408 protein-coding genes, 9 pseudogenes and 1 riboswitch (1 of these 418 running past the window's edge) are annotated in these 459,937 nt (G+C 54.6%); of the genes and pseudogenes, 208 read left to right on the top strand and 209 right to left on the bottom strand.

What is annotated here, in order from left to right; all coding sequences use genetic code 11:
* Positions 1-3: 3 nt before the first annotated feature.
* Positions 4-216, bottom strand: a complete 213-nt coding sequence (locus KVT28_RS10480; protein WP_217548238.1) for a hypothetical protein — start codon at positions 214-216, stop codon at positions 4-6.
* 362 nt (positions 217-578) lie between these two features.
* Between KVT28_RS10480 and KVT28_RS10475 the strand changes: the two genes are divergently transcribed.
* Positions 579-851 (top strand): hypothetical protein, encoded by a 273-nt coding sequence (locus KVT28_RS10475; RefSeq protein ID WP_110866893.1) that lies wholly within the window; start codon positions 579-581, stop codon positions 849-851.
* On the opposite strand, the gene KVT28_RS10470 is transcribed toward KVT28_RS10475, so the two are convergent.
* Positions 852-1,058, bottom strand: coding sequence for a hypothetical protein (locus tag KVT28_RS10470; protein ID WP_192234868.1), 207 nt, complete (start codon positions 1,056-1,058; stop codon positions 852-854).
* Between the two features lie 81 nt (positions 1,059-1,139).
* A complete protein-coding gene (locus KVT28_RS10465; protein ID WP_217548235.1) occupies positions 1,140-1,622 on the bottom strand; it encodes a MarR family winged helix-turn-helix transcriptional regulator in 483 nt (160 codons plus the stop codon).
* Positions 1,623-1,805: 183 nt separating this feature from the next.
* Here KVT28_RS10465 and KVT28_RS10460 point away from each other — a divergent pair, with 183 nt between their 5' ends.
* Positions 1,806-2,381 carry an NTP transferase domain-containing protein gene (locus tag KVT28_RS10460; protein ID WP_217548233.1) on the top strand — a complete coding sequence of 192 codons (576 nt, stop codon included), beginning with the start codon at positions 1,806-1,808 and terminating at the stop codon, positions 2,379-2,381.
* On the opposite strand, the gene KVT28_RS10455 is transcribed toward KVT28_RS10460, so the two are convergent.
* The 5 genes from KVT28_RS10455 to KVT28_RS10435 all read right to left on the bottom strand — a co-directional run bounded on the left by KVT28_RS10455 (position 2,368) and on the right by KVT28_RS10435 (position 7,424).
* The gene (locus tag KVT28_RS10455) at positions 2,368-3,291 is read right to left on the bottom strand and encodes an XdhC family protein (RefSeq protein ID WP_217548231.1); all 924 of its coding nucleotides are present in this window, start codon (positions 3,289-3,291) and stop codon (positions 2,368-2,370) included. The genes KVT28_RS10460 and KVT28_RS10455 overlap by 14 nt on opposite strands.
* Before the next feature lie 17 nt (positions 3,292-3,308).
* Positions 3,309-5,507, bottom strand: coding sequence for an aldehyde oxidoreductase molybdenum-binding subunit PaoC (paoC, locus tag KVT28_RS10450; protein WP_217548228.1), 2,199 nt, complete (start codon positions 5,505-5,507; stop codon positions 3,309-3,311).
* Between the two features lie 3 nt (positions 5,508-5,510).
* On the bottom strand, positions 5,511-6,461 hold the full coding sequence (locus KVT28_RS10445; RefSeq protein ID WP_217548226.1) for a xanthine dehydrogenase family protein subunit M: 951 nt from the start codon (positions 6,459-6,461) through the stop codon (positions 5,511-5,513).
* Positions 6,458-7,006, bottom strand: coding sequence for an aldehyde dehydrogenase iron-sulfur subunit PaoA (paoA, locus tag KVT28_RS10440; protein ID WP_217548224.1), 549 nt, complete (start codon positions 7,004-7,006; stop codon positions 6,458-6,460). The genes KVT28_RS10445 and paoA overlap by 4 nt, the downstream gene beginning before the upstream one ends.
* Before the next feature lie 196 nt (positions 7,007-7,202).
* Positions 7,203-7,424, bottom strand: coding sequence for a hypothetical protein (locus KVT28_RS10435; RefSeq protein WP_217548222.1), 222 nt, complete (start codon positions 7,422-7,424; stop codon positions 7,203-7,205).
* Between the two features lie 391 nt (positions 7,425-7,815).
* Here KVT28_RS10435 and KVT28_RS10430 point away from each other — a divergent pair, with 391 nt between their 5' ends.
* Positions 7,816-8,265, top strand: coding sequence for an NUDIX hydrolase (locus tag KVT28_RS10430; RefSeq protein ID WP_192234879.1), 450 nt, complete (start codon positions 7,816-7,818; stop codon positions 8,263-8,265).
* A gap of 101 nt (positions 8,266-8,366) precedes the next feature.
* Here the strand turns inward: KVT28_RS10430 and KVT28_RS10425 are convergent, their stop codons facing one another.
* Positions 8,367-8,810 carry a VOC family protein gene (locus KVT28_RS10425; protein WP_217548220.1) on the bottom strand — a complete coding sequence of 148 codons (444 nt, stop codon included), beginning with the start codon at positions 8,808-8,810 and terminating at the stop codon, positions 8,367-8,369.
* Positions 8,811-8,880: 70 nt separating this feature from the next.
* A complete protein-coding gene (locus KVT28_RS10420) occupies positions 8,881-9,387 on the bottom strand; it encodes a GNAT family N-acetyltransferase (protein WP_254633498.1) in 507 nt (168 codons plus the stop codon).
* Between the two features lie 393 nt (positions 9,388-9,780).
* On the opposite strand from KVT28_RS10420, the gene KVT28_RS10415 reads away from it, so the two are divergent.
* Together KVT28_RS10415 and KVT28_RS10410 are read left to right on the top strand one after the other, a co-directional pair.
* Positions 9,781-10,386: a response regulator transcription factor gene (locus tag KVT28_RS10415; RefSeq protein ID WP_217548218.1), complete on the top strand. Its 606-nt coding sequence runs from the start codon at positions 9,781-9,783 to the stop codon at positions 10,384-10,386.
* Between the two features lie 150 nt (positions 10,387-10,536).
* Complete coding sequence (locus KVT28_RS10410) at positions 10,537-11,529, top strand: sugar phosphate isomerase/epimerase (protein ID WP_217548215.1); 993 nt, start codon at positions 10,537-10,539, stop codon at positions 11,527-11,529.
* Positions 11,530-11,550: 21 nt separating this feature from the next.
* Here the strand turns inward: KVT28_RS10410 and KVT28_RS10405 are convergent, their stop codons facing one another.
* Complete coding sequence (locus KVT28_RS10405; protein WP_110866908.1) at positions 11,551-12,555, bottom strand: LacI family DNA-binding transcriptional regulator; 1,005 nt, start codon at positions 12,553-12,555, stop codon at positions 11,551-11,553.
* A gap of 310 nt (positions 12,556-12,865) precedes the next feature.
* On the opposite strand from KVT28_RS10405, the gene KVT28_RS10400 reads away from it, so the two are divergent.
* Both KVT28_RS10400 and KVT28_RS10395 read left to right on the top strand, forming a co-directional pair.
* A complete protein-coding gene (locus tag KVT28_RS10400; RefSeq protein ID WP_101761487.1) occupies positions 12,866-13,789 on the top strand; it encodes a substrate-binding domain-containing protein in 924 nt (307 codons plus the stop codon).
* Positions 13,790-13,926: 137 nt separating this feature from the next.
* Positions 13,927-14,742 (top strand): creatininase family protein, encoded by an 816-nt coding sequence (locus KVT28_RS10395; protein WP_217548213.1) that lies wholly within the window; start codon positions 13,927-13,929, stop codon positions 14,740-14,742.
* Positions 14,743-14,789: 47 nt separating this feature from the next.
* Here KVT28_RS10395 and KVT28_RS10390 read toward each other — a convergent pair whose 3' ends face one another.
* The gene (locus KVT28_RS10390) at positions 14,790-15,689 is read right to left on the bottom strand and encodes a LysR family transcriptional regulator (RefSeq protein WP_101761485.1); all 900 of its coding nucleotides are present in this window, start codon (positions 15,687-15,689) and stop codon (positions 14,790-14,792) included.
* Positions 15,690-15,794: 105 nt separating this feature from the next.
* Between KVT28_RS10390 and KVT28_RS10385 the strand changes: the two genes are divergently transcribed.
* From KVT28_RS10385 to KVT28_RS10340, 10 genes are all read left to right on the top strand, one after another.
* Positions 15,795-16,805 (top strand): BMP family protein, encoded by a 1,011-nt coding sequence (locus tag KVT28_RS10385; protein ID WP_217548211.1) that lies wholly within the window; start codon positions 15,795-15,797, stop codon positions 16,803-16,805.
* Positions 16,806-16,810: 5 nt separating this feature from the next.
* Complete coding sequence (locus tag KVT28_RS10380) at positions 16,811-18,364, top strand: ABC transporter ATP-binding protein (RefSeq protein ID WP_217548209.1); 1,554 nt, start codon at positions 16,811-16,813, stop codon at positions 18,362-18,364.
* Positions 18,348-19,463: an ABC transporter permease gene (locus KVT28_RS10375; RefSeq protein ID WP_217548207.1), complete on the top strand. Its 1,116-nt coding sequence runs from the start codon at positions 18,348-18,350 to the stop codon at positions 19,461-19,463. The genes KVT28_RS10380 and KVT28_RS10375 overlap by 17 nt, the downstream gene beginning before the upstream one ends.
* On the top strand, positions 19,460-20,398 hold the full coding sequence (locus tag KVT28_RS10370) for an ABC transporter permease (protein WP_210080321.1): 939 nt from the start codon (positions 19,460-19,462) through the stop codon (positions 20,396-20,398). The genes KVT28_RS10375 and KVT28_RS10370 overlap by 4 nt, the downstream gene beginning before the upstream one ends.
* Before the next feature lie 3 nt (positions 20,399-20,401).
* Positions 20,402-20,824, top strand: coding sequence for a cupin domain-containing protein (locus KVT28_RS10365; RefSeq protein ID WP_217548205.1), 423 nt, complete (start codon positions 20,402-20,404; stop codon positions 20,822-20,824).
* Between the two features lies 1 nt (position 20,825).
* Entirely contained in the window at positions 20,826-21,599 is a 774-nt protein-coding gene (locus KVT28_RS10360; protein ID WP_110866915.1) for a cysteine hydrolase family protein, read from the top strand.
* A complete protein-coding gene (locus KVT28_RS10355) occupies positions 21,596-22,981 on the top strand; it encodes an amidohydrolase family protein (RefSeq protein ID WP_217548203.1) in 1,386 nt (461 codons plus the stop codon). The genes KVT28_RS10360 and KVT28_RS10355 overlap by 4 nt, the downstream gene beginning before the upstream one ends.
* A 153-nt stretch (positions 22,982-23,134) precedes the next feature.
* Positions 23,135-23,584 (top strand): helix-turn-helix domain-containing protein, encoded by a 450-nt coding sequence (locus tag KVT28_RS10350; protein ID WP_217548200.1) that lies wholly within the window; start codon positions 23,135-23,137, stop codon positions 23,582-23,584.
* 9 nt (positions 23,585-23,593) lie between these two features.
* On the top strand, positions 23,594-24,874 hold the full coding sequence (locus KVT28_RS10345) for a type II toxin-antitoxin system HipA family toxin (RefSeq protein ID WP_217548198.1): 1,281 nt from the start codon (positions 23,594-23,596) through the stop codon (positions 24,872-24,874).
* Between the two features lie 97 nt (positions 24,875-24,971).
* A complete protein-coding gene (locus KVT28_RS10340) occupies positions 24,972-26,075 on the top strand; it encodes an NADH:flavin oxidoreductase/NADH oxidase (RefSeq protein WP_217548196.1) in 1,104 nt (367 codons plus the stop codon).
* A 72-nt stretch (positions 26,076-26,147) separates the two neighbouring features.
* Here KVT28_RS10340 and KVT28_RS10335 read toward each other — a convergent pair whose 3' ends face one another.
* The 7 genes from KVT28_RS10335 to KVT28_RS10305 all read right to left on the bottom strand — a co-directional run bounded on the left by KVT28_RS10335 (position 26,148) and on the right by KVT28_RS10305 (position 33,724).
* Positions 26,148-27,800 (bottom strand): GMC family oxidoreductase, encoded by a 1,653-nt coding sequence (locus KVT28_RS10335; RefSeq protein WP_101761474.1) that lies wholly within the window; start codon positions 27,798-27,800, stop codon positions 26,148-26,150.
* A complete protein-coding gene (locus KVT28_RS10330) occupies positions 27,797-28,315 on the bottom strand; it encodes a sorbitol dehydrogenase family protein (protein ID WP_217548193.1) in 519 nt (172 codons plus the stop codon). The genes KVT28_RS10335 and KVT28_RS10330 overlap by 4 nt, the downstream gene beginning before the upstream one ends.
* Positions 28,305-29,714: a cytochrome c gene (locus KVT28_RS10325; protein WP_217548191.1), complete on the bottom strand. Its 1,410-nt coding sequence runs from the start codon at positions 29,712-29,714 to the stop codon at positions 28,305-28,307. The genes KVT28_RS10330 and KVT28_RS10325 overlap by 11 nt, the downstream gene beginning before the upstream one ends.
* A 115-nt stretch (positions 29,715-29,829) precedes the next feature.
* Positions 29,830-30,537, bottom strand: a complete 708-nt coding sequence (locus tag KVT28_RS10320; RefSeq protein ID WP_217548188.1) for a hypothetical protein — start codon at positions 30,535-30,537, stop codon at positions 29,830-29,832.
* Positions 30,538-30,579: 42 nt separating this feature from the next.
* On the bottom strand, positions 30,580-31,728 hold the full coding sequence (locus tag KVT28_RS10315) for a beta-propeller fold lactonase family protein (protein ID WP_217548186.1): 1,149 nt from the start codon (positions 31,726-31,728) through the stop codon (positions 30,580-30,582).
* A 36-nt stretch (positions 31,729-31,764) separates the two neighbouring features.
* Positions 31,765-32,403: an aldolase gene (locus tag KVT28_RS10310; protein ID WP_061719469.1), complete on the bottom strand. Its 639-nt coding sequence runs from the start codon at positions 32,401-32,403 to the stop codon at positions 31,765-31,767.
* Between the two features lie 13 nt (positions 32,404-32,416).
* Positions 32,417-33,724, bottom strand: coding sequence for an MFS transporter (locus KVT28_RS10305; protein WP_110866923.1), 1,308 nt, complete (start codon positions 33,722-33,724; stop codon positions 32,417-32,419).
* Positions 33,725-33,987: 263 nt separating this feature from the next.
* Between KVT28_RS10305 and KVT28_RS10300 the strand changes: the two genes are divergently transcribed.
* The gene (locus KVT28_RS10300; RefSeq protein ID WP_101761468.1) at positions 33,988-35,022 is read left to right on the top strand and encodes a LacI family DNA-binding transcriptional regulator; all 1,035 of its coding nucleotides are present in this window, start codon (positions 33,988-33,990) and stop codon (positions 35,020-35,022) included.
* On the opposite strand, the gene KVT28_RS10295 is transcribed toward KVT28_RS10300, so the two are convergent.
* Together KVT28_RS10295 and KVT28_RS10290 are read right to left on the bottom strand one after the other, a co-directional pair.
* A complete protein-coding gene (locus KVT28_RS10295) occupies positions 35,019-35,708 on the bottom strand; it encodes a substrate-binding domain-containing protein (protein WP_217548183.1) in 690 nt (229 codons plus the stop codon). The two genes, KVT28_RS10300 and KVT28_RS10295, sit on opposite strands and share 4 nt — an antisense overlap.
* A gap of 2 nt (positions 35,709-35,710) precedes the next feature.
* Positions 35,711-36,958: an alpha-hydroxy acid oxidase gene (locus tag KVT28_RS10290; RefSeq protein ID WP_217548181.1), complete on the bottom strand. Its 1,248-nt coding sequence runs from the start codon at positions 36,956-36,958 to the stop codon at positions 35,711-35,713.
* A gap of 205 nt (positions 36,959-37,163) precedes the next feature.
* Here KVT28_RS10290 and KVT28_RS10285 point away from each other — a divergent pair, with 205 nt between their 5' ends.
* Positions 37,164-37,829 (top strand): aspartate/glutamate racemase family protein, encoded by a 666-nt coding sequence (locus KVT28_RS10285; protein WP_217548544.1) that lies wholly within the window; start codon positions 37,164-37,166, stop codon positions 37,827-37,829.
* On the top strand, positions 37,823-39,103 hold the full coding sequence (otnK, locus tag KVT28_RS10280) for a 3-oxo-tetronate kinase (protein ID WP_217548179.1): 1,281 nt from the start codon (positions 37,823-37,825) through the stop codon (positions 39,101-39,103). Before KVT28_RS10285 ends, otnK begins: the two co-directional genes overlap by 7 nt.
* Positions 39,104-39,143: 40 nt before the next feature.
* Here the strand turns inward: otnK and KVT28_RS10275 are convergent, their stop codons facing one another.
* From KVT28_RS10275 to arnB, 11 genes are all read right to left on the bottom strand, one after another.
* On the bottom strand, positions 39,144-40,364 hold the full coding sequence (locus KVT28_RS10275; protein WP_217548177.1) for an aromatic amino acid transporter: 1,221 nt from the start codon (positions 40,362-40,364) through the stop codon (positions 39,144-39,146).
* A 127-nt stretch (positions 40,365-40,491) separates the two neighbouring features.
* Positions 40,492-41,502, bottom strand: a complete 1,011-nt coding sequence (locus KVT28_RS10270; RefSeq protein WP_217548174.1) for a Gfo/Idh/MocA family protein — start codon at positions 41,500-41,502, stop codon at positions 40,492-40,494.
* Between the two features lie 11 nt (positions 41,503-41,513).
* Positions 41,514-42,335, bottom strand: coding sequence for a TIM barrel protein (locus KVT28_RS10265; RefSeq protein WP_217548172.1), 822 nt, complete (start codon positions 42,333-42,335; stop codon positions 41,514-41,516).
* A 131-nt stretch (positions 42,336-42,466) separates the two neighbouring features.
* The gene (locus tag KVT28_RS10260) at positions 42,467-43,903 is read right to left on the bottom strand and encodes a sugar porter family MFS transporter (protein WP_217548169.1); all 1,437 of its coding nucleotides are present in this window, start codon (positions 43,901-43,903) and stop codon (positions 42,467-42,469) included.
* Between the two features lie 329 nt (positions 43,904-44,232).
* Positions 44,233-44,598 carry a 4-amino-4-deoxy-L-arabinose-phosphoundecaprenol flippase subunit ArnF gene (gene arnF, locus KVT28_RS10255; RefSeq protein WP_217548167.1) on the bottom strand — a complete coding sequence of 122 codons (366 nt, stop codon included), beginning with the start codon at positions 44,596-44,598 and terminating at the stop codon, positions 44,233-44,235.
* Positions 44,595-44,915, bottom strand: a complete 321-nt coding sequence (gene arnE, locus KVT28_RS10250; RefSeq protein WP_217548165.1) for a 4-amino-4-deoxy-L-arabinose-phosphoundecaprenol flippase subunit ArnE — start codon at positions 44,913-44,915, stop codon at positions 44,595-44,597. The genes arnF and arnE overlap by 4 nt, the downstream gene beginning before the upstream one ends.
* The gene (gene arnT, locus KVT28_RS10245; protein ID WP_217548162.1) at positions 44,912-46,573 is read right to left on the bottom strand and encodes a lipid IV(A) 4-amino-4-deoxy-L-arabinosyltransferase; all 1,662 of its coding nucleotides are present in this window, start codon (positions 46,571-46,573) and stop codon (positions 44,912-44,914) included. The genes arnE and arnT overlap by 4 nt, the downstream gene beginning before the upstream one ends.
* A gap of 18 nt (positions 46,574-46,591) precedes the next feature.
* Entirely contained in the window at positions 46,592-47,476 is an 885-nt protein-coding gene (gene arnD, locus KVT28_RS10240; RefSeq protein WP_217548160.1) for a 4-deoxy-4-formamido-L-arabinose-phosphoundecaprenol deformylase, read from the bottom strand.
* Entirely contained in the window at positions 47,473-49,452 is a 1,980-nt protein-coding gene (gene arnA / locus KVT28_RS10235; RefSeq protein WP_217548158.1) for a bifunctional UDP-4-amino-4-deoxy-L-arabinose formyltransferase/UDP-glucuronic acid oxidase ArnA, read from the bottom strand. The genes arnD and arnA overlap by 4 nt, the downstream gene beginning before the upstream one ends.
* Positions 49,449-50,435, bottom strand: coding sequence for an undecaprenyl-phosphate 4-deoxy-4-formamido-L-arabinose transferase (gene arnC / locus KVT28_RS10230; RefSeq protein WP_217548156.1), 987 nt, complete (start codon positions 50,433-50,435; stop codon positions 49,449-49,451). The genes arnA and arnC overlap by 4 nt, the downstream gene beginning before the upstream one ends.
* Before the next feature lies 1 nt (position 50,436).
* On the bottom strand, positions 50,437-51,561 hold the full coding sequence (arnB, locus tag KVT28_RS10225) for a UDP-4-amino-4-deoxy-L-arabinose aminotransferase (protein WP_217548153.1): 1,125 nt from the start codon (positions 51,559-51,561) through the stop codon (positions 50,437-50,439).
* 243 nt (positions 51,562-51,804) lie between these two features.
* Here arnB and KVT28_RS10220 point away from each other — a divergent pair, with 243 nt between their 5' ends.
* From KVT28_RS10220 to KVT28_RS10205, 4 genes are all read left to right on the top strand, one after another.
* Entirely contained in the window at positions 51,805-52,014 is a 210-nt protein-coding gene (locus tag KVT28_RS10220) for a hypothetical protein (RefSeq protein ID WP_101761453.1), read from the top strand.
* 138 nt (positions 52,015-52,152) lie between these two features.
* Positions 52,153-52,920, top strand: coding sequence for an A24 family peptidase (locus KVT28_RS10215; RefSeq protein WP_217548151.1), 768 nt, complete (start codon positions 52,153-52,155; stop codon positions 52,918-52,920).
* Positions 52,921-53,126: 206 nt separating this feature from the next.
* A complete protein-coding gene (locus KVT28_RS10210; protein ID WP_110866938.1) occupies positions 53,127-54,512 on the top strand; it encodes a diaminobutyrate--2-oxoglutarate transaminase in 1,386 nt (461 codons plus the stop codon).
* 12 nt (positions 54,513-54,524) lie between these two features.
* Positions 54,525-55,991 (top strand): aspartate aminotransferase family protein, encoded by a 1,467-nt coding sequence (locus tag KVT28_RS10205; protein ID WP_217548149.1) that lies wholly within the window; start codon positions 54,525-54,527, stop codon positions 55,989-55,991.
* A gap of 37 nt (positions 55,992-56,028) precedes the next feature.
* On the opposite strand, the gene KVT28_RS10200 is transcribed toward KVT28_RS10205, so the two are convergent.
* Positions 56,029-56,955: a LysR family transcriptional regulator gene (locus tag KVT28_RS10200; protein WP_217548146.1), complete on the bottom strand. Its 927-nt coding sequence runs from the start codon at positions 56,953-56,955 to the stop codon at positions 56,029-56,031.
* A gap of 97 nt (positions 56,956-57,052) precedes the next feature.
* On the opposite strand from KVT28_RS10200, the gene KVT28_RS10195 reads away from it, so the two are divergent.
* Complete coding sequence (locus KVT28_RS10195; protein ID WP_192412930.1) at positions 57,053-57,916, top strand: aldo/keto reductase family oxidoreductase; 864 nt, start codon at positions 57,053-57,055, stop codon at positions 57,914-57,916.
* Between the two features lie 87 nt (positions 57,917-58,003).
* On the opposite strand, the gene KVT28_RS10190 is transcribed toward KVT28_RS10195, so the two are convergent.
* Positions 58,004-59,488: a PLP-dependent aminotransferase family protein gene (locus tag KVT28_RS10190; protein ID WP_217548144.1), complete on the bottom strand. Its 1,485-nt coding sequence runs from the start codon at positions 59,486-59,488 to the stop codon at positions 58,004-58,006.
* A 109-nt stretch (positions 59,489-59,597) separates the two neighbouring features.
* On the opposite strand from KVT28_RS10190, the gene gabT reads away from it, so the two are divergent.
* Together gabT and gabP are read left to right on the top strand one after the other, a co-directional pair.
* A complete protein-coding gene (gene gabT / locus KVT28_RS10185; RefSeq protein WP_217548142.1) occupies positions 59,598-60,860 on the top strand; it encodes a 4-aminobutyrate--2-oxoglutarate transaminase in 1,263 nt (420 codons plus the stop codon).
* Positions 60,861-60,954: 94 nt separating this feature from the next.
* Positions 60,955-62,349, top strand: coding sequence for a GABA permease (gene gabP / locus KVT28_RS10180; protein WP_217548139.1), 1,395 nt, complete (start codon positions 60,955-60,957; stop codon positions 62,347-62,349).
* 32 nt (positions 62,350-62,381) lie between these two features.
* Here the strand turns inward: gabP and KVT28_RS10175 are convergent, their stop codons facing one another.
* Positions 62,382-62,708, bottom strand: coding sequence for a hypothetical protein (locus tag KVT28_RS10175; protein WP_101761446.1), 327 nt, complete (start codon positions 62,706-62,708; stop codon positions 62,382-62,384).
* A gap of 233 nt (positions 62,709-62,941) precedes the next feature.
* Between KVT28_RS10175 and KVT28_RS10170 the strand changes: the two genes are divergently transcribed.
* Entirely contained in the window at positions 62,942-64,222 is a 1,281-nt protein-coding gene (locus KVT28_RS10170) for a glycoside hydrolase family 10 protein (protein WP_254633519.1), read from the top strand.
* A 33-nt stretch (positions 64,223-64,255) separates the two neighbouring features.
* Here KVT28_RS10170 and KVT28_RS10165 read toward each other — a convergent pair whose 3' ends face one another.
* A complete protein-coding gene (locus tag KVT28_RS10165) occupies positions 64,256-65,176 on the bottom strand; it encodes a LysR family transcriptional regulator (protein ID WP_217548137.1) in 921 nt (306 codons plus the stop codon).
* 146 nt (positions 65,177-65,322) lie between these two features.
* Here KVT28_RS10165 and KVT28_RS10160 point away from each other — a divergent pair, with 146 nt between their 5' ends.
* The 8 genes from KVT28_RS10160 to KVT28_RS10125 are packed head-to-tail and all read left to right on the top strand — an operon-like array spanning position 65,323 to position 72,852.
* Entirely contained in the window at positions 65,323-66,267 is a 945-nt protein-coding gene (locus KVT28_RS10160; protein ID WP_254633518.1) for a PDR/VanB family oxidoreductase, read from the top strand.
* Entirely contained in the window at positions 66,264-67,463 is a 1,200-nt protein-coding gene (locus tag KVT28_RS10155) for an amidohydrolase family protein (RefSeq protein WP_217548132.1), read from the top strand. The genes KVT28_RS10160 and KVT28_RS10155 overlap by 4 nt, the downstream gene beginning before the upstream one ends.
* Positions 67,453-67,908, top strand: a complete 456-nt coding sequence (locus tag KVT28_RS10150) for a RidA family protein (RefSeq protein ID WP_101761775.1) — start codon at positions 67,453-67,455, stop codon at positions 67,906-67,908. Before KVT28_RS10155 ends, KVT28_RS10150 begins: the two co-directional genes overlap by 11 nt.
* 14 nt (positions 67,909-67,922) lie before the next feature.
* Entirely contained in the window at positions 67,923-68,801 is an 879-nt protein-coding gene (locus tag KVT28_RS10145; protein ID WP_217548130.1) for a creatininase family protein, read from the top strand.
* Between the two features lie 9 nt (positions 68,802-68,810).
* Entirely contained in the window at positions 68,811-69,782 is a 972-nt protein-coding gene (locus KVT28_RS10140) for an ABC transporter substrate-binding protein (RefSeq protein ID WP_217548128.1), read from the top strand.
* A complete protein-coding gene (locus KVT28_RS10135) occupies positions 69,779-70,612 on the top strand; it encodes an ABC transporter ATP-binding protein (protein ID WP_217548126.1) in 834 nt (277 codons plus the stop codon). Before KVT28_RS10140 ends, KVT28_RS10135 begins: the two co-directional genes overlap by 4 nt.
* On the top strand, positions 70,609-71,409 hold the full coding sequence (locus tag KVT28_RS10130) for an ABC transporter permease (RefSeq protein ID WP_217548123.1): 801 nt from the start codon (positions 70,609-70,611) through the stop codon (positions 71,407-71,409). Before KVT28_RS10135 ends, KVT28_RS10130 begins: the two co-directional genes overlap by 4 nt.
* Before the next feature lie 54 nt (positions 71,410-71,463).
* Positions 71,464-72,852, top strand: a complete 1,389-nt coding sequence (locus KVT28_RS10125) for an FAD-binding oxidoreductase (RefSeq protein WP_217548121.1) — start codon at positions 71,464-71,466, stop codon at positions 72,850-72,852.
* Between the two features lie 55 nt (positions 72,853-72,907).
* Here KVT28_RS10125 and KVT28_RS10120 read toward each other — a convergent pair whose 3' ends face one another.
* Together KVT28_RS10120 and KVT28_RS10115 are read right to left on the bottom strand one after the other, a co-directional pair.
* Positions 72,908-74,764 carry a hypothetical protein gene (locus KVT28_RS10120; RefSeq protein WP_217548119.1) on the bottom strand — a complete coding sequence of 619 codons (1,857 nt, stop codon included), beginning with the start codon at positions 74,762-74,764 and terminating at the stop codon, positions 72,908-72,910.
* A gap of 320 nt (positions 74,765-75,084) precedes the next feature.
* Positions 75,085-77,064 carry an autotransporter outer membrane beta-barrel domain-containing protein gene (locus tag KVT28_RS10115; protein ID WP_217548540.1) on the bottom strand — a complete coding sequence of 660 codons (1,980 nt, stop codon included), beginning with the start codon at positions 77,062-77,064 and terminating at the stop codon, positions 75,085-75,087.
* A gap of 449 nt (positions 77,065-77,513) precedes the next feature.
* On the opposite strand from KVT28_RS10115, the gene KVT28_RS10110 reads away from it, so the two are divergent.
* Complete coding sequence (locus KVT28_RS10110) at positions 77,514-78,800, top strand: PAS domain-containing methyl-accepting chemotaxis protein (RefSeq protein ID WP_101761435.1); 1,287 nt, start codon at positions 77,514-77,516, stop codon at positions 78,798-78,800.
* Positions 78,801-78,838: 38 nt separating this feature from the next.
* Here KVT28_RS10110 and KVT28_RS10105 read toward each other — a convergent pair whose 3' ends face one another.
* Positions 78,839-80,167, bottom strand: coding sequence for an FAD-binding oxidoreductase (locus tag KVT28_RS10105; RefSeq protein ID WP_110866955.1), 1,329 nt, complete (start codon positions 80,165-80,167; stop codon positions 78,839-78,841).
* 197 nt (positions 80,168-80,364) lie between these two features.
* Between KVT28_RS10105 and KVT28_RS10100 the strand changes: the two genes are divergently transcribed.
* Genes KVT28_RS10100 through KVT28_RS10085 form a run of 4 tightly spaced genes read left to right on the top strand, consistent with a single transcriptional unit; the run spans position 80,365 to position 83,746 of the window.
* A complete protein-coding gene (locus KVT28_RS10100) occupies positions 80,365-81,267 on the top strand; it encodes a metal ABC transporter substrate-binding protein (protein ID WP_217548116.1) in 903 nt (300 codons plus the stop codon).
* Entirely contained in the window at positions 81,264-82,070 is an 807-nt protein-coding gene (locus KVT28_RS10095) for a manganese/iron ABC transporter ATP-binding protein (RefSeq protein WP_192234966.1), read from the top strand. Before KVT28_RS10100 ends, KVT28_RS10095 begins: the two co-directional genes overlap by 4 nt.
* The gene (sitC, locus tag KVT28_RS10090; protein WP_101761431.1) at positions 82,054-82,917 is read left to right on the top strand and encodes an iron/manganese ABC transporter permease subunit SitC; all 864 of its coding nucleotides are present in this window, start codon (positions 82,054-82,056) and stop codon (positions 82,915-82,917) included. The genes KVT28_RS10095 and sitC overlap by 17 nt, the downstream gene beginning before the upstream one ends.
* Positions 82,910-83,746 (top strand): metal ABC transporter permease, encoded by an 837-nt coding sequence (locus KVT28_RS10085; RefSeq protein ID WP_110866958.1) that lies wholly within the window; start codon positions 82,910-82,912, stop codon positions 83,744-83,746. The genes sitC and KVT28_RS10085 overlap by 8 nt, the downstream gene beginning before the upstream one ends.
* A gap of 105 nt (positions 83,747-83,851) precedes the next feature.
* On the opposite strand, the gene KVT28_RS10080 is transcribed toward KVT28_RS10085, so the two are convergent.
* Positions 83,852-89,827 carry an autotransporter outer membrane beta-barrel domain-containing protein gene (locus KVT28_RS10080; RefSeq protein ID WP_217548114.1) on the bottom strand — a complete coding sequence of 1,992 codons (5,976 nt, stop codon included), beginning with the start codon at positions 89,825-89,827 and terminating at the stop codon, positions 83,852-83,854.
* 484 nt (positions 89,828-90,311) lie between these two features.
* On the opposite strand from KVT28_RS10080, the gene KVT28_RS10075 reads away from it, so the two are divergent.
* Entirely contained in the window at positions 90,312-90,641 is a 330-nt protein-coding gene (locus tag KVT28_RS10075) for a DUF2000 domain-containing protein (protein WP_217548112.1), read from the top strand.
* On the opposite strand, the gene KVT28_RS27790 is transcribed toward KVT28_RS10075, so the two are convergent.
* Both KVT28_RS27790 and KVT28_RS27785 read right to left on the bottom strand, forming a co-directional pair.
* On the bottom strand, positions 90,638-90,985 hold the full coding sequence (locus KVT28_RS27790) for a helix-turn-helix domain-containing protein (protein ID WP_368734924.1): 348 nt from the start codon (positions 90,983-90,985) through the stop codon (positions 90,638-90,640). The two genes, KVT28_RS10075 and KVT28_RS27790, sit on opposite strands and share 4 nt — an antisense overlap.
* A complete protein-coding gene (locus KVT28_RS27785; protein ID WP_254633497.1) occupies positions 90,961-91,131 on the bottom strand; it encodes a cupin domain-containing protein in 171 nt (56 codons plus the stop codon). Before KVT28_RS27785 ends, KVT28_RS27790 begins: the two co-directional genes overlap by 25 nt.
* A gap of 74 nt (positions 91,132-91,205) precedes the next feature.
* Here KVT28_RS27785 and KVT28_RS27780 point away from each other — a divergent pair.
* Positions 91,206-91,319 (top strand): annotated as a pseudogene (locus tag KVT28_RS27780) (short-chain dehydrogenase/reductase); the annotation flags it as partial.
* On the opposite strand, the gene KVT28_RS10060 reads toward KVT28_RS27780, so the two are convergent.
* Positions 91,316-91,918, bottom strand: a complete 603-nt coding sequence (locus KVT28_RS10060; protein WP_217548110.1) for a helix-turn-helix domain-containing protein — start codon at positions 91,916-91,918, stop codon at positions 91,316-91,318. The pseudogene KVT28_RS27780 and the gene KVT28_RS10060 sit on opposite strands and share 4 nt — an antisense overlap.
* Positions 91,919-91,961: 43 nt before the next feature.
* Here KVT28_RS10060 and KVT28_RS10055 point away from each other — a divergent pair, with 43 nt between their 5' ends.
* Genes KVT28_RS10055 through KVT28_RS10045 form a run of 3 tightly spaced genes read left to right on the top strand, consistent with a single transcriptional unit; the run spans position 91,962 to position 93,547 of the window.
* Positions 91,962-92,657, top strand: coding sequence for a B3/4 domain-containing protein (locus tag KVT28_RS10055; RefSeq protein ID WP_217548108.1), 696 nt, complete (start codon positions 91,962-91,964; stop codon positions 92,655-92,657).
* 43 nt (positions 92,658-92,700) lie between these two features.
* Positions 92,701-93,165 (top strand): GNAT family N-acetyltransferase, encoded by a 465-nt coding sequence (locus KVT28_RS10050; protein ID WP_217548105.1) that lies wholly within the window; start codon positions 92,701-92,703, stop codon positions 93,163-93,165.
* Positions 93,166-93,175: 10 nt separating this feature from the next.
* Positions 93,176-93,547: a RidA family protein gene (locus KVT28_RS10045; RefSeq protein WP_110866963.1), complete on the top strand. Its 372-nt coding sequence runs from the start codon at positions 93,176-93,178 to the stop codon at positions 93,545-93,547.
* Here the strand turns inward: KVT28_RS10045 and KVT28_RS10040 are convergent.
* Entirely contained in the window at positions 93,534-93,956 is a 423-nt protein-coding gene (locus tag KVT28_RS10040; RefSeq protein WP_217548103.1) for an NUDIX hydrolase, read from the bottom strand. The genes KVT28_RS10045 and KVT28_RS10040 overlap by 14 nt on opposite strands.
* An 87-nt stretch (positions 93,957-94,043) precedes the next feature.
* Complete coding sequence (locus KVT28_RS10035; RefSeq protein ID WP_368734923.1) at positions 94,044-95,192, bottom strand: MFS transporter; 1,149 nt, start codon at positions 95,190-95,192, stop codon at positions 94,044-94,046.
* Between the two features lie 204 nt (positions 95,193-95,396).
* On the opposite strand from KVT28_RS10035, the gene KVT28_RS10030 reads away from it, so the two are divergent.
* Both KVT28_RS10030 and cybB read left to right on the top strand, forming a co-directional pair.
* The gene (locus tag KVT28_RS10030) at positions 95,397-95,891 is read left to right on the top strand and encodes a MarR family winged helix-turn-helix transcriptional regulator (protein ID WP_217548100.1); all 495 of its coding nucleotides are present in this window, start codon (positions 95,397-95,399) and stop codon (positions 95,889-95,891) included.
* Positions 95,892-95,982: 91 nt separating this feature from the next.
* Positions 95,983-96,537, top strand: a complete 555-nt coding sequence (gene cybB / locus KVT28_RS10025; protein ID WP_101761420.1) for a cytochrome b561 — start codon at positions 95,983-95,985, stop codon at positions 96,535-96,537.
* Here the strand turns inward: cybB and KVT28_RS10020 are convergent.
* On the bottom strand, positions 96,521-96,874 hold the full coding sequence (locus KVT28_RS10020) for an MmcQ/YjbR family DNA-binding protein (RefSeq protein WP_101761419.1): 354 nt from the start codon (positions 96,872-96,874) through the stop codon (positions 96,521-96,523). The genes cybB and KVT28_RS10020 overlap by 17 nt on opposite strands.
* Before the next feature lie 124 nt (positions 96,875-96,998).
* Between KVT28_RS10020 and KVT28_RS10015 the strand changes: the two genes are divergently transcribed.
* Positions 96,999-98,114, top strand: coding sequence for a metallophosphoesterase (locus KVT28_RS10015; RefSeq protein ID WP_101761418.1), 1,116 nt, complete (start codon positions 96,999-97,001; stop codon positions 98,112-98,114).
* Between the two features lie 5 nt (positions 98,115-98,119).
* Here the strand turns inward: KVT28_RS10015 and KVT28_RS10010 are convergent, their stop codons facing one another.
* Entirely contained in the window at positions 98,120-98,743 is a 624-nt protein-coding gene (locus KVT28_RS10010; RefSeq protein ID WP_217548536.1) for a TetR/AcrR family transcriptional regulator, read from the bottom strand.
* A 137-nt stretch (positions 98,744-98,880) separates the two neighbouring features.
* On the opposite strand from KVT28_RS10010, the gene KVT28_RS10005 reads away from it, so the two are divergent.
* Positions 98,881-100,089 (top strand): MFS transporter, encoded by a 1,209-nt coding sequence (locus KVT28_RS10005; RefSeq protein ID WP_217548097.1) that lies wholly within the window; start codon positions 98,881-98,883, stop codon positions 100,087-100,089.
* Positions 100,090-100,171: 82 nt separating this feature from the next.
* Here KVT28_RS10005 and KVT28_RS10000 read toward each other — a convergent pair whose 3' ends face one another.
* Entirely contained in the window at positions 100,172-101,008 is an 837-nt protein-coding gene (locus KVT28_RS10000; protein WP_217548095.1) for an alpha/beta fold hydrolase, read from the bottom strand.
* Positions 101,009-101,116: 108 nt separating this feature from the next.
* On the opposite strand from KVT28_RS10000, the gene KVT28_RS09995 reads away from it, so the two are divergent.
* Together KVT28_RS09995 and KVT28_RS09990 are read left to right on the top strand one after the other, a co-directional pair.
* Complete coding sequence (locus tag KVT28_RS09995; protein ID WP_254633496.1) at positions 101,117-102,115, top strand: GlxA family transcriptional regulator; 999 nt, start codon at positions 101,117-101,119, stop codon at positions 102,113-102,115.
* Positions 102,116-102,194: 79 nt separating this feature from the next.
* Positions 102,195-103,412 (top strand): MFS transporter, encoded by a 1,218-nt coding sequence (locus KVT28_RS09990; RefSeq protein ID WP_101761412.1) that lies wholly within the window; start codon positions 102,195-102,197, stop codon positions 103,410-103,412.
* An 11-nt stretch (positions 103,413-103,423) separates the two neighbouring features.
* On the opposite strand, the gene KVT28_RS09985 is transcribed toward KVT28_RS09990, so the two are convergent.
* Positions 103,424-105,364, bottom strand: coding sequence for a methyl-accepting chemotaxis protein (locus KVT28_RS09985; RefSeq protein WP_217548093.1), 1,941 nt, complete (start codon positions 105,362-105,364; stop codon positions 103,424-103,426).
* 270 nt (positions 105,365-105,634) lie between these two features.
* Between KVT28_RS09985 and KVT28_RS09980 the strand changes: the two genes are divergently transcribed.
* Complete coding sequence (locus tag KVT28_RS09980; RefSeq protein ID WP_217548090.1) at positions 105,635-106,744, top strand: Fic family protein; 1,110 nt, start codon at positions 105,635-105,637, stop codon at positions 106,742-106,744.
* 42 nt (positions 106,745-106,786) lie between these two features.
* Here the strand turns inward: KVT28_RS09980 and KVT28_RS09975 are convergent, their stop codons facing one another.
* The 3 genes from KVT28_RS09975 to KVT28_RS09965 all read right to left on the bottom strand — a co-directional run bounded on the left by KVT28_RS09975 (position 106,787) and on the right by KVT28_RS09965 (position 108,559).
* Positions 106,787-107,134 carry a YebG family protein gene (locus tag KVT28_RS09975; RefSeq protein ID WP_217548088.1) on the bottom strand — a complete coding sequence of 116 codons (348 nt, stop codon included), beginning with the start codon at positions 107,132-107,134 and terminating at the stop codon, positions 106,787-106,789.
* Positions 107,135-107,207: 73 nt separating this feature from the next.
* Complete coding sequence (locus KVT28_RS09970; RefSeq protein ID WP_008108794.1) at positions 107,208-108,002, bottom strand: SIR2 family protein; 795 nt, start codon at positions 108,000-108,002, stop codon at positions 107,208-107,210.
* The gene (locus KVT28_RS09965) at positions 107,999-108,559 is read right to left on the bottom strand and encodes a non-canonical purine NTP pyrophosphatase (RefSeq protein ID WP_101761408.1); all 561 of its coding nucleotides are present in this window, start codon (positions 108,557-108,559) and stop codon (positions 107,999-108,001) included. Before KVT28_RS09965 ends, KVT28_RS09970 begins: the two co-directional genes overlap by 4 nt.
* Positions 108,560-108,958: 399 nt before the next feature.
* Here KVT28_RS09965 and KVT28_RS09960 point away from each other — a divergent pair, with 399 nt between their 5' ends.
* On the top strand, positions 108,959-110,119 hold the full coding sequence (locus KVT28_RS09960) for a bifunctional diguanylate cyclase/phosphodiesterase (protein WP_254633495.1): 1,161 nt from the start codon (positions 108,959-108,961) through the stop codon (positions 110,117-110,119).
* Positions 110,120-110,171: 52 nt separating this feature from the next.
* Here the strand turns inward: KVT28_RS09960 and KVT28_RS09955 are convergent, their stop codons facing one another.
* The 9 genes from KVT28_RS09955 to KVT28_RS09915 form a co-directional block, all read right to left on the bottom strand.
* Positions 110,172-110,597, bottom strand: coding sequence for a hypothetical protein (locus tag KVT28_RS09955; protein ID WP_254633494.1), 426 nt, complete (start codon positions 110,595-110,597; stop codon positions 110,172-110,174).
* A gap of 329 nt (positions 110,598-110,926) precedes the next feature.
* On the bottom strand, positions 110,927-111,832 hold the full coding sequence (locus tag KVT28_RS09950) for an ABC transporter substrate-binding protein (protein ID WP_217548085.1): 906 nt from the start codon (positions 111,830-111,832) through the stop codon (positions 110,927-110,929).
* Positions 111,832-112,626, bottom strand: a complete 795-nt coding sequence (locus tag KVT28_RS09945) for an amino acid ABC transporter ATP-binding protein (RefSeq protein WP_217548082.1) — start codon at positions 112,624-112,626, stop codon at positions 111,832-111,834. Before KVT28_RS09945 ends, KVT28_RS09950 begins: the two co-directional genes overlap by 1 nt.
* The gene (locus KVT28_RS09940) at positions 112,610-113,536 is read right to left on the bottom strand and encodes an amino acid ABC transporter permease (protein ID WP_110868467.1); all 927 of its coding nucleotides are present in this window, start codon (positions 113,534-113,536) and stop codon (positions 112,610-112,612) included. Before KVT28_RS09940 ends, KVT28_RS09945 begins: the two co-directional genes overlap by 17 nt.
* Positions 113,537-113,545: 9 nt before the next feature.
* A complete protein-coding gene (locus KVT28_RS09935) occupies positions 113,546-114,058 on the bottom strand; it encodes a GNAT family N-acetyltransferase (RefSeq protein ID WP_101761402.1) in 513 nt (170 codons plus the stop codon).
* A 9-nt stretch (positions 114,059-114,067) separates the two neighbouring features.
* Complete coding sequence (locus tag KVT28_RS09930) at positions 114,068-115,000, bottom strand: ABC transporter substrate-binding protein (RefSeq protein WP_192235005.1); 933 nt, start codon at positions 114,998-115,000, stop codon at positions 114,068-114,070.
* 18 nt (positions 115,001-115,018) lie between these two features.
* On the bottom strand, positions 115,019-116,332 hold the full coding sequence (locus KVT28_RS09925; RefSeq protein WP_217548080.1) for an LLM class flavin-dependent oxidoreductase: 1,314 nt from the start codon (positions 116,330-116,332) through the stop codon (positions 115,019-115,021).
* 82 nt (positions 116,333-116,414) lie between these two features.
* Positions 116,415-117,572 carry an amidohydrolase gene (locus KVT28_RS09920; protein WP_217548078.1) on the bottom strand — a complete coding sequence of 386 codons (1,158 nt, stop codon included), beginning with the start codon at positions 117,570-117,572 and terminating at the stop codon, positions 116,415-116,417.
* A 22-nt stretch (positions 117,573-117,594) separates the two neighbouring features.
* Positions 117,595-118,590 carry an MsnO8 family LLM class oxidoreductase gene (locus KVT28_RS09915; RefSeq protein WP_217548075.1) on the bottom strand — a complete coding sequence of 332 codons (996 nt, stop codon included), beginning with the start codon at positions 118,588-118,590 and terminating at the stop codon, positions 117,595-117,597.
* 368 nt (positions 118,591-118,958) lie between these two features.
* Here KVT28_RS09915 and KVT28_RS09910 point away from each other — a divergent pair, with 368 nt between their 5' ends.
* The 13 genes from KVT28_RS09910 (at position 118,959) to KVT28_RS09850 (ending at position 132,413) form a co-directional block, all read left to right on the top strand.
* Entirely contained in the window at positions 118,959-119,936 is a 978-nt protein-coding gene (locus KVT28_RS09910; RefSeq protein ID WP_217548073.1) for a TRAP transporter substrate-binding protein, read from the top strand.
* A gap of 48 nt (positions 119,937-119,984) precedes the next feature.
* Positions 119,985-120,491 carry a TRAP transporter small permease gene (locus KVT28_RS09905; protein WP_110868462.1) on the top strand — a complete coding sequence of 169 codons (507 nt, stop codon included), beginning with the start codon at positions 119,985-119,987 and terminating at the stop codon, positions 120,489-120,491.
* 12 nt (positions 120,492-120,503) lie between these two features.
* Complete coding sequence (locus KVT28_RS09900) at positions 120,504-121,790, top strand: TRAP transporter large permease (protein ID WP_101761395.1); 1,287 nt, start codon at positions 120,504-120,506, stop codon at positions 121,788-121,790.
* A gap of 474 nt (positions 121,791-122,264) precedes the next feature.
* Positions 122,265-122,444 carry a hypothetical protein gene (locus KVT28_RS09895; RefSeq protein WP_210080278.1) on the top strand — a complete coding sequence of 60 codons (180 nt, stop codon included), beginning with the start codon at positions 122,265-122,267 and terminating at the stop codon, positions 122,442-122,444.
* Positions 122,445-122,457: 13 nt separating this feature from the next.
* On the top strand, positions 122,458-124,080 hold the full coding sequence (locus tag KVT28_RS09890) for a TIGR04028 family ABC transporter substrate-binding protein (RefSeq protein ID WP_217548071.1): 1,623 nt from the start codon (positions 122,458-122,460) through the stop codon (positions 124,078-124,080).
* A gap of 12 nt (positions 124,081-124,092) precedes the next feature.
* Positions 124,093-125,037, top strand: a complete 945-nt coding sequence (locus KVT28_RS09885; RefSeq protein ID WP_217548529.1) for an ABC transporter permease — start codon at positions 124,093-124,095, stop codon at positions 125,035-125,037.
* Complete coding sequence (locus KVT28_RS09880; protein WP_217548069.1) at positions 125,034-125,891, top strand: ABC transporter permease; 858 nt, start codon at positions 125,034-125,036, stop codon at positions 125,889-125,891. Before KVT28_RS09885 ends, KVT28_RS09880 begins: the two co-directional genes overlap by 4 nt.
* A complete protein-coding gene (locus KVT28_RS09875) occupies positions 125,888-127,498 on the top strand; it encodes an ABC transporter ATP-binding protein (RefSeq protein WP_217548066.1) in 1,611 nt (536 codons plus the stop codon). The genes KVT28_RS09880 and KVT28_RS09875 overlap by 4 nt, the downstream gene beginning before the upstream one ends.
* Positions 127,495-128,484: a putative FMN-dependent luciferase-like monooxygenase gene (locus KVT28_RS09870; protein WP_217548064.1), complete on the top strand. Its 990-nt coding sequence runs from the start codon at positions 127,495-127,497 to the stop codon at positions 128,482-128,484. The genes KVT28_RS09875 and KVT28_RS09870 overlap by 4 nt, the downstream gene beginning before the upstream one ends.
* Before the next feature lie 182 nt (positions 128,485-128,666).
* Positions 128,667-129,764 carry an alkylhydroperoxidase domain protein gene (locus tag KVT28_RS09865; RefSeq protein WP_217548061.1) on the top strand — a complete coding sequence of 366 codons (1,098 nt, stop codon included), beginning with the start codon at positions 128,667-128,669 and terminating at the stop codon, positions 129,762-129,764.
* 2 nt (positions 129,765-129,766) lie between these two features.
* Entirely contained in the window at positions 129,767-130,918 is a 1,152-nt protein-coding gene (locus tag KVT28_RS09860) for an amidohydrolase (protein ID WP_217548059.1), read from the top strand.
* A gap of 23 nt (positions 130,919-130,941) precedes the next feature.
* The gene (locus KVT28_RS09855) at positions 130,942-131,790 is read left to right on the top strand and encodes a VOC family protein (RefSeq protein WP_217548056.1); all 849 of its coding nucleotides are present in this window, start codon (positions 130,942-130,944) and stop codon (positions 131,788-131,790) included.
* Positions 131,791-131,873: 83 nt separating this feature from the next.
* Entirely contained in the window at positions 131,874-132,413 is a 540-nt protein-coding gene (locus tag KVT28_RS09850) for a GNAT family N-acetyltransferase (protein ID WP_101761386.1), read from the top strand.
* Between the two features lie 296 nt (positions 132,414-132,709).
* On the opposite strand, the gene KVT28_RS09845 is transcribed toward KVT28_RS09850, so the two are convergent.
* The 6 genes and pseudogenes from KVT28_RS09845 to KVT28_RS27775 form a co-directional block, all read right to left on the bottom strand.
* A complete protein-coding gene (locus KVT28_RS09845) occupies positions 132,710-133,372 on the bottom strand; it encodes a RelA/SpoT domain-containing protein (protein ID WP_101761385.1) in 663 nt (220 codons plus the stop codon).
* Complete coding sequence (locus KVT28_RS09840) at positions 133,369-134,478, bottom strand: ParA family protein (protein ID WP_217548054.1); 1,110 nt, start codon at positions 134,476-134,478, stop codon at positions 133,369-133,371. The genes KVT28_RS09845 and KVT28_RS09840 overlap by 4 nt, the downstream gene beginning before the upstream one ends.
* A 787-nt stretch (positions 134,479-135,265) precedes the next feature.
* Positions 135,266-136,102 (bottom strand): hypothetical protein, encoded by an 837-nt coding sequence (locus KVT28_RS09835; protein ID WP_217548053.1) that lies wholly within the window; start codon positions 136,100-136,102, stop codon positions 135,266-135,268.
* Between the two features lie 4 nt (positions 136,103-136,106).
* Positions 136,107-137,681: a hypothetical protein gene (locus KVT28_RS09830; protein ID WP_217548050.1), complete on the bottom strand. Its 1,575-nt coding sequence runs from the start codon at positions 137,679-137,681 to the stop codon at positions 136,107-136,109.
* A gap of 15 nt (positions 137,682-137,696) precedes the next feature.
* The gene (locus KVT28_RS09825) at positions 137,697-139,169 is read right to left on the bottom strand and encodes an OmpA family protein (protein WP_217548048.1); all 1,473 of its coding nucleotides are present in this window, start codon (positions 139,167-139,169) and stop codon (positions 137,697-137,699) included.
* A gap of 225 nt (positions 139,170-139,394) precedes the next feature.
* Positions 139,395-139,598 (bottom strand): annotated as a pseudogene (locus KVT28_RS27775) (hypothetical protein); the annotation flags it as partial.
* 345 nt (positions 139,599-139,943) lie between these two features.
* Between KVT28_RS27775 and eptA the strand changes: the two are divergent.
* Positions 139,944-141,587 (top strand): phosphoethanolamine transferase EptA, encoded by a 1,644-nt coding sequence (gene eptA, locus KVT28_RS09815; protein ID WP_217548043.1) that lies wholly within the window; start codon positions 139,944-139,946, stop codon positions 141,585-141,587.
* 33 nt (positions 141,588-141,620) lie between these two features.
* On the opposite strand, the gene KVT28_RS09810 is transcribed toward eptA, so the two are convergent.
* Positions 141,621-142,397: an ABC transporter ATP-binding protein gene (locus KVT28_RS09810; RefSeq protein ID WP_217548041.1), complete on the bottom strand. Its 777-nt coding sequence runs from the start codon at positions 142,395-142,397 to the stop codon at positions 141,621-141,623.
* A gap of 194 nt (positions 142,398-142,591) precedes the next feature.
* On the opposite strand from KVT28_RS09810, the gene KVT28_RS09805 reads away from it, so the two are divergent.
* From KVT28_RS09805 to KVT28_RS09795, 3 genes are all read left to right on the top strand, one after another.
* On the top strand, positions 142,592-143,665 hold the full coding sequence (locus tag KVT28_RS09805) for an ABC transporter substrate-binding protein (protein WP_217548039.1): 1,074 nt from the start codon (positions 142,592-142,594) through the stop codon (positions 143,663-143,665).
* Positions 143,666-143,675: 10 nt separating this feature from the next.
* Positions 143,676-144,683, top strand: coding sequence for an ABC transporter permease (locus tag KVT28_RS09800; RefSeq protein WP_217548037.1), 1,008 nt, complete (start codon positions 143,676-143,678; stop codon positions 144,681-144,683).
* A gap of 111 nt (positions 144,684-144,794) precedes the next feature.
* Complete coding sequence (locus KVT28_RS09795) at positions 144,795-145,844, top strand: PLP-dependent cysteine synthase family protein (protein WP_176972093.1); 1,050 nt, start codon at positions 144,795-144,797, stop codon at positions 145,842-145,844.
* A 66-nt stretch (positions 145,845-145,910) separates the two neighbouring features.
* On the opposite strand, the gene KVT28_RS09790 is transcribed toward KVT28_RS09795, so the two are convergent.
* On the bottom strand, positions 145,911-146,969 hold the full coding sequence (locus KVT28_RS09790) for an ABC transporter substrate-binding protein (RefSeq protein ID WP_210080245.1): 1,059 nt from the start codon (positions 146,967-146,969) through the stop codon (positions 145,911-145,913).
* 200 nt (positions 146,970-147,169) lie between these two features.
* Here KVT28_RS09790 and KVT28_RS09785 point away from each other — a divergent pair, with 200 nt between their 5' ends.
* On the top strand, positions 147,170-148,318 hold the full coding sequence (locus tag KVT28_RS09785; protein WP_217548035.1) for an acyl-CoA dehydrogenase family protein: 1,149 nt from the start codon (positions 147,170-147,172) through the stop codon (positions 148,316-148,318).
* Entirely contained in the window at positions 148,315-149,391 is a 1,077-nt protein-coding gene (locus KVT28_RS09780) for an LLM class flavin-dependent oxidoreductase (protein ID WP_101761372.1), read from the top strand. The genes KVT28_RS09785 and KVT28_RS09780 overlap by 4 nt, the downstream gene beginning before the upstream one ends.
* Before the next feature lie 83 nt (positions 149,392-149,474).
* On the opposite strand, the gene KVT28_RS09775 is transcribed toward KVT28_RS09780, so the two are convergent.
* The 7 genes from KVT28_RS09775 to KVT28_RS09745 are packed head-to-tail and all read right to left on the bottom strand — an operon-like array spanning position 149,475 to position 155,966.
* Entirely contained in the window at positions 149,475-150,797 is a 1,323-nt protein-coding gene (locus KVT28_RS09775) for a M20 family metallopeptidase (RefSeq protein ID WP_101761371.1), read from the bottom strand.
* A 3-nt stretch (positions 150,798-150,800) separates the two neighbouring features.
* Positions 150,801-151,745: an ABC transporter permease gene (locus KVT28_RS09770; protein ID WP_101761370.1), complete on the bottom strand. Its 945-nt coding sequence runs from the start codon at positions 151,743-151,745 to the stop codon at positions 150,801-150,803.
* Positions 151,742-152,683 (bottom strand): ABC transporter permease, encoded by a 942-nt coding sequence (locus KVT28_RS09765; RefSeq protein WP_101761369.1) that lies wholly within the window; start codon positions 152,681-152,683, stop codon positions 151,742-151,744. Before KVT28_RS09765 ends, KVT28_RS09770 begins: the two co-directional genes overlap by 4 nt.
* An 11-nt stretch (positions 152,684-152,694) precedes the next feature.
* Positions 152,695-153,666: an autoinducer 2 ABC transporter substrate-binding protein gene (locus tag KVT28_RS09760; RefSeq protein WP_101761368.1), complete on the bottom strand. Its 972-nt coding sequence runs from the start codon at positions 153,664-153,666 to the stop codon at positions 152,695-152,697.
* 31 nt (positions 153,667-153,697) lie between these two features.
* Entirely contained in the window at positions 153,698-154,465 is a 768-nt protein-coding gene (locus KVT28_RS09755; RefSeq protein WP_101761367.1) for an ATP-binding cassette domain-containing protein, read from the bottom strand.
* Positions 154,462-155,121 carry a TenA family protein gene (locus KVT28_RS09750; RefSeq protein WP_101761366.1) on the bottom strand — a complete coding sequence of 220 codons (660 nt, stop codon included), beginning with the start codon at positions 155,119-155,121 and terminating at the stop codon, positions 154,462-154,464. The genes KVT28_RS09755 and KVT28_RS09750 overlap by 4 nt, the downstream gene beginning before the upstream one ends.
* On the bottom strand, positions 155,121-155,966 hold the full coding sequence (locus KVT28_RS09745; RefSeq protein WP_101761365.1) for a BtpA/SgcQ family protein: 846 nt from the start codon (positions 155,964-155,966) through the stop codon (positions 155,121-155,123). Before KVT28_RS09745 ends, KVT28_RS09750 begins: the two co-directional genes overlap by 1 nt.
* A gap of 28 nt (positions 155,967-155,994) precedes the next feature.
* Here KVT28_RS09745 and KVT28_RS09740 point away from each other — a divergent pair, with 28 nt between their 5' ends.
* Positions 155,995-156,864, top strand: a complete 870-nt coding sequence (locus KVT28_RS09740) for a PfkB family carbohydrate kinase (RefSeq protein ID WP_101761364.1) — start codon at positions 155,995-155,997, stop codon at positions 156,862-156,864.
* Between the two features lie 4 nt (positions 156,865-156,868).
* Here the strand turns inward: KVT28_RS09740 and KVT28_RS09735 are convergent, their stop codons facing one another.
* Positions 156,869-157,819, bottom strand: coding sequence for a substrate-binding domain-containing protein (locus KVT28_RS09735; RefSeq protein WP_110867210.1), 951 nt, complete (start codon positions 157,817-157,819; stop codon positions 156,869-156,871).
* A 349-nt stretch (positions 157,820-158,168) separates the two neighbouring features.
* Here KVT28_RS09735 and KVT28_RS09730 point away from each other — a divergent pair, with 349 nt between their 5' ends.
* The 6 genes from KVT28_RS09730 to KVT28_RS09705 all read left to right on the top strand — a co-directional run bounded on the left by KVT28_RS09730 (position 158,169) and on the right by KVT28_RS09705 (position 164,304).
* On the top strand, positions 158,169-159,197 hold the full coding sequence (locus KVT28_RS09730; protein WP_101761362.1) for a LacI family DNA-binding transcriptional regulator: 1,029 nt from the start codon (positions 158,169-158,171) through the stop codon (positions 159,195-159,197).
* 370 nt (positions 159,198-159,567) lie between these two features.
* Positions 159,568-160,314: an ATP-binding cassette domain-containing protein gene (locus KVT28_RS09725; RefSeq protein ID WP_167391178.1), complete on the top strand. Its 747-nt coding sequence runs from the start codon at positions 159,568-159,570 to the stop codon at positions 160,312-160,314.
* A gap of 18 nt (positions 160,315-160,332) precedes the next feature.
* Positions 160,333-161,334 (top strand): ABC transporter permease, encoded by a 1,002-nt coding sequence (locus KVT28_RS09720; RefSeq protein WP_167391174.1) that lies wholly within the window; start codon positions 160,333-160,335, stop codon positions 161,332-161,334.
* 3 nt (positions 161,335-161,337) lie between these two features.
* Positions 161,338-162,417 (top strand): phosphotriesterase, encoded by a 1,080-nt coding sequence (locus KVT28_RS09715; protein ID WP_101761359.1) that lies wholly within the window; start codon positions 161,338-161,340, stop codon positions 162,415-162,417.
* A gap of 13 nt (positions 162,418-162,430) precedes the next feature.
* Complete coding sequence (locus tag KVT28_RS09710; protein ID WP_101761358.1) at positions 162,431-163,186, top strand: glutamine amidotransferase; 756 nt, start codon at positions 162,431-162,433, stop codon at positions 163,184-163,186.
* Positions 163,186-164,304: a M20 family metallopeptidase gene (locus KVT28_RS09705; RefSeq protein ID WP_217548032.1), complete on the top strand. Its 1,119-nt coding sequence runs from the start codon at positions 163,186-163,188 to the stop codon at positions 164,302-164,304. The genes KVT28_RS09710 and KVT28_RS09705 overlap by 1 nt, the downstream gene beginning before the upstream one ends.
* Before the next feature lie 69 nt (positions 164,305-164,373).
* Here KVT28_RS09705 and fhuE read toward each other — a convergent pair whose 3' ends face one another.
* On the bottom strand, positions 164,374-166,569 hold the full coding sequence (gene fhuE / locus KVT28_RS09700) for a ferric-rhodotorulic acid/ferric-coprogen receptor FhuE (protein WP_217548030.1): 2,196 nt from the start codon (positions 166,567-166,569) through the stop codon (positions 164,374-164,376).
* Between the two features lie 529 nt (positions 166,570-167,098).
* Here fhuE and KVT28_RS09695 point away from each other — a divergent pair.
* On the top strand, positions 167,099-167,500 hold the full coding sequence (locus tag KVT28_RS09695) for an H-NS family nucleoid-associated regulatory protein (RefSeq protein WP_101761355.1): 402 nt from the start codon (positions 167,099-167,101) through the stop codon (positions 167,498-167,500).
* 208 nt (positions 167,501-167,708) lie between these two features.
* On the opposite strand, the gene KVT28_RS09690 is transcribed toward KVT28_RS09695, so the two are convergent.
* Genes KVT28_RS09690 through KVT28_RS09680 form a run of 3 tightly spaced genes read right to left on the bottom strand, consistent with a single transcriptional unit; the run spans position 167,709 to position 171,332 of the window.
* Positions 167,709-168,908 carry an aminotransferase class I/II-fold pyridoxal phosphate-dependent enzyme gene (locus KVT28_RS09690; protein WP_217548028.1) on the bottom strand — a complete coding sequence of 400 codons (1,200 nt, stop codon included), beginning with the start codon at positions 168,906-168,908 and terminating at the stop codon, positions 167,709-167,711.
* Between the two features lie 18 nt (positions 168,909-168,926).
* Positions 168,927-170,228 carry an LLM class flavin-dependent oxidoreductase gene (locus tag KVT28_RS09685; RefSeq protein ID WP_101761353.1) on the bottom strand — a complete coding sequence of 434 codons (1,302 nt, stop codon included), beginning with the start codon at positions 170,226-170,228 and terminating at the stop codon, positions 168,927-168,929.
* A gap of 33 nt (positions 170,229-170,261) precedes the next feature.
* A complete protein-coding gene (locus KVT28_RS09680; protein ID WP_217548025.1) occupies positions 170,262-171,332 on the bottom strand; it encodes an iron-containing alcohol dehydrogenase family protein in 1,071 nt (356 codons plus the stop codon).
* Positions 171,333-171,666: 334 nt separating this feature from the next.
* Here KVT28_RS09680 and KVT28_RS09675 point away from each other — a divergent pair, with 334 nt between their 5' ends.
* Genes KVT28_RS09675 through KVT28_RS09665 form a run of 3 tightly spaced genes read left to right on the top strand, consistent with a single transcriptional unit; the run spans position 171,667 to position 174,664 of the window.
* Positions 171,667-172,212, top strand: a complete 546-nt coding sequence (locus KVT28_RS09675) for a GNAT family N-acetyltransferase (RefSeq protein ID WP_192235087.1) — start codon at positions 171,667-171,669, stop codon at positions 172,210-172,212.
* A complete protein-coding gene (locus tag KVT28_RS09670; protein WP_217548023.1) occupies positions 172,209-173,351 on the top strand; it encodes an amidohydrolase in 1,143 nt (380 codons plus the stop codon). Before KVT28_RS09675 ends, KVT28_RS09670 begins: the two co-directional genes overlap by 4 nt.
* Positions 173,351-174,664, top strand: coding sequence for an MmgE/PrpD family protein (locus tag KVT28_RS09665; protein ID WP_217548021.1), 1,314 nt, complete (start codon positions 173,351-173,353; stop codon positions 174,662-174,664). Before KVT28_RS09670 ends, KVT28_RS09665 begins: the two co-directional genes overlap by 1 nt.
* On the opposite strand, the gene KVT28_RS09660 is transcribed toward KVT28_RS09665, so the two are convergent.
* Positions 174,661-174,885, bottom strand: a complete 225-nt coding sequence (locus KVT28_RS09660; RefSeq protein WP_007890034.1) for a hypothetical protein — start codon at positions 174,883-174,885, stop codon at positions 174,661-174,663. The two genes, KVT28_RS09665 and KVT28_RS09660, sit on opposite strands and share 4 nt — an antisense overlap.
* Before the next feature lie 114 nt (positions 174,886-174,999).
* Complete coding sequence (locus tag KVT28_RS28140) at positions 175,000-175,122, bottom strand: hypothetical protein (protein WP_255421536.1); 123 nt, start codon at positions 175,120-175,122, stop codon at positions 175,000-175,002.
* A 329-nt stretch (positions 175,123-175,451) separates the two neighbouring features.
* Between KVT28_RS28140 and KVT28_RS09655 the strand changes: the two genes are divergently transcribed.
* The gene (locus tag KVT28_RS09655; RefSeq protein ID WP_217548018.1) at positions 175,452-179,162 is read left to right on the top strand and encodes an FAD-dependent oxidoreductase; all 3,711 of its coding nucleotides are present in this window, start codon (positions 175,452-175,454) and stop codon (positions 179,160-179,162) included.
* Positions 179,163-179,260: 98 nt separating this feature from the next.
* Here KVT28_RS09655 and KVT28_RS09650 read toward each other — a convergent pair whose 3' ends face one another.
* The 6 genes from KVT28_RS09650 to KVT28_RS09625 form a co-directional block, all read right to left on the bottom strand.
* Positions 179,261-179,626: a type II toxin-antitoxin system PemK/MazF family toxin gene (locus KVT28_RS09650; protein ID WP_217548016.1), complete on the bottom strand. Its 366-nt coding sequence runs from the start codon at positions 179,624-179,626 to the stop codon at positions 179,261-179,263.
* Positions 179,626-179,898 carry an antitoxin gene (locus KVT28_RS09645; RefSeq protein ID WP_110867195.1) on the bottom strand — a complete coding sequence of 91 codons (273 nt, stop codon included), beginning with the start codon at positions 179,896-179,898 and terminating at the stop codon, positions 179,626-179,628. The genes KVT28_RS09650 and KVT28_RS09645 overlap by 1 nt, the downstream gene beginning before the upstream one ends.
* Positions 179,899-179,985: 87 nt before the next feature.
* Positions 179,986-182,271 (bottom strand): molybdopterin-dependent oxidoreductase, encoded by a 2,286-nt coding sequence (locus tag KVT28_RS09640; protein WP_217548014.1) that lies wholly within the window; start codon positions 182,269-182,271, stop codon positions 179,986-179,988.
* A gap of 34 nt (positions 182,272-182,305) precedes the next feature.
* Positions 182,306-183,067, bottom strand: coding sequence for an amino acid ABC transporter ATP-binding protein (locus KVT28_RS09635; protein WP_137387006.1), 762 nt, complete (start codon positions 183,065-183,067; stop codon positions 182,306-182,308).
* Complete coding sequence (locus tag KVT28_RS09630; RefSeq protein ID WP_110867192.1) at positions 183,060-183,983, bottom strand: amino acid ABC transporter permease; 924 nt, start codon at positions 183,981-183,983, stop codon at positions 183,060-183,062. The genes KVT28_RS09635 and KVT28_RS09630 overlap by 8 nt, the downstream gene beginning before the upstream one ends.
* On the bottom strand, positions 183,980-184,876 hold the full coding sequence (locus tag KVT28_RS09625) for an ABC transporter substrate-binding protein (RefSeq protein ID WP_110867191.1): 897 nt from the start codon (positions 184,874-184,876) through the stop codon (positions 183,980-183,982). Before KVT28_RS09625 ends, KVT28_RS09630 begins: the two co-directional genes overlap by 4 nt.
* A gap of 659 nt (positions 184,877-185,535) precedes the next feature.
* Here KVT28_RS09625 and KVT28_RS09620 point away from each other — a divergent pair.
* Positions 185,536-187,707: a TonB-dependent siderophore receptor gene (locus KVT28_RS09620; protein WP_217548527.1), complete on the top strand. Its 2,172-nt coding sequence runs from the start codon at positions 185,536-185,538 to the stop codon at positions 187,705-187,707.
* Between the two features lie 39 nt (positions 187,708-187,746).
* Here KVT28_RS09620 and KVT28_RS09615 read toward each other — a convergent pair whose 3' ends face one another.
* On the bottom strand, positions 187,747-188,661 hold the full coding sequence (locus KVT28_RS09615; RefSeq protein ID WP_217548012.1) for an alpha/beta fold hydrolase: 915 nt from the start codon (positions 188,659-188,661) through the stop codon (positions 187,747-187,749).
* Between the two features lie 169 nt (positions 188,662-188,830).
* Between KVT28_RS09615 and KVT28_RS09610 the strand changes: the two genes are divergently transcribed.
* Positions 188,831-189,748, top strand: a complete 918-nt coding sequence (locus tag KVT28_RS09610; protein ID WP_217548009.1) for a DMT family transporter — start codon at positions 188,831-188,833, stop codon at positions 189,746-189,748.
* Positions 189,749-189,750: 2 nt separating this feature from the next.
* Here the strand turns inward: KVT28_RS09610 and KVT28_RS09605 are convergent, their stop codons facing one another.
* The gene (locus tag KVT28_RS09605) at positions 189,751-190,638 is read right to left on the bottom strand and encodes a MurR/RpiR family transcriptional regulator (RefSeq protein ID WP_217548007.1); all 888 of its coding nucleotides are present in this window, start codon (positions 190,636-190,638) and stop codon (positions 189,751-189,753) included.
* A gap of 196 nt (positions 190,639-190,834) precedes the next feature.
* Between KVT28_RS09605 and KVT28_RS09600 the strand changes: the two genes are divergently transcribed.
* The 4 genes from KVT28_RS09600 (at position 190,835) to KVT28_RS09585 (ending at position 195,528) form a co-directional block, all read left to right on the top strand.
* A complete protein-coding gene (locus KVT28_RS09600) occupies positions 190,835-192,964 on the top strand; it encodes a TonB-dependent siderophore receptor (protein ID WP_217548004.1) in 2,130 nt (709 codons plus the stop codon).
* Positions 192,965-193,004: 40 nt separating this feature from the next.
* Positions 193,005-194,114 (top strand): ABC transporter substrate-binding protein, encoded by a 1,110-nt coding sequence (locus KVT28_RS09595; protein WP_192235609.1) that lies wholly within the window; start codon positions 193,005-193,007, stop codon positions 194,112-194,114.
* 116 nt (positions 194,115-194,230) lie between these two features.
* Complete coding sequence (locus tag KVT28_RS09590; RefSeq protein WP_101761338.1) at positions 194,231-194,383, top strand: general stress protein; 153 nt, start codon at positions 194,231-194,233, stop codon at positions 194,381-194,383.
* 248 nt (positions 194,384-194,631) lie between these two features.
* Complete coding sequence (locus KVT28_RS09585; protein WP_210080219.1) at positions 194,632-195,528, top strand: SDR family oxidoreductase; 897 nt, start codon at positions 194,632-194,634, stop codon at positions 195,526-195,528.
* Between the two features lie 35 nt (positions 195,529-195,563).
* On the opposite strand, the gene KVT28_RS09580 is transcribed toward KVT28_RS09585, so the two are convergent.
* Positions 195,564-196,469, bottom strand: a complete 906-nt coding sequence (locus tag KVT28_RS09580; RefSeq protein ID WP_217548002.1) for a LysR family transcriptional regulator — start codon at positions 196,467-196,469, stop codon at positions 195,564-195,566.
* A gap of 147 nt (positions 196,470-196,616) precedes the next feature.
* Here KVT28_RS09580 and KVT28_RS09575 point away from each other — a divergent pair, with 147 nt between their 5' ends.
* Positions 196,617-197,363 (top strand): SDR family NAD(P)-dependent oxidoreductase, encoded by a 747-nt coding sequence (locus KVT28_RS09575; protein WP_217548000.1) that lies wholly within the window; start codon positions 196,617-196,619, stop codon positions 197,361-197,363.
* Positions 197,364-197,402: 39 nt separating this feature from the next.
* Here the strand turns inward: KVT28_RS09575 and KVT28_RS09570 are convergent, their stop codons facing one another.
* Entirely contained in the window at positions 197,403-198,575 is a 1,173-nt protein-coding gene (locus KVT28_RS09570; protein ID WP_101761334.1) for an ROK family protein, read from the bottom strand.
* Positions 198,576-198,727: 152 nt separating this feature from the next.
* Here KVT28_RS09570 and KVT28_RS09565 point away from each other — a divergent pair, with 152 nt between their 5' ends.
* The 4 genes from KVT28_RS09565 to KVT28_RS09550 are packed head-to-tail and all read left to right on the top strand — an operon-like array spanning position 198,728 to position 203,563.
* Complete coding sequence (locus tag KVT28_RS09565) at positions 198,728-200,047, top strand: MFS transporter (RefSeq protein ID WP_217547998.1); 1,320 nt, start codon at positions 198,728-198,730, stop codon at positions 200,045-200,047.
* Positions 200,048-200,057: 10 nt separating this feature from the next.
* Positions 200,058-201,701 carry a GMC family oxidoreductase gene (locus tag KVT28_RS09560; protein ID WP_217547995.1) on the top strand — a complete coding sequence of 548 codons (1,644 nt, stop codon included), beginning with the start codon at positions 200,058-200,060 and terminating at the stop codon, positions 201,699-201,701.
* Entirely contained in the window at positions 201,694-202,773 is a 1,080-nt protein-coding gene (locus KVT28_RS09555) for a Xaa-Pro peptidase family protein (RefSeq protein ID WP_217547992.1), read from the top strand. The genes KVT28_RS09560 and KVT28_RS09555 overlap by 8 nt, the downstream gene beginning before the upstream one ends.
* Positions 202,774-202,783: 10 nt before the next feature.
* Positions 202,784-203,563: an SDR family oxidoreductase gene (locus tag KVT28_RS09550; RefSeq protein ID WP_217547990.1), complete on the top strand. Its 780-nt coding sequence runs from the start codon at positions 202,784-202,786 to the stop codon at positions 203,561-203,563.
* Positions 203,564-203,610: 47 nt separating this feature from the next.
* On the opposite strand, the gene KVT28_RS09545 is transcribed toward KVT28_RS09550, so the two are convergent.
* A complete protein-coding gene (locus KVT28_RS09545) occupies positions 203,611-203,970 on the bottom strand; it encodes an NUDIX hydrolase (RefSeq protein WP_192235122.1) in 360 nt (119 codons plus the stop codon).
* A 129-nt stretch (positions 203,971-204,099) separates the two neighbouring features.
* Here KVT28_RS09545 and KVT28_RS09540 point away from each other — a divergent pair, with 129 nt between their 5' ends.
* The 6 genes from KVT28_RS09540 to glgX all read left to right on the top strand — a co-directional run bounded on the left by KVT28_RS09540 (position 204,100) and on the right by glgX (position 214,492).
* On the top strand, positions 204,100-204,849 hold the full coding sequence (locus tag KVT28_RS09540) for a DeoR/GlpR family DNA-binding transcription regulator (RefSeq protein ID WP_217548525.1): 750 nt from the start codon (positions 204,100-204,102) through the stop codon (positions 204,847-204,849).
* A 142-nt stretch (positions 204,850-204,991) separates the two neighbouring features.
* The gene (locus KVT28_RS09535) at positions 204,992-205,882 is read left to right on the top strand and encodes an oxidoreductase (protein ID WP_217547988.1); all 891 of its coding nucleotides are present in this window, start codon (positions 204,992-204,994) and stop codon (positions 205,880-205,882) included.
* 200 nt (positions 205,883-206,082) lie between these two features.
* A complete protein-coding gene (proP, locus tag KVT28_RS09530) occupies positions 206,083-207,522 on the top strand; it encodes a glycine betaine/L-proline transporter ProP (protein ID WP_217547986.1) in 1,440 nt (479 codons plus the stop codon).
* A 594-nt stretch (positions 207,523-208,116) separates the two neighbouring features.
* On the top strand, positions 208,117-209,901 hold the full coding sequence (gene treZ / locus KVT28_RS09525) for a malto-oligosyltrehalose trehalohydrolase (protein WP_217547983.1): 1,785 nt from the start codon (positions 208,117-208,119) through the stop codon (positions 209,899-209,901).
* Positions 209,898-212,384 carry a malto-oligosyltrehalose synthase gene (gene treY, locus KVT28_RS09520; protein WP_217547980.1) on the top strand — a complete coding sequence of 829 codons (2,487 nt, stop codon included), beginning with the start codon at positions 209,898-209,900 and terminating at the stop codon, positions 212,382-212,384. The genes treZ and treY overlap by 4 nt, the downstream gene beginning before the upstream one ends.
* Positions 212,385-212,419: 35 nt before the next feature.
* Positions 212,420-214,492: a glycogen debranching protein GlgX gene (gene glgX, locus KVT28_RS09515; RefSeq protein ID WP_192412792.1), complete on the top strand. Its 2,073-nt coding sequence runs from the start codon at positions 212,420-212,422 to the stop codon at positions 214,490-214,492.
* Positions 214,493-214,577: 85 nt separating this feature from the next.
* Here the strand turns inward: glgX and KVT28_RS09510 are convergent, their stop codons facing one another.
* Positions 214,578-217,844 carry an autotransporter outer membrane beta-barrel domain-containing protein gene (locus KVT28_RS09510; protein ID WP_217547978.1) on the bottom strand — a complete coding sequence of 1,089 codons (3,267 nt, stop codon included), beginning with the start codon at positions 217,842-217,844 and terminating at the stop codon, positions 214,578-214,580.
* Between the two features lie 289 nt (positions 217,845-218,133).
* Between KVT28_RS09510 and KVT28_RS09505 the strand changes: the two genes are divergently transcribed.
* The 4 genes from KVT28_RS09505 (at position 218,134) to KVT28_RS09490 (ending at position 221,282) form a co-directional block, all read left to right on the top strand.
* Positions 218,134-219,777, top strand: coding sequence for a methyl-accepting chemotaxis protein (locus KVT28_RS09505; protein WP_217547976.1), 1,644 nt, complete (start codon positions 218,134-218,136; stop codon positions 219,775-219,777).
* Positions 219,778-219,992: 215 nt separating this feature from the next.
* Positions 219,993-220,460, top strand: a complete 468-nt coding sequence (locus KVT28_RS09500; protein ID WP_217547973.1) for an STM2901 family protein — start codon at positions 219,993-219,995, stop codon at positions 220,458-220,460.
* Positions 220,454-220,780: a DUF1493 family protein gene (locus KVT28_RS09495; protein ID WP_192235129.1), complete on the top strand. Its 327-nt coding sequence runs from the start codon at positions 220,454-220,456 to the stop codon at positions 220,778-220,780. The genes KVT28_RS09500 and KVT28_RS09495 overlap by 7 nt, the downstream gene beginning before the upstream one ends.
* Positions 220,781-220,796: 16 nt before the next feature.
* Complete coding sequence (locus KVT28_RS09490; RefSeq protein WP_192235130.1) at positions 220,797-221,282, top strand: type VI secretion system tube protein TssD; 486 nt, start codon at positions 220,797-220,799, stop codon at positions 221,280-221,282.
* Positions 221,283-221,335: 53 nt separating this feature from the next.
* Here the strand turns inward: KVT28_RS09490 and KVT28_RS09485 are convergent, their stop codons facing one another.
* Positions 221,336-221,818, bottom strand: a complete 483-nt coding sequence (locus KVT28_RS09485) for a cold-shock protein (RefSeq protein WP_101761317.1) — start codon at positions 221,816-221,818, stop codon at positions 221,336-221,338.
* A gap of 190 nt (positions 221,819-222,008) precedes the next feature.
* Between KVT28_RS09485 and KVT28_RS09480 the strand changes: the two genes are divergently transcribed.
* Positions 222,009-222,707, top strand: coding sequence for an RluA family pseudouridine synthase (locus KVT28_RS09480; RefSeq protein ID WP_192412782.1), 699 nt, complete (start codon positions 222,009-222,011; stop codon positions 222,705-222,707).
* Positions 222,708-222,727: 20 nt separating this feature from the next.
* Here the strand turns inward: KVT28_RS09480 and KVT28_RS09475 are convergent, their stop codons facing one another.
* Complete coding sequence (locus KVT28_RS09475) at positions 222,728-223,267, bottom strand: DUF2058 domain-containing protein (RefSeq protein WP_217547971.1); 540 nt, start codon at positions 223,265-223,267, stop codon at positions 222,728-222,730.
* A gap of 306 nt (positions 223,268-223,573) precedes the next feature.
* Between KVT28_RS09475 and KVT28_RS09470 the strand changes: the two genes are divergently transcribed.
* Positions 223,574-224,554, top strand: coding sequence for a DUF1852 domain-containing protein (locus KVT28_RS09470; RefSeq protein WP_110867169.1), 981 nt, complete (start codon positions 223,574-223,576; stop codon positions 224,552-224,554).
* Positions 224,555-224,583: 29 nt separating this feature from the next.
* Complete coding sequence (locus KVT28_RS09465; protein WP_101761313.1) at positions 224,584-225,615, top strand: methionine synthase; 1,032 nt, start codon at positions 224,584-224,586, stop codon at positions 225,613-225,615.
* A gap of 60 nt (positions 225,616-225,675) precedes the next feature.
* Here KVT28_RS09465 and KVT28_RS09460 read toward each other — a convergent pair whose 3' ends face one another.
* On the bottom strand, positions 225,676-227,145 hold the full coding sequence (locus KVT28_RS09460; protein ID WP_217547968.1) for a glucosyltransferase domain-containing protein: 1,470 nt from the start codon (positions 227,143-227,145) through the stop codon (positions 225,676-225,678).
* Positions 227,146-227,355: 210 nt separating this feature from the next.
* Between KVT28_RS09460 and yajD the strand changes: the two genes are divergently transcribed.
* Positions 227,356-227,703, top strand: a complete 348-nt coding sequence (gene yajD, locus KVT28_RS09455) for an HNH nuclease YajD (RefSeq protein WP_101761311.1) — start codon at positions 227,356-227,358, stop codon at positions 227,701-227,703.
* A 48-nt stretch (positions 227,704-227,751) separates the two neighbouring features.
* On the opposite strand, the pseudogene fliD reads toward yajD, so the two are convergent.
* Positions 227,752-229,163: pseudogene (gene fliD, locus KVT28_RS09450) on the bottom strand (flagellar filament capping protein FliD).
* A gap of 293 nt (positions 229,164-229,456) precedes the next feature.
* Here fliD and licT point away from each other — a divergent pair.
* Positions 229,457-230,320, top strand: coding sequence for a BglG family transcription antiterminator LicT (gene licT, locus KVT28_RS09445; RefSeq protein WP_137387031.1), 864 nt, complete (start codon positions 229,457-229,459; stop codon positions 230,318-230,320).
* 131 nt (positions 230,321-230,451) lie between these two features.
* Here the strand turns inward: licT and KVT28_RS09440 are convergent, their stop codons facing one another.
* The 4 genes from KVT28_RS09440 to KVT28_RS09425 form a co-directional block, all read right to left on the bottom strand.
* Positions 230,452-231,846 (bottom strand): glycoside hydrolase family 1 protein, encoded by a 1,395-nt coding sequence (locus KVT28_RS09440; protein WP_192235139.1) that lies wholly within the window; start codon positions 231,844-231,846, stop codon positions 230,452-230,454.
* 15 nt (positions 231,847-231,861) lie between these two features.
* Positions 231,862-233,730: a PTS beta-glucoside transporter subunit IIABC gene (bglF, locus tag KVT28_RS09435; protein WP_217547966.1), complete on the bottom strand. Its 1,869-nt coding sequence runs from the start codon at positions 233,728-233,730 to the stop codon at positions 231,862-231,864.
* Positions 233,731-233,944: 214 nt separating this feature from the next.
* Positions 233,945-234,649: a YoaK family protein gene (locus KVT28_RS09430; RefSeq protein ID WP_217547963.1), complete on the bottom strand. Its 705-nt coding sequence runs from the start codon at positions 234,647-234,649 to the stop codon at positions 233,945-233,947.
* Between the two features lie 64 nt (positions 234,650-234,713).
* Positions 234,714-236,162 (bottom strand): sugar porter family MFS transporter, encoded by a 1,449-nt coding sequence (locus KVT28_RS09425; RefSeq protein WP_217547960.1) that lies wholly within the window; start codon positions 236,160-236,162, stop codon positions 234,714-234,716.
* Positions 236,163-236,404: 242 nt separating this feature from the next.
* Here KVT28_RS09425 and KVT28_RS09420 point away from each other — a divergent pair, with 242 nt between their 5' ends.
* The 3 genes from KVT28_RS09420 (at position 236,405) to map (ending at position 237,727) form a co-directional block, all read left to right on the top strand.
* Complete coding sequence (locus tag KVT28_RS09420; RefSeq protein WP_101761305.1) at positions 236,405-236,590, top strand: general stress protein; 186 nt, start codon at positions 236,405-236,407, stop codon at positions 236,588-236,590.
* A gap of 112 nt (positions 236,591-236,702) precedes the next feature.
* Positions 236,703-236,945, top strand: a complete 243-nt coding sequence (locus tag KVT28_RS09415; protein WP_008106304.1) for a ParD-like family protein — start codon at positions 236,703-236,705, stop codon at positions 236,943-236,945.
* Positions 236,945-237,727: a type I methionyl aminopeptidase gene (gene map / locus KVT28_RS09410; RefSeq protein ID WP_101761304.1), complete on the top strand. Its 783-nt coding sequence runs from the start codon at positions 236,945-236,947 to the stop codon at positions 237,725-237,727. The genes KVT28_RS09415 and map overlap by 1 nt, the downstream gene beginning before the upstream one ends.
* Positions 237,728-237,770: 43 nt before the next feature.
* On the opposite strand, the gene KVT28_RS09405 is transcribed toward map, so the two are convergent.
* Together KVT28_RS09405 and KVT28_RS09400 are read right to left on the bottom strand one after the other, a co-directional pair.
* Positions 237,771-239,336, bottom strand: coding sequence for a methyl-accepting chemotaxis protein (locus KVT28_RS09405; protein ID WP_101761303.1), 1,566 nt, complete (start codon positions 239,334-239,336; stop codon positions 237,771-237,773).
* Positions 239,337-239,767: 431 nt separating this feature from the next.
* On the bottom strand, positions 239,768-240,262 hold the full coding sequence (locus tag KVT28_RS09400) for a DUF892 family protein (RefSeq protein WP_101761302.1): 495 nt from the start codon (positions 240,260-240,262) through the stop codon (positions 239,768-239,770).
* Between the two features lie 425 nt (positions 240,263-240,687).
* Between KVT28_RS09400 and KVT28_RS09395 the strand changes: the two genes are divergently transcribed.
* Together KVT28_RS09395 and uraH are read left to right on the top strand one after the other, a co-directional pair.
* On the top strand, positions 240,688-240,891 hold the full coding sequence (locus KVT28_RS09395; RefSeq protein WP_064740224.1) for a general stress protein: 204 nt from the start codon (positions 240,688-240,690) through the stop codon (positions 240,889-240,891).
* A 587-nt stretch (positions 240,892-241,478) separates the two neighbouring features.
* Positions 241,479-241,901, top strand: a complete 423-nt coding sequence (gene uraH, locus KVT28_RS09390; RefSeq protein WP_110867159.1) for a hydroxyisourate hydrolase — start codon at positions 241,479-241,481, stop codon at positions 241,899-241,901.
* Between the two features lie 37 nt (positions 241,902-241,938).
* Here uraH and ftrA read toward each other — a convergent pair whose 3' ends face one another.
* Positions 241,939-242,943: a transcriptional regulator FtrA gene (ftrA, locus tag KVT28_RS09385; protein WP_217547957.1), complete on the bottom strand. Its 1,005-nt coding sequence runs from the start codon at positions 242,941-242,943 to the stop codon at positions 241,939-241,941.
* A 116-nt stretch (positions 242,944-243,059) separates the two neighbouring features.
* Here ftrA and KVT28_RS09380 point away from each other — a divergent pair, with 116 nt between their 5' ends.
* A complete protein-coding gene (locus KVT28_RS09380; RefSeq protein ID WP_217547954.1) occupies positions 243,060-244,526 on the top strand; it encodes an MFS transporter in 1,467 nt (488 codons plus the stop codon).
* Here KVT28_RS09380 and KVT28_RS09375 read toward each other — a convergent pair whose 3' ends face one another.
* From KVT28_RS09375 to KVT28_RS09360, 4 genes are all read right to left on the bottom strand, one after another.
* Positions 244,527-245,075 (bottom strand): pyridoxamine 5'-phosphate oxidase family protein, encoded by a 549-nt coding sequence (locus KVT28_RS09375; protein WP_217547951.1) that lies wholly within the window; start codon positions 245,073-245,075, stop codon positions 244,527-244,529.
* Between the two features lie 28 nt (positions 245,076-245,103).
* Entirely contained in the window at positions 245,104-245,679 is a 576-nt protein-coding gene (locus tag KVT28_RS09370) for a TetR/AcrR family transcriptional regulator (protein WP_137387043.1), read from the bottom strand.
* Positions 245,676-246,269 (bottom strand): NAD(P)H-dependent oxidoreductase, encoded by a 594-nt coding sequence (locus KVT28_RS09365; protein ID WP_217547949.1) that lies wholly within the window; start codon positions 246,267-246,269, stop codon positions 245,676-245,678. Before KVT28_RS09365 ends, KVT28_RS09370 begins: the two co-directional genes overlap by 4 nt.
* Positions 246,270-246,331: 62 nt before the next feature.
* Entirely contained in the window at positions 246,332-246,784 is a 453-nt protein-coding gene (locus KVT28_RS09360) for a GNAT family N-acetyltransferase (protein WP_217547947.1), read from the bottom strand.
* A gap of 146 nt (positions 246,785-246,930) precedes the next feature.
* On the opposite strand from KVT28_RS09360, the gene eptB reads away from it, so the two are divergent.
* Both eptB and KVT28_RS09350 read left to right on the top strand, forming a co-directional pair.
* A complete protein-coding gene (gene eptB / locus KVT28_RS09355; RefSeq protein ID WP_217547945.1) occupies positions 246,931-248,598 on the top strand; it encodes a kdo(2)-lipid A phosphoethanolamine 7''-transferase in 1,668 nt (555 codons plus the stop codon).
* A gap of 24 nt (positions 248,599-248,622) precedes the next feature.
* Complete coding sequence (locus tag KVT28_RS09350; RefSeq protein WP_217547943.1) at positions 248,623-249,159, top strand: GNAT family N-acetyltransferase; 537 nt, start codon at positions 248,623-248,625, stop codon at positions 249,157-249,159.
* 2 nt (positions 249,160-249,161) lie between these two features.
* Here the strand turns inward: KVT28_RS09350 and KVT28_RS09345 are convergent, their stop codons facing one another.
* Positions 249,162-250,040 (bottom strand): LysR family transcriptional regulator, encoded by an 879-nt coding sequence (locus tag KVT28_RS09345; protein ID WP_217547940.1) that lies wholly within the window; start codon positions 250,038-250,040, stop codon positions 249,162-249,164.
* A gap of 136 nt (positions 250,041-250,176) precedes the next feature.
* On the opposite strand from KVT28_RS09345, the gene KVT28_RS09340 reads away from it, so the two are divergent.
* The gene (locus KVT28_RS09340; protein ID WP_368734926.1) at positions 250,177-251,013 is read left to right on the top strand and encodes an MBL fold metallo-hydrolase; all 837 of its coding nucleotides are present in this window, start codon (positions 250,177-250,179) and stop codon (positions 251,011-251,013) included.
* 20 nt (positions 251,014-251,033) lie between these two features.
* Here KVT28_RS09340 and malT read toward each other — a convergent pair whose 3' ends face one another.
* Positions 251,034-253,736 (bottom strand): HTH-type transcriptional regulator MalT, encoded by a 2,703-nt coding sequence (malT, locus tag KVT28_RS09335; RefSeq protein ID WP_101761292.1) that lies wholly within the window; start codon positions 253,734-253,736, stop codon positions 251,034-251,036.
* A 274-nt stretch (positions 253,737-254,010) separates the two neighbouring features.
* Here malT and malP point away from each other — a divergent pair, with 274 nt between their 5' ends.
* Both malP and malQ read left to right on the top strand, forming a co-directional pair.
* The gene (gene malP, locus KVT28_RS09330; RefSeq protein WP_217547937.1) at positions 254,011-256,404 is read left to right on the top strand and encodes a maltodextrin phosphorylase; all 2,394 of its coding nucleotides are present in this window, start codon (positions 254,011-254,013) and stop codon (positions 256,402-256,404) included.
* Complete coding sequence (gene malQ, locus KVT28_RS09325) at positions 256,401-258,446, top strand: 4-alpha-glucanotransferase (protein ID WP_217547935.1); 2,046 nt, start codon at positions 256,401-256,403, stop codon at positions 258,444-258,446. Before malP ends, malQ begins: the two co-directional genes overlap by 4 nt.
* Positions 258,447-258,640: 194 nt before the next feature.
* Here malQ and malM read toward each other — a convergent pair whose 3' ends face one another.
* The 3 genes from malM to malK form a co-directional block, all read right to left on the bottom strand.
* Positions 258,641-259,564 carry a maltose operon protein MalM gene (gene malM / locus KVT28_RS09320; RefSeq protein ID WP_217547933.1) on the bottom strand — a complete coding sequence of 308 codons (924 nt, stop codon included), beginning with the start codon at positions 259,562-259,564 and terminating at the stop codon, positions 258,641-258,643.
* Positions 259,565-259,661: 97 nt separating this feature from the next.
* Positions 259,662-260,963, bottom strand: a complete 1,302-nt coding sequence (locus KVT28_RS09315) for a maltoporin (protein WP_137387053.1) — start codon at positions 260,961-260,963, stop codon at positions 259,662-259,664.
* Between the two features lie 41 nt (positions 260,964-261,004).
* Positions 261,005-262,114: a maltose/maltodextrin ABC transporter ATP-binding protein MalK gene (malK, locus tag KVT28_RS09310; RefSeq protein WP_101761287.1), complete on the bottom strand. Its 1,110-nt coding sequence runs from the start codon at positions 262,112-262,114 to the stop codon at positions 261,005-261,007.
* Positions 262,115-262,477: 363 nt separating this feature from the next.
* On the opposite strand from malK, the gene malE reads away from it, so the two are divergent.
* Genes malE through malG form a run of 3 tightly spaced genes read left to right on the top strand, consistent with a single transcriptional unit; the run spans position 262,478 to position 266,149 of the window.
* Entirely contained in the window at positions 262,478-263,668 is a 1,191-nt protein-coding gene (gene malE, locus KVT28_RS09305; RefSeq protein ID WP_192235192.1) for a maltose/maltodextrin ABC transporter substrate-binding protein MalE, read from the top strand.
* Positions 263,669-263,728: 60 nt separating this feature from the next.
* Positions 263,729-265,249 carry a maltose ABC transporter permease MalF gene (malF, locus tag KVT28_RS09300; RefSeq protein WP_217547930.1) on the top strand — a complete coding sequence of 507 codons (1,521 nt, stop codon included), beginning with the start codon at positions 263,729-263,731 and terminating at the stop codon, positions 265,247-265,249.
* 9 nt (positions 265,250-265,258) lie between these two features.
* Entirely contained in the window at positions 265,259-266,149 is an 891-nt protein-coding gene (malG, locus tag KVT28_RS09295) for a maltose ABC transporter permease MalG (RefSeq protein ID WP_008110659.1), read from the top strand.
* 182 nt (positions 266,150-266,331) lie between these two features.
* On the opposite strand, the gene KVT28_RS09290 is transcribed toward malG, so the two are convergent.
* From KVT28_RS09290 to KVT28_RS09245, 10 genes and pseudogenes are all read right to left on the bottom strand, one after another.
* Positions 266,332-267,543 carry a DUF4236 domain-containing protein gene (locus tag KVT28_RS09290; RefSeq protein WP_217547927.1) on the bottom strand — a complete coding sequence of 404 codons (1,212 nt, stop codon included), beginning with the start codon at positions 267,541-267,543 and terminating at the stop codon, positions 266,332-266,334.
* A gap of 150 nt (positions 267,544-267,693) precedes the next feature.
* Positions 267,694-268,212, bottom strand: a complete 519-nt coding sequence (locus tag KVT28_RS09285) for an O-acetyl-ADP-ribose deacetylase (protein ID WP_217547925.1) — start codon at positions 268,210-268,212, stop codon at positions 267,694-267,696.
* Between the two features lie 39 nt (positions 268,213-268,251).
* Positions 268,252-268,730: pseudogene (locus KVT28_RS09280) on the bottom strand (Hcp family type VI secretion system effector).
* Positions 268,731-269,485: 755 nt separating this feature from the next.
* Positions 269,486-269,971 (bottom strand): hypothetical protein, encoded by a 486-nt coding sequence (locus KVT28_RS09275; protein WP_254633491.1) that lies wholly within the window; start codon positions 269,969-269,971, stop codon positions 269,486-269,488.
* A 235-nt stretch (positions 269,972-270,206) separates the two neighbouring features.
* Positions 270,207-271,013, bottom strand: coding sequence for an ABC transporter permease (locus KVT28_RS09270; RefSeq protein ID WP_217547923.1), 807 nt, complete (start codon positions 271,011-271,013; stop codon positions 270,207-270,209).
* The gene (locus KVT28_RS09265) at positions 271,006-271,872 is read right to left on the bottom strand and encodes an ABC transporter permease (protein ID WP_101761280.1); all 867 of its coding nucleotides are present in this window, start codon (positions 271,870-271,872) and stop codon (positions 271,006-271,008) included. The genes KVT28_RS09270 and KVT28_RS09265 overlap by 8 nt, the downstream gene beginning before the upstream one ends.
* Positions 271,872-272,954 (bottom strand): ABC transporter ATP-binding protein, encoded by a 1,083-nt coding sequence (locus KVT28_RS09260; protein ID WP_217547920.1) that lies wholly within the window; start codon positions 272,952-272,954, stop codon positions 271,872-271,874. Before KVT28_RS09260 ends, KVT28_RS09265 begins: the two co-directional genes overlap by 1 nt.
* Positions 272,951-274,027 carry a PotD/PotF family extracellular solute-binding protein gene (locus tag KVT28_RS09255; RefSeq protein ID WP_217547917.1) on the bottom strand — a complete coding sequence of 359 codons (1,077 nt, stop codon included), beginning with the start codon at positions 274,025-274,027 and terminating at the stop codon, positions 272,951-272,953. The genes KVT28_RS09260 and KVT28_RS09255 overlap by 4 nt, the downstream gene beginning before the upstream one ends.
* Positions 274,011-276,041, bottom strand: a complete 2,031-nt coding sequence (locus KVT28_RS09250) for a hydantoinase B/oxoprolinase family protein (RefSeq protein WP_217547914.1) — start codon at positions 276,039-276,041, stop codon at positions 274,011-274,013. The genes KVT28_RS09255 and KVT28_RS09250 overlap by 17 nt, the downstream gene beginning before the upstream one ends.
* Positions 276,038-278,095, bottom strand: coding sequence for a hydantoinase/oxoprolinase family protein (locus tag KVT28_RS09245; RefSeq protein ID WP_217547911.1), 2,058 nt, complete (start codon positions 278,093-278,095; stop codon positions 276,038-276,040). The genes KVT28_RS09250 and KVT28_RS09245 overlap by 4 nt, the downstream gene beginning before the upstream one ends.
* 210 nt (positions 278,096-278,305) lie before the next feature.
* Here KVT28_RS09245 and KVT28_RS09240 point away from each other — a divergent pair, with 210 nt between their 5' ends.
* Entirely contained in the window at positions 278,306-279,781 is a 1,476-nt protein-coding gene (locus KVT28_RS09240; protein ID WP_217547908.1) for a Sapep family Mn(2+)-dependent dipeptidase, read from the top strand.
* A 30-nt stretch (positions 279,782-279,811) separates the two neighbouring features.
* On the opposite strand, the gene KVT28_RS09235 is transcribed toward KVT28_RS09240, so the two are convergent.
* The 3 genes from KVT28_RS09235 to KVT28_RS09225 all read right to left on the bottom strand — a co-directional run bounded on the left by KVT28_RS09235 (position 279,812) and on the right by KVT28_RS09225 (position 283,220).
* Entirely contained in the window at positions 279,812-280,579 is a 768-nt protein-coding gene (locus tag KVT28_RS09235) for a 3-oxoacyl-ACP reductase (protein ID WP_217547905.1), read from the bottom strand.
* 113 nt (positions 280,580-280,692) lie between these two features.
* The gene (locus KVT28_RS09230) at positions 280,693-282,141 is read right to left on the bottom strand and encodes an acyl-CoA reductase (protein ID WP_217547903.1); all 1,449 of its coding nucleotides are present in this window, start codon (positions 282,139-282,141) and stop codon (positions 280,693-280,695) included.
* A complete protein-coding gene (locus tag KVT28_RS09225) occupies positions 282,138-283,220 on the bottom strand; it encodes a long-chain fatty acid--CoA ligase (RefSeq protein ID WP_217547901.1) in 1,083 nt (360 codons plus the stop codon). Before KVT28_RS09225 ends, KVT28_RS09230 begins: the two co-directional genes overlap by 4 nt.
* 101 nt (positions 283,221-283,321) lie before the next feature.
* Positions 283,322-283,449, bottom strand: a riboswitch (TPP riboswitch).
* Positions 283,450-283,572: 123 nt separating this feature from the next.
* Here KVT28_RS09225 and KVT28_RS09220 point away from each other — a divergent pair.
* Positions 283,573-283,839, top strand: coding sequence for a DksA/TraR family C4-type zinc finger protein (locus KVT28_RS09220; protein WP_008110643.1), 267 nt, complete (start codon positions 283,573-283,575; stop codon positions 283,837-283,839).
* 577 nt (positions 283,840-284,416) lie between these two features.
* Here KVT28_RS09220 and KVT28_RS09215 read toward each other — a convergent pair.
* The 6 genes from KVT28_RS09215 to KVT28_RS09190 are packed head-to-tail and all read right to left on the bottom strand — an operon-like array spanning position 284,417 to position 291,967.
* Positions 284,417-285,643, bottom strand: coding sequence for a M20 family metallopeptidase (locus tag KVT28_RS09215; protein ID WP_217547898.1), 1,227 nt, complete (start codon positions 285,641-285,643; stop codon positions 284,417-284,419).
* 10 nt (positions 285,644-285,653) lie between these two features.
* Positions 285,654-287,291 carry an ABC transporter ATP-binding protein gene (locus tag KVT28_RS09210; protein WP_217547896.1) on the bottom strand — a complete coding sequence of 546 codons (1,638 nt, stop codon included), beginning with the start codon at positions 287,289-287,291 and terminating at the stop codon, positions 285,654-285,656.
* Positions 287,291-288,118, bottom strand: a complete 828-nt coding sequence (locus KVT28_RS09205; protein ID WP_137387073.1) for an ABC transporter permease — start codon at positions 288,116-288,118, stop codon at positions 287,291-287,293. Before KVT28_RS09205 ends, KVT28_RS09210 begins: the two co-directional genes overlap by 1 nt.
* Positions 288,111-289,058, bottom strand: a complete 948-nt coding sequence (locus KVT28_RS09200; protein ID WP_007885920.1) for an ABC transporter permease — start codon at positions 289,056-289,058, stop codon at positions 288,111-288,113. Before KVT28_RS09200 ends, KVT28_RS09205 begins: the two co-directional genes overlap by 8 nt.
* Positions 289,059-289,067: 9 nt before the next feature.
* Positions 289,068-290,666, bottom strand: coding sequence for an ABC transporter substrate-binding protein (locus tag KVT28_RS09195; RefSeq protein ID WP_217547893.1), 1,599 nt, complete (start codon positions 290,664-290,666; stop codon positions 289,068-289,070).
* Positions 290,667-290,686: 20 nt separating this feature from the next.
* Positions 290,687-291,967: a M20 family metallopeptidase gene (locus tag KVT28_RS09190; RefSeq protein ID WP_217547891.1), complete on the bottom strand. Its 1,281-nt coding sequence runs from the start codon at positions 291,965-291,967 to the stop codon at positions 290,687-290,689.
* A gap of 79 nt (positions 291,968-292,046) precedes the next feature.
* On the opposite strand from KVT28_RS09190, the gene KVT28_RS09185 reads away from it, so the two are divergent.
* From KVT28_RS09185 to KVT28_RS09175, 3 genes are all read left to right on the top strand, one after another.
* Positions 292,047-292,817 (top strand): GntR family transcriptional regulator, encoded by a 771-nt coding sequence (locus KVT28_RS09185; RefSeq protein WP_110867130.1) that lies wholly within the window; start codon positions 292,047-292,049, stop codon positions 292,815-292,817.
* Positions 292,818-292,947: 130 nt separating this feature from the next.
* The gene (locus tag KVT28_RS09180) at positions 292,948-293,181 is read left to right on the top strand and encodes a YgdI/YgdR family lipoprotein (RefSeq protein WP_007885913.1); all 234 of its coding nucleotides are present in this window, start codon (positions 292,948-292,950) and stop codon (positions 293,179-293,181) included.
* A 27-nt stretch (positions 293,182-293,208) separates the two neighbouring features.
* Positions 293,209-293,436: a YgdI/YgdR family lipoprotein gene (locus KVT28_RS09175; protein ID WP_101761264.1), complete on the top strand. Its 228-nt coding sequence runs from the start codon at positions 293,209-293,211 to the stop codon at positions 293,434-293,436.
* 74 nt (positions 293,437-293,510) lie between these two features.
* Here KVT28_RS09175 and KVT28_RS09170 read toward each other — a convergent pair whose 3' ends face one another.
* Positions 293,511-294,296 (bottom strand): MipA/OmpV family protein, encoded by a 786-nt coding sequence (locus KVT28_RS09170; RefSeq protein WP_217547889.1) that lies wholly within the window; start codon positions 294,294-294,296, stop codon positions 293,511-293,513.
* A 124-nt stretch (positions 294,297-294,420) separates the two neighbouring features.
* On the opposite strand from KVT28_RS09170, the gene KVT28_RS09165 reads away from it, so the two are divergent.
* From KVT28_RS09165 to KVT28_RS09150, 4 genes are all read left to right on the top strand, one after another.
* Entirely contained in the window at positions 294,421-295,116 is a 696-nt protein-coding gene (locus KVT28_RS09165; RefSeq protein ID WP_101761262.1) for a response regulator transcription factor, read from the top strand.
* A complete protein-coding gene (locus KVT28_RS09160) occupies positions 295,113-296,297 on the top strand; it encodes a cell wall metabolism sensor histidine kinase WalK (RefSeq protein ID WP_217547886.1) in 1,185 nt (394 codons plus the stop codon). The genes KVT28_RS09165 and KVT28_RS09160 overlap by 4 nt, the downstream gene beginning before the upstream one ends.
* Positions 296,298-296,386: 89 nt before the next feature.
* Positions 296,387-297,532 carry an efflux RND transporter periplasmic adaptor subunit gene (locus KVT28_RS09155; protein WP_217547884.1) on the top strand — a complete coding sequence of 382 codons (1,146 nt, stop codon included), beginning with the start codon at positions 296,387-296,389 and terminating at the stop codon, positions 297,530-297,532.
* Complete coding sequence (locus KVT28_RS09150; protein WP_217547881.1) at positions 297,529-300,594, top strand: efflux RND transporter permease subunit; 3,066 nt, start codon at positions 297,529-297,531, stop codon at positions 300,592-300,594. The genes KVT28_RS09155 and KVT28_RS09150 overlap by 4 nt, the downstream gene beginning before the upstream one ends.
* Positions 300,595-300,630: 36 nt before the next feature.
* Here the strand turns inward: KVT28_RS09150 and KVT28_RS09145 are convergent, their stop codons facing one another.
* Entirely contained in the window at positions 300,631-303,330 is a 2,700-nt protein-coding gene (locus tag KVT28_RS09145; protein ID WP_217547878.1) for a cation-transporting P-type ATPase, read from the bottom strand.
* A 505-nt stretch (positions 303,331-303,835) separates the two neighbouring features.
* On the opposite strand from KVT28_RS09145, the pseudogene KVT28_RS09140 reads away from it, so the two are divergent.
* A pseudogene (locus KVT28_RS09140) lies at positions 303,836-304,943 on the top strand (efflux RND transporter periplasmic adaptor subunit).
* The gene (locus KVT28_RS09135; RefSeq protein WP_217547876.1) at positions 304,943-307,987 is read left to right on the top strand and encodes an efflux RND transporter permease subunit; all 3,045 of its coding nucleotides are present in this window, start codon (positions 304,943-304,945) and stop codon (positions 307,985-307,987) included. The pseudogene KVT28_RS09140 and the gene KVT28_RS09135 overlap by 1 nt, the downstream one beginning before the upstream one ends.
* Before the next feature lie 95 nt (positions 307,988-308,082).
* Here KVT28_RS09135 and KVT28_RS09130 read toward each other — a convergent pair whose 3' ends face one another.
* Both KVT28_RS09130 and KVT28_RS09125 read right to left on the bottom strand, forming a co-directional pair.
* Positions 308,083-309,105, bottom strand: a complete 1,023-nt coding sequence (locus KVT28_RS09130; RefSeq protein WP_217547874.1) for an AI-2E family transporter — start codon at positions 309,103-309,105, stop codon at positions 308,083-308,085.
* Between the two features lie 125 nt (positions 309,106-309,230).
* Entirely contained in the window at positions 309,231-311,918 is a 2,688-nt protein-coding gene (locus tag KVT28_RS09125) for a cation-transporting P-type ATPase (protein WP_217547871.1), read from the bottom strand.
* A 761-nt stretch (positions 311,919-312,679) separates the two neighbouring features.
* On the opposite strand from KVT28_RS09125, the gene KVT28_RS09120 reads away from it, so the two are divergent.
* From KVT28_RS09120 to KVT28_RS09110, 3 genes are read left to right on the top strand one after another with little or no spacing between them, the layout of a single operon-like run.
* Positions 312,680-313,765 (top strand): efflux RND transporter periplasmic adaptor subunit, encoded by a 1,086-nt coding sequence (locus tag KVT28_RS09120; RefSeq protein WP_217547869.1) that lies wholly within the window; start codon positions 312,680-312,682, stop codon positions 313,763-313,765.
* Positions 313,765-316,827: an efflux RND transporter permease subunit gene (locus KVT28_RS09115; protein WP_217547867.1), complete on the top strand. Its 3,063-nt coding sequence runs from the start codon at positions 313,765-313,767 to the stop codon at positions 316,825-316,827. Before KVT28_RS09120 ends, KVT28_RS09115 begins: the two co-directional genes overlap by 1 nt.
* A complete protein-coding gene (locus KVT28_RS09110; RefSeq protein WP_110867118.1) occupies positions 316,824-317,789 on the top strand; it encodes an acyltransferase in 966 nt (321 codons plus the stop codon). Before KVT28_RS09115 ends, KVT28_RS09110 begins: the two co-directional genes overlap by 4 nt.
* Here KVT28_RS09110 and KVT28_RS09105 read toward each other — a convergent pair.
* Together KVT28_RS09105 and pagP are read right to left on the bottom strand one after the other, a co-directional pair.
* Entirely contained in the window at positions 317,776-319,293 is a 1,518-nt protein-coding gene (locus tag KVT28_RS09105; RefSeq protein ID WP_217547864.1) for a carboxylesterase, read from the bottom strand. The genes KVT28_RS09110 and KVT28_RS09105 overlap by 14 nt on opposite strands.
* On the bottom strand, positions 319,283-319,843 hold the full coding sequence (pagP, locus tag KVT28_RS09100; protein WP_217547861.1) for a lipid IV(A) palmitoyltransferase PagP: 561 nt from the start codon (positions 319,841-319,843) through the stop codon (positions 319,283-319,285). Before pagP ends, KVT28_RS09105 begins: the two co-directional genes overlap by 11 nt.
* Before the next feature lie 447 nt (positions 319,844-320,290).
* Here pagP and cspA point away from each other — a divergent pair, with 447 nt between their 5' ends.
* Positions 320,291-320,503 (top strand): RNA chaperone/antiterminator CspA, encoded by a 213-nt coding sequence (cspA, locus tag KVT28_RS09095; RefSeq protein WP_007885867.1) that lies wholly within the window; start codon positions 320,291-320,293, stop codon positions 320,501-320,503.
* Between the two features lie 512 nt (positions 320,504-321,015).
* Positions 321,016-321,345 (top strand): NIPSNAP family protein, encoded by a 330-nt coding sequence (locus tag KVT28_RS09090; protein ID WP_101761246.1) that lies wholly within the window; start codon positions 321,016-321,018, stop codon positions 321,343-321,345.
* Positions 321,346-321,602: 257 nt separating this feature from the next.
* Here KVT28_RS09090 and KVT28_RS09085 read toward each other — a convergent pair whose 3' ends face one another.
* A complete protein-coding gene (locus KVT28_RS09085; RefSeq protein WP_217547859.1) occupies positions 321,603-322,109 on the bottom strand; it encodes an ATP-binding protein in 507 nt (168 codons plus the stop codon).
* A gap of 538 nt (positions 322,110-322,647) precedes the next feature.
* On the opposite strand from KVT28_RS09085, the gene KVT28_RS09080 reads away from it, so the two are divergent.
* The 5 genes from KVT28_RS09080 to KVT28_RS09060 all read left to right on the top strand — a co-directional run bounded on the left by KVT28_RS09080 (position 322,648) and on the right by KVT28_RS09060 (position 325,976).
* The gene (locus tag KVT28_RS09080; RefSeq protein WP_217547857.1) at positions 322,648-323,265 is read left to right on the top strand and encodes a dTMP kinase; all 618 of its coding nucleotides are present in this window, start codon (positions 322,648-322,650) and stop codon (positions 323,263-323,265) included.
* 637 nt (positions 323,266-323,902) lie between these two features.
* A complete protein-coding gene (locus KVT28_RS09075; RefSeq protein WP_217547854.1) occupies positions 323,903-324,163 on the top strand; it encodes a hypothetical protein in 261 nt (86 codons plus the stop codon).
* 426 nt (positions 324,164-324,589) lie between these two features.
* Positions 324,590-324,859 carry a hypothetical protein gene (locus KVT28_RS09070; protein ID WP_101761242.1) on the top strand — a complete coding sequence of 90 codons (270 nt, stop codon included), beginning with the start codon at positions 324,590-324,592 and terminating at the stop codon, positions 324,857-324,859.
* A 340-nt stretch (positions 324,860-325,199) separates the two neighbouring features.
* Positions 325,200-325,442, top strand: a complete 243-nt coding sequence (gene ycgZ / locus KVT28_RS09065) for a regulatory protein YcgZ (RefSeq protein WP_101761241.1) — start codon at positions 325,200-325,202, stop codon at positions 325,440-325,442.
* Between the two features lie 249 nt (positions 325,443-325,691).
* The gene (locus KVT28_RS09060) at positions 325,692-325,976 is read left to right on the top strand and encodes a biofilm development regulator YmgB/AriR family protein (protein WP_101761240.1); all 285 of its coding nucleotides are present in this window, start codon (positions 325,692-325,694) and stop codon (positions 325,974-325,976) included.
* Positions 325,977-326,090: 114 nt separating this feature from the next.
* On the opposite strand, the gene KVT28_RS09055 is transcribed toward KVT28_RS09060, so the two are convergent.
* The 5 genes from KVT28_RS09055 to KVT28_RS09035 all read right to left on the bottom strand — a co-directional run bounded on the left by KVT28_RS09055 (position 326,091) and on the right by KVT28_RS09035 (position 332,360).
* The gene (locus KVT28_RS09055) at positions 326,091-326,342 is read right to left on the bottom strand and encodes a biofilm development regulator YmgB/AriR family protein (RefSeq protein ID WP_217547852.1); all 252 of its coding nucleotides are present in this window, start codon (positions 326,340-326,342) and stop codon (positions 326,091-326,093) included.
* A gap of 64 nt (positions 326,343-326,406) precedes the next feature.
* Positions 326,407-326,691, bottom strand: a complete 285-nt coding sequence (locus tag KVT28_RS09050) for a hypothetical protein (protein ID WP_217547849.1) — start codon at positions 326,689-326,691, stop codon at positions 326,407-326,409.
* A gap of 833 nt (positions 326,692-327,524) precedes the next feature.
* Positions 327,525-330,575: an efflux RND transporter permease subunit gene (locus KVT28_RS09045; RefSeq protein WP_217547847.1), complete on the bottom strand. Its 3,051-nt coding sequence runs from the start codon at positions 330,573-330,575 to the stop codon at positions 327,525-327,527.
* Complete coding sequence (locus KVT28_RS09040) at positions 330,572-331,672, bottom strand: efflux RND transporter periplasmic adaptor subunit (RefSeq protein WP_217547845.1); 1,101 nt, start codon at positions 331,670-331,672, stop codon at positions 330,572-330,574. The genes KVT28_RS09045 and KVT28_RS09040 overlap by 4 nt, the downstream gene beginning before the upstream one ends.
* Positions 331,673-331,745: 73 nt before the next feature.
* A complete protein-coding gene (locus KVT28_RS09035; protein WP_192235282.1) occupies positions 331,746-332,360 on the bottom strand; it encodes a TetR/AcrR family transcriptional regulator in 615 nt (204 codons plus the stop codon).
* A gap of 240 nt (positions 332,361-332,600) precedes the next feature.
* On the opposite strand from KVT28_RS09035, the gene KVT28_RS09030 reads away from it, so the two are divergent.
* Both KVT28_RS09030 and KVT28_RS09025 read left to right on the top strand, forming a co-directional pair.
* Positions 332,601-333,077, top strand: coding sequence for a DUF2243 domain-containing protein (locus tag KVT28_RS09030; RefSeq protein WP_217547842.1), 477 nt, complete (start codon positions 332,601-332,603; stop codon positions 333,075-333,077).
* A gap of 12 nt (positions 333,078-333,089) precedes the next feature.
* Complete coding sequence (locus KVT28_RS09025; protein WP_254633508.1) at positions 333,090-333,707, top strand: cytochrome c oxidase assembly protein; 618 nt, start codon at positions 333,090-333,092, stop codon at positions 333,705-333,707.
* Between the two features lie 29 nt (positions 333,708-333,736).
* Here the strand turns inward: KVT28_RS09025 and KVT28_RS27765 are convergent, their stop codons facing one another.
* A complete protein-coding gene (locus KVT28_RS27765) occupies positions 333,737-333,973 on the bottom strand; it encodes a hypothetical protein (RefSeq protein ID WP_254633489.1) in 237 nt (78 codons plus the stop codon).
* A gap of 43 nt (positions 333,974-334,016) precedes the next feature.
* Between KVT28_RS27765 and KVT28_RS09020 the strand changes: the two genes are divergently transcribed.
* Positions 334,017-334,916, top strand: a complete 900-nt coding sequence (locus tag KVT28_RS09020) for a LysR family transcriptional regulator (RefSeq protein ID WP_110867105.1) — start codon at positions 334,017-334,019, stop codon at positions 334,914-334,916.
* Here the strand turns inward: KVT28_RS09020 and KVT28_RS09015 are convergent.
* Both KVT28_RS09015 and KVT28_RS09010 read right to left on the bottom strand, forming a co-directional pair.
* Positions 334,891-335,697, bottom strand: coding sequence for a substrate-binding domain-containing protein (locus KVT28_RS09015; RefSeq protein ID WP_217547839.1), 807 nt, complete (start codon positions 335,695-335,697; stop codon positions 334,891-334,893). The two genes, KVT28_RS09020 and KVT28_RS09015, sit on opposite strands and share 26 nt — an antisense overlap.
* A gap of 15 nt (positions 335,698-335,712) precedes the next feature.
* Complete coding sequence (locus tag KVT28_RS09010) at positions 335,713-337,008, bottom strand: MFS transporter (protein ID WP_110867103.1); 1,296 nt, start codon at positions 337,006-337,008, stop codon at positions 335,713-335,715.
* A gap of 639 nt (positions 337,009-337,647) precedes the next feature.
* Between KVT28_RS09010 and KVT28_RS09005 the strand changes: the two genes are divergently transcribed.
* The 6 genes from KVT28_RS09005 (at position 337,648) to KVT28_RS08980 (ending at position 344,611) form a co-directional block, all read left to right on the top strand.
* Positions 337,648-338,634, top strand: coding sequence for an autoinducer 2 ABC transporter substrate-binding protein (locus KVT28_RS09005; RefSeq protein ID WP_192235288.1), 987 nt, complete (start codon positions 337,648-337,650; stop codon positions 338,632-338,634).
* A 245-nt stretch (positions 338,635-338,879) separates the two neighbouring features.
* Positions 338,880-340,400 carry a sugar ABC transporter ATP-binding protein gene (locus KVT28_RS09000; RefSeq protein WP_217547836.1) on the top strand — a complete coding sequence of 507 codons (1,521 nt, stop codon included), beginning with the start codon at positions 338,880-338,882 and terminating at the stop codon, positions 340,398-340,400.
* On the top strand, positions 340,393-341,382 hold the full coding sequence (locus tag KVT28_RS08995) for an ABC transporter permease (RefSeq protein WP_217547834.1): 990 nt from the start codon (positions 340,393-340,395) through the stop codon (positions 341,380-341,382). The genes KVT28_RS09000 and KVT28_RS08995 overlap by 8 nt, the downstream gene beginning before the upstream one ends.
* A 1-nt stretch (position 341,383) precedes the next feature.
* On the top strand, positions 341,384-342,337 hold the full coding sequence (locus KVT28_RS08990) for an ABC transporter permease (protein WP_110867099.1): 954 nt from the start codon (positions 341,384-341,386) through the stop codon (positions 342,335-342,337).
* Positions 342,338-342,365: 28 nt separating this feature from the next.
* Entirely contained in the window at positions 342,366-344,006 is a 1,641-nt protein-coding gene (locus KVT28_RS08985; protein WP_192414593.1) for an FGGY-family carbohydrate kinase, read from the top strand.
* Positions 344,003-344,611, top strand: coding sequence for an SIS domain-containing protein (locus KVT28_RS08980; protein WP_110867098.1), 609 nt, complete (start codon positions 344,003-344,005; stop codon positions 344,609-344,611). The genes KVT28_RS08985 and KVT28_RS08980 overlap by 4 nt, the downstream gene beginning before the upstream one ends.
* A 110-nt stretch (positions 344,612-344,721) precedes the next feature.
* On the opposite strand, the gene KVT28_RS08975 is transcribed toward KVT28_RS08980, so the two are convergent.
* The gene (locus KVT28_RS08975) at positions 344,722-344,910 is read right to left on the bottom strand and encodes a YjfB family protein (protein ID WP_217548520.1); all 189 of its coding nucleotides are present in this window, start codon (positions 344,908-344,910) and stop codon (positions 344,722-344,724) included.
* A 141-nt stretch (positions 344,911-345,051) separates the two neighbouring features.
* Positions 345,052-345,177, bottom strand: a pseudogene (locus tag KVT28_RS27760) (glucose/galactose MFS transporter); the annotation flags it as partial.
* Between the two features lie 357 nt (positions 345,178-345,534).
* On the opposite strand from KVT28_RS27760, the gene KVT28_RS08970 reads away from it, so the two are divergent.
* The 3 genes from KVT28_RS08970 to KVT28_RS08960 all read left to right on the top strand — a co-directional run bounded on the left by KVT28_RS08970 (position 345,535) and on the right by KVT28_RS08960 (position 348,976).
* Complete coding sequence (locus tag KVT28_RS08970; RefSeq protein WP_217547831.1) at positions 345,535-346,770, top strand: oligosaccharide flippase family protein; 1,236 nt, start codon at positions 345,535-345,537, stop codon at positions 346,768-346,770.
* Between the two features lie 5 nt (positions 346,771-346,775).
* Entirely contained in the window at positions 346,776-347,645 is an 870-nt protein-coding gene (locus tag KVT28_RS08965) for an ATP-grasp fold amidoligase family protein (RefSeq protein WP_217547829.1), read from the top strand.
* A gap of 251 nt (positions 347,646-347,896) precedes the next feature.
* Positions 347,897-348,976: a mechanosensitive ion channel family protein gene (locus tag KVT28_RS08960; RefSeq protein ID WP_217547826.1), complete on the top strand. Its 1,080-nt coding sequence runs from the start codon at positions 347,897-347,899 to the stop codon at positions 348,974-348,976.
* Here KVT28_RS08960 and KVT28_RS08955 read toward each other — a convergent pair.
* Positions 348,957-349,529: a GNAT family N-acetyltransferase gene (locus KVT28_RS08955; protein ID WP_217548518.1), complete on the bottom strand. Its 573-nt coding sequence runs from the start codon at positions 349,527-349,529 to the stop codon at positions 348,957-348,959. The two genes, KVT28_RS08960 and KVT28_RS08955, sit on opposite strands and share 20 nt — an antisense overlap.
* 153 nt (positions 349,530-349,682) lie before the next feature.
* On the opposite strand from KVT28_RS08955, the gene KVT28_RS08950 reads away from it, so the two are divergent.
* Entirely contained in the window at positions 349,683-350,144 is a 462-nt protein-coding gene (locus tag KVT28_RS08950; RefSeq protein WP_192235299.1) for an OsmC family protein, read from the top strand.
* A 1-nt stretch (position 350,145) separates the two neighbouring features.
* Here KVT28_RS08950 and KVT28_RS08945 read toward each other — a convergent pair whose 3' ends face one another.
* The 3 genes from KVT28_RS08945 to KVT28_RS08935 all read right to left on the bottom strand — a co-directional run bounded on the left by KVT28_RS08945 (position 350,146) and on the right by KVT28_RS08935 (position 354,710).
* Complete coding sequence (locus KVT28_RS08945; RefSeq protein ID WP_217547824.1) at positions 350,146-351,222, bottom strand: diguanylate cyclase; 1,077 nt, start codon at positions 351,220-351,222, stop codon at positions 350,146-350,148.
* A 172-nt stretch (positions 351,223-351,394) separates the two neighbouring features.
* Complete coding sequence (locus KVT28_RS08940) at positions 351,395-353,230, bottom strand: methyl-accepting chemotaxis protein (RefSeq protein WP_217547822.1); 1,836 nt, start codon at positions 353,228-353,230, stop codon at positions 351,395-351,397.
* A gap of 430 nt (positions 353,231-353,660) precedes the next feature.
* The gene (locus KVT28_RS08935; protein ID WP_217547820.1) at positions 353,661-354,710 is read right to left on the bottom strand and encodes an NAD(P)-dependent alcohol dehydrogenase; all 1,050 of its coding nucleotides are present in this window, start codon (positions 354,708-354,710) and stop codon (positions 353,661-353,663) included.
* A 111-nt stretch (positions 354,711-354,821) separates the two neighbouring features.
* Between KVT28_RS08935 and KVT28_RS08930 the strand changes: the two genes are divergently transcribed.
* Positions 354,822-355,253, top strand: a complete 432-nt coding sequence (locus KVT28_RS08930) for a helix-turn-helix domain-containing protein (RefSeq protein WP_101761216.1) — start codon at positions 354,822-354,824, stop codon at positions 355,251-355,253.
* Here the strand turns inward: KVT28_RS08930 and KVT28_RS08925 are convergent.
* Positions 355,195-356,019 (bottom strand): annotated as a pseudogene (locus tag KVT28_RS08925) (helix-turn-helix transcriptional regulator). The gene KVT28_RS08930 and the pseudogene KVT28_RS08925 overlap by 59 nt on opposite strands.
* A gap of 103 nt (positions 356,020-356,122) precedes the next feature.
* On the opposite strand from KVT28_RS08925, the gene KVT28_RS08920 reads away from it, so the two are divergent.
* On the top strand, positions 356,123-357,010 hold the full coding sequence (locus KVT28_RS08920) for an SDR family oxidoreductase (RefSeq protein WP_217547818.1): 888 nt from the start codon (positions 356,123-356,125) through the stop codon (positions 357,008-357,010).
* A gap of 82 nt (positions 357,011-357,092) precedes the next feature.
* On the opposite strand, the gene KVT28_RS08915 is transcribed toward KVT28_RS08920, so the two are convergent.
* From KVT28_RS08915 to KVT28_RS08885, 7 genes are all read right to left on the bottom strand, one after another.
* Complete coding sequence (locus KVT28_RS08915) at positions 357,093-357,761, bottom strand: DUF6421 family protein (RefSeq protein WP_146001282.1); 669 nt, start codon at positions 357,759-357,761, stop codon at positions 357,093-357,095.
* A gap of 22 nt (positions 357,762-357,783) precedes the next feature.
* Entirely contained in the window at positions 357,784-358,299 is a 516-nt protein-coding gene (locus tag KVT28_RS08910) for a hypothetical protein (RefSeq protein WP_101761212.1), read from the bottom strand.
* Positions 358,300-358,310: 11 nt separating this feature from the next.
* Positions 358,311-358,838: a hypothetical protein gene (locus tag KVT28_RS08905; RefSeq protein ID WP_101761211.1), complete on the bottom strand. Its 528-nt coding sequence runs from the start codon at positions 358,836-358,838 to the stop codon at positions 358,311-358,313.
* 23 nt (positions 358,839-358,861) lie between these two features.
* Positions 358,862-360,112, bottom strand: a complete 1,251-nt coding sequence (locus tag KVT28_RS08900) for an ATP-grasp domain-containing protein (RefSeq protein WP_101761210.1) — start codon at positions 360,110-360,112, stop codon at positions 358,862-358,864.
* Positions 360,069-361,016, bottom strand: coding sequence for a DMT family transporter (locus KVT28_RS08895; RefSeq protein ID WP_101761209.1), 948 nt, complete (start codon positions 361,014-361,016; stop codon positions 360,069-360,071). The genes KVT28_RS08900 and KVT28_RS08895 overlap by 44 nt, the downstream gene beginning before the upstream one ends.
* Positions 361,017-361,606: 590 nt before the next feature.
* On the bottom strand, positions 361,607-362,428 hold the full coding sequence (locus tag KVT28_RS08890; protein WP_217547815.1) for a Cof-type HAD-IIB family hydrolase: 822 nt from the start codon (positions 362,426-362,428) through the stop codon (positions 361,607-361,609).
* A 121-nt stretch (positions 362,429-362,549) separates the two neighbouring features.
* Entirely contained in the window at positions 362,550-363,188 is a 639-nt protein-coding gene (locus KVT28_RS08885; protein WP_217547813.1) for a TetR family transcriptional regulator, read from the bottom strand.
* 90 nt (positions 363,189-363,278) lie between these two features.
* Between KVT28_RS08885 and KVT28_RS08880 the strand changes: the two genes are divergently transcribed.
* A complete protein-coding gene (locus tag KVT28_RS08880) occupies positions 363,279-363,947 on the top strand; it encodes an O-methyltransferase (RefSeq protein WP_217547810.1) in 669 nt (222 codons plus the stop codon).
* A 34-nt stretch (positions 363,948-363,981) separates the two neighbouring features.
* On the opposite strand, the gene zigA is transcribed toward KVT28_RS08880, so the two are convergent.
* The 3 genes from zigA to KVT28_RS08865 form a co-directional block, all read right to left on the bottom strand.
* The gene (gene zigA / locus KVT28_RS08875; RefSeq protein WP_217547808.1) at positions 363,982-365,202 is read right to left on the bottom strand and encodes a zinc metallochaperone GTPase ZigA; all 1,221 of its coding nucleotides are present in this window, start codon (positions 365,200-365,202) and stop codon (positions 363,982-363,984) included.
* Between the two features lie 165 nt (positions 365,203-365,367).
* Entirely contained in the window at positions 365,368-366,474 is a 1,107-nt protein-coding gene (locus KVT28_RS08870; RefSeq protein WP_137387118.1) for an ABC transporter substrate-binding protein, read from the bottom strand.
* 116 nt (positions 366,475-366,590) lie between these two features.
* Positions 366,591-367,343 (bottom strand): IclR family transcriptional regulator, encoded by a 753-nt coding sequence (locus tag KVT28_RS08865; RefSeq protein WP_217547806.1) that lies wholly within the window; start codon positions 367,341-367,343, stop codon positions 366,591-366,593.
* A gap of 390 nt (positions 367,344-367,733) precedes the next feature.
* Here KVT28_RS08865 and KVT28_RS08860 point away from each other — a divergent pair, with 390 nt between their 5' ends.
* The 6 genes from KVT28_RS08860 (at position 367,734) to KVT28_RS08835 (ending at position 372,550) form a co-directional block, all read left to right on the top strand.
* A complete protein-coding gene (locus KVT28_RS08860) occupies positions 367,734-368,126 on the top strand; it encodes a RidA family protein (RefSeq protein ID WP_217547803.1) in 393 nt (130 codons plus the stop codon).
* A gap of 142 nt (positions 368,127-368,268) precedes the next feature.
* Positions 368,269-369,105 carry a transporter substrate-binding domain-containing protein gene (locus KVT28_RS08855; RefSeq protein ID WP_137387120.1) on the top strand — a complete coding sequence of 279 codons (837 nt, stop codon included), beginning with the start codon at positions 368,269-368,271 and terminating at the stop codon, positions 369,103-369,105.
* Between the two features lie 49 nt (positions 369,106-369,154).
* Positions 369,155-369,892 (top strand): amino acid ABC transporter permease, encoded by a 738-nt coding sequence (locus KVT28_RS08850; RefSeq protein WP_217547802.1) that lies wholly within the window; start codon positions 369,155-369,157, stop codon positions 369,890-369,892.
* Positions 369,889-370,533, top strand: coding sequence for an amino acid ABC transporter permease (locus KVT28_RS08845; RefSeq protein WP_154156654.1), 645 nt, complete (start codon positions 369,889-369,891; stop codon positions 370,531-370,533). Before KVT28_RS08850 ends, KVT28_RS08845 begins: the two co-directional genes overlap by 4 nt.
* Positions 370,530-371,267: an amino acid ABC transporter ATP-binding protein gene (locus KVT28_RS08840; protein ID WP_217547800.1), complete on the top strand. Its 738-nt coding sequence runs from the start codon at positions 370,530-370,532 to the stop codon at positions 371,265-371,267. Before KVT28_RS08845 ends, KVT28_RS08840 begins: the two co-directional genes overlap by 4 nt.
* An 11-nt stretch (positions 371,268-371,278) precedes the next feature.
* Positions 371,279-372,550, top strand: a complete 1,272-nt coding sequence (locus KVT28_RS08835; RefSeq protein ID WP_217547798.1) for an alanine racemase — start codon at positions 371,279-371,281, stop codon at positions 372,548-372,550.
* 98 nt (positions 372,551-372,648) lie between these two features.
* Here KVT28_RS08835 and KVT28_RS08830 read toward each other — a convergent pair whose 3' ends face one another.
* Positions 372,649-373,671 carry an LLM class flavin-dependent oxidoreductase gene (locus tag KVT28_RS08830; protein WP_137387124.1) on the bottom strand — a complete coding sequence of 341 codons (1,023 nt, stop codon included), beginning with the start codon at positions 373,669-373,671 and terminating at the stop codon, positions 372,649-372,651.
* 204 nt (positions 373,672-373,875) lie between these two features.
* Between KVT28_RS08830 and KVT28_RS08825 the strand changes: the two genes are divergently transcribed.
* Positions 373,876-374,943, top strand: coding sequence for a fatty acid desaturase (locus KVT28_RS08825; RefSeq protein ID WP_217547796.1), 1,068 nt, complete (start codon positions 373,876-373,878; stop codon positions 374,941-374,943).
* Positions 374,831-375,625, top strand: a complete 795-nt coding sequence (locus KVT28_RS08820) for a phosphate/phosphite/phosphonate ABC transporter substrate-binding protein (protein ID WP_110867077.1) — start codon at positions 374,831-374,833, stop codon at positions 375,623-375,625. The genes KVT28_RS08825 and KVT28_RS08820 overlap by 113 nt, the downstream gene beginning before the upstream one ends.
* A gap of 112 nt (positions 375,626-375,737) precedes the next feature.
* Here KVT28_RS08820 and KVT28_RS08815 read toward each other — a convergent pair whose 3' ends face one another.
* The 8 genes from KVT28_RS08815 to KVT28_RS08780 all read right to left on the bottom strand — a co-directional run bounded on the left by KVT28_RS08815 (position 375,738) and on the right by KVT28_RS08780 (position 385,579).
* Positions 375,738-377,078: an LLM class flavin-dependent oxidoreductase gene (locus tag KVT28_RS08815; RefSeq protein WP_217547794.1), complete on the bottom strand. Its 1,341-nt coding sequence runs from the start codon at positions 377,076-377,078 to the stop codon at positions 375,738-375,740.
* Positions 377,079-377,088: 10 nt separating this feature from the next.
* A complete protein-coding gene (locus tag KVT28_RS08810) occupies positions 377,089-378,696 on the bottom strand; it encodes an ABC transporter ATP-binding protein (RefSeq protein ID WP_192414647.1) in 1,608 nt (535 codons plus the stop codon).
* The gene (locus KVT28_RS08805; protein WP_154157335.1) at positions 378,693-379,526 is read right to left on the bottom strand and encodes an ABC transporter permease; all 834 of its coding nucleotides are present in this window, start codon (positions 379,524-379,526) and stop codon (positions 378,693-378,695) included. The genes KVT28_RS08810 and KVT28_RS08805 overlap by 4 nt, the downstream gene beginning before the upstream one ends.
* Complete coding sequence (locus tag KVT28_RS08800) at positions 379,523-380,515, bottom strand: ABC transporter permease (RefSeq protein WP_217547791.1); 993 nt, start codon at positions 380,513-380,515, stop codon at positions 379,523-379,525. The genes KVT28_RS08805 and KVT28_RS08800 overlap by 4 nt, the downstream gene beginning before the upstream one ends.
* Before the next feature lie 12 nt (positions 380,516-380,527).
* A complete protein-coding gene (locus KVT28_RS08795; RefSeq protein WP_217547789.1) occupies positions 380,528-382,141 on the bottom strand; it encodes an ABC transporter substrate-binding protein in 1,614 nt (537 codons plus the stop codon).
* A gap of 36 nt (positions 382,142-382,177) precedes the next feature.
* On the bottom strand, positions 382,178-382,702 hold the full coding sequence (locus tag KVT28_RS08790) for a GNAT family N-acetyltransferase (RefSeq protein ID WP_101761768.1): 525 nt from the start codon (positions 382,700-382,702) through the stop codon (positions 382,178-382,180).
* A gap of 231 nt (positions 382,703-382,933) precedes the next feature.
* Positions 382,934-384,547 carry an ABC transporter substrate-binding protein gene (locus tag KVT28_RS08785; protein WP_217547786.1) on the bottom strand — a complete coding sequence of 538 codons (1,614 nt, stop codon included), beginning with the start codon at positions 384,545-384,547 and terminating at the stop codon, positions 382,934-382,936.
* A 159-nt stretch (positions 384,548-384,706) separates the two neighbouring features.
* Positions 384,707-385,579, bottom strand: a complete 873-nt coding sequence (locus KVT28_RS08780; protein WP_192414654.1) for a hypothetical protein — start codon at positions 385,577-385,579, stop codon at positions 384,707-384,709.
* Between the two features lie 490 nt (positions 385,580-386,069).
* Here KVT28_RS08780 and KVT28_RS08775 point away from each other — a divergent pair, with 490 nt between their 5' ends.
* The 4 genes from KVT28_RS08775 (at position 386,070) to KVT28_RS08760 (ending at position 391,463) form a co-directional block, all read left to right on the top strand.
* Positions 386,070-386,867 (top strand): fimbrial protein, encoded by a 798-nt coding sequence (locus KVT28_RS08775; protein ID WP_217547784.1) that lies wholly within the window; start codon positions 386,070-386,072, stop codon positions 386,865-386,867.
* Positions 386,868-386,967: 100 nt separating this feature from the next.
* Positions 386,968-387,471: a CS1 type fimbrial major subunit gene (locus tag KVT28_RS08770; protein WP_192235365.1), complete on the top strand. Its 504-nt coding sequence runs from the start codon at positions 386,968-386,970 to the stop codon at positions 387,469-387,471.
* 77 nt (positions 387,472-387,548) lie between these two features.
* On the top strand, positions 387,549-390,287 hold the full coding sequence (locus KVT28_RS08765; protein ID WP_217547782.1) for a TcfC E-set like domain-containing protein: 2,739 nt from the start codon (positions 387,549-387,551) through the stop codon (positions 390,285-390,287).
* A gap of 9 nt (positions 390,288-390,296) precedes the next feature.
* Complete coding sequence (locus KVT28_RS08760) at positions 390,297-391,463, top strand: CfaE/CblD family pilus tip adhesin (RefSeq protein WP_217547779.1); 1,167 nt, start codon at positions 390,297-390,299, stop codon at positions 391,461-391,463.
* Between the two features lie 151 nt (positions 391,464-391,614).
* Here KVT28_RS08760 and KVT28_RS08755 read toward each other — a convergent pair whose 3' ends face one another.
* Together KVT28_RS08755 and fusA are read right to left on the bottom strand one after the other, a co-directional pair.
* On the bottom strand, positions 391,615-392,208 hold the full coding sequence (locus KVT28_RS08755; RefSeq protein ID WP_101761186.1) for a LuxR C-terminal-related transcriptional regulator: 594 nt from the start codon (positions 392,206-392,208) through the stop codon (positions 391,615-391,617).
* Positions 392,209-392,376: 168 nt separating this feature from the next.
* Positions 392,377-394,473 carry an elongation factor G gene (gene fusA / locus KVT28_RS08750; protein ID WP_217547776.1) on the bottom strand — a complete coding sequence of 699 codons (2,097 nt, stop codon included), beginning with the start codon at positions 394,471-394,473 and terminating at the stop codon, positions 392,377-392,379.
* 211 nt (positions 394,474-394,684) lie between these two features.
* Between fusA and KVT28_RS08745 the strand changes: the two genes are divergently transcribed.
* Positions 394,685-395,596 carry a ketopantoate reductase family protein gene (locus tag KVT28_RS08745; protein ID WP_217547773.1) on the top strand — a complete coding sequence of 304 codons (912 nt, stop codon included), beginning with the start codon at positions 394,685-394,687 and terminating at the stop codon, positions 395,594-395,596.
* 30 nt (positions 395,597-395,626) lie between these two features.
* Here KVT28_RS08745 and KVT28_RS08740 read toward each other — a convergent pair whose 3' ends face one another.
* Positions 395,627-396,394: a YdcF family protein gene (locus tag KVT28_RS08740; RefSeq protein ID WP_217547770.1), complete on the bottom strand. Its 768-nt coding sequence runs from the start codon at positions 396,392-396,394 to the stop codon at positions 395,627-395,629.
* Positions 396,395-396,493: 99 nt separating this feature from the next.
* On the opposite strand from KVT28_RS08740, the gene KVT28_RS08735 reads away from it, so the two are divergent.
* Complete coding sequence (locus KVT28_RS08735) at positions 396,494-397,561, top strand: LacI family DNA-binding transcriptional regulator (protein ID WP_217547768.1); 1,068 nt, start codon at positions 396,494-396,496, stop codon at positions 397,559-397,561.
* 37 nt (positions 397,562-397,598) lie between these two features.
* Here the strand turns inward: KVT28_RS08735 and KVT28_RS08730 are convergent, their stop codons facing one another.
* Both KVT28_RS08730 and KVT28_RS08725 read right to left on the bottom strand, forming a co-directional pair.
* Positions 397,599-398,288, bottom strand: a complete 690-nt coding sequence (locus KVT28_RS08730) for an aspartate/glutamate racemase family protein (RefSeq protein WP_217547766.1) — start codon at positions 398,286-398,288, stop codon at positions 397,599-397,601.
* Between the two features lie 15 nt (positions 398,289-398,303).
* The gene (locus KVT28_RS08725) at positions 398,304-400,361 is read right to left on the bottom strand and encodes an FUSC family protein (RefSeq protein WP_217547764.1); all 2,058 of its coding nucleotides are present in this window, start codon (positions 400,359-400,361) and stop codon (positions 398,304-398,306) included.
* 254 nt (positions 400,362-400,615) lie between these two features.
* Here KVT28_RS08725 and KVT28_RS08720 point away from each other — a divergent pair, with 254 nt between their 5' ends.
* A complete protein-coding gene (locus KVT28_RS08720; protein WP_192414676.1) occupies positions 400,616-401,563 on the top strand; it encodes a sulfonate ABC transporter substrate-binding protein in 948 nt (315 codons plus the stop codon).
* Positions 401,564-401,638: 75 nt separating this feature from the next.
* On the opposite strand, the gene KVT28_RS08715 is transcribed toward KVT28_RS08720, so the two are convergent.
* The 8 genes from KVT28_RS08715 to ssuD form a co-directional block, all read right to left on the bottom strand.
* Entirely contained in the window at positions 401,639-402,853 is a 1,215-nt protein-coding gene (locus tag KVT28_RS08715) for an acyl-CoA dehydrogenase family protein (RefSeq protein WP_217547761.1), read from the bottom strand.
* Positions 402,850-404,289 carry an MFS transporter gene (locus KVT28_RS08710; protein ID WP_110867055.1) on the bottom strand — a complete coding sequence of 480 codons (1,440 nt, stop codon included), beginning with the start codon at positions 404,287-404,289 and terminating at the stop codon, positions 402,850-402,852. The genes KVT28_RS08715 and KVT28_RS08710 overlap by 4 nt, the downstream gene beginning before the upstream one ends.
* 177 nt (positions 404,290-404,466) lie before the next feature.
* Complete coding sequence (locus tag KVT28_RS08705) at positions 404,467-405,342, bottom strand: MetQ/NlpA family ABC transporter substrate-binding protein (protein WP_192414680.1); 876 nt, start codon at positions 405,340-405,342, stop codon at positions 404,467-404,469.
* Positions 405,339-406,037: a methionine ABC transporter permease gene (locus tag KVT28_RS08700; protein ID WP_110867052.1), complete on the bottom strand. Its 699-nt coding sequence runs from the start codon at positions 406,035-406,037 to the stop codon at positions 405,339-405,341. The genes KVT28_RS08705 and KVT28_RS08700 overlap by 4 nt, the downstream gene beginning before the upstream one ends.
* A complete protein-coding gene (locus tag KVT28_RS08695; protein ID WP_217547758.1) occupies positions 406,034-407,053 on the bottom strand; it encodes a methionine ABC transporter ATP-binding protein in 1,020 nt (339 codons plus the stop codon). Before KVT28_RS08695 ends, KVT28_RS08700 begins: the two co-directional genes overlap by 4 nt.
* On the bottom strand, positions 407,050-408,444 hold the full coding sequence (locus KVT28_RS08690; protein WP_217547756.1) for an LLM class flavin-dependent oxidoreductase: 1,395 nt from the start codon (positions 408,442-408,444) through the stop codon (positions 407,050-407,052). Before KVT28_RS08690 ends, KVT28_RS08695 begins: the two co-directional genes overlap by 4 nt.
* 74 nt (positions 408,445-408,518) lie before the next feature.
* Positions 408,519-409,934, bottom strand: a complete 1,416-nt coding sequence (locus KVT28_RS08685) for an FAD/NAD(P)-binding protein (RefSeq protein WP_217547754.1) — start codon at positions 409,932-409,934, stop codon at positions 408,519-408,521.
* Positions 409,934-411,106: an FMNH2-dependent alkanesulfonate monooxygenase gene (ssuD, locus tag KVT28_RS08680; protein WP_101761167.1), complete on the bottom strand. Its 1,173-nt coding sequence runs from the start codon at positions 411,104-411,106 to the stop codon at positions 409,934-409,936. The genes KVT28_RS08685 and ssuD overlap by 1 nt, the downstream gene beginning before the upstream one ends.
* Positions 411,107-411,379: 273 nt before the next feature.
* Between ssuD and KVT28_RS08675 the strand changes: the two genes are divergently transcribed.
* Complete coding sequence (locus tag KVT28_RS08675) at positions 411,380-413,308, top strand: sigma-54-dependent Fis family transcriptional regulator (RefSeq protein ID WP_217547752.1); 1,929 nt, start codon at positions 411,380-411,382, stop codon at positions 413,306-413,308.
* Between the two features lie 100 nt (positions 413,309-413,408).
* Here KVT28_RS08675 and KVT28_RS08670 read toward each other — a convergent pair whose 3' ends face one another.
* From KVT28_RS08670 to KVT28_RS08655, 4 genes are all read right to left on the bottom strand, one after another.
* A complete protein-coding gene (locus KVT28_RS08670) occupies positions 413,409-413,750 on the bottom strand; it encodes a hypothetical protein (protein WP_217547749.1) in 342 nt (113 codons plus the stop codon).
* 5 nt (positions 413,751-413,755) lie between these two features.
* On the bottom strand, positions 413,756-414,727 hold the full coding sequence (locus tag KVT28_RS08665; RefSeq protein ID WP_217547747.1) for a ParB family protein: 972 nt from the start codon (positions 414,725-414,727) through the stop codon (positions 413,756-413,758).
* 7 nt (positions 414,728-414,734) lie between these two features.
* Positions 414,735-415,934, bottom strand: coding sequence for an AAA family ATPase (locus KVT28_RS08660; protein ID WP_101761164.1), 1,200 nt, complete (start codon positions 415,932-415,934; stop codon positions 414,735-414,737).
* A 1,466-nt stretch (positions 415,935-417,400) separates the two neighbouring features.
* Positions 417,401-418,330, bottom strand: a complete 930-nt coding sequence (locus KVT28_RS08655) for a RepB family plasmid replication initiator protein (RefSeq protein ID WP_007886110.1) — start codon at positions 418,328-418,330, stop codon at positions 417,401-417,403.
* Between the two features lie 481 nt (positions 418,331-418,811).
* Between KVT28_RS08655 and KVT28_RS08650 the strand changes: the two genes are divergently transcribed.
* The 4 genes and pseudogenes from KVT28_RS08650 to KVT28_RS08635 all read left to right on the top strand — a co-directional run bounded on the left by KVT28_RS08650 (position 418,812) and on the right by KVT28_RS08635 (position 423,653).
* Complete coding sequence (locus KVT28_RS08650) at positions 418,812-420,188, top strand: aldehyde dehydrogenase family protein (RefSeq protein ID WP_217547744.1); 1,377 nt, start codon at positions 418,812-418,814, stop codon at positions 420,186-420,188.
* A 183-nt stretch (positions 420,189-420,371) separates the two neighbouring features.
* Positions 420,372-421,646: pseudogene (locus KVT28_RS08645) on the top strand (nucleoside permease).
* Between the two features lie 11 nt (positions 421,647-421,657).
* A complete protein-coding gene (locus tag KVT28_RS08640; RefSeq protein ID WP_217547742.1) occupies positions 421,658-422,686 on the top strand; it encodes an ADP-ribosylglycohydrolase family protein in 1,029 nt (342 codons plus the stop codon).
* Positions 422,673-423,653 (top strand): PfkB family carbohydrate kinase, encoded by a 981-nt coding sequence (locus KVT28_RS08635; RefSeq protein WP_217547740.1) that lies wholly within the window; start codon positions 422,673-422,675, stop codon positions 423,651-423,653. The genes KVT28_RS08640 and KVT28_RS08635 overlap by 14 nt, the downstream gene beginning before the upstream one ends.
* Here the strand turns inward: KVT28_RS08635 and KVT28_RS08630 are convergent.
* On the bottom strand, positions 423,640-424,380 hold the full coding sequence (locus KVT28_RS08630) for a GntR family transcriptional regulator (RefSeq protein WP_217547735.1): 741 nt from the start codon (positions 424,378-424,380) through the stop codon (positions 423,640-423,642). The genes KVT28_RS08635 and KVT28_RS08630 overlap by 14 nt on opposite strands.
* Before the next feature lie 42 nt (positions 424,381-424,422).
* On the opposite strand from KVT28_RS08630, the gene KVT28_RS08625 reads away from it, so the two are divergent.
* The gene (locus KVT28_RS08625) at positions 424,423-425,628 is read left to right on the top strand and encodes a glycosyltransferase family 9 protein (protein ID WP_217547732.1); all 1,206 of its coding nucleotides are present in this window, start codon (positions 424,423-424,425) and stop codon (positions 425,626-425,628) included.
* A 108-nt stretch (positions 425,629-425,736) separates the two neighbouring features.
* On the opposite strand, the gene KVT28_RS08620 is transcribed toward KVT28_RS08625, so the two are convergent.
* On the bottom strand, positions 425,737-425,991 hold the full coding sequence (locus tag KVT28_RS08620) for a tautomerase family protein (RefSeq protein ID WP_225608259.1): 255 nt from the start codon (positions 425,989-425,991) through the stop codon (positions 425,737-425,739).
* A gap of 107 nt (positions 425,992-426,098) precedes the next feature.
* Here KVT28_RS08620 and KVT28_RS08615 point away from each other — a divergent pair, with 107 nt between their 5' ends.
* From KVT28_RS08615 to KVT28_RS08600, 4 genes are read left to right on the top strand one after another with little or no spacing between them, the layout of a single operon-like run.
* Entirely contained in the window at positions 426,099-427,616 is a 1,518-nt protein-coding gene (locus KVT28_RS08615) for an ABC transporter substrate-binding protein (RefSeq protein ID WP_254633488.1), read from the top strand.
* Positions 427,616-428,551 carry an ABC transporter permease gene (locus KVT28_RS08610; protein WP_217548516.1) on the top strand — a complete coding sequence of 312 codons (936 nt, stop codon included), beginning with the start codon at positions 427,616-427,618 and terminating at the stop codon, positions 428,549-428,551. The genes KVT28_RS08615 and KVT28_RS08610 overlap by 1 nt, the downstream gene beginning before the upstream one ends.
* Positions 428,548-429,333, top strand: a complete 786-nt coding sequence (locus tag KVT28_RS08605) for an ABC transporter permease (RefSeq protein WP_101761154.1) — start codon at positions 428,548-428,550, stop codon at positions 429,331-429,333. Before KVT28_RS08610 ends, KVT28_RS08605 begins: the two co-directional genes overlap by 4 nt.
* Positions 429,330-430,733, top strand: coding sequence for an ABC transporter ATP-binding protein (locus tag KVT28_RS08600; protein WP_217547728.1), 1,404 nt, complete (start codon positions 429,330-429,332; stop codon positions 430,731-430,733). The genes KVT28_RS08605 and KVT28_RS08600 overlap by 4 nt, the downstream gene beginning before the upstream one ends.
* Here KVT28_RS08600 and KVT28_RS08595 read toward each other — a convergent pair.
* Both KVT28_RS08595 and KVT28_RS08590 read right to left on the bottom strand, forming a co-directional pair.
* Entirely contained in the window at positions 430,730-431,251 is a 522-nt protein-coding gene (locus KVT28_RS08595) for a GNAT family N-acetyltransferase (protein ID WP_101761152.1), read from the bottom strand. The two genes, KVT28_RS08600 and KVT28_RS08595, sit on opposite strands and share 4 nt — an antisense overlap.
* A gap of 140 nt (positions 431,252-431,391) precedes the next feature.
* On the bottom strand, positions 431,392-431,940 hold the full coding sequence (locus KVT28_RS08590; RefSeq protein ID WP_061719009.1) for a helix-turn-helix domain-containing protein: 549 nt from the start codon (positions 431,938-431,940) through the stop codon (positions 431,392-431,394).
* A gap of 102 nt (positions 431,941-432,042) precedes the next feature.
* Between KVT28_RS08590 and KVT28_RS08585 the strand changes: the two genes are divergently transcribed.
* Complete coding sequence (locus tag KVT28_RS08585; RefSeq protein ID WP_217548513.1) at positions 432,043-432,717, top strand: AzlC family ABC transporter permease; 675 nt, start codon at positions 432,043-432,045, stop codon at positions 432,715-432,717.
* The gene (locus KVT28_RS08580) at positions 432,707-433,027 is read left to right on the top strand and encodes an AzlD domain-containing protein (protein ID WP_217547726.1); all 321 of its coding nucleotides are present in this window, start codon (positions 432,707-432,709) and stop codon (positions 433,025-433,027) included. The genes KVT28_RS08585 and KVT28_RS08580 overlap by 11 nt, the downstream gene beginning before the upstream one ends.
* Here the strand turns inward: KVT28_RS08580 and KVT28_RS08575 are convergent.
* Positions 433,009-433,551, bottom strand: a complete 543-nt coding sequence (locus KVT28_RS08575; RefSeq protein ID WP_217547723.1) for a GNAT family N-acetyltransferase — start codon at positions 433,549-433,551, stop codon at positions 433,009-433,011. The genes KVT28_RS08580 and KVT28_RS08575 overlap by 19 nt on opposite strands.
* Before the next feature lie 93 nt (positions 433,552-433,644).
* Between KVT28_RS08575 and KVT28_RS08570 the strand changes: the two genes are divergently transcribed.
* Genes KVT28_RS08570 through KVT28_RS08560 form a run of 3 tightly spaced genes read left to right on the top strand, consistent with a single transcriptional unit; the run spans position 433,645 to position 435,866 of the window.
* The gene (locus tag KVT28_RS08570; RefSeq protein ID WP_101761149.1) at positions 433,645-434,115 is read left to right on the top strand and encodes a GNAT family N-acetyltransferase; all 471 of its coding nucleotides are present in this window, start codon (positions 433,645-433,647) and stop codon (positions 434,113-434,115) included.
* A 43-nt stretch (positions 434,116-434,158) separates the two neighbouring features.
* Positions 434,159-435,127, top strand: a complete 969-nt coding sequence (gene corA / locus KVT28_RS08565; RefSeq protein ID WP_217548511.1) for a magnesium/cobalt transporter CorA — start codon at positions 434,159-434,161, stop codon at positions 435,125-435,127.
* 49 nt (positions 435,128-435,176) lie between these two features.
* On the top strand, positions 435,177-435,866 hold the full coding sequence (locus KVT28_RS08560) for a DJ-1/PfpI family protein (protein WP_217547720.1): 690 nt from the start codon (positions 435,177-435,179) through the stop codon (positions 435,864-435,866).
* A gap of 42 nt (positions 435,867-435,908) precedes the next feature.
* Here the strand turns inward: KVT28_RS08560 and KVT28_RS08555 are convergent, their stop codons facing one another.
* Positions 435,909-436,640 carry an SDR family oxidoreductase gene (locus KVT28_RS08555; RefSeq protein ID WP_217547718.1) on the bottom strand — a complete coding sequence of 244 codons (732 nt, stop codon included), beginning with the start codon at positions 436,638-436,640 and terminating at the stop codon, positions 435,909-435,911.
* Between the two features lie 159 nt (positions 436,641-436,799).
* On the opposite strand from KVT28_RS08555, the gene KVT28_RS08550 reads away from it, so the two are divergent.
* Positions 436,800-437,732 carry an AraC family transcriptional regulator gene (locus tag KVT28_RS08550; RefSeq protein WP_217547716.1) on the top strand — a complete coding sequence of 311 codons (933 nt, stop codon included), beginning with the start codon at positions 436,800-436,802 and terminating at the stop codon, positions 437,730-437,732.
* A 1-nt stretch (position 437,733) separates the two neighbouring features.
* On the opposite strand, the gene KVT28_RS28135 is transcribed toward KVT28_RS08550, so the two are convergent.
* Both KVT28_RS28135 and KVT28_RS08545 read right to left on the bottom strand, forming a co-directional pair.
* Positions 437,734-437,865: a hypothetical protein gene (locus KVT28_RS28135; RefSeq protein ID WP_255421535.1), complete on the bottom strand. Its 132-nt coding sequence runs from the start codon at positions 437,863-437,865 to the stop codon at positions 437,734-437,736.
* A 204-nt stretch (positions 437,866-438,069) separates the two neighbouring features.
* Positions 438,070-438,774 carry an SDR family oxidoreductase gene (locus KVT28_RS08545; protein WP_110867237.1) on the bottom strand — a complete coding sequence of 235 codons (705 nt, stop codon included), beginning with the start codon at positions 438,772-438,774 and terminating at the stop codon, positions 438,070-438,072.
* A 105-nt stretch (positions 438,775-438,879) separates the two neighbouring features.
* Between KVT28_RS08545 and KVT28_RS08540 the strand changes: the two genes are divergently transcribed.
* The 9 genes from KVT28_RS08540 to KVT28_RS08500 all read left to right on the top strand — a co-directional run bounded on the left by KVT28_RS08540 (position 438,880) and on the right by KVT28_RS08500 (position 447,055).
* Positions 438,880-439,770 (top strand): LysR substrate-binding domain-containing protein, encoded by an 891-nt coding sequence (locus KVT28_RS08540; protein ID WP_217547714.1) that lies wholly within the window; start codon positions 438,880-438,882, stop codon positions 439,768-439,770.
* Positions 439,771-440,019: 249 nt separating this feature from the next.
* A complete protein-coding gene (locus tag KVT28_RS08535; protein WP_217547711.1) occupies positions 440,020-441,210 on the top strand; it encodes a M20 family metallopeptidase in 1,191 nt (396 codons plus the stop codon).
* Between the two features lie 16 nt (positions 441,211-441,226).
* On the top strand, positions 441,227-442,075 hold the full coding sequence (locus KVT28_RS08530; RefSeq protein WP_217547709.1) for a transporter substrate-binding domain-containing protein: 849 nt from the start codon (positions 441,227-441,229) through the stop codon (positions 442,073-442,075).
* A gap of 12 nt (positions 442,076-442,087) precedes the next feature.
* Positions 442,088-442,807 carry an ABC transporter permease gene (locus tag KVT28_RS08525; RefSeq protein WP_217547707.1) on the top strand — a complete coding sequence of 240 codons (720 nt, stop codon included), beginning with the start codon at positions 442,088-442,090 and terminating at the stop codon, positions 442,805-442,807.
* Between the two features lie 9 nt (positions 442,808-442,816).
* Positions 442,817-443,503, top strand: a complete 687-nt coding sequence (locus tag KVT28_RS08520) for an ABC transporter permease (RefSeq protein ID WP_061719022.1) — start codon at positions 442,817-442,819, stop codon at positions 443,501-443,503.
* Positions 443,500-444,276: an ABC transporter ATP-binding protein gene (locus tag KVT28_RS08515; RefSeq protein ID WP_217547704.1), complete on the top strand. Its 777-nt coding sequence runs from the start codon at positions 443,500-443,502 to the stop codon at positions 444,274-444,276. Before KVT28_RS08520 ends, KVT28_RS08515 begins: the two co-directional genes overlap by 4 nt.
* A gap of 295 nt (positions 444,277-444,571) precedes the next feature.
* Positions 444,572-445,879: a sensor histidine kinase gene (locus KVT28_RS08510; protein WP_254633487.1), complete on the top strand. Its 1,308-nt coding sequence runs from the start codon at positions 444,572-444,574 to the stop codon at positions 445,877-445,879.
* Between the two features lie 4 nt (positions 445,880-445,883).
* Entirely contained in the window at positions 445,884-446,495 is a 612-nt protein-coding gene (locus KVT28_RS08505; RefSeq protein WP_217547699.1) for a response regulator transcription factor, read from the top strand.
* An 86-nt stretch (positions 446,496-446,581) separates the two neighbouring features.
* Positions 446,582-447,055: a heme-binding protein gene (locus KVT28_RS08500; protein WP_217547697.1), complete on the top strand. Its 474-nt coding sequence runs from the start codon at positions 446,582-446,584 to the stop codon at positions 447,053-447,055.
* Between the two features lie 231 nt (positions 447,056-447,286).
* On the opposite strand, the gene KVT28_RS08495 is transcribed toward KVT28_RS08500, so the two are convergent.
* A complete protein-coding gene (locus KVT28_RS08495; RefSeq protein WP_217547695.1) occupies positions 447,287-447,847 on the bottom strand; it encodes a thioredoxin in 561 nt (186 codons plus the stop codon).
* 280 nt (positions 447,848-448,127) lie between these two features.
* Here KVT28_RS08495 and KVT28_RS08490 point away from each other — a divergent pair, with 280 nt between their 5' ends.
* Together KVT28_RS08490 and KVT28_RS08485 are read left to right on the top strand one after the other, a co-directional pair.
* A complete protein-coding gene (locus KVT28_RS08490) occupies positions 448,128-448,397 on the top strand; it encodes a hypothetical protein (protein WP_217547692.1) in 270 nt (89 codons plus the stop codon).
* Positions 448,398-448,519: 122 nt separating this feature from the next.
* Positions 448,520-449,536, top strand: a complete 1,017-nt coding sequence (locus KVT28_RS08485) for an NAD(P)-dependent alcohol dehydrogenase (RefSeq protein WP_217547690.1) — start codon at positions 448,520-448,522, stop codon at positions 449,534-449,536.
* Positions 449,537-449,615: 79 nt separating this feature from the next.
* Here KVT28_RS08485 and KVT28_RS08480 read toward each other — a convergent pair whose 3' ends face one another.
* Together KVT28_RS08480 and KVT28_RS08475 are read right to left on the bottom strand one after the other, a co-directional pair.
* Positions 449,616-451,352 carry a DUF2534 family protein gene (locus tag KVT28_RS08480; RefSeq protein WP_217547688.1) on the bottom strand — a complete coding sequence of 579 codons (1,737 nt, stop codon included), beginning with the start codon at positions 451,350-451,352 and terminating at the stop codon, positions 449,616-449,618.
* Between the two features lie 72 nt (positions 451,353-451,424).
* The gene (locus KVT28_RS08475; RefSeq protein WP_137387179.1) at positions 451,425-451,841 is read right to left on the bottom strand and encodes a DUF2946 domain-containing protein; all 417 of its coding nucleotides are present in this window, start codon (positions 451,839-451,841) and stop codon (positions 451,425-451,427) included.
* A 247-nt stretch (positions 451,842-452,088) separates the two neighbouring features.
* On the opposite strand from KVT28_RS08475, the gene KVT28_RS08470 reads away from it, so the two are divergent.
* Positions 452,089-452,310, top strand: coding sequence for a type II toxin-antitoxin system Phd/YefM family antitoxin (locus KVT28_RS08470; protein ID WP_110867236.1), 222 nt, complete (start codon positions 452,089-452,091; stop codon positions 452,308-452,310).
* Positions 452,307-452,683 (top strand): annotated as a pseudogene (locus tag KVT28_RS08465) (type II toxin-antitoxin system death-on-curing family toxin). Before KVT28_RS08470 ends, KVT28_RS08465 begins: the two are co-directional and overlap by 4 nt.
* Before the next feature lie 9 nt (positions 452,684-452,692).
* On the opposite strand, the gene glsB reads toward KVT28_RS08465, so the two are convergent.
* Complete coding sequence (gene glsB, locus KVT28_RS08460) at positions 452,693-453,616, bottom strand: glutaminase B (protein WP_217547686.1); 924 nt, start codon at positions 453,614-453,616, stop codon at positions 452,693-452,695.
* A 145-nt stretch (positions 453,617-453,761) separates the two neighbouring features.
* Here glsB and KVT28_RS08455 point away from each other — a divergent pair, with 145 nt between their 5' ends.
* Positions 453,762-454,112 (top strand): cupin domain-containing protein, encoded by a 351-nt coding sequence (locus KVT28_RS08455; protein WP_217547684.1) that lies wholly within the window; start codon positions 453,762-453,764, stop codon positions 454,110-454,112.
* An 82-nt stretch (positions 454,113-454,194) separates the two neighbouring features.
* Positions 454,195-454,659 carry a heme-degrading domain-containing protein gene (locus tag KVT28_RS08450; protein ID WP_217547681.1) on the top strand — a complete coding sequence of 155 codons (465 nt, stop codon included), beginning with the start codon at positions 454,195-454,197 and terminating at the stop codon, positions 454,657-454,659.
* 110 nt (positions 454,660-454,769) lie between these two features.
* On the opposite strand, the gene KVT28_RS08445 is transcribed toward KVT28_RS08450, so the two are convergent.
* The 5 genes from KVT28_RS08445 to KVT28_RS08425 all read right to left on the bottom strand — a co-directional run.
* Complete coding sequence (locus tag KVT28_RS08445) at positions 454,770-456,083, bottom strand: cytochrome c (RefSeq protein WP_217547679.1); 1,314 nt, start codon at positions 456,081-456,083, stop codon at positions 454,770-454,772.
* 2 nt (positions 456,084-456,085) lie between these two features.
* Positions 456,086-457,855 (bottom strand): GMC family oxidoreductase, encoded by a 1,770-nt coding sequence (locus tag KVT28_RS08440; protein WP_217547676.1) that lies wholly within the window; start codon positions 457,853-457,855, stop codon positions 456,086-456,088.
* 18 nt (positions 457,856-457,873) lie between these two features.
* On the bottom strand, positions 457,874-458,602 hold the full coding sequence (locus KVT28_RS08435; RefSeq protein WP_137387185.1) for a gluconate 2-dehydrogenase subunit 3 family protein: 729 nt from the start codon (positions 458,600-458,602) through the stop codon (positions 457,874-457,876).
* 208 nt (positions 458,603-458,810) lie between these two features.
* Positions 458,811-459,635, bottom strand: coding sequence for a sugar phosphate isomerase/epimerase (locus KVT28_RS08430; RefSeq protein WP_101761125.1), 825 nt, complete (start codon positions 459,633-459,635; stop codon positions 458,811-458,813).
* Positions 459,636-459,652: 17 nt separating this feature from the next.
* Positions 459,653-459,937: the 3' portion of a LacI family DNA-binding transcriptional regulator gene (locus KVT28_RS08425; RefSeq protein WP_217547673.1), read on the bottom strand. 729 nt of this gene lie beyond the right edge of the window; 285 of the gene's 1,014 nt are visible here — the last part of the coding sequence; the start codon falls outside the window, past its right edge; it ends in the stop codon at positions 459,653-459,655.

Below are 459,937 nucleotides of genomic sequence, written 5' to 3'. Positions count from 1 at the left end.
TCGTTAACGTTTCAGTCTGGCCCAATCGACAAACTGGCCATCCTTCATCACCGCCGCTTTTTCCGGAAAATAGTGATAGAAAATAAGGGTTAATCCATCGCCTTGCATAACACGCGCAGAGTCGGTGGTGGCTATCTCCGCCATCATCTTGCCGTCGCAGGTGACTTCATGATTCTTCACATTAAAAGTGAATTTTCTGAACTGATAGATTTTCAATTTCGCTGCATCCTAACCGATAACAGTAAAGCAAAGTGAGGTGATAAAAGCAGGGTTTGCGGCTTTCATACTAATTATTTCCCGTGGTGATTTTTCGCCATGAAAACGTACGCGAGACCACTAAGACTTTTCTTATCTTTAATCAAGTTGGATGAGCTTGTTTTTATCGGGGAATGTCATCGCGCCGTGGCGATCATTTTTTATGCGGCAGGACTTGCTGATAGCGCTGCTGAATTAGATTGGATTTTACAAAACAATTGTTTTCTCTTAACCTGACTGACGCACGTTGATTTTCTCAAGATAACAACGCCATTGTTTAATAACTCTTAAGCTTGAGTAAATATGACTACACAGAGAATTAAATGACCAGCAGTTATGATGAACAGATGAAGGACCGAATGATTGGTGAGGCGCTGCTTGCTCTTTTAGAAGACCAGGTTGCAGTATCCTCTGCGGCGCTGATAGCCAAACTTGAAGAGATGGCGGAAACAGAAGAGGAAAGCTACAGGCGAGTTGCCTGCCAACGCGCACTGGCGGATGTCAGAAATCATAGCGTCAGGACCAGCACGCAACGCGACGGACAAGATTTCAGTAGTGAGAAGCATGCTAATATCCCGAATCAGAAAAAGCACTGATTACGACGCTAAACACTTTTCCGCAATCTTACTCATCGCGTTGACATAATCCTGCTTGAGCTGAACGGGCGCCGCTTCTTCATGCTGCTTCAATAGCGCAGTAATGTGGTCAAGTTGCAAAGGTTGATCGGATTTAAGCAGGCATGACACGGCGTGACCAATGACAGCATGAATGTCATCCATATTTTCCGCTTTCTCGTCTGACATCACCTTCTCCTTAATTCCTTTGCTAATTAACATTTTTCAGCTTGCTCCAAAGCATTCATAGGAATGTATTATTTCGCGCCCTTAGGGCAGGGCATTGATCAGTTTCTGGCGCAGCGTGGTTACACGTGCAGTGAGATCGGCCAGTTCTTCATAAGGCGTATCCATCACTGACACCATGTCAGCCGGAACGCCGGCCGCCGCGGTCTTTAATTCTTGTCCCTGCTCAGTGACGGAGATCAACACTCTGCGCTCATCGCCACCGACATCTCGTTTTCTACTGATAATGCCAGCCTGCTCCAGTCGCTTTAAAAGCTGGCTGAGCGTGCCAGAATCCAGCTGCACGCGCGCGCCCAATTCTGAAACGGTGACATGGTCTTTTTCCCACAGCGCCAGCAGCACCAGATACTGCGGATAGGTCAAACCCAGTGGTTTCAGTCGCGACTGATAAAGTTTAGTCATCGCAAGGGACGCGGAATAGAGCGCGAAGCAGAGAAACTGGTCGACAGTCACCGGCGCTTCACTCTCAGGACCTACACAGCAAACTTCATCGTTTAACTCTTTCATATCACCACTATTTTTAAGGCAGAGTTGCAGTCGTTGAGACTGAAAAACGTGAATATATTGACATAAATTAGATTGAAGTCAATCTAATTTGGATTGGCTATTTTTTGTTAATATCTATTGTAAATCATAGGATTAGCTATAATTTCATTAACAATCGATGGTAACGCAAGGTTTAAAACTTCTATGGATTTAGCAACGCCCGGCATTCTCATCCTCGCGGCAGGTAAAGGTTCGCGTTATATCGCCAGCGGCGGCAGCGGCAATAAGTTGCTGGCCAGCATGGGCGACGATGCGCCGGCGGTAATTGAAACGGTGATCGAACAGGCAAAGCTGAGTGGCTTGCCGGTGGCGCTGGTGACGCGTCCCGACTATCTGGCGGTGCGTCAGCATGCAGTAAAGGCAGGCGTGCAGCTTGTGCTGTGTGAAAGTGGCGGCAGCGGCGAATCCATTGCGGCGGGTGTGGCGATGACCGCTCACTTGAACGGATGGATCATTACGCTGGGAGATATGCCGTGGCTAACGGTGGATCATTATCGGCAAGTAAAAGAGGCGTTAGAAAAGGGCGCGGCGCAGGTGCGTCTTACCTATAAAGGCAAACCCGGCCATCCGGTCGGGTTTGCTGGATGCTACGCTGAGGCGTTACGCAATTTGCAGGGCGATGAAGGTGCCAGAGCGCTGCTGGAACCGCGCTTACTGGTCACCTTTGAAGCGGACGCTGCTGTACAGCGCGATCTCGATGTGGTGGCTAAACCACGTTGAGCCGAGCCGCCGCGACATCCGCGACAATTGATAGCGCTAGCGTGCGCGCATCGCGCGCCTGGGCAAAGATGCCTATCGGCGCTTTGATGCGCGCAATCTCTTTCTCACTAAACCCTAGCGACAGCAGTTTCTCAATGCGCGTTGCATGCGTGCGCCGACTTCCCAATGCTCCGATATAGAAGGGTGCAGAACGCAGCGCTGCCAGAAGCACTGGGAGTTCGCGATCGAGATCGTGATACAGCAAAATCACCGCCGTAAAGTGATCAACGGCCTGCGCCTGCACATCCTCGCCAGAAAGCACCTCGTAACCAGCGGCCTGCGCAATCGACGCCGTCGCCAACGCTTCGACTGAACGTCCATATACCGCCACGCGTGTTTTAGGCAGATAGCCGGTGACATAGGCATCCTCCTGCCAGCCGGTTATCTCAGTGCAAGCAGCGCTCGCCAGCCGCTGAAACGTCGGCAGATAGCGTAGCGCTGCGGGTTGACGCTTTGCCAGCAAATCCAGCACGCTTCTCAGCGGTTGCGCGTCACGTAGCTGATGGAAAGCCAGCGTGATGCCGCCGCCACAGGGCAGCACAATATCCAGATAAGGCGATCCTTCGCCATATCTCACAAAGCGATCTTTGCCAGTGGCGATAACTTGCAACGCTTCATAAGCCGCCGCCGCTTCCACGCAGCCGCCGGAAACATAGCCGCAATAGCGGCCATCTTCCCGCACCACCATCTGCGCACCCAATGCCCGCGCCGCGCCACCGCGAATCTCAACCAGCGTGACCAGCACGACAGCGGAATCTGCTTCCATTGCTTCAAGCGCGAAGCGCAGGATGCTTTCAATGTCATCGGTCTGCAAAGCCTGCTGCGGCTTGATCTGCGGTTGCAGATCGTCATCAATCAGTAGCTGCTGCAATGCGCTTCTCCTCAGCTTTAGACAAGGGCAGGCAAGCCTTTAAGTAACTTATCCAGCGTCACCGGATAGTCGCGTACGCGTACGCCGGTGGCGTTGTAAATGGCATTGACGATTGCCGCGCTGACGCCGCACAAACCCAGTTCACCCACGCCCTTTGCTTTCATCGGTGAGGAGATGGGATCGGTGTCATCAAGGAAGATCACCTCCTGCTGCGGTATATCGGCGTGAACCGGCACTTCGTAGCCCGCCATATCGTGGTTGACGAAATAACCGAGGCGTTCATCGACGAACAGCTCCTCCATCAACGCGCCGCCAAGTCCCATCGTCATGGCACCAATCACCTGACTGCGCGCCGTTTTGGGATTGAGAATGCGTCCGGCGGCACAAACCGCCAGCATGCGCCGCACGCGCACTTCACCGGTAGCGACGTCCACGCCGACTTCAATGAAGTGTCCGGCGAAAGTGGATTGCTGATATTGCTCGTCAAGATCGCCAAACTCGATGGTGTCTTCCACGGTGATGGTGGCTTCAGCTGCGGCCTGGGCGAGCGGCGCGCTCTGGTTTCCGTCATGCACCTGACCGTCGCTGAAGGTAGCGCGTTGCGCATCAAAGCCCAGTTTGCTGGCGACCGCTTCACGCAATTTCACGCAGGCGGCGTAAACACCGGAAGTTGAGGTGTTCGCGCCCCATTGTCCGCCGGAACCGGCAGAAACCGGGAAGTCTGAATCGCCTAAATGAACCGCCACACGCTCAATTGGCACGCCCATCATCTCCGCCGCCGTTTGCGCGAGGATGGTGTAGCTGCCGGTGCCGATGTCGGTCATGTCGGTTTCAACGGTGATGATGCCTTTATTGTCGAGATGCACACGCGCACCGGAAGGCGCCACCATGTTGTTACGAAAACCGGCCGCAACACCCATGCCGACCAGCCAACGTCCCTCTTTGACCATTGCCGGTTTGGCGTTGCGTCGTGACCAGCCAAAGCGCTCGGCGCCGGTATTCAGGCACTCAACCAGCTGGCGGCGTGAAAAAGGGCGCTCGGGTTTGGCCGGATCGACCTGCGTGTCATTGAGGATGCGGAAGGCGATCGGATCAATGCCCACTTTTTCCGCTATTTCATCAATGGCAATTTCAAGCGCCATGAGTCCAGGCGCTTCACCCGGTGCGCGCATGGCGTTACCTTCGGGCAGATCCAGCGTCGCCAGTCGTAATCCGGTAAAGCGGTTAGCACCGGCGTAAAGCAGTTCCGTTTGCTGCACGGCAGTTTCAGGTGTGCCTCCCGGCAGGTTCCCCGACCAGCTTTCATGCGCGATGGCCTGAATCTTGCCGGCTTTATCGGTGCCGATGCGGATGTGCTGAATGGTGGCCGGTCGATGTGTGGTGTTATTGGCGATTAATGGCCGAGGCAGCATCACTTTGACCGGACGCTTTACCGCGCGCGCACCCAACGCCGCTAATACCGCATCGCTGCGCAGGAACAGCTTGCCGCCAAAGCCGCCGCCAATATAAGGCGACACGATGCGGATCTTCTCCATCGGCATGTTGAGCGTGGCGGCCAGATCGGTGCGGCACCAGTCGATCATCTGATTCGAGGTCCAGACGGTGAGTTTATCGCCTTGCCATGTCGCCATCGAGGCGTGCGGTTCCATCGCGGTGTGGCTTTGGTCAGGCGTGGTGTAGTGCGCATCCAGCTTGACGTCAGCTGCAGTAAACGCACCGGCGAAATCACCCACGGACTTATCTGGCGTATCTTCGGGCGCGGAGGTAACGCCCGGCTTTTGCTGCGCGAGATCATAAGCGCCGCGCTCACGCTGATAATCCACCTTCACTAAACTGGCCGCAGCACGCGCCTGCTCAAACGTCTCCGCCACGACCAGTGCGACGGCCTGGTGATAGTGTTCGATGGTGTCGCCGGCCAACAGGCGAGCGGTATTTTTATCGCCTTTGCCCAGTTTTCCCGCGTTGTTAGCCGTTACCACCGCTAACACGCCCGGCGCATTTTGCGCTGCCTGCACATCAATGGCGGTGATTTTTCCTTTGGCGATCGGCGCGCCGACCACATAGCCGTACGCCGCATCGGGCGCTTCTTGATGCCATTCGTACGCGTAATGCGCCAGGCCGGAGGTTTTCAGCGGTCCGTCGATACGATTGAGTGGCTTACCAACTACCTTAAGCTGATCAATTGGGTTATTGCCTGCGGATTTTTCGAATTTCATCAGTTATCCCCTCGCTTCTGCCAATACGGAAGCGAGCGTTCGCTGCGCCAGAATGATCTTAAACTCGTTTTCAGCGGTAGGTTGCGCCGTGGCGAACAGCCGATCGCTCACTGCCTGCGCGCCCTGAATCAGCGCATTATCCGCCTCTTCCAACCGCCACGGCTGATGTGCCACGCCACCGAGCGCCAAGCGACCGGATTTATCCGGCTGAATGATGGCGGCAACAGAGACCAGCGCAAAAGCGTAGGACGCGCGGTCGCGCACCTTGCGGTAAATGTGCGTGCCGCCCAGCGGAGCCGGCAGTGAAACGGCCACAATCAGCTCGCCAGGAGTGAGCACGGTTTCCAGATGCGGCGTATTGCCAGGCGCACGATAGAATTCAGCAATCGGGATTTTGCGCTCTCGCCCATCCGGGCTGACCGTTTCGATAACCGCATCCAGCAAACGCATCGCCACCGCCATATCGCTCGGATGGGTGGCGATACAGGCCTGGCTAGTTCCGACCACCGCATGCTGGCGACTGAAGCCATCCAGCGCCGCGCAGCCGCTGCCGGGTAAGCGCTTGTTGCACGGTTGGTTGGTGTCATAGAAGTAGGGGCAACGCGTGCGCTGCAGCAGATTCCCTGCGGTGGTTGCCTGATTACGTAGCTGGCCGGAAGCGCCAGCCACTAACGCGCGCGACAGCACACCATAATCGCGGCGAATGCGCGCATCGGCCGCCAGATCGGTGTTACGCACCAACGCGCCGATGCGTAATCCGCCATCGGCTGTGGCCTCGATTTTGTCCAGCTCAAGCCCATTCACATCAATAAGATGCGCGGGCGTCTCAATCTCCAGCTTCATCAGATCGAGCAGATTGGTGCCGCCGGCGATGAATTTGGCATTGGTATGTTGCTGGGCGCTGGTAGCGGCTTCAGCCGGGGTTTTGACCCGCTGGTAAGTGAAGGCTTTCATGATTCCAGACCCTCCGCGTACTCTTCAATCGCCGCAAGAATGTTGGAATAGGCACCGCAGCGGCAGATATTGCCACTCATGCGCTCACGAATTTCATCCGCAGTCACGTTGGGCGCGGAAACCAGATCGTGGGTGACGTGGCTGGGAATGCCCGCTTTGATCTCTTCCAGCACAGCCATCGATGAACATATTTGCCCAGGCGTGCAGTAGCCGCACTGGTAACCATCATGTTTGATGAACGCCGCCTGCAAGGGATGCAGCTCATCCGGATTTCCTAAACCTTCAATGGTGGTGATTTCTGCATCCTGCTGCATCACCGCTAAGGTCAGGCACGCGTTGATGCGACGTCCGTTGACCATCACCGTACAGGCACCACATTGGCCGTGATCGCAGCCTTTTTTGGTGCCGGTCAAATGCAGGTGCTCACGCAATGCGTCCAGCAGCGTGGTGCGGGTATCAACGTTTAATTGCTGCTTTATACCGTTGACTTTGAAGCTGATCGGCACCATTGACGGCACAGGTGTTGTTAAGTGTTGGCTGCTCATGCCAAACCTCCAGTAAAAGGGTTAAATGTTGGGGTACAACTTATTTTTGTATGGTTTTAGAAGGGTAAGCATAGTCGGCATCTGCGAAAGCATTATCCGTAATCACGAAATGGGTTTATGAGCGGGAGTAATAAAAGCAGGTTAGGGCGCTGAATGGCCCGAGAAAACGGCGCTTTTTTGGGGCCGCAGCGGCTAACTATTTCGCCAGGTTTTTGATGTTTTCGTCAATGCGCGCCTGGAGAAAGCGTAGCGTTTCCGCAGTGATTTGCTCTGGGAACAAATCGGCCGCTTTGCGGGCAAAGCCAGATGCAACCGAACTGTAATTATCGATGATATCGCCTACCTGCGCTGGCGTGAGTTCAGTTTCCTGTTGCCCGAGCGCTAACAGGTGAGCGCGTTTAATCTCTACGCAACCCATAACAGCTTGACGATTTCTTTGGTTTTGCTGAGTGTTAAATCCAGCATATTGTGTCTTATCGTCCAAAAATGACTTTAACACCCAATATTATAGAGTTAATCAACGCTTTCGGCGAGTTGTTGTTCCAGAAGGCAATAAACGCTCTTACCTTTGCATTCAGCGCCGAACGCTCGTTGACGTACGCATAAATATTCATCGGTGAAGCCACTACGTCGCTTTACTCTCCTTGATATGAATAGAATAAGGGTATGAGTAGAAGTGATCGGGTTCAGGCAAATCTGAGATGTACGACATTATGCAATAACATATAATTTAACTTGGGCTCTGTTTTATTTTTATCCTCAAAATCAGTTATGCTGACCTGCATTGAAAATGAAAAAGGAATTATCCATTGCGTACCCGTGATTCTGCGCGTTTGCTTATTATGAACTCCCTTAATCAGGTCTTATTATTCAAGTTCAGGCATGAGAAGGATGCGCTGGCAGGTAAAGTATATTGGGCAACTCCCGGTGGAGGCGTGGAATCAGAAGAGACTTTTGAGCAGGCAGCCATTCGGGAACTTAGAGAAGAAACAGGCATTTATGTTAATGATGTAGGACAGGCGTTAACGGAGAGAACCTTTGAAATGACTCTGCCCAGCGGTGAGGTGGTTCTGGCACATGAGCGATTTTATTTTATTAAAATAGGCGATGAAGATATCAGTACCAGCGGATGGACTGAAAATGAAAAATCAGTCATCAATAGTTATCATTGGTGGGATCTTAATGAACTTCGAAATACTGACGACGTTGTTTATCCCTCAAATATTCCTGATATCTGCTCAATTGCCTCATCAATCTAAGTGCGCATAATCATGATTATGTTAAATCAAGCATCTCATCGCGCACTCATACCACGTCTAAACCCGATATCAACCGTCACCCTTTCAAGTGACGTTTTAGGTTAAACACCCGCGTTAAGGCGGCTGGTAATAATCTCAAGCCCAATCTGTTGGCCGTATGAAAGTTCAAGCGTGTTGCCGTCGGGATCGGCGAAGAATGCCCAATAACCGACGGGAGCGGCTGATTGTTGCGCTGGGCGGCGTAACACACCTTCGCATTCAGCCTGAGCAACCCTGGCATCAATCTCTTCTTTACTGTCACACGCAACGCCAATATGACCAAACGGACCCAGAGGCGTATCCACTGTGGTTTGAGATTGCACCAACACCAACGCAAATGGACGCGTTAAATCAGAAAGCCATGCGACTTTTTGCGCTTCTGCAATGCCTAGTGCCCGCTCATGGATCACCTGCATCCCTGCGTAACGTTGATAGAAATCGATGCTGCGTTCTATATCTCTCACTTGCAGCGCTATGTGGCTAAAACCAATATCGTGCTCTTTCATATTCCAATCCTGTAAAATAAGAAGAATTGGAATATGACATAAAATGTTGATGGCACTTGTTCACGAATGCCTAAAGATGAAGCTCATACACCACGCAAGGCACATCGTAGTGTTGCTCAATCGCTTTGTAGGTCATGCCAAGCCGCTGCATCACCTTTTGCGAAGCGGCATTCTCAGGATCGGCCACCGCGACCAAATATTTAACGCCAACCTTTTCTACCGCAAACTTAACTATCGCCTGCGCGGCTTCGGTGGCAAAACCTTTGCCGTGATAATTGGCATTGAGACGCCAGCCAATTTCCAATGGCGCACCATCCTGATTGGCTAAATGCTGCAGACAGCAAGCACCGACGATTTCGCCAGACTCTTTTTCCCGCATCGCCCACCAGGAAAAACCATATTGCTGCCAGCGCGATTGAACGCGTTCAATACTCGTCAGGGTCTCTTCTGGCGTTTTAACTACGCCATTGCTGATGTAACGCATAATTTCCGGATCGCTTTCCATCGCTCGCAGTCCGTCAAAATGCGCGAGCTCAAAGGGTTCCAGCCGCAGTCGGGTTGTTTCTAATTCCATCATTCCTCCACTTTATGAAGAGCCTACACCAGCGTCATCGCATACGGTGACGCTTCAGAAATATCCAGCTGCTGCTCCAGTTAACTATGTCGGCTATTTTCCTCAACAGCAAATGAAAGGCGCCAGGCTGATACACCACCCGCTACCTTTCCTGGCTGTGAATCGCTTTATGTTCTTATTTTCGTTGCACATTTTTTCCAGCGGCAGGCTCGATGCAAGGCTAACGCCCAGCGCGTCCATACGTTCACCCAGCGGTTATATCTCAACAACACTGACATGCCTTTAAATATGTAATCGTGAATTTGGGAAATTTCGTACAAACCTCCCTTCCCCAGTCCGATATTCATAGCACCGGGATCGCGCTTTAATGCCAGCATAATAAAGATGGGGATAACTATGTTGTCATTAACGCTGATAGACAATAACAAATGGATTACTGAAGGGATTTCGCGTTATTTTTCCGGGAAATTTATTCATGTAAAAAATATAGATAGTGACGATATTGACTCAGCGCTGAGTAAGATCGCAGGAACGGATTTGCTCATCAGTGAATTAACCGCTTATGGCCGCGATGTGCAATTCTTTACCGAATTGTTGCTAAAAGTCCAACGGACTTCGCCAGACACGCGGATTATCGTGCTAACCGATTTGCATGAGAAAGCGGTCATAAGCTATGTGGTCAGTTTGCTGCCAGGTGTTACTTTTCTTTCGAAAAAGTGCAGTCTGAAAGCGCTTTCTGATGCTGTATTAGGTTTACCGTTGGCTACAGAATTTGAGGCGGGTGTTCGCCGCACCAAGCAAACCCTTTCAGCGCGGGAGTTCGGCTTATTGCGCATGCTGGGGCAAACCAGCAATCTCACCGATATTGGATACAAACTGCATCTCAGTTGTAAAACCATCAGCCATCATCGGCAGAGTATTATTCGCAAGCTCAACTGCGCCAATAATAAAGAGTTATTCAGCCGGTTAAGCCGGATGGGATATCACAGCAAACCGGTTTGAACAAAGGGGCATGGCATCGAATATTGTGTGATTACGGTTGCATTTCCGTCAATGATTGCTGGTTAACTGCGCACGCCGAGGCGCAGAATGGAATATATAACCATATGTGAATATATATTCAATGACGCAATCATCTGAGGAGAAGGTCTAATGAGTTCCTACACGTATCCGAAATTTGGTGCCGGATTGTGGCACTTCGCCAACTATATCGATCGCTACGCCGTAGATGGTTACGGGCCAGCGCTTAGCACCCTTGATCAGATTAAACTCGCTGGCAGCGTCGAGGACCTATCCTATGTTGATGTGCCCTATCCCTTCACCGAAGGCGTAACCGTAGCGCAGGTTAAACAAGCGCTCGCCGATGCCGGATTGAAAGCGATTGGCGTGACGCCAGAAATCTATCTGCGCCGCTTTTCACGCGGTGCTTTCACCAATCCCGATGCCGGCATTCGCCAACAGGCGTTTGATTTAATGCACGAAGCCGCCACCGTAGTGCGTGAGCTGGGGGCTAACTACGTGAAAGTCTGGCCGGGTCAGGATGGCTGGGATTATCCGTTCCAGGTCGATCATAAAAACCTGTGGAAGATGGCCGTAGAGGGTATGCGCGAACTGGCGAGCGCCAATCCAGACGTCAAATTTGCTATCGAGTACAAACCGCGTGAACCACGCGTGAAAATGACCTGGGATTCAGCTGCGCGTACGCTGCTCGGCATTGAGGATATTGGACTGGATAACGTTGGCGTGCTGCTCGATTTTGGTCATGCACTGTTTGCCGGTGAATCCCCAGCGGATTCCGCCCAGCTGATTATCGATCGTGGTCGTCTGTTTGGTATGGACGTCAACGACAACCTGCGCGGCTGGGATGACGATCTGGTGGTCGGTACCGTGCACATGACCGAGATTTTTGAGTTCTTCTATGTTCTGAAGATCAATAACTGGGACGGCGTGTGGCAGCTTGATCAATTCCCGTTCCGTGAAGATCATGTTGAAGCCGCCAATCTGTCGATTCGCTTCCTCAAACATATCTATCGCGCGCTGGATAAGCTGGATATCGCCGCGTTGCAAGAAGCGCAGCGTGAGCAAAACCCGCTAAAAGCGCAGAGGATTATTCAGAATGCGTTGCTGACCAGCATAGAACAGTAATTTTACGTCGTGGGTCGTCATTTATGGCGACCTCAAATGCGAACGCCGTACTCGCATTTCACCCCGCCGCCAATGCTCATCCGCACTCTCGCGACCATCAATCAATCGGTTTAACGCTTCGGCGATCAGCAGATCAATACGTTGGCTAAAGGTGGTGAGTTGGCAGCCTGGCGCGCTGGCTTCTTCAATATCATCGAATCCCACCACCGCAATCCTTGGCCTGGTCGGGGCGGCGCGCATCGCTTCCATCGCGCCGAGCGCCAGCACATCGTTTTCACAGAACAGCGCATCAATTGCGGGCGCATCCGGTTGATGCAGATAATCGCTCATCGCTTGCCAGCTGCGTGCACGATCGTAGCTGCCGGCTTTAAGCAGCACATCAATTTGACAGCCCGCTTGTTGCAGCGTCGCTTCAAATCCCTCTTTGCGCAGCAGATGTGACGTTGGTGTATCCGGACCTTGCATAAAACCAAACCGTTGCGCGCCCTGCGCCAGCAACAGCTCGGCGATTTGCTTGCCGGCGGCATAACCATCAATCGCCACCACATCGATGCCCTGCGCATGCGTATTGCGACACAGCTGCACCAGCGGAATGTTGTACATATCCTCCACCAACGTAATCAGCTGCGCCGATAACACCGTACCGAGAAACAAAATGCCGTCGATCTGCAATTGATCCGCCTGCGTCATTACCGATCGATACGGCTCGCCGTCGGTGATGTTGAGGATCAACGCCATATAGCCGCGACGTTGTAGCTGCTGCGTAGCTTCATTGAGAATCATCAGCGTATGCGGATTTTTCAGCTCGTCGATCACCACGCCAATAATATGCGTTTTCTTCTTTACCAGACTACGCGCCAGCAAATTGGGCCGATATCCCAGCTCTTTAGCGATGCGCATCACCTTCTCGCGCGCCTTCTCAGAGATTGAAGCGCCGGGCATAAACGCGCGCGATACCGTCCATTTCGATACGCCGGCAAGAAGCGCCACATCGCTGGCCGTGGCTTTTTTTACTGTTCTCGTCATCGGCTCCCTTCCGCAAATTAGCTGGCAAAAAGCGAGCATAGAGCGATTCCTCATGTAAGCAAGAGGCGATTTTTGCAAACTTTGCACCCGGTTGCATTTTTGTAATGCACTCGGGTGCAAATCGTGATGATTTTGTGATCGTGGTGATGAAATCGCTTTTTGCTGCGTTGACTATTTTTCAACCGTGCCAGAGAGTGAATGCAGCACATCGCGTTGTCCGTCTGAACATGATGTCAATCAGCGGGACTCATCCCGTTGATTTTGCACCCGGATGCAAAATAATTGAAACCTCCCCTACAGAGATAAAAAAATGAAATTATTCAAAGTACTAATGCTTATCTGCGGTTTGCTCAGTGTGTTCACTACCCAGGCGAAAACCTACATGGTTGGCGTCGCTCTGGCTAATCTCGATCTCAATTTTGTTTCCATCTTACGAAGCCAGATGGAAAAGCAGCTTAAAGACAAAGGGCTTAACAGCCAGTTTGCCGATGCCAAAGGCGATGTATCTCTGCAAATCCAGCAGGTGGATGATTTCATCAATCAGGGCGCAGACGCGATCATCATCAACCCGGTGGATACGCAAGGCGTAATGCCGGTGATCGCCGCCGCGCAAAAAGCCAATATCCCGCTGATCTTCGTGAACCGTAAACCCGAAGTGAAACTGACCGGTAAAATGGCCTATGTCGGTTCCGACTCAGCGTTAAGCGGCAAAATGGAGATCGAAGCTTTAGCCAAACGTCTGGATAACAAAGGAAATATCGCCATTCTGATGGGCGCCCTCTCCACCGAAGAAGCACGTCAGCGCACCAAAGCGGTTGAAGATTATGTGAAGGATCATCCCGGCCTGAAAGTGATTCAGAAACAGAGCGCCAACTGGCAGCGCAACGAAGCGGTCGATAAAACCCTGTCATGGTTGCAGGATGGGAATGATATCAACGCCATCATCGCGAACAACGATGAAATGGCGATCGGGGCGATTATGGCGCTCGATCAGTTGAAGAAAAACAATGTGTTAGTCGCCGGCATCGACGGCACGCCGGATGGTTTGCAGTTTATTAAGAACGGCAAAATGGCGGTGACGATCTTCCAGGATGCGAAAGGCCAGGCGACCGGTGCAGTCGATGTGGCTTACGACATGCTGAGCGGTAAAAAGACCGAAGCCTACAACTGGGTGCCATACCAGACGGTGACCAAAGAAAATTATCAGGAATTCACCAGTAAAAATCAGAAGTAACGCCGCTCTTGTTGGGTCGCCGGTCATTCATGGCGACCTGCTTATGACCATTGCCTTTAAAGCAACGCTAAGTGCGAATTTTGTTGCTTCCATTGCACTATTAACCCGCTATGTTGGGGTTAAAAATGGAGGTCAACATGCTCAAACCGTCTTCGCCCTGGTGGTGGGATCTCTCAACCCGGGAATTCAGTGAACTTGATATGGCGAATATCGTCGCCGTGCTGCCGATTGGCGCAGTTGAACAACATGGCCCGCATCTGCCGGTGCGTGTGGATGCGGCGATCAACGCCGGCATTATTCAACGCGCGGTGGAATTATTGCCCGACGATCTTCCGTTGCTGGTGCTGCCCGCGCTGCCGATGGGTAAATCGGATGAACATCTTGCCTATCCCGGCACCCTTTCGCTGCCGTATGACGTGTTAGGCAAAGTGTGGTTCGAAGTCGCGAAAAGCGCCTGGCGCGCCGGAATTCGCAAGCTGATTTTCTGGAACTCACACGGCGGACAGCCGCAGCTGGTGGAGATCGTCTGTCGCCAGCTGCGCATCGAACTGGGCATGTTTGCCGTCAGCGCCAGCTGGTTCCGTACCATTGATGCATCGGATCTCTACAGCGCGCATGAACTTAATCACGGCATTCACGGCGGTGAATCAGAAACCAGCATGATGCTGCATTTGCACCCTGAACTGGTGCAGATGCAGCACGCCGCTCATTTCGTTTCCACTTCGGTGGCGCTTGAAGCGACCGGCGGTATTTTAACGCCGGAAGGCGGCATTGGTTTTGGCTGGATGGCGCAGGATCTGCATCTGTCTGGTGCTACCGGCAACGCCGCAGCGGCGGATGCTGAGCGCGGTGCGATTGCCACCGATCGTGCTGCACATGCGCTGCTAAAGCTGGCACGCGAAGTGAACGATTTCGATATTCATTTCCTGACCGATTGCACCGCATTCTCGTAGGGTCGCCATGTAAGGTGACCAAGTGCGCATTAATGCGCACCCTACGATTAACGCAATTCCGACATCATCCCTTTAATGGTTTCGGCGAACACGCTACCAATCGCGCTGGTACCACGATCGTGGCCGATCAACATCAGTGTTTGCGTGTGCTGGGCCAGTTCACGCACCGGAATATAGATTAACCGGCCGCTGCGCTGGTCAGATTCAATATCAATCGGCGTGAGAAACGTCAGGGTTTGATCCATCATTGCCGACTGGCGCATCACCTCGATCGAATTGGTTTCAATAACTGGCTGCATATTGATCGAGGCACGCGCGAACACTTCATTTAGGTAAGGCCGAATCACCATCGATTTGTCGGCAATCACCACCGGATACGGCAAGCAATCACTCAAACGTAAACTGGATTTCTCCGCCAGCGGGTGCCCCGCGCCCACCACCGCGCCCAATCGCACCGGCACGCTGGCAATGTTGCGATGTACCGGCTGCAGGTCGAAATCAAATCCAATCCCCAAATCGGCCTCGCCACTTGCCACCGCGTTAGTGATGTTCTCGCCGGTGGTGAGTTGTTGCAGCAGCAATTTCACCCGCGGATTGGCGCGGCGAAACTCCGCTGCCACGCGCGGAATCAGGTTCGCCGCTAATCCACTCATCATCGCCACCGTCACTTCGCCGCGCCGCAGTCCTTTCAGCTCTTCGATTTTCATCTGCGCGATTTCAATCTCTTTAAAGCTCTGCCGCACATGATGAATCAGCGCTTCACCGGCGGCGGTAAGAATCATTTTACGCGGCAAACGCTGAAACAGCGGCGTGCCCAGCTCCTCTTCCAGCGCAATCAGCTGACGGTTAATCGCCGACGCGGAGATGTGTAGCCGTTCAGCCGCTTTGCGAATCGAACCGCTGCGCGCTACCTGATCGATATACACAAACAAACGATGTTGCAGCATATTCCCCCTGCGTTGCCTTTTAGGCATCGGTAAGTACTAAAAATGATGCTTTTAAGATAATGCTCTTCCGGTGATTAATACATCAAAACCACACCAGGAGAACACATGATGGCAGACGTATCCCGCAGAAAGTTTGCGAAGTTAGTGGCTGGCGCACTGTTGTTACCCGCGCTGGCACCGATGTTGTCGCGCAAAGCGATGGCGGCGAATAACACCATAAAAATCGCCCTGCTGTTGCCCGGCTCGGTTGCCGATGGCGGCTGGAGTTCGCTGGCGTATGCCGGATTGCAGAGCCTGCAAAAAGCCGGTTTCAGCGTGGCGCATAGCGAAAGCGTGTCGCAGGCGCAGATGGATCAAACCATACGTGGCTACGCCGATGACGGTTACACGCTGATCATTGGCCACAGCTTTGAATACGGCTCGGCGTTTGCCGAAATCGCGCCGGAATATCCTGACACCTATTTCTTCGCGTCCACCTTCAAGCCAAGCGAAAAATCACCGGACAACGTGGAATACGTCAACCTCGCCTATCTGCAAGGCGCCTATGCCGCCGGTGCGCTGGCGGCGCTGATCTCCGAAAAAGGCAAAGCGGTTGGCTTTGTGGGCGGCGGCGATAATCCCACGCAGCAGGCAATGATGCGCGCCTTTATTCAGGCCGCTGAGAAAACACGTCCGGGCATCAAAGGCATGGGCGTGGTGACCGGCGATTACGACAACGCCGCCAAAGGCCGTGAAGCTGCCACCACCATGATTGGCAACGGCGCGGATGTGATTTGGCATGCCGCAGACGTCACCGGCCTCGGCGCGATGCAAGGCGCGGCAGCGGCGAAAGTCAAAGCTATCGGCTGCTATGTCGATCAGCGTGATGTCGCGCCCGATTATGTTGCCTGCAGCTTCCGCCAGAACCTCGACTGGATGGTGGAACAGGTTGGCGAGTCGGTGGCGAATAAAACCTTTAAAGGCGGCGACGAATGGCATCCCACCGTTGGCAAAGCCTGGTCGGTGGTCAATGGCAGCGAACATTACAACGCCAAACTGGTGAGTGCCAGCGCATGGGCTAGCTTCCAGCAGATCTGGCAGCAGCTTGATAGCGGCGCGCTGAAGCCAGTGGTTTAACCATCATGACAGCAATAGCAAATATCCGCGTCGCGCTGAAAAACATCACCAAACGCTTTGCGCGCGTGGTGGCCAATGATGACGTATCGCTCAGCATTAAAGCCGGCGAAATCCACGCGCTGCTAGGGGAAAACGGCGCGGGAAAAAGCACGCTGATGCAAATCCTTTACGGCCTGTATCAGGCCGATGAAGGCAGCATTGAGGTGGATGGCCAGGCGCAGCGTTTTCGCGATCCCAGCGATGCTATCGCCTGCGGCATTGGCATGGTGCATCAGGAATTTATGCTGGTGCAGCCGATGAGCGTGGTGGAAAACGTGGTGCTGGGATTGAAAGAAGGCGCTAGCGGCGTACTTGATCTGCGCGCGGCAGCGGCGCGTTTGCAGGCGCTGTCGGATAAACACGGGCTGGCGATCGATCCCTGGGCGAAAGTGCAGCATTTGCCGATTGGCGTGCAGCAACGTGTGGAGATCCTCAAGCTGTTGTACCGTGATGCGCAGGTGCTGATTCTCGACGAACCGACGGCGGTGCTGACGCCGCAGGAGAAAGCCGGCCTGTTCGCTACCCTGAAATCACTGTGCGCAGAAGGCCGTTCGGTAGTGATTGTCACTCACAAACTGTATGAAATCATGGCGATTGCCCATCACGTTTCGGTGATGCGCGGCGGCAAAATGGTGGATTCAGTGGATATTAAAGACACTTCGGAGCGCGATCTGGCACGCCGCATGGTTGGGCGCGATGTGGTGCTGCGCGTCGAAAAAACGCCGTGCCAGCCGGGCAAAACCGTGTTGCAGGTGGATAGCATTGCGGTGCGTGATGCCAGCGGCCAGCAGAAAATCTGGCGCGTGTCGCTCAACGTCGCTGCGGGCGAAATCCTCGGCATTGCCGGTGTGGAAGGCAACGGTCAATCGGAGCTGGCGGAAGCGCTCCTTAACCTGCGTGAACTGGAAGCCGGTCGCATTCTGCTGAATGGCGAAGACATCAGCGACGATTCCCCCGCTACGCGCCGCCATAAAGGCATCAGTTTTATTCCGGCAGATCGGCGTGGCGTCGGTTCGGTGACCGATTTATCGATTACTGATAACGCCATGCTTGGCCGCCAGCGCACCTTTACCCGCGCGGGCGGCTGGCTGCTGGATCGCCAGCGCATTAGTCAGCATGCGCGCGACATCATCGCCCGCTTTGCGGTACGCACGCCGGATGCCGATTTCGAAGCCGGAAAACTCTCCGGCGGTAACCTGCAAAAGTTGATTCTCGGGCGCGAAGTCGCCAGCAATCCCTGCTTATTAGTGGTTGAACAGCCTACGCGCGGGCTGGATGTCGGCGCGATTGAGAGCGTGTGGCAAGGTTTGATGGCGGCGCGCGATCGCGGATGCGCCATTCTGATGATCTCCGCCGAGCTGGAGGAGATCATCAATCTCTCCGATCGCATCGCGGTGATGTACAGCGGCCAGATTGCCGGAGAAATGGACGCCGCCGACGCCACGCCAGAACGCCTCGGCGAACTGATGGCGGGCGCGCACCTGAAAAAAAACGGAGGCAACCATGAAGAAGCTGCTTGAGCGACGTCTGGCGCCCGCCGAATCCAGCGGCGCGCTAGTGTTAACCAGTTTTTGCGGCATCCTTGCCGCTTTCATCATTGCCGGTTTGCTGTTTATCCCGTTTGGCGGCAATCCGCTCTCGGCTTATGGCTTCCTGTTTGATGCCGCTTTTGGCTCGCTGCGCAGCTTCGGTCTCAGCCTGGTGCAATCCACGCCGCTGATGCTGATCGCGCTGGCAACCATCGTGGTGTGGCGCGCCGGGCTCGGTTATATCGGCTTCGAAGGCTGTTTTCTGCTGGGTGCCGCAGCGGCCAGCTGGATCGCGCTGTCGGGTACGCCGCAGGGCTTTCCGTGGGCGATTCCCGCGCTGCTCTACTGGCCGATGGTGCTGATTGCCGCCTTCCTTGCGGGCGCGCTTTGGGCCGGTTGGGTTGGCGCGTTACGGGTAAAATTTGGCGGCAACGATGTGCTGATTTCGCTGATGGCCAACTATGTGGCGCTGTTCATGGTGCAGTATCTGGTTTCCGGCCCAATGCGCGCGCCGGGCGATCTGCCGCAGACGCCACGTTTGCCGGTGGAGAGCTGGCTGCCGTTTGTGATGAACGGCATGCGCGCACATTGGGGCATCGCCATCGCGCTAGTCGCCACGCTGTTTGTCTTCTGGCTGATGCGTGCCACACCCGCCGGTTTCGAAATCAAAATTGCCGGGCTGAATCCGCGCGCGGCGCGCTACAGCGGCGTGGATGTCAATCGCCGCCAAATGGGCGCGGTGCTGCTCGGCGGCGGATTGGCGGCGCTGGCGGGATTGTGCGCGGTATTAGGCGTGCAACATCGCCTGATGGAAGGCATTTCCGGCGGCGTCGGTTTTATCGGCGTGGTAGTGGCTTTGCTGGCACGCCTCAATCCGCTGCTGGTGATCCCGACCGCCATTCTCTACGGCGGGCTGGAAGTGGGCGGTAGCGCCATGCAGCGTCAAACTGGCTTGCCCACATCGGTGGTGCTGATTCTGCAAAGTCTGGTGGTGCTACTGATTCTGGCAGGCGATCTGCTGCGCTATTACCGCATCAACCTGCCAGGCCGGCGTAAATCGCGCAGCCAACTGGCGGAGGAACACTCATGAATCTGTGGATGAATCTCGATACCGCCTTTTTCGTCAGTTGGCTGGCCGCCGCAGTGCGCCTTGCCGGTCCGGTATTACTGGCGGCGCTGGGCGAGATCTATGCCGAACGCTCCGGCGTACTGAATATCGGTATTGAAGGCACTATTCTGCTCGGCGCGCTTTCCAGCTACATGACAGCGGTAGAGAGCGGATCGACCGCGCTGGGTTTTATCGCCGGTGGCGTCGGCGGACTGCTGGTTGGCTGCGTGCTGGCGGCGCTCTACCTGCGCGCCCATGCCAGCCAGATTGTGGTGGGCATCGTCTTCAATATATTGGCAGCGGGATTAGCCACCTGGATTTACGCGCTGGTGATGGGCAATGCATCCTCGCCCACCATCCCAATGCTCGAACCCTGGCATGTGCCGCTGCTCTCTTCGCTGCCGTTTATTGGTCCGATTCTGTTCCAGCAGCCGCTGCCGCTCTATCTCACTTTGCTGCTGGCGGTGCTGGCGCACTTTGGTCTGTTTCACACCCGCTTTGGCCTGTCGCTGCGTGCGGTGGGCGAAAACCCGCGCGCGGCACATGCCGCCGGGCTCAACGTGTTGAAGATCCGCACGTGGGGCGTGCTGTTCTCCTGCGTGGGCGCTGGATTGGCGGGCAGCTATCTGGTCACGGCGCAGATCGGCCTGTTCCGCGACAACATCGTCAGTGGACAAGGTTTTATCGCGCTGGCGATTGTCATCTTTGGACGCTGGAGCCCGCTTAAAGCGCTGGTCGCCGCTTTTATCTTTGGCGCTGCAGATGCCCTGCAACTCTCGCTACAGCTGTTTGAAAACACGCTGCCGCCGCAGGTGCTGCTGGCGCTGCCTTACTTGCTCACCATTCTGGCGATGTCCGGCGTGGTGGGACGCACATTGCAACCCGGCGCATTAACGCAGCCTTATCGAAAGGAATAACTTATGAAATCGTTTCGTTTCAACAATCTTGCGGATGTTAAGGCGTTCCGTATCAGTGCGGACAGCAGCAACTATTTCGCCATCTTGTTCGACAAACCGTTAGACGGTATTGAGAACATTTTCGTGGTGGAGATTTTCAACGTCGGCGGTGCTACGCCACCGAATGAACACGCCAGCGCGCACGAGTTCTTTTATGTACTGCACGGCGAAGGCGTGGCGCGCTGTAACGATGATGAACTTGAGATAAGGAAAGGCGATTCCCTGCTGCTGCATCCGGGCAACGATCACGCCATTCGTAATACCGGCAGCAGCAAACTCTATACGCTGACGGTGATGACGCCGAATGAAGGCTTCTCTGAACTGATTCGCAGCGGTGACCCTGTCACGCTCGATGCTGAAGATATCCGCGTGTTAACGGGAGCCTGATATGCCGGAGAACGTTTTAGGCAGCAGTCGACACAATCAATGGCGCGTTTCAGCGCAAGTGGTTGATACGCGGCGTCCAGCGCAGGTGTCGCGCAGCGTGCAGCTTACATCGCGTGAACGTTCAGTGATTTTTGATCTGCAGCGCACGGCGATCCTGGTGATTGATATGCAGAACGACTTTTGTCATGCCGAAGGCTGGCTCGGGCATATCGGCGTCGATGTCACGCCCGCGCGCGCGCCGATTGCACCGCTGCAAGCCTTGCTGCCAACGCTGCGCGCCGCTCAGGTACCGGTGATTTGGCTCAATTGGGGCAATCGCGCTGATAAACTCAATCTCAGCCCCGCGCTGCTGCACGTCTATAACCCGAACGGTGATGGCGTGGGATTAGGCGATCCGCTGCCGGTTTCCGGCGCGCCGGTGTTGCAGGCCGGCAGCTGGGCGGCGGAAGTGGTGGACGAACTGACCCCGGATGCCAATGACATTCGCGTCAACAAATACCGCATGTCCGGTTTTCAGGACAGCGAGCTCGACAGCATTCTACGCAATCTCAACGTCACCACGCTGCTGTTTGCCGGTGTTAACGTCGATCAGTGCGTGCTTTGCACCTTACAGGATGCCAACTTTCGCGGTTACGACTGCCTGCTGCTGGAAGATTGCAGCGCCACCACCTCGCCGGCTTATTGCCGCGATGCCACGCTGTATAACGTGCAGCAATGCTTTGGTTTTGTGGTCAATGCCGCTGAATTACAGCAGCAACTGGAGAACGCCTCATGAGTTATCTGCTGGCTGACGGCTGGATTATCACTATGAATCCGCGACGCGAGATTCTGGAACAGGCCAGTTTGCTGATTGAAGATAAAACCATTCGCGCCATCGGCACGCGCGACGCTTTGCAGCAGCGCTATCCGGAAGCGGAAATTATCGACTGCCGCGAACGCATTATTATGCCTGGCATGGTGAACACGCATACGCATCTGTTTCAGACGCTGCTGAAAGGTCTCGGCGATGACATGGTGCTGAAAAAGTGGTTCACCTGCATGACCGGACCCAGCGCCGTAGCGTTGACCGAAGAAGATGTTTACGCTGCCGCGCTGCACGGCTGCATGGAATCACTGCGTTCGGGCGTCACGTCGCTGGTCGATTTTATGTACGCGCATCCGCGTCCAGGATTAACCGCCAAAGTGATCGAGGCCTTTGAAGTCAGCGGCATTCGCGGTCATGTGTGTCGCGGTTTTCTCACCAGCGGCGCTGAGCATGGCATTCCTGCCGAACTGATCGAAACGCCTGAACAGGCGCTGGCCGATGCGCGCGCGGTGATCGATCGTTATCACCAGGTCGATGGCCGGGTAAAAGTCGGTCTGGCACCGAGCATGATTTGGGCGCTGGATGAGAAAGTACTGCGCGGCACGCGCCAGCTGGCGGATGAAACCGGCGTGCTGATCACTACGCATGTGGCGGAAACCGATTTTGAGATCGAGCAGGCGAAGCTGCGTTTTCAGGCCAGCGACACCGAATTTCTCAGCGATATCGGTTTCCTCGGCCCGGACGTGCTGGCGGTGCATTGCGTGCAGTGCAACTCGCGCGACATCCGCGCACTCAAACATCACGACACGCGTGTGTCGCACAATCCCTGCAGCAATCTCTACCTCGCTTCCGGCGTGCCGCCGATTCCGGATATGCTGGCTGCCGGCTTAACCGTTGGTTTGGGTTCAGACGGCCCGGCCAGCAGCAACAATCACAACCTTTTTCAGGCGATGAAAGTGGCGGCGCTGCTGCAAAAAGGCGTGCACCGCGATCCCACTATTATGACGGCGGAAAAAGTGTTGGAGATGGCCACCATCGACGGTGCGCGGGCAATTGGCCTCGACCATCTGGTGGGTTCGCTGGAAGTCGGCAAACGTGCCGATGTGGTGATCGTTGATACTTCGCATCCGGCGATGACGCCAATCCATCATCCGGTTTCATCGCTGGTCTACTCGGCGCTCGGCCACGAGGTCAGCGATGTGTTTGTTGATGGCGCTTATCTGCTGCGGAATGGTGAGTTTACCCAGCTCAATCAAAAAGAGGTGATGGCGCGTTCGCAACGTGCAGCGCATTCACTGGCGTTGCGCACCGGCAATGATAAAGTGCGCGGCTGGCGATCGGCGGCGTTTTAAATTGAAGTGCTAATATTTTATCTTTTAGGTTCATTAAGTGATAATTTATTAGCACTTTTTCGTTTTTATTTTAATCATTAAAAATGGAATGCAGATCGACAAAGTGCTAATATTTTATCCATTAACCCCATTTAAAGATAAAATAGTGACACAATGGCACAGCGAACTTCTCTGCTTCTTCCTCAAACGAGCGAAATGCTTGCCGCTTTTGGAGAGCGATTAAAACTCGCTCGTAAAAGAAGAAAACTTACGGCTAAACAGGTGGCGGAACGCGCGGGAATGACCCCGATGACGTTGCGTTCGCTTGAAGCGGGTAGCGCGGGTGTGACTATCGGAGCCTATCTGGCTGTGATGCAGGTGTTAGGACTCGAACAGGATCTCAATCTGCTGGCTGCTGAGGATACTTTGGGTCGCCAACTACAGGATGCACGTCTTACCTCAACGACTAAATTATTTGCTGCTAAATCAGCGTATAAGGTTGATGAGGGTGAGAACAGCACGCAGGTAGCTGAGGCGAATGAGCGCGGAGTTGAGCAAAAAAACGCTCAGACAGTCACCTCTACCGGCCTCGCCTCACTGCTAATTTCAGGGAAGAAAAAATAGGATCCGACAATGACCATGATTAGCGTCTACGCCGACTGGAACGGACTCAAGCAACCAAAACGTCTCGGTTATCTGCATATTCGCCGCAGCCGGGCGCGTGAATCTTTTGAATTTCAGTATGATCCGCAAGCGCTTAGCGATCCCGATTTGATGTTGATCCAGTTAGATCCCGGCATCCACTTATTCGAAGGGCCACAATATCCTGCCAACAATCGTGCTGGATTTGGTGTGTTTGGCGACTCCAGCCCCGACAGATGGGGACGCTTATTGATGGAGCGTCGCCTGGAACGCGATATCCGTGGCGGATTATTGCCTTCCGGCACGCGCATGTTTGAATCCGATTATTTACTGGGGGTTCATGACCTGTATCGCGTGGGTGCTTTACGTTACCGGCTGGAGGATCAGGGGGAATTTCTTGATAACAGATTGGAAACTGCGGCTCCCCCATTTACTGAAATCGCAGCACTTGAACGTGCAAGCCGCGCGCTGGAAAGCGATCCGGATAACCGTGCTGTTCAGGGACATGAATGGCTCAGGATGTTGATCGCTCCAGGCGGTTCTCTGGGTGGCGCACGGCCCAAAGCTAGTGTGGTTGATGAGCAAGGTCAGCTATTTATCGCCAAGTTCCCCAGCATCCGCGATGAATATGATGTGGGTGGATGGGAAATGGTCGTCAATGCTCTCGCCACGGCTTGTGAACTTAACGTTGCCGCAGCCATGGCGAAAAAATTTGCCAGCGATTATCACTGTTTCATGGTGCGCCGTTTCGATCGCACGCCCGAAGGGAAGCGTCTGCACTTTGCCTCCGCGATGACCATGACTGGCCATACTGATGGCGAAGATGCATCCACCGGAGTAAGTTATCTCGAACTGGCGGAAGTATTGATTCGTCATGGTTCCCAAACCAATGCTGATTTACGCGAGCTGTGGTCGCGGATTGTCTTTAATATGCTGGTCTCTAACACCGATGATCATCTGCGCAATCATGGATTTATTCTGGTTCCAGGCAAGGGCTGGCGGTTATCTGCCGCCTTCGATCTCAATCCAGTGCCCTATGCTGATGGTCTGAAATTAAATGTGACGGCAGCTGATAATGCGCTTGATCTCGATTTGGCGCGTGAAGTTGCGCCCTATTTCCGGCTGAAGGCATCTGAAGCCGAAACTATCATAGAAAACTTCAGCAGCATTGTTGCGCAATGGCGCGTGGTCGCCAGACATTTAGGGTTATCACAACGTGAGCAGGAAAAAATGTCTGATGCGTTTCGACTTGCAGCGGCACATTCCGCTTAACTTACTTTTTGCTACAACATTCAAACTCATAGCCCTCTGCAAAATGCGCTTTTCGCCCTAAGCTTAAAGCCATTTAGCCACTGAAGATGAGGTTTCAATGAGTTTACTGTTTAGTACGACGCAACTGGGTAAGTTAACGCTCGATAATCGCATCGTCATCGCGCCGATGTGCCAATACTCTGCGGAGGATGGCAAAGCCAGCGCCTGGCACCGCATTCATCTCGGGCAACTGGCACTTTCCGGCGCCGGTTTGCTGATCATTGAGGCGACAGCAGTGGAAGCCGCCGGACGTATTTCTCCGGGCGATTTAGGCTTGTGGGATGATGCAACGGAAGCGGCTTTAGCCAGCGTTCTGCAAGATATCCGTCACTATTCTGACACTCCCATTGGTATTCAACTCGGTCACGCCGGACGCAAAGCGTCCTGCGCCGCGCCGTGGCTGGGCGGCAATCAGCTGTCGCTGGAGCAAGGTGGCTGGCAAACCGTTGCACCATCCGCGCAAGCCTTTAATCCTGAAGATCGCGCACCGGTTGCGCTAACTAAACAGGATCTTGAGCGCCTGAAACTGGCCTTCGTTGACAGCGCGCAGCGTGCGGCGAAACTCGGTATCCAGTTGATTGAACTGCATGCTGCGCACGGCTATTTGCTGCATCAGTTCCTGTCGCCACTGAGTAACCAGCGTGAGGATGAGTACGGCGGCTCGCTGGAGAATCGTCTGCGTTTCCCTCTGGAAGTGTTCCATGCGGTGCGCAGCGCCGTGCCAGATTCAGTGGCGGTAGGTGTGCGCCTCTCGGCAACCGATTGGGTTGACGGTGGCTGGGATGTTGAGCAGTCGATTGTCTTCAGCCAGCAACTCGAAGCGGCGGGCAGCGATTATGTGCACGTCTCCAGCGGCGGCTTGTCACCGCAGCAGAAAATCACGGTTGGTCCCGGTTATCAATTGCCTTTTGCACGCGACATCCGCAAACAGGTAAAGATACCGGTGATTGGCGTAGGCTTGATTACGGAACCCAAGCAGGCAGAACAAGCATTGCAGGTAGGTGACGCAGATTTGATCGCGCTGGCGCGCGCAGTACTTTACGACCCGCGCTGGCCGTGGCATGCCGCCGCTGAATTGGGTGCGCAGGCCAAAGCGCCACCGCAGTATCTGCGCTCCGAGCCGCACGGCCTGAAAGGCACGCTAATTTCGAATAAAAAGTGATTATTTGAGCCGGTGCGCATCAATGCGCACCGCTCCAACGTAGGGTCTCCATTTATGGCGACCGATTCACACCTAACCTGCTACTTCCGACTTCATGGTCTGCAACATATGCTCAGCCAAACGCAAGCTCAACGCCGCGCCGGTCAAGGTTGGGTTCATGCATGACGCCGACGGCATCACACTGGTTCCGGCAATCCACATATTGGGATGATCGTGCGTGCGGCAATCGCGATCTACCACTGAATTGTGGGGATCATCGCCCATAATGGTGGTGCCCATGATGTGCTGGCGATCCTGAAACTTAGTATCGATCGATAATATTTCCGCATTCAGCAGCTCTGCGAACCTGTGAAAATCTTTGATGCCCGCTTCTTTCCCGGCATGCCAGTAATCCGTCACGCTGTAATAAATCTCCGGCAACGGAATACCAATCGCATCTTTTTTCGTCTTGCTCGGCGTAACGCGGTTTTCCGCCAGCGGCAAGGTTTCAAAATCAATAGCAAAGTTCAGTGAGCGCGCCGACTGGCGGCGGATTTCAGCATCCAGTTTGGAGCCCAGCACGCCTTTCTCAATCAGCGATGCAGCATAATCTGCAGTTGGCACCGTGTTGCGCACTTTGATCTTGTAGCTGGGGAAATCCTTGCGGAAGGCGCCATCGCGGTTGTTCAGATACACCAGTAATTCAGTCGGCCCCTGACCTGGCCACACATCTTCTGACATCATCACGTTCATACTAATGCCGGTGTGGCCCATCAAATTGCGCCCCACCTGATCGGAAGAGTTTGCGATGCCGTTGGGATATTTCTCCGACGTCGACATCAACAGTAGCTTGGGCGATTCGATACCGTAGGCCGCCAGCACAAAGTAGTCGGCGGTTAAATGGTGCTCGGAACCATCCGGCTTTTTATACCAAATGCCGGTGATTTTGCCGTCATCCGCCGCTTCAATACGGTAGACCACCGCGTTATCCAGCAGCCTCGCTCCCAAACGTTCCGCTTCATCAATATGCATCGAGCCATCATATTTGGCGGCGATGGGGCAAACCGGATTGCAGTTATTGTTGCCGCCACACATCGGGCGCTTACCCCACGGCTTAGTCGCGCGACCGTTCGGTTCCAGTACCGGGTTATAACCGCCTTTACCCAACATCTCGGTTAGGCGATCAAACAGATAACTGGTTGGTAAACCCGGCATCGGGAATGGCGTAGATCGCGGTGGCCAGGCTTTGCCGCCCTGCCCACTTTCATCTTGTCCATCGACGCCTGAAACGCCCAGCTCATGCTCGGCTTTGCCATACCACGACTCCAGCTCGTCGTAACCAAAAGGCCAGTCGCGGCCACGACCGTAAAGGGTGTTAAGTTTGAAATCGTTGGGGATCATGCGCCACAACGCGGAGCCAAAGTGCCAGGTCGTGCCACCGACAACGCGCAGGTATTTGGTGGGATATTTAACCGGCCCAACCTGCTGCAAATAGTCACCGTAGGTGGACGGAATATGCGGCGGATTGGGGTAAGGCGAACCCACGCCCTGTAATTTGATGTTGGTTAACGACATCTTGAATGGGGAATTACGGAAACGTTCGACGATTTCCTGACGAGAGACTCGCGGGCCCGCCTCGAGGATGATCACCGATTTACCCGCTTTCGCCATCTGGCAGGCGATCAACCCGCCCATCACGCCCGAGCCAATGATGATCACATCGGCATCGACTTTTTGTGCACTCATGCGCCTTCTCCTGTGGTTGCCACTTTGCCATCTTGCGTTACTGCCCAGTAGAACGGCCCGCAGCCATAGGTTGGGACCACCAGAATATCTTTGGTGGGCAGGTACATCATCGCATCGGCATACGCGATCAACTCCAGATCGCTGCCGTCACCGACCACGCCGGTGTACCACGCAGAAATGATGCGTTTTGCCGTTTGCCAATCAGAATTATCGGCCCCAAATGCGGCAAGAAATTCGTCGACATGAGCAAAATTATGCTGCTGCAACAATGCCTGCAGGCTGCTAAGCCGGTGTGTGAAGTCGGCATTATGGCGATTTAAGGCATCGAAATAGCGCTGCCCCAAAATCGGGCCGACCGGGCGACTCACCAGGAACTGCGAAACGGTCAGAAAACCATTTTCAGCCAGCTGATCGGCAGCCAGAGCGCGCGCCGGGAACAGGGAATTACACATCGCGCCGAGTGACAAAATACCCATGCCTTGCAGCAAACGACGTCGGGAAAGGTTATGCGCCATGCTTTTTCCCCTTACGCGAAATTGAAACCAGCAGCACCAGTAAAATAATGACAACTACCGCGCCACCGCCCCACACAGCAGGCTGCGACAGGCGTGCAATCAGCGGGCGCTGGCCGCCTTCACGCACGGTTTTCACCTGTTCAGGCGTTACGTTCAGCTGAGCATTACCAAAGTTTTTCAGCACGTAGTTGCTGACGTCGGCAATTTGCCGATCGCTCAGTCGATCGGTAAATAATCCATCCGGGCCGAAAGCGGGCATTACCACATCTTTGCCATCAGCCTGGCGATGTACGCCGTAGACAATGGTGGCAATCAGGTTATCGGCCTGCGGTGCGCCGGTGGCGGTGTTATGGAACAGCGAAGGATAGAAGTGATTGCCCGCACCATCCGCCTGATGGCAGTTAGCGCAAGAGCTGGCGTAAACCTGCCAGCCCGCATCAGGATTTTTAACCGCGCGCAGCGCCGCTTCATCTGTTGCGGGTTTGCCAAGCGCGTCGCGTGGCGAATGGGTGGCCTGAGTCACTGCGGGGATCTGCCGCAGATAAGCCACTATCGCCTTGATATCGTCATCAGATAGATGCTGTAAGCTGTGCTCGACAGCTTCCGCCATCGGACCTGCTGCCTGCGCTTTGCCTGCAACATGGCCCGTTTTGAGATATTGCGCGATCTGCGCATTGCTCCAGTTGCCAATGCCGGCTTGTTGATCGGGAGTGATATTCGGCGCATACCAACTGCCCAGGCTGCCACCGCTGAGGGCCTGAGCATTGTTTTGCCCCATCAGCACGTTACGTGGCGTATGGCAGGTATCGCAGTGCGCCAATGCATTGACCAGATAATCACCGCGATTAACCACATCAGATTTATCTTTTGCCGGAATAAACGGCTTATTATCGGCAAACAGCATATTCCAGAAGAACATACTTGAACGAATATTAAACGGGAAAGGCAAATCTGTTGCTGGCGGTACATTATCGTCTGCTTTTACACCGTGCATAAAATAAACATACAGCGCATGCATATCGGCATCAGAAATTTTCGCGTATGAGGTGTAAGGCATCGCCGGATAAAGATGTTGCCCCTGTTTATTAATGCCACTTCGCACGGCTTTAACAAAATCTTGTTCGCTATAATCGCCAATGCCGGCGGTTTTTGATGGCGTGATATTACTGGCAACAATATTCCCCAACGGCGAGGAGATAATATAGCCACCCGACATTTCCTTGCCCTGATTCGGTGCGGTGTGGCAAGCTCCACAGTCCGCAGCAATAGCCAGATACTTGCCTTTCGCAATAAGAGCTGCAGACTCAGCTGCATCTTCAGCGTGAGCTGAAAATGTGGCAGACATCAGAATGCTCAACGCGAAAGGCAGACAACACTGTCTCACCTTTCTTGCTTTCATTGTAATTACTTCCGGTAAATAATTATTAGTATGGTAAAAACAATAATGCACTTCTGTAGCAACCCACAGAAGTGCACATTATCAGACAACGTCAATTCACAAAATACAAACAGTGCTATAACAATTCATAATCATTGAAGATAATATTCTCGCCACTTGCGGCCGTTATATCGACTTTACCTGGCTCGGTTAAAAAGGCATCGCCGGGATGTACCCAAACTTCTTTTACCCGATTGGTATGAGTTTGATCGGCAATCAGTACCCGCCCTTCGGTGAAGAACACGCGCACGCCAGGCCCGTGTTGCGTATATTCGCCGGTACTGGCGCCAGGCTTAAGCGTGACCTTCCAGCCTCTCACGGTTTTCTTATCCAGCACCTGACTAAATGCGGCATTGGCAGGCCGGGAAGCGTTACCGAAATGTTGCGGGCCTGGGATGTTAATTTCGAACGCCACCTGATGATTGACGTTATTTCCGGTATTGGTGACCTTATCCGTATCCGATTTTCCTTGATGCTCACCGAATTTAACATTGCCACTTTTCATTTCTGTTATGTTAACCGGCTTGTCGGGATATTCTATTTTGACCGGGCTACCCTCAATGTGGGTATTAACATAATCCAGATGCTGCTCATGAAATAGCGTCGATTGTCCAGGTTGAATTAATACGCGCATCACTGTGACATATTTATTTTCCAGAATGACGTGGTGCAGTGGTTCCAGATCGGTGGCAACCCCTTTATCAGCCGCCAGTGTCGGTAATCCAACGCTTAACAGCGTTGAGCATAATAATGTGCTGAATAATGTTTTGCGAATAGTCGACATAAACACTCCTTTTCTTACGAATGAATTAAGTAGAACAGAAATTTACTCAACGATAGTGACCCAATTAGCGCCCTTGCCGGTGGGGACGCGCTCAATTAATGTCAGTTTGCCAGTGGTTTGATCTATGGAATAGAGCGAGATTTGTGTCGACTTCTGACCGGATTCAATTAAATAGCGCCCGGAATTATCAATAGCAAATCCACGCGGCTGAGTTTCTGTTGGCGTGCTATTAATCAACGTCAATCGACCATCGATCGGTGATACATGAAACGCAGTAATATGACTGCTGGTGCGTTCGGTGGAATAAAGGAAACGTCCATTCGGCGTGATATGAATATCGGCTTGCCATAAACGCGGTTTGGCGGATTTTGGCAAATCATCATCGCCGGTCAGTGGTCGCGCTTCGCCACGCTGCATGTTGGCGGCAATGGCCGGATCGAGTGACGGTGTCGCTTCATGTTCCGTCAGGGTGCCATCCTTGTTCAAAGTCAGGCGGGAGATGTTGCCGGCCATTTCGGTCAGCAAATAGAGATTCTGCTCACCTTTCTCATCCCGTTGCGGTGCAAAGGTGAAATGACGCGGTCCGGTTGCCGACTCGCGTTGAATATTCACAAACGCTGGCGTGTTCGCCGTGACGGTTCCGCTGTGGCTATCGAAACGGTACTGCAGCAGTTGATCGGCACCCAGCAGCGGTACATAGAGAAACTGGTTGCTGGGATCGGTCTGAATGGAATGTGCACGTTTTCCGGTATGCACCACCTGCACCGGCGCACTCTCAACTTTACCATCCGCGGCAATGCGATTGATGCTAAACAGATCGCCGCCGTAAGAAGATGAAAGCAGGAATTTCCCGCTCTTATCCAGCGCGACATACGCCATCGCCTCTGGCAGCGGCGTATCCGCAAAATGCTGCAGTGAGCCGTCAGGTTGAATATGCCAGGCCGAAACATGGTAAGGCTTACTGCGAACGGAGACATAAAGTGTCTTGTTATCCTGCGAAACCACCATCGGCATACTTTTCAGGCCGCTGGGATATTCGCCAATCGGTTTCAGCTGGCGCTGTGCCTTTTGCAGCTCGTAGGCCGTCACCGTGCCGCTGTCGCCGTTGGATACGTAGACAAAGGATTTCTCCTGCGCCAATACCGTTGATGCAAAAAGGATCATGCCTGCGGCTATTACCGTCTTTTTCATCTTTGGATCTCGTTTTTGTAGGGAACAATGCGGGTGTTACCAGCGCGTATTAAAGTGTTCGCACAGCTCCAATACGGCTTGTTCTGGCAGCGCGGCGGGCTTATCCACGCAGTTCAGCCAAAGGCGCGCGGTTTCTTCCAGCTCTTCAAGGGCAAAGCTTACCGCTGAAACGGATTTGCCCCACATCACCGGGCCAAGTCTCTCCAGCATCACGCCTCGCACGTCATTGGCCAGTTCAGCCACCTGCGCAGCCACATCGGCATGGCCTGGGCGGCGATAGTCGATTAACGGAATCCGACCGACTTTCATCACCTGATACGGCGTCAGCGGCGGTAAAATGCTGTCGCGCTGCCACACACCCGCTAACGTCAGTTGCACCAGATGCGTCGAATGGGTGTGCACCACGCCGTGCGCCTCCGGGTTGCGATCATAAATCTGGCGATGTAACAGCAGAGTCTTCGATGGCTTGTCGCCCGAAACCCATTCACCGGCGCGATTAACCTTGGCAATCCGGCCGGGCTCCAGATGTCCCAAACAAGCATCGGTTGGCGTAATCAGCCAGCCATCTTCCAGCCGAGCGCTGATGTTTCCCGCGGTGCCGGTGGTATAGCCGCGGTTAAACAGATCGGCTCCCACCTGGCAAATCTCTTCTCGTAAGGACTGTTCGTTTTGCATGTGGTTTCTCCTGTTATTGATTGGCGGTGGCAATGACGTTGGCATCAGATTTGGAGCTAATCGGTAATGGCTCCAGCTTGCCGAGCACAAACATAAAGGTCAGTGCACCCAGCACACAGATGCCACCCGCGACCAGCAACGGCACCACAAATGACCCGTGACTAAGGCTCAGCATTAAGCCTGTGAAGGAAGCCGTAACAATCCCGGCCAGGTTACCGGCAAAGTTCTGAATGCCGCCCAGCGTGGCCACATAATTACTGGCGGGCGCAACGTCGGCTGGCAGCGTCCAAATGTTGGCGGCGGTAAAAGCTAAACCGGCGTAAGTGATGGAAAACAGCGTCAGGATCACCGTAATGCTGTCGGTGAATGCGGCGAAAGCAATCACGCTGGAAAGCAACATGCCGCTGATAAGACAAGTTTTACGCGCCGCCGTCAGGCTAAATCCTTTGCGATACAGGGTATCCGACACAATCCCGCCAAGTAGACTTCCCGGAATCCCCATCAGCGCAGGGATCGCACCCAGCGTCCCCAATTCTTTCAGCGAGAAGCCATGTGCCACAGTCAGATAGGTTGGGAACCAGGTCACAAAGAAATAGGTAGCGAAGTTCATGCAGAAGAAACCAATCATCATTCCCCACACGTTGCGATGGCGGAACAGTGACCACAGTTCAACTTTGGCGTCGGCCTGCGTGGTGGGCAAAGCACGATCTTCCAGCAGATTTTGCCGCTCAGTTTCATCAAGGCCTTTCATCTCTTCAGGCTCACGATAGAAGACTAACCAGATCACCACCCAAATCAGTCCTAATGCGCCAGTCACGATGAAGGACGTTTCCCAATCCCACACGCTGATCAGCCAGGCAACCAGCGGCAGCGCCAGCGCACTGCCAGCACGCGGACCGGCATCAAAGATCCCGCTGGCCGTTGCACGCTGTTTTTTCGGGAACCAGCTGTAAACCACTTTGACACAGCCCGGATTTCCCCCTGCTTCGCCCAGGCCTAATGCTAAGCGCGCCGCAAAAAGAGAAGTGAACCCTTTACCAAACGAGGTAAACACCGTAAACAACGACCACCATCCGACGGCGATGGCCAGTCCGGCACGCGCTCCAAGACGATCGAGTAGACGTCCGGCCGGAATTTGCATCAGCGCATAGGTCCAGAAGAAGGCGCCCAGAATCAGTCCCATGCTGGTGTCATCGAGGCCTAAATCTGCTTTGATGTGCGGTGCGGCGATCGCGAGGTTGATACGATCGATGTAATTGATTGCGATGGCAAAAAAGCAGAACACGATCATCAGCCAGCGAATTCGTGGATATCTGCGCATGGTGAATTCCTTTATGATTTATATAGGGTTAACGAGGTTCTGCGGCCGTAGAGCGGCTGCAGCCCGCGTTGGGGTTAAATTTGGGGGTGACAGTTCGCGAACCTGTTAAAAAAACGTGAGCAGGCACACCCAAACTGATAACATGATGTCAAAAGTAAGCGATTACAAAATTCAGTCAAGCCAAAAGTAAGCGCTTTCAAAATTGATTGTGAGTTGTCTGCAATTTTTGTGGGCAAGCTCACTCTTTCTGCAGGAGTGACTTGATGAGTGAGAAGCAAAATGGATCTGGCCGCGTTTCACTGGATGATGTTGCGCGTCTCTCTGGCGTTTCAACGGCGACGGTTTCACGCGTATTGAACGGCAGCACCACGGTCAAAGCGTCACGCCGTGAAGCGGTGGAAAAGGCCTGCGAGGAGTTGGGATATGTGATTAACCGCGCCGCGCGCACCCTTGCCTCGCGACGCAGCATGACAATTGGCGCGGTGGTCCCCACGCTGGCGACAGAAACCTTTTCGCGTCCGCTGGCGGCGTTTCAGCAACTGATTCATGAAGCCGGCTACACGCTGCTATTGGCCAACTCCAACTTTGATCCGGAAACCGAGCTGAAAGAAGTCAATAAGCTGATTGAGTACGGTATCGATGGTTTGATGCTGGTGGGCAATACCCATCATCCAAAACTGTGGGAGCGCATCATTCAGCAGGATATCGCCTGCGTGCAGACCTTTTCGCAAGACAGAGAAAGACCTTGTGTCGGTTATGACAGCGAGGGTGCGGCTGAAACCCTGGCGCAGCATTTGCTGGGATTAGGGCATCAGCGCTTTGCGGTGATTGTCGGCACGCCGCCTTCGAACGATCGTATTTCAGAACGTCTGAACGGTACGCGCCGCGCCCTGCAGCAGTATGGATTGACGCTGCCGGATACGCATTTAATTGATAACGCCTTCACCATGAATGATGCGCGCAGAGCGGTGTTTCGTTTACTCGATGCGCCGCAGCCGCCCACCGCCATCATCTGCGGGAACGATCTGCTGGCGTTTGGTGCCATGCGCGCGGCGAGCGAGCGTTATCTGCGCATTCCGAATGATATCTCCATCGTGGGCTTCAACGACTATGAATACGCCGAGCATCTTGAGCATCCGCTGACCACCATGCGCGTGGATTTAGCCTCGATTGGTGAACACGCGGCGCACTATTTATTGAACACGCTGAATAACTTACCTGCGCAAACGCAGACGCAGATAAGTACCGAGTTGATTGTCCGGGGCAGCAGCGGCTCGGTGCCCCGTCAGGAACGCTAATCGCGCCTGTCCATGCCAAAACGGTTGAACACGTCCGTGACTGACGGCGTTTTCAGCCAGCCCAGAAATGCCTGCGCCCGTTCCGGTTGTTGGGCGTGGCTTAACACCGCAGCCGAGAGCGAAATCGCCTGCTGCGTACCCGCTGGCAGCGGTCCAATAACATCAATGCCCTCCACCATCAGCAATTCGCTGATCTGCTGTACTGCCAGGTCAGCGTTGCCCTGCACCAGTTGCTCGGCGGTGAAACCAGCAGGAATCACCGTGCCACGCGCGCGCAGTTCCGTATCAATGTTGAGTTGTTTCAACAATTGCGAGAACCAGACACCGCTGGCTCCGGCTTCTGACCAGGCCACCGAACGCGCAGCCAACAAAGTCTGAATCAACGTTTCGCGATTGCTGATATCAGGCTGTGCAGCGCCCGCCCGCACCGCAATTCCGATGGGAGAATCGACCAGTTCGATGCGCGTGCCCGCTTCCGCCAAACCCGATTGTGTCAGGCGGTCTAGCGTCTCAACCGTAGCGATCACCACATCCGCTTCGGCGCCGGCGTTGAGCTCTTTTTCGATGATGGTGCTGGGATGCCAGCGTATCGCCAGCGGTATATCGGGATGTTGCGACTGCCATTGGGCAACCAGCGTGTTAAACGGCGCGCTCAGTGCGAGCGCGCTATAAATCGTTAACGCCATGATTAATCCTCGCGTGCGAAAAAGGGAGCGCGACGCAGCAGCGCAGCATTAAGTTGCTCAGGCCGTGTCACGCCTATCAGCGCTAAATCACGATCGATTTCATCCCGCAGGATATGCATGGCATGTTCAATGCCCGCCTGAGCGCCAATCACCGCGCCATACAGGAATGGACGACCAAGAAATACGAAGTCCGCGCCCAGCGCCATGGCTTTCATCACATCGGTGCCACGACGGATGCCGCTATCAATAATTACCTTCATATTGCCCTTCGCCGCCGCGATTTCAGCGAGCGTATGCAGCGGTGGCACCGTGTGATCCAGCTGACGGCCGCCGTGGTTGGAGAGAATCACCGCATCGGCGCCAAGATCACGCGCGATGAAGGCATCATCCGGCGACATCAGCCCTTTAATTACCAGATTGCCTTTCCATTTTTTACGGATCGCTTCAACGTGCTTCCAGCTCAGTTTGTCGCGTGCATTGGTGTTACGCACTTTGCTCGACATCATCGGCGGGCCGCGTTCAGCATCGGTATTTTCGAAGTGCGGCGCACCATGACGCAGGAAGGTTTGCGCCACCGTGCCCAGCAGCCAGCGCGGACTCATGGCGCTTTGCCACATCACTTTCGGCGTGATTTTTATCGGCATGCTGAAGCCGCTGCGGGTATTGTGTTCACGATTACCCAGCATCGGCGTATCACCGGTCACCACCAGCGTTTTATAGCCTGCGTGTTCAACGCGATCGACTAATCGATCGATGCGCGGTTGATCGCCCGCCAGATAGGCCTGAAACCAGGCGTCCGGATTAGCGGCGATCACCTCTTCCAGCGGAATCAGTGATGAGGCGCTCAGGATCATCGGCACATTCATGGCCCGTGCGGCTTTCGCCAGCATTAAGTCCGCGCGATAGCTGACAAACGACGCGCCACCAAGCGGAGCCACACCGAAGGGATGCGCCCAGTCATGGCCCAATAAATTCACCCGCTGATCGCGGCCCGAAACATCGCGGAACATACGCGGTACAAAGACATATTGCTGATAAGCTTCATGCGCGGCAGCAAGTCCTCTGCCGGTTTCCACGCCGCCTTTCACATACTGATAAATCATATTCGGCAACCGCTTACGCGCATGGCGTTCAAAATCTTCCAGCGCCAGCAGATCACGAAAATGGCGCGGCACCGTATTCGCAGGGCGCACCTGCGCTTCGGGTGTCACGTTAACGTTAATAGCGGTGGTTTCTCCACGAATGGTCATAGTGCGTTCTCAGGGTTAGCTAAAAGTAAGCGATTTCAAAATAGGCATTCAGACGAATGCATTCATTTCTATCCTGACAGATACGCAGTTTTTTTGTGTGACGAGCATCACCTTATCAAGACAAATGTAAGCCCTTACATTTTCATTTCGCCTCAGGTATGGTGTGCTGTAATTCACTTGTGTATCGCTAGTGTCGGAGAAAATGATGAGCCAACGCATAGTTTTACTGCATGCCACGCCGGTGGCGATGCCCCCTATTCAGGAAGCCTTTAACGATCTTTGGCCAGAGGCTGAAGTGGTGAATTTGCTGGATGATGGTTTGACGCTGGATCGCGCTAAAGAGGAACAGCTTTCGCGCCAGTTGATTGAGCGCTTTGTTGCTTTTGGCCGCTACGGCTATGCGATGAATGCGCAAGGAATTCTGGTGACCTGTTCAGCTTTTGGCCCGGCGATTGATGAACTCTCTGCGGCGTTGCCGGTGCCGGTGCTGAAACCGAATGAAGCGATGTTCGAGGCTGCGCTGCAGCAAGGCGAACGTATCGGCATGCTGGCGACCTTTGGTCCGTCATTAGTGACGATGTGCGATGAGTTTTATCACTATGCCGAACAGATTGGTTCATCCGCAACGCTGGAAAGCGTGCTGGTTCCGGATGCCATTGACCTGCTGCGTAAAGGTGACGTCGCCAGCCACAATCGTCTGGTCGCAGAGTTCGCGCCGCAGTTAAGTCACTGCGATGTAATTATGCTGGCTCACTTCTCCACCTCGCGCGCCGCCGACGCCGTGCGTGAAAAAGTCTCGATTCCGGTGTTAACGGCACCGCATGCCGCGGTAAAAAAAATGCAGTTAGCGATTGGAGGCTCATCATGCTGATTGGGGTCATCGCCGATGATTTTACCGGTGCCAGCGATATCGCCGTTACGCTGTCGAAAGGATTGCTGGGCGAAGGCGGATTGCGCACGACGCAATATCTTGGCATACCGCAACAGCCTGCCGAGGAACAGGTGGAAGCAGGCGTCATTGCTTTGAAATCACGCTCTTTGCCAGCACAGGAAGCCGTTCAACAATCGCTGGCTGCTTGTGAATGGCTGTTGCAGCAAGGCTGTGCGCAGATCGTGTTTAAATATTGCTCGACCTTCGACTCGACCGATGCCGGCAACATTGGTCCGGTACTCGATGCGCTGGCTCAGCGATTAGCGGCGCGCAATGTGATTGTCTGCCCGGCATTTCCCGCGATGGGCCGTACGCTTTATCAGGGCAATTTGTTTGTGCATGACCGTCCGCTGAATGAATCAGGCATGGAGCATCATCCTCTGACGCCAATGAAGGATGCGGACATCCGCCGTTTGCTGGCGCGCCAGGCGAAAACGCGCGTCAGCCACATTGGCTGGCAGCAAGTGGTGCGAGGCAGTGAAGCACTGCGCGAGATACTGCAAGACCAAACAGATGAGGAAACGCAATTGGTGGTGGTGGATGCCCTCAGCGATCACGATTTAACGCTGATCGGCATCGCCGCTGCAGGAGAGAAGTTGATCAGTGGTGGATCGGGCATCGCGCTTGCCCTGCCGCACAACTTTATCAGCGCCGGTAAAGCACAAGGTAATAACAGTAAGTTTCCTGCCATTAAAGGTTCCAGCGCCATTTTAGTTGGCAGTTGTTCAGGTGCGACGCGCGGACAAATAGAGGAACACCAAAAACAGCATGCGGTGCTGGCCATTGAGATTGAGGATGTGATGGCGGAACGTATTGATGCTGACGATCTCGTGGATTTCATCCTCACCCATCAGGACCGTTGCCCGCTGATCTATTCCTCAGGCGATCCGGCAACGGTGAAGCAAGCACAGCAGCAGTTTGGCCAACACAACATCTCGCAGCGACTTGATCGCTTATTTGGCGATACGGCACGCAAGTTGGTGCTTGAAGCGGGCATTCAGCGTTTAGTGGTTGGCGGCGGAGAAACTTCGGGCGCGGTGGTCAGCGCGTTAAATTTGGGTTCGCTGCAGGTTGGAAGTGAAATCGATCCTGGCGTGCCCGCCCTGTTTGCTCAGGGCGAGCGGCCGCTGGCGCTGGCGCTTAAATCGGGGAATTTTGGTCGACGCGACTTCTTCTCGCATGCCCTTAACGTATTAGCCGGTTCTACGCATTAAATTGAAGACAACGTCGCGCTGACGTTGTCTTCTTCTCACTCTAACGGCCACCAAATTCCGGTAACACCCCAAACCAGCTCAACAGCCAGGCCAATATATTCATCGCGCCAAACACCAACAGAAAAACCACTGCCAGCGAACAGCGTTGCTGAGATTTCCATGCCAGCAGCGCGGGGATGATCACCGCCCACAAGGTGGCAAACAGTCCGGCAAAACCAATCGCGGCGACAAAGCCATTTGGCCACCAAATCGAGGCGAGTAACGGCGGCAGGAAAGTCAGGCTGGCGGTTTTCAGGCGTGCGCCGGGTGAATTCGCGAATCCCAGACGATCGGCGATGAAATCAAACAGACCGGCGGTGACGCCAAGGAATGAGGCAATCACGGCAAAATGCGAGAAGATCGACATCATCAGCGCCAACGCATTGACGTTCAGATGCGCACGCAGCGCCTCCATCAGCGCAGCGATATCGCCGCCCTGCTTCACAATCTCAGGAAACGCGTCGCGCGGTAGATTTCCCATGGTGCTGGTTAGCCAAAACAGATACAACGCCAGCGACAGCAGCGTTCCCAACACCAAAGCCCGCGTGATGTTTTGCTTATTACCGCCGTAATAATTCACCAGACCGGTGATGTTGCCGTGGTATCCAAACGAAGCGAGACAAAACGGCAACACGCCGAGTGCATAAGGCCAGTAACGTTCACCGGCAGCGGGTCCGCTCAGTAACGACGGCACCTTCACCTGCGTCAGAAGGCCGCCAAACAGCACGATCAACAGCAGAATTTTCGCCAGCACGCAGAAGGTCATCAAGCGACTGACGCCCGTCGTACCGAGCCAAACGACGACGGCGACGCACAACGTCAGCAACACCTTGGCTTCTGCAGTTGAGATCGGTAATCCCAACTGACTGATTGAGTGCTGATAGACCGGGCCGCTGGCTGAAATGTAGGCGTATGTCAGGATGCCAAGGACGAATAAGATGCTGAGGCCGTTCAGTGCCGCCCAGCCGCGTCCAAGCAAATCTTTGGTTAAGGTGTCGTAACCCGCGCCCGGCGGATACGTGAGGCTGACGCGCATAAACAACAAGCCGGACAGCAACATGCCGCCCCAGCTGATCAGCAGTAACATCATCGCCCAGCCAAACCACGCGCCCGCCATCACCACCGGCAGCGTAAACATCCCTGCGCCCACCACGGTGCCGCAAATAATCATCGCGCCCCACCATACGGAAGGCTGGCGGCGGGACAATGTCATCTCCGTCATCACTTATTCCCTACAAAACATCTTAAAGGCGGCGATGATACACGGGAAAACGCTGAGAAGAGAGTGTGATACGCGATAATACGCGCGCCAGTTAAACCTGACGCGCGTTTAAGGAAGGGAAAACAACTTAGTTATAAAACGCCGGTTTCACTGGCATAGTGACCGGTACGATGTCTCCGGATTTTTGCGCCGCAACACAGGCATCGGCAGCAACCGCCGCAGCGTAGCCATCCCACGCAGACGGGCCGGTCATTTCACCCGACAACACGTTATTGATGAAGTCCTGCAACTCCACGTCATAGGCCTCGATGAAACGCTTTTTCCAGTCGGTAAGAATACGGGTGGAGAGTTTGGCCGCGCTGCGCGTCTGTACCGACATCGGTTCAGGCAGGCGCGCAATACCGCTTTCGCCGACCACTTCACACTGAATATCGTAGCCGTATGTGCAGTTAACGAAGATTTCGACGTCGATGCGCACGCCTTTGGCGGTTTCCAGCAGCACGATTTGCGGATCTTTCAGATGCGAAGCGGCTTTACTGGTTGAGCGCGGGTAGATCACCTGCGCACTGACGTAATCATCTTTCAGCAACCAGCGCAGCACATCAAGCTCATGAATCAACGTATCGGTGATCGCCATATCAGTAGTGTAGGAATCGCCGACTTCGGGGTTGCGATGTGCGCAATGTAGCATCAGCGGTTCGCCGATGTCACCGTTATCAATCACCGCCTTCAGCGCGCGGTAGCCCGCGTCGTAAGGACGCATAAAGCCGACCTGCACCAGCTTCTTACCGGCGGCGATTTCCGCTTCCACGATGTTCATACAACCCTGCGCGGTGACCGCCAGCGGCTTTTCGCAGAACACCGCCTTGCCGGCTTTGATCGCTGCCAGCACAAACTCTTCATGGGTTGGGCCCCACGAGGTGACCAGAATCGCCTGCACCTCTGGCGCGTTAATCAGATCATGTGCGTTGTCGTAAATCTCCGCCTGAATGCCGAGATCGTGGATGATCTGCTCGCAGTTGCTGCGATTGATGTCATTCAGCGCCACTACACGCGAATGTTGCAGTACCTGGCTACAACGACGAATGTGTTCGCGACCGATCGCGCCCGTGCCAATTACACCGATATTGAGCGTCATGGAAGTGTTCCTTAGTTATTCAGGTAAGCAATGCTGGAGTGGATTTCACGAGCAATTTGTTCTTCGCTCCAGTTATCCATCACCGACGAAAACGGTTCGAAAGCGTAAATGCCGCGATAGCCCATCTCTTCCAGACGCTGCACTTGTTGTTTCGATTTCAGCACATCGTCGGCGCTTAACATGATGCGCTCTTCGTCGGTTAACTGATGCGTTGGGCGCGCGTCGGTCACGCCGGACAAATGCACCAGCCCGATATTGTTGACGTCGACGCCGCCAGCAAAGTCTTGTTCAGCCCCTTCGTACAAATGATGGTGAAAGGTATCCAATACGATTTTGAACGGCGCGCCGGCTTGTTTGATCAGCTGCTGTGCCAGAGCCGCTGAACGCAGCGAGCTTTGCGGGAAACCGAGCGGCTCCACCAGACCGGCAATGCCATATTCGGAAAACAGTGGCGCCAGCGTTTTTAACGCATCGACGGTTTGCTGCTGGGAAATAACGGTGCCGTCATTCAGTGGGCAAAGGACTAACGCTTTCGCACCGGTGGCACGCGCGTCTTTTAATAAAGCGCGCGTTTTCTCCAGCACGTCATCGCTTAATTGGTTAAACGGATAAACCGCATTAATAGTTTCAATGGTAAAATCATGCTGAGTCGCGAGATGGCGAACTTCTTCGCCTGTTAAATTATCGGTCACGCTACCACTTTTCATATCATTGCGGATTTCGACTTTATTTAACCCCAGTTTTTCAACCAGCGAGAAAAAACGCTCGAGGCTAAGATTAGGCGCGATTTTACGATTAACGCAGAGTCGATCATGGCTTATTTTGTAGGTCATGGTGTGTTCTTTCCTGAAAGAGTAATATTTATTAGCTTCTGTTTTGTTATGTCGCGTCGATATCTTGCGATAGTAAGCGATGTTGTTTTGCTGTTCTGCCAGAACTTTGATTGATTTACATCAATGCAACATCATTTATACAACTCATGGAAATAGTGCTCGACCTGTTCCAGGCTGCGTCCTTTGGTTTCCGGGATGGTGCGCAACACGAACATCGATCCCCCAATACCAATCACGGCAAAGGTTAAGAAGGCACCGGCCAGACCAAAAGCCGCCAACAGCAGCGGGAACGCCATGGAAATGGCGAAGTTGGCCATCCACAACGCAAACACCGCGCCGCCCATGCAAATACCGCGCATCCGCGCTGGAAAGATCTCGGAAAGTAATAGCCAGGTAACCGGCGACAACGCGCCTTGCTGGAAGCACAGAAACATCAGCATGCCCGCCAGCACCAGATAGGCGCGCAGCAGATTGACGTCGCCTGCCGGGTGATATTCCGGCATGAAGAAACACACCGCGGCGATAAAAAACAGGCACGCGGTGCAGCCCATCTGACCAACCAGTACCAGCGGACGACGGCCGATTTTGCCGATCATCCAGATACCGATCAGCGTCATCAGCACCGAAATCACGCCGTTGGCGATGGTGGCGAACAGCGCGGCATCGTTGCTCAAGCCGGTTGCCGTCAGCATGGTAGGCGCGTAATACATGATGGTGTTGACGCCGGTCAGCTGCTGAATCGCCGCGATGCCGATACCAAGCAGGAACACTTTGCGCAGCCACGGCGTACGCAAATCGCGCAGGCGGCTTTTGCCCTGTTGCCGGTTCTCTTCGATGGTTTCTTCTATCTCTTCCAGCTCCCATTCGACGTCATCGGCCGCGCGGGTTTTCTCCAGTACTTTGCGTGCTTGCTGGCTATTACCGCGCATTACATGCCAGCGCGGGCTTTCCGGCATAAAGATCATGCCCAACCACAGCAATACTGCGGGCACAGTTGAGATAGCGATCATCCAGCGCCACGTGTGTTCTCCACCCCAGATTTCATTGAAAGTGGCGTTGGACACGTACGCCAGCAACTGACCTGAAACAATCATCAGCTCCTGCAAGGTCACCAGTTGACCGCGCTTGTTCGCCGGGGCAATTTCCGCGATATACACCGGCACCGTGGCCGCTGCGCCACCGACGGCGATACCGAGGAACAGACGTGAAGCAATCATTGAGATGACATCCGGCGCGAAGGCCGAACCGATGGCGCCAAGGGCAAAAATAAAGGCCAGAGAAATGATGATCTTGCGGCGTCCCAGCGCGTCCGCGAAATGACCGGCGAGCAGCGCGCCAAAAGCGGCGCCAAACAGCAGTGAACTGGTGACTAACCCGGTGGTAAAGGGCGTGAGCTGTAGATCGTCACGCATAAAGAGTAAAGCGCCTGATACTACACCGGTATCGTAGCCGAACAGCAATCCACCCAGCGTGGCGACCAGCGCAATAATTTTAACAAATGGCTCGGTGCGCGTGGCGCTATTGGGGCCGGAAGCGGTGTTAGTGGATATATAAAGTTCTCTTTCCATAATACCTCCTGGTGAAAAAAATTAAGGAAATACGGCAGAACAAAACAGAGCACTCACGCTAGCGGTGTTTTTATTTCATGTTAATTTTTATTTGAAATTTGTTTTTCGAAGTGTGAGTTCAAGCATTTTGGGATTTTTATTTTGATGGATTTACATCAGGGTGATGTATTTATTTAGGGATGCCTTTGAGGGGATAAATAAAAAAGATCGCCATGAGTGGCGTAATGCCTTTCAATTAAGCGCCGTATCTCATCACTGCACCTTCCGAAGCGGCGCGATTTATCGCGCAATAAATTGCGCCGCTAAGGTATGTGCATAAATAAACACCATCACCTACGGCGCGGCAGCGAAACCAGCATTAAGCCAAACACGATCAGCACCACGCCAGCAAAGCTACTCCAGCGGAAGGTTTCGCCCAAAATCGGCAAGGAAATCGCGGCCAGCCACACCAATACATAACTCAAACTGAGCAGCGGATAGAGCCGGTTAAGCGGCAGCTGGCGCAGCGCCAGCATCCAGCACAACATCGACAGCGCATACGCCCCGAGGCCCATCGCCAACAGCAGCAGCGCTTTCCAGTGCTGCACACTCAGCAATTCGCTTAATGGCGGGAAATCCAGCATCGCCAACCGCAGCACCAGTTGCGCCAGCGATACTAGCAACACGCTGCATAGCGCCAGCATCACGCCTTTCATAGATGACTTCCCATCAGCGCCACGCCAGCAACAATCGCCAGCGTGCCAATCCACTGCTGCACGCTGTAAGTTTCGCGCCAAATCAGCCGCGCGGCGATCGCCACCAACACAAAGTTGAGACTCAGCATTGGATACGCCACGCTCACCGGCACCCCGCGCAATACCGCCAGCCACAGCAGCATGCCGATGCCCAGCAGCAGGATGCTGAGCGCCAGCCATAAAATCCCTTTTTTGATGCCGAGATGGGCCGCCTGCTTTTGACACAGCTGGGCGGCACAGCTCAGCACGCTAACCAGTAAAATCAGCAGCAGATTCATGGTTTAGCATCATAGCCGTAGTAAACCAGGCGGCCCTGACGATAAACATCATCCGGTTCCGGCAGGTTTTTATCCGGCGTGCTGTCGCTTGCATTCAGCATCAATACCAGCGAAACCCTGCCCAGCCGACGATGGATACGCAGCCAGTCGGCAAAGCTATCTGCATTTATATAATGTGACTTTGCATCTGGATAACTCAGGCCATATTGCAATTCGCCTTTGGCATCGTAGAAATTGATGTCGCTGCGCTGCAGTTCCCAGGCCACCGCCGATGCCACGCCAGGATTGTTTGCCAGCAGATAACGGCTATCCGCCAGCTGATCGTGTACCGCGCTAACAAAACTCTGTGGCTGCTTGGCATCGCGCACCTTGTCAGGAATGGCAAAACCCACCAGTAACGCCAGCGCCAGCGGACAGAGCGCGGCTAACTGCCAGCGACCCTTCTCCGGCTTGCGGCTCAGCCAGCCCATCACGGCCCAACCTATAAAGGAGAGCGCCGCACAGAGCACGCCCATCCCTTCATCGCCGCTATAAACCGGACGATGCGCAATGCCCCAGGGTGCCAGCACCACTAAAACCACAATGGTGATGACCAAACCGAACAGCAGATTGATCCAACCATTCACCTTTAGCGCTGTAACCACCTTTGTCGAAGCGCTGTGCGCGTAATGCGCCATCAGCAAGGCCAGCGGCGCGAAGCACGGTAAAATGTAGGTCGGCAGTTTGCCTTTAGCGATGCTGAAAAACAGCAGCGGTAACAGCACCCAGCTCAACAGATAAATCGAACCCGCTTGCTGGCTGCGCTGACGCCACGCACCAACCAGCGATCCCGGCAGCAGCGCCAGCCACGGCAAACAGCCTGCCAACAGCACCGGAATGTAATACCAGAATGGCGCTTTGTGCTGCGCGTCCGACTCGGCGAAACGCTGTATATGCTCGACCCAGAAGAAGTAATGCCAGAAATCGCCTTCCTGCTGATTGATCGCCAGCGCCCACGGCGAACTAAGCAAGGCGGCGACCACCATCGTCAGCGGCCCCCAACGCAGCAATTCACCAAAGCGACGTTGCCAGATGGCCCACGGCAGAATCGCCAATACTGGCACCGCCAGCGCGAGGAAACCTTTGGTCATAAAGCCCATCGCGCAGGCCGCACCCAGCAACACATATCCGATCAATCGTTGCCGCGTGCTGCTGGCCTGCGACGCCAGCCAGTAACTGCACATCGCCGCAACCAGCCACAGCATCAGGATCGGATCGAGCACCGCGTAAGTGCCGACGCCGTACACCAGCAACGAGGTGAGAAAAATAATGCTGCCGCTCAGCGCGATTTTACGGCTGGCGAACATCTGCGTGCCGAGCCAATACACCAATACCGCGCTCAACGTGGTGCTGAAAATCGATCCGGCGCGCACGCCAAAGTTGGTGTGACCAAACAGCAACTGGCCGAGGTTATTGACCCAATAACCGGCAATCGGTTTCTCGAAGTAGCGCAGATCGAAGAAATGCGGCACCACCCAATTGCCGCTAAACAGCATTTCACGACTGATTTCGGCATAGCGGGTTTCGTCCGGCTGCCATAAGGCGCGAAACTCAATCGGCATCAGGTAAAACAGCGCGAAGAGCGCGATAAGTAACGCGGTTTTAGTGACTGTACGCATCCGTGGTTCCTGTAAAAATTAACGCTGGCAGCCTAGCCAGCCTTCACGTCCGGGAATATGCCCGCGTACGATGTTGCCCTGTGGCAGCGTAGTGAGATCGTCGGGTAACAAGGCGCTGAGCGGACAGAACTGAATGTCTTGCTGCTCCGCACGCCTCAGCAGATCGGCGAATGCCTCAAGCCCGACAATCCCTTCCACTTCGGCATGAATGGTGTAAACCGGCGAACCGCTTGCGGTATGGATCTGCTTGAGGATGAAGTCATTAAAACCTTCCGCGCTCACCGATTGCCCAACCACTTCATCCCAGGTCGGCAAGGTCACCGGGATTTGTACCGTGCCGGGGCTGCCATCACTGAGAATCGGTATAAATGGACCGCTGCCGCGACAATCACTGTTGTAGCTGAAACCAAACTGCTGCTTGGCAGCCACCACGCGGCCATCAGCGCGCCAGCCCGCCACCGCTGAACAGGTGACATTGTCACCGATGATCGCTTCCAGCTCCTGTTTACCGCGCGCAATTTGCTCAACCAGTTTCTCTTGCGGCCACACGCCCGCCCAGGTTTGCCAGGCAAAGTGATCCCACGCATGCAAACCGACTTCATGATGATCGGCGGTGGCGCTGATGATCTCCTCCAGACCGCGACCAATCTCACGTCCCGGCCAGGCGGTGCCGGCCAGCAAAATATCCCAGCCGTAGAGTGATGCGGCGCGCGACCGCAGCATTTTCCACAGGAAACGCGGTTTTAACAGGCGCCACAAGTGGCGCCCCATATTGTCCGGCCCAACGCTGAAGAAAAAACTGGCCTGCAGCTGATGCAAACTGAATTGCTCCAGTAACGCCGGCACGCCAAGTTGGGTGCCGCGCCAGGTATCGACATCGACACGCAAACCGACTTTCTTCATGGTTTATCCTGTAGCTCAACGGTGCGCAGGAAGAAGTCCAGCGTGTTATCGATGGTGGTATCCATCTCTACGGTTGGCGTCCAGTCCAGCAGACGACGCGCGTTTTTGATCGACGGCTTACGGTGTTCCACGTCCTGATAACCTTTGCCGTAATAGCTGCTGCTTTCCACTTCACGGAAGCCAGCAAACGGCGGGAAGTTGCTGCGCAGCGGGTGACGTTCGAAACTCGCCAGCAGACGCTCGGCCAACTCTTTGATGCTGGCTTCGTTATCCGGGTTACCGATGTTGACGATCTGGCCGTCGCAGTTGTTCTGTTTGTTTTCGATAATACGGAACAGCGCTTCGATGCCGTCGCGAATATCGGTGAAGCAGCGCTTCTGTGCGCCGCCATCAATCAGCTTAATTGGTGAGCCTTCCACCAGATTGAGGATCAGCTGCGTGATAGCACGAGAACTGCCGATACGCGCGGCATTCAGATTATCGAGGCGCGGCCCCATCCAGTTAAATGGACGGAACAGCGTAAAGCGCAGCCCTTCTTTCTCACCGTAAGCCCAAATCACGCGGTCCAGCAGCTGCTTAGACACCGAATAGATCCAGCGCTGTTTATTGATCGGCCCAACCACCAGATTAGAGTGATCCTCATCGAAATGCTGATCGGTACACATGCCGTACACTTCGGAAGTCGATGGGAAAATGATGCGCTTTTTGTACTTCACGCAGTCACGAATGATTTTGAGGTTCTCTTCAAAGTCGAGCTCAAACACGCGCAGCGGATTGCGTGTGTACTCAATCGGCGTGGCGATGGCCACCAATGGCAACACCACGTCGCACTTCTTAATGTGATACTCGATCCATTCTGAGTGAATGCTGATGTCGCCTTCGACAAAGTGGAAGCGTGGCTGATCGAGGAAACGGCTGATGGCGTCAGAACCGATGTCTAAACCGTAGACTTCGAAGTTATCATCCTGCAGCAGACGCTCGGTGAGGTGGTTACCGATAAAACCGTTCACGCCGAGAATCAGCACGCGCGTGCGTCGTTTCACCGCCGCCACTGGCTGAGAATAGAGCAAGGCGCCCTTCACCATACCGAGGTTTTGCGCCAGCTGGCTGCCGTTCATAAACACGCCGTTATCGCTTTGACCGGTCACCACTTCCAGCGCGCCTTCAGCGCAGGCGATCAGGAATGGCTCAACAGAAAGCACGGTACCCGGTTTGGCCTGATGTTCAGTGCTGTGTACGCGACTTTTCCACACCACGAATTTCACCGTTCCGGCATAGGCGAACGCGCCTGGCCACGGATAGGTCACCGCGCGCACCAGATTATTGACCGTCTGCGCCGGTTGTTCCCATTTTATGCGGCCATCTTCTGGCGTGCGGCGACCCACAACCGTGGCTTCGCGCTCATTTTGTGGTGTGGTAACGATATCGCCGCGTTTCACCGCCGGTAATGCGCCTTCCAGCACCTGCGTTGCACAGGCAACCAGCTTGCGATGCAGCGTTAACGCGTTGTCCTGCTCGTCAATCGCCACGCGCTGTTGCGCCACGATGTCACCGGCATCGGCGCGCTTCACCATGCGGTGCAGCGTTACGCCAGTTTCGGTTTCGCCATTGACCAGCACCCAGTTCAGCGGTGCGCGGCCACGATATTTGGGCAGCAGCGAACCGTGCAGGTTATAGGCACCCATACGCGCACTGCTGAGAATGCAGTCGTTCAACAAAGCGCGGTAATAGAAAGAGAAGATGTAATCCGGTGCCATTGTTTTAATGCGATCGACCCACAGCGGATGATTGACATCCTCCGGCGCATAGACCGGAATGCCCTGCTCAGCGGCTAAACGCGCAACGGAGTCGAAAAAGTGGCTCTCAGTTCCTGTGTCTGAGTGGGTGAAAATAGCGCTGATTTCATAGCCAGCGTTCAGAAGTGCAGAAATACCCGCACAGCCCATTTCGGCGTAGGCGAAGACGACAGTTTTCATTGCTCAATTTCCTGTACAGATGAGGCGTTTTGCTGTGGGTGAATCACACGTTGGATGAAGTAGCGCGGACGGGCGCGTACGTCGTTGTAAATGCGGCCGATGTATTCGCCGAGTAATCCCATACCGATGAACTGCGCGCCGATAAAAATAAACAGCACCGCGAACAGCAGGAACACGCCATCACCGGCCCATGCCGCGCCGAGGAACAGACGCAGCACAATCAGAATCAGCGAGAAGGCAAAACCGGCCAGCGCAATCAAACTGCCGACGATGCTCAGCAAGCGCAGCGGCGTGGTGGTCAGGCAAGTGACCAGGTCATACATCAGGTTAATCAGCCGCATAAAGCTGTACTTTGAATCGCCAAATTCGCGCTCGGCGTGCGCCACCGGCAGCTCAATGGTGCGGCGCGCAAAGGTGTTGGCGAGGATGGGAATAAAGGTGCTGCGTTCGTGGCAGTTCAGCATCGCATCGACGATATGGCGGCGATAAGCGCGCAGCATGCAGCCGTAATCACCCATCGCTTTGCCGGTGACGCGCTGAATCAGGTGATTAATGGTGCGTGAGGCGCGACGGCGAAACCAGCTGTCCTGGCGGTTTTGACGCACGGTGCCCACCACGTCATAGCCCTGCTTAGCCGCTTTCACCAGGTTCGGGATCTCTTCCGGCGGGTTTTGCAGGTCGGCATCCAGCGTGATGATTAAATCGCCGCTGACGTGGCTAAAGCCCGCCATGATTGCTGAGTGCTGGCCGTAATTACGGTTCAGCAATACGCCAACCACATGGCTGCCCGGCATATCGGCGGCATCGGCAATCATCTCGCCTGAGCGATCGCTGCTGCCGTCATCGACCAGCAGAATCTCGTACGCCAGATTTAATCCTGCGCAGGCTGCATCGGTGCGACGCACCAGCTCCGGCAGGCTCTCCTCTTCGTTGTACACCGGGATCACCACGGAGACTTTGCGAATGGCTTTTTCTTCCAGCATGTCAAACTCCAGCGATATGACGTAATGCGCTAATCACGCGCGTGACATCTTCATCGCGCATATCAGGGAACAACGGGATTGAGCAGATGCGATCGCTATTCCATTCGGTGTGCGGCAACGAGAGTTGCGGATAGCGTTCGCGGTAATATTTGTGGGTGTGCGCGGCACGGAAATGCAGCCCGGTGCCGATATCCTGCGCTTTCAAGGTTTCCATAAGCGCATCACGGCGCGCCTCATCAACGCGAATAATGAACAGATGCCACGCGTGTTGATGTGGCCATTCTGGCTGCGCCAGCGGCAGAAACGGCGTATTCGCCAGTTCAGTGAGATAGCGCTGCGCAATCGCCGCGCGGCGCTGATTGATGGCGGGCAACTTTTTCAGCTGCACCAAAGCAATTGCTGCGCTGATATCTGGCAGGTTGTATTTGAAACCCGGCATGATCACTTCGGCCTGCGGCTTGCGGCCGTGCGTGTGGCGATCGTACGCATCGACGCCGAGTCCGTGGAATTTCAGACTGCGCATGCGGTCGGCCAACGCCGCATCATCGGTGACAATCAAGCCACCTTCGGCGCAGGTCATGTTTTTGATGGCGTGGAAGGAGAAGATCGCCGTGCCCTGCTGGCCAACGTGCTTTTCTTTGTAATAACAGCCTGCGGCGTGCGCCGCATCTTCAATCACCGGAATGCCATGGCGCTCACCAATAGCGCGAATGGCATCTATATCGGCGGGCGCGCCAGCGTAATGCACCGGAATGATGGCGCGCGTACGCGGCGTGATCGCCGCTTCAATCAGCTCCGGCGTTACCATCAAGGTGTCGCGGTCGATATCGATCATCACCGGCGTCGCACCCAGTAGCGTGATGATGTTGATGGTGGAAACCCAGGTCAGCGAAGGCGTGATCACCTCATCGCCAGGCTGGATGCCCAGCGCCAGCAGCGTGACGTGCATCCCCGCCGTGGCGGAGCTGACAGCAATCGCATGCTGATTGCCAGTGAGCTGGCAAAAAGCCTCTTCCAGTTCGGCATTTTTCGGGCCGGTGGTGATCCAACCCGACTCAAACACCGATTTAATGGCGGCTAACTCTTCTTCACCCAACGAGGGCCGTGAGAATGGTAGAAAATTCATTATGTTACCTTGGAATTAAGCACTATTTAACGGCCATTTATTCCAAAATACGCGGGTTAACTTAACGCAACATTAAATGAGAAGGGTACTAAGTCGGCTTTTTCTGACACGTTGAGGATTGGTAGAGGAAGGGACAAATTTGCCGGTTTATCATCATGAACCAGCACGCTTCTTAAGGTTAAATTAAGGTTTTGACCCTATACTAAGTCAGGATATGTTTTATAACGTCTGGAGGATAATGCGATGAGTACGGCTACTGACAGACTTTCTCAGGCAGCGCTGCGCCGCCACCATATTGGGGTGAAAACCAAAGGATTGCGCTATCGCGGCGATCTATATGTGTTCCGCTATAACGCCGGCCACTACGATGTGTTCCTTAATAACGACCGCGTAATGTCATTGAATACCAGCAATGTGCAGGAAGCGATCCAGCTGTTTAAGCAGCAAGCTTAATCTTCTCCTCTCCATTTCTGGAGCCCGCTCTGCAATCCCGATGTATGCCGCTGTAACGCCCTTTTACCTCTCGCACCTATCCTCGCTTCGGCGTAAAGTCCTGGCAACGACAAGCCTGGATGGCGCGAGGTATGAGTAATGGAATACGTATATGGCTTAATTAGTGGCCTATTAGGATTGGCCGTAGGCAGCTTTCTTAACGTGGTGATCTCGCGGTTGCCATTGCAAATAGTGCACCCGAACACTGCGCTAAATGTGTGTTGTCCGCCCTCTCACTGCCACCAATGCACCACCGCGCTGCGCTGGCGCGACAACATTCCGCTCATAAGTTGGTTACTGTTACGCGGTAAATGCCGTTATTGCCATTGTAAAATCAGCGGGCGTTATCCACAGGTGGAGATAATTACCGCGCTTCTGACGCTGCTGCTTATCTGGCTGATGCCAGTCAATATGCAATTGCTGGGCGCGCTCATATTGTTCTGGGCGTTAACGGTATTAGCCTTTATTGACCTCGAACATCTGCTTTTACCGGATGTGATTACGCTGCCCTTGCTGTGGATTGCGCTGCTGTTTAAAGCGATGGGATGGCTACCCGGCTCATTACAAGAAGCGGTATGGGGATCCATAGCGGGATATTGCTTGTTGTGGGCGCTATCAATTTTATATCAATGGATTAGAGGGATTGAGGGATTAGGGATGGGCGATGCAAAACTGCTGGCTGCAATCGGCGCCTGGTTGGGCTGGTCGCTTTTACCCTGGGTGCTTTTATTGGCTTCGGGCGGCGCTATTTTATGTGTTTTGATTTCCAGAGTTAGCGGGCAGCGCGAGCTCAATCACGTCATCGCCTTTGGTCCGTGGATCGCCTTAGCGGCTATAAGTCTCTTTATTCATTCGATTATTTTTTAACCACCCCAACTGCGGTGCGAAATTAAGTGGCCAATTTCTGGCCAACGCCCTGATTCATATATGGAAAGAGTAAACAAATCTAAACAAAATTAATCATTGTGATGTAGGTCAAAAGGCTCTATATTGGCCGCGTTTTTTCACAGCTGTTACTTTTTTGTTCAATTAGTCAATTGGCGAGCCTTACGTGCCCCGGTTGAAGGAGAGATATGATGACGGATAAAGTCCGTATTGATAGTTTTGGTGCCAATGCATTCAACGGAAATAACGACGCATTCTTAGCCCGTCAGGCTGAGTTTGAATCTAACGTCAGGAGTTACCCGCGCAAACTGCCTTTAGCTATCGCTAAAGCCCATGGCGTGTGGATCACAGATGTTGAGAATAAACAATATCTTGACTGTCTGGCTGGCGCAGGGACGCTGGCACTGGGTCACAACCATCCTGATGTTCTCCAGAGCATTCAAAATGTCATTACCAGCGGCTTGCCGTTACATACTCTTGATCTGACTACTCCACTGAAAGATCAGTTCTCTGAGTCTCTGCTCTCGCTGCTGCCAGGCCAGGGTAAAGATTATTGCCTGCAGTTCACCGGTCCTTCTGGTGCCGATGCGGTTGAAGCCGCGCTTAAACTGGCGAAGAAAGCCACTGGCCGTAGCGGCGTGATCAGCTTCTCTGGCGGTTATCACGGTATGACGCACGGCGCGCTGTCCGTCACCGGTAACCTGGCACCGAAAGAAGCGGTTGATGGCATGATGCCAGAAGTGCAGTTCATGCCTTATCCGCATCAGTATCGTTGCCCGCTAGGTATCGGTGGTGAAGCTGGTGTGAAAGCGCTGACCTATTATTTCGACAACCTGATCAACGACGTGGAAAGCGGCGTGCGTAAGCCTGCAGCAGTAATCCTCGAAGCCGTTCAGGGCGAAGGCGGCGTGAACCCAGCTCCCGCTGAGTGGCTGCAGCGCATCCGTAAAGTGACGCAAGAACACGGCATTCTGTTGATCCTCGACGAAGTTCAGGCTGGCTTTGCCCGTACCGGCAAATTCTTCGCCTTCGAACACGCCGGCATCGAGCCAGACATCATCGTGATGTCTAAAGCTGTGGGCGGCGGTCTGCCACTGGCTGTGCTGGGCATCAAAAAGCAGTTCGACGTTTGGTCACCTGGTCATCACACCGGCACCTTCCGTGGCAACCAGCTGGCGATGGCTACCGGCCTGACCACGCTGAAAATCCTCAAAGAGCAGGATATTGCAGGCAAAGTGGCCGCGCAGGGTGAATGGCTGAAACAGCAGCTGGCCGCAATGCAGAAACGCTTCCCGGTAATTGGTCACGTTCGTGGTCTCGGCATGATGATCGGCATTGAGATCGTTAAACCGAACGAAGCGGCCGATCACATGGGCAGCTTCCCGGCTGACGGCGAGCTCTCTGCGCTGCTGCAGAAGAAGTGCTTCGAAGCAGGTCTGATTCTGGAGCGCGGTGGCCGCCATGGCGCAGTTCTGCGTCTGCTGCCTTCACTGCTGATCACCAACGATGAGCTGGCGATTTTCCTGGATAAATTTGAGCAGGCGCTGATTGGCGCTGGCGTCAAACCTGTTTGATTGGAAGAGTAAATGTCTGAAGTAAACCCGATTCTGGCCGCCTCTGCACAGAGCATTGAGGCGTACCAGCAGGCGATTGCCCAGAGCAGCGCCGCGGTTGTGCAGTGGCTGCAACAGCCTGAGATGTATCAAGGCAAAAGCGTTGCCGAACTGCGCGAGCGTATCACGCTCGACTTCAATCCAAACGGCCTGGGTAACCAGGCCGCGATTGAACGCGCGATTGAATATTTCCTGAAAGACAGTCTTTCAGTGCATCACCCGCAATGTGTAGCGCATCTGCACTGCCCGAGTCTGGTGGTAAGTCAGGCGGCAGAAGTCCTGATCAACGCCACCAATCAGAGTATGGATTCGTGGGATCAGAGCCCTTCTGCCACCATCATTGAGATCAAACTGATCGAATGGCTGCGTGCGCAAGTGGGTTACCCGGCTGGCGACGCCGGTGTGTTCACCAGCGGCGGCACCCAGAGCAACCTGATGGGTCTGATGCTGGCACGCGACGCCTTCTATCAGCGTCAGGGTCACTCGGTGCAGCAGCACGGGATCACTGGTGATCTGCGTAAGATCAAAGTGCTGTGTTCTGAAAACGCGCACTTCTCCGTACAGAAGAACATGGCGCTGCTTGGACACGGCTATCAGTCTGTGGTGCAGGTGAAGTCTGATGAGTTCGCCCGTATGGACGTGTCAGACCTTAAAGTCAAACTGGCGCAGGCCGACGCTAACGGCGAACAGATCCTGGCGATCGTGGCGACCGCCGGTACCACCGATGCCGGTGCTATCGATCCGCTGCGTGAAATTGCCGGCATTGCTGCCGAGCGCAACATTTGGGTACACGTTGATGCAGCATGGGGCGGCGCGCTGCTGCTGTCCGAGAAGTATCGCGACTACCTCGATGGCCTGGAGCGGGTGGATTCCGTCACTTTGGACTTCCATAAACAGTATTTCCAGACCATCAGCTGCGGTGCGTTCCTGCTGAAAGATGAGCGTCATTACGAGCTGATGCGTTATCAGGCGGCTTACCTGAATTCTGAGTTTGACGAAGAGGCCGGCGTACCGAATCTGGTATCCAAATCACTGCAGACCACGCGTCGTTTCGATGCGCTGAAACTGTGGATGGGCCTGGAAGCGCTGGGTCAGAAACAGTATGCGGCGATCATCGATCACGGTGTGACGCTGGCGCAGGAAGTGGCGAAATTTGTTACCTCTGAACCACGCCTCGAGCTGGTAATGCAGCCTCAGCTGGCGAGCGTACTGTTCCGCTATCGTCCAGAGCAACTGACCGATACTGCTCAGATTGCGCTGTTCAACCAGCGTATTGGCGATGCGCTGCTGGATTCAGGCCGCGCCAACGTAGGTGTGACCGAGAATCAGGGCGTAACCTGCCTGAAGCTGACCTTGCTGAACCCAACCGTCACGCTGGAAGATGTTAAACTCCTGCTGGCGCTGGTTGAGAAAACCGCGAATCAGCTGCTAAACGCATAATTACCTGTGATGCGAATAAGCCGATAACTGGCAACTGTTATCGGTTTTTTTTCGCTTCTGCACCTGAATTCAGTTCGCGCACATAATCCAGAAACGCCTGTAGCGGCGCCGGAATCAACCGGCGATCGTTGTAATAGAGCCAAAGGCCAGAGAAGCTTTGCCACCAATCCGGCAGAATCGGCTGCAGGCTGCCATCACTCAGCGCCGGTCTAATCCAATCCTCAAATAAGTAGACCACGCCGCAGCCAGCGATTGCCGCTTCTACCGTCAAGTCCATCGCCGCGCCGATACTGCAAATCAGCGGACCTTTCGGCTGCAAGCGCACGGTTTCCTCGCCGCAGGTAAATTCCCATTCGGCAATCACGCCAGTCGCATAGCGTCCGTGTAAACAGCGATGCTGCACTAAGTCGCGCGGATGCTGTGGTTTACCGAATTGCGCCAGATACGCGGGAGATGCCGCCAGGGCAAAGCGCTGGGTGCGCGGACCGATTGGCAGCGCCACCATGTCTTGCTCCAGATGATCGTCATAACGAATGCCGGCATCACAACTATCGCGGAACACATCCTGCACATTACTTTCCGCCACCACTTCCAGCTGGATATCGGGATAGCGCTTTAGAAATCCCGGCACAATCGCCGGTAACACAATGCGCGCGGCGCTCACCGGCACATTTAAGCGCAAGGTGCCGCCCGGCGTATCGCGGAACGTGTTCAACGCATCCAGCGCTGCATCCACTTCGTTCATCGCCGGAAGCAGGCGCGACATCAGCACCCTGCCGGCTTCTGTTAACGCCACGGTGCGCGTGGTGCGATTAAACAACCGCACGCCAAGTTGCTCTTCGGCACGCCGCACCGCATCGCTCAAGCGCGACGGATTACTGCCGGTCATGCGCGCCGCCTCACGAAAACCGCCCGCTTTGGCCACCGCCACCACCGCGTGCAGCAAGGCGATATCCAATGCCATTGTTCGCTACCTCGTACACTGTGTCCCAATTTGTACGGATAGTTGCACAGCGTTTTGGCGATTACAATCTAACCACACACTGACGAAGGAGCTTTCCATGTCTCATCCAGCATTGACTTACACCCTTGGCGACCGCCAGGTTGCACGACTCGGTTACGGTGCCATGCAGTTAGCCGGTCCCGGCGTGTTTGGTCCGCCGAAAGATGAAGCGCGTGCTTTACAGGTGCTGCGCGATGCGGTCGCAGCAGGCGTGAATCACATTGATACCAGCGACTTCTACGGTCCGCATATCACCAATCAGCTGATCAAAAAAGCGTTACACCCTTACGCCGACGATCTGGTTATCGTCACCAAAGTAGGCGCGCGCCGCAACGATAAAGGCGGCTGGTTACCGGCATTCACGCCAGAAGCGCTAACGCAAGCGGTGGAAGATAACCTGCGCAATCTTGGGCTTGATGTGATGGAAGTGGTTAATCTGCGTTCGATGCTGGACGTGCACGGACCGAAAGAGGGTTCGCTGGAGCCGCAGGTTGAAGCGATGATCAAGCTAAAAGAGCGCGGGCTGGTTCGACACATTGGTCTGAGCAACGTGACGGCTAAACAGGTGGCCGATGCCCAGGCGATGACGCCGATCGCCTGCGTGCAAAATCTCTATAATCTGGCCAATCGTCAGGATGAGGCGCTGCTCGACCAGCTGGCAGCGCAAGGCATTCCTTATGTGCCATTTTTCCCACTCGGCGGATTTTCACCGCTGCAATCGGATCAGCTGAGCGAGGTAGCGATTGAGCTCAATGCTACGCCGCTGCAGGTGGCGCTGGCGTGGCTGCTGCAGCGTTCGCCCAATATTCTGCTGATTCCGGGAACGTCATCGCCGGAGCACCTGAAGCAGAACCTGGCGAGTAGCGAAGTGACACTTACGCCAGAAATTGTGCAGCGGCTAAACACCATCGGCCAGCGATAGAGCACCCTTCCTAGCGGCGCCATTTATTGCGCGTGTTTTGACATATACATTCCGCAACAAATTGCGCCGCTACGGATTATTCACTGTTTAAATGATTTTTGCCTCGACCAGACAACCTTTGAGAATACCAAACGCATCCTGACACTGCCGCTCAGCGACGCAGGCAAAACCCAACAGCAGGCCGCGCCGCTCCTGCGGATGCATATAATATTGCGACAACGGCCGCACCTTAACGCCTCGCCGTAGCGCCAGCGCGGCGACCGCCACATCATCGCAGCCGGTTGGCAAATTCATTACCAGGTGCAATCCCGCCTCATGATTCACTACCGGCAAAAAATCGGCGCCCAGATAACGCTCAATCAGGCTCACCATAAAGCGCCGCCGCTGGCTGTAGAGCTTGCGCATGCGGCGAATGTGCGACATGTAATGCCCTTTTTGGATGAACTCTGCCAGCGCGCGCTGCACCAGCAAATGCCCGCCGCGATAGAGTTCCGCCGCCGCCACACGCAGCGGCTGCGCCAGCGCTTTTGGCACCACCAGATAACCGAGACGCAGCGCCGGATAGAGCGTCTTGCTAAAAGTGCCCATATAAATCACCGGCGCATCCGGCTCAAAGCCTTGCAACGACGGGAACGGCTGGCCGGAGAAGCGAAACTCGCTGTCGTAATCATCTTCCACCAGCCAGGTTTTGTGTTTGCGCGCCAGATCGAGTAGCTGCTTGCGCCGCTCCAGGCTGAGATGCACGCCCAGCGGATATTGATGTGACGGTGTCACGAAAATCATCTTCGGTGCGCGACTGCGCGGCGGCAAATCGGGTATTAATCCCTGCTCATCCACCGCAATGGCATTGATTTTCAGTCCGTTGATGCGCAGCAGATTGCGCGTCCCCCAATAACCAGGTTCTTCGATCCACACCTGATCGCCGGGATCGCATAACACGCGCGAAACCAAATCCACCGCCTGATGAATTCCTTCAGTGATGATGATTTGATCGGCATCAGCGCGTACCGAACGCGCCACGCTCAGGTACTCCGCCAGCGCAGCACGCAGCTGTGCGCAGCCGCCATTGCTGCTGTAAATCAGCCGTTCAATATCCGGTTCACGGTTCAGACGCGCCTGAATCTGGCTGAAGAGTTTATGCGGGAACTGCGTGACATCCGGCGCGCCAGGCACAAAAGCGCCCCACTGATATGGCGAGGCATTGGCATGGCCGAGCAGCGAAGCGCCGCGTTTGGAAATCGCCGCCGGTTTCGCGCTTAATGTTTCGATCGGCGCCACGTTGCGCGGCGTGTTCAGCGATCCCTCCGGCAAATTTTCTGCAATCCATGTTCCGCTGCCGGTACGCGCAGTGACGTAGCCTTGTGCCATCAAATTCTCATACACGTTCAACACCGTGTTGCGCGACACCGACAGCTCGCGCGCCAAATCGCGCGTGGCGGGCAAGCGCGTGGCGTGCGGAAAAATGCCTTCTGCAATAGCGGCTTGCATACAACTCAGCAAACGCTGCTGCAACGTCCCTTCCGGCATAAACTGCATGCGCTCTAATACATGATCGGCGTACAAACTTCGCAATTGGCTCCCCTCTTTTCACTGAAAGTGGCTCTGGCAAGATAACTCAGCGCAGGCATAAATAAGCGTGTTTGTCGTGATTTGTAAAGACGCTTATCGCTAAGGAAAGGTTATGGAAGGTAAAAACAGCCAGTTGCAGCAACGTAAAGATGATGCCCTGCCACGCGGCACCGGTAATCTTTGTCAGTGGTACGTAGAGCACGCGGAGAACGCCACGCTGCGCGATGGTGAAGGCAACAGCTGGATCGATTTCGCTGGCGGCATCGCGGTGCTGAACACCGGGCATCGCCATCCGCGCATCGTGCAGGCGATTGCCGATCAGTTAGAGAAATTTACCCATACCGCATTCCAGGTGACGCCGTATGAGAGCTATGTGGCGCTGGCGGAACGCCTCAATCGCGTGGTGCCGATTGCCGGTAAAGCCAAAACTGCATTCTTCTCCACCGGCGCTGAAGCGGTAGAAAACGCGGTTAAAGTAGCGCGTGCAGCGACGCGTCGTCACGGCATCATCACCTTCGGCAACGCCTTCCACGGTCGTACTTTTATGACCATGGCGATGACCGGCAAAGTGGCCCCTTACAAACGCGACTTCGGTCCGATGCCCGCGTCGGTGTGGCACGCGCGCTATCCCAACAGCGTCACCGGCATCAGCGTTGATGATGCGCTGGCCAGCTTGCAGGATATTTTCGCGCAGGACATCGCGCCACAAGATGTTGCGGCTATCGTGCTGGAGCCAATTCAGGGCGAAGGCGGCTTCCACGTCGCGCCGCCTGAATTCTTCAACCGCCTGCGGTCGCTGGCCGATGAGCACGGCATTTTGCTGATTGCCGATGAAGTACAAACCGGCTTTGCCCGCACCGGCAAATTGTTCGCGATGGATCACTATACGGTGAAACCGGATCTCATCACCATGGCGAAAAGCCTCGCGGGCGGCATGCCGTTATCGGCGGTCAGCGGCCGGGCCGAGATTATGGATGCGCCGGGTCCAGGCGGCTTGGGTGGCACCTACGCTGGCAATCCGCTGGCGATTGCCGCGGCGCATGCGGTGCTGGACGTGATCGCCGACGAGAAGCTGTGCGAACGTGCGCAACAACTCGGTGCGCAGTTAACCGACTTCCTGCACAGCGCACGCAGCCAGTATTCCTCCATCACCGACATTCGCGGCCTTGGCTCGATGATTGCGGTGGAGTTCGCCAGCGCGCAAACCGCGCAAACCATCCAGCAACACGCGATGGCGCGCGGGCTGCTGCTGCTTACTTGTGGCCCGCAGGGCAATGTCATCCGCTTCCTCTATCCGCTCACCATTCCTGATGCGCAGTTCGGCCAGGCGCTGGAGATCCTCAGCAGTGTGCTGAGTCAACACGCCGATTCGTAACAATCTACCCAGCTCGCGCGGCGGGCTGGGCTTCTCACCTGTTGTAACCCGGCTGCGCGTCGCGCGGCCTGAGAGACGCTTTGGAGAAACATTGATGAGTTCACAGAATGCCGATGTACTGGCGCAAGGCCTGAAGCCGCGTCATGTACGGATGTTATCAATTGGTGGCGTGATTGGTGCCGGATTGTTTGTTGGCTCTGGCCATGCGATCGCCGAAGCCGGTCCGGCGGTACTGCTGGCCTACATCGCCGCGGGCGCGTTGGTGGTGCTGATTATGCGCATGCTGGCCGAAATGGCGGTGGCATCACCGGATTCCGGCTCATTCTCCACCTACGCCGACAAATCTTTGGGCCGCTGGGCCGGCTTCACCATCGGTTGGCTGTACTGGTGGTTCTGGGTGTTAGTGATCCCGCTGGAAGCCAATGCCGCTGGCACCATTCTGCATTCGTGGTTTCCGCAGGTTTCGGTGTGGGAATACACGCTGGCGATCACCACATTCCTGACCATCAGCAACCTATTCAGCGTCAAAAACTATGGCGAGTTTGAATTCTGGTTCGCCCTGCTGAAAGTGGTGGCGATTGTGGCGTTCCTCTGCGCGGGTAGCTTAGCGGTGTTTGGTTTGATTCCGGGCAGCAGCACGCAGGGGATCTCACATCTGTATGACACGCAAGGCTTTATGCCTAACGGCATCGGCGCGGTGCTGGCGGCGATCCTCACGACCATGTTCTCTTTTATGGGTACCGAGATTGTCACCATTGCCGCCGCCGAATCGCGCGAGCCGAAGAAACAAATCACCCAGGCCACCAACTCGGTGATCTGGCGCATCGCGCTGTTCTATCTGCTGTCGATCTTCATCGTGGTGGCGCTGGTGCCGTGGAATACGCCGTCGCTGATGAAAGCAGGTTCTTACCAGACGGCGATGCAGATGATGAACGTGCCTTACGCTAAGCAGATTGTTGATGTGGTGGTGTTGATTGCGGTGTGTAGCTGTCTCAACTCTGCGCTGTATACCGCATCGCGCATGATCTATTCGCTTTCACGTCGTGAAGATGCGCCTGCCGTCGCGTCGCGCACCACCCGCAGCGGCACGCCGTGGGTAGCGGTGTTGCTCTCCACGGCGGCGGCCTTCCTCGCGGTGATCGCTAACTATCTGGCGCCGAGCGCAGTATTTGAGTTCCTGCTCGCCAGTTCCGGCGCCATCGCGTTGCTGGTGTATCTGGTGATCGCCGCGTCTCATCTGGTGCTGCGTAAAAAGCGCGAAGCGCGCGGTGAAATCCTCAGCTATCGCATGTGGCTGTTCCCTGGCCTGACGTGGGCGACGATGGTGTTCATCGTTGGCGTGTTGGTTGCCATGCTTTTCAACCAACAACACCGTCCAGAGATTATCGCCACCGGCCTGTTGACGCTGGGTGTCGTCGCCGCCAGCCGTATTGTGCATCGCAAACGCGTGGCGCGGAAAAACGAGGAGATGGTGGCGTTACGTTCGTAACGCATGACTTCCAGGCAAGGATGCCGCGGAACTTAGTCGTACTGCACGTCGATGCTGATGGCTTCTTCCTGCACGTTGAGGTTTATCGCGCATTTACGCCACACCGGCAGACCGTTGGTCATATTGTTATCCACGAAGTACTGCTGAAAATCTTTCAGCGCCTCCGAGAGATCGCCTATCGCGCGCGCATCGGGTTCAAACCAATCCGGTTCACCGTTTTCATCGATGTAATCGAACTGAAACTGCCCGCCATCATCGTCCGCAAACAGTTCAGCCTGAACGATCAATTCCCGCGCACCTTGCGGGCCACAGCTAAAGATGATCTGGCCGATACGGCGATAAAGGTCTTCGTATTGCATAGGTTTTGGGTTCCTCAAATAAATTTACTGCGTGCAACTCATTGCGACGCTACAAAATCCCGTACTTATCCGTAGCGGCGCGATTCATCGTGCAAACCATGACACCATTATTGACTTTAGTTCGCATGATAAGAGAATGAGGCTCTTCGAACAGAAAGTTGCAAAAAAGGGAGTTTATCATAGCCTGTTCACATCGTTTTCCCTGGGTTAACACCTATAAAAAATCCGCTGCGCTGGTCGCCATTGCTGTCGCCCTCTCGCTGGCCAGTTGCTCCTCGCCGCCACCGAAATCGCTGGTCACGCCGTTGCCGACGGTCACCAAACCGCCAATGCCGACTAAACCAGCGCTGAGCAAAGAACCGGTACGCGGCGTGTGGCTCACCACCGTTTCACGCCTCGACTGGCCGCCAATCAATTCCGTGAATGCCAGCCCGGCCAACCGCATCCACCAGCAGCAACAGGCGTTGACCGATAAGCTAGATAAACTGAAAAGCCTCGGCATCAATGCGGTATTTTTCCAGGTAAAGCCGGATGGCACCGCGCTGTGGCGCTCCAGCATCTTGCCGTGGTCAGATATGCTCACCGGCAGGATTGGTGAAGATCCCGGCTACGATCCGCTGAAATTTATGCTGGATGAGGCGCACAAACGCGGCATGAAGGTGCACGCGTGGTTCAACCCATATCGCGTCTCGACCAACGTCAAACCTTCCACGGTTAACGCGCTGAATAATACGCTTGCGCTGCAACCGGCCAGCGTATTTGTGCTGCATCGCGACTGGATCCGCACCGCCAGCGACCGCTTCGTGCTCGATCCCGGCATCCCCGCCGCGCGCGACTGGATCACCAGCATCGTTGCGGAAGTGGTGTCGCACTATCCGATCGACGGCGTGCAGTTCGATGACTATTTCTATACTGAAACGCCCGGTTCAACCCTCAACGACAGCGCCACGTTCCGCCAGTATGGTCAGGGTTTTGCATCGAAAGCTGACTGGCGGCGCAACAACACGCTGCTATTAATTGAGCAGGTGTCGCGCACCATCAAGCAACTGAACCCGAACGTAGAATTTGGCGTCAGCCCGGCAGGCGTGTGGCGCAATCTGTCGCATGATGCGGCGGGCTCCGACACGCGCGGCGCGGCCGCCTACGACGAAGCCTACGCCGATACGCGTCGCTGGGTGCAAATGGGACTGCTGGATTACATCGCGCCGCAGCTTTACTGGCCGTTTGCGCGCCAGGCCGCCCGTTATGACGTGTTAGCCCACTGGTGGGCGGACGTGGTGAAGCCAACGCACACTCGGCTCTATATCGGTGTGGCGCTGTACAAAATCGGCGAAGCGTCGAAAAGTGAACCTGACTGGACGGTGAACGGCGGCGTGCCGGAGTTGCAAAAGCAACTCGATCTCAACGAGTCGCTACCGCAGATTAACGGCACCATTTTGTTCCGCGAAAATTACCTTAATCAGCCACAAACCCAGGATGCGGTGAATTATTTGCGCAGCCGTTGGGGCGATTAACATTATCGTAAGGTCGCCACTCATGGCGACCGATTACGCCAGCAACTCCTCTCTCTGCATCAGTGCAAAAAAAGATTCCAGCTCGCGCAGCATCATCGAAGCGGCAATCGAAAGCTGGCGCTGCGGCGCAACACACAGCGACAAGGTAAATGGCTTCAGCACCGTATCGATCAGCGGAATAAACTTCAGTTCACCGCGCCGATACTCATCAACGATATCCAGCCAGCACATCAGGCTTATCCCCACATCATCACGCACCAGTGAACGCAGCATATGAATGTTATTGGTGCGCGCCACTTCGTTGATCTTAATGCCCGAACTGTTGATCAGCGCCTCCAGCGGATCGGCCAGCATCAGCGGCGCGGCGGGCACGATAAATGGCCAGGATTCGCAGTGGCTGAAACGGATCGACTCCAGATTGGCCAGCGGATGTTGACTGCTCACCACAATACCCAGACGTAAATCGGCAAACGACTTCACCAGCAACTCGCGCGAACTTTGCGGATTAAGCATGATGCCGAAATCCGCATCGCCCGAGGTCAGCGCATTGGCGATGTGGATGTTGCTCATGGTGGTCAGCGTGAAGGAGATGCCGGGATAGTCGCTGCGAATGCGCTGCAAAATCGATGAAAAAAAGCCGCGATTAATCGCATCAATGGTGGCGATATGTACATGGCCGTGACGTAATCCGCGCAAATCATCCAGCTGCGTGCAGACGCGGCCAAAATCCCGCTGCCAGTTTTTCGCCGCATTCAGCAGGATCTCACCCGCTGCGGTCATACGTAATCCTGATGGATGGCGCTCAAATAGCGGCATATCCAGCTGTTCCTCCACGCGCAGGATCTGCCGATCGATTGAGGATGCCGAGACGTGCAGCACCTCAGAAGCCTTGCGCAGCGAACCCTGGCGGGCCACCTCAGTGAAATAGAGCAGAAATCGGGAGAAGGCGAACATAAGAGGTGCTCTCTTTTTTGCAACGCATCATGCGAATTAAACAGATGGACGCTTACACATGGGCAAAATAATAATCGCTGCCATGATTAAAACAAGGGTTTGCGCGGCCTTCCAGCTGACGACATCCCTGCTCAGGCAGATAGATGATGAAATCCAATCCTCTCGTCGTCACCGTCATCGCAAAGCAGTTCAACGGTGCAGGCAATGTATTACTGACGCTGGCGAATCGCAGCGGGCAGCCGCTGCCTGCTTTCACGCCCGGCGCGCACATCGATGTCATTATTCCCGGCTGCGGTAAACGCCAGTATTCGCTCTGCTCTGCGCCAGCCGATCATTATGAAATCTGCGTACGTTTGGATGAGTGTTCAACCGGCGGATCGCGCTGGCTGCATCAGCAGTTAACCACCGGCGATAAGCTAGAGATATCCGCGCCACGTAACCACTTTCCGCTGCCGCACGCGTCGCGCACGCTGCTGTTTGCCGCCGGCATCGGCTTGACGCCGCTGTTGGTGATGGCCGAAGCACTGGCGGCGCGTCAGGCGGATTTCACCCTGCACCTTTACCTGAAACATGCCGACCAACTGGCTTTCAGCCAACGTCTGTGCAATCTCGGCGCGTGCGTGGTCATCCACTACAGCAGCGAAGGCGACAGCCTGCGCCAGCGCGTTCCCGACGATCTCACCCAGCCAGACAACGCTGCGCTGGTGTTCTGCGGCCCGGCGGGTTTTATGCATCATCTGCAGCGGCTGGCATTACAACATGGCTGGGACGAAGCACAGCTGCACAGCGAGCGCTTCCAATCCACATCTTCGCTGATGGCTGGCGCTGCCTTCGAAGTGCAGCTCGCCTCCTCCGGCGCACGCTTTGCCGTGGGCGAGCAACAAACCATCGCTGAAGTACTTGAAGAAGCAGGGATTGAAATCGAACTCTCCTGCGAACAAGGCATGTGCGGCGCCTGCATCACCGGCGTGTTGGCGGGCGAGCCGGATCACCGTGATGATGTGCTGAGCCAGCAAGAGCGTGCGGCCAACGATTGCATCGTGCTGTGCTGTTCACGTGCGCGTTCACCTTTATTGGTACTGGATCTATGAGCGGCTATCCGGGTGCGACCGGCGCACGTTTACCCCGCTGGCTGCTGCCAGAAAACTGGCCTGAAGCCAACAATCAACCGCAGCTGGCGACCTTACATTTCCACGCCGCGGGCCTGCAATTCGAACCCGACCATGCAGCAGCACCGGCTGATTATCTGCCGCTTCACGGCGCGCTGGTGCTGCCCGCGTTTATCGAACCGCACGCGCATCTGGATAAAACCTTCACTATTCAACGCAGCCCGGCGCAACAGCCCGGTTTGCTGGCCGCGATTGCTGCCATGCATCAGGACCGCGCGCACTGGAACACAGCAGATCTGCAGCAGCGCGCTACGCAGGCGCTGCGCTGGGCGGTAGAAGCTGGCGTCGGTTTGCTGCGCACCCACATCGACTGGTTCTCAGTTGATGCACCATTAGCGTGGCAAGTAATTGGCGATCTGCACCATCCGCTGTGCAGCATTGAGCGCGTGGCCCTCGCGCCACTCACCTTCTTTGCCGACGCCAGCGATGCGCAGCATATTGCCGCGCAGGTCGCGACCAGCGGTCCCGGCGCGCTATTGGGCGGCTTTATTCACAGCAGCAACTGGGATGCGCAGGCGTTTCAGCATCTGATGGAAGCCGCCGAATTGTGGCAGCTGGATATTGATCTGCATATTGATGAAGAACTTAACGTCGAGGCGCAGGGATTGCGCTGGCTGGCGCACTATTTGCAGCAGCATCCATTTAGCGGCGCGATCACCTGCAGCCACAGCTGCGCGCTGGCGCAGCAGGACGATGCGCAACAGATTCTTGCCTTACTGGCGCAACACAATGTGACGTTGATTGCGCTGCCGCTCACCAACCTGCTGTTACAGGACGCGGTGCCCGGCCGCACGCCGCGTTTGCGCGGTTTAACGCTGGTGAAAGAGGCGCAGGCGCTGGGCATTCCGCTGCTGCTCGGCGCGGACAACGTGCAGGACGCATTCTGTCCGTTTGGCAGTTACGACCCGCTCGATACGCTGTTTAGCGGTTTGCTGAGCCTGCAACTGGGCGCGGCGTTTGATCAGGCCTCCGCGCTGATCTGCCAACGCCGCGCGCTGCTGGCCAATGATTTGGTGATTTTTCCGTATGCCGATGTGGCGAGCTGGCCGTTGCGTCAACGTCAGCGCTATCGGCTGAAAAGGGGTGTGCGTTATGGAGAAACAACAGATGGCGCTTGATGCAGGAGCGGGAAAACCGCTGGCGAAATATGCCGCGTGGCGACGCGCGGGTGACTTCATCTTTCTCTCCGGCATTATTCCGGTGAACCCACAAACTGCCACCATTGTGCGCGGCTACGACGACATTCCCGCAGCGGCGCAACAGCTGCTTGGCCGCACTGGCGAGTTCTCCACCGATATTAAAGAGGGGCCGATTCTGGCGCAGAGCTGGTACGTGCTGGAGAGCATCCGCACCACCATCGAAAGCGCCGGTGGCCAGATGAGCGATGTCTTCAAACTGGTGCAGTACTTCCGCAATCTCGACCATTTTCCCCACTACAGCCGGGTACGTAAGCAATTTTTTCCCGATGCGCCGCCGGTTTCTACCGTGGTGCAGGTGAGCGAGATGCTGCCGAGTCCGGACGTCTTAATTGAAGTTGAAGCCACGGCGTGGTTGCCGCAATAACACGAGGAGTTCAAATGTTTCATGGTTATATTCCGGCAAACCGCTTTTTGCCGTACCTGAGCTGGACCGACATCGCCACGCTGGAAAATAAAGCCAACACCGTCATCGTCTTGCCGACCGGCGCGATTGAGCAGCACGGCCCGCATCTGCCGTGCGCGGTGGATAGCGTGATCGCCTCCGGCGTGGTCGGCCATGCGCTGGCGCGTTTACCGGCGGAAATCCCGGCCTACGCCATTCCGCCGATCACCTACGGCAAATCGGATGAGCATCTGCATTTTCCCGGCACGCTAACGCTGACCGGCGAAACCCTGCTGCATACCATTCTGGAGATTGGCGAATCACTCTATCGCGCCGGTTTCCGCAAGTTCCTGATGGTTAACGGTCACGGCGGCCAGCCGCAGCCGTTGCAGATGGCGGCGCGCGAGCTGCGTCTGCGCCACGGCGACATGATCATCATCATGCAAGACACCTTTAAAGTGCCGAACTGCGCGGAAAGCTTTATGGACGACAAAGAGCGGCAGATGGCGATGCACGCGGGACATGCCGAAACCGCGCTGATGCTGGCGCTGGCGCCCGATACCGTGCAGATGGATAAAGCAGTGGCTAATTATCCGCCGGCATTCCCCTGCCCGACGCTTTCGACCAACAAACCGATGGCGGCGTGGGCCTCCTACGATTTCGGCCCGAGCGGCGTGATTGGCGATCCTTTGCCCTCCACGCCGGAGCAAGGCGCGGCCATCCTCGATTCGCTGGCAGAAAGCTGGGCGCAGGTGATTACCGAAGTGCACCAGATGACATGGGTAACCCGCGCCGAACCGGCGTGGGGCACCGGCCAGTGGCAAGGCAAAGTATTAGATCACCATGACGCAGCCGCCTTTTTAACACCTCGCTAGGGAATAACGATGAAAAAAACATTGAGCACTGTTGCCGCGCTTGCGCTGGCACTCTCGGCCCCGAGCATGGCGGCGGAGAAATTCACCTTTATGACCAACTGGTATGCGCAGGCCGAACACGGCGGCTTCTATCAGGCGCAGGCGCAGAATCTCTATCGCGATGCCGGCCTCGACGTCACCATCAAGATGGGCGGTCCGCAGGTGCATACCATGCAGCTGATGGCGGCCGGTCAGGCCGACTGCATTATCAGCGATAACATGCAGGCGCTGGAAATCTGGCAGCAAGGCGTGCAGGCGATGCCGGTTGCCACCACCTTCCAGCACTCGGCGATTGCCTTTCTCACCCATCCGGATGTGAAAAACCAGGCCGATTTGCAGGGCAAAACCTTCCTGCTGGCGGCGGAAGCCTATACCTCATATTGGCCGTGGGCGCAGAGCGCGCTGAAGCTGAAAAATGCCCGCGTGCGTCCTTACACCTTCAGCATTCAGCCGTTCCTCGCCGATAAAAATCTGGTGCAGCAAGGCTATATCACCTCCGAACCGTTTGCGGTGCAAAAAGCCAATGCGCAGGCCAATGTTTACCCGATCAGCGATTGGGGTTATCCGCCGTACGGCAACAGCATCGTGTGCATGAAATCGACCATTGAGAAACGGCCGGCTGCGGTGGCGGCGTTTGTGAAAGCGTCGATGCAGGGCTGGAAAAACTATCTGCAAGATCCTGCCGCTGGCAACGTGCTGATCAAGAAAGAGAACCCGCAGATGAGCGATGAACAGATCGCTTTCGGCATTGCGCAGATGAAGAAATACCAGATGCTGACCGGCGGCGATGTGCAAACCGGTGGCATCGGCATCATGACCGAAGCGCGCCTCAAGCAAACCTGGCAGCTGCTGGTCGATACCAAGCTGATCGATGCGGCCAAAGTGCCGTTTGACGGCAGCTACACGCTGAAATTCATCCAAGATGTCAAGGTTCTGCCATGAATAGCGCCAGCCATTTGACGCTGCTGCATCCCGATACGCAAGCGGTGCCGCGTTCTGCGGCGCCACCGGCGATTGAGGTGCTGTCAGCGGAGAAAATTTATCCCAACGGTACGCGCGCACTGCTGCCGGTCGATCTCACTATTCGTCAGGGCGAATTTGTCTCGCTGCTCGGCCCGTCCGGCTGCGGCAAAAGCACCTTGCTGAAAATGATCGCCGGGCTGATTGAGCCCACCGATGGCAAGTTAATGCTGTTTCGCCGCGATCGGCGCGAAAATCAGCGCGATCTGCCGCTGTCGTTTGTGTTTCAGGAAGCGACGCTGATGCCGTGGAGCAACGTGCACAAAAACGTGCGTCTTCCGCTCGATTTGGCAGGCGTGCCGCGTGCCGAAGCGGACACCCGCGTGCGCGAAATCCTCGAGCTGGTCGGTCTCGGCCAGTTTGGTCACGTATTGCCGCGCGAGCTTTCCGGCGGCATGCAGATGCGCGTGTCGATAGCGCGCGGCCTGGTCACGCGCCCGAAGGTGCTGCTGATGGATGAGCCGTTTGGCGCGCTGGACGAGATCACCCGTAACAAGCTGGACAGCGATCTGCTGGATTTGTGGCAGGAGCAGAAGCTGACGGTGGTGTTTGTCACCCACTCAATTCAGGAAGCGGTATTTCTGTCGCAGCGGGTGATTATGATGGCGGCGCGCCCCGGACGCGTGGTAGATGACATCCGCATTGAAACCACGTTGCCGCGCGACGATGAGTTCCGCGTCAGCCAGGATTTCACGCATTATGCGCAACAGTTGCAACGCGGCCTGCTGGCGGCGAGCAAGGAGAGTCAATGATGAAACCCTTAGCGTCCCATCGACAATTTCAGCAGTGGCTGTTCCCCGCCATCGTCGCGGTCGCCATGCTGCTGCTGTGGCAGTTTCTGGTCACCACCTTCAAGGTGCCGGTGTTTCTGGTGCCGTCGCCGCTAGTGGTGGCGCAAAGTCTGGTGCAGAACTTCCCGACGCTGTTTATGTCATTGCTCTACACCCTGAAAATCACCGTTATCTCCTTTGCGGTGGCGATTGTGATTGGTTCGATTATGGCGTTTCTGCTGGTGCAAAATCGTTTCATTGAGACCGCCCTTTTTCCCTACATCGTGTTCTTGCAGGTGACGCCGATTGTCGCTATCGCGCCGCTGATCATCATCTGGGTGAAAGACACCACGCTGTCGCTGGTGGTGTGCGCCACCTTAATGGCGGTGTTTCCAATAATTTCCAATACCACGCAAGGTCTGCGTAGCGTGTCGCCAGGATTGCTGAGCTATTTCCGCCTTAATCATGCGTCACGCATGCAGATTCTGCTGCGCCTGCGTATTCCTTCGGCGCTGCCGTACTTCTTCGGCGCGCTGCGCATCTCCAGCGGCTTATCGCTGATTGGTGCGGTGGTGGCAGAGTTTGTCGCTGGCACCGGCGGCACCGATACCGGGCTGGCGTACCAGATTTTGCAGGCCGGTTATCAGCTCAATATCCCGCTGATGTTTGCCGCGCTGCTGCTGATTTCACTGGCAGGCTTCCTGCTGTTCGCGCTGATGTCGTGGCTAACGCGCCGCGTGCTGGCGGCATGGCATGAGAGTGAATTGAGCCCCAGTTAAGAAACACGCATGCGCCGTAGCGGCGCAATAACCCTTTTCACACAGGAAATAAACATGTCTGATTCCGATCGCCAGTCTGCACTGGCGGCGCTGGTCGCGGCGTTGCCTGAACTCGACTGGATCAAAGAAGCGCCGAAGGTCAAACGTCTGTCGCGCGATTTCCACTGGTTCAGCCCGGTCTTGAAACCGCAGCTGGAAGCGAAGTTTGCCGAACTGGCGGTACGTCCGCGTGATGAACAGGAGCTGGCGCTCATCGTCGCGGCTTGCACTAAACAGCGCGTGCCGCTCAATCTGCGCGGCGGCGGCACCGGCAATTACGGTCAGCTGATTCCGCTGCATGGCGGCTTGATGGTTGATATGACGCGTCTCAACGCGGTGACCGCCGTCGGCCACGGCACGGTGCGTGCGCAGGCAGGCATTCGCCTTGGCGACCTCGAAGCGCATACGCGTCCACTTGGCTGGGAGCTGCGCTGCATGCCCTCCACCTGGAAACTGGCGACGCTCGGCGGCCTGTTTGGCGGCGGATTTGGCGGCGTAGGTTCGATTAATTACGGTCCGCTGGCCGCGCCAGGCAATGTGTTGTCGGTGCGCCTGATGACCATGGAAGAGACGCCGCGCATTATCACCCTGCAAGCGCCGGATGCGCTGCTGCTGCATCACGCGTACGGCAGCAATGGCATCGTGCTGGAGATTGAACTGGCGCTGGCACCGCGCCACGACTGGATCGAACGTCTCGACACTTTCAACGACTTCCCTACGGCGATGGCCTTTGCCGATGCGCTGGCCCGTTCGCCGGGCATGGTGAAGCGCCAAATCGCCGTGTTCGCCGCGCCGGTGCTTGATTACTTCAGCGATCTGGCCGATGCCGATGTGGCGGGCAAACATGGGGTGATTTCCGTGGTGGGCAGCGAAAGCGACGGGCTGTTACCTGCGCTGCTGAGCCAGCATGCGGGCCGCAATGCGCTGCATGTTGGCTCAGGGGAAAACAGCGGCCATTCGCTGATCGAATATTGCTGGAATCACACCACGCTGCAGGCGCTGAAAATCGATAAGACGCTAACTTACCTGCAAACTGCTTATACGACGGATAACTATTTGCAGCAGGCGTTAACGCTGGAAGCGCAATTATCCGATGAGGTGATGTCGCACATTGAATTCTTACGCGATATGAACGGCAGCATTACCTGTAGCGGTTTACCGTTGGTGCGTTATCAGGACGAAGATCGCCTCAACGCGATTATGGCTACTTACCGCACGAATGGCGTGAATATTAATAATCCACATGTGATTCATATTGAAGATGGCAAACAGGGCATGGTGCGTGCTGATGTGGTGGCGATGAAACGCGCCTGTGATCCCCACAATTTATTAAATCCCGGCAAATTGCGCGGCTGGGAAGTACGCGATACGTTACCGGATGTGCCTATCCCTGGCGTCAATTAACCACGTAGATTTTATTATTGTCGAGCCAGCAACCTCAATTGCTGGCTCGATAAAATTAATAGGGATCGGTAGCACTGTGCAATTCAATACTGCGCTCCGTTCCATTGACTCGAACTTTTAAGAAACGACGCGTTCTCCATGATCCATCGGGATTTTGCACGCTCTTTTCGAACACCGGACCATGCAATAACAACTCTTTATTGTCGTTGTACCCAAAGCCAACTTGTTTATTACCAATCCAGTGCTGTTCAAAGGCAACAACTTTCTCCGCATTCAGTCTGGTGCTCTCTTCGGCGCTACAGGCCGTGAAGCTTTTACGGAAAATAAAGCAATTTCCAGCCTGGTATCGGTCTTTGCCATTGGTATCGACGAGCGCAATGGAATAGGCGGTAAAGCCCGCAATTTTCACATAGAGTTTGGTTCGGGCACCATTACCCGAAATATGCACTTTGGTCACCGGACTGGAACCCTCGCCGTACCAGCTGCCAATAGAATCTGCACCATTTCTTGCCTGCAGATAGATATTTGCCACGCCTTCCGGCGTACGGCTACTAAAGTCAGTTTGGGTTGCACTTTGTGAGAGGAATTGTGCGGTGCCAATAATGCGCACATGTATTTGCGAGTTGGCATTAGAGAAAGCGAATTCCCCGACATAAAACCACTGTTCAGCCTCCTTCCCCTGATTATCCATGTGATACTGCGAGGAGATATAGTCATAACTCAATGAACCTTGCGCAACGATTCCCCAATCCGACATTTCCAGTACGCCACGATCGCCTTCACCGATAAGCGTCCACGGCTCAATACCTTCGGTGCTGTAATCGAATCCGGCACTTTGGTTATGAATACTTTTTTGAATTATAGTGGCGCGGCAATAACCCAGTTTTAATGGGTTATCGGTGGATTCAATCGCTAATCCCTCAATCACCCACTGGCCATTGGAGAGATCACCGGCGAATTCGGAGTGTTCAATCCAGCCGTTGCGAATAAAGGATTGCGTACAGCGCGGAAGATCCAATACTGGCTTCTTCGTGCTGCCTTGTAAGTTAAAATTCGACAGCTCAATTGCCGTAGAGTGATCCCACGCGCCTTGTTGGCGATCGGACCAACGAGCATAAACAATGCTGTCCTGACAACCACGGGAATAGAACTGGTCGATTTTACAATCCAGCGTATCGATAAGATCAAGCGCGCGTCCGCCCAAATAGCGGAATTCCATACTGCTGACGCGCAAGAACTGGCCGCCGATAATGGTGTTGGCATAGAAACCGACATTATTGAACGCCGTGCCGCCATCACCACCGCTGTCCGAACTCTTGCCTTTCACAACCAGCCCAGAAATTTCGGCATAGCGTGCCTGCACTTTAAAGAAATGTTGACCACGAGGTTTGGTATCCCAGTCGAAAAACAACGTCGTTGTTGGAAAATAACCGAAATTGACCGCCGCACCGGTCACCTTAAAACGGTTAATTTCTTTATCTGAGATATCAAACGTCGACATACTAAATTCGCCCGCAGTAAAACGTATCCCTGCTGATGGCAGCACGCGCTGCGACCAGTTAAACATACGTTTTACCGCCTCGATGCAGTCGGTTTTCCCGTCAGGCACCGCGCCAAAATCCAGCACGGTGACCGAGTTATAATCCAGTATCACCCTTTTCCAGCGTTTCTTTCCCGCTGTCACAATCACCAACCCACCATCGTCTGGCGATGTGGTATCTGTTGCGTCATAAACAAATACGCCGCCGCCGGCTTTCGTTCCGCGCTTATATTCCAGCACCGTAGCAAGTTCACCGCCGGTGGTGGGTTCGGTGGCTTTGAGCTGTTCGATATCTATGACCTGAATAACCGGAGCCGCCGCCGTGACAGTGTTTTGTGGTGTGGTATTCGTATTGCTGGACGCATTCGCCATGGTGTACCCCTTAACTATTAAGAGAAAGTAACTGCACCATCGAGTATAAGTAACTGAAAATTAATGTGTTGATGCGTACCACGCTAACTGGGGCATTTGACTTATGTGATTTTTGCATGGCCAGACAACAATATGATTAATGGAAAAAAGCGTAGCGGCAGCGAGGCGATTTACAGATTAATCGCAGACAACTTCTTTATTTACATGGCACGAAACAGGAGAGGTTACGCGGAATTACAAGGTTGATTGCTAAGCAGAGAAAGCATTTGTGATCGTTATAAATTAACAGGCCAGCAACTAACAGTTACTGGCCTGCATGCTTAGAACGTGGCGTTCACACCGACATTCCAGGTCACCTGATGGTAATCGCTATTCCCACCGACGGTTGAAACCCCGGCAAACGCATTCACCGTTTCGCCGAGCGGCACGTTGGCACCCAGCGACAGATCCAGCCAGTTTTTATCGCGCGCCTCGACGCTGCGTTCAAACGAAGTACGCGTTGATTTCAACCCGGCACGCACCGTGGAATCGGTATCGCCAAACTGATGGTTGTAGCTCACCTGTGCCCAGGGATTAACCACCCACTGTTTGCTGTCGATGCGCCAACCCACTGAGCCAATCTGTGAATGGGTGGTTTGATCGGAGTAGCGCATTGCGGTACTGCTGTCGCTGTTCTCGCTATAGCCGCCGACGCGACCGTAATCCAGCGCGTAACTGGCAACCGGCCCGGTGCTGAGATTTTCAGTAATTGGCAGCGTCCAGCCAGTCTGCACGCGCATGCCGAGCAATTTACCGCTGGTGCTACCCTGCTCGGTACGTTTGGACGGGCCAATGTGGATATCACGCTCGATGCTGTCGAAATCGAGATCGGCATAATGCAGATCGGCGTTAATCCAGCCCTGATCGAACACCGTCAGCTGGCTGTAAAGCGCCACCAGATTGCCGCGTAGTTTGTAGTCGTAGTTCGACGAAGGTTCCTGGCGCTGATTGGTGTTGGAGAACAGCACACCCGTTTGCCAGTTGTCGGTGATCTGATAGCCGATACCCAGCGTTAAGTTGGTGGTGTTGGCATTTCCATCGCTCCAGCTGTCGCCCTGATAATCGACATGTTGCCCGGCATAGCCGCCAAATAACGTGAACTTTCCGGCGCTGGCGGGCTGTTGACGCTGCTGCTGCAAATGTCCATCCAGCGTGTTTTGCGTATCACGCGCCATCATCAGTGGCGATTGTGATAACGCCGCCACCTGCGCTGGCGCATCCAGAATCGACTGGATGTAATCGGCAATCATCGCGTGCACCGCTGGGCTCGGGTGCAGACGATCGGCAAACAGATAATCCTGCGCCGTGGAGAAGCCCGGCGTGCTGGATTGACACTCATCCGCTGAGGTGCCAATCGGACAAGCGATGCCAATGGTGTTGGTTAAGCCATATTGGGTCGGATTGGCGATCACTTCATCGAACAGCCCGGCGATATCCACGCGCACAATATTGCCATTCAAGGTCGCCAGCCCCGCTTCTTCCTGCTGGTTATAACCGTCGGAGAGCGCCGTGACCTGCTCGCTCAGCTCCTGCCATGCGTTATAAAGCTGTTGCGCCAGCGCGTCACGCACCGCTGGAACCGACGAAACTTCGCCTGCCGCTTGCGTGAAGGCATCCTGCACCGCTTGCTGTCGCGCGGCTTTATCTGGCGTGGTCACGCCATCCAGTGACTGAAACGCCGCCACCATCGCTGGTGTGGCTTCACTTCCCAACACGCGCAGCACGGTTTGAATCATATAGGGCGTTGAGCCGAGCTGCGGCACGGTGGGCACAATCACTGCGCCTGCGCCGGCATCCAGCAGGGTTTTAATTTGCGCAACCGATTGATTGGCGCTGTTGCTGATGGTTTCACTGGCGGTTAAGGGATTGGTGACGGCAACGGCGATGTCATTGGCACCGACCCAGTGAATATACAAACCGTTGCTATCCGCGCGACCGCCGGTTGAAGCGAGATAACCCGCCAGCTGATCCTGGGTGTTTAAATCAGGATCGAGCTTGGGTACCGATACCGCGCCACCCTGCGCATAATTGCTGCCGCCTAACGTTGAGCGCTGTAAATCCTCCCCCAAATGCGCGGCAAGAATTTCATCATATAAAGGATGTTGTGCACCGTCGAAGGTAAAGCGGCCCACATTGCCGCTATCACTCAAGCTATCGCCAAACACGGTCAGCCTGTCCCATGCCAGCGCAGGTGCGGGCGTCAACAACGCAGTGAGTGTGGCGATGGCGACGGCAGAAAGCGCAGATTTGTGGTTGTTCATCATCAACTCCGTGATGGGCCAGAGATGCAGCGTCTGACCGGCAAAAGGTAAGGTCCGCGCATCAAGCGAACCCGCAACATCGCATCAGGAATGCGTTAAGAAAATATCAAGGACGTTTAACTATTTAGTCAGGAAGGGGGCGTTATGCCAGTTTGCAGCGGCAAATAAACTTAAGTTTATTAACAGCCCTTTTACATGCATTTAAATTAAACCTTTAAATAAGGCCGCCGATAACTAGTGTTGCGGAGTGCGAGTACGCTCTGAACGGTACATTTCGAAAACATCAGGTAGGTTAATTACATACCCCGTGCGGCGCTGCGGCGCACAGAGACACTTAAGTGTACGGCGAAGGGGAATCTGCGGGCAGCTCAGGTGACGCATGTTGAGCGTGACCAATTTTGCACTGCACGCATTACGTTCAACAGCACAATAATCACCTGAGGCTTCCCATGTTTGGTGTGAAAAAGTCGAGTCTTTCTTTGCCGTTTTATAAAAGTGGCGATGTGGCTAAAGATATCAATGCGATCAAACAGCATGTGGCATGGATTGAATTTACGCCTAACGGCGAGATTCTCACCGCCAATCACCTCTTCCTTGCCACCACCGGCTACCAGTTGAATGAGATTCAGGGGAAGCATCACCGCCTCTTCTGCAGCCCGCAACACAGCCAATCCTCGCGCTATCTTGCCTTCTGGCAAACGCTGGCGTCTGGCGAATCGGTGACCGGCATTTTTGAGCGCTTCAATAAGCTAGGTCAGCGTTTCTATCTCAGCGCCACCTACTTCCCGGTGAGCGATGACAAAGGCCAGGTTTACAAAGTGATCAAGGTGGCATCGGATATCACAGAACGTCATCAGGAGCTGGAGCATAAAGAAGCGGTGATCACCGCGCTGGATCTCTCCATGGCGGTGATTGAGTTCACGCCGGACGGACAAATCCTCACGGCCAACAATAACTTCCTTAAGCACATGGGATATGAGCTGGCTGCGGTTGTAGGGCAGCATCATCGCATGTTCTGCTTCGATAACTTCTATAGTGAAAATCCCGACTTCTGGCGCAAAATGGCCAAAGGCCAGCACTTTGTCGGCCGCTTCGAACGCAAAACCGCCGGCGGCGAACGCATCTGGCTTGAGGCCAGCTACAACCCGGTTTATGACGCCGATGGCAAGGTGTACAAGGTGATCAAAATCGCCTCAGATATCACCGCGCGCGTGGAAGCCGCCAAGCGCGTGGCCGACATCGCGCTGACGACCTCAGAAGAAACGTCACAAATTACCGACAACGCCAACGAGGTGCTGGACGAAACCATCCGCAACTCCGGTCTGGTGGCGCTGCAGGTTAATGCAGCAACGGCGATCGGGGGCGAGCTTAACGCCTCGGCGAAAAGCATTAGTGAAGTGGTCGAGACCATCAACCTGATTGCCTCGCAAACCAATATTCTGGCGCTGAATGCGGCAATTGAGTCTGCGCGCGCCGGTGAAGCGGGACGCGGATTCAGCGTGGTGGCGGGCGAAGTACGACGTTTGGCGGCGTCCACCTCCAGCGCGACTAAGCAGATCACCCAAGTGGTGGAACACAACGCCAGCCTGATTGCGCAAATGGAGCAGCAGCTTAATGAGGTCAAGCAGTTTGTGGTGACCGAGCAGGACAAAATCAGCGTGTTGTCACGCAGCCTGCGAGAAATTAACAGTGGCGTACATGAGTTTGTGAACGTGATTCATCGGTTGGATGTGTAATGTTCGGCCGGTGTGCAACAACGCGCACCGGCCAACCCTCACATCATCTGCGGTTCACGGATCGCCTGACCTTTGGCGAACCGCGCCAGGCTGTACGGCTTCACATCAGTGAACAGCGGTTTGTTATTGACCATCTGCGCGCACAGCAAGCCTGCGCCTGGCCCAATACCAAAACCGTGGCCACTGAAGCCGGAGGCGATAAACAAGCCCGGTATGCTCGTCATCTCATCAATCACCGGCACTAAATCCGGCGTGGTATCAATCCACCCGCCCCACGCGTAATCCACCTTAATGCCGTTCAACTCCGGATAGAGCTGCACCAGCGCCTGCATCGCTTCCTGCACAATGCCGTTATCCGCTGCCGGATCGAGGGTGCGGATCTTTTCGAACGGCGACTCGCTTTGATTGGACCACGAACCGGCGGCTTCCGGGCCGTTGAAAAACGAGCCGTTGATGCGCACCTTGAGCTTCTTAGCGATCTTGCTGCGATACATCGCATAGAACCTGGTGGCGTAACGGATATTTTGCGGCGCGAGATCAATCTGCCCGCGTCCGGCGAGCGCCACGGTGTAGCTGCCATCCTGACGACGGCGAATACACAACCCGCCGGTGCTGAGACAGCCTTTGATCACTTCAGGCGCCGCCGTGGTTTTGAACGCGGTGCCCAGAATATTGGCGCTCGGCAGTTCGATGCCATATTGCTTGCAGAAGCGCGAACTCCACGCGCCGCCGCAGCAGATTACACGGTTAGCTTTCACCAGGCCGCGCTCGGTCCAGACGCCGGTGACGCGTCCGCCAGATACATCGAGGCCGCGCACCGCGCAGTTTTGCTGGATGGATGCGCCGAGATTTTTCGCGCCAGTCGCCATCGCCGGCGCTGCCAGCGACGGCTCTGCGCGACCATCGCTGGGCGACCACACGCCGCCAATCCACGGCGCATTGTTGCCGATGCGCTCGCGCGTCTCTTGTGCGGTCATCAAATGGCTGACGAAACCCAGTTGCTGCGCCTGCTTGCCCCACGCTTCCCAGCGCGCCAGATCGCTTTCACTCTGCGTGCCGTAAGTAATGCCCTGCCGCGAGAAGCCGAGATCGAGGCCAATTTCACTGCTCAACTCGTCCCAGCGCTGCAAACTGCGCATCGCCATCGGCAATTCGTACAGGTCGCGGTTTTGCTGGCGAACCCAGCCCCAGTTGCGGCCGGATTGCTCGCCGCCGATCACGCCCTTCTCAAACAGCGCCACGGAAACGCCCTGCTTTGCCAGTTCGTAACTCACTGACGTGCCAATGATGCCGCCGCCAATCACAATCACATCAACGGATTCGGGAAAGCGTTCACTGTCTGCTACTGCATTGATTTTGATGCGCATCGTCTTAAATCCTGTCCGCTTTTTGTTGATGTAACCATATTTAATGTTTTAGGGGAAATGCTGTTTAATTCCGTCTTTATGACACTTGCCCCTTTCGTAAATTTTTGTCTTTACACTGGCGTTGTGAACAAAAATGACTCATATAGATAGCATCAGCTATATATTATAGCATTGGCTATATTACTCTGGAGATGATCATGTTCACTCAACGCCTTTTGCCTGCGATTGCCGTCCTGTTGTCACTCAGCGCATTTACCGCGTCAGCGGCTGAAAAACTCAAAGTGGTCACCACCTTTACGGTGATCGCCGATATGGCGAAAAACGTCGCGGGCGATGCGGCGGATGTGACGTCGATTACCAAAACCGGCGCAGAAATCCACGAATACCAACCCACGCCAGGCGATATTCGTCGCGCGCAGGGTGCCAATCTGATTTTAGTAAACGGCTTTAATCTGGAACTGTGGTTCAGCCGGTTTTACCAGCGTCTTAAGGATGTGCCGCAGGTCACCGTGACGCAAGGCATTGAGCCGATGGGCATTACTGAAGGTCCGTACAACGGTAAACCGAATCCGCATGCGTGGATGTCGCCGGATAACGCGCTGATCTACGTCGATAACATACGCAACGCGCTGCAGAAATACGATCCCGCCAATGCCGCAATTTATCAGGCCAACGCTGAGCGTTACAAAGCGCAGATTCAGCAAACCATCGCGCCGATGCGTGCCGCTGTCGACAAGCTTCCCGCCGATAAACGCTGGCTGGTGACCAGTGAAGGTGCCTTCTCTTATCTGGCGCGCGATTTCGGTCTGAAAGAGCTCTATTTATGGCCGATTAACGCCGATCAGCAAGGCACCCCGCAGCAGGTGCGTAAGGTGATCGATGCGGTGCGCGATCATCAAATTCCTGCCATCTTTAGTGAAAGCACCATCTCTGCCAAACCCGCTCAGCAAGTGGCGCGTGAAGCCGGCATTCATTACGGTGGCGTGTTGTACGTCGATTCGCTGAGCAACAGCGATGGCCCGGTGCCGACCTATCTGGATCTGCTGCGCGTCACCACCGAAACCGTGGTGAAAGGCATCACAGAAGGAAGTCAGAAATGAACCCAGCCGCAGGATTAATCGTCGAGAATGTGGGTGTTACCTACCGCAACGGCCACACGGCGCTGCGTAAAGCCTCTTTCAGCGTGCCCGCAGGCAGCATTACCGCGTTGATTGGCGTTAACGGCTCCGGCAAATCCACACTGTTCAAAGCGATCATGGGATTTGTGCCGCTCTCCTCGGGCGCGGTAACGCTAGCGGGTTTACCGGCCAATAAGGCCCTCAAACACAACATCGTTTCCTATGTCCCGCAGTCCGAGGAAGTGGACTGGAGCTTCCCGGTGCTGGTGGAAGATGTGGTGATGATGGGCCGTTACGGCTATATGGGCATGCTGCGTATTCCGCGTGCCGCCGATAAACTTAGCGTTGATCAAGCGCTGGAGCGCGTGGGCATGAGCGCTTATCGCCACCGGCAGATTGGCGAGCTGTCGGGGGGGCAGAAAAAACGCGTTTTTTTGGCACGCGCGCTGGCACAAAGTGGTCAGATTATCCTGCTGGATGAGCCGTTTACCGGCGTGGACGTTAAAACCGAAGCCGCGATTATCGCCCTGCTAAAAGAGCTGCGCGATGAAGGCCGCACCATGCTGGTTTCCACTCACGATCTCAACGCCATCCCCGATTTCTGCGATCGCTGCGTGCTGGTAAAAAATACCGTGCTGGCGAGCGGCCTGCTGCATGACACCTTCACCGCCGATAATCTGGCGCAGACTTTTGATGGCGCGCTGCATGAGCGTAACGCGGTGTTAATGCAGCTGATGAAAGACAAAAATCCTGACCGGGGAGCGAACCATGTCGTGGATTATTGAACCGTTTGGCTATCAATACATGCTGAATGCGATGTGGATCGCAGCGCTGGTCGGCGCGATTTGCGCCTTTCTCTCCTGCTTCCTGATGCTGAAAGGCTGGTCACTGATCGGTGATGCGCTGTCGCACTCAATTGTGCCCGGCGTGGCGGGCGCGTACATGCTCGGACTGCCCTTTTCCCTCGGCGCGTTTCTCTCCGGCGGGCTGGCGGCGGGCAGCATGCTGTTTCTCAATCAGCGCACACGCTTAAAAGAAGATGCCATTATCGGCCTGATCTTCTCGTCGTTTTTCGGCATCGGCCTGTTTCTGGTTTCACTCAATCCCACGTCGGTGAATATTCAAACCATTGTGCTGGGCAATATTTTGTCGGTCGCGCCTGCTGATATCTGGCAGCTCGGCGCGATTGGCTTTATCACCCTGACCATTCTGCTGCTGAAGTGGAAAGACCTGATGGTGACCTTCTTCGACGAGAGCCACGCGCGCTCGCTCGGTTTGAATACGCTGCGACTGAAGATCCTGTTCTTTGCCCTGCTCTCGGCGTCCACCGTCGCTGCGCTGCAAACCGTCGGCGCGTTTATGGTGATTTGTCTGGTGGTGACGCCCGGCGCCACCGCCTATCTGTTGACCGATCGTTTTCCGCGCCTGTTGCTGATCGCCGTGACCATCGGCAGCGTCACCAGTTTCCTCGGCGCATGGAGCAGCTACTTCCTCGATGGCGCGACCGGCGGCGTGATTGTGGTCGCGCAAACGCTGGTGTTTTTAGTGGCCTTTGTCTTCGCGCCAAAACATGGCGTACTGGCTTCGCGACGCCGTGCGCGTCAGACCATGGAGGACGGCGTAAATGGCTGAATTATTGTTGAGTCCGTTCCAGTTCGAATTTATGAACATGGCGCTGATCACCACCTTGGTACTGTCGCTGCCGTGCGCGATGCTGTCGGCGTTTCTGGTGCTGAAAGGTTGGTCATTGCTCGGTGATGCGATGAGCCACGCGGTATTTCCTGGCGTGGTGATCGCCTGGCTGATTGGTTTGCCGTACGCCATCGGCGCGTTTGTCGCTGGCATGGTGTGCGCCGTCGCTACCGGCTACATCAGTGAGAACAGCCGCATCAAACCCGATACGGTAATGGGCATCGTCTTCTCCGGCATGTTTGGCGCCGGTTTGGTGCTGTATCTGAAATTGCAGCCCGAAGTGCATCTCGACCACATCTTGTTCGGCGATATGTTGGGCATCAGCCTGGCGGATATTATCCAGACATCGGCTATCGCGCTGATTGTTAGCCTGTTGATTGGCATCAAATGGCGAGATTTACTGCTGCACGCATTCGATCCCAATCAGGCGCGTGCCTGCGGCATCAACGGCAAACTGATGCATTACGGCTTGTTGTGTTTAATCTCGTTAACCATCGTCGCTGCGCTGAAATCGGTGGGCGTGATTCTGTCGATTTCCATGCTGATCGCGCCTGGCGCTATCGCTTTGCTGCTGGCACGTCGTTTCGTGCAGGTAATGTTGCTGGCGATTGGCATTGCGGTGGTGACAGGTTTCAGCGGTGTGTACGCCTCGTTCTTCCTCGATAGCGCGCCGGGCCCAACCATTGTGGTGATCTACGCGGCGCTGTTCGTGCTGGCGTTTTTGTATGTCACGGTGAAGGATCGGCGCACGCAGCACGTGCATGGCTAATGATTTTGGTCGCCAGGCATTAAATCACCTCTAACCCCTCATCCTTGAGGGGTTGAAAACCACTTATCTTGACGCACTCCAGCATGCGCGATGGATAGGCTGAATTTAAAACGACCACCTCACGCCCGCGTTATAGCGCCAGCCTTTGGCGCCGTTGCCGTCGATCTCTTTGCGGTAATCGGCTTCGGCATACAGCGCAACGTCGTTATTCAGCGTGGCGCTGCCGCCTAAACCAACGTCCCACATCTGGCCAAACTTGCCACTTTCGAAGATTTGACTGCCTTCAGTATCCGCCGCACCGATTTTGGTTTTCGCGGTGCCGCCCCAGCCTTTGTAGTAATTGGCGCGAACGTACGGCGTGTAGGCATTCTGGCTGGCGTCCAGCCAGGTGCGATCGAGGCGCGCGCCGAGTCGGCCGATGGTTTGATCGTAATCGTTGTACGACACGCGCGTGCGATCCTGATCGGTGAAGCTGTCCATCTTAATCTGCAGCCAGGTGATTTGCGCCTGCGGTTCAAGGCGCACGCCGTTGGCGAAGGTGAACGGATAGCCCGATTCCACAGACGCCGTCCAGCCTTTGCCTTTCGGCGTTGCCACCTCTTTCTGCCGGGCGATGTCGGTTTCACCGCGATACCAACCCCAACTCAGCGAGCCATCGAGGTAGAATCCGCTGTCGCGCAGCCAGGTGCCGTACAGCGAAATGCTGTCGCTGTCGAAACTGGTGGAGCTGTAACCGTCGGCTGCATGAGGACGAATGCGCGTGTTACCACGCGTGTAGGCCACCCCGCCGCGCAAGCTGTCTTGTGGGCCGTCGGCGCGCAGTACGTTGCCGCCCAGCTGTACCGCGCTGTAATCCAGATCGAAGTCGTAGCCGTAATCGGCCAAACCGCGATTGCTTTGATACTTCAGGTTGGAGCCGAGATAGCGGATAAACATCTCGCCGCCCACGGCATCGGACGCGGTTTGCTGCTGACGCAGTTCGCCGAGACGTTTATGCAGATCGTCGGTCACCGCCAGCGAGTAATACGCCAAACCCACCGGCGCGGAGATGTAGGACGGCACCTGCGGCGTCACGGCCAGCCGCGCGGCACGCTGATTGCTGCCCGCTTGTGGCTGGCACAGCGAACCGTCTTCACAAACAAAGGTGTTAGCGAGTCGATAATCCCACGCACCGAATGTTGAACTGCCCGGCGCGAAGCTGGCTAAACCATATTGCCACGGCCCGGACGCCACATAGCCGCTCTTGAGCGCAAAACTGGTTGCGCTGGCGCTGCCGGTTACCTGCGCCAGCGACACACCTTCGCTGGCGGCAATCACGCCATCGCGATTGCTATCCAGCTGCGGGCCGCCGATCAGCGTATCGTCGATCAAGGTAGTGCCCGACACATTGCCGTTTACGCGCAGGTTGTCGCTCTGCGTGGCGGTAGAGTTGAGTTTTAGGCTGCCGCCCGCCGATGCCAGTTGGCCATCAATGGTTAAAACATTCGCCGCCGCGTTGCCGCCGTTAGTGAGATCCAGCGTACCGGCGTTATTTACCACCAGCGAATCATCGGTCGCGCCTTGCAGCAGCGGATTGACGTTATCACCGGCAAACAGCGTACTGCCGGCGTCGATATTGATGGTGCTGTGCGCCAGCTTGATGTTGTCGGTTAGCGTCCATTGGGTGGCGAAGAAGTTGAGCGTGCTCCAGCCCGCGCCGAGGTTGGTGCCTTTGCTGACATCATCGCGGGCAAACGAGCCGCCGCGCGCCGTCAGTTCGCTGAGATTGAGCGTGCTGCCTGCGCCGTTTTCGGTAGTGATGTGACGGGTATCGGCCAGGCTGACTCTCTGCACAGTCGCCTGATTCGCCGCACCATTGCCCATCGTCAGGCTGCCGTTCAGCGTGCCGCCAGTCACCACCAGTTCATCGTTGCCGCTGCCGGTATTCACATCCCCGACCACCGCACCATCGAGCAGCGCGATCACATCATTGCCTGCGCCTCCGGCTACGACGACCTGATCCGGGAACGGCGCGGAGATGGTGCCCTGGTTGATAAATACCGTATCGCCACCGCGCAAATCGATCAGCGGAGAGACGCGGCTGAGTGAGGCAATCGAACCCTGATTGATCACCTGGCTGGCGGTGCTGGTGACGATCGCCGAACCGCCGTTGAAATCGCGAATGCCAATTGAGCCCTGCGAAATCACTTTGCCGCTGGTGTTAGCGCGAACGCCGGTACCCTGGCCGGAAACCAGAATGGCGTAATCCTTGCCGATCACCAGATCGTTGCTGGTGGTTGAGCCATCGGCATTTTCGAAGCGATAACCGGTAGCACCACCGCTGACGTTGATCAACGCGCGACCATTGGGATCAAACGAGGTCGCCGAACGCACGCCGTTGCCGCCGCTCACATCGAGCATCACGTTATCCAGCGAGATATTGCTGGTTTCCGCGCGGTTGTTGATTACGCTGCCGCTGCCATAAGCGCCGAGAATGATGTCGTTGGCTTCAAAGCCCTGCGCGCCATTATCCAGCAACAAGCCATCGGCTTTGCCCATCGCATAAATATTGCTCGCGCCCTGCCCGTCGCCGTAGATTTTCAGCCAGCCGCCGTTGCCAACGCGTAACGCTGCGGTGCCGTCATCAACGCGCAGGGAACTGTCCACCGGTACGTATTGGCCGTAGCCGCTGCTGACATCCACACCGATGCCCGACGCGATACGCATGCTGCCACGGTTAATGAAGTTACCGCCGTCATGCACGCGCGCGCCGGTGCTGTTTGGTCCGGTGAGATCGACGACGCCTTGATACTGATTAAACAACCGTGCGCCACCGCTCACATCAAAAGCGGTGCTATTGCTGCCGTTACCGATGATTTGCGAGGCGGCGTAGATTTCCGACTCATCGCCGCCGACCACCGCCGCGGTGCCGTTTTCGCCATTCAGGGCAATGCCGCTGGTGATCACGCCCTCGGCGCTGCCGCTGACGCGCATCACGGTGGCATTTTTGCCGGTCACGGTGTAATTGTCGGTGCGGGAAACCATCGCGTCATATCCGCTCACCTCCATCCCAGTGCTGTTTTCCCCGCTGAGCGTTACATTGCCTGGCGTTTCGGCATACAGCCACGCGCCGTTGACAATCTCGTATAGTCTGGAGTTTTCAGTGCTGACATCAACGCTGCCGCCGTGGCTGATCAAACGCGTGCCGGGATCTGCGGCGCGAAAACCGTATTGGTTCCTGTCGTGGAACACCACGCGATTGCCATCACCTAAATCAAGTAGTCCACCGGCAAACACCGCGCCCGCCAGCGCGTTTGAGCCAAACAAATTGATGGTGCCGTTTTGATAGAAGCGCGCCAGCTCGTGATAAGAGATCAATCCTCTGCTGGGTGAGAAACTCTCGGCATCCAGGTTATACACATTGAGCAAGCCGATATTGATAACTTCAGTCGGCGTTACGCCATCGGTGTACTCGGGATTGCCGTACGCATACAGACCGGTGCTGCTGCGCGTCACGGTGACATCGCCACGGTTGAAGGCAAAGGCACCATTCTGCGCATAAATACCGTTGGTGCTCTGACCGCCCAAGGTAATGTCGCCGGTATTGATCAACTGGGCGTGATTGCTGACAACCAGCGCCTGCTGATTGTCAGCAACGCCGCTGAGCGCCGCATGGTTGACCAGCAGCGTGTCCGGATTGAACTGGGTTTGCGGATTGATCGGGTCGCCTGTCAGGGTGAATTTATTGCCATCCGCCACCGCGCCGGTCGCGCCATTGCTGAGCAGCCTGATGCGGGTCGCCGCATCAATGGTGGCGTGCGCGCCGTCACTGATCTCAACGGCACGCGCGTAGTTGCCTGCAACGTTGAAAGTCGCGCCATTGGTGTTGACGTCGGTGAACTCACCGCTGCCGTAAACGCCCGTGGCGAACGAGTTGGTCATGGAAAGCGTGCGGCCGGTGCCGTCAAAATCTGCCCCATCTGCAACACGGAAAATATTGCCGTACGGCACGGTTGCGCTGTAGCTGCCGTTGGCGGGCAAGTTGATTTTTGCGTTGGGGCCAAGGGTATAAAAACTGATATGCCGTGCGGTATACACGTTGGGATCAGGCACGGATACCGGCACCGCATTAGCGCTGACATCAACCACCGCAAGCCCTTCTGCACGAATACCAATATTCGAATTTCCGCCGAGTCTGATCGGCCCGGTCAGTTTCGCGTAAGCCGTGCCGCCCGGATCGCCCTTCACCCATACCGCCGTGTTAAAGGAATTAACAAACCGATCGCCATCGCCAGGCACGTTGATTGCGCCGCTGGAAAATGCCACTGAGTCATTGCCATCGCGCGCGATGACTTTTAGGCCAGTGCTGTTGTAGCCGTTGACATTGATGGTGCCGATATTGCCAACCTTGCCAAGGCTGCCGGAATCCAGCACCAACATGCCAACGTTCTCGGCGGGTTGAACTTGCGCCTTGCCGTTAACGTCGATGACGCCATTGTTCAGCGTGACCGCGTGAGGCGCGAGTTCCACCTTCATCCCTGCGGCGTTTTGCACTTTGGATCCAATCACGATGTGGCCATTATTCACGGCTTTTGAATCAAGGAATTGATAGATGCCGCTGGCGCCGCCACTTAGATTGACGGCGACATCTTCGGTGGGATCATTTTTGCGATTTTGCGGCGTGCGCCCGATGTAGATGAGGCCGTCTTTGGCGTTAACGAAACCGCCTTTGCCGTCGCTGCTCAGCAATACGCCCGCTGCCGTGCCGCCGCTGCTGACATCGCTGACGCCAACGTTGATGTTGCCGTGGTTAACCACTTTGCTGTTGTAGGCATTTATGCCGGTACTGAAGCCCGCGCCGGGTTGCAGGTTGATCACGCCACGATTGATAAACCGACTTTCATAACTGACGTCGACCGCGCTGCCGCCCGCGCCAACCGTGCTGCTATCGACGCCTTTGCCATTGGCGTTATTAAGAAAACCGGCGTTGATGACGCCGTTATTAAAGCCGCGCGCGCCGCTGAGCAACTCGAGGCCAGAACCGGTGCTGGCAAGTTTGCCATCGACTATCGCCTTCGCCCCGTTGCTGGCACGCATCACCGCGCTGTTGCTGTTCACCACTTCCAGCGTTTTGCCGCGATTGATTTTCACTGTTGCCTTCGGACCATCGGCGCTAAGCACCACCTGATCGAATATCGGTAGCGCCACTTCATCATCGAAGTTGTTGGTGCTCATGCGATACACCACGCGCCCTTCGCGCAGCGCGTAGGCCTTATTGAATTCTGTGTTGTAACTTTCGGTGCTGAGGTTGGCGTTGGAGAGCTGATCGATCAGCCAGTCGTTGTAATTGCGCAGTTCATTGAGATTAGTGACGTTGAACGTGTTAGTGCCGCCATCCAGCGTGTTGACGGTAAACACACCCGCGTATTCCACCACGTTGCCGACATCGTAAGCCAGGCGATCTCCACCGTACGGCGTGGTGCCGGCGGTGAAGGCGATACGGTTATTGGAATTCCAGTTCAAATTGCCTTTTTTGCTGGCGGTAAATAACTGGCTTTGCTTCGCCGCCATCGACCAGCTATTACTGGAGGAAGTCGTCGCCGCGTTATGCTTGCCAATATCGATATTCAGCGTGCCATTACTGACGGAAGCGACACGCGCGTTGATATATTGTTTGTCGTTTACATCAAAATAATCTGGCACGACGGTATCCAGACCTACTGCAGGTAAATCGACCAGTTCTGCAGTATTAAATACCTGATAGGTGGTGTAGGTATTTTCTTCGTAATTGGGGATGCCAATAGCGTAATTCTGCGCACCGATTTGCAGCCGCGCCGCGCCAATCACGCTGTCATTGATAATTCGCCCAATATTGCGCAACTCACCAATCGTTACGCTGCCCGTACCGTTTTCACCCGGCGCGAACTGCGGCAATCCGCTCAGCGTTTGCGTGCTGCCATTACATAAACAGTAAGCACCAACCTTATTGTCATTAATTTCAGGCGTATAAGGCTTCAATATCGCCGCCGTTGTCGGCAACACAGGGAACATCACGCCTTGCGCAGCCACAAGGCTTAGTAACACCGGATTTAATTTAAACACAATGTTTTCCTCAACAGAGAAAAGACAATACGCGCACGGATTATTACCGTTGCGCTTTAGGTTTGTTTAAGTAATCGAATTATTTTGTTTCAGCTTTTTAATGTTTGAAATCGGGTGAAATGAGTATCTACGCTTTAGCTGGCAAGCGTCCAGTTTGAGTTAAGGATTTGTGAGGTGGGAGAAAGGATTTAGGAATTAAGCCAGGGTGATTTTATAATTACCCGGATCTAATAGTCGTAAAGATGATGATATTGAAACATCAAGTAAACTATATGGGATTTAATAAAACTCTCATGAATTCATTGTGATTTATTCGAATCTTTTATTCAGCCAAAGGCCAGGCCGCTAATCCCTTTAATTCCTGCAGTACAAACATACTCTGCATCTCCAACTGCGCGATAAATCGCGCCGCTACAAAATGTGCGGAATTTATACTCCAGCGATCGCTTACTTTTGCATTCCCACTCAAGGTGAAATACTCAACATGGATTTCGACGCAAACACCCATCGCTGCACCATCTTGATTGATCAGCAACTGCCCGCCGGATTGGCAATGAACGCTGCCAGCATTATCGGCATTAGTTTTGGCAAATTACCAGGAAATTTGGTGGGGCCGAATCAGCAAAGCCAGGATGGCGTTGATTATCCCGGCGTCATCTACGCGCCGCTGGCGCAATCCTGCAAAACGTACGAAGAGTATGGCGAGCGTATTGCTGACGCGCACAGCGATCAGATTGAGTTGGTGGCGATCGGTTTGATAGGTCCAAAGAAAAAAATTACCCTTTTAACCGGCAATTTGAAGCTGTATCGCTAAACATCCTCTTCGGCGGCGAACCACGCAGGCGGCTGGCCGACATAGCGACTGAATGCCACGCTGAAGGCGCTGGCGGATTGATAGCCGACGCGCTCTGCCACTTTGGCTACCGCCATGCTTTTACCGCGCAGCAGATTTTTCGCCAGCGCCATACGCCACGTCAGCAGGTAGACCATCGGCACCACGCCAACCGCTTCGCGGAAACGCACAAAGAAAGAGGAGCGTAACAGCGCGGCGGCTTTCGCCAGTTCGGCCATCGTCCAGCTGTGCGCAGGATTGGCATGAATGGCGCGGATTGCCGCCGCCAGCCGTTCGTCAGCTAACCGCTCATCACGCCCGGACACGCATTGCAGATCGGCATTGATCGCAGCGCTTCGATTAACAGCAGCTTTAGCAAGCGTTCCAGTACCACATGACGCGCCGGACGCTGTGCGCGGCACTCATCCATCACCAACTGCACAAGCGTGGTCAGGCGCGATTCGCCGCGCATGAAACACGCAGCTTGAGCCGCATCAGCCGCTGTTAGATGGCGTGTTCAGCGCGATGCAGCAGCCACAACCGACCACCAAGGCGCTGGATGTGGCGGAAGCGGTGTGGCGTGCGGCGACCGATCCGCATGCTCCGATGCGCATTCCAGCTGACGAAGATGCGGTGGCGCTGGCGAACGAAGTGGGTTAACCGTGAATTTCGGCGACTGCCATGGTGAAAACCAGCGGCAGTTCGCCGAGGTTCGCATAACTGTGCGGTGCGGCGGTTTTCGCCACCGCTGAACTGCCGCGCGGCACCTGCAACTGCTGTTCATCAACCGTCAACGTAAGTTCACCTTGCTCGACATGCAGCAGTTCGTAAGTGCGCTGCGGATGGCCCGGCGAGGCGAACTGTTCGCCGGGGAACATCTCCCAACGCCATAGCTCGATCATATCCGGGCCTTGCGTGCCCGCCAGCAAACGCGCCGTACCGCCCTTGTCCCCTTGCCAAAGTATTGGAATGTCCTCTTCAGCAACCAGATGCGCCAGCGGATCGGCGGTGACATTCACAATATCGGCCACCGATATTCCTAGCGCTGCCGCCACTTTGCACAAAATGGCGATGCTGGGATTCGCGCTGCCTTTTTCAATCTCAACTAACATGCCTTTACTGACGCCCGCGCGGCGCGAGAGCTCATCCAGCGACAGTTTTTGCTGTTGGCGGAAACTTTTGACGCTGGCTGAAACGGCGGCGCTGACATAGTCGATATCAGAACCTGCTTCGGTCAATTTATTGACTTTTGTTTTCATCGGTCACTATCATGGAATAAATTAGTCATTACAGGATTATGTTATGTTCGCCTTAAGCCCGTCAATCGATCCTTCCGTTTCTGCCTTAGCGCCTGACTTTACCGCGCTCAGCATTTTAGTTCAGGCTGCGCCAGTGTTGCGTCCGCAAGTTGGTGAAGAAGCCCTCGTACAAGCTTGTCGCGATATGCTGCAGGATGATTTTCCCTGGGCAGAAGCACATCTGACGCAATGGGCGGAAATGTTCAAACATTTTGGTGCCAAACCGAAACGCACGCCCTGTTCGGCAGATGCCTTGCGCAAGCGCGTGCAGCGCGACGGATCAATGGCAGCCATCGATCCAATCGTGGATCTCTACAATGCGGTGAGCATTCGTTTCGCCATTCCGGTTGGTGGTGAGAATGTGGCCGCTTACGTGGGCAACCCGCGGCTGACGCGCGCCGATGGCAGCGAACCCTTCGATGTCTATAAAGAAGGCGTCTTGAGCCATGAATCTCCCGAACCTGGCGAAGTGGTGTGGCGGGATGACGCAGGCGTAACCTGTCGTCGCTGGAACTGGCGACAAGGTGTGCGCACGCGTCTCAGTATTGAGCAAACGCAGATGTGGTTTGTGCTGGAGCGATTACCGGCGATGCCACTCGAAGCATTGCAACATGCGGGCGATATGCTGGAGCAAGGTATTCAGCAGATGATGCCCGGCGCTATTATTGAACGCAGTTTGCTTGGCAATATCAATCACTAATCGCTATGTTGTCACTCTCGCCTGCCACCTTTTAGGAATCGGAATGCACATCAGCTTGCTGGCACAACAGCCACAGTTTTTGGATGCGGTGACGCAAATGCTGCATAGCGAATGGTCGGATTTCCCCAACTGGCGCGATGCGGCAGTGATTGAGCAGCGTTTACAGGCGCGCAATGCCGCCGAGGCCAAAACGCTGACGCTGGTGGCAACTACAAGCGATGGCGAATTGATGGCGACCGCCAGCATTATCCATTACGAACTGCACGATATCGCCGAGCGCGAGTTTAGGCTCGGCGTAGTCATTACTGCTGCAGCACATCGTGGAAAAGGGTTGGCGAGTAACTTGGTAACGCGCTTAATTACCGAAGCGCGTCAGCGTGGGATCACCGCGTTGTGGCTGTATACGCCGGATCAACAAGCGCTCTATCGCCGCTTCGGCTGGCAGGATGTAGAGCAGCGCGTGATTGCTGATGAAGATGTTACGGTGATGGTTCTAAACATTGTTTAAGGAGAAGCAGATGCTGATGCGTAAAAACTATCCGCAATTGGGTGAAGTCAAAGCGCCTTATGTGCACGCGGTAAGGCACAATGAAACTTTATATGTCTCTGGCTTGACCGCTTTCGGTACGCCAGCGCAGCAAGCTGATATCGCTACACAAGCAGAAACTATATTCCAGCAGTTGCATACCATCGCGGCTGAAGAAAAGAGTTCGCTGGAAAAGCTAATCAAGGTGACGATTTTTATCACCTCATTTGATGAGATCAACGTCTTACGCGGCGTGCTGTTTAAACATTATGGCGAACATCTGCCGGCGAGTTCGCTGGTACAAATTAGTCAACTTTTCTCGCCGGATTTAAAGATTGAGATCGAGGCGATTATCGCCCTGTAGCCAACGCCTGCAGCGCCGCCAATCCATCGCGTGCCATCCATGTGCGCAGCGGCGCAAACAGCGGTTGCGGCAGATTTTCTGGTGCGAACCATTGCCAGCCGTGGCACTTTTCAGGCTCCATCAGTTGTGGTTCACCGATTGCGTCCTGCGCCACCATCAGTAGCGTAATGTAGTGCTTGTTGACCTCGGGAAACACATCGCTAACGAACGCGCCGTTTTGCAGTTTACCAAGCTGTAAGCCGGTTTCTTCCAGCACTTCGCGACGCGCGCAGGCTTCCGGCGATTCGCCAAACTCCAGATGCCCGCCCGGCGCAGACCAGTCGCCCGCGCCGTGGCTGCCTTTGCGTTGCCCTAATAACAGTTTTCCATCGCGGAAAACTAAAACGCCGATTCCCACTTGTGGCGACATGGTTGCTCCTTGGTTTGCCAGGCCGTCATAAATGACGACCCTGCGTTAAAAATTGCCCCACGTTTTATCACATTCTGTGCCGTGCGTTTATCGCTGCGTTTTAAACCGCAGCGCCATCACCATCAGCAACACAATGCCCACGCTCATGATTATCCACGCACTATCGAGCGAGGCGGCGCGGTCACGCACGATGCCAGCGATCAGCGGCATCAACGCCGCCAGCAAATAACCGCCGCCCTGCACGAAGGATAGCAATGCGCCCGCTTCTTCCGGCGTGTGCGCGTGATCGAGCGTGACGATCAGCGAGAGCGGGAACAGCGCGCCAATGCCTAATCCGAGCAGCAATGTAGGCAACCACGCCTGCGCCCCGCCAAGCCACAGCAGACTGATCAAGCCCAGCAGAATCAAAGTTAACACCACCAGCAACGGACAGCGACGATCGCGGAAGCGATGAATCAACGCCAACAGCACAAAACCCGCGGCAACTTCCGTCAGCGTGAGCGCACCCAGCACATAGCCGCTTTGTTCAGGTTGCCAGCCGTGCTGCATGTAAAATGGCGGCAGCCACGCCAGCACCAACGTGTACGCGCCGGTGCCAATTCCAAAGAAAATCATCAACAGCCAGGCACGCGGTGAGCGAGCAGTGCGTGGAGCCTGGCTGCTTTGCATTGGCGTTACGCCGCGTGAAAACGTCAACCACAGCAACAGCGCGATGACTGCGGGGACAACAGGAATTGCCAGCGTTAACGCTAAACCTTGCGATTTCGCCAATGGTGCGGCGCTGGCGGCAGCAATCGCTGCGCCCGCCATAATCCCTGTGGTGAACAGCGCCATCAGCGTGCCTGCTTTCGCACCAAAGTGACGTTTGATCTGCGCTGGCATTAAGGCCTGAATCAATCCGATTCCGCAACCCGCCACCAGCGCGCTGGTAATCAACGCTGTGGCAGATTGGTCGAACCCACGCGCGACGCTCGCCAGCGCCAGCAACAGCAATCCGGCAGCGATACCGCGCACTTCGCCAAGCCGGCGCAACAGCAGCGGCCCGGCCAGCGCCGCCAATCCCATCATGATGACCGGCAACGTGGTCAGCAGGCTAAGCTGCGTGGCGCTGAGCTGCGCGTCGCGCTGCAGGAGTGGAAAGAGCGGTCCCATCGCCGCCATAATCGGCCGCAAATTCAGTGCGATAACAAAAACCAGTAAGGCAAACATCCCAACCGCAGGTAAAGTACGATTCACTTTGCATCTCCATGCTCATTAAAAGTATCTTAACGTTAAGATACTTTTCGCAGCAGCAACAGCCCATGCGCACAAAGCAACAAATGGGGATGAGATGGCGAATATTAATCACCGCACAATCCGTAGCGGCGCAATTTATTGCGCGATGAATCGCGCCGCTACGGATTGTGCAAACAGGCAACAACAGCATCTGGAGAAATCAATTTGACCGATCACGTCGATTTTGTAGTTGAACAGTGGGCCAGCGCGATGCCGGAGCTGGATGCATCGTCGATGGCGGTATTTGGTCGCATGCTGCGTATCATGAAACATCTGGCGAAAACGCGCGCTGAAGCGCTGGCACCGTTTGGATTTCGCGATGGCGAATTTGATGTGCTGGCGACGCTGCGGCGCGCGGGTGCGCCCTATCGCTTGTCGCCGACCCAGCTGTATAAATCATTGCTGGTGACATCGGGCGCGATGACCAATCGCCTCAATCGGCTGGAAGATGTGGGGTCGATTGTGCGCGTTGCCGATCCCGACGATAAGCGCAGCATGCTGGTGGCGCTGACTGAAGAAGGATTAGCGAAGATCGAGCAAGCCCTGCTGGTACACACGCAAACGCAAAATAGCCTGCTGGAAACGCTGGATGCAGCGCAGCAAGCGCAGCTGAAAACCTTGCTGAGTCAATTGTTGGTGGCAACAGAAGCGGAAAGGTAAAAACGCTGTCGCTGATGTGTCAAATAATGAATTAATTCAGCGCATTTTCCATTAAAGTAACCGTCCCGCCAGGCCTTTTTACGGATTAAAAATGAGCAATAAATACGCCCCATCGCAGATTTTTCTTCACTGGTTGACCTTTCTGTTGGTCGTCACTGCGTATTGCACCATGGAATTTCGTGGACTGGCGACGCGCGGTTCGTGGCAAGGCTTTGCCATGATTATTGGTCACTTCAGCGCAGGAAGTTGTGTGCTGGTGATTATGCTGTCACGCATCCTGCTGCGTTTTCGCCATCGCAGCCCGGCGATTTTGCCCAAGCCGCCGCACTGGCAAACCGGTCTGGCGCATCTGATGCATCTGGCGATCTACGTGTTTTTCATTGTCTTGCCCACGCTGGGCATTTTGTCGCGCTTCTATATGGGCCGCACTTGGTGGATTTTTGGCATTCCGATGCCGGTGAGTGGCGATCCGGATCCGGATTTCGCCGACATGATTGCGGACTGGCATGAAACCCTCGCGCCTTACGGATACTGGCTGATCGGCATTCATGCCGTGGCCGCGCTGGCGCACCATTATCTGTTCAAAGACAATACGTTAGTGCGCATGATGCCTGCGCGCCGCTCGGGCGCTAAAACGTCAGACTGAAGCTGTCATCCAGCAACGCCAGAATCTCGCTATCCGGTAAGCCGTTCTCCAGCGTGATGCTCAGCCAATGCTCTTTGTTCATGTGGTAAGCCGGATAAACGCCGGCCAACTGGCGCAGCGACCCAATCAGTTCAGGTCGCGCTTTGATGTTCATCACATCAATTACCGGCCCATCCGGTAAACCGAGTTTGTGACTCTCCAGCGGGAACACCAGCGCAAACCATTTGCGGTGCCGCGGATGACGCAGCACCGCATATTCACTGTGCTTTTTCCACGGATAATCGGGTTCTACCTGATAGTGCTGAATGATGTAGTCGAACAGCTGCTGGCGTTGCATGCATCCTCCGTGGTGTATTGCGCCTAAAAAAGTACGTGCGAAGCCATGATAGTAATCAGTTACGTCTACACTGCGTATAGATTTCTTGCGCTAAATCAGTGCCCTTAAACCAGGGAAGTGAATGATGTTCCATCTGATTTTCAGCATACCGAGCTGGTATGTGATCGCCCGATTTTTGTTCCCGTTAGCCATGCCCTTGCTGTTAAAAATCATCCTTTCTCTGCTGGTGTTGCTGGCTTCGCAATATCTGCTGGTGAGCCGTTTTACCTCTGGCAGCATGTTTTCGCCGGAAATGCCGCGCGCCATCGTCATCCTGTTCAACTGGGGTTTCAGCGCCGTTTTATTCCTCGCGCTGACGCAGTTTGTGATTGATGGGGTGGCGCTGGTTTCACTGTTGTTCCGCCATCCGTTCGAAATCGTACCCGCGGTGCGTTATGTGGCGGCGGCGTTTGCCTTGATTTTGGCCACGGTTGGCGTTTATCAGGCTATCCGCGTTCCGCCCATCAAAGATGTGACCATCGAAATCGACAACCTTCCGCGCGAATTCGAAGGCTATCAACTGTTGCAGTTAACGGACATGCACATCACCAAACTTTTTAATGAGAAATGGACGCGCGCGCTGGTGCAAAAAGCCATGACGCTGGACGTTGACTTGATTCTGGTCACCGGCGATGTGATTGACGGTACGCTGCAGAACCGTCGTGCGGACGTCGAACCGCTGCGCGGATTACACGCCCGCGATGGCGTTTTCGCCATCACCGGCAATCACGAATATTTCTTTGAGCAGGAGCGCTGGACCGCACATCTGGCGTCGCTAGGTCTGGAGCCGTTACTCAATCGCCATACGGTGATTAAGCGCGATAACGCCGAGCTGGTGATCGCCGGCATGCCGGATACGTCAGCAGCACGACGTGGCGCAGTTGGCCCCAATTTGGAACTGGCGCTGGCCGGTGCGCCGGAAGACGCTCCGGTGATCTTGCTCGACCACCAGCCGCGCAACGCCCGGCAAAACGCATTGAAAAACATCGATCTACAGCTGTCTGGCCACACGCACGGCGGCCTGATTGTTGGCTTCGATCGCCTATTTGCCAAACCCAACGCGGGTTTCGTGTCGGGTTTGTATCAGGTCGACGGCATGCAACTCTACGTCAACAACGGCACCGCGCTGTGGCCTGGCATGGCGGTGCGTTTGGGCCGCCCCTCAGAGTTGACCCGCATTACGCTGCAGCGCAAACCGTAACGCACTTAAGATTGTGGGAATGCCCGCGAGGCATCCCACAATCTCATCATCTGTGCGATTCCGCGCTCAACTTCGTGGAGAGGAACGTCATCGCGCGCCAGGGTTGAGATCCCCAGCATAAAACTGTTGAAGCTGACCGCCAGCGAAAGCGTCTCCTCCTCATCCCGCAACTCACCGCTGCCGATCCCTCTTTCAACGCAATGCTTTATCCCTTCACGGGTGCGCATGCGCGATGCTTCAAGCGGTTTAAGCACGTGGCGATTTTCCTCAGAACAGGAAGACATCACGCTTAGCGCAACCATGCATCCACGCGGATGCGCAGGATCGTACTGCATTCTGGCGGAGTTGAGCAGCGCGGTTTCCAGCGCCTGGCGAGCGGGCACGCGGGTATCCCACAAAGCTTCCGTGACCTGAGCATGGGTTTGCAAATAACAGTTCACGGCTTCAGCAAAGAGTGCCTCTTTCGATCCAAACGCGGCGTAGAAGCTTGGCGCGGTGATGCCTTTGCCTATTGAGGCTTTGAGCTGCGCCAGCGAGGTTGATTCATAGCCGTTTTCCCAAAAAAGGTGCATCGCTTTGATCACCGCTTCATCCCGGTCAAATTGTCTTGGTCTGCCTGTTCTCATCATCACATCCTCCGCCATTTATACTAATCGATACAGAATTCATTGACAACGCACAGCTCGCCTCCGCAATATAAATACCGATCGATACATATATCCATGGCGCTTCGCGGCGCTGTTGCAAATCAAGAGCAGGCTAAATAATGAATTCAACGTTTAAGCACGAAGAAGCCCAACGGCTGCCAATCCTGGCGCTTTTGGCGCTCGCAATGGCAGGTTTTATCTGCATCCTGACTGAAACCATACCCGCCGGATTGCTGCCACAAATCAGTCAGGGGCTTAATATTTCCCCCTCGCTGGCCGGTCAATGGGTTACCGCCTATGCAGCCGGTTCGCTACTGGCCGCGATTCCGCTCACATTGCTGACCCGAAGCTGGTCGCGCCGGGTTGTGCTGCTGAGCACCGTGTGTGGATTTCTGCTATTTAACACTCTTACCGCCGTCTCTTCTGACGTTGTCATCATCTTAATAGCGCGATTTTTTGCTGGTGCGTCAGCCGGTTTGGCGTGGAGTCTGATTGCGGGCTATGCGCGAAGAATGGTGGTTCCATCGCTGCAGGGACGCGCATTGGCGCTCGCCATGGTGGGCACGCCCATCGCTCTTTCACTCGGTGTTCCGGCAGGCACATGGATGGGTTCGTTGCTGGGATGGCGTCTGACTTTTGCCGCCATGTCGGGTCTCTCTCTCATTCTTATCGGCTGGATTTTGCTGGCCGTGCCGAACTATCCCGGCCAATCTGCTACGCAAAAAATGCCGCTCGGCGCAGTGTTACGCCTCCCCGGCGTAGGTGCCGTGCTGGGTGTGGTGCTGACCTGGATGCTGGCGCATAACATTCTCTATACCTACATTGCACCGTTCCTTGCTTCAGCCGGTCTGGCGCATCGCGTGGATGTGGTGCTGCTGATCTTTGGTATTGCGGCATTGGGGGGAATATTCATTACCGGCAAGATCATTGATACGCATCTGCGCAAAGCGGTGCTGCTGTCACTCTCCATCTTTGCTGCGGTGTCGGTGATTTTTGGTCTGAGTACGCCAACACCCGCCGTGATCTATGCGGGCATAGCCGTTTGGGGACTCACCTTCGGCGGTGCCGCGACGCTGCTGCAAACGGCTCTGGCAGATGCCGCCGGTGAATATGCCGATGTCGCGCTCTCCATGAATGTCGTCACCTGGAACAGCGCTATCGCCCTCGGCGGTTTGACCGGCGGAATGTTGCTGGAACATGTCGGCTCCCAATCTTTTCCGTGGGCGATTCTGCTATTGCTGTTGGTCGCGTTGGGAATTGCGCTGCGTGCTAAGCAGGGTTTCCCGGCTGGGAACAGCCGGGAAACCGGCATTACACCGGTGGCTTAGCGTAAACATACATTGCACATGCTGTAGCGGCGCGATTTATCGCGCAAATAATTGCGCCGCTACGATTCGTGAACTCGGTAATTTACGCTTTCGCAAACGCCAACAAATCAGGATTAATCTGCTCAGGATGCGTCGCGAACATACCGTGCGACAAGCCTGGGTAGGTTTTCAGCGTGCCCTGTTTCAGCAGCTTAATCGCCTTATGCGCCGAATCATTAATCGGCACCACCTGATCGTCTTCCCCGTGCAGCACCAATACCGGCACCGTGATCGCTTTTAAATCTTCGGTAAAATCGGTTTCCGAGAACGCAGCGATACAGTCGTACTGCGCCTTAGCGCCGCCCGCCATGCCCTGACGCCACCAGTTATCGATCAAACCCTGGCTCACTTTCGCACCTGGACGGTTAAAGCCGTAGAACGGCCCCGCTGGCACATCGATAAAGAACTGCGCGCGGTTAGCGGCTAGCGCCGAGCGGAAACCGTCAAACACCTCTTTTGGCAAACCTTCAGGATTGGCGGCGGTTTGCAACATGATTGGTGGCACGGCGCCCATCAACACTGCTTTCGCCACGCGACCTTTTTCGGCATGCGCCACATAACGCGCCACTTCGCCGCCACCGGTAGAGTGACCGATATGGATGGCGTTGCGCAGGTCCAGCGCTTTGGCCAGTTCTGCCACGTCAGCGGCGTATGTGGTCATATCATTGCCGCTATCGGTTTGGTCGGAACGTCCGTGGCCGCGACGGTCGTGGGCGATAACGCGATAACCTTGTGCCAGGAAGAACAACATTTGGTTATCCCAGTCATCGGCGCTTAACGGCCAGCCGTGATGAAACACTACCGGTTGGGCGTTTTTTGGGCCCCAGTCTTTGTAAAAGATTTTGGTGCCGTCTTGGGTGGTGATGATGCCGTTGCTCATGAGTAAGTCCTCTGTATGTGATTGTCTGCGTTCGATGGGCTTATTGTTATGGAAAGCGGCAGCGGCTAATATTGTCAAATATGACACATTAAGGGCCGTAACTGACAAATGATTAAAACTGACGAAAGCAGCGTTGTCGCGGAGATTGGCTTGGTGATCTATCCCGATTGCCAACTCGCGGCGATATATGGCTTAACCGATATGTTCAGGATTGCTGCGGAGTGGGCCGAGAATATATCGGGTGAAGAGCGCAAGCGGACGATTCGTGTCTCACATTGGCAGATTGATGCGCACAGCGATCACATGGTTTGCGTCTGGGATAGCCATCCCGATACAGCACATCGCCTGAGCCACGTGATTGCGCCGCCAAGTCTGGTGGTGCCAGCGAAAATGGTGCCCATGAAGGTGCCCGCCGACTGGATGAGTGAGCTTTATGACGCAGGCGTAACGCTCTGTTCGGTGTGCGCCGGTGCCTTTGTGCTGGCCGAAACCGGACTAATCGATCATCGTCGCGCCACCACGCACTGGGCCTTTGCGCAGACGCTGTCGGAGCGTTTTCCTTCGGTAGACGTCGCGGTGGAAAATATGGTGATTGACGATGGCGACATTATTACCGCCGGTGGGATTTTGGCGTGGACGGATTTGGGTTTAACGCTGATCGAAAAAGTGCTCGGCACCGGCACCATGCTGGCGACCTCACGCTTTTTACTGATCGACCCGCCGCGACGCGAGCAAAGCACCTATTCGGCATTTATCCCCAATTTCGATCACGGTGATAGCCAGATTCTGCGCGCGCAGCATCATCTTCATGCCCATGTTGCCGAGCAGCACAGCATTGAGAGCATGTCGGCGCTGGCAAGCATGACGCCACGTACTTTTCTGCGCCATTTCCAGAAAGCGACCGGCCTGCGGCCAACGGATTATTTGCAGCAGGTACGCATTATGAAAGCGCGCGACGCGCTGGAGCTGAGTAATCGTTCGGTCGATCAGATCGCCTGGGAGATCGGCTACAGCGACCCTTCCGCTTTCCGCAAAATTTTCCGCAAACTCACCGGCGTCACGCCCGGCCAGTATCGGCAGCGGTTTGGTACCCGGCAACATAATTAACGCCCATCACAGCAGGAAAATTGCCGTTTTCCTGCCATGATTACGTTCGTCCCGTTCCGATTACTTGCTAAGGATTTCTATGCCACTGCGTTCGCTTCAGGCTCTGTGTCTGGTTAACTTTTTTATGGCTGACGTACGAGATGGTCTTGGGCCTTTTCTCGGCATATTTCTGACAGAACGCCACTGGAATGCAGGAGATATTGGCTGGGTGATGACCGCCGGTGGCCTTGCAGGGCTGGTTGCCACTCTGCCGGCGGGTTTAGCCACAGACGCTACTCGCCATAAACGATCGTTGCTGCTCATCGGTTCACTCCTGATCACCCTATCCACCTTGCTGCTGTGGTATTTCCATCAGGGATGGATCGTGGTTTTATCGCAGATTGTGACTGGCCTTTCCGCCGCGCTCATCGCGCCGATGTTGACGGGTATTACCCTTGGCCTGGCCGGTCCGCAAGGATTTAGCCATCAAATGGGGAGAAATGAAGCCTTCAACCACGGCGGAAATATGACAGCCGCCATTATTGCGGGTGCTTCAGTGTGGTTGTGGGGAACGGGTGCGGTGTTTGTACTCATGACGACGATGGCGCTGTGCGCAGGTGCAGCCGTGCTGGCTATTCGTCATAACGACATCGATAACCTTGCCGCGCGCGGGCTTTCTGGCAGCGAATCGGCCAGCAACGTCCCGCGTCTTTATCAGATTGCCCGTAATCCTGCCGTCATTATCACGGGAGTCACGCTGTTACTCTTCCATCTTGGCAATGCCGCGCTGTTACCTATGCTGAGCCTGCGGGTGGCGGCAGCGCACAACGCAGCCATCAGCCCCGGACTTTATGCTGCCGCCACGGTGGTTATTTCACAATGTGTGATGATTCCCATGGCGCTGTATGCTGCACGTCACGCACCGCGTTTTGGCTACCCCGTGCTGATCACGGCGGCGCTGCTGGTGCTGCCATTACGTGCGTTGATTGCCTCCGCTTTTGACGGCGCTTATTTCATGATTCCGGTACAGATTCTGGATGGCGTAGCGGCGGGTCTGCTGGGCGTGGCGGTGCCGGGTTATATCGTGAAGGTGCTTGAGGGCAGCGGACATACTAATGCGGGTCAGGGTTTTATCATGCTCATGCAGGGCGTCGGCGCGGCAATGAGTCCCGCGTTGGCGGGAAACATTGCCGCAGCCTATTCCTATCGCAGTGCGTTTGCCGTGCTAGGCGCAATTGCCCTGGCGGCGCTGATCACCTGGTGGATAGGCAGCCGTTATTCAGAGAAAAACGGCGTGCCACGCTCAGCGCGTTCTTAACTGTGGCTCGATTAACTCAGCTGGAAACGCCCAACGGTATTCGCCAGCTGCGAGGCCTGATCTTCCAGCGAACTGGCGGCGGCAGACATCTCCTGCACCAGAGCGGCGTTCTGCTGCGTGGTGCTGTCCATCTCGTTCACCGCGATGGTCACCTGGCTGATGCCGCGCGCCTGCTCATCGGAAGCGATCACAATTTCACCGATAATGGTGCGCACCGAATTCACCGCCTGCGTCATCTCCTGCATGGTCTTGCCCGCATCCTGCACCAGCTGCACGCCGCTGCCGACGCGCTGCGTGGATTCTTCAATCAGCGCGCCGATATCTTTCACCGCATTGGCGCTGCGTTGGGCCAGATTACGGACTTCCGACGCCACCACGGCAAAGCCGCGTCCTTGTTCTCCGGCACGCGCCGCTTCTACTGCGGCGTTCAGCGCCAGAATATTGGTCTGGAAGGCGATGCTATTGATGATGGCGGTGATGTCGCCAATTTTCTTCGCGCTGTCGTCAATTTGCGCCATGGTTTGCACCACTTCGCCCACCAGCGTTTCACCACGGCTGGCAATGTGCGTGGCGTTGTCGGTGAGCGTTGTCGCCTGATGCGCGTTGGTGGCGTTGTGTTTCACCGTAGCAGTGATCTGCTCCATGCTGGCGGCCGTTTGCTCCAGCGCGGCAGCTTGCTGCTCGGTACGCGAGGCGAGATTAAGGTTGCCGCTGGCGATTTCACCCGCGCCCTGACGCACCGACGAACTGGCATCCTGAATCTGTCCCACGATATCGCGCAGCTGGTTTTGCATGGTATGCAGCGCATAGAACAAGCTGCTGTTATCGCGCCCTTTCAACGTGATGACGTTATCGAGTTTGCCATCGGCGACGGCCAGCGCGATGGTCGCGGCTTCCAGCGGTTCGCCACCAATCGGCTTCAGCACTTTGCGGCTGAACAGCATGCCAAGCAGCGTACACACCACCAGAATACTGATGATCATCAGGATCACTGCGTTAATCAGTTGACGATGCGCCGCCGCCATCACCTGGCTGACCGGCGCAACCACGCCGAGATACCATTTCTGATCGCTGTTACCAATCACCACCGGCTGCCAGGTTACCAGCGCATCTTCACCCAGCAACGCATCATGATGTTCCATCACGCTGCTGCTGAAGTTATGGGTATCACCTTTCCACGGCTTGCTGGTCTGGCTTTTATCCGGATAGGAAACCACATTACCCGCGCTGGAGAGCAACATCGCATAGCCGCTGCCTTCCCACGGTTTGATTTTGTTGACCTTTTCCTGCAGCGACGCCAGCGAAATATCGGACGTCACCACGCCCCACAGTTTGCCCTGACTCACAATCGGCGCCGCTACCGAAGTCAGCAGCGTCGGCACGCCGTTGTAGGCGTAGCTGTAAGGTTCAATCAGCATATCTTTCTGACTTTTTTGCGGCAGCAGATAGTAATCGCCCTGACCCGGCGTGAAGATCGAGGTCAGCGGATGCAGGTTAAAATTGCCGGTTTGATCGCGATCGACGAAGAAGGCGTAGCGACCTTTCGGTGCCGCATTGGCTTGGGTGGCGAACTCCGCGTCACGTCCGTCGAAGGCATTCTCTTCGAAGATCACTGAGATCGACAGGTAATCGGGATTATCGCGCAGCGCCGATTCCATCAGCTTATCAGCAACTTTACGGTCCTGAATGCCCGCCGCTGGCAATGCGATCAAGCTGTGGCCGAGGTTATGCGCCACATCGCGCGCGTAGCTAAGTTCATGCTGAATTTGCAGCGCCTGGCTTTGTGCAATCTGCTGCAGATAGCTTTCGGCCAGCGACTTTTGTTCGTTACTGGATTGCCAGCTCAGCACGCCGATGGTTACAGCAAAGCCGAGTGTGATGGTTAAGGCGCCCGTCAGCAGCATCTGCGTGCGGGTGCTCATTGTTTTCTTGGGTGATGCGTGTTTGGCCATTATGGCGCTCCTGGAGTTGACACTTTTCGGTATTCAGAACCACTCCCTGTGCGCGTACATCCCTTTGAACACTCTATCGGCGCGCGGCGGTAGAACTTGATGGCAAGGTACCAAACTCCGGTGGATTGCCATTGATGGTCACCGACATCAGGTCAGCGCCAGATGCCTGCCTGCTCTACTAGTCAATGAGCCGATTACAGACTATTATTCAGCTCACCATATGAGCCGAATAACCCATCTATTCAGCTCATGCAATTCAGGAGTGACTCTATGATGTGGATTTGGCAGCAGCCCGATTGGCCGCAGTTTCGCTGGCAGGATGAGAAATTACTGCCGCGCCTGCGCCAGCTGCAGCAGCAGCGCGGCGTCTTGCTGGGCCGCGCCAGCGTGCAAGATAACAGCGATCAACAAACGCTGGATACGTTACTCAGCAATATCCTCTCTTCCTCAGCGATTGAAGATGAGCGCGTCAACGCGCAGTCGATACGATCGTCCCTTGCCCGCCGTTTAGGTGTTTCGCTCGATCAGCCTTACCCGGTTTCCGAACGTTCCGAAGGTTTGGCAACCATGATGATGGATGCCATCACGCAACGTGATCAGGAACTCACGTTGGCGCGTTTATGCCAGTGGCATCGCTGGTTATTCCCCGCAAGCGAATGGACCATCAAGCGACTGAATGTCGGCACGCTGCGCGGTGATGAACCGATGCAGGTCGTTTCGGGGCGTATCGATCGGCCAACGGTACATTTCGAAGCGCCGCCGCGCGCCGGGCTGGAGGCACAGCTTGAGGAATTTATCGCGTGGTTTAATCACAGCCGCGCGGATCCGCTGCTCGACCCGCTGTTGCGCGCCGCGCTGTGCCATCTGTGGTTCGTTACGCTGCACCCGTTTGATGACGGTAATGGACGCATCACCCGCGCCCTGACCGATTTGGCGCTGGCGCAGGCGGATAGCCAAAGCATCCGCTTGTATGCCATGTCCGCATCGATTCTGGCGCAACGTGCCGATTATTACCGCATCCTGCAGCAGACGCAGTGCGGTGCGCTGGACGTCACAGATTGGCTGCTGTGGTTTTGTGATGTGCTGAATGACAGCCTTGAGCGCGCGCTGGAAACCGTCACGCGCACGCAAAACAAAGCGCGCTTCTGGTTAATGCACAATGCTGCTGAGCTGAGTGCGGAGCAAACCCGCGTGCTGAATCGCTTACTGGATGGCGGTGAACAGGGATTTAACGCAGGCATAAGCGCCGGCCAGTATCAGAAGGTGGCGAAAGTGAGTAAAGCCACGGCGACGCGACATCTGACAGAACTGCTGGCGAAAGGTTGTCTGGAGAAATTACCCGGCGGCGGGCGCAGCACGCGCTACCAGATTAAACATTGATGAGTAACCAGGTGCGCATCAATGCGCACCTGACAAAACGGCTTAGGCCGCTTTAACCGCGCGGACTTTCTTTTCCGGCGCTACCGCTTCCGCTTCGCTCTCGGTTTCCGCAGCGGCTTCAGGCGTTGGCGCGACTTCTTCTGCCTTTACAATATCCGGCAGCTTGCTGGTGCGCAGGATATGCTGCACCGCGTCTTTCTGTTCAGCCAACAGCAGACCCAATGCTTCGGCCTGCGCTTCACCCAACTCTGGCTGATGTTGCTGTAGCCAATCGGTAAAGGCGTCTGCCATATCGAGCATTTTGTCCCAGGCATCCGCGTCTTTTTTATTGGCAAACGTCATCTTTTCTTCACCCTTTCTGACTACAACATATTTGGTTTCGACTGCCATGATGCACCTCGATTAACTGTATTTATATACAGTATATTCTGATCAAACTTTTCCAGGCAATGACTTTCTGCTGTTAAGCCAGTAATTCTTCCAGGAATAGCGCCAACGCTTTGCGCGGATCGTCCTCTTCCGAGACGATCATCTCAATGCCCCACTGCCCTAATACCTCTTTTGCCACCGGGTTATTGCGGTTGGTGAACAGGTACGATTTAGGACGCGCGGTGGCCAAGCCGGTTCGGCCCCACATTTTTGTCAGGCGGTAGAATAACAGACGAATATTGAAATCGCTGATGCTGTAGCCCACAAACAATACCGAGTTGCCCATGACGTCGTGCGTGAGTTTGATATCCAGCGGCGAATCAAAATAGAGGCGTTCAAAGTAGCTGCTTTCATCCAGCACAATTGACGTATCGTCGTCGAAATCACCATGCAGTTTGATGATGTGGCGCTTATCTTCAGTCAACGACACCAAATCTGCCGCGTTCGCGACTTTACTGTAAGGCACGTTGTGCGCCTCATGCGCCATTTCAAGCCAGCGATCGTAATTGGTGGTGTAGATGCGTGAGAAATTGCCTTGGGTGATCATGGTATGGATTTCAGAACTGCGCACATCAATATCCGGGCGATGCCATTCGCGATCCATCCAGCTGCGCAGCGGTCCCAGCGAGCCTTTACGCTGCTTGTAATACTCCGCCAGCGACAGATGCGTGCCGTAGGTATTGAAGATTTTCGGGTCGTAGCCCAGCTCTTTAGCCAGGTGCGCAATCAGCTCATGCCATTCCGGCAGGCCAAGATTGCGTGAAATGCCTGCACCGGCGAACAAGATCAGTTTACCGGCGTCATAGGCGCGTTTTAGCTCGGGTTTCATGCCAATCCCCGCGATGTTTTCAAAAAGGTTGCGAAGCGATCCAGCGCCAGGCGACGCATCGAAATCTCATTTTTCAGCTCGCCCATTTCGGCGAAGGTTTGCGTGTGCCCTTCCGGGATAAACACGCAGTCCCATTGAAATTCGCGTGGACCAGCAGGCTCAGTGGCGATGGTGCCGCGCAGTTCGCCTTCGAACTGATACATTTTTTGCCCATCGCAATAGCCAAGCACGGTTTTTGCCGTGACGCAGGCGCTATCTAAACCGTTCACCAGTTTGGTGAAGCGCTCGGCATTCAGGCGGCTCCAGAAGATGCGCGTTAATCCGGCCGGTAAGCCGTTCAGGCCATCCAGATAGAGCCCGGTGTGTTCGACAAACAGCGGACGACCAATAATAGAGAACGCTTTGGTGAGCTTGTCGCGCACCAGTTCAACCTCATTTTCAGTCTGAATCTCTTCAATACGGCGTGCGATGGGCAGCACTTCGACACCGACCGGCTCAAGGATGGTACGCACCTCGGCCAGCTTTAGTTCATTGGCAGACAGGAATCGTATTTTCATTGCAATCAGTATGTTGAAGGTGAGTTTAAGCTCTGTAAAAGCCTTTCCGTTGGTCGTTGATTCTAGCGCGCCTACCGGGCACTGGGTAGGAACAATCTCTGATAGGAGAAAACAAAATTATGACTTTATCGATGCAAGAATCTAGAATAATTATGCGATTCAATTTAATAAATATGACAGTAAAAATGAGAACCTCAGATGATTTCTTATTTTAGCTCCAGATATTCCATGCTAAAAGATTTACCCTTCATTTTGCAGGGTGATAACCCAGAAAAAAAATTGCGCTTAACTCTGCTCATTGCTGGATTTTCCAGCATCCTGGCGGGTTTTTATATGGTAGCGACGAATTTCATTAAGGGAGAAAATGGTGTTTCCGCCTTATATTGCCTGAGCACCGCGATGGGATTTTATATTGTCATTGCGGCATTCCGTGACAAGCTGAACAAACATCTCTACATCATCGTGCATGCTTTGTTACTGATCATAATGCTGTTGTTTCTGCTGGATAATGACCACAGAGTAGAAAAACACTCAGAGTACAATTATCTGGTGGCGTTAACCGTCGGCTCAGCATTGGTATTACGCCAGCAAACACCTTACTTAAGTAAAATATTCCCGTTAATCTGCCTGGTGGTTTATCTGTTTTTTATCTCGACCGGATTAACCTGGCAACATAGCGCGTTTAAGCTCAATATTCCGCATGAATCCGGCTTTTATATCGTCAACTGTGCAGTGCCGATGATCGCGCTATTGTTAACGGCATTCACGCTGCGCGGCAACTACTCCGAAACCGATTTGATCAAACGCGAACTTTCACAAGCCATCGAAAAGAATCAGCTGGAGCTCTATTACCAGCCACAAGTCGACAGCAATAAAAAGCTGATTGGATTTGAAGCCCTGCTGCGCTGGAAGCATCCTGTTAAAGGCTTTATCTCACCCGAAGTGTTTATTCCAGTGGCCGAAAAAAGTGGCTTGATTATCGACATTGGCAAGTGGGTGATGGAACACACCTTACAGCAAATCGCCGAATGGGATCGCGGTCAGCACCTTAGTGATTTGGTGTTTTCTGTTAACATCAGTCCGCTGCAGTTAATACACCGCGATTTCACCCAGGATACCTTGTTATCGCTGTCGCATTATAAAATCCGCCCCGAACGCCTCAAGTTTGAAATTACTGAAACCACCTTTGTCTACGACCAGAAGCGTATTGGCGACGTAATCAGCCATTTTAGCCAATTAGGTGTTAAATGGGCGATTGATGACTTTGGCGTCGGCTATTCATCGCTTAAATCGATCAGCGATTTTGCCATTGATGATATTAAGATCGATAAATCATTAATCATGCAGATTTTTAAAAATGAGTCATCGGCGATTGTGGTGCAGAAAACCATCGAGTTATCGCGTGAAATGGGTCTGAATGTGCTGGCTGAAGGCATCGAGAGTGAGGAGTATTTCACCTACCTGCGCGATAAAGGCTGTCATCTGTTTCAGGGCTACCATTTCGCCCGCCCGCTGCCGCCCGCAGATGCGCAGGTATGGATCAAGAAAGCCAAAATATAATCTCCTGTTTTGCAGGGTCGCCATTTATGGCGACCGGCACACGGCATATTAACTAAAACAGCAGTTTCGCAAGTGAAAGACCCGCTCCTAAGGTTACAAATTGGGTAGTCACCATCCATTTGGTTTGTGTAATCATTGCTTTATATAAATCGACCTTTATCGCCGCAACATCCTCCCTGGTAGCGTAATTAGACTTGATCACCGCTACATACGCTTTCACGGCAGCCACATCCTCTTTAGTCGCATAATTTGACTTGATTACCGCCACATCCGCTTTGACCGCTTCGACATCCTGTTTCGTGGCATAGTTTGACTTAATCACCGCTACGTCAGAAACCAATACGGTAACATTGTCTTCCAGACTTTTAACACGCTCTTGCATTCCTTTACCTCCGCTCGGTGGTTGTCCGCCTTGTTTGCATTTACGTTGACGGCACGCATAATTGATAACACTTTTATTTAACGGTTCAGCTAACATTATTTCACCCCAATCGTTTCCATTTTTGATTGGGTAATGCAGGTTGACGGTAGGCCATATAATCAAACTCCCTTTTGCAATGGTAAACGTTAAACACCGCACTCGCCCAAAACCCTGAACATCTTAACACCGGTTTTTTTCACAAACATTAGTGGTTTGAATAAGAAAATAAAAATAACTGTCAAAAAAACAAAGAAGATAATCAGTCAACTGAGCAAGTAACAATCTACCGACAATTTAATGTGAGCCGACCTAAAACCCAATGAAATAAAAAAAGCTCACAACTTTCACATCGTGAGCTTTCTCGCAAAATTAAGCAGAACAGAAAATTACTGGTAAACAATCCCCGGCGGATTTACCTGCGAGGTTTCCACCGCCTCTTCCTGTTCGCCCCAGCGTGCCAATACTTGTTTGTACTCGCCGCTGGCAATCGCGCCATTAATTGCCTGCTGCAGTGCCACATCCAATCCATTACCTTTTTTAGTGGTCACCGCTACCCAAGCGCGGAACGGGCCGTGGCCGACGATTTTGGTCTGCCCGCGCGAAGCGACTTTCCATGCTGCCAATGATTGAGGGCCAAACGTTGCATCCGCACGTCCCGAAAGCAGCGCCAGCGTGGCCGCCGCATCATCGTTGAGATAGATGGGCTGCACCGGCGCTAAGCCCTGCGCGCGGTTCTTCTCATCCCAGCTGAGTAAAATCCGCTCCTGATTGGTGCCCGAACCCACAATGATGCGCTTACCCGCCACATCTTCTCGGCCCTTAATCGCGGTTATCGCGCTGTTGGTTTTCACCGCAAAGGCGTGGTTATCCGCGCGATAGGTGGCGAAATCGAACTTCTTTTTGCGCTCTTCGGTGACGGCAATATTGAACATCGCCACGTCATACCGTCCAGCGGTAATACCCAGCGGCCAATCTTCCCACGCGGCTGGCACCAGCTTCAGCTTTAAACCCAAACTGTCCGCCAGCAGACGCGCAATATCCGGATCGCTGCCGATCAGCGTTTTATTATCCGACGCCCATAAACCGATCGGCGGCGAGTTCATCGCCGTGGTGGCGACGGTCAAATAACCCGGATTCACAAAGTGAAAACCCGCCGGAATCTTCGCGATAGCCTGGGGATTCGCGGCTATATTGATCGGCGTTTCATTGTTTTTGGCATCCAGCGTTTCTGCTGCGATGGCTGGCGCGCATGACATCACTGTCAGCAACGCCGCAATAATCACTCGTTCCATTAAAGTACCCGCGCCAGAAAACGTTTGGTGCGCTCGTGGCGCGGCTGATTCAGCACCTGATTACTGCTGCCCTGCTCAACAATGCGTCCATCGACCATAAACACCACGTTGTCCGCCACTTCACGCGCAAAACCGACTTCGTGCGTGACAATCACCAGCGTGGTGCCGGAACGCGCCAGTTTTTTGATCACATCCAGCACTTCACCCACCAGCTCGGGATCGAGCGCTGACGTCGGTTCATCAAACAGCATCACGCGCGGATTGAGCATCAAGGCACGCGCAATCGCGATGCGCTGCTGCTGGCCGCCCGACAAATGGCGCGGCCAGGCATCGGCTTTGTGACGCAGGCCAACCACATCCAACAATTCACCCGCACGATCAATCGCTTCACGGCGTGACAGTTGACGATGCGCAATCGGCGCTTCAATCAGATTCTCCAGCACCGTCAGATGCGGAAACATATTGAAGTTCTGGAACACGTAGCCAACGTTGATGCGCTGACGCAGAATTGCCTGCTCTTTCAGCTCATACAGCTTGTCGCCGCGACGCTGATAACCGATGTAATCGCCATCGATCTGGATATAGCCTTCATCAACGCGCTCCAGATGGTTAATGGTGCGCAGCAGCGTCGATTTGCCCGAGCCAGACGGCCCGAGAATCACCGTCACCGATCCTGGTTCCAGCTCCAGTGACACATCATCCAGCGCTTTCAGTTTGCCGAACGACTTGCTCACGCCGGTAATGCTAATGGCGCCAGCGGTATGCAGATTGCGGTAATCAATGGCTTCGGACATGGGAAAGCTCCTCGGTTGCAGGTTTGGCGCTGCGGTTACGCCATTGACGCCAGCGCGACGGCTGCGGTTCACGGGTGACACTGCGCGCCAGCCAGCGCTCAACGCTGTGCTGCAACAGTGACAGAACGGTGGTGATGATCAGATACCAGGCCGCGCCGACCATCAGCAGCGGAATCACCTGCTGTGTGCGGTTGTAGATCATCTGAATGGTGTAAAACAGTTCCGGCATAGCCAGCACGTAAACCATTGAGGTGCCTTTGGCGAGGCTGATGATTTCATTAAAAGTGGTAGGAATAATCGCGCGCAGCGCCTGTGGCAGAATGATGCGGAAGGTACGGCGCGTGGAGGATAATCCCAGCGCCGAAGCCGCTTCAAACTGGCCGTGATCGACACCCAAAAAGCCGCCGCGAATGATCTCAGCACTATAAGCGCTCTGCACCAGCGTCAAACCAATCACCGCCGCCGGGAACTGGCCGAGCACGTTGATGGTCTGGAAATGGCCCCACGACAGCGCGGTAAACGGAATGCCCAGCGACAGCGTGTCGTACAGATAGGAGAAGTTGTAGAGGATGATCAGCACCACGATCAGCGGCAGCGAGCGGAACAGCCAGATATAGCCAAACGCCAGCGTACTCAGCAGCCAGGATGACGAGAGGCGCGCCAGCGCCAGCAAACCGCCAAAAATCAGGCTGAGTATGGTGCCAAACAGCGTCAGCAGCAGCGTTTGCCCCAAACCGCTGAGGATCACCGGATCAAAAAACCATTTGGCGAACACGCCCCATTCCCAGCGCGGATTGAACGCAACCGAATCAATCACGCTGGCCAGAATAAACAGCGCGACAATCGCGCCGACGGTACGTGCCGGATATCGCGCCGGCACCACGGTTAAACGTTGTGGTTCATTACGCATTACAACTCCTTAGCTGGCCTGCGCCACGCTATGTACATCAATCACTTTCAGGAAGCGCAAGCGTCCATCGTGTGGCGGCTGGCTGTAGACTTCCATATCCTCCAGCAGCTCAAACTGCGGCTGATAACCGTGGCCGATATACAACTTCACCGCTTCTGGCTGGCGGAAACCGGTGGTGAGAAACACGCGCTGATAGCCCGCACGCAGCGCACGGCGCTCCAGTTCCTGCAGGATCAGCAGCGCCAATCCCTGACGACGCAGATCGCTGCGCGTCCAGATGCGTTTAAACTCAGCGGTCACCTCGTCGTAGGGTTTATACGCGCCCATCGCGATGATCTCGCCGTCACGCTCCAGCACGATAAACAGCCCGCGCGGCGGTAAATACCATTCGGTCAGCTCCACCTCTTTTTGGCTGGTGAAGAACGCGCCGTAGCGCGCGGTATATTCACCAAACAGTCCGGTCAAAATCGGTTGCAGCTCAGGCGCTTCCGGTGATACTTCGCGGAACAGTTGCTCGCTCATGCGGCCTCCTTAATCGCCCAATCCGGCCGGATTGATCTCTGAACTGTCGATACGCTCAACGCCTTCACCCCAGCGCTTCAGCACCTTGTCGTAATCGCCGTTCTTGATCACGCCATTCAGCGCGGTGTTGATCGGCTGCACTAAACCGCCATCTTTCTTCACCGTCACCGCGATGTGCGCCGCTTTCGGCCAGCCGCCATCGACGCTGCCAACCAAACGCGTCTGCTTGGTCAGCGCCGCTTTCCAGGCGCCAATTACGTTCGGACCAAAGTAGGCATCGGCGCGGCCCGACTGCAGCGCCAGCGTTTGGGCCGCATCGTCTTTGGTATACACCGGCGTAAACGGCTTCAATCCTTTAGCCTGATTCTCTTTATCCCAGGCCAGCAGGATCGATTCCTGATTGGTGCCAGAGCCGACGATAATACGCAGTCCGGCAATATCTTCGGCTTTGGTCAGCGACGTAATTGGACTGCTGGATTTGACGTAAAAACCGAGTGAATCTTTGCGATAGGTGGCGAAATCGAAGCGTTCTTTGCGCTCTTTAGTGACGGTCACGTTACTGATCGCCGCATCGTATTTGCCCGATGCCACGCCCAGCGGCCAGTCTTCCCATGACGTTGGCACCACGTTGAGTTTCAGACCCAGGCTGTCGGCGACTAAGCGGGCGATATCCACTTCGCTGCCGAGCAGGGTTTTGTTGTCATCACTGAATACAGTTAATGGCGGCGAATTCAGCGCGGCGACCGCTACGGTGAACGAACCCGGCACGGCAAAGCGATGTCCAGCCGGGATCTGCGCCACTGCGGCGTCATTTTTCGCGGTATTGATCGGCGTTTTGTTGGCTTCAACACTGATGTTTTGACCGTTAACCGCCACATCTTCGGCGAATACGGCGCTGCTCATGCCCAGCAACAACAGCGCAATAAGGGATTTTTTCTGCATAGCGTTTATTCTCGAGTTTTATTTTTGTGTGTATTGGTTAACCGGATCTTTCAGACCAAAGCTGGCGCGCAGCGTGGTTCCGGGGTATTCGCTGCGGGTCAAACCGCGCGCTTGCAGAATCGGTACCACGCGATCGACAAAGCGTTCGAATGTATCTGGCGTGCCGCCCTGAATGATGAAGCCATCGGTCGCTTCGCTCTCAAACCACAGCTGCAAACCGTCGGCTACCTGCTCTGGCGTGCCGTGGAACAGCGGACGCGGCGTCGCGGCTTCCAGCGCCGCCTGGCGCAGCGTGTGGCCATGCTCGCGCGCCTTGCGTTTGATTTCGTCGGTGGTGCTGCGGAAGCTGTTTTGCCCGATATCGCCGAGTTCCGGGAACGGCTCATCCAGCGGATATTGTGAGAAGTCGTAATGATCGAAGAAGCGACCGAGATAGTTGAGCGCATCTTTGATGGAAACCAGCGCGGCGGTGGTTTGATACTGCTGCTCCACATCTTCCGCACTGTCGCCAACGATCACGCCAACGCCCTGGAAAATGTGCAGATCGCCCGGTTCGCGGCCATTCGCAACCAGCTGTTTTTTCACATCGCGGTAGAACGCCTGCGCCTCTTCGCGCGTCGGCTGATGGGTAAAGATGGCGTCGGCGTGTTTAGCGGCCAGCTTGCGGCCATCTTCCGATGCGCCCGCCTGAAACACCACCGGACGTCCTTGCGGCGTGCGTTCGATATTCAGCGGCCCTTGCACCTGGAAGAAATCGCCGTGGTGATTCAGCGTGTGCAGCTTCTCAGGATCAAAGAACTGGCCGCTCTCTTTATTACGCACGAAAGCGTCGCCTTCCCACGAATCCCACAGCCCTTTCACGACTTGCAGATACTCATCAGCGATGCGGTAGCGCAGCGCGTGTTCCGGATGCTGCTGGCGCGAGAAGTTCTTCGCCGAACCTTCCAGCGGCGAGGTCACCACGTTCCAGCCCGCACGACCGCCGCTCAGATGATCGAGGCTGGCAAACTGCCGCGCCACGGTGAACGGCTCGCTGTATGAGGTGGAAACCGTGCCGACCAAACCAAGATGCTCGGTAACGCCCGCCAGCGCCGACAGCAAGGTCAGCGGCTCGAAGCGATTGAGGAAGTGGGGAATCGATTTTTCATTAATAAACAGGCCATCGGCAACAAACAGGAAATCCAGCTTGCCCGCTTCCGCCTTGCGCGCAATATGTTTGGCGTAATCAAAATTGATGCTGGCATCGGCCAGCGCCGCCGGATGACGCCACGCGGACATATTGCCGGACGCGCCATGCAGAATGGTGCCCAATCGCAGTTGTCTTGCAGTCATAATGTTCTCTCTTTTGCCAAGGCGCAGCCTGACGGCGACATGCCTGTCGCCGTACAGAACCGGAATTAAAGGGTGAATCGCGTTAGTTCAGAATGGCGTCACGACATCGCGCGTTGAGGTGCTGCAACGCTTGCTGAGCCAGTTGCGTAAAGTAGTGTGCAGCGGGGGCAATCAGCGCTTCATCAGGATTGAAGCCGCCATGATGCAGACCAAATTCGCTCGCGCTGCCAATGCTGACAAACGCCCCGGGGATCTGCTGTAAGTAGTAGGCAAAATCTTCGCCGCCGAGATGTAACTCAGCGGTCTGCACGCGGTAGCCCGCCTGCTGCGCCACGTTGCTGGCAAACTGCGCCCAGCGCGCATCGTTCTCCAGCACCGGCGGACCCGGATGCCAGCTGAAGGTGGCGCTGGCACCGTTGGCGGCGGCGATATTCTCCACCAGCGTGCGGGCGCGCTGCTCCAGCTCCGCGCGCACCTGTTTGTCGTGGGTGCGCACCGTGCCGCCAAATTCGGCCTCGCCGGGCAGTACGTTCCAGGTTTTGCCAGCGTCGATACGCGTCACGCTGAGCACTAAGCTGTCCAGCGTATTGAAGCTGCGGCTGGTGAGCGATTGCAGCGCCTGAATAATCTGGCTGGCGACCACAATGCTGTCCACGCCCTCTTCCGGATGCGCGGCATGCGCACCTTTGCCGGAAACCCGCACGATAAATTTATCCGCATTGGCGTAAAACGCGCCGCCACGGGTGGCGAAGGTGCCGGTCGGCAAACCGGGTTCATTGTGCATGCCGAAAATCGCCTGCACGCCGTCCAGCACGCCCGCATTGATCAACTGGCGTGCGCCGGTGGCGTTCTCTTCTGCCGGTTGGAACAGAATACGGATGCGCCCCGGCAATTGATCTTCAACGGCTTTCAGCTGCAAGGCCGCGCCCAGCATCACCGCGCTGTGAACATCGTGGCCGCAGGCATGCATTACGCCGCTGTTGCGCGAGCGGTAAGTGAGTCCGGTGGCTTCGTGAATCGGTAGCGCATCGATATCGGCGCGCAGCGCAATCAGCGTGTCCCCGTGCCCCACTTCCACGATTACGCCGGTTTCCAGCGGATAATCCAGCAGACGCAAACCGGCGTCCTGTAACCAGCGGCTTAGGCGCGCGGTGGTCTCGACTTCGCGGCCGGATAACTCCGGCCAGCTGTGCAGCTCACGTCGCCAGTCAATCAGCTGATGTTCGCTAAATTGCGTCATACCTGCCTCCGGAAGCAGCGAATCATGCGGTGACTAAACGGTGAGTGGCCAACAGTTCGAGTGATTTCACGCGCGCCTGCTCTTCAGCCACCGGCGTATCAATCACGAACTCTTCAATGCCGAAATTCTGATGCAGCGCATCCAGCTTGGCATGCACCTGCGCGGCGGTGCCCTTCAGCAGCGATGGCGTGCGCGGTTCAATCACGTAATCGGTATAACCGCCCTGACGCACGTAGCGTTCGGCCTGCTCGACGCTGCCGACGTTAACGCTGGGGCCATCCTTCACGTTGACATGATAAACGCGCAGGTTATCCACCAGCAGATCGGCTTCCGCCGGCGAGTCCGCCACCACCACTTGCACCGCCACCAGCGCGCGCTGGCCGTTGCTGTGCTGGCGATAGCTGTTAAGGACTTTTTCCATTAGTTGCGGATCGCCGTTGTGATGCGCGGCAAACACCAGCTGCCAGCCGAGTTCCGCCGCCAGTTTGGCGCTCTCTTCGCTGGCACCCAGCAGGAAGCGATTGGCCGGACGCGGCGGCTGTGGCGTAGCGCGCAGAATCTCTTCATCGCCCACTGGCGGCACTTGCAACCAGCTATCCAGCAGCGTCAATTGCTCGGCGAAGCTGCCTTTCTCTTGCAGATGCACACCGAGCTGCAACGCACGCGTTGAGAGCGGCAAGCCGCCCGGCGCTTTGCCAACACAAACGTCAATGCGGCCCGGCGCTAAGGACGCCAGCAAGTTGAAGTTTTCCGCCACTTTGTACGGGCTGTAATGTTGCAGCATCACGCCGCCGGAGCCGACGCGAATATGTTGTGTCTGGCCGATGATCCAGGCGATCAGCAGTTCCGGCGACGGACTCGCCAGACGATCGGTATTGTGGTGCTCCGCTAACCAGAAGCGGTGATAGCCCCAGGCTTCCGCCTGCTGCGCCAGCTGTAACGTGCGGTGTAGCGCGTGGCTGGCTGTCTCTCCGTCGGCAATCGGCGATTTATCCAGCAAACTCAGTCGGTATGACATGCGCCTTATCCTTTTCGTCATGAATATGGCGAGTAGTTTGTGGTGGAGAAGGCGGATTCGTAAAACATGATATTGTCGTATCTATATTTACTTTATGCATATCAGGGAGATAGATTGGACCATGTGGTTTAAACTCCTTTGAAAACACATAATTATCCCCACAGGATATGGATTGTTGTGGTGATGTTTTGAAAATGTGACACTCAATATAAAATTATTAAAACATCGTTTCAAAATGTGACGTAATTCATCCAATCGCCATTCCCTTATTTTTCCAGCCACTATTTTCTCTATGCTGACACCACGCGGCATCCTTCGACAAATTAATGCGCCGCACCTTCCTGCCTCCCCTTAGCTGGAGAAAAAGCATGACGTTTAAAAAATTACTTCTGGTCGTTTCGTTATCCTCTGCGGCAGCGTTTTGCCCGGCAGTGGCTTCCGTCAAGGTCATTAAAGTGGCCGAAGTTCAACCGGCGGGTTATCCCACGGTGGTGGCGCTTGAACACATGGGCGAGAAGCTAAAAAAAGCCACTGATGGCCGATTAGAAATGAAGGTTTACGCCGGTGGCGTACTCGGCGATGAAGACCAGACGCTGCAGCAGGTGCAACTGGGCGCCATTGACATGATCCGTGTTTCGCTGGCACCGGTCACCACCATCGCGCCAGAAACCAGCGTATTAACCTTGCCGTATGTTTTTCGCGATGAGGATCATATGCACAAGGTGCTTGATGGTGATATCGGAAAAAATATCGTCGAGAAATTCGATAACGATCCTAACGCCCGTATGATATTCCTCGGCTGGACCGACGCCGGTGTGCGCAACATGATCACCAAAAAGCCAATCGCCAAACCCGACGATCTTAAGGGTATGAAAATCCGCGTGCAAAACAGTGCGATTTCGTTGGCGACCTTAAAAGCCATGGGCGCAAACCCGGTGGCAATGGGCGTGAGCGAAGTGTTTAGCGCCATGCAAACCGGCGTGGTGGATGGCACTGAAAACAACCCGCCAACCTTTGTTGCCCACAACTATATGCCCGTCGCTAAGTACTACACCCTCACCGGCCACTTCATTCAGCCTGAAATGATTCTCTACTCTAAACCTTTGTGGAATCGCCTCTCGGCTGACGACCAGGCGTTGCTGAAGAAATTAGGCAAAGAGGCGCAGGAGGAAGAGCGTCAGCTCTGGGCAACTTACACCCAACAATCCATCGAGAAGATGAAAGCCGGTGGCGTGACCTTCCAGGAAACCGATCGTGAAACCTTCATGAAAGCCACCCAGCCAGTGCGCGATCAGTTTGGCGGGAAATATCAGGATTTGATGAAACAAATTGCTGATGTGAAGTAATCCTCCCCACGCCACGTGCCTGCGTGGCGTTTTAATCAGGTAAACATTATGACTGCATACTCTCGTCTGATGGATGGGCTTTATTTGCTGTGCATGGCGATCGCCGCTGTTGCCTTGTTGATTATGGTGACGGTGATTCCCATCGGGATTTTCACCCGCTATGTGCTGAACGACGCGTTATCCTGGCCAGAACCGGTCGCCATCATTTGCATGATCATCTTTACCTTTATTGGTGCGCCAGTCGGGTTCCGCGCCGGTACGCATATTTGCGTCTCGATGATGACCGACCGGCTCTCGCCGGTGAATCAGCGCTGGCTGCTCAAGTTGTCTGACGCGCTGATGATCATCACCTGTCTGGTGATTTTCCGCGCCAGTTACAACCTGTGTGAAGCGATGTGGGTGCAAACGCTGGCCTCACTACCGGTGGTGACCTATGGCGAAATGTATCTGCCGATCCCAATCGGCGCGATTTTCACCCTGCTGTTTGTCATTGAAAGATTGGTTAATGGCGATCAAAGCCAACGCGCCATCGTGACTCTTGGCGGCACCCACTAAGCGGAGAAGAAAATGGACGCACTGATTTTGATAGGCAGTTTGGTAGTATTACTGCTGGTGGGTTTCCCGGTGGCATTTGCCGTTGGATTGAGCGCGTTTATCGGGGCATGGTGGATCGATTTACCACTGGAAGCGGTGGTGATTCAGATTACCAACGGCATTAATAAGTTTTCACTGTTAACCATTCCGTTCTTCATTTTGGCTGGTGCGATTATGGCGGAAGGCGGCATTGCCCGGCGGCTGGTCAACTTTGCCTATATTTTCGTTGGTTTTATTCGCGGCGGTTTGTCGCTGGTGAATATTGTCGCCTCAACCTTCTTTGGCGCGATTTCGGGTTCTTCGGTGGCGGATACCGCCTCGATTGGTTCCGTGATGATTCCGCAGATGGAGGAGAAAGGCTATCCGCGTGACTTCGCTGCGGCGGTAACGGCCAGCGGCTCGGTACAAGCGGTGTTAACCCCGCCCAGCCACAATTCGGTGATTTATTCGCTCGCCACCGGTGGTGTTGTCACCATCTCATCGCTGTTTGTCGCCGGCATCATTCCTGGCCTGTTACTGGGTTTTTGCTTAATGGTAATGTGCCTGGGATTTGCGCGTAAACGCGGCTACCCCAAAGGTGAGCGCATCCCTTACAAGCAGGCGTTGAAAATCTTCTTCGATGCGTTCTGGGGATTGTTCACCATTTTCATCATTCTCGGCGGAATTCTTTCCGGCGTGTTCACCGCCTCGGAATCGGCAGCCATTGCCTGCATCTGGGCGTTCTTTGTCACCATGTTTATTTACCGTGATTTCAAATGGACGCAATTGCATATCCTGGTGTTTCGGACCATCAAAACGGTAACCATTGTGATGGTGTTGATCGCCTTCGCCGCCGGTTTCGGTGCGGTAATGACCTTTATGCAATTACCCACCATTATTACCGAAGCCTTTACCCAATTTTCCAGTAACAAGTATGTGATTTTGATGTGCATTAATCTGTTGCTACTGGTGGTGGGGACGCTAATGGATATGGCACCGCTGATCCTGATTCTGACGCCGGTACTATTACCGGTAGCCACCGCACTCGGCGTCGATCCGGTGCATTTCGGCATGATAATGCTAACCAACTTAGGCATCGGTTTAATTACGCCACCGGTCGGCACGGTATTATTTGTCGCCAGCGCAGTGAGTAAGCAAAAGATTGAGCAAGTGGTCACCGCCATGCTGCCTTTCTATGGCGTGTTGTTTATTGTGCTGATGTTGATTACCTATATTCCGGCGTTATCGCTATGGCTACCGCGTTTAATGGGCGTGATGTAACAACCGGTCAAATCATTGTGCTTTAAATCTGCTGCGGGCTCTGACACATCTACTGCGTCACGGGCCGTCCTCGCACCGCTAGCGCGGTACCTTCGGCTTTCACGTCGTGCCGACGGATCATTCGGGGATCGGCCGTCCTGGCCGGCCCCGAACTGCCTCACGCATCCCTGCGTGAGGCTCCTGGCCCAACGTAAAAGCCTCAGCGCTGCGGATAGCCCTTTTGCCGCAGCAGACGCGTCAGCGCCTCTGGCAAATGTGCCCTTTTCAACAACACGCACTGAAGGTTTGGAGCAGGCCGGGGCCGCTTTTGGGCCGGCAATCCGCAGCGCTGAACGAAGCGAGGAAGCCAGGAGAGCCCGCAGGACGCGGGCGAAAGGCGGAGCCGGGACAGGACGTCCCGTCTCCGCCGGTCCGTCAGGCAGACGAGCGAAGTGAAGGTACCGCGTAAGCGGCGCGAGGACCGCAGGACCAAAAGTGGCACCGGTCAGCGCCATCGCCAATGGCTTAGCTAATAAGCATTACGCCATTTATGGCGCCCCATCGTATGAACAGAACGCCTATTTATTTTTTTTAGCAAAGCTTAGTGCAATTCCTTGGTTCAACTCCCGTGTGCGGCATTCAATGATGAAAACCGCCCGTCGGGCTATTGATTAAAAAGGGAAACACCATGACTAAGCATTTTCACTTGCAGGCGTTGAGTTTGGCCCTGCTATCAGGGATTTTTAGCGCCCACGCGGCAGACACGCCCGTTAAAGGCGGCACGCTGGTTTACCTCGAACAACAGGCACATACCAACCTTTATCCACCCGCCGGTGGCTTTTATCCCAATGGCGGTATTCTGAATCAAATTACCGATAAGCTGACGTGGCAGAATCCTGAAACCTTAAAAGTGGAACCGTGGATTGCCGAAAGCTGGAGCAGTAACGCCGATAAAACCGAATATACCTTTAAAATTCGTCCCGGCGTCACCTTCTCTGATGGCACGCCCTTAGATGCCAATGCGGTAGCCAAAAACTTTGATACTTACGGTCTGGGAAATAAAGCCCAGCGCCTGCCGGTTTCCGAAGTGATCAATAATTACGACCGCAGTGAAGTTATTGATCCTCAGACGGTGAAATTCTATTTCAAAAAACCGTCACCCGGTTTTTTACAGGGCACCGCTACCATCGGTTCGGGCCTGGTTTCCCTCAGTACGCTGCAGCGTAGCTTCGACCAACTCGGCGATGCGCGTCATATTATTGGTTCCGGTCCATTTGTGGTCAGCGATGAGAAACTCGGCCGCGAGGTCGATTTAACCGCGCGCAAAGATTATCAATGGGGCCCGAAAAACCTCGCCCAGCAAGGTCCCGCCAATCTCGACGGCATTAAATTCATCGTCACGCCGGAAGACAGCGTGCGTATTGGCGCGCTGCTGGCCGGCCAGGTCGACTTCATTCGTCAGGTGCAAGCCTACGACGAGAAGCAGGCGCAGCAGCAAAACTTCCCGATTTACGCTGCACCCACGCGTGGCGTCAACGACAGCATCAGCTTCCGCCCGGATAACCCGCTAGTCAGCGATGTGAAAGTGCGTCAGGCGCTGCTGCACGCCACCAACGCTCAGCAAGTGGTGCAAACCCTGTTCTCACCGAACTATCCGCAGGCCACCTCGGTGATCGCCACCTCGGCGGCCGGTTACGTCAATCTGGCCGACAAGCTGAAATTCGATCCGGCGTTGTCGAAAAAGCTGCTGGATGAAGCAGGCTGGAAACCGGGCAGCGACGGCATCCGCGAAAAGGATGGCAAGAAACTGGCGCTGACCATTTATGAATCGCTGCCGCAGCCGCAGAACAAAGAGGTGCTACAGCTGGTGGCACAGCAGTGGCGTCAGGTTGGCGTCGCGCTGGCGGTGAAAGCCGGTGATGCAGGCAGCCGCGTGCTGGATAACCTCGATCCGCTGAAAACCCCGCTGGTGGTGTCCGAAGTGGGACGCGCCGATCCTGATGTGGTGAAGAGCCAGTTCTATCCGACTAACCGTGATGCGCTGCTGCAAAAAGGCGGCTCCAGCGACAAGGTGCAGAACTTCCGCGACGACAAACTGAACACGCTGTTGCTGGGGATCTCCTCGGAAGTCGATCCGGCAAAACGCCTGGCGGTGACCGGCGAGGCGCAGCGCTATCTGCTCGATCAGGCCTATGTGATTCCGATTTTTGAAGAACCGCAGGTGTTTGCCGGTGCGCCGTGGCTGAAAGGCGTGAATTTTGAAGCCGTCGGTCGTCCGTCGTTCTACGGCGCGTGGCTGGAAAAACACTAAGGCAGGTTGATGATGCAACGTTCACTGCTGCGAAGAGTGGGTCAAAGCGTTTTGGTGCTGTGGGCCGCGTTTACCCTGTCGTTCTTTCTGCTGCAGGTGCTGCCCGGCGATGCGGTGCTGATCAAGTTTCAGAACCCGGATCTGGGCCTTAGCCCGGATCAAATCGCCGAAATGCGCCTGGCTTACGGCGCGGATAATCCGCTCTGGCAGCAGTACGTGCACACGCTGCTGGCGATGGTGCGCGGCGATTTTGGTTACTCGGTGCAGGCGGGCGTGCCGGTCAGCGAACAGCTGATCAGCAACCTGCCCGCCACGCTGCAACTGGCGCTGCTCGGTTTTGTGCTGGCAACCCTTATCGCGTTCGCGCTGGCGGCGTTATCGCGCTTGCCAGCGCTGCGCTTCCTGCGTTCGGTGCTGCAATCGGTACCGGCGCTGTTTATCTCGCTGCCGACCTTCTGGCTCGGCATCGCGCTGATTCAGCTGTTCTCCTTCCAGCTGCGCTGGATCCCGGTGATCAATCCGTCGCCGCTACAGGGTTTGATTCTGCCGGTGATTACCGTGGCGATCCCGATCTCCGCGCCGCTGGCGCAGATTCTGTTGCGCAGCATCGATCAGGTTTCTACCCAGCCGTTCGTGGCGGTCGCGCGCGCTAAAGGCGCCAGCGAAAGCCATGTGCTGTGGCATCACGTGATGCGCAATGCGCTGCTGCCGGTGCTGAACGTTGCCGGTTTGCTGCTCGGGGAACTGATCGCCGGTGCGCTGATTACCGAAACCGTGTTTGGCCTAAGCGGCGTCGGTCAGCTGACGCAGCAGGCGGTGAATAATCAGGACGTCGCGGTGTTACAGGCGGTGGTGATGATCTCGGCACTGGCGTTTGTGCTGATTAACCTGCTGGTCGATGCGCTGATGCCGCTGTTCGATCCGCGTCTGCAATCCATTGCCGGAGGCAACCGATGAGTCTGGTCGATTACTCAACTGCGCGTCAAAGCAACGGCAACGCACGTGCGTCCCGCGTGCTCAACATCCAGCCAGGTTTGTGGCTGGCGTGGGGCGTGATGCTGTTGGCGCTGCTGGCGGCATTTGCGCCTGGTCTGTTTACCCATTTCAGCCCAACGGAAAGCGTGCCTGGCGCACAACGTCTGCCGCCGCAGGCCGCTTACTGGCTCGGCACCGATCAGCTGGGCCGCGATCTCTACGCGCGCATTATTTATGGTGCGTCACAGTCACTGTCGGCGGCGGTCGCAGCGGTGGCGATGGGGCTGATTGGCGGCACCACGCTCGGCGTGCTGGCGGGCGCGATGGGCGGTCGTACTGAGAACTGGCTGATGCGCTTAGTGGATGTGCTGCTGTCGATTCCCTCGCTGCTGCTGTCGCTCAGCATTCTGATTCTGCTGGGTTTTGGCACCGTGCACGCCGCGCTGGCGGTGGGCATCGCCTCGATTGCCAGCTTTGCCCGCCTGGCGCGTGGCGAAGTGGTCCGCGTACGCCGCAGCGAGTTCGTCGAAGCGGCTTACGGCAGCGGCGGCAGTTTCTGGCGCGTGTTGTGGCGTCATATTTTACCCAACTCGCTGACGGCGGTGATCGCCTTCGCCGCCTTGCAGTTTGGCCAGGCGATTCTGGCGTTATCCACGCTCAGCTTCCTCGGCTACGGCACGCCGCCGCCGACGCCCGAATGGGGATTATTGATCGCCGAAGGACGTAACTATCTGGCGACTGCGTGGTGGCTCACCACCTTCCCCGGCATTGTGGTGGTCGCCGTGGTGCTGGCCGCCAACCGCATCAGTCGTCAACTGGCCGGAGGTGACGCATGAGCGCGTTATTAGCCATTGAAAATTTAACCCTCAGCTATCGCCAGCGCGGCGAGTGGCGCGCGGTGGTTCACAACGTCAGCTTCGAGTTGCAGCCGGGTGAAATGGTGGCGCTGGTCGGTGAATCCGGATCCGGCAAAACCACCACCGCGCAGGCCATTATTGGTTTGATGGCAGAAAACGGCCGCCGGGACAGCGGCAAAATTGTGCTGAACGGCACCGATATCGCCGGTTGGTCTTCTAAACGTCTTGATAGCCTGCGCGGCGTCAGCATCAGCTTAGTGCCGCAGGATCCGGGCAACTCGCTCAATCCGGTGAAAACCATTGGCGATCAGGTCGGTGAAATGTTGCAGCTGCACCTGAAAATCAGCAAAACCGAACGTCAGCAGCGCGTACTGGAGCTGCTGCAAAAAGTGGGGCTGAGCCATCCGGAACAGCGTCTGACGCAGTACCCGCATCAGCTTTCCGGCGGCATGAAACAGCGCGTGCTGATTGCTATCGCCCTCGCCCTGCGTCCGCAGATTATCATTGCCGATGAACCCACAAGCGCGCTGGATGTCACGGTGCAAAAACGCATTCTCGATCTGCTGGATGTGCTGCGCCGCGAATCCGGTACGGCGGTGCTGTTTGTCACGCACGATTTGGCATTGGCGGCAGAACGTGCCGATCGCCTGCTGGTATTTCGTCATGGCGAAGTTCAGGAACAAGGCCCGGCGGCGCAGGTGATCAACGCGCCTAAGCATGCTTACACGCGGCAGCTGTTGCAGGACGCCGTTCCGGGCGACAGCGCGCTGTCCGTGCCGACACATGCCAACTTCTCGTCGCCAGCGATTCAGCTCTCCGGCATCAATAAACAGTTTTCCCTCGGTCGCCAGCAGCAGCTGCAGGTGGCGAAAGAGGTGTGCGTCACGGTGGCGCGCGGCACCACGCACGCGCTGGTCGGCGAATCCGGCTCGGGGAAAACTACGCTGGCGCGCATTCTTTTAGGCTTTGAGCAGGCCGATAGCGGCCGCGTGGTGATCGATGGCATCGATGCCACCGCGCTGCGCGGCGAAGCGCAACGTCAGCTGCGCCGCAAGATTCAGTTTGTGTATCAGAACCCGTTTGCCTCGCTGGATCCGCGCCAGACGCTGTTCGCCATCATTGAAGAGCCGCTGCGTAACTTTGAGAAACTCAGCAGCGAGCAGCGCCGTGAACGCGTCGCAGCCGTGGCGCAGCGCGTGGCGTTACCGCTGGAGCTGCTGACGCGCAAACCGCGCGAGTTGTCCGGCGGCCAGCGTCAGCGCGTAGCCATCGCCCGCGCCCTGATTCTGCAACCGGCTATTCTGGTGCTGGATGAAGCGACCTCGGCGCTGGATGTCACGGTGCAGGCGCAGATTCTGCAACTGTTGCAACGACTGCAACGCGAGCTCGGCCTTACTTATCTGTTTATCACCCACGACCTCGCCACCGTGCGCCGCATTGCGCACAGCGTCACCGTGCTGCGCGCCGGTGAAGTGGTGGAGCAAGGTGACACTGTCACTCTATTTAACGCGCCGCAGCATCCGTATACCCGATCGCTGATTGACGCGATACCCGCTTTCCGTCCGCTGATTAAGGAGTCTGCATGACGCGCAAACGCATTGGTTTTTTCACTCGCCTGCTGGATGACACTTCCGCACAGCAGCGCTATCGCCTGGCAACTGAACAGATTCAGCACGCCGAGCGCACCGGTTTTGACAGCGCGTGGATTGCTCAGCACCACTTTCACGAGAAAGAAGGCGGCTTGCCTTCACCGCTGCTGTTTCTGGCCCACGTTGCGGCGCACACCCGCACTATTCGGCTTGGCACCGGCATCATCACGCTGGCGATGGAGAACGCGCTGCGCGTCGCCGAAGATGCCGCGGTGCTGGATTTGCTGAGCAACGGTCGCCTCGAAGTCGGTTTAGGATCGGGCGGTACCGCGACCTCGTTTCTGCCGTTCGGTATCACTATCGACCAGCGCGCCAGCGTGTTTGCCGATCATCTGCATCAGCTGCTGGGCGCCTGGCGCGGCGATACGCTGGGCCATCCGGATAATCATCTCTATCCCGCTGCGCCGACGCTGGCGCAGCGCGTGTGGATCGCCACCTTCTCGGTGGAAGGCGCGGCGCGCGCAGGCCTTGCCGGGCACGGTTTGATGCTGTCGCGCACCCAGCCGCGTCCGGCGGGCCAGCCTGATTTGCCGCTCCACCAGATACAAAACCCGATGATTGATGCCTATCTGGCGGCTTTACCAGTAGGCATTGCGCCGCGCATTCTGGCATCGCGCACCGCTTTTGTGACCGATTCCAACGACTACGCGCGCCGTCTTGCCGAGCCGGGCTTACAGCGCCAGGCGCAGCATTTCCGTGAATCGGGACACGTGATTGGCAACACGCTGGACGAACAGGCGCGTCAGCTGGATGCGCACTTCGGCGATGCCGACACGGTGCGGCAATCGCTGCTGGCCGATACGTCGCTGCAACGCGTCACCGATATCAGCTTCCAGGTGCACTCCATCGATCCGCCACACGCCGACATTCTGCGTTCTATCGAATTGATTGCCGAGCATATTGCGCCCGCGCTGCGTGGATAAGTCGGTGTGCATGAAGGTATAGAGATGAATACACACCTTACTGAGCGCACACCTTGTAGCGGCGCAATTCATTGCGCGATAAATCGCGCCGCTACGAAATGTGGGGTGGTTTGAATGAGTGCTGAGCTGGACGGCATTACGCCAGCTGTGGCGACCGAATAACGCTTTAACAGGAGAATTTCATGTCTCAAACGTTTGATTTACTGGCCGCGCTGGCGGATATCGATCCCGCGTCTGAACTGGCGCAAGCCCGCGCCGAGCGTCACGCCGCCACCCAGCACACGCAAGGCAGCTATGACGTGCTGTTTTCACAGGATGATGAGGATTTGCCGTTAGCAGAACGTTTCGCCCTCGCCGCGCAGGTCGCGGCCTGGCATGGCGCGTCGAGTCTCGAAGCGCATTACCGCCAGCCGGATCAGCCTAACAACGCACGCTTCGCTGCGGGTCTGGCGTTTGCGGAACTGCTGAGCTTGCATCCGGTCGATGCTGCGCCGCAGCACATTGAGACGCTGCAAACTGCCGGATGGTCGCCACGTGGCATCGTCACGCTGGCGCAGCTGATTGCCTTTGTCAGCTTCCAGAGCCGCTTGCTTGCGGGTTTGCGTTTGCTCAACGGTGAAGAGACGGCGTCGCAGCCGCATGCGGTGGCCGGTAAATGGCACGATGCGCCGCTCACCGTCAGCGGGAAAACCGCCCTCACCGCCTTTACCCAACAGGAACTCGGCTGGGAACCGTGGCTGGCGGCAAAAGCGCTGCAGGAATTTAGCGCTGAAGAGCAGGCAACGCTGGCGAAATTCGGCCACAGCGACTCTGATTACTTCCGCCTGCTGGGCCGCAATCAGCCACTGCTCGAGCAGCGCACGCTAACCGATAAAGGCATCTTCTACACCGCAGGCGGACTCTCGCGCGCCGAGCGAGAACTCGCCGCCACGGTGGTGAGCAAGGTCAACGGCTGCATCTACTGCGCCTCGGTGCATGCGCGCAAAGCCAGCCAGCTGTCGAAAGATGAACCGGAGGTGCAGAAGCTGCTGAATGTCGCGCCGGGCGCTGAGCTGTCGCACGGACAATCGGCGCGCTGGGCGGCGCAGATCGATCTGGTTGCTACCTTATCGATTACGCCTGCCGCCACCAGCCTGAAACAGCTGCAGGCGCTGCGCGCTCAGGGATTCAGCACGCTGGAGCTGCTGGACCTGATTCAATCCGCCGCCTTCTTTGCCTGGGCGAATCGCCTGATGCTGACGCTCGGCGAACCTTTCTTACCTGAACACACACAAGGATGACCATGACGGATCTTTCCCATCAACAGCTGGTGCGCTGGCGACGCGAGCTGCATCAGCATCCCGAACTGTCGGATCAGGAATTTGCCACCACCGAGCGCCTTACCCGCTGGTTGCAGGAACTCAACGTCAAGCTGCTGCCGCTGGATTTGAAAACCGGTGTCGTGGCAGAAATCGGTCACGGTGAACCGCTGATTGCGCTGCGTGCCGACATCGACGCCCTGCCCATCGACGAGCAAACCGATCAAGCATGGCGCTCCCAGCAGTCGGGCGTGATGCACGCCTGCGGCCACGATCTGCATAGTAGCGTGATGCTGGGCGTCGCACAGCAGTTGCAACGCATCGAATCCCAGCTGCCTGGCCGCGTGCGCATTCTGTTCCAGCCTGCCGAAGAGGTTTTTACCGGCGCGAAACAGCTGCTGGCGGCGGGCGCGCTGAAAGAGGTGCAGGCGATTTTCGGCCTGCATAACGCGCCGGATCTGCCAACCGGCACGCTGCGGACGCGCGGCGGTGCCTATTATGCCAACGTTGATCGTTTCCAGATCACTATCAACGGCAAAGGTGCGCACGCCGCGCGTCCGCATGAAGGCATTGATAGCATCGTGATTGGCAGCCACATCGTCACCGCGCTGCAAACGCTGCCGAGCCGCGTGTTCAGTTCGCTGGAATCGGTGGTGGTCAGCGTGACGCGCTTTACCGCAGGCAACAGCTGGAACGTGCTGCCACAGACGGTGGAACTGGAAGGTACGGTGCGCACCCACAACGCGGCGATTCGCGCGCAGATCCCGCAGAAAATGAGAGCGCTGATAAACGGGATCGCCGCCGGATTTGGCGCACAGGCGGAGCTGGTGTGGCAGGAAGGTCCGCCTTCGCTGGTCAACACCCCGCAATGGGCCGATTTCGCGCTGGATCTGGCCGCAGAGCAAGGCTATCAAACACAGGTCGGCACGCCGCAGATGGGTGGCGAAGACTTCGCCTTCTACCTGCAGCAGCTGCCGGGCGCGTTCGTCAGCATCGGCAGCGCCAGTGAATTTGGCCTGCATCACGCAGGATTCGATCCGGATGAAGCGATGCTGGAACCGGCGGTGCATTACTTTACCGAGCTGGCCCAGCGCGCGCTGCTGACGCTGCGCCAACAACAGGCGCTGGCATCGTGACCATGAGAGCAAGGAGAAAAGCGATGGCGATTTCTGTACCTGTTCCACGTCTCGACCATGTGGTGATCAACGTTGCCAGCCAGTTGGATGACGCCAGCGCGCTGTTTCGTCGCCTGGGATTTCAGCTGACCGAGCGCGGCCATCATTCGCTCGGCTCCAGTAATCATCTGGCGATTTTTGGAGATAACTATCTGGAGCTGTTGGGGTTTGAGCCTGGGCGCGGCAATCTGCGCCAGGATTTGTGGCAGTCGCCGATTGGCCTCAGCGGATTAGTATGGAAAACTGAGGATGCCGATGCGGTGTGGCGCTATCTGGAGAGCCAGGACATCGACGGCGATCTGCCGGCGAGCTTTTTCCGTCCCGTTACTTTGCCGGACGGCACCGAGCAGGAAGCACGCTTCCGCACCGTGCGATTGCGCCCGTCGCTGGTGGCGAACGGCCGCAGCTTCTTTTGTCAGCACGACACGCCGGATTCGGTGTGGCAGGACGCGTGGCGCGTCCATCCGAATGGCGTGAGCGATATCGTCGAATTCGTGGTGGTTGCGCAGGATCCCGCCGCCGCTGCGCAGCCCTACAGCCGTTTATTTGGTGCCGATAAACTTACCGCCTGTCAGGAAGGCGCGTTTATGCTCAAAGCGGGCGTGGCAATGGTGCGTTTTGCCGCCGCGGAATACGTTACGCAGCGCTTCGCAGGATTGCCGATTGATTACGACGGCAGCGCGCGCATGGCCGGATTGAGTTTGCGCACCTCGGATCTGCGCAAAGTGAAAGCCAGCCTGCTGCTCGGTGATGTGCCGTTCCGCGAGGAAGAGTCGACGATTATTGTCGGTGCCGAGCAGGCATTTGGTGTGGCGTTGCGGTTCCAGTTGTGATCCCCCGCGCGCATTTGTAGGGTCGCCATTTATGGCGACTTGGTTTAACGTGATCCACTTTCATCCATAAACGAAGGTGAAATGTGACCGCTAAACTGCATCTCGATACGCCCAGACTCACCTGCTCGCAGATCGCGGAAGACGACTGGGACTTCTTCCGCCAGCTCCAGCTCTCGCCTCACGTCATGCATTACGTCGCCGATGCAAAATCTGAAGAAAAAATTCTCGCTGATTTCACAGCAAGATTGCCGCGCTGGTCGCCTCGCAGCGCGCATTGGCTGTGTCTGGTGGTGCGGGAGAAACAATCAGGTAATCGCATCGGCGTCAGCGGCTATATCCATCGTGAAAATAACTGCGCCGAAGTCGGCTTTCTGTTCGCGCCAGAAGCGCAAGGCAAAGGCTATGCGCACGAGTCGCTTCGGGCGATTTGTGACTATGCGTTCAGCGACGGCGGCATCCGACGCCTGAGCGCCACCGTCACCGCAGGCAATACGCCCTCTCGTCGGCTGCTGGAAAAAGTCGGATTTAAATTAGAGGGCGAACTGCGGGAAAGTTACTGGCTGAGAAATGCGTGGCATAACGATTGGGTATTTGGGTTGTTGTGTGGGGAATATGGGTTGTAGTATAGGTGTTATCCACTTGGTGGTAGTCGGATTTGGTTAGCGACTTAACGATATGCTATAGGGAGAGCATAAGTGAGGCGGCTTTCTGATAGAAAAAGACATAAAAAACTCAGATAGGATTGTTTTTAGAGACTGCTTTTTAGAAGCCTCACTACAACCGGTTAGGTACGCAATCGACCTTATAAAAAACATTCCGATTTTAATTTTAATTTTAATAATGAATGACAACATATACACGAAAAATTTATTGGAAAAATCAAGCACAATCAAAGACTGTACTTGATTTAATTGCCAACTTAATTTTCATGTATTTTGAAAATTGAGTGCGACATCCGAGTGCCTGCACCAACAATTCTAGCAAAAACCTTTAGTTGTTCCTTAATGAAAATACTTTCACTTTCTTTTGGATAGTTAACTGCGTGGTCAATTTCCCCCCAAACCTCCTCAAATAACGTTCTAACTTGAACCTCGCATGTTATTTTACTTGTAGTGTTAGCTTTGAAAACATAGTGAACACTAGTATAGAAGCTTTCTTTTTGCTCTGTCGTTATACCTTCATCTCTAAAGAATGATGCATACTCAGGATCCCATGTATAAGCTTTGGGAGTTTCATATAAAGCCAACTCGCCATCATCGACATACTTCATAAGTCGTTTGTGTATAGCATCAAACTGTCCTTGATGTAAGTGAAGTATCCTTATACCTACAATATCGGTAATCAAATCCATTACATTATCTTTATTAATTTCCAAATGACCTAATTCTCTTAGCCTGTCATTCTTTCTGGTTATTTTTTCATTTAAATGCTCTATGTCTTTTGTTCTTTTTTTATGGCTGTGAACATTATTTTTAAGAATAGGATCCCTCGTGATATAAGATACAATCCTATCTGAGAATATCTCATAATCATGAATATGTTCATTAATACTTTGAATGATATCTTCATTTTTCATATTCATTTACTAATCTCCTCTACGCGTAAAAGGACTTCATTAGCAAAAGATGTATACACTTGACGAGTAGCGAGATATTCATCCCTTCTTACATTAATCGTGCTTCTATCCTGGGCATCGTAAATGGAATCACTTGATGGAAGAAGCCACATAGGTTTTTTATATTTTTGGGCATTCGCAGGCATTGTAGCATGACCATATATAATGGAATTCCCACCAATGAATTGCTTTATTGTATCTTTATGGATAGGGGCATAGCATTCTTCAGGTATATGATCCAAAATTTTATTTGGTAGCTTTTCTGCCCAGTTATAATGTGCTTTAGCTATTTTAAGTGGATTGGATGCATCCTCTCTTTTTTTAGCATTATATATTGTATACCCTATTAACTTTACAAATTTGTTAGGGAGGTACGTTTTTTTAGAATTAGGAAGCAATGACATCATTGTATCAAAATCTTTTTTCCATGTCTTAAGTGCATTCCCTATATTTTTTATTCCATAACCAGAAAACATATCAGGAGCGCAAGGAATCAAGAAACCGTCTGAATTTGATATTATTACTTTATTTAAAATACCTAGACTCGGAGATGTATCAATCAATATCACATCAAAGCCGAGTTTCTCAGTATAAATCTTACAAATTCTTCTTATGGCTGTGATAACACGAAGGGCTTGAGGTTCCCCCAAAAATGCTTCACTCCATTGCTTTGAAAGTTTGTTTTCAAACAGATGCAATGTCAGCCTACCCGGGATTAAATGTAAGTTATTATTAACTCTTATACTGGGTGGCAGTTGTTGTTCTTCTGACTGACCATCTTCTGATGGTTTCAATATGTAATGAATTGATCGTGGCGCATTATGTATTTTTCTGAATTCAACATCAGAAGAATCAGATTTTGCTTTCTCATAATCTTCAATGAATGGATCTTCTGCATCCCAAATCTCTTCTATCTGCTCATCGTCAAGGACGAAAAGACTTAAATTAGACTGAGGATCTAAATCTATCATCAATGTTTTTTTTCCTGACTCTGCTAAGGCATAAGCCAAGTGATAAGTCATTGTAGATTTTCCCACCCCGCCTTTATTATTAAAAATGGCTATAGATGACATGCTAGAATCTCCTTAAAAAAATAATATAAACACATACATTGCTTTTAACCAATCTAAGCTAATAATCCTAGATCCTGTAACATCCCTTGAGCAAAGCATTTTTTTGCAGATCGCACTGAACTTGACATACTTCACTTTTTTTAAGCCATTATACACAGACATTACCTTCGATGGTTAAATCACGACGGATTATCAAGTTACTTCAGGCTTTCCTAGTCCAAGTTTACTTCCACTATTCGCTCAAGCAAACTAATAAGCCTGCATGAAAGTAGACGGTGGGCGGATGAACAAACAACCAATACACATCGTTCAGCCGCCGTCATAACCCTGCCAGCATCCTAAATACCAAGATTATTCGCAAGTTGCTTCTCATCCTCTAAAGTTCAAGCATAAGAGGACGAAAATCCTTTTAGACATTCTGGAGGATAGCGTATGTGTAAAGTATTGGTTTTTACTGTCAGGCTTGATGATGCTGTAAACGGCGATGGCCGCTGATGGCACGATTAGCTTCAGCGGTGCGATTATGGAACCGTCCTGCACCACGGCTACTCAGCTACAAGGAACGTCTGTTACCTGCACGCGCGAAGGTGTTGATAAAGTGCGTACGATTGCACTTAATCCATAACAACAAATGCTGTCTTATCAGACTGGCTCCGTACGCGTTAAATCGGCCAACAATCATAAAATCTTTTAAGTGACCTATAAATAATTAAGACCTAATTTCGCCGCTTATTATTAAATGCCTCAGTTTTATCACTGAGGCATTTAACACATCGTACTGATCAACTTATTGCAAATCCACGTTCAACGCCGGGGCACCAAAACTGACTAACTCCGCATTCGACGCAGTAAAATAGTCGCGCCAGAATATCTCAAGCTGCTGAATGATTTTCCCTGAGCGATAGTTGTTTTTCGCATCGGTATCAATCAATCCTGCACCTGCGACAAATACCTTAGCGCCGGCAAAATCCGCTAACAAATTCTGCTGTTTAACCTGCTGCAACGCTTTATCAGGCGAAAGCAAACGCAGCGCGTTATTGCGATAGAAGCTATCGAAAGCGCTGTTTTCCAGCATATCGGAGATCAGAAACAGGGTACGTGAGGCTTTTTCATCCTGCTCAAGATCGTGACTAATGCGTTTCAGGCTATCGAGGATCTCACTTTTAGCGATGTTATCACCCTTCTCAGCGAAACTTTTTGCCATCAACCCACCCAACGCGCTCGCGAAATATTGCTTCTGCTCACTCAGGCATTTGTCGAGGTTCTTCAAACTCTCCATGCCTTGATTGTCGCGGATTTTCTTGTTCGTGAGTAACGGTTCCAGATGCCCGTCAAATAAGCGCTGCATGAAATTGTTCTGCAGCAACGCCGAGAACTGATACAGCACCACATGATCGCCGGGCTGGCTAAAACGCATGATCTGCTGCCAACTGGTATTTTTGATCTGCAGCGGCACTTTAACCGTTTGATCAATAATCACCACCAGCTCACGACCGCTGTTGGCCGGGCGATATTGACTGAGTTTGGCATAGTCATAACAGCTCGGGATATCGTTGCGATCCGCAGCCTGCGCCATGGCACTCACCCCGGCTAACAGCAGCAACCACCATTTGCTGATCTTCACCTGATTATCCTCTGGCCTTATTAAGCACGCGCTGCACTTTACGACGACTGAGCAGTGCTTCCATTGGCAGACCCAAATCCTCAGCCACCAAACGCAGTTCTTCATCATCTAAGGCTGTCAAATCGCCCAACTCCGCGATGCGCGCCTTTTCATCGGCGTTAGCAGCAGGTGCCGTTTCCAGTGCCACCGGTGCAGGTGTTGGAGTTGTAGGTTCAAATACCAAAGCCGGTTCTGGCTGATGTACCGGGCGCTCTGGAGCAACGGTAGCGCGTGTGGCGTTAAATTGCTGATGCTGATCGTCGGCCAGTGCTTTATCGCGCTGCTTACCGCGCACGTAATCGTCGAAGGTCCGAACATCAGTTTGTGCAATGCTGGCGCTACTGGCGCGTTGCATCGCCATACGATTCTGCAAGCTTGCCAGTTTATCCTGCGCATCACGCTCTACGCGCTCACGGCGCATGGCGTACCACGCGGCAAACTCTTCAGAGCTACTGAAATTACCAATATATTTCGCCGCCAGGCGCGATTCGATGCCGACCAGAGAACGGTAATAACCAATCAAAATACCGATAATCTGCACGCCAATGAAAATCACCGACAGAATAATGAAGGTCAATTTGGAGGCGAACACGCGGTTGTCACTGACCTCTTTCGCCGCTTGCTTATCAGCCAGCTGATTATCTTCCACCGCTTGCTGTGGCAACTCAAAAGGTGAAGCGTTGCTCGCCGCGCTGGTTTGGCTGAACGGCGTGCCATTGACGGCCTGGGTTTCGGCGGCATTAATGGTTGCCGCACGAATGAAATAGGCACCTACCGCAAAGGTGACGATCAACAGCAGCGTCACAACCGTTTGTACATATTGCGGTTTTGCGCCAATACCGTGGTTCACTCGGTTAAGCATTTGCAAATAGCTGGGCGCATCATCGTCAATGCGGCTGTTTTCCAGTGAGACGCGGTTGTCTTTAACCAACGCCTGCGCATGGCCTTCCAGACGCGCTTCTTTATGCCAGTAGCGGATTTTACTCAGCAGCGTATTTTTGTGTAACTGCGTGCCCATTAAATGCGTTGCGGGCACCAAAATCACACCAATCAGCACCGAAACCACAATCGCCGACAGCTCCGCCTGGTTCGCAGAGATGTTGTTGGCAATGAATGGCGAAAGTACCAGCGCAAAGATAAAGGCTTCCAGAATGACGAGGGCTATACTGCATAACCACAACACCACGCTGGTCGGTTTGCGGCCCCGCTCATCGACTTTGTTCAGATAGTTAACGCAGCGCAGATAAAAATCGGCATCGCGGTTGGAGATGCTATGAAACTGATAGAACTTGCCACACAACGCTTCTTCTGCCGGATGCCAGATGCGTCCGCCGGTGCCCGCACGGCGAGATTCATGGCTACGCGACAAACGGGTGATGTGGCCAAACAGCGGTAGGGAACAAAACAGGTTGAGGAAGAAGTAACGAACTTGATCCCACCATTTGATCACACCAAGTGTTAGCGCCAACAGCCCGAAAAGCGGCCAGAAGATGTAGCGATAGGTGGCGACCGCCTGCATTAAGGTATCTAAAATTTCCATAAGAGAGTTATCCGTTTATCCACGCTGAGGTGCGTAATTGGCCAGCCACGGCTGACGATGATTGCTATAAAAGAGCTGTCCTTGTTGCGCAGGCTTGCCCGATTTCGGCAGCAAGAGGTCGACGCACGAGATCGGTTGTTGCTGGGCATCGGCGATATAGACGCGGTAAAGAACGCTGTCTTCCCCTTCCCAACTGTTGGCGACACTTGCCATGCCTTGTAGCGCCTTGCGGTTGCCCTGCGCATAGTTTGGCGTGATGAGCACTTGTGGGTTTTGCGTCACCACCGCACCCTCTTTGAGAACAAACACTGGCGTCAATGTCACCAGGTTGCCATTCACCAATCCAGCCCACGCGCGCCCGTTCATATTGGGCAGATATTCCCGCGTATCATGCTGATCGATCGCCTTACCGCTGGCTAAATTCTTAGCCAGCCCACTGACGCGGGGAAGATCGGTGAGACAGCTACCGCTGACACTGCTGGCCTGCGCCTGACTAATCAGGCTGAAACCTTGCGACAGCGGCTTTAAGTTGCTGGAGAGACCCGTAACCTGTGCGCTGATAAGCTTGCCACCGAAATCGACAAAGTTAACGGGATTGCTCTCAGCAATGGCTTGAGTGGGTTGGGTCACCACTTCCGGCGCTTTTACTTCAGCGCTTTTTGTCGCAGCCTTCTTGCTCGCTATACGTGGTGCCGCCTTAATGGTTGAAGTACGCGCCAGCGTATTTTCAGCAGCAGAGCTGTGGCGCAAATACAGCGGGTTATTGCTTTCCAGCGCCAGGCGTTGGCGTAACAGTGCTTCATTCGCCAACGCCACGATTTCAACCCGGCGGTTTTGTGCCCGACCCGAGAGGGAATCGTTATCCGCCAGTGGACGTGAGGAACCCACGCCCTGGAAATAGAGTTGGCTGGCTTTAATGCCGCTTTGCTCCAGTACCAACCCAACGTTGCGGGCGCGCGCTTCAGAAAGTTGCTGATTGTGTTCGGCGTTGCCCGTGGCGTCCGTATGTCCCACCACCAGCAAAACATCGCTGGAGGATTGCTGGCCGCCTTTCATCGCTGTGGCAATTTTCTGCACCTGACGCATGCCGCTGCTGGTCAGTTCTGCACTGTCGATGGCGAACATGGTACCGTCCTCAACTTGTGCAACAATCCCAACCGGCTCCTGCTTGCTGTTCTCCTGCACCTTAAGCGCCTGAGTGCTGATGCGAATTTTTTCTTCCTGGGCGACTTTAGCCAGCGCCTGTTCACGATTCTGCCAAACGTTCCCGACCACGCATCCCGCTACGCCGCCTGCCAGTCCACCCACCAGGGCTTTCCTGGCGTCGTGAGTCACCAGATAAGTGATGCCGCCACCCAGTGCGGCACCGCCGATACAACCGGCAGCGGTACCGTAATCACGAGCAAAGTCATTCATTGAGGCACAACTGGAAGTCAGAGAAGCGGCGATCAGCACGGATGCAGCTTTTTTAGAAAAGGGTAAATTCACATCAAATCCTTGATTGAAAAATCCTCTGTCGTGCGGAGGAAACAATGATTAATGGTTGAGGCTAATTGATAAAAAAAATTCACAGGTTTGTATCGGCAGCAATGCCGATGACTTTAGACCTCAGTGGAGAATTTCTTCTATTCAAGGAGATAGGGGATTAAAACGGATTGACGCAGGAGGAAGTGATGAAATTACGTTAGTAATATTATCTAATCATCGCGCGATCTATCGCGCAATAGGTGTTTGATGAATATGGACACGCGTAGCAAGTTTGACCAAACGCCAATCCTGATGGCCGTTAATCATCGGGTTCGCCTGCGCTTTTGCCGGCTCAACCGCCGGTTTGCCGTTTTACCTTTCCTGCGTCAGGATGCGCACGCGATTATCGGAAAGATCTTCGATCAACCATGCATGCAGCACCTCCAGACGATCATCGCTGCCCCACCCTGGAAATCTCACGTTAAGGGCTTCTGCGCACAGGATCACGCGCTGGTGTCTTATCTCGGCGGGAATTTTCACGGCGTCACCGATGCGGCTTTGAATGCGATGGGACGCTCGCGCCGCCGCTGGAGATTCAGGGTTTCACTAAACCGTGGCGTGGCACGAAAGAACGCACCGCGATGCCGGATATCGCTGGTTGCGCGAATTATTGTTCACCACGGTCAGCCGCAATGATGCTGTCTAAAGATAAATCTGCCTGACAGGATTCAGCCTAAGGTTCACTTAACCTTTATTTCTTAATCTGGCGCCATCTTCACTGTTACGGATGGACCAATGACGTTTTCGCTGCGCAAAAGACCGACGCTAAGTCGGCTGACGTTTATTTCGCTATTTTCAATTTATATTGCGGTGTTCCTGAATATTGCCTTTTATCGTCAGGTGATTGCAGCAATGCCGCTTGATACGCTGCGCACGATATTCGTCTTCGTCTCAATGCTGCTGGTGGCATTTAGCGTGATCAATATTATCGCCACCCTCGCCTCTTTTGTTTGGCTTGACCGGCTTATTCTTGCGCTGTTCGTATTAGTGGCGGCGGCTGCGCAATATTTCATCTGGACCTTCGGTATTGTTATTGATCGCTCGATGATCGTGAATATTCTGGATACCACACCGTCCGAGTCCTTTGCTTTATTGTCGCCTAAGTTAATTATTACGCTGGGTTGCAGCGGGCTGCTCGCTGCCCTTTTGGTATTCTGGATTCGGATTAAACATAACGAACCTCTGTGGAAAAACATCGCCAAACGCGCCGCCTCAATTGTGGTGTCGGTCATCTGCATCGCCCTGGTGGCGACATTCTTCTATAAGGATTACGCCTCGCTATTTCGTAACCAAAAAGAGCTGATCAAATCGCTCAGCCCGTCGAACTCCATTGTGGCGACACTTTCCTGGTATCACCACAGCCGCACCGCCAATTTGCCGCTGGTGAAAATTGGCTTAGATGCCAAACAAAAGCCGCAGATGCTGGCGGGTGCAAAGCGCAATCTGACGATTTTGGTGGTGGGTGAAACCACGCGCGCGGTGAATTTCCAGCTCAATGGTTATGGCCGAGAAACCACGCCATTGCTGGCGAAAGATGACGTCTCTTATTTCCCTAATACGCAATCCTGCGGTGCCGCTACTGCGGTCTCGTTGCCATGCATGTTCTCGAATATGCCGCGCGCGCATTATGACGACCAGCTTGCTGAACATCAGGAAGGCATGCTCGATATTATCCAGCGCGCCGGCCTGCAGGTTTTATGGAATGACAATGACGGCGGCTGTAAAGGTGCCTGCGATCGCGTCCCGCATCAGGATATGACCAGCCTGAATCTTCCGGATATGTGTCACGATGGGGAGTGTTATGACGAAGTATTATTTCACGGTATCGAGGACTATATTAAAAACCTTAAAGGCAACGGCGTGATCGTATTGCATACCATTGGCAGTCACGGCCCAACCTATTACAACCGTTATCCGCCGCAGTTTAAAAAATTCACGCCGACCTGCGATACCAATCAAATTCAGGATTGTTCGCAACAGCAGCTGGTGAATACCTACGACAACACCATTCTGTATATCGATTACATTGTCGATAAGGCGATCAATGTATTGAAGGCTCATCAGGATCAATACACCACCAGCCTGGTGTATTTATCGGATCACGGTGAGTCGTTGGGGGAGAATGGCGCTTATTTGCACGGTATGCCGTATGCGATTGCACCAGATGTGCAGAAACATGTGCCGATGCTGATTTGGCTGTCACCAGATTACCAGCAGCGTTATGGCGTGAGTAAACGCTGTGTCGATAAACAAGCGGCGCATCAGGGTTATTCGCAGGATAATCTGTTCTCCACCCTGCTGGGATTGACGGGGATTCAGACCAGCGAGTATCAACCTGCGGATGATATTTTGGCCGGTTGCCGGATCGTGCAGGGGTAAATGCCAGAAGGTCGCCATGAATGGCGACCCACATCACGCAGCTACCCGATCCGCCCCCAACAAATCCAATATCCTGCTGCGCAGCGCCACCAACTGCGGATCATCGCGACGGCGCGGCCACGGCAGATTCACCTCAATCACATCCACCACTTTCGCCGGTCTTGGGCTGAATACCACCACGCGATTTGCCATCACCAGCGCTTCTTCTACGTCGTGCGTCACCATCAGCGTGGTGAACTGCTGCTCCTGCCACAGGTCGACAATCTCCTGCTGCATCCGCAACCGCGTCAGGGAATCGAGCTTGCCGAGCGGTTCATCGAGGATCAGCAAACGCGGCACGTTAACCAGCGCGCGAGCCAGCGCTGCACGCTGCGCCATACCGCCCGAAAGCTGATGTGGCCACGCGCGAGCAAACTGCCTGAGGCCGACGCGATCCAGCATCGCGTTAATGCGCTGTTCGCGCACCGGCCGGCTCTCCCCACGAATCTGCAAACCGAGACCGACGTTGTCATAGACGGTGCGCCACGGATAAAGCGTGGGATCCTGAAACACCACCACGCGCGACGGATCGGGCGCGGTTATCGCTTTGCCCTCCTCCGCCAGTAACCCGCTGGCGGGCGGTTCGAGGCCTGCCAGCAAACGCAGCAGCGTCGATTTGCCACAGCCGGACGGCCCCAGCAGCGCGACAAATTCACCGGCCTCTACCTGCAAATTAATATTCTCCAGCACCGGTAAATCTTCGCCTTCTAAGGTGAAGTGATGATTCACCTTCTCAATCGCAATATTAACGCCCGCCGAAGTGGTAGCCATATTTTCGCTCCTGCTTGATTTGCTAAGAAATAAAGCATAAGCCTCGCCTTTCCCACACTGAAATAGCCATTTCGGCAAACCTATCCGCAAATATTCATAATGAAAAACTGCATGATGTCATGCGGGATTGTTATTTGGTCGCGCTAATTGCCTTTGCCATAGTGCCTGTGAACTTTATCTACAAGGAAGACAGGATGGCATTGCAACAATTCTCTCTGAGCCGCCGCGCGTTATTACGCGGGCTGGGTCTCTTTAGTGCCGGCGTGGCGGTAAATCCGTTGCTGAGCAGCAACGTGTTTGCCGACGAAAAATCCCTCAAAACCATCAAGCTGGCCTGGGGGCAAACCGCAGTGTGTCAGTCACCGATATCTGTGGCGCTGAAGCAAGGCTTCTTTAAAAAGTACGGCTTGAATGTTGAGCCGGTGAACTTCAGCGGCCCCACCGATGCGCTGTTACAGGCGATTGCCACCGGTCAGGCCGATGGCGGCATCGGCATGGCGCTGCGCTGGCTGAAACCGCTGGAGCAGGGTTTTGATGTGGATCTCACCGTCGGCACGCACGGCGGCTGCATGCGTTTACTCGCGCCGCAAAATAGCGGCATCCGCGATGTGAAAGATTTGGTGGGCAAATCGGTGGCGGTCAGCGATCAGGCCAGCCCGATTCGCAACTTCTTCGCCATTCAGCTGGCGAAACAGGGAATCGATCCCGATAAGCAGGTCAACTGGCTGCAATATCCGCCCGACCTGTTCGGCGAAGCGCTGCGCAAAGGCGAAGTGCAGGCGCTGGCCACCGACGATCCGCAGGGCTGGCTGCTGAAGAAGCAGCACGATCTGGTGGAAGTCGATAACAACCTGAAAGGCGAATACGCCAACCTCACCTGCTGTGTGCTGGGTCTGCGCGGCTCGCTGGTGCGTGACGATCCCGCCACCGCGCGTGCTATCACTCAGGCGATTGTCGATGCGCAGCAGTGGACCGCCGAACATCCGGACGAGACGGCGAAAATCTTCCAGCCGTTTGTGCCCGGCTCCGTCGCGGTGGAGGATATCGCCGCGATGCTGAAAGAGCACACTCATAGTCATCACTCCACCGGTGTGCAGCTGCGCAAAGAGGTGGCGGTTTATATCGATGAGCTGAAAAAAATCAACGTGATCCGCCCGGATACCGATGCGCAGCGCTTCGCCGAACACTATGTGCCAGAACTGCTGCCGGCGGAATCCGCCCATCAGCACGCCAGCAACATGGCGCACATGAGCAACATGTCGAGTTAAGGAGACGAGAATGGCCAGTGAAACCCTGACGATTGCCCGCAACCGTGATGTGCCGCGCCGCCTTCAACCGGCGGTTTGGGGTGCACTCCTGCTGTGGTGGGCGCTGGTCGCGCTGATGGTGGCGGTGCCGGATAAGCCGCAGGGTTTTGCCGCCCCGCGCTTTGTCAATGAAACGCACGAGCTGTTTGCCGCCATCGCGCTGCTTCTCACCGGGCTGGCGATTGCCTCGGGTCTGTTCCCGCGACTGACCTTACTCGCGCCGCTCAAACGCAGCGGTCCGTGGCTGATTGTGCTGGCGCTGCTGATCGGCCTGTGGGAAACCGTCACCGGCAAACTGGCGCTGCTGCCGGCGCCGTTTTTCGCCCCGCCGCGTGCGCTGGTCGAAGCCTATGCCACCGATTGGCCGCGCCTGCTGGATAGCGTGCTCAATTCGCTGCGTCTGCTGGCCTTCGGCTTTATCTACGGCAGCGTTGTTGGCTTTATTACCGGCGTAGCGATTGGCTGGTCGCGCGGCTTGGGTTATTGGGTGCATCCGATTCTGCGCTTCCTTGGCCCGGTGCCTTCTACCGCGCTGCTGCCGCTGTCGCTCTACTTCTTCCCGTCAAGCTTCTCGGCGGCGGTATTCCTGATTGCGCTGGCGACCTGGTTCCCGGTGACGGTGCTGACCTGGTCGGGCGTTTCCAGCGTTGATACGCGTTATTACGATGTGGCGCGCACGCTCGGTGCCAATTCGCTGTTCCTCGTGTTGCGCGTGGCGGTGCCGGCAGCGCTGCCGCACTTGTTTGTCGGCCTGTTTATGGGTTTGGGCGCGTCGTTCTCGGTGCTGGTGGCGGCGGAGATGATGGGCGTGAAGTCCGGGCTCGGCTGGTATCTGCAGTGGGCGCAAGGCTGGGCGGCTTACGCCAATATGTACGCCGCGCTGATTGTGATGGCGCTGCTGTTCTCTTCGCTGATCTCCCTGCTGTTCATCGTGCGCGATCGCCTGTTGTCATGGCAGCGCAGCGCGGTGAAATGGTAACGACATACATTGCGTAATAAATTGCGCCGCCACGGTATGTGCACCCATCCGTAGCGGCGCGATTGATCGCGCAATCATTCAGGCTCATCTCATCTATTTATGAGGTCGATTATGGCTGCAAAAATTTCTGCTTCTATCACTGAACTGATTGGCAACACGCCGCTGCTGCGCCTGTCTCGCTACGCACAGCAACACGATATTCAGGCCGATTTGGTCGCCAAACTCGAACTGTTTAATCCCAATCACAGCGTGAAAGATCGCATCGCCCTCAGCATGATTGAAGCCGCCGAACGCAACGGCATTATTCAGCCCGGCGATACGCTGGTTGAAACCACCAGCGGCAACACCGGCATTGGGTTAGCGGCGATTGCGGCGGCGAAAGGCTATAAGTTCCGCGTCTATATCAATGATTTCGTTAGCATCGAACGCAGCCAGATTATTCAGGCGTACGGTGCCGAAGTGGTGCCGTTCAGCACCATTGAAGGCTTCAAAGCGTTTTACGATGCCAGCAACGGCGATTTCGTCGCCGCCACCAAATGGCTGGCCGAGCAGGTCACCGCAGCAGAACCGGAAGTGCACTTCCTGCTGCAGCTGGATAATCCGGCCAATCCGGCGGTGCATGAGCGCACCACCGGGCCGGAGATCTGGCGCGACAGCGGCGGCGAGCTGGATATCTTTATCGCCGCCGTCGGCACCGGCGGCACGCTCTCCGGCACCGGACGCTATCTCAAACAGCAGCATCCGGGATTACAGGTTATCGCCGTGGAGCCGGGCGTGGGTTCACAGCCGAGCGAACTGCGTCCGGATCCACTGGAGATCACCGGCGTGCATGCGTTCAGCAACCAGACGCCTGAGCGTATTCCTGCCAATCTCGATCACCGCGTTTACGATGAAGTGATCGCGGTGGAAACCTGGCAGGCGTATACAGCGGCACGGCAGCTGGCGCTGAGCGAGGGCGTGCTGGTGGGGGATTCGTCCGGGGCAGTGTTGTGGGCGGCACAACAGGTTGCAGCGCGACCGGAGAACCGTGGCAAGCGCATTGTGGTGTTGCTGGCCGATGGCGGCAGCAGTTATTTAACCACCCAGCTGTTCGCGCATCAGGTACCAGCCGAATCGCTGAAGCTGGCGAGCGCCGTGCAAACCTCCAGGAAAATCGCCTGAAAATAATGCGCGATAAATCGAGCCGCTACAGAATCCTGCATGTATTCGTAGCGGCGCGATTTCAATTTAAACCAGCACGTTGCTGGTAATCCCCTTAGCAAACAATAGCGGATCGGTTTCCGGTCGTAACACGTTGATCGCCTTTAAATCACGCGCATACACGTCGATCTCATTCACAAACGCGTTCCCCACCGAATAGTGTCCGTGCGTATGGGTTTTCAGCACGCTGGCGATCTCCTGCGGCGTGGTGTTGAGTGCCTGGCCGTTAAACTCGCTGCCAATTGCTTCCGGGTGTTTGGCCGCATAAGCATGCGCCTGCAGAATCGCGTGGGTGATCGCCGCCGCCACTTCCGGCTGTTCGCGAATCAAACTGCCGCGCGTGCCCACCACACAGCAACTCAGTCTGGCGTACTCGTCCATTAAGTTGGTGCCAATTTCGCGGTAGCCCGGCTTCTGGGTTAAGCGCCACATCACCGGATCGGAACCGCTGGCGGCCTGAATCTCGCCCTTCTCCAGCACCATCGGCAGCAAATCCTGCGGGAACACGCGCCAGTCGACATCGGTATTGGGATCGACGCCGTGCTTTTTCAGCATCAGCGAGAAGAAGTTTTTATCCGCGCCCGCCATGTCGGTAACGCCAATGGTTTTGCCTTTCAGTTGCTCCAGCGTGGTCGGCCCGCCATCGCGCGCCAGCAGGCGCATACAGCCGCCGTGCGTGCCGGCGGTGAGTTTGACGTCAAAGCCCTGCTCCAGCGCTTTCAGCCAGCGCAGCGCCATGCCGATGGCAGCTTCGGCTTTGCCGGTGGCGATGGATTCCAGCAGCAGTTCGGTGGAGTTGCCGAAGTTAACGAACTCCACTTCCAGGTTGTGCGCTTTAAAGAAGTTATGCTGATCGGCCACCACTACCGGCGCAAGGCAGATGGCGTTGAGATTGACCGCCAGACGCACATGCGTTGGCTTCGCCAGCGCCCATTTTCCGGGGCCATCTTGCAGTAAATCGCCGGGCATCTGCATGCCCGCCATATGATCATCGGCAAACACGCGGCCCGGTAACGTTGCCGCCATCGCCGCGGCGGCGGAATATCCCAGAAAATGCCGACGGGAAACTAAATAATTATTTGGCATTAAATGACTCCCAAAAATAAATGCAGGTGAAGGTGTTGACCCTAATTAATGGCTCGCGCAGAAACAGCCATTGCAAATTAACACTTCCACCGGCGGCAGAATTATGCCGATTCCGCATGTACATAGCCGGTTTATTGCTTTTACAGCGGTGCCAGAACAGGAAACAATTAAGCCTGATTTAATAAGGGGATTAATAACGCATGGCAAATAACCCGCCCTTTCTGGCTGAAATATTGCCGGTGATTATTCAGGCCTTAGAAAAAGACGCTGAAGAAGTTGATCGCAGCGGCGAATTTCCCAAAACCGCTTTTAGCGTGTTGCAGCAGCATGGCTTGCTGCACTTTGTATTGCCGACGGCGTCGGGCGGCAGCGGCGGCGATCTGCTGGCAAGCCAGGCGATTATCCAGGCCGTGGCGCGCGGCGAACCTTCTGCAGCGCTGATCCTCATCATTCAGTATCTCAACACGCGTCGCCTCGACGACAGCTCAAACTGGCCAGACGCGGTGCGCCGCAAGGTGGCGGAGAGCGTGATTCGCGACGGTGCGCTGATCAATGCGCTGCGCGTCGAACCAGAATTAGGCACGCCCGCGCGCGGCGGATTGCCCGCCACCCGCGCACGCCGCACCGCTGAAGGCTGGCGCATCAGCGGCGAGAAGATTTACTCCACCGGCAGCTATGGGCTGAGCTGGTTTCTGGTGTGGGCCAGCAGCGACGATGCCGATCCGCTGGTCGGCAGCTATCTGGTGCCGGCCAACGCGCCCGGCATCCACATTATTGATGAGTGGGATCACCTCGGCATGCGCGGCACCTGTAGCCATCGCGTGGTGCTGGACGAGGTGCTGATCCCGCTCGATCACGCGGTCAACGTCGCGCCGTGGAGCACGCCGCGAGCGGGCCTCAACGAAGAGGAATCGCTGTGGATGGCGGTGCTGCTCGGTTCGCTGTACGACGCCATTGCGCACAGCGCGCGCGACTGGTTTATCGCCTTTTTGCAGCAGCGCGTGCCGGCCAATCTTGGCGCACCGCTGGCATCATTGCCGCGCTTCCAGGAGCTGGTTGGCCGCATCGATACGCTGCTGTTTACCAGTCAAACTATGCTAAGCAGCGCCTCCCACGGCCACATCGCCAGCGGACATGCCGCGCAAATCAAACAGGTGGTGACTGAAAATGCCATTCGCAGCGTGCAGCTGATGGTGGAAAGCATTGGCAACCACGCGCTGACGCGCCACCATCCGTTACAACGTCACCTGCGTAACGTGCTTTGCGGCCGCATACATACGCCGCAGGACGACGCCATTTTCACTTCCGTGGGCAAATCCGCCCTTTCTGCTGAGAGGAGTACATCATGACGCTGGAATTTATTGGTCTGGTTGGGGCGCAGGAGAGCAGCGAATCGGTGGCGGCGCATGGGCCAACTGTCGATGTGCCGTTTATCAAAGCCTTTTCCCACGCGCAGGAGTACGCCGGATTTGACAAGGTGCTGCTGGCGGTGAATACCCGCGCGCCGGATTCGATGATCATCGCCAGTTATGTGGCGGCTTTTACCGAAAAATTGGGCTTGCTGGTGGCGCATAGACCCGGCTTTCAGGCACCGACTTTTGCCGCCCGCCAGTTTGCCACGCTCGATCAGCTCAGCCAGGGACGCGCGGCCATCAATGTGATCACCGGCGGCGACAGCGGCGATTTGCAACGCGACGGCGATTTCCTTAGCAAAGATGAGCGTTACGCGCGCACCGGCGAATATCTCGACATCATGAAACTGACGTGGGAATCACGTACGCCGTTCCGCTATGACGGCAAGTTTTACCAGGTGGAAGATAATCTCACCGAGGTTAAACCCTGGCAGCAGCCGCGCGTGCCGGTCTATTTCTCCGGTGCTTCAGAAGCCGCCATCGATATCGCCGCGCGTCACGCCGACGTGTATATGATGTGGGGCGAACCGCTGGAGCAGGTGAAAGCGAGAATTGAGCAAGTGCGCGCGGCAGCGAAGAAATATGGCCGCGATAAACATATTCGTTTCAGCCTGTCGCTGCGCCCGATTCTCGGCGATAGCGATGAACAAGCCTGGGCGCGCGCCAATCGACTGCTGCGGGATGCGCAGTCCAACATTGGCGGCAAGGCGATTCAGCCTGATAGCAATACCGGATCGCAGCGACTGTATCAGCTCGCCACCGCGCGCAAAGTATACGATAGCTGCCTGTGGACGGAGATTGCGGCGCTGTCCGGCGCGGCGGGCAATTCCACCGCGCTGGTGGGTTCAGCGGATACCGTGGCCGATGCCGCGCTGGAGTATTACAAGCTCGGCATCACCACGTTCCTGTTCCGTGGATTTGATCAGCTGCGCGATGCCACCGATTACGGACAACATTTGTTGCCACGCATCCGTGAGCGGGTGAAGACGTTAGCGGCCGCGGCGGCGTAGAAGGCCAATGGCGCGCGATAAATCGCGCCGCTACGGAGGTGCGCGATGGTCCGTAGCGGCGCAATTTATTGCGCCATTGCGGGTTAAGATGCGACGCCACACCAGCGCACTAACGTCAATGCTATGGCTTTGGTGCAGGCTACCAGATCGGCGATTGGCACATGCTCGTTGGGTTGATGCGACATCGCCGGATCGCCCGGTCCAAAGTTCACCGTTGGCGTCTGCCCTAGTGTGCTCGGCAGTCCAATGTCGCTGTGCGCGCCGAATCCGGCCAGTTGCGGATTGAGTGCCGCATCACTGACGCCCTGCTGGAAGGTGGTGACAAACGGGTGATCCGCTTCGATTTCGGCGCAATCGGCATCCAGAATCCATTCCACTTTGGCCGGATGTTGCGCCAGATAAGGATCGAGCGCACAGACTTTAGCAACGTGCGCCTCAATCTCTTTTTTGACGTGTCCGCCCAGCCCCATCTCATCCTTCTCGCCGGGCAGATATTGCACATCAATCACAATCTCGGCGCGGCCCGCAATCGAGGCCGGATGTTCACCCACTTTCAGCTGCGTAACGATAATCTGGTTTGGTAATTCCATCAGCGGATGGTTTTTGCTCGGCTGCGTCTGCCAGCGGCGATTCAGCACATCCAGGCCATCGAGCATCTGGCGGCACAGCGTCACCGTATCCACCGGGCCGCTGCTGTCCCAGCTGTTGGGCGTCAGCTCCGCGTGGCCGCCGATGCCGTCGAGAATAATGCGGCCCCACAAAATGCCGTGGCAGATTGGCGAGATGCGGTTGGCGGTCGGTTCCGTCATGATGCCCGCATCGGCTCTGAATCCGCGATCGACCATCGCCAGCGATCCCATGCCGCCGATCTCTTCATCCACCACCGTGGTAAACACCACGTCGCCCGCCAGACGAATGTTGAGATCCTGCAACAACTCGACCGCCATTAACATGCAGGCCACGCCGCCTTTCATATCCACCGCGCCGCGACCGTACACCGCTGCGTTTTTGATCTCCGGCACAAAGGGATCGGTGAGCCAATGTTCCGGCGGCCCCGGCGGCACCACGTCGATATGACCAGTCAGCATCAGCGATTTGCCGCCGCCCGCGCCAGTTAACGTGCCGCCGAGATTGGGGCGACCTTCAAAGGTGCGGCCTTTATTGGCGCCCGGTCGGCCCTGATACTTGGCGTAGAGCGCCGGACCATCCGGATCCCACAGATCGGTTTCCATCCCCAGCGATTCCAGACGCTGCTGCAGATAGCGCTGGCAGTCGCGCTCGCCCGGCCCAGCTTCGCGCGGATCAACTTTGACGATCGAGGGAAACGCCAGCAGATCGCACAGCGTGTTGGCGATGCGTTCGGCGCTCGCCTCAACGTGCGCGCTGATTTGTTCAGTCAGATTCATTAGTTATCTCCGATAGATAAAAAGTCGTTGTGCCATCAATACGATAATCAACAGAATGCCCACCACGCCGAGTTGCCAGACGCTGTTCAATCCCAGCTGCAACATGCAGGTTTTGAGGGTGACCAGCATCAGCGCGGCGGCTAACACGCCGATTACGCTGCCGCGTCCACCAAAGATCGCCACGCCGCCGAGCAGAGCCGCGGTAAGGGATTCGAGCTCCAGATTGACGCCGATTTCCGGGCGCGCGCTGCCCAGCCAACTGAGCGAAACGAATCCCGCGCAGCCCGCCAGCAAGCCGCTCAGGCAGTACGCGAGAAAGCGCAGGCGATCGACCGGAATGCCGACCAGCCGCGTGGCGTGTTCGTTGAAACCACAGGCGTAGATCCATTTGCCCCATGCACTTTTGCTGAGAATCAGCCAGGCGATGAGGAATGCCGGAATCACGCAGGTGAGAAACGGCAAAGGAATAAAGAACTGCGCGCCGCGTCCCCATTGCGTCAGTTGCGCAGGCACGCCGGCGACGGCGGCGCCGCCGGTTAGCGCCAGCGCCAGACCGGAAAACAAGTAGAAGCTGCCGAGCGTGACAATCAACGGCCAGAGACGCAGCCGCGCGATCAGCCAGCCGTTAATCGCGCCTGCCAGCGTGCCGGTGATCAGGCAGATCGGCGGCAGCCAAAGCGGATTGATGCCCTGATTGAGCGCCAGCATGCCGATCACCGCCGAGAGCGAAACGTTGCCGCCCACCGAGAGATCGATACCGCCGCCGCCGCTCATCACCACCAACGATTGGCCGAGCGCCACCAGCGACAGCAAGGTCGCAAACTGCAGTATCGAGGTGATTGACCAGCCAGCCAGCATCTGCGGCAGCACCAGCACAATGCCGATGGCCAGCAGCAGCCACAGCGCGCTGAGCAGCGTCAGGTCGGGAGATTTGCGCCATAACGTCATGCGATCCTCCTGAAGGCAAAAACGCGACCGCTTGCCGCTTCACTGCTTAGAACGATCAGCAGCACCGCGCCGGTGACCACGGTTTGCCACAGCGACGGAATGCCCACCAGCAATAAGCCGTTTTGCAGAATGCGCAGCAACAACACGCCGAGCAGCGTGCCCAACAAACTGCAGGCACCGCCGGTAATGCGCGTCCCGCCCAGTACCACCGCCGCGATGGCTTCCAGCGCCAGACTGCCGCCGACCGTCATTTCGACGTTGCGATAGGTAGCGATGTAACAGGTAGCGGCGATGCCGCACAACAGGCCGCTGATCATAAAGGTCGCGATGCGCACCTGAGTGACCGGAATGCCCGCCAGCCGCGCTTTCTCCTCTGAATTGCCCGCCGCCAGCAGCCACAAACCGTACGGCGTGTGACGTAACACCAGCCAGACGCTCGCCCACACCAGCACGATGACCCACGCCATCACCGGTAAACCCAGCAGCGGATGCATCAGGCCGCTGGTTAAGCTGCCGGGCAACCCGGATAACCACTGTCCGCCCAGCAGCGCAAACAGCCCGGTGCGCCACACACCGAACAGACCAAGCGTGCCAACAATTGCCGGAATGCGGCCTATCACCACCACCAGCGCGGTCATCAAACCCAGCAGCAAACCGAGCAGCGGACCGGCCATTGCTGCCAGCCACGGCGATTGCAGCAGCAACAGCTGGCCGACGCCCCATGCGGCAACGCCCATCACCACGCCCACCGAGACATCCACGCCGCCCATGGCGATCACCAGCGTCATTCCCAGCGCAATCAACAACAGTTCACTGCTGTTGCGCAGAATAGTGAGCAGGTTATCGACGGTGGCGAACCAGGGTGAAAACCAGGAAAAACCGGCGATGGCTAACATGGCAATCGCCAGCAAGGCGATCTCCCGTGAAGTCATGTGCATGCGAAGCCCCGTTAGAATTTGAACTGATCGACATTCTCTTTGGTGAATACCGCTGGCGAACCGAGCAGCAGCACGCCGGTTTTGCTGTCAAACTTCACCGCTTCGGCGAAGCCCGGCACGCGGTTTTCCGCGCTGAAGGCTTTGCCATCAATCAGCTGTTTGCCTGCCCAAACGGTGAGATAACCGAGCTTCTCCGGATCCCACAACACGGTGTAACCAAAGGCGCCGCTTTTCAGGTAGGCGCGCGCGGTGTTAGGGCTGCAGAAACCGCTGCCGATCACTTTGCCATTTTTGCCTGCGGTCTCAATCGCCTGTGCCACGCCAGGGCAAGTGGTGGAGGCCATAGCGATCAGGCCTTTGATATCCGGATTCGCCGACATCAAATCGGTGGCGATCTGCGCCGCGCGGCTGGCGGAACCGCCGGCATATTGCGGTTTCAGCAAGGTGATATGGGGATATTTGCTCTTCACCCGCTGCTGCATAAAGCCAATCCAGCTGTTGAGGTTGGAGGCGGTGGCTTCGCCGGAGACGATGCCGATTTTGCCGTGATCGCCGACGCGCTTGACCATCTCATCAATGATGGTGTCACCCAAACCCTGATCGGTGGCCTGCGCCACATAAACCGGGCGTCCGCTGTCGGGCGCGTCGCTGTCGCTGGTAAACAGATGCACATTGTTGGCTTTCGCCTGCGCCAACACCGGCGCGATGCTTGAGGCATCGAGCACGCTGATGCCAATCGCATTCACTTTCTGCGCGATCAGGTTCTGCACAATCTGCAATTGATCCATGGGATTGGTATCCACCGGACCGCTGTAAACGAACTCGACGCCCAGGTCGCTGGCCGCGCGTTTACCGCCCGCTTCCATCGCCTGAAAATAGGGAATACCGATGATCTGTGGCACAAAAGCCACTTTCTCGGCGGCGAGGGCATAACCTGAAAACAGTAATGAGAGAGAACAGACTGCAGTGGTAATTCGACGCATCTTTATTTCCCCTGGGTTAATGGCACAACAATTACTGATTCTCAAAGGCGCGCGCATCGGGATGCGCACCGGTAATTAATGAAACGATTTCATCGGGCGAGGTTTCGGCGTGACGGCGCTCAGCAATTTTTCGCCCCCGGCGGAACACCACCATGCGATCGGCCACCGCGAACACGTCGCTGATGTTGTGGCTGATCAGCACCACCGCGCAGCCGCGTGCGGCGAGTTTGCGGGTGAGCTGTAACACCTTCTGCGTTTCAGCCACCGCCAGCGCGGCGGTCGGTTCATCCATGATCACCAGCTGCGCGTTGAGGTTGAGCGCACGACAGATCGCCACCGCCTGGCGCTGTCCGCCCGAGAGGCTGCCAACCGAGGCTTCGGCATCGGAGATATGCGCGTCGAGATCCTTTAACAGCTGATCAACCTGCTCGCGCATTTCCCGGCGACGCAAAAACGGAATGCCCAGCACGCGCCGCTTGAGCTCACGTCCAAGAAATACGTTTTCCGCGATGCTGAGGTTCTCCGCCAGCGCCAGCTCCTGATAAATGGTGGCGATGCCGTGTTCAGATGCCTGGCGCGGCGAGGTGAATTTCACCGCTTTGCCATCGATCCACAATTCGCCGTCGCTGGCGCTGTAGGCGCCCGACAACACTTTGGTAAAGGTGGATTTGCCCGCGCCGTTATCCCCCAACAGCGCCAGTACTTCACCGCGATGGATGCTGAGATTGACCTGATTGAGGGCGGTTAAGGCGCCAAAGCGTTTGCAGATGTTGCGCGCTTCAATAAAACAGCTGCTCATCTCGCCTCCCCGCTGCTGAGATAGGCGGCGCTGTGGAAATCGATTTCCCACTGCAGCACCTGCGCGTAGAGATTGGATAAGCGCTGCTTCTCCTCTTGCGTCAATGCCAACGCGGCGCGATCCAGCTCAGCTTTCAGCCACCGCGCCTGCTGGTGAAACTCCTCTTCGGCATGCATATCGACCCAATGGCGAATGTCGTCATCCAGCAGCGGCTGGGCACTGACGCGCGCGCACCAGTGGTAATACATCCACTCGGCACCAAACATCAGCGTGAGGATCTCGACGAAACTGCCCTGCTTTGCCACGTTAAACATGCCATCGCGGAAGGCGGTGACGCCGGGCAGATCGTCGGGATAATCCAGTGGGTTAATATTGCGGCGCGCCAGCACCGCTTCAAACCAGGCGATTTGCGTGTCCACCAGCGCATTCAGCACGCCGATTAACCAGCGCTGCTGACGGATATCCGGCGCTTTGCTTACCGCCAGCGCGAAGATGTTGATGGCGGTGGCGACAAAGTTGCCTTCGAATACCAGATAGCGATTGAATACCGCGTCGGGCAGCTGATTGCGCTCGATATCCAGCACAAACGGATGCTGCTGCATCGCCTGCCACAGCGTGTGGTGCTGCTGTAAAAGCTGGTCAGTGAAGCTGTTCATTACGCCTCCTCCAGCGCCGCTTGCGCCACGGACATAAAGTGCTTCACGCGTTCCAGCTCGACCTCATTCCACCACACGCCATCAAATTTCAGGGTGCTGGCGACAATCACGCCTTGAGTACGACCAAGAATCTGGCAGACGTTGGCAGGCGTGACGCCGGAACCGACCAGCAGCGGCAGCTCGGTGGCGGCGCGGATTTCGTCGATCTCATTCAGCGTGGCGCTGTCGCCGGTGCGTTGCCCGGTGGCGATCACCGCATCGGCTTCAAAGAAATCGACGTCGCGCGTCAGCTCCTGAATCGAGCGATCAGCCACAATCGCGTGGCTGCCGTGTTTGACGTGGCTGTCGGCAAACACGCGAATGTGTTCGGCGCGCAGCTGGCTGCGGTAGCGCAGCGCTTTCGCCGCCGCACCTTCAATAAAGCCTTCGTTGGCGATATAGGCGTTGGCCCACTGATTGACGCGCACAAAATCCGCGCCGCCGGCTAAAGCGGTGGCAAAGGCGGGAATCGCGGCGTTCGCCAATACGTTAATGCCCAACGGCACGCCAAAACGCTCGCGGATCTTTTCGGTGATCACCGCCATAAAAGCGGCAGTTTCCGGCCCAATATCGTCTGGTTTGGCAAACGGAATATCGCCGTGGTTTTCGATAATTAACCCATGCACGCCACCGGAAATATAATTCTCGGCATCACGCAGTGCGCGCTCAATAATAGCTGGGAGCGGTTTGCCGCGATATTTAGGTGCACCCGGAAAAGCATCACAATGCACTACGCCAATCACTGCTTTCTTTCTGGAAAAAATATCTTGTATTGCGCTGGTTTTTCCTGCTGATATAGAAACCATCTTCTCCACCTTATTAACGAGAACCATTATGCAAATTTATGTTGCAGGGAATATTGTTGTTGATGAAACCTGGTCGATTGGCGATCTGCCGCAAAAAGGCGCATCGATCCACGGCGTAAAAACCTCGCAGGATATTGGCGGTAAAGGCGCGAATCAGGCGATTGTTATTGCACGCTGTGGTCTCGATACACGATTAATTGCCGCAATCGGTCACGACAGTAACGGACAATGGCTGCGTGAGAAAATAGCGCATGAGCCGGTTAAGCTATTTCCCACTCAATATTCTTCACCACACAGCGACTCCTCAATTATTCTTAACAGCAGCGATGGCGATAACGCCATTATTACTACCACCGCTGCGGCAGATGCATTAACCGTCGAACAGATGCTGCCTTATTTAGCCGATGCAAAGAAAGGCGATATATTGCTGCAACAGGGCAACTTCTCGGTTGAGAAAACCCGTGTTCTTTTTCTCTGGGCAAAAGCCAACGGCATGAAAACGGTCTTTAATCCTTCGCCGGTCAATGCTGATTTCGCCCAACTTTGGCCGCTAGTGGATATCGCGGTGGTTAACCAGCTGGAAGCTGAGCGGCTGCAACCGGCTGGCGTCAGCACCTTAGTGATCACCCAAGGCGCACAAGGCGCGTGGTTGATCACCGAAACCGAGCGCCACTTCTGTCCGGCAGCGGCGGTAAACGCGGTGGACAGCACTGGCGCGGGCGATACCTTCCTCGCCGTGCTGCTCGCCTCCTCGCTGTTACGCGGAGTGGAGCCCGATGCGCTTGCCCTGAAGCATGCCAGCCAGGCCGCCGCTATTACCGTGAGTCGTACCGGCACCGTTAACGCTTTCCCCACACAACAGGAACTCGCTGCGCTGCTGACTTCGCGCAGCGAGTGATCGGTTACTTAAACAGCGAACGGTAACTGTCGACGTTCGCTTTGGTGACCACGGTGGCCGGCACCAGAATAGTTTTGTTCACCGTTTTGCCTTCGGAGAGCGCGTTGAGGGCTTTCAGCGCCTCTTCACCCATCTTTTTCGGATCCTGCTGCAACACGGCGGTGACGTAGCCGCCATCGATCCCGCTGATGGCTTTGGCCGTCAGATCCCAGCCAAATACTTTGATATCTTTCTGGCGGCCCTGGTTTTCGACCGCCGCAATCGCACCCAGCAGTGCCGGTTCGCCGGTGGCGTAAATCGCGGTTAAATCAGGATTGCCAGTGATCAGATTTTCTGCGGCCGTCATGGCGTTGTCCTGAATATTCTGGCCATCCACCACATCGGCAACGGTGATTTTGCTGTTGGTTTTGATAGTCTCTTCGAAGCCTTTCTGACGCTGGTTCTGAATAGCCGAGTTCAATGCACCAACAATGCCGAGACGCGCTTTGCCGCCCATCTCTTTCGCTACGTAATCGACGAAATATTTACCGAGGATTTTGCCGCCTTCGAGATTATCTACGCCAACCTGCGCTGCTTGTGGACCGGCCGGTAATACAGCATCAATGGCGATGACCGGAATGTTAGCCGCTGCGGCTTCTTTAATGGCGGGCATAATGCCGTTGACGTCAATGGCATCAACCAAAATACCTTTCACACCTTGCTGAATATAGTTTTCAATTGCATCGTTCTGCGCCACTGGATTATCGGTGGCGTTAAAGATAACCAGATCTTTTCCGCTGGCTTTTGCGGCTTCCTGTGCGCCCTGATTCATCAGATTAAAGAACAGCGCCTGCTGATTAATTTGCACCAACGCATACGTCGGCGCAGCCTGCGCCAGCGAGAAAAATGAACCCGCAGTAATTAAGGTGGAAGCCAAAACCAATGAACGCAGTTTTCCGGTGAAAGATAACATCATGGTGTTCCTCGTCGGGAATAAATAATAATCAGCGTTTCCCAGCGTTAAGCACTGAGATTATTTTTGGCGGGCGAATATCGATGACGTGATATACACACTGAATAAGTGCAGTGTTTTTATAGCGACCTGCTTAAGTTTGTTTCGGTAACCCATCCGCTAGGAATACCCGGTGAAATAACTTAAGTCGGCTTGGGAAGTGATTCCCGGTAATGCGGTAAACTGTGCATACAATTCGCTGAGTAAATATTTTTGTCAAGTGTTTATTTGGTTGGCGATGTGTAATGATTAACGCGTAAGGTCGCCATTCATGGCGACCTTGTAACCACTACACGATGATCCCGATGTAATAATGGCGAGGAACATGAATTCAAAACGCGTGTTGTTAACCGACGTGGCACAATTAGCCGGGCTCTCTAAAGCCACGGTCTCTCGCTATATGAATCACAGTATCGTGTTGCCGCAGGAGACAATTGACCGCATCGAAGCGGCGATTCGCCAGCTCGATTATCGCGGCAACAGCCTGGCGCGACGCCTGAGCAAAGGTGGCAGCGAAACCCTGGGTTTGGTGCTGCCCGATATCACCAACTCCTTCTTTGCCGAACTGGCTGATGCCGCAGAAGAGGCGGCGTCGGCGCGCGGTTACAGTTTGGTGCTGTGCATCACCCGCAACAATCCCGACAAAGAAGCGCAGTTCATTCGCTGGCTGGATACGCGTCAGGTTGATGGCCTGCTGTTCACTACCAACCGACCGGATAACGGCCTGTTACGTAAAGAGATTCAGCGCCATCAGCATATTGTGTTGCTCGATGAAGATATTCCCGGCAGCAGCGTGCCGAAAGTGTTTGCCGACAATGTGCAGGGCGGACGCATCGCCACCGAACAGCTGATCGCCGCCGGACATCGCCACATCGCCTTTATCGGTGGCCCGGAACAGTTGATGAGCGTGCGCGAACGTTATCTCGGCTTCTGCACCGCCATGAAGCAGGCCGGTTTATCGGTGCCTGCAGAATGGGTGATGTACGGCAACTACGAGCGCGAGTTCGGTCAGCAGGCTTTGCAGCGGCTGTTCAGCCAGTCGCCGCGCCCTTCCGCAGTGTTTGCGGCCAGCGATTATCTGGTGCTGGGATTGCTGGACGGTTTACGCGCCAGCGGCTTGCAGGCACCGGATGCCCTTTCGCTGGTCGGCTTTGATGATGCTAACTACACCGACCTGACGCAGCCGCGCATCTCCACCATCCGCCAACCCGCGCGCGAACTGGGTTATACCGCCGTGGACATCATGCTGCGCCTGCTGAATAACGACGTGAATATCCCGCTGGAAACACGCTTACCCGTTGAATGGGTGGGACGCGATTCGATTCAAATCCGCCTACCCTGATCCACCGTGGCGCAAAATTGCACAGATTTGGCGCAAAAGTTGATCAATCAAGTGAAGTTCAGTACTTCGAGGTAAACCGGTTTACTGAACAATAAAATTTTAACCTGCTGAATCTTCACGCGTTTGATGCAGGCCAAACTGACTAAATTCTAACCTGGCACAGAAGCTGCAACGTTCCCAGCGGCAAACAAATATCGTTGTAACCCATTGCTCTGGAAGTGCGGCCAGTGTTTTAACTGACAGGTAAACCGGTTTACTAGAGGGTAAATCGTGTCAGTTAAAGCATTGCTGCGCTAACAGGCCAAGTTCCCGGTAACCGATTGGGAGTGTTCAGATGCAGCAGCCTCATGCTACCCCAGCGCGGGTAGAGATGATTAACATCACCAAAACTTACGGTTCGATACAATCCCTACGCGGCGTCAATCTTCAACTGGCACCGGGCGAAGTGCTGGGCTTAGTCGGCGACAACGGCGCGGGTAAATCGACGCTGACCAAGGTGCTCTCCGGCGCGGTGGTGCCCACCAGCGGCACCATTCGCATTGACGGTGAACAGCAACACTTCACCAATCCGGCCGATTCGCGCCGCTGCCATATTGAAATGGTCTATCAGGATCTGTCGCTATGCGACACGGTGGATGTCGCCGGCAATCTGTTTATGGGACGCGAGCCGATGAAAAGCGTGCTCGGCATTCCCTTTCTCGATCAGGCAAAAATGCACGCCGAAGCGCGCGAGATGCTGAAAGGTTTGGGCATTTCGATTCCGGATACGCGCTTGCTGGTGCGCAATTTGTCAGGCGGACAACGCCAGGCTATTGCCATTGCGCGCGCCGCCGCCTTCGAACCGAAAGTGCTGATCATGGATGAACCGACCGCTGCCTTAGCGGTGGCAGAAGTGGAAGCAGTGCTGGAGTTGATTCGCCGCGTCTCGGCGCGCGGCGTCAGCGTTATCCTCATCACCCATCGCCTGCAGGATCTGTTCCTGGTGTGCGATCGCATCATGGTGATGTACGAAGGCACCAACGTGGCGGACCGGCGCGTGGCGGATACCAGCTTAAGCGATATCGTTAATTTGATCGTGGGTGAGAAATTTACCGCTCACTCAGCGGCTGCACACTGAGGTAACGGGATGAGCATCATGAATTTAAGCAGTTCGCGCATGATCCAGCATTCGCTACCGCGTCGCCTGTTGCACAACCATTCGGGCGTGGTAAGCATTGCGCTGTTTTTCATCTTTTGCTGCGTGGTGTTTTCGCTGATCACCAGCAATTTTCTCTCCAGCAACAACTGGCTGAACATCATTCGCCAAAGCGCCCCGCTACTGATCGTCGCCACCGCGATGACGCTGGTGATCACCACCGGCGGCATTGATTTATCGGTGGGTTCAACGCTGGCGCTGGTCGGCGCGCTTTCGGCTATCGCGCTGAATAACTGGGGATTGCCGTGGCCGGTGGTGTTAATTGGCGGACTGCTGCTGGGCGGATTGGTTGGCGCCATCAACGGCTTCTTTATCGCCTTTGAGGGGATTCCGGCGTTTATCGTCACCCTGGCTACCTTGGCCGTGGTACGTGGGATCGCTCTGCTGGTCACTCAGGGTTATTCGATTCCGGTGCCGGCCGACAGTCTGTTTACCTTTATGGGCCGCGCATGGGTGCTGGGCATTCCGATGCCGGCGCTGATTGGCATTGTGGTGCTGTTCGCCGGGCATATTGTGCTCAACCACATGTGCTTTGGTCGCTACGTGACGGCGATTGGTTCGAATGCCGAAGGCGCGCGTCGCAGCGGCATCAATACTAAATCGGTCACCATGAAGGTCTATATTATCAGCGGCATGGCGGCGGCGCTGGCCGGGATGATTATCACCGCGCGTCTCGGCAGCGGCTCATCCAATCAGGGCGAAGGCTTTGAGTTGCAGGTGATCGCCGCCGTGGTGCTCGGCAGCACCAGCCTGTTTGGCGGCTTCGGCACCATTATCGGTACGCTGCTGGGCGCGCTGTCGATTGCGATTATCCAGAACGGGCTGATCCTGTCGCACATCTCGCCGTTCTATACGCAAATCGCAACCGGCACCATCATTCTGCTCGCCATCTGGCTCAACACCCGCATTCTCAATCCCACTCGCGCACCGGCAAAAGGATAGCTCATGAAAGGATCGATTTTTCGCCATGCGGATCCGTTACCGCTCGGCGTGAGCAGCGGACATGTGATGACGGTTTTAGGGCCGCTGCCGCTGGCCGAGATGGGCGTTACCTTGATGCATGAACACATTCTGTTGGATGCATCCGGCAAGTGGGTGCCGCCCTGCTGTTGCAGCGATCGTCATATCGCTGAGATGCCGGTGAAAATGGAGAATCTCGGTGAACTCAACATGAACCCGCTGATGAGCCGCGATAACTGCCAGCTGTTTGACGTCGATATGGCGATTGACGAGCTGATGAAGTATCGCGCGCTGGGCGGCGAAACCATCGTCGATCCTACCAACATCGGCATTGGCCGCGATCCCAAAGGGCTGCAACGCATCGCGCGCTTAACCGGACTCAACATCGTGATGGGCACCGGCTTGTATCTGGAGCCGTCGCATCCGGAATGGGTGAAGAGCATCAGCGTTGAGCAACTCACCGAGAAGCTGATTTTTGACCTTGGCGGCGCAGCGGAGAAACCCGAGGTGATCGCTGGATTGATCGGCGAGATCGGCATCTCCAGCCGCTTTACCGCCGATGAAGAGAAATCGCTGCGTGCCGCCGGACGCGCCAGTGCGGCAACCGGCGTGCCGATTCAGGTGCATCTGCCGGGTTGGGAGCGTTTAGGTCATAAAGTGCTGGATATTCTGCAGCAGGAAGGTGCCGATCTGCGTCACACCGTGCTGTGCCATATGAATCCCAGCTTTGCCGATAAGACCTATCAGCGTGAACTGGCCGACCGTGGCGTGTTCCTGGAATACGACATGATCGGCATGAGCTATTACTACGCTGATGAATCCGCGCAATCGCCTTCCGATGAAGAGAACGCGCGCGCCATCTGCGAGCTGATTGATGACGGCTACATTCAGCAGATTTTGCTGTCGCAGGATGTGTTCCTGAAAACCATGCTGACGCGCTTTGGCGGCCACGGTTATGGCTACATCCTCAAACATTTTGTCCCGCGTCTGAAACGTCACGGCGTTAGCGGCGAACAACTCGAAACCTTAATGATTGCTAACCCGCAGCGCGTATTTGGTGGGTAAAAGGGAAAATATCATGCAGAAACAAGTCTTGCTGGTGGGCGAATCCTGGACCAGCACCTCGAACCACATCAAAGGCTTTGACCAGTTCTCCACCGCCACCTGGCACAGCGGTGCCAACGATTTTATCGCGGCGCTGAAGGATAGCGATTACGCCATTACCCACATGCCAGCGCATGCCGCCGCCACCGATTTCCCGCTGACGCTCGAAGGGCTGCAAAAGTGGGATGTGATTATTCTGTCGGATATCGGTGCCAACACGCTGCTGCTGCATCCCGATACCTGGCTGAAAAGCCGTCGTACCGCTAATCGCCTGGCATTGATTCATGATTACGTCGCCGCTGGCGGCAGCCTGATGATGATCGGCGGCTACTTCAGTTTTCAGGGCATCAACGGCGGCGCGCGATTCCGCAATACGCTGGTCGAAAAGGTGTTGCCAGTGCGCTGCCTCGCCTGGGATGACCGCATTGAAACGCCGGAAGGTTCTACGCTGGAGATGACGCAATCACATGCGCTGTTCGATAACATCTCCGGCGAATGGCCGTGGATGCTGGGCTACAACGAGGTGGAGATGCAGCCCGAAGGCACGCTGCTGGCGACCGTCGCCGGCACAGCGCATCCTTTATTAGCGGTGCGGGAATATCAGCAAGGCCGTTCGCTGGTGTGGACCAGCGATATGTCGGCGCACTGGCTGCCGGAAGAGTTTACCCAATGGCCCGGCTATCGCCAGCTGTGGATTAACTGCTTCGACTGGCTGACGGAGCGCGCCTGATGCAGCCCGCTTCACTGGCACTTGCTCAGCAACTGCTCGGCTTCGACACCATTAATCCACCGGGCAACGAAGCTGCCTGCATGGCGTTTTTTGCCGCGTGGCTCAGCGATCAGGGTTTTGAGGTGCAGCTATCGTCGTTTGGCGAAGGTCGCAGCAATCTGGTGGCGCAGATGCGCGGCTCCGCTGCGGGCAAACCGCTGGCGTTTACCGGACATCTCGACACCGTGCCGCTCGGCAATCAGCCGTGGCAGCACGATCCTTTTGGTTCGGAAATTGCGGACGATCGGCTTTATGGGCGCGGTTCGAGTGACATGAAAGCGGCCATCGCCGCTTTTGCCCACGCCTGCATCGAGCAGCAACCGGCGATTCGCGCCGGGCGTGGCGTGGTGTTGCTGATTACCGGCGGTGAAGAGACCGGCTGCGATGGCGCGCAGGCGCTGATTGCGGCCGGAACGTTGCCAGAGATTGGCGCATTGATCGTTGGTGAACCCACCGCCAACTATCCGGTAATTGGTCACAAAGGCGCGCTGTGGCTGCGCTGCGAGACGCGTGGCAAAACCGCGCACGGTGCGATGCCGGAATTAGGCATTAACGCCATCTATCTCGCTGCCGATGCGTTAGGCAAAATCCGCCACTTCTCGCCGGGCGCGCCGCATCCTTTAATGAAGCAACCGACGCTGAACGTTGGCCACATTCAGGGCGGCCTGAATATTAACTCGGTGCCGGATCGCACGGCGTTTGATGTTGATATCCGCAGCGCGCCAAACCTGCAACACGCCACTATTCGCCAGCGGTTAGGCGAATTAATGGGCGAAGCAGTGCACATCACCACTTTGGTCGATCTGCCTGCGGTGTTGAGTTCCGTAGAGAATCTGTGGATTCAGTCGATCTACCGTCATTGTCAGGCGTTTTTCGAGCAGCCGTTGCAAGCGCGCGTGGTGCCCTACTTTACCGATGCATCGTTGCTGCTGCCCGCGCTGGGTGATCCGCCGTGCATTATTTTAGGTCCGGGCGAACCGACGATGGCGCATCAAACCGATGAGTATTGTCTGGTGAGTAAGCTGGGGGAAGCCGAGCAGTTGTATGGGCAGATTATTGCGGAGTGGATGAAGGGTTAATATCGGTCGCCATGAATGGCGACCGCCGAGAATTGCTGGGTACACAGTCCTGCGCACCCAGCATCTTTATCAGAAACGATAGCTCGCCGAGACAGAGAAATTACGTGGATCGCCGTACACGATGCCGCCGTTGCTGACATTGGTGTCGTACTCTTTGTCGAACAGGTTGTTGATGTTTGCCTGCAGTGAGACGTTTTTGGTGACGTCGTAGCGTGCGAACAAATCGACCACCGAGTAGCTGCCCTGACGTGCGCGCCAGGTGCCTTCGCCATCTGGACCGCCAATGTCACCGTAGGTTTTCGACTGCCAGGTCACGCCACCACCCAAAGTCAACTGATCCAGCATCGGCAAGCGATAGCTGGTGAAGAGGTTGAATGAGGTGCGCGGCAGCTGAGAATTGTAGTTCTCGCCTTCGCGATCTTCCGCCACATAGCTGGTACCGCCGAAGGTCATCTGCCAGTTATCGGTTACCGCACCGTTGACTTCAAACTCCACGCCACGGCTCACTACGCCACTTTTACCCACATAGATGGCATTGCCCGTTTCCGGGTTGGTTTGTCCGGTCGCTTCGCCAACGTTATCCAGTTCAGTGCGGAATACGGAGATCGAGGTAGTCAGGCGGCTGTTAAACCAGTCTGATTTCACGCCCGCTTCGTAGTTCTTGCCAATCACCGGCGCCAGGAATCCGCCCGAGGCATCCTGATAATCCTGCGGCTGGAATACCGAGGTGTAGCTGGCATACGCCGACCAGTTGTCGTAGAAGTCCCAAATCACACCACCGTACGGCGTGATGTTGTTCTTCTCCATCTCTTCGCTCAGCGTCTGACGATTCCAGTTAGTGTAGCGCGCGCCGAGAATCACATGCAGCGGATCGGCCAGCGAGATGCGGGTTGCCAGATAAGCAGATTTCTGACGTACCAGCTGTGTATCTGAAGCCGGTTCGCGCGGATCCCAGTTGGATTCCGGGAAATCGCCGTTGTAGTTATTGAAGTTACCCAGCTCTGCTGATGAGATGTTCTCCCACGAGCTGTAGTACTTGTTGTCCTGACGACTGTAGTTAACGCCAATCATCAGCTCATGCTGACGTCCCAACAATTCGTATGGGCCGCTGGCGAAGGCATCCACCGCATCCACTTTACGTTTGCCGGTGTTATAGCCGGTGCCGCCGATAACCGGATAGCCGGCGTAAGAGGAAGAGCCCGCGCCGGTGGTTTTATCAAAGAAGCCATCGATATACAGCTGTTTGCTGTCGAGGAACATTTCGTTATGCGTGCCGTTAAGCGTGATGTTCCAGCCGTTATCGAAGTTTTGCTGCAGGTTAACAAAGACCTTTTTGTTTTCTTTGTTGTTGTAAGCCCAGTCTGGCGCGGTGTTGTAACCACGACGCGCTTTGATCTGAGAACCGTCGGTATACCAGCGCGGGGAACCGCTCCACATTGGCGAATCGGTGTTTACCTGGGTAAATTCGTAACCAACCGACAATTTGGTGGAGTCGGTCAGATCAGCGTCAACCACGCCATAAACGAACTTTTTGTCTGCGCCGTAGCGTTCGATAAAGCTGTTTTTGTCTTCATAGCCCGCAACCAGACGACCACGCACGTTCCCTTCAGGCGACAGCGGTGCAGAGAGATCGGCAACGTAACGCTGCTTGTTCCAGCTGCCGTAGCTGGCGGAAACATCACCGGTGAACTCTTTGCTATCGGCGTGCTTACGCACCATGTTGATGGAGGCGGAAGGATTACCTGGGCCAGTCAGCAAGCCGGTGGCACCGCGCACCACTTCGACGCGCTCATACAGCGCCATGTCGCTCTGCGCGTCGCCAAGGTTCCAGCGTGAGGCGAAGGCAGTTGGAATACCGTCGACCATATAGTTGTCGATCAGGAAACCGCGCGAATAGTAGTTGGTGCGGTCCATATCGGAAGAGACGCCGTGGATACCGGTGGTGTTCTTCAGCACATCGTTCAGCGATTGCAGCTGTTGGTCTTGCATACGCTGCTTGCTGACGATTGAAACCGATTGCGGAATATCGCGCGCGGTGAGCGCCATTTTGGTACCGGCACGCGTCACCGGTACGCTGTAATCCTGTGCCGCCTGCTGTTGCTGATCGGCGTTGGCGCTGGCATCCACGTTCAGCGTCTGTTCGGTGTTGGTGGTCTCTGCTGCCTGCGCGATACCCGACGCAACCATCACAGCCAGTAAAGAGAGACGTAACGCACGCTGAGGCGCACTGCCGGGTTTCCTGACGCGCAAATCACTGAAAGACATACGATTCCTCGATCAACTTATCGTTATTTTTTTGCGGCACCGCTGCTGACGTCGGAAAGAGGAACGACAGTAAGGAAGCCGTTAAGAAAGCAAATGAGAAATATACGCATTAAGATTTCCAATGCAAGAAATTGTTACCAGTTTACTGACACTTTTACACTTGGTGAAAAGCCTTATTCTTCAACGAGTAATAGTTGACTTACGTTATTTTCAGGAAGGTTCATGGCGGGGCTTTCAGCAACTATGTGAAATTGAACAGATTCTTATGTGTACGGTAACCATTTATGGCGACCTTCACACGCACCGCATACACACGCATATTAAATCACCCACTATTATTCTCCTTACTCTCCTGCGTCACGTGAATAAGCCAAATAGCTCGATAAAGCGTCACGGAATATAAAGGAATCTCTGATTCACCCGGATATTTTACAGACAATTCTGCCCACGTTTGATTATTTTAATTTGGCAAAAAATCTCGTAGAATGCTTCCCTTTACACCAGTCAAATAAGTAATAAGGATTAATACATGAGCGATGCACTTAAAGCATTGAACAATCTTCGTACGCTGCGTGCCGAGGCGCGTAATATTGACGTCGCAGCATTAGAAGAGATGCTGGAAAAATTCGCCGTGGTCGTCGCAGAGCGCCGTGAAGAAGCGGAAGCAGAAACTGCAGCTCAGCGTGAAAAAGAAGAAAAGCTGGCGCTGTATAAAGAGATGTTGTTGAAAGATGGCATTGATATTAGTGACCTGGCGCAATTAACTACCCAGGAAAGCAAACCCAAGTCGAAACGTGCTCCGCGCCCCGCGAAGTATAAATTCATCGACGAACAGGGGAACGAGAAATTGTGGACCGGCCAGGGCCGTACGCCATCACCGATTAAAGCCGCACTGGAAGCGGGCGGTTCAATGGATGATTTCCTGATTTAATCGGTGACTTGCTGTACAGCGCATGAACAGTAAAAACGCAGCGTAAGTGCTGCGTTTTTTCGTTATTAATTCTGCGCGTTAATCTGTTTGATATACGCTTTTAAAAAGTCGTAAACATAATCCTGGCAAGCGATACCGGATTGCGCATCATACTTGCCGTTAAGTCAGATAATCCCCCGGAAATATCTGACGTCTTTTACTAATAAGCTTATTTCAGAACCGCACAGGCCTGCGCAATTCTGCGGCCCGCTTCACGCACCGTTTCAATGTCGGTGGCAATCGACAAACGGAAATAAGGTGATAATCCGTACGCGCTGCCCGCCACGCCAGAGACACCGCTTTCCAGCAGATAATTCATCACATCCTGCTCGCTTTCGATCTGCTGACCATCGGGACGCGTTTTACCTAATAAACCGGCACAGCGACAGAAAATAAAGAACGCGCCATCAGGATTAAGCACGTCAATTTCCTGCACCGGCTTTAACAGCGCCATAATCGCATCGCGGCGATCCTGATAAGCCGTGCGTTGCGGCGGCAGGAAGTCGAGTCCACCGTTATACGCCGCCACCGCCGCAGCCTGGCTGATCGCGCTGGCACCGGAGCTGTTTTGCGACTGCACCACCACCATCGCGTCGATCAACGCTTTAGGCCCGGCACCGAAACCGATGCGCCAGCCGGTCATGGCGTAGGTTTTCGACACGCCGCCCACCAGCAGAATACGGTCGGCTAAATCCGGCGCAACGTGCAGCAGGCTAATATGTTCACGGCCATCAAACAGAATATGTTCGTAGAGTTCATCCAGCATGATCAGCACATCAGGATGATCGCGCAGCACCGTCGCCAGCGCGGTCAGCTCATCTGCGCTGTACACCATACCAGAAGGATTGCCGGGATTGTTCAGCACCAGCCAGCGGGTTTTAGCGCTGATCGCCTGCGCCAGCTGTTGCGGCTGCAACTTGTATTCCTGCTCCAGCGGACACGCCAGCAGCACCGCTTCGCCGCCGTTGAAACGCACGCTATCCGGGAACGTCGGCCAGTAAGGCACCGGCACAATCACCTCATCGCCCTCATTCAGCGTGGCGGCAAAGGCGTTGAAGATAATCTGTTTGGCACCGTTGGCGATGCAAATCTGCGCCAGCTCATAATCGAGCTGATTTTCATTTTTCATCTTAGCCAGCACCGCTTTGCGCAGCGGCGTGGTGCCATTGGTCGGCGTGTAGCGCGTCTCACCGGCTTCCATTGCCGCCACCGCCGCCTGACGAATATGCGCGGGCGTATCAAAATCCGGCTCACCGGTGGTGAGATCGAGAATATCCACGCCCTGCTCTTTCAGCTGGCGCGTCAGTTGACGCGCCGCCGCATTGGCAGAGAGCGACACGGACTGCACACGCTTTGATAAGGTGACCATGTTGAGCTCCTGAATGGGTTAGACCACCGGCAAGCCGAGGTTTTCACGCAGCGTGGCGAACTCGTAATCGTCACGGAACAGGCCGCGACGGCGCAGTTCAGGGATCACCAGCTCAACAAACAGATCCAGCTGCTCGGACATGATCGCCGGCATAATATTGAAACCATCCGCGCCGCCCTCGTTCATCCACAGCTCGAAATCGTCAGCGATATCTTCGGCGGTACCGACAATCACGCGATGTCCGCGTGAACCAGCAGCCACCGCCGCCAGCTCGCGCAGCGTCAGATTTTCGCGTTTCGCCATATCGGTCATCAGTTTAACGCGGCTCTGGTTGCCCTCGCCAAGAGGCACTTCTGGCACCGGACCATCCAGCGGGAACTGGCTGAGATCCATGCTGAAACGCAGCGACAGCTGACGCAGACCGTTTTCGATGTCCACCAGCGTGTTGAGCTCTTTCCACAGTGCTTTGGCCTCTTCACGCGTGCGACCCACAATCGGCATCACGCCCGGCATAATCACCACATGATCCGGATTACGACCAGCGGCAATGACCTGATCTTTCTGCGAACGGTAGAAGGTTTGTGCTTCTTCGAGGCTGGCAGCCGCGGTGAAGATGACTTCCGCGGTTTCCGCCGCCAGTTTCTGACCATCGGCGGAGGAACCGGCTTCGATGATCACTGGACGACCCTGCGGCGAACGGGTGATATTCAGCGGACCCTGCACCTGGAAGTGCTCGCCTTCATGGTTAATCGGCTGGATTTTTTCATCAACAAAGTACGCACCGGTCTCTTTGTTCGGCTGCACCGCGCCCTCTTCCCAACCGGCCCACAGCTTGTCAGCCACTTCGAGGAATTCGCGCGCACGCGCATAACGCTCGGCATGGTTTGGCATATCGTTGCGGCTAAAGTTACGCGCTACATCGGTAGAGAACGAGGTCACCACGTTCCATGCCGCGCGACCACGGCTGATGTGATCCAGCGAAGAGAAGCTGCGCGCCATGGTGAACGGATCGCTAAAGGTGGTAGACGCCGTTGCCGCCAGACCGATGCGTTTGGTATTCACCGCCAGCGCCGACAGCATGGTCAGCGGCTCAAGGCGCGCCATGGTCGAGGGCAGACGATACATGCTGGTGGCCAGCGCATCGCCTACGAAGAACAGATCGAATTTACCGGCTTCGGCTTTTTTGGCGATGGTGATCAGCCAGTCGATGTCAGTTGGATCGCCGAGCTTTTCCGTCAGACGCCAGCCGCTGACGTGTTGTCCTACCGGCTGCACGAAAAGGCCTAAACGGATGCGGCGTTGTTGTTTTGAGTTAGCCATTAATTTGTCCTGGTCAATAAAAAGTGGTGCGATTTAAAACGTGTTCTCGGTCGCCAGCAGCGCCTGTTCCAGCGCATCGGCAGAGATGCGGAATGGCAGACGTTCGGCGCTGGCCGCCGGAAATTTAATCTGTTCTGCGATGGTGCGAATCGTCGCCGCGCGGTCACCGGTTAACGGCGCTAAGGTCAGCGGCATGTCGTACGCACGCAGCAGCGTCAGCAGATCGGCATCCGGCACGCCGTCATGCTCAATCAGCGATTGCACCAGCAGGCTGTAACCCACTTTTTCACCGTGCAGCCATTGATGCAGTTCCGGCTGATGCGTCAGACGATTGTGAATGGCGTGAGCAAAACCTGGCGTCGGCAGCACATCGCGCACGCTGTTGGCTAATCCGGCCAACACGATATTGGCATCGATGATTTTCACCAGCTCCGGCGTGACCTGCTGTTGCTGGTTAGCGGCTACCGCCGCCGGGCCCAGCTCGCGATAGAGATCCAGCGCGCGTTTGGCGGTCATCACTTTGAGATCCAGCGCCAGATCGTTGGGATTGTTACGCTGATACGGATAGAACTCATAATATTTTGCCAGCGCATCAACGATGCCGGCCTTCAGGTAACGCACGTCGCTGCGCGCGATAATCTCGCTATCGACCAGTACCAAATCCGGCATTTTGCCCAGCGGCTGGCTGCGCACATGGCCGCCCTGCTCGTTGTAAACAATCGCCACCGGCGACCAGGCAGCGCAAGTCGCGGCAACCGTGGCGAAGTTGATCACCTTGAGATCGGGCAGCTGGCTACCCACCGCTTTTGCCGCATCCAGCACGCGCCCGCCGCCGATCGCAAACAGCAGTTCAGCGCCCTGCCGCTCGACATTGTGCTTCAGGGTTTCAATCGCGGCATCGGTGCATTCACCGGTCAGATACTCTATTTCCCAGCGAATATCATTGGCTTCAAGGCTCTGGGTTAATTCCGGATTAACGGCCTGCCAGGCGCGGGGGGAAGTAAAGACGCGAATATGGGAAGCGTAAGGTTTGATAAATTCACCGGCGCGCGCACGCACACCGGATTCATGTGCATATGCACGCGGAGATTTGATCGCTAACACGGCGTCACCCTGATTAAGAATAAGGCTATAACGGATTAAATTAAGATAATTCAGAGGGTTAATACAGAATAGTTATAGCGCTATGTATTTTCTGCATACTACGGTAAATAACGATTTAAGCAATGCAAAAGGGGCGATTTCATTTTCACAAATTCGCATTAGCTTAGTTATTTTTCACATATAGCGGGGAATGGCTTTGCTGGTAATCTGAACCCTTATAACAGACGAGCACCTTGCGTAGCGGCGCAATTTATTGCGCGATGAATCGCGCCGCTATGGAAGGTGCCTGTTTTTTGATTCTCCGCCTGATGGCGGTTTTTTCCCGGGGATGTCTATGTCACTTGAATTTCGTCAGGTTAGAGAAGACGAGGTGGAAACCTATCAGGCGCTGATGCATGCCGCGTATGCACCCACGCTGGCGCTCGGCATTAAATTTGATGCCGCCACCGCCGACCTTGCCAAGACACTGCGTCATCTGCAGAGCCACGGTGTTTATGCCCTGTATGCCGATGATGTGATGGTCTCATCCGTTACCGTACGCTATCCGTGGGGACCGCTGCCCGGCCCGTTTGGCCTGCCGCATATCGGCTGGTTTGGCGCGCATCCCGATTATCCCGGCCAGCAATTTGGTCGTCAGGTGCAGGATCGTCTCGAGCAGGAGATCTTGCTGGGCCAGTTACGCGCGCCTGCGGTGTCGCTCGGCACCGCCACCAACCATCCGTGGCTGATCGAGATGTACAAAAAGCGCGGTTTCCAGCTGATGCACACCACCGATCTTGGCAAAGGCCACATCACGCAATATATGAAGAAAGTACTGGATGAAAGCGCCCACGATGCGTGGTTAACACGCCAGGCGGCACAACAAGGAGTAAAAGCATGAGCCAATCTCTCGACATCTTAGGCGAACAGCTGATCGCTTTCCGCCATGAACTGCACCGTTTTCCCGAGCTCTCCAATCAAGAGTTTGAAACCACCGCACGAATTCGTCAGCAATTAGAGCAACACCAGATTCGCGTGCTGGATTTACCGCTCAAAACCGGTTTAGTGGCGGAAATTGGGACGGAAAGTGGCCCATTGATGGTGTTACGCTCCGATATTGACGCGCTGCCGATTGAAGAGCAATCAGATGTGAGCTTCCGATCTGAACGTCCTGGCGTGATGCACGCCTGCGGCCACGACTTTCACAGTTCGGCGGCGCTGGGGGCAGCGATTCTGCTCAAACAGCAGGAAGATACGCTGCCAGGTAGCGTGCGTATTCTGTTCCAGGCCGCTGAAGAGACCGGCCAGGGCGCGCCCGATGTGATCGCGACCGGCGCGCTGGATGACGCGGTGGCAATCTTCGGCATCCACAACGATCCGTCGCTGCCGCCAGGCGTGATTGGCAGCAAAGCCGGTCCGCTCACCGCAGCGGTCGATCGCTTTGATATCAGCATCACCGGCATGGGTAGCCACGCCGCCAAACCGCATCAGGGTAACGATCCGATTGTGATTGCCGCGCAAATTGTCTCGGCCGCACAAACGTTGATTAGCCGCAATGCCCCATCCGGCGATAACGCGGTGGTCTCGATTACCCAGATTCACAGCGGCAGCACCTGGAACGTGATTCCTGATAGCGCCTGGCTGGAAGGCACGGTGCGCTCCTTCTCGCAGGAAACGCGCGAACGTCTGGAGCAGCGCTTCCGTGAAATCGTGCAAGGTATCGGCGCCGCTTTCGCCGCCGAGGTGAAATTCAACTGGCACGCGGGTCCGCCATCGGTGGTAAATGATGCGCATTGGGCGGATTTTGCCTTGCAGCAGGCCAGCGCCAGCGGCTTTGAGGCGCGCGTGGTGGAAGCCAGCCCAATCGGCGAAGACTTCGCGTTCTATCAGCAACAGCTGCCGGGCGCGTTTATGATGATTGGCACCGGCGAGCCTTACGCGCTGCACCATCCGGCGTTTCGCATCAATGATGATGTGCTGCTGCCGACGTCGCGCTATCTCGCCAATCTGGCGGTCGCAGCGCTGAAGAGCGTGAGCTGATGAGCCTCACTGCCGCGCTGGCTGAGCGCATTGTTCACAGCCAACCGGACGCCGCCGCACGTAATGCGGCACGCGAAGGGGTGCGTGATTTCCTCGCCGTCAGCTGGCCGGTACTGCAAGGTCAGGTGCCAGACAGCGGATTACCGGCGCTGCGCAGCGTATATGGCGACGGCAGCGCGCGAGCCAACGCCCTGCTGCTCGGGTATGCCAGCCACGCGCTGGATTACGATGATTTCCATGCGGATTTTCGCGGGCATCCCAGCGTGGTGATTCTGCCTGCGCTCTTTGCCTGGCAGCAGTTGCAGCCCTCTGAGCTGGATCAGTTTCTTGATGCCTATGCGGTTGGCGTGGAGGTTGCCGGACGTTTAGGTCTCGCCGTCAGCCAGCAGCATTACGCTTTAGGTCATCACAATACCGCGACGCTTGGCACAGTTGCCGCTGCCGCCGCGCTGGCGCGTTTGCTGGCGTTAGATTTGGCTGCCACCGCAACGCTGCTCGGCATCGCCACCACGCAGGCCAGCGGCTTACGCGCGCAGTTTGGTTCGGCGGTAAAGCCGCTGCATGCCGGGTTTGCAGCTGAACGCGCGGTGAGCGCCGCACAGCTGACGCTGGCAGGCTTTGATGGCAAGCAGGACGGCGTGATTGACGCTTTCATCTCCGCCACCAGCAATGGCCAGGCGCAGCCGGAAAAACTGATTGAGCATTGGGCGCAGCCGTGGCGCATCGTCGCGCCTGGGTTGGAATTCAAACCCTTCCCCACCTGCGCCGGTACGCACAGCGCCGCCGAAGCCACGCGCATCTTGCGCAATCAATGGCTGGCGAGCGGTAAATCACTGGAAAGTTTGCTGGAAAACATTAGCGAAATTAGCGTGGCGTTTCCGCCGGGCGGTGATATTGCGGCATCGGTGCGCGTGCCAACCAACGGCATCGAAGCGCGTTTCAGTCTGGAATATGTGATCGCCGCGATGCTGATGTATGGCGATTTGCGTTTGCAGGATTTTGCCGAAGGCGAGTTGAATCAAGAGGTGATGCCGCTGGCAGCAAAGGTGCGTCGTACGCCAGATGAAGGTGCGCCACCGGATGCGATTAACCCGGCGCTGCGTTTTCATCTGGTGACGATTACGCTACGCGATGGCTTGCAGTTGCAGCATCACCGCACACGTCAGCAATCGCTGGCCGATGCGGTGGATGTCGCAGGCAAGCTGCGCGCGGCACTGCAGCAGGAATCTCCGCTACGTCAGCAACAACTGCTGAACAGCAGCGAGTTGGCTAACAGCACGCATCTGGCGCAGTTAACCCAACTGCTCGCTTAAAGCGTTTCAACCGGCTCCAGCGCATCCTGAATGGCATCGGCCAGATTTGCAATCTCATTGGCAACCGCCTGCAAATCCCACGATGCCTTTGATCCGCTGGCAGAGGTTGAGGCGCTAACTGACTCTTTTGCCACCGCTAATGCCGCCGCAACCGCAACGGTGCGTTTATGCTGCTCAACCGTGACGCCAATCGGTGGCTGTGTGAAATAGTCGTTGACCATCGTATCTCTCCCTTAAGTGTTAAAAAAATAAATGAATCCTGGAGAGGTATTATGGGGGAATTACAGCAGAGTGCACTCTAAATAGTGAGCCGCCAGCGGCGGCTCGACCGATTTTCAGATTTTAGGTTGCTGATCTTCAGGGAATTCAGTATCGCGGGGTAAATCATCATCTTCGTCAGGTAATGTTTCATCATCACCTGGCAGTGGAATTACATCATCATCTGGACGTTCTGACATACGTACCTCCGTAAACCCGAATTGGGTTAATTAAAGTGTAGTAATGAAATAAATTAAACATCGCCCTTCTTTTCATTATGTGAGTTAAGCGTAAGAAATCGCGCAACAATAATATCTTCATTTCTTTGCACCGCTTCACTTAAATAAGCAAAACTCACGCTGGGCTTATTTTCTTTTCAGCTCAGCCATTTGCGCTAAGCCAAAGCGTGGTTATAATTTGAATTAGGTTCAACAGTCGATTTCCCTGGTTGCCTTAAATGGCGCCCCTATAACACGATTAACTTCTTTTATTTATTGCTATTTCCTGAATGTTATTCCGGGGGAACATCATGTCGCCATTTTCCAGCTTTTGGCAAGCCGGTTATGAGGGAGCGGATCATATCAATCCCTTCGGCGAGCGGCTTTCAATGAATGCGTTGACCGAACATTTATCGCAATACCATAACGATTACGCCACGCTGCAGCAGTTTGGCATTACCTCCGCCCGCGAAAGTATTGGCTGGCGACTGGCGGAAATGGAACCGCAAACCACGCTCGAAAGTTTAAAAAAACGCATGAATTCGGCGCGCTCCTTTGGCGTGCAAATTAACTGGACCTTTTGCCATTACGGCTGGCCGGATGACTTAACCTTATTTTCCAGCGAATTTGTGCCGCGCTTCGCCGCTTTTTGTCAGCGCATGGCGGGCTTCCTCGCGGAATATTATGAAGACGCCCCCATTTATTCGCCGATGAATGAAATCTCGTTTATGGCGTGGGGAATTTCTGTCGGCCTGTTTGGTAATAATGCCCATACCGATCCCGATGAGATTAAACGTCAATTGATTCGCGCCACGCTGGCGGGTTGCGCCGCCATTCGCCTTGCAGATCCGCGTGCGCGTTTCCTGCACTGCGACCCGATTATTCACGTGGTGCCGGATGAAGACAGCGATGCATGCCGGCAGCGCACCCGGGATATCAACGCTTCGCAATATCAGGCGTGGGACATGATCGTCGGTTTGCGCGAGCCGGAACTCGGCGGCAAACCGCACTATCTCGATGTGGTTGGCGCCAATTATTACCACGGCAATCAGTGGCTCACCGGGTCCGGCTGCCGGCTGGAGTGGCATCTGGGCGATGCGCGCCGCGTGCCGCTGCATCCGCTGCTGGCGCAGTTAACTAAGCGTTATCAGCGGCCCATTTTGCTGGCGGAAACCAGCCACGTCGGCAGCGGACGCGCCGCCTGGATTGCCCAGGTCACCGCCGATGTCGCGCAGGCACAGCTCAATGGCTGTGATATCCGCGGCATCTGTCTTTATCCGATTATCGATCGCCCACTTTGGGAAGATCTCGAACACTGGCCACGCAGCGGATTGTGGGATGTCGATCCCCACAAAAAGCGCCTGCTGAACCCGGTTTATGCCGCGTCATTACAGCAATCACAACGATTATTAGCCCGTTTTCAGGGTCTTATCACCGCGGCCAGCAGGCCAGAGGAAAGCGTCATGAAACAATCCGTATTAGTGGTATTCAGTCATTTACGTTGGGGATTTGTCTTTCAACGTCCACAGCATCTGTTGTCGCGCCTCGCCCAGTTCCACCGCATTGTGTTTATTGAAGAGCCGATTTATCAGCCCGGTGAAGCCGCGTTACGCCAATATCAGCCCGCACCAAATGTGACGGTGATCGAACCGCATACCGATGTGGCCGTGCCCGGCTTCCACGATAGCCAAATCGCCGTGCTGCAACCGCTGCTGGCTGAACTGCTTGCTGACGATGAAACGCCGATGGTGTGGTTTTATACGCCGATGGCGCTGCCGCTGCTGGCCTGCTTTACACCGAGCGCGATTATCTATGACTGCATGGATGAACTCTCCGCCTTTAACCAGGCGCCGCGCCAGCTTCAGCAGCGTGAATCGGCGCTGTTGAGCCGCGCCGATTTGGTGTTCACCGGCGGCACCAGCCTGTATGAAGCGAAGAAACATCGCCATCCGCAGGTTTTCTGCTGCCCAAGCAGCGTCGATGCGGGACATTTCGAACAGGCGCTGGACCGCACTAACAGTCATCCGCTGCAGGAAAACCTGCCAAAACCGCGCCTCGGCTATTACGGCGTAATTGATGAACGCCTCGATTTGACGCTGATTGCCGCGCTGGCCGATGCGCATCCCGACTGGCAGATCGTGATGGTCGGTCCGGTGGTGAAAATTGATGCCGCCAGCCTGCCCCAGCGCAGCAATCTGCACTGGTTCGGCCAGCAACCGTACGCCGCCTTGCCGCACTTTCTCGCCGGCTGGGATCTTTGCCTGATGCCGTTCGCGCTCAATGCTTCGACGCGCTTTATCAGTCCTACCAAAGTCCTGGAGTACATGGCAGCGCAGCTGCCGATTGTCAGCACCGCGATTGCCGATGTGGCGCGACACTATGCCGACGTGGTGAGCATCGCCGACTCGCATCAGAGCTTTGTTCAGGCCTGTGAAGCGGCGCTCAGCATGCCGGTGGAAACCCGCTATCAGCTAGCGAAAAACATGGCGACACGCGTTGCGGAAACCTCGTGGGATCGCACTGTCGATGAGATGCAGGCGCATATCGTGGCACTGACCCAACGTCAGATTTCCCATCCCGAAATAGCCGCCGCCCCTCCGCCCGCGCTGGCGCACAACACCGTTGCGTGCTTGATTTTGGGGGCCGGCCCAACGGGGTTGAGCGCCGGTTATCACTACGGCGCGGGCGCAGTGGTGCTGGAGAAAAATGCCACCGTGGGCGGCTGGTGCCGTTCAGTCGAGGATCAGGGATTCACCTTCGATCACGCCGGCCACATTATGTTCTCCAACGATCCTTACGTGTTGCGCCTGTACGATATCCTGCTGGGCGACAATCAGCACTGGCAAACGCGTGAAGCCTGGGTTTACAGCCATGATGTTTACACCCGCTATCCGTTCCAGTCGGCGCTGCATGGTTTGCCTGCCGAAGTGATTGGCGAGTGTGTGTTAGGCGCGATTGAAGCGCGCTATGCGTCGCCTCCCGCTTTACAGGCGGTGGCCACCGAGGCGCGGCGTGATTGCTGCGCCGATGGCGCCATCCCGGATGGTGAAAGCCTGGTTTGTCAGCCGGAGAGCGAAGATTTCGAAAGCTTTATTTTCCGTACCTGGGGCAAAGGCATCGCCCGCCATTTCGCCCTGCCGTATAACCAAAAACTGTGGAAAACCCCGCTGGTGAATATGGAAACCTCATGGCTCGGCGGACGCGTGCCGCTGCCCGATTTGGAGCAGATCATCTCCGGCGCGCTGGCTCCGCTGGATAAGCCGGTCGGCCCCAATGCGCGCTTTGGCTATCCGCTGCGCGGCGGTTTTCAGGCGCTGATGGAGGGATTTCTGCCACATCTGGACTGCACGCTGGAGATGGAAGCGGGCGTCAGCGAAATTCAGCCGTTGCAACGGCGCGTGCTGTTAAGTGATGGCCGACAGTTTCATTATGACCAGATGATCAGCACCTTGCCGCTGCCAGAACTGGTGCGATTGATGGGCAGCTTTGCACCAGAAGCGGTGCAGAAAGCGGCGAAGCAACTGCGTCATATCTCGGTGCGCTGCGTCAATCTGGGCATTGGCCGCGCCAATATCAGCGACAAACACTGGATTTACTATCCCGGCAACACACTGTTCCACCGCATCTTTTTACAGGGCAACGCCAGCCCGCACTGCAATCCAGAAGGCGGTTTTGGCCTGACCTGCGAAATGACCTATCGCGACGATCAGCCGCTTCCTTGCGAAGGCGATGCGTTGATTGAACGCTGCATTGCGGATTGTATTCGGGTCGGCATCATCAATGCCGATGATGAGATCGTTACCGCCAGCGAAGTGGATATGCCTTACGCCTATGTGGTTTATGACCATCAACGTACCGCCAACGTCACGCTGATTCGCAGCTGGCTGGCAACGCAAGGCATCCATCTTTCCGGGCGCTACAGCGAGTGGGAATATTACAACTCGGACCACGCGTTCCTTGCCGGTAAACGTGCAGCGGAAACGGTGAAAGATTTGACCCATAACCGGAAAACCACTGCGTGAGATGAAAAAGCTAGTCAGTTAGGGTGAACGGGGCGGCATTCATGAGTGGCTGCCCTACGATTGTCATCGTAATTTTCGTAGGGTGCGCATTCAGCTTTTTAACGCGGATCAATCAAATCCACTACCATCGACAGGATTTCATCCATGACGTGCGATTCAACTTTCGCGGCGAAACTTGCCTTCCGCGCGGTCAGGTCAAGAGAACGAAGTTGGTAGCACAACGCTACGCCAGTTACGCTGCCGGTATCCGTGCTGCTGCCATCCAGATACACCGCAACAGCACTCGAGCGTGATGCGCCGCCACCGCTGGTTACCGGAATGCAAACCGCTGTCCCTAAAGCAGCGACGAGTTCCCGCCGTGAAATCACCAGATAATAATGCGGCCCTTTAAACTCCCTGCCTTCAACGGGATCACCGTTGACGTGCCAGATTTCACCTAACTGCGGAACTCTGCGCGATATCATCAGATAGCCTCCTTGCCCTGCGGTTTATCCTGCAAATCGTCGCTGACGGCTTCATTAAACTGGCGAATCTCTTCCTGATCAATGCCAGCTAACAGTTGGTCCATCGTTTTCCTGCCGCGTGCGAGCCGGTTAACAGGTTTGATGTTGATTGACTCGTCAGTTGCAGTGACATCTAGCTCAATCCCCACATGCCAACCCGCTTTGGTCGCGATGTCACTGGGAATCGTTAGCACAACGGCTCCGCCTTGCTGACGCAGTTTGGTTAAAGCCATACATCCTCCAAAGTGTAACTTTGTCACACTGAGTCTATCACTCGGTGAGACAAAGTCACACTTTGATTTATTGAGATGCGTCTGCTTTTAGGCAGGCGGAATAAACGCCTGTACAGGCGTCACTTCGCCGCGATATTTACGCACCTGCACGACGGTGATTTGTCCGCTGCAACCTTGTGCCAATGAAGACGTGCCGATATCCAGCGTCAACACATTGGGATTACCGTGACGGCACAGCGGACGCAGCGCGGTAGGATCGACCGGATCATACCAGGCGCCGGTCGGCAACTGCACCACGCCGCGCATGATGGTTTCGGTGAGACGCGCACTGGCGAGCACGTGGCCGCGCGCGTTGTAGAGCTCGATAATATCGCCATCATTAATGCCTGACGCCGCCGCATCCGCCGGATGCAAACTGCACACTTCGCGGCCATCGCGTTTGCCGCTCAGGCTGTAATCACCAAAATCGAGCTGGCTGTGCAAGCGCGTCGCCGGCTGATTGGCGATCAACCAAAACGGATGATCGGAATTCGGTTTTTGCTGCGGTTCACGCCACACCGGATGTCCCGGACAGTTTTCGTAGTTAAAGCTGGCGATGGTGGCAGAGAAAATTTCAATTTTCCCGCTCGGCGTCGGCAGCGGCGACGCTTCCGGGTCGGCGCGGAACGCGTTGATCATACGACCGCCATCTTTCAGCTGCGGCAACTCCAGCACGCCTTGTTGCCAGAACTTCTCGAAGTCGGGAATCTCAACCTGATGCGCCGCCAGCTTCTGCTGCAGCTGGGCGTAATGATGCTGCAACCAGCCGCGCGTATCGCGCCCTTCGGTGAAGGCCTCTTCGCGGCCTAAACGGCGCGCCAGCTCGGTGAAAATCACGTAATCATCTTTGGCTTCACCGAACGGTTGCGCCACCGGTTGCATGGCAAACAAGTGGCGATCGGTGGGTGCGCCGCCAATGTCTTCGCGCTCCAGCGTCATGGTGGCGGGCAAAACGATATCGGCATGGCGCGCGCTGGCGGTCCAGGCGATCTCATGCACGATCAGCGTATCCAGCTGACAAAAAGCCTGACGCAAGCGCGCGAGATCCTGATGATGATGGAACGGATTGCCGCCGGCCCAATATGCCAGACGGATGTGCGGATAGGTTAAACGGCGGCCATTGTAATCAAACGGCTTGCCGGGATTGAGCAGCATATCGGAGATACGCGCCACCGGAATCAGACGATCGATACCGTTTTTACCCTGCGGTAGCGCCGGAAAACTCACCAGATTGTGATGCTTACCGTAATGGCCCAGCGCACCCAGCGCATAGGTGTAGCCGCCGCCCGGCAAGCCCGGCTGACCAAGTGCGGCCGCCAGCACCAATCCCAGCCACACCGGCTGTTCGCCGTTTTCGGCGCGCTGCAAGGCATGCGCCACCGTCACCAGCACGCGTTTGCCGTGCAGCTGGCGAGCAAAATCGCTGATGAACGCAGCACTCACGCCGCAAATTTCTGCTGCCCACGCCGCATCGCGCGGCGTGCCATCCTCTTCGCCACGAATGTAGGCCGCCATTTCTGGCCAGCCCACGGTGTAGCGCGCGAGGAAAGCCTCATCGGTCAGCTGTTCAGCGATAAATACCGATAACACGCCGAGGATGAAGGCCGCGTCAGTGCCCGGACGCAGCGCCAGCCATTCGCCCTGCGCTTCTTCAGGGAGATCGCTTTGCAGCGGGCTGACCGAGATAAAGCGAGTGCCGCGCTCAGCCGCCTGCTGCATAAAGCCGCGCTCGGTGTGTTCGCTCAAACCGCCGCTGGCGACCTGCGAGTTTTTCAGCGCCAAACCGCCAAATGCCACCACGATTTCGCTGTGCTGGGCGATCTCTTCCCAACTGACGCCGCGACGGGCAATTTCATTCATGTCGCCGACGATATGCGTCAGCAACACCGACGCGGAGCCGGAACTGTAGCTGTTGACTGAACGCACGTAGCCGCCGAGCGTGGTGTTGAGGAAGCGATGCACCTGACTTTGCGCGTGGTGGAAGCGCCCCGCGCTTGACCAGCCGTAAGAGCCGCCGAAGATGCCTTCCGGGCCGTACTTATCGCCGACGCGTTGCAGTTCGCGCGTGACCAGCGCGTAAGCTTCATCCCAGCTCACCGCGACGTACTCATCGTTGCCACGACGATCGTCCGCGCCCGGGCCGTTCTCCAGCCAGCCACGGCGCACCATCGGACGGGATACGCGCGCCGGATGGTTTAACGCAGTGTGGAAATTTTGCAGCAGCGGGCTGGGATCGGGATCGCCCTTGAACGGTTCGATGGTGAGCCGATCGCCCTGTTGCTGGGCATGAAAAGCGCCCCAATGGGCGCTGTGCATTACCGGTTTTTGCGTCATCACTGTTCCTGGCATCAAAAAAGAAAAACGGTGCCTAAAGCACCGTTGCAATAAAGTTTCTTACGCGCCCGTTTTCCGGGTCGTCGAGCACTTGCTGGGTTGGCCCCGCCGCCACGATTTTGCCGCTTTCCATAAACACAATGTTGTCAGCAACCTCGCGCGCAAAACCAATTTCATGCGTCACCACCACCATGGTGATGCCGGAGTGCGCCAGCTGTTTGATCACCTGCAGCACTTCGCCAACCAGTTCGGGATCGAGCGCTGAAGTGGGTTCATCAAACAGCATCACGCCGGGATCCATCGCCAGCGCGCGGGCAATCGCCACACGTTGCTGCTGTCCTCCGGAGAGATTCTGCGGCCACTCATCTTCGCGGCCAGACAAACCCACTTGCTTCAGCAGCGACAGCGCTTTGCTGGTCGCCTGCTGACGACTCTGCTTCTTGACGCGCATCGGCGCATCGACGATGTTTTGCAACACGGTACGGTGCGGGAACAGGTTGAATTGCTGGAACACCATGCCGATTTCGGCACGCTGACGCGCAACTTCACCGCTGCTTAACTCGTGCAGCGCCTGGCCTTTCTGCTTATAGCCGATGATCTCGCCGCCGATGCGAATGGTGCCGCCATCCAGTTTTTCCAGGTGGTTGATGCAGCGCAGCAGCGTGGATTTGCCCGAACCCGACGGCCCAAGGATCACCGTGACTGAACCGGCAGGAATATCCAGATTCACTTCATCCAGAATGGTGACGCCAGAGAAGCGCTTAGTGACTTTACGTAAGGCGATCGCTTCACCCATTGCTGACGCTCCTTTCTGCTTTTGGCGCTGAGAAGCCCGGCAGCGATTTCAACAGGCTGCGTTTTTCCCGGCGCGAAACGCCACGGCCAAAATAGCGTTCCACATAGAACTGACCCACCGACAGCACCGAAGTCATCAGCAGATACCACAAGGTAGCCACCAGCAGCAGCGGAATCACTTCATAGGTGCGCTGGTAAATAATCTGCGCCGAGAACAGCACGTCCTGCAGCGAGATCACTGAGACCACCGCCGTGGTTTTCAGCTGACCAATGATTTCGTTGCCGGCGGGCGGCATGATGGCGCGCATCGCCTGCGGCAGCACGGTGTGACGGAAAATCTGCGAAGGGCGATAGCCGAGCGCACGCGCGGCTTCCAGCTGGCCGTTGCCGACGCTTTGGATACCCGCACGCACAATTTCGGCGGCATAGGCAGATTGGTGCATCACCAGCGCGATCACTGCCGCACTAAATGGGCTCACCAGCGCGTTCGATTGCGTGCTCCAGATTTCGCCGAGGCCCGGAATCGACAGAGCGATGGTGGGATAAAGCGCCGCGATGTTGTACCACAGGAACAGTTGCACCAACATCGGTACACCACGGAAGAACCAGGTGTAGAACCAACTCACGCCCACCAGCACCGGATTGGAGGAGAGGCGCATCAGCGCCAGCACCGTACCGAAGGCAAAACCCAGCACCACAGAGATCGCAGTGAGCTGCAGCGTCATTAATACGCCTTGCAGGATCGATTCGCCGGTAAAATTCTCCGCGATCACGCTCCATTCGAAGCGTGGATTGTTAATCATCGAGTTCGCCATCGCCACCACGCACAACAACACGACCAGCGCACTCAGCCAGCGTCCGTAGTAACGTTTGCCGACGATTTTCAAATCGCCGGTGTGGTCGTGAATGTCACTCATTGAAAGATTTCCTGATTGCGTTTGGCTTGTTTAACAGCACCAAAGCCGATGCCCCAGTTGTCGAGGATCTTGTTGTAGCTGCCGTCTTTGATCAGCGAGTTAAGCGCGGCCTGTACAGCGGGCTCCAGCGCGGAATCTTTCGGGAAAGCGACGGAAACGGGTGCGTCATGGACGGTAATCTCACCGCTCATGGTCAGCGGTTTAATCACCTTCACCTGCCACAGCAAACCTTCATACGGGCCGAGGAACATTGGCACGCGACCGCTTACCACCGCCTGCACGCCAGCTGGACGATCCGGGAAGACGGAGACTTTGATTGGCTTTTTACCTGCCGCTTCACAGGCTTTGCTGGCGTCTTCAAGGCGCGTAACCTGGGTGGTGCCGGAACCGGCGCCCACTTCTTTACCACAGACATCGGCCAGTTCTTTGAATGGCGCGATGTTGGCATCTTTGCGCGAGATAATGCCGAGGCGGCTGGCATCGTAATAACCCACGAAGTCGATGATTTTGGCACGCGCTGGCGTGGCGTTGATATTGGAGAGCGCCACATCGTAACGACCAGTTTTCAGGCCTGGAATGATGTTGTCGAAACCGCCGGTGTCGCGCCACTGAACCTGGATTCCCAGACGCTCGCCCACGGCATTCATGATATCGATTTCACGGCCGGCCAGCGTTTTGTTGTCTTCTTTATAGAAGGTGGTTGGCGGCGTGTTGGGGTTGGTTCCGGCAACAATATAGCCACGTTTCACCACATCCGCAGGCAGCAGGCTTTTCAGCGCAGGATCGGCCTGCACATGGATTGAGCTGTCAGTTGGGACGTTTTCATCGGCGGCGAACGCGGTGTGTGCACTCAGCGCGAGCGCAAGAAGAGTCATGCCTTTGGCGAATTTCACTGGAACCTTTCTCCTGATTTATAAAAAGTTTCCCCACAGGGAAAAGGCGTTGAGGTAGCGATGGTTTTGTCTCCTGACTCACCTCGCGCGAGCGGCGTGCGGTGAGTGGAATTGTCATCCTCATATACCCTAAATAATTCCAGCTGCAACAAGGCGGCAAGCGTGTGAATCCCCGGGAGCTTACTTAAGTAAGTGACTAGGGTGAACACGCGGAGCCAACGCAGTTGCGGCTGAAATTATGACGGGTATTTACGTCCCGATTAGCATTCTCTGGAAGATAGATAACAATCACAAATGCGAAAAAAACATATCTATTGCCAAAATATGGCAATAGCCGCTAGTACGGTTGCAAGGCGGGATTTCCGCCCGAGATTTGGCACGTAATACTTAGCAGAATTCAGAATTTGCTAGTGAATCAATAGCCTGCTTATCCAGTATTCATCGACACATTTCTTCTTACTCATAACGGTTTCTTCTAAGCAAATGAGAAATTCCCCTCTCCGCAACTCATACCCCGCAACCGAACAACCTTTGTAAAGGTTTGTATTGTCAGGCATGTTGCCGTCTCACTGAATGGACAATGAGAAACGTTATCATTATCATGCGCATTTACTTACAATTGTTAACGTTACAGGGAGAAAACTTAAGTGAATGTAACCATGCGTGGCAAAAAGCGTCCAATTGCGCTTTTTTTAGCGGGAATGCTAACGTCGCCTGCCTTTGCAGCTGAAACCACCGAAAAGCTGGCTGACGATGAATCAATGATCGTCACCGCCGAGCAGGAGCTGAAACAGCAACCGGGCGTGTCCACCATCACCGCTGAAGACATCAAAAAAAATCCCCCTGTTAACGATCTCTCCGACATCATTCGCAAAATGCCCGGCGTAAACCTTACCGGTAACGGCGCCAGCGGCAGCCGCGGCAATAACCGGCAAATCGATATCCGTGGCATGGGCCCGGAAAACACCCTGGTGATGATCGATGGCGTGCCGGTTTCCTCTCGTAACTCGGTGCGCTACAGCTGGCGCGGCGAGCGTGATTCACGCGGCGATACCAACTGGGTGCCAGCTGAAATGGTTGAGCGCATTGAAGTGATTCGAGGCCCGGCCGCTGCTCGATACGGTTCTGGCGCGGCGGGCGGCGTGGTGAACATCATCACCAAGCGTCCCACCAACGACTGGCACGGCTCGCTGTCGCTCTATACCAGCCAGCCGGAAAATAGCAAAGAAGGCGATACCCGACGCGCTAACTTCAATCTCAGCGGCCCGCTGGCCGGTGATGCGTTGACCATGCGCCTGTACGGCAACCTCAACCGCACCGATGCCGATGCGTTCGATATCAACACCGCAGAAAACGGTTCATACGCGGCGGGCCGTGAAGGCGTGCGCAACAAAGACATCAATACCGTGCTGTCGTGGAAAATCACGCCGCTGCAAATCATCGACTTCTCCTGGGGCTACAGCCGTCAGGGCAATATTTATGCCGGTGACACGCAGAACAGTAACAGCAACGCCAGCACCGACGGTTTAGTAGAGTCGCTGTACGGTGATGAAACTAACCGCATGTATCGCCAAAGCTACGGCATCGCGCACAACGGTATCTGGGATTGGGGAACCTCGAAGCTTAATTTCAACTACGAGAAAACCAATAACACTCGCCTGCAGGAAGGCACCGCCGGGCGTACTGAAGGGATGATTAATAGCGATACGTACGCCACCAGCCGCCTGGAAAGCTATCGCGCGGGCGGAGAGATCAACTTCCCGCTGCAGCTGCTGGTCGACCAAACCGTGACGCTGGGCGCGGAGTGGAACCGCGATGAGCTGAACGATCCAGCATCAATGCTTGCGGCCAGCGCGAGCGGCGTGAATTTGCCTGGCAGTTCTGGCGATCCATCGCAGCGCAGCAGTAAGAACAGCGCCACCATCAGTTCACTGTTCTTCGAAGACAACATTGCCGCCACCGATAGCACCGAAGTGATTCCGGGCCTGCGCTTTGATTATCACGATCAGTTTGGCGCCAACTGGAGCCCAAGCCTTAACCTCTCACAAGGTCTGGGCGACTTTTTCACCCTGAAGGCCGGTATTGCACGGGTGTTTAAAGCGCCAAACCTGTATCAGTCAACGCCGGGGTATCTGCTCTCCACGCGTGGCAACGGCTGCCCGATTGGGCTCAGCCAATGTTATCTGCTGGGGAATAACGATCTCGATGCAGAAACCAGCGTCAACAAAGAGATTGGACTGGAGTTCAGCAACCAGGGCTACGTCGCGGGCATCACCTGGTTCCGCAATGACTATAAGAACAAGATTGTGTCCGGCACCGAGCCGGTTTATTCCAGCACTCGCCCGGTTTACAACGTGCTGCGCTGGGAAAATGGCGGCAAAGCGATTGTGGAAGGACTGGAAGGAAATCTGACTATTCCTTTGATCGCCGATACGCTGGAATGGCGCTCCAACGCCACCTACATGTTCCGCTCCGAGAGCAAGAAAACCGGCAATCCGCTGTCGGTGATCCCGGAATTCACCATCAACTCGCAGCTGGAGTGGCAGGCGACGCAGGATCTCAGCGCCAACATCAACTGGACGCAGTATGGCCGCCAGAAACCGCGTCAAAATGTTGAGACCAATATCGATACCTCGAGCATGACGACGCAGGAAATCAGCCCGTATTCGGTGTTTGGTTTGAACGTCAATTACGACATCAGCAAAAACCTGCGCGCCAATGCCGGTATCAATAACCTGTTTGATAAACGCATTTACCGTGAAAATTCGGGTGCTTCGACCTATAACGAACCGGGCCGCGCCTATTATGCCGGTGTGACGATGTCGTTTTGATTGAGCGGTGTTTAGTCGCCAGACATGGCGACCTGACGTTTAATTAAAAAACTCACTCAACGCCTCTGCCAGCGCCTGCGGTTGCTCATCCGGAATGAAGTGACCGCAGTGCGCGATCTTAATTCCCGTCACATCCGCAGCGAATTCACGCAATGGTAAGGCCATATCCGGAATCGAACCCTGATCGGCGCTGATCGCCAGTAACGGCAACGCTAATTTGCCGCGTTCTTTCAGCAACGCACGGTTTTGCGCCGCCGAAACCGTCACTTCACGATAAGTCGCCATTCCGGCGCGTATCGCGCCCTTCTGCTGTAACAAACGGGTATATTCCGCCATGTCCTCATCGCCAAACACCATCGGACTGGCCGCTTTGCGTTTCAGGAACCATTCGAGATAGATCGCTTCGCGCCCTTCTATCAGCGCCTCTGGCAAATCCGGTAAGAGATGAAACGCGAAGTGCCAGGTTTTCCACGCTTTATCCGGCGTGGCGGGCAGCGATTCTGGCAACGTCACGCCAGGAATACCGGCATCAAGCAGCGCCAGTTTCTTCACCTGATCGCTAAACAGCGTGGCATACGGCCAGGCAACCCACGCGCCGACGTCGTGCGCGGCGAGGTAATAGCTTTCATGACCCAATTGCTGCATCAAGCCCTGTATATTCTGCGCCAGCGATGTGGTGTCGTAGCCGCTGAGCGGTTTATCCGAGTCGCCTTGACCGGGTAAATCCGGTGCGATAATGAAATAGCGATCGCCCAGCAGCGCCATCACCTGGCGCCAGGCGAACCAGCTTTGCGGAAATCCCGCCAGCAGCAGCAACGTTTCTCCATTTGCATTGCCGCCGCTGACGTAGTGCAAACGCACGCCGTCGACCGTGGCGTAATGATGGGAAAATCCGTCTAACGCGTTGAATGGCTGCGTCCAGCCCTGTGCGTGTTTGATAACTGATGCTGACATTTTCGCTCTCCGCATATTTAGGAAATGATCAATTCCTAAATACTACCTGATGATTGCGCTACCTGGGAATATTTCTGCAAAGCGGTAATCAGTCGCCGTTAATAGCGGCCCGACGGAGCGGGTTATTTGCTATTCTGTGCGCGACTCTTTCTTAACAATTGTGAAACTTATGCGAACATCGGATTTGTTGCGGCTGCTGCTTTTAGCGGGGATTTGGGGTGCCAGTTTTCTGTTTATGCGCATTGCGGTACCGGCGCTGGGCGCGGTGAACACCGCGTTTTTACGCGTGTTTTGCGGCATGTTGGGTTTACTGATCATCATGGCGATGATGCGCATTCCACGCCGCTTTGAGGGCAAATTAGGTTGGGCGATGCTGCTGGGCGTTATCAACTCAGCGATTCCGTTCCTGATGTATTGTCTGGCGGCGCGCGTGCTACCGGCAGGCTATTCCGCAATTCTTAACGCCACCACACCGTTGATGGGCGTAATCGTTGGTGCGGCGTTTTTCGATGAAAAACTGACGATCACCAAAGTTCTCGGCATGATAGCCGGATTCAGCGGCATCATTGTCATCAGCACCACCGGCGAAGCGCATCTGAGCACTACCTTAATTGGAGGGATTCTGGCTTGCCTGGTCGCCACCGCCTGTTATGGATTTGCCGGTTTCCTGACCAAGCGCTGGATTGGTGCACGCGGCGGACTGGATGCCACCAAAGTGGCTTTTGGCAGCCAATTGGGTGCATCGCTGTTTTTACTGCCGGTCTTTGCCTTTAGTGCTCCGCAAACGCCCGCCAGCAGCTGGCAAATCCCGGAAGTGTGGGCTTCTATTTTGGCGATTGGGTTTATCTGTACCGCGCTGGCCTACATTATTTATTTCCGTCTGCTGGCCGATATTGGCCCGCTGCGCACGCTGACCGTCACTTTTATGATTCCGCCGTTCGGGATTTTGTGGGGCTGGTTAGTGTTGGGCGAGCAGATCAATCAGGGTTTTATCGGCGGTTCGCTGCTGATTGTTTGCGCGGTGTGGCTGGTGACCAGCAACGGCTTTGGCAAACGCGCCGCTGTAAACAGCAGCGCCAGCAAATAGCGTTACTTTTTGCCGGATGGCTTCAGCGATCGATTGAGATCCTGAATACGCTTCATGGTTTTTACCGTACGCGATGAGGTCGCGGAAGCCACCGACAATATCAACATCTCCAGACACACCAACACCGTTCCGTGCAGCGGCATGCGACCATTCTCGCCGCCGCGCGGCACGTTAATAATGACATCCGCCTGTTTAGCGAAAGCCGAATCAAGCGCATTAGTGAGCAAAATCACCGGCATGCCGAGACGCTTCGCCTCTTTCAGCGCGGTCATGCCTTCACGGTGCGCCGACTTCTGCGCCATCATAATCAGCACATCGCCGCGTTGCAGCCCAATCAACTGTTCCGCCAGCGCAATCCCAGAGCGATTGAGCGTTACCGCCGGAATACCAATGCGCGTGAACAGACGCGCACTGTAATCCGCCAAAATCCCGGAGGCATTAATGCCAAATAGCGCCACCTGACGCGCGTCAATCAAGTGCGTTACCGCTTTGGCGACGGCTTCACGATTGTGCGGTTCAGACAGCGTATCGCAGGCATGTTTATGGCCGCTCAACACAAAATTGATGCCGGAATTGATATCGCACGACAGTTCGCTGACGGTGGCGCTCATCTTCTCTTCAGAGTTCATCGCCGGTCCAAACCAGGCGTTTAACGTGGTTTTTAAATCGCGCAAACCGGCAAAACCTAATGCCTGCACCGCGCGTACCACCGTCGCATCCGAAGTGTTAGTGGCCCTGGCAATTTCCAGCGCCGTGGCATCCAACACCACCTCGCGATGGTCGTGGATGTAACGCGCCACCGCTTGCAGACCGGATGATAATGTCGGTGCGCGTAACCGATAGCGTTCACCCAGCAAATCCACACGACTTTTAATGCTATTTCGACTCATCTGCTGATTGCTCTTTAAAGTGTCAGAGTTTTACTGAAGGTTTGTAGTGAATTACCCACTTACTACTTAGATCTAAGATGTAAGCCAATGAATTTAAGATAATAAAAATGTAACGGCTTCGTAACCATTTCCATTTACTACTACATTACAACATGGTTGAATGATTCTCAATTGCATTGCACCAGGTTAATAAAGAATGAATAACAACAAGCCGTCGGCTTTTAAATCTCAACGCCATCCCGCCATTCTGGCTGCGATTTACGGCGTCAGCATTTGGGGTTCCACCAGCAGTTTTGCCGCCGAGGAGAGCAACACGCTCACCGTTTCGGCGCAGGAAGATAACGCACAAGGTTACAACGTCACTAATAGCGCGATCGGCGGTAAAACCTCTACGCCGCGCATTAACCAGGCGCAGTCGGTCAGCGTGGTTACGCAGCAGCAGCTGGAGGATTATCAGGCGTCGAGTCTTGCCGACGCGATGCGTTTTGTCAGCGGCGTTACGGAAGGCAACACGCTGGCCGGCACCGAAGATGGCTTCGTGCGTCGCGGCTTTGGCAGCAATTCGGATGGTTCGATCTATCGCGATGGCGTGCGCAGCAGCCAGGGTTTGAACTTTGATGCCACCACTGAGCGCGTTGAGGTGTTGAAAGGCTCCGCATCGCTGCTGTACGGCATCCAGAATCCGGGTGGCGTAATCAATGTGATAAGTAAAAAGCCGCAGTATGAGTGGCACAGCAAAGTCAGCGGCCGAACCTCCAGTGAAGGCGGTGGCGCGGGCACGGTGGATGTCACCGGACCGCTTGGCAACGGCTTCGCCTTCCGCCTGATTGCGGAGAAACAGAATCAGGATTACTGGCGCAATTTCGGCAGCGAAAAGCACACGCTGATCGCGCCCTCGCTGCAGTGGTTTGGTGAGCAAGCCAGCTTCCTGATTAGCTATTCAGATTATCAGTACGACATTCCTTACGATCGCGGCACCGCATTCATCAACGGTAAGCCGCTGGATATGGGCTACAAAGATCGTCTGGATGACAAAGCCAACCATGCATGGGGCCACAACAAAACCCTCAACGCCCATTATGACTGGCAGTTTAATGATGACTGGAGCACGCGCGTCACGCTCGGCTGGAACCAGCGTCAATACGATAATAATGAAGTGCGCGTCACGGCGGTCAATGCTAACACTGGCGTGGTGACGCGTCGTGCCGATGCCAATCGCGGTTTTAACCATAAAACCAAATACGTTTCGTGGGACGTGATCGGCTCACAGCAAGTGTTAGGGATGACGCACGATCTGGTGCTGGGCACCGATTACGAGATGATCCAAACCTATCGCGCGCATCAGTATCAGGGCAAAGCCAACACCGGTTTCAACTTCACAGATCCGCAGTACGATATTCTTTCGCCTGTTACCAACAGCAGCACCGAAAACAGCGCCAACGCCAATAACCTCAACCGCACGCACAGCCGTTCAATCTATGCCAAAGACAGCATCAGCCTGACGGAAAACTGGATTGCAGTGCTGGGCGGACGCTATCAGCATTACGAGCAACGCGCCTCGAAAGGTTTTGATCCGGTGGTGCAAACGCTCGACAGCGAAGGCAACAAATTCCTGCCGCAGGCCGGTTTGATCTACAAAGTGACGCCGGACGTTTCGCTCTACACCAGCGTGAGTAAATCCTTCACACCATCGACCGATGTTGATGATGATGGCAACGTCGGTAAACCGGAACAGGGCACCACATGGGAAGTCGGCAGCAAGTGGCAGATTTCACCGAAGCTGTTTGCCAGCGTCGCGCTGTATCGCATCAACGAGCGCGATATGTCGCTAAGCATTAACGGCACCACGCGCGCCATCAATAAAGCGCGCTCCAGCGGCGCGGAATTTGAGTTAAATGGCGAAGTGCTGCCGGGCTGGGATCTCAGCGCCAACTACAGCTACGACAAAGCCGAGATCGTGGATGACGGTGTTAACGCGGCTAATAACGGCAATCGCCTGCAGAATGCGCCGCGCCACGCAGGCGCGCTCTATCTGAGCCATAATCTGGCGATCTCCGGCATTCCGGGCGATTTCCGCGTAGGCGGTGGTGCGCGCTATGTGGGAACGCGCGCCGGCGATCCGGAAAACAGCTTTACCCTGCCCGATTATGTGGTAGCGGACAGCTTTGTCGCCTGGAACAATCAGCTGTTTGGCGAGAAAACCCAGCTGAAGCTCAATCTGAATAATCTGTTCAACAAACACTATTACACCTCCAGCGGCGGCAATCTGCGCGTGCGTGAAGGAGAAACCCGCAACCTGATGCTCGAGGCCAGCGTTGAATTCTGATTCGATATTTGTACGACGTGCGCCAGGCTTGTCCGGCCCGATGTTGGTGGTGCTGGCCTGTTTTCTGCTGGTGCTCAGCAGCGTGGCTTGGGCAAAAACCATCACCGATATCGACGGTAATCGTGTTGAAATCCCCGATCGTCCGCAGCGTATCGTGCTAGGTGAAAGCCGCATGCTGTATACGCTGGCGTTACTGGAGCCTGGCGATCCGTTTCAGCACATTGTGGCGTGGCCGCAGGATCTGAAGAAGTACGACAGCCAAACCTGGAACAGTTTTGCCCGTCACTTTCCCCAGATGCTGAAAATCCCGTCGCTGGGTGCCGGCGGGCCGAACGCCATTAATCCCGAGCAGATTCTGGCGCTGAAACCGGACGTGGTGATTTTGCCGAGTCTGGCACGCTACGATGATGCCGACCTCCGCCTTGTCACCATGCTGAAAGCGGCGCACATTCCGGTGGTGAAGATCGATCTGCGCGTGCATCTGCTGAAAAACACCCGCCGCAGCGTGGAGATATTTGGCGAAGTGCTGAATCAGCAGGCGCGGGCAGAAGCGTTTAATCGTTTCTACCAGCAGCATATGCAGGTGATTCATGATCGCTTAGCCAGCTATCAGGGCGCGAAACCGTCGGTGCTGCTGCAACTGCATCTTGGACGCCGTAACGAATGTTGCGTGACGGCGATCAACGGCAGCCTCGGCGAATTACTCAACGCAGCGGGCGGCGACAATATCGCCAACAAAACGCAGCACGGCGTGTTTGGTCGCCTGAGTGAAGAGAGCGTAATTGCCGCTCAGCCGCAGTACTATTTTGCTACCGGCTTTGGCGATAACGCCTCGCAGGGCTTACTGAAATTAGGGCCAGACGTGGCACCCGAAACCGTGCTCAGCAGTTTCAGACAGCTCACCGCGCAGCAAAACGGTTTACGCGAATTATCAGCATTGAAAAATGGTCACTCGGCGGTGATCTGGATGAATTTCTACCTCAGTCCGTGGCACATTGCGGCGACAGAATTTATGGCTAAAACACTCTATCCACAGCTGTTTGCGGACCTGGAACCCGAAAAGACCCTGCAGCAGATTTTTCGTGATTTCTTACCTATTCCTTATAGCGGCACTTATTTTATTAACATCCCGCCAGCGAGCAATAAATAATCACTTCCGCTCCGCTTGTGATTAATCCGAACCTCGCTAATCTTAAATTGCAGCACGGGCATGGCGTTGAAGCCCTTATTTCCGCCATGCAACAACAACTCACGAGAGGATGTTTTATGGCTGAGCATAGAGGCGGTTCCGGTAATTTTGCTGACGATAAGAAGAAAGCATCAGAAGCCGGTAAAAAAGGCGGAGAAAAAAGCGGTGGTAGCTTCAAAGATGACCCCGCTAAAGCATCAGAAGCAGGTAAGAAAGGCGGCAAGAAGTAGCCAACCATGTTTTAAATAGCACGTAGCACCTTGGAAATCCGCCAGGGCACGGACGCCCTAAGCATTATCCACTTCTGCAGTCGCACCTCGATAAATATTGTTAATTACATCACGTTACTGCTGCACTTTTTAACCCCCTTTCGTTTACCGTTTCGTCTTAATAAATCTGATTGCTCACTTTCTAACGTGACAAACATCACATTTATGCCAGGCTTAGTTTATTCACCTCATGCGACAAGGAGATATATATGACATCGCAAACCACAAATAAAACCCTTATTACTGAAACGTATCCGGTTCCGCCATTTAAAAAGCAGACGCAACCGATGCCGGGTTTGGCGAGCAAAATGGATCCCCGCCCCGATCATGGTGAAACCAGCTATCGTGGTACCGGTAAATTGACCGGTCGTAAAGCGCTGATCACCGGTGGTGATTCCGGTATTGGCCGCGCCGTGGCAATTGCTTATGCCCGCGAAGGTGCTGATGTCGCCATCAACTACCTGCCGGAAGAAGAGGCTGATGCGGCAGAAGTGGTAAAACTGATTGAAGCCGAAGGCCGCAAAGCGGTGGCGATTCCGGGTGATATTCGTTCGGAAGAGTTCTGTCAGAAGCTGGTGGATCAGGCGGCTGAGCAGCTAGGCGGATTGGATATTCTGGTGAATAACGCCGGACGTCAGCAGTTTAATGAATCCATCCTGACACTCTCTACTGAAGATTTTGACGCCACCTTTAAGACCAACGTCTATGCGATGTTCTGGATCACCAAAGCGGCGCTGAAATATCTGCCAGCTGGATCGTCCATCATCAACACCTCGTCGGTGCAGGCGTATCAGCCAAGCGCGATCCTGCTGGATTATGCGCAGACCAAAGCGTCGATTGTCGCGTTTACCAAAGCGCTTGCGAAACAGCTGGGTGAAAAGCAGATTCGCGTCAACGCGGTTGCACCTGGCCCATACTGGACCGCGCTGCAGGTGAGCGGCGGACAACCGCAAGAGAAAGTGGAGAAGTTCGGTGAATCCGCACCGCTGGGTCGTCCGGGACAACCGGCTGAAATCGCCCCGCTGTACGTCACGTTTGCCGATGTGAAAAACAGCTTCACCTCCGGCCAGGTGTGGTGCTCTGATGGCGGCACCGGCACGCTGTAATCATCTTTGGGGTCGCCATTCGTGGCGATCCCGCTCTACCCGTTCAATCGTTCAGGAAACACGTCCCTCAGCCATCCGATAAATACCCGTAATCGCTGCGTAAGATGACGATTCTGCGGATAAACCACATGAAACGGATAATTCCCCGGACGCCACGCCGCCAGAATCTCAACCAATTTCCCTGCCTGTAAATCTGCTGCCGCTGCATAGCGGAAGGTCTGAATAATCCCTAAACCCGCAACCGCTGCCGCCAAATGCGCGTTACTTTCATTGACGCCAATCCGATGCTCACTCTTAATCTCAAGCTGCTCTTCGCCCTGGGTAAAACGAAACGGAAACGCTCTGCCGCTCTGCGGTGACAAATAGCTCACCATGCGATGTCCATTTTTCAGCTCCTGCGGATAAGCCGGTACGCCATAGGTTTTCAGATAGCCCGGCGCGGCGCAGGTAATCATCTCCGCATCCCCCAAATGACGCGCCACCAGCGACGAATCGCTAAGCGGACCGCCGCGAATCACGCATTCGACGTTACCGCTGATCAAATCCACCGCGCGATCCGCAACGCCAAGATCGATACGAATGTCCGGATAGCGGGCAATAAAATCGGGCAGCGCCGGAATCAACACATCGCGCGCGGTTGAGCCGCCAATATCAATACGCAGATAGCCGCCAGGTTTGGCGCTTTCCGCATTAAACGAGTGGTCGATATCTTCCAAATCGCGCACGATGCGCAGCGCTTTTTCATAGTAATCGCGCCCTTCTGGCGTCACCGTGACGCGCCGCGTGGTGCGTTGCAGCAAGCGAATGCCGAGATGCGCTTCCAGTTCCTGCACCAGTTTGCTCAGTGTGGCATTCGGCATATCGATCGAATCCGCCGCACGCGTAAAGTTGCCCGCTTCGACGACGCGCGCAAAGGCCTTTATCGCCAATAACTGATCCATGCTGTTTTCCGCCGCCTTTAATTATCCACACACAGAAATAGTCATTTCGATTTTACACTATTTATCAGCAAACGCCGTGAAGATAGATTGCTTCTCATGCACTGCAAGGCAGTCATCAAAACCTCATCACCCATTGGAGAAGCAAACATGAACGCACTCAACGGCAAAATCGCATTGGTAACCGGCGGCACAACTGGCATTGGTCTGGCATCCGCGCAGGAGTTGGCGACACAAGGCGCACGCGTGTTTATCACCGGTCGTCGTCAGGCGGAGCTTGATGCGGCAGTCGCCAGCATCGGTGCCAGCGCCAGCGGTATTCGCGCTGATGCTGCGGTGCTAAGCGACCTCGACAACGTTTACGCAGAAATCGCCAAACAAGCGGGCCGCCTCGATATCCTGTTCGCCAACGCCGGTGGCGGCGACATGCTGCCGCTTGGCGCCATCACCGAAGAGCATTTTGACCGTATCTTTGGCACGAACGTGCGCGGCGTGCTGTTTACCGTGCAGAAGGCGTTGCCACTACTGAGTGACAATGCCTCGGTGATCCTCACCTCGTCCACCACATCGGTTCAGGGTACTGCCGGATTCAGCGTATACAGCGCCAGTAAAGCCGCGGTGCGCAACTTTGCCCGCTCATGGGCGCTGGATGTGAAAGATCGCGGTATTCGCGTTAACGTTGTGAGTCCCGGCCCGGTGCGCACGCCAGGTTTGGGTGGTTTGGTGCCGGAAGATCAGCAGCAAGGATTGTTTGATGCGCTGGCGGCGCAGGTGCCGTTAGGTCGTCTTGGCGAACCTGGCGAAATTGGCAAAGTGGTGGCGTTTTTAGCGTCCGATGCGTCCAGCTTTATTAACGCCGCTGAGCTGTTCGTCGATGGCGGTATGGCGCAGGTCTGAAAGCTATTGTGTAGGTCGCCATTTATGGCGACCACGCTCTCAAGCCGCACTGGGTTCCGCCTCCACATACAAATAACCAATCCCCAGCACCTGCCGCGCCCGATCCAGCTGACCAAAATGCACATTGGTGCCTTTGCTTTTCAACGCATCACGCGGATCGAAGGGATTGAAATCGATCTGCCGCACAATGGTCTGCAACCAACTGTCACCAAAGGTACAGCTGCGACCATATAACCAAATCTGATTAATATTCAGCGTGTTGAGAAAATTATATAAGCTCATACCAATCGCTTCGGCGGCGCGCTGTGCCCACGCTACAATCCAGGGTTCGCCCGCTTGCCACGCTTGCAATAACTGCGTGCTGCTGGGCTGCGGCGCTTCGGGATCGCGCTGATGAGCCGCCTGTTTTAAGGTGCTGAGTGAGGCCACCGTTTCCAGACAACCCTGACGGCCGCAACTGCAGCGCTGGCCGTTAGGCTCAATGATGGTGTGGCCGATTTGTCCGCTGCCGTACAAATTGCCGCGAAAAATCTCACCGTTGATCACAAATGATGAGCCGATGCCGTAATCCACATTGATGACGCAGAATTCGCTGAGCGCATTGCGATTTAACCACTTCTCAGCCAGCGCCAGCATCACGCAGTCGTTATCCACACGCACTTCCACGCCGAGCTTCTCCTCCAGCAGAAATTTCAACTGCAACGGCGTTTTCCACGCGGCCTGCGGCATATGCTGTGACACACCGGTGACCGGATCAACCTGACCATGCACTGCCAGCGCCAGATTAATGCGTCGCTTCGGCCACTGTTTGCAGGTTTTCCGCCACACCGCCTCAATCTCACTGAGCAATGCTTCCGGCGTTTCCGCTTTGATAGCGACTTGCTCAAATTCTCCCTGCGCTACCAGCTGCGCATCGGCCAGTTGCCGTTCAATGCTGCTCGGTTTGACGCATAAACACAGCGTCCAGGCACCGTTGGATGGCAGTGCAAAACTGCCATTGCTGTTACCGCGAGCGCTCATCAGCGCCTCAGAGTGTTGCAGTTTTCCTTCATCCAGCAGCGCCTGCAAAATTTTGCTGGTGGCTGGAATGGTTAAGCCGCTGAGGTGTGCCAATTGAGATTTACTGAGTTGCTTATGCCGCCACATCAGCGACATAAACAGCGCCTTATTATGTTTTCGCACCTGCAAATTGTTCAAACCAACCGGCTTCATTTTGTCTCCATTACACTCCATCCGCCCCGTTTACTAAACAGAGTTTACTGTCTTTTGTGATGGTTTCGCCATCCTCTTTACTACCGTTGTCTTAAAGTTCGTGCTCATCCCAATAACAAAAAAATATCCTCACCTCCCAAGAGACATTGAACATGACAACATCACCTGCAAACCATCCGTGGCTGATCCGCCTCGGCATTCCACCCGCGCTGGCCTGGGGCTACGTCGCTGTATTGCTGTTTATGATTGGCGATGGCGTGGAGTCGAACTATCTCGCGCCTTACCTGCATGAAAATGGTTTCTCACTCAATATCGCGGCGGCAGTGATCGCCTTCTACGGCGTCACCGTTACGCTCGGTTCGTGGCTGGCCGGTTCACTCTCCACACTCATTGGCCCGCGCAAAGTGATGCTGGCAGGCGGTGTGATCTGGATTGTGTTTGAAGTGCTGTTCCTCGCCATCGCCTTGCCTTCCCATAGCGTGGCCTTGCTGGCGTTAACCTACGGTTTGCGCGGCGTTGCCTACCCCATGTTTGCCTATGCGTTTCTGGTGTGGATTCAGGCCGCCGCACCCGCCGATATGCGCGGTTCAGCAACCGGTTGGTTCTGGCTGGCGTTTACCGGCGGCTTGCCCACGCTGGGATCGCTGGTGGCGATCTTCTCAATACAGTTGATTGGTGAATATGCCACGTTCTGGCTTTCGCTTGGGCTGGTTGTGTTGGGGTTGCTGGTCATGGTGATCGCGCTGAAAGAACGCAGCGGCTATCAGTCGTTGCTCGATAAGCAACACCGTCAGCAGAGCGTTGCGCGCACGCTGATGGGCGGCATCGATATTTTGTGGCGTGAACCGCGCATCGCCGCGGCTGCCGTGGTTCGCATCATCAACACCACGCCTTACTTCGGCTTCTTTATTTTCCTGCCAGGCTTTTTCACCGAGCAGATCGGATTTACGCAAACCGAATACCTCAGCCTGATCACCATCATGGGTTTAGTCGGCATGAGTTTTAATCCCATTGTCGGCAAGCTCAGCGATCGCATCGGCTGGCGCAAAGTGCTGACGGTATTTGGTGGACTCGGTTCCGGCATCTCAATGTTGCTGATGTATTTTGTGCCGCAGTGGAGCCACGGCAGCTTTGTACTGAGCGTCATCTGCGCGTGTTTATATGGCATCACCTTGTGCGGCTATGTTCCCGCTGCCGCGCTGTTCTCTTCCCTGTGCCAGCCAAAAGATAAAGGCAACGCGATGGCGATTTACTGCTTTGCTGCCGGGCTTTCCACTTTCTTTGGCCCCGCGCTCTATGGTGCCTTCAACGCGCTGTTTGGCACCTCGGGCGTGGTGTGGGGTTACGCCGCTTTGTACTTGATCAGCGCCCTGGTTTCCTGGTGCTTCCTGCTCAGCCCGCTTGATCCCGGCGAGCAGCATAATCCCGAGGCGCAGCGCCTGCGCCGTTTAGATTCTGTCGCTTCAGAGTAAAGAGAGAGCCATGAAAGAGTTTGATTACATTGTGGTGGGCGGCGGCAGCGCCGGTTGTATCGTCGCCGCCAGGTTAGTCACGGAAGGCAACGCGCGCGTGCTGCTGCTGGAAGCCGGGCGCGATGAGTATCACCCGGTGCTAAAGATGCCCGCAGGTTACATGAAGTTTCTCGCCAGCGACAAATTCCTCACCCTGCACCAGACCGAGCCGCAGCCACAGCTCAACGGACGCGGCGTGATTGTGCCGCAGGCGAAAGTGTTGGGCGGCGGTTCGACGGTCAATGCGATGGTGTATATGCGCGGCCATCGCCAGGATTACGCCGACTGGAACAGCGCACTTGGCAATCAGGGCATCGACTGGTCGTGGGATGCGCTGCTGCCGCACTTTACCGCCATCGAAGATAACGATCATCTCGGCGCGCCCCATCACGGCGTCGGCGGGCCAATGAAAGTGTCGCATCTCGGCCACTTCAGCCCACTGAGCCGCGCCTATGTGAAAACTCTGCAGGGATTGGGGATTCCTTACACGCCGGATTTCAATACCGGCAATCCGTTTGGCGTAGGCTTTATGCAGCACACCATTAACGGTCAGACGCGTCAGCGCTGCAGCGTGGTGGATGCCTTTATTACGCCGCTGCGCCATGACGCGCGCTTGACCATTGTCACCGGCGCGCAGGTAGAGGAGATTCTGTTCGAGGGCGCAAATGCCAGCGGCGTACGCTACACACAGGATGGCCGTCCGCAACGTGCCAGCGCGCGTAAAGAGGTGATTCTGGCTGCCGGTGCCTATCAAACGCCGAAGCTGCTGATGCTCTCCGGCATCGGTCCACAAGCCCAGCTAAAACAGCATGGCATCACGCTGCGTCAGCATTTGCCGGGTGTCGGCAAGAATTTGCAGGATCACTATGAAGTGCCGGTGGTGGCCAGCACCAACGGTGCCTTTGGCTATTATGGTCAGGATCGTGGCTGGCCGATGGTCAAAGCCGGCTTGCAATATATGTTGTTCAAAACCGGTCCGGTCACCACCACCGGCGTGGAAACCTGCGCCTTCTTTGATCCGCTCGATTTCAGGGCCACGCCAACGATTCAGATGTTTTGCGTGCCCACGGTGTATCTCGACCGCGACGTGATGGGCGCCGATCCCGGCCATGGCGTTACCGTCAATTCGCTGCTGCTGCGCCCCAAAGCGACCGGCGAGGTCACGCTGCGCGATAGCAGCGCCAGCAGCTTGCCGATTATCGATACACAAATCTTTGGTCATCCCGACGATTTGGCGCGCACCATCGCCGGTTTCCGTTTTGCGCGTAAGGTCATCACCGCGACGCCCATCGGCGCGATGGTGCAGCAAGAGATCTTCCCCGGTGCAGAGATTACTTCAGATGAAAAGATTGCCGAACACTGCAAGCGCATGGTGAAAACCGGCTATCACCCGGTGGGCACTTGCCGCATGGGCCACGATAACGATCCGCTGGCGGTGTTACACGACGACCTGCGCGTGCGCGGCGTTAACCGCCTGCGCGTGGTCGATGCCTCAATGATGCCCAACATTATCAGCGGCAACACCAATGCCATTGTGATGGCGGTGGCCCATCGTGCTGCTGAATTGCTATTGCAGACGCAGCAGAGCGCGAACAAGGAGCACGCTTATGAGTGAAAAATTATCCCGCCTGCAGCGTGCACTCGCCTCCTGGCAACTCGATGGTGTGCTGCTTACCCGGCGCGATAACATCGCCTGGCTGACCGAAGGTGCCAGTTTTTACGTAGTGGAACGCGCCGAAGTCGGCGTGGCCAGCTTGCTCATCACGCAGGACAAGGTTTTACTGCTCGCCCCTGAAAATGAGATGCCGCGTATCCTCGCCGAAGAATCGCTGCCGTTTGCCTGTGAAACGCTGAGTTACCCGTGGTTTCAATCGTTAAATACCCTGTTGCCTGAGGGCAAATTCGGCAGCGATACGCCGCAAAACGGCATGTCTGATATTCAACAAGCGATGGTCGCACTGCGACAGGGTCTGAACAGCAACGAGCAGCAGCGATTTAAAGCGTTGGGGCGTGAAGCCGCGCAGATTGTCGAAGGCGTGGCGCGTCAGTTACAAGCAGGCGTGACGGAATGGCAGGTAGAGGCCGAGATTGTCGCAGCCTGTCTGGCACGCGGTATTCGTCCGATGTGCACCTTAGTGGCGGCTGATGAGCGTATTAGCGCGTTCAAACATCCGGTGCCCACGCAGCAAAAGCTGCAACAACACATGCTGATCACGCTCGGCGCCGAGCGCCACGGGCTGCACGTGAGCCTGACGCGGTTAGTGCATATCGGCGAACCTGGTCCCGCGTTACGCCAGCACCTCAACACCTTGTGCCAGATCCACGCCGATATTCTCTGTGCAACGCAGCCGGGCCAAAGCTGGTCAACGCTATTTCAGGCAATTAAAGATGCCTATCAGCGGCACGGACATGGCGATGCGTGGCGCGATCATCATCAGGGCGGCCCGGCGGGTTATGGTTGCCGCGACGTGATCCTAACGCCAGATACGCGCGGCGATATTCACTCTGATATTGCCGTGGCGTGGAATCCCACGCTCAGCGGCGTAAAAAGCGAAGATACCTTTTTACTTACCGCTGAGGGCTGCGAAGCCTTAACGCGCAGTGGCGAATGGCCAATGATTACTGTGCAGCACGGCGAGCGCACGTTGTACTTCCCAGACTGGCTGGCATTACCGGCATCTTCATAAGGAGGCGATTATGTCATCACGATTAGCTAATAAAACCGCGATTATCACCGGTGCTGGCAGCGGCATAGGCAGCGCAATCGCTACACTGTTTGCGCAACAAGGTGCTCGCGTGGCGCTGTTCGATCTTGACGGTGAAACCACCGAAGCGCTGGCGGCAGAGTTGCAGCAGCAAAGTGGCCAACACTGTATTGCCTGTAGCGCAGATGTCACGCAACCCGAGGAGGTGCAGCGGGCGGTGAGCGAAGCGCAGCAAGCGCTGGGCCCGATTGATATTCTGATCAACTGCGCGGGCGTGAATGTGTTTCGCGATCCGCTGGCACTGGAAGATGACGACTGGCAGCGCTGTATGGAGGTCAATCTGAAAGGACCCTTCAACCTGATCCGCAGCGTGCTGCCGGGCATGCTGGCGCGCCAGTACGGCAATATCGTTAACGTCGCGTCGGTACACGGGCACAAAATCATTCCCGGCGCGTTTCCCTATCCGGTTGCCAAGCACGGTTTGATTGGCCTGACGCGTTCGCTGGGCGTGGAGTACGCCAGCCAGGGCATTCGCATTAATAGCATTTCTCCGGGTTTGATCATGACGCCCGCCGCTGAAGCCTGGCTGGCAAGCTGTCCCGATCCGCAAGCCGAGCGTGAACGGCAGGCCGCTTTGCTACCGTGCAAACGTATTGGTGAACCGCAGGAAGTGGCATATACCGCGCTGTTTCTCGCCTCGGACGAAGCGCGCTTCATCAATGCCACCGATATCCTGGTTGATGGCGGACGCAGCCAGATTTATCACGAGTAATAAATGATATTTTTATCGGGTCGCCATTCATGGCGACCACGCTTAATCTAACTCTCAATCACCGGAATCTCATCCAGTTGGGTAAAGATCGCCATCCCCCGCTCTTTGCCAATCCGCACATCGTTATCAGCCCCCTGCGACGCGCCCGGAATGCGTAAAATAGCATCGCAACAGTGAATCAAACGATGCGCCACCGGATAGAGAAAAGATTCACTGATTTCATCGCCAATTGTCTGCGAACCGGCGGCGCTCGCCAGCGGCAACGCCAGCCACTCACCAATCACCGGCGTATGTCCGCGCTGGTAGACCTGCAGGGCAATCTGGTCTAATTTCTTAATGTTTTCATGAATTAACACTTGATTGCCGTTGGTGCCGCTGCGTACGGGCCCTGCTATAAGAATCAACATTGAATTTCTCCAAAGGTTCGATGGTGTGGGCAAGCGTTTTTTTGCACGATTTGCCCGGCGATAGGTGACAAAATCTACGCTAGCATGCATAATCGTGCAGATACAAGTAAAAACATGAATGAGAAAATAATGCTCTCCAGCCAACGTAAACAGCTAATCCTCGCGATTTTGGGTGAGGAAAAACAGGTGATGTCGAGCGAGCTTAGCCAGCGCTTTGCGGTGTCGGAAGACTCAATTCGCCGCGATCTGCGTGAGCTAGCCGCCGAAGGATTACTGCAACGTGTACACGGCGGTGCGCTGCCGGTTTCTGCCGCTATCGCACCGTTTGAAACACGCAAAAGCGTGCAGATTAGCTCTAAACGCCTTATCGCGCAGAAAGCGGTCCAGCTAATCCAGCCCGGCCAGGTAGTGATTATCGATGGCGGCACTACCACCGCCGAGATGGTGAAATTGCTGCCGCCGGACCTGGCATTTACCGTGGTGACGCACAGCCCAAGCATCGCCGTGGCGCTGGTAGATTATCCGCAGGTTGACGTGATCATGATTGGCGGCCTGCTCTATCGCCATTCGGTGGTGGCGGTGGGTGCGGCGGTGCTGGAAGGCATTGCGCGGATTAATGCCGATCTGTTCTTCATGGGCGTGACCGGCGTGCACAAAACGGCGGGATTAACCACTGGCAACTACGAAGAGGCCGGGGTGAAACGTGCGCTTTCCGCACGCGCGGCGGAAACGGTGGTGATGGTGTCGAATGAGAAGCTGAATTCCGCTTCGGCGTTTGCCATCGGCGAATTATCACTGGCCAGCACCTTGATCGTTGATGCTCAACCCGATGACGAAATGTGCCAACTGCTGCGGAAAAAGCACATAACTGTGCTGTAAACGGCTATTCTTCGCTGCTAAACAATTAAGGTCATCGTACGCTTTCCAATCAAAGCCTATCCCGTAGCGGCGCGATTTATCGCGCAATGAATTGCGCCGCTACGATCCCTGCAAGCATTTTGATAATCAGGAGCTTAATAAGATGTCTGAGAATCCCACCATCGCCCTTATTGGACCGGGCGCGATTGGCACCACCATCGCAGCGGCGCTGCATGAAGCTGGACGCACGCCCACGATTTGCGGGCGTACCGCACATCCGCAGCTGGAGTTGCGTCACGACAGCGGCAAAATTATTGTTCCCGGCCCGGTGCTCACCAATCCCGCCGAGATAGCCCAGCCGTTCGATCTGGTGTTTGTGGCGGTGAAAACCACCCAGGTTGAGGATACCGCGCCCTGGCTGGCGGCGCTGTGTAATGAAAATACCGTGGTGTGCGCGCTGCAGAATGGCGTGGAGCAGAAAAGCCAACTCGCGCCCTATGTCAATGGCGCGACCGTGCTGCCGTCGGTGGTGTGGTTCCCGGCCCAGCGCGAACCGGACGCCTCGGTGTGGCTGCGCGAAAAGCCGCGCCTGACGCTGCCGGAAACACCTCACGCTGAGTTGGTGGTTGCGGCACTGCGCGACACACGCTGCGCGGTCGATCTCTCCGCCGATTTCCTGACCATTGCCTGGCGCAAACTGCTGCAAAACGCGGTTGCCGGTTTAATGGTGCTGTCGAATCGTCGGGCGGGTATGTTCCAGCGCGACGACATCAGCGCGCTGGCGCTGGCCTATTTGCAGGAGTGCCTGACGGTAGCGCGCGCCGAAGGTGCCGCGTTAAAAGATGAGGTGCCGCAGGAGATTCTAGAACGCTTCCACCGCGCACCGACTGATTTAGGCACCTCGATCCTTGCCGACCGTCAGGCCGATCGTCCGCTGGAGTGGGATATCCGCAACGGCGTCGTGCAGCGTTATGGCCGGGCGCGCGGCATTCCTACGCCAATCAGCGATGTGATTGTGCCGCTGCTGGCGGCCGGTAGTGAGGGGCCAGGCTGATCATCTACATTCACGGTCGCCATCCATGGCGACCACCCTCAAGCATGCTATCTACCCGTGTTTTATCCTGCCAACTTGCGAGATGTTAAAATCTTTACTAGGGTTTGCGCTTCTTCTGCCTCTTATAGCTTTCTTTTCCATTTATGAAATTACGGCTGCGAAAGCTATAAGATCGCGCCATTTTCTCAACTGGGGAATTTATGAGCACAGGAACGGATACAACACAATCAGCCACAGCCAGTGGCTTAACCGTTGATGACATCACCGTTATCGACAACAAATTGCTGAAACGCGCGGTCGGTGCCGCCGCATTGGGTAATGCGATGGAGTGGTTTGACTTCGGCGTTTACAGCTATCTCGCCGTGATCATTGGCCAGGTCTTCTTCGCCGATGCTAGCGCTGCCGCGCAGCTGATCGCTTCGTTCGGTACTTTCGCCGCGGCGTTTTTGGTGCGTCCGATTGGCGGCATGGTGTTTGGCCCACTCGGCGACCGCATTGGACGTCAGAAGGTATTGGCGTTAACCATGATCATGATGTCGATCGGTACGTTCTGTATCGGTCTGATTCCGAGCTATGCCAGCATTGGTATCGCTGCACCGATTCTGCTGCTGCTGGCGCGCTTGCTGCAAGGGTTCTCCACCGGTGGTGAATATGGCGGTGCCGCGACCTTTATCGCGGAATACTCCACCGACAAACGTCGCGGCTTTATGGGTAGCTTCCTTGAGTTCGGTACGCTGGGTGGCTATCTGCTGGGCGCCAGCCTGGTGACAGCAATGATCGCCTTCTTACCGCATCAAACCATGATGGATTGGGGCTGGCGTGTGCCGTTCTTCCTCGCCGCGCCGTTGGGTCTGTTCGGTTTGTATATCCGCTTAAAGCTGGAAGAGACGCCCGCGTTTAAAGATCACATGGATAAGCGCGAAGAGATGGAGCACAACAAACCGCGCCTGAGCGTGTGGCAGATGCTGCGCGATCAGCGTAAACCGCTGCTGAAATGTATTGGTCTGGTACTGTTGTTCAACGTCTCCAATTATATGCTGACCGCCTATATGCCGAGCTATTTAACCGGCGTGCTGGGAATGAGTGAACTATCCGGCCTGATGTTGGTGATGGTGATTATGTTTATCATGATGCCGCTGACGTTAATGTGGGGATATCTCACCGACCGCATTGGTCGCCGTCCGGTGATTGGTTTAGGCGCGTTGGGCTTAATCGTGCTGGCGATTCCGAGCTACATGTTGATTGGTTCCGGCAATATGCTTTTGGTATTTGCCGGACTGGCGATTCTGGGCTTATTGCATACTTGTTTCAGCGGCACCATGCCGGCAACGTTACCGGCGCTGTTTGTCACCGATATTCGTTATAGCGCGCTGGCAATTGGTTTTAACTTATCGGTTTCGCTATTTGGTGGCACCACGCCGCTGATTACCGCATGGCTGGTGGATACCACGCACAATAATCTGATGCCGGCGTATTACATGATCGGTGCCGGGATTATTGGTTTGCTGACGGTTTTAACCTTGAGTGAAACGGCACGCAAACCGCTGAAAGGTTCATCGCCTGCGGTGGCAACAGAAGCGGAAGCGCATCGTTTGATCGATAAATTGCGTAAACGTAAGGTCAAGCATAAACCGGCGTAGGTTCGAGTCGGCATTAACAAGGGCCGCAGTCCTGCGGGATTTAAAGCGATTTTGAGTTAAGAATACGCACGACTGCTGCAGCGCGGATGTTGAGGCGACATCCCAATCCGCTGAACGAATGAGGGATTCCAGGGCGAGCCGCAGGGATGCGGCGAGAGGTGGCGCTGAGCAGGAGCGAATCGCCGCCGGTCCGTCAGGAATCGTGAATGAGTGAAGGCACCGCGCAGCGGCGGGTTGGGCTGGCGCAAGGCCCGGGAGTGCAGAGGGCGCGGCCAGGCGTCCTCTGCTCGGTCGCCGCACGAAGATACTGCAACTGCCTCAGCATAGGGCGAACGAAAGTCGCTCGGCGCTTAACTGAGCAGCATTACGCCATTCATGGCGACCTCATCTAACCGAAGCGTAAAAATCCCCCGCTAATTCGATAATTTCTTAAACCCACCTGAAATCCTCTCGCGCGCGCCAGAAAACGCCAAAATATCGACTATGATTTGTTGTCCGACCTAACTTTCATCCCAAATTATTTATCGTTTTCAGCCAGTAGCGAATCGCTTGATGTCGTCCATTGCCCCTGCGTGGGCTAAACGAGGCAATTGAATGGAATTCAGATCATTTGAAAAATCCTGGGGCGCTGAGATTCTTGCTGATGACAGCGTCCGTTTTCGTGTTTGGGCACCAGGGCAGCAGCACATCACCTTAAGACTTGCCGATAACGACACCGCCATGCTCGACGCAGGCGACGGTTGGTTTGAGCTGCAAGTCAGCGGCGTGGCGCCCGGTGCAGAGTATAACTTTGTGCTGGACGATGGCACGGTGGTGCCGGATCCCGCCGCGCGTGCGCAAAAGGCTGATGTTAACGGCCCTTCACTGGTAGTCGATCCCCAAAGCTATCGCTGGCAGCACACCGAATGGCAAGGTCGTCCGTGGCATGAAACGGTGGTGTATGAAATGCACATCGGTACCTTCACGCCCGAAGGCACTTTCCAGGCGGCGATAGCTAAATTGCCGTGGCTGGCCGAATTAGGCATCACGCAGCTGGAAGTGCTGCCGGTGTCGCTGTTTGGTGGCAATCGCGGTTGGGGCTACGACGGCGTGCTGCTCTACGCTCCGCATGCGGCTTACGGATCGCCGGATGATTTCAAAGCCTTTATCGATGCCGCGCACGCGCACGGTTTGTCGGTGGTGCTGGATATCGTGCTCAACCACTTTGGTCCGGAAGGCAACTACCTGCCGCTGCTGGCACCAGCGTTTTTCCACCAGGAACGCATGACGCCATGGGGCGCGGGCATTGCATATGATGTCGATGCTGTGCGGCGCTACATTGTCGAAGCACCGCTCTACTGGCTGCAGGAATTTAATCTTGATGGCCTGCGTTTTGATGCCATCGACCAGATTGAAGACAGCTCCAGTAAGCATGCGCTGATTGAGATTGCCGAACGCATCCGTCAGGAAATTCCCGAGCGCCCTATTCATCTCACTACCGAAGATTGCCGCAACGTTATCTTCCTGCATCCGCGTGACAAACAGGGCAACGCGCCGCTATTTACCGGTGAGTGGAACGATGATTTCCACAACGCGGTGCACGTGTTTGCAACCGGTGAAACTCACGCCTATTACGAAGATTTCGCCGACGTGCCGGAGAAGTTGGTGGCGCGTGTGCTGACTGAAGGCTTTGCTTATCAGGGCGAACTTTCACCGCAGAGTGGGCAGCGGCGCGGCGTGCCGAGCGCCAGCCAGCCGCCGGTGGCGTTTGTTGATTTCATCCAGAACCATGATCAGGTGGGTAACCGCGCGCAGGGCGATCGTTTGCTCAGCCTGGCGGGCAGCGATCGCACCAAAGTGCTGCTGGCGACGCTGCTGCTGTCGCCGCATATTCCGCTGCTATTTATGGGCGAAGAGTATGGGGAAACGAATCCTTTCCTGTTCTTCACCGATTTCCACGGCGATCTAGCCAAAGCGGTGCGTGAAGGGCGCGCGAAGGAGTTCACCGGGCACGCCGGGCATGATGAAGAGGTGCCGGATCCCAACGCCGAGCAGACCTTTGCCCGCTCAAAACTTGACTGGGATAAGTTACAAACGCCTGAAGGCCAGAGCTGGCTGGCGCTCACGCGCGAGCTGCTGGCGCTGCGTCAGCAATATATCGTGCCGCTGCTGGCCGATGCGGGCGGCAACAGCGGCAAGGTGCTCGCCACCGCTGAAGGCTTTGTGGCCGTCAGCTGGCATTTCCCACAAGGCGAACTGTCGCTGGCGCTGAATATCGGCAAGCAGACGCAACCTTTACCCGCCACGCCAGGTCGCACGATTTTCGCCTGGCCGCAAGAAACTGAAGCATTATCACAAAACGCCATCGTGGTGCGTTTGGATCAGGGAGCAACAAAATGAGTATTCCAACCGCGACGTATCGTATTCAGTTTCGCAACGGCATGACGTTTGATCGCGCCGCGGCGCTGGTGCCCTATCTGCAACGCCTTGGCATCAGCCATCTTTACGCGTCGCCGATATTTAGCGCCACCGCCGAATCCACCCACGGTTACGACGTCATCGATGCCAATGAGATCGAACCGGCGATTGGCGGCCGCGACGGCTTTAATCGTCTGGTTGAGGCGTTGCAGGACGCGGAGATTGGCTTGATTCTCGACATCGTACCGAACCACATGGCGGCCTCGCTGGAGAATGCCTGGTGGCGTGATGTGATCGAGTATGGCGAGAGCAGCCGCTATGCCAATCATTTTGATATCGACTGGACGCGCCGCCTGACGCTGCCGTTTCTCGGCGACAGCTTCGAGAACGTGCTGGAAAACGGTGAGCTGAGCATTAAAGCACATCCGCAAACTGGCCATCCCGCGCTGGCGTACTACGACAGCTTTTACCCGCTGACGCCCGCCAGCTGGCAGGATCGCGCCGACGAGGTGCTGGCGATGACTGAAGCCAAAGCGATTGCTGAACTGCATGAGCAGCAGCCGTGGCGTTTGATGAGCTGGCGCGATGCACGCAGCGAGCTCTCTTATCGCCGCTTCTTTGAGATCACCGGTCTGGTCGGCGTGCGCGTTGAAGATGAAGCGGTGTTTGCCGATTCCCACCGGCTGATTCTTGAACTGGTGCGCTCCGGTGCGGTCAGCGGCTTGCGCGTCGATCACGTTGATGGCCTTGCCGATCCGCAAGGCTATTTACGCCAGCTGCGCCAGGCCACCGGCCCGGATTGCTATATCACGGTGGAAAAGATCCTCGCCGAAGGGGAAAAGATCCCTGACGATTGGCCCATTTCCGGCACCACCGGCTACGAATTTATTGCCGCGCTGTCGCACGCGCTGGTGGATGATTCGCAGATCGATACGCTGCATCTGGCCTATGAAGCCACCACCGGACAACGTAACGACGTTGAAGGCGGACTGCGCGTGGCGCGTGAATTGATGGTTGACCGCAATTTTGCCGGTGAGTTTGCGCGTCTGCTCAAGCTGGCGACGCAGATTGCCGGTTCTGAACATCGCAACCTTGGCGAAGCGGAACTGCACGTCGCACTGCGCGAAATCCTCATCGCCTTCCCGGTGTATCGCACCTACGGCCAGCAGGACGGCATGCCGCTCGAAGGCGAAGAGCTGCTGCAACAGGTGCTGGAAACGGTGAAAAACAGTGCGTCGCCGACGGTGTTGAGTTTGCTGCAGGCGATGCTGCTGGGCGCGGTTTCTGAAGAGAGCGAAAAAGACGCGCACGAATTCCGTATGCGCTTCCAGCAGCTGACCGGACCGCTGATGGCGAAATCGGTGGAAGACACGCTGTTCTTCCGCAATCACGTCGCGTTAGCGATCAATGAAGTGGGCGCAGAACCGCTGCCGCACGCCTTCTCGCTGGCGCATTTCCACAGCGAGATGCAAACGCGGCTGCAACAGCAGCCCGATGGCATCTCATCCACCTCAACCCACGACACCAAACGTGGTGAAGATGCGCGTGCGCGGCTGTATACGCTAAGCGAAGCACCCGCGCTGTGGGCGGAACACGTAGCGCGCTGGCGGCAGATTAATCAGGCGCAGGTGGTAGAACTGGACGATGGCGCCGCGCCGGAACCGGCGGTGGAATGGATGCTGTATCAGGCGTTAGCCGGCGTGTGGCCGACCACCTTGCAGCCGCAGGATGCCAGCCAACTCGAAGAGCGCTTTATTCCTTTTGTCGAAAAAGCGTTACGCGAAGCCAAACTGCGCACCGACTGGGCAGAGAGCAACGACGCCTACGAAAAAGCGGTGCTGGATTACGCGCGTCATCTTCTTTCACCGGCCAATCAGTTGTTCCTCAGCGATTTCAGCCACGCGTTGCAACCGTTTATTCAGGCTGGATTAATCAACAGCCTGACGCAAACGGTAATTAAACTCACCGCGCCGGGCGTACCGGATATCTATCAGGGTAGCGAAGCGCTGGATTTCAGCCTGGTCGATCCCGACAACCGCCGCACGCCGGACTTCGCGCTGCTGGAGCAGCAGCTTGAAGAGTCCGCTTCGCCTGACTTTAACGACGCGCAAAACTGGCTGAGCGGCAAACTGAAACAACAGGTGATTGCACGCCTTCTGCATCTGCGCCGCGATTATCCGCAGCTGTTCCGCGTGGGCGATTATCAGCCGCTGGACGTCAGCGGTGAACATCAGGAGAAAGTCATCGCCTTTGCGCGTCAGGACAGTAACCACGCGCTGCTGGTCATTCTGCCGCGCCTGAGTTTTGACAACGCGCAGTGGACGCAAACCGAAGTGGTACTGCCCGAGTCACTCGCCCATCGTCACTATCGCAACTTATGGAGTGGCGAAACCGTGACGATTGGCGATTACATCGCGCTGGATGAGGCGGCCTCAAGTGCGCCGTTAGTGCTGCTGAGCAGCTGATGCATTACCCGATTAATCTGTGTGGAGAATAATGGATGACAAGTAAGCCTCTAGAAATTACAGCAGGTTCGGGACAAGTGCTTGGCGCTAACTATGATGGCCAGGGCGTGAACTTTGCGCTGTTTTCGGCCTGCGCTGAGCGAGTCGAACTGTGTTTGTACGATGAGAGCGGCGAAAACGAAATCGCCCGCTTCGATTTACCGGAATACACCCATGAAGTGTGGCACGGCTACATTCCCGGCTTGCAGCCCGGCGCGCTCTATGGCTACCGCGTGCACGGCCCGTACGAGCCGGAAAATGGCCATCGCTTTAACCCTAACAAACTGTTGCTCGACCCTTACGCACGCGAACTGGCGGGCGAATTGCAGTGGGACGAGTCGCACTTCGCGTATGACCTGCTGCATGAAGATAAGGATTTGAGTTTCGATACCCGCGACAGCGCACCGTTTACGCCCAAATGTGTGGTCATCGATCCCAATGAATTTGACTGGCAGGATGCTAATCGACCGAATATTCCGTGGTCAAAAACGGTCATTTATGAAGCCCACGTTAAAGGTTTTAGCCAGCTTAATCCGGCGGTGCCCGAAGAGATGCGCGGCACTTACGACGGTTTAAGCAATCAGGCTTCGATCGATTACATCAAAAGCCTGGGCGTAACCACCGTGGAGCTGCTGCCGGTGCACGGTTTCCCGGACGATCAGCATCTGCTGGATCGCGGTCTGAAAAACTTCTGGGGCTACAACACGCTGGCGTTCTTCGCCCCGGCCACGCGCTATTTTGGTCCGCGCGGGATTCAGGGCTTCCGCGATATGGTGCGCGCCTTCCACGATGCTGGCCTCGAAGTGATCCTCGACGTGGTTTACAACCACACCGCCGAAGGCAATGAACTCGGCCCCACGTTGTCGTTTAAGGGCATTGATAACTACTCTTATTACCGCACGCTGCCGGATCAGCATCGCTACTACATCAATGACACCGGCACCGGTAACACCGTGAATACGTCGCATCCGCGCGTGCTGCAGATGATTCTCGATTCGCTGCGTTATTGGGCCGAATCCATGCATGTTGATGGCTTCCGTTTCGATCTCGGCACCGTGCTGGGCCGTGAACCAGAAGGCTTTGACCAGCGTAGTGGCTTCTTCGATGCCATCATGCAGGATCCAGTGTTGTCCAAACTGAAACTGATCGGTGAGCCGTGGGATATCGGGCCGGGCGGTTATCAGGTTGGCGGCTTCCCGCCGGGCTGGGCGGAGTGGAACGATAAGTATCGCGATACGGTGCGTGAGTATTGGAAAGGTGACATGGTCACTAATGACTTCGCCGCGCGCCTGCTCGGTTCTGGCGATCTTTACGATCAGCGCGGTCGCCGTCCCTGGTCCAGCATCAATTTCCTTACCGCGCATGATGGCTTCACGCTCAACGATTTGGTTTCGTACAACGAGAAACACAACGAAGCTAACGGTGAAGACAATAATGACGGCCATAACGAGAACCGTTCGTACAATTACGGTGCGGAAGGCCCGACGGACGATGAAGGCATCAACGCGGTACGTGAGCGGCAGAAACGCAACTTCCTCGCCACGCTGCTGTTCTCGCACGGCACGCCGATGTTGCTGGCGGGCGATGAGTTTGGCCGCAGTCAACTCGGCAACAATAACGGCTACTGCCAGGACAGCGAGATTTCCTGGCTGCATTGGGAAAACCTGCCGCCTTCTGCTGATGCACTGCGCGACTTTACCCGGCATATTCTGGCGTTACGCGCTCAACAACCGCTGCTGCGGCGTGAAAGCTGGCGCGATGGTATGGAAATCAAATGGTTTAACGCCGGTGGCGGCTTCCAGCAGGATGATCAATGGGATGATGGCACCACGCTCGGGGTGTATCTCGGTCGCCCGGATTTAGAGCCGGAGGAAGGCATCTGGCATGACGTGTTGATGCTGTTTAATCCGTATGAAGGCAATGTGCCGTTCAGTATTCCACAGTTTGGTGAAGGCGGCTGGGTGCTGGAGCTTTCGACGTCTGACAGCGTTGAGAAAGGGTTAGTGATTACCAAAGAGAAGGATTTCGAACTGGAAGGCCGCAGTATGGCGCTGTTCCGCAGGCCGTAATTATATAAATTTGCGCAATAAATTGCGCCGCTACGGCAGCATGCACGCATTCGTAGCGGCGCGATTCTTCACGCAATTTGTGTTATCAGAAATTAACTTTCACGCCCACCATCGCGCTGGTATCGCTGTAACCCTTATCTCCCATCTGCTGACCCATATTGCCCCACAGATTAACGGTTTTATTCAGCTTCGCATCGACACCCACTTTCACTTCACCGAGGTTACGCGCCCCGGCTTGCTGCACGCTGATGCCATTCATGTTGCTGCCAAAGGTTTCGGTGTTGTGCACCCAGTTGGCTTCGATAAACGGCTCGAAGGTGCGGTCTTTACCATCATCAATGGCATTGTGGCCTTTGATGTAAGCGCGAACACCCAGACGCGTTTGCAGATTGTTGTCGCCTTGACCCACCACGCGCGTGCCGTTTTGCTCTTGATGATCCTTCGCTTTCACGCCCATCCAGGTCGCCTGCGCCTTCGGCTGCAGATAGACGCTGGAACGCTCGCTCATCTCCGCGACTTTGAAGCTGTAACCGGCTTCCACTGACGCGGTGATGCCTTTCGATTTGTAGCTCTCTTCCGCGATGCCATCACCTTTCACGCTGTTATCAAACCAGTTGTAGAGCATCCAGCTGTCAACATAGGCACCGGTCTTGTCAGCGTTGTCCTGCAACCAGGTCGCGTAAACGCCCGTGCTGTAACCGTGCACCTGACCTTTTGCGGTGTAACCCGTCACGTTGGAGTGTGTGTTACTTTGCGCATTAGCGTAGCCGCCCATGACACCCAGATGGAAACGGTCCGCACCATTACTGCTCCACTGGGCGATATCGCCGCCTAACTGCATCACATAACGGTTACCGGTGGTTTTCAGCTGGCCGGAACTGTCGCTGAAGCGCGTGTGTCCACCTGCGTTACGCAACCACAGGCTGGTGACGTGTTTCTTACCGTCTGCGCCAATGTAGTGGGTCTCACCCAGACGATCATCCAGCGAGGTGGTAAATAAGGTATTCGCCGCAGCGAGGTTAGCCGCATAGCTGCCCGCTTCCGGACGCGTAATCGGGAAGCCTTTAACCGGCTTGCCCACATCGCCCGCATTACCTGAACCACTGCCCGGCGTGCCGGTATCATCGCCTGGCGTGCCGGAGGCGTTGTCAGGATCGCCAGGATTAACCGGATTGCTGCCTGGATTGCCCGGTGCCACGTTGTTGCTGTTGCTCTCCAGTACCCATTTATTGGCATCCTGCACCAGATGATAATCGTAAGCACCGGCCACAATACGGCCCTGCTGGGTGAACGTACCGTTTACGTTGCCATCGACGCGAATCAGCTCGATACCATCGATGGTTTGCGCGCCGGTGCCGCCGGCGTTCTGCACCACCACGTTGCTGTTACCGGCGTAATCACCGGTGATGTGCAGGTGATCGGTCTCTGAATGATCATCCATCAGATGGGTTTTGAAGTCGATGGTACCGTTGGTGCTGTTCAGGCTGCTCAAGGTCACCTTGCTAAAGCCGGTGCCGGCCGCGGTCATATTCAGCGTGGCGTTATTCAGCGTCAGATTATCCACCGCAGAGCTCGACGTAACATTCCACTGGCTGCCATTCGCCAGGTTCAGATTTTCCAGTGAGCTGGTCGCACCGTTCCAGACGGAGTTGTTATCGAGGTTGATGATGTTAGTCGTGGTGTTGGCGCGATCGATGATGACATCACCGTTAAATACTGAGCCGTTATCACCGGTCAATGTCACATTGCTAACCGTGCCGCTATTGCCAATGCCTGCGGATAACAGCGTCGCGCCGGTTAATAAAGCACCAGAGGCGGTCACCTGTGCATTCGCCGTATCAGTGACTTTCATGGCGATGCCTTCACTGGCAGTGACGGCGCTGTTAATCAGTGACAAGTTATTAGTATTGTTAGCTGTAGATTTGAAAAGTAACGCTGCGCTATTCGTGCCTTGCATAACGATCTGGGAATTTTCCATCGCCACGTTATTGTCGCCACCATTAGATCTCATGGTAAGACCAGAAGAGATGTCAAAGCCTTCCTGGCTTTCAATATTCATGCGCAAATTATTTGCCACAATATGACTGCCGTCGTATGCCTGCAGGCCGGAGCCTCTGACAGCGCTGTTAATTTCGACATTTTCCAACGTTGAGTTATTACCAACCAGTTGAATACCGAAGATATTGGTTCCCGTCGTATTAATTTGGACATTTTTGGCGTTCAACGTTGTGCCTACACCATGAACAAACACACCCGCCGCATTAGTCGCCATTGACCCATCATTATTGATAATGACGTTATCGAGATTAATTGCGCCAGTTGCATAAGCATCAACTGTTGTTGCTCCACCGTTAATGGTGGCATTACGGATATTTAATGTCCCGCCATTGAATGCCTGAACCGTTATTGTACCTCCAGCAGTGGTAATGGTGCCGCCATCATAATTCACTACTGAATTGCCTCCATTGGCACGCAGACCGTAGTTATTAATGCGATCGGTAAAGATATTGGTGTTAGTCAGATTAACCGTACCGCCGTTTTGCGCATATACCGCTTCGGAGGATGAGCCCGCCGTGCTGATCTCGCTGTTATTAACATTAACTACGCTGGCGTTTCCTGCGGCCTTTACGCCATTAGTCATGTGGCCTTCTGCTTTGATGACGCTATTGTTAATTGTTATCTCGCCACCAGTGGCGTTGACCGCATGAGCACCATCGCCCGTGGTACTGATGCTGCTATCACTGATGGAAAGATGCCCAGCACCCGCTGCCGCAAACGCACCGAAGGAATTGGCTCCGCTGGTTTTAATGGTGCCGTTAGTCAGCGTGATATCACCATCGCTGGTTTGGACCCCGTATGAACCTTTGCCAGATGTAATGATATTGATACCGTCACCAGTGATAGAGCCGGCACCGCGCGCATAGAGTCCATGCGACGTGGCTGCAGAGGTTTTGATATCGATATCTTTTAAGGTCACCCCAGCGCCAGTATCTGCGAATGCACCGTGCCCATAGGTATTTGAAGTGGTGATGGTGCCAGTGGTGAAATCAACTGTCCCATTATTTGTGGCGCTTACGCCGCGCACATATTCGCCGGTTCCCGCACCTACAATATCCTGATTATTTACAATGACCGGATTGCCATTAGCAATGATGGTTCTGGCAGCGATTGCCGTTGTAGCATGCAGAGCCACTGTAATCGCCAGCGCCACACCGGTTAACGCCATGGCTTTACTTGCGGACGGCGTTAACACCGAAGAGGAATGGGATTTAACCTTGCCCTTAGCCAGCTCCGAGGCCACCACATAACGCTGTGTTGCAGCATGCCAAATCACACGGAATATTTTATTCATGGGATTTTACTCTCTCTAAGTTCAGAAACTTTCACGATTTCCGAAATCATAGAGAGCGGGTCTGTAAGGCAATATCGGAGGGAGCGCGGAGTTTTGTAGTCCTTTACTTATCCGACGCAATACAGCACTGGTATCCGGCAAAAATGTTAAAAATTAGCGTGATAACCAGTTGAAGACTTAAACCCTGAAAAAAAAAATTAACTAATTTCCTCAATCTGCCGATGGTTATTAATCTGCCCTCTTCCCTACGCGGCTTTTGCCGGGACGCTTTAAGATTAAGGATAATAAAATGAACATCTCTCAACGTCTGTTTGCCACCTTTTCCATACTGTTTGGCGCCATCATCCTGCAAGCGATACTCGCCATTTCCTTACTCTCTGGTTTTCAGGATCGCTTTGAATATGTACAGGCCAATGCGATTCCCTCGATCAAAGATCTGGGGAAACTGATTGATGGCAGTAACCAGTTGGCGTTAACGCTCTACAAACACAAAAGCCAGACCGACGACAGCAAAATGCCGGCTATTGAGGACGAGATCCAGAAACAGCTGGCGGATTTGAAGGCGCAGACCGATTACTACATGGCGCACGATATCTCCAGCGATGAAGATAAGCGCTTAACCGAAGTCGCTTATGCCAATATTCAGCACGTCACCGCCGCACTGGCGCCATTTATCACCGCCTCGCGTGCGCATCAAAATGATATCAGCCTCAATCTGATTGATGGACAAACCGGTATCGGAGCCGCCATTCGCCAGCTGATTAGCGATTATCAAAAACAGCTGCAGCTGAATATCGCCATTGGCGATGAACTGCGCGCCACCAACCGCAGCACGTTCCACTCGGTGTTATGGACGACCATCACCGGCGTTATCGCCACCGTGCTGATTTTTGGCGTGCTGTCGCTGTTCACCGTATTGCGCATTCGTCGCAGCTTGTCTGCTGCGGGCAAAGTGATGATGACTGCCAGCGAGAACCTCGATTTAACGCTGAAAGCAGATGAGAGCCGTCGTGATGAAGTGGGCAACATGGCGCACTCGTTTAACGTCCTGATGGAACGCGTTGCAGGCGCGCTCTCCTCGGTGCGTCAGGCGTCACAATCAGTGAGCAGCGCATCGGTACAGATTTCCGCGGGCAATGAAGATCTCTCATCACGCACCGAGCAACAGGCGGCATCGCTGGAGCAGACCGCGGCCAGCATGACCGAGCTGAGTGAAACCGTACGTCAAACCGCCGATAACACGCGCCAGGCCAGTCAGCTTGCCGCTAACGCCAGCGGATTGTCAGAGAAGAGCAGCACGTCACTGGCTACCATGCTTTCAACCATGGATAACATTCGTGGTAGCTCGCGCAAAGTGACGGAAATCGTCTCGATCATTGAAGGCATCGCCTTCCAGACTAACATTCTGGCGCTGAACGCCGCCGTTGAAGCCGCGCGTGCCGGTGAACACGGCAAAGGCTTCGCCGTAGTCGCCGGTGAAGTGCGCAACTTGTCGCAACGTTCAACCACCGCCGCGCGCGAAATCAAAACGCTGATCGAAGAGTCACATCGTCTGACCGAAGCCGGTGCTGCGCAGGCCAGCGACGTAGGCCGTAATATGAGCGTGATGAACGATGCCATTCATCAGGTAAGCCAACTGGTGGAAGAGATTGCCGCTGCCGCAGTCGAGCAGAGTCAAGGCATCGTGCAGGTGCAGCAAGCGGTGAATCAGATGGACGATGTTACGCAGCAGAACGCCGCGCTGGTGCAAGAAGCCTCTGCCGCTTCGCAATCGCTGCAGGAACAGGCCGGGAATTTGAATCAGCTGGTGGGTAAATTCCATGTCGCGGCGGCTGGCGAAGTTCAGCAAAAGCAGGCTGTGGTGCGTACGCCTTCATTCGTTAAACCCTCGCGCGTTGCGGTGGTGAATGATGCGGATTGGCAGAGTTTTTAAGCTGATTTAGCCGGTGCGCATAAATGTGCACCCTACGAAAACGCTGGGTCGCCAATCATGGCGACCACGCTGCCTTTGCCAGGCAAACGCTGCCATAGTCTCCCTAAACTCTCCAATAGTTAACCCGCTATTAGTGGTTCCACTCCTCTCTTTTGAACAAAAAATAGCGTTCATCACGTTGTAATCTGGCCGCCTGTAATTCAGGGAGGATGATTATGGATACGGTTGAGCAGCTTAATGGGACGTACTTCTATGCTGGACGTTCGAATCTAACGAGCAGTGAACTCCTTTTTATGATTTTTTGTGAAAAGGTTGTCGAACAATATGGACTGGGTGTTGCTGATTTTTCAGCTGTTGCGGCTATCGTTTCAGGTAGAAATAATTTATCAACGAGAGGGAAGATTGGTGGTAATACCACGAAAGGGACTTCCTATGCCTCTAAGGCTTCACGAGCCGTATTCAAGAAAGCTAAATTCCCTTATGGGATTGAACTTCCAACATGGTTAGGGGGTTATACCCCATGGACTGCAAGGAAAATCTATGTAAGGAATATTGGCACTTTTGTGGGGCGAACCGTTCCACTACTCGGTGTCATTATACTCGCTGCCGATATATCCCAAATAGTTTACTATACAATCAGGGACTACAACTTTATTGTCTCAGAAGCAGATAAAATATGGTAAGTAATATCGAACAGCAAATATATGATTTCATTCGGCCGTATGCCGGAACCTATTTGTTCAACATTAGAAAAGTGATTCTTACCCATGAGACTGATCTCGATACCGATCTGAGTATTGATGAGTATGAGGTTGAGGAGTTAATGAAAGAGTATTTTACGAAATTTAACGTTGACCCCGCTGGTTTCGATATCAAAGTTTATTATCCGGATATCCCATTTTCTTGGAATCCTTTTAAGAAAACTACTCCAGTTCAGGTTCCCGACTTTACGATAGGAATGTTAATAGAGTCCGCTAAAGCAGGCTGTTGGTTATATAAATAATACAAGGAGAATTGACATGGCAGTTCCAGTTCATATGTGGATTAAAGATGATGGCGGTGCTGTAATTCGTGGTGGTTCTGATGTGATGAACCGAGAAGGGAGTATCGAGCTGAGGGGTATTCACCATAATCTCAGCATTCCCACGGATAACAGCTCCGGCAAGTTGACTGGAACCCGGCAACATGCTCCGTTTCAGTTCGAGAAAGAAATTGATTCTGCCTCCCCTTATCTTTACAAGGCAGTAGCCACAGGCCAGACGCTGAAAGCTGCGGAACTCAAATGGTACCGCATCAGTGACGCCGGTCAGGAAGAAGAGTACTTCAACATATTAATGGAAGACGTAAAGGTCATATCGATATCGCCGATCATGCATGACACGCGTAATTGTCCAGGAACCGGACATATGGAAAGCGTTGCGCTGCGTTACGCGAAGATTACGTGGAAATATGTTGATGGAAATATTCAATTCACCGACGCATGGAACGAAAGGCCAACGGCATAATCAATGCGGAAATCCTGCGTGAGGATTTCCGCTGAGAATTAATCACAATATCTTCACACCTTAAGCATTTTCACCGTGGCATCAATATCAATTTCATCCGCCGTGAAAATCAAAGTCGTTCCCTGAAAGGTGGTTACCGCCAGTTTTTTCAGTGAGCGCGTTTCATCCGGCTTAACGTCTGTTTTCGGCTTGATGCTATTCATCAGAATACCTACCGACAGCACGGTATTCTCTTTATCGATGCGCGTTTCAACCGGCACGTCTTCGCTGTAAACCACATAAGATTTGATCGAGGTGAGCTTCAGGCGCTCGCCGGCAATATAGATGTATTTGCTCTCAGGCGAGACCTTCACCGCATACGCTGACAAACCTTTATTATTGGTGGTGGGTTCAAAGGTCACCGCCGCGTCTTTCTTAATCAGCTCAGGGTTAGCGACCTTAATCACATGGAAATAGCGGTTATCGCCATTTTCATCTTTGATAAATCCAAAACCTTTATCCTGAAACCAGGTTGTGATCGTTCCGTTCATCGCCATTGCCGCCTACCTAATCGTTATCTACTCAGTTTTTTCAGCGCGCAGTGTAAAGCACATTGCCTGCGCAGACCACGTCTTTGCTTTAAGTCTGGACGATAAATTTCGCCTGAGCGAATAGACACATGCCCGGATTCGCCAGTTGCCGCAAAATTCGCTATTATCCGCATCCCTTCGCCAGCCGGGCAGCCTGATGTCTACGATTATCGATACCTTTATTGCCCCGCAATGTCTTGAAGAGATTGAGATTCTCTACCAGGACGATCATCTGCTGCTGATCAATAAACCAGCTGGTCTGCTCAGCCTGTCGGGGAAGAATCCGCGCAATCTCGATTCTGTGCATCATCGGTTAGTGAAGCTTTTCCCCGGCTGCACGCTGGTGCATCGTCTGGATTTCGGCACATCAGGGTTAATGGTGATTGCCCGCAATAAGGCGATCAATGCCGCAATTTGCCAGCAGTTTAGCCAGCGCAGCGTGACCAAGATTTATCGTGCACTGTTGTGCGGGCATCTGCATGACGACGAAGGTGTGATTGACGCGCCGATTGCCAAAGATCCGACGCTATTTCCATTGATGTCAATTTGCCCAATCAATGGTAAGCCAGCTCGCTCACGCTATCAGGTGATTGAGCGCACTCATCACCTATTGGAAGATAAGACGTTCATGCCATTAACGCGGGTGGAACTTACGCCAGAGACTGGACGCACCCATCAGCTGCGTATCCATTGCCAGCTGTTGGGCCATCCGATTTTGGGTTGCGACCTGTATGGCGGTCTTATGCTGGCGGGGACCGAACACGCCCCGCGTCTGATGTTACACGCCAGCGAGTTGAAGTTTGTTCATCCGGTCAGCGGCGAGTGCCTAAACGCCCGGTGTGCCTGCCCGTTCTGACAGCGCAACCGGCATTGTGCTTACCACATTAAATCATCAGGCACTTTGAAATCAGCGTACGGATCGTCTTCATCCTGCGCTTCCTGACTCAATGCACTATTCAACACGATGCTGTTCGCATCACGCTGCGCAATTTTATCGGCGACGCTGGCAGGAATAATCGCGTATTGGCTCTCGCCTTTGCTATCGACGGCCAGGCGCGCAATCGCCAATCGACCATTAATCAGTTGCGTCTGCGTTTGCTTATCAACGTCGATTTTTTTGATCAGATTATTGTCGGTGAAATTAAAACCAATATTGCCTTTGGAGATATCGATTTTGTTCATTTCAATCAGCTGCTTGACCTGCGCTTTGTACTCTTTCGATAATACCGCTTGCTTTTGCTGTTCGCTCAATTGCTTATCACGCTCAAGCTGAGCCTTTTTGTTCTCTTCCACCGCTTCTCTGGCCTCACGAGCCTGAACGCGTGATTTCTTAGCGGTTCTCTGGACCTTGTCCATTTTTTTGCTGCTGACTAAGCCTGCTTTCAGCAGCTGCTCTTGTAAGGTGAGTTTTGCCATTGTCGTGTCTTAACCGGTTAAAAATTTGTGGAAGAGTATACCTTTAATTGTAGAGCCTCTGCCAGGTTGAACAGGCTGGCTACAGTGAGCGCCGTTCATCCTCCTCTCCTCATCATGAAATTCCTTCATGTTCGATGAAATTAAATCACTTTTTTTCAACCAGTGACTCAGGCATAAAAGTACCATTGTTAATAACTTAAAATAATATCAAGCCTGCTGAATGAAAGTACCCTGCAAAAGCATTGGGAAATCCTGAAATCCAGCGACAGCAAGGCTTTTTATTGTTAACCGGGATAGCAGACTAAAATGAACAACGCCTTTACTTTTACGGTTAAGAGCCTTCGTTTCGACGAAAATTACAATCCTTCTGGCAATACACGCATCACCACCAATTTTGCCAATTTGGCGCGTGGTGAAAAGCGTCAGGAGAACCTGCGCAACGCCTTAGTGATGATTGATAACCGTTTCAATTCACTGGCGCATTGGGACAACCCTAAAAGCGATCGTTACGCGGTTGAGCTAGAGATTATTTCTGCTGAGCTGAATCTGGGTGCCGAGGGCAACAACAGCACCTTCCCGGTGATCGAAATATTGAAAACCAATATCGTTGATAAAAAAACCAACGAACGCATTGAAGGGATTGTTGGTAACAACTTCTCTTCTTACGTGCGTGATTATGATTTCAGCGTTTTGTTGTCTGAGCACAATAAGAACCATACTGAATTCCGCACGCCAGATAATTTTGGCGATCTGCATGGCAATATCTTCAAGCACTTCGTTAACTCAGAAGCTTACAAAGCGAATTTCAATAAAGCCCCGGTTATTTGCCTGAGTGTATCCAGTAAAAATACCTATTACCGCACCGGTAATGAACATCCGGTATTGGGCATTGAATATCAGCAGGATGAACTTTCTCTGACTGACGAATACTTCGGCAAAATGGGCCTGCGGGCACGCTATTTTATGCCGGCAAACAGTGCTGCGCCTCTGGCCTTCTATTTCCATGGCGATTTACTCAGTGATTACACCAATCTTGAGCTGATTAGCACCATCAGCACCATGGAGACGTTCCAGAAGATCTACCGCCCTGAGATTTACAATGCGAATTCTGCAGCTGGTAGACACTATCAGCCAAGCCTGAGCCATCAGGATTATTCTTTAACGCGAATTGTTTATGATCGAGAAGAACGTAGCCATCTGGCTATTGAACAAGGAAAGTTCACGGAAGAGCGCTTCATCAAGCCATATCAAACTCTTCTTGAGCAATGGTTTACTCCCGTTCTTTGATTACCGATAAAAATATAAGGTCACCTGCTATGAAAAAATTATTACCGACTTCCACTGCTGGTAGTTTACCGAAACCATCGTGGCTGGCTCAGCCGGAAACGTTGTGGTCACCGTGGAAATTGCAAGATCAGGAATTAACTGACGGCAAACAAGATGCGCTGCGTTTGTGCCTGGACGATCAACAGCAGGCAGGAATTGATATCGTCAGTGACGGCGAGCAAACCCGCCAGCACTTCGTCACCACCTTTATTGAACATCTCAACGGCGTAGATTTTGAGAAGCGCGAGATCGTTAAAATCCGCGATCGTTATGATGCCAGTGTGCCGACCGTTGTGGGTCCGGTGAGTCGTCAAAAATCAGTGTTTGTTGAAGATGCAAAGTTTTTACGTCAGCAAACTGATCGTCCCATTAAATGGGCGCTGCCGGGTCCAATGACCATGATCGACACGCTTTATGACAACCACTATAAAAGCCGCGAAAAACTGGCATGGGAATTCGCTAAAATTCTCAATGAAGAAGCGAAAGAGTTAGAAGCGGTGGGCGTCGATATTATTCAGTTTGATGAGCCGGCATTTAACGTCTTCTTCGACGAAGTAAATGATTGGGGTATCGCAACCTTAGAAAGAGCCATTGAAGGGCTGAAATGCGAAACCGCAGTGCATATTTGCTACGGCTATGGCATCAAAGCGAATACCGACTGGAAAAAGACGCTGGGCACAGAATGGCGTCAATATGAAGAGATATTCCCTAAACTGCAAAAGTCGAATATCGATATCATCTCACTGGAGTGTCAAAACTCGCATGTGCCGATGGAGTTGATGGAACTGATTCGCGGCAAAAAAGTGATGGTTGGTGCCATTGACGTGGCAAGCAATACCATTGAAACGCCAGAAGAAGTTGCAGCAACGCTGCGTAAAGCCCTGCAGTTTGTCGATGCTGATAAGCTCTACCCTTGCACCAACTGCGGCATGATTCCTCTGCCACGCGGTGTGGCAAGAGGCAAGCTGGATGCATTGAGTGCAGGTGCAGAAATTGTTCGCAAAGAGCTGTTGAATAAATAACACCAGATAAAAGCTCAGTCCGGGATTATTACCCACCCGCAACCGGACTGAGCCGCTGAATTAAGGTTTATTAATCTGCCCACCCGATTTTCTAAAATCAATCACCATCGTTTGCCCATCCTGAAAGGCGTCAAAATCGGGTCCCTGCGCCAGAACCTGACGCGGTTTAATTACTCTCATTTCATCCGTTGCTTTCACCGCTTTCAATCTCAAACCTACATGTTTGATCAGCGCCAGCCATATCCACGGTTCAGACTCACCCAACATTTTCATGCGGATATGTTCGATGATGGGGAAGTTACGAATATTGGTTTGTACTTCTGGAGCATCATTCAACTGCCCAATAAAGGCAAGTGAATCAATCGATTGGGCAGCGGGAGCAGAAAGCGTGATTTTGATCTGATTCATCACCTCCATTTGATAACGTTGATCGTTAACTACAGTGTTAAAAGTGACCAGCATCACCACCAGATGATAAAACAGCAATATCGCACTCAATCCCGCCAGCCAGCTTCTTGTTGCAGGTAATGAATAAACGGCTACATAGAAACAGAATAGGAAAGTAATGCTGCATGCGCCCAGCATACGCGGTGCAAATAACGGCGTGGCTAAGGCCAATGAAAGCCCGGGGATGGCGATGATGACGATCAATCCCGCACTGAACAGCATTAAGACCGCACTTAGCGTCAACTTCTGCTGCTGTTTTAAGTTTCGAACCATCAAAACAAGGCCTGAAAACATTATCAGCATAGGCAGCCCTATAAATACCATCATGCCGCGCGGATAAGCGCTGAGAAAAAGGTCACTGAACGCCTTAATAGTGTTGATAAGGACTTGCAGAGAATCGGAATTCAGTGATAACAGCTTGCTGTGTTTCATGCTGTACCAGTCGATCTTCACTGGCAATAAATAATTCATCGCGAGTTTATAAGCCAGGATGGCAATGCCCAGCGCCACTATTTTCCCGCACAGCCACTTCCAGCTGGATTGATCATTTACCAGTCGAGAGACGACCAGCAAGGCTACGCAGGCAATATAGACATTGAGCCCTGGCTGATAGAGTGTCTGAATCAGCAATAATATCAGCGCCGTGTAAACGATCTCCTGAAAAGGCTTTGCGCGATTAACCATGCTTGCCAGCATGGCGCCTGCAAATGACAGAAGTATGGTGAGACTGTCATAGGTATAGAGCATTCCCTGCGTCAGAAAGGGATTAAGAATGACAAATAGCGGCGGGAGAAATGACCAGAAACCCGCCAGCGGAATTCTCAATCTTTCCGTGAAAAATACCGCAGCAATACTTAGCGCCAGCAATCCGAGCAGTAAATTAAGCGGAGAAATATCGCTGACCGTATCACCAAAAGAGATCAGGGATTGTAATAACCAGGTGCCCGGCCTCCCGTTACTTAGCCATGTTGATCTATCCCCATCTAATATCCGGTAAAGATCATCCCGATAATAAATTTTGTTGGTCCATAGAGGGATAGTGGCCAGCAATGCCACCATCATAGTCAAAGCGATACGCTGCATCCGGCTTACCGACGGAGAATCATTAACGGGCATCATTTTATGAGTGAATTTCCATCGAACGGGGTCGGGCGGCCTTTTATTTCCGCGTAGTTACAAACTAGTGTAGGCGGTTTTTTAGAACGGATGCTCAGGAATGATAAACATCATTGGCAGCTGCGGGATGTGCAGATAACATGTCGCTTTATCTCTTTCTAACAGGCAACGTCGGCAATGGCTCTGATCCCTAAAAACTACTCGCGGCTGGAAAGCGGCTATCGTGAGAAAGCATTAAAAATCTATCCGTGGGTATGCGGCCGCTGCTCGCGTGAATTTGTTTATTCCAACCTGCGCGAATTAACCGTTCACCATATCGATCACGACCATACCAATAACCCGGAAGATGGCAGTAACTGGGAGTTGTTGTGCCTCTATTGTCACGATCACGAGCACTCGAAATACACCGAAGCGGATCAGTACGGCACGCGTGTTGTGGCGGGTGAAGATGCGCAGAAGGATGTTGGTGAAGCCACCTATAATCCTTTTGCCGATTTGAAGGCCATGCTGAATAAGAAAAAGTAAGGCTAGTTTCAGAAATAGCGATCGCCATTTATGGCGACCGCTTTACGCTTACTTATTGGTCTTTGTACTATTGCTGAACTGCTCGGTGAGATAGTTGCTGGTGTTATTCAGCACGCTGACCATCTTATCCAGATTGGTGAACTGCTTTTTATACCGCGCAATCGTGTCATCAATACGTTTGCTGGCGGTATTGTACTGATCGGTTAGCGTATTCAGTTTTTTACTGATCGAATCCGTCGCGCCCTGCAACACACCTTTACTGCTGAGAAATGCGGTGAATGTGGTGTTCAGCACCGTCGAAACACCGGTTTTTTGCCATCACCGACAAACATGTCCCGAATCGCTTCTGGTTTCACTTGCAAGCTGGTGGTCAGTTTGGTGGCATCCAGCTTAAGTTGGCCGTTAGTGGGATCGGTAGTAATGCCCGCCTGAGATAGCGTTTTATAAACACCTGAACCCGAGCTGTTGGCCAGAATACTTTTCAGTTGCACCTGAATATTACGCAGTGTGCCATCACCGAGTAGCGCTCCATTCTTCCCGTCCGGATCCTTACCCGCATCCACTGGCGTGTATTTAGTCAAACTCGCCATCGTATCCTGCAGCGAGTTATAGGCATTCACCCAATCGGTAATGGCGGTTTTCGCCTTGTTGGTATCGCTGCTCACCGTCAGCGTTTGGTTGCCGCTGGTTTCATCGTTAAGCTTCAGCGTGATGCCTTCCACCGCGTCGGTGATAACGTTGCTGCTGCTCTCAATCGCCACATTGTTTACGGTCAGCTTGGCATTCTGCGCCTCGACGCTTTGCGCCATGCCGCTGCTGGCCGCATCTGATGCATCAAAGCCGATAAAATCCTGCAAGGTATCATCGCCGGTCACGCTCAGCGATTTCACCGCATTGGCGGTGCCGGATGCCGATGATGTCAGCGACAAACGGTATTCCGTGGCGGAGACCTTGATCAGGCTTGCAGTAACGCCAACGTCGGATTTGTTGATGGTGTCACGAATCGCCGAAAGCGAAGTCTGATCTTTGGTTAGCGTAATGCTTTTCTCTTTACCTTCCGCGTTAACAAATTTCAGGGTTCTGGACGCGGCATCGCTACCTATCGCCGCTTTGATATCGGTTTTCGTCTCGCTGGTTAGCGTCTGGGATTGCGCCAGCTTCTGCACGCTGATGGTATATTTTCCCGCCAGCGCATTGCCGTTGGAATCGGCGCTAAACGCACTGGAACTGGATGCTGTGGTCGTCGAAGTATAAAGCGCGGCATCGTTTAATTTATTGTTTGCCGTCTGGAAGGTCTGAATCGCGGTTTTAAGGGTGCCGTAGGCGGACAACTTCGCGGTCGCAGCGGATTGTTGTTTGGAAATCGGTGCCAGCGATTGTTTTTCTGCCGCGGTCAGTTTGTCGAGAATGGTGCTTAAACCCAGTCCTGAACCGACGCCTAATGCTGAAATCCCAGTCATGTACGCAACTCCTGTTAATTTAACGTTACGGTACTATCGGCAGCCTTAACGCAAACTTTATAGAAATCTGATCATTTCCTTACACTATCCTTACATTCATTAAATTGCGCCATCAACGCATCTGATTCATTGTGCTGGAAATATGATGCGTTTCACATTTAACTGTCGCTCTGCTTGTCGGGAAAGCAGAGCCGATTATGATCTGGCGAGATTGTTACTGCGTTCAGCGCAGGCAAAACCTGACACGCCGCCCTCCCGGTGGGTCAGGTTTTTTATTTTCAGGGCAGATAAAAATGAAAATCGCGAAAATCCTCAACAATAATGTCGCGGTGGTGCTGGGCGACAACGGCAAAGAACAGGTGGTGATGGGACGCGGTTTGGCGTTTCAGAAGCGCGTTGGCGACGAACTGGATGCACAGCAGATCGAAAAAGTGTTTGCGCTACAAAGCGACACCTTAACGGGCCGGCTCAGCGAACTGCTGTCGGATATCCCGCTCGAGGTGATCACCACCAGCGAACTGATTATTGCCAATGCGCGTCAGCAACTGGGCCAGCCGCTGCATGAAAGCCTCTCCATCGCACTGTGCGATCACTGCCATTTTGCAATTGAGCGCCACCAGCAAGGTATCCCGATTCGCAACGTGTTGAAGTGGGAGATCAAAACGCTCTATCCGAAAGAGTTTTCATTGGGTATCGAAGCGTTGGAACTGATTAACCAGCGGCTGGGCGTAGCGTTGCCGGAAGATGAGGCCGGATTTATCGCGCTGCATCTGGTGAATGCGCAGCTTGGTAGTGATTTCGCCGATGTTTCGCACATCACGCAATTTATGCAAGAGATCCTGCATATCGTCAAGTATCGCCTGCAGCTGGATTACCGCACAGAGAGCCTGAGCTACAACCGTTTCGTCAACCATCTGAAGTTCTTTGCACAGCGCATGTTAGGCAAACGCGGCGTGTGGAGCGAGGATGAATCGCTGCATGATGTGGTGCGCGACAAATATCCGCTCGCCTATCAATGTGCAGTGAAGATTGATCAGCACATTCAGCAGAAATACCTGTATCAGCTCTCCAGCGAGGAACGCATGTTTCTCACCATTCATATTGAGCGGGTACGCAAAGAGACGCTGGCGTTGCAGGATGATGCGGACGAGGCATAACCAAATTTGTATCGCACACATTCCGTAGCGGCGCGATTTATCGCGCATTTCAATGGCAGCACCGTGCCCATCCCGACAATGCGCAATAAATTGCGCCGCTACGATATGTGCGGCACTTAATTATTCACTGGCTATTTCAACGCTGCACCATGGCTACGAATCACGTCCTGATACCAGAAGAAACTCTTCTTACGTGAACGCGCCAGCGTGCCGTTGCCCGCATCATCGCGATCCACGTAGATAAAGCCGTAACGCTTGGAGAACTCGGCTTTTGACGCGCTGACCAAATCAATCGGCCCCCAGCAGGTATAACCCAATACCTCGACGCCATCTTCAATCGCTTCACGCACCTGCACCAGATGATCGTTGAGATACTGGATACGGTAATCGTCGTTAATTTGCCCGTCCGCTTCCACCACATCTTTAGCACCAAGCCCGTTTTCCACGATGAACAGTGGCTTTTGATAGCGGTCATAGAGGATGTTAAGCAGAATGCGCAACCCTTCAGGGTCGATCTGCCAACCCCAATCGGAACTCGGCAGGTGCGGGTTCGGCACCATCGAGAGAATGTTGCCGCGCGCTTTCTGGTTCTCCTCTTCGTTAGTGGTGACGCAGCCGGTCATGTAGTAGCTGAAGGAGATGTAATCGACGGTGTTTTGCAGGTCGCGCTTATCGGCATCGGTGATCTCGATGCTGATGTTACGATCGGCGAAGAAGCGCTTCATATAGGCCGGATACGCGCCGCGCACCTGTACATCGCCAAAGAACAGCCATTCGCGGTTCTGTTGCAAGGTTTCCAGCACGTCCGCCGGACGGCAGCTCAGCGGATAGAGCAGCGCGCCCAGCAGCATGTTACCGATTTTGCCGTCCTTAACGATTTCATGGCAGGCTTTCACCGCGCGCCCGCTCGCCACCAGCTGATGATGAATCGCCTGATAGATTGCCTGCTGATCGCTCTCTTCCGCCAGACCTACGCCGGTGAACGGCGCGTGCAGCGACATGTTGATCTCATTAAAGGTCAGCCACAGCTTCACCTTGTGCTGGAAGCGGGTGAACACCGCGCGCGCATAGCGTTCAAAGCAATCAATGGTGATGCGATTGCCCCAGCCACCGTACTTTTTGATCAAGCCGTACGGCATTTCGTAATGTGACAGTGTCACCAGTGGCGTGATGTTGTATTTCGCCATCTCATCGAACAGGCGATCGTAATAGGCTAATCCCGCTTCATTGGGTTCCGCTTCATCGCCCTGCGGGAAGATGCGCGTCCAGGCAATCGAGGTACGCAGTACGGTAAAGCCCATCTCGGCGAACAGTTTGATGTCCTCCGGGAAGCGGTTATAGAAATCGATGGCGGTATCCTTGATGCCAAAATCGTCATCGCTGCGCTCGACGCGTGCACCAAATATGCCCTTGGGTTGCAGGTCGGAGGTCGATAAACCTTTGCCACCTTCCTGATACGCGCCTTCAACCTGGTTTGCGGCAACGGCGCCGCCCCATAAAAATCCGTCAGGGAAACGTTTAGTCATCTGTTTGCTCCTCTATTATTTCAGCACGGCCAACAACGGAGCGCCTTCGCTCACGGCCGTGCGGCTCAGGGTTAACACATCCACAAAGTCATCGCTATTACTCACCAGCACTGGCGTAGTGAGGTCAAAGCCTGCGGCTTTAATCGCATCGAGATCGAACTCCAGCAGCAAATCGCCCACCTTGACCGGCTGATCGTTCACTACTTTCGGAGAGAAATAGTGTCCATCGAGCTTCACGGTATCGAGGCCAACGTGGATCAACACTTCTGCGCCCTGCGCCGATGTCAGGCCAATCGCATGGCCGGTTCGGAACATTGACGACACCACGCCATCGATCGGCGATACCACGCGGCCCCGCTGCGGGATAATCGCCGCGCCTTTACCGAGCAATCCGCTGGCAAAAGTTTCATCTTTAACCTGATCGAGCGGAATGACATCGCCCGCCATCGGACTGACCACGCTTTCGCGGCGCGTCAGGCTGGTGGGCGGAGCAACCGCTGCCGGCGGCGCAACCGCTTCGGTTGCGAGCTCGGTCAGACCGAACAGATAAGTGCTGACGCAAGCGAAGATCAGCGCCACCGCCGCACCGGCAAATGCCGCCAGCACGCTGGCATCAATGCCGCTGTTTGGCACCACCTGAATAAAGGTGAAGACACTCGGGAAACCAAAGGAGTAAATGGTGGTGTGCCAGAAGCCAAGGATCGCCGCGCCCAAGGCGCCACCGATGCAGCCGAAGATAAACGGACGACGGCGCGGTAGCGTCACGCCATATACCGCCGGCTCGGTGATGCCGAAGATGCTGGCGGTAAAGGCTGATCCCGCCATCGCTTTCAGTTTCGCTTCGCGGGTGCGCAGGAAAATACCAAGCGTGGCGCCCGCCTGGCCCAGCACCGCAGGCATCAGCAAGGGCAGTAGCGTGTCGTGACCAAAGTTGGCGAGGTTGTTCAGCATGATCGGCACTAAACCCCAGTGCAGACCGAAAATCACGCACACTTGCCAAATCGCGCCCATCACCGCACCCCCAATCATTGGGCTCAGGCTGTAAATCCACAAATAACCTTCGGCCAACATGCGGCTCAGCCAGGTCGCCGCCGGACCAATCGCCAGAAACGTCAGCGGCACGGTGATCAGCAGGCAGCACAACGGCGTAGTGAAGTTACGCACCGCGCTGGGAGAACGCGGATGCACCCAGCGTTCAATCAGGCTGGAAACCCAGGCCGCGAAAATAATCGGAATCACCGACGAGCTGTAGTTCAGCACTTCGAGCGGGATGCCGATGAAGGTCAGCGCATTGCCCTGCTGCTGCTGTTGCAGCACTTCGAGAATCATTGGATGCACCAGCGCAGCGGCAATCGCCATGCTGACAAACGGATTACCGCCAAATTTTTTACCGGCGCTGTAGCCGAGCAATATCGGCAAGAAGTAGAACAAACCGTCGCTGGCAACAAACAGCACTTTGTAGCTGCCGCTGTCGGCACTCATCACGCCGAGCACCAACGCCAACGCCAGCAACCCTTTGATGATGCCGGTGGCGATCATCACGCCGATAAAGGGGGTGAAGATGCCGGAAACCAGATCGATAAAGCGTGCAAATAAGCCTTGCGGTGCAGCGTTATCTGCTGCCTCGCTCTGATTATCCAGCCCGTGACGTGACGTGAGTTCGCGATACACTTCCGCCACCTGATTGCCAATCACCACCTGATATTGGCCGCCGCTCTCCACAACCATGATCACGCCAGGATTGTCTTTTAACGCCGCAGTTTGCGCTTTTTGACTGTTTTTTAGTTTGAAGCGTAAGCGCGTGGCGCAGTGCATCACGCTGATGATGTTCTCTTTGCCGCCAACACCGGTAACGATGTCATCCGCCAGTTCCTGATATTGCATCACTCTTTCTCCTGAACAATGCCCTAAACTCATGCCCTGAATTTCGCGCAAAAAAAAACCTGAGACGCGCCCTCTTCAACTGAAAAAGGGCGCGTCTCAGGTTTTGCCTGCCGAACAGTAACAATCCTTAACGGGCGCTATCATGCTAACAGCGCGGAAAAAGTGGCAAGCAGTTTTAACGAACGATGCGGAAAACTGTGAAGCTGCTCACCGATCAGATCCGTTTCAGTGCCGCTAAAGCCAGCACGCTGAGCAGCGCACCGATCACCATCAGCAGCAGATAACTCATCCACTGCAGCAGCCAAATCCCCAACACACCGCCGGCCAAAAACGCCAGCACGGTGTAAAAATGCAGCTTAAGCCGCTCAATGTAGAGCGGCGCATCTTTGGGGTATTCTTTGCGGCGCAGCACATCAAACAGCATCGCCAGCTCAATGCCGATATCGGTCGCGGTGCCAGAAACGTGCGTGGTGCGCACGCGGGCGTTGGAGATGCGCGTCACAACGGCGTTTTGCAATCCCATCAAAAAACTCAGGCTCAGCACCAGCAACACGCCAGAGCCGCTAAAGCGAAACCAGCTTTCAATCACGCCGAGCAGCAGCAAAGCGATGCCTTCAATCAGGATGTTGATGGCGTAGATGCCGCGAATCTGGCGCCGTCTGCCGGAGTTGATTATCAGCGTTGAGACAGAAGATCCGGCGATAAACAGCAGCACGATCAGCAGAAAAAACAGGCCGACGTGCAGATTAGCTTTGGCCAGATGGTCGGAAAGTGAGGAGACATTGCCGGTCATGTTCGCCGAGAAGAAGCCGACCGTTTCAAACGCTGCGGCGTTAAGTGCGCCCGCAACGGCGGCCAGCGTGCAGGCCAGGCGAATGTCGGTATTGAAGGTGCGCGTGTTCTCGGCGGTGATTAACATGGGAAATCCTGGCCCGGTGAAAGATGCGTATCTTCCTCCCGTGACCAGGAATTCTCAAGCGCCGCTACGCGGTTTGCTGATCCTGCTCCTGCTCGCTGAACCGCTCGCGCATCTCATTTTCGATCTGCTCGAGCGATTTGCCTTTGGTCTCCGGCAGCATAGTGATTACGAAGATCAGCGAGCCGACGTTGATGGCTGCAAAGATAAAGAACGCGCCATTGCCGGTGGCGGAGAGCAGCGGCGGGAAGGCAAACGCCACCGCCGCGTTACAGATCCACTGGAACGAAACCGCAGCGCCGGTCAGCACGCCGCGCACTTTCATCGGGAACAGCTCCGACATCAGCAGCCAGTAAACCGGCGAAATGCACATCTGCATAAAGAACAGGAACACCAGGATCGCCGCCAGCGCGAAGATGCTTTGCGTCATGTCCTGTGGCATCAACAGCAGCACGCAGCCCAGTACCAGCTGCATGGCGATCACTACCGACAAACCTGTCATCAGCATAGTACGACGTCCAAAACGTCCCACTGCTTTGATGCCCACCATGGTCGCCAGCACCGAAACAATCCCGTTACCGATGGTCGCCGCAATCGAGGCGTTGGTGCCCATACCGGTGGTTTTCAGAATCACGGGCGTGTAGTACATAAAGGCATTCACGCCGGTGAACTGGATAACAATGCCGAGCCCCGCGCCCACCAGTAACAAGCGAAGAATCCATTTCTCTTGCAGCAGTTCACGCGCTGACGGCCCCTGACGCGCCGCTTTAGCGTGCTGGCGCATCTCCGTCATCTCCTTTTTCACTTCGCGCGGCGTTTCACGCAGTTTGTGCAGGATACGGCTCGCTTCTTTGATGCGCCCTTCTGCCACCATCCAGTGTGGCGACGCTGGCACAAAGAAGGTGCCGATAAACAGCAACGCGCCAGGAATCATCGCCATCGCCAGCATATAACGCCACAGATGCGGATCGTTAAGCGTGAAACTCATCACCGCGCTGACCACATAAGCCAGCAGCTGACCGGAAACAATCATCAGCTCGTTGCGGCTCACCAGCGGCGCACGCCGTTTTGGCCCGGCAATTTCGGCAATAAACACCGGTACGGTTGAGGAACCGCCACCCACCGCAATCCCCAGCAGAAAACGCATCGCCACCATTACGTGCAGGTTTGGCGCTAACGCGGTACCAATCGCGCCCAGCACAAAAATTAGCGCCAGAGAACGCAGCGTAATGCGTCGGCCAAAGCGATCGGAGAAATAACCACTGAGGAAAGCACCCAGCGCGGCACCGAAGATCAGGGATGAAGTGACTAAACCTTCGGTGAACGGTGTGAGGTCAAGACCGCCCTGATTAGGCGGCAAGGTCATAAACGGCAAGGCACCCGAGATAATCCCGGTGTCATAACCAAAAGCCAGCGCACCCATTGTCGCTACGAGTACCACAAAGAAGATGCGCTGTTTAACGGTGAGATTACTTAGCGCTGAATCGTCGTCACTGTTTTGCTGCGATGTGTCCATTCCTGTTCCCTGCATATTGAACGCGCCTTGTAGCGCAAAGGTTGAAACCCAAAAGGCAGAAGTATAGTCAGGAATTGTAAATTGTGACGAAGGTCACTATTAATTCGACAAATTTCATCGCGCTTAATGATCATTTTCAATGATCGGCGTTTACGGCCTGGCTTTAACGCAACGGCGAACTAAAATTGCAGCGTGACTAGCTAGTCCTCAAATCTAACGGAACATTGATAAGAGGTCTTCCTATGAACAAACAGAGCTACAGAGGCGGCGCAGGGAATTTTGCTAACGATCCAGAACGTGCGAAAGAAGCTGGCAAGGCGGGAGGCAAAGCCAGTGGAGGCAACTTCAGAAACGATCCTGAACGCGCCGTTGAAGCGGGACGGAAAGGAGGCAAAATAAGTCGTCGTCCTCCAACGAAGTCTGAGTAAGGCGCCTTAGGATTTTGTCCGCCATGGATTGGCTTCACCCCCTTTTTGCATATCCCAGCCTAAAACGGTAACCTATATACATATCACATACGATTCATATATAGGTTGCACCATGGGCATCGTAAAAATCTCTGACTTAATGCATGAGAATCTGCGCATCGCCAGCACGGCGATGAGCCGTTCCATCAACGCGCAGGCGGAACACTGGATGAAGATCGGCATGCTGGCCGAGATTTATCCGTCACTCAATCATCAGGAATTGACGCGCTTGCTGATGCGCGTTGAACGCGACAGCGGCGCGGATTTAGCGCAACTGCTCGACCATCCTTTATTCACCTCGCAGGGAATCGCGTAATGAGCATCAAACTGCACACCGCTGAAGAGATCGAACTGGCGCGTGCCGCTGGACACGCCGCCGCTAAAGTGCTGGAGATCATCACTCCGTACGTTAAACCGGGCGTCACCACCGATCAACTGGACGCGATTTGTCATGATTACGTGGTAAACGAGCTAAAAGTGGTGCCAGCAAATATTGGCTATCACGGTTACAGCAAAACGACCTGTACGTCGGTGAATCATGTGGTGTGCCACGGCATTCCGGGCGAGAAAAAGCTCAAGGATGGCGACATCGTCAACATAGACGTCGGCATCATTAAAGATGGCTGGTACGGCGACACCAGCCGCATGTATTACGTTGGCCAGCCGTCGGTGCGCGCCAAACGTTTGGTGGATATCACCTACGAATCGATGGTGGCAGGTATCAAAGTGGTAAAACCGGGCGCGACCTTAGGCGATATCGGGGCGGCCATTCAGCAGGTAGCGGAAAAAGCCGGTTTCTCGGTGGTGCGCGAATATTGCGGTCACGGCGTTGGCGAGGTGTATCACGGCGATCCGCAGATTCTGCATTACGGCACGCCAGGCACGGGATTGGCGTTACAGGCGGGCATGATTTTCACTATCGAACCGATGATCAACGCGGGTAAAGCCGGCACCAGTGTACTGTCCGATGGCTGGACGGTGGTCACCAAAGACCGCTCGCTGTCAGCGCAGTGGGAACACACCATCGCCGTGACCGAAACCGGCTTTGATTTGTTGACGCCGTGGCCAGAAGGTACCGGCGAATATCCGGCAATTTAAAAAAAGATCCAGAACGCATATGCCGTTCTGGATCACCCTCGCATTAAGCGGTTTGACGCAGCGTAAACACGCTTACGCTATTCACCATATTCGCCGCCTGCTCGCTCAGCATCGCCGACGCCGCCAGCGATTGTTCCACCAGCGACGCATTCTGCTGCGTGGTGATATCAATCTGGCTAATCGCGGTGTTGATTTGGCTGATGCCGTCTGCCTGCTCACTGCTGGCCTGATTGATCTGCACCAGCAACTCTTTCATCTCAGCCACGTTCGACATCATGCCGTTCATCAATTTATTGGCATCCGTCACCATATCGCGCCCATCGGCAATACGGGTGGACGACTCCTCAATCAAATTACGGATCTCATGCGATGAGGTGGCGGTTTTCTGCGCCAGCGCGCGGACTTCCTGCGCCACCACGGCAAAACCGCGACCATGTTCACCCGCGCGTGCGGCTTCTACCGCAGCATTAAGCGCCAGAATATTGGTCTGGAAAGCAATGGAATCGATCAGGTTGATGATCTCCGCCATGCGGCTGGCAGAATCATTGATTTCGGCCATTTTGCTGGCGACGTTGTCCATCATGCTGGCATTGCGTCCTACCGTGGTTTCCGCCTTAGCGGAGAGATCGGCGGCAACGTAGGTATTATTACGCGTGTTGCTAATGGTGGCACTGAACTCCTCCACCGAGGCCGCCGTTTGCTCTACCGAGCTGGCCTGCTCTTCCGTACGCGCCGCGAGATCGTTGGTGCCCGACATGATTTCACTGGCACCGCCGGATATCTGTTCTGCGCTAATGCGAATATGGCTGACAATATCCGACATCTTTTCCTGCATCTGCTGGATGGCGTTAATTAACTGCCCCATTTCATCCTTTCGCTGTTCATGAAAATCAGAACTGAGATCGCCATCCGCCACTCGACCAAGAAAGGCGATCACTTTTTTCAATGGCACTGTAATCGAGCGAATAATAATCCAGCCAATAAATGCTGAAAGTAAAATAGCCACTACAAAAATAATCAGCATGGAAATTTTAGTTTTGCCGTATGACGCCATAAAATTATTATAGGAGCCATCCATTTGCTGCTCTTGCAGGGTAATAAACCCCTCAACCTCATCGATATAATTTCTTTGCGCTGAGGCAAGCGTAGAAAAATAGAAATTCACTGCTTTTGTCACATCACTATTCACTAAATCGAAGAATACATTTCGCTCTTTAAGGAACTCTGCTCGCCTCACTTCCACGCGCTTGAGAAATGCGATTGATTCATCATCGGTAGCCAGCTTATTTAACTGCTTGTAGGTTTCGGTAATTTTCTTTGAGGCATCCTGAAGATTGCTCTGAATCGTTGTCCGGCGTTGCGCATCAATCGGGCTCAGCAGCAGCGCCTGCTGCTGCACCGTTACGTTGATCTCATCAATTAATCGGTTGCCCAATGCAATAGTGGGATAATCGTCTTTCATCATGCCGTTAACGCCGGTTTCAGCTAAGAACAGCGAATTTAATCCGAGTAACGCCACTAAAAGTAGCATCGCGATATTGAGCATAGAGGATATTGTAAGTTTGGTTCGCAACTTTACATTACGTGAAAATCTTTGAACTACGTCCATTTAGAAACCTCAATGATTTTGATTGAAAAGTAGTGAAGACAATAATGTTGTTTTAAAAAAAACAGAAGAGGCTACGGGCGTTAATCGGCAGCATCTCTGCTGTTATCGTCAGCAATTTCATTAACATTAGAGACGATGATTGATAGGGTCACATTTCAAATATCAGACGCGGAGTGTTATTTTGCTGAAATCGATTTCATTGATCAGTTCCATTTACTGATAGGGAATAACATAAAATTCTAAGCCTGGTTTTTTTACTTAATTTAGAATAAAGGTTCTCGCCAGGCTAACAAATAGCAAAGAATGATCCTGATTTTATTATTTGCAGCAATTTGACTAAGGGAAAACAGTTAGTTTCTCTGTAGCGTTTAACCTGCAAGCCAAATTGAGCGGTCAGCAGAGCAAGGCTGCCGACCACTTATAGTTATCCGTCAGACTGCGGCTACCGCGCTATGCAAAATGGCCTCGTTCGCCACGTCCGGCAGCTGATGAAGAAGCCAATCTGCCATCTGGATTTCATGTTGCAGGATCAGCTGGAAAGTCTTAATACCTTTGCTGTCCGCCGCCTGTTGCGCTGCGGCCAGTAATGCGGTGTAGGTTGCCACTTTATAGTTACAGAACACGTAGCTGCTCACCGCAATGCGCACGCCCTCTTCATTGCGCAACATATCACTCGCGGCTTGCCCAACGATCGACAATCGTCCTAACGCGTCTTTCAGCGCTGACCAGTTACTGTCGTAGCGTTTCAAAACGTCTTTCACCCACCGCTGCTGTTCAGCGGTTTGTTGTGCATATTGCTTCATACGTGCCTGCAACAGCGGGAACTCCTCCAGCCGCAGCGTAGCTGCCTGCAGCAAAGGCTCTGCATGTTTTTCCATCGCATGCGCATCGCGCAACCAATCCAGATATACAAATTCCTTGGTCATCAATTTGCTCCGGTAGTGAGAAGAACATCGACAGTTAGCTGCCTGATGGGTATGACATCAGCTCATTTAGGCTAATTGAGCAAAATAAGCGAAGCGTTAATTTAGGCTAAACAAGAAGATTAATTAAACGTAGCAAGCAAGCGTCAAGCTGCAAGTAATGTGCGCAAGAATTGCGATTGAGGTTATAAGTAAATGTGCTTACCGCTTCGCTTATTATCTGGCTAGAGAAGCTTTCTTTTTAATGTTAAAAATCTTAAGCAAGTAACTAATGGTAGTTACATTTAGAGAGAAGTGAAAATTTAACTGGAAGTAACATAAGCAAGCCTCTTAGAATTAAGACTTACGAGAAACCCAGGCTTGAAACTGGAAAAAATGGCACTACATTTATTTTGCATCATGTTGGTATTTATAAAAGAGGAGAACCAATGACGGACGCTAAGAAGCTACCCGATGAGGAAGAAAAAAAGCCGCAACGTCGTGGTGGTGCAGGCAACTTCGCAGAGAACAAGGAACGCGCGGCTGAAGCCGGGCGCAAAGGCGGTCAGGCTAGCAGCGGTAACTTCAAAAACGACCCGGAGCGCGCCATTGAAGCAGGAAGAAAAGGAGGGAAAATCAGCCGACGCAAATAACATTCTTCCCAAAAGAATAAACATCTAACATCGTTTTACTTCTGCACAACACTCTCCTGATACTGTATTTACGCTTCGCTTAAATACAGATTTATCCATGTCAGGAGGGTTATTTCCAGCTAAAAATCCGTATAATCGATTATTTCTTGATCAACTTCAATTTATTTACCGCTTCGCTTATCCAGGCTTTACCCTTCGCTTATTAACCACAAAATTACATTTGCAAGCTAATAATAAATGCCTGACTCAAAATTATATATGTACATGTTACTTAAACTGGTACAACTTTTAGAGAAGAATTCTGACAGATGACTCAGAATAATCGGAGGTGGATTAGCGTAGTTGTCGCTCGCTGGTAATTAAATTAACCGCCATTTGCACTGAGGGAGTGACGACAACAATGACCTGCATTACGTATGCTCGCCCTTCATGGCAACCAGGTTTGCATCAATGCCCGCTAAGATGTCAGCACTTGGTAGATTGCTCGTCAGATCTCAGAAATTTCACATTTAGTCTTATCAATTATGATTTTGTTGTCGAAGCATCCAGGATTGCAGCACATTCACCTGCTTAAAAAGGATATTTTAATGAAAACTCTCTTTACCTCAGCCAGCGCCATCCTGATTGCGACCAGCCTGTCAGCGGGAGCAGCACAACCGGCAGCACCAAAAAATCCGCTCAGCGTACATGTTTTGAACCTGCAAACAGGCTCGCCGACAGCGGGTATTGAGGTTGAACTCGATCAGAAACAGAATAATAACTGGGTGAAATTAGCCAGCGGCAAAACCGACAGCAACGGCAGGATTAGCGCGCTATTCCCGGAAGATAAAACCGCCAGCGCAGGCAGCTATCGCGTGGTGTTTAAAACCGGTGACTATTACAAAATGAACAACCAGAAAACCTTCTTCCCGGAAATTCCGGTCGAGTTCAATATGGAAAGTAACGGCGAGCACTACCATATTCCGCTGCTGTTGAGCCCGTTTGGTTATTCGACTTATCGCGGGAATTAAATTTAAAAGGGTCGCCATCAATGGCGACCCACGGAAACTATTGTGTTATCCCTCTTTCACTAAATGACTTGCGCCAGTTGGTCGGGGTAGTGTTGAGCCGCTGTCTGAAGTGATGACGTAAGGTTTCTGGCGATCCAAATCCCGCCTGTTCAGCAACCTGATCAATGCTCAGCTTGCCGCTCTCCAGCAGTGCGCAAGCTTTTTCCAGCCGCACGCTCAACATCCATTCTCCCGGCGTGGTGCCGGTGGCGTCATGGAAACGGCGTAAAAAGGTGCGGCGGCTCATGCCAGCTTGCCTGGCGAGTTGATCAATAACCAGTGGCGTATTGAGGTGATTACGCAAATCATCAAGTAACGGCGAAAGATTTTTTGCCGCACGCTGCGGCACCGGCTGCTGAACCAACTGCGCCTGATTGCCTTCGCGCAGCGGCGGCGTCACCATGCGACGCGCAGTGCGGTTTGCCACTTCAATACCATAATCGCGGCGAATCAGATGCAGGCACAAATCCACGCCCGCTGCGCCACCCGCTGACGTAATGATGCTGCCCTCATCAACATAAATCATACCGTGCTCAACCTGCACCTGCGGGAAGCGTTGCGCCAGAATCTCGGTGCTGTTCCAGTGCGCGGTCGCGCGCTTACCATCCAGCAATCCGGCAGCGCCCAACACGAAACTGCCTGCACAGATCGAAACAATACGCGTGCCGTTGCGATGGGCTTTTTGTAACGCAGCGATAAGCTGATCCGATGCCGGTTCATGTACGCTGCGCCAGCCGGGAATTACGATGGTGCCCGCCTCTTCCAGCAGCTCAAGTCCGCCGTCGACCACCAGCCGCACGCCACCTTGCGCGCCGAATACGCCCTCTTCCACCGACGCGACGTTCAAATCATATAAAGGCTGGCCGAACACCTCGTCGGCGCGCCCGAAAGCCTCAACGGCGATGCCGAACTCAAAGGTACACAGACATTCATACGCCAGCAAAACCAGTCGGCGGTTGAACGGTGCAGGCGAATGGCCATGAAGCGGAGCAATCATTTGCATTAAAGGTCACCGGAGAAATTGGCACGATCTTGACGATATATGGCATGCAGGCAGATTTCCACTCGCACGCCAATCTTTCATGCTGGCACGCTCTTAACGTATCGCAGGGATTGAGTATGAAGAACATGTTGGCGCTGATGGCGGTTTGTCTGGCCGCATTGATGTCGGGACTGGAGATATCCAGCGTACCGGTGATTTTACCGGTGCTGGAAAGGGAGATGCACGCCAGCTTCCGCGAACTGCAGTGGATCATGAACGCCTATACGTTGGCCTGCACCGCGGTGTTAATGGCCACCGGCACGTTGGCCGACACTTATGGACGCAAGCGCATCTTCATCATCAGCATTATCGCCTTCGGCGTGACATCGGTGATGTGCGGACTGGCGGGCAATGCGCTGTGGCTGATTGTCGGACGTTTGCTGCAAGGATTAAGCGGTGGCGCGATGTTAACCTGCCTGATAGCGATTCTGTCGTTCCAGTTTCCGCAGGGCAAAGCGCGTAGCCGTGCGTTCGCCGCGTGGGGTATTACCTTTGGCTTTGGACTGGGATTCGGACCCATCATCGGCGGCATGCTAGTTGCCTGGTTTAGCTGGCAATGGGTGTTTCTGGTACACGGATTTATCGCGTTGCTGACGCTGATCCTCGCGCTGAAAAATGTGGTGGAATCACGCAATGCTGAAGCCCAAAAGCTCGATCTCAGCGGCCTGATTACCTTATCGCTCAGCGTGGTCGGCGCCACCTATCTCATTACGCAGGGCAGCAGCCTCGGCTGGAACAGCGTCGCGGCACAACTGATTTTGCTGGTTACACTACTGAGCGCGCTGCTGTTTGTATGGATTGAGAAGCGCCATCCACATCCGATGTTTGATTTCTCCGTGTTCCGTATCCGCGCCTTTTCCGGGGCATTGATGGGCTCGATTGGCATGAACTTCAGCTTCTGGCCGCTGATGATTTATCTGCCGGTCTATTATCAAAGCGGCCTTGGCTACAGCAGCATGGCAACCGGTTTGGCGCTGCTGGCTTACACTTTACCGACCTTGCTGATGCCGCCGCTGGGCGAGAAACTGGTGGTGCGCTTTGGCGCGGCGCGCATGATTCCGCTGGGATTATTCACCATCGGCGCGGGCTTTATGTTGATGAAGTTCGCCGTGGCGCAGCAGATGAGTTTACTGCCGGGCGCGCTGCTCGCTGGAATGGCGCTCGGATTGACCAACACGCCAGTGACCAACACCACAACCGGATCGGTGCCGGGTAATCGCGTTGGCATGGCGTCGGGGATTGATATCAGCGCGCGCCTGATTACGCTTGCCATCAATATCGCGCTGATGGGCAGTTTGCTGGTGGCGGGCATTGCGGCGAGTTTGCAACGCATTATGCCGGGACAAAGTGATGTGCATACGCTGGCCGAGCGCATCGCCGGCGGCGGCGAGGTTTCATTGAACCACGATATTGCCGCGCAGGTGCTCACCGACGGTTTTTCCGACGTGCTGTTGTATGGCGCGGCGGGCGTTTGGGGATTGGCGCTGGCAAGTTTTCTGCTGTTTAACGTTCGTCGCAAGGCGCAGCAACAATGCACGCCTTAGTTACGGATGCACCCTTTTGCTGCTGACTAGCGCGCCGTCGTCGGTGTAATTCAGCAACGCTCTTTGATTATCTTCCCGCGCCAGCAGGCACCAATCCAGTTGGGTAATTCGGATTAGCAACACGCCAAAATTATCCTCGGCGTTGCCGGGATGGGTGGATGTGGTTTCGATCTCGCTTCCCGGCGTAGCACCAGCATAGGTTTGCTGCGTCCGGCGCGATAATCGTTGCCACGCCGCTTCAGCTACTGCGCTGTGTGCGGCGTGCAGCTCGACCGTTCCCTGCAACCGCAGCTGCGTTTTTGCGCTGTATCCCAGAACCGTAACGTCTGGATTAACCGCCAGCGCCTGCCATTTCGGGCTACGCATATCGGTGTGCAACTCCAGCGTGCGTTTGACGCGGTCAACCGCGCGCAGCACCAGCGTCCTTGCCTGCGGCTTGCCCTGTTGATCAACCGACGCGAGTGTTAAGAAGTGAAAACCGGCATCGGGTTCGCTTGCGCCGGTCTCCAGTTGTTGCCAGCAATCGCTATCAATCTCGCGTAATGACATCTGTTGTTCCTGTTGGCTGGATAAAAGGTTACTGGTGACGTTCCACCAGCGCCAGAATCAGCGCCTGAAGTTCTGCTAATCCTTGCTGCTGGCTGATGTCACCGCACACCACCGCATGGGAAATCGCATCGGCGGCGCCTAACATTCCCCACATGCTGGCTTGCGGCAACGTTGCCTCCGCAAACCAGCTGCGAAATTTTTCAATGAAATCGAGCTGATATTTGCGTTTCACTTCCGCCAGTTCCGGCGTGCTATCAAGCGCCGACAGCACATCGGGAATTTCACGTCCCTGCGTTAACACGCAATCGACGTAACTCGACGCCACCACGTTTGCTCGCTCGGCAAGGCTGGCACCGGCAGCATGCATCGCCGCCTCGATAATCGCGTTCTGGCGCAGATCAAAATCTTCATACAGCGCCGCGAGCAGACCGTGGCGCGTACCAAAATGATCGTAGACCACCGGTTTACTGACGCCCGCTTCTTCCGCCACGCGTCCTAACGTCAGCGCATCGCTGCCCTGCTCGCGCACCAGATTCCACGCCACGCCAATTAGTTGCTGACGACGTGCCTGATGTGACATGCGCTGGCGAGTGGGTTGATTCATGCCATTTCCTTCACGTCAAAAAGTCGCTGTCCGAGTTGGTTTGCCAGCGTGTAATGCGCGTCGGGATAATGTTCATCGGTTGGCAGCAGCAATTCGCTGGTCACCACCGGCGCGCCGCAATAGCCAAAAATCCCCTCATCGATCTGCGTGCGCATGCTGCTGAAATAGCCCCGACGCACATAGGTGCGCTGGCTCGCGGCGCCCAGCGCCAGCAAATGCACCTGCAAATGGCCGAGCTTTTTCACCACAGTTTGGCCATCATCATCGTACGCCCAACCTTGGGTGAAAACGCGATCGATCCAGCCTTTCAGCTGCGCCGGAAACGACCACCAATAGATGGGATAAACCAGAATCAATGCATCGGCGCGATCCAGACGTTGCTGTTCCGCCAACACATCTGTCGGCGATGGCGCACCACTTTTGAACTGATCGAAATCGGCCTGATTGAAGCGCGGATCGAACTGCTCCGCCGCCAGATCGGCAATTTCATAGCTGTGGCCACCAGCAGCAATTCCTTGTGCCACCTGCGAGACGATGTGGTGCGTGTGTGAATGTTGGTCCGGATGAGCAGTAACGATCAGAGCATGCATAGCGACAACCTCCGTTATGAGTAAGCTACTAGTAGCAACTTACCATTGGTAGGTTGTCAAACTCACAGCATTTTAGCAAAACAGATCGATTCGTTTCTGCCGATGTAAGGCTCGTAGTTCTGGATTTGCGTGTAGCCGCAACGGTGATAAAAAGCCACGGCACGGCTATTGATTACGCGGGTCGATAGCCGAATTTCGCAATATCCCATACTTTTGGCCCACGTTTCCAGATACTCCAGCAGCGCAGCGCCAACGCCTGGCACGCTACGATCGGAGTACATACGTTTTACTTCAGCAATTTGTTTTGCAAGTGGTCTCAATGCTCCGCAGCCCACGGCATTGCCCGCTTCATCTCTGGCAAGCACCCACAAAGAATGCTGATTGTTGAGCTCCTGGGCGTTGAAATGACTTTTGCCGTTATCGCCGGTTATGACGGCGAGTTCGGCTGATAACTTCTCAACCAGTAATTGGGATTCTGATGAGTGGGGATCGGCTTGCTGGATTTTAATGTTCATGAAAAGCGTCAGCTCCTGATTTTGTTACAATATAACATACTTTAGGCCCAGCAACGATTGAACTGTTCCCCAAATCCACCCTCTCACTTAAGGTTGTCAATTTTCAGGCAAGTGATTGAGTTGTTTATTATAAGAACGGGGAACACATGTTTATAAATGGTTGGGTTAAACAGTTTTATCTACCGGCATTTATTTCGCTCTATATCGGCGTACTGCTTAACATTCCGATTTTTATCCGCCGCTATACGCAATTGCAGTTTGATAATACCCTTTCATTAGTGACTGAGGTCATCGCTGCATTTTGTTTGGTGATGCTGTTAACGTTGTTAACCTCATTAACCGGAAAATATCTGTCGCGCGTATTGATGACCATGCTGGTGATTTTCTCCAGCGCAGCCAGTTATTACATGATTTTCTTTAATATTGATATTGGTTATGGAATCATCGCCGCCGTTTTAGCCACCGATTCACTGGATCTTTCTAAGGAATCCGTTGGCTGGCACTTTGTGCTGTGGATGGTAATAATCAACGTCATTCCGCTATGGCTAATCTGGCGCGGAATGCGCAGTAAACCCGTTTCAAATATCAGCAAAAAGCGTTACTGGTCTTATAAAACCATCGCCATTGTGATTGCCGCATTAGGTTGCTGGTTACCGTTGAATTTAATGGGCAAGGTGCAGGATGAACAGGACAAGAAAAATAACCGCATGATGGCCAGCTACGGCGGCATTGTTGCCGGTACTTATTCACCGTCTAACTGGTTATCAGGCGTTGGCTTGTTGGCATACAGTTCATTCAGTCAGGCTGAAGACAACCGTAATCTATACGATCCCGCTGAACACTTTAAATACGTCCCACCGAAAAATGCCGATAACTTGTATATCGTGTTTGTGATTGGTGAAAGTGCCCGCCGCGATCATATGGGTTTATACGGTTACGATCGCGACAACACACCTTATCTCGATCACGAAAAAAACCTCGTTCACTTGCAGGGTTATTCCTGTGATACCTCAACCAAGCTCTCGCTGCGCTGTATGTTTGTCAGAGAAGGCGGTGCCTCAGAAGCTCCGCAGCGCACCCTGAAAGAGATGAATGTGTTTACGGTGATGAAGAAGCAAGGTTTCTCGGAAGATCTCTATTCCATGCAGAGCGAAGCCTGGTTCTATAACAAAGTCATGGCCGACAGTTATTCAATGCGCGAATCTATTCAGGCGGAGAAGCGTAATGTCGGTAAGCCGGTGGATGATATGGCGTTAATTAATGAACTGCAGGACTCCATTCAGCGCCATCCGCAGGGTAAACATATTGTAATTCTTCACACCAAAGGTTCACATTATATGTATACCGAACGCTATCCACGGGCATTCGCGCGTTACACACCGGAGTGTCAGGGCATTGATGATGCCTGTAGCACGCAGGAGATGATAAATTCTTACGATAATAGTCTTTTGTATACCGATTATTTTCTTAAGCAGACGTTCGATAGCCTGAAAGATAAAAATGCCATCGTGTTTTATGCCTCCGATCACGGAGAATCGATTTCCGACAACCTGCATTTCCACGGCACGCCACGCGATCATGCGCCGATGGCGCAGCGCACGGTGCCAATTATGGTTTGGGCATCCGATAAGTTTTTAAGTGACAGTAATAACAAAGCGTCGTTTGCCAAACTGCAGCAATTGCAGAACGACAAAACGCCGGTATTCCATGAGAAGTTATTCGACTCGATATTAGGCTGCGCTGGCTTTACCTCACCAGATGGCGGAATTAATTCAATGCGAAACTGGTGCGATCATTCTACTATTCAGAAGTAATTTGACGTTTCTTAGGGAGGAACTATGACGCCAGAAATCAAAACGCAACGATTAATCCTGAAGCCCCTGGAAAGCGGTGATGGGCAGGCGATGCAAATCGCCTTTCCCCGCTGGGAGATCGTGCGTTATCTCAATGCTGCCGTGCCATGGCCTTATCCTGAAGGTGCTGCACAGAATTACGTTGATAACGTGGTGTTGCCCGCCGTTAAGGAAGGTCGAGGCTGGTGCTGGAGTATCAGGCGTCAGGAGAAGCCTGAAGAATTGATCGGTCTGATCGAACTGCGCGATGGAGAAAATGATAACCGCGGATTTTGGCTGGTTCCCGAATGGCAGCAACGTGGCTATATGAGTGAAGCGTGCAACGCCGTGAATGATTTCTGGTTTAAAACGCTGGGCCGCGAAGTATTACGTGTGCCAAAAGCGGCGGTGAATACAGGCTCAGTGAAGATCTCACGTAAATCCGGCATGCGTCTGATAGAAACCGGCAAAAAAGAGTATGTCGCGGGTGTTCTCGATTATGAATTGTGGGAATTAACCCGCGATGAGTGGCTATCAAATTAACATCAAGAGGGAACGTGTTCCCTCAATGCCGTCAGTAAGCGGCTGACCAGCGGTTTGGCCTCATTTCTCCGCCATATCGCATAGAGATTCACATACAGCGCCAGCCAGGGTACTTCAACAACATTGACAGACGACGAAGCAAGCCGCGCAAGACTTCGCTGAATAAAGGTAAATCCCAGCCCTGCTTCAACACAGGAGAGCGCCGCCAGTGGTCCGCTAACCTCAAGCCGAATATCAGGCGTAAACCCACTCCCTTCACACACCTCAAGCAAGCGGTTGGACACTGCCGTATTTAGACTTTGCTTATCAGCGATCCAGCGCTTCATGTGTAACTGCTCAGGTTTGGGATCCCTAATTGCCTGTTCTATTGGCATAGCCAGCACCACCGGCTCAACTAACACGCTTTGAAAGGCAAAACAGTCATCCTCTTCCGGCTCGTTATAAACCAGTGCCAGATCCAGCGCATGATTCGCTAGCGCATCTATTTGTGCCTGTGAGCGTAAGGCATGGAGCTGTATATCAACTTTTGACGAGCAATTTAACCGGGCAAGGCTTTCAGGAAGCAGAAGTGAGTGAATGGCCGCTTCGACATAGCCAATATCAAGCCTGCCTGCATGACCATTCTTCAAACTTTTACCCAGTCCATTCAGACGATCATGGTGCAAAAGCAATGCCTTCACTTCTGTCAGGAACTGCTTGCCCTCGGCACTGAGATAGAGGCGTTTCTTTTCCCGATGAAAAAGTGCCACACCTAACTCATCTTCCAGTTGCTGAATTTGGCGGCTCAAGGGGGATGCTGAAATATGCAATTTCTCAGCTGCCTGACCGATGTGCTCGAGTTCGGCGACGAGAGCAAAAGAGCGCAATAACTTAATGTCCATAACTTTTCCGGTCACAACTCAGTCGAGAATGATGATAGCCACACAATAAATATTGCCGCAACATCTTAAGTAATGCGACGTTTAATTAAGCAAACAGAGTCATCTTCTATTTTTATTATCTACATTTGACGAGGTAATTTTGACGAATTTATTCAGCGCAAGGGATATCGGCAATTATAAGGTCACTGCGCTTAGTGATGGCGTGATGAAAGCCAGCCTGAGTCTGTTATCTGGAATAGCACCTGAAGCAGCGGTAAATATACAGCAACACGCCGGAATAAAAGCAGCGGATGATATCCAAATTAATAGCTATCTCATCCGTGGAGCGGGACGAATAATATTGATCGATTCGGGTATGGGAAACCTCAATCATATCGGTGGAGAATTAAGACGAAACCTCCTTTTATCCGGCATCATGCCTGACGAGGTTGATACCGTGTTGTTGACCCACGCACATCCCGATCATATTGGCGGTCTGCTGGATGAGAATGGGCGACCCGCTTACCGAAATGCAGCACTCTACATTAGCAAAGCAGAAGCAAACTTCTGGCTGGATAATGAAAAATTAACTAGCCTGAGTGAACGCGCACTGATGAATGGTTCGCTGTTTCGTCGCACGTTCGAAGCTTATTCAACTGTTCGATTTACGGAAGAAACAGCGATTGCTGAAGATATCACCGCAGTCAGCCTACCGGGACATACGCCTGGTCACAGCGGCTACCTGATAGATTCCCGCGATGAAAAATTACTGATTTGGGGTGATATTACGCATTATCCGCATATTCAAATTGCCCATCCGCAAGTTTCAATCGCCTTTGATTACGATCCTGACCAGGCAGAGCAAACACGAAGAGCAATTCTTGAGCGCGCTTCACGAGAAAACCTATTGATTGCAGGTATGCACTTGGGCGTGTCTGGGTTTGCATATATCCGCTCCCCTTCAGAGGGACATTATGTTCTGGAATATGTCTGAACCGCGAGCCGGTGTCCGCCTTAAACATACCCCATCATCCGCAGCATCGACTGCGCCTGATTCATCGCTTCCGCGCGGTGCGTTACGCCCAGTTTTTGGTACAGATTGCGGATATGCGTTTTGATGGTGGTAGCAGCAACATCCAGCTCGCCAGCAATCTGGTCATTACTGTATCCCGAATAGATCAGCCCCAAAACCTGCCATTCGCGTTGGGTTAGCGGGCTGGTGCGAATCAGTTCCGGCACATCAGGATGATTAATCAGGCGGCTAACAAAGCCCTCGTCAAAATGGGCAAACTTATGGCGATGATATTTATTAATCTCGCTGAGAATGCGTCTGGCGCGATGATTATCGAGTTCATCCAGCGTGTTAAGTTGAATCAGCTGACGCAGCTGCTGCGCCATCGCTTCACCTTCAATCACAAAATGGCTGACGAAACCGGTGCTGCGCGCCAGTTTTAATGCTTCGGTCAGCGCCTGCTGCGCTTCTGCTTTGCGCTGAGTTTGCCAGTAAATCTGATTTAGCAGCAGCAGATTGCGATTCATATCGCTCATCAGATTCAGCGCGCGCGCATTGTCATTCAGCTCATCGAGCACCACTTCGGCCTGGCTCATATTTCCCAGCAGAATCTGCGCACGCGCGACATTGCGCCACTGCCCTTGCAGGAAGTGATTGTTGGCAAACTCCGGTTTCACCGTCTGGCGCATCCAGCTACTGGCGCTTTGGCTGTCGCCGGTCATCTGCCAAAAAATCACTCTCACCTTATCGGCATTAGCGATCCAGTCGCTGTGCAGCGATCCGTTGTTAAGCAGATTCTCCAACCGACTCAGGTGGCTGCGCGCATTATCGAGATTGCCGCGCGCCAGCGAACACTGCACCAGCAAACCGAGGCACTGAATCTGCTGCTGCGGCTGATAGCCTTTCAGCACTTTTATCCCTTCGCGCGCCGCCTGTTCTGCTTCGTCGAGTCGGCCCCACGCCCACAACAGTTGCGCGCGAATTCGCAGCAGGAATTCATGCATCGGGAACTGTGTCAGATGCTGCTCTTTCACCAGCACAAATGCCCGCTCCTGTATCTCATATGCGGACTGTAAAAACCCCTGCGCAAAGAGAATCTCACTCTGCTGAATCAGACTCCACAACGCGTAATTCCACGCTTCCTCGCGGCGCGCCATCTGCTCGGTCTGGCGCATCAGCTTCAGCGAACTGCTCAGCTCGCCTTTGCAGTGCATCACTTCGCCCAATACCGACGTCGCTACGATGCAGCTGTATTGACGGCTTTCCGGCAGCGCATCGAGCGCCAGCAACGCCAGCCGCTCGGCTTCTTCAGCGTTACCGTCATTTATCGAAACCTGTGCCAGCAGCGCGTTGAATTCGCCGCGCAGCACATCATCAATCTGTTCGCTGCAGGAGTGCTCAAAACGCGTGAGCAAACTGCTCACCTCGGAAAACCGGTGCTGGCTTTGCATCAGCCACGCCTGTAACAGCACTAACTTTGGATTTTCCAGCAGAATCTCCCATGGCAGTGCCTTGAGAGAATCTTCCAGCAGCGTGAGTTCGCTCTGATTAAACAGCGTCCAGGCGTATTGCAGCAGCACATCGCGCAGCATCAACGCATCACCGGCGGCCAGCGCATGATGGATCGCTTCGCCAGGGAAACCCAGCCGCATCCAGCTTTCAGCCGCCGCGCGATGCAGCGCAGGCAGTTCCGCCGCCAGTTCCCACTGACAGCGCTGACGCAAAAAACTGCCAAACAGCGGATGATAGCTAAACCACTCGCCCGAGTTATCCATGCGCTGCAAAAACAGGCCCTGACGTTCAATCTCTTCCAGCCGCATCTGCCCTTGTTCTTCGCCGGTTACGCAGGCGATCAGCGTATCGTTCATCGATCGCAGCAGCGCGCTTTTCAGTAAGAAATGTCGTGTGGCGCTATCCACGTTATTCAGCACCTCCTCAACCAGATAATCCGCCAGATGGCTGGCGTTAATGCCGGAAAGGCGGCGCGCGGAATCCTGAGCGGAGCTCGCGCCCTGACGCGTCGAGAGCGCGATCAGCTGCAGCGCCGTCGCCCAACCCGCCACGTCATCGCACAGACGCCCGCTCTCTTCCGATTCCAGCGGCGTTGTCAGGCGGCAATCAAAAAACTGTTTGGCTTCGTGATGGGTAAACGCCAGCTGCTGGCTGCCTAACTCAATCAGCTGTTCGCGCACGCGCAGGTTGGCAATGCCGAGCTGCGGCAGATTACGTGACAGCAAAATCAGCGTCACATTTTCCGGCTGGTTGCGGAGAAAGAAGCGCATCGCGTCATGAATCGCGGGATTGGTGATGTGATGGTAATCGTCAATGATCAGCCAAATCGGTTGCTGCCACGCCGCCAGCTCACTGAACAGTTGAGCGAACAGCGCATTTAAGTTGATGTACTGCCGTTTCTGCGCCAGCGCTTCGCTGGAGGCGCAGCCGCCCTGCGTTGCCTGCTGCAGCGCTGCGATGAGGTAATCGACGAAGCGTTCAGGCTGATTGTCGCCCTCATCCAGTGAATACCAGCCCAGATTGGCTTTCCCCGCCGCCCATTGCGAGATCAGCGTGGTTTTGCCATATCCCGCCGGACTGGTCACCAATACCAAACGGTAATTGCCCGCCGCGCCGAGTTTTTGCATCAGGCGCTCGCGCGCAACCGTGTTCTCAAGGCGGACCGGTCGGCTAAGTTTGGAGGGTATTAACATCGGTAAACGCTTCTCCCTAAACGTGGCGCATCATTATTTTACGCTTCGTAATTAATAGTCACATACGTTCAGATATTCGTTTACCTAATGCAAGCTAACCCATTAAGCAGTCTTAACAAAAGCGACGGTTATCACATTCCTGTCACACTTTAAGATTTCCCTCAGCCTCTCCTCCCCGCTCATCCTCCCCGCTGAATTTGGTGCAGGAGGAGGAGCGCGTAATGGCTGACGCGCAGAATGAAGCACATTCACCTCCACCCTTACAGGACTGATTATGAAATTTGACCGTACCCGTTTTAAACACGCGCTAACCCGACAATGGCAACGTTTTGGTCTGCACGATGCGCAAGAGATGACGCCAAACCAATGGTGGCAGGCGCTGAGTGGCGCACTGGCCGACATGCTGGCGGAGATGCCTGCGCCGCCTGCGGCCACGCCGCAGCGTCACGTTAACTACATCTCGATGGAGTTTTTGATTGGCCGACTGACCGGCAACAATCTGCTCAACCTTGGCTGGTATGACGAGGTGAACGAGGCGCTGGCCGAGTGGAATATCACGCTGAGCGACGTGGAAGCGTGTGAAACCGATCCGGCGCTGGGCAACGGCGGTTTGGGTCGGCTCGCCGCCTGTTTTCTCGATTCGATGGCGACCGTGGGACAACCCGCCACCGGCTACGGACTCAATTATCAGTACGGCCTGTTCCGCCAGCACTTTGTTGATGGCGCGCAGCAGGAGATGCCGGATGACTGGCAGCGCGACAGCTATCCGTGGTTTAACCATAACGCGGCGTTAACTGTGCCGGTGCATCTCGGCGGCAAAGTCATCACGCACAATGGCGTTGCGCGCTGGGAGCCGGCGGTGCAAATTCTCGGCGAAGCCTGGGATCTGCCGGTGGTCGGTTATCAGAATGGCGTCACTCAGCCGCTGCGCTTGTGGCAGGCGAAACATGCGCAGCCGTTTAATTTGCAGCGCTTCAATAGCGGGGATTTTCTGCGCGCCGAGCAGCCGGGCATTGAAGCTGAAAAACTCACTAAAGTGCTCTACCCCAACGACAATCACGACAACGGCAAAAAGCTGCGCCTGATGCAGCAGTATTTCCAGTGCGCTTGCTCGCTGGCGGATATTCTGCGCCGTCATCAGCGCGCCGGCCGTAGCATTGCCAGCTTGCCGGATCATGAAGTGATTCAGCTCAACGATACCCATCCCACGCTGGCGATCCCCGAGCTGATGCGCCTGCTGTTGGATGAACACGCGCTGAGCTGGGACGAGGCGTGGCACATTACCCAGCGCACCTTTGCGTACACCAATCACACCTTGATGCCTGAAGCGCTGGAGTGCTGGGATGTGCGCATGGTGCGCGCCCTGCTGCCGCGCCACATGCTGATCGTTACCCAACTCAATGCTCAGTTGAAGAAGCAGGTGGAAGCGCGCTGGCCGGGCGACGAAGTGACCTGGGCGAAACTGGCGCTGGTACACAATAATCAGCTGCGCATGGCGAATCTCTGCGTCACCAGCGGCTTTGCGGTAAACGGTGTGGCGGCGCTGCACTCGCAGCTGGTGGTGAAAGATCTGTTCCCGGAATATCACGCGCTGTGGCCGGAGAAATTCCATAACGTCACCAACGGCATCACGCCGCGCCGCTGGATTAATCAGTGCAATCCGGCGCTGGCGGCGTTGATCAGCCAAACCCTCGATCAGCCGTGGCTCACCGATCTCGATCAGCTGAAAGCGCTAGAAACTTACGCCGATCACGCCGCATTCCAGGCGCAGTATCGCGCCATCAAGCAGCAGAACAAGGTTTCACTCACGCAATGGATCGCAGAACGCACCGGCATCCAGGTGAATCCTGAGGCGATGTTTGATGTGCAGATCAAGCGCCTGCACGAGTACAAGCGTCAGCATCTGGCGTTGCTGCACATTATCGCGCTGTGGCAAACGCTGGTGAGCGATCCGCAGGCCAACCTGACGCCGCGCGTGGTGCTGTTTGGTGCCAAGGCCGCGCCGGGTTATGTGCTGGCCAAAAACATCATCTATGCGATTAACAAAGTGGCGGCCACCATCAACAACGATCCGCGCATTGGCGATCGCCTGAAAGTGGTGTTTGTGCCTGATTACAACGTTACGGTTGCCGAGCGGCTGATCCCGGCGGCGGATCTCTCCGAGCAGATTTCTACCGCTGGCAAAGAGGCATCCGGCACCGGCAACATGAAGCTGGCGCTGAACGGCGCCTTAACCATCGGCACGCTGGATGGCGCCAATGTGGAGATCGCTGAGCAGGTTGGGCGCGACAATATCTTTATCTTTGGTCATACCGTTGATCAGGTCAGCGCGTTGCAAGCAGAAGGTTACTCGCCTGACGCGTGGCGCAAAAAAGATGCGCAGCTGGATCGGGTATTGAAAGCGTTAGAAGACGGCACCTTTAGCGACGGCGACGTCACCGCGTTCGAGCCGCTGCTGCACAGCCTGAGCGCCAAAGGCGGCGATCCTTATCTGGTGCTGGCCGATTTTCGTCACTACCTCAACGCGCAGGCGCAGGCAGAAACCTTGTGGGCCGATCAGCATGGCTGGACGCGCGCCGCGATTCTCAACACCGCGCGCTGCGGCATGTTTAGCGCCGACCGCGCCATCCGCGACTATCAGCAACGCATCTGGCAGGCCGCGCGATGAACAGCACTATCACGCCAACCGCCGAAATCGCCAGCGAATACATCGACGCCCACGGCCAGCTGCAATCGGTTTCTGCCGTTACCCGCCAGCGTTTGCTGGCGGCGATGCATCCCGCGCAACCGCACGCTTCGCCGCTGCCGCCGGTATTGATCGTGCAGGGAGAACAGGCGGAGATTGTGCTGCCTGCGCCCGGCATAACAGGCGAATGGCAGCTGATCGCGGAACAGGGCGAACGCTGGCAAGGGCGCGCTATCGCCAACCAGCCGATCGTTTTGCCTGCGCTGCCTTTGGGTTATCACCAGCTAAGCTTTAGCGCCCAGCAGCAGGCATTTCACTGCCGGATTATTGTCGCGCCCGTGCGCTGTTACGAGCCGCCAGCCATCCAGCAAGGGCAATCGCTGTGGGGCGCCTGCATTCAGCTGTATACCTTGCGGTCGGCGTCCAACTGGGGAATCGGCGATTTCAGCGACTTAAAGCAGATGCTGGTTGAGGTCGCGCAGCGCGGCGGGGCCTGTATTGGCTTGAATCCGCTGCATGCGCTGTTCCCGGCAACGCCGGAGAGCGCCAGCCCTTACAGCCCTTCGTCGCGGCGCTGGCTCAATATGCTGTATATCGATGTCGCCGCCGTTGAGGATTTTACGCTGAGTGAAGAAGCGCAACGCTGGTGGCAGGCGACCAGCACGCAGCAGGCGTTACAGGCGGCGCGGGACGCTGAGTGGGTCGATTATTCAGCGGTTACTCACCTCAAGCTGGAGGCGCTGCGTCTCGCCTGGCAGCAGTTCAGGCAGCGCGGTGCGGATGATGGCCTGGTTGTCGCCTTTGAATGTTTTATGCAGCAAGGCGGTGAAAGTCTGCTGCATCAGGGCGTGTTTGATGCGCTGCACGCTGCGCAGATCGCCGAAGCCCCTCAGCGCTACGACTGGACAACCTGGCCTGCGGCGTTGCAGTCGCCAGACAGCGCAGCGGTGCGGGCATTCCGCATCGAACACACCTATGAAGTGCGCTTTTATCTGTGGCTGCAATGGCTGGCCGCGCGCCAGTTTGCTGATTGCTGGGCGGTGTGCCAGCAGCAGGCGATGCCGATTGGCTTATACCGCGATTTGGCGGTGGGCGTGGCGCAGGGCGGCGCGGAAACCTGGAGCGATCGCGAGCTTTACTGCTTGCAGGCCAGCGTCGGCGCGCCGCCGGATATCCTCGGCCCGCTGGGCCAGAACTGGGGATTGCCGCCTATGGATCCGCAGATTATGCAGGCGCGCGCCTACCAGCCATGGATTGATCTGCTGCGCGCCAACATGCACGACTGCGGCGCGCTGCGCATCGATCACGTGATGGCGCTGCTGCGACTGTGGTGGATCCCGCAGGGCGAAAGCGCGGCCGAAGGCGCGTATGTGCATTATCCCATCGACGATCTGCTGGCGATTCTGGCGCTGGAGAGCCAGCGTCATCACTGCATGGTGATTGGTGAGGATTTGGGTACGGTGCCGGAGAAGATCATCGGCAAGCTTTACCAGGCGGGCGTTTACTCCTACAAAGTGCTCTATTTTGAGCAGACGTCCAAAGTGGCCTTTCGCGCCCCCGCCCGCTGGCCACGTCAGGCGATGGCGGTCGCTACTACCCACGATATGCCGACCCTGCGCGGCTGGTGGCAAAGCGACGATTTACGGCTGGGCAGCGAGTTGGGGCTTTATCCTGATAAGCAGATTCTTGCCGGGCTGAATAAGTCACGCTTAGCCGCGCGCCGCGCGCTGTTCAAGAGCCTGCAACGCAGTAATTGCTTGCCCGAACAGGCCGAACCGCAGGTGATGGATCGCGCGTTAAGTGCGGCGATGCAGCGTTATCTGGCCGACAGCAATAGCGCGCTGCTGGGCCTGCAACCTGAAGAGTGGCTGGATATGGCTTCCCCGGTGAATATTCCCAGCACCACCCGCCAATATCCCAACTGGCGCCGCAAACTCAGCGCTTCGCTGGAGGCGATGTTTGCTGACCCGCAGATCAATGCGTTGTTGGCGGATATCGATCAACGCCGGCGGAAAGTGAAATAATTCGCAGCGGTCGCCATGGAAGGCGATCTTAAAGAACGCACACATCCGTAGCGGCGCGATTCATCGCGTTGTTTTGACTTTCGTGCTCCGACACAGCATTGCGCAATAAATTGCGCCGCTACGAACTTTGGCTCCCAATAAAAAAGGTGCGCCGAAGCGCACCAGATGGGACAAATCAGCACTGCCGGGGCGGATTACCCCTTGCCTTTAACACTGCTGATAAACACCTGTCTGGCCGACGTGGAGCCTAAACGCTCGGCCTCGTCCAGCAGCTTCAACGCCTTATCGATATTGCCCTTCTCAACCGCCTCGCGGATGTTCTGATTAAAGTAACCTTCGGTATCCGTCATGATCGGTTTAGGTTTTGCATCCGAAACCGGGGCAGCACGATAAGTCGCCGGCGCAACCGGCTGCGTATTGCCCACCGTTACCGGCGCAGGACTCGATGCTCCAAACAGCGGTCCAACCAAAATGGATGAACCTGAACTGGTTTTCACTTTCAGTTTCAGGGTGCCATCGCGGCTGTGCTGCGCAATCGGATCGGGAATATCCGGCACCGCATTGCCAGTACCGCGTGCGTAGGCTTTCGCCGGATCCAATAACGTGGTGGTTTCGGTCAAATCCTTCTCGGTGGTGAATACCAGCAGATAGATCTTTTGTTGACCCAGCGCAGGCGTCAGTTTCATCACGCCTTCCAGCCGATCCGCCGCCATCACGCCCGGCTGCTGGTAGGTGAAAAAGCGCGCCGGGAACCAGGCCGCCGGACGCATGTTCTCATCCAGCACCAGCACATTCGGTGCGAACACCTGATTTTGTTTCACTTCACTGCTCAGCGTAATGGTGAGTTCACCGATATTGGCTGGCAAGCTGTAGGCCGCCACCGAACCCGTCACGCCCGCTGCATTCAGATTGCTATGGCTCTCACTCAGCGTAGTGACCTGCGTGCGGGAGGTATCGACCGGCAGCCAGCTCAGCGTTTGCAGGCTGGCGGCGGGGAATGTGGGCGCGGCAGAGAGATCCTGTGGCACCAGATTGACATCCGCGAGCGCCGGTAAACTTTGGCCGGCCAGCAGCGCGGCGCTCAGGCAGAGCGCAAAAACCGTTTTTTTCATTCTCATTGTATAACCTCAAAAAACTGTCAGGCGGCGGCGCGAACCAGGCAATGGCGCGCCGCGCCGAAAAGAGATCGTCTCAGTTAAGCCACATGCGGGAGCATTACCACCAAATCTCCATCTGCGCCCCGAATGTCACCTCATCGTCGTTGCCACGGCTGTTGGTCAGAATGCCGTTGCCGCTGCTGTCGTTAGAGGCAAAGGAGGTCAAATCACCTGAGCTATCTTTGCTGTAACCCCACTTCTCATCCCACTTGGCGTAAGTCGCGAACAGACGCAGTGCCGGACGCGACCAGATGCTGTCGCCCGCCTGCCACTGTTGCGCCAGCGTCACTTTGTACTGGCCGTTGCGCTCGTTAACCTGCTGCGACTTCACGTTGTCGTAGCCCACTTCAAGCAGCGTGCTCATGATTGGTGTCCATTTGTACATGGGGCGCACGCCCACGGTGTACCACTCGGTACCACGGTTGTTATCGAGATCGGTGTTCTGGTACATGGCGACATACATCAGATCCCAGCGATCGGCGAGGCTAATTGCACCGTGATCGAGTACGCGATACATGCTGCCGCTGTTGTTGATGTTGGTGCCCTGCGGCAGCCCTTTACCCTGCGACGTCAACGCATCGGTGGCGTACTGCAGCACGAATTTGTTGTAGCCCTTCAGCATGCTCTGCGTATGTTCGGCGGTGAACATCCAGCCATCTTTGGAGGCGTTATCTTCCAGGCGATAACCGTCACGCGCGTTGGCGCGGCCATAATCGACGCCCAGCTCCAGCACGCCGTTCGGGTTGGTTTCAAGACCTGCGAGGCGCACATCAAACACGTCGTTGGCGGTGCTGGTGGCGTAATCACGAATCTGATCGCTGGAGAAGGTATAAGAACCGCCCGCTTCGGAGGAGCGCGTGGCGGCAAAAGAGAGTTTGCCGAAGCCGAGATCGACATCTTCCAGACCGGCACCGGGACCGGATATATCCCAGTAGTAGAAGTCGATCATATGCACGTCATGACGCTGGTAGAAACGCTTACCGGCCCAGATGGTGGAACCCGGCAGCGCGTCGATCAGGTTTTTGCCTTTGACGTTGGCTTCGCGGAACGCGGGCGAGGTCGCTTCCCAGTCATTCTGCTGAGAAACCGAATAGGCGACGTTGGTATCGAAGTAGAAGCTCTTATCGCCCTCTTTCCACACTTCCTGGCCCAGCTTCAGCTCAGCGTAGGTTTCACATTCGTTGCCCAGACGGTATTTACTTTGAGCACCGGTGGCCTGAAAACATTGCTGTTCCCCGCCGCTGCCGGTCCAGCCGATGCCGGAACGGGCATAGCCGGTAAAATCGACTGCCATCGATGGGGCAGCGAGCGTGCCTGCCGCGATAGCAACCGCGATAGGGAGTTTGCGCAGAGTTAACATTTTCTATCTCCTGAGGTCATTGCTTTTATTGTTTTGCAGGGCTAAACACCGGGTTCCTGATGTAGCCGGCGACAGGCGCTGCCATCTTCACGGAAAAGATGGCAACGCTCTGGCGGCAGGCCGATGCCCATCAGGGCGCCCTCTTCTACCAGCACGACGTCCTCCTGGCGATAAACCAGGCTTTGACGAATGGCGGGAATCTGGATGTGAATTTGCGTTTCGTGGCCCAACTGCTCCACCACCGTCACCTCGCCTTCGAGGGTGACGTCAGCGATATCGCTGGAGAGCAGATGTTCGGGACGAATGCCTAACGACATGTTGCTGCCCACCTGCACACCGGCGCTGTCGACCGGCAGCCACACCAGCTGGGTATTGGGTAAACGCACCTGAACCTGATCGATGGCGGTGGCGGTGACTTTTACCGGTAAGAAATTCATGCGCGGTGAGCCGATAAAACCGGCAACAAAACGATTGGCGGGATAGTGATACAGCTCGAGCGGCTTGCCGACCTGGGCAACGTGGCCGCCATCCAGCACCACGATCTTATCAGCCAGCGTCATCGCTTCGGTCTGATCATGGGTGACGTAAATCATGGTGCGCTTCAAACGCTTATGCAGGCGTGAGATCTCGATGCGCATCTGCACGCGCAGCGCCGCATCAAGGTTGGAGAGCGGCTCATCGAGTAGAAACACCCGTGGTTCCGCCACCAGCGTTCGGCCAATCGCCACGCGCTGACGCTGCCCGCCAGACAACGCTTTCGGACGGCGATCCAACAGATGCGCCAGCTGCAGCACTTCCGCCACCTGATTGACCCGCTGCTGGATCTCCGCTTTGCGCGTGCCGGCCAGCTTCAGGCCGAACGACATGTTCTCAGCCACCGAAAGGTGGGGATACAACGCGTAGGACTGAAACACCATGCCGATGCCGCGCTCGGCGGGCGGCACCTCATTCATGCGTTTGTCGCCAATAAACAGATCGCCGCTGGTGATGGTTTCCAGACCGGCAATCATGCGCAGCAGCGTCGATTTGCCGCAGCCTGAAGGTCCGACAAAAACCACGAACTCGCCTTCAGCGATCTCAAGGCTGATGTTTTTCGACACCTCGGTTTCGCCCCACACCTTGGAGACACTGCGCAACGTAACGCTCGACATGATGCTTTCCTCTCAGCTTGCTATTCCTTGTCCGCAAGTCGGCGGACAGACCCCGGCGACCACTATGGGCAAAGACATCAAGGCCGACATCCTCCACCGCACGGCATCAGCGTGGGGGAGGAGACGGGAGGAGGAGATCTTGCAAACCTGTCTGATAAAACGCGGCAGGCAACCATTTTTGTGAGCTATGACGCAGAGCAGAGCGACGATTGTGTGCGCCAGCCCGTGATAACCGGGTGGTTTTACAACGCAGATCACATCAGGTGATAAGCAGGCGTAGAGCCGGGGAGGATGAGAAGCGGCGGCAGATACTCACAATGTGGCAGGTAAAACGATTTCCGTTTCCGCTAACAGGATGGAGTTATGACAATGAAAACCGGTGCACGCATTCTTGCCCTTTCCGCCCTGACGGCCGTGCTGTTTTCAGCCTCTGCCGTTGCAAAGATTGAAGAGGGAAAGCTGGTCATCTGGATCAACGGCGACAAGGGCTACAACGGCCTGGCTGAAGTGGGTAAAAAGTTTGAGCAGGAAACCGGCATCAAAGTGACGGTTGAGCATCCGGACAAAATGGAAGAGAAGTATCCGCAGGTGGCCGCCACCGGCGACGGCCCGGACATCATCTTCTGGGCGCACGATCGCTTTGGCGGCTATGCGCAGTCAGGCTTGTTAGCGGAGATTTCGCCGGATGCGCGCTTCCAGGAGAAAATCTTCCCCTTCACCTGGGACGCGGTGCGCTTCAACGGCAAGCTGATCGGTTATCCGATTTCGGTTGAGTCGTTATCCCTGATCTACAACAAAGATCTGCTGCCTGAGCCGCCAAAAAGCTGGGAAGAGATTGCCGCCATTGATAAGAAAATGCGCGCGCAGGGCAAGAGCGCCATGATGTTTAACCTGCAGGAGCCGTACTTCACCTGGCCGCTGCTGGCGGCGGGCGGCGCTTATGCCTTTAAGCTCAACGATGGCCGTTACGACGTCAAAGATACCGGCGTGGATAACGCAGGGGCAAAAGCGGGCATGAGCTTCCTTGTCGATCAGGTGAAGGCCAAAACGCTGAATGCCGATACTGATTACTCCATCGCTGAAGCCGCCTTTAACAAGGGGCAAACCGCCATGACCATTAACGGGCCGTGGGCGTGGAGCAACATCGATAAGAGCAAAATCAACTACGGCGTCACGCTGCTGCCCACGCTGCATGGCAAAAATTCGAAAACCTTCGTCGGCGTGCTGAGTGCCGGCATCAACGCCGCCAGCCCGAACAAAGAGCTGGCCAAAGAGTTCCTGGAGAATTACCTGCTGACCGACGCCGGTCTTGATGCGGTCAACAAAGACAAACCGCTCGGCGCGGTGGCGCTGAAATCGTTCCAGCAGACGCTGGAAAAAGATGAGCGTATCGCCGCCACCATGACCAACGCGCGCAACGGCGACATCATGCCGAACATTCCGCAAATGGCTGCCTTCTGGTACGCGATGCGCACCGCCACGCTGAATGCGCTGAGCGGACGTCAAAGCGTCGATGCGGCGCTGAAAGATGCGCAGGCACGACTCAACAAGTAATCCTCTCTACCAGAGCCGGCGCAATCCGGCTCGTTACTGGCTGTTAAGGAAAACCGCATCATGTCAGGAAAACCGAAAACAGCACGGTTCAGCGCCGTGCTGAAGGCTCTTTTTCTCGGTATCTGCTGTCTGCTGGTCGGCTATCTGCTCGTGCTGATGTATGCAAAAGGTGAATATCTGTTTGCGCTGGTGACGCTGATTATCAGCGCCGTCGGCATCTGGATTTATGCCAATCGTCGCGCTTATGCCTGGCGCTATGTCTATCCCGGACTCGCCGGTATGGCGCTGTTCGTACTGTTTCCGCTCGCCTGTACCGTGGCGATTGCCTTTACCAACTACAGCAGCACCAACCAGCTGACGCTGGAACGTGCGCAACAGGTGTTGCTGAGCCGTCAATATCAGGATGGTTCGGCGCTGAACTTCTCGCTGATCCCGGCGGGCGATCGCTGGCAGCTGGTGCTGACCGAAGCCGCCAACGGGCAAACCTTCGTCTCGCCTGCGTTTGCCTTTGGCGGATCGCAGAAGCTGAAACTGACCAGCGCCCCGCCACCGCCGGGTGAACGCGCCACGCTGCGCATCGTCACCACCAATCGTCAGGCGCTGAACCAGATTCAGGCCGAACTGCCGGATGGTCGTCTGGTGGTGATGAGCTCACTGCGTCAGTTCTCCGGCACGCGCCCGTTGTATGTGCTGCAAGCCAACGGCGACCTGAAAAATCAGCAAAGCGGCGCGCTTTATCAGGCCAATCGTGAAAGCGGTTTCTATCAGAACAGCAGCGGCGAAGTGCTGAGTCCGGGCTTTACGGTGAATACCGGCTGGAAGAATTTCATTCGCGTGTTTACCGATGAAGGGATTCAAAAACCGTTTCTGGCGATCTTTGGCTGGACGCTGCTGTTTTCGTTTGTGACGGTAATTCTCACCGTGGCGGTCGGCATGGTGCTGGCTTGCTTAGTGCAGTGGGAAGCACTGAAAGGCAAAGCGGTATATCGCGTGATGCTGATTTTGCCTTACGCCGTGCCTGCGTTTATCTCGATATTGATCTTCAAAGGCTTATTCAACCAGAGCTTCGGTGAAATCAACGTGATGCTGAAAGCGCTGTTTGGCTTCCAGCCCGCGTGGTTCAGCGATCCGACGCTGGCGCGCACCATGCTGGTGATTGTGAATACCTGGCTGGGCTATCCCTACATGATGATTCTCTGCATGGGGCTGCTGAAAGCGATTCCGGACGATCTTTATGAAGCCTCGGCGATGGACGGCGCCGGGCCGCTGCAGAACTTCTTCCTGATTACCCTGCCACTGCTGTTGAAGCCGCTGATGCCGCTAATGATCGCCAGCTTTGCCTTTAACTTCAATAATTTCGTGCTGGTGCAGCTGCTGACCAACGGCGGACCGGATCGTATCGGCACCACCACGCCAGCGGGTTACACCGATTTGCTGGTCAATTACACCTGGCGCATTGCGTTTGAAGGTGGCGGCGGACAGGACTTTGGTCTGGCGGCGGCGATCGCCACGCTGATCTTCCTGCTGGTGGGCGCGCTGGCGGTAATCAATCTTAAAGCCGTGCGGATGAAATTCGATTAAGGAGGCGTTATGGCTATGGTGCAACCCAAATCGCAAAAGTTGCGTCTGTTGATGACGCATCTGCTGCTGCTGATGTTTATTGCGGGAATCCTGTTTCCGCTGCTGATGGTGTTCGCCATCTCACTGCGCGCCGGTAACTTCGCCACCGGCTCGCTGATCCCGGAGCAGATTTCCTGGGAACACTGGCAGCTGGCGTTAGGTTTCAGCGTGGAGCACGCCGATGGCCGCGTGACGCCGCCGCCCTTCCCGGTGCTGCTCTGGCTGTGGAACTCGGTGAAAATCGCCGCCATCAGCGCGATTGGCATTGTGGCGCTTTCTACCACCTGCGCGTATGCCTTTGCGCGCATGCGTTTTGCCGGGCGCGCCACGCTGCTTAAAGGCATGCTGATTTTCCAGATGTTTCCAGCCGTGCTGTCGCTGGTGGCGCTCTATGCGCTGTTTGATCGCCTGGGACAATATTTGCCGTTTATCGGCCTGAATACGCATGGCGGCGTGATCTTTGCCTATCTCGGCGGCATTGCTCTGCACGTCTGGACCATTAAAGGCTATTTCGAAACCATCGACGGTTCGCTGGAAGAAGCCGCCGCGCTGGATGGCGCCACGCCGTGGCAGGCGTTCCGGCTGGTGCTGTTGCCGCTCTCGGTGCCGATTCTGGCGGTGGTGTTTATTCTGGCATTTATCGCTGCGGTTACTGAAGTGCCGGTCGCGTCGCTGCTGCTGCGCGATGTGAATAGCTACACGCTGGCGGTCGGCATGCAGCAATATCTCAACCCGCAAAACTATCTGTGGGGCGACTTTGCCGCGGCGGCGGTGCTCTCTGCAATTCCGATTACGCTGGTGTTCCTGCTGGCCCAACGCTGGCTGGTCAGCGGCCTAACGGCTGGTGGCGTGAAAGGCTAATCCGTTTATTAACCTCCTTCCTCAATGTTCACTGCAGTTGAGGTTTTTGGCGGCCTTAGGGCCGCTTTTTTTATGGGTGTGGGGTTATTACAGATCCTTTTGTCACCCGATATAGACTGAATCAATGCGGTCGCGTCAAATTTGGTTAGGGTTTCCGAGTAGTAGAGGCCGCGATCATCTTCTCAAACAATAGGTGTAACGGGTTGAAAAATGAATGTTGCGCTCATGCGACGCTGTGTTTGGAATTTATCAAAAGCGTCAATCGGGCTGACATTTTCCAGATTGCTAAAGTTGAGCCGTTCAAATAAATAACGTTCAATACGTGAGGATAGGATGTATTCATCATTTAAGTGCCCGGTCTGTTTACTGATTCGCTGAGTAAAGCCGCTAATGATAACGGTATTAAATGGCAGCGCGCAAAAAGCCATACCAGCCAGCCGCAATACGATACCATGCACATGCAAAGCATAACGTTCTCGCATCGCCTTTTGTGACAACTCTTTTTCAATAATCTCTGTTCCACGGGCATTCACCCGTACTGATGAAGTAGGCAGCATTTCATATTCTGGCAAATCTACTTCAATGAGAATTTCAGATGTGGAGGCATTCACCTGAAACGACACCAGCGTCTCGCGTGGCCAGTCCGCAGCTAGAATGACTTCGGACAGAAGTGATTCGAAATAGCTGTTATCGGTGGCGAATTGCGATTCAATATTTGCCAACTTGCTTGCAATCTTCTTTTCATGTTCAGCCGCATCGAATTTCCAGTTAGCGTATAGCTCCGCCCAGCGCTGACGCATCGCCTGATATCGCTTCAGAGAAAGTTCGTTTTCCTGTTCGCACTCTTTTACTTCTCGTTGCCATTGCTCAATATTACGTGTTTGCCGATCCTGGCGAGCAGAAGCTGATTCAAATATTCGTCCAATAAGACCACGACCTTGATTGTCATCAGGTTGTTCAGGTGCAATAAGAGGAACGGGCTTTTCGGGACGGACAGGTGCAGGCACATTGTAGGGCTGCAACATCAACTGCCGATAATGCGCTTCGAGCTCGGAGTAGGAATGCCCCGTACGAGGATCAGGTGTAAGGAGATAGATATTCACAATATCGTCTACAGCCTGATTAAGCGCTTCCACCTCTTGCTCAAGCTCTTGCCGTAAATAGGGATCCTCTTGTCGAGAAGCATTGCGTTTTCTGCTCGCTGCACTTGCTCGATCTAAACGAGTTCGATAGCTCAATCCCGTCCCTGGAAGTCCCAGATTGGCATAAGTACCGCGTTTGCCGAACGAAACGGATGCCCCTCGCGGCCCAACACTCATACTCGCACCCGAGCAGCTCAGGTTCATCCTTACACCTGGAATAATGCTTATCGATTTTCGAAATCTAAACCCCATGTTATTAACCATTCCTTTTGATTATTGAGTAAGGGTAAAAAATTGCCATTTTTCCCGGCTTAAGATGGCGATAAGATAGCCATCAATGTTGTTTAGCCAACCGTAAATATATCGTTATTCGAGTGCGGCTGAATGAAATTATACAGAACTTTATTGCCCAAGCATTTTTGAATACAGGTCGTAATTTTCCTCATCAAAGCAGACCAAATTGACTTGCTCGAGATTGGCGTTCTCACGCAAACACTGATCAATCACGGCTAGTGCGATTTCAGCCGCCAGCACTTTCGGAAATCTGTATATACCAGTGCTAATATTAGGAAACGAAACGGTTTGAATGCCGTATTCTTTTACCAGTTTAAAACAGCTCAGATAGGCATTTTTCAACAGCGTTTCTTCGTCATGTTGCCCGTCATGCCAGTGTGGACCAACGGTGTGAATGACATATTTTGCTGGCAAATCACCCGCCGTGGTGATCACTGCATTTCCGACTTTGCAGCCACCTTGTCGATTCCTGATTTGCTGACACTCAGCCAAAATCGCTGGCCCGCCCGCACGATGGATGGCGCCATCAACTCCGCCGCCGCCAAGCAAGGAGGTATTGGCGGCGTTCACAATGGCTTCCACTGGGACTTTGGTTATATCGTCTTTGAGCAATACTATTTTGTTCATGTATTTCTAATCCTCAGCGTCAGCAATCTTAGCCAGAAGCTAAGCAATCATCCTCTCATTCCATCCATCCTTAAACACGATGTTACCGTCCACGTATTTCCATGTAATCGTTTCAGATCGTAGCTCAATATTTTCCAGATGCGTGCTGGTCTGGCCGTTTGGCAGCAGAGCCGGTGAGATGCTGGAGATTTTGACGTTATCCAGGCGGATATTAAATACTCGACCTCAATACCCGCTTCGTTAATTCGGTACATCTTGATGGTCGCTGATTTCAGCGTTCTGGCCTGACACAATGCACGAAACAGCACCGGCGTTGTTCTATCGAACTCCTTTTGAACGGATATTGGTGCATGAATTCTTGTGGCCGTAAGCCTTCCCGTGTGCGGATCCACCGGGATGGTAATGTTGTGCATGACGGAGTTGAGCTCTATCGAACCGAGTCTGGTCGGCATCATGCACGAGCCCACAATCGGCGAACCGCTTTCATCTTCTAACCAGATATGTGCTGGAGTTGACATATTTAATCCCTTAAAGTTTTCGACATTTATAAACAACAAAAATATACGCGCACAGGTAAACTATACATACACTCATCATCCCACTCTCAGGATAGAAATAAAATTTCAACATACCAAACACAAGCGCACATAAAACGGGAACGTATATGCGTAATAGAAATTGCAATTGCGTTATCAACCACCGATTTAAAAACCCTCTCATAGTTTTACTCCAACCTACTCGTATACAAGTCTGACGAGCATTTACACCTAATTACATTGAACATATGCTATTTCTCTAAGAGTCTTAAATTCACAATCAAGAACATATGTTTAGCCTGCAAAAATAGGCACCTAAACAAAAATACTTCAAACTTAAATTTAACGACATTTGTAGATGACAAATGATAGTGAGCACAAATAAAATATCCCCACACCTAACATACTGCTATCTGGGAAAAAGTAAATTTGTAGTAACGCAAAAAGTATTGTTAATACTATCGGCACGTAAGTGCAGATCAGGAACTTCGATTCTGATATTAACCATTGCTTTAAAAATTTCTTCATCATTTCCCCACTAACTTCATCAATACTCCAGCGACTTCGTAATCTGAAAGCCATTGATTTTTTAGCGCACCAGCCCGCATAAATGAAGGTTCAATAAGGAAATACATCATTTCGAGTTCTCGCATATACAATGCGTGGTAAAAAGGAGGGTGCATTATTTGCAAGCGCTTTGCGCTGTCTGCTGCGTTTTGAACTATGGCATAAATTCCCTATACTGACGCTGCCGCACCAACTGCAGTACCAACATTACGGCCAACAGGAAGCGTTATATTCATCCCCATGACGACAGCCATAGCCGCTCCAGCACCAAATGCGCGCGTAGTTAGTGTGCTGGCTGCAATGTGAATGTGTGCTCGCATTAGATGAATTTTAATTGCTTCGAGTTGGCGATAAGATCTGCCTCCAAGCTGATAGTCTATGTAGGTTTGCAACAGTGCAAAAATAATATCTCTGTCTTTTATTAACCGAACGACTGCTTTTCTAAAACGATTATCTTCCAGCATCTGATTTTTACAGACGTCCATGTATTCATCAGTAAAACACGATGCATAAAATGAAAGCCGGGTCGCCCCTTTATTGATCTTACTGACCTGATCCGAAACTACATCAATAACGCCGGAAACGGCATTGTCGAGCTTTTCTGCCAGAATCCTTTGCGCCTGTAGCTGCCGTATCACCGCATCACTGTGGTACATAAATATCCCTATAGTTAATCCCGTTAACCACGCAAACCATAGGGGAATAATAAAATTCAGTGAAGCGAAAATTTAGCCAGTTGTGATCCCTATTCATAAAAAAAACCGCACTTACCAGTGCGGTTTACTCGTTTAACTAAAGAATTTTCTGAGAAAGACCCGTAAACGCAATATCCATTATTTATCACGCAACGATCCCATTATTTCCCCATCACGGCGGCGATAACCGAACAATCTAACTCAACTTCACCAGCCCAATCGTTTTCTCAATTACCATTAAAATCAGCACCGCGAAGATAATAAAGATTACCGAAATCGCATTCACCGTAGGATCGAAAGTCTGATCGACGTAATTAAACACCCGAACCGGCACGGTGATGGTGTCTGGCGCGCTGAGAAATAGGCTCACGGAGACTTCACCAAACGAGGTCACCGCCGCAAATACCGCACCAGCCAGAATGCCGGGTTTAATCAACGGCAGCGTGACGTGGCGAAACGTATACCAGCGCCCCGCGCCCAAACTCATCGATACCGCTTCGAGCCGCTTATCCATCGCCGCCAGACTCACGCTAACGGTGCGCACCACATACGGTAGCGCCACCACCACATGGCCAATCACCAGCCCGCTGATCATCCCGGCGATACCCGCCGCCGTCAGCACATAGAGCAGCGCAATACCCAGCACCACTTGTGGAATCATCAGCGGCGACAGAATAAACGCCTGCAACGCCTCGCGATAGCGGAACTCCAGCCGCGCCAGTGACCAGGCGGCAAACGTACCCAGCACCACGGTGATTGGCGTGACGATCACCAGCAGCAAGGCGCTGATCCACAGCGACGCGATCCAGCCGTCATCCTGTAAAAGCGCGCTAAACCAGCGCAGCGAGAACCCCTGCGGCGGAAACTGCGGATACGGTTCCGGGCTAAACGCCGAGAGCACAATCACCAGCACCGGCAGCGCTAAAAAGGCGTAAATCACGATGCCCGCCAGCGTCACGCCGAACTGCGTCAGGCGCTGTGCCAGGCTTTGCGTGTTATCCATGATTTTTCTTCTCCCAGCGTTTCAGGAACGCGCCCGCAATCCCGGCGACAATCAAGGTCATCACCAGCAACGTCAATGACAGCGCCGCCGCCAGCGGCAGGTTAGCGATCTGCATCGCCTGCTGATAAATGGCGATCGGCAGCAGCGGCTGTAAGCGCCCACCAATCAGCAACGGCGTGATGTAGCTGCCCGCCGCGAGGGAAAAGACGATGATGAAACCGGTCAGCATGCCGGGCAGCGTCAACGGCAGCACCACACGGCGGAAGGTCATCGCGGGCGTAGCACCCAGACTCATCGCCGCCAATCGCAGCGAGGGCGCGATTTCATTCAGCGAGGTAATCAGCGGCAGCACGGCAAACGGCAGCATCACCTGCACATAAGCGATGATCACCGCATTCATGTTCCACAACAGGCTCAGCGGCTGTGGAATCAGACCGGTGAACAGCAGGAAGCCGTTGATCAAACCGTTCTGCGCCAGCAGCACAATCCACGCGAAGGTGCGGATCACCACGCTGGTGAGCAGCGGAGAAATCAGGATCACATACAGCAGCGTGCGCCAGCCGCGCCGCTGCGTCGTCACCAGAAGCCACGCCGCCGGCCACGCCAGCAGCACGGTAATCGCGGCGGTGAGCAGCGACACCCACAGCGTGGTCCAGAGCGCGTGCAGATATTGCGGATCGGCAAACACCGTCACATATTGCGCCAGGCTGTAACCGGGCAGCGGATTGAGCAGGCTATCAACGTTGGTCAGGCTTTGATCGAACAGCAGCAGCAGCGGCACCAGCAAAAACAGCAGCAGAAAAAGTAGCGATGGCGTCAGCAGCAGCCAGGGAAACAGATTACGCGTGGCGATCTTCATCAGGCGCGCTCCTGCGCGGGCAGCACGATGACATCCGCCGCTTGCCAGTGCAGATAGCAGCGATCGCCCGGCGCGGGCAGCTGTGAAAAGTGCGCTTCTGCTGGCTGCACGCGGATCTCGCCGCCGCCCGGCAGCTGGCACACCAGCCGCAAGGTCGCACCGGCAAAACTCACTTCTTTCACACTGGCGGCGCTGCCGTTGCTGGTAAATTGCTGCGGCTCGCTGGAGAACTGCACGCGCTCGGGGCGCACAATCAGCAACGATGAGGCACTTGCCGGTTGCGCGGCGCTGAGTTGCAGCGCTGATCCGGCGACAACAAAGTGATCGCGCGCCTGGTAAAGTCCGTTGTGCGCAGAGGCATGGAACAGATTGGCCTGTCCGACGAACTCCGCGACAAAGCGATTCGCTGGTTGGCGGTAGAGCGCGGCGGGTGCGCCAATCTGCTGCAGCTCGCCCTGCCCGAGAATGCCAATGCGATCCGACAGCGTCAGCGCCTCTTCCTGATCGTGCGTCACCAGCACCGTGGTGATGCCGACGCGCTGCTGCAACGCGCGCAGTTCGTCCTGCATCTCCTTGCGCAGGCGCGCATCGAGATTCGACAGCGGTTCATCCAGCAGCAGCACCTGCGGTTCAATCGCCAGCGCGCGCGCAATCGCTACGCGCTGCTGCTGTCCGCCGGAAAGCTGATGCGGCATGCGCTGCGCCAGCCCTTCCAGTCGCACCTGCTTTAGCGCTTCGGTGACACGACGCTGCCGTTCGCTGCGCGATACTTTGCGCACCTTCAGCCCGAACGCGACGTTATCGCCCACGCTCAGATGCGGAAACAGCGCGTAGTTCTGGAACACCATGCCGATGTGGCGCTGATACGGCGGCAGCGCGGTGACATCCTTGCCACCAATCAACACGCGCCCGTTATTCGGCGACAAAAATCCGGCGATGATATTCAGCAGCGTGGTTTTGCCGCAGCCGCTCGGCCCGAGCAGGGAGAAAAACTCGCCCTGCTCGATGGTGATGCTGACGTCATTCAGCGCGCGATGGTGATCAAACTGCCGCGCTACGCCGTCAATGACGACTGAACTCATTTCGCACCACCTAGCGCCTGGCTCCAGCGACGCGTCCAGTCCGCCAGCTGCGGCGTGGCGGTGCTGTAATCAATCCAAATCAGTTTGCTGTAGGCTGCTTCGCCCACTTTCACCTGCTTCTTCAGGTTGTCGCTGTACTGCACGTCTTTGTTGGTCATGCCATACAGTGATTTATCCGAGAAGGCTTTCTGCACGTCGGGCGCAGACATGGCGTTAACCACTTTGTAGGCGTTGACGAGGTTCGGCGCGCCCTTTGGAATCACCCAGTTCGCGGCACCGACAACCGGGCCATCGGACGGATAGACGAAATCAACTTTCATGCCCTGCTGCTTGAGCGCAAACACGCGGCCATCCCAGTACGGCACCACCCACGCATCGCCACGCTCCAGCAGGGTTTGAATCGCGCCCGGACTGTCCGGGAACGCCACCGCGTTGCCGCGCAGTTCCGCCAGTTTGGTGAAGGCTTTGTCCACGGCGGCAGGCTGATTAAGTTCACCGCCCAACGCGTGCACTAAGCCCGCGAAGAACTGCAAACCGGCGGCGTAGGTCGGCGATGAAATCGCTACGTGGCCTTTGTATTCCGGATTCCACAAGTCGAGCCAGCTTTTAGGCGGGGTTTTCACCAGATCGCTGCGATAAGCGAGGCCAAGCTGGCCGAGGCTGAAGGCGGCGGCGTAGGTTTGATTGTCATAAACAAAGCGCGACTGCACGCTCTGATACAGATTATTCAGGTTGGGAATATCTTTGGCATCCAGCGGCTGCAGCAAGCCCGCCGCCTGCGCGCGCTGCACGGTATCGGGCTGGAACACCACCACGTCATACGGCGAACGACGGCCTTTGGCGGCACGCAGCTTGGCAAACCATTCGGCATCCGCGCCCGGCACCACGGTCAGCTTCAGGTGATTATCTTTGGCAAACTGCTCCAGACCGGACGCGCGGATATTTTTCTCCCAGTCACCGCCGTAAACGCCAACGATCACCGAGTCTGTGGTTTCAGCCGCGCTCGCCGCACCGCTGATCAAGATGCCCACCAGCGCGGTGAGCAGGATTTTTTTATTATTTAACTGGCGCATGGCCATCTCCTGGTATTGAGGTAATTGACGCTGAAAGTTCACTTTCCAGCGCGCGCAGCGCAGCGGTAAACACCTGGCGCGCCGTCGCGATAGCTGGAGAAGTTGAACGGGGAAAATCTGCCGGTAACTGCGCTAACGCGGCGGCAAACACCGCAGAGCGATGGCGCTGGCGTTCGGCCGGGCTGAGTGGATAAAGCAGCTGATTGAGCCGCATCAGCAGATCGCCATCAAATAGCGTCTGCCAGTTCTCGCGCGCCGCGCCGAAAGAAGATGACGCCGCACGCGGTTGGCTGCGCAAGGCGGTGGTGGCCGCGGCATCAATGCCGTTATCGGTAAGCACCACGCCATAGTGCTGCGCGGCATCGGTGTGGCTCAGCAAATGGTTATCGACATCGTTTTGCACCGCCAGCGCATCGCGCTTGAAGGGATCGCCCCAACCGCCGCCGCCGGGCGTTTGCAGCAGCACTTCGTCACCGGCGTTGACGCTCAGCAGATCGATCTTGCCGAGTGGCTGGCCGCCCGCGACATCAGGATTAAGCGTCAGCGTGGTCGATTGCCCCGGCTGACCGCCCTGCACGCCCCACGGCTGGAACAGCAGGCGCTCCATGCCGCGCGCCAGCAGCGTGCTGTCATTTTGCAAAATGCGCACGCGAATCTGCTGGCCCATGCCGCCGCGCCATTGTCCTGCGCCGGCAGAACCGGGGCGCAGCGCGTACTGGCGGATTTCGATATGGGTTTCCGCTTCCACCATCTCCACCGGATTGTTCGCCAGATTCGAGATGCTGTTGTCGCGTCCGTCGATGCCATCGCGCCCCCAGCGCGCCCCGCCACCACCGACCAGCGGTTCGATCACTTGCACATTCTGCTCGCGGCCATTGCGTGCGACTTCGGCGATCACCAGCGGAATAATGGTGCCACCGCTGGCGGCGGGCATTACGTCCGGCAACGGCTGACCCAGCAAACCGTTCAGCAGATCATTCACGCGCACTGCCGCCGCATGGCGTACGCCAACTGCCGCCGGATAATGCGGATTGACCAGCGATCCGGCGGGCGCAAACAGCGTCACGGGCGCGAGTAATCCGGCATTCAGCGGCACGCCTTTGTCCAGCGTGCACACCAGCGCCAAAATGCGCAGCGTCAGCCACGCATGTGGATCGCCGTGGCTGGGAATGTTGATCGCCGCCGCCACCTGCGCATCGCTGCCGGTGAAATCGAGATGCACGTTGCCATCGTTAAAGGTGGCGGTGATGGCGAGCCGCACCGGCAAGCCGCTGCCTGCGGCGTCATCGAGGTAATCTTCAAACTGATACACGCCGTCGGGAATGCGGCGCAGCACCTGGCGCGCGCGGATCGCCGAATATGCCTGCAAATCCTGCTGCGCCTGCACCACGTCCGTAGCGCCATGCTGCGCCACGATGCGATTCAGACGATCGTGACCGGCATTGAGCGCGGCCAGCATCGCCTGAATATCGCCAGCAATCGCATCCGGCGTGCGGCTGTTGGCGGTGAGAATGTTCATCACATCACGATTGACTTCACCCGCACGCACCAGCTTGACCGGCGGAATTTGCAGCCCTTCCTGATAAATATCGCTGTTGGTCGGCGAGATGCTGCTCGGCACGCGCCCGCCAACGTCGGAGGCGTGTAAAAAAGCCCAGCCCCACGCCACCAGTTCGCCTTCGACGAACCACGGCGCCAGCACCTGCAAATCTGGCAGATGCGTCGCCAGCCCGCGCGAGCGCCAGGGATCGTTAGTCAGAATCACATCGCCGGGCGCAACCTCGCCGACCGCCTGAATCGCGGTTAGCGCGTTCAGCCCGACAAAACCGGAAACGCCAATACCTTTCGGATAGGCAAAGAAGCGGCCTTGCAGATCAGCCACCGCGCAGCAAAAATCGGCGGTTTCCTTGACGTACAGCGTGCGTCCGGTGCGCTGCAGAATGTGGCACATCTCTTCGGTGAGCGCGGTGAGTTTTTGGTTGAGGATTTCGAGAGTGATGGCATCCAGTTTCATGCTGCGTCTCCCGTTACACGCGCAATCAACAGATTGCCGCTGCTATCGGTGCACGCCGACCAGCCAGGCAAGATCAGCGTGGTGGTATCCTCTTGTTCGATCACCGCCGGGCCGTGAATGTGGCTCTGCTTGCCGATGTTCACACGTTGCCAGATGCGCGCATTCACCCAGCCGCCGCGCAGATAAAGTGGGCGCGAAACTGGCTCATCAATCTCATTCTCAGAGTTAAAAGGTTTGTCGGTAGGGCGCGGCAGCGCGGCGTTCAGCGACAGGCGCAGTGTGGTAAGTTCAATGGCCGCGTCAGGCGTGTTAAAGCCATAACGCTGCTGATGCAGCTGCTGAAAACGTTCCAGCAGTTGCTGATGCGTGATGCTTGCCGGGCTGCCGAGAGTGACGCTGAGTTCGTAGGCCTGTCCGGCATAGCGCATATCCGCTTCCACCCGATAATGGGCGCGCTCGCTGAGGCGGCTGGCCTGTTCGGCAAACCACTTTTGCGCCAGCTGATGCAGCTCCGCAACGGTGGCGGCGATTTTGCCGTAGCTCTCCGCTGTAACGTTGATGCGCAGGCTGCGCACAAAGTCGCGGCGGATATCAGCGCTGATCGCGCCCTCGGCGCAGAACGTGCCGGGACGCAGCGGCACCAGAATGCGGTTGATGCCCGCCTCTTCGGCAAAGAAGTTGGCGTGGGTCGGGCCCGCGCCGCCAAAGGGAATCAGCGTCAAGCCATCGGCGGTCAATCCGCGCTGCGCCAGCGCTTTGTTCAGTTCGGTCGCCATCTGCGCGGTGGCTACTGCGATAGCGCCGCTTGCCACCTGTTCGGCCGCCAAACCTAACGTTTCGCCCAATTCGCTGAGTGCGCGAAGTGCGGCGGCGTGATCCAGCGTGATGGTGCCCGCCAACGCCGCGTCGGCGGATAAGATGCCGCTCACCAGATAGCAGTCGGTGAGCGTGGGTTGCGTGCCGCCGCGCTGATAGGCAACCGGACCCGGATCCGCCCCCGCACTTTCTGGGCCAACCTTGAGAATGCCGAAATCATCGACATGCACGATGGAGCCGCCGCCGGCACCAATCGCCGATACGCCCACCACCGGCAAAATCAGCGGCAGGCCGCCAATCTCGGTGCGGTTAACGCGTTCGATTTCGCCCTGCTCCGACAGCGAGATATCGCTGCTGGTGCCGCCCATATCGAAGGAGACAAAACCTGTACCGGACGCCAGATGCGCCGCAGCAATCACGCCGGATGCCGGTCCGGAGAGTAGCGTGTCCACCGGGCGCTGATGTGCGGCGTCCAGCGGCAGCACGCCGCCGTTGGACGCGGTGATCAATAAGGGAACGTCAATCGCCTGCTGCGCCAGTAAATCGCTCAGGCGGTTAAAGTAGCGCTGCATCAGCGGCTGAATATAGGCGTTCAGCCCGGCCACCAATGTGCGTTCATACTCACGAATCTCCGGCCACAGCTGCGCCGAAGAGAGCACCGGCACCGTGCCTAACTTTGCAGCCAGCGCGCTTGCCAGTTCCGCTTCACGCGTGGGATTGGCATAACCATTGATGGTCACCAGTGCCACCGCGCTCACCTTGAGTTGCAGAACCTCGGATACCACCGTCGCCAGTTCGGCCTCAGTTGGCCACTGCGTCACTTCACCGGCGGGACTAAAACGCGCCGGGATCTCCAGCACGCGCTGACGCGGTAAAAAAGGCGGCTCGCGGTCGGCATGAAAATCAAAGGAGGACGGCATACGCGCACGCGCGATCTCCAGCACATCGCGGAAACCGGCGCTGATCACTAGCGCGATATCCGCGCCGCGCCGCTGGATAATGGCGTTGAGGCCCAGCGTGGTGCCGTGCAACACCAGCGATAGCGCGCTGGCGGGCAAACCGCTTTTCAGCAGCACGGCGCGCAGCCCGTCACTTACCGCCAGAGCGGGATCGGCGGGCGTGCTGGGCTGTTTATGGAAAAAGCGTTGCTGGCGTTGCGGATCAAATAAAACAAAATCGGTAAAGGTTCCTCCGACATCCACGCCGACTGTCGCTCCGGCTGCGGGGCTGTTATCCACCTTAATTCTCCTGCATTACTGGTGACTTAGCGTCGTAGGGCGTTAATCTCCGTTGCTTTGCCATGCAATACGAGCAACAAAAATAGCTAAGCTTTGCAGGAATGCGCATGAAGTGGCGCTTAGCTGCGTGGTAGCAATGGTTCGCGCAAATGCGTCTAAGCCGACGCGGTGGAATGTTTTATGTTGTGCATAAATTGAAGGAGAAGCCTTATGTCCGCGTCGTTATCACCTCAGGAAAGCGCGCTGTTGCCACAGATCCAGCAATGGATTGCGGAGCACCGCGCCGCATTAACCAATGATTTGGCCGAATGGATTGCTATTCCCAGCATCAGCCGCGCCGACCGCGCAGCGCCCGGCGCGCCTTTTGGCCCCGAGTGCGCGCAAATCTTGCAGCAGGTGTTAGATCAGGCCGAGCAGGCCGGTTTCAAAACCGAGCAGCATCAGGGCTACGCCGGTTCGGTGATTTATGGCGAGCACGCGCGCGACATCGGGCTGATCAACCACCTGGATGTGGTGCCAGCGGGCGACAACTGGACCTTTCCGCCCTTTGCGCTAACGCAGCACGGCGATTTTGTGATTGGTCGCGGCGTGGCGGATAACAAAGGGCCCGGTGTGCTCAATTTCTATCTGTTAAAGCTGATGCGCGATCTGAATATTCCGCTGCATCACAATCTGCGCATCGTTTATGGTCTGGCGGAAGAGACCAACATGGCCGATATGGCGTGGTTTGCGGAGAACGGTCCGGTGCCTGATTATTCGATTGTCACCGATGGCATGTTCCCGGTGAACAATGCGCAGAAAGGACAACTCAGTTTTACCCTGAATGTCGCCGAGTCGGGCGTGCTGGCGGATATTGTTGCCGGATCGGCCAGCAATAGCGTGCCGGATTTCGCCAGCGTGCGAATTGCGCAGGCCGATCAGCATGCGGTTAGTGAAAAGCTGGCGCTGCTGCAGGGCATTGCCGCGACCTACGTATCGATCAAGCCGGAAAACGATGGCGCTTTCACCCTGGAAGCGCGCGGCAACGGCGGGCATGCCGCCTTCCCCGACGGCACGCTGAATGCCACGCAGGTGCTGCTTGCCGCGCTGATTGAGCTGGAGCTGCTGGGCGATCACGAACGTCAGCTGGCGGAAACGCTGGTACAGCTGTTTGCGTCGCCGTATGGCGAGAGCGCCGGATTGGGGCTGGAAGATGCGGAGTCCGGCAAACTGACATTGAACGCGGGCGTGTGGTACAGCCATCGCGCCGACACGCTGAGCATTGACTGCGATATCCGTTATCCGGTTTCGTGGCGCGGCGAGCAGATCGTCGAGATGCTGCAACAGCAGTTAGCCGCTACTACCATTACGCTCGATCCCGGCTGGCGCGACGTGGCTCCGTTCTTCCTGCCGGCCTCACATCCGGTGATATCGCTGCTGCAGCAAGTGTGGAATGACACCACCGGCAATGACGATCGCCCTTACACGATGGGCGGCGTGACCCATTCGAAGAAGCTGCCAAACGCCATCACCTTTGGGCCCGGTTACCGGAAAACCGCAGCAAACACGCCCAATTTTTTACCCGAAGGCCATGGATTGCCGCACGGTGCCGACGAGACAATCCATCTGCCATCGCTGCTGGAGGCGTTGCCGAAATATGTGATCGCGTTGATCAGGTTGGATAGTTATTTGCTTGCGCAGGGCTAAACCGATCGCCATAAATGGCGACCGTACGGTTCAATTCATCACTAATCCGCCATCAACGTACAACGTTTGTCCGGTGACAAATTCGCTCCAGTCGGAGGCGAGAAACAGCACCGGGCCGGTAACATCTTCCGGTCGCGCGATGCGCCGCAGCGGGGTTTGCGCCGTGAGAGAATCGCGCACCGCTTCGCGCGTTGCCTGGCTGGCATCGGTGGGATACACCAGGCCGGGCGCCACGCAGTTTACGCGGATCCCTAGCGGGCCCAGCTCCGTCGCCAGCGTGCGGCTAAAGCCGGTTAGCGCCGCTTTCGCGGTGATGTAATCGTGGTAAGGCACCGAAGGACGCGCCACCAGATCGCTGGTGAGATTAACGATGCTGCCGCGCACGCGCGCACGCATCAAAGGCAGCGCCGCCTGGCAAACGTTATAGGCGGCTTTTACCGCGCCATCGAACTGTGACTGATAGCCCGACCACGACGTTTCCCAGAAACGTGAACGATTTTCAGTGTCGAAAACGTAAGGTGCGAAAGCGTTGTTGATCACCGCATCAAGACGGCCGGTGGCGTTGACGATCTGCTCCATCATCGCGTTGACCTGCTGCTCAGAGGTGACATCGGCGGCAATAGCCAGCGCATCGCCGCCCAATGCGCGGCACTCCTCAACCACGCCCGCAGCAGCAGCTTCATTGCGCAGATAGTTCACCACCACAAATGCGCCCTCAGCGGCGAAGGCTTTAGCGATCGCCGCACCAATGCCGCGGCTTGCGCCGGTTACCAGAACTGTTTGGTTGGAGAATTTCATTTTGGCTCCAGGTTGATATGGTCACGCAATATCTGTAGCGGCGCGATTTATCGCGCGCAGTTGATTGATACGCAATAAATTAGCGGCTACGGTATGTACGATCTGTTACCGCGTCACTCCGCATACGGTGCGTAACGCTCGGCAGCGGCTTCTGCGCCCTGCTCGATCTCCGTGATGGTCACCAGATCGAGCAAACTAAAGCGTCCATCGTGATGCCAGCCCGCTTCCGGCGAGGTCATATTGCCGAACGCCGCGATGCGCGTAACGCCCACTTGCCCGAGCAGAGCGGAAATGCCGAACAACGCCTGCGGCGTGGCCGCCACGCCTGCGGTTTGCAGAAAATGCCGCTGCTGCGCCACTAAATCGACCACTTCCTCCAGCGCATCCACGCACACCACTTTCAACGTACGGCCTAATGCCGCCGGCGATAAAGGCTCCGCATGATCAACGCTCACCACCGCCCAATTGTCTGCCGCCTCGCCGTAAAGCCTACGATCGCCGCCCAGCGCCCGAATCTCCTCGCCATTACGCCACGCGGCAATGCTGTTGATCTCTTCGCTCGCCAGCGGACGGCGCGGATGTTTGTGCGCCAGCGCGGCGAGTTCATGGGCGATGTAGCTGGCGAACTCATCCGGCGACACCTTGCCGCCGCGCTCGACAAACAGCATTTGCGGCGAGTAACAACCGGCCTGGTCGTAACGCATCACGTCGTAAGCCACGCGACGCGCCAGCTCCGCGCCTTGCCGTACATTCAGCGCCGAACGCGCCACCATTCCGAAGCTGATTTTATGGCCGTGCGGCAGAAAGCGCGTGGTAACTGGCAAACGCTGTTGGATCGCCGCCAGCGTTGAATTTCCACCATAAGCCACCAGCGCATCGGGCTGACGCAGCCACGTTAGTTCGGTTTGCGCATCGCCGCCTTTCCACCACACCACCGCGATACATTCGCCCAGTTTCGGATCGATCTCCGCCAGCAACTGCGCGAACCAACTTGCCATCAGCGGCTCATTGCCTGGCAGTTTACCGATGGTGCCCGCCTTAACCAGCAGACCGCAAATCAAACTCCACAGCGGCAAGCCCGGCACGTTGCCCGCCCAGATATGCATTAACAATTGCGGGCCAAATGCGCGCGCAAAGCCGCCTTTGGGGCGCGGCTGGAAATCGTCGAGCATCTGCGCATCGGCGAAATCCTCCGCCAGAAAGCGCTTCAGCTGCGGCTGACGAAAGGTTTTCAGATAGCCGGTAAGGCCAAGCCGCACCATCTCGGCATCGTAACCGGTGACGATGGGCAGCAGCTTTTCGGCCTTGATGCGCAGTGGATGATGACGATCGAGCAGTCGCGCCACCGCTTCATCAATGATGCCCATGATCTGCGCCACGCTCAGCTGCTGGAGATAAGCGCGGGCGTTGGTGCGGATGCGCGTTGCGAGCGCCTTTATCTGCGCGTCATCAAGTTGCGGAACGCAAACCTCGAGGCTTTCGCCACGATGATTGAAACTCAGCGTGTGCCAATGCACTTCGTCAGCGGAGAGGCCCGGCAGATGTCCGGCAATTTCTTTCACGACTGTGCCTGCGCGCTGGCGAGAAACGCTTCCATGGTCAGCGAACAGCCTTTGGCATCAGCGCCAGTCGCGCGTCCCAGCAGATGGAAACCGCCGGGCACCCTCACGCCCGCATCTTCCGTTAGCAAGGCGGACACCGAGTTGAAATGCGCCAGATCGTGATGCACCAGCACGCCAACTTCGCCGTCCGGCACATCATCACCGGTAAGCGGATTGACCACGCGCGTGCGGATCCAGTGCGGCCCGGATTTCACCGGCGGGCAGCGCTCATTGCCCGCGTCGTAAAACTGCGTGCTGATTTCCGTCATGCCGTACATGTTGATGCAGTGGGAACGCGGAATGCCGAAGGCATGAGAGAGCGAAGCGTAGAATTCTTCCGCGCCCATCTCGCGCGACTGGCCTTTGAAACCGCCGGTATCGAGAATGCGACTGCCTGCCGGCAGCGCGAAGCGGCGTTTTTGGCGCTGCATGTCATCCAGCAGAGGCACAAAGCTGTAACTGGCGCCCAGCAACGCGTAGGGTTCGCCACCTGCTTCGGCCTGTTCCAGCGCACTGAACAGACGACTGGTTTCGAGGCCATGTTCGCCCACCATCACTTCACTGTCCGGCGTGCCACACTCCTTCATCGCCAAATCAAGATAGGTCGCCAGCGAGGAGTTCGGCATCGCCACGGTATCCGGGAACAAAATGCCCATGCGGATGCGATCGCGGCCCGCCATAAAGCGACGGCGGAAATTGAGCAGCATCGATTTTTTCCACACCTCCAGCGTCGAATGGTAACTGCGCCCTTTTACCGTGCCGGTGGTGCCGCTAGTCATAAAGATCTCGGTAATTTGCTCGGTGGGACGGCAGCTGAGCGTCAGATCTTTGAAGGCATTAATCGGGATGGCGGGAATGTTGCGCCAGTTTTTCACCGTCAGCGGCGTGCGTCCGCGCTGAGTGGCGAAGCGGCGATAAGGGGAATTGTGTGTGAACTGATAAGCGAAGATTTCGAGGGCCAGCTGGTTGAAGTCGTCGTCTGAGCTATCTTCGCGCTGCAGGAATGTCAGCAGAGCCTGGATGATGTGTGTTTCGTTCATGTGCGTCGCCACCTTTGCGATTGCGCAGAGACTCTCAGGCAACGCCTGAAGAGCGCGAACTGTCCGCTACAAAGCACAAAGAGGGAATCAGGGCGCGATATCGCCCTGCGGTTCCGCATCCCTACGCCGGTATTAGCCGGATCAGGTTCGGAGGGTCACTACGTTGCCCGCGCATACACACCAGCCGGTAGAATCTCAGCCCCTTAACAGAGCACCCCTTGGAACAAGCCGCAGTCTAGGATGGCGCGCGATGATGTGTCAACCATGTTAAATACGCGTGAAAATTTGAGCTGCCCGGCATAAATCACGTCATGTCTTATACTCAGAGCATGAGTATTTGCGGAGGTGAAGTATGGCTGGCGGTTGGTCAGAAGACGGTGCGGTGCACAAACAAATTGATGCCACGGTAGATGATGCGGTGGCCCGCGCTCGTGAAAATCTCGGGCACGGTGAAAGTGCTGAATTTTGCGACGAGTGCGGCGAACCGATCCCGGAAGCGCGTCGCGCAGCATTGGCTGGCGTGCGTTACTGCGTGAATTGCCAGAGCAAGATCGATAAAAAACAGGCGGCGATCAGCGGTTATAACCGCCGCGGAAGTAAGGATAGTCAGTTGCGGTAGTTATTTAAATTAATGATTCACTAACACCGGAATGCGCACCTGAATACACAGGCAATTCATTGCTACGTGGTATTGCAGGTAAATGCTTAATCAATCAGTTCAACGTCTGCGTCATGCTAAATCCGATTAGCTCTCAAATTAATAACCGCACATACCGTAGCGTCGCGATGTATCGCGTAATGCTTGTCAGTTAAGCAAGCATTTTGCTTTTAATCTGGTGCGGGCGCTGCCACATCTGCTGCGGCAAATGAGCCCTTTTTAGCAGCACTCACTGAAGCTTCCGGGCAGGCCGGGGACGCTTTTGGACCGGCAATCCACAGCGCTGAACGAAGCGAGGAAGCCAGGAGAGCCCGCAGGACGCGGGCGAAAGGCGGAGCCGGGACAGGGACGTCCCGTCTCCGCCGGTCCGTCAGGCAAACGAGCGAAGTGAAGGTACCGCGCTAGCGGCGCGAGGACCGCCGGACCAAAAGTGGCCCCGGCCTGCGCACTCGTCGTTGGCTTAACTTACAAGCATTACTCGATGTATCGCGCGTTTCCATAGCGGCAGCACGCAGACGCATAAGCGCTTAAACCTGCATTACGCGGCCTCAACCGGCTGACAAATCTCCAGAATGGCCAGCAGATAGATGCGCACCATGTCGAGGAATTCACTGATTTCAACGCGCTCATCCGGCATGGTGTTGTATTTGCCGCCTGGCCCACAGACGATCCCTTCCATGCCCGCATGCTGATAGAGATGTGCCGCATCGGTGCCGAAGAACGCCGGAGGCGTGATCACGCCGGTGGGCTGTTCGGTGCCGCGCACGGTTTTCCAGCCGCGATTCACCGCTTTGACGATGGCGGACTCCGGTGACACTTCGAACGGTAACATGGTGGGTTTATCACGAATGCCATCATCATAAAGCTCGGCTTTCAGGCCCGGATAGCGTTGGCATAAGGCATTCAGCAGCGCCTGCAGATCAGCGAGCACACCTTCTACCGTTTGTCCTGGCGCGAAACGTGCCGAGCCTTTTAAGCGCACAAAGTCAGCCACCTGCGGCGGTCGCCACTCTTCCAGATCGCGGCCTAACGCGCCATGCACGGTACCGATATGCCCACGATTAATCTTGCGATGCTCAGCGGTTTTCGCGCCGCTAAAGGTCATGCCGTTAATCTGCGGGATCAGCTCGACGGCGGCGCTGATCGCATCCACCGCTTCTTCCCGTTTTGACAGATGGCGCGTATCGCCGGTGAGCTCAATAGTAAACATCAGCGAACCGGCGTGCATGGTCAGCGCTTGCAGATCGGTGGGTTCGGCATTGATGAAGTAGTCGGCGCGCACACCTTGCTCAATCGCCGCCAGCGTACCAATGCCGCCCTGCAACTCACCCACCACATAGGTCAAAATCACATCGCCTTTCAGCTTTACACCGGCATCAATCAGTGTTTTCAACGCGCAAAAATAGGCGGCATCGCCCGCTTTCATGTTCGAAACGCCAATACCGTAGATAAACTGTTCGTCGATTTTTCCTTCCCAGGGATCGACGGTCCAGCCTTCGGTGACTGGATTGGTATCCAGATGTCCGTTGAACAGCAGGCTTTTGCCGCCGCCGCTGCCTGCCAATCGTCCGATGGCATTCAGCCTGTCGCCGGGCACGTTCTGCAGTTCGGTTTCCAGGCCCAGCTGCGCCATCTGCGCGGCCATGTATTTCGCCAATTCACGCTCGCCATCGGTGGCGCTGTAGCTTTTGTGCTGCACCATTTTTGCCAGGAATGAGAGGCAAAAATCGCGATCGATATGATGAATCAACTGTTCAGGCTTCATGTTTCTCTCGTCATGCAACGGACTTGGATAAGTCGGGAATATGCACCGCATCAAGCAGTGCACGGGTATAAGGATGTTGCGCCAGCGCCGTCATGTTGTCGCCGGGCAGCACTTCCACCACGTCACCGCGATACATCACGGCGACACGATGGGCGATTTGGCGAATCAGGTTGAGATCGTGGGTAATAAACAGATACGCGGTGCCGTAGCGGCGGCGCAGTTCCAGCAGCAGTTCGATAATGGTGGCCTGCACCGAGACGTCGAGCGCGGCGGTGATCTCGTCACAAATCACCAAATCCGGCGGATTGGCAAACGCACGGGCGATAGCAACGCGCTGCTTCTGCCCGCCCGACAATGCATGCGGATAACGCTGCGCAAACTCCGCCGGCAAACGCACTTCCTGCAATAGGCGCGCGACCGCCTGCGCTTCGGTTTCACCTGCGGGTAAACCATACAACCGCAGTGGCCGTGCGATGATTTCGCCAATGGTCATGCGCGGATTCAGCGAGGCATCTGGATGCTGGAAAATCATCTGCACGCGGCGGCGATACTCTTTATCCATTTGCGCCCGGCCATGCAGCGCGTAGCCACAAAAGTCGAGCTCGCCGCTGAACGGCACCAGGCCGGTAATGGCTTTACCGAGCGAGGATTTGCCGGAACCCGATTCACCAACCACGCCGAGAATTTCTCCCTGATGAACGGTGAGCGCAACCGCATTGGAGGCGCGCGTGGTATTGGCTTCACGCTTCAGCAGACGATCAAGAAGACCTTGTTTGCCGTAGTCGATGGTCAGCTGCTTTAGGCCGAGTAACGGTTGGTTGCCGGGCGCGTCCTGCACCAGCCGGTGCTGCGGATTGGGTACCGCCTCAATCAGCTTGCGCGTATAGGCGTTTTGCGGCGCGCTAAACAGGCTGCGCGTGTCGGCCTGTTCGACAATGCGTCCCTGTTCCAGCACACAGACGCGATTGGCCACTTTGGCCACCAACGCCAGATCGTGCGAGATGTAGAGCGACGCAACGCCGGTCTCGTCGCGCAAACGCTCGTACAGATCGAGGATTTGCGCCGAACTGATCACATCCAGCGCGGTGGTTGGCTCATCAAAAATCATGCAGTCCGGCTGGCAGGCAAACGCGGTGGCGATCAGGATGCGCTGCTTCTCGCCACCCGACACCTGATGCGGATAGCGGCGCATCATGCGCGCCGGATTTTTAAGTTCAACGTCACGCAGCAGCGATTCGCCCATCTCCTGCGCTTCACGCGCCGATAAACCGCGATGGCGGCGTAACACTTCGGTGACCTGCTCACCTAATGTCAGCGTGGGATTGAGCGAGGCGCTGGGATCCTGAAAAATCATGCCGAGTTTGGCACCGCGCAGCGCTGTCAGTTTGGCCGCGGATAAAGTCAGCAGGCTCTCGCCGTTGAGACGAATATCGCCCTGCAGCTCGCGCGCATTGCCCGCCAGCCAGCGCATGATCGCCCAGCCGAGCGTGGTTTTGCCGGAACCCGATTCGCCCACCAGCCCCAACACTTCGCCGGGCATCACCTGCAGGTTGATGTCACGCAGTACCGGTAGCGCATGTCCTTTGGCTAACGCGTAATCGAGGCTGTAATTTTCCACCGACAGCACCGGTGTAAGCTTGTCACTCATCAGTGGCTCCTTGGGTTGAGCACATCACGCAGCCCGTCACCCAGTAAATTAAACCCAATGGCGACCAATGCGATGGCGAGGCCCGGAATCATCATCATCCACGGCGCATTAAAGAAGTAAGCGCGCGCTTCAGAGACCATCAATCCCCATTCTGGCTCTGGCGGCTGCGCGCCCAAACCCAGAAAACTCAGGGTGGCAAACAGCATGATGGCGAAGGCGACGCGAATGGTGGCTTCCACGATGATCGGCGCCAGAATATTCGGCAGCATTTCTCGCAGAATGATGTAGTGCCCGGCTTCGCCGCGCGCGATGGCGGCGTTGATGTAATCCTGCTGGCGGGCGGCCAACGCCACGCTGCGCGAGATGCGCACCATGCCCGGCACAAAGGCGATAGTGATCGCCAGCACCGCGTTCATGCTGCTCTGCCCAAGCGTGCTGACAATCAGCAACGCAAACAGCAGGCTGGGAATCGCCATCACCGCATCCATGGTGCGCATCATGAACTCATCAAATTTGCCGCCCAGATAGGCGCTGGCGGTACCGAGCACCGAACCGATTACCATCGCCAGCGCGGTCGCCAGCAGCGACAGTAGAATGGTTGAGCGTGCGCCCACCATCACGCGGCTGAAGATGTCGCGGCCCATCTGATCGGTACCAAACCAGTGTTCCGCGCTGGGCGGCTTATAGCGCGTCAGGATGGAGATCGATTCAGGATCAAAAGGCGCGACGTGCGCACCGCCCACCACCATCAGCAGCGCCAGCAAGATAATCAGCACGCCAGCGGCACCCTGCGGTGAACGCAGCAAACGTTTCAACATATCAGGCATAGGAGATCCGCTTATCGAGAGTGACATAGGCCAAATCAGCCAGGAAGTTCACCACTGAATAGGTCGCGGCGAGAATCATCACGCCAGCCTGAATGGTGGGCAGATCGCGCGCCTGCACGGCGACAATCAGTTCGCGGCCAATGCCGGGAATGGCGAAGATCTCCTCCACCACCACAATGCCGCCTAGCAGATAACCAACATCCAGCGCCACAATGGTGATGGTCGGCAACAAGCCGTTGCGCAGCGCATGTCGCCAGAGAATGCGGCGACGCGATAAGCCCTTTAGCCACGCGGCGCGGATGTAATCGGTATGCAACACATCGACCATTTCTGAGCGCACCATGCGCGAGACGTGCGCCACCAGAATCAGCGCCACGGTCACCGAAGGTAGAATCAGGTGCTGGATCCCGCTGACGAAGTTCTCACTGAGCGGCACATAGCCGGTGGCGGGCAAAATCTGCCAGACATCAGCAAACAGCAGCAGCACCAGCGTGGCGGTGACGAACTCCGGGAAGGAGATGCCGATATAGGAGATGACACTCACCAGCACATCGGCGGTTTTGCCACGGCGCACCGCCGCCCAGATGCCGAGGGGAATCGCGATAATCAGCATCAGAATTAAGGCGCACACCGCCAGCAGCAGCGAGCGTGATAATGCCGTCAGCAGCGTCGGCGCCACTTCAAGGCCATTGCGCATCGATACGCCAAAGTTGCCTTGCAGCGCCTGCGTCAGCCAATGCCAATATTGCAGCCACGCTGGGGCATCCAGCCCCAGACGTTCACGCACCGCCGCTAGCGCTTCCGGCGTGGCGTTTTGTCCCAGCAAGGTGACAGCCGCATCGGCCGGTAACAGTTGCGTGATGCCAAAAACCAGCAGCGACACCACTAACAAGGTGTAAACCATCAGCAGAAGGCGTTTGAGCAGATAACTTGCTGTCACGTTCGCTCCTTACGCTGCGCGCTTCGGCGCTTTGTCGGTTAACCAGATATGGTCAAGACGGAATACCGCACCGCGCGGATGCAGATGATAGCCACCGACATAATCGCGGCTGGCGGCGAGCAGATCGAAGAAGGTCGGGATCACCGATGGCACTTCGTCATGCATCAGCTGCTGCGCTTTGCCATACAGCGTTGTGCGCTGTGCTTCATCACGGGTTTCACGCGCCGCACTTACCGCTTTATCAAACTCCGCGTTGTTCCAGCGCGTTTCATTCCACGATGCGGTTGAGGTGTAGAGCAGCGAGAACACCGCGTCTGGCGTCGGCTGCATGTTGTAGAAGCCAACGTAGAAGTTGCCCTTCTTCCACACCTGATCGAGATAGGTGCTGTGCGCCATGGTCTGCACGTTGATGCGGAAACCGCCCTGTTTCGCCATCTCGCGCAGGGCAATGCCCAGTTGCGTGCGGGTGGCCGGTTTGTCGGAAGCGATAAGTGTTAAATCGATACCGTTGGGATAACCGGCCTCCGCCAGCAGCGCTTTGGCTTTGCTGTAATCCACCGCTTTTTTCGCCAGGTTGGCGAAGAACGGATACGCGCCGTTAATCGGCGTGTCGTTGCCCGGTGAACCCAGGCCATCCGCCACGAAATCCACCGACGCCTGACGATCAACGCACAGTGCCAGCGCCTGACGTACCCGAACATCGTTAAATGGTTTTTGGTCGCAGCCCATGTTCACATTGAGGAACTGGCCGGAGGCCACGCGCAGCGGCAGCACGCCGGAAGATTTGGACAGGCGCGCGAACTCGCTCGACTGCGCGCTCAGCATCAGATCGGTGTCACCGGAGATCAGCGCGGAACTCTCCGCGATGCCATCGGGATAGACCACCACTTCCACGCCATCCAGATAGGGACGCGCCGGATCGTAGTAATGCGGATTGCGCTTCACCACAATTTTGCGTTCTGGATCGTAGGAGACCAGCTGGAAAGGACCGGCGCCGAACGAGGCTTTGCTCAGCTTGTCATACTGACCTTGCACGATACTGGCGGGGATGATTTTCGCATCCGGATAAGCCAGCATCACCGGCAAATCGGCGTAAGGCGCATCGGTTTCAATCAAAACCGTGTTGGTATCTGGCGCGCTGACGGCGTTAATCGGCCCAATGTTATGCAGTGCTGGCGAGGCATTTTTCGGATCGAGCAGCGCCTGCAGGCTGGCGACCACATCGGCGGAAGTCAGCGCGGAACCGTCGCTGAACTTTAGGTTCGGGCGCAGGGTAAACGTCCACTGTTTAAGATCGGCGCTGGCCTGCCAGGATTGCGCCAAATCGGCTTCGGCTTCCATCTCCTGCGTCAGACGCGTTAAGCCGCTGTACAGCAGTTCCGCTACCAGATATTCCGGGTTGACGCGCACCTGATGTGGATTTAACACGCCGACGGCTTGATCAACGCTGATGCGTAGCACACCGCCTTTACGCGCCGTGCCGCCCGGCGTGGCGCTCGCCACCTGCGCGGCATGGGCCGAGAACGACCAGGGCAGCATCGCTGCGCCCGTCAGAGCGGTAGAACTGGCGATAAACTGTCTGCGGTTTAACCCTTTCATTGCGCACATCTTCTCTTCCTCGTGATTAGTTAATTACCCTGGGTTGGCTGAAAATCATCGGCGAGATACGCCAGAATGGACTGCGAAAGTGCGATCACATCTGCCAGCGTGGTGTACTCATCGGCGGCATGAATGCGGTTGTCAGGACGGGCGAGGCCGCCGAGTAAAATCTCCTGAATCCCGGCTTGCTGGACCCAGCCCATATCGGAACTGGTGGACGATCCCCAGGGTTTGAACTCGCTGGGTTGGAAGCCAAAACCCTGACTCAGCGCCGCCTGCCAGCGCGGCCAGTGCGGACCGTCTGGATTAGCGACCGGCGCCAGATGGCCAATCATTTGCAGCGTGACGTCGAGCGCGGGGCTGTCGCGCATCGCACTTTCCACACAGTGCGTCAGCTCCTGCCACACCGCGTCAAAGCGCTCTTCCGGCGCGTAGCGGCGGTTAATCAGCAGCTCAAACCGTTCTGGAATGGTTGATCCTTTGCTGCCGCCCTGCGCAGCGGCCAGCGTTAACAGTGACGTCAACGGTTTGCCGTGATAGTGCGGCGGAGAAGGCATCGCCGAGGTGCGTTGTTCCACCTCGAGCTTCAGCTGATAAAGCGCGTTCATCATTGGCAGCGCCGCTTCAATAGCATTAATGCCGTTAACCGGATCGCCGGAGTGCGCCGAACGTCCGGTGATAATCACTTTGAGATCGATGCTGCCAAAGCAACCGGCCCAGATGCGCGGCACCGCGCCGCCGTTGAAGCTGAGCAGATGACCGGAGAAAAGCTGTTGTTCCGCCAGATAACGAATGCCGGGATACAAGCCGCCCTCTTCATCGCTACACAGCAGAAATACCGGATTAAAACGCAGCGGGATGGCCGCCGCCTGTGCCGCGCGCACTGCCGCCATCGCGGCAACAATGGTACCTTTCATGTCTGCCGCGCCGCGCCCAAACAGCTTGCCTTCCGCTGCGGTCAGCGTGAGCGCTGGAAAACGCCAGCCATCGCCGGCGGGAACGGTATCGGTATGGAAATAGAGATTGCAGTTTTCAGCGGCACCGGCATCAAGCGATGCCAGCAAATTGACGCGTTCACCGTACGCGCTGCCGTCCGGTGCCTGCCATAAATGTTCCGGCACGGAGACGCGCGCAAAGTGAAAATCCAGCGGTGCTAACAAGTGCGTCATCACGTCAGCAAATGCGCCATAACCGTTGCCCGGCGGGAAGCAGGTATCCACCTCCAGCATCTGTTTTAGGTCATCCGTCATTTGCGCGCCGTCATGAGCAATCATCGCTAATGCGTTGTTAAAACGTGGATTTTGCGTCATAGGGTTATCGTCTGTTGTATTTCTATATAGTTTATAGATAATGCAATTCAACGACTGAGGTCAATCGGTAATCGGAAACATGCAAAAAAACTATGACGCGAACCACGCTCAACCTTTCGCCAGACTTAGCGAAGGTGAAGGTGCGCCGCTGTATGAAGTGGTCAAGCGCCATATCAGCGAATCGATCCTGCAAGGTGAACTGCCCGCAGGCACGATTTTGCCGAGTGAAAATAGCCTGGCGGCGAAGTTTGGTGTGTCGGTGGGCACAGTGCGCAAAGCGCTGGCGGCGCTGACCACGGAAGGCATGCTGATGCGACGCCGCAAAACCGGCACCGTGGTAACCGGCTGGGCGCCGCTGCACAATCTCAGCCACTTTTTCCAGTATTTTCGCCTGCACGATAAAACCGGCGGATTGCTGCAATCCGATACCCGATTACTGGATTATCAACTGAGTCTTGCCAGCGCCGACGAAGCAGAGAAACTGCAAATTGGTCAGGGCGATGAAGTGATCCGGCTGAAGCGTTTGCGTCGCGTGAAGGGCATCGCCGCGATGCATGAAACGCTGGTGCTGCCCTCGGCGCGACTGGCCGATTTCCCAGCAGCCGATCAGTTACCGCCGCTGCTTTATCGCTATTTGTTTGAGCGCTACGACCTGCGCGTCGCCGCCGTGCGTGAACAAATTACCGCTACGCTGGCGAACGAAGAGGATGCGGCGCTGCTGGAGCTGAGTTTGCCGCACGCCGTGATGGTGATTGATGAAGTGTCATTTGACCAAAGTGCCCTGCCGGTAATTTTGGCGCACCACCGTTTTAGTACTGAACACTTTATGTATGTGAATGAGATCCGCTAAGCGCGCGGCATGAACCGCCATCTGAGTAGGGTTAAACAGCGCAGATGCGCCGGGTTTCTGGCTGTTTCGGGAAAATGTTCTAAGCTATTTAGGTAGTTAAAACTTATTCCACTGAAAGGAACTCATCACGATGAAAAAAACAGTACTGGCAACGGCATTTCTTGGCACTTTTATGGCAATGACATTGACCGCTTGCTCTTCAAATCAGGCGATTAAGACCACCGACGGACGCACGATTGTGACGTCTGGTAAGCCGCAAATCGACAGTGACACGGGCCTTGTTTCTTACAAGGATGCGCAAACCGGTAAAACTGAGCAGATCAATCGCGACAAGATTACCAACATGAGCGAACTGGATAATTAATATCCTTTTAACAGCCTGGAGAGACTAATGAAAAAATCAATTTTGCTTTCTATTACTGCGCTTATTGCCCTGTCCGCTTTAACCGGATGTACGCGTACCTCGTACGCGATCCACACCAATGATGGACGCACCATCGTCACCGATGGCAAACCGCAGGATGCCGAAACCGGCCTGCTGGGTTACGTTGATGCCAATGGCGTGAAGCAGCAAATCAATAAAAGTGACGTGAAAGAGATTTCTGAAGTTCCGCATTAATAATCTTTCTCACTCAAGCCGCCCGCTGTAGTGGATTTCCTTACAGCGGTGCGGGCTTAAACACCATTCAAATCTTAAAACGTATAGGTCACCGCCGCTGTTGCGGTCAGCTGATTCTGCCTGAACACGATGGGACTGTCCGCCGCGTGATCGTCCAGCCACGTGTAGCCCGCACTTAACGCGCCGCCCCAATACTGGGTAAACTGATGACTCCATGTCAGGTCGGTTTCCACCCCATAAAATCCCGCTGCCGGTGAGTAAGTCGCATAGCCACTTTTCACGCTTTGACGCGCACTGACGCCGTACCAGGTTTGCATGTAACGCGCATCCCCAAATAGCGCGGACGTCTGCAAGGAAAGGCTATCCTGCTGGCTTTGCAGCGGAATTAACGTTACCGAGGTGCGATAATTCACGCCCTGACTGTCTGTCAGCGGCAGCACGGCTTTCGCTTCGAGGACCAGCCACGGCGAGACCGCCCAACCGGCCGCAATAGCGGTGTTGAGCGTGGCATTTATTATGCCCATGCCACGCAGCTTGTCAGAACCATCGCGCCAGTCGGAATCCTTGTCTGCCCTGCCCAGGCCATACCCTAGCGAATGCTCCAGATACAGACCGCTGTCGTTTTGCAGATCGTAGCCGACCCCCTTTTGCGAATCGACGAAAAAGGCACCTTTTCTGGCCTGCAACATCGGCACCGCTTGCCAGCGTTGCTTATCTGCGCCGCTGTATGTCGGCGTGGTCTGCGCGCCCACACCAATCATCACGCCATCCTGCGCTGCGCTGTCATCAGCGCGGCTGCTGGTACTGATACTGACCAGTAACAAACAGCCACTGTACAGCGCCTTTTTTCTCGTTATCATCGTGTCACCTCAGTTACCCATCTGTTTTTAGCCCCTTGCCCGGGCGTTGCGTCACGGATTGGAGTATCCCGAAGCATTGTCAATAACGTGCCAGGAATTTATGAAGAAACTGTCAAGGTGAGCCATGAACAACAGACGAGTATTGGTTATTGAGGATGATGCAGACGCGGCAGACGTGCTGGAAGCCTATCTGCTACGTGAAGGATACGCCGTGGAGATTGCCGGCGATGGGCATAGCGGACTTGAGCGCGTTGAGAAGTGGAAACCCGATCTCATTCTGCTCGACATCATGTTGCCCGGCATGAACGGCACCGAGGTGCTGGCTGCCGTGCGACGCCGCGCGGACACGCCGGTGATTATGATTACCGCGATGACCGACACGCCCGACAGAATCGGCGCGCTGCGCTTAGGCGCGGATGACTACGTCGTGAAACCCTATCATCCGGGCGAAGTGGTGGCGCGCGTGCAGGCGGTGCTGCGCCGCAGCCGGGCGGCCGTTGCGGAGGATGAAGTGCTGCGCTGGCAGGCGCTTGAGGTTAATACCGCCGCGATGACTGCAATGGTCGCGCAGCCAGAGCAACAGCCAACACGCGTTGAACTCACGCCAACCGAATTTTCCCTGCTGGTGACCCTGATGCGAGCGCCGGTGCGCGCACTCAGCCGTCACTATCTGATCGAAACCTGCATGCCTGAAAGCGAGGCGCTGGAAAGGGTGATCGACACACACGTTTACAACCTGCGTAAGAAGCTCGAAAACGCCGGTTTATCCGAGATATTACTCAACGTGCGCGGCGTGGGTTACAGGTTCAGACAGCCATGAAAAAGTCACCTCCTCAAACGCTGTGGCGCTGGATCTGCGTGCGTATTTTGACGCTGGCCATCGTCACGGTGATTGCCGTTGCCGGGATTATGTTCCTGCGCTTTGCGCTGCAAAACCTGTGGATCATCCACCATATGCCGCCGGCGATGCGCCAGGAATTTCTGACGCTGCGTGCGCATCCGCAAACCAATCTGCCGCGCTTCCACGAGATCGTTGATGAACGCTGGGGCGTGCGCTACTCCGATCCTTCGGTGGGTGCCGCTGACTGGCTGATGGTGATCATCCTGATTTTCATCATTACGCCGTTTGTTGCCTTCACCGTTCTGCGCAACGCCCGCCCGCTGGCGTTGCAGTTTAGCCACCTGAAAAAAACCGCTGATCGGGTATCCGAAGGGCAGTTTGGTTCCGCCGCCACCATTGTAAAAAGCGCGCCGGCGGAGCTGTTGCACTTCGCACACGACTTTAATCGCATGAGCCAGCAGCTGGCGCTCTACGATCGTGAACTGCGCGCCTCGCACGTGGCGCTGGCACACGAACTCCGTTCGCCGCTGACGGCCGCCATTGGCCGGTTACAAGGTCTGCTGGATGGCGTGTTTCAGCCCGAACCGCAGCAGCTGGAGATGATCATGAAACAGCTGCGCCACATGAGCCGACTGATCGATGAGCTCCACCTGCTGTCGCTGGCCGACGCCGGGCAACTCAAGTTGGATCTGCATGAGATCAACCCCGGAGAACTGGCGCGGGAGCGCGTGGCCTGGGTGCGACCGCAAGCCGAAGCCAGCGGCATGATCATCAGCGTGGCAGCAGACAGCACGCTCACCTGCCGCGCCGATCCCTTCCGTCTGGGTCAGGTGTTTAGCGTGTTAATTGAAAACGCGTTGCGCTATGGCAAACCTGCGGGCCAGTTGCAGATTACTGCCCGCGCGGTGCCGGGAGGCTGCAGCATCGAATTCAGGGATGATGGCCCCGGCGTGGCGCCTGAGTTTCTGCCCGAGATGTTTGAACGTTTCACGCGCGGTGAATCCTCGCGCGCGCGCCACTCAGGCGGCAGCGGGCTAGGCTTGTCGATCGCTCGCGCCATCTGCGCGGCGCACGGCGGCAGGATCAGCGCCAAACTACCCAAAGAGGGCGGCCTCAGCCTGGCGATTTTCCTGCCGGACGTCAGTCCGGCACCGTTTTAAGCGCTCTTGACAGGATCTTGACTCGCCGTACAACGAATCTCGACAGTTCGCCGTTTTAATGGCGCCAAATCCTTGTACGGAGTGGCGCCATGACTGACTCTTTCACCGGCCTGGTCAAACAGGCCGCCGACCATCTTATCGATGCACAACGCCTGATAACGTTACTGCCATTGTTGCCCTGCATGGTGGTCATCGCCTTGTCGCTGACTGCCTGCGGGCCACGCGATCCCTTACCACCCGCGCCTCCCCGACCGGTAAAATTCATCACCGTGAAGCCCGCCCTGCAAGGGCAACAGGTGCAGATGACCGGCGATATTCATGCCCACGACGAAACATCATTGGGTTTCAGGCTGGATGGGCGGATTCTGACGCGCCCTGCCGAAGTGGGCGATCGTGTTGACGCCGGTCAGGTGCTGGCAACGTTAGAGAGCAGCACTATCGCCAATGCGTTACGCAGCGCGATGGCGGACACCGACAGCGCGCGGGCAGCTGAACGCGTTGCGGCGCTGAATCTACATCGTATGAAACAGTTGATGCCTTCCGGTGCGATTGCACGGGCGCAGCTCGACAGTGCGCAATCCGATTGGCAATCCGCTGCGGCGCACCTGCAAAGCAGCGAAGCCGCACTCAACAGCGCGCAGGAAAATCTACGCTGGACGCAGCTGACGGCTCCTTTTAGCGGCGTGATCACCGCCGTCAGCGCCTCTGCCGGACAGGTCGTGAGCACCGGTCAAACGGTGATGTCACTGGCAAGCGGTGCGGGGCGGGATGTGGTTCTGGATGTGCCTTTCCCGGCAGCATTTTCCTCGCTCCCCAGCGATGCCTTTCGCGTAACTCTGCTCTCTTCACCGGCGATCGCCGCGCAGGCGCATCTGCGCGATATCAGCCCGCAGGCCGACCCGCAAACGCGGACCTGGCGGGTTCGATTAACGCTAGACGATCCACCGCCAGCGATGCTGTTGGGCGCCAGCGTCAGCGTGGCACTACCGGAGAGCGATCCCCGCACCTTTATCCTTCCTGCATCCGTGCTGACGCGCCTGGCGGACAAACCGGCGGTGTTTGTGCTGGATGCGCAGCACGGCAAGGTAACACGCCGCACGGTGGTAATTTCCCGCTTCACCGCCAGCGAAGTCTATATCGCAAGTGGTCTCACGGCAGGCGAAAGCGTGGTCACGGCAGGCGTCAGCACACTGCGCGATGGCGAAGCGGTTGCGCGGGGAGATGAGCAGCCATGAGTGAACCTTCCGCTCGCGATAAATTCAACCTTTCCGCCTGGGCGCTGGCTCATCAACAGCTGATGGCTTTTCTGATGCTGATGATCCTTGGCGCTGGCGTGCTCAGCTATCAGGCGCTGCCGCGCAACGAAGATCCCGCCTTTACCATCAAAACCGCCGTGGTCTCGGCGCAGTGGCCCGGTGCCGATCTCGACGATACGGTGCAACTGCTGACTGAACCGCTGGAGAAAAAGCTGCAGGAAGTGCCCTATCTGGATTACGTGCAGAGCGAAACGCATCCCGGTAAAACCGTTATCTTTGTCAATCTGCGCGACAGCACGCCGCCCGGCAAAGTGCAGGACATCTGGTATCAGGTACGCAAGAAAATGCAGGATGTCAGCTCCGCGCTGCCTGCGGGCGTTGCGGCACCGGCGGTCAATGATGATTTTGACGATACTTTTGGCACGATTTACGGTTTTACTGCTGAAGGATTTAGCACGCGTGAACTGCGCGATCGCGTTGAGTCGATTCGCTATCGGCTGATGAGCGTACCGGATGTCGGCAAAATTACGTTGCTCGGCGTGCAGGAGCAGCAGATTGTGGCGAGCTTCTCTCCGCGCACGCTCGCGGGAATGGGCCTGAGCCTGCAACAGGTCACCGATGCCTTGCAGGCGCAGAATGCCTTGTCACCCACAGGCGTCATTCGCACCGACAGCGATAACATCGCGCTGCGCGTCAGTGGTGCCTTCAACTCGGAACAGAGCCTGCGCGCCGTGACGCTGCACATCAACGATCGCTACATTCCCCTGACCGATATCGTCACACTGACGCGTGTGGCGGCGGAACCGCCAACGCCGCTTTATCGCGTCAACGGTAAGCCAGCGATTGGGCTGGCGATCTCCATGGCGCCGACCGGCAATATGCTGGATTTTGGCCACGCGTTATCGGACAAAATGTCGCGGATTGCCAGCCAACTGCCGCACGGAATTGAGGTCACGAAAGTGGCGGATCAGTCGCGGGTGGTCAACGACGCGGTTAGCGGATTTGTGCGGGTGCTCGGTGAAGCCATCTTTATCGTGCTGGCCGTCTCTTTCGTCTCGCTCGGGCTGCGTGCCGGTTTAGTTGTGGCGGCGGCGATTCCTCTGGTGCTGGCGATGACCTTTACCGGCATGATGCTGGCGGGCATTGGGCTGCAACGCATTTCACTTGGCGCGCTGATCATCGCGCTGGGGTTGTTGGTGGATGACGCGATGATCGCCGTGGAGACCATGGTCGCCCGACTCGAAGCCGGTGATTCCCGCTGGCGCGCCGCTACAGTAGCCTTTGAAACCACCGCATTTCCGATGCTCACCGGCACGCTGGTGATGATTGCCGGTTTCATTCCCGTCGGCTTCGCCGCGTCCGGCGCGGGGGAATATTGCTACTCGCTGTTTGTGGTGGTGCTGATCTCGCTGCTCAGTTCATGGGTCGTTGCGGTGTTGTTTTCTCCGCTGACCGGCAGCTGGATCCTGGCATCAAGGCCAGGTAAATCGCACGCTGAGCCCGGTTGGTTGCTGCGCCTCTATCGCCGTCTGGTTTCACAGGTGTTACGCCATCGAGGCTTGACGCTCGGCCTGGCGGGCGCATCGCTGCTGCTCGCCATCTGGGGCATGAGCCACCTGCAGGGCGAGTTTTTCCCGGCATCCGATCGCCCGGAGCTGCTGGTCAGCCTCACGCTGCCGGCGAACGCCTCGCAGGCGCGCACCTTAAGCGTGGTAGAACAGCTCGAAGCGAAACTCAGCGGCAACACCAATATCGACCATTTCTCCTCCTATAGCGGCAGCGGCGCCGTGCGTTTTTATCTGCCGATGGACGTGCTAAACGATGATGAAAACATCGCCCAGCTGGTGGTGGTAGCCAAAAATCTGGCGGCGAGGGACCGGTTGAAAGCTGAACTCGATCGCCTGCTGGCAGGCGATTTCAGCGATGTGGTGACGCGCGTATCGCCGCTGGAACTGGGTCCGCCGGTTGGCTGGCCGATCCGCTATCGCATCAGCGGGCCGCACTACGAGCGGGTGAAACAGTATGCGGAAAAGCTGGCCAGCATCCTCGGGCAATCCCGCGCGACGCGCAGCGTAAACCTGACAGCGGGCGAGCCGGAACGCGTCATCACCTTTGCGGTGAACCAAACCGCAGCCCGCGCGGCTGGCGTCTCTTCACAGGATATCGCGCAGCTGCTGAACCGCGTGTGGTCCGGTCAAAGCGTGACGACCGTGAGAGATCATAACCGGCTGGTTGATGTGGTGTTGCGCGCCAACGATGACGATCGGCTGGATTTAACCAGCCTCGCTGCGCTGAAACTGACCACGGCGTCAGGCGCGAAGATTGCCATCGGCCAGGTTGCGACACTGCAGTGGGGATTGCAGGATCCGGTGATGTGGCGTCGCCAGGGTTTTCCCTATGTGGTGGTACAAACTGATGTAGCGGCGGGCATGCAAGCGGAGACCACATCCGCGCAGCTCAGCGCAGATGTCCAGCAGCTGCGTGCCGGATTAGCGCCGGGTTACACCCTTGATGAAGAGGGCACGGTTGCCGAATCGGATAAAGGTAACGGCTCAGTGTTTGCCGTTTTGCCGGTGACGTTGTTTGTCATGCTGATACTGCTGATGGTGCAGCTGCAACGCGTATCGCGCATGTTGCTGGCATTGGCGATGGCGCCTTTTGGACTGCCTGGCATTGTTCTGGCGATGCTGCCCAGCGGCACGCCGATGGGATTTGTCGCCCTGCTCGGTATGATTGCGCTGGCTGGCATGATCATCCGCAACGCGGTGATCCTGATCATGGAAGCCGATAGCATTCTGCGTGCTGGCATGTCGCGCAATGATGCAGTAAGCCAAGCGGCTGAGCATCGTGCCCGCCCGATTCTTCTCACCGCCTGCGCCGCGATTTTAGGCATGATTCCCATCTCGCATCAGGTGTTTTGGGGGCCGATGGCCTACGCCATCATTGGTGGATTACTGGTGGGAACGCTGATGACGCTGACGGTATTGCCCGCTGCGCTCAGTCTGGTGATGCAGCGTGAATCAGCGTCTTCCGCTGAATGAAAAAGGGTTGGCTGGCATGGCGCCAGCCAAGTTACGTTAACGTGCCAGGCGCCAGCCGCGTGTCAGGCGCTTCTCTATCTCCACCAGCACAAAGATCCCGGCGCTCACCGCCAGCGAAATTAGCCAGTATTTGAACGGCAATGGCGCGGTGCCAAACAGCGTATTCATCAAGGGAACATAGATAATCATCGCCTGCAGCGCGATAAGCACCACGGTGACCAGCCAGATGCCACGGTTTTTCAGCAAGCCGGCATCCAGCGAGAATCCGTTGCTGTTGCGGCAGTTCAGCATGTAAACCCACTGCGCGGTGACCAGCATCTGCAGCAGCACGGTGCGGATGAACTCCGGCGTGTAGCCGCGCGGCTGGAGCCAGGCTTCCAGCACAAAGGCGCTAATCGAAATCAGCAGGCCGACGAAGATGACGCGCCAGATGGCGTAAGCGTCCATCACCGGGCTGCGTGCGTTACGCGGCGGGCGGCGCATGATGTTGCGCTCTGCCGGTTCAAATGCCAGACCAAACGACAGCGTTGCCGAGGTCGCCATGTTCATCCACAGAATCTGTACCGGCGTCAGCGGCAGCAGGTTGCCCATCAGAATCGCAATGATGATCAGCAATCCCTGCGCGAGGTTGGTCGGCATGATAAACAGAATGGTTTTCTTCAGGTTATCGTAGACGCGTCGGCCCTCTTTCACTGCAGCTGCGATGGTGGCGAAGTTGTCGTCGGCGAGGATCATATCCGCCGCCTCTTTGGTCACTTCGGTGCCTTTGATGCCCATCGCGATACCAACGTTGGCCTGCTTCAGCGCGGGCGCATCATTGACGCCATCACCTGTCATGCCGACGATCTCACCGCTGCTCTCCAGCGCTTTCACCAGACGCAGCTTATGCTCGGGGCTGGTGCGGGCAAAAATGTCGTATTCACGCGCCGCCACGCCCAACTCGGCATCATCCATGTGCTCCAGCTGGTAACCGGTGATGGCAGAATCGCTGTTACCAATGCCCAGCATCTGGCCAATCGCCATCGCGGTTTCCGGGTGATCGCCGGTGATCATCTTCACGCGAATCCCTGCCTGCTGGCAGTCGCGAATCGCGGTGATGGCTTCCGGACGCGGCGGATCCATCATACACGCCAGGCCCAGCATCTTCATGCCGTTGCGTAAATCCTCATGATCGATGTGGTGCTGCGCTTCCGGCAGCCAACGCCACGCGGCGGCGACGGTGCGCAACCCTTCGCTGGCGTAGGTGGTGATCGCCGCTTCCCAATATTCGCGATCAATCACTTCCGCATCGGTAGCACCCTGCTGCTGCTGACACAGCGACAGCAACACATCGGGCGCGCCGGTCATTAGCAGGCACGGTTTGCCATCAATCAGGCAGCTCACCGCCATGTATTTGTAGGCCGAGTCAAACGGCAGCTTGCTCAGGATCTGCACCTTGTCATTGTGAATGCCCGCCTTGGCGACCAGCACTTTCAGCGCCCCTTCCGTTGGGCCACCGACAATGCCCCAGTTGCCGTTGGCATCCTGACGCAGCTGGCTTTCGTTACAGATATCCACCACCTGCAGGAAGCCCTGCATCAGCGCATCGCTCTGCTGGCCCGCTTCAAGGGTGAATTCGCCTTTGGGTTCATAGCTGTTGCCGCTGATGCGCCACTGGCTGTTCGCCAGCACCACCGCTTTCACCGTCATCTCGTTCATGGTCAGCGTGCCGGTTTTATCCGAGCAGATCACCGTCATGGCACCGAGCGTTTCAACCGTCGGCAGCTTGCGAATGATGGCGTGATTGCGTGCCATCGACTGCACGCCAAGCGACAGAATGATCGAAATAATCGCCGGTAGACCTTCCGGCACCGCCGCTACCGCGAGGCTGATCACCGACAGCAGCAGCTCCGTCACCGCGATGTCGCGCAGCAGATAACCAAACACAAACAGCGCCGCCATCATCAACATGATGATGCCGAAGATGGCTTTTCCGAGTTTGTCGATCTGCACCAGCAGCGGGGTTTTCGCCTCTTCAATCGCGGAGATCATCGCATTGATGTGGCCCAGCTCGGTGTCGCCGCCGGTGGCGATCACCACGCCCAGCGCGGTACCTGAACTGACGGTGGTGCCGGAATAGGCCAGATTCAGGCGATCGCCGAGCCCTTTTTCACCTTCAAGTGCCACGGTGTTCTTTGATACCACCGTGGATTCGCCGGTCAGAATCGCCTCTTCGACGCGCAAGTTATGTACCTCGAACAGCCGCAAATCCGCCGGGATCTTATCGCCTGGGCGCAGCATTACCACATCGCCGACCACCAGATGCTGCGTAGCGACGGTGATCTGCTGGCCATCGCGCAGCACCATGGCATCGCTCGACATCATGTTCTGGATGCTTTTCAGCGACTTTTCGGCGTTGCTTTCCTGAATGAAGCCGATCAGGGCGTTGATCACCGCCACGCCGAGAATCACAAAGGTATCCACCCAATGGCCCATCACCGCGGTGATCACCGCCGCAGCTAGCAAGATGTAGATCAGTACATCTTTGAAATGCGCCAGAAAACGCATCAGCAGTGATTTTTCCGCCTTTTGCGGCAGCACGTTCGGCCCGTCGGCGTCCAGTCGTTGCTGTGCGTCGGTGCTGCTCAACCCCGTGGGTGAGCTGTTGATGGCTTTAAATACGGCGGCGTTATCCTGCTGATAATAGGGACGCGCGGATGCTTCCGGACGTTTTGGCTGAATAGGAATAACGGTCATAATTAACCCCGTGACAGTGAATTGAAAATAAAAAGCGTGCGAAAATAAAAACCACATTTTAATTATATTTTCCCGAAGCATACTGACCGTGGTCATGTTTTTACCGATTCAGAAGTGTGATGCTAATAGTGATAGCACTGATTGCGTAATGTTATTATTTAAACGTTAATAGAAAGGCGCATGACGCATATTAATTTTAGTTTCATCTCGAAATGTATTAATCATAGGGGGAATTATTATGAATAAATTACACAACCTGACAATACCGATGATCATTTCCTTTATTATCATTGCCGTATCATCAGCTACCGCCATCGGCTTACTCTCTTATCATGTGGTTTCGCGCATGGTGGCATAATTGATTTCGCCAGATATCGCTAAATTAAACCAACCTTAAACGCACATAATTGTTTCCACCTAATGACCCTTATTTTGCGGAGGGTCATTATTCCCTCTTTCAGGCAATGGCATATTTCCGCCCTTTCTTTCTTATTGAGGCAGGGGCATGAATAATTGGCCAGTGCTGGGCGCACTTGTAATTTGTTTGGTTTTGATCGGTTGTGACAATAAAAGCGGTGATGAACTCAGCGCACCTCGCGTAATTAAAGCGCTAACACTGACGGAAAATACCACAGAGAAAGTCAGGGTATTTCCAGCGCGTATTTCGGCGGGCGATTACACCGAATTGGCGTTTAAGCGTACCGGGCGGCTGGCGCAGTTGCAGGTGCGTGAAGGCAGCCATGTTAAGGCTGGCGAGGTGATTGGCCGACTGATCGATACCGATGCGCAGCTGCGCGTCAACGATCAGCAGAACAGATTCCAGCTGGCGGATCGTCAGTATCAGCGCTTCAGTGCGCTGGCCACGCGCAGTGCGGTTTCGCAGGCAGATATGGATGTGCAAAAGGCCAATCGCGACTCCGCCGCCGTGGCGCTCAACATCGCCAAACAGGAGCTGGATTATCACACCTTGCGCGCACCGTTTGACGGCATCGTCACCAGCGTGGCCTCACAAAATCATCAGGTGGTCACCGCCGGACAAACGGTGGCGGTGATCAGCCGCAACGATGTGCTGGATGTGATTTTCAGCGTGCCGGAAAACCTGTTCACCAGCCTTGACGTGCAAAACGTGAGTTATCAGCCAGAGATCAGCCTGAATGCGCTGCCAGGCCGCACGTTTCGCGCGGCATATAAAGAGCATCGCGCAGAAGCTGATGCTGCCACGCTAACCTGGCAAGTAGTGCTGACGATGCCGCGTCCGACGGATTTACCGCAGGTCAGCGGACTGAGCGGCACGGTGAAAGTGCAGATGCATAACCTGCCCACTTCCGACGGCACGCCGCTGCTGCGCGTGCCGGCCAACGCGGTGTTTAACCCGGATCACAGCCTGCCGAATCAGCCTTACGTGTGGCTGATCAGCGGTGAGGGTGATGTGGTTAACGTTCAGCAGCAGCCGGTGGTGGTGGGAAAACTCAATGCGCAGGGCATCGAAATTCTCTCCGGCCTGCGAGTGGGCGATCGCATTGTGAGTGGGCGATCGCATTGTGGTCGCGGGCGTCAGCGATCTGCGTGATGGTCAGGCGGTGCGCCTGTGGACACGCGAGCGAGGTCTGTGATGCGCCTGCTGGAACCGTTTCTCAAATACCCGATTCGCAGTTGGCTGGTGATCCTGCTGCTGGGCGTGGGCGGCATTTTTGCGCTGCTCAACATTGGCCGTCTGGAAGATCCGCTTTTCACCATTAAATCGGCGGTGATTGTGACGCACTATCCCGGCGCGTCGGCGCAGCAGGTGGAAGAGGAAGTGACGCTGCCGCTGGAGAACGCCTTGCAGCGCTTGCCGTCGCTCGACAACGTCAGTTCGATCTCCAGCAACGGTTTGTCGCAGATCACCGTTACGATTCACAGCCACTATCGCGCCGACGACTTGCCGCAGGTGTGGGATGAATTGCGTCGCCGCGTTGACGATGCCACGCGCCAGTTTCCACCCGGCGTCAGCGCGCCGCTGGTGAATGACGACTTTGGTGATGTCTACGGCTACTTCTTTACCCTTTCCGGCGAGAACTTCACCAACAGCGAGCTGCGCACCTACGCCGATCAATTGCGGCGTGAGCTGAATTTGGTACCTGGCGTGGCGAAAGTGGCGATTGCCGGTATTGAGCAGGAGCAGGTGAATATCACGCTCTCCAGCCAGAAGATGGCGGTGCTGGGCGTGACGCCACAGCGCGTGGCCGCTTTGCTCAACAGCGTCAATGCCGTCTCCGATGCGGGCCAGATTCGCCTCGGCAATGAAACGATCCGCTTCCATCCGACCGGCGAGTTTCACTCACTGGATGAGATCGGTGCGCTGCCAATCTCAGCGCCCGGCAGCAGCCAGCAAGTGTTGCTGCGCGATATCGCCACGCTCAGCTATGGCGTTACCGAACGGCCGGGCAATCTCTATCACGCCAACGGCAACGCCGCGCTGGCGATGGGCGTCTCCTTTGCGCCTGGCGTCAACGTGATTGATGTCGGCGATGCGTTAAGCGCCAAAATTCAGCAGCATCAGCAGGCCAAACCGCTCGGCATCGATCTGAACGTGTTTTATAACCAGGCGCAGGAAGTGAAGCAGTCGGTGGATGGTTTCATCAATAACTTTCTGATGGCGCTGGCGATTGTGGTAGGCACGCTGCTGCTATTTATGGGCGTCCGCAGCGGTATGGTGATCGCCGCCTCGCTGGCGCTCAATGTGCTGGGCACGCTGCTGATCATGTATCTGTTTAAGCTTGAGCTACAGCGCGTGTCGCTGGGTGCGCTGATTATCTCTCTCAGCATGCTGGTGGATAACGCCATCGTGGTGGTGGAAGGCATCAAGGTCGATCGCCAGCGCGGCAAGCCGTTGCAACAGGCGATGATGCAGATGGTGAAACGCAGCGCGCTGCCGCTGCTCGGCGCCACGGTGATCGCCATCATCGCCTTCGCGCCAATTGGTTTATCGCAGGATTCCACCGGCGAATACTGTAAATCGCTGTTCCAGGTGCTGCTGATTTCTCTGCTGCTCAGCTGGATTACCGCTCTGACGCTGACGCCGGTGTTCGTGCAGTGGATGGATGGTCGCCAGGCGATCAGCAAGCAAGACGCACAGCCGTATCAAGGCGTGGTGTTTCGCCTGTATCGCCGCGTACTCACCACGCTGCTGCGCTTCCGCATCACTACTTTAGTGCTGATGGCCGCGTGCCTGGCCGCCTCGGTCTATGGCTTCGGCTACGTGAAGCAGAACTTCTTCCCCGCCTCCAATACGCCGATTTTCTTCACCGATCTGTGGCTGCCGTATGGCACCGACATCCATTACACCGCACAAACCGCGCGCGAGGTTGAAGGCTGGATTAACCAGCAGCCGGGCGTCAGCAGTACCGTGACCACCATTGGTCAGGGCGCGATGCGCTTTACGCTGACCTACGATGCGACGCGTCAGTACAGTAATTACGCGCAGATTATGGTGCGCGTGCAGGACGCCAGGCAGCTGGAAATGCTGGCGCAGCACACCGAGCAGCACATCGGCGAGCACTTCCCACAGGTGACGGAGCGCATCAAACGCATCAATTTTGGCAGTGTCAGCGACAGCGCCATTGCGCTGCGGATTACCGGCCCCGATCCCATTACGCTGCGGCAGATTGCCAGCCAGATTGACGACATTTTCCTCGCCGAGGGCAGCGCGTTTCCGCCGCGTCATGACTGGCAGGCGCGCAGTAAAGTGATTCGTCCGCAGTATTCGCCGCTGCGCGGTCAGGAGCTGGACGTGGACAAGCGCGATATCGACCGCGCGCTGCGTATCAACTTCAGCGGTGATAGCGTCGGCTTGCTGCGCGAAGGCTCGCGGCTGATGCCGATCATGCTGCAGACTTCCGAGCTGGAGCGGCAGAATATCGACCATCTTGGCAATATTCAGGTGTGGAGTCAGACGCAGCAGCGCTATGTGCCGCTGGCCAATCTGGTGAACGATTTCCAGCTGGAATGGGAAGATCCGCTGATTATGCGTCGTGACCGCATGCGCGTCTTGACGGTGCAGACCGATCCCGATCCAGCCAGCGGCCGCACCGCCGCAGAGATTGTGGCGCGCGTGCAGCCGGCCATCGATCAGCTGAAGTTGCCCGCCGGCTATCATCTGGAATGGGGTGGCGAGCTGGAGAGTTCGCGCGATGCCCAAAGCGGCCTGCTTGGCTCGCTGCCGTTAGGTTTCCTCGCGATGTTTGTGATTACCGTGCTGATGTTTAACTCGCTGCGCGATGCGCTGGCGATCTGGATTACCGTGCCGCTGGCGCTGATTGGCGTCACCTGCGGCTTCCTGCTCACCGGCATTCCGTTTGGCTTTATGGCGTTGATTGGTTTGCTGAGTTTGTCGGGTATGTTGATTCGTAACGGAATTGTGTTGGTTGAGGAAACGCACCAGCTGGCGCGGCATCAGCCGTTACAGCAAGCGATTCTCGACGCCGCAACGTCGCGTCTGCGCCCGATTCTGCTCACCGCCTTTACCACCGTGCTCGGCCTGCTACCGCTGCTGCGCGATGTGTTTTTCCAGAGCATGGCGGTGGTGATCATTTTCGGTTTGGGATTCGCCACGGTGCTAACGCTGCTGGTGTTGCCGGTGCTGTATCGGAGTTTTTATCTCTATAAAAAGGATTAAGCGTTTAACACCGCACACTCCGTAGCGGCGCGATTTATCGCGCTTATCATTGGCGGCACCCTGCCCATCCAGATAATGCGCAATAAATTGCGCCGCTACGAGATATCATCAACACGTTGCCCCGCGCTCGCTAATAATATTTTTTTCAACATAAACGTCAGCGGAATTGCCAGAATCGCGCCGATGATGCCCAACAGGGATTGCCAGATAAGAAACGCCAGCAGCTGTGTGGTAAGTGCCATATTCAATCTTTTGCCCAATAACAACGGCTCAATGACTGAACTCAGAATTAAATTCAACGCCACGAAGAACAGTGCGACCACCAATGCGGTTTGGATATCGTACAGCATATAACTTTGCAGCACTGGCGGGATGGCCGCCATAAATGAACCCAGCACCGGAATATAGTTGAAGACAAACATCAACACACCCCAGAAAAAGGCGAACTTCAGGCCAAGAAGATGAGCACCCGCCCAGACAATAATGCCGCCGACAATACTGGTCAGGGTTTTAACCTGAGCATAAACGATAACGCTTTGTACACCCTCTTCAAGTGCCACATAATAGCGCTGATATTGCCCTTCGGCCTGTTTGCGTAGCAAGATTTTTAAATTTCTCATTTCATACAGCATGAAAAACAGCATCAGAAATACCATCAGCCACCAGGAAAGAATGCTGGGTATTTGCGTGAGAAAACCCGTGACAAAGCGCACCACCGCACCCGCATCAACAAACGCCAGCATGTCGTTGGGCGTTAAAACCAGGCCCAAATGACTAAACGTCTGCGTCACCGGCTCGAAGCGTTCGGCCAGTAGCTGCGGTGCCTGACGGCTCAGCTGGATTAAATCGGGGGTTAATACGGTGAGTTTGATGATGGTGAACACAATCACCAATAACAGCAGCACAATCACCAGCAGCGATGACAGCAGACGCGGCACGCGTTTTCTTTCGAGCCGACTGATTAACGGATCGAGCATAATCGCCAGAAACAGTGACAGCATTACCTGATTAATTAATGCCGATGCCAGATAGATACCGGTAAGAATTATGGTCAACGTGGCGAGAATTATCAGTACGCGCAAAAGCCTTGACCATAAAGGAAACTCGTTCAGTCCCATTATTAAGATCCTTCATCCTATACAAAATGTATTATAGAGAAAAACCTGTGCGCTGGGCCTTGTTTGAGGTCAAGTGACGAAAAACATTCAGGCCGTAAGAGAAACGGCCTGAATGTCACGCGCTATTAATTGATTCTGAATCTCCGCGTTAATGGCTTTTCGATTTCGACAATTAAAAACATCACGAAGCCAATGATCAAGGTAATAATCCAGTAACGTAACGGTAGCGCGGTGGTACCAAACAGCAGCTGCATAAAGGGCGCGTAGATAATCAGCAATTGCAGAACTAACAGCACGCCGCTGACGATCCAGATGCCTTTATTCATCAGCAAACCTTTGCTCAATGAGAAGCCGTCGGAAACACGACAGTTCAGCATATAAAACCACTGCGCCGTTACCAGCGTTTGTAATAACACGGTACGAATAAATTCCGGTGAATAGCCGCGCGGTTGCAGCCAGGCTTCCAGAACGAAGGCGCTTATGGCGATCATCGAACCGACAAAAATCACGCGCCAGATGGCGAAACCATCCATCACATGCAGTTTGGGATCGCGCGGCGGACGACGCATGATATTTTGCTCACCCGCTTCAAACGCCAGGCCGAAGGAGAGCGTGGCGGAAGTCGCCATGTTCATCCACAGAATCAACACCGGCGTCAGCGGAATGAGGTTACCGGCCAGCAAGGCAATGATGATCAGCAAGCCTTGCGCGAGGTTGGTCGGCATGATGAACAAAATGGTCTTTTTCAGGTTGTCATAGACACGGCGCCCTTCCCGCACCGCGCTGGCGATGGTGGCGAAGTTATCGTCCGTCAGCACCATATCGGCGGCTTCTTTAGTCACTTCGGTACCTTTAATCCCCATGGCGATACCGACATCCGCCTGCTTCAGCGCGGGCGCATCGTTAACGCCATCGCCGGTCATCCCGACTACCTCTTTTTTGCTTTGCAGCGCCTGCACCAGACGGAATTTATCTTCCGGACTGGTACGGGCAAAGATGTCGTACGCCTGCGCCGCCTCACTCAATTGCTGGTCATCCATCACTTCCAGCTCGCGCCCGGTGATGGCGGTGCTGGCGTTACCGATTCCCAGCATCTGCCCAATGCTCATCGCAGTTTGCGGATGGTCGCCGGTGATCATTTTGACGCGAATGCCGGCTTGCAGGCAGTCGCCAATCGCGGTTATGGCTTCCGGTCGCGGTGGATCCATCATCCCGGCGATGCCGAGCAAAATCATGCCCTGATGCAAATCCTGATGCGTCAGCTCAGTTTGTCCTGGCGTGGCCGGTTTCCAGGCCGCCGCCACCATGCGTAATCCTTCGCGCGCATACTCCTCAATTTTGGCTTCCCACCACGGCAGATCGATCGGCTGCAATCCGGCTTCTGTTTGCTGCTGCTGACAATGTCTGAACAGTACGTCCGGCGCGCCGGTCAGCAGCACGCACTCTTCATCGCCAATCAGATAGTGCGTCGACATGTATTTGTATTGCGAATCAAAGGGGATTTTATTGCGCAGTTCGGTGGTGACTGAAGGCAGATGTCCTTTGGCGGCTAGCACTTTAAGTGCGCCTTCCGTCGGGCCGCCGGTGATTTTCCACAGTCCGTTTTCGTCTTTAATCAGCTGGCTGTCGTTACACAGATCGATGGTGCGCAGATAGCGCTCGAGGATCGAGCCTTGCGCCACTTTCACCGGCACAGCGTCATCGGCTTTATGGATGGCGCCTACCGGTTCATAGCTCACGCCATCAACGCGGTAAATCTGATCGGCGGTGATAATCGCTTTCACCGTCATTTCATTCATGGTCAGCGTGCCGGTTTTATCTGAGCAGATCACCGTCATCGCGCCCAGCGTTTCCACGGTAGGCAGCTTGCGGATGATCGCCTGCTGCTTCGCCATGGTTTGCACGCCAAGCGACAGAATGATCGAGATAATCGCCGGTAATCCTTCGGGAACCGATGCCACCGCAAGGCTAATCAGAGACAGCATCAGCTCTGAAACCGGCATATCGCGGAACAGCAAACTAAAGACAAACAGCGCGGCCATCATCGCCAGGATGATCAGGAAAATGGCTTTACCAAGTTTATCCATCTGCACCAGCAGCGGCGTGCGGTGCTTTTCGATATCGGACATCATCTGGTTGATGTGCCCAAGTTCCGTGGCGCCACCGGTAGCGACCACCAGCCCTTTGCCGCCGCCCGAACTGACGGTGGTGCCGGAGAACAGCAGATTGGTACGATCGCCCAGCGGCAGCTCGCCGATGAGCGCGTCAGTGCCCTTCTCGACCACGGTGGATTCGCCCGTCAGAATCGCTTCTTCAACGCGCAGGTTATGCGCCTCAATGACGCGCAGATCCGCCGGGATGCGGTCGCCGGCGCGGATCACCACCACATCACCTGGCACCAACGCGGTGGTGGGCAGCGTCTCGTGATTTCCCGCGCGGATCACCACCGTTTCGCTGGAGAGCATATTGCGGATACTTTGCAGGGATTTTTCCGCATTGCTCTCCTGAATGTGGCCAATCAGGGCATTCACCACCGCCACGCCGAGAATCACCAGCGTATCAACCCAGTGTCCCATGACGGCAGTCAGCAGCGCAGCGGCCAGCAAAACGTAGATCAGCACATCGTTGAAGTGAGCGAGAAAACGTAGCCAAACCGGCTTGCCGGGTTTCTGTGGCAGGGCATTTTCCCCGTACTGTGTTAGGCGCGTCGCCGCTTCAGCACTACTGATTCCCTCGGTGGAACTTTGCGTACTGGCCAGCGTTTCATCGACAGAAAGTTGATAATAGGTACTTTCCGGTTTAGCAGTATTCATCGCTTTCTCCTCAAATCCTGTTTCGGAAATCAAGGCGGTGATATCCCGTATTTAACAAGTCGCCATTGAACGAAAAGATCAGACCTGACTTATCCGGTGGAAGAAGCGGTCCGTTTCAGATTGAAAAATATGTCGTTAATGGCTGCTCAGCGGCAATGGAGCAGCCCTATTTTCTATACGAAATTGAAAGTTTTTTGTAAAATGAACGCTATAAACGTAGCACAGGGATATTCAACGCATTCATTTCTCAATAAAAGTCGTAAGGCGAAAACCATTTATCTCACCAGACTTATCCGATCGCGGATAATAATAAAAATATAGTGTGATAATTCATAAGGCTGGGTAATTTAAAGCCAATATTCAGGTTGCTTTAATCTGATATTTTATATCGATATTGCGGATTAAATATCCATGAAAATCAGTTTTATTAGATTTAAATCTGGTTAATTTCATCAAAAATATTACAAGCTATCAGGCTTTACTTTTTTTGACATCTGCGTCTATGCTCATCGATAACAAAAACATCCTGTTAATACTTCTCACCTTTCAAGACGATGGCGCAGTTTTTCTGTGGTCATGGTTAATGGAGGCAACGATGTATGGTTATAGCCTGCTCCGTCTGAGTCTTTATGTTGTCATTGCGATCGTTACCTGCTCCGCCGTAGGACTATTCACCTACGCGGTTGTCTCTATGCTTGGTAATTAAATTATCCACTCACATTATTGCCAACAATGGATTCGTTGTTGCTGAGGATAAAACAGTGACTCGTTATATTACGCTGACTGCCATTGTTATATTTTTAACAACGGGTTGCGATCAAAAAACACAGGAAGTCACGCCACCGCCACGCATGGTGAAAGTCGTTGAAGTTGTGGCGTCCGGCGAATCTCAACAACGTATCTTCCCGGCGCGCATTGAATCCGGCGACTCCACCGATTTGTCGTTCAAACGTGCAGGACAGATTGAATCGCTGGATATTCGCCAGGGCAACCGCATCGAGCAGGGCCAGCTCATCGCCAGGCTTACGGCGCGGGAAGCGCAGCAGCGCGTTAATGAGCGCCAGACCGCCGCCACGCTTGCCCAGCGGCAATTTGCCCGCTTCCAGACGCTCTCCGGCCGCCAGGCGATTTCGCAGGCAGACATGGACGTGCAGCGCGCCAACCGCGATGCGGCCAATGCCGCGCTGCAAATTGCCCGTGAGGAGTTAAGCCAGATGATGCTAACCGCGCCGTTCAGCGGCGTGGCCGCCGTGGTTAACGTGCGCAATCATCAGGTAGTTGCCGCCGGACAAACCATTGCCACCTTGACTCGCAACGATCTGCTCGACGTGGTTTTCAGCGTACCGGAAAACCTGTTTACCGCGCTGGATATGCGCAACCTGACCTATCGCCCGGTGGTGCGCATCAACTCATTGCCGGATCGCGAATTCCAGGCCGAGTACAAAGAGCACACCGGCAACAGCAACAGCAACTCGCTGACGTGGCAGATTATTTTAACTATGCCGCGCCCGGCCGATTTCCCGGCGGTGGGCGGCGTCAGTGGCACGGTAACCATTAACCTCGCCAATCTACCCGCCAACGTGAATCGCGAATCGTTAGTGGTGCCGGTGGAAGCGGTATTCAATCCCGATAACAGCCAGCGCAACGAGCCGCATGTCTGGGTGGTGCAAGGCAGCGGCGATCAGTTGACGTTAGAAGATCGCAAAGTCAGCGTGGGCGAAGTAACCGATCGTGGCGTGGTGATCACCGCCGGGCTGCATGCCGGTGAACGCGTGGTCGCTGCTGGCGTCAACGAGCTGCATGCTCAGCAACCGGTACGCATCTGGACGCGTGAGCGGGGGCTGTAATGGATATCTCCCGGCAGTTTATCGATAATCCGGTCCGCGTCTGGCTGGCGATTCTGTTACTGGGCGTCGGCGGCATTTTTGCTCTGCTCAATATTGGCCGTCTTGAGGATCCAGCCTTTACCATTAAGACCGCGGTGGTTGTCACCCACTATCCCGGCGCGTCCGCGCAGCAGGTAGAAGAGGAAGTCACCTTACCACTGGAAAATGCGCTGCAGCAGTTGCCCTATCTGGACAATGTCAGCTCCATCTCTTCCAACGGCCTGTCGCAGATTACCGTCAACATTGACTCGCGTTACCACTCCAACGCGTTGCCGCAAATCTGGGATGAACTGCGGCGCAGAGTCGGCGACGCGGCGCGTTTCTTTCCTCCCGGCGTAGCAGCGCCATTCGTTAACGATGATTTTGGCGATGTGTTTGGTTTCTTCTTCGCTATTTCTGGCGACAACTTCAGTAATCCGGAACTGGTGCAATACGCGGAGCAGCTACGGCGTGAACTGGTGCTGGTGCCGGGCGTGGGCAAGGTGGCGCTGGGCGGCGTGATCCCGCAGCAGATTAATATCGATGTCTCCTTAACGATGATGGCCGCGCGCGGCATTACGCTGCCGCAACTCGCCAGCGTGCTAAGTCGACTCAACGTGGTCTCCAATGCGGGCGACATCAAAGCCGGCACGGAATCGATCCGTCTGCATCCAACCGGCGAGTTTCAGAACATCGAGGAGTTGGGCGACTTGCTGGTCAGCCCGCCTGGCGATCACGCCACCACCCGATTGCGCGATATCGCCTCGCTGTCGCGCGGGCTGAGTGAATCGCCCTCCAGCGTTTACCACGCCAGCGGACGTCCGGCGGTCACCATGGGAATTTCGTTTGTTCCCGGCGTGAATGTCATTGATGTCGGGCGCGCGCTGGAGGCCAAACTGCAGCAGATGTCGGCAGAAAAACCGGCTGGCATTCAGATCAACGTGTTCTACGATCAGGCCGCCGAAGTGGCGCACTCGGTGAATGGCTTCATAGCCAACTTCCTGATGGCGCTGGCGATTGTCGTTGGCGTGCTGCTGATATTTATGGGTGTGCGCAGCGGCATTATCATCGCGTTGTCGCTGGCGCTCAATGTGCTGGGCACGCTGCTGATCATGTATCTGTGCGGCATTGAGTTGCAGCGCATCTCGCTGGGCGCGCTGATTATCGCGCTGAGCATGCTGGTGGATAATGCGATTGTGATTGTCGAAGGCGTGCTGATCGCGCGTCAGCAAAACTCGCCGCTGATGACCACCATCAACTTTGTGATTCGCCGCACCGCCTTCCCGCTGCTGGGCGCGACGATAATCGCCATTCTGGCGTTTGCGCCGATTGGTCTTTCGCAGGATTCCACCGGCGAGTACTGCAAATCGCTGTTCCAGGTATTGCTGATTTCCCTGCTGCTGAGCTGGTTCTCGGCGCTTACCATCACGCCGGTGCTGATCAAATGGTGGCTGTTTAAAACACAGGAACCTACTAAAGCTGCGGCTGAAGTTTCACCTTATGACGGCGGTTTTTATCGCTTTTATCAGCGCATGTTGCTGGTGTTGCTCAGGCAAAAAACCCTCACGCTTTCGCTGATGGCGGTGCTGCTGGCGCTGGCGATTTGGGGCTTTGGATCGGTACGACAAAACTTCTTCCCTTCAGCCAATACGCCGATCTTCTTTGTCGATCTCTGGCTGCCGTACGGCACCGATATCAACGCCACCGAGCAGATGGCCAGCGACATTGAAAAATCGATTAACGGGCAGCAAGGCGTGGTGTCTACCGTCACCACCATTGGCCAGGGCAGCATGCGCTTTATCCTCACTTACAACGGGCAGCGTCAGTACAGCAACTATGCGCAAATCATGGTGCGCATGGACGATCAACGTAATATCGCCGCGCTGTCACACCGTATTGATGCCTACATCGTGCGTCAGTATCCGCAGGTCAATGCCAGCACCAAACGGGTGATGTTTGGTCCTTCGGGCGGTAGCGCGATCGAGGTGCGTATCAAAGGTCCCGATCCCGACAGAATGCGCCTGATCGCCAGCCAGGTCGGCGACATCCTCACCGCCGATCCCGCCACCGACAGCGTGCGCAACGACTGGCAAAACCGCAGCAAAGTTATTCGCCCGCAGTTCAATCTGGCGCTGGGCCGCGAGCTGGGCGTCGATAAGCAGGAGGTGGATAACGCGCTGGAGATGAATTTCACCGGTAGCCGCGTTGGGCTGTATCGGGAAGGCGCTGACCTGCTGCCGGTCATCGTACGGCCACCGGCCAGCGAACGGCAGGACGCCAATCATCTCAATAACGTGCTGGTGTGGAGCCAAAGCCAGCAGCAGTACATCCCGCTCAGCAATGTGGTGAGCGGTTTTACGCTGCAATGGGAAGATCCGCTGATTCTGCGCCGCGATCGCAGCCGCGTGCTCACCGTGCAGGCCGACCCGAATCCGCTCAGCAACGATACGTCCGGCGATATTGTGGCGCGCGTGAAGCCGCTGATTGAGCAAATCTCGCTGCCGCACGGCTACAGCATTGAGTGGGGCGGCGATGCGGAGAGCTCCAGTGAAGCGCAGCAAGGCGTGTTTACCTCGCTGCCGCTGGGTTATCTGGTGATGTTCGTGATCACCGTGGTGATGTTTAGCTCGCTGAAAAACGCCGTCGCTATCTGGCTGACGGTGCCACTGGCGCTGATTGGCGTGACGCCGGGCTTTTTGATCACCGGGATTCCGTTTGGCTTCATAGCGTTAATCGGCCTGCTGAGTCTTAGCGGTATGTTGATTCGAAATGGCATCGTGCTGGTCGAAGAGATTGAACAGCAGAAACTTGTAAAGCCGCAGGCTGACGCGATCATCTACGCCGCCACCTCGCGTCTGCGCCCTATTCTGCTGACCGCCTTCACCACCGTGCTCGGGCTGGCGCCGCTATTGCGCGATGTGTTCTTCCAGAGCATGGCGGTGGTGATCATGTTTGGTCTGGGGTTTGCCACGGTGCTGACGCTGCTGGTGCTGCCGGTGATTTACGCCTGCTTCCATCGCCAAACGGTGGCTAGCGCATCATGAATGTGACCGGCCTCAACGTGATTAAAACGCTGGGATGTATGACGGCGGTGACATTTTTCACCGTGTACAACACCTGGGATCGCTACGATTACGATTATCACTGGATTCTGGCGTTTCTGACCTTTATCTCCACTATCGCCACGCCGCTGTTTTTTGTCGTCGCCGGGATTATGGATGCCCGTTCCGAGCAGGATGTTAACTGGCAGATAGGCAAGATTCGCAATCTGGTGATCGTATTTCTGTTCTGGATGACGGTCTATTACCTGTGGGAACCCTATCAGCGCGGCTACCTGATCCAGCCGTGGTTCATCTTCTCGTTCATTATCATCTACAGTTTTCACCCGCTGATGATCTGGCTTAGCCAGCACCGGCGCGCGTTCGTTGCGCTGGTGTTTGCGTTGCTGGCGTTCTCATATGGCTACGATTTGCTGGCGGTGCTGCATCCGGACGACCCGCTGTTCCGGCTTGAACCGCAGTATCGGCTCTGGACCTGGCTGCTGTTTTACTTAACCGGCCAGCTGTTGTGCGATCCGCTGATTAATGACTGGATGGAGCGCAAAAAAGTGGCGCGCGGTGCGGTGATCGCCCTGCCCTTTATCTATCTGTTTACCTGGTTTTATGAGCAGCACTTCTTCTTCGCGCTATTCAAAGCCGATCGCAACGCCTTTATTCTCACCGGCTCGCAGATTTATCTGCTGGTGGTGGTGCTGGTGATTGCCGCCAGTCAGGTGCGCTTTCGCCGCAATGTGGCGGTTAAAGAGACCATTCTGGCGACCATCAGCAAAACTATGACCGGCGTCTATATTCTTCACTACTCGGTTTTCCATCTGCTCACCGCGCTGATTCCCATCACCTCGCTGGCGACTAAGCTGACGCTGATTGCCGTGACCTTTGCCGCTTCGGTGCTGCTCTCCAGAGTGATCCTCGCCAGCGGCTGGCTGAAAAAAGTCATAACCCTTTGATGCAGGCCGGCAGATTGCTCTGACTGCTGCAGTCAATGCGCCCCTTGATTTGCAACATCATGTAATCGAAAAACGGATTGGAGGTGTTGCGCATCAGCGTATCCAGCCCAACGATCAGGCTGGCGGTTTCACCGCGCAGCGAGATGGTGCCAAAGCTAATGCCATAACGATTCTTTTCCGTTGGCTCGCGGCCATACAGCGAGTCGCTGAGTGGGAACGGCACGGCAATGTGCGATAACGAATAGGTATCCTGCGGCCAGGCTTCATGCATCGAACGCACGATTTCTTGCGTTTGATCCGCCGCTGTAATGCGCGCCACGGTCTGATAGGTGGTCGGTGACGCGTTGGTGATGACCGTTGAGGCATAGCGGCGCGGCGCAGGCGGCAACAAATTATTGACCGCTGAGTAGAGCGCGGGCCTGAACAGCGCGCGCAAGTTCGCCGCCTGGTTGACGTCGAACATCACCAGTTCACTGCCGTTATCCGGCAGATAGCGATAGAACGCATTGACCACCGCGCGGGTGCTGACGGTGGAATCCAGCACTGACTGGAAGGTCAGCACCGGCGGAAACGCCGGCATGGTGCCGCCGCGTATCACATGCAGCAGCTGATCCTGCATCGCCTGAGTCAGCAGCCACGATTGCCGCGCCGCGCGCACCGGGAACGAGTTGTACTTGAAAGGATTGTATTCCGGGATGATGCTCAGCCACGCCGCTTTGGCGAAGCCGGGAATAATGGCGGGCCAGCCAGCTAAGCCAGCAAACCGCGCATAGGCGGTGACGCCAATCATCGGCGACAGCAATACCAGCTGCTGCGGCTTGCGCAGCGCGTTATTTTGCAACGTATCGAGGCTGTATTTCACCGCCAGCGCGCCGCCGTTCGAGTATCCAACCAGATGCAAAGGTACGTTGCTGCCCGCCAGGCGTGTCGCTTCGCGCACCGCTAAGCGGGTTGCCGCCATCCACATTTGCCAGTCAACTTTGGTGAGCGAACCGGGCGCCGTGCCGTGTCCCGGCAGCCGCGGCACTACCGCCACAAAACCCTTCTGCTGATACGCCTGCGCCAGATAGCGCATGCTGTACGGCGAATCGGTTAATCCATGCAGCAGCACCACCGCACCTTTCGCTTTTCCTTCCGGCTCGAGGATATAAGAGCGATTCCAGTCGGTGTCGAATCGCGCCGGATAAACCGGGCTTTGCGCGTTAAAGCGGTTGAGCGCCGTTTTCTCATCGCCACTAAGCTGGTCGGTCACGTTGAGCTTCATGTCGTGGAAAATCGCTGCTTCACGCGTCAGATAATCCGCGAAGCTGGCGCGATCGATCTCATCCACCGACATTTCATCCGCCGACCACGTATGCCAGCGATGCAGCGGCGGTCCCTGTTCGGATTGATAACCACGGATCACCAGGAACATCACCAGCAAAGCCAGCAAGCCTAACGCTACGCGCTTGAGCACTTTGCTGATGCGATCTTTATGCAACGCGTTGACGGAATCAGAAGGCATAGCGAACCCAGGCAAACAGCACGTTACCGTTATTGTAAGTGCCGGGAATATAGGTGAACTGCACGTTGAAACGTTTATAACCAGCGGAGAACAGCGGCAGCACGATAGGCAGCGGCACGTAATTGGCGAAGTCATCGCGCGCGGTGATACCGGCGGTTAGCCCAAGTCCGAGACGAAAATCGCGCGATTGATCCAGATACCAGCCTTTCTCCCAGCCATAACCAATGATCGGCTGCCATTCGTTATGGGAATCTTTAAACGCCATCGCATAGAGCGCGCTCCAGTTACCGTCTTCATTGATGCGCGAGACGCCCAACCCGCCGCCCCACGGCGTTTCATTGTAGTTATCGGTTTTATCTTTATCGTAAGCAAAACGAGCATGCCAGCTGATGAAAGGCAGATAGAGATCGTAATACTGCGGTTCCTGCCAGGTTTGTGAAACGTCCTGCTTGAGCCATTCCCAGCCATCGCTGATCGTGTTGGCCGCCGAGGCGGGACAGACAAACAGGGCCAGAGTCAGCAACCAAGCCGCCTGAAGAGTACGCATCATGTATGCCTCTGAAATTCACCGCCGCGAAAAGGAGTGGAAAAGCTGATGTGCTCACAAAGCAGATCAAGCCACTTAACCGGTGAGATTATAGTTGCTTGTTATTGCTATAAGTAGCATCACCACGCAGATAACAAACCACCTTGTGATAATCGGCGCGGCAAAGCGCAGCCAAAGATGAAGCGTAACCGGCCGTTCAGCCATCCAGGTCTTTAAATGGTTAAAATAAATAAACATATTCGTTGCTAAATTATTATCGCTATGTCTTAATGCGTCATCGGTTTGGAACACAGACCTTATGAAAGCAGTTTTAGTAAAGCAGTCCTCAGTTCAAGTGTTATCCCTAGATATCCTTCTTCGAGAGCCTCCTCCTAAGTGCCCAATAAGTAAATCTTTCACTTCAGGCCAATTTTCGCCGCTACAAGTGGCTCATCAATTAAGGAATTATCTATGTCTAACAAAATGACTGGTTTAGTAAAATGGTTTAACTCTGATAAAGGTTTTGGCTTTATCACTCCTAACGATGGCAGCAAGGATGTTTTCGTCCATTTCTCTGCCATCCAGAGCGACAACTACAAAACTCTTGATGAAGGTCAGCAAGTTTCCTTCACCATCGAAAATGGCGCCAAAGGCCCAGCAGCGGGCAACGTTACTCCGCTGTAAGCCGCGCTCATTATCAGCAGCGCTTGCAATAGCGATGAAGACAATAGTCTGAGCAGATAAGCACCGCTGATAATAAAAAAACCCGCCTCGTGCGGGTTTTTTATTGCCTGAAACTTGGTGTGACTAAGGTTTGCGTAGTGAATAAACTGCTCGCCAGCGGAATTTACGTAGTGGCAGCGCCTTCCAGTCGTTAAAGCTGCAATGCAGGTAATGTACGTCGGTGGTTATGCGACTTTACTTGGATCGAATGTGGCATTAGCCAGTATCTGGCGCACAGCTCAAGCCCAACTCTGCATAGAAGATTACGGTTTTGAATCGAAAAAAAATGAGGTAGGTTTTTTACCTTATCCACAAGCGAAGAGCTGTAAAAACAACGATGTTAGAATTGCTTGTTTATAAAAATCTTTTTAAGCGTAGCTTTGATGGTTATATTTACTACGATTTGATTATGTGCGTAGCCAGGAAGTTACCGCTAATCCAGGTATCTAACGTAAACCAAGGGAATGAAATTAATGAGAGCAGTCGAGTTATTGCAGTACATTCTGAAGCCAGGCACTGGACGAGAATTCCATACAATCATGGTTGAAATAAGTGCTCCTCTCCATCGTGGAGCGGGTATCGACATCATTGCATTTGGCAACTCGATTCATGATGAGGATTCTTACTTTCTGATTCGGGCATTTGATGATGTTGAACATATGAAAGCGTCTCAGGAAAAATTTTATATGAGTGATGAATGGATAAATGGCCCTCGAGAAGCAATCATCGAACGAATTCAAACCAGCGTAAAATCGGTATTGATACTTCCGACTATGGCAATTGATGGGCTTAGAAGTAATTAGAAACAAGGTGATAAAAGGGACATTACATGCATTGTTGATATAAATTACCTTGTCGCTTTGGATGATGAAGCGTGGAAACTATAAGATATCACCAGATATTAGTTATGAGATACCTCGCATCACTCATGCCGGACAGCGTTAAACGCTGTCCACTTTGGCCAGAAGCGGAGGCTGTCTGTATTAAGGCATCATCAGTGCCATCAATTTTGGGAACACAATAAAGCTACTCAATGGTGGCTTAAGTGCGGATGATGCATTTAGAGGTATTCGATAATTTCAAACCCTTCGTCAACTGTAGGTTCTGAGAAATAACTCGTAATGGTATTGAACTGTTGATCTGTAGCTGCAAAGTCGTGCGTACCTTCTGCGTTACGGGCGTGTAACCGGGCTCTGCAGACTTCATCAGATACGTTCAAATAATGCAGACGATTATCAGCACCTGACTCCTTAATAATACTCATCATCCATTCACGCTGTGTCCGTGTGTTTGCCGGAAAGTCCAGAACAACGGATAAACCCGCTTTGAGTAGTGCCACCAGGTGGGGCTTCATAGCCCTTCTGAGCTTTGAAGAACAATGAATATAATCCGCCAATGATTGCATTTCATTTTCATAGATCGCAGCCAGCCAGTTGTCCTCACTAACAATTACGGAGCCAGGTAAAGTAACTAATTTTGCAGATAATGTGGATTTGCCTGATGCAATTTTTCCGCATAAAAGATGCAGGGTTGGTTTTGCTGAAGTTGCCACTGTGTCGAAGTCCATATTTACCTCAATGGTTTGTTCGTTAAGGCCCACTTTACTGGCGGGAAATGGCGAACGTAATCCCACCTAAAAATTGGAAGTGATGATAATGAGTGGGTGAGATTGTACTGAGCCGGTTGCTGCATTTTTCCAGGCTAACAGGCGACAACATAAAAATCAGCTTTTTTTTAACTTTTTACTTTTAAACGTCCGCTGCTCGCCCAAAGCCGCCCATTAACGCCTCTCTGCTTAAATAACAAGCGTACTGAGAGAAGTTTTCCTTTTGCTAATCGGATCCCCTAAACTCCATCGTGTAGATCGCAACATATGGGCATTGACCTAAAAATGAATTTACCATCAGAAAATGAGACTCGTAACTTAAAGCCATTGCCACAATGTCCATCAGTGTCTGTTATGAGAGCCTTTCATTTAGTTCACGCTGACGCGCCAGACAGCTTCAACGGACGTAGAAAGTGGACACCGGTTAATAAGAAGGAAATAGGATGCTTTTGCCCGATTTGAATTTCACACAAACGCTACATCACCCGTCATTTCGACTATGAGCCGTCCGCTGTTTGTTTCTCTGGATGGACCCAAAGGCGTCGGTAAAACCACGCTACTGGAAGCCATTACGAAAGTACTCAGGTCAGATAACATTAAGGTAATCCGGCTTTGCGAGAAAAAAAGCGATCCCTTCAGGAGAGAAACCATGGCTCTGGTGAACAGGCTGGCCAGAAATCCCTCCATGGTTTTAGAGCGGGAAGTTTGTGCGCGCTTTGCTGATAGCCGTGCATGGATTTCCCAACATGTGCTGACTAAACAGCCACCGTACAGCATCATTTTGATGGATCGCTGGTACCCGTCGGATGCCGCGTTTCGCCGGATGGTTCCATTTGCTGAGATTTTACAGTTAAACATTGATCGAAACGTGCAAGCGCCGGACCTGCATGTCGGGGTTGTTACTGCGCCTGAAATTTCATGGGCAAGGGCTGCAGCCAGAACGCGCGGGTTAAGTAGTACGGTGATGCATAAACTGGAAGATCATGTAGCTTGTACTCAGTCGTTCGAGCGAGCCGTTGCTAAACACGGCTGGGTTTTATGCCGTAATGAAGGGATGATCGAACACGCAACCCTGCAGGTTGTCAATGAGATCTACAAACTGCTGAATGACCTTTAGGCATCAGTTCTGAGACACTTTTTCTGCCGCATTCCATTAGACCTGTTAGTGGAAACTCATCACTCTGGCTGTGCCCTCAACACATCCGTCCATGGTTATCAGTTGCTACTCGGGCTAACTGTACATCGGTGTAATCCCTGAAAGTTCTACAGACGCACGTCTTGTGGATACGCTATGGCTGGGTGGGGGCTCCAGATATAACAGCGCGGTGCATAATATGCAGCTGGTGTCCGCCAACTTCCGCGTAATAAGCTGGCTATCCGTAAATGTAACGAAACCAATATCGTTACCTGCAAAGGGTTTTATTGCATCCTTGCGCTTTCATATTTATACAGCTGTTCACGGATTACTTTAGAATTAAATATATCACCCCTTTTTGTAGTGCCTTCCCATTATTTCACCGAGTTAATATCCATCATTGAGAAGCGCTTAACGCCTTTAACATTAAACCTCTTTCATGCAAAATTGCACATAATACTACCCTGCATTAGCACCTAATAACGGCAGTGAACAGTCACTTAGAAAATATATAAATCTTAGATTTCATGACTTTTAGGAATTAACCTTTAGCTAAATCCGTAATAGCGCCTACAGTTTAAGTCGAGGTTGTCATAAACGTGAAAATGGAGGATGGTTAATGTCTTTTCAACACGACGGGAAAGGCTACGTCATTATTGGCGAAGCGGCACTGAGTATTGCCTTGGGACAGAGAGTTGTCAGCATACAATCACTGATTGACGAACTGGAACATATGGCAAATGCAGGCGGCAGCAAGGCAAGGTTGTCTGATATTTCTGAAGCCACAAAATGGCTGAAGAGTTTCGAAGAGCCCGATCGCGCTGTCCATAACGTGCCATACCTGCAAACGCTTGCAGGCTTGAACGACGAAACGAACTGACGCCTAAGGACGTAGTCCGGCTCTGGCCGGAAGACGACGACGAAGATGACCTCAACGGTCGCGTTTAACGTGTACCGGCTGGAGAAAATGTCACGGACGACACTCTCCCCTTCCTTAATTAATCCCCACCTGTCATTTGGCAATATTCATTTCCCATTCCCAAATTACGTATCAAAATCTTCATTAATTGAGGCAAGTTTTGTCTTGAAAACGATTTCATTATTTTCCCTCGAAATTTGAGACTTTTCTTTATCATCAAGCAATGCGTTTACATCTGGCATAATTTAAGATAATTATCAGCAAGTTGAGCAGCAACATTAACATGCAAAATTTGATAAACCGTAATCTCTAAACAATCTTAAAGACCTTAAGGAAGTTTGTTACTACACTATTCCTACGGTAATCGAAAATATTGGAGGAAACGCAGTGTTATTTCATGACGAAGAACAAGGCCATATCATTATTGGCGAGGCAGTGATTAATCTTGCTGTGAGTCAGAAGGAAATCAACATTCACTCCCTCATCATTGAGTTGGGCACCATGGCCGAAGGCGATGCCAGCGACAATAGACTTGCTCAGATAGCCGACGCCAGACGCTGGCTAAAAGCCTTTGTCGAAACCTCCCCACGAAACCGCGAAGAGCTACGTTGGCTTTCAGCATCCAGACATTTACGCGCTATCAACAATGATCGTTAATGGGTGACTAACGTTGATTCAGGTTAAGGATGCGCCTCAGGGCGCTCCGCATTATGTCGATAAGTAAGTGAGTTAAACAGACTTCATTCCCTGAACCTTTCAATACCCCCTCCTCCAGTTAATCGCCCCCTCTCTCTTTGTACAAATTTACTCTTATCTTCAACAACCAGAACCCGACAGCCGATCTCACAACCAAACATAACTACCTGAATAAAAAGGATAAGCATCATTTGCTTAAAAAGAAAATCTGTACAGATAAATTAATCCTGTACAAGTTTTAAAAGATTGTCTAACTTTATGTTCAGACAGAATCGACTATCCCAACTTTTACGAGGTTCGCATGCGTCAGAGTGTTTCTAAATTTCCCGATACAGCCAGCGATATTGCACATTATTTTAGCAAAGCAAGCGCGCCAACTCAGCAAGAAACGCTAGGTCAAATTGTTGTCGAAATCCTGCGGGCAGGCAAGAACCTTAATCGTAAGGCTATCTGCACTAAACTGTTAAGACGTCTCGAAGTCGCAGCCACTCAAGAAGAAGAACGCCATTATCAGACATTAATCGGCATGCTTTTTGATCGCTAAGTTTTATCTGTTGGCGAGATAAGCCAGTCACGATCCCGTCGAAGGGATTCAGGCTTTAAACCGCTCATTAATGGATTTTTATCCATGAAAGGCGTGCCATAACAGAAATATGCGTTAAATTTAGTTTTGAATGACTTTTAACTGGGTAAATAGCCCAGAAAGCATGGGTTTGTTTAGCCAAGACCCAACGCAATAGCGTAAACATCTTTCAAACGTTGCCGCAGAAATATCTGATCACAAGGAGAGAAAATGCAACAAAGCGCACAGCAAACGTCCCGCGAAATAGACATTACTGACTATCTCCAAAACGCAGGTGACAACCTTTCTGCGGAGAAGACACTGATTGACTCCGCCATCCAGACGCTTGAGAGTCAGGGTAAGAGTGTCTCCAATAGCGCCATTATTTTGTACTTCATCTCGGAAATTGAAAATACCACGGACCCGTTGCAACTTGACGCGTTACTCAACGCGTTGAAGATGGTGGTGGGCTTTACTCCGGGTGAAGAAGAACGTTGGGCATTTTTTTACTGGTGAGTAAAGTCTCAGGGACATGAGGATCAGTATTTTTAATATGGATGTAGCGGTCAGAAAAGCGGGGAATTGACACAACTCTCCCCGCTGATAGGCAAATAGAATAGATTGGTTTTATTAATCATCATCATTAGGCGTATGGCCTACAACGATTTCAAGGCAGTTGCGCAGCACATCGAGTTGCTCAATATCTGTCGCACTCTCCAGCTCCGCTATCAGACTCATAATGATGGCCTTGTTCGTCACTCTTCCTCTCTCTGCGATCAATGACTTTACGATGATACCAATGACTTCTTTTTCCTGTGCATACTGGTCACCGGTGCTGTGTAAATAACTCTGCAGGTCTGACTCGATAGTATTCTGCTGCATAAAATATCCTTACTGAGTTGCGCATTTTTGTCTCTCTTCCACGCACTTAAGCCCTTAGCCGGCGTTAATGTCGGGTTGAGTCGTCATTACCGAATTTGTCTATATCAAAATTTGCCATGTGCTCCCGGTCCCCAACTTTAGGGGATTCACTCTCGGCAATTTCTTTCTTAACATCCTGCATAGCGAGAAGTATTACGCGCGCACGTTCTTCATCCTTTTCAGCTTTCAGCATGCATTCAAGCTTCGAGAGGAGCGCACGTCGCGAGATGCCGGCTTTTTCGCGCAGCAATGCTATTACCGCCTCGCCGATGAGAAGGTCACTCAACTTTTGTTCATGGTGATTTTTCATATCACTCTCTGTTCAACATTTAGTGTTGAGAAGAGAGAGAGATGCGGCTGAAAAACGCTGCAATATCATTTACTGAATGGCATTTTCCCAGGTTCTGTTGCAAGGAAACCTCACGTGTTCATAATTTAATCAGATCGTCATGCAGTAAACTTATACAATGATCGCAATGTTGTACAGTTTTATCAGCGTGAATTGATGAATATTTAATATGAGATAGGGCAAGTAAAACAGGATTGGACTTTTATGGCAGGAAAAAATGACCTCTGAAAGTGGAAATCTCTAACGCTTTCAGAGGCGATGCAAAGCATCATTCGTTACGTGCGGAGAGTACCGCTGGGTCAATTTATAGGAGATTAAAAAAAATGCACGGGTTATATTTTTTTATTTTAGCTCCTATTACAGTCATTTAAATTGCATCTTTATCAAAATGAAACCGCTTCGGTTATTTATGAACTCAATCATCAAGAATATTGATAATTTTTATTTGGCCATTCCAAATAAATGCCATTTATTAATCGATTTCTCATTTTCAAAAGACCACGTTGATAAGTAACGCTCGGGTTTTACTGACGAGGATAAACGAAGCCAGGCAGTGATTTCAGGACTGTCTACCAGACCATTGCTGTGATGATTGAAGTGATAAAGGCCTCGTCCCCGAGCCTTTTCATTTTTATTTGTGGACCTGAGTTGCAGGCGTTAAATACTGCTACTACTCTTTTATCGCTTCATACTTGGTACGAAGGTTACACACAGCACGCACAGCGTGCGAGAGTCTTTGCATATTGTTCATACTTCCTTCCCCGCTCCAGGCGGGGATTTTTTTCAGCATTAGCCTACCTGACACGGAACCAGATGGCATACATCGCCGGTAAAAACACCAGCGTCATAATGGTGCCGCCCAGCGTCCCGCCAATCAGCGTGTAAGCCAGCGTGCCCCAGAACACGGAGTGCGTCAGTGGAATAAATGCCAGAATCGCCGCTAGCGCTGTCAGCAGAACCGGCCGGGCGCGCTGCACCGTTGCCTCAACGATAGCTTTGAAAGGTTCGTGGCCTTCCCGCTCATTCTGATGGATTTGTCCGATCAGGATCAGCGTATTACGCATCAGAATCCCTGACAGCGCGATCAGCCCAACCAGTGCATTAATGCCAAAGGGCTGCTGGAATAGCAGCAGCATGGGCACAACGCCAACCAGCCCGAGCGGCGCGGTCAGAAAAACCATCACCATCGCTGCCATGGAACGCACCTGCAGGATGATGATCAGCAGCGTCAGGGCAATCATAATTGGGAACAGCGGCAGCATCGCTTTAGTCGCTTTACCCGACTCCTCAATCGAGCCCGCCTGTTCAATACGGTACCCCGGCGGCAGTGACGCGATTAATGGCTGAAGTTCCCGGCTCAACGCACTTGAGACATCCGGTGGCTGCAATCCGTCAGCAATATCGCCGCGCACCGTTATGGTTGGCGTTCTGTCGCGGCGGCGCAGCAGCGGATCTTCCATGCGGATGTCGATTTCACCGAGTTGCGAAAGTGGAATGCGCTGCCCATCGGCTCCGGCTAGCGTCAGAGCGTCAAGGCGCGCGGGATCGAGGCGCACCTCTCCGGCTGCACGACCAACCACTTCCACAGATCGGATATCTTCACGAATCGCCGTGATAGATGCCCCGCTTAGCAGGAACTGCAGTTGACGAGCCGCTCCGGCAGGCGTTAGCCCCATCGCCTGCAGCCGATCCTGATCCAGCCTGAAATGCATTACCGGTACACGTGAACCCCAGTCGGTGTTGACGGTGCGCATCATCGGGCTGGCCTGCATCAATACTTTCACTTTCGCGGCCAGCTGGCGCAGTACGTCTGGATCGGGACCCATCACCCGGTAAGCGACCGGATAAGGCGAATAGGGACCGAAAACCAGCTGTGTTACGCGCACCTGCGCTTCAGGCGCGAGCCCATCTGCTGCCGCTTGTCGCAGACGCTGCTTCAGCGCATCGCGATCGTGCTCGCCGTTGGTCAGCACTACGATTTTGGCAAAAGAGGGATCCGGCAATTCCGGGGCCATCGCCAGATAGAAACGCGGCGCACCCTGCCCGATATACGCGGTTACCGTGCGGGTTTCTTTTTGCTTTTTCAGCCAGTGCTCAATTCGCGCCGTGGTCTGGCTGGTCTGCTCTATTGAGGTGCCGTAAGGCATTTGCACTTCAACCAGCACCTCAGGACGATCGGAGGTTGGGAAGAACTGTTTTTTCACCAGCCCCATGCCAATGATCGCCAGCACAAAGCAGCCAATCACCGCGCATGCCACCCACCACTTATGCGCGATGACTTTGGTTAGCAGCCGTCTAAAGCGATTGTAGTGGCGGGTGTTATAGATTGCCGCGTGGCCACCGACTACCGGCTTGATGTCGGGCAGCATCTTCACGCCCAGATAAGGGGTAAACAATACTGCCACCACCCACGAGGCAATCAGGGCAATCCCCACTATCCAGAACATATTGCTGGTGTATTCACCGGCGGTGGACTGCGCAAAGCCGTTGGGCATGAAGCCGATCGCGGTTACCAGCGTGCCGGCCAGCATCGGCGCGGCTGTATGGCTCCAGGCGTAGGCCGATGCTTTGATGCGGTCATAGCCCTCTTCCATTTTCACCACCATCATCTCTATCGCAATGATGGCGTCATCAACCAGTAAACCCAGTGCGAGGATAAGTGAACCCAGCGTGATGCGGTCAAAGTTTTTTCCCGTGGCGGCCATCACCACAAATACCACGGCAAGCGTCAGCGGAACCGCGGCAGCAACCACGATGCCAACGCGCCAGCCCATGCTGACAAAGCACACCACCATCACCACCAGCAGAGCCACGAAGAACTTCACCATGAACTCATCGACAGCCGAACTGATGTTAACCGCCTGGTCGGAAACGTTGGTGAGCGTCATGCCCAGCGGCATGTCACTATTTATATTTCGGACCTCTTGTTCCAGCGCTTTACCCAGCTCAAGACCGTTCCAGCCTTCCCTCATTACCACGCTCAACATCAGTGCAGGTTCACCCTCATTACGGATGAGAAAATCGGGCGGATCGACATAGCCACGTTCGACCTTGGCCACGTCGACAAGCCGTAGCGTGTGATTACCGGAGACGACCGGTGTGTTGCGGATTTTTTCGAGCGTATCCAGCGCACCGTCGAGGCGGATAAACACCTCGGGCCCGCGCGTTTGTATCGAACCGGCGGGTGACAGGGCATTTTGCCCGTTCAGGGCGTTAAATATCTGTTCCGGTGTAATGCCCAGCGTAGCGAGGCGATCGCTGGAAAAGGAAACATAAATACGTTCTGCCTGCTCACCGGTAATGGTGACTTTTTTTACGCCCGCAACGTGTAGCAGCTGCTGGCGGAGTTTTTCGGCATCACGAGACAGAAATCGCTGCGGTTCACCCTTTGCTTTCAGTGCATAGAGGGCAAAAACCACATCCGAGAATTCATCGTTAACCATCGGCCCGATCACACCTGCCGGCAGGTTGCGCGCCTCATCGCTGAGCTTTTTGCGTGCCTGGTAAAACTGCTCCTGCACTTCAGAAGGCGGCGTGCTGTCCTGCAGGGAAAGCATGGTGTATGCCATTCCGGGACGAGTATAGGTCTCGGTGCGGTCATACCACTTCAGCTCCTGCAGCCGCTTCTCCAGCGGCTCAGCCACCTGATCCTGCATCTCCTGCGCGGTGGCGCCAGGCCAGGCGGTGATCACCGTCAGCTGCTTGACGGTAAAGGGGGGATCTTCCGCTCTTCCCAGACCCAGAAAAGCCACTATGCCGGCAACCGTAACGAGAATGATCAGGAACAGCGTGACCGATCGTTCACGCACCGCTAGCGCCGAGAGGTTAAAGCGATTGCGGCTCATGGCTCGGCTCCTTGCGACCCAGGCATTCCGATGCGGACGGCTTCACCTTCATGCAGCAGGTGTGCGCCCAGCGCGGCCACCTGTTCCCCGCTCTGAAGCGGACCCGACACGCGCGCACTGTCGTCGCTGATGCCGAGCAGCGTCACGGCACGCCAGGTGACTTTGGCGGGTTTGCCTTCCACCAGCCAGACGCCAGCACCGCGTCCCGCATCCCACACTGCACTGAGCGGTACTGACCAGGATTCTTGCGTCGCCGCAGATTCCGGGATACGCAGGGTTACGGTTGAACCCAGTGGAGCACTGGCTGCGGCACCGCTCAGCACATAGCGTGCTTCGTAGGTGCGGGTTGCTGCATCCGCCGAGTCTGACAACTCGCGCAGCCTGGCATCGTTCTCGATCCCACTGCCATACAGGATGGCTGTAGCCGGCGATCCCACCTGCGGGCGCAAAGTCTCCGGCAGACTGACCATCGCCTCACGCTGACCGGCGCGGGCGAGACGCACAACCGTTTGACCGGCGCTAACCACCTGGCCTGGGTCGGCCAACGTATCCACCACCACGCCATCGGCATCAGCACTCAGTACGGCATATTGCGAGGCGTTGAGCGCCACGCGTGCCTGCGCCTGCGCGGCGCTCAGATCGGCACGCGCGGCATCTGCCGCTGCACGAATTTGACTGTAAGAGGATGCAGAGACCGCGCCAGAACCCACCAATCCACGATAGCGTTTCTCATCATCGCCGGTCTGGCGCGCGCGTGCCTGGGCGGCGTTTACCGCACCCTCCGCAGCGCGGACCTGCAGCGCGAGATCAGCGGGATCGAGCCTCATCAGCAGCTGGCCGCGTTTGACGCTTTGCCCCTTATCAACCAGACGCTCAAGCACCTTGCCCGACACGCGAAAACCCAGGTCGCTCTGAAAACGTGCGGCCACAATGCCGGTAAAAACGCGAGATTGACCCGCCGCAGGCTCGACGGTCGCCGTCCTGATGAGTGGCGGCCGGGAGCGCGGATCGTCAGCGGCTGATAGAGGTTCGCCGCAACCAGTCAGAATGACCGGCAGCAGGCAGATGACGGACAACAAAGGGAGATGCCGGAGCATGGGTTACCTTACTCAAGGGAAGTATGAGGACGCCATTCTCTGACTAGTGACCAATTATGTCAATGGTCACAAACTACGGAGCGAGACTTCTAAGTACTAATGCAGCCAATTGGTTTGCATCTTCTCCGGCCGTATCAAGTGAGGATTGCAATTGAAGTGGATCGGCAAGAGGTCTGAGTACCAGATAGACGGCGGCGGCCGTTTCATCCAGCGGCGTTTTACGCTCAAATTCCCCGGCAGTGCGTCCTGCGCGCAGGATGGCGAGCACGATTTCACGCAGGGAATCCTCATATTGCACAGCAGCAGGCCAGTGCTCACGCGAGGAAGCGGCGGCGATGTCATACAGCCGACGTTCGCGGAAGAACAGCTCGCAGCCTGCCACAGCAAGCGTCTGAAACAGCTGCTTTATTTTTTCCGTGGCGGAAGGTGACTTCTCCAGCGCAGCGTTCAGCCTTTCCGTGATATCCGTAAGGCAATTGGCGCAGATGACTTCACCGATTTCCTGCTTAGAACCGAAAAACTTGTAAATGTAGGCTTTTGAGAAGCCGATTGATCGCGCGAGATCGGATACGGTGGTTTTCTCAAAGCCGTAGTGGCTAAAGTATTCCATGGCGGCAGCCACAATCTGATCGCGGATGGTGTGGTCGGAAGGCCCACGCGTGGCGGCGGTAGTTTTTTTCTCTGTCATATTTCAACTTTGCTCGGTGAGCTGATGTAAACGATGAGTGACCAGTGGATATTTTGGTCACAATTTCTCATCGCTTCAAGGCCTGATTGCTATCATCACAATCTCAGCGGAATCTCTGAAAAACCGCTTTCGGTAATGTCGTGCGCCCTGCCCGACATAACGCTGGCGTAAATTGGCCGGGCTGCGGGAATTATCATCTACGCTTCTTAAGTGAAATTTAACTTTTACCCGGAGAACGTAGTGCCAACTTTGAATTCCAGTCCTCAATCCGATCTGAAACGTTCATTCATAGCCACCCTTCCACTGGGAATCGGTATGATGGCGGCAATTGATGAAGTGGTATTTCATCAGATTCTGGCCTGGCATCACTTCTTTGACTGGGGCACACCCGCGTTTAGCCTGCTTTCAGATGGATTATTGCACGCAGGCGAGCTGATTCTTTTCGTGCTTGGTTTTTTCATGTTTGCGGACCTGCGAAGCCGTGGAAAACTCAACCGCACGGCAGCATGGGCAGGATTCATTGTGGGGTTGGGTGCGTTTCAACTGTTTGATGGAATTGTTGATCACAAGCTGCTCAGGCTGCATCAGATCCGCTATGTTGATAACGTGCTGCTTTATGACCTCATCTGGAATCTGTCTGCTGTGCTGTTATTGGTGGCAGGCTTGCTGATTTATCGTCACGCGCGGTCTGCTCTATCCGCTAAAACGGAAGTTTGATCCGTGGATCCCATGATGCATCCTGCGGCGATGCCCCATTCAGTCGCGCTATTTACTCTTCTGATCATAGCTCCGGCTGTCATCCTCTTTTTTTATTTGATCGCCGCTGTCCGTTTACGGCGGGTTGCCCACTGGAGCGCCTGGCGCATGGCCAGCTTCACCGCCGGCATCGTCACGATCGTGGCATCCATGCTGCCGCCTTTGGCTAACTGGGCGCATCATGACTTACGCGGTCATATGTTGCAGCATCTGTTACTTGGTATGTTTGGACCTCTCGGATTGGTATTTGGGGCGCCCGGCTCACTGATATTACGCACTCTATCCGCACGGTGGGCGCGCGCTATGATGACTATTCTCCGCACCCGCCCGATACGCTTTTTAATCCATCCATTTACCGCTGCTTCGCTGGATATTGGCGGGATGTATCTTCTTTATCTCACTCCGTTATATGCGTTGAGCATGGCCATTCCTGCCCTGTTTATTTTCCTGCATCTGCATTTTGTCCTCTCCGGCTACCTGTTTACCTGGTCTGTTGCCGGGCCCGATCCCGCGCCTCACCGTCCATCGAGAACTGTGCGTCTGGCGGCAATTTTTTTGCTACGACCGCTCACGCTATTCTTGCGAAGTTGATGTACGGCTTCGGATACCCACGTGGAACCTTAGCCAGCTCTGAAGAAATTCAGCAGGCTGCGCAGTGGATGTATTACGGCGGAGATATTGCCGAGTTTTGCATTATCTTCGGCTTTTTTGCCGCGTGGTTCCGGCAACGCAGCACGCTGCCAGAAATGCTGGTGGGGAAATAATGACCATTCCATGACAAAATTATTTGCCAATATGAAAAGTAATAACATTTGTAGGTAATACGTGGTTACCGTAATCAATAATGTGGCTATCATTGCGCTTTGAACACCCGCTGGCTCCAAAGGACTGTCTGCTGCTATGCCTGTAAACTTTGACCTTAACGATCTTTATGCCTTCCGTGCGCTGGTTGAATACAGTAATTTTCGGCTTGCCGCTGAGTCCATCTGCCTTTCTCAGTCAGCATTGAGTCGTAGGATAGAAAAGCTGGAATCCGCGTTAGGGATCAAGTTGTTCGACAGAACGACCCGGCGTGTCACGTTGACACTGTATGGACGGACCTTTGCTGAACGCTCAGATCAGCTGCTGGCGAATGTTGAACTGGTATTAGCGGATATTAATAAGGTGAGTCAGGATCGTGTAGGGCTGGTCACCGTTGCCACTGTGCCCTCGGCAGCCTACTATTTTATGCCCGATGTTATCCGCCGTTTCCAGACACGCTATCCACGAGTGCGTGTGAAAATCATTGATAGTAGCGCTGGAAACGTCATTGAAGCAGTGGCCAGTGGTCAGGCAGACTTCGGCATCTGTTTTGCCAGGGATCTGCAAACCACTATCGAATTTATACCCTTGACGAGCGATGTCTACGTGGCGGCCTGCAGGCGGGATCATCCATTAGCCAATAAAAAAAACCTGACCTGGCGAGAGTTTTATCAGCAGGATTACATTGAGCTGGATAAGACCTCCGGTAACCGCCATCTACTTGATAAGATGCTGGATCACATCGTTCCTGAGCGCCCCAGTATCTGCGAAACCCGTCATGTGACCACCATGCTAGGTATGGTTGAAGCGGGTATCGGCATGGCTGCCGTACCCGCTATGTCGATGCCGATGTCAGAGCATTCAGTACTCACACACCTTTCACTCACTGAGCCGGTGGTAAAGCGTACGGTTGGCCTGATCAGGCGCAGTGGCCGTATGCAATCCTACATTGCAGCTGAGTTAGAGAAGCTGATCACTGAACAGTATCGTGTTGTTTAACTGGCAGTTCAGCCGTCACCGATCGCAATCCGGTAGCGCGCACAGTATCTTGCGCCTCAGCCGAAGAGAGGAAGTTGAGTAACGCTTTGCCCTCCTGCCCGTTTGTTGCTTTGGCGGTCACCGCACCGGCAAAGCGGGTAACGTATTGCACATCTTCAGGCAGTTCACCCACAAAGGTGACGCCCGGCACAGGTAGCAATTCACTCACTTGCTGGAAACCGATGGCATAATTGCCTTTAGCCACTTCGGATGCCACCGGAATGCGCTCTACCCTATGCGCTTTTGTTTTTACCTGGTCTTCTATACCCAGTTTTTTAAACAGTTGGCTGCTGACATAGCGGCCGCTGGCACTGTCAGAATAAGCAATAGATTTGGCCTGCAAAAGGGCATTACGCAGATCTGCATCCGTTTTAATATTTAGTTTAGGCTCACCTTCTTTGACGACCATACCAATTGAAGAGTCGGCTAGCTCAACGCGCGAACCAAGCTGAAGCCAGTTATCCTTCTCCAGGTTTTTCAGCGCATCACCGACCATAATCACCACATCCGCCTTCTCCCCGCGCGCCAGACGCGCAGGAATCGCCTGAGGCGTTCTCCCCATCGAGGGACCAGAGATCAAAATGATCTTGTCGCCGCTTTTTGCTTCAAATTGTGGGGCCAGTTTTTCCAGCGCCGCTTTAAATCCGCCCGAAATCATAACGGTGACATCTTTGGCCGCCGCTGAAAAACTAACGGAACTCACTAACAGCGTAATGAGAAGTGAACGATGTATTTTTTGCATGATGTTATTCCTGAACTAACCAGCGGTTTGAAGTGATAACGCGCTGCGACGATATAAATAGAGGGTGGCCAGTAATGCACAAATCGCAGCAAAGCTCATCCAGTAGCCGGGTGAAGCCTTATCGCCGGTGTACTCAATCAGTGCAGTTGAAATGACTGGCGTAAATCCACCGAAAATAGCCGTAGCCAGACTGTAGGCCAGAGAGAAGCCTGCAACTCGCACTTCGACCGGCATAATCTCTGTTAATGCCGGGATCATGGCGCCGTTATACAGACCGTAAAGGAAGGAGAGCCACAACAACACTGACAGCATCATGGAAAAGCTGGGTGCTTCAGCAAGCAGGTTAAGTGCCGGATAGGCAGTCATCAGCGCTAACATCGCCATGGTCACCAATACAGGCTTACGGCCATAGCGGTCTGACAGGGCTCCCCCAACCGGTAGCCAGAAGAAGTTTGATACCGCAACCAGCAGAGTCACCAGCAGGCTGTCAGAAGCGCTCAGCATCAGCACTTTTTTACCAAAGGTAGGGGCATATACGGTGATCAGATAAAACGCGGTGGTGGTCATGGCGACCATCAACATTCCGGCGATAACCACCTGCCAGTTTGCTAACAGCGTTTTAAACACGTCACGCATCGCCAGGTGGTTGCGGCGAGCAGTGAACGCTTCGGTCTCCTCCAGTTTACGGCGCAGAACAAAAATGAACGGAACAATCAGGCAGCCGAACAGGAAAGGCAAACGCCATCCCCACTCGCGAAGGGTGCTTTCTTCCATAGCCGCATTCAGTGCAAAGCCCATGGCCGCTGCCACCATAATGGCCACTTGCTGGCTGCCAGATTGCCAACTGGTGTAAAAACCTTTACGGCCGGGCGTGGCAATTTCTGCCAGATAAACGGATACGCCGCCTAACTCTGCGCCCGCTGAGAAGCCTTGCAATAAGCGACCACATAGCACTAAAAAGGGTGCCCAGAGCCCAATCGTTTGATAAGACGGAATGAGAACAATCAGGAATGTCCCCGCCGCCATGATCGACAAGGTAACAATGAGCCCTTTACGTCTGCCGACTTTATCAATATACGCGCCCAGCACAATTGCGCCGACCGGACGCATTAAAAACCCCGCGCCAAAGACCGCGAAGGTCATCATCAGCGAAGCAAATTCACTGCTGGCCGGAAAGAAAGTATGGGCGATATAAGTGGCATAAAACCCGAAAAGGAAAAAATCGAATTGTTCCAGAAAGTTGCCAGAAGTCACCCGCAGTATCGCACTGCATCGGGTTCGGGCCGTCATGGGTAGGTTAGAGGAATGCATGTTTATCTCCAGTTTGTCATTAGCGCTTTTACAGCGCCTGCTTCTGCAGACTGGATGAGCAAAACAAACTATATAAGCGCAATAAACTCATGAGTTGATGCGTTTACTGCATTAATCTGCGTTAGCAAATTCATTAACAAGCTGCAACGGGCCTTTAACAGCCCCTCACTTCTTAGCGTTACTTTTTGAGGGCTAAAAACGTCATACGTATTTTGTGACAAGGCTCATATCCGGTGAGGATGAAAATGACGTCGGTCGGGAAACGTCGTTTTCGGAATCTTAAAATCGCCAGTAATGCGCTGCTGTTCACATTCCGTGCAAATAAAATTTTTGGCACCGCCTTCTTCGCTGCAAGAAAGATACGACGCGGTCAAATATTTCTCCTTTGTTACTTAATTGAAAATAAATTGTTAATAAAATCGGCTTGGAATCCATGAAATTCAGGCTGTAGGGAAAGGAAGGATTGTTTATTTACTTCTTATTAACATAAGTAAGCTTTAAATTTAACAAAAATGGGCACTGTTCACATTTTGATCACAATCATGCGAAAACCGGTGTCTCCTTCAGTTAATCTCTGAGTGTGAATTGAATACCAACCGTCCGCTCCCTACTGCAAAACATCATAAGAAAGGTATCGCAATGAAATTTAACCTCGCATTAGTCAGTGCATGTGTGGTTTCAGCATGCATGTTATTCACAACACCCTCTTTCGCCGCTAAGCCTTACGATATTGCCGTGGTCGCCAAAGTCACCGGCATTCCATGGTTTACCCGCATGGAAGTCGGCGTGAAAGAGGCCGCGCAAAAACTGGATGTCAACGCTTATCAAGTCGGCGGCTCCACTCCAGACCCGGCCCAGCAAGTCAAAGTGATTGAAGATTTGATTGCTAAAAAAGTCGACGCCATCATCGTGGTGCCAAACGATGCCAAAGTATTGGAGCCGGTATTAAAGAAAGCGCGTGACCAGGGCATCGTGGTATTAACCCATGAATCGCCGGACCAGCAAATTGGTCAATGGGATATCGAAACCATCGACAGCCAGAAATATGCTGAAGCCAATATGGACGAACTGGCAAAAGATATGGGTAGCAAAGGAGGGTACGCCATTTATGTTGGATCCCTGACTGTGCCGCTGCATAACGCGTGGGCGGATGCTGCGATCAAATATCAGAAAGAAAAGTACCCGGATATGCATGAAGTAACGTCTCGCCTGCCGGTGGCGGAAAATATTGATAAGTCATACTCCACCACGTTGGATTTAATGAAGACCTATCCCGACCTGAAAGGGATTATCGGTTTCGGTTCGCTCGGCCCGATTGGTGCGGGTCAGGCGGTTCAACAGAAACGCGCTAAAAATAAAATCGCCGTTGTTGGTATCGCTATGCCCGCTCAAGCTGCTCCGTATTTAATGCGCGGTGATATTAAGAAAGCGCTGCTGTGGGATCCAAAAGATGCCGGCTATGCCTTAGTAACGGTCGCTGATCAGCTATTGCAGGGTAAAGAAGTCACCAAAGATCTGACTATTGAAGGGCTGGGGAAAGCCGACGTAGATATGGATAAAAAAGTCATTCGCTTTAATAAAATTCTGGAAGTGACACCAGAGAATGCGAAATCACTTGGATTCTGATCAGGCTTTTTAATTCAGGTATTTTCCGGAGACAGATTATCTCCAGCGCCACACCAGGCTAAGAGAAATAAATACGGCGTTGTATGTTGTGCCGTATTTAGATCTCGACTCAGACATGAAAATTTATACCCTAAATAATTCCAGCAGGGCAAAACGGCCAATGCGCAAACATAACCCATTGATTAGCTCTAAATTGCGCAGCCAATGCCCACTGGAATTACAAAGGATATGCTTAAGGATCGGTGATGAATACGCTTAATACGTCCCCTGCCCCTTATGAGGCCTTTATCAGCCTTGAAAGAATCAGCAAAAAATTTCCCGGCGTACTAGCATTAGACAATGTCAGCCTGACGTTAAATAAAGGCGAAGTGCATTGCCTTGCTGGTCAAAATGGCTGTGGCAAAAGTACCATCATTAAAGTCATTTCTGGTGTTTATCAGCCGGAAAAAGGCGCGGCCATTACGCTGGACGGAAAACTATTTCATACTCTTACGCCCCAGCTCTCTTCGTATTACGGCATTCAGGTTATTTATCAGGATTTGTCTTTATTTCCCAACCTGTCGGTAGCCGAAAACATTGCCATTCACCGTTATTTACCCGGCGGAGATTTTTGGGTACATCGCGAGGCAATGCGCAAAAAAGCGGTGGCAGCGATGCAACGGGTCGGAGTCTCTCTGGATCCGGATCGTAAAGTCGAAAAGCTGTCGATCGCCGATCGCCAATTAGTCGCCATATGCCGCGCTATCGCCGCTGACGCCAGTTTAGTGATTATGGATGAACCGACCGCATCGCTGACTCGTACTGAAGTGAATGGTCTATTGCGCGTAGTGAATGAGCTCAAATCCGCCGGTATCTGCGTGGTGTTTGTCAGCCACCGTCTTGATGAGGTGATGGAAGTGGCCGATCGCATCAGCGTGATGCGCGACGGCAAACTGGTTGGCACCTATCCGGCCAGCGAACTCGACAGTAATGAACTGGCATTCCTGATGACCGGACAACGTTTTACCTACAGTCATCTGCCGCATCGTGCGCCAGCTAACGTAACGCCACTCCTTGAAGTCAGCCAACTAAGCCGCAAAGGTCAGTATCAGAATATTTCACTGGCGCTGCGCCAGGGTGAAATCACCTCGATTATTGGCCTGCTCGGTTCGGGCCGGACGGAACTCTGTCTGAGCCTGTTCGGCATGAGCCAACCAGATAGCGGAGAAATTCGCGTTAACGGCAATGTGGTGCAATTCCACAGTAACCGCGACGCCATCCGTCACGGCATTGCTTATGTGTCAGAAGACCGTCTGACGCAGGGTCTGATCATGGAACAATCCATTTATGACAACACGCTGGTGTCCATTTTCGACAAGCTGCACACCGGCGCAGGATTAATGGACCATCAGAAAGCCGCAGCGGTGGTGAGAGACCTGATCCGCGATTTGAACATCAAAGTTTCGGATAGCCAGTTACCCGTTAAAACCCTTTCCGGCGGTAACGCGCAGCGGATCGCCATCGCCAAATGGGTAGCAACGCGACCCCATATTCTGATCCTCGATTCGCCGACCGTCGGCGTAGATATTGCCAACAAAGAGGGAATTTATCGCATCGCACGCGATTTGGCGGAATCTGGCATGGCGGTGCTGATGATTTGCGATGAAATTCCGGAAGCCTATTACAACAGTCATCGCGTGCTGGTGATGCGCAAAGGCGAACTGGTAGCGGAATTCGCGCCGCACCAAAGCAGCGAAGCGCAGATTGCGGAGGTGATTAATGGATAATAAATCTCTGTCGAAACTGTCTTCCCAGCACGAGTTCTGGCTGGGATTACTGGTTCTGCTGCTGGTGATTGGCTTAAGCGTCGGCACCAGTGAATTTATGACCCTGGGTAATCTGACTGACGTCGCCACCAGCTACGCCATTCTTGCCATTCTGGCCTGTGGACTGTTTGTGGTGTTAATTGCCGGGGGCATCGACATCTCCTTCCCGGCCATCACCTCAATCGGTCAGTACGTGATGGCCAGTTACATCATCCATCACGGCGGTAGCTTTCCGTTGGCATTTGCCCTGTCGATGGGCAGCGGGTTGCTGCTCGGGCTGGTCAACGGTTTTCTGGTGTACTGGCTGCGCGTTCCGGCCATCATTATCACCATTGCCACGTTAAACCTGTTTTACGGTCTGCTGGTGTATGTCACCAATGGCACCTGGTTATACGGGTTTCCCGACTGGTTTATGAACGGTATTAATTGGTTCTCCTTTACCGCCGCCGACGGCTACGACTATGGCCTGACTCTGCCGCTGCTTAGCTTGCTGGGCGTGATCATCGCCACCGGCGTGTTGATGAACCGCACACGCGTGGGGCGCCAGATTTATGCCATGGGCAGCAACCGTGACGCTGCGTCGCGTCTCGGCCTGAACATCCTGCGACTGCATTTTTATGTATACGGATTTATGGGATTGCTGGCGGGTATAGCGGCCGTGGTTCAGGCGCAAATCACCCAGTCTGTCGCGCCTAATTCCCTGCTGGGTTATGAGCTGACGGTGCTGGCGGCGGTGGTATTAGGCGGCACCAGCATGACCGGTGGCCGTGGCTCGCTGACCGGCACCATTCTGGGGGTAATGCTGCTGGCCTTCCTGCAAAATGGTATGACCTTGCTGAGCATTTCATCTTACTGGCATCAGGTTTTCAGCGGCGTGATCATTCTGGTTAGCATCAGCAGCACCGCGTGGAATGAAAAACGCAAACTGGCAAAGGGAATGTGACATGACAACCTTAAACCGCTTCTTTCCTGGCGATCGCATCATCCGCTTGCAGTTATTGATCATCGTCGCCGTTGCCGTGCTGTTCTCGTTCACGCTGGGCGGCAGTTTTTACAGCGTCGGCAATTTCCAGTCGATCTCCTCTCAGTTACCGATTCTGGGCATGCTGGCGCTGGGTATGGGTATCACCATGCTCACCGGCGGTATCAATCTGTCGGTCATTGCCGGAGCCAATGCCTGTTCGCTGGCGATGGCGGCCATTCTGGTCGCGCACCCGAACCAGCCAGAATATTTCGCGCTGGCGATGCTCGCGGGTCTGGTCATCGCTGTGCTCATTGGCGCGCTCAATGGCGCACTGATCGCCTATATCGGTGTTTCGCCGATTCTGGCGACCCTCGGTACCATGACGCTGATTGGCGGGCTGAATATTCTGCTAACCAATGGTGCTGTGATTTCCGGCTTCCCGGCAGCCATTCAGTATCTCAGCAACGGCAGCCTGCTTGGCATTCCGGTGGCGCTGCTGTTATTCCTGCTGGTGGCGCTGCTGTTGTGGGTGTTACTGGAACATACCACGCTGGGACGCAGCCTCTATCTGATGGGTTCCAACGAACAGGCCACGCGGTTCAGTGGTGTCAATACCCACAAAGTTACTCTCGCGGTGTATGTGCTTTCCGCGCTGCTCGGATGGGGCGCGGCACTGCTGATGATGTCCAAATTCAACTCGGCCAAAGCAGGCTATGGCGACTCCTATTTGCTGGTGACCATTCTGGCTTCTGTACTCGGTGGAATTAATCCCGACGGCGGGTTTGGCCGGGTCATCGGACTGGTACTGGCGTTGATCGTCCTGCAAATGCTCGAGAGCGGCCTTAACCTGATGGGCGTTAGCAGTTATCTGACCATGGCGCTGTGGGGTTGCGTTCTGATCCTGTTTATCGCTCTGCAAAACAGAAAATCATAAGCGAAAGATTTTTACGAGGGGAAAAAACATGGCGACATATTTTATTGGAATAGACGTAGGAACCGGCAGCGCCCGCGCAGGCGTCTTCGATATGACCGGCCGCATGGTCGGCCAGGCCAGCCGTGAGATCACGCTGTACCGCCCGAAAGCCGATTTCGTCGAACAGTCTTCCGATGAGATTTGGCAATCCGTCTGTAACGCCGTAAAAGACGCGGTTAATCAGGCAGATATCAATCCTATTCAGGTGAAAGGCATCGGTTTTGACGCCACTTGTTCGCTGGTGGTGCTGGATAAAGAAGGTAAACCGCTGACCGTCAGCCCGTCCGGGCGAAGCGAGCAGAACATTATTGTATGGATGGATCACCGTGCTATCACGCAGGCAGAACGCATCAATGCCACCGGCCACCGCGTGCTGGAATTTGTCGGCGGAATCATCTCACCAGAAATGCAGACGCCAAAACTGCTGTGGCTGAAGCAACACATGCCGACGACCTGGAGCAACGTCGGGCATCTGTTCGACCTGCCTGATTTTCTTACCTGGCGCGCCACGCAGGACACCACGCGTTCGTTGTGCTCCACCGTCTGCAAATGGACGTATATCGGTCACGAAGACCGCTGGGACTCGAGCTATTTCCGCCAGATCGGTCTGGAAGATTTGCTGGAAAACAACGCGTCGAAAATCGGTAGTGAAGTAAAAACCATGGGTGAGCCGCTGGGTCATGGATTAACTCAGCGCGCCGCTGCAGAAATGGGGTTGATTGCCGGTACGGCGGTCAGCGTCTCCATTATTGATGCCCACGCGGGTAGCCTTGGCATTCTGGGTGCCAGCGGCGTATCCGGCGAATCAGCGGATTTCGATAATCGCATCGCGCTGATTGGCGGGACGTCCACCGCTCATATGGCAATGTCGCGTAGCGCGCGCTATATCGGTGGGATCTGGGGGCCATATTATTCGGCGATTCTGCCGGATTACTGGCTAAATGAAGGCGGACAATCGACTACCGGCGCGTTAATTGATCATGTCATTCAGTCCCACCCGTGTTATCAGGATTTACTCAAACAGGGCAAAGACAGCGGCAAAACGATTTATGAAATTCTGAACGGTATTTTGCGCAACATGGCGGGTGAGCCAGAAAATATCGCGTTCCTGACCAAAGACATTCATATGTTGCCCTATTTCCACGGCAACCGCTCACCGCGTGCAAATCCAACACTGACGGGCACGTTGACTGGCCTGAAATTGTCTCGCACACCGGAAGACATGGCGCTGCATTATCTCGCCACCATTCAGGCGCTGGCGCTCGGCACTCGTCATATTATTGAAACCATGAACCAGAGTGGTTATTGCATTGATACCATGATGGCGAGTGGTGGCGGCACTAAAAACCCGATTTTTGTGCAGGAGCATTCCAACGCGACAGGTTGCGCAATGCTGTTGCCGGAAGAGAGTGAAGCGATGTTGCTCGGCAGCGCCATGATGGGCACCGTTGCAGCGGGTGTCTATGATTCGCTGCCGGAAGCCATGGCTGCAATGAGTCGCATTGGTAAAACCATCACACCACAGACCAACAAAATCAAAGAGTATTACGATCGTAAATACCGCGTATTCCACGAGATGTATCACGACAGCATGAAATATCGTGACCTGATGCAGGGGAAAACCGAATGAATGCGGAAGAAGAATTTACTCAGGCATGTCAGGCCTGGCAGACCTATAGCGAGGAATTACTGGCGTTACAGCGTAATCTTGATGCCGAAACCTGGCATCAGCTCCTGATGCTGGTTACCGGATGTCACGGTAAAATTGTTGTGACCGGTGTTGGCACCTCGGGCATTGCCGCGCGGAAAATCGCCCATATGCTGGCGTGCGTCGAACAACCGGCAGTGTACCTCAACGCTACCGATGCAGCCCACGGTGACCTGGGATTTATGCGCAACAACGACCTGATGATCCTGATTTCACGAGGCGGTAATTCTGAAGAACTGACGCGCCTGCTGCCGACGCTTAAAACCAAAGGCGTTGCTATCATCAGCGTGACGGAAAACCTGGACTCAGCGATTGCCGACGCCGCTACGCTGGTGGTGAAAACGCATATCCAGCGGGAGATCGACCCGCTTAATATGCTGGCTACCACTTCTATCATGCTGGTGCTGGCGGTGTTCGATGCGCTGTGCTGTAACATCATGCTGCGTAACGGCTTCGATCAGCAGCGGCTGCTCAACGTCCATCCGGGCGGAAATGTCGGCAAAATACTGCGCGAACAGGATATGTGATCGACACCTTCATCCTGTAATTTCTTCCGCTAATAACATGCCAACACTACTTAATCATTTGAGGAGTGATACCCGATCGACATCACTCCATAAAACCGTTAATGCTGACTTCAGGCAGTGGTATTAATGTTGCGCCCAATTGCAGGGTTTGCAGGCAACTGAGGAATCGAATCCAGAATGCCGCTCGCCATCGATTGCTGATTATCAAATGTCTTCTTCAGTACTAATGTGCTTATTTTATTAGCCAGTTCCATGTTATCAAGGCCGGTAGCCAGTGATGTAATTTGTGATACATCCATCTTGCTCTCCTGATTAATACGAATATTGAGTACAAAAACAGCTTTTAAAAGCCTGAAACGATTATCGGCATTTGCACGCATTACTTTAACGTTCACTCGTAAGGCGATTCCGCAGAATCGCCCCTCAAGCCACTCATCGCATTATGAATGTCTGCACTGCCTCAATGCATAGGCCATCACCACGACAAAGCACAGCAGCGGCAGGCTGTAAGCCACAGCGGTACTGACGTGGTCAGAAATCAGCCCCATGAAATAGGGCATAATCGCGCAATCAATTGCGCCGCTACACTGTGTGCTCTCGGTAATTAGCCCCGTTAAAGAAAATCATGATCATCATCACAATATATAGAGTCGAACACGATTAAATAATGGACTCAATATTTGAAAACGCACGTCATTAATCTGATTAATAAAAAAACCCTTCACTAATTGGATATCAGCAGCCACACTGTCAACCAATTAATTTAGCCTGCAGAATAAACAGTAATATTGGGTGTTTTTTATATGAATATTTCGCAATAATACACAACATTAATGCATATAGAAGAAAGCTTCATTTTTTGCGGATGGCTTATAAACAGTCCTTAACGCTATCAACACAGCTCTGTAGATGAGAGACATGCAATGTACTCTAACTCAATATGGATCATGTTAGAAAAGTCAGTCAATATCATCGGGCTACTGTATATTAATGCGCTGATGGCAAAATACGTTGGCCCTGAAGACTATGGCAAAATAAACATTTCAACTTCTCTGTTTATATTTGTGCAAACGCTATCGTGGTTTGGCGGTCAGAACATCATCTTTAAACGCATGAGTGAAAAGAGTAAGTCTGGGATCGCATTAGCGATACACACACAAAATCAACGGCGATTTTTCTTTCTCCTGTCATCAAGCGCGGTATTGATCTACCTCTACTTCTTCACTGACATCATTGTGTTTCTATTTGGTGTGGCCAACTGTATTGCCACTTACTACATTGTGATGGACTTCTTTTCCATCTACAACAACACGCAATTAAAATCAAAAATAAACACTATCACCAATGTGATCGGCTTATCTGTTGCCTTGTTGATTCGATTCTCTATTTCATACTTCAAAATGCCCGTGTACTACTTCACCATTCCTATTGTTATCATCCCGCTCATACCTTATTTCCTGCGTCTTATCTATTTTAACTACACCACAAAAATAAATGAGAATCGTAAAGGCGCCGGAATGTATAACCGTCATATGTTATTCACCGGCGGTGCGCTGATTTTATCGAGTCTATCGGCTGACATCTATACGCAGATATCGAGCATTTTTTTGGCAAAAATCCTTTCTTACTCAAATCTGGGCGTGTATAGCGTCGCGTTAACCATAGGAGGTGCCTGGTCATTTATCGTATTGGCATTAATAACAAGCTTCTTCTCAAAGATATACAGTGAAAAAGATCAAATCACCGTTGAAATGCTACTCATTAAAATCAACCGAATTGTCATCTTGTGTTCGCTTATAGCGTTAGCTGGATTCTACTTTTTTGGTGAATACTTCATCCATTTACTGTATGGCGATAAGTATATGGATTCCGTGAGTATCATTCCCATCATTATCATCGGCACTATGTTCTCTGCATTAGGTACAATTTGTTATCGCTATATGATCAAAGAGTCCGGATACAGTTACCTGGCTAAAAAGATGTTTTTATGTTGTGTCTTAACCATACCGCTTTCATGGCTAATGATTAATTCCTTCGGCATTAATGGGGCCGCATACTGTTTTTTGATCGTTGAGATTATGTCTTGCACTTTACTCAATTACTTCTTCAGAAATAAAACAATCATCAAAATGCATCTTAACATTTTCAAACTGAGATAATTTTAATGAAAATGATAAAACACACAGTCAAATCAGCGTTAAAAATCAGCGCATATATGTACCCAGAATTTTGCGCTAAAACACATTACTATATTAAGTTCAAGAAAAAGCTGAACTTAACCAATCCAATCAATTTCAATGAAAAAATTCAGTGGCTCAAATTCAATGAGTTAAATGGTGATATTTATACCTTGTGCGCGGATAAGTATAAGGTTCGGGAGTATGTGATAGCGAAAGGGTGTGGTGAAATCCTGAATGAACTCTACGGCGTGTATGATGACCCAATGGATATTGACTACCGCGCATTACCCAATAAATTCGCACTTAAGTGTAACCATGGCGCAGGTTACAACATAATCTGTGATAGCAAAGCATCGCTGGACATTGAAAAAACCAACAGGCAACTCAGTAAGTGGTTGAAGCAGGATTTCTCCTCCCATTTCATTGAGCCGCAGTATAAGAAAATTGACCGTAAAATCTTATGCGAAAAATACATTGAGAATAAACGTGGTGGATTCCCAGAGGATTATAAATTCTACTGTTTCAATGGAAAACCTTATGCGGTAATGGTGTGCATGGAGCGAGAGAAAGGTACACCTAAATTCTACTATTTTGATATGAACTGGCATCCGCTTCCCTTTGAAGATACTGTTGAATTAATCAATACCAATAGCTATCCAAAAATGCCGGAAGGTTTCAATAACATGAAAGAGTATGCGGTTAAACTGGCCGCTGATTTTAAATTTGTTCGTGCTGACTTCTACCTTCTCAACGGTAAGGTTATTTTTGGCGAATTGACATTTACGCCCTCTGCGGGACTCGATGTGACACTGCAGGAAGCCGATGCTATTTTAGGCAGCCAGCTAAAGTTGTAGTTTCAAAGTGATTGATTTACCTCCTTTCGTAACAGGTGCGCATCAATGCGCACCCTACAAAAACCTCGCCAAACTGCCTAAGGGTCGCCATTTGTGGCGACCGATGCATACGCCACCCATCCCCTGCCTGCTACAGCGTCTATACTGATAAGTATGAATAAATAATCTGCAGATAACCGATATCAGAATGGTTACTGAATTTTTTGACTTATCTGACAACCACGGTTGTTGGCTTAATAAAAGGGAAAGTAATGCCATTATTATTTGATGAGTTATCTGGTGCTCCAACATGGGTGCCTGCTGTTATGCTTGTCACTCTCTCACTCGCAATAGGATTTCTGGCGCGATTTATTCTCCTTAGATTTATTCGCTACTGGCAAAAACGTGACAGAAAACTGTTCAAGTCACTGGAAAAGCATCTGAGCGGATCGCTGTTTCTGTTTATCCCTTTATTGTTAATTAGTGCTGGACTTAGTTATGTTAATATCCAGCCAGGATCTCTGAGCTTTATTACCACCACCGTTAATATATTCATTATTTTATCCTTTTGCTCGGTACTTATTCGATTGATTAATGTGGCGCAGGATATGCTATTTATTCGCTATGACATCAATCTTTCGAATAACCTTCGTGCGCGAAAAATTCGCACGCAGATAATGTATGTGAAAAAAGTCGCGATTGTCGTACTGGTGACATTATGTCTTTCGCTAATTTTGCTCAGTTTCCCTGGCGTGCGAAAATTCGGCACGACCATTCTCGCTGGTGCCGGCGTTGCCGGTATAATCATTGGCTTTGCTCTGCAGAAATCGCTGGTTAACCTGTTCGCCGGGATTCAGATCGCCTTTACCCAACCGATAAAAATTGATGATGCTGTGGTGGTGGAAAATGAATGGGGCTGGATTGAAGAGATCAACTTGACTTATGTTGTGGTGCGTATTTGGGATCTGCGTCGTTTAGTTTTGCCCATCACCTACTTTACCGAAAATGCCTTTCAGAACTGGACGCGCAATAACGCCCAAATATTAGGCTCTGTTTTTCTTTACCTCGATTATTCGATGCCATTAGATCCTCTGCGTAAGCATTTTGAAAAAGTCCTCAGTGAAACTAAACTCTGGGATCAACAAACTCAGGTGCTTCAGGTTACGGATACCACTGACAAAACCATGACCATCAGATTATTGATGACGGCGCAGAATTCCCCCACCGCCTTTGATTTACGCTGTTACGTGCGGGAAAAGATGATTGAGTTTATTCAGCAAAATTATCCGCAGAGTCTTCCTCATGTGCGGGCGACATTGACTGATGCCGGGTTTAGAGAGGCGAGTCAATGAAGTTGTTGTGGAAAATCTTATACAGCACATGCTCAGCTAGTGCGTGATCGGCAGGTAACGCGGGATGGAGAAAGATAGTGTGTTTCTGCATCCCCAATCGCTGCATCAGCTTCTCAGATGGCGTGTTATGAGTACTGGTGAACGAAACGACCTCGGGAAGATGCAAAACATTAAACGCGTAAGCCAACGATGCCTGGGCGGCTTCTTTGGCGATTCCCTGCCCCCAGAACTTTTTATTAATACGCCAGCCAATTTCCGTGCAGGGAGAAAAATCGAAGCGATCTGGCTGCTGTGCTAAACCCACGCTGCCGACAAATTCGCCGGTGGCTTTCATCTCAACGGCCCATAAACCCCAACCCTGGTTTGCACCAATCATCGCCTTAAATCTTGCAACGACGTTGTCGCTTTCCTGACGACTCAGCGTTTTCGGGAAATACTTCATCACTTCGGGATCGGCATTGAGTTCGGCAAAGGGTTGTAAGTCTGTTTGCTGCCATTGTCGGAGGATCAGGCGGTTTGTCTCTAACGTGGTAAATTTTCCCTTAAACGTTATCCGATTCCTTAAGTTTACCTAACAGCCTTCGCTATAAACAAATTACACAGCCCCTTTCCTTTCATGAAAATCGATATCACCGATCGCAGGCGTTGTAGCAGCAATTCCTGATAGTCTGCTGATGTCATGTTCATTTTAAAAGGAGCATCAGTAATGGCAGCAAAAGAACACCATTATCAGGTCACGGTGCGCTGGACCGGCAACCGCGGCAACGGCACCGCATCTTATACCGCTTACGATCGTAACGCGGAGCTGATTGCCGCTGGCAAAGAGACGATAGCGCTAAGCGCCGATCCAGCGTTTCGCGGGGATGCCACGCGCTGGAATCCGGAAGAGTTATTGCTGGCTTCGGCCTCGGCATGCCACAAATTGTGGTATCTGCATTTATGTTCTGACGCCGGAATTGTGGTGGAAGCTTATGAAGATGCAGCAGAAGGGACAATGATTGAGGGCACGCGCGGTCGGTTTACCAACATCACGTTGAAACCGCGCATTGCGCTGCGCGATCCGGCGGATGCGGACCGCGCGCGTGAACTGCATCATCAGGCCCACGAAGCCTGCTTTATTGCTAACTCGCTTAACTTCCCAGTGAACTGCGAACCCGAGTTCGTGTAATTCAGGCCGCGCCGGCCAGCGACGGTTGCCACAAGCGCACGCCGTTGCGTCCGGCGCGTTTCACCTCATACAGCGCTTCATCGGCATGCCGCAACCAGTGACGTATGGATTCTGCATGCGCTGCCGATGCAATACCTATACTTACCGAACAACGAAACTCCGCCGATGCCGGTAAACGCACCTGCGCAATCTTCTCCTGCAAACGTTGGGCCAGCGCCACCACCGATTCGTCGCTGGCATGATGCACAATCACGCCTAGCTCATCGCCGCCAAAACGCGCCGGAATATCCTGCAATCCCACATGATTTCGCAGCAGCGATGAAATTTCCGCCAGCAGGAAATCCCCCGCCTCGTGTCCCCACGTATCGTTTACCGATTTGAAATAATCGAGATCTATAAGCAGTAAATAGCCAGCGCTGTCGCCACGACGCGTGCTGAGAAATTCGCTCTCCAGCCGACGTTCAAACAAGCGACGATTGGGAATCCCCAGACCGGGATCCATCAGCGCAATGCGCTCCAGATCGCGGTTACGTTTACGCAGTTGCCAGGTGAGATTGTACGAGGTGACGCTGAGTACCAGCATGTAGCAGGTTGCCAGCGGCAGGCTCAGCCAGACAGTTCGCGTGCTGAACGCCAAATCAACGCCTGCGCCATCCACCAGCCATACCAGCACAAAGGCGCAGAGAAATGCCTGCATCGCTGCAATCAACTGGGCAGCACCGCCCGCTGCATAGCGGTCCGAGGCTAGCACCGCCATGATGACAAAGGAAGGCAGCGGACTCAGCGCCATCAGCGCTACCCAAATGCCACCAAAGGCGGCATCAAGGGTTAAGTTGTGCCGCTCGGTGGCGGTGGAATCTTCAGCCCGCAGCGCGCGCTGATAAGCCAGCCACGGCCAGAGAAACGCATTCACAAATAACAGGGCGCTAAAAGCCAGGCCACGATCCCGCTCCATCAGTACTGAGAGAATCGGGAAAAAACATAAAATCGTGCCGAGCTGACGCATGATAAACATGCGGCGGACGAAGCGTTGGGAGCGCCGCTTCAAATGGCTATCGTCAGGTGAGTAGTAGTTCATGCAGGGAAAGTATCAGGACGACAAGAATTGCAGTTTAACGGGAAATATCGGCGGCAGATCGCTTTATTTTAAGAATATTTACCTTGCATTTCTGCGGCCGCAAAAAAGTATTGCAAGCTGACCCAAAGAAAGACCGTGGAAGTAAATCTGGAGCTACTTCCACGCTGTTTTTCTAACGTGCAGCACCTTGTAGGCGGAACTGCGACACCAATCGCTCCAGCATCAGCGCCTGCTCTTCCAGGGAGTTCGCCGAGTGCGAAGAGGCGCTCACCAGCGTGGCGTTCTGCTGCGTGGTGGTATCCAGCTCGCCGACCGCATGGGCTATTTGCTCGATTCCGCGGCTCTGTTCATCCGACGCCGCGGAAATCTCTTCCATAATTTGATTCACACGCGCAATGCTGCCGAGAATCTGATCCATGGTCTCACCGGCGCGCGCCACCTGCTGATGGCCATTGCTGATGCGTCCGACCGATTCATTGATCAACTGTTCGATGTCTTTCGCCGCCCCGGCGCTGCGCTGTGCCAGATTGCGCACTTCGCTGGCGACCACGGCAAAACCGCGTCCCTGCTCGCCGGCACGCGCGGCTTCTACCGCCGCGTTCAACGCGAGGATGTTGGTCTGGAACGCGATGCTGTTAATCACGGCGGTGATATCGGCAATCTTCTTCGAGCTGTCAGAGATTTCGCCCATGGTGTTCACCACATCACGCACCGCGATGCCGCCTTTGTTGGCGTTGTACGAAGCTTCCGCCGCAATCTGACTCGCCTGTCGCGCATTGGCGGCGTTGTTTTTCACCGTGGCGGTGAGTTGCTCCATGCTGGCAGCGGTCTCCACCACCGCCGCCGCTTGTTGTTCGGTGCGTGAAGACAAATCGAGGTTGCCTTGATTAATGGCGCTGGCCGCCTGCGATACACTGCTAACGCTGCTCAGCACATCGCCGATCATGCTGCGCAGCCGTTCGTTCATGCGTCCCATCGCCGAAGTCAGCTTGCCGAGTTCATCATGCCGATCGGTGGCAAACTGCGAGCTGAGATCGCCATTGGCGATGCGCTCCGCCAGTTCCAGGTTATGGAATACCGGACGCGTGATCTGACGAATGATGTACCACGCCACCAGCACGCCGAACAAAATCGCCAGACCACCAATCAGCAGCGAAATTGCCGCCGAGCCGTTGGCCAGTTCATCGTTACGCGCTTTGACGATGGTAATGATCTGTTTGATCGCTGCACTGCTCTTGTCGCCCGCCACTTTGACGGTGTCTTCCGCCGCACGCAGCTGGACATAGGCATCCGCCGCTTGCAGACTCAGGCTTTTGAATTTCTCGGTGTCCTGCCACAGTGCGGTGAATTCGCCCTGCTGTTCCGGCGGCAACTGCGCCAGCAGCGCTTTCATGCCTTGATCCGCCTGCTGGAAATGATCCTCCAGCGTTTTACGCAGCGCATCGCTGACGTTAAAACGCAGCGCCCAGGCTTCTTCGCGCACATTGCTGATGGCGAACAGCTGCTGGTAAATTTGATTGGTAAGTTCAGGATTAGTAACAGGAGTGCGAATCAGTTGGGTGTAGCGCGAAGTCATATCTTGCTGGCTTAAAACATCATGTTGCGAGCGCAGGCTATTGAGTTGCTGCGTGGCTTGCGTCATCGCGCCAATGCTGTTCTGGAAACTGGCGAGGTGCGTTCCCAGTTCATCCACCCGCGCTCTGGCACCTTCCGACCATGAAAGCTGCTTCGCATCGCTGGTGAGTTGCTGCGCATGCGTGACGTAATTTGCCATCACCTGGCCGGATTTGTCATCGCCATACAGATATTTGAGGCGGTTAATTTTGGCCTGGAACACTTCAATGTTGATGTCATAAATCAGGTTGGTTTTCTGATAGATGTCATGAATGGCGTTAAAGCGCTGCACGCTTAATCCGGTTGCCAGCGCCACTAACAACAACACGATGCCGAATCCTGCCGACAGCTTACGCGTGATGCGCACGTTACGTAATCGGGATACCAGCCCCATCTTCCCTGCTCCTGCGTTAATTATTTTTGTATGGTTTGTAAGGGAGTTATCGGAGCGTTGCGGGAAATGTTTATTCAGGATGGTGCAAAAAGTGATTGCAGGATGTGACGCGCTATTGAGAGCAGTGCGCAAAATTTAGGGGCAAACCTGTTGCGCTAACTGGCTAAAACCTAAACGGGGTGGTAACCCCATCACCCACGACTTTTCTTTTTTTCCTGACTAACCCAAACCAGCTCGTCAGCAAAAGTTTGCTCTATTGGTTAGCATTTCACATTAAAGTATGTTGTAACTATATGAGCTAAAATCTACGTTTGTCGAAAATATTGGTCTGGCTTGCTTTAAAATTCAATGCTATCAGCAGTTTGTGTCTCTGCAAAGATGGCGATTTCAGGATGAACTCGCCTGCGGAAAAGCGCAGGCGTTAATATTTTTACCAGCGTGTCGCTTGCATATCGATAACGAAACGATACTTAACATCGCCCTTCAACATGCGCGCGAAGGCTGTTTCGATCTCTTGACCGGCAATCACTTCAATATCAGCAGTGATATTGTGCTTGCCGCAGAAATCCAGCATCTCCTGAGTTTCCTGAATGCTGCCAATTGATGAGCCGCTAATGCTCAAACGACGATTTACCATCGGCGTCACATTTGGAGACTGGTGCGGTTGCTCCGGGATACCCACCAGCACCAGGCGACCGTTGGTTTTCAGCGTGGCAAGGTAAGGATCGAGATCGTGCGGAGCCGAGACGCAGTCTACGATGATATCCAGTGAAGTTTGCGCGGCGGCCATCTGCCCGGCGTCACGTGAAACCACCACGCGCGTCGCACCCAAGCGCAGCGCATCTTCACCTTTGCCGGGTGAAGTGGTGAAAAGCGTGACTTCCGCGCCCATTGCGCTCGCCAGCTTCACTGCCATATGCCCTAATCCGCCCAAACCGACTACGCCAACTTTATCGCCGGCTTTTACGTTAAAGTGACGCAGCGGCGACCACACGGTAACGCCCGCACACAGCAGCGGTGCAACGCCAGCCAGTGGCAAGGTTTGCGGTACGGACACCACAAAGTGCTGATCGACCACCACATTCTGCGCATAGCCGCCCCACGTGCTGTCGCCGGTGTATTTGTCGATGCCGTTATAGGTCGCCACAAAGCCGGCTTCACAATATTGCTCTTCTTGCTGCTGACAGAAATGGCATTCGCGGCAGGAATCGACCATTACGCCGACGCCAACTACATCACCGGCTTTGAAATTCGTTACGTCCGCGCCGGTTTCAACAACGCGTCCGACAATTTCATGTCCCGGCACCAGCGGATAGCGGCTGACAGCCCATTCGTTACGGGCCATGTGCAGATCCGAATGGCACACACCGCAATACAGAATTTCAATTTTGACATCCTGCTGTTGCAGCGGTCGCAATGCAATCTGGCCTGAAGATAGCGGTTGGGCCGCGTCGTGCGCGACTAATGCATTGATTTTCAAAGGGCCTCCGAAATGAGTTGGCTTTGGCTAGCTGAAGGCGGCAGACTATAGTTAACATGGTGCAAAATTGATAGTAGTTACCTTTTGGTAACCATTCAGGAGACGAGAACTATGCCCGCGATGGTAGACGGTAAACTGTTTTTTTATGCGGATTCGCCGCCGCGACGGTTAATGGATCTGTTTTCGGTGAAATGGAGCAGCATGGTTCTGCATGCGCTCTATCATTGGCCTAACCATCGCGCGCGCACCGGCGAGCTCCAGCGCAGTCTGCAAGGAATTTCGAAGAAGATGCTGTTTCAGACGTTGAAAGAGCTGGAGCAGCGCGGGCTGATTGCGCGTCACGTTTATGATGTGGTGCCGCCGAAAGTCGATTATCGCCTAACACCGCTCGGCATGACGTTCGCGACACCGATCGAGCAGATGTATCAATGGGGGCTGGAGAATCAGGCGGCGCTGGATGAGATGGAAGCCCACTTTCGCGCCGCTACGGACGTGCCATCAGCCGCGCCACACATTCCCGATCGTGCTGGTGACGCGGATTAAACACCACCAGGCTTAAACCCGGTTTACCTTCAACCGCAAAGGTGCTGTATTCCATCTCAAGCACGCCTTCGTCCGGCAGCCACAGCTGTTTAATACCTTCGCCATGCTGACTCACTTCCTGTGATTGCCACAGCTGGCGGAAGGTGTCGCTCATCTCGCACAGCTCCTCCACCAGCGCGCGCACATGCTCGCTGGCGCCGGTGCGCGCCACATCTGCGCGGAAGTTGGCCACCATACCGCGTGTCACTTTATGCCAGTCCGGCAGACGCTTTTTCATCTCCTCGTTGCGAAACATCATCAGCAGGATATTGCGCTGGGCAGGCGGCAGTTCGGCGTAATCGACAAACACTTTGGTTGCCGCACGGTTCCACGCCACCACTTGCCACTCTGCGGTTTTGACCAGCGCTGGCGTGTTCTCCATACTGTCGAGCACGCGCTGCAGTGATGGCGAAACATCCACACCCGCCTGCCATGTCACACCAGGCAGACGATTTTGCGCCAGCAAAAACAGATGATCGCGTTCGGCGGCGCTCAGCTAAAATGCGCGGGCTAAGCGTTCCAATACTTCTTCCGATGGCGCGCCGCCTCTGCCCTGCTCTAGCCACGTATACCAGGTAGTGCTGACACACGCGCGCACCGCCACTTCTTCCCGGCGCAGGCCCGGCGTGCGGCGACGAAGTAGGGTGTAACCAAGTTTCGCCGCATCCAGCCGCTGGCGACGTTCACGCAGATAGTTGCCGAGCAGGTTGTCATCTTGGGGAGTCATGCCTTTATCCTGTTAGTGCGTATACCTGTATAAGCTCACGACTTTTCGTCGCGTTGCAGACTTTTATGATAGTGCTTCAACTTTGAAAAAGTGGAGCACCAATATGCGAATTTTTGTGACCGGGGCGAGCGGCTTTATCGGTTCCGCCATTGTGAAAAAACTGCAGGCACGCGGTTATCAAGTGCAAGGTCTGGCGCGCAGCGAGGCTTCCGCAGAAAAACTGCAGCAGCAAGGTGTGCAGGTGATTCGCGGCGATCTGCAAGATCTCGACGGCCTGCGTAAGGCGGTCGAACAGAGCGATGGCGTGATCCACGCAGGATATATTCATGATTTCAGCCGCATGGATCATGCCGCCGAGGTCGACCAACGCGCGATTCTTGCGATGGGTGACGTATTGGCAGGTTCAGATCGCCCGCTGATTGTCACCACCGGCACCGCGCTGGTGTCGCAGGGACGTCTCGCCACCGAACAGATTCAACCAGCAGCGGGCGCGCATCCACGTTCCAACTCCAACGTCGCCGCGCTGGCGCTGGCCGACAGCGGTGTGCGCGTGGCGCTGGTGCGTTTACCGCCAACCGTACATGGCGCAGGCGATCACGGATTTATTCCGATGATCATCAATATGGCGAAGGAAAAAGGTGCAGCGGTGTATGTCGGCGAGGGTGAGAATCGCTGGCCCGCGGTGCATCGCGATGATGCCGCTGAACTGTTTTGCCTCGCGGCTGAAAAAGCTGAGCCGGGCGCGATTCTGCATGCAGTACAGGAAGAAGGGGTGCCATTCCGGCAGATTGCCGAAACCATCGGCACCGGATTATCACTGCCGGTGAAAAGCCTGACGCTGGAAGAAGCAAAAGCGTGGTTAGGCTGGATGGCATTTTTCGCGTCTACTGATAATCCGTCATCCAGCGCGTGGACGCGTCAGACGTTTAACTGGCAGCCGAGCGGGCCGGGGTTATTGCAGGATATGCGTGAAGGCGGGTACTTTGCATAAGGTTTAAAAGAATGAGTAGCGCACCTTGATTGGTGCGCTTATGTCTACTTTCATTATCATAAATTTCAAAAATATGGCGCAGTTAAAAAAAGAGAATTGGTATGTTAACTTTCATATTCATATCATGAATATGATAATCATCAGGGATAATATATCGATCATTCAGATTACCTGGCTCAAGTTCTTTCATTACAAAACTTTCAACTTCTTGCTTATAAGTTGCATCATCCTCGATCTCTTCAAGCCCTTCTATTTCCTTAATAAGGGCATGCAAGCCAGTCAAACACTTTTCAAAATCCATTATAGCTTTGCCAGAAGAATCGCAAATGCTAATACCATGCCCTCGGCGTTTAAGCCAGGAGAACAATAAAACCCCAGTTGCCGCATCAAAATTACTCGTCGCATCGTGTTGAGCAGGGTAACGGACCAACCTCTCAAATAAAATAAACTCGGTCACTTCTCGCCACCAAGGATAATGCTGCTGTTGCACTCTAATAATGGTTTGGCAATCAACTTTTATTTCTTCTAAAACACCTACCCAAAAATTCATTTTAACGTGAATATTTTTATTAAAAGGACGGGGTCCGCAGTGGTGATAATAGTCGTGCAAGTATCCCCATACCGAGCGCGCTGCATAGCAATTCTCTGCGCTTAGTAAATGAGATGATTTCCCTTCAAACTCCAATAATGATTCTACTCTACGCAATGTGTCTTTTTGATAGATAGCATGAAATTTATTAAAAAAGAACATCGCAAAATGTTGTTTAACAACCCTATTTTTTTTTAACGTTTTCTGGAAAGAAGACTAAGCAGTGTCCAACACTGAAACCAGAAGACGAAGCAATCAGGTGCATTGTTTGGCTGACATTTTGTGGATGTGGTAAATCAGACATAATTGGCAGCAAGACATCGGGTTGTTTTCGTTGAGCCAAAAAGCACTCCAGCCAATATCCTTTTTCTTTATGACTATTAGGTGTAATGATTGTAGCCAGGTAAAAAGTTTTGCCGCCATCTACAGGTGGTTCATAGCTATCTAATGACCGTTTAAAACATGGTACAGTATTTAATCCAGCTCTTTTCCATTCACGAAGGTCGGTATTCAATTGTAGGGCATAATCGGATTGTTTCAGAGCAGACAATATCTCATCAGCCAAACCTATAATTTCATCCAGCAAATACTCAGCTTTATCTATGTTACATACTACCGCGCCTGTAGCACTTTGCAATTTATTGAACTCATGTATTCGAGGACATAATTCAATAATAACCTTATCCTTAACCCATTCCATAAAAATTCTCCTTAGCGTCTATGACCATGAAGAGTGAAACACATTGGCACTTCACCAAAGTCTTGAATGACCTTTAAATTATTATCTTGTGCAGCTTTTAATGTTGTTATACACGCGGAAGCCTTTCCACTAACACACTCCAGCGCTGCCTGTACATTACTTGATACAAAACGAACATCCTGGCTGTATGTATACGCGAGATGGGATGGCGCTGGATGACAAACAATTGTAAATTGTTCCATATTTGACGAACTACGATGATTTTTTGCTAATACCATGTTCCATGTTGGCATTACAAAACTATCCTGAATTTCTAAAAAGTCTAAGTTCTCAAATACAATTTTATGTAAGTCTGGATAGACGGCACATCCTAATAATAGATCATGTGTATTCTTCCTGACTTCAATGAGAGCATCCTCAAGAGTTGAATAAAGCTTAACATCACCATAAACCTTCTTACTTTCCAGCCAAAGATAACCTGCTTTCTCACAATTAGTTCCTTCTGGCCCTAAAGTGTGGATTATTATTTTACGATCCATATCATTCTCCTTAACTATGGAATCTATGAATATTTTATTTTTAGATTTTTTTGCAAATCGTTATAAAAAGATTCACAAGCTTCATGGTCAGTATGACGTGTTAAAATAAATCCTGGGTAACCTGAAAAATGAGGGTATGGAAGAACTTTATGCCCAGGCTCCATAAATTCAAAAACATATTCCACCTCAGATTTCTCACGGGCATTTGCTAATCCATCAATCTCGACAAAGATTCCATCCCCCTGCACAGGAATAATATAATTTCCGGCAGTAGATATCGGTTTTACTAATGCCCCCATTTTTTGGGAAAATTCCATACCTAAAGCGTGGCAAATAACCAACTGCAGGAAGTTTATATCCGTGCTTGCTTTCACAATATAATGTGATATTCCGGATCCACCCACGCGTGGTGCGACTTCTATAACAAAAGGCATTTGCTTTTGGTTAATACGCAGTTCCACATGTGCTGGTCCCTCATTAATTCCTAACGCCTTAACTGCACGTCTAACTTCATCTACGATTTCATCTCGCAGTTTCTCATCAATATCAGCAGGTGCAATATAAACACCTTCTTCAAAGTATGGACCTTTGCCATTACCTTTATCGCCGATTGAGAGCACTGTTACCTCACCACGATGCGAAAATGTTTCGATTGCGAACTCCGGCCCATCGATAAATGACTCAAGTAAAACACCACCCTTGTCATAGATGAAATTTTTCAATTGCGTGCGGTTAATTTCCCATACTTTATCAATAGCATTTCTCAATTCATCAGGGTTGTTAGCTCGTGTAACACCTTGACTGGAAAATCCATTAGTAGGCTTCACTACAAGCGGAAATTTTATTTGATCAATGTCTGGGTATTCTCCTTCTTTAATCTCAATAAAGGAGGGTGTGTTTAGGCCGTTATCATGCAGAACGCGCCGAGTCATATTTTTGTTTCTACATTGTTCTACTACGAATTCAGGTAAGAAAGGTAATCCCAACCTGTTAGCAATTTTAGCGGCGAAATCTAACGCCGGTTCAAATAGTGTTAAAACACCATCAATTCGGCGCGCTTTATTTTCTAACATGACTATATCTAGTGCTTTATCTTCATCTTCAAACAATGGCAAAGCAATGCTTCTCACAACACCGGGAATTTCCGGCGGTGGAGACTCATTATCGTTATAAAAAAATGTAATTTCGACACCCATTGCCTTAGCTTCTTCAAACACAAATGGTAGCTTTCTATTCTGACAGATTATGGCCAGGTTTTTTTGTAGAGTTGACATTAAGAGTTTCCTTTTCGCGTTTTGGCAAAACGATTAACATTACTCCGAGAACAACAACCGCGGTGCCTATAATCACAGTCGTGGTAATATTTTCATCAAGAAGTATGAAGCCCATATACAATGCAATAACTGGGGAGATGAATAAATGAGATGTAGCTTTAGAAATATGCCAATGTTTAAGCAAAGTAATATTAAGCGTAAATCCTAATACTGATCCTATTACTGCTAAATAAAGGAGCGCTCCTAAGCTCTCCCCATAAAAGAAACGGTTACCACTTTCAATTATTAAGCTCGTAATCAAGAGTAAAAAACCACCACTCAGCATGGAAAATGCAACAAAACTAAGAAGTGGAAGAGTTTTAATATGCTTTTGAACTTTGAGCGTTATAGCGGCTGAACTGCCCATGGCTCCTAACACTGCTAACATAGCAATTATACTTTTTTCATTGCCCGGTAAAGATGCTCCTTCACCAAAAACCACACATACACCTATGATGGCAAAGAAAACACCTGATAATTGCCTTCCAGTTGCTGGCTTTCCGCGTAAGAAATGGTTTAGAAGTAGTGCATATACGCTAATTCCAGAAGCTAAAACAGCTACCAATCCACTAGGTATATATGTTGATGCCCAATAAACTGTTCCAAATGGAATCGAAAAATAAAACAGGCCGTTAGCTGCAGCAAGACTGAAAACGGCGTAATTAATATAAATTCTTTTACTTAAAATTAAATAAAAAATAACAATTACACTTGCAATCAAAAACCGCATCCCTGCTGACCACAATGGAAGGCTATTATTTAGCCCAAGCTTTTGCAGTGCCCATGTTGTGCCTCCAATAAAGCAAAGAAGGATGAAAAACATATAAACACGAATTCTTATTATAAAGTTAAATGGAGATGACATAACTCGAGCACTCCTTGCGTTGAATATTAATGCATAAGATTGAATAAAGATATCCTCTTAAGATTAAAATCAATCTTCTACGATCTAAAAGTTAACCTCAGCTTATCAAAGCATAATTAAAGCTGTAACCATTATTTAATTACTTTTAAATTAAAAGAAAAAAACACTCAGTTAATCGAGTCAGCATCGAGTATTAAATTGCCTTTCAATTGTAATCATTATTTTTTCAACTGGATGAACTTATAAAAACAGAGTAATAAGTTAATTCGAGGGAATTTTCCTACCCATTTATAAGACAAGTGAAGTTATCGCGAGATGTGTTGAAGGTAAAAAAGCCCTCAAACCATTGCATTATAATGCTTTTATTTTATCAGTAAATTTCGGATTCAATTCCAATAATACTTTATTGTCTTATATATAAAGGAAAGATTAGAGCGACAACATTGGTCACTTTTGACAAATCAGGCGGGTTTATGCGTTATAACCCTTTCTCAATGAGGTATATGACGGGTACTAGTAAGTGAGATGAATTAACAACTAGCATTCTGCTTGAGCGTCATTGCCTGCAATGACGCTCCGCATCAATAACATCAGCCAAACGGCACTTCGCGCGCCAAAATGCGGGCGATCACGTTAAGCGCGCCTTCGTCATTGTTGCTTTCGGTTCTGTAACGCGACACGGCGCTGACTGGCGCGGCGGCGTTCGCCATTGAGAAGCTGTAGCACGCCTGACGCAACATTTCGATGTCATTGGCGCTGTCGCCTATCGCCACCACTTCACAATCATCAATGCCCCATTTTTCCTGCAGCAGCGCGATGCCATGCGCTTTGTGGCAGCCGGGAATGATCAAATCCACAAACCCAAAACCGCTGGAAACCGGATGCATGATGTTTTCAATCGCGCCCAACTCAGCGTGCAGACGTTCCATCAAGGCATCAACGCCTTCGTGCGCCAGATTCAGCGAGAACTTAAAGATGGTGTCGTCGATATCGTAGAGATTGTCGCACTTTTCCAGACGATGATAGTGATTCGCCAACATGGCAATCACTTCGTCGGACATTGAGGTGTGCACGTACGCGCCGTTGCGGCCACAGACCACGGTGCTGATGTCCGGCTCTTTGGCGAGGATGTCGAGAATTTGATGCACGCGCTCCTGCGCCAGTTCGCCGCAGAAGATCTCTTCATTACTGTCAGAAACCCAGGCGCCGTTTTCCGCAACAAAAGCGATCTCGTCTTTGATATCAGGAAAGTAGCGCAGCAACTGATAATACTGATTGCCGCTGGCGACCACGAAACGAATGCCCTTCTCTTTCAGCAACGCATACTGACGCGCAAAGCGCTGCGCGTTGTATTGTTTGTTGTCATCGAGAAAAGTGCCATCCATATCCACCGCAATCATCTTCACTGCCATTTTGCTCTCCCGTTTGCTCATTCGGCTCAATAAAGTTTTGTTAAGCTTACTCGCGGTGTGGATTATTGAGAATGTGAATAATGAGTTTGTTAACCGCTTTCAGAGATTTCCAGTCCATCTTTTACTGTAAATCGGCGCCTTTTTCCCTGATCCAGGCACAAAACATCGCCGCCATCTCTTGCGCGTAAGCCTGAATCTCAGCTGGCGTGCGCGGCGATTCGGAAAAATGTTTCCCAACATTGCCCAGCGTACTGTTCAATAAATCTGCGGCGCGCGATCGTTCACTTTCCTCTGAGTGCGGTAATACTTCACGCAGAAAATCACTGATGACGTTTTGACCCGCCGCGCGCGCTTCCTGCACTTCCGGCGCATCACGATACAAAGGTGCGGCGTCATTCAGCGCGGTGCGCATCGCCGCCTCTTCACATTCCGAATGCAAAAACGCCAGTGTGAGATCGTGCAGTCGTTGACGCGGCGTGTTGGCGGTATTGCGCAGAATCGCACCTAACAAATCGCTAGTGCGTAGCCATTCTTCGCTTTGCAACCTGAAAAGAATAGCTGCCTTATTGGGGAAATATTGATACAGCGATCCAATACTGACGCCCGCGCGTTCCGCCACCCGCGCCGTGGTGAAACGCGCGGCGCCTTCCAGCGCCAAAACCTGAGTAGCCGCCTGCAAAATGGCGGAAACCAGCTCGGTGGAACGCGCCTGCCTGGGTCTTTTTCTCTCTGAAATCTTAATGTTACGTGGCTCAGTCACTATCATCTCCTGAACACGAATAGTGAAATGCGAATGATTCATCGTATTCTGTTGGCACAGCAAAATCCATTTGTCTGCACGGAGAACAACATGAATACCTTAACCTCTGCGCCACTGGCGCCGCTGCTGAATTACCTGTTTGAGCTGGCCGATAATATGGCGCATCCAACCAATAATGCCTTCAGAACCATGACTGACGCCGAGCAACATCGCCTGCTACACAGCAAAACCGATTACCTGGAACTTTATGGACATCTAAAAGAGGTGCCGTTAGCGGTATCACGTGAAACCGGCAAGTTGCTGTATATGCTGGCGCGCAGCAGCAATGCCAAAACCATCGTTGAATTCGGCACCTCATTCGGCATTTCCACGCTGCATCTGGCGGCGGCGCTGCGCGATAACGGCGGCGGTAACATCATCACCTGCGAGTTTGAGCCGGGGAAAGTGGCGTTAGCCCGTAACCACTTCGCCGATGCCGGCGTCAGCGATTTGATTGAGGTGCGCGTGGGCGATGCGTTGCAGACATTGAGCCGCGATCTCCCCGCCTCCATCGATATGCTGGTGCTGGACGGCGCAAAAGCGATTTACCCGGAGATTGTAACGTTGGTGCAGCCGTTTTTGCGTCCCGGCGCGCTGATTGTTGCCGACGATGCCGACTTCAGCCCGGAGTATCTGGAGCTGATGCACAGTAATCGTGGTTTTATGTCGCTGCCGTTTAACGATGGGGTTGAGGTGTCGATGTGGGTTGGGAATGTGTAATTATGAAGGTCGCCAGGAATGGCGACCTGACTAATCAGTTAAACCATGGCTGGAACGGGTCGGGGAATTCCACCCAGTTATCGGGTCCGAGCGCCATTTCCTCATCGGTTAACAGTGCCTCTTCCAGTTTGCTTCGCAGCGCGTTTTCATCCATTTCTATGCCGATAAACACCAGTTCCTGTCGCGCGTCGCCGCTGCCGTCAACCCAGTTCTCTAAGATGTAGCCAAGGTTTTCCGCATCTTCCGGCCAGCGATCTTTTGGCACGCTGGCCCACCACATGCCGGCTAAACCCTGACGCGATACGCCGCCTGCCTGCGACCATGAACCGGCATGACGCGGACGGCTGGCAAGCCAGAAGTAGCCTTTGGAACGCACCACTCCGTGCATCTCATTTTCAATCAAGTGAGCAAAGCGCATCGGATGGAACGGACGACGCGCGCGGAACACGAAGTTACGAATGCCGTACTCTTCGGTCTCGGGCGTGTGTTCTCCACGCAACTCCTGCAGCCAGCCCGGCGCCTGCGCGGCGGCATCAAAATCAAACAAACCGGTGTTGAGCACCTGATCCAATCCCACTTTGCCGAATTCAGAGGTGATAATGTTGGCGCGCGGGTTGAGTGACGTCAGGATTGCCATCAGCCGCGCTTTTTCCGTCTCGTTAATCAGGTCAGTTTTGTTAAGAATCAGTACATCACAGAACTCGATTTGATCGACCAGCAAATCCACCACCGTGCGCTCATCCTCAGCACCCAATGATTCTCCGCGCGACTGAATGCTCTCATTCGATTCATAGTCACGCAGGAAGTTAAAGCCATCGACCACCGTCACCATGGTGTCGAGCGAGGCAACTTCAGACAGACTCTGCCCCTCTTCATCGGCGAAGGTGAAGGTCTCCGCCACCGGCAACGGTTCAGAAATGCCGGTCGATTCGATCACCAAATTATCGAAGCGGCCATCTTTCGCCAGACGATTGACCTCCAGCAGCAAATCTTCACGCAATGTGCAGCAGATGCAGCCGTTACTCATTTCCACCAGCTTTTCGTCGGTGCGCGACAGCTCTGCCCCGCCCTCGCGCACCAGCGCGGCATCGATATTCACTTCCGACATATCATTGACGATCACCGCCACACGACGCCCTTCGCGGTTATTGAGAATGTGATTGAGCAGCGTGGTTTTACCTGCGCCAAGAAAGCCGGAAAGCACGGTGACGGGAAGTTTTTTGAAACCATCCTGATTTTGGGTTAATGCTGACATAGCAACTCCTCTGAGTGACAAGGTTCACAAGACGTATAGGCATACGCGCAATGGTGTTTTTAGTTATGTTATAACATAACAATTAACGTTGTCATTGAGGAATGTTGATGGAGCGGATTGGTCGCCATGAATGGCGACCTTACGGCGAACGGGGAAAACCTGCGATTACTGGTTGTCGGGATAACTCAAATCGATGGCGTTATCCGGCAACGTGGTGAAATTTTTAACGATGGTGCGGAAATCCGCGTTCGGTTTGAGATCGGCAAACTGTTGCGGATAGAGATCTTTCGCCAGAATTTCCATGCCGATGATGTTGTACGGATGATTATAGAAGTGGTGGTACACGCCATATACGCGGCCCTGTTTCACCGGCTCGATCTGCGCCAGGCCGGTGCGCTTCAGCAGCGTCTGGAAGGTGGCTTTCACCTCTTCCGGCTGCACGCCATAACCAAACGGCAACACATTAGCGTTTGGACGTTTCGATCCGGTCATGATGTAGACATCCGGTTTCATGGCGATGATTTTTTCCAGCGCCACAAATCCGGCATTGCCCGGCAGCAGTTCAGAGCCGATATTTTTGCCGCCCACCGCTTCCACCAATCCGCCCCAGCCATTGTGGCTGTGCGTAAAGCAGCAGTTGTCGCTATTCCCGGCTATCGGCTCGATAAACACCGTTGGCTTCTCTTTTACTTGCGCCACGCCTTGGGTGATGCGCGCGAATTTCTGCTGATAGAAATCGGTATAAGCCCTGGCCTGGCTTTCGCGGTTCAGCACTTTACCGAGCAGCGTCACGCTCGGCGCGGTGTTCTGCGCGGGATGCAGTTCATAATCCAGGAACACCACCGGAATATGCAGATTCTGCAAGGTGCCGAGCACGCCCGATTGCTGTAACGCCGGTTTGGCGCGCAGTTGCGCAATCATCAAATCAGGTTTCTGCGCCAGCACGCTTTCGAGATTGACCTGGCCCTGATCGTTAAAACCCATATCGACGATTTTCGTCGCTTCCGGCCAGCGCCCTTTCAGTACATCCCAGGTTTGCGTGTCCTGCTTTTTCGGCAGATTGTTCCACGCCACCACGCGCTTAAACGGATCGTCGCGATCCAGCAGCGCCAGCGTCAGAATGTCGCGCCCATCCTGCAATATGATGTGCTGCGGCTCTTTGTTGATGGTTTGCGTGTTGCCGTCCATGTCGGTGACGGTCAGCGGATACGTGGAGGCAGCCGCCGCCGTTGAAGCCAGTAATCCCATTGCCAAAAGCAGGCGCGTTTTCATGCCAAAACTCCGTGGTAAAAAGAATAGTTATTATTATCAATTACCTTAACACAACCTTAAGTGGCGAGAATAAACGCCACTTCAATCAGTTGTAACAGAGTTTTATGCGGATGCTGTTAGGTGAAATCAGAGAGTTTTTGTCCGGAAGTGATCAGTTCCTGCAGCAGCATCTGGCGACGCTCCTGCGGCGTATCGCGGCTGACCATAAAACAGATTGCCGCCACCGCCTGACTGCTGCGCGAACGGATCGGCGCCGCCATGCAGCAGGTAAAGCTTTCCGACAAGCCTTCGGTCATGCAGTAACCGAGTTTTCCAGCGTGATGAATTTCATCAAGAAACGCCTGCTTATCGAGGATCTGGCCGCTGGCGAGGCGATAATCCTCCTCCGGGATCAAATCCAGAATCGCGCTGTCCGACCAGTTACTCAGCAGCAAACGCCCGGTCGCGGTCCAGGTAATCGGCACACGCACGCCGATATCCGAAGTGATTTTGAACGGATGCGCATTGCTCTCAGAGAGCACCACGGTGTATTTGTTGCCCTCCAGCATGCAGAGCTGCACGGTTTCACCGTGGCGCGCCACAATCTCCACCATCAGCTGATGCGCCCGACGGATCAGATCGTTATGCGCCATATAATCCGCACCGTAATAGTGCATCTCACGGCCAAAGAACACTGCGCCTTCGGCATCCAGCTCCACCAAACCAGCTTCACTTAGCAGGCTGACTAATTCATAGATGCTGGAACGAGGTGCGCCGGTGGCGTCGATCAACGCGCGCATCGACATCGGCTGACGTGCGCTGTGCAACTGCCGAAAGATATCAATAACCCGGTCAACTCCGCGCGCCCGCGAGGGTTTTTCGTCCGGCATAAACTCACTCCTTGATGGCATGGGTACAACAGCTAAAGGCAATGAAAGAAGGGCATGATACACCGCGCATCGGCTTTTACCCATCCCGGATTAAATAAATATTAATTACCTGCCATTAATTAGCACGATCAATTTTGGTGCCTCATTATGGCGCAATACGCTCACTCAACATTTATAAAACTACGATAACGATCACACTCCAATATAAACACAGACAAAAGTTAATTTTATTTTGCGATCCGACGACATCACAAAAAATTAAATCGCTGTGCACATATTGCAAAAAAAAATTTCCTGTGCAAATCTTGCCCTATCCAGTATTGCAGATAGCAGTCTGGTATATCAGACAACACAGTAAGCAGATTTTCGCTGCAACAGGAGCAGAAAGGGATGACGATTAAACGTTATGGCGTAGAAGGCGGAACCGGTACCGGCGGGCAGAAACTGCCGTTTGCCCGCGCGGTTGAAGCCGATGGCTGGCTCTACATCTCCGGCCAAACGCCGATGCGCGACGGCGAAGTGGTGGAAGGTGGCATCATCGAACAGACGCAGCTGGCGTTCGAAAACTGTCTCGCCATCATGCGCGAAGCCGGTTATCGCGTCGAGGATGTGGTGCATGTCACGGCGGTATTAACCGATGCGCGTTATTTCAGTTCATTTAATAAAGTATTCAGTGAGATATTTAGCGGAAATCCCCCGGCGCGTATTTGTAGCGTGCAGGATTTAGTCGTCGACTGCAAAGTCGAAGTCGATATGAAATGCTTCCGCGCCGATCGTAAATAAATATTACGGTTAAAACAGGCTGGCGAATGTTTACTTTCTCCGCCCACACCAGGACAGCCTGTTATTAATTGATGCCTTTCTATTTTGCTGTGAAATAACGGTATTACACCGTCTCGTCAAAATTTCTAAAGAGAGCATAACAATGAAGACAACATCGCTAAAAGTGAGCCTCAACGCGCTAGCCGGCGCGCTGGTATTACTGACGCTGGCGGGCTGTACGCCAACCGAAGAGAAAAAAGCAGCGGGCGCCGCGCCGCAATCAGCGCTGCAGACCGTGTTGCAACGTGGCACGCTGCGCGTCGGTGACTGCCTGAGTTTCGCCCCGTTCGGTTTTTACGATAAAGACGGTAACCCGGACGGCTACGATGTTGATCTCGCCAAAGCGCTGGCCAAAGAGATGGGCGTGAAACTGGAAATGGTCAACACCACCAGCGCCAACCGCATTCCTAATCTGCAAACCAATAAAGTGGATGTGGTGTTCTGCAACTTCACCCGCAATCTGGAACGCGCCAAAGAGATCGGCTTCACCAACCCGTATGTGGTGGCGAGTGAAGCGATGCTGGTGCGCAAGAACAGCGGCATCCAGTCCGCACACGATATGGGCGGCAAAACCATCGCCACGGTGAAAGGCTCGACCAACGGTGACGAAGTGCGCAACCTGGGCATTGACGTGAAGATTCAGGAGTACGACTCATCGCAGGCTGCCATCCTCGCGGTGAAACAGGGCCAGGCTGATGCGATGATCGAGGATAACAACTTCCTCGCCTATCAGGCCAAGCTCGACCCAACGTTAACCGTGACCAATGAAGCGCTGGTGCCGCTGGAATACAACGCCTTTGGCGTGAAGCAGGGCGATCAGGTCTGGACCAACTATCTCAACGAATTCCTGTTTGAAATTAACGCCTCCGGTGAAAACGCCCAGCTGTATCAGAAATGGTTCGGCAACAAACCGCGTTATCCGCTGAATCCGCAATATTGATCCCACGCGGCGCGGCAACTGCTGCTGCGCCGCCCGAAGGAGCAGAACCATGAGTTATCAATGGCTAACCCTGTGGCACTACGCCGACACTTTTCTTGCCGCCGCGTGGCTCACCTTGCAAGTGACATTGCTGGCGTTTGCGCTGGCGGTGGCGCTCGGTTTGCTCTCGGCGCTGGCGAAAGCGTCGCCGCTGGCCCCGCTGCGCTGGATCAGTCACTGCTACGTTGAGTTCATCCGCAACACGCCGGTGCTGCTGCAGATCTTCATCATCTTTTTTGGTCTGCCGTCGCTCGGCATCACCATGAGCGCCTTTACCGCTGGCGTGCTGGCGCTGGGGATTAACGTCGGTGCCTACCTGTCCGAAACCTTCCGCGCAGGCATTCAATCGGTGCCGAAAGGCCAGCTAGAAGCCGCATGGGTGCTGGGCATTCCCCGTCGTCAGGTGTTTCTCACCGTGGTGCTGCCGCAGGCGGCGCGCGCGGTGTGGCCCGCCATTATCAACAACCTGATTCAGCTGCTGCTCGGCACCTCTTTGCTGTCAGCGATTGCGCTGCCTGAACTGACCGGCACCGCCACAGTGATTAATGCGCGCACGCTGCTGTATATCCAGACATTTAGCGTCGTTGCCCTGGTCTATCTGGTGCTGAGCAACCTGTTCTCCTGGCTGGGAACGATGGCAGGACGGCGCATGTTCCACCCGCCGCTGGTGACCCCGGTAAAAAAGTCCGCCTGGTGGTGGGCAAGAAAATGGCTGACTAATCCAGTGAAACGGGAGAACGCGCTATGAACGAGTTAATCATTAGTTCGTTACCGATTCTGCTAAAAGGGCTCGGTATCACGCTGCTGCTGTCGGTGGCCGCGATCATTGGCAGCACGCTGCTGGGCTTGCTGGCGGCGGTGTTGCGCACCAGCCGCTTGCCCGTTCTGAAGCAGATTGCGGTGATCTACACCGAGCTGTTTCGCGGCACGCCGGTGCTGATCACGCTGATGTTCATCTACTTCGGCGTCGCCTATTTCGGCTATGACATCAACCTGTTTGCCGCCGGTATTCTTGGCCTGAGCATCTATCAGGGCGCGTATATCGCGGAAGTATTCCGCGCCGGCATCGAAGCGGTGCCAAAAGGCCAGTGGGAAGTGTCATGGATTTTGGGCCTGTCGAAGCGTCAGACCTTTATGAGCGTGATCCTGCCGCAAACGCGCGGCATCGTGCTGCCGCCGCTGGCGGGCCAGTATCTTTCCCTGATCAAAGACACCTCGATCGTCAGCATGATCGGCATGTCCGAACTGATGCATCAGGGCCAGGCGATTGTCGATCGCATCGGTCAGCCGGTGGTGGTTTACGGTCTGGTCGCCCTGCTCTACTTCGCCGTCTGCTTCCCGCTTTCCCGTTGGGTTCAACATCATCAAACCAGGAGCCAAATCTCATGAGCAAATCCGCGATTACCTTAAGCCGGATAACCAAATCATTTGGCGCAACCCAGGTGCTGAAAGAGATCAGCCTGGATGTTTCACCGGGCGAAGTGCTGGTGCTGATTGGCGCATCCGGCTCTGGCAAAAGTACCGTGCTGCGCATCATGAGCGGGCTGGAAGTGGCCGACGGCGGTGAAGTGTGGGTCAACGACGTTCCGCTGCACCAACGCAAGCGCGCCAGCGAAATCTGCGGTCACGTTGGCATGGTGTTCCAGCAGTTCAACCTGTTCCCGCACAAAACCGCGCTCGGCAACGTCACGCTGGCGCTGATCAAAGCGCAAAGGCTGTCGGAAGCCGAAGCCAATAAACGCGGCATGGCGGCGCTGACGCGCGTCGGACTGGCCGAGCGCGCGCATCACTATCCGGCGCAGCTTTCCGGTGGTCAGCAGCAGCGCGTGGCGATTGCCCGTGCGCTGGCGGTAGAACCGAAAATCATGTTCTTCGATGAAGCTACCTCGGCGCTGGACCCAGAACTGGTAGGCGAAGTCATGGAAGTGATGCGCAGCCTGGCGCGTGAAGGCATGACGATGGTGGTGGTGACACACGAAATGGGCTTCGCGCGTAAAACCGCTGACCGCGTGGTGTTTATGGATCAGGGCGTGATTGCCGAGCAAGGTTCGCCCGAGCAGATTTTCGTCAATCCACAGAACCCGCGCACGCAGCAGTTTTTATCGCGCGTACTTGAGCACTAACAGGAGGATCTATGTCGATTCGCTTTCCGCTGCAGGCGGATGGATTACTGGATGCGCAGCAAACCGCGCCACGTTTTAAATCGGTTGCCGGAGCCGGCGAGTCGCCGCTGGCTCTCGGCACGGCGGTGCTGAGCAGCGATCAGGTGTTTTCGCCGCTGATGATCATGAAACAGTCGGCGCTGGAGAACAATCTGCGCCAGCTAGCAGACTTCTGCCGCGAAAACGGCGTGATGCTGGCCGCGCACGGGAAAACCTCGATGTCGCCTGCCGTTTTGCGCCGCGCGATTAGCGAAGGCGGCGCGTGGGGTTTGGGTGCCGCCACGCCCGCGCAGGTGCGCGCGCTGCGTCAGTTCGGTATCCGCAATGTGTTTCTCGCCAACGAGCTGGTCGATCCGGCGGGTATTCGCTGGATTGCGCAATGGCAGCAGCAGCATCCCGATCATGGCTTCCTGTGCTACGTCGATTCGCTGCAAGGCGTGAAGCTACTGGCGCGGAACCTCGGCGACAGCCAGATTTCGGTGCTGCTGGAGATGTCTGTCAGCGGCGGCCGCACCGGTTGTCGTTCTCAGCAAGATGCGATGGCGATTGCCGAAGCGATCGCCGCCTGCCCGGCGCTCAAGCTGGTGGGCGTGGCCGGTTATGAAGGCGCGCTCGGTGCAGGCCGCGATGAAAGCGGCATTCAGCGTGTGAAAGATTACTGCCAGATGATGATCGCTACCGCTGAATTGCTGGCGGAAAAGCAGCTGTTTGCCAGCGATCACATCATCCTTAGCGCCGGTGGCGGCGCTTGGTTTGATGTGGTGACCGCGTGCTTCACCGCGGCGAAACTGCCGCTGCCGATGACGCCGCTGATCCGGTCCGGCGCCTATATGGCGCACGACAGCGGACTCTATGCACGTATCGCGCCCTTTGCTCAGCCGGGCGCAACGCATCATTTTGCTGCCGCGCTGGAGATTTGGGGCCGCGTGTTGTCGCGTCCGGAGCCGGGCCTGGCATTCGTCGATTTTGGCCGCCGCGATGTCCCGTTCGATCAGGATCTGCCCAATCCGCTGTGGATCCGCAACGCCGATGGCAGCGCGCCACGCGCGGCGACGCATTTGCGTATCAGTGATGTGAACGATCAGCATGCTTATCTGTTATTGCCGGAGGATGAGCCGCTGCAGGTAGGCGATTGGGTCGGCTGCGGTATTTCGCATCCTTGTACCGCCTTTGATAAATGGCGCTATCTGCCGCTGGTGGATGATGATTATTGCGTCACAGATTCACTGGAAACAGCGTTTTGATGGGTAATTAGTCGGTGTTCGTAGCGGGGCAATTTATTGCGCGATAAATCGCGCCGCTACGGAATGGTGCATCTGTTGTAGCAACGCAATTTATTACATCAACGCCAACCCAACTCCGGTGCAACGTGGGTCAAAATGCTCTCAATCACGTGCGCACAGTAATCCACGCCTAACTGATTCGGGATAGTCAGCAACAGCGTATCCGCTTCGGCAATCCCTTCGTCCTGCGCCAGCTGTTTGATCAACTGATCCGGCTCGGCGGCATAACTGCGACCAAAGATGGCGCGGGTTTTCTCGTCGAGGAAACCCACCGAATCCCGATCCTGTCCACTGCGACCAAAGTAGGCGCGGTCGGTGTCGTTGGTCAGCGCAAAAATGCTGCGGCTCACCGAAACACGCGGCGTACGCTGATGGCCCGCCGCTTCCCACGCCTGACGATAGGCACGAATCTGCTTCGCCTGCTGCACGTGGAACGGTTCGCCGGTTTCATCATCTTTCAGTGTAGAGCTTTGCAAGTTCATGCCCTGCTGCGCCGCCCAGATAGATGTCGCGTTGGAGCCAGAACCCCACCAGATACGCTCACGCAAACCGGCCGAGAACGGCTCAAGACGCAGCAAGCCCGGTGGATTGGGGAACATCGGCTGCGGATTGGGTTTAGCAAAACCTTCACCGCGCAGCACTTCCAACAGTTCCTCGGTATGGCGACGGCCCATATCGGCATCGCTCTCACCGTTTTGCGGATCAAAGCCAAAGTAGCGATAGCCTTCGATAACCTGCTCCGGCGAGCCACGGCTCAGGCCGAGCTGCAGACGACCGTTAGAAATCAGATCCGCCGCACCGGCATCTTCCGCCATATACAGCGGGTTTTCGTAGCGCATGTCGATCACGCCGGTACCAATTTCAATCTTTTTGGTGCGCGCACCGACCGCCGCCAGCAGCGGAAACGGTGAGCTCAACTGACGCGCAAAGTGGTGCACGCGGAAGTAAGCGCCATCGGCACCCAACTCTTCGGCGGCGACTGCTAAATCAATCGATTGCAGCAGTACGTCCTGCGCCGAACGGGTGGCGGATTGTGATGATGGGGTCCAGTGACCAAAAGATAAGAAGCCAATCTTTTTCATGCTGAAATTCTCCTCGTGAGCCGCGCCGGCTCGAACGTTTCCAATGCAGCAAGGTTACGCCACAGACGGGGTGACTGATAGCCAATAGATTTCGCGCGCTTCATCAACTTTTTTGCATAACTAAGAAAAAGAGATTCTTTGTGTTCATCACGGTGATCAATCATCGTCAAAAGCCTAATTACTGTTTACAGGTTCGGCTTCACCATGAGTAAAGGGACATCCGCCTATCTCAGTGCGCAACAGCGTGACGTGGTGCATCAACTGGCGCGCAGCTGGTTGTGGCGTAGCGAATTGCCAACGTGGCTATTGATGGTGGCGGTGTACGGCGGTTGGTTCGCCAGCGTTGTCTATTGGCGAACGTTGGGGTTAACGCTGAGCACGCTGCTGCTGGTCCTGTTTACCACCTGGTATATGTCGCTGCAGCACGAGTTGATTCACGGCCACCCGACGCGTTTTCCCCGTCTCAACCAGCTGTTCGGCACGCTGCCGCTGGCGGTGTGGTATCCGTATGGCTTATACCGCGACTCGCATCTGGCGCATCACCGCAACCACACGCTGACCGATCCCGATGAAGATCCAGAAACCTACTACCTTTCGCCTGAGCGCTGGGCTCAACTCAAGCCGTGGCAGCAGCAGGTGATTCATCTGCGCAACACCTTTCCCGGACGTTTGCTGATCGGCCCGCTGCTGGATATGGGCGCGACCCTCAAAACATTGGTGCATGCCTTTATCCAGCGCGATAAACCGGCGATGGCGATGTGGATTATTCATCTCACCTTACTGAGCGGGCTGTTTTACTGGATGACGCTGCTTGGCTTCTCGCCGCTGTGGTTGGAGCTGACGGTGAGTTATCCGGCGCTGATGCTGACCAAAGTGCGATCCTTCTACGAGCATCGTGCCGACGAGGAGCCGCTGGCGCGCTCGGTCAATAACGAAGCCGCGTTGCCATGGCGTTTGCTGTTCCTCAATCTCAACTATCATTCTGTACATCACGATCTACCCGGTTTGCCGTGGTACGGATTACGCAAAGTCTATTTGCTGTATCGCGATGGTTATCACCAGCGTAACCACGGTTTTCGCGTCGCCGGTTATGGCGAATGGATAACCCGCTTCTGGCGCAAATCGGTCGAGGTTAATGCCCATCCGGGTACGCAAAAGGATGCACAGGATGCCCACTCTTTCGTTACCGATGTACGACATCAACCATCAGGCGACTATCGGCCTGACCTCAGCGCTAACGACGCTGCTGCAACAACGCGGCGTGCCAGCTGAAGTTAGCTGGCCGCAGGATTTACTGCCGCACTGGCGCGATGACCAGCTGCTGCTGAGCCAAACCTGCGGTTATCCGCTGGTGGAACTGCTGCCGGATGTGCAGCTGGTCGGCACCTTTCACTCCAGCGCCCAGGGCTGCGACGGCCAGCGCTATCGCAGCTGGCTGGTAGTGCGCAGCGCAGATGAGAACCTGACGCTAAGCGACTTTCGCGGACGGCGCGCGGTGTGCAACAGCAACGATTCCCACTCCGGTTTCAACTCGCTGCGCTACGTGATTGCGCCGCTGGCGCAGGACGGGAAATTCTTCAGCGCAACCCGCTTCAGCGGCAGCCATCGTCAGTCGCTGGCGGCGTTGCGCGCGGACGAGGCGGATATCGCGGCGATTGATTGCATCACCTGGGCGCTGCTGCGCCGCAATTTCCCGCAGGAGCTGGCGGGGCTGGAGATCATCGGCGAAACACCGCTGTGCGCCGCGCTGCCGCTGATTACGTCAGCCAAAACCGATGCAGCAACCCTCGAGAAATTGCGCAGTGCGTTGAGCGAACTGACCAGCGAAAAGCGTTATCAGGATCTGTTAGCGGAGAGTTTGATTAGTGGATTCAGCGTGAGCGATCGGGCGTTTTATGACGAAGTGCGGGAGTGGAAAGATCGCGCCGCCGCGCTGGGCGTGACGGCGTTGTGATGTTCAACATTGCGCAATAAATTGCGCCGCTACGGAATGTGCGGTGATTGATTACCGTACACATAAAGCGCACATATTCGTAGCGGCGCGTTTCATCGCGTTCATTTGACCTTTAAGCCACTTCGACCCTGTGCCGCTGCGCCGCAAACTGATTCTCGGGTTCGGGCAAGCCGAGATTTTCACGCAGCGTCTCGCCTTCATACTCTTTGCGATAAATACCCCGCGCCTGCAACAGCGGAATGACCTGCGCCACAAAATCATCAAACGCCGTTGGCGTACCGCCACGCACGATAAAACCGTCGGTTGCGCCCTGCAGGAACCAGTTTGCCAGCCCTTCGGCAACCTGCTCCGCCGTACCCAGGAAACTCGGACGCGGTGTCGCTTCTTCCAGCGCCGCCTGGCGCAGCGTTAAGCCACGTTCGCGCGCGTTCTGTTTGATCTTGTCGGTGGTGCTGCGGAAGCTGTTGCTGCCCAGCTCGCCAATGTCCGGGAAAGCTTCATCCAGCGCGTACTGGCTGAAATCGTGATGCTCGAAGTAGCGACCAAGATACTCCAGCGCTTTATCGATGGTCACCAGCTCGGCGGTTTGCTGATAGCGGCGCTCGGCATCCTGTTCCGTTTCGCCAATAATCACGCTGATGCCCTGGAACACACGGATATCATCGGCATCACGCCCGCGTGCCGCCAGCCGGCGGCGCACGTCTTCACGAAACTCGCGCGCCTGCTCCAGCGTTTCCTGGCGCGTATAAATGGCATCGGCGGCTTCGGCGGCAAAGGCTTTGCCCGCTTCCGACGCGCCCGCCTGGAACACAATCGGACGGCCCTGCGGCGAGCGACCGACGTTGAGCGGTCCCTGCACCGAGAAGTAGTGTCCTTTATGATTTAGCGTATGCAGTTTGTCGGCGGCGAAGAATTCTCCGCTCTGTTTGTCGCGCACAAAGGCATCGCCTTCCCACGAATCCCACAGCCCTTTCACCACCTGCAAATACTCGCTGGCAACGCGGTAACGCTCGTCGTGTTCTGGATGGCTGCTACGCGAGAAGTTTTTCGCCGATCCTTCCAGCGGCGAAGTCACCACGTTCCAGCCGACGCGACCGCCGCTCAGATGATCGAGGCTGGCGAACTGGCGCGCCACGGTAAACGGCTCGCTGTAAGAGGTAGAAAGCGTAGCGACCAGCCCGATTTTCTGGGTCACCAGCGACAGCGCCGACAGCAAGGTGATCGGCTCAAAACGGTTGAGGAAGTGCGGAATCGACTGCGGCGTGATGTACAAGCCATCGGCGACAAACAGGAAATCGATCTTCGCCTGCTCAGCTTTACGCGCCAGATCCAGCACGTAATCGATGTTAATGCTGGCATCCGCCACCGCATCGGGATGACGCCATGCCGACATGTTGCCGGATACGCCCTGAATAATCGCGCCCAGCCGCAGCTGGCATTGTGTCTGACTCATTCTGCTCTCCTTAGTATGCGTTCGCGGGCTGCCAGTCAGGAATGACCGGCAGCGCCTGTAACAGTTTTTGCGTCCACGGATGCTGCGGCGCGGCGAACACCTGCTGCAGCGCCCCGCTCTCCACCACTTGCCCGTTCTGCATCACCAGCACGCGATCCGCCAGATGCTGGATCACGCCGAGATCGTGAGAGATAAACAGCAGCGCGGTGCCGTGTTCAGCCTGCATATCGGCCAGCAGATCCAGCACCTGCGCCTGCACCGAAACATCGAGCGCGCTGACCGGTTCATCAGCCACCAGCAGCGCCGGATTCGGTGCAAAAGCGCGCGCAATCGCCACGCGCTGGCGCTGACCGCCGGAAAGCTGTTGCGGGTAGCGCTGCAGGAAGCGGTCGCCGAGCTGCACTTCATCGAGCAGTTGACGCACGCGCTGACGCCGCGCATCGCCGTAAATTCCGGCGCTATCGAGGCTTTCGCCGATAATTTTCTCTACCGTGTAGCGCGGGTCGAATGAGCTGAACGGATCCTGCGCGATCAGCTGCAAGCGCGCACGCCGGGCGCGGCGCGCTTTCTCCGGCAGACGATCCCAGCGCTCACCTTCCAGCAGCAGCGTGCCGCTGTCCGGTTCGGTTAAGCCCATCACCACTTTCACCAGCGAGGTTTTGCCGGAGCCGGATTCGCCGACCACGCCAAGCGTCTCTCCGGCGTGCAGCGTGAAGTTGATGTCGTTGAGCACCAGGCGATCGCCATAGGCTTTATGCAGGCCGATGCCTTCCAGCAACGGTGCGCTGCTGGGTGTCGGGCGCGGCGGCAGCGGCGTCGGCTCAGCCGCGCTCAGGCGTAGTCCGCGCGTGGCGGGCGTTGGCACCGCGCGCAGCAGGCGCTGCGTCCAGGCGTGTTGTGGACGATGGAGCAGCGGACCGCTGTTGCCCTGCTCCACCACTTCGCCATCGCGCATCACCAGCACGCGATCCGCCAGTTCCGCCACCACCGCCAAATCGTGGCTGATCAGCAGCAGGCCGTGGCCGTCGCGGCGGCGCTGCGCCAGCAGTTGCAGAATCTGGCGCTGCACCGTCATATCCAGCGCGGTGGTCGGTTCATCGGCGATCAATAAGGTTGGCGTACCGGCCAGCGCGGTAGCAATTAACGCACGCTGGCGCTGGCCGCCCGAGAGCTGATGCGGATAGCGTTCGAGGCGGCTTTCGGCATCGTGAATGCCCGCCGCCTTCAGCAGTGCGAGGCTTTTGTCCTGCAAATTGTTGCGATGACCGGCGGCGCTTAGGGCATCACTCAGCTGCTGACCAATGCGGCGCAGCGGATCGAGCGACACCAGCGCGTCCTGCAACACATAACCAATGCGGCGACCGCGTAGCGCGCGCCAGTCGCTGCGGCTGGCGTGGCGCATATCGCGGCCGTCGATGGTGAAACGGTCGGCGGTTAATACTGCGCCCTCCGGCAGCAGGCCAAGCAGGCTGCGCGCGGTCAGGGTTTTGCCGGAACCGGATTCCCCGACCAGCGCCACGGATTCGCCCGCCGCGACCTGCAGGTTGAGGTTTTTCACCACCTGCTGCGGCCCGAAACGAATCGAGAGATTCTGGATATCAATAAACGGCTGGCTCATGCGGATCGTCCTTCAAAACGTGCCTGCCAGTAACGACCCAGCGTATTCACCGCAATCACCGTCAGCGTGATAAACACGCCCGGCCACACGGCGATCCACCATGCGTTACGCAGATAATTGCGTCCTTCCGCCAGCATCAGGCCCCATTCGGCGGTCGGTGGCTGCGGCCCCATGCCGAGGAAACTCAGTCCGGCGGTACCGATAATCGCGGTGCCGAGCCCCAGCGTGGCCAGCGCCGGCACCTGCGCAATGGCGTGCGGCAAAATGTGGCGCGTGATCAGCGTGAAGCGTGACAGGCCAAAGGTACGCGCCTGCTCAACGTAGCCGGAGGTCATCACGCTGTAGGTTTGTGCCCGCACCACGCGGGCAAAACGCGGCACCGACGCAACGCCGAGCGCGATAATCAGGTTGTTGGTGCCGGGCCCGGTAAAGGCGATCAGCATCAGCGCCAGTAGCAGATCGGGAAAGGCGGAGATCACATCCACCGCACGGCTCAACAGCTCATCAACCACGCCACGCGCCAGCGCCGCCACCAATCCCAGCAAGGTGCCAAACACCACCGCCAGCGCCATCGCCGCCACGCTGATCAGCAGCGAATAGCGGCTGCCGTAGATCACGCGCGTCAGCAGATCGCGCCCCAGCTGATCGGTGCCCAGCCAGTGCTGCGCCGACGGCGGCAGCTGCGCGTTAACCGGATCGGCCAGCAGCGGATCGCTGTGCGCCAGCCACTGCGGCGCGATCACCGCGATAGCCAATACAATCAGAAACAGAATCGCTGCCCACACCGCGGCGGGCAGCGCAACCGGAAGACGTTGCAGCACGGCAATCATGATTTGCTCTCCCCGCGCAGACGCGGATCAATCCACAGCGACAGGATGTCAACCAAGGTGCTCATCACCACATAGATCAGCGCCGAGAGAATGGCTACCGCCAGCACCACCGGCAGATCCTGCGCTAGCACCGCATCGACGGTCAGTTTGCCAAGGCCGGGACGACCAAATACCTGTTCAGTAATCACCGCGCCGCTCAGCAATCCGCCTACCAGCCAGCCGGTTAACGTGACGGCAGGCAGCGCCGCATGACGCAGCGCGTGGCGCAGACGAATAGTGGTTTCCCCCATGCCCCATGCGCGCAGCGTCAGGGTGAATGGCGCATCCAGCGCGCGCTCCAGCTCGCGGCGCAGCAGCTGAGCGATCACCGCGCCCTGCGCCAGACCGAGCGCCAGCGCCGGTAGCACCAGCGACGACAGCGAGCGATCGCCCGCCACCGGGAACCAGCGCAGCGTAAAGCTGAAAATAAACAGCAGCACGATACCCATCCAGAAAGAGGGCGTGGAGGCCAGCAGCAGCTCGACACCGTTAGCCACGCGGCGACCAATGCGACGATGCGCGGTGCCGACGGCAATCACCACCGCAAAAACAATGCTGACCAGCAGCGCCGCCAGTGTCAGTTTGATGGTGGGCCACAGCTGCGTGGCCAGCAGATGGCTAACTTCAGTGTTGAGCATGTAAGAACGGCCAAAATCGCCGTGCAGCACGCGCCACATATAGTGCAGATATTGCCACCACAGCGGTTCGTTCAGGCCCCATTCGGCGCGGATCGCCGCCTCAATGGCTGGCGTACGCAACTGCTCACCGATCAGCAGGCTGACGATATCGCCCGGCGCCAGATGCACGCCGAGAAAGGCCAGCGAAACCGCCGCCCACAGCACCAGAACGCCGCCCAGCAGGCGGCTGACGATACGGCGCGTCAGGTCGCTGCGCCACACCGATGGCCGACGCGCGCGTGGCGTGCGGGTGACAATGCTTTCCAGACTCATCTTCGCCTCCTGTTAGTGGTCGCTGAGCCAGATGTCGTACGCGTTCTCCGGCATCTGTTTAAAACTGCGGAAACCGGCACCGTGCACGTAGCTGGCGGTGGCGATCTGGTCTTCTGGTTCATACAGCGGGATCGCCAGCGCCTGCTGTCGCAGCGCGTATTGCTGCAGCTGGCTGTAGAATTTACGGCGCTGATTAATATCCAGCGTCGCTGCCGCCTGATCGAGCCAGCCGTTGATTTGCGGGCTGTTGACGCGGCTGTAGTTAATCGGCCCGCCAGCTTTTACTGGGCGATAGTGGTTTTCGATATCGATGCCGTCGGTTTCGGTATTCGAGTTAGCAATTGAGCCGAAGTGGCCGGTGTTGCGCACGTCGGTGTAGGTGCCAGAATCGACATAGCGCAGTTTGATCTCCACGCCGAGACGCTGGCGCGCCTGCGCCTGAACCGCCTGCAGCAGCACATCGCGCTGATCGCGCACCGTTGCCTGCGCCTGAATCACTTCAATGCCCAGACGCTGGCCGTCTTTGGTGCGGAAACCGTCGCTGTCGCGCGTTTGCCAGCCCGCTTCATCCAGCAGCTGGTTGGCGGCAGCGGGATTGTTACCATACTGACCTTCGAGATCGTTGTTGTAGAGCGGATCGACCGGCGAAGTAATCCCCCACGCGCGGGTGCGTTCGCCGCGATACACCGACTTCAGCAGCGGATCGATATCCAGCCCTTGTAGTAATGCCTGACGCACGTTCACATCCTGCGTCGGGCCGTATTCCACATTAAGGAACAGTGAATACGGCGTGCCGGTGTTCAGCGCGTGCTGATAAGTGAAGTCGGGATTGTCTTTGAATTCACCGGCGTCATTGCCGGAAATCCCTTCAATCGCGTCCAGCTGCCCGGACAGCAGCGCGCCGGTACGCACCGAGGATTCCGGCAGGAAGCGATAGGTCACGCGTTCCAGATAGGCCGGGCCTTGATGCTTAGCGGTGGCGGGCGCCCAGTTGTAGTGCGGGTTGCGTACGAATGTCACCTGCTGGCCTTTTTCGTAGCTCTCGATAATAAACGGCCCGGTGCCCGCAATCTCTTTGCCACCCGCTTTCAGCTGCGGCGAGTTCCAGCTGGCCGGTGCCAGAATCTGCAATTTGGCGGCGAACGACAGGAACGGCGAATAGCCCTGCTTCAGCGTGATGGTGACGGTGTGATCGTCCGGCGTCGCCACGCTGGCAATTCTCGCGCCCAACGCGCAGATGCTGCTGCCGGCGCAATACTTTGCATCCTGCACATGGCGGAAATTCTCGGCCACCGCGTTGGCATCCAGCTTCTCGCCGTTGGAAAAGGTGACGTCGCGGCGCAGGCTAAAGCGATACGCTTTGCCGTCCGGACTGACCTCATAACTTTCTGCCAGCCAGGGTACGAAACTGCCGTCGGTTCGACGCGCCAGCAGCGATTCCCACACGTTACGCAGCGTCACTTCCGCTTTGGATTGCCCATTCAGCTGCGGGTTAAACGGCACGGGTTCAGTTTCGACGCCGAAGGTTAAGCTGCCGCCGCTGCGCGGTTGCTCAGCGGCAAAAAGAGATGCGCTTCCCAGCAGGCAGGTCACACCCAGCGCGAGAGTGATTGAATTCGCTTTCATAAGATCCTTGGTGGTTGCAGGTGCTTTTTTAGTTATTCAGGCGATTTTGGCGATGGGTTGATCGGCTGGCGGGTTGAATTCCTTTTTCAGAAACACCAGCGCTTCGCCTAATGGATTGGTACGGTGATGGAACGGTTGATAACCGCGACGCAGATAGAGCTCGCTCAGCCATGGATGCTTGATGGCGGTGGCGAGATAGACGCCCGGCGCTTTCAGCGTTTCTTTCAGCAGGGTTTCTTCGGCGTAGGTAATGATGTCGCGGCCGTAGCCCTGTCCTTTGTAATCAGGGTCGACGGCGAACCAGTGGATAAACGGCAGCGACGAAGGCGCATGTTCATCCTGCTGCCACGGAAAACGCACCGTGACGGTCGCCACCGCGCGTTTCCATTTGCGTAGCACCAGCACGGTTTCCTGCTCGATGACGCGGCGCACCTGCTCGACGTTGCCCTGTGAAATGGTGAAATGCACATCCAGCGCCACCAGCGCAGCATAGGCGCGTTGCAATAGCGCAAATATTTCTTCCGCATCGTCGGGCTTGGCAACTTCAATTAGCTGACTCATGGTGACCATTTCCTTATTCAATCCTGCCGAAAGTATTAAAATCCGGCGGATTAAAGTAAACCGAGAATAACGGCAATCGATTTGTTGAATATGGCAATGCAATAATTTAGCGGCAGATGAAACTATTTAATTAATGCACATATCGTAGCGGCACAATTAATTACGCTGTTTTGACTTTTAAAAATCAACTGAGCACGATAAATCGCGCCGCTACGAATATATGCGGTTTTTTTAGTGCTTGCTCACCCACACATCGTAAACGCTTTCTGGCATCTGCTTATAGCTGCGGAAACCGTAGCCGTGCACGTAGCTGGCGGTGGCTAACTGATCTTCCGGTTCGTAGAGCGGCACTGCCAATGCCAGTTGCGTTAATGCGACCTGCTGCAGTTGGCTGTAGAAATCGCGGCGTTTCTTAAGATCCAGCGTGCTGGCGGCTTTATCCAGCAAGCCATTGATCTTCTCATCGTTGACGCGGCTATAGTTAATTGCGCCGCCCTGAGCGATCGGACGATAGTGGTTTTCGATATCCACGCCATCGGTTGGCGTGTTGGAGTTAGCGATGGTGCCGAACTTACCGCTTTTACGCACATCGGCATAAGTACCAGAATCAACGTAGTTCAGCTTGAGATCCACGCCAAGACGCTGACGCGCCTGCGCCTGAATCGCCTGCAGCAGCACATCGCGCTGGTCGCGCACCGTTGCCTGTGCCTGAATCAGCTCAATGCGCAGACGCTGGCCATCTTTGGTGCGGAAGCCTTCACCATCACGGGTTTTCCAGCCCGCTTCATCCAGCAGCTTGTTGGCCGCATCCGGATTGTTGCCGTATTTGCCCTCTAGCTCTTTGTTGTAAAGCGGATCGATGGGTGACGTGATGCCCCACGCGCGGGTGCGTTCGCCGCGATACACCGACTTCAGCAGCGGATCGATATCCAACCCTTTTAGTAATGCCTGACGCACTTTCACATCCTTCGTCGGGCCATATTCCACGTTGAGGAACAGAGAATATGGCGTACCGGTGTTCAACGCATGCTGATAGGTAAAGTCGGGATTGTCTTTGAACTCACCGGCATCGTTACCGGAAATGCCTTCAATGGCATCAACCTGACCAGATAGCAGCGCGCCGGTGCGCACCGAAGATTCCGGCAGGAAGCGATAGGTCACGCGATCGAGATACGCCGGTCCCTGATGCTGCGCGGTGGCTGGCGCCCAGTTGTATTTTGGATTTTTAACGTAGGTCACCTGCTGGCCTTTCTCATAGCTTTCGAGAATAAACGGCCCGGTGCCCGCCAGATCTTTGCCGCCCGATTTCAGCTGTGGAGATTTCCAGCTGGCCGGCGCCAGAATCTGCAAGCCCGCAGCGAAGGACAGAAACGGTGAGTAGACCTCTTTCAGGGTGATCACCACCGTGTGATCGTCCGGCGTTTCAATCTTCTCAATATGCGAACCCATCAGGCACAAACTGGTGCCGGCGCAGTATTGCGCGACCTGAGTTTGACGGAAGTTATCTGCCACCGCGTTGGCATCAAACTTCTCGCCGTTAGAGAAGGTGACGTCCTGACGCAGATTAAAGCGGATCACTTTGCCATCCTGGCTGGCTTCATAACTCTGCGCCAGCCACGGCACAAAGCTGCCGTCCGGGCGGCGCGCCAGCAGCGATTCCCAGAAGTTACGCAGCGTGATTTCCGCTTTGTCCTGACCGTTAAGCTGCGGGTTGAAAGTGGTCGGCTCGGTTTCAACACCGACCGTCAGGCTGCCGCCGCTTACCGGTTGGTCGGCGGCCACGGCGTTAATCGTGCTTCCCAGGAGGCTAAAACCTAATGCCAAAGCTATTGAAGTTAATTTCATAGTGTCCTTGGTAATTGCAGGTAAATATTATGTAAGGCCTTAATCTGGCCTGTATTAATTCCCGCTGAATTATTAAAACCCGGACAAATAAATGTAAAACGACAATAGTGGCAATCGATTTGTTGGATTTGGCAATTCACTAATCAGCGAAAAAACAGATTATCGTGACAGGCTCGCCGGTAGTGGAGGCACACCCGATAAACCGCGTAATCCGTACTCGACCATGGCCATATAGACCGCAAAATAATCCAGCGCCATGTGCATAAAGGAGAGATGCAAAATGAGCGTATTACTGGTTTTATTCAGCGTCAGCAACCCGGCTGCTTCAGCGTCCTGCAGGCAGCGTTTAATGTGCGAACGCGAAACCCCACATTTCACTGACGCTTTCAGGTAGTTGTACTCAATAACAGTGGTTTTTTGTTGCAGACTCTCGATGTACAGATCCATCAACAGCATGTGCCCGGCATCCCTGAAAATGAAGGCTTTACTCTCTGGCACCATATCGAACAAGTAAACATGCTTGAGCGTGATTTCAGCGTAATTTTTGAAGTATTCCGCATGAAAGTTTTCCATTTTCAGGCAAGCCGAAACATCGAAATCGTCGTACAACATACCGTAAGGAATCATCATGGTATTAATTAAAGCCCGCGTTTCATCCAGCGCTTTGCGGGTCACCGTGTAGGTTAACTTTCGTTTATCCTGCGCGTCCTTTTTAACTTCCATACGCCCACCTACCCGAATAAAGAGCAGAAAGGAATCAATAGTGTTGTCGCTAATCAGACCGGTTTTTTTACAAAAGTCTTTTACATCACGCAGCGTTGGGTTTGCTGAGGTGAAGGCGTACGCCATGATGGCCGAGCCAATAATAAAGCGATTGGCTTTGAAAATGACTTTAAAATAGAGCGGCTTAGTCAGATACAGTCTGAACAACAGTTTGTAATGCTTCTGCATAACTAATGAGATGTTGTCATTTGACTTAATCTCGGCTGCGCGTTGGTGAATTAATGCTGTGAGTTGCTGTTTGCTTTTCATATTGCTGTGTGGTGTGCCTGGTTATCAATTATAAAATTTTTCTAAAAATCACCCTCATGCTCCTGGATTTATTTAAATCCTGTTGAGAGGCGGTTGATGATGCTTTATGGAGGTATTATTTCTGAGGTTAATATTTTAAGATTAACATGGGTCTTTTTGCCCTTCTGGGCACGATCTTACCATCAATGGACTATTTTATGTAAAGCTTGATTTATTCTGAGCTAACATGCCCATTTCTAAGCCTGAAAATTGATCTTTGTTTTTACAATTATTTCATTAAGTTAGGTCGCGATATTTCCTCAAGCATTACCTTTGTAGCACGGCTTAAAAAAAATTAACCACAAAAATGGACAGTGACTTAACAAAGCCCCTATGAGAACTTTCTTAACGCACGGTTATTCCACTTGGTTAAGTGAGACTGGTTAATAGCCAAGCCTATTCATACAGGGAATATCCGACAGATTTTTGATGGAATTTATAAGGATTTATCATGGACGACTCACCGCATAAGACACTGCGTCACGGCCTTTCAATGGCTATTTTAAGCCATAACACTCTGGTGAAAAAACTCGCTTACCCACTGATTCTCATGGGTTTTATTTCCATGCCAGCGGCATGGGCGAATATGAGTGTCTATCCGATGGAAGTCACCCTAAATAATCAGGGTGCGGCACAGGTGCAGACATTATCGCAAAGCGGTGAAGCGCAGTTTATTCGCGTCAGCATCAAGCGAATTGAGCGCCCTGCAACACCGTTTGAAAAAGAAATATTGGTTGAAGATGCCGTTTCGCCATCGCTTATCGCCACTCCAGATAAATTCGCGCTGGCTTCCGGTTCACAACGCATTATTCGGCTGATTTCATTACAACCGCCAGAAAAAGAGACCGCCTGGCGCGTTTACTTCGAGGCCGTGGCTGCCCCGGATGAATTGAAAGATAAATCGCCGCAGAATAATAACATCAGCAACCAGGTCGGCATCAATTTAGTCTGGGGCGTGCTGGTACATATTCCGCCGCGTAAGGCCAGATTATCGCTCACGCAATCAGCATCAGGCGAAGTCAAAAACGCTGGCACGGTTCGCGTAGTGATTCGTGAGGTCGCGGTTTGCTCAAAACAACATAGCAGCAGCAGCTGTCAGTGGAAAAAAGAACACGCCACGGTTTATCCGGATGAGACATTGCGTTTTAAAGCCTGGAGTTCGGCAGAATTAGCCGCTGCTCAGGAAGTCAGAATAAAACATGTTGATCTCAATACGCGAAATATCGCCGAGTACGTTATCGGACACTGATCAACGTATTAAAGGAATAACAACCTGTTTGTTATAAAGCAGTTCATTACCCATGAGACGGTCATTTACGGCCAGTACAAGGATTTTCACGGAGCTACAAATGCAAAAATTAATCAAACCACTAGTCATCGCTGCTGCGTTAACGGCTGTATTTAATGCACAGGCGGTGCAGAAAGATATTACGGTGAATGCGAATGTTGATTCGACGGTGGATATGACGCAGGCGGACGGAACCGCATTACCCGGCACCATTAATATGCAATATATTCCGGGCCGTGGTTTATCTACCTATTCTCTGGACACCAAAATCTGGTCGAACTCGCAAACTGCCAATATCAACGTTGCGCTGGTGAGTGCCGCTCAGCTTAACAATACCGTTACCGGTACAGCGGTACCTTTGACCGTCACGCTGGGTGCGGATTTAAAACCGATCACCACCACGAACACGGCCCTGACTTACGCCTCGCTGTTCCCGGCGGGCACCGCAAACGGTTCGTCAGTATTGCCACTGAAAATCTCGCAGACCACGCCGGGCGTGCTGGCAACCGGCACCTATACCGGCGTAGTGAGCCTGTTAATTACACAGGCCACCACGCAGAGCTAATTTGTCGGCATTGACTGATCAATTATTTCGGGGGGCCGCTCGGCCCCCTTATTATTCTTTTTCAGCAGGATGCTGTAATGAAGGTCAATATTCACGTCGCTTTAATAGCCTCTTTCATTACCCTGATCCCTTCTCTCGCTCCTCGTGCTGCCACGCAGGTTCCGCCTGGTTTCGAATCGCTGGTCACCGGCCAGACGCTGTGGGTCAACCTTTCTGTTTACGGGCAATCGCTTGGCTTGTTTGAAGCTTCTGTTTCGCTGGATAGCGTCAGGTTCTTGAAACCGCATCAGGTTGCGCGGGCGGTGATGCAGCATTATCAAAAGGATCCGCAGCAGGAAAAGCGCTTAGACCATCTGATCAGTGAACCTTTGGCACGCAACGGTAATAAGGCATGCAGCAGCAACGGCGGCGCAGCGGGCTGTGACTATCTGGAGACCGATTTCCTCGCGCTGATCTATGACGAAAATAATGCCAAAGTGGCGCTGTTTCTCGGCCCGGAATTTGTGCCGCTTGCGGCTGACAACGCATCGCCCTATTACCAGCAGACCGCCGAAACGGAAGCGGCGTTTATTCATCAGCAGAATATTAACTTCGCCACCAACCGCGATGACCAGACGTTATCGCTGCAGGGGGCGGGCGCGCTAGGATTCACTGAAAACAGCTATGCCGGAATTGACTGGGACTATCTGGCGCAAAAATACCGGCAGCAAAGTCATCAGGAAGTGCGTTTTAACAACGTGTTTCTGCGCCGCGATCTCGGCAAACGCTATTATGTGCAGGCCGGACGCATGGATTCGCGCGATATCTTCAGTAACGCCGGCGGCAACATTACCTTAAGCCAACTGCCGCTCAGCACCATCGAAGGTGCGCGCGTCGGTTCGACGCTCGCCTGGATGAACCGCGCACAGGCGGCGCAAGGCACGCCGGTCACTGTCTTTATTACTCGCCCGTCGCGTATTGATGCTTATCGCGGGCAGCAACTGCTTGGCACCTTTTACCTGATTGCCGGCACGCAAAATCTTGATACCAGCGCCTTTCCCAATGGTAGCTACAGCGTGACGCTACGTATCTATGAAGATAATCAGTTGTCGCGTACCCAACAGGTTCCTTTTAGCCGCACCGGTAATGCCACCAGCCAGAACATTGAATGGTTTGTGCAAGGCGGCTCCATTCCCGATCGCGAGATGCAGGGCAACGGCGCTGCATCGCAATCGGGTGCCGATCGCCGTGTGATGCAGGCGGGCATCAAAGTGCCTGTGATGCAAGACGTTGCGCTGACCGGCGGTGTCGCCGTGACCAACCGCAACCGCTTTATCGAAAGCGCACTCGACTGGAGCCACGGATTTGATAATCCGCTGCTCGACGGCATCCTCACCACCCGCTTTAGCTACCTGAAAGGCAGCGAAGGTTCGCGCGGCAATATCCAGCAGGTCGCTTATAACGACGGATTCTCCCTCAGTTTCTACCGCAGCGCCCTGTATGCGCAGGATTGCTACAGCAACAACGGTGGGCAATACGGTTTTAGCGGGTGCTACCAGAGCAGCAGCCTGATGTTCAGCGTGCCGGTGAAAAGCTGGTATCTGAATGCCGGTTACAGCGCCAGCAAAAACGAGGGCCGCAATGTGCTTCCGGTGCAGTGGGATGATAACGGCGTCGTGCCGCAGTGGGCGCGCCGCAACATCTACAGTAAAACGCAGACTACCACCTGGCAGGCTGGCCTGGGGCGTGGCTTCAGCGTCAACGGACTCAATATTAATACCAGCGCCAATCTCTTTACCCGCACCAGCAGCAGCGGAACTCAGCGCGACAACGGTGGCTTCCTCTCCGTCTCACTCTCGCGCGTCAGCACGCCAACCATCGATTCACGTTCGAGCTACAGTTCGCTCGGCATGACCTACCAAACCGATCGCAACAACAAGGATCAGGTTGGCTATAACGTGGCGCAAAACTGGTATTTCGATGCGCAGAATCAGCAGGAGATCGGCGTGAACCTTAACGGTAATCAGGAAAATACTTTGAATGCTTCCGTTTACGGCAAAACTGCGGGCGAATACGGCAGCGGCAGCCTGGCATTCAGCTCTGCGTCGTCCGGTTCATCCGCTCAGCGCTTCAGCAGCAGCGGCAGCTACAACTCCTCATTGGCGGTAGCGCGTTCCGGCCTCTATTGGGGCAAATGGGGCAACGGCCTGTCCGGGGCGGCGGTGGGCGTGCATGTGGCAAGCAGCGATGAAAGCCGCGACACGCGGGTGGATGTCTCCGTTGATGGCGCGGGCAGCGCCAGCCTGCACGGCACCGGCCGCACTTTATTCAGCGTACCGGCTTACACCCAGAGCGCGATCAGCATCAACGATTCCATCGAATCCACCGACGGCATGCGCAGTGAAATCACCCAGGGTGCCGGACGACGCACGCTGTTTATCGCGCCGGGCCGCATGCTGGTGAGCAAAGTGAATATTGTTTCGCGCTACACCTGGCTTGGCAGGCTGATGATTAATCAACAGCGTCCACTGGAAGGCGCCACGCCGCTGAATGTCGCCAGCTGGTCCGGTTTAGGCCAGGGCGGATTCAGCGCTGAGACCGATCACCGCATAAAAAATCTGTACATGGTGCGCGGCATGCAGATGTACCGCTGTGAAATGAAGGTGAAAAGCACCCATGACGTAGTGCGCTATGTCGGCGACAGCGACTGCAAACCCATCGAGCTGGCTTCAGTGCCGCAGGATGTGCAGCAACGGGCAAAAATGCTGATTGTCACCCGCCAGGCGGATGAGGTTCCGCTGGCACGCACCGCGCCTTCTTCGCAGCAACAACAATAGGGATTTTGGATGAAAAGTAGATTTCTTAGCGCGCTGACGCTATTGGCCCTCATCGCGGGCATGCAGGTGCAGGCCGCCATGCTCACGCCTTCAGGGCGCAATACCAGCGTTGCCGTAACCTTTGACCGCATGTCAGTACCGGCGCAATTGCCGATCTGGACCAATGAAAATGGCGGTTACGATACCAATGACGCACCAAAATGGGGCCGCAATACGCTGGTTTGCCAGTCGCGCACCAGCAATCAATATGGTGCCTGCCTGACATTACCTGTCTGGCTTGAAGCGTCGCCGTCACCCTACCCCGTTCCACTGTTGTTTACCGAAAGCAGCACCAAACAGACGTTGGTACTGAATGTCTATCTCACCAAAAGACGCTCGCTGAATAATGTGGTGGTGGCGACCAATCTGGTACCAATGAATGCGTTTGGCGGTGCCGTCACGCCGCGTGGCGATGGCACCGATTATTCGGCCTATCTTCCCTCTTCCGAGCTGAGTAAATTCCCGTCGGCGGGCACCTGGAGCGCAACGCTGAAAATGTCGCTGATGCAGTGGCCAGTGACGTCCTGCACCGGAAATTCGCAAAACGTAAACGTGGGTTGTACCAACGTGACGAAAATGGGTGACTGGATCGCCAACATGACCTTTAAGGTGACAGATTACGGCAACCAGCAGATCTATCTGCCGGAGTTCGGCAATGCAGCCGCCACTGTGGATCTCGGTTTAAAAACCTTCCCCGGTGGGCGCGCCACTACCACCGTTAGCGGCAGCCGTTCGCTGGATATGTGCCTGTACGACGGCAATAATTCTGACAGCAACCGGGTTAGCCTGTTGTTTCAGGACGAAGGTGCAGCCGCGCCCGGCCGGGGAACGGGGTTGTTTTCGCTATATCGCACAGGCGCGGATAAAACTCTGGCGCAAAATCGCCTCGATTATGCGATTGAAGTAATCAACCCGCTGACCAAAGCGCGCCAGGTGGTTGAGAACGGCAGTGAAGTTATCTGGAGCGGCACCAACAGAGGTGTGTTGCGACGGGTGGTGTTACCGGGACAGAGCAATTCCGTGCTGTGCGTTCCTGCGCCGATGCAGCTTGTTACACCCGCCTTCACGTTATCGTCAAAAACAGCGGGCCGTTATCAGGGGACGTTGAGAATTATTTATACCCCGACGACGCAATAATGGCGCGGGCGGTGATGTCATAAAAACTGCAATTACCGAGCGCACACACTGTAGCGGCGCAATTTATTGCGCGATAAATCGCGCCGCTACGGAATGTGCGATGATTAGACGCAGTTATCAAATTATCGACATTATGCATTAGATTAGTGATTTAAAAATTATTGGTGAAACGCTGATAGAGGTGCAGGCTGTTTTTCAGATTGAGTTTTTTAACGATTTTATTCTGATGGCTATAGAGCGTTTTTTTATTTATCCCGGTTATTTTCGCCACATCTTCAATCGATTCATAAATGAATAAGCATCGCAGAAAGTTAAACTCTTTCCTGGTTAAATGATTATTTAATCCGGGAGCCGTCATTAGCTGGTCGCTTTTGTGCTGGCACAGCATCATTGCCAGCTTAGTACTAATGGTACCGGTTGAAGATTTTTTATCGATAAAACAATCGGCTGCGATGGCATGGCTGCTATAGTTAATCTTGTTTTTCACTGAATCTGAAAAGAAAATCAGCGTCGCGTTCAAGGTGATTTTTAGTCTGGTCAGATAATCTATCTGAGCCAGCGCCGCGCGGAAGTTTTCTGGCAGATCAAAAATAATGATTGGCGAAAGAGTGGCGGTTTTTTCCCTGTCACGCATCAGCGCCTTCATTTCTCGAAGCGTATTACAGCACGTGATATTTGAATGTTCCAGCAGCGCAATTAAGCCCTGCTGGTGATAGCAAGACTGATCCAGATAAATGACATCCATGATTAATTTCCGATAAATATCCCTGATTCTGCGAATACTATCGGCTTCCTGGCGGAAATTAACTGTCCATTTTTGGTGCTAAATGACTCACGCGATCGACAGGTCGATTTAAAAGTAGGCCGGGTACAAAGTGTTACCTCTGTGCCCGGTCTGATTTCACACTAAAGCTTAGGCGCGCGCGGCGATGATGCTCTCAGCCACGTTGCGGGGTGCTTCCGCATAGTGCGCAAACTCCATGCTGTAAGTGGCGCGGCCTTGCGACATCGATCGTAGCGTGGTGGCGTAGCCAAACATCTCGGACAGCGGCACTTCGGCGCGAATAATGCGTGCACCAAAGCGTTCATCCATGCCTTGCAGCGTACCGCGCCGCGCCGATAAATCGCCCATCACGCCACCGGCATACTCTTCCGGCGTTTCCACTTCCACCTGCATCAGCGGTTCGAGGATCACCGGATCGGCCAGTTTCGCGGCGGCTTTGAAACCAAAGATCGCCGCCATACGGAATGCCATTTCCGATGAATCGACATCGTGGTACGAACCAAACGTCAGCGTGGCTTTGATGTCCACCACCGGATAACCGGCCAGCACGCCGCTGTTCAGCGCTTCACGAATCCCCTTCTCCACCGAAGGAATGAACTCGCGCGGTACTACGCCGCCTTTGGTGGCGTCTTCAAAGGCAAATCCGGCCCCCGCCTGCTGCGGTTCCAGCGTCAGCACCACATGGCCGTACTGACCTTTACCGCCCGACTGGCGCACAAACTTGCCTTCCACCTCGCGCACCGTTTTGCGGATGGTTTCGCGATAGGTAACCTGCGGCCGACCGATGTTGGCTTCCACGCCAAACTCGCGCTTCATGCGATCCACGATAATCTCCAGATGCAGCTCGCCCATGCCGGAAATAATCGTCTGGCCCGATTCCTCATCGGTGTGCAGACGGAACGACGGATCTTCGGCCGCCAGCCGCTGCAGCGCCAGGCCCATTTTCTCCTGATCGCTCTTGGTTTTCGGCTCAATCGACAGCGAAATCACCGGATCGGGAAACTCCATGCGCTCCAGCGTGATCACCGCATGGGGATCGCACAGCGTTTCGCCGGTGGTGACCTCTTTCAAACCCACGCAGGCGGCGATATCGCCGGCACGAATCTCTTCGATCTCAATACGGTCATTGGCCTGCATCTGTACGATGCGACCGATACGCTCTTTGCGCCCTTTCACCGCGTTCCACACGCTGTCGCCTTTACGCAGCACGCCGGAATAGACGCGCACAAAAGTCAGCTGGCCCACGTAAGGATCGCTCATCAGCTTGAACGCCAGCGCCGAGAACGGTTCGCTGTCATCCGCATGACGTTCATCGTGTTCGCCCTGCTCGTTGACGCCGCTCACCGCCGGTACGTCGAGCGGCGAAGGCATCAGCTCAATCACCGCGTCGAGCATGCGCTGCACGCCTTTGTTTTTGAACGCGCTGCCGCACAGCATCGGCTGGATTTCACCGAGCAAGGTGCGCTGACGCAATCCGGCAACCACCTCCTCTTCACTGAGATCGCCCTGCTCCAGATAGCGATCCATCAGTGCTTCGCTGGCTTCTGCCGCCGCTGCCACCATGTTCTCGCGCCACTCAGCAGCGAGTGCCTGCAACTCAGCAGGAATCGGCGCATAACTGAAACTCATGCCCTGGCTGGCGTCGTCCCAGTAAATAGCGCGCATTTTGTTGAGATCGACCACGCCGCTAAAGTGCTCTTCCGCGCCGATGGGAATGACAATCGGCACCGGATTGGCGTGCAGGCGATCTTTCATCATCTGCACTACGCGGAAGAAGTCCGCGCCTTGACGGTCCATTTTATTGACGAAGGCGATGCGCGGCACATGATATTTGTTGGCCTGGCGCCACACGGTTTCAGACTGCGGCTGCACGCCGCCAACCGCGTCATACACCATCACCGCGCCATCAAGTACGCGCATTGAGCGCTCAACTTCAATGGTGAAATCGACGTGTCCGGGCGTATCGATGATGTTGATACGGTGCGGCGTAAAGCTGCCGTCCATGCCTGGCCAGAAGCAGCTCACCGCCGCCGAGGTAATGGTGATCCCACGCTCCTGCTCCTGCGCCATCCAGTCAGTGGTTGCCGCGCCATCGTGCACTTCACCTAACTTATGGCTCATTCCGGTGTAAAACAGGATGCGCTCGGTGGTGGTGGTTTTACCGGCATCGATGTGCGCGGAGATGCCAATGTTGCGATAACGTTCGATGGGGAGGGTTCGGGGCATGATGCGTCCTTAGTCATTCGACTCGTTCTGCGGCGCGCACCATTGCCCGCCGCTGCGCAACAGCCTAAACCTATTGTACGAGTAAATACGAACAGTTTGAGCCTTTTTTAAACATCGTTAAAAACTTGCAGGTGATTCAGCATTTACGGGCTGGAAAGCCGTCGCCGGTCACTTTAAGGTAAGACTTTCACTCTCAACGGGAAAATTGACCATGCGTATTCTGGTAGTCGGCGCCGGCGCCACCGGCGGCTATTTTGGTGCACGTCTGGCGCAAGCAGGACGTGATGTGACTTTTCTGGTGCGCGAGCGCCGTTTTCAACAGTTGCAGCAAACCGGTCTAGTGCTGAAAACCCCCGGCGGCAGCGAAGTGATTCAGCCGCAGTTGGCGCAGGCCGGTTCGCTTGATGGCCATTACGATCTGATTATTTTGACGGTGAAAAGCTTCGCGCTGGATCAGGCGATGAATGACATCGCGCCCGCCGTCGGTCCGGACACGCTGATCATGCCGATCCTCAACGGCATGCGCCATTTCGATTCGCTGCGCGCGCGCTTTGGCGACAAGGTGATTGGCGGTTTGTGCAAAATCAACGCCACGCTGGGAGATAATGGCGAAGTGATGCAGATGACACCGCTGCATATTCTCTATTACGGCGCGCTGGACGGTCACAACGATGCGCGTTTGCAGCGCGTGGATGAAGCGCTGCGTGCGGCGCAGTTTGATACGGTGTTTGCCGACAACATCATCAGCGAGCTGTGGGAAAAATGGTTGCTGCTCAGCACGCTGGGTGCGGTGTGTTGTATCGCGCGTGGCAATACGCAACAGGTGCTGACGTCACAAGGTGGCGAAGCGCTGCTGCAAGGCGTTTTTGGCGAAGTGTTGGCGGTGCTGAGTGCGGAGGGTTATCAGCAGCGTCCGGCGGTGACGGCGAAGATTTATGAGATGCTGAACAATCCTCAAGCGGCGATGACCTCGTCGATGTACCGCGATTTAACCCAGGGCTTTGAGATTGAGGCCGATCAGGTGATTGGCGATCTGCTGGTGCGCGGCGCACGCAGCGGCGTGGTGACGCCGTTGCTGAACGCGGTGTATGTCAATTTGCAGGTGTATGTGCAGAACCGATAACGTTGGTCGCCATTCATGGCGACCGAAACATCACAACCGTGACTGCACGCCGGGCAACTGCTTCAGGCGTTGCCAGCCGGCTTCCACCGCTTCTGGCACCTCAACGTGGCCGAGGAAACCTTTTCCGCGCGGCCCGTAACCGTTTTCATCGTCGCGCAGGCGCTGGATTTCACCCATCAGCAGCGACAGAAAACGCTCCATCGACCACAATCCTTGCGGCGGCGCGCCGATGATGCGCAGCATGCCCGCGTCCATCATCACCTGCGGCACAAATACCGGCCAGCTGATAAATTCCGGTGCATCCGCACGATCGCGCCATTGATAGCGGAAGGTTTCCCAGGTGCGACGCTGCATTAGCGGATCCTGCACCAGCAGCACGCGCTGCGGCTGCCAGCTGTGCTCATCCAGTAGCTTTTGGCTGAAGGCGGCGTTTTCCCCGCAGTTGCGTGAGGCGGTTTCCAGCAGTAGCAAATCGTCCGGCAGCGCGGCAAATACGCGGGCGACATCGCCCAGCAACTCGGCTTCGCTTTTGCCTTTGCTGTCGATTTGGCGATACAGCGGATGTGCGGCGAGCATCTCCACCAGCAGCGAGGTTGAGTGACCGATGCCGCCGCTGATCAATAACGGCAGCTGATACTTTTTCGCCACGGCAATCACCGCTTCCACGTTCGGCAGGACCGCGTGACCAGCGAGAATGGCTAAATCGATGTCGAGCGTGCCATCTTGTGGCATCTGATCCAGCGCCAGCCAGGCCGCCAGGGTGTTGATATCCTGAATCTGATGGTTATTGAGCTGCATCCGGTTCTCCTCTTTTTACCTTTGGCAGTGTAGCGGCTTAAGTGCGTGTCGGCAGGGAAAAATTTGCTACACTCGCAGCTTAATCTTCAGGAGAGATTCATGACTGCGCGCTCCGTAACCCTCGACGATGTTGCTCATCTGGCTGGGGTTTCTTATCAAACCGTTTCCCGCGTTCTCAACCATTCCGAACAGGTTTCGCCACGCACCCGCGCCAAAGTAGAAGCCGCGATGCAGCAGCTCAACTATGTGCCGAATCGCGTGGCGCAGCAGCTGGCGGGCAAAAACACCCGCACGCTGGGTCTCGCCACCAGCGATTTAGCCTTGATGGCGCCCGCGCAGATCGCTTCGGCGATTCAGCAACGGGCAGCGGCGCAGGGTTATCATCTGGTTATCGCCATGGCGAATCCCGATAATGCGCCGCAGGATACAGTGAATGAACTGCTGGCGCAGCGCGTGGATGCGCTGCTCATTAACCTGCCGCTCGATGCGATGCAGGCTGCGCAGATTCAGCAACAGTGCGACAACAAGCCGGTGCTGTTTCTCGATGTGGAGCGCAGCGCTGAAGTGGCGCAATGCCAGTATCAGAGCGAATCCGGTGCGCAGCAGGCGGTCGATCATCTGGTGGCGCTCGGCCATCGCCAGATTGGCGTGTTAAATGGACCGGAAAGTTCTGCCTCGGCGCGCGCGCGTTTCGCCGCGTGGCAACAGGCGCTGGCGGCGCATCAGCTCAAGCCATTCTGCGTGCTGAGCGGTGACTGGAGCGCGGCATCGGGTTATCAGGCGCTGCTGGCGCGGTTGCCCAACACTCTGCCGCAAGCGCTGCTGGTGGCTAACGATCAAATGGCGCTCGGCGCGATGCGCGCGCTGCATCAGCACGGCGTGAAGATCCCGGCGGAGATTTCGCTGATTGGCTACGACGATACCGCGGAAAGCGCGTGGTATCAGCCGCCATTAACCACCGTGCGTCAGGATTTGCAGCAGTTGGGCGCGGTAAGCGTTGATCGCTTGCTGGCGCAGCTGGAAGGCGACGATGTGGCAGAGAAGACGCTGGAAACCGAGTTAGTGTTGCGGGAAACCACCGCGACGCCGCAGCAAGATGAGGTGGATGTGGCGGAGATTGCGCAGCAGTTGCAGGTGTTGGCGCGCAAGTTAAAGCGCACCTCATAAATAGGTTAGGTGCGCGAATTTGCGCACCTGGTCGTAATTACCCGAGTGCGAGTTTTACGGCATCTTCTGCGTGGATCAAGGTGGTATCGAACAGCGGCACACTGGCATCTTCCGCTTTTACCAGCAAGGTGATTTCGGTGCAGCCGAGAATAATCGCTTCTGCGCCCTGCTCCACCAGCTCAGCAATAATCTTGCGGTATTGCGCACGAGATTCATCGCGGATCACGCCAAGACAGAGTTCCTGATAAATGATGTCGTGCACCACTTTACGACCGGCTGCATCGGGAACCAAAACGTCGATCTCCGACTGATGAAGTCGGCCTTTGTAGAATTCCTGCTCCATGGTAAACGCCGTTGCTAGCAAGCCGACTTTTTTTACGCCCGCCTGACGAATGCGTTGTGCGGTGGCATCGGCGATATGCAGCAGCGGAATGCGGACCGCATCAGTGATTTGCTGCGCGACTTTGTGCATGGTGTTGGTACAGAGCACAATAAAATCCGCGCCGCCCTTTTCCAGACTGAGCGCCGCTTCTGCCAGGATCTCGCCCGCTTTTTGCCACTCGCCAGCGGCCTGTAGCTTTTCGATTTCATGGAAATCGACGCTGTACATCAGGCTGCGCGCGGAGTGCAAACCGCCCAGCTGCTGTTTCACCTGCTCATTGATAATACGGTAATAGAGCGCGGTGGATTCCCAGCTCATTCCGCCAATCAAACCGATCATTTTCATCTGCTTTACTCCGTTTTAAACATGCTGCTCAGCACTGTAATGGTTTTCCGGCCAGCGCGCTGCAGGAAACAACGATAAGCGAATATTGAACAGGTGGAACATTGGCGCAAACAGCGTGTTCTCCTGCAACGCTGCCGCTTCCAGCCGCAGCAACAACGTATTTAATTCCGCTAACAATTCCGGCTGCGGCGTGGTTTGCAGCGATTTTAACCGACGCTTAAGGAACTGGCTCAGCTCATGGAACATCGCCGCGCTTTCGATGTGATGCGCCAGCAGCAGTTCACGATGACGCGTGTAATAGTCGTAGCAGTTTGCGCCCAGCCAGGCTTCGGCAATCAGATTGCCGCCGGAGACCAACTCTGGCACCGGATCGACACGCTTACGCGGCAGAATAATGTTGACCTTATCAAGCGTGCGCGAAACAAACTGCTGACGCGCGGTCAGCGTGACGCTGTTGAGGCGCACCGTGGCGATAAACTGCAGCAGCTCGCGGATACCTTTGCGCACCGCGCGTTTGGCGGTCCACGACGGGCGCTTGTTGCGGATCAGCGCCGTGATCACCACCGCGAAGGTAATGCCCACCAGCGTCGAAAGAATAGCGTTCACTATAAGCTGTAGATCGGGCTTGAAGTTGTGGCTCATGCCAATCAGCCCGGGAATCTGCGTGGCGACAATCAGGCCAATCAGGTTGGTTGACGGATTGGCGATAACCAATCCCAGCGCCAGCAAGCCCGGCGCAAGGCAAATCACCAGCGCTTCGAAGGTCACCGCCTGCGGAATCAGCAAGGTGATATATAGCAGGCTGATCACCACAGAAATCAGCACCCCTTTCAGGAACAGTTTCATCGGCGCAATCGGGCTGTCCATGCCAGCAAAGAAGGAGCACAGCACCGCCGCCATCATTGGTGCGGTGGCACCATCCACCCAGCCGCTGCCGATCCAAAATACACAGGTAACGAAGGTGGCAATAAACGCGGTAAACGACGACAACAACAACAAACCCTTATCGACGTGTTTGTGCGCGCGCGCCATTTTTCCGGCTTTAACCGCGGGCGTCCATTCACTGACGCGCTCGCTCACGCTTTGGTAGGCATCAACGATGCGCACAAAGTTGAGTAGGCGCTCCAGCAATCCGCTCAGCAAAATGCTCTCTTCACTGTTGAGCCTGCCCTGTTGCCACGCCCGTTTCAGCTGATCTTGCGCGTGGCTGAGCTGGTCGCGCACCGGCAGCTGATCTTCACCATTTAGCCACAGCAAAAATTGCTGAAACACCTCGGCGATAAAGTCGGGGAAACGGATTTGCTGCTGCGCCAGCAGATTGAGGCGCGATTCGATTGCCGTCAGCGTGGGGATGAAATAGGAGAGATGCTGATACTGCACGCTGACTAAGCGCACCAGACGCCGTGCAGCATCGCCTTCATACACGCAGTGCGTGATGAGCGTTTCGACGTTAAGCGGATAGTTGGCCATCTGAATCAGGATATCTTCGCGCTCCACCGACTTCTCAGCCGGCATCGCCGTGACCAGCTCACTGCACAGCTTGCGCGCGTTCTGAAACCACAGGTTCACACTCTGCTCTAACAGATTGCGCATCGAGACCGGCCACAGCAGGCGATGCACCAGGCTGCTGCAGACGATAGCGACAGTGATCTCCTCAACACGCGAGATCACCGTGTAGGTGATGGCCGAGGGCGACACCACATCGGGAAAACCCATGATCGCCGCGCTGTAGCCCGCCAGCATAAACACATAGCTCTTCGGCGTGCGGTCGTGCAGCGAAAGATAGAGACAAACCGCGACCCAAAGCGAGATGCACAGGCTGAACAGCAGCGGATCCTGCACCGTGGCGGGATAGATCAATAGCGTAAACAAGCCGCCCAGCAGGGTGCCGAAGAAACGAAAAACCGATTTCGATACCGTTGATCCCGAATAGAGCTGCGAGGCAACGTACACTGTAGTCAGTGACCAGGCCGGTTTATCGAGATTGAGTTCCAGAGCAATGTAAAAAGCCAGAAAGGCAGCAAGACAGGTTTTGGCAGAGAACAGCATTGCGCTTCGTGAAAACCACTTCATAGAACGGGTAAAACCTTATGCAGGCAGCGGGATGGCTTATCCTGACAGAAGCTTTTGGCAATGGCATTTTGATTTGTTATACAAATTATTACCGTGCTAATTATATGGGCATCTATGGAAATGGGGGATGCGTTTGCTGATTACAGTGAATGATCCAGATCACATAGATAATAGTTATAAGCGATCGAAATTAGTTATTTATTGGTTATATAAGGGCTTTGCTAAGGTGGCAAAAAAACCACGTGAGAATCATCATGAAAGCAAAACTTCCTGTCCTGAGCGCTTTAGCTCTCAGCGTTGGCCTGCTCTCCACGCACGCTTTTGCCGCTAACCCAGAAACCGTCACCATCGGCTATCAAAAAGCCAACATCTTTGCCCTGCTGAAATATCGCGGCACGCTGGATGAAACCTTTAAGAAGGAAGGCATCGCTATCCGCTGGGTGGAGTTCCCGGCGGGCCCGCAGATGCTGGAAGGCTTAAACGTTGGCAGCATTGATTTGGCGGCAACCGGCGATGCGCCACCGGCCTTCGCGCAGGCAGCGAAAGCCGATTTGATCTATCTCGGTCATTCACCGGCTAACCCAAAAACCGAAGCCATCGTGGTGCCGAAAGATTCCGCCATTAAAAGCGTGGCGGATTTGAAAGGTAAACGTGTCGGTCTGAACAAAGGCTCTGACGTTAACTATCTGCTGGTGAAAGCGCTGGAAGATGCGGGCCTTAACTACAAAGATGTGACGCCAGTGTATCTGCCGCCCGCCGATGCACGCGCGGCTTTCCAGAAAGGCGCGATTGATGCGTGGGTGATTTGGGATCCGTACCTTGCCGAAGTGGAAGCCAATGCCGGTGCGCGTGAAATCCGCAATGCGGAAGGATTAGTGCCACATTACACTTTCTATCTCGCCAGCCGTCCTTTCGCGGAAGGTCATCCTGATACTGCGAAACAGGTTGTCGATGAGTTGAGCAAGCTCAGCGATTGGGCCAACAAGAATCCGGATGATGCGGCAGCGATTCTGTCGAAATCAACCGGCCTGGATAAAGCCATCTGGCAAACCACCATTAAACGTCTGCCTTACGGCGCGTCACGCATGTCGCCGCAGGTGTTTGATGAGCAGCAGGCGTTAGCGGATACCTTTACGCGCGTGGGACTGTTGCCGGTGAAAGTGGATGTGCGCAGCGCGACCTGGTCGCTGGATAAGAAGTAAGTCATTACCAACAACCAGGTCGTCATGAAAAGCGACCTTACATGCCCGGTGCGCATTTACGCGCACCGGGTTTTATCAGCCCTCGCCCCTGCCAATCTGCCAAATCCCCGTCGGTGCGGTGCCATTCACTTTCCAGTCGCCGATATCACGCGCTTTGTACACCACCGGATTATGTGACGACAGGGTTCGCGCGTTGCGCCAGTGACGATCCAGCGCTTTGCTGACGCGCGTATCCGATGCGCCCAGTGCGTCAAACAGCTCGGTGGCGGCGCGCGTCACCCATTCGCTGGCAATAACCTGCGCCTGCCCCGCTTCGGCTTCGGCCAGCACATTCGCGGCGGCAATTTGCGCTTCATCGTTGCTGACGTGGGCAACATATGCTGATTGCAGTGAATGTGTCGCGCGGATCACCGTGGCTTCCACCGCAAACGCCAGGCTGGTGATTTGCCCGATCACCTGCAGAATCTGCGCATCCTGACGCGCAACACCGCCGTTGCCGTGACTGTAAACCCGATTTCGCGCCGCCACCGCCTGCGCACCATCGCGCGCCACCGCACGACCGATTCCCGCCAGCGTGGCCAGCAAGACATGCTGATAGAAAGCGGTTTGATAACGGAAGCGGGTGGCGAAATCGTAGACGTGTTCCTGCTCGACATGGGCTTTAGCGAAACGCGTGGTGCCGCTGCCGGTTAAGCGCTGGCCAAAGCCGTCCCAGTCGTCCTCACGCGTCACCCCGGGTTGGTGAGTGTTCACCAGAGCGATAACATCGCCCTGATTGTCATTGCGGCGCGCATAGACATCAATCCAGTCGGCGAACAGCGTGCCGGTGCTGTAAAACTTCTCACCGCTCAGCGTCCAGCCGCTTTCGTTTGGCGTAATACGCGTGATGACATCGCCGAGTTTTACCGTGCCAATTTCCGTCCAGCCGCTGCCCACCAGCTCGCCATCAATAAAACGGCCAAACCAGCGATCGCGTTCCGCGCTATCCGGCTGATTCAATCGATCTTCGACAAAAGCGAAATGCGCGCGCAGCGCCTGCGGCAGATTCGAGTCGGCTTCTGCCAGCTCGGTTAACAGCTGGAACAGCTGCGGCAGCGATGCCCCCCAACCGCCCTTCTCTTGCGGAATGCGCACCGTGCCGAATCCCGCCTCTTTCAGCCAGCTAATCGGTTGATGCGGCAAGGTACGTTCCCGCTCGCGCGCCACCGTTCCTTCAGCGATGCGCGCGAAAATCGGCCGGAAGTGCGCCGCCAGCGCCTCATAATCGGTGCCTGTTGCCAGTAAACTCATGGTGACTCCTGAGGTGAAAGATCGTCGATGTCATGCAGCGTGGGCTCGTGGCGCACCGCCAGCAGGAAGAAGATTGGGATGATCGCTGCCAGCGAAACCACCCAAAACATGTTGGTGCCGAGCGCGGCCTGCAGAATCGGCAGGATGAACAGCGCTAACGCGCTGCCGATGCCAGAAAGTGCGCGGCTAAAGCCCACGCCGGTAGCGCGAATCGAGGTTGGATAGGAAAGCGCCGGATAGACCATCAGCTGCGCGCCCGGCCCGAAGCCTTCGGCAAACAGCCACAAGCCGAGCATCAATACTGCAAAGACGATTCCGGCGATGGCTTGCGGATGACCAATTAACGCCAGCGCGATCAGCGCAAAGAATTGCAGGGCAAAGCCAGCAATCGCGACGTGGCGCGACGGATATTTCCACGCCAGACGCATGCCAAGCAGGCCGCCGGTAAAGGCGAACAGCGCGTTGAGTCCCAGCGATGCCGAGATGGTTTCAAACACGCCCGCGCCGAGGAACTGCGCCAGAATCGACGGCAGGAAGAAGGCAATGGCGGTGTATTCAAACGAGATACAGATGTTCATCACGCCCGCGACGATGGTGCGTTCGCGCCACGGCTTCTCAAACAGCACGCGGAAACTCACTTTCGGTGCCGCAGCAGCCGGTGGCGCTTCGTGTTCCGCTTCGTGGGCGTGAATGCCGTAGGAATCACGCAGAATGCGCACCGCGGATTTCAGATCGCCCTGATTCGCCGCCCACAGTGGCGATTCGTTCATGAATTTGCTGCGCACCGCGATGATCAGCAGCGCCGGTACCGCACCGAACAGCAGCGACGCGCGCCACAGCCAGTCAAGATGCTCTTTCGGCAGCAGGAAGTAGAGCGCGAAGATCAGCAGGAAGCACAGCGTTGAGGCGGCGTACCACATCGGGCACCAGGCTGCGAGTCGGGATGCCTTGTTGCCTTTACCAGCGAATTTGGAGAACTCCGCCAGATATGACATCGCCACCGGCAAATCGATGCCGACGCCCACGCCCATCAGGAAGCGCGCGCCAATCAGCACCCAGACGTTCGGCGCTAACCCCGCCGCAATCGCTGAAACCACAAAGAACAGCATGTCGGCCATGAACACCGAATAGCGGCCATATTTATCCGTCAGCCACCCGCCCACCAGATTGCCGACGATGGTGCCAACCATAATTGAGGAAGTGACTAAGCCGGTGAGCAGCGGCGAGAGCTGAAACTCGCGCACCACATCATCGATGCCGTACGACAGCGTGGTGAGATCGTAGGCGTCGAGGAACACGCCGCCGAGCGCGAGGAACACAATCATGCGCGCGTAGTTGTCATTTTTGGTGCGAGTGTTGATCAGCCTTGCCACATCACTGACCGAACGTACCGGTTCGGAAACCGGAATGGTGTTTTCTAAAGGAAGAGAACTCATAACGCCTCACGTTGTTGTTTTGTAGTGCAGGTGAGGTTGTTATAAGCGTTTTTCTGGCTGCGCCAAAACAACAATTCTTTATATAAATTTACATTAAAATCAATTAGATAAATGGTTTTTAGCCAACACAAAAACCCGGACACGCCTGACGCGTCCGGGTGTTCAAACAGCAACACTTTATTCGGCTGAGACCGGCACCAACACGCCTTTTACCAGCGGATCGTCGGTGGTCTTCAACCACTGCTGGACGCGCGGATCGGAGAAGGCTTTTTTCAGCTTCTCAATGTTTTCCTGGTCCAGATAAGGCGTGCCAATCACCAGCTGTGAGGCGAAAGTGCGCGGCGCAGGCGGGAAGAGAATGCCTTTTTCGCGCGGCACTTTACCGGCATCAAATTGCGAGACGTAACCAATCGCCGCATCCACCGAGTTGAGCGCACGCGGCATGGTCAGCAAATCGAGCTCTTTAAACACGAAACCGTGCGGATTGCCGACAATGTTCTTCAGTTTGGCCGTGCGCGGCTCGACGTTGGGATCGAGCGTGATTAAACCCTGACGCGCCAGCAACCATAATGCCTGGCCCTGATTGGCGCCATCATCCGGCACCACGATGGTCGCGCCCTGCGGCAGATCCGCTACCGATGTGTAGCGATCGGAGTAGATGCCAAACGCCCACTGGAACAGCGGCAGCGTTGAGGTGAGCGCAAAACCGTTGGCATCCACCACTTGCTTTAGCCACCACTGATGCTGATATACGGTGGCGGCATACTGCCCTTCCGCTACCGCGCGGTCGGCTTGCACCGGATCCTGCACGCCAACCGCCTCCAGCTTCAGGCCGTAATCGGGCGCGATGTGCTCGCCAACGTATTCAATCAGCTTCTGCTCGCCCGCCATCGCCGGTTCAAAATGCACCTTCAGCGTGGTGCCAAAGACCACCGCCTGCGCCTGTTGGCTGCGCCAGAACCAGCCGCCTGCTGCAAGTAAAACGACCACTATAATCAGTAGCAGCCACGGCCAGCGGCGGGTTTTACGCAGCTCGAAATCTTGTGTTGTCATAACGATGTCCCCTGAGGATGGCGTAATGCGGTGACCAAACGGTCGCCGAGAAATTGAATGGTTTGAATTAAGGCGATCAGCACCACGATGGTGGCGATCATGATGTGGTTGTCGAAGCGCTGATAACCGTACACCACCGCCAGATAGCCGATACCGCCCGCGCCGATGGTGCCGGCAATGGCGGAGTACTCAATCATTGAGATCAGGTTGAGCGTCACTGCCGCCACAATCGCCGGCAGCGCTTCGCTAAGTTGTGCCGAGCGGATGATCTGCCAGCGCGAACCGCCGCACACCAAGCCCACCGCCGTGACTTCACCGGGCAGCTCACGCAGCGCGTTGTCCACCAAACGGCCAAAGAACGGAATACCCGCGGCGATCATCGGCACAACGGCGGCAGGAATGCCGATGGTGGTGCCGGTAAGCCAGAAGGTGAACGGAATGATGGCCGCCATCAGCACCAGAAACGGCAGCGAACGCCCCATGTTGACAATCCAACTCAGCACCCGATTGATACCGCGATGGGGAAACAGGCCGCGCACCGAGGTGTTGAACAGCACCACGCCGACGATGCCGCCGAAGGTGACCACGAACAGCATCACGATCGCCACCATCAACGCGGTTTCGCCCAGAGCGGGCAGCATCAGCGCCGGGATGTCTGGCCACGGCGTATCCTGACTCATCACTGATACGCTCATACCGCCTCCCGCAATGGCAGCACGCTGCCGGAAACGCTGGCAACTAAGCCCAGCTGTTCCAGCTGCGACAGTAAACGCGCCAGCGGCACGCGTTCCTGCTGATAGTGAATGCCCACCTTGAGGCGGCCAGCTTGCAGACCATTCACCTGCTCGACGTGCGCGCCGAGCAGATCAATACGCAAACCAAATTGCTGGCTGAGGCGCGAAATCCAGTCGCTGGCGACTAGCACATCGGTGCGATAACTCAGCTGCAACACCAGTTCGGCATCGCCCGCCTGCGCCGCCAGCGGGAACAGGCGCTGTCCCAATAGCGAATCGGGTTGCGCCAGCAGCTCTTTCACCACGCCGTACTGCACGATTTGGCCGTCGCGAATTTCCGCTACCGCATCTGCCGCCTGACGCACCGCGTCCATTTCATGGGTGATCAGCACAATCGCCAGCTTGTAGTCATCACGCAGTTTTTTCAGCAGGTCGAGCACGGTGACGGTGGCTTCGGGATCGAGCCCTGAAGTGGCTTCATCCGCCAGCAACACCGACGGGCGCAATGCCAGCGCACGCGCGATACCAATACGCTGCCGCTGACCACCAGAAAGCTGTCCCGGATAGGCTTTGGCTTTGTGGCTGAGGCCGACGCTATCGAGCAGTTCGCCCACGCGCGCGGCGATATCGCGTTCCACCACGCCAAGATAGTGCAGCGGCAAGGCGATATTCTCCCACGCGGTTTTGCGTTGCAGCAGCGCGGAAGACTGGAACACGGTACCAATTGAGCGACGCGCCTGACGTAGCGCTTCGCCATCCAGACGTGAGAGATCGCTGCCGTTTACACGGATGCTGCCGGCGCTCGGTTGTTCCAGCAGGCTGATGCACTTTGCCAGCGTCGATTTACCCGCGCCGCTCGGCCCAACTACCGCGGTGATGTTGGCTTGCGGTACTTGCAGGCTGATGGATTTCAGCACCTCGGTGATGCGGCCGTCGGGCGCGCGATAGTGTTTGCTAAGATGATCTATCTCGATCATGAGACCTCCTGCGGCGTGGAGGATTTAACGCGATAGCCCGCGCCCGGATGCGGTGCTTGCAGCTGCGGGCCGGCGGAGAATAACTTCTCGCGCAACGTGCCCTGCGCGTACTCTTTTTTGTAGACGCCGCGCTTTTGCAGCTCCGGGATCAGCAGCTCCACCACATCTTCAAAGGTTTCATGCGTCAATGCGTAGGCGAAGTTGAAGCCATCGACGTCGGTCTCTTCAACCCAGCTTTGCAACTCATCCGCGACGGTTTCCGCGCTGCCGACAATCAGCGGACCAAAACCGCCGATGCCGACCCAATCCGCCAGCGCTTTTACCGTCCACTGACGGTCGGGATCGGCGGTGGAGAAGGTTTCGACCGCCGATTGAATGGCATTGGTGTGGATATATTTCAGCACCTGATCCGGCTGATACTGGCCGAAGTCGATACCGGTCCAGCCTGATACCAGCGCCAGCGCGCCTTCGTAGCTGACCCAACTGGTGTACTCTTTCCATTTCGCCTGCGCCGCCAGATCGGTTTCGCCAACAATCACGGTTTGCAGATTGAAGATTTTAATGCTGTAAGGATCGCGCCCCGCTTCCGCCGCGCGGCGGCGAATATCGGCGACGGTTTTCTTCAGCAGCACTTTCGACGGCGCGGCAACAAATACGCATTCGGCATGTTCTGCGGCAAACTGTTTGCCACGATTCGATGCGCCCGCCTGATACAGCACCGGCGTGCGCTGCGGTGACGGTTCGCACAGGTGAATGCCCGGCACGTTGAAGAAGGTGCCCTGATGATTGATGGGATGGATTTTAAGCGGGTCGCTGAAGATACGGCGTTCGCGGTCACGCAATACTGCATCCTGCTCCCAGCTGCCTTCCAGCAGCTTGTACACCACTTGCAGATACTCGTCGGCGTAATCGTAGCGGCTATCGTGATCGGTCTGGGTTTTGTGCCCAATGTTGCGTGCCCCGCTCTCCAGATACGAGGTGACGATGTTCCAGCCGATGCGGCCTTTGGTCAGGTGATCGAGCGTCGATAAGCGGCGCGCAAACGGATAGGGATGTTCAAACGACAGCGACGCCGTGAGACCAAAGCCGAGGTGTTCGGTGACCAGCGCCATTGGCGTAATCAGCGCTAACGGATCGTTGACCGGCACCTGCGTTGCCTGGCGGATCGCCGCATCGCCGTTACCGTTGAGTACGTCGTAAACGCCGAGCACGTCGGCGATAAACAGGCCGTCAAATTTGCCGCGCTCCAGCAGGCGCGCCAAATCGACCCAATACTCCAGATCTTTATATTGCCAGGAACGGTCACGCGGATGCGCCCACAGGCCCGGCGACTGGTGTCCGACACAGTTCATATCAAATGCATTCAAGCGAATTTCACGTTGCGATGGCATAGCAATCTCCATAGCGAGGCCGTGATTGTGTTACGACCCGGCGTTCGTCAGTTAATTTTTAGGATGTTGAGAGATTAAAGCGCTGAAGGGGGACATCGCTCGGCGGGAGCGATTTGTAGTTCTTGTAAAATATGTTTCGCCACAGCGGCGGCGTGATCGGCAACCTGCGGCAAACCCATCAGTTCACCGAAGCGCGCACGCGCAGCGGGACCGACGACAAACAGGCGCGCATTGGGCTGGCCGGTAACATTGAGCGTGTGCGATTGGCTATCGACATCAATACCAAAACCGAGCAGGTCAGCGCGGATTAGCCCTTGCTGGCTGAGCGACTGCAGCAGCGGCTGGCTGGCGGTTAAGGCTTCATGGCCGGGACCGGTGGTGACAATCAGATGATTGAGGCGGTGGGTTTCGCTGGCGCCCTCGCGCGTGCGTAGCGTGATTTGCAGTTGGTTGCCGACATCGGAGATGTCGCTAAGCCGCGCGGCCAGCACCTTCAGACTGCCCTGCTGACGACGTGCGCTGATCACCGCTGACACCTGCGGCGCGATGCGATAGCGATGCACATCCCACCACGAACGCAAATGACGGACAAAACGTTGCTGCTCGCGCAGGGGCAGCGATTGCCAGATATCCTGGCCTTGCACGCGCACCTGATCGAGCACGCGCTGCCACGGCAAATCCTGTTCCGCGGCTCGCGCAACCTCGGCGCGGATATGTCGTAGCCACAGACGCGCGCTGGACGCATCCTGCGGGGCTAATGTCCATTCAGGCCATTCACCGCTCAGGTTATCGCGCGAGAGCTGCCCACGGCGTGAGAAGGCGATTAACGGGCCACGATGCTGTCTGGTGCCCAATGAAGCCACCACGTCCGCCATGCTCAAGCCGGTACCGATAATCGCCACCGAGGATTGAGGATCGATGGCGTCTAATACGCTGTGCTGCCACGGATTGGCAATCAGCGCCGGATGCGCCGAGAACGGTTGCAGCGCACGCGGCAACGATGGTGGCGAATGACTGATCGCTAACGCCAGTACATCACCCCGCAACATTTCGCCGTTGCTGAGCAACAGCTGCTCGCCTTCCCAGGCCACGGCGCTGGCCTGAACATGGCGCAGCGTGACGTGCGGATACGCCTGCGCAGCTTGCGCAAACTGGTCTGCCAGATAGCGACCGAACAGGCTGCGCTGCGGATAGACCGCGCCGTCTTCACAGTGCGCTACTGAGTCCAGTGAACATTCCGGCTGTTGGCGATACCAGCGGTCAAACGCGCCCTGCTCTTCACCGCTTAACTGCATGCGCGAAGCGGGTACGTTGATGCGGTGCGCAGGCTCCTGCGTGGAATAGGCAACGCCGCCGCCGAGGTTGGCGCGCGGTTCGACCACTGTAATCAGTAATCTGCTCGATGAGGTTCGTGCGAGATGAATCGCCAACGCTGTGCCGCTAAAGCCACCGCCAACAATGATTACCCGTGCCATTGCCTTCTCCTGCATTAGCTGGCGCTCGTCTGTTTTGACGGACGCTTATCGCCGCCAATAGTTTCACCAAACGGGCCGGTGTTAATGGTGCGTTCACGCTGCTGCTGTGCGTTAGCCAGCGGTAGCAGCGGCAACAGTAATTCGGCCACGCGATGCGCTTCTTCCAGATGCGGATAACCGGACAGAATGAAGTTGGTGACGCCCAGCGCCTGATATTCGCGGATACGCTCAGCCACCTGCTCCGGGCTGCCAACCAGCGCAGTGCCCGCGCCACCGCGCACCAGACCCACGCCCGCCCACAGATTCGGCGAGATATAGAGGTTGTCGCGCGAGCCGTTGTGCAACGCGCTCATTCGTGCCTGACCGGCGGAATCCATACGCGCAAAGATTTTCTGCGCCTGCGCGATGGTCTCTTCATCAAGATGACCAATCAACTTATCTGCCGCCGCTTTGGCTTCTTCTTCCGTCTCGCGCACAATCACATGCAAACGAATGCCGTATTCCAGCTTACGTCCGCGCTGTTCTGCACGTGCGCGCACCACTTCCAGCTTCTCGGCAACCTGCGCTGGAGGCTCGCCCCAGGTGAGATAGGTATCGATCTGTTCCGCTGCTACATCAATCGCCGCCTCAGATGAACCACCAAAATAGAGCGGCGGCCCCTTTTCCTGCACCGGCGGAAACAGCACTTCTGCGCCTTCAACGTGAATGTGTTTGCCTTCGTAATCCACTTTCTCGCCGCGCATCAGGCGACTGTAGACGTCGAGAAACTCTTTGGTGACTTCATAACGTTCACTGTGGTTGAGAAAAATGCCGTCGCCTTTGTTCTCAATTGGATCGCCGCCGGTCACCACGTTAATCAATAAACGCCCTTCAGATAGACGATCAAGCGTGGTCGCCATGCGGGCTGCCAGCGTTGGCGGCTGCAGGCCAGGACGCACCGCCACTAAATAGCGCAGACGTTTGGTGATCGGCGCTAACGCCGAGGCCACCAGCCAGGAATCTTCACAGCTTTTGCCGGTAGGAATTAATACGCCGTAGAAGCCAAGATTGTCGGCGGCGAGCGCCACTTGCTGCAAGTAGGGTAAATCGACCGGGCGTCCGCCTTGCGTGGTGCCGAGATAGCGTCCATCACCGTGCGTCGGTAAAAACCAGAAGACATTAATTTTATCGTTCGCGGAATCGGCCATTATGCTTTTCCTATATAACTTTATTAAAAAATGATCATTTTGAACTGCTTATTTGGTTATATAGCTGTTAGCAGAAAGCGTGCCAGGTTGTTAACGAGCGCGAATCCCGTATTTCAGGCGGTTAGCCTTGTCGCCGTCAACCAAAACAGTTGCATTTGCGACTCTGGCGCAACAGCAATTGCTGCATATGCAACTGCTTATGCTTTTTACATGGTGTTAATAGCCAGCGTGAGCATTTAGGTTAACGATATGCTCGTTACAGGACTCAATACCATGTTAACCACCTATAACCACACCGATTCACCGCGCTTAGTCGATCCCGCTTCTCTGGCGTTTCAATCGCTGCTGGATAAATTCGCGCCCACGGATGCCACCGTTCTGATTGTCGGCGAAACCGGCACAGGTAAAGAAGTGGTGGCGCGTTATCTGCATCATCACAGCCAGCGACGTCACGGCACTTTCCTCGCGGTTAACTGCGGCGCACTGACGGAAAGCCTGGCTGAAGCCGAGTTGTTTGGCCATGAGAAAGGCGCTTTTACCGGCGCGACGCAGTCACATCCCGGCTGGTTTGAATCAGCGCAAGGCGGCACCTTGCTGCTGGATGAGATTGGCGAGCTGAGCCCTTCACTGCAGGTTAAATTGCTGCGTGTGCTGCAGGAGCGTGAGATTACGCGCGTGGGCTCGCGTAAAGCGATCAAGGTGGATGTGCGGGTTATCGCGGCTACGCATGTGGATTTGGCGCAGGCGATTCGCGAGCGACGCTTTCGCGAAGATCTATTCTATCGGCTGAATATTGCGGTGGTGCCATTACCGCCGTTGCGTCAGCGTCGTGAAGACATTCCGTTGCTGGCGCAACATTTCCTCGCCCTCTACGCACGACGTTTAGGGCGCCCGGCACGGCGTCTTTCTGCTGATGCGCTTGAAGCGCTGCGCGAATACAGCTGGCCGGGTAATATCCGTGAACTTGAGAACACGCTACATAACGCCGTATTGCTGAGCCGCGAAGAGACGCTGACGCCCGCACAGTTGCGACTTGCTGGTTACAGTGAACATGGCTTTAACGAGTCAAACGATTCAACGCTCGACAGTTTTCTTCAGCAGCAGCTAACCAGTCAGCCGCAACAACTGTTTGATCGCGTTATCAGCAGCCTCATTAGCAATGCGCTATCGATGACAGATCACAATCAAACCCAGGCTGCGGCGCTATTAGGTATCAGCCGCCACACATTGCGCACGCATCTGGCGAAACTGGGAATGATTAAAGGACGGCGAAAAGCGCCGGTAACTACGTCGACATCTCATACACACGGGACGCAGGAGCGTGAGCTGCGCATTGGCTACCAGAAGTTTGGCAATCTCGGGGTGTTAAAAGCCCGTCAGAGCCTCGAACACTGTTTCGCTCAGCAAGGCATTAGCGTGTTGTGGAGTGAGTTTCCCGCCGGGCCACAGCTGCTGTATGCGCTGCAAAACAACGAAATCGATTTTGGTACCACCGGTGAAGTTCCCCCGGTCTTCGCCCAGGCGAGTGGCAATGCGGTGACTTATATTGCCTGGGAGCCGCCAGCGCCGAGCAGCGTTGGCATTGTGGTGCCTCATGACAGCGATATTCGCACCATCAACGATCTGCGCGGTAAGCGCATATCGGTTAATAAAGGCTCGAACGTTCACTGGCTACTGCTGCAGCTACTGGAGGAAGCGGGCATTGGTCTGGATGAACTGAAAGTGGTGTATACGCCGCCAAAATATCCGCTGACGGCAAGTGATTATCTTTCGGTTGATGCCTGGATGATGTGGGATCCGTTGCTCAGCGCCGCGGAGAGCAATCCCGAGCTGCGGGTTTTGGTTAATGGTGAAGGGCGCGTACGTAATCATCAGTTCTATCTGGCGCGGCGTGATTACGTTGAACAGCACGATGACATCCTCAGACAGCTGGTGGAGAATTTGCAACAAACGGGTTTGTTCATCGATAGCCATCGCCACGAAGCATCAATGTTATTGGCTCAGGAGCTTGGATTGGAAATCGCATCAGTTGAACGTGCCTTGACTCGCCGCAGCCACAAAACACGTGCGATGGCCTTCGAAGTAATCAAAGAGCAGCAGACCATCGCCGATCGCTTTTATGCGTTGGGGCTGATTAATAAACCGGTGCGCGTGCGCGATGCGGTCTGGCAATTTTCATCAGCTTTAACGTTAATTGAGTAAGGTGAGTCTTGAAAGTTATCCACGTTTTCTGTGGATAAATCATTGAATATCATCTGGCTAATCTCGCCTATGGATTTTTGAGGGTGGCTGAAACTAAAAGTTAATTGGCGATTTCAGCCTGAAATTTTAGATAAAAATCCTTAAATTTCATAACAATAGAGATGAAATCGATTGGGCGAGCAGATGAATTTTCACTCGCTGGCTTGACGGCAATTCTGCTGTTGCTGGCTATTGTCGCTTTCGCGCACAGCTGGTTAAATTGGCTGCAGTCAGTTAATCGGTATTGGTGATTTATTAATGGATACCTTGAGCTGCTGGCTAAAACAGTGGCGATTTCAGGCTGAAATTTCCGCGTCGATAAGCTATATTTCATACAGTTAGCGATGAAATTGCGCTGGCGAGGCATTGTGAAGGGCATAAAAAAACCGCCCGGAGGCGGCATTTCAATTACTGATTAAGATACTTATTGAGCGTCTCGTTAATCACTTTATCCAACTCTTCCTGCAACTCTTTTGACTGGCGATTAAACTCGTAGCTGAACATGCGTCCGCGCGTTTTCTTACGCGCAAAGCGGTCTTTATCGGCGAAACTCCACAATGGCGTCGCCACGGTTTTATCTTTTGCCGGTGACTGAATCAGCGTCTGGCTACCGTTACGCACTAAACGCAGAATGCCATTCTTCACTTCGTCTTCGGCCAATCCATCGCGCGCGCATACGGTATCAACATCCATGCCGATAGTATCGATCAGGGCATCAACCGTTTGTCCGGTTTCCTGCAGCTTCTCATACGCCTGCAGCAGCGATTTATAATCAGGATAGGTCAGCTCTGAATGATTCGGGAACAGCGTTACCAGCTCAAGCGGCACGCTTGCCGCTTGCAATGCACGCGTTACCTTGGCCTGCGATAAGCCTTCGCTTTGCGCAATCTCTTTCTGCGACAATCCACTCTCTTTAAGCGATAGCAGACGCATGCCCACTTCACGCAGATTGTGCTCACGCGCGGTCTGAATATCCTGGGCTAAACGACGCGCTTCTTCCGCCGAGATAGCCACGTCTGTAACCAACACATCAAGCCCAGTTTTGCAGTGCAGAGCCGCTGCACGACGGCGTGAACCATCGAGAATCTCAATGCGATCGTCACGCTTTACGCCAATCGCCGGGAAAAACTGCTGCAATTTGATGGTGCGAATGATGTCGCGCAGCGATTCTGGCGTCAGGCCAGACTGATCGCGGCCATTGGTTTCCATCTTAACGAAGGTTTTCTCTTCAATTTCCTTCGCCGGGATGTGCTTCAGCGTGAACAGGGCGCGTTTACCCGTCGCCAGAATAAATGTCTGAGAATGGCCATCCGCGCTTTCCTCAGTCTGCAATGGTGTCTGGCTGAAGGTTCGGCCAATAGTGATTCTTTTTGCGCTCATAGTAACCTCAGTTCAGGCGAATGAATTCAATACGGTCAAATACGGCTTTCGCGAAATCTTCCGCCGCTGAACGCGCATTCTTTAAGGCTTCGGTGCTGCCCACGTAGGTTGATGGATTGGCTGAGATAACCGTATCAAACGACTCTCCGCAGCGCTCAAAGCCATCCAGACGCGGCAACGCAGCATCAAGCATATCGCCGCCAAAAATCTCTTTCGCCAGGCTGTGACACAGCTTGTGATCTGCTTTATTCGACAGTTTAGACATAAAGCCAATGTTGCCCTGCAAACGGCAGGCTGCGCCCGATTCTTCAATGATGCCAATCAACTCCGGCAAACGCGTTAAGTACTTTAGCGTGGAGTGGAAATCCACCTGCGCGGGCGGGACTGGCGTCATCAGCAGGTCTGAAGCAGCAATGGCGTTCTTCAGGAAGGCATCAAGATGCGGGCCGCTGTCGATAAAGATAAAGTCGTAATCTTTCTTCAGCTTGGCCACTACATTGTCATACAGCACCGCGTGGATGTTTTGTTCGGGCAGGTGAGCGGCACACAACTCTTCCCAACGCGAGGCAATGAAGGCGTCATCAATTGACGCCGGCAGCACATCGACGCCCGGAATAATCGAGGAAACGATAAACTCGTTGAGCAACTCTTCGCGGCTGACGTTCTGCAGCATCGCCTGGGCGGCGGTCGCTTCCACTAATCCCACTGAACGTTGATGGTTCAGGAACATGGTGGCGGAAGATTGCGGGTCCAGATCGATGACCAGAATACGCAGATCTTCAAACAGCAGATGCGGATGCGCACGTAATGCGTGTGCCAGCGAAACGGTAGAGACCGTTTTCGAAACGCCGCCTTTGAGGTTGCCAACAAAGATGCTAAAGGCTTCATGGTGGCGATCGCGGTACTTGGGCACACCGCGATGGTGATAGATATCGATGATATTCTGGATCGACATCGCATACTTGGTTGAGCTGCCCGCTGCACGCTTATCGAACGGATAACCATTTTCTTCCATTTCATTGACAGCGTAATCCACGCTCGCACGCGTCAATTTGGGCAGTTTGGCTAACGCCGCTTTAGCGTAAACCTGATAGAACGTGTTTTCCCGCAATTCTTCTTTCTGCGCCTGAATCTGTTCAGTCAGGCTCATCAGCATTCTTTCTGAACGTTGTGCGACCTTCAGAACTTGCTTCTCATCGTTAGCCATACTTTCTCCACACATGTAGGATTTATGACTTTATACATAAATCCAGCACACGAGGCAAATATATCTCTTCTGCTCAGGAAGAATAAGTTATGTGAAAAGACCTTGATTAAGAGCGATTTAACGCAAAGATTCACTGTAATCAGCGTTCATAATTTAGCCATATTGTTTTTTTTGTTCAATATTGAACGGCTGATTTATTGTTGATTGGGGCAAAGATTCACTGTAGTCAGTAGCTGATTTGTATTCTGTATGCTTTAAGTAGAGAAAGGAGAAGGTTTGTGGCGGCTGAAATTGCTGGAACGTTCACTGTAATCAGCTAGCAAAAATGCGTCGATGACTAACATTCACTGCAATCAGTAAAAGGTTCACTGTAATTAGCGAGCGGTGGCTGAAGATTCACTGTAATCAGTAGATGATGCCTGGAAGTAAAAACAGGGGAGAGAGCAACGATAAGTGCCATGCTGGTGAGATGTTCACTGTAATCAGCAAATCCTGAAGACGTTTTCACATAACGTCAAACGTTCACTGTAATCAGTGAAAGCCTTGTACTCTTCATCGGCAAAGATTCACTGTAATCGGTAGACGTTGTCGCACTGCGATAAACCGTTCACTGTAATCAGTAAGTCAATTTGGCCAGACCGAGATAACATTCACTGTAATCAGTAAAAGTTATGACGCTATACAGAACGTTCACTGTAATCAGTACAGCCCGACAAGCATGATAAGACGAACGTTCACTGTAATCAGTAAAAGTGCGCTGTTGATTTAAACGCCCAACGTTCACTGTATTCAGTAAAAAACGATGCGCTGAGCGAGTTTTTTCATCCTGCAAACCTGGCAGGGTAGGGGACGAGTTGGAAACGTTCACTGTAATCAGTGACAGCGTGACATGTTGTTCAAGCAGTATATGAGCGTCAGCACGAACGTCTCACGTTTCAGTTCACTGTAGTGAGAAGGCAAACCAAACGTTCACTGTAATCAGCTTAGTAACCAACCCTGTCACTTTTACTGGCTGTATTCACAGTTATATTGCTGATTACAGTGAATCAGTTCGAAACAGGCGTTTTTAATATTTATAAATCATTAAGTTGCAGTTGATCGTTCACTGTATTCAGTATGCAGCCTCTAATTCGCATTCACTGTAATCAGTGATAGCGAGCGCTCCAACAAACGTTCACTGTGATCAGTAGAAAGGCAGTGAAAAAAGGAAGTTGAGTGCTACGCCACCGCCCTTGTAAGTACTCACTATCTTTATAAGTCGCTTAGAAAGACTACAGTGCGGTGCAAAACATCGCATAAGACACAACAAAAGCAGAAGGTTTCTGATTACAGTGAACGTTGCTGATTACAGTGAATGACGCGAGGACAGCTGATTGCAGTGAATGTTAGCGGAGGAGCATGTGTCACTTTTGCTCAAAAAGTGACACAGCTTGAAGGGGATTACTTATTACAGTGAACGGGCAAGATCACTCTTCAAACTCGATATCTTCCAGCGAATCGATACTTTCAAGATTGCTGATGCCGTCGAGTTTTGGCGTCCTGCTGTGGATGATGAAGAACACTGAGCGGCCGCGTTTCACTTCCGAATAGTCGAGATAGCCGATCTCTTTGAGCTGCTCCATCGCACGTCGCACCACGTGGTTTTGCGTGGTGGTTTTCGAGCCCAGATTTAAACGCATACGCAAACGCGCCAGAGAGATGGGCGCCGGATTCGTTGGCAAACTTTCGAGATAGGTATACAACGCCTGAGCCGATTCTTTACGTTTTAAACGCGAAATGGCTCGCAGCTGCAGTAACACTTTATGGTCGAAGTTGTAGAGCTCGAACAACTTTGGATCGGCCTGAATACGCACCAGATCCTTTTCACGATCGTAATACGCCGATTGCACAAGGTGAGTGTGATAGGCTTTGCCATTACCTTCAAAGGACAACGTATTGGTTGCAATGCGTCGCAGAGAGGCATCTAAGCGCTTACGTAGCGCAGCCGAAGAGTTTGCCGATGGGATCCCGCACATCTTGACGAAATCGATAAACGGCAGCGTCACGGTGTCGCCCTTAGAAGGATAACGCGAGAAAGACTGAATAATTCCGGCCCAGGTTTTGAAATCATTATCCATGTCCAGCCTTGCGCCGGTAATGGTAATCTTTTCATAACCTTCCGATTTCACTAAAGAAAGGTTCTTTAGCTCTTTCGTTGCATCGGTCGATGCCATTGCGCCTGATTTACCACGCGCGGTGGACTTCAATGTAGGAACAAACAGACCCAGGCGCATTAAAGCGACCGGTTGTACGGTGTTATTTTTATTGGGATGGAGTTGAATAACTTCACCACTATTTTTTGTCACCGACAGAAAAGGCTCGAGTAACGCCTTGTTTTCACTCTCTTTATCTGCCATAGCCTGAGATCTTCATTCTGTGGATGAAAAGGGTCGTTTTCTGATTACAGTGAACATTAACACTGTTTATAGTGAACATTCTACTCTCTATAGTGAATAAACTACTGACTCCAGTGAACACTTTACTCATTATAGTGAACGCGATCACCTTCTGAGCCCTTGTGGGGTGCGGCCTGCGACGATCGGGGATCTCTTAGGATCTCTTTAAGATCTCTATATGATCTTTCTTTAAGATCTATTCACTGTATAACTTAATAACGCCCGGACTGACGCGGCTTTAGACCGGCAAAATGTTTAAAACAGCTCCATTGCAATAACATCCCCTTTGATCCCACCAAATCATCAGTTATGTGCGATCAGGATCCTTCTGCTTCTTCATAAATGAACAACTTCCTCATTATTATTCATTTTTAAGAAACTTTATCCCGGCGTAAAGTGAACTTCATCGAACAATACATCACTTATGACGAGGTTATATTTCATGACTGACAACGTTATCTCCCGCAACCCTACTACCGGCGACATCCTCGCAAGCTATCCGCTACAGAGCGCAGCCGAGTTGGAAGCCGCATTGCAGCAAAGTGCTGATGCCTATGCAGAGTGGCGCTATACCGCAATGCCACAGCGAGTGAAAGTGCTGCGTCAACTGGCTGAACAGATCCGCCAGCGTCAGGATGAGCTGGCAACCATGGCCACACTGGAAATGGGCAAACCGATCGCTCAGGCACGTGCTGAAGTACTGAAATGCGCCAATCTGTGTGACTGGTATGCAGAGCATGGTCCGGCGATCCTGGCCGACAAACCAACGCTGGTAGAAAACCAGCAAGCGTGGCAGTCATTTCGTCCGCTCGGTGTGATCCTTGCCGTGATGCCATGGAACTTCCCTTATTGGCAAGTTCTGCGCGGCGCAGTCAGCATGTTGCTGGCGGGCAATACCTACGTGCTCAAGCACGCACCGAGCGTAATGGGATCCGCTAACCTGATGAAGTCACTTTTTGACGCCACCGAACTGCCTAAAGGCGGCTTTACCGTGATCAACGTCGATAACGATGGCGTTTCGGCCGCGATCAAAGATCCGCGTATTGCCGCTGTAGCGGTAACCGGCAGCGTGCGTGCAGGCGGTGCAATTGCAGCGCAAGCCGGTGCAGTACTCAAGAAAACTGTACTGGAGCTGGGCGGCGCGGATCCTTTTATTGTGCTGGCGGATGCAGACCTGGATGCTGCAGTGGCCTCAGCGGTCACAGGACGCTATCAGAACACAGGACAGGTCTGCATGGCAGCCAAGCGCTTCATCATTGAAGAAAGCGTCGCAGAAGCGTTTGAGGCGCGTTTCAGCGCAGCGGTACAGGCATTGAAGATCGGCGATCCTTTGGCAGAAGATACCTACATCGGGCCAATGGCGCGTTACGATCTTCGTGACGAGCTGGATAATCAGGTGCAGCAGACCATCAAGGAAGGCGCACGTTTGGTATTAGGCGGCCATAAGATCGACGGCCCAGGCAACTATTACGCCCCGACGATCCTCGCCGATGTCACACCAGCCATGACCGCATTCCAGCAAGAGATCTTTGGCCCGGTCGCAGCAATTAGTGTTGCTCGTGATGCACAACATGCCCTTGAGCTGGCAAACGACAGCGAATTCGGGCTGAGTGCAACAGTGTGGAGCGGCAACGAAGCGCTGGCCAACGAACTGGCGGAAAAACTGGAGACCGGCGCGGTATTTATCAATGGCAATGGTGCGTCAGATCCGCGTGTCGCGATTGGTGGCGTGAAGAAGAGCGGCTATGGTCGTGAACTGTCGAGCTTCGGCGTCCACGAATTCTGCAATATTCAGACGGTATGGAAAAACCGCCGCTAAGCATCACAGGGCGCGTCAGGCGCGTCCTTATTCCCATCCTCCGCCCCCAGATATCTCGCATCTCATACCGTTGCCCATCATTTAAAATGTTGTGGACCAGTTCAAAAAATCCACCAGTGGTATTACAAAGGTATTATATCCGGTGTTAGATTTGCCTCCACCTACACCGGGGAGTCCTTTTAAATGAAAACAACAATCCCAAAACTGTCGTTCATGATGTTTCTTGAGTGGTTTATCTGGGGCGCATGGTTTGTACCGCTCTGGGCATTTCTCAGCAAAAACGGCTTCTCGCCGGTTGAGATCGCCTGGTGTTACGCCTGTACTTCGATAGCCGCCATCCTGTCGCCGATCCTTGTCGGATCGCTGGCCGATCGCTTCTTCCAGGCGCAGAAAGTGTTGTCGCTGCTAACAATCGTCGGATCGATTCTGATGTTCTTCGCAGCTCAGCAAACGCATTTCGGCGGTTTCTTCCCGTTGCTATTGCTGTATGCGCTCACTTACATGCCCACCATCGCCTTAACCAATAGCATCGCGTTTTCGCACGTCGCGGATGTGGAGCGTGATTACCCGCGCATTCGCGTCATGGGCACACTTGGCTGGATCGCGTCTGGCATCGTTTGTGGTTTCCTGCCGCCGCTGCTGGGCTATGGCGATATCTCAGCCAGCAACGTGCCGTTATTGATCACCGCCGCAAGCTCGCTATTACTGGGCATTTTTGCCCTGACGTTGCCCGCCACCGAGCCGAAAAGCACCGGCAAATTCAGCCTGCGCGTCGCGCTTGGTCTGGATGCGCTGCATCTGCTAAAGGATCGCAGCTTTCTTGTGTTCTTCGTCTGCTCCTTCCTGTTCAGCATGCCGCTGGCGTTTTACTACATCTTTGCCGAAGGCTATCTGACGGAAGTCGGCTTGCCGCACGCCACCGGTTGGATGACGCTCGGCCAGGTTTCGGAAATCTTCTTCCTGCTGGCGCTACCGTTCTTCATCAAACGCTTTGGCATCGGCAAAGTGCTGCTGCTGGGATTAACCACCGCCGCACTGCGCTACGTGTTCTTCGTGTTCGGTGGCGATCAAAACATGCTGACTTACGGCTTGCTGTTCATGGGCATTCTGCTGCACGGCGTCAGCTACGATTTCTACTTCATCACCGCTTACATCTACGTTGATAAGAAAGCGCCAGTGGCGATGCGTAATGCTGCGTAAGGGCTGATCACGCTGGCCTGTCAGGGTATCGGCAGCCTGCTGGGTTACCGCCTTGGCGGCTATCTGATGCAGGAAATGTTCGCCTACGACCAACCCCGCGACGGGCAGACTTTCAACTGGGCAGGCATGTGGATGTTTGGCAGCGTGATGATCGTAATGATCACCATCGCCTTTATCGTCCTGTTCCGCGACGGCAAAAAACGCAGCGATGAACTTACCGCTTTCGAAAATTCAGCAACCGCTGACAGCCATAAATAAGAGATTTCACCATGACGATGACAACGCAAGAAAAACGGATTTTAGGCGCGTTTTACGGCCAGGCGCTGGGCGATGCGATGGGCATGCCATCCGAATTATGGCCGCGCTCACGCGTGAAGCAGCACTTTGGCTGGATCGATCGCTTCCTGCCTGGTCCGGCTGAGAACAACGCCGCCTGCTACTTTGGCCGGGCGGCCTTTACCGATGACACTTCTATGGCGCTGGCGTTGGCTGATGCGATCGTCACTCACGACGGCGAGATCAACGCCCAAACCATTGGTGCGAATATTTTGCAGTGGGCCGAGTCGTTTGATGCCTTCAACAAGAACGTACTTGGACCGACCTCAAAAATCGCGCTCAAAGCTATGAAAGCCGGCACACCGGTGTCGCAGCTGGAAAATAACGGCACGACTAACGGCGCAGCGATGCGTGTGTCACCGCTCGGCTGTCTGCTGCCAGCACGCGATTTACCGGCATTCATCGATGCCGTCGCACTGGCGTCGAGTCCTACGCACAAATCGGATGTCGCGATTTCCGGCGCGACGGTGATTGCGTGGGCTGTTTCACGCGCCATTGACGGTGCCGACTGGGCAACAATCCGCGATGAACTGCCTGCGATCGCACGCGCGGCGCAGGAAAAGCGTGTCACCACCTTTAGCGCGTCGATGGCGGCACGCCTCGAACTGGCGTTAAGCGTGGTCGCGCAGGGCAGGGGCGTGGAATCCACCATGCAGCAGATTTACGATTTGGTGGGCACCGGCACCGGCACCATTGAATCGGTACCGGCGGCGATTGCGATGGTGGAATTGGCCGAGACCGATCCTAATCGCTGCGCGATCCTTTGCGCTAACCTCGGCGGCGATACCGATACCATCGGCGCGATGGCGGTGGCGATTTGCGGTGCGCTGCACGGCATCGACAGCATCGACGTTGCCTTGAAAGCCGAGCTGGATGCCGCTAACGGGCTGGATTTCACCCGTTATAGCGCTGCCTTCACGCGTTTCCGCCAGCAGCGCGAGGCCGCTTATGTTGACGCCTGATGATCTGCAGAGTCTTGAAAGCCGTCTGCCAGTGCTTGTGATTGGTGCGGCTGTAGTGGATGTGATTGCTGATGCTTACTCGTTGCCCCATCGTGGCAGCGATATTGAGCTCCACCAGCAGGGCGTCAACGTGGGCGGCTGTGCGCTGAATGTGGCGATTGCGCTGCACCGGCTTGGCATACCGTCCATCAATGCGCTACCGCTCGGCAACGGTACCTGGGCCAGCATTGTGCGGCAGAAGCTGACGGAATATGGCATTCACAGCGTGCTGGAAACGGCGAAAGGCGATAACGGCTGGTGTTTAGCGTTAGTGGAGCCCGACGGTGAGCGCACCTTTCTGTCAGTGAGCGGTGTGGAAAATCAGTGGGATGCAGCGCTGCTGAACACGTTGCCGCAGCCGGCCAATCGCTGGATCTACCTTTCCGGCTATCAGCTCACCAGCAAAAGCGGTGATGTGCTGATCGCCTGGCTGGAGCAGCAAAGCCAGCCGTATCAGCTGCTGGTGGATTTCGGTCCGCGTCTGGCGGATATCGGTGATGCGCAGTTCGAACGCGTTATGGCGTGCCATCCACTGATTACAGTGAACAGACAGGAAGCCGAACTGCTGTGGCATGAACGTTTGAATCAAACAGAACCCATTGATGCGCATCAGTTAATGACGTGCTGGCAGCAGCGATTCGGCGGCGCGATGGTGGTGCGACTTGATAGCGAAGGCGCCGGTTTCGTTAACGAGGAAACACAGGGCTGGATGCCGGCGCTGCCGACAAAAGTGGTCGATACCATCGGCGCAGGCGACAGCCACGCGGGAGGATTACTGGCGGGATTAGCGTCGGGTTGGTCACTGGCAGAAAGCGTCGCGCTGGGCAACGCGGTGGCATCTTATGTGGTGTCACTACGCGGCGGCGATTGCGCGCCCGATCGCGCCACACTAACAGCTTACTGGCAACAGCGCCTTACTCCGCAATAAACACATACATATCGCTACGACAGTAGCTAATGCTGTACTCCAGCGGATTGCCCTGCGCATCTAACGCCAGCTGCTTGATCACCAAAACAGGCACGTTGTCGGGTAGGGCGATCTGCTGCTGCAGCGCCTCATCAGGCATGCGAGCACTCACTCTGCTTTGCGATTTTACCGGCAGAATTTGTTGCTGGTGGAAATAGTCGTAAAGCGAAATGCCAATCTCATCCGCATTAGCGATATAGCGCGCCGGCACCCAGGATTCTTCCACCGACACCGCTTGCTGATCGACATAACGAATGCGTTTCAGCAGATACACTTCGCTGCCAGTGTTCAGCCCCAATTTCTCTGCGATTGCTGCGTCGCATTGGATTTTGCTTTTGTTAATCCACACGGTATCGGGCTTTTTACCACGCAACACTGCTTGCTGGGACAAGCCTTTCGGCTCTTTTAGCGAATACTCGAACTGGCTGCAGATCTGCGTACCGTAGCCTCGAGAGCGCAATACCACGCCCTCTTTTTCCAGCGCATCCATGGCTTTACGCACGGTAATGCGCGAAATGTTCAGCGACTGGCTGAAGTCACGCTCACTCGGCAGGATCTCTTCATGCACTAACAAACCATCACGCACCGCATCTTTGATCGCAGTGGCAAAGCGTCTGTACAGCGGCGTGCGGCTGTCATCAGCAAGGGTAGAAGTAAGCCGCGAAAATAGTGAAGTTTGGTCGGTCATAATGTGCGTGTTCACCTAATCCGGTAAGCGGATGAAAGCGTTATGATACTGACTTTTAAGCGGTCGCGAACCATTTTTGGGCTCTTTATCTTAGAGTTAACAAATAGTACAATACTTAAAATTTCCAGACCCGTTAAAGATATGAAATTTATAAAAAAAATTAGAGAATTAAATAGAAAAAGAAATTATTTCAAGAAAAGGTTGAAGTATAAAATTGCTTTGTATAAAGCGACAAAAAAATGGCATCGAGAGCCATCAGTAAAAATTTCACCATCGGAAGTACGTACAGTGCTGATGATTAGAAACGAAGGTAAAATTGGTGATGCAATCGTATCAACCTGCATACTTCGAACAATGCATGAAGCTGGGATAAGTATTGATGTTTTAGCGATAAAAGCAAATGAAATGGTTTTCTCAGATAACCCTTTTATCAGGAAAGTTTATTTAACGGAAGAAATGGATTATCAAGATAGGTATAACCATGCGATTCCCGATGACTTAATTAATACATTGAAAGAAAATAACTATGATTTGATGATTGATACGGGTATTTGGGATACAGGGCTATATATGCCGCATATGATACAAGCTATCTCACCCAAAATTTCATTAGGTTTCAATAAAGAAAAGTGGCTTTCGCATTACGACGTAAATATTAGATTCAATCATTATGAACTTCATGTAAAAGAAATTTATGCTCGTATTATTAACTACCTTGGTATCCCTGGTGCTTCGCAGCAAAGGTACGAAGTGTATTATAAGCAATCAATCACAGATGAAGTTAAAGCAATCGAGTTCTTTAAAAAAGAGAGTAAAAAAGTTATTATAAATATGTACGCAAGCCACAATGATAGGAATTTAACACCTCAACAAACACAAGAAATAATTAGTGGTGTCTTATCAAAAAATAAAGATGCAGATATTATGGTCCTGGATTATAAAAAAAATTTTATCAATGACTTCTTCCACGGCGCTTACGTTTATCATGTGCCCTCGTTTTATCATGCTATGGCAACGATAAACTTAGCCGATGTGGTCATATCACCTGATACGGCAGTTGTACATGTTGCAGCTATGTATGACAAACCGTTAATTGGTATTTATCGCGATATCTCTGATAACAATAAATTATGGTCGCCAGGTTATAAGAATGGTCATCAAATTTTCACATCAACTTTTGTTGTTGGAGAAGATGCATTATTGGTCGATAATGTTTTAAATGCTATTGACAAATTTGACTTAAATTAGAGCAATCAAGCATAGAGTGAGCATTATAAATTCGCAAATTTTTTAGTTTTGTCTTGCACTCTATGCCTGTTATTTCTGTTCAGATTTAAGCGCTAACTTAGCGCTATTCTAGCGCTCATCAAACGGCACGCCACCTTTCGACTTATGATGTTTTGGCGTTTCGATAATGGAAACCGTCACTGAATTAGCATCGATCTCAAACGAATCTGCCACCGCCGCGGTAACGGCTCTCAACAACTTCTTTTTCTGCTCAATCGTGCGACCTTCTGCCGCATACACAACGATTTCTGGCATCTCTGCTGCTCCATAAAGTAAACGTTCGTTTTCAGCATAGCGCAGCAAAAGCACTGCGCGCAGCGTCAATCACCCGTCTTTGCCAGCAATCTGTGTTGAAATGTGTATTGTTATGTTATAACGTAATTAACTCACATAATATGTAGCGGATTAAGTCGGAAATATTAATGAAATCAATGAAAAATTTGCTTATCGCTTCGGCGTTAGGCCTGGCTTCTTACGCCTCAATGGCGGCTGAACATCAGGATAAAACGGTGCGCATTGCGGCACCGTTTGAAATCAAAGGCGCCGATCCCGCACTCTCCGGCGACATTTTGTTGCGGATGGATGTGGTGGAAACGCTGGTGGAAGTGAACGAACGCGCCGAGCCCATTCCGGCGCTGGCGCAAAGCTGGCAGGTATCGGCAGATGGTTTGCAATGGCAATTGAATTTGCGTCCCAACGTGCGCTTCCATGATGGATCGCCATTGGATGCGGCCGCGGTGGTGAAATCACTCAACACCGCGCGCAGCAAAGCGGGTCTGCTGGATAAAACGCCGATCACCGCTATCAGCGGGGAAGGGCAACGCGTCACCATCACCTTGAGCGAACCTTTCACGCCGCTGCTTTCGGTATTAGCAGAGAGCCGTTCCCAGATTCTGGCGTTGGCTAGCTGGGATGCACAGGGCAACATCACCCGCATCATCGGCAGCGGCCCGTTTATGCTGACGTCATTCCAGCCACCGCAATCGCTGGCAGTAAAACGTTTTGACGATTACTGGGGCGAAAAGCCGGCGATTGCGGCTGCCAGCTATCTCTCTTCCGGACGCGCCGAAACACGCGCCTTGCTGGCGGAAAGCGGCGACGCGGATTACGTATTCAACCTGGATGCTGCCAGCCGTCAGCGTTTATCGCGCAAGCCAGCGCTACAACTGCCGGCCATTCCGGTGCCGCGCACGCTGATGCTGAAACTCAATGCGGGCGATCCGCTGTTAGCCGAACAGCCGGTGCGTGCAGCGATCAGCATGGCGATTGACCGTGACGCGCTGGCGATGGCGGTATTGCGTTATCCAGGCGCGGCCACTCAGTTATTCCCGCCGAATATGGGTGAATGGCACAACAACGCACTGCAACCGTTGCAATTCAATCCGCAGCAGGCGGCACAGCAACTGCAGGCGGCGGGTTGGAAAATGGGTGCAGATGGCGTGTTAGCACGTAACGGCCAGCGCTTTAGTGTGACGCTGCTGACCTTCCCCGATCGTCCCGAACTGCCGCTGATGGCGATGGTTATCCAGCAGCAACTGCGCAAAGTCGGCATTGAAGTGAAGATCAACTCCACCAACGCCAGCGAAATTCCGGCGCAGCATCACAGCAATCGTCTACAACTGGCGCTGTTTTCACGCAACTTTGCACTCACGCCTGATCCCACCGGCACGTTACTGCAGGATTATGCGGAAAAGGGCGGCGACTGGGGCGCGATGAACTGGCATCCGGCCGGTTTTAGCGCGGCGTTGCACAGCTTAACGCAATCCACTGACTCGGCAGAACGTGCGCAGGCGCGTAACCTGATCACTGCCTCGTTACAGCAGGATCTGCCAGTGATCCCGATTGCCTGGTATCAGCAATCGGCCGCGATTAACAGCAAGCTGAAAAACGTCACGCTCGATCCGTTTGAACGCCACTTTGGTCTGCGTCAGATGGAGTGGGAGCAATGATGTTCAAACTACTTGGCTGGCGCGTAGCGCAGGCAGCTTTTGTGGTGTTGGCGGTGGGATTACTCACCTGGTTTTTGGTGCAGTCCTTGCCCGGCGATATGGCATGGCGTATTGCCAGCGGTCGTTATGGCTACGATCGTGTGGATGCCAACGCGGTGGCGCGGGTGCAGCAGGAGCTAAGTGACTCGCTGCAGCAGGGCAGCGCGTTGCTGCACTGGCTATTCGATCTGCTGCAGTTCAACTTTGGTCGTTCGCTGGTCTCCGGCGAACCGGTGATGGATGAACTGCGCTGGCAGCTGAGTCAAACGCTGGCGCTGGCAGGTTCATCGCTTTTCCTGACGATACTGTTCACCTTGCCGCTGGGTATATGGGCGGGATGCCATGCCAATGGCAAGCTCGACCGCGCATTATTCTGGCTGAGCGCACTGCTGAAATCGGTGCCGCATTTTGCGCTGGGCATGCTGCTGATTGTCCTGCTGGCGCTGCAGCTCGATTGGCTGCCCAGCGCCGGGCACGGCGAGCTGCGTCATTTTCTGTTGCCATCGTTGACGCTGGCATTGTCGTTAACCGCGGTGGGCGTGCGCGTGGTGCGTGAAGCCACGTATCAGGTTGTCAGCTCGGGCTATTACCGCTGGGGCGCGCAGAAAGGATTAGCGCCCGCAACGCTATTGCGTCGTCATGGATTGCGCAACCTCGCATCGCCGGTATTGACCTGGTTCGGCATGCAGTTTGTCTGGCTGGTGGAAGGTGTGGTGGTGGTAGAAACGCTGTTTGCCTGGCCTGGCATTGGTCACGCGCTGGTGCATGCCATCTTCGCCCGCGATGTGCCGGTGATTCAGGCCAGCGCCATGACGCTCGGACTGCTGTTCGTACTGCTGAATATGCTGGTGGATGCGGGTTGTCATCTGCTTGATCCCAGAGGAGCGCGCGCATGACAATTTCATTTTCGCGTCTTATCGGCCTGCTGCTGTTGTGCTTGCTGCTTGGTTTCGCCTTCCTGCTGCCCCTGATTCATCACGGCGATCCGCTGGAACAGGATCTGCTGCAGATGCTGCACGCGCCGAGCGGCGCCAATCTTCTCGGGTTTGATCATCTTGGTCGCGACATGCTGCCGCGCCTCAGTGCCGCGTTGCGCCTTTCGCTGGGTCTCGCGGCGCTCTGTGTGATGAGCGCACTGCTTGCGGGCGTGCTGGCTGGCGTATTCAGCGCACTGTATGGCGGCTGGCTGGATCGTCTGCTCAGCATGCTCGGCGATATGTGTCTGGCGCTGCCGGGATTGCTGCTAGTGCTGCTGTTAGCGGCGATTGCGCCGGATTCTCCCGGCATGTTGTGGCTGGGGATTTCGCTGGTGCTGTGGGTGGAGTTCTTCCGCGTCACGCGCGCAACCCTGCGCCCGATTGTGCAGGCACCCGGCATGCAGGCCTCAAAGTTGCTCGGTTTTTCGGCGTTCTACCGTTTCCGCCGACACCTGTGGCCAGCGTTAGCGCCGGTATTAACCACGTTGACTCTGTTCTCGTTCAGCAGCGCCATCATGGCGGTCTCTGCGCTTGGCTTTATCAGCGTCGGCGTACGTCCGCCGACGCCAGAACTGGGTTTGATGATGACCGAACTGCTGCCGTTTGCCTGGGAAGCACCGTGGCTGCTAATGCAGCCGGTAATCGCGCTGTTTCTGCTGTTGATCAGCCTGAATCTGTTAATGAAAGAGGAGCGTAAATGAAAGGATTACAGGTTATCGGCATCAGCGTCACAACCGCCAGCGCCACGCTGGTGGAACCGGTTGATTTCACCCTGCAGCCCGGACAACCGCTGACCTTGCTGGGTGAAACCGGTTCAGGTAAAAGCCTGCTGGCACAAGCGATCATGGGCATTTTGCCTGACGATTTACAGGCCAGCGGCACGCTGAGCATCAACGAACAATGTTTCACTCTGCCACAGGATGCCGGATTGTTGCGTGAATTATGGGGCCGCACATTAGCGTCGCTGCCGCAGGAGCCGTGGCTGTCGCTGGATCCCACCATGTCAGTGCTTCAGCAGATTGCGGAAGGCTATCGTTATGTACGCGGACAGGCGAAATCCACCAGCGCACTGTCGGCCCAGCGCGATTTACAACAGCTTGGTTTACAGGATGCGGCGCCGCGTTTTCCGTGGCAACTCTCCGGCGGGATGGCGCAGCGCGCCGCCTTTGCCGCCGCACGAGCAGGTGGCGCGGAGATACTGATTGCCGATGAACCCACCAAAGGGCTGGATGTGGCGCGTCGTGATGAGGTAGCGGCCTTACTGCGCCGGGAAGTGGCCGACGGCGGCACACTGCTCACCATCACCCACGACATCGCGCTGGCCCGCCAGTTGAGCGGTGAGGTGATCGTGATGCATAAAGGCAAGGTGATCGAGCAGGGCAGGGCGGAACAGGTGTTACATGAACCGCAGCAGCGCTATACGCGTGAATTACTCGCCGCCGATCCCACCGCCTGGCCTGCACGGCAACAAACCGTTATGGGCAGTAAACCGGTGGTGAGCGCTGAGGGCATCCGCTTGCAGCGCGGCGGTAAATCGCTCGGCGTGCCGCAAGACTTCAGGCTGCACGCCGGAGAAATCGTTGGATTACACGGTGCCAGCGGCAGCGGTAAAAGTAGCTTTGGCGATGTGCTGCTCGGCCTGCTAACGCCGCAGCAAGGCAAGGTGACGCGGCATGCGGCGGTCGATGGGCTGAAATACCAGAAGATTTATCAGGATCCGTCTGCGCTGTTCCCACCGACACGCACGCTGGCGCAAAGCCTGGACGATGTGTTGCGCCGTCATCGCATCGCCTCCACGCGGCGGGATGCGCTGATGGAGCAATTGGCGCTGACGCCGGAACTGCTGACGCGTCGTCCCGATTCACTGTCGGGCGGCGAGCTGCAGCGCTTCTCGCTGTTACGCGTGATGCTGCTGGATCCGGTATTTCTGTTTGCCGATGAACCTACATCGCGTCTGGATCCGCTGGTGCAGCAGCAAACCATCCAGCTCATCACCTCGCTGGCGCGCGAGCAGCAGTGCGCGGTGTTGCTGGTGAGCCACGATCGCGATCTGCTGGAAAAGGGCACGCATCGTATGATCGCGATGGAGGCAGTCGCTTAACGTTCTGGCGGCTGGCTGTCGCCGTGACCGAGTGAACGCTGCATCACTACGGTATCCAGCCAGCGGCCATGTTTGAATCCCACCGATTTCATTACACCGGTGTGCTCAAAACCGAGCGCCCGGTGTAATCCCAGCGATCCGGCATTCGCGCTATCGCCAACAATCGCGATGATTTGGCGAAATCCCGCCGCTTCTGCCAGCGCAATGGCTTTTTGCAACAGTGCGCGACCAATGCCTCTGCCGGTTTGCTGCTGATCGAGGTAAATCGAATCCTCCAGCGTGAAGCGATAGGCATAACGCGGGCGATACGGCGCCAGATAGCAGTAACCCAGCACCTGATCATCCTCTTGCGCCACCAGCCAAAAACCGCCGCGCTGCTGCACATCCTGCACGCGATTCTGCATTTCGCTCGCCGAAGGTGGTTCAGTTTCAAAGGTCGCGGTGCCGTGCAGCACATGCCAGGCGTAGATTTTCTGAATGGCAGCGGCGTGATGAGGTCGGGCGGGAATAATGTCCATATGTTCCTGATTCTTAGCGGCGAAAACCACAGCATGCCACCGCGCCGCACGCGAATCATCGGATTTAATAATAGGAAATTCTGATGGTCACTCTGCAATTCCATAGTGGCGCCATTTATGGCGACCTGACCCACCGACACTCAATTCTGCTCCGACAGCTGCACCGCCATGGTATCCGCCTCTAAGGCTTCGAAAACATGCGGTTCGTCTGCGGGATAGCAAATGTAGTCACCGGGATGCAGTTCGACCGGCGCATCGCGCGGCCCAACCAGCGCCCGGCCACGCGCGATAATCACATGCTCCACCGAGCCCGGCGGATGCGGTTTTGAATCGCGCGGCGCGCCCGGTTGGCTGGTGACCAGATAGAGATCGCGGCGTCCGCCGGGCGGGCAACTTGCCAGCAAAGCTGCCTGATAATCCGCCATCTCCGCCGAGACGATCATGCCTTCGCCACGGCGAATTACCTGCAATCGCTTCACTTCCGGCTCCATCAAACGCGCGAAAGGAATGTTCAGCGCCACACACAGCGCCCACAACGTTTCAAGGCTGGGATTGCCATTGCCCGCTTCGAGCTGCGACAGCGTAGATTTGGCGATACCGGCGCGACGCGCCACTTCTGTCAGTGAAAGCCCCGCGCGCTGACGTTCGCGCAGTAATCCGACAGCAATAATATCAATTGGCGTGGTCAAACCCTCTCCTGTTCTTTATATCGAACGATTTGTTCGTCTTGTAAAACGATTCTGGCGCGTTCATTATAACGGCTTTCCTGTTCGATATGAGATCAAATTGTGATGCGTCTGGGTGCAGTACCGCTTGATCGCGGAGTAATAAAAGCCATTTTCCTGGTTTGTCTTGCCGACGGCATTGTCGGGCTCTCTTACGGTTCTCTGGCGGCAGCGGAAGGGTTTCCGCTGTGGGTGCCGATTGCGCTATCAACGCTGGTGCTGGCGGGCGCGTCGGAATTCCTGTTTATCGGCATCGTGGCTGGCGGCGGCAGTCCGTTAACGGCGGCGGCGGCGGGTTTGCTGGTCAACGCGCGTCATCTGCCGTTTGGCATTGCGGTGAAAGATCTGGTTGGCAAAGGCAGCCGCAGTTTGTTGGGATGCCACATCATGAATGATGAAAGCGTGGTGTTTGGTATTTCCCAGCCAAAACTGGCGCAACGTCGTGCCGCGTACTGGATTTGCGGATTAGGTATTTTCACCATCTGGCCGCTGTCGGTCATTGGCGGTGCGGTGATCGGGCGCTTTATTCCCGACGTATCGGCCATTGGTCTGGATGCGGTGTTCCCAGCGATCCTGATTGCCCTGATATTCCCGGCGCTGCGTCAGCGTCGTACGCTGATCCCCGCTACGCTCGGCACCGCGCTGTCTGTGCTGGCGACACCGTTTGTGCCAGCGGGCATGCCGGTGCTGTTTTCACTGCTGGGATTACTGAGCTGGCGGGAGCGTAAAAATGGAAAATAATCTGATCATTGGCGGCATCGCGCTGCTGGCGGTAGGCACTTATGCGATTCGTTTCGCCGGTTATCGTCTGGGCAGCCGCATGCAGATGTCGGATCGCGCACGCAATATGCTATCCGATGCTGCCACCGTTTTGCTGCTGGCGGTGGCCGTTACCACCGCGCTGTTTGAAGGCACGCATTTTGCCGGCGTGGCGCGCATCGTCGGCGTGCTGTTTGCGGTGTTTCTGGCCTGGCGCCGCACACCGCTAATCCTGGTGATTATCGGTGCCGCACTAATGACCGCGTTGCTACGTTACTTCGGCGTGCCCTGATCGCGCCAGGTTTGCGCGCGTAATTCATATACCAAACTGGCGGGCGCGCCCGGGACATCGTGAACCTGGCCGTAACAGCGCAGTCCCGCCTTTTCCAGTACCTGCTGTGATGCTATATGATCCTGACGCACCGCCGCATCAATAACCGGAAGCTGGCATTCATCGAAGCCATAAGCGATAACCCTTCGTGCAAACTCCGTGGCGAAACCTTTTCCCCACGCCTCTTTCGCCAGACGATAGCCAAGATTGTTTACCGGCTTGCCAGCAAACTCGCGCACCGATAAACCACCAAATCCGATAACCTCATCCGGGTGTTCCCGCAGGCAAATTGCCCAGTTACCAAAGGGAAAGGATTGCCAGTGCGCCAGCCAGCGATTTAACACCTCCTCTGCAAAGGCTAAATCGGGAAACGGACCCGCCGGATTGAACATATTGGTAGCGGGATCGCCATAGATGGCAAACAGGCGCTGAACATCGGTGGGTTCAACCGGACGAAGAAACAAACGTGATGAAGTGAGTTGCATTGTCGTAACCTTTTGTAGCCGGAACCGGCGTTATCTTCCTGATGAGTTTTGTTACTGTGATACTCCACGGATTACTAGCATAGAGGAAAACGTATGAAACCGCGTTTAGCCCGCTGTGATGAAACGGCCACGTTGTGGCGCATCCGCAACCTTGCCATTCGCCACGGTTGCCGGGGCGTTTATCCCGCTGATGTTATCAGCGCATGGACACCCGATGCGTTACCGTCCGGCTATTTCGAGGCGGTCAGAAGCCATCCGTTTTATGTGGTTGAGGATGCTGAATATGGCGTGGCCGCGACCGGATTTCTTGACTTGCACAACGGCAGCGTTGAAGCGATCTTCACGCTGCCCGCCTGCAACGGCAAAGGTTATGCCAGCGCCATCATGCAGGTAATCATCGATGAAGCGCGTCAGCGGGGTTTTGATAAACTGACACTCGCCGCCACGCCCAACGCGAGCGGCTTTTATCTGCGTCACGGTTTTCGTGTGGTGCGTGAGACGCTTTATCCCTCGGCGCTGGCACAAGCCGATCTTCCCTGCGTCGAAATGGTACGCGAGCTTTAAGGCTAAAATGAAAAAAAGTGAAAACAACAAGGACGGCGCGAATATGGTCATTAATTGCGTAGCGTATCGCCACGGTAAGCGTGAAGAGCATGTCGACATCGCTGATATTAGTGAAGTATTAAAAGAAGAGAAATCCTTTGTCTGGATGGGTTTGTACCAACCCGAACCGGCCTTTATGCAGACGCTGCAGCAGGAGTTCAGCCTGCACGAACTGGCAATTGAAGATGCGCTGGTAGCGCATCAGCGACCAAAGATTGAGCAGTACGGCGATTCGGTATTTATTGTGGTAAAAACCGCGCACATGGACGATATGCAGCGCATCACCTTCGGCGAAACCCACTTCTTCCTTGGCAAAAACTTCCTGATCACCGTGCGTCACGGTTCATCGGAAGGTTATGCCGACATCCGCACCAAAGCCGAAAAGAACCACGCATTACTGTGTGAAGGTCCGGGTTATGCGCTCTATTGCATCCTCGATTTCATCGTCGATAACTACAGCAAAATCACCGAATCACTTAACGATCGCATTGGCGGGCTGGAACAGGGCATGTTTACTACGCGTTTTGACAGCGACGCGTTGCAAAACGTCTATCATCTGCGCCGTGAACTGCTGGCGCTACGCAATGCGGCGCTGCCGGTGACGGAAATCTGCCAGCAGCTGGTGCGCTTCCACGAAGATATCATCCCGAAAAATCTGCGCGCCTATCTGCGTGACGTACAGGACCACGCGCATCACGTGATGATCGATGCGGAAGACATGCGCGAAATGCTCACCAGCGCGATGCAGGTGAATCTGGCGCTGGTGTCGGTGCAGCAAAGCGAAGTAAACAAAAAGCTCGCCGGTTGGGGGGCGATCCTGATTGTGCCCACCATCATTTTCAGTATGTACGGCATGAACTTCCCCGATATGCCGGAGTTGCACACGCACTTTGGCTATCCCGCCGTGGTGGGCATTACTGTTGTTATCTGCTGCGTGATGTGGTGGCGGCTGAAAAAGGCCGGTTGGCTTTAACCGCTGAATGCCTGCATTTTTTAAAACTTCCTGCGATCTGGAGCGAAAGATGTCCTTTAATATTGGTCTGTTACTGTTCCCCAACCTCACGCAGCTCGATCTCACCGGTCCGTGGGAAGTGTTTGCCCGCATGCCCAACGCTAACAATTATCTGATTTGGAAAGATCGCCAGCCGGTGATGTCGGATCGCGGTCTGGCGATCGTACCCACCGTGACCTTTACCGATTGCCCGCAACTCGACTTGATCTGCATTCCCGGCGGTCCCGGACAAATTGCGCTGATGGACGATGACGAAACGCTGGATTTTGTCCGTCGTATGGCGGAGAACGCAAAGTGGATAACTTCAGTGTGTACCGGTTCGCTGGTGTTAGGTGCTGCGGGATTGTTGCAGGGATATCGCGCGACGTCGCATTGGGGTTCGCTTGATCAACTGAGCTTGCTCGGTGCCACGCCGGTAGCCGAACGCGTGGTGCGCGATCGCAACCGCATCACTGGCGCGGGCGTCACCTCGGGCATTGATTTTGCGTTAACCGTAGCGGAAGAGCTGCTTGGACGTGAAATCGCAGAAAATATCCAGCTGCAGATGGAGTACGATCCGGCGCCGCCATTCCATTCAGGTTCACCGCGCAGCGCCTCGCCGCAACGTTTGGCCGAGGCAAAAAGCCAGATGCAGGATTTTATTGCTCGCCGACGTGCGGCGACAGAAAGTGCCGCTGCACGGCTCAAGCGCGAGGAGTGAAAGCTGGCGATTTCAGCCTGAAATCGCCACGGTTGTTACTGCTTAATGTGCGCTGGCAGTAGGGCGCACGGTGATTTCACTGGTATCCACTTCGCCAGGTTGATCGATGGCCCAACTCACCGCGTTGGCAATCGCTGCTGGCTGGAGCGCGATCTGGCGATAGCTTTTCATCGCTTCACGCGCGGTGCTATCGGTGATGCTATCCGCCAGTTCAGATTCGACTACGCCGGGATTGATCACCGTAACCCGCAGATGTTGCGACTCCTGACGCAGGCCATCGGAAATCGCGCGTACGGCGAATTTAGTCGCGCAGTAAACGGCGGCGGTCGGCGAAACGGTTAGCGCGCCAACCGAGGCGATATTAATAATGTGACCAAACTGCTGCGCTTGCATGGTCGGCAGCACCGCCGCAATACCATACAGCACGCCGCGAACATTGACGTCGAGCATCAAGTCCCATTCATCGACTTTCATTGAACTCATGGGTGATAGCGGCATGACGCCGGCATTGTTGATCATCACATCAATACGGCCATATTTTTCCCGTGCAAAATCGGCCAGCTGCTGGATATCAGCGCGTTGGGTGACGTCGGTGGCGAGATAATCCACGTTCGCGCCGCCAATGCGCAGCTCTTCACTTAACGCTTGCAGACGATCGGTGCGGCGCGCGCCAAGCACCAGTTGATGACCTTGCTGCGCCAGATGATGTGCAATACCTTCGCCTATGCCGCTGCTGGCACCTGTCAAAATAATCACTTTCTTCGCTGTGTTCATGATGCATTCCTCGTTGAATTGACGAGGCTATTGTTGATAAATCACACAATGCGCAACAGACCGGATTGTGGCGCATCTTTGCCTGATCCTCTCGCGTGCATTGTGCAAACAGCAGCTTGATGGCTATGCTTTGCCTGAATATCTCAGTGGAAATTATTTATGTCGCAATCCGTGCAACAGCGCACCTGCGCTTTACTCAGCCAGCTGGCGCGTCAGGAAGGCTATACCGAATCACTGCTTGATAGCGTGCGCTTTATGCGGGCCGATCGGCAGTGGGCGCGCACGCCGGTACTGTATGAGCCGAGCATCATTATTATTTGCCAGGGATCAAAACGAGCTTTCCTCGCCGACAAGATGTATCGCTATGATGCGCAGCACTATCTGGTGTTGTCAGTGCCGCTGCCGTTTTCTGCCGAGACGGAAGCCACATCAGAAGAGCCGCTGCTGGGCATCGCGATTCGTCTGGATGTTGCCATGGTGGCGCGGCTGGTGGCGCAGCTGGCCAGCAGTGAATTGGCGGTAACCGCTGCGCCGGCGGGCATCATCTCCACACCAATCAATGAAATCCTGGCGCAGAGCACACTGCGTTTATTGGAAGCGTTGAGCGATCCGCTTGAAGCCAAAGTGTTGGGACCCGCGCGGGTCGAAGAGATCTGTTTTCGCGTATTAATGGGCGAGCAGGGTGGCGCGGTGCGTGCAGCGTTAACTTATCAAGGCCATTTTGGTCGTATCGCGCGGGCTTTGCAGCGTATACATGCCGACTGGCGTCAGCCGCTGGATGTACCGCATCTGGCGAATGAAGCCGGGATGAGCGTGCCGCGCTTCCATCTGCATTTCAAAACGGTGACGCAAACCTCGCCGATTCAATATCTAAAATCGCTGCGATTGCATCAGGCGCGTCTGATGATGATCCGCGACAATCTTACCGCCGCAGGTGCCGCAGCGCGCGTCGGCTATGAAAGTGATTCGCAGTTTAATCGTGAGTTCAAAAGGCTGTTTGGTCGCAGTCCGGCAGAAGAGGCGCGGGAGATGAAGCGGGCGTTTGAGTTGTTACCGCCGGAACAGCTGTCCGGCCGATTACAGGCGCATTAGCTTAGCGAATGCTCATGATGGCGACGACCATCAAAATCCAGAATACCGCGCAGCCGGTAAACATCATTTGCCAAACTACACGGCGTTCGACTGTCAGAAAAGAAGAGAAACGTGAACGTAAAATCGATTGCATAGCGACCTCAAATCAGAATTTTAGAAGAAAGTTTGTTGGCTGAAGTATGAAATCCCTGTCAGCGAATCAGACTATTCTGTCTTTTATCTGGTAATGAAATCGACGAGACCGGTCTTGTTTTTGGTCTGGAATGTAAACCATAAATAAAAGAAAAGCCGCGCAGGGCGCTGATCCCTGAGCGGCTGAACACTACGCATTTACTCGCTAAACGTTGCGCGTCACGCCACCATCAACACGAATATTCTGAGCGGTAATATAGGCTGCGCCAGGTGAAGCCAGGAAGGCGATGGTCGCCGCCACTTCTTCAGACGTACCGTAACGCTGTAATGGCACGCTATCCCGACGTTCATCGGTTTTCGGCAAGCTGTCGATCCAGCCAGGCAGCACATTGTTGATGCGGATGTTATCGGCCGCGTAGGCATCAGCAAAGATTTTGGTAAAGGATGCCAGGCCGGCGCGGAACACCGCCGAGGTCGGGAACATATCGGTTGGCTCAAACGTCCAAGCGGAGGAGATGTTGATAATGCTGCCGCCGCCTTGTTTCTGCATGATTGGCGTGACCAGACGCGTGGCGCGTACCACATTTAAAAAATAGGTTTCCATGCCAAGCTGCCACTGCTCATCGGTTAACGCCAAAATCGGCGCGCGCGGACCATGACCGGCGCTGTTCACCAGCACATCTATTCGGCCCCAGCGCGCCAGCGTTTGATCCACCAGCTTCTGCAGATCCGCTACCGACTGATTAGAACCGGTCACGCCCAAACCGCCCAGACGCTCCGCCAGCGCTTCACCTTTGCCGGAGGAGGAGAGGATTGCCACTTTATAGCCATCGCTTGCCAGTTTCTCGGCTGCTGCTGCACCCATGCCGCTGCCACCGGCGACGATTATTGCAACTTTTTCTACTGTCATCATTAATCTTCCTGTTAATTAAAAATCGATTAAAACCAGTATAAAAGGTAATTTTGGCAGCAGAGAGTCAGTCTGTTTGCCAATTGACGATAGGAAAACTACAGGATGAGTCAGGGATTCAGCGAACTACCGCCGCTCAATGCGTTGAAAGTCTTTGAAGCGGTGACGCGCCATCTTAACTTTCGCCTGGCGGCGGAAGAGTTAGGCGTCACACAGGGCGCGGTGGCGCAGCAAATTCGTGCTCTGGAAGCCAGCCTTGGACTGAAATTGTTTGATCGATTGCCGCGCACGCTGGCGCTGACCGGCGCGGGTGCGGGCTATGCGGTCAGCATTCGTCAGGCATTTGAATTGATTGATGAGGCCACGCGCACGCTGCGACCAGAACCGAATCGCTTAACGCTGAGCGTTACACCTACCTTTGCCAGCCGCTGGATGCTGCCGCGTTTACCGGGCTTTACCACCGCATGGCCGGATATCGATCTGCGCGTGATGGCTTCTGAGCGGCTGGTGCAGTTTCATCATGAAGGCGTCGATTTAGCGGTGCGTTATGGCAGGCCACCGTTTGGCGCGGGTCTTGATGCCACTTTGCTGTTTAGCCAAACGGTATTAGCGGTGGTGAGTCCTACGCTGTTAGCCAAGCTTGGCGATCCGGCTGCAAGCGACAACTGTCAGCGCTACGCCTTGTTGCACGATGGTCACCATCTGTGGCCAGCATTTCTCGCGTTTACCTTCCCGAATTTATCGCTGCATCATCAGCATCACCTGCGTTTCAATCAAACCGCGCTGGCGCTGGAAGCGGCGATTAGCGGGCAGGGTATTGCGCTCACCAGCCCGCATTTCGTGCAGAACGATCTTGCCAGCGGACGGTTGGTGCCCGCGTTTACGCAGCAAATGACCCTGGATGCCGGTTGGTATCTGGTGTGGCCGCGCCGTCCGCGCCAGCAGGCGCCGGTGATGGCGGTGCGCGATTGGCTTTTATCGCAGGTTAGCGGCTGATATTTGTTCAATAACGAAATCAGTAAAACTGATGATCCACGCGGGATCATGAATGTTATAACTGCTTAATGATGCAGACATGGGGTTTTATCCTGTCAAGGCAGTGAATTAGCAAAATATCGCGAAAATTCAGCAAGTAAAGCAACGGATTGCGCGTTGCATTCTGCCGGGGGCTGTGAATAAATACGGAGTCAATTTTAATAAAAATGCCATAAAGGCCAGGTTTACGCCTGAAAAAGATCTTTGCATATGACCGATCATAAAGATGTTTTAGCCAGGGACATCAGCGCCAAAAGTGAAAGCATGCAGGCGCATCTCATCGCCATTCGCCGTGATATACACGCGCATCCAGAGCTGGGTTTCGACACCGTCCGCACTGCCCACATCGTTGAGCAGGAACTGCTGCGCCTGGGTCTGACGCCGCAAACCGGCGTTGGCAGAAGTGGCGTGATGGTTGATATTGTCGGCGCGCATCCCGGTAAAACCGTGCTGTTACGCGCGGATATGGATGCGTTGCCAATCCACGAACAAACCGGCTTACCTTTCAGCAGCCACTATCCCGGCAAAATGCACGCCTGCGGCCACGATATTCACACCGCGACGATGCTCGGCGTGGCGGCGATAGTGCCGCACTATCGCGCGCAGCTGCATGGCACGTTACGTTTGATTTTCCAGCCAGCAGAAGAGACGCCCGATAGCGGGGCCGAAGCGATGATCGCTGATGGCGCGGCAGAGGGCGTCGATCTGGCCATCACGCTGCACAACAAACCGGAACTGGCCGCCGGTGAAATCGGCTTAACGCGCGGCGCCAGCACCGCTTCCAGCGATGAGTTTGATGTGGTAGTGCACGGTAAATCAACCCACGCGGCCCGTCCGCACATGGGAACCGATCCGATCATTGCTGCCGTCAATCTGGTGAGCCAGCTGCAAACCATTATTTCGCGCGAACTCGATCCCGCCAATTCAGCGGTGCTGACCATCGGCCATATTCATGGCGGTACCACTCACAATATTATTTCCGATAGCTGCCTGATTCAGGGCACAGTGCGCGCCAAATCACCGGCGGCGCGTGCGCACATTGAAGAGGCGTTCAAACGTATCTGCGCGGGCGTCGCGCTGTCGCTGAATGTGCGCGTTGAGGTCAATTATCAGCGCGGTGTACCGCCGTTGATGAACGACGATGCGTTGATTGATGTGCTGGAACCGATTTTGTCGCATCAGTTTGGTAAAGCGATTATCGCCAAACCGAGCGCCAGCTTTGGTGCCGAAGATTTCTCGCTGTTTACCGAGCGCGCGCCAGGTTGCCAAATCCACATTGGATCCGGTGCACCGGGACGCGACGACCATCTGCATAATTCGGATTACCAACCCGACGAGCGCAGTATCCATGCCGGCACGCAGGCATTAGCCCGTTTAGCCATTGATTTACTCTCAAAATAACGAACTTAGAGGTTTTATGATGATGCGTAATGGACTGTTTACCGCTTCTGTGGGCATGCTGCTGCTTGCCTCTTCCGCTCTGGTGCAGGCAAAAGATTTTGGCACGCTGAAATTCGCCACCGAAGCCGCTTATCCGCCATTTAACCAATCTACGCCGAACGGCAAAATCGTCGGTTATGAGCCGGATATGGTGGCTGAAATCGCTAAACGAGCCGGTTTCAAATACGAAATCGTGGCACAGAAATGGTCCGGTATGATTCCGGGTTTAGTCGACGGCAAATATGACGCGGTAATCGATGCCGTGACCGTCACGCCGAAGCGTGAAGAAGTGGTAGATTTCTCCCGCCAGTACACCGTCAGTGTTTCAGGTTTCGTCACCCTGAAGGGCAGCGCGGTTGATACTTTGCCAGGCAATGGCGAAGTGGTGCTGGCGGATGACGAAGCCGCGATGACCAAATCTATTGATGCACTGAAAGCCAAATTCAAAGGCAAAACCATCGCGGTACAGGTTGCCACCATTCAGGCGGACTTCCTCAACAAATATCTGGCGGATGTGGCGACGATTCGCACGTATCAGGCCGGCCCGGAAACCTTCGCCGATCTGCTGAATGGCCGCGTCGATGCGGTAATGGCATCACGCACTAACCTGAATGCCTATGTGAAAAAGCATGCGGATACGGTGAACAGCACTGGTTACGGTTTCTCGGGCGGCGTGTTGGGCCAGGGTTCCGCTATCGCGATTCAGAAAAACAATCCGGAGCTGAAAGCGGCGCTGGATTCGGCGTTAAATTCCATGATCAAAGATGGCACGCTGAAGCAGCTGTCTGAAAAATGGTTCGGCGAAAACGTCGCACCTAAAGAGTAATTCCAGGCGCTTATGGCTATTGATTGGCAAATCTTAGGTTTTGGTGACGAAGGTTGGGGCGGCGTGTTGCTTAACGCCGCCACAGTGACCGTCACCGTTTCATTGTGTGCATGGCTGCTGGGCGCAATCCTTGGCAGCCTGCTGTGTTGGATGCAGATTGCTGGCGGGCGCTGGCAACAGCGGTTCGCCAACGGCTACATCACGCTGTTTCGTGGTGTGCCGGAGCTGCTGGTGATCTACCTGTTCTATTTTGGTGGACGTCAGGTGGTGTCGTTTGTCGGGGAAAGTCTCGGCTTGCAAGGTCCGTTCGACGTGAACGGCTTTGTCGCCGGCGCGATTGCCATCGGCCTGATCTCCGGCGCATATCAAAGTAGCGTGTTCCGCGGTGCGTTCTACGCAATCCCGAATGGGACGCTGGAAGCCGCAACGGTTACGGGCATGGGCCGTTTGATGCTGTTCCGCCGCATGATCGTGCCGCAGGCGCTGAAAACCGCGCTGCCGGGCATGGGAAATCAGTGGCAATCGGTGATCAAGGAGTCGGCGCTGGTTTCGGTCACCGGTTTGGTGGAAACCATGAACCAGATCTCCACCGCCTCCAACTCGACGCAAATGCCGTTCTTCTTCTACAGCGTTGGCGCGGTGATCTATTTGATCATCACCACCTGTTCCGATTTTGTTTTCCGCTATGTGGAAAAAGTGGCCATGCGCGGGCAACAACGCGCGCGGTTGTAAGGAGCCACGATGGATGTCACTTTCCTGCAGCACACCTTAGCTGCACTGCTGCGCGGCCTGCCGCTGACGCTGAATCTGGCGCTGCTGTCACTGTTGGGCGGCGGCGTATTGGCGCTGCTGCTCAATCTGCTGCGGCAGAATCGCTTCGGAAGCTACGTTACGCGTTTCTATGTCTGGGTGTTTCGCGGCACGCCGCTGCTGATTCAGATCTTCATGATCTATTACGGCCTCGGCAGCTTGCCAGCGGTGCGCGAAAGCGTGCTGTGGCCGCTGCTGCGCGATCCTTATTGGTGCGGTTTGATTGCATTAATTCTTAACGATGCGGCTTACACCTCGGAGATTCTACGCGGCGGGCTAAACGCAGTGAGCGTGCAGTCGCTGGAAGCTGCCAAAGTGAGCGGTATGTCGCGCTTCACCACGCTGCGCCGCATTACGCTGCCGCTGGCGGTGCGTCAGGCATTACCGGCTTACAGCAATGAAATTATCTCGATGATCAAATCGACCTCGCTGGTCAGCACCATCAGTTTGATGGAGATGACCGGCATCGCTGATTCAATCGTCTCTGAGACCTTCCGCGCGCTGGAGGTGTTTATCAGCGCGGCGATTATCTATCTGCTACTGACCGTGCTGGTGAGCAAAGCGGTGGCGCTGCTGGAGCGCCGTTTGTCCCCTTATCACGTTGGAGCACGTCCATGAGTAAACCCACTATCGTCCTGAGTCATCTCAGAAAAAGTTATAGCGGGCACGAAGTGCTGCACGATATTAGCCTGACGGCGCAGGATGGCGACGTGATTTCGCTGATTGGTGCCAGCGGCTCTGGCAAAAGTACCTTATTGCGCTGCATTCCATTTTTAGAAGTGCCGCAGGGCGGGGAAATCGCGGTGGGTGACGAAGTGGTCACTATCGATAATCCCGATGAGAAGCTGAGCCGCGAGCAGCAGCGCCGTATCAAGCTGATGCGTATGCAGCTCGGTTTTGTCTTCCAGGGTTTCAACCTGTGGCCACACAAAACCGTACTGCAGAACATCATCGAAGCGCCAATTCATGTGCAGAAGCGCAGCAGTAAAGAGGCGATTGAAGAGGCCGAAGCGCTGCTGCAAAAAGTGGGATTGTACGAGAAGCGTAACGCGTGGCCATCGCAGCTTTCGGGTGGTCAGCAACAGCGCGTGGCGATTGCCCGTGCGCTGGCGCAGCAGCCGAAAGCCATTCTGTTTGATGAGCCAACCTCCGCGCTTGATCCTGAGCTGGTAGGCGAAGTGTTGCGCGTGATTCGTAGCCTGGCGGAAGAGGGGCGCACCATGATCATCGTCACACACGAAATGGGCTTTGCACGCGATGTCTCGAACAAAGCGGTGTTCCTGCATCAGGGCAAGATTGAGGAAGCCGGTTCGTCGCAGCAGGTGTTCAGCGATCCCCTTTCCGCGCGCTGTCGCGCATTTGTGAGTAGTCACTTACAGCGCAATAGTTAACAACAGTTTCATTTCCCTTCGCACCAGCAACGAGAGTGAGCTGGTGCATTTCTTCTGCGTCTCATGTTTTACCTAAATTTCTTCCTAATTGAAGCCATTGCTCTAGCAACGGGTGGTCCGGATAGCAGCAATCACGCGCCAGGCACACTTCTGAAAACACGCGACGACCGGGAAAAGTCGTTGAATCCCTCTACGGTGCGGGTTAAAACGTTTGACTTTAGTCAGGCCTCCTTTGCTGGAGTACTTCTTTACTGCAGAACCACGGAACTCTATGCCGCACACTTACCGACCATGGATGAAAAGGTATTGGCTGGTCTGGCTGCTGTTAACGCTGATCACCTTGATAGCGTTATTTACCGATCAAATTTTGCAGCAGCAGCGTGTCGGCGAGGCGCAATTTAATCAGCAGTTTAACCGTCTCGCCGCCTATCAAACGCAGAATGAAACGTTGTTGCCGCTGCTGAATGGCGATGAGGAACTCGCCTCTTTGCAGAGCAAATTCCCCCAGCTTGTCCTGTTGGAACACACCGTAAATCGTCCGTTAACCGCGCCGCGTTTTGAAGAAGTGAGCGGTGGTCGCTATTGGCTCTACAATCCTTACCGCCAGATTCGCATGCTGATCGATTTGCATTTTGCCCTGCAAACCTCGGATGTGGCGCTGGCGCTGGCTTTTCATATTCACGCACCGCCCGCCATGCAAACGGTGAACTATTTGGACACCGCGCGCTGGCAATGGCAGCGGCCGTTCATCAATCACTATCAGCCATTCTTGCTGAAAGGCAGCGCCAATCCCGACTGGCGTGCGCTGCATGCGCTGCCATTTATGCTGGCGCTGCTGGTGTGGCTGGTAATTGGCGGTTTGGGCTGGTGGCTGCTGCGTCACTGGCGTCAGCTCGTGGAGATGCGCCTGCGCGCGGACTATTTCCAGCGTACGCGACGTGAAGCATTGGGCGAGTTTACCGCCGGCATCATTCATGAAATTAATCAGCCGCTGACAGCCATCAACACCTGGCTGCACAGCAGTGAGCTGCTGCTGAAACAGGGCAAGTACGAGAATCTGCCGCAGGCGCTCAACGCGATGAACCTGCAAACCGAGCGCCTCGCTGCGTTGCTGCAGCGCTTTCGCGACATCGTGAGCGAACGTCCGGTGGCGATGACCGCCGTGAATCCGGAAGCCATCTGGCGGCGCGTAACGGTGCTGCTGCAACAGGAACTGGATGACGGCGATGTCACGCTGAGTCAGCAGTGGCAGCACGGTCAGGCAAAAGTATTGAGCGATCCTCAATGGCTGGAACAGGTGTTCCATAACCTGTTGCAGAACGCCATTCACATGCAGCAAGGACGTCCCGATGCATGGGTGAACATGGCATCTGAACCTATTCCTGACGGCATCAAAATCATCATTAGCGATAACGGTCCCGGCTTCTCTGCGGAAGGATTAGCGCAGGCTTGCATGCCGTTTTACAGCTCGCGCGCTAACAGCATGGGATTAGGCATGACGCTGGTCGAGAGCTTGATGTTACGCATGAACGGCCAGCTGCGGCTGGCAAATCGCGCTGCAGGCGGCGCGGAGATTACCTTAATTTTCCAACTGGCGGAGTAACGGAATGGTCGCAAAGGTTTGGTTAGTGGATGATGATTTATCCGTGCGTGAATCGCTCGGTTTTCTGCTTAAAACGCTGGATTACGACGTGGCCGATTTTGCCGATTTGGCCACATTTGAAGCGGCTACGCAGGCGCAACAACCGCTGCGCGGCTGTTTGCTGTTGGATGTGCGCATGCCGGGCATCAGTGGCCTGAGCTGGCTGGCGGAGCAGGGCGATCGCCATCCGCTGCTGCCGGTGATCATCATGACCGGTCACGGCACCATTGATGCCTGTCGTCGCGCATTTCGTCAGGGCGCATTTGAGTTTTACACCAAGCCGCTGGAGATAGAACCGCTGTTGGAGACCATTCATCTGGCATTCAGCGAAAGTGAGCAGCGTGCCGATCGCTGGCAGTCGCAGCAGGGTTTGCAGGCGCGGTTTGCGCTTTTATCGGCGCGTGAAACTGAAGTGATGCAGTTGATGATTGCCGGGCAAACCAGCAAAGAAATCGCGCGTGATTTATCGCTATCACCGCGCACCGTGGAAGCGCATCGCGCGGCGGTGTTTGCCAAGCTGGAACTCAATAATCTCGCGCAGTTGATTCACGCCTGGCAGCAGTTGAACCAGGTATAACTACCTGGCCGAACGGGTAATCGCCCGAATATTTCTTTTGCCCGCCGCGCTTTACAGTGTCATTCACTATTAAACAGGAGTGACACATGAACATCCGCCTTTCTCTGATTGCCGCTACGGCGGCCCTGGTATCCTTCGGCAGCCACGCTGCATTAACCGAATCCAACCTGTCCCTTGCTGACGCACAGAAGCTGGCGAGCGCCGCGATTCAATCGTGTGCGGCGAAAAACTACAACGTCACGGTGACCGTGGTGGATCGTGCTGGTTTGGTGAAAGCGGTGCAGCGCATGGATAACGCCGGTCCGCACACCGTTGAAGCCAGCCAGATGAAAGCCTATACCGCGCTGAGCACCAAAAACCCAAGCGGTAAAGTGATGGAAGCCGCACAGAATAATGCTGGTGCGCAGAACATGCGTGATATTCCAGGCTTCCTGCTGCTGGCGGGCGGTGTGCCGGTGAAAAGCGGCGACCAGGTGATTGGCGCAATCGGCATCGGCGGCGCACCGGGCGGCCATTTGGATGAAGCCTGCGCGGTGGATGCGTTGAAAGTCATTCAGTAATACGCACCAGGTCGTCATTGATGGCGACCTGGTTAGTTACGGCGCGACAGTGCAAAACAGACTAGCGGCATCGGCGAGTTAACAGCAGCAGTTCGACAAGCAACCGTGTCCGACCGCGTGCCTGTGACAGCATAATTAGAGAGATAGCGATTGTCGGCGTTGAGGAAAGCAGTGCAAGCGAAAATCTATTGCGAAATTATATTACAGGCCCGCCGCAACGGGCCTAAGGCGTTAAGCGAGGATGCGTTCAGCCCAGGATTCAATCTCGTCGCCGCTGCCGATATCCAGCTGCACCAAACCGTTGGTGATGAAGGTTGGTGAAACGTGGATACCGTTTTGCCGCGAGTATTTGCTGTGCCATTTGATCTCATTCTGCAGCTCGGCACGCAGAAACGGTTCGCGCGCGTTAACGCCGCTGTATTGCTCCAGACGATCAAGGATCTGATTCGGCGTGGCATCCATATTCGGGCCGTGGCTGTGATCGGTAAACTCGAACTCTTCACGATGATCCGCCACCGCTTGCAGCACCTTTTTGGCGGCTGCTTTGCCCTCCGGCAAGGTTGAGGCGGCAAGGATGTAGCGCACAATCACGCCGGAATACATATGCCACGGCTGTGATTGCAAACGAATTTTTAATGTCATCTTCTCTTCGCCCACCCGTTGCAGCAACGCGTCCAGCTTGTTGAATGCGCGCACGGAGAACGGGCAGGTGGGTTCCAGAAATACCTCAAACACTTTCGGGCCGTGGCCCCAAACCAGCGGATCGGCGTGTAATGCGGTGGATTGGCTCATGGTCATTCCCTGTTGTAGCGATAAAAGTTGTCTTACTTTGGCAAAGCGCGGCGCGAACAGCCAGCATGGACTTGTGCTTTTTTGTTACAAAGCCATTCGATTGCTGCAAATGTGGCGCAAGAAAAATCGTTTTATAGATCCGCGAGCTACAAGAAACTCAGCCTGCAACCGCCTTGCACAGAAAATAAGCGGCTATAGTTAATCCTGTTTCAATCTTCTTATTTGTAGCATTTTTGATTCATTTGCCTGGAGCCAAACGTTAAGAGCATCGAGGTTCAATGTGTTTGCCAATCTCTCCTGGAAAATCATTCATCAGGTTCTTAATGAAACCATTGCCGAGTTAATGGATGAACACCAAACGCTGGACGTTCCCACTTTGCGCGAGCGGCTGCTGGAGTTGGCGGAAAGCGAATCCGATGAACTTATGGTGTTGTGTTACTGGCAAGCGAGCAAAGTGCTGACGCGCTTGCCGCCCACGGTGACCGCCAGCCAACTGATTGAAGAGGCGCGCGTAGCGTACCGCACGCCGCTTAATCACGATCCGCTTTAACCCTTGATGCTTTTCAGCGGTTTAATCGCGTTAAAGCGGCTAAGTGACGGATTAATGGTCAAGAGCGGGAAACACGCTCTGCTAGACTTGCCCTGTCAAAAACGTGGATACAGAGGACAGTAATGAAAATCAAAAGTTATGCCGCCTTGAACGCGGGTGAAGCGCTGGTGCCTCATGAGTATGAAGTCGGTGAACTGGCTGCTGAAGAGGTGCAGGTTGAGGTCGATTACTGCGGTGTTTGTCACTCAGATTTGTCGATGATTGATAACGAGTGGGGCATCTCCTCGTTCCCGGTGATTGCCGGCCACGAAGTGATTGGTCGCATCAGCGCGTTAGGCGATGCGGTGCAGAATAAAGGCTTGAAAGTGGGCCAGCGCGTGGGCATCGGCTGGACGGCGAAAAGCTGCCAGCACTGTAATGCCTGTATCAATGGCGAGCACGTTAACTGTGAGAACGGTTCGGTGCCAACCATCATGAACAAAGGCGGTTTTGCCAGCCATCTGCGCGCCGACTGGCAATGGGTGATCCCGCTGCCAGAAGCGATGGATTACACCTCGGCGGGTCCGCTGCTGTGTGGCGGCATCACCGTGTTCAAACCGCTGTTGATGCATCATGTCACCGCCACCAGCCGCGTCGGCGTGATCGGCATCGGCGGCCTGGGCCACATGGCGATTAAATTGCTGCGTGCAATGGGTGCGGAAGTGACGGCATTCAGCTCCAACGCCAGCAAAACCGAGTCAATTAAAGCGATGGGTGCGGACCGCGTGGTGAACAGCCGCGACCCGCAGGCGCTGAATGCGCTGGCCGGTCAGTTTGATTTGATCATCAGCACGGTAGCGGTGGATCTCGACTGGGCGCCGTACTTCCAGGCGCTGGCCCCGCACGGTAAATTCCACACCGTCGGCGCAGTGATGAAGCCGTTCGAAGTGCCAGCGTTCAGCCTGATTATGGGTGATCGCGCGGTGACCGGTTCCTCTACCGGTTCGCCAGGCCAGCTGCGTTCACTGATGAAACTGGCGTCGCGTGCGGATATCGCACCGCAGGTGGAAGAGTTCCCGATGTCTAAAATCAATGAAGCGCTGGATCACGTACGCGCGGGTAAAGCCAATTACCGCGTAGTGTTGAAAGCCGATTTTTAAATCTCAATGACAGGTCGCCATGAATGGCGATCTCAGGCCGTACGGTGCGCATTCCTGCGCACCGTTAAACTCCACGCACTTATCCCCGATCATCCTTTTCGCCGAGGAAGAAATACCACAGCGGAATCGACGTCAGCGCGGTAAATACCGTGGTGTACAACGCAATCATAAAGCCCTGCGTGATGTACATGGTCAGCGACCAATGGCTGAACGGAATGCCATATTGATCGATAACGCCGCCGATAATCGCATTGCTCATCACCGTGCCGACAATCAGCGCCAGGATAAACAAACCGCGCAGGAAGTAGCGCATCTCTTTACGCTTCACGGCAAATCGCGCGCGAATAATGCCCAGCGGAGATTGCTGTGAAGCCAACAGCGCGGCTTCATCGAGCGGTGCGCGTTGCTGTTTGCGCCAGCGCAGGATGTCCAGCAGCAGGAACGCCAGCAAACTCGCGCCCATCACCGGCAGCGCATAACCCAGCGCCAGCGCCACCATTAACCAGGCGACTTTGGCGTAATTCGATAACGCCATCCAGGTTTCGGTTAGGGTCTGTGCCGGATTCGCGTCGACATCTTTTGGCCGACGAATCCACCACATGCGATAACCGAACACGATCATGCTGCATAAACCGAGGCCAAAGAACGCCAGCAGCAGCTGATTGGGTAAACCAAACAGCACGCCCATATGCGCATCAACGCCCCAGCGCGTCAGCTTCGCCACCAGCGGGAAACGGGCAAAGTAGACGTGATCCACCACGCTAAAATCCTGCGGATTCACCGACACCGCATCAACTCGCGTAGGCCAGCTGCGATCGATCTCCGTCACCGCCCACGCGTTATCTGCGCTTTTCGGCTGACGCAGTTCGAGCTTCGCCGCGCTCAGTCCATCCTGACGCGCCGCATTCAGCACGCGATCCCAGTCGGCATCAGCGGCGTTATTGCGCGCCGGTTTGGCGGGCGCTGCCGTTGGTTTGGTCATCGACGACATCGGCATACTCATGCCCGGCATATCCCTATCCGGCATGTGATCGGCGTGCGGATTGGCCGGTGCAGCAGGCGCATCGCTGTTGAGCGAAGTATTCACCTGTGGCGTCAGCCAGTTCAGTTCGGTACGCATGCGATCGATATTACCGCCCGCCCACTGCGACCACGTCAGGCCGGTCACCGAGAAGAACACCAAACCGATCGCCAGCGTCAGACCGAGCGTAATGTGCCAGTGGCGGCTGAAGGCGAAACCGCTTCGCGGTTGCTTCAGCTTACGTTTCGGACGCGTTCCCAGCCACAGCACCACGCCGCCGAGAGCGGCCACCCACAGCCAGGACGCCGCCAGTTCGCTGTAGTTACGACCGAAATCGCCAAGCAGCAGGCTGCTGTGCAGTAAGTCGATGGTGGTGCGCAGCGGCAACACACCGCTGGTGCCGTAAACCGGCATATCGCCCTTCACTTTCAGGCTATAGGGATCGATAAACACCGCGCGCGACAGTGATGCGCCGAGCGTGGCGTCGCTGAACTGCACGCGCGTGGTATCCGTTGTGCCCGGCGCAGGACGCACGGCGTAGATGTGCTGATTTTCGCCCGCATAGGCACGGGCCGCGCTGATTTGTGCCGACAGCGGCTGCGCGTTGCCTTGAGGTTCAGCGGTTAGCGCATCGGCATAAATCAGGTTTTCCAGCTGGGGCGTCAACACATAAAGCGTGCCGCTGAGCGCCGCAATAAAGATGAACGGGGCGACAAACAGACCAATATAAAAATGTAAGCGACGTAGCAAATTAAGCACCGCGCCGCGCGGTGCTGCAGAGTGAGCAGCAGACAAAGCCGTCTTCCTTCCAAAAAGAAATTGTCTTAGCACATCGCTCAAGCTGAGCGTGCACTGCAATAAATGAGGTCAGCAGGAAAGCGGTGCAGGCGGGGCGCGCGGACGATGAATGCTGCTAACGCGACGCACAATCGGCGCAACCACGTGGGGCAGCGGCGGGGCGCGCGAGATCACCATGATCAGCCAGATAAACGGAATAAACACCCACATCAGGAGCGGGACATGCACCAGCAGATCACAATAGCCGCAGGCAAACTCGCCGTCGTCCATCATGTGATGGCTCATGCCGGGCATCGGCATATCCGCCATCATCATTTCATGATGGCTCATTGAGCTATCCATCATGCTGTGCTGCGGCATCGCCAGCAGCTGGCTTTGACGCTCCATCAACGTTTTCGACACAATCGGCGCAACGAACAGCAGCAGCACCGCCACAATGGCGACGCAGGCAGTCAAACGCTGGCGGAAGTGGTGTGTAAACGTCATGGTTGCTAGTGGATGATTCCGTAAATGAGGCGGAAGTGTAACGCGATTGACGTTGATGGGTTAAAAAAATAGAGGCTATTTAAGAAAAAATTCGCACCTTTTGAAAATAGTCACTTAAAGAGATGCGGCTGTTAACGTTAATGCAACCTGATAAAAACAGAGCGGAAACATAATATCGCGTCAGGAAAATACCATTGATGACAAAGGTCAAGAGAAGTACCTTTCACCTGTACATGTTGGAGGTATTATGAACAAGTTTACTTATACCAGCGCCAGAGAGAATTTATCTCAGGTTTTGGACCAGGCGATTGCAGGCGAGGCCGTTGAAATTACTCGACGCAGCGGTGACTCAGCGGTTGTCATCAGCAAAGCCAGTTTCGAGGCGTATCGAAAAGCCGTACTGGATGCTGAATTCGCAGAGTTAATGGGTGAGTTTGATGCATCTAATAAAGCGTTAACAGATAGATGATTCACGTTTCTGCTGTGGAGGTTATCGCACTTCACGATTACCTTTTAAAGCGTTATGCCGGTGTTGCAGGAATGCCCGACCCCGTAAGAGCAGAAGCTATTGTTACCCGCGTTATTAATCGTGAATATTACGAAGGGATTCAGGATATTTTTGAGCTTGCAGCAACCTATTGGGTGGCAATCTCACGCGGGTATATTTCTGCCGATGCGAATAAGAGAACCTCGCTTAACGTAACCATGTTGTTTTGAAGCGTAATGGAATACGCGTACATGACCGGCCTGAATTAGTCGAATTGACGGTCATGGCAGCAACTGGCGAAGCCGGAGTGCCTTATCTGGCAAATCAATTGCGTGCATTCTTCGGATCACACTAACCACATTGTCTAAAAAATCGATCTTCCCAATCGCTCGGTAAGTTTCTCCAGCAGTGCGGTGCCCGCTAAAGAGTTGCCCGAATGATCCAGCGCTGGCGACCAGACGGCGATACTCATGTCACCGGGGATCACCGCGACAATGCCGCCGCCGACGCCCGACTTCGCCGGCATGCCCACGCGCCAGGCGAATTCCCCGGCACCATCGTACATGCCGCTGGTCATCATCAGCGCGTTCACCTGACGTGCCTGGCGCGGTGAGATCACCGCCGATTCATCATCCTGCGTGCGGCCATGATTGGCGAGATAGAGAAAGGTGTGCGCCAGTTCTTCGCAACTCATCGCCAGCGAGCAGTAGTGAAAATAGGTTTCCATCACTTTGCTGACATCGTTATGGAAGTTGCCGAAGGATTTCATCAGCCAGGCGATGGCAGCGTTGCGCGCCGAATGTTCGTATTCGGAGCGCGCGACGACGCGGTCGTAATGGATGTCATTTTGCTGCGCCAGACGGCGCACAATTTCCAGCATGCGCTGGCGTGGTGCTGTCAGGCGGCTTTCCAGCAGATCGCACATCACCAACGCACCGGCATTGATAAACGGATTACGCGGTTTGCCCTGTTCCAGCTCCAGCTGCACCAGCGAGTTAAATGCCTGTCCCGACGGCTCTTTGCCGACGCGTTGCCAGATTTCACCCTCTTCATACAAGGTAAGCGCCACGCTGAGCGACAGCACTTTGGAGATCGATTGAATGGAGAAGCGCGTCGCGGCATCGCCCGCCTGAAAACAGCGTCCGTCGGGCGTGCAAATGGCGATGCCGAGCTTATCGGCATCCACGTCGGCCAGCGCCGGAATGTAATCCGCCACCTTTCCCTGCTGGGTGAGCGGACGAACTTCGCTGACAATCTCTTCTAGCAATGCATTACTGAGTTCCGACACCTTTACACTCCGTGTAACCACTATTGGCCAGGATGATGGTGATTTGCGCGCAGCGCGTCAATCGGCGGCGCGAAATTCTGTGAGTTTCTTGGGTGAAGCCTGCGTTACAGTGCGGGCTGATTTCATTAAATGTCGAGCCCGCGCGATGATAACTAACCTGTTTCACGATTTCCCCGCCGCCGCACAGAACGGCAACGCAGAGACGTTTGAAGCGCTGCTGACGCAGCCCAATCTGCATATTGAACGCATCGTTTCTACCGGACAAGCCAGTCCGCACGATTTCTGGTACTGCCAGACGCAAGGGGAATGGGTGCTGGTGTTACAAGGATCGGCAGGATTGCAGCTGGAAGGGGAAACGCAGGAGCGTCACTTGCAGGTCGGCGATTTTGTCGAGATCCCAGCTGGCTGCCGCCATGGCGTCAACTGGACCGACAGCAAGGGCCCAACGGTGTGGCTCGCGGTGCATTACGGTGCGATTCCGGTTAGCACAATCTGAAGTGAGAACCTCATCACATGCGAAAAATTCATTCCATGATATAAAATATGGAAAATTTATTTCAAATTGAGAGGATTCTATCATGTCATCGCTGCCGTCCTTAGAAACCTTGCAGCAGCAGGAAGCCGAGCATCGTTTACCGCAGTTTGATTTCGATTTAGCGTGGCAAATCGGCCAAAGCATCCAGCAGCGCGCGCGTGAAGACAATGCGCCTGTGGCTATCGAAGTCTATGCGTTTGGTCAGGTGGTGTTTCTGGCGGCGTTGCCAGGATCCGCCCCAGAAAATCTGGAATGGATGCGTCGTAAGCGTAATACCGTGCTGTTGACCGGCCACTCTTCGATGTATGTGGGGCTTTTGAATGAACAGAAGGGCGAGCGTATGGCGCAGCAGCGTAATATCCGCCAGGAAGATTACACCGATCACGGTGGTTCTTTCCCGCTGCTCACTGCTCAGGGCGCGATTATTGGTGCAGTCACCATCAGCGGTTTACCGTCTGCAGACGATCATGCGTTAGCGCTGTGGGGGATTACTCAGCTGCTGCGTTGAGGCATCGATAAAAAGGTCGCCATAAATGGCAACCCTTGTATCCTGAAAGTGTTGCTGGTTAGCGACCAGCAACGACTCTGAAAGGTAACCAGAAGCTCGGTGAAGAAACGCTATTTCATCACCGGTACTTTCAGCTTAGCGCCTGCGCCAGTGGCTTTGCGCAGATCGGCGACCTGGCTGGCTTTCACCTCGGCAGCCTGATTACCCCACGAATTCCTTACGTAGTTCAGCACATCGGCCATTTCCTGATCGTTAAGCTTCCAGGAAAATGCCGGCATGCCTGCGGACGTTGGTCGGCCTGCGGTGTGCGGCGCGCGGGCACCGTCCAGCAGTGCGTGGATCATGTTGGTGGGATCGTTCTGCATCGCGCCATTGCCCGCAAAGGCGGGCACCATGCCGGTGATACCTTCACCCGACAACCCGTGACAAGCCGAGCAATCCACTTCATAGCGCAGTGCGGCCCGATCGTGACGCGTTTTATCCATCACGAATCCGGCGGCTTGCGGCGTGGAAGAAGCCGGTAAGCTGCGCAGATAAGTGGCGATAGCGTGCAAATCACGATCGTTAAAATATTGCGTCGAGTGCTCGACCGCTTCGGCCATTGGACCCGCCGCCACGCTTGCACCGTTCGAACCGGTTTTCAGGTAGTCAGCGATCTGCGCGTCGCTCCATTTGCCAATGCCAGCATGAGGATTCGGCGTAATATCCGGCGCGTACCAGCTTCCCAGATTGCCACCTTGCAGATATTGGCTACTGATTTCGCCGCCCAGCGCGTTGCGCGCGGTGTGACAGACGCTGCAGTGCGCCGGACCATCAACAATATACTTGCCGCGATTCCACTCATCATTCTGCGCGGTTTGCTGCTTGAACGCGCTGTTATCGAAGAACAACAGGTTCCAGCCAGCCATTGCCAGGCGAATGTTGTAGGGGAAATTCATGCCCGCATTTTCATCGATGGCGTTGTGCACCGGTTTTTGTGCCGAAAAATAGGCCCAAAGATCGTGCATATCATCATCGCTCATCTGTGTATAAGCGGTGTACGGCATCGCCGGATAGAGGAAGCCGTGTTCGCCGCGTCCCTGACGCACCGCGTTAAAGAAATCGCGCTCGGTCATGTTGCCGATGCCGGTTTCACGATCCGGCGAAATGTTCGAGGTTTGCAGCGCGCCAAAAGGCGTATCGATTGTGTAGCCGCCGGAGAAGTCCGCATTGTGACAGGCGGCACAGTCGGCGAGGCGCATCACGTACTCACCGCGTTTAATAGCGGCATCGTCATTGCTGTGGAAATCGGCCAACTGCACGTTGTCGTCGGCAACGTTGGAGCGCGCGCTGTCTAACACCATCCACAAACGACCCGACGCCGCGATGCCCGCAATCACCGCCAGTGCGGCGAGCGTATAAGTTATCTTCTTTGCTTTCGCCATGATTACGCCCCCACCAGCGGTGCCGGATTATGGATGTACTTCTGGTGGATTGCCTGCGCAGCACGCACCGCCAGCGCACCAATGGTGATGGTCGGGTTATAACCGCCGTTGTTCGGGAAGGCGGAGGCGCCGACCACAAACAGGTTGTGCGCATCCCAGCTTTGCAGATAGGGATTGAGTGCGGAGGTGCTGGGATCGCTGCCCATCACCGCGCCACCAATGGTGTGCGAGCTGTGCTGCTGGTACGGATTCCAGCTCTTCTCCGCCTGGTTATCCACCACGATATGCTGGCCGCCGGTCTCTTTCATGATGTCGATGGCGCGATCGGTAACGAATTTCGCCATGCGCACATCGTTCTGGTTCCAGTCGAACGTGGTGCGGATCAGCGGCTGGCCGTGACGATCTTTGTAGTTGGGATCGAGATCGAGATAGGCTTCGCGCATCGGCATCGAGGTGCCCTGACAGAAGATGGTACCGGCAGTTTGGTAATCGCGCTTATAGCCCGCTTTCCACTCGCTGCCCCAGCGTTTGGTGCCGGGACGCAGGCCGTTCATGTTCTGAATTGGACGACCGTTGGTGGAGAAGCCCATGATGCCCGCGCCGCCGATGAAATCGAGATCGCTGTGGTCGAAGTTATCGCCGTTGAAGTCATCAATCTGCACCGCCAATGCGCCGCCGCCGATGAACGGGTTCATAAATTCGTTATCGAAGAAGCCGGTGACGCTGGAGCAGGTTTGATAGTTGTAGTTACGGCCAATGGTGCCGCGACCGGTCAGCGGATCGTATTGTTCACCCACGCCGGAGAGCAGCATCAGACGCACGTTATCCATCTGATAAGCGGTGATGCAGACGATATCCGCCGGCTGGAAGCCCTCCACGCCATCCTGGGTGATAAATTTCACACCTTTCACCGTTTTACCGTCGTCATGCTTTACGGCGTGCAACACTTCCGTTTCGGTCAGCAGCGTGAAATTTGGACGTCGCATCAGTACCGGCAGAATGCACGCTTGCGGCGATGACTTGGAGAAGTTGCCGCAGCCGTGGAAGTCGCAGAAGCCGCAATAGGTGCACGGACCCATGCTGACGCCGAGCGGATTGACATAAGCTTGCGACAGATTACCGGCCGGCACCGTGAACGGGTGATACCCCATGCTTTCGGTGGTTTTGCGATACTTGCTCATCCAGTGCGTATCTTTCAGCGGCGGGGTTGGATAGTCGCGCGAACGTGGGCCTTCGAAGATATTGCCGCCTTTTTGTGGCTGGCCGTTGAGATTGCCCGCGATACCGGAAGTGCCCGCAATACGCTCGAAGCGATCGTAGAACGGCGCCATTTCGTCGTAGGTCACGCCCCAATCCTGCAGCTGCAAACCCTGCATCTTCTTCGCGCCGTAACGTTCGCGGGTTTGCTTCGCCACTTCAAAATCCCACGGCGTAAAGCGCCATGACATGCCGGCCCAGTGCGTGCCTGCACCGCCAACGTTCCAGCCAAACTGAAACGCTGACCAGTTACGCACCGGTGCCGCCAGCTGATCGCTGCGGTTGCGGAAGGTGGTGGTTTCCACGCTCATCGGCTGCAGGATTTTGCGGCGCGTGTGGAAACGCAGTTCATCGGCATCAATGGCGATCGGGAAATCGGTCGAAGTATCGCGCCAGGCACCGCGTTCAATGGCGACCACGTTAAGTCCCGCGCGGGTAAGCTCTTCCGCCATCACCGAACCGGCCCAACCTAAGCCGACGATGACCACGTCAGCTTTATTTCTTACTAATGACATTGACTCAGCTCCGGCTATTTAATCGTTAGGAATGAGGCTGACGGGAATAAGCGCCAGATTTTCGTTGCGGCGTTCGATATAAGGGCGATAGTCATAGCGTGCGCCGGGAAAACCGATCATCTTCCAACCCACCATATTTTTATTTCCGCCATAAATCGGATCCGCTAAATAGCTTTCGCGCGCGTTTTGCAGCATTAATTCAAACAGCGCCTGGCTATTCACGTCTTTTCCTAAATCGATCTTGCCGTCTTCCATTGCTGTCAGGAATGTATCGATCTGTTCAGCTGATAAGGTATGTAATGAAGCCTGATGCTGTTGCTGCGCCCACTTTTCCAGCGCGGCTAAACCGGTTAAGTAGCGCGCTTTTGGCGGGGTAAGAAATTGCGGGCTGCCCATCAATGCCGCTTCATTTTCCGGATGCAGCGGCGCCTGCAAATAGAGCGCCGCGCCAGAGCCATAATCACCGGCTAACTGGTTATCGAGGAATTCAATCGCGCCCGCTTCACTGGCGGACGGGCCAAGGTCATCGGCGGGGATTAGGCGGTCAAAAATGGCTGCCAGATTCTGGCGATCCAGCGGATTGGTGAGCACCTGATAACCATCTTGCCATGCCGGTTGCGGCAGGTGATCGGTGCTGAGTTGGGTTTCCAGCGGGACATTGTGCAGCTCTTTCGCCCGTAGCTGCGGCGCGACAGCGAGGGATGCCACAATTCCACTGAGCGAAAAGAGCGCTTCTCTTCGGTTCATACTTTTTATCCCTTAAACTTCAACAGATGAATATTGACAGAGCACGACGTTCAGATATTTCAGACGCAATGACCGTGCGCAAATAGCGCGCAGGCGCTAGCGACGAATCTGCGTTCGTTATTGTTTTTTTCAGAGGTAGGGTAAATATACGGTCGCCATTTATGGTGACCGTATTTACGGGAAACCCGTTTATCGGGCTCCCTTTATGTTAATGAATATATTTATTCATATCTTCATAGCAGTGACGGGAAATATCCCACAAATCGTCTTCCCAGTTTTGCGGGCTTAATAGTTCCGGTGACCAAACGCCGTCGTAGCCGGTAGCTTTTACCGCCGCCACCCAGGCGGCAATATCCACATCGCCCTGGCCTGGTGCGTAGTCGCGCTGTACCCACTCATCCCAGGCTTCACCCGGCTTGGCCGCGCGGCCATCGCAGAAATGCACGCCGTAAATCAGATCTTTATCCATGCGCGCCACTTCGGCAGGCGTGGTGCCGCCGCCGGCATGCAGGTGCCAGAAATCTACCACCACGCCAAGATTGTCTTTGCCGCTCTGTTTAATCAGATCCAGCGCGTGTTGCAGCGAATTGAACGCGGTGAAGGCGACGACTTCAATCTGGAATTTAATGCCGTGCGGTGCGCCGATATCGGCGATGGCGGAGATATTCTCCAGCAGGATGGCATCACGCTCGGCGGCGGAAAGGTGATCGAGTTCGGTCAGCGCCATGATTTGCACCACCGGACAACGCAGTTCCACTGCGGCCTGGCAGATTTTTTCCGCTTCGCGCAGCAGCTCAGCTCGCGCTTCCGGCTCATGGCGGCCAATACGTTTCAGCGCATTGATGCAGGTAATATCGACGCTGTATTTCGCCATCAGATCGCGGTAGGCAGCATAGCTGCCACCATTATCCAGATAGCGATACAGATGTTCTGGCAGGATCTCCAGCCCGCTAAAGCCAGTCTCATGGGCGATGCGTAACTGAGTGACGGCATTGCTGTACCAAACAGACACGCCATGCAACGACAACTTCATCTCTCCTCCTTGTTACCTCACGGCTTCAGGTGAGAGCGTCGAATACGCAATTCTCCCTGAGACCAAACGCCACCCGGAGTGGCACGTTCATCAATCAGCCGGTTCAGGGCTTCAGTGATGATCAAATCAATACGCTGGCTGAAGGTGGTGAGCTGCCAGTTGGGCAAGCTGACTTCATCGATGTCATCGAAACCCACCACCGCCATGAATTTGTTGCCTGCACCTTCGCGCAAGGCCGCCAGCGCGCCGAGCGCCAGCACATCGTTTTCGCAAAACAGCGCTTCAACCCGCTGGTCGGGCGC

The organism is Pantoea sp. GbtcB22 (assembly GCF_019091025.1).
In the GTDB taxonomy this organism is placed as follows: domain Bacteria; phylum Pseudomonadota; class Gammaproteobacteria; order Enterobacterales; family Enterobacteriaceae; genus Pantoea; species Pantoea leporis.
Note: the sequence above shows the minus strand (reverse complement) of the source record. Positions and strands in the feature narration are given on the sequence as shown.

What these genes read in the sequence shown, in the direction of transcription:
- KVT28_RS09985 (WP_217548093.1), bottom strand. Translation starts at nt 105,364, where the DNA reads ATGGCCAAACACGCATCACCCAAGAAAACAATGAGCACCCGCACGCAG.
- KVT28_RS09535 (WP_217547988.1), top strand. Translation starts at nt 204,992, where the DNA reads ATGTCTGAGAATCCCACCATCGCCCTTATTGGACCGGGCGCGATTGGC.
- fusA (WP_217547776.1), bottom strand. Translation starts at nt 394,473, where the DNA reads ATGCCCCGAACCCTCCCCATCGAACGTTATCGCAACATTGGCATCTCC.
- KVT28_RS10115 (WP_217548540.1), bottom strand. Translation starts at nt 77,064, where the DNA reads ATGAACAACCACAAATCTGCGCTTTCTGCCGTCGCCATCGCCACACTC.
- KVT28_RS09005 (WP_192235288.1), top strand. Translation starts at nt 337,648, where the DNA reads ATGAAATTTAACCTCGCATTAGTCAGTGCATGTGTGGTTTCAGCATGC.
- KVT28_RS08730 (WP_217547766.1), bottom strand. Translation starts at nt 398,288, where the DNA reads ATGAAAATGATCGGTTTGATTGGCGGAATGAGCTGGGAATCCACCGCG.
- KVT28_RS10365 (WP_217548205.1), top strand. Translation starts at nt 20,402, where the DNA reads ATGAAATCGTTTCGTTTCAACAATCTTGCGGATGTTAAGGCGTTCCGT.
- KVT28_RS09110 (WP_110867118.1), top strand. Translation starts at nt 316,824, where the DNA reads ATGAATGTGACCGGCCTCAACGTGATTAAAACGCTGGGATGTATGACG.
- KVT28_RS08890 (WP_217547815.1), bottom strand. Translation starts at nt 362,428, where the DNA reads ATGGCAGTGAAGATGATTGCGGTGGATATGGATGGCACTTTTCTCGAT.
- KVT28_RS08985 (WP_192414593.1), top strand. Translation starts at nt 342,366, where the DNA reads ATGGCGACATATTTTATTGGAATAGACGTAGGAACCGGCAGCGCCCGC.
- KVT28_RS09080 (WP_217547857.1), top strand. Translation starts at nt 322,648, where the DNA reads ATGAGCCGTCCGCTGTTTGTTTCTCTGGATGGACCCAAAGGCGTCGGT.
- yajD (WP_101761311.1), top strand. Translation starts at nt 227,356, where the DNA reads ATGGCTCTGATCCCTAAAAACTACTCGCGGCTGGAAAGCGGCTATCGT.
- KVT28_RS08820 (WP_110867077.1), top strand. Translation starts at nt 374,831, where the DNA reads ATGCACAGGATGCCCACTCTTTCGTTACCGATGTACGACATCAACCAT.
- KVT28_RS09495 (WP_192235129.1), top strand. Translation starts at nt 220,454, where the DNA reads ATGGTAAGTAATATCGAACAGCAAATATATGATTTCATTCGGCCGTAT.
- KVT28_RS09630 (WP_110867192.1), bottom strand. Translation starts at nt 183,983, where the DNA reads ATGAGTGACATTCACGACCACACCGGCGATTTGAAAATCGTCGGCAAA.
- KVT28_RS10130 (WP_217548123.1), top strand. Translation starts at nt 70,609, where the DNA reads ATGATGAAACCCTTAGCGTCCCATCGACAATTTCAGCAGTGGCTGTTC.
- KVT28_RS09055 (WP_217547852.1), bottom strand. Translation starts at nt 326,342, where the DNA reads ATGCAGCAGAATACTATCGAGTCAGACCTGCAGAGTTATTTACACAGC.
- KVT28_RS09255 (WP_217547917.1), bottom strand. Translation starts at nt 274,027, where the DNA reads ATGCGCCAGTTAAATAATAAAAAAATCCTGCTCACCGCGCTGGTGGGC.
- arnD (WP_217548160.1), bottom strand. Translation starts at nt 47,476, where the DNA reads ATGAAGAAAGTCGGTTTGCGTGTCGATGTCGATACCTGGCGCGGCACC.
- ycgZ (WP_101761241.1), top strand. Translation starts at nt 325,200, where the DNA reads ATGCGTCAGAGTGTTTCTAAATTTCCCGATACAGCCAGCGATATTGCA.
- KVT28_RS09720 (WP_167391174.1), top strand. Translation starts at nt 160,333, where the DNA reads ATGAATTTAAGCAGTTCGCGCATGATCCAGCATTCGCTACCGCGTCGC.
- KVT28_RS08855 (WP_137387120.1), top strand. Translation starts at nt 368,269, where the DNA reads ATGAAGACAACATCGCTAAAAGTGAGCCTCAACGCGCTAGCCGGCGCG.
- KVT28_RS09250 (WP_217547914.1), bottom strand. Translation starts at nt 276,041, where the DNA reads ATGAAACTGGATGCCATCACTCTCGAAATCCTCAACCAAAAACTCACC.
- KVT28_RS09010 (WP_110867103.1), bottom strand. Translation starts at nt 337,008, where the DNA reads ATGCATTCCTCTAACCTACCCATGACGGCCCGAACCCGATGCAGTGCG.
- KVT28_RS09105 (WP_217547864.1), bottom strand. Translation starts at nt 319,293, where the DNA reads ATGCCTTCTGATTCCGTCAACGCGTTGCATAAAGATCGCATCAGCAAA.
- KVT28_RS09505 (WP_217547976.1), top strand. Translation starts at nt 218,134, where the DNA reads ATGAACATCTCTCAACGTCTGTTTGCCACCTTTTCCATACTGTTTGGC.
- KVT28_RS09155 (WP_217547884.1), top strand. Translation starts at nt 296,387, where the DNA reads ATGACTGACTCTTTCACCGGCCTGGTCAAACAGGCCGCCGACCATCTT.
- KVT28_RS08505 (WP_217547699.1), top strand. Translation starts at nt 445,884, where the DNA reads ATGGTCGCAAAGGTTTGGTTAGTGGATGATGATTTATCCGTGCGTGAA.
- KVT28_RS08670 (WP_217547749.1), bottom strand. Translation starts at nt 413,750, where the DNA reads ATGCCGCCTCCGGGCGGTTTTTTTATGCCCTTCACAATGCCTCGCCAG.
- KVT28_RS08945 (WP_217547824.1), bottom strand. Translation starts at nt 351,222, where the DNA reads ATGAACTACTACTCACCTGACGATAGCCATTTGAAGCGGCGCTCCCAA.
- KVT28_RS08755 (WP_101761186.1), bottom strand. Translation starts at nt 392,208, where the DNA reads ATGGATGTCATTTATCTGGATCAGTCTTGCTATCACCAGCAGGGCTTA.
- KVT28_RS09830 (WP_217548050.1), bottom strand. Translation starts at nt 137,681, where the DNA reads ATGGAAATTTTAGATACCTTAATGCAGGCGGTCGCCACCTATCGCTAC.
- KVT28_RS09170 (WP_217547889.1), bottom strand. Translation starts at nt 294,296, where the DNA reads ATGATAACGAGAAAAAAGGCGCTGTACAGTGGCTGTTTGTTACTGGTC.
- KVT28_RS08595 (WP_101761152.1), bottom strand. Translation starts at nt 431,251, where the DNA reads ATGGACATTATTCCCGCCCGACCTCATCACGCCGCTGCCATTCAGAAA.
- KVT28_RS08525 (WP_217547707.1), top strand. Translation starts at nt 442,088, where the DNA reads ATGGCTATTGATTGGCAAATCTTAGGTTTTGGTGACGAAGGTTGGGGC.
- KVT28_RS09160 (WP_217547886.1), top strand. Translation starts at nt 295,113, where the DNA reads ATGAAAAAGTCACCTCCTCAAACGCTGTGGCGCTGGATCTGCGTGCGT.
- KVT28_RS10300 (WP_101761468.1), top strand. Translation starts at nt 33,988, where the DNA reads ATGAGTGAGAAGCAAAATGGATCTGGCCGCGTTTCACTGGATGATGTT.
- paoA (WP_217548224.1), bottom strand. Translation starts at nt 7,006, where the DNA reads ATGAGCAGCCAACACTTAACAACACCTGTGCCGTCAATGGTGCCGATC.
- KVT28_RS10075 (WP_217548112.1), top strand. Translation starts at nt 90,312, where the DNA reads ATGGATTTCGACGCAAACACCCATCGCTGCACCATCTTGATTGATCAG.
- KVT28_RS08850 (WP_217547802.1), top strand. Translation starts at nt 369,155, where the DNA reads ATGAGTTATCAATGGCTAACCCTGTGGCACTACGCCGACACTTTTCTT.
- KVT28_RS10385 (WP_217548211.1), top strand. Translation starts at nt 15,795, where the DNA reads ATGATGGCAGACGTATCCCGCAGAAAGTTTGCGAAGTTAGTGGCTGGC.
- KVT28_RS09075 (WP_217547854.1), top strand. Translation starts at nt 323,903, where the DNA reads ATGTCTTTTCAACACGACGGGAAAGGCTACGTCATTATTGGCGAAGCG.
- KVT28_RS09705 (WP_217548032.1), top strand. Translation starts at nt 163,186, where the DNA reads ATGCAGCCCGCTTCACTGGCACTTGCTCAGCAACTGCTCGGCTTCGAC.
- eptA (WP_217548043.1), top strand. Translation starts at nt 139,944, where the DNA reads ATGACGTTTTCGCTGCGCAAAAGACCGACGCTAAGTCGGCTGACGTTT.
- KVT28_RS09915 (WP_217548075.1), bottom strand. Translation starts at nt 118,590, where the DNA reads ATGTCATACCGACTGAGTTTGCTGGATAAATCGCCGATTGCCGACGGA.
- gabP (WP_217548139.1), top strand. Translation starts at nt 60,955, where the DNA reads ATGAGTTCACAGAATGCCGATGTACTGGCGCAAGGCCTGAAGCCGCGT.
- KVT28_RS09205 (WP_137387073.1), bottom strand. Translation starts at nt 288,118, where the DNA reads ATGCCTGATATGTTGAAACGTTTGCTGCGTTCACCGCAGGGTGCCGCT.
- KVT28_RS09015 (WP_217547839.1), bottom strand. Translation starts at nt 335,697, where the DNA reads ATGCAAAAAATACATCGTTCACTTCTCATTACGCTGTTAGTGAGTTCC.
- KVT28_RS08900 (WP_101761210.1), bottom strand. Translation starts at nt 360,112, where the DNA reads ATGTCAACTCTACAAAAAAACCTGGCCATAATCTGTCAGAATAGAAAG.
- KVT28_RS08545 (WP_110867237.1), bottom strand. Translation starts at nt 438,774, where the DNA reads ATGACAGTAGAAAAAGTTGCAATAATCGTCGCCGGTGGCAGCGGCATG.
- KVT28_RS09050 (WP_217547849.1), bottom strand. Translation starts at nt 326,691, where the DNA reads ATGAAAAATCACCATGAACAAAAGTTGAGTGACCTTCTCATCGGCGAG.
- corA (WP_217548511.1), top strand. Translation starts at nt 434,159, where the DNA reads ATGGTCATTAATTGCGTAGCGTATCGCCACGGTAAGCGTGAAGAGCAT.
- KVT28_RS08805 (WP_154157335.1), bottom strand. Translation starts at nt 379,526, where the DNA reads ATGATTGCCGTGCTGCAACGTCTTCCGGTTGCGCTGCCCGCCGCGGTG.
- KVT28_RS08580 (WP_217547726.1), top strand. Translation starts at nt 432,707, where the DNA reads ATGGAAAATAATCTGATCATTGGCGGCATCGCGCTGCTGGCGGTAGGC.
- ssuD (WP_101761167.1), bottom strand. Translation starts at nt 411,106, where the DNA reads ATGGCCGATTCCGCGAACGATAAAATTAATGTCTTCTGGTTTTTACCG.
- KVT28_RS09725 (WP_167391178.1), top strand. Translation starts at nt 159,568, where the DNA reads ATGATTAACATCACCAAAACTTACGGTTCGATACAATCCCTACGCGGC.
- KVT28_RS08710 (WP_110867055.1), bottom strand. Translation starts at nt 404,289, where the DNA reads ATGAGTTCTCTTCCTTTAGAAAACACCATTCCGGTTTCCGAACCGGTA.
- KVT28_RS10345 (WP_217548198.1), top strand. Translation starts at nt 23,594, where the DNA reads ATGACCATGATTAGCGTCTACGCCGACTGGAACGGACTCAAGCAACCA.
- KVT28_RS09745 (WP_101761365.1), bottom strand. Translation starts at nt 155,966, where the DNA reads ATGGTTTCTATATCAGCAGGAAAAACCAGCGCAATACAAGATATTTTT.
- arnA (WP_217548158.1), bottom strand. Translation starts at nt 49,452, where the DNA reads ATGAAAACTGTCGTCTTCGCCTACGCCGAAATGGGCTGTGCGGGTATT.
- KVT28_RS08770 (WP_192235365.1), top strand. Translation starts at nt 386,968, where the DNA reads ATGCAAAAATTAATCAAACCACTAGTCATCGCTGCTGCGTTAACGGCT.
- KVT28_RS09025 (WP_254633508.1), top strand. Translation starts at nt 333,090, where the DNA reads ATGATGCATCCTGCGGCGATGCCCCATTCAGTCGCGCTATTTACTCTT.
- KVT28_RS09565 (WP_217547998.1), top strand. Translation starts at nt 198,728, where the DNA reads ATGACAACATCACCTGCAAACCATCCGTGGCTGATCCGCCTCGGCATT.
- KVT28_RS10335 (WP_101761474.1), bottom strand. Translation starts at nt 27,800, where the DNA reads ATGAGTGCACAAAAAGTCGATGCCGATGTGATCATCATTGGCTCGGGC.
- KVT28_RS08605 (WP_101761154.1), top strand. Translation starts at nt 428,548, where the DNA reads ATGACAATTTCATTTTCGCGTCTTATCGGCCTGCTGCTGTTGTGCTTG.
- KVT28_RS09510 (WP_217547978.1), bottom strand. Translation starts at nt 217,844, where the DNA reads ATGAATAAAATATTCCGTGTGATTTGGCATGCTGCAACACAGCGTTAT.
- KVT28_RS08515 (WP_217547704.1), top strand. Translation starts at nt 443,500, where the DNA reads ATGAGTAAACCCACTATCGTCCTGAGTCATCTCAGAAAAAGTTATAGC.
- KVT28_RS09890 (WP_217548071.1), top strand. Translation starts at nt 122,458, where the DNA reads ATGACTAAGCATTTTCACTTGCAGGCGTTGAGTTTGGCCCTGCTATCA.
- gabT (WP_217548142.1), top strand. Translation starts at nt 59,598, where the DNA reads ATGGAAGGTAAAAACAGCCAGTTGCAGCAACGTAAAGATGATGCCCTG.
- sitC (WP_101761431.1), top strand. Translation starts at nt 82,054, where the DNA reads ATGTCGTGGATTATTGAACCGTTTGGCTATCAATACATGCTGAATGCG.
- KVT28_RS08485 (WP_217547690.1), top strand. Translation starts at nt 448,520, where the DNA reads ATGAAAATCAAAAGTTATGCCGCCTTGAACGCGGGTGAAGCGCTGGTG.
- KVT28_RS08540 (WP_217547714.1), top strand. Translation starts at nt 438,880, where the DNA reads ATGAGTCAGGGATTCAGCGAACTACCGCCGCTCAATGCGTTGAAAGTC.
- KVT28_RS09500 (WP_217547973.1), top strand. Translation starts at nt 219,993, where the DNA reads ATGGATACGGTTGAGCAGCTTAATGGGACGTACTTCTATGCTGGACGT.
- KVT28_RS10145 (WP_217548130.1), top strand. Translation starts at nt 67,923, where the DNA reads ATGTTTCATGGTTATATTCCGGCAAACCGCTTTTTGCCGTACCTGAGC.
- eptB (WP_217547945.1), top strand. Translation starts at nt 246,931, where the DNA reads ATGTTTATAAATGGTTGGGTTAAACAGTTTTATCTACCGGCATTTATT.
- KVT28_RS09760 (WP_101761368.1), bottom strand. Translation starts at nt 153,666, where the DNA reads ATGCGTCGAATTACCACTGCAGTCTGTTCTCTCTCATTACTGTTTTCA.
- KVT28_RS09040 (WP_217547845.1), bottom strand. Translation starts at nt 331,672, where the DNA reads ATGCTCCGGCATCTCCCTTTGTTGTCCGTCATCTGCCTGCTGCCGGTC.
- KVT28_RS09845 (WP_101761385.1), bottom strand. Translation starts at nt 133,372, where the DNA reads ATGAATATGAAAAATGAAGATATCATTCAAAGTATTAATGAACATATT.
- KVT28_RS08630 (WP_217547735.1), bottom strand. Translation starts at nt 424,380, where the DNA reads ATGACCGACCAAACTTCACTATTTTCGCGGCTTACTTCTACCCTTGCT.
- malP (WP_217547937.1), top strand. Translation starts at nt 254,011, where the DNA reads ATGAAATTTGACCGTACCCGTTTTAAACACGCGCTAACCCGACAATGG.
- KVT28_RS10050 (WP_217548105.1), top strand. Translation starts at nt 92,701, where the DNA reads ATGCACATCAGCTTGCTGGCACAACAGCCACAGTTTTTGGATGCGGTG.
- KVT28_RS08520 (WP_061719022.1), top strand. Translation starts at nt 442,817, where the DNA reads ATGGATGTCACTTTCCTGCAGCACACCTTAGCTGCACTGCTGCGCGGC.
- KVT28_RS09675 (WP_192235087.1), top strand. Translation starts at nt 171,667, where the DNA reads ATGTCACTTGAATTTCGTCAGGTTAGAGAAGACGAGGTGGAAACCTAT.
- fhuE (WP_217548030.1), bottom strand. Translation starts at nt 166,569, where the DNA reads ATGTCTTTCAGTGATTTGCGCGTCAGGAAACCCGGCAGTGCGCCTCAG.
- paoC (WP_217548228.1), bottom strand. Translation starts at nt 5,507, where the DNA reads ATGAAATTCGAAAAATCCGCAGGCAATAACCCAATTGATCAGCTTAAG.
- KVT28_RS08635 (WP_217547740.1), top strand. Translation starts at nt 422,673, where the DNA reads ATGTTGACGCCTGATGATCTGCAGAGTCTTGAAAGCCGTCTGCCAGTG.
- KVT28_RS10015 (WP_101761418.1), top strand. Translation starts at nt 96,999, where the DNA reads ATGTTCCATCTGATTTTCAGCATACCGAGCTGGTATGTGATCGCCCGA.
- KVT28_RS10355 (WP_217548203.1), top strand. Translation starts at nt 21,596, where the DNA reads ATGAGTTATCTGCTGGCTGACGGCTGGATTATCACTATGAATCCGCGA.
- KVT28_RS09865 (WP_217548061.1), top strand. Translation starts at nt 128,667, where the DNA reads ATGTCTCAAACGTTTGATTTACTGGCCGCGCTGGCGGATATCGATCCC.
- KVT28_RS10040 (WP_217548103.1), bottom strand. Translation starts at nt 93,956, where the DNA reads ATGTCGCCACAAGTGGGAATCGGCGTTTTAGTTTTCCGCGATGGAAAA.
- KVT28_RS10150 (WP_101761775.1), top strand. Translation starts at nt 67,453, where the DNA reads ATGGCGCTTGATGCAGGAGCGGGAAAACCGCTGGCGAAATATGCCGCG.
- KVT28_RS10475 (WP_110866893.1), top strand. Translation starts at nt 579, where the DNA reads ATGACCAGCAGTTATGATGAACAGATGAAGGACCGAATGATTGGTGAG.
- KVT28_RS08510 (WP_254633487.1), top strand. Translation starts at nt 444,572, where the DNA reads ATGAAAAGGTATTGGCTGGTCTGGCTGCTGTTAACGCTGATCACCTTG.
- KVT28_RS09380 (WP_217547954.1), top strand. Translation starts at nt 243,060, where the DNA reads ATGAAGAACATGTTGGCGCTGATGGCGGTTTGTCTGGCCGCATTGATG.
- KVT28_RS09045 (WP_217547847.1), bottom strand. Translation starts at nt 330,575, where the DNA reads ATGAGCCGCAATCGCTTTAACCTCTCGGCGCTAGCGGTGCGTGAACGA.
- KVT28_RS09925 (WP_217548080.1), bottom strand. Translation starts at nt 116,332, where the DNA reads ATGACTGCAAGACAACTGCGATTGGGCACCATTCTGCATGGCGCGTCC.
- KVT28_RS08660 (WP_101761164.1), bottom strand. Translation starts at nt 415,934, where the DNA reads ATGGCTAACGATGAGAAGCAAGTTCTGAAGGTCGCACAACGTTCAGAA.
- malK (WP_101761287.1), bottom strand. Translation starts at nt 262,114, where the DNA reads ATGTCGAGCGTTACGTTGCGCAGTGTCTCCAAGGTGTGGGGCGAAACC.
- KVT28_RS10160 (WP_254633518.1), top strand. Translation starts at nt 65,323, where the DNA reads ATGAAATCCAATCCTCTCGTCGTCACCGTCATCGCAAAGCAGTTCAAC.
- arnC (WP_217548156.1), bottom strand. Translation starts at nt 50,435, where the DNA reads ATGCTGGAAGAAAAAGCCATTCGCAAAGTCTCCGTGGTGATCCCGGTG.
- KVT28_RS08775 (WP_217547784.1), top strand. Translation starts at nt 386,070, where the DNA reads ATGGACGACTCACCGCATAAGACACTGCGTCACGGCCTTTCAATGGCT.
- KVT28_RS08535 (WP_217547711.1), top strand. Translation starts at nt 440,020, where the DNA reads ATGACCGATCATAAAGATGTTTTAGCCAGGGACATCAGCGCCAAAAGT.
- KVT28_RS10310 (WP_061719469.1), bottom strand. Translation starts at nt 32,403, where the DNA reads ATGCAAAACGAACAGTCCTTACGAGAAGAGATTTGCCAGGTGGGAGCC.
- KVT28_RS08455 (WP_217547684.1), top strand. Translation starts at nt 453,762, where the DNA reads ATGATAACTAACCTGTTTCACGATTTCCCCGCCGCCGCACAGAACGGC.
- KVT28_RS10260 (WP_217548169.1), bottom strand. Translation starts at nt 43,903, where the DNA reads ATGGAAAGAGAACTTTATATATCCACTAACACCGCTTCCGGCCCCAAT.
- KVT28_RS09605 (WP_217548007.1), bottom strand. Translation starts at nt 190,638, where the DNA reads ATGAGTCGAAATAGCATTAAAAGTCGTGTGGATTTGCTGGGTGAACGC.
- KVT28_RS10390 (WP_101761485.1), bottom strand. Translation starts at nt 15,689, where the DNA reads ATGCTGCAACATCGTTTGTTTGTGTATATCGATCAGGTAGCGCGCAGC.
- KVT28_RS08990 (WP_110867099.1), top strand. Translation starts at nt 341,384, where the DNA reads ATGACAACCTTAAACCGCTTCTTTCCTGGCGATCGCATCATCCGCTTG.
- KVT28_RS10325 (WP_217548191.1), bottom strand. Translation starts at nt 29,714, where the DNA reads ATGAAAGCAAGAAAGGTGAGACAGTGTTGTCTGCCTTTCGCGTTGAGC.
- malT (WP_101761292.1), bottom strand. Translation starts at nt 253,736, where the DNA reads ATGTTAATACCCTCCAAACTTAGCCGACCGGTCCGCCTTGAGAACACG.
- KVT28_RS09560 (WP_217547995.1), top strand. Translation starts at nt 200,058, where the DNA reads ATGAAAGAGTTTGATTACATTGTGGTGGGCGGCGGCAGCGCCGGTTGT.
- KVT28_RS27785 (WP_254633497.1), bottom strand. Translation starts at nt 91,131, where the DNA reads ATGCGCGGCGAATCGCGCCTGACCACGCTTGTGCAGTTGGTGATGGAT.
- KVT28_RS09585 (WP_210080219.1), top strand. Translation starts at nt 194,632, where the DNA reads ATGACATCGCAAACCACAAATAAAACCCTTATTACTGAAACGTATCCG.
- arnT (WP_217548162.1), bottom strand. Translation starts at nt 46,573, where the DNA reads ATGCGTACAGTCACTAAAACCGCGTTACTTATCGCGCTCTTCGCGCTG.
- KVT28_RS08560 (WP_217547720.1), top strand. Translation starts at nt 435,177, where the DNA reads ATGTCCTTTAATATTGGTCTGTTACTGTTCCCCAACCTCACGCAGCTC.
- KVT28_RS09020 (WP_110867105.1), top strand. Translation starts at nt 334,017, where the DNA reads ATGCCTGTAAACTTTGACCTTAACGATCTTTATGCCTTCCGTGCGCTG.
- KVT28_RS09620 (WP_217548527.1), top strand. Translation starts at nt 185,536, where the DNA reads ATGCGTGGCAAAAAGCGTCCAATTGCGCTTTTTTTAGCGGGAATGCTA.
- KVT28_RS10005 (WP_217548097.1), top strand. Translation starts at nt 98,881, where the DNA reads ATGAATTCAACGTTTAAGCACGAAGAAGCCCAACGGCTGCCAATCCTG.
- KVT28_RS08815 (WP_217547794.1), bottom strand. Translation starts at nt 377,078, where the DNA reads ATGAGTCAGACACAATGCCAGCTGCGGCTGGGCGCGATTATTCAGGGC.
- KVT28_RS09800 (WP_217548037.1), top strand. Translation starts at nt 143,676, where the DNA reads ATGGCCAGTGAAACCCTGACGATTGCCCGCAACCGTGATGTGCCGCGC.
- KVT28_RS08430 (WP_101761125.1), bottom strand. Translation starts at nt 459,635, where the DNA reads ATGAAGTTGTCGTTGCATGGCGTGTCTGTTTGGTACAGCAATGCCGTC.
- KVT28_RS08825 (WP_217547796.1), top strand. Translation starts at nt 373,876, where the DNA reads ATGAGTAAAGGGACATCCGCCTATCTCAGTGCGCAACAGCGTGACGTG.
- KVT28_RS08555 (WP_217547718.1), bottom strand. Translation starts at nt 436,640, where the DNA reads ATGAACACAGCGAAGAAAGTGATTATTTTGACAGGTGCCAGCAGCGGC.
- KVT28_RS28135 (WP_255421535.1), bottom strand. Translation starts at nt 437,865, where the DNA reads ATGCAATCGATTTTACGTTCACGTTTCTCTTCTTTTCTGACAGTCGAA.
- KVT28_RS09570 (WP_101761334.1), bottom strand. Translation starts at nt 198,575, where the DNA reads ATGAAGCCGGTTGGTTTGAACAATTTGCAGGTGCGAAAACATAATAAG.
- pagP (WP_217547861.1), bottom strand. Translation starts at nt 319,843, where the DNA reads ATGATGCGTACTCTTCAGGCGGCTTGGTTGCTGACTCTGGCCCTGTTT.
- KVT28_RS10140 (WP_217548128.1), top strand. Translation starts at nt 68,811, where the DNA reads ATGAAAAAAACATTGAGCACTGTTGCCGCGCTTGCGCTGGCACTCTCG.
- KVT28_RS09905 (WP_110868462.1), top strand. Translation starts at nt 119,985, where the DNA reads ATGACTGCATACTCTCGTCTGATGGATGGGCTTTATTTGCTGTGCATG.
- KVT28_RS09240 (WP_217547908.1), top strand. Translation starts at nt 278,306, where the DNA reads ATGTCCGCGTCGTTATCACCTCAGGAAAGCGCGCTGTTGCCACAGATC.
- KVT28_RS10445 (WP_217548226.1), bottom strand. Translation starts at nt 6,461, where the DNA reads ATGAAAGCCTTCACTTACCAGCGGGTCAAAACCCCGGCTGAAGCCGCT.
- KVT28_RS09470 (WP_110867169.1), top strand. Translation starts at nt 223,574, where the DNA reads ATGAACAACGCCTTTACTTTTACGGTTAAGAGCCTTCGTTTCGACGAA.
- KVT28_RS08860 (WP_217547803.1), top strand. Translation starts at nt 367,734, where the DNA reads ATGACGATTAAACGTTATGGCGTAGAAGGCGGAACCGGTACCGGCGGG.
- KVT28_RS09260 (WP_217547920.1), bottom strand. Translation starts at nt 272,954, where the DNA reads ATGAGTTCAGTCGTCATTGACGGCGTAGCGCGGCAGTTTGATCACCAT.
- KVT28_RS09490 (WP_192235130.1), top strand. Translation starts at nt 220,797, where the DNA reads ATGGCAGTTCCAGTTCATATGTGGATTAAAGATGATGGCGGTGCTGTA.
- KVT28_RS09690 (WP_217548028.1), bottom strand. Translation starts at nt 168,908, where the DNA reads ATGGTCACCTTATCAAAGCGTGTGCAGTCCGTGTCGCTCTCTGCCAAT.
- malQ (WP_217547935.1), top strand. Translation starts at nt 256,401, where the DNA reads ATGAACAGCACTATCACGCCAACCGCCGAAATCGCCAGCGAATACATC.
- KVT28_RS10460 (WP_217548233.1), top strand. Translation starts at nt 1,806, where the DNA reads ATGGATTTAGCAACGCCCGGCATTCTCATCCTCGCGGCAGGTAAAGGT.
- KVT28_RS08995 (WP_217547834.1), top strand. Translation starts at nt 340,393, where the DNA reads ATGGATAATAAATCTCTGTCGAAACTGTCTTCCCAGCACGAGTTCTGG.
- KVT28_RS10200 (WP_217548146.1), bottom strand. Translation starts at nt 56,955, where the DNA reads ATGGCATTGGATATCGCCTTGCTGCACGCGGTGGTGGCGGTGGCCAAA.
- KVT28_RS09875 (WP_217548066.1), top strand. Translation starts at nt 125,888, where the DNA reads ATGAGCGCGTTATTAGCCATTGAAAATTTAACCCTCAGCTATCGCCAG.
- KVT28_RS09485 (WP_101761317.1), bottom strand. Translation starts at nt 221,818, where the DNA reads ATGGCGATGAACGGAACGATCACAACCTGGTTTCAGGATAAAGGTTTT.
- KVT28_RS10425 (WP_217548220.1), bottom strand. Translation starts at nt 8,810, where the DNA reads ATGAAAGAGCACGATATTGGTTTTAGCCACATAGCGCTGCAAGTGAGA.
- KVT28_RS08960 (WP_217547826.1), top strand. Translation starts at nt 347,897, where the DNA reads ATGCCATTATTATTTGATGAGTTATCTGGTGCTCCAACATGGGTGCCT.
- KVT28_RS08445 (WP_217547679.1), bottom strand. Translation starts at nt 456,083, where the DNA reads ATGGCGAAAGCAAAGAAGATAACTTATACGCTCGCCGCACTGGCGGTG.
- KVT28_RS10370 (WP_210080321.1), top strand. Translation starts at nt 19,460, where the DNA reads ATGAATCTGTGGATGAATCTCGATACCGCCTTTTTCGTCAGTTGGCTG.
- KVT28_RS08785 (WP_217547786.1), bottom strand. Translation starts at nt 384,547, where the DNA reads ATGAAATTAACTTCAATAGCTTTGGCATTAGGTTTTAGCCTCCTGGGA.
- KVT28_RS09285 (WP_217547925.1), bottom strand. Translation starts at nt 268,212, where the DNA reads ATGAACAAAATAGTATTGCTCAAAGACGATATAACCAAAGTCCCAGTG.
- KVT28_RS09400 (WP_101761302.1), bottom strand. Translation starts at nt 240,262, where the DNA reads ATGACCAAGGAATTTGTATATCTGGATTGGTTGCGCGATGCGCATGCG.
- KVT28_RS09130 (WP_217547874.1), bottom strand. Translation starts at nt 309,105, where the DNA reads ATGGGACTGAACGAGTTTCCTTTATGGTCAAGGCTTTTGCGCGTACTG.
- KVT28_RS09215 (WP_217547898.1), bottom strand. Translation starts at nt 285,643, where the DNA reads ATGAAGCCTGAACAGTTGATTCATCATATCGATCGCGATTTTTGCCTC.
- KVT28_RS08685 (WP_217547754.1), bottom strand. Translation starts at nt 409,934, where the DNA reads ATGCAGGAGAAGGCAATGGCACGGGTAATCATTGTTGGCGGTGGCTTT.
- KVT28_RS09035 (WP_192235282.1), bottom strand. Translation starts at nt 332,360, where the DNA reads ATGACAGAGAAAAAAACTACCGCCGCCACGCGTGGGCCTTCCGACCAC.
- KVT28_RS09880 (WP_217548069.1), top strand. Translation starts at nt 125,034, where the DNA reads ATGAGTCTGGTCGATTACTCAACTGCGCGTCAAAGCAACGGCAACGCA.
- KVT28_RS10055 (WP_217548108.1), top strand. Translation starts at nt 91,962, where the DNA reads ATGTTCGCCTTAAGCCCGTCAATCGATCCTTCCGTTTCTGCCTTAGCG.
- KVT28_RS09415 (WP_008106304.1), top strand. Translation starts at nt 236,703, where the DNA reads ATGGGCATCGTAAAAATCTCTGACTTAATGCATGAGAATCTGCGCATC.
- KVT28_RS10340 (WP_217548196.1), top strand. Translation starts at nt 24,972, where the DNA reads ATGAGTTTACTGTTTAGTACGACGCAACTGGGTAAGTTAACGCTCGAT.
- KVT28_RS09115 (WP_217547867.1), top strand. Translation starts at nt 313,765, where the DNA reads ATGGATATCTCCCGGCAGTTTATCGATAATCCGGTCCGCGTCTGGCTG.
- treY (WP_217547980.1), top strand. Translation starts at nt 209,898, where the DNA reads ATGAGTATTCCAACCGCGACGTATCGTATTCAGTTTCGCAACGGCATG.
- KVT28_RS10085 (WP_110866958.1), top strand. Translation starts at nt 82,910, where the DNA reads ATGGCTGAATTATTGTTGAGTCCGTTCCAGTTCGAATTTATGAACATG.
- KVT28_RS08585 (WP_217548513.1), top strand. Translation starts at nt 432,043, where the DNA reads ATGCGTCTGGGTGCAGTACCGCTTGATCGCGGAGTAATAAAAGCCATT.
- KVT28_RS09755 (WP_101761367.1), bottom strand. Translation starts at nt 154,465, where the DNA reads ATGAGCAGCTGTTTTATTGAAGCGCGCAACATCTGCAAACGCTTTGGC.
- KVT28_RS08615 (WP_254633488.1), top strand. Translation starts at nt 426,099, where the DNA reads ATGAAAAATTTGCTTATCGCTTCGGCGTTAGGCCTGGCTTCTTACGCC.
- KVT28_RS09805 (WP_217548039.1), top strand. Translation starts at nt 142,592, where the DNA reads ATGGCATTGCAACAATTCTCTCTGAGCCGCCGCGCGTTATTACGCGGG.
- KVT28_RS10315 (WP_217548186.1), bottom strand. Translation starts at nt 31,728, where the DNA reads ATGAAAAAGACGGTAATAGCCGCAGGCATGATCCTTTTTGCATCAACG.
- KVT28_RS08845 (WP_154156654.1), top strand. Translation starts at nt 369,889, where the DNA reads ATGAACGAGTTAATCATTAGTTCGTTACCGATTCTGCTAAAAGGGCTC.
- KVT28_RS09375 (WP_217547951.1), bottom strand. Translation starts at nt 245,075, where the DNA reads ATGTCATTACGCGAGATTGATAGCGATTGCTGGCAACAACTGGAGACC.
- KVT28_RS10195 (WP_192412930.1), top strand. Translation starts at nt 57,053, where the DNA reads ATGTCTCATCCAGCATTGACTTACACCCTTGGCGACCGCCAGGTTGCA.
- KVT28_RS09145 (WP_217547878.1), bottom strand. Translation starts at nt 303,330, where the DNA reads ATGACCGTTATTCCTATTCAGCCAAAACGTCCGGAAGCATCCGCGCGT.
- KVT28_RS10295 (WP_217548183.1), bottom strand. Translation starts at nt 35,708, where the DNA reads ATGGCGTTAACGATTTATAGCGCGCTCGCACTGAGCGCGCCGTTTAAC.
- KVT28_RS09860 (WP_217548059.1), top strand. Translation starts at nt 129,767, where the DNA reads ATGACGGATCTTTCCCATCAACAGCTGGTGCGCTGGCGACGCGAGCTG.
- KVT28_RS09810 (WP_217548041.1), bottom strand. Translation starts at nt 142,397, where the DNA reads ATGGCTACCACTTCGGCGGGCGTTAATATTGCGATTGAGAAGGTGAAT.
- KVT28_RS08930 (WP_101761216.1), top strand. Translation starts at nt 354,822, where the DNA reads ATGCCCGCGATGGTAGACGGTAAACTGTTTTTTTATGCGGATTCGCCG.
- KVT28_RS09695 (WP_101761355.1), top strand. Translation starts at nt 167,099, where the DNA reads ATGAGCGATGCACTTAAAGCATTGAACAATCTTCGTACGCTGCGTGCC.
- KVT28_RS09670 (WP_217548023.1), top strand. Translation starts at nt 172,209, where the DNA reads ATGAGCCAATCTCTCGACATCTTAGGCGAACAGCTGATCGCTTTCCGC.
- KVT28_RS09575 (WP_217548000.1), top strand. Translation starts at nt 196,617, where the DNA reads ATGAACGCACTCAACGGCAAAATCGCATTGGTAACCGGCGGCACAACT.
- KVT28_RS09770 (WP_101761370.1), bottom strand. Translation starts at nt 151,745, where the DNA reads ATGACGTTATGGCGCAAATCTCCCGACCTGACGCTGCTCAGCGCGCTG.
- KVT28_RS09190 (WP_217547891.1), bottom strand. Translation starts at nt 291,967, where the DNA reads ATGACGCAAAATCCACGTTTTAACAACGCATTAGCGATGATTGCTCAT.
- KVT28_RS09910 (WP_217548073.1), top strand. Translation starts at nt 118,959, where the DNA reads ATGACGTTTAAAAAATTACTTCTGGTCGTTTCGTTATCCTCTGCGGCA.
- KVT28_RS10415 (WP_217548218.1), top strand. Translation starts at nt 9,781, where the DNA reads ATGTTGTCATTAACGCTGATAGACAATAACAAATGGATTACTGAAGGG.
- KVT28_RS08905 (WP_101761211.1), bottom strand. Translation starts at nt 358,838, where the DNA reads ATGGATCGTAAAATAATAATCCACACTTTAGGGCCAGAAGGAACTAAT.
- arnF (WP_217548167.1), bottom strand. Translation starts at nt 44,598, where the DNA reads ATGAAAGGCGTGATGCTGGCGCTATGCAGCGTGTTGCTAGTATCGCTG.
- KVT28_RS08720 (WP_192414676.1), top strand. Translation starts at nt 400,616, where the DNA reads ATGAAAGCAAAACTTCCTGTCCTGAGCGCTTTAGCTCTCAGCGTTGGC.
- KVT28_RS10095 (WP_192234966.1), top strand. Translation starts at nt 81,264, where the DNA reads ATGAACCCAGCCGCAGGATTAATCGTCGAGAATGTGGGTGTTACCTAC.
- KVT28_RS10165 (WP_217548137.1), bottom strand. Translation starts at nt 65,176, where the DNA reads ATGTTCGCCTTCTCCCGATTTCTGCTCTATTTCACTGAGGTGGCCCGC.
- KVT28_RS09590 (WP_101761338.1), top strand. Translation starts at nt 194,231, where the DNA reads ATGGCTGAGCATAGAGGCGGTTCCGGTAATTTTGCTGACGATAAGAAG.
- KVT28_RS09225 (WP_217547901.1), bottom strand. Translation starts at nt 283,220, where the DNA reads ATGAACGAAACACACATCATCCAGGCTCTGCTGACATTCCTGCAGCGC.
- KVT28_RS08865 (WP_217547806.1), bottom strand. Translation starts at nt 367,343, where the DNA reads ATGCCGGACGAAAAACCCTCGCGGGCGCGCGGAGTTGACCGGGTTATT.
- KVT28_RS09405 (WP_101761303.1), bottom strand. Translation starts at nt 239,336, where the DNA reads ATGGACGTAGTTCAAAGATTTTCACGTAATGTAAAGTTGCGAACCAAA.
- KVT28_RS09960 (WP_254633495.1), top strand. Translation starts at nt 108,959, where the DNA reads ATGGGATTTTATATTGTCATTGCGGCATTCCGTGACAAGCTGAACAAA.
- KVT28_RS08910 (WP_101761212.1), bottom strand. Translation starts at nt 358,299, where the DNA reads ATGGAATGGGTTAAGGATAAGGTTATTATTGAATTATGTCCTCGAATA.
- KVT28_RS09710 (WP_101761358.1), top strand. Translation starts at nt 162,431, where the DNA reads ATGCAGAAACAAGTCTTGCTGGTGGGCGAATCCTGGACCAGCACCTCG.
- uraH (WP_110867159.1), top strand. Translation starts at nt 241,479, where the DNA reads ATGAAAACTCTCTTTACCTCAGCCAGCGCCATCCTGATTGCGACCAGC.
- KVT28_RS09870 (WP_217548064.1), top strand. Translation starts at nt 127,495, where the DNA reads ATGACGCGCAAACGCATTGGTTTTTTCACTCGCCTGCTGGATGACACT.
- KVT28_RS08920 (WP_217547818.1), top strand. Translation starts at nt 356,123, where the DNA reads ATGCGAATTTTTGTGACCGGGGCGAGCGGCTTTATCGGTTCCGCCATT.
- KVT28_RS10205 (WP_217548149.1), top strand. Translation starts at nt 54,525, where the DNA reads ATGTCTGAAGTAAACCCGATTCTGGCCGCCTCTGCACAGAGCATTGAG.
- KVT28_RS08745 (WP_217547773.1), top strand. Translation starts at nt 394,685, where the DNA reads ATGCGTATTCTGGTAGTCGGCGCCGGCGCCACCGGCGGCTATTTTGGT.
- KVT28_RS09655 (WP_217548018.1), top strand. Translation starts at nt 175,452, where the DNA reads ATGTCGCCATTTTCCAGCTTTTGGCAAGCCGGTTATGAGGGAGCGGAT.
- KVT28_RS09480 (WP_192412782.1), top strand. Translation starts at nt 222,009, where the DNA reads ATGTCTACGATTATCGATACCTTTATTGCCCCGCAATGTCTTGAAGAG.
- KVT28_RS08655 (WP_007886110.1), bottom strand. Translation starts at nt 418,330, where the DNA reads ATGGCAGATAAAGAGAGTGAAAACAAGGCGTTACTCGAGCCTTTTCTG.
- KVT28_RS10155 (WP_217548132.1), top strand. Translation starts at nt 66,264, where the DNA reads ATGAGCGGCTATCCGGGTGCGACCGGCGCACGTTTACCCCGCTGGCTG.
- KVT28_RS08765 (WP_217547782.1), top strand. Translation starts at nt 387,549, where the DNA reads ATGAAGGTCAATATTCACGTCGCTTTAATAGCCTCTTTCATTACCCTG.
- KVT28_RS09465 (WP_101761313.1), top strand. Translation starts at nt 224,584, where the DNA reads ATGAAAAAATTATTACCGACTTCCACTGCTGGTAGTTTACCGAAACCA.
- KVT28_RS09135 (WP_217547876.1), top strand. Translation starts at nt 304,943, where the DNA reads ATGCGCCTGCTGGAACCGTTTCTCAAATACCCGATTCGCAGTTGGCTG.
- KVT28_RS09360 (WP_217547947.1), bottom strand. Translation starts at nt 246,784, where the DNA reads ATGAACATTAAAATCCAGCAAGCCGATCCCCACTCATCAGAATCCCAA.
- KVT28_RS09270 (WP_217547923.1), bottom strand. Translation starts at nt 271,013, where the DNA reads ATGGATAACACGCAAAGCCTGGCACAGCGCCTGACGCAGTTCGGCGTG.
- KVT28_RS09735 (WP_110867210.1), bottom strand. Translation starts at nt 157,819, where the DNA reads ATGATGTTATCTTTCACCGGAAAACTGCGTTCATTGGTTTTGGCTTCC.
- KVT28_RS09935 (WP_101761402.1), bottom strand. Translation starts at nt 114,058, where the DNA reads ATGAGCGAGCAACTGTTCCGCGAAGTATCACCGGAAGCGCCTGAGCTG.
- KVT28_RS09790 (WP_210080245.1), bottom strand. Translation starts at nt 146,969, where the DNA reads ATGCCAAATAATTATTTAGTTTCCCGTCGGCATTTTCTGGGATATTCC.
- KVT28_RS09125 (WP_217547871.1), bottom strand. Translation starts at nt 311,918, where the DNA reads ATGAATACTGCTAAACCGGAAAGTACCTATTATCAACTTTCTGTCGAT.
- KVT28_RS09420 (WP_101761305.1), top strand. Translation starts at nt 236,405, where the DNA reads ATGAACAAACAGAGCTACAGAGGCGGCGCAGGGAATTTTGCTAACGAT.
- KVT28_RS08500 (WP_217547697.1), top strand. Translation starts at nt 446,582, where the DNA reads ATGAACATCCGCCTTTCTCTGATTGCCGCTACGGCGGCCCTGGTATCC.
- KVT28_RS10290 (WP_217548181.1), bottom strand. Translation starts at nt 36,958, where the DNA reads ATGACCATTCGTGGAGAAACCACCGCTATTAACGTTAACGTGACACCC.
- KVT28_RS10000 (WP_217548095.1), bottom strand. Translation starts at nt 101,008, where the DNA reads ATGAGCAACGGCATCATCACCACCCAAGACGGCACCAAAATCTTTTAC.
- KVT28_RS10265 (WP_217548172.1), bottom strand. Translation starts at nt 42,335, where the DNA reads ATGACCTACAAAATAAGCCATGATCGACTCTGCGTTAATCGTAAAATC.
- KVT28_RS09970 (WP_008108794.1), bottom strand. Translation starts at nt 108,002, where the DNA reads ATGAAACCCGAGCTAAAACGCGCCTATGACGCCGGTAAACTGATCTTG.
- KVT28_RS10470 (WP_192234868.1), bottom strand. Translation starts at nt 1,058, where the DNA reads ATGTCAGACGAGAAAGCGGAAAATATGGATGACATTCATGCTGTCATT.
- KVT28_RS09980 (WP_217548090.1), top strand. Translation starts at nt 105,635, where the DNA reads ATGATGTGGATTTGGCAGCAGCCCGATTGGCCGCAGTTTCGCTGGCAG.
- KVT28_RS08695 (WP_217547758.1), bottom strand. Translation starts at nt 407,053, where the DNA reads ATGATCGAGATAGATCATCTTAGCAAACACTATCGCGCGCCCGACGGC.
- KVT28_RS08475 (WP_137387179.1), bottom strand. Translation starts at nt 451,841, where the DNA reads ATGACGTTTACACACCACTTCCGCCAGCGTTTGACTGCCTGCGTCGCC.
- KVT28_RS09685 (WP_101761353.1), bottom strand. Translation starts at nt 170,228, where the DNA reads ATGGCTAACTCAAAACAACAACGCCGCATCCGTTTAGGCCTTTTCGTG.
- KVT28_RS09780 (WP_101761372.1), top strand. Translation starts at nt 148,315, where the DNA reads ATGACGCTGGAATTTATTGGTCTGGTTGGGGCGCAGGAGAGCAGCGAA.
- KVT28_RS09175 (WP_101761264.1), top strand. Translation starts at nt 293,209, where the DNA reads ATGAAAAAATCAATTTTGCTTTCTATTACTGCGCTTATTGCCCTGTCC.
- KVT28_RS09940 (WP_110868467.1), bottom strand. Translation starts at nt 113,536, where the DNA reads ATGCGTAATGAACCACAACGTTTAACCGTGGTGCCGGCGCGATATCCG.
- KVT28_RS09930 (WP_192235005.1), bottom strand. Translation starts at nt 115,000, where the DNA reads ATGCAGAAAAAATCCCTTATTGCGCTGTTGTTGCTGGGCATGAGCAGC.
- KVT28_RS09370 (WP_137387043.1), bottom strand. Translation starts at nt 245,679, where the DNA reads ATGAATCAACCCACTCGCCAGCGCATGTCACATCAGGCACGTCGTCAG.
- KVT28_RS10435 (WP_217548222.1), bottom strand. Translation starts at nt 7,424, where the DNA reads ATGGGTTGCGTAGAGATTAAACGCGCTCACCTGTTAGCGCTCGGGCAA.
- KVT28_RS10330 (WP_217548193.1), bottom strand. Translation starts at nt 28,315, where the DNA reads ATGGCGCATAACCTTTCCCGACGTCGTTTGCTGCAAGGCATGGGTATT.
- KVT28_RS08470 (WP_110867236.1), top strand. Translation starts at nt 452,089, where the DNA reads ATGAACAAGTTTACTTATACCAGCGCCAGAGAGAATTTATCTCAGGTT.
- KVT28_RS09060 (WP_101761240.1), top strand. Translation starts at nt 325,692, where the DNA reads ATGCAACAAAGCGCACAGCAAACGTCCCGCGAAATAGACATTACTGAC.
- glgX (WP_192412792.1), top strand. Translation starts at nt 212,420, where the DNA reads ATGACAAGTAAGCCTCTAGAAATTACAGCAGGTTCGGGACAAGTGCTT.
- KVT28_RS08640 (WP_217547742.1), top strand. Translation starts at nt 421,658, where the DNA reads ATGACGATGACAACGCAAGAAAAACGGATTTTAGGCGCGTTTTACGGC.
- KVT28_RS09210 (WP_217547896.1), bottom strand. Translation starts at nt 287,291, where the DNA reads ATGAGTGACAAGCTTACACCGGTGCTGTCGGTGGAAAATTACAGCCTC.
- KVT28_RS09350 (WP_217547943.1), top strand. Translation starts at nt 248,623, where the DNA reads ATGACGCCAGAAATCAAAACGCAACGATTAATCCTGAAGCCCCTGGAA.
- arnB (WP_217548153.1), bottom strand. Translation starts at nt 51,561, where the DNA reads ATGAATTTTCTACCATTCTCACGGCCCTCGTTGGGTGAAGAAGAGTTA.
- KVT28_RS08735 (WP_217547768.1), top strand. Translation starts at nt 396,494, where the DNA reads ATGACTGCGCGCTCCGTAACCCTCGACGATGTTGCTCATCTGGCTGGG.
- KVT28_RS08450 (WP_217547681.1), top strand. Translation starts at nt 454,195, where the DNA reads ATGTCATCGCTGCCGTCCTTAGAAACCTTGCAGCAGCAGGAAGCCGAG.
- KVT28_RS10100 (WP_217548116.1), top strand. Translation starts at nt 80,365, where the DNA reads ATGTTCACTCAACGCCTTTTGCCTGCGATTGCCGTCCTGTTGTCACTC.
- KVT28_RS08835 (WP_217547798.1), top strand. Translation starts at nt 371,279, where the DNA reads ATGTCGATTCGCTTTCCGCTGCAGGCGGATGGATTACTGGATGCGCAG.
- malF (WP_217547930.1), top strand. Translation starts at nt 263,729, where the DNA reads ATGTCAGGAAAACCGAAAACAGCACGGTTCAGCGCCGTGCTGAAGGCT.
- KVT28_RS09315 (WP_137387053.1), bottom strand. Translation starts at nt 260,963, where the DNA reads ATGTTAACTCTGCGCAAACTCCCTATCGCGGTTGCTATCGCGGCAGGC.
- KVT28_RS27765 (WP_254633489.1), bottom strand. Translation starts at nt 333,973, where the DNA reads ATGATAGCCACATTATTGATTACGGTAACCACGTATTACCTACAAATG.
- KVT28_RS08665 (WP_217547747.1), bottom strand. Translation starts at nt 414,727, where the DNA reads ATGAGCGCAAAAAGAATCACTATTGGCCGAACCTTCAGCCAGACACCA.
- KVT28_RS09430 (WP_217547963.1), bottom strand. Translation starts at nt 234,649, where the DNA reads ATGTTAATCACCGCCGAGAACACGCGCACCTTCAATACCGACATTCGC.
- KVT28_RS08760 (WP_217547779.1), top strand. Translation starts at nt 390,297, where the DNA reads ATGAAAAGTAGATTTCTTAGCGCGCTGACGCTATTGGCCCTCATCGCG.
- licT (WP_137387031.1), top strand. Translation starts at nt 229,457, where the DNA reads ATGAAAATCGCGAAAATCCTCAACAATAATGTCGCGGTGGTGCTGGGC.
- KVT28_RS08800 (WP_217547791.1), bottom strand. Translation starts at nt 380,515, where the DNA reads ATGAGTCTGGAAAGCATTGTCACCCGCACGCCACGCGCGCGTCGGCCA.
- KVT28_RS08810 (WP_192414647.1), bottom strand. Translation starts at nt 378,696, where the DNA reads ATGAGCCAGCCGTTTATTGATATCCAGAATCTCTCGATTCGTTTCGGG.
- KVT28_RS09975 (WP_217548088.1), bottom strand. Translation starts at nt 107,134, where the DNA reads ATGGCAGTCGAAACCAAATATGTTGTAGTCAGAAAGGGTGAAGAAAAG.
- KVT28_RS10405 (WP_110866908.1), bottom strand. Translation starts at nt 12,555, where the DNA reads ATGACGAGAACAGTAAAAAAAGCCACGGCCAGCGATGTGGCGCTTCTT.
- KVT28_RS09290 (WP_217547927.1), bottom strand. Translation starts at nt 267,543, where the DNA reads ATGGGGTTTAGATTTCGAAAATCGATAAGCATTATTCCAGGTGTAAGG.
- KVT28_RS10120 (WP_217548119.1), bottom strand. Translation starts at nt 74,764, where the DNA reads ATGGCGAATGCGTCCAGCAATACGAATACCACACCACAAAACACTGTC.
- KVT28_RS09275 (WP_254633491.1), bottom strand. Translation starts at nt 269,971, where the DNA reads ATGTACCACAGTGATGCGGTGATACGGCAGCTACAGGCGCAAAGGATT.
- KVT28_RS10285 (WP_217548544.1), top strand. Translation starts at nt 37,164, where the DNA reads ATGAGCCAACGCATAGTTTTACTGCATGCCACGCCGGTGGCGATGCCC.
- KVT28_RS08780 (WP_192414654.1), bottom strand. Translation starts at nt 385,579, where the DNA reads ATGAAAAGCAAACAGCAACTCACAGCATTAATTCACCAACGCGCAGCC.
- KVT28_RS10220 (WP_101761453.1), top strand. Translation starts at nt 51,805, where the DNA reads ATGAGTACGGCTACTGACAGACTTTCTCAGGCAGCGCTGCGCCGCCAC.
- KVT28_RS09085 (WP_217547859.1), bottom strand. Translation starts at nt 322,109, where the DNA reads ATGGACTTCGACACAGTGGCAACTTCAGCAAAACCAACCCTGCATCTT.
- KVT28_RS09965 (WP_101761408.1), bottom strand. Translation starts at nt 108,559, where the DNA reads ATGAAAATACGATTCCTGTCTGCCAATGAACTAAAGCTGGCCGAGGTG.
- KVT28_RS09840 (WP_217548054.1), bottom strand. Translation starts at nt 134,478, where the DNA reads ATGTCATCTATAGCCATTTTTAATAATAAAGGCGGGGTGGGAAAATCT.
- KVT28_RS08715 (WP_217547761.1), bottom strand. Translation starts at nt 402,853, where the DNA reads ATGAGTTTACTGGCAACAGGCACCGATTATGAGGCGCTGGCGGCGCAC.
- KVT28_RS08970 (WP_217547831.1), top strand. Translation starts at nt 345,535, where the DNA reads ATGTACTCTAACTCAATATGGATCATGTTAGAAAAGTCAGTCAATATC.
- KVT28_RS08690 (WP_217547756.1), bottom strand. Translation starts at nt 408,444, where the DNA reads ATGCCATCGCAACGTGAAATTCGCTTGAATGCATTTGATATGAACTGT.
- otnK (WP_217548179.1), top strand. Translation starts at nt 37,823, where the DNA reads ATGCTGATTGGGGTCATCGCCGATGATTTTACCGGTGCCAGCGATATC.
- KVT28_RS09730 (WP_101761362.1), top strand. Translation starts at nt 158,169, where the DNA reads ATGGCGAGGAACATGAATTCAAAACGCGTGTTGTTAACCGACGTGGCA.
- KVT28_RS09185 (WP_110867130.1), top strand. Translation starts at nt 292,047, where the DNA reads ATGCAAAAAAACTATGACGCGAACCACGCTCAACCTTTCGCCAGACTT.
- KVT28_RS09645 (WP_110867195.1), bottom strand. Translation starts at nt 179,898, where the DNA reads ATGGCTTTAACCAAACTGCGTCAGCAAGGCGGAGCCGTTGTGCTAACG.
- KVT28_RS08495 (WP_217547695.1), bottom strand. Translation starts at nt 447,847, where the DNA reads ATGAGCCAATCCACCGCATTACACGCCGATCCGCTGGTTTGGGGCCAC.
- KVT28_RS09785 (WP_217548035.1), top strand. Translation starts at nt 147,170, where the DNA reads ATGGCAAATAACCCGCCCTTTCTGGCTGAAATATTGCCGGTGATTATT.
- KVT28_RS10110 (WP_101761435.1), top strand. Translation starts at nt 77,514, where the DNA reads ATGTTTGGTGTGAAAAAGTCGAGTCTTTCTTTGCCGTTTTATAAAAGT.
- KVT28_RS08675 (WP_217547752.1), top strand. Translation starts at nt 411,380, where the DNA reads ATGTTAACCACCTATAACCACACCGATTCACCGCGCTTAGTCGATCCC.
- KVT28_RS08790 (WP_101761768.1), bottom strand. Translation starts at nt 382,702, where the DNA reads ATGAGTCAGCTAATTGAAGTTGCCAAGCCCGACGATGCGGAAGAAATA.
- ftrA (WP_217547957.1), bottom strand. Translation starts at nt 242,943, where the DNA reads ATGCAAATGATTGCTCCGCTTCATGGCCATTCGCCTGCACCGTTCAAC.
- KVT28_RS08705 (WP_192414680.1), bottom strand. Translation starts at nt 405,342, where the DNA reads ATGACAACACAAGATTTCGAGCTGCGTAAAACCCGCCGCTGGCCGTGG.
- KVT28_RS09885 (WP_217548529.1), top strand. Translation starts at nt 124,093, where the DNA reads ATGCAACGTTCACTGCTGCGAAGAGTGGGTCAAAGCGTTTTGGTGCTG.
- KVT28_RS08940 (WP_217547822.1), bottom strand. Translation starts at nt 353,230, where the DNA reads ATGGGGCTGGTATCCCGATTACGTAACGTGCGCATCACGCGTAAGCTG.
- KVT28_RS08570 (WP_101761149.1), top strand. Translation starts at nt 433,645, where the DNA reads ATGAAACCGCGTTTAGCCCGCTGTGATGAAACGGCCACGTTGTGGCGC.
- bglF (WP_217547966.1), bottom strand. Translation starts at nt 233,730, where the DNA reads ATGCAATATCAGGAACTGGCGGATGACATCGTTACCGGTGTTGGCGGC.
- KVT28_RS08530 (WP_217547709.1), top strand. Translation starts at nt 441,227, where the DNA reads ATGATGATGCGTAATGGACTGTTTACCGCTTCTGTGGGCATGCTGCTG.
- KVT28_RS09540 (WP_217548525.1), top strand. Translation starts at nt 204,100, where the DNA reads ATGCTCTCCAGCCAACGTAAACAGCTAATCCTCGCGATTTTGGGTGAG.
- KVT28_RS08840 (WP_217547800.1), top strand. Translation starts at nt 370,530, where the DNA reads ATGAGCAAATCCGCGATTACCTTAAGCCGGATAACCAAATCATTTGGC.
- KVT28_RS10350 (WP_217548200.1), top strand. Translation starts at nt 23,135, where the DNA reads ATGGCACAGCGAACTTCTCTGCTTCTTCCTCAAACGAGCGAAATGCTT.
- KVT28_RS08600 (WP_217547728.1), top strand. Translation starts at nt 429,330, where the DNA reads ATGAAAGGATTACAGGTTATCGGCATCAGCGTCACAACCGCCAGCGCC.
- KVT28_RS09180 (WP_007885913.1), top strand. Translation starts at nt 292,948, where the DNA reads ATGAAAAAAACAGTACTGGCAACGGCATTTCTTGGCACTTTTATGGCA.
- arnE (WP_217548165.1), bottom strand. Translation starts at nt 44,915, where the DNA reads ATGAATCTGCTGCTGATTTTACTGGTTAGCGTGCTGAGCTGTGCCGCC.
- KVT28_RS09855 (WP_217548056.1), top strand. Translation starts at nt 130,942, where the DNA reads ATGGCGATTTCTGTACCTGTTCCACGTCTCGACCATGTGGTGATCAAC.
- KVT28_RS09165 (WP_101761262.1), top strand. Translation starts at nt 294,421, where the DNA reads ATGAACAACAGACGAGTATTGGTTATTGAGGATGATGCAGACGCGGCA.
- KVT28_RS10010 (WP_217548536.1), bottom strand. Translation starts at nt 98,743, where the DNA reads ATGATGAGAACAGGCAGACCAAGACAATTTGACCGGGATGAAGCGGTG.
- KVT28_RS09765 (WP_101761369.1), bottom strand. Translation starts at nt 152,683, where the DNA reads ATGCACATGACTTCACGGGAGATCGCCTTGCTGGCGATTGCCATGTTA.
- KVT28_RS10305 (WP_110866923.1), bottom strand. Translation starts at nt 33,724, where the DNA reads ATGCGCAGATATCCACGAATTCGCTGGCTGATGATCGTGTTCTGCTTT.
- KVT28_RS10380 (WP_217548209.1), top strand. Translation starts at nt 16,811, where the DNA reads ATGACAGCAATAGCAAATATCCGCGTCGCGCTGAAAAACATCACCAAA.
- KVT28_RS08795 (WP_217547789.1), bottom strand. Translation starts at nt 382,141, where the DNA reads ATGAAAGCGAATTCAATCACTCTCGCGCTGGGTGTGACCTGCCTGCTG.
- KVT28_RS09660 (WP_007890034.1), bottom strand. Translation starts at nt 174,885, where the DNA reads ATGGTCAACGACTATTTCACACAGCCACCGATTGGCGTCACGGTTGAG.
- KVT28_RS09395 (WP_064740224.1), top strand. Translation starts at nt 240,688, where the DNA reads ATGACGGACGCTAAGAAGCTACCCGATGAGGAAGAAAAAAAGCCGCAA.
- KVT28_RS09475 (WP_217547971.1), bottom strand. Translation starts at nt 223,267, where the DNA reads ATGGCAAAACTCACCTTACAAGAGCAGCTGCTGAAAGCAGGCTTAGTC.
- KVT28_RS08625 (WP_217547732.1), top strand. Translation starts at nt 424,423, where the DNA reads ATGATACTGACTTTTAAGCGGTCGCGAACCATTTTTGGGCTCTTTATC.
- KVT28_RS10215 (WP_217548151.1), top strand. Translation starts at nt 52,153, where the DNA reads ATGGAATACGTATATGGCTTAATTAGTGGCCTATTAGGATTGGCCGTA.
- KVT28_RS09425 (WP_217547960.1), bottom strand. Translation starts at nt 236,162, where the DNA reads ATGGACACATCGCAGCAAAACAGTGACGACGATTCAGCGCTAAGTAAT.
- KVT28_RS10275 (WP_217548177.1), bottom strand. Translation starts at nt 40,364, where the DNA reads ATGACGGAGATGACATTGTCCCGCCGCCAGCCTTCCGTATGGTGGGGC.
- KVT28_RS08880 (WP_217547810.1), top strand. Translation starts at nt 363,279, where the DNA reads ATGAATACCTTAACCTCTGCGCCACTGGCGCCGCTGCTGAATTACCTG.
- KVT28_RS10320 (WP_217548188.1), bottom strand. Translation starts at nt 30,537, where the DNA reads ATGTCGACTATTCGCAAAACATTATTCAGCACATTATTATGCTCAACG.
- cspA (WP_007885867.1), top strand. Translation starts at nt 320,291, where the DNA reads ATGTCTAACAAAATGACTGGTTTAGTAAAATGGTTTAACTCTGATAAA.
- KVT28_RS09955 (WP_254633494.1), bottom strand. Translation starts at nt 110,597, where the DNA reads ATGTTAGCTGAACCGTTAAATAAAAGTGTTATCAATTATGCGTGCCGT.
- KVT28_RS10420 (WP_254633498.1), bottom strand. Translation starts at nt 9,387, where the DNA reads ATGATGGAATTAGAAACAACCCGACTGCGGCTGGAACCCTTTGAGCTC.
- malE (WP_192235192.1), top strand. Translation starts at nt 262,478, where the DNA reads ATGACAATGAAAACCGGTGCACGCATTCTTGCCCTTTCCGCCCTGACG.
- KVT28_RS08975 (WP_217548520.1), bottom strand. Translation starts at nt 344,910, where the DNA reads ATGGATGTATCACAAATTACATCACTGGCTACCGGCCTTGATAACATG.
- KVT28_RS08965 (WP_217547829.1), top strand. Translation starts at nt 346,776, where the DNA reads ATGAAAATGATAAAACACACAGTCAAATCAGCGTTAAAAATCAGCGCA.
- KVT28_RS09750 (WP_101761366.1), bottom strand. Translation starts at nt 155,121, where the DNA reads ATGAACAGCTTCACTGACCAGCTTTTACAGCAGCACCACACGCTGTGG.
- KVT28_RS08895 (WP_101761209.1), bottom strand. Translation starts at nt 361,016, where the DNA reads ATGTCATCTCCATTTAACTTTATAATAAGAATTCGTGTTTATATGTTT.
- malM (WP_217547933.1), bottom strand. Translation starts at nt 259,564, where the DNA reads ATGAGAATGAAAAAAACGGTTTTTGCGCTCTGCCTGAGCGCCGCGCTG.
- KVT28_RS08440 (WP_217547676.1), bottom strand. Translation starts at nt 457,855, where the DNA reads ATGTCATTAGTAAGAAATAAAGCTGACGTGGTCATCGTCGGCTTAGGT.
- KVT28_RS10270 (WP_217548174.1), bottom strand. Translation starts at nt 41,502, where the DNA reads ATGACGCTCAATATCGGTGTAATTGGCACGGGCGCGATCGGTCGCGAA.
- KVT28_RS08725 (WP_217547764.1), bottom strand. Translation starts at nt 400,361, where the DNA reads ATGAAGTGGTTTTCACGAAGCGCAATGCTGTTCTCTGCCAAAACCTGT.
- KVT28_RS10395 (WP_217548213.1), top strand. Translation starts at nt 13,927, where the DNA reads ATGCTCAAACCGTCTTCGCCCTGGTGGTGGGATCTCTCAACCCGGGAA.
- KVT28_RS09580 (WP_217548002.1), bottom strand. Translation starts at nt 196,469, where the DNA reads ATGGATCAGTTATTGGCGATAAAGGCCTTTGCGCGCGTCGTCGAAGCG.
- KVT28_RS09640 (WP_217548014.1), bottom strand. Translation starts at nt 182,271, where the DNA reads ATGACGCAAAAACCGGTAATGCACAGCGCCCATTGGGGCGCTTTTCAT.
- KVT28_RS10135 (WP_217548126.1), top strand. Translation starts at nt 69,779, where the DNA reads ATGAATAGCGCCAGCCATTTGACGCTGCTGCATCCCGATACGCAAGCG.
- KVT28_RS09235 (WP_217547905.1), bottom strand. Translation starts at nt 280,579, where the DNA reads ATGAAATTCTCCAACCAAACAGTTCTGGTAACCGGCGCAAGCCGCGGC.
- KVT28_RS10400 (WP_101761487.1), top strand. Translation starts at nt 12,866, where the DNA reads ATGAAATTATTCAAAGTACTAATGCTTATCTGCGGTTTGCTCAGTGTG.
- KVT28_RS09550 (WP_217547990.1), top strand. Translation starts at nt 202,784, where the DNA reads ATGTCATCACGATTAGCTAATAAAACCGCGATTATCACCGGTGCTGGC.
- KVT28_RS08830 (WP_137387124.1), bottom strand. Translation starts at nt 373,671, where the DNA reads ATGAAAAAGATTGGCTTCTTATCTTTTGGTCACTGGACCCCATCATCA.
- KVT28_RS09090 (WP_101761246.1), top strand. Translation starts at nt 321,016, where the DNA reads ATGAGAGCAGTCGAGTTATTGCAGTACATTCTGAAGCCAGGCACTGGA.
- KVT28_RS09900 (WP_101761395.1), top strand. Translation starts at nt 120,504, where the DNA reads ATGGACGCACTGATTTTGATAGGCAGTTTGGTAGTATTACTGCTGGTG.
- KVT28_RS09795 (WP_176972093.1), top strand. Translation starts at nt 144,795, where the DNA reads ATGGCTGCAAAAATTTCTGCTTCTATCACTGAACTGATTGGCAACACG.
- KVT28_RS09920 (WP_217548078.1), bottom strand. Translation starts at nt 117,572, where the DNA reads ATGACGCAATTTAGCGAACATCAGCTGATTGACTGGCGACGTGAGCTG.
- KVT28_RS09740 (WP_101761364.1), top strand. Translation starts at nt 155,995, where the DNA reads ATGCAAATTTATGTTGCAGGGAATATTGTTGTTGATGAAACCTGGTCG.
- KVT28_RS10020 (WP_101761419.1), bottom strand. Translation starts at nt 96,874, where the DNA reads ATGCAACGCCAGCAGCTGTTCGACTACATCATTCAGCACTATCAGGTA.
- KVT28_RS08650 (WP_217547744.1), top strand. Translation starts at nt 418,812, where the DNA reads ATGACTGACAACGTTATCTCCCGCAACCCTACTACCGGCGACATCCTC.
- KVT28_RS09000 (WP_217547836.1), top strand. Translation starts at nt 338,880, where the DNA reads ATGAATACGCTTAATACGTCCCCTGCCCCTTATGAGGCCTTTATCAGC.
- map (WP_101761304.1), top strand. Translation starts at nt 236,945, where the DNA reads ATGAGCATCAAACTGCACACCGCTGAAGAGATCGAACTGGCGCGTGCC.
- KVT28_RS08610 (WP_217548516.1), top strand. Translation starts at nt 427,616, where the DNA reads ATGTTCAAACTACTTGGCTGGCGCGTAGCGCAGGCAGCTTTTGTGGTG.
- KVT28_RS09195 (WP_217547893.1), bottom strand. Translation starts at nt 290,666, where the DNA reads ATGTGCGCAATGAAAGGGTTAAACCGCAGACAGTTTATCGCCAGTTCT.
- KVT28_RS10045 (WP_110866963.1), top strand. Translation starts at nt 93,176, where the DNA reads ATGCTGATGCGTAAAAACTATCCGCAATTGGGTGAAGTCAAAGCGCCT.
- KVT28_RS09150 (WP_217547881.1), top strand. Translation starts at nt 297,529, where the DNA reads ATGAGTGAACCTTCCGCTCGCGATAAATTCAACCTTTCCGCCTGGGCG.
- KVT28_RS10465 (WP_217548235.1), bottom strand. Translation starts at nt 1,622, where the DNA reads ATGAAAGAGTTAAACGATGAAGTTTGCTGTGTAGGTCCTGAGAGTGAA.
- KVT28_RS10105 (WP_110866955.1), bottom strand. Translation starts at nt 80,167, where the DNA reads ATGCGCATCAAAATCAATGCAGTAGCAGACAGTGAACGCTTTCCCGAA.
- KVT28_RS10125 (WP_217548121.1), top strand. Translation starts at nt 71,464, where the DNA reads ATGTCTGATTCCGATCGCCAGTCTGCACTGGCGGCGCTGGTCGCGGCG.
- KVT28_RS10175 (WP_101761446.1), bottom strand. Translation starts at nt 62,708, where the DNA reads ATGCAATACGAAGACCTTTATCGCCGTATCGGCCAGATCATCTTTAGC.
- KVT28_RS08915 (WP_146001282.1), bottom strand. Translation starts at nt 357,761, where the DNA reads ATGTTCTTTTTTAATAAATTTCATGCTATCTATCAAAAAGACACATTG.
- KVT28_RS09555 (WP_217547992.1), top strand. Translation starts at nt 201,694, where the DNA reads ATGAGTGAAAAATTATCCCGCCTGCAGCGTGCACTCGCCTCCTGGCAA.
- KVT28_RS08575 (WP_217547723.1), bottom strand. Translation starts at nt 433,551, where the DNA reads ATGCAACTCACTTCATCACGTTTGTTTCTTCGTCCGGTTGAACCCACC.
- KVT28_RS09615 (WP_217548012.1), bottom strand. Translation starts at nt 188,661, where the DNA reads ATGTCAGCATCAGTTATCAAACACGCACAGGGCTGGACGCAGCCATTC.
- KVT28_RS09595 (WP_192235609.1), top strand. Translation starts at nt 193,005, where the DNA reads ATGTTGGTGGTGCTGGCCTGTTTTCTGCTGGTGCTCAGCAGCGTGGCT.
- KVT28_RS10210 (WP_110866938.1), top strand. Translation starts at nt 53,127, where the DNA reads ATGATGACGGATAAAGTCCGTATTGATAGTTTTGGTGCCAATGCATTC.
- KVT28_RS09610 (WP_217548009.1), top strand. Translation starts at nt 188,831, where the DNA reads ATGCGAACATCGGATTTGTTGCGGCTGCTGCTTTTAGCGGGGATTTGG.
- KVT28_RS09995 (WP_254633496.1), top strand. Translation starts at nt 101,117, where the DNA reads ATGATTAAAACTGACGAAAGCAGCGTTGTCGCGGAGATTGGCTTGGTG.
- KVT28_RS28140 (WP_255421536.1), bottom strand. Translation starts at nt 175,122, where the DNA reads ATGTCAGAACGTCCAGATGATGATGTAATTCCACTGCCAGGTGATGAT.
- KVT28_RS09220 (WP_008110643.1), top strand. Translation starts at nt 283,573, where the DNA reads ATGGCTGGCGGTTGGTCAGAAGACGGTGCGGTGCACAAACAAATTGAT.
- KVT28_RS09600 (WP_217548004.1), top strand. Translation starts at nt 190,835, where the DNA reads ATGAATAACAACAAGCCGTCGGCTTTTAAATCTCAACGCCATCCCGCC.
- KVT28_RS09665 (WP_217548021.1), top strand. Translation starts at nt 173,351, where the DNA reads ATGAGCCTCACTGCCGCGCTGGCTGAGCGCATTGTTCACAGCCAACCG.
- KVT28_RS09945 (WP_217548082.1), bottom strand. Translation starts at nt 112,626, where the DNA reads ATGTCCGAAGCCATTGATTACCGCAATCTGCATACCGCTGGCGCCATT.
- KVT28_RS10410 (WP_217548215.1), top strand. Translation starts at nt 10,537, where the DNA reads ATGAGTTCCTACACGTATCCGAAATTTGGTGCCGGATTGTGGCACTTC.
- KVT28_RS08550 (WP_217547716.1), top strand. Translation starts at nt 436,800, where the DNA reads ATGTCGCAATCCGTGCAACAGCGCACCTGCGCTTTACTCAGCCAGCTG.
- KVT28_RS08950 (WP_192235299.1), top strand. Translation starts at nt 349,683, where the DNA reads ATGGCAGCAAAAGAACACCATTATCAGGTCACGGTGCGCTGGACCGGC.
- KVT28_RS09715 (WP_101761359.1), top strand. Translation starts at nt 161,338, where the DNA reads ATGAAAGGATCGATTTTTCGCCATGCGGATCCGTTACCGCTCGGCGTG.
- malG (WP_008110659.1), top strand. Translation starts at nt 265,259, where the DNA reads ATGGCTATGGTGCAACCCAAATCGCAAAAGTTGCGTCTGTTGATGACG.
- KVT28_RS08870 (WP_137387118.1), bottom strand. Translation starts at nt 366,474, where the DNA reads ATGAAAACGCGCCTGCTTTTGGCAATGGGATTACTGGCTTCAACGGCG.
- zigA (WP_217547808.1), bottom strand. Translation starts at nt 365,202, where the DNA reads ATGTCAGCATTAACCCAAAATCAGGATGGTTTCAAAAAACTTCCCGTC.
- KVT28_RS08435 (WP_137387185.1), bottom strand. Translation starts at nt 458,602, where the DNA reads ATGAACCGAAGAGAAGCGCTCTTTTCGCTCAGTGGAATTGTGGCATCC.
- KVT28_RS09265 (WP_101761280.1), bottom strand. Translation starts at nt 271,872, where the DNA reads ATGAAGATCGCCACGCGTAATCTGTTTCCCTGGCTGCTGCTGACGCCA.
- KVT28_RS09345 (WP_217547940.1), bottom strand. Translation starts at nt 250,040, where the DNA reads ATGGACATTAAGTTATTGCGCTCTTTTGCTCTCGTCGCCGAACTCGAG.
- treZ (WP_217547983.1), top strand. Translation starts at nt 208,117, where the DNA reads ATGGAATTCAGATCATTTGAAAAATCCTGGGGCGCTGAGATTCTTGCT.
- KVT28_RS09545 (WP_192235122.1), bottom strand. Translation starts at nt 203,970, where the DNA reads ATGTTGATTCTTATAGCAGGGCCCGTACGCAGCGGCACCAACGGCAAT.
- KVT28_RS10060 (WP_217548110.1), bottom strand. Translation starts at nt 91,918, where the DNA reads ATGAAAACAAAAGTCAATAAATTGACCGAAGCAGGTTCTGATATCGAC.
- KVT28_RS08740 (WP_217547770.1), bottom strand. Translation starts at nt 396,394, where the DNA reads ATGCAGCTCAATAACCATCAGATTCAGGATATCAACACCCTGGCGGCC.
- KVT28_RS09950 (WP_217548085.1), bottom strand. Translation starts at nt 111,832, where the DNA reads ATGGAACGAGTGATTATTGCGGCGTTGCTGACAGTGATGTCATGCGCG.
- KVT28_RS09365 (WP_217547949.1), bottom strand. Translation starts at nt 246,269, where the DNA reads ATGCATGCTCTGATCGTTACTGCTCATCCGGACCAACATTCACACACG.
- KVT28_RS10375 (WP_217548207.1), top strand. Translation starts at nt 18,348, where the DNA reads ATGAAGAAGCTGCTTGAGCGACGTCTGGCGCCCGCCGAATCCAGCGGC.
- proP (WP_217547986.1), top strand. Translation starts at nt 206,083, where the DNA reads ATGAGCACAGGAACGGATACAACACAATCAGCCACAGCCAGTGGCTTA.
- KVT28_RS09635 (WP_137387006.1), bottom strand. Translation starts at nt 183,067, where the DNA reads ATGGGTGAAGCGATCGCCTTACGTAAAGTCACTAAGCGCTTCTCTGGC.
- KVT28_RS10360 (WP_110866915.1), top strand. Translation starts at nt 20,826, where the DNA reads ATGCCGGAGAACGTTTTAGGCAGCAGTCGACACAATCAATGGCGCGTT.
- KVT28_RS09650 (WP_217548016.1), bottom strand. Translation starts at nt 179,626, where the DNA reads ATGATATCGCGCAGAGTTCCGCAGTTAGGTGAAATCTGGCACGTCAAC.
- KVT28_RS09990 (WP_101761412.1), top strand. Translation starts at nt 102,195, where the DNA reads ATGCCACTGCGTTCGCTTCAGGCTCTGTGTCTGGTTAACTTTTTTATG.
- KVT28_RS09440 (WP_192235139.1), bottom strand. Translation starts at nt 231,846, where the DNA reads ATGACTAAACGTTTCCCTGACGGATTTTTATGGGGCGGCGCCGTTGCC.
- KVT28_RS09775 (WP_101761371.1), bottom strand. Translation starts at nt 150,797, where the DNA reads ATGAATCTGACTGAACAAATCAGCGCGCACGTTGAGGCGAGCGCCGAA.
- cybB (WP_101761420.1), top strand. Translation starts at nt 95,983, where the DNA reads ATGAGCAATAAATACGCCCCATCGCAGATTTTTCTTCACTGGTTGACC.
- KVT28_RS08700 (WP_110867052.1), bottom strand. Translation starts at nt 406,037, where the DNA reads ATGAGCGTATCAGTGATGAGTCAGGATACGCCGTGGCCAGACATCCCG.
- KVT28_RS09460 (WP_217547968.1), bottom strand. Translation starts at nt 227,145, where the DNA reads ATGCAGCGTATCGCTTTGACTATGATGGTGGCATTGCTGGCCACTATC.
- KVT28_RS08980 (WP_110867098.1), top strand. Translation starts at nt 344,003, where the DNA reads ATGAATGCGGAAGAAGAATTTACTCAGGCATGTCAGGCCTGGCAGACC.